411 protein-coding genes, 4 tRNA genes, 2 pseudogenes and 1 riboswitch (2 of these 418 running past the window's edge) are annotated in these 452,833 nt (G+C 64.6%); of the genes and pseudogenes, 218 read left to right on the forward strand and 199 right to left on the reverse strand.

Going from position 1 to position 452,833, the window contains the following annotated elements; translation table 11 throughout:
* Nucleotides 1-251 carry the final stretch of a translation initiation factor IF-3 gene (infC, locus tag GA0061099_RS06090; RefSeq protein ID WP_074447655.1) on the forward strand. Its footprint begins 289 nt before the window's first position, so only the last 251 of its 540 coding nucleotides appear in the window; its start codon lies off the left edge, out of view; its stop codon occupies nt 249-251.
* Nucleotides 252-319: 68 nt separating this feature from the next.
* On the opposite strand, the gene GA0061099_RS06095 is transcribed toward infC, so the two are convergent.
* Complete coding sequence (locus GA0061099_RS06095; RefSeq protein ID WP_036024380.1) at nt 320-715, reverse strand: hypothetical protein; 396 nt, start codon at nt 713-715, stop codon at nt 320-322.
* Nucleotides 716-990: 275 nt separating this feature from the next.
* Between GA0061099_RS06095 and rpmI the strand changes: the two genes are divergently transcribed.
* The 5 genes from rpmI (at nt 991) to GA0061099_RS06120 (ending at nt 6,099) form a co-directional block, all read left to right on the forward strand.
* Nucleotides 991-1,191 carry a 50S ribosomal protein L35 gene (gene rpmI / locus GA0061099_RS06100; RefSeq protein ID WP_008539890.1) on the forward strand — a complete coding sequence of 67 codons (201 nt, stop codon included), beginning with the start codon at nt 991-993 and terminating at the stop codon, nt 1,189-1,191.
* A gap of 79 nt (nt 1,192-1,270) precedes the next feature.
* A complete protein-coding gene (gene rplT, locus GA0061099_RS06105; protein WP_027550107.1) occupies nt 1,271-1,630 on the forward strand; it encodes a 50S ribosomal protein L20 in 360 nt (119 codons plus the stop codon).
* Nucleotides 1,631-1,844: 214 nt separating this feature from the next.
* On the forward strand, nt 1,845-2,927 hold the full coding sequence (gene pheS, locus GA0061099_RS06110; RefSeq protein ID WP_036024378.1) for a phenylalanine--tRNA ligase subunit alpha: 1,083 nt from the start codon (nt 1,845-1,847) through the stop codon (nt 2,925-2,927).
* On the forward strand, nt 2,924-5,332 hold the full coding sequence (gene pheT / locus GA0061099_RS06115) for a phenylalanine--tRNA ligase subunit beta (protein WP_036024377.1): 2,409 nt from the start codon (nt 2,924-2,926) through the stop codon (nt 5,330-5,332). The genes pheS and pheT overlap by 4 nt, the downstream gene beginning before the upstream one ends.
* A complete protein-coding gene (locus GA0061099_RS06120) occupies nt 5,329-6,099 on the forward strand; it encodes a sulfite exporter TauE/SafE family protein (RefSeq protein WP_074447579.1) in 771 nt (256 codons plus the stop codon). The genes pheT and GA0061099_RS06120 overlap by 4 nt, the downstream gene beginning before the upstream one ends.
* Before the next feature lie 190 nt (nt 6,100-6,289).
* Here GA0061099_RS06120 and GA0061099_RS06125 read toward each other — a convergent pair whose 3' ends face one another.
* Complete coding sequence (locus GA0061099_RS06125) at nt 6,290-7,678, reverse strand: flavin monoamine oxidase family protein (RefSeq protein WP_036024359.1); 1,389 nt, start codon at nt 7,676-7,678, stop codon at nt 6,290-6,292.
* Nucleotides 7,679-7,867: 189 nt separating this feature from the next.
* Here GA0061099_RS06125 and GA0061099_RS06130 point away from each other — a divergent pair, with 189 nt between their 5' ends.
* Nucleotides 7,868-8,833 carry a YiiX/YebB-like N1pC/P60 family cysteine hydrolase gene (locus GA0061099_RS06130; RefSeq protein ID WP_074447580.1) on the forward strand — a complete coding sequence of 322 codons (966 nt, stop codon included), beginning with the start codon at nt 7,868-7,870 and terminating at the stop codon, nt 8,831-8,833.
* 153 nt (nt 8,834-8,986) lie between these two features.
* Here the strand turns inward: GA0061099_RS06130 and GA0061099_RS06135 are convergent, their stop codons facing one another.
* On the reverse strand, nt 8,987-9,262 hold the full coding sequence (locus tag GA0061099_RS06135; protein ID WP_036003300.1) for a metal-sensitive transcriptional regulator: 276 nt from the start codon (nt 9,260-9,262) through the stop codon (nt 8,987-8,989).
* A 63-nt stretch (nt 9,263-9,325) separates the two neighbouring features.
* Here GA0061099_RS06135 and GA0061099_RS06140 point away from each other — a divergent pair, with 63 nt between their 5' ends.
* The 3 genes from GA0061099_RS06140 (at nt 9,326) to GA0061099_RS06150 (ending at nt 13,225) form a co-directional block, all read left to right on the forward strand.
* Entirely contained in the window at nt 9,326-11,776 is a 2,451-nt protein-coding gene (locus GA0061099_RS06140) for a heavy metal translocating P-type ATPase (protein WP_036024355.1), read from the forward strand.
* A 124-nt stretch (nt 11,777-11,900) separates the two neighbouring features.
* Complete coding sequence (gene nikR, locus GA0061099_RS06145) at nt 11,901-12,347, forward strand: nickel-responsive transcriptional regulator NikR (RefSeq protein ID WP_036003294.1); 447 nt, start codon at nt 11,901-11,903, stop codon at nt 12,345-12,347.
* A 137-nt stretch (nt 12,348-12,484) separates the two neighbouring features.
* Nucleotides 12,485-13,225, forward strand: a complete 741-nt coding sequence (locus tag GA0061099_RS06150; RefSeq protein WP_036024354.1) for a sulfate transporter family protein — start codon at nt 12,485-12,487, stop codon at nt 13,223-13,225.
* Nucleotides 13,226-13,247: 22 nt separating this feature from the next.
* On the opposite strand, the gene nth is transcribed toward GA0061099_RS06150, so the two are convergent.
* Nucleotides 13,248-14,000 carry an endonuclease III gene (gene nth / locus GA0061099_RS06155; RefSeq protein ID WP_036024369.1) on the reverse strand — a complete coding sequence of 251 codons (753 nt, stop codon included), beginning with the start codon at nt 13,998-14,000 and terminating at the stop codon, nt 13,248-13,250.
* Nucleotides 14,001-14,022: 22 nt separating this feature from the next.
* Here nth and GA0061099_RS06160 point away from each other — a divergent pair, with 22 nt between their 5' ends.
* The gene (locus GA0061099_RS06160; protein ID WP_036024353.1) at nt 14,023-14,556 is read left to right on the forward strand and encodes a DUF2244 domain-containing protein; all 534 of its coding nucleotides are present in this window, start codon (nt 14,023-14,025) and stop codon (nt 14,554-14,556) included.
* Nucleotides 14,557-14,610: 54 nt separating this feature from the next.
* Complete coding sequence (locus GA0061099_RS06165) at nt 14,611-15,507, forward strand: methylated-DNA--[protein]-cysteine S-methyltransferase (protein WP_036024351.1); 897 nt, start codon at nt 14,611-14,613, stop codon at nt 15,505-15,507.
* Nucleotides 15,508-15,658: 151 nt separating this feature from the next.
* Here the strand turns inward: GA0061099_RS06165 and GA0061099_RS06170 are convergent, their stop codons facing one another.
* From GA0061099_RS06170 to dnaK, 8 genes are all read right to left on the reverse strand, one after another.
* Nucleotides 15,659-16,282, reverse strand: coding sequence for a 2,3-bisphosphoglycerate-dependent phosphoglycerate mutase (locus tag GA0061099_RS06170; RefSeq protein ID WP_036003261.1), 624 nt, complete (start codon nt 16,280-16,282; stop codon nt 15,659-15,661).
* A gap of 26 nt (nt 16,283-16,308) precedes the next feature.
* A complete protein-coding gene (gene dapB / locus GA0061099_RS06175) occupies nt 16,309-17,124 on the reverse strand; it encodes a 4-hydroxy-tetrahydrodipicolinate reductase (protein ID WP_036024349.1) in 816 nt (271 codons plus the stop codon).
* Nucleotides 17,125-17,415: 291 nt separating this feature from the next.
* Nucleotides 17,416-17,727 carry a DUF1330 domain-containing protein gene (locus GA0061099_RS06180; RefSeq protein WP_036003256.1) on the reverse strand — a complete coding sequence of 104 codons (312 nt, stop codon included), beginning with the start codon at nt 17,725-17,727 and terminating at the stop codon, nt 17,416-17,418.
* A 26-nt stretch (nt 17,728-17,753) separates the two neighbouring features.
* Nucleotides 17,754-18,464, reverse strand: a complete 711-nt coding sequence (pyrF, locus tag GA0061099_RS06185; RefSeq protein WP_036024347.1) for an orotidine-5'-phosphate decarboxylase — start codon at nt 18,462-18,464, stop codon at nt 17,754-17,756.
* Between the two features lie 6 nt (nt 18,465-18,470).
* The gene (locus tag GA0061099_RS06190; RefSeq protein WP_036024345.1) at nt 18,471-19,049 is read right to left on the reverse strand and encodes an NADPH-dependent FMN reductase; all 579 of its coding nucleotides are present in this window, start codon (nt 19,047-19,049) and stop codon (nt 18,471-18,473) included.
* A 55-nt stretch (nt 19,050-19,104) separates the two neighbouring features.
* The gene (locus GA0061099_RS06195; protein ID WP_036003251.1) at nt 19,105-19,704 is read right to left on the reverse strand and encodes a class I SAM-dependent methyltransferase; all 600 of its coding nucleotides are present in this window, start codon (nt 19,702-19,704) and stop codon (nt 19,105-19,107) included.
* A gap of 88 nt (nt 19,705-19,792) precedes the next feature.
* Nucleotides 19,793-20,929 (reverse strand): molecular chaperone DnaJ, encoded by a 1,137-nt coding sequence (dnaJ, locus tag GA0061099_RS06200; protein ID WP_036024343.1) that lies wholly within the window; start codon nt 20,927-20,929, stop codon nt 19,793-19,795.
* A 272-nt stretch (nt 20,930-21,201) separates the two neighbouring features.
* Nucleotides 21,202-23,103: a molecular chaperone DnaK gene (gene dnaK / locus GA0061099_RS06210; RefSeq protein WP_036003245.1), complete on the reverse strand. Its 1,902-nt coding sequence runs from the start codon at nt 23,101-23,103 to the stop codon at nt 21,202-21,204.
* 394 nt (nt 23,104-23,497) lie between these two features.
* Between dnaK and GA0061099_RS06215 the strand changes: the two genes are divergently transcribed.
* Together GA0061099_RS06215 and pncA are read left to right on the forward strand one after the other, a co-directional pair.
* Complete coding sequence (locus GA0061099_RS06215; protein ID WP_036003242.1) at nt 23,498-24,439, forward strand: hypothetical protein; 942 nt, start codon at nt 23,498-23,500, stop codon at nt 24,437-24,439.
* A gap of 228 nt (nt 24,440-24,667) precedes the next feature.
* On the forward strand, nt 24,668-25,390 hold the full coding sequence (pncA, locus tag GA0061099_RS06220) for a bifunctional nicotinamidase/pyrazinamidase (protein WP_036003240.1): 723 nt from the start codon (nt 24,668-24,670) through the stop codon (nt 25,388-25,390).
* A 152-nt stretch (nt 25,391-25,542) separates the two neighbouring features.
* On the opposite strand, the gene grpE is transcribed toward pncA, so the two are convergent.
* A complete protein-coding gene (gene grpE, locus GA0061099_RS06225) occupies nt 25,543-26,160 on the reverse strand; it encodes a nucleotide exchange factor GrpE (RefSeq protein WP_036003237.1) in 618 nt (205 codons plus the stop codon).
* A gap of 94 nt (nt 26,161-26,254) precedes the next feature.
* Complete coding sequence (gene hrcA, locus GA0061099_RS06230) at nt 26,255-27,343, reverse strand: heat-inducible transcriptional repressor HrcA (RefSeq protein ID WP_036003234.1); 1,089 nt, start codon at nt 27,341-27,343, stop codon at nt 26,255-26,257.
* 168 nt (nt 27,344-27,511) lie between these two features.
* Here hrcA and rph point away from each other — a divergent pair, with 168 nt between their 5' ends.
* From rph to hemW, 3 genes are read left to right on the forward strand one after another with little or no spacing between them, the layout of a single operon-like run.
* Nucleotides 27,512-28,225 (forward strand): ribonuclease PH, encoded by a 714-nt coding sequence (gene rph, locus GA0061099_RS06235; protein ID WP_036024340.1) that lies wholly within the window; start codon nt 27,512-27,514, stop codon nt 28,223-28,225.
* An 11-nt stretch (nt 28,226-28,236) separates the two neighbouring features.
* Nucleotides 28,237-28,872 (forward strand): RdgB/HAM1 family non-canonical purine NTP pyrophosphatase, encoded by a 636-nt coding sequence (gene rdgB, locus GA0061099_RS06240; protein ID WP_036024337.1) that lies wholly within the window; start codon nt 28,237-28,239, stop codon nt 28,870-28,872.
* Nucleotides 28,859-30,016 (forward strand): radical SAM family heme chaperone HemW, encoded by a 1,158-nt coding sequence (gene hemW, locus GA0061099_RS06245; protein ID WP_036024335.1) that lies wholly within the window; start codon nt 28,859-28,861, stop codon nt 30,014-30,016. Before rdgB ends, hemW begins: the two co-directional genes overlap by 14 nt.
* A gap of 100 nt (nt 30,017-30,116) precedes the next feature.
* On the opposite strand, the gene GA0061099_RS06250 is transcribed toward hemW, so the two are convergent.
* On the reverse strand, nt 30,117-31,349 hold the full coding sequence (locus tag GA0061099_RS06250) for a penicillin-binding protein activator (RefSeq protein ID WP_050995913.1): 1,233 nt from the start codon (nt 31,347-31,349) through the stop codon (nt 30,117-30,119).
* Nucleotides 31,350-31,703: 354 nt separating this feature from the next.
* Between GA0061099_RS06250 and rsmI the strand changes: the two genes are divergently transcribed.
* The 7 genes from rsmI (at nt 31,704) to GA0061099_RS06285 (ending at nt 38,858) form a co-directional block, all read left to right on the forward strand.
* On the forward strand, nt 31,704-32,654 hold the full coding sequence (gene rsmI, locus GA0061099_RS06255; protein ID WP_036024332.1) for a 16S rRNA (cytidine(1402)-2'-O)-methyltransferase: 951 nt from the start codon (nt 31,704-31,706) through the stop codon (nt 32,652-32,654).
* Nucleotides 32,641-33,042, forward strand: coding sequence for a YraN family protein (locus tag GA0061099_RS06260; protein WP_036024329.1), 402 nt, complete (start codon nt 32,641-32,643; stop codon nt 33,040-33,042). Before rsmI ends, GA0061099_RS06260 begins: the two co-directional genes overlap by 14 nt.
* A 10-nt stretch (nt 33,043-33,052) precedes the next feature.
* Nucleotides 33,053-33,997, forward strand: a complete 945-nt coding sequence (gene gshB / locus GA0061099_RS06265; RefSeq protein WP_036024326.1) for a glutathione synthase — start codon at nt 33,053-33,055, stop codon at nt 33,995-33,997.
* Nucleotides 33,998-34,442: 445 nt separating this feature from the next.
* The gene (gene cpaB / locus GA0061099_RS06270; protein WP_036024324.1) at nt 34,443-35,264 is read left to right on the forward strand and encodes a Flp pilus assembly protein CpaB; all 822 of its coding nucleotides are present in this window, start codon (nt 34,443-34,445) and stop codon (nt 35,262-35,264) included.
* Between the two features lie 10 nt (nt 35,265-35,274).
* Nucleotides 35,275-36,792, forward strand: a complete 1,518-nt coding sequence (locus GA0061099_RS06275) for a type II and III secretion system protein family protein (protein ID WP_036024321.1) — start codon at nt 35,275-35,277, stop codon at nt 36,790-36,792.
* Between the two features lie 48 nt (nt 36,793-36,840).
* The gene (locus GA0061099_RS06280; protein WP_036024318.1) at nt 36,841-37,572 is read left to right on the forward strand and encodes a CpaD family pilus assembly protein; all 732 of its coding nucleotides are present in this window, start codon (nt 36,841-36,843) and stop codon (nt 37,570-37,572) included.
* The gene (locus tag GA0061099_RS06285) at nt 37,569-38,858 is read left to right on the forward strand and encodes a CpaE/TadZ family protein (RefSeq protein WP_036024316.1); all 1,290 of its coding nucleotides are present in this window, start codon (nt 37,569-37,571) and stop codon (nt 38,856-38,858) included. The genes GA0061099_RS06280 and GA0061099_RS06285 overlap by 4 nt, the downstream gene beginning before the upstream one ends.
* 119 nt (nt 38,859-38,977) lie before the next feature.
* Here the strand turns inward: GA0061099_RS06285 and GA0061099_RS06290 are convergent, their stop codons facing one another.
* Both GA0061099_RS06290 and GA0061099_RS06295 read right to left on the reverse strand, forming a co-directional pair.
* Nucleotides 38,978-39,775 carry a tetratricopeptide repeat protein gene (locus tag GA0061099_RS06290; protein ID WP_036024314.1) on the reverse strand — a complete coding sequence of 266 codons (798 nt, stop codon included), beginning with the start codon at nt 39,773-39,775 and terminating at the stop codon, nt 38,978-38,980.
* 80 nt (nt 39,776-39,855) lie between these two features.
* Nucleotides 39,856-40,101, reverse strand: coding sequence for a PilZ domain-containing protein (locus GA0061099_RS06295; protein ID WP_018644993.1), 246 nt, complete (start codon nt 40,099-40,101; stop codon nt 39,856-39,858).
* A 228-nt stretch (nt 40,102-40,329) separates the two neighbouring features.
* On the opposite strand from GA0061099_RS06295, the gene GA0061099_RS06300 reads away from it, so the two are divergent.
* The 5 genes from GA0061099_RS06300 (at nt 40,330) to GA0061099_RS06320 (ending at nt 46,761) form a co-directional block, all read left to right on the forward strand.
* On the forward strand, nt 40,330-41,868 hold the full coding sequence (locus GA0061099_RS06300; protein ID WP_036024313.1) for a YifB family Mg chelatase-like AAA ATPase: 1,539 nt from the start codon (nt 40,330-40,332) through the stop codon (nt 41,866-41,868).
* A gap of 108 nt (nt 41,869-41,976) precedes the next feature.
* Nucleotides 41,977-42,444, forward strand: coding sequence for a hypothetical protein (locus tag GA0061099_RS06305; protein WP_036024312.1), 468 nt, complete (start codon nt 41,977-41,979; stop codon nt 42,442-42,444).
* 228 nt (nt 42,445-42,672) lie between these two features.
* Nucleotides 42,673-44,916, forward strand: coding sequence for a PAS domain-containing hybrid sensor histidine kinase/response regulator (locus GA0061099_RS06310; RefSeq protein ID WP_036024310.1), 2,244 nt, complete (start codon nt 42,673-42,675; stop codon nt 44,914-44,916).
* An 85-nt stretch (nt 44,917-45,001) separates the two neighbouring features.
* A complete protein-coding gene (locus GA0061099_RS06315) occupies nt 45,002-45,631 on the forward strand; it encodes a histidine phosphatase family protein (RefSeq protein WP_036024309.1) in 630 nt (209 codons plus the stop codon).
* A gap of 71 nt (nt 45,632-45,702) precedes the next feature.
* Complete coding sequence (locus tag GA0061099_RS06320) at nt 45,703-46,761, forward strand: AI-2E family transporter (RefSeq protein WP_036003187.1); 1,059 nt, start codon at nt 45,703-45,705, stop codon at nt 46,759-46,761.
* A 45-nt stretch (nt 46,762-46,806) separates the two neighbouring features.
* Here GA0061099_RS06320 and GA0061099_RS06325 read toward each other — a convergent pair whose 3' ends face one another.
* The 8 genes from GA0061099_RS06325 to hisB all read right to left on the reverse strand — a co-directional run bounded on the left by GA0061099_RS06325 (nt 46,807) and on the right by hisB (nt 51,909).
* Nucleotides 46,807-47,046 (reverse strand): hypothetical protein, encoded by a 240-nt coding sequence (locus GA0061099_RS06325; RefSeq protein ID WP_036003274.1) that lies wholly within the window; start codon nt 47,044-47,046, stop codon nt 46,807-46,809.
* Between the two features lie 101 nt (nt 47,047-47,147).
* Nucleotides 47,148-48,104, reverse strand: a complete 957-nt coding sequence (gene coaA / locus GA0061099_RS06330; protein WP_036003185.1) for a type I pantothenate kinase — start codon at nt 48,102-48,104, stop codon at nt 47,148-47,150.
* Nucleotides 48,105-48,140: 36 nt separating this feature from the next.
* On the reverse strand, nt 48,141-48,464 hold the full coding sequence (locus GA0061099_RS06335; RefSeq protein ID WP_036003183.1) for a phosphoribosyl-ATP diphosphatase: 324 nt from the start codon (nt 48,462-48,464) through the stop codon (nt 48,141-48,143).
* Between the two features lie 102 nt (nt 48,465-48,566).
* Nucleotides 48,567-49,340, reverse strand: a complete 774-nt coding sequence (gene hisF / locus GA0061099_RS06340) for an imidazole glycerol phosphate synthase subunit HisF (protein WP_018646048.1) — start codon at nt 49,338-49,340, stop codon at nt 48,567-48,569.
* Nucleotides 49,341-49,344: 4 nt separating this feature from the next.
* Nucleotides 49,345-50,085, reverse strand: a complete 741-nt coding sequence (hisA, locus tag GA0061099_RS06345; protein ID WP_193375184.1) for a 1-(5-phosphoribosyl)-5-[(5-phosphoribosylamino)methylideneamino]imidazole-4-carboxamide isomerase — start codon at nt 50,083-50,085, stop codon at nt 49,345-49,347.
* Entirely contained in the window at nt 50,073-50,723 is a 651-nt protein-coding gene (gene hisH / locus GA0061099_RS06350; protein WP_036003163.1) for an imidazole glycerol phosphate synthase subunit HisH, read from the reverse strand. The genes hisA and hisH overlap by 13 nt, the downstream gene beginning before the upstream one ends.
* Nucleotides 50,720-51,250, reverse strand: coding sequence for a DUF2628 domain-containing protein (locus GA0061099_RS06355; RefSeq protein ID WP_036024306.1), 531 nt, complete (start codon nt 51,248-51,250; stop codon nt 50,720-50,722). Before GA0061099_RS06355 ends, hisH begins: the two co-directional genes overlap by 4 nt.
* Nucleotides 51,251-51,315: 65 nt before the next feature.
* Nucleotides 51,316-51,909: an imidazoleglycerol-phosphate dehydratase HisB gene (hisB, locus tag GA0061099_RS06360; protein WP_036003156.1), complete on the reverse strand. Its 594-nt coding sequence runs from the start codon at nt 51,907-51,909 to the stop codon at nt 51,316-51,318.
* A 191-nt stretch (nt 51,910-52,100) separates the two neighbouring features.
* Here hisB and hslV point away from each other — a divergent pair, with 191 nt between their 5' ends.
* From hslV to GA0061099_RS06385, 5 genes are all read left to right on the forward strand, one after another.
* Nucleotides 52,101-52,661 carry an ATP-dependent protease subunit HslV gene (hslV, locus tag GA0061099_RS06365; RefSeq protein ID WP_036003154.1) on the forward strand — a complete coding sequence of 187 codons (561 nt, stop codon included), beginning with the start codon at nt 52,101-52,103 and terminating at the stop codon, nt 52,659-52,661.
* 190 nt (nt 52,662-52,851) lie between these two features.
* A complete protein-coding gene (locus GA0061099_RS06370; RefSeq protein WP_036024303.1) occupies nt 52,852-53,334 on the forward strand; it encodes a GNAT family N-acetyltransferase in 483 nt (160 codons plus the stop codon).
* A complete protein-coding gene (locus GA0061099_RS06375) occupies nt 53,331-53,948 on the forward strand; it encodes a DUF2585 domain-containing protein (protein WP_036024301.1) in 618 nt (205 codons plus the stop codon). The genes GA0061099_RS06370 and GA0061099_RS06375 overlap by 4 nt, the downstream gene beginning before the upstream one ends.
* Nucleotides 53,949-53,997: 49 nt before the next feature.
* On the forward strand, nt 53,998-55,302 hold the full coding sequence (gene hslU / locus GA0061099_RS06380; RefSeq protein WP_036003145.1) for an ATP-dependent protease ATPase subunit HslU: 1,305 nt from the start codon (nt 53,998-54,000) through the stop codon (nt 55,300-55,302).
* Nucleotides 55,303-55,330: 28 nt separating this feature from the next.
* The gene (locus tag GA0061099_RS06385; RefSeq protein WP_036024299.1) at nt 55,331-56,455 is read left to right on the forward strand and encodes a hypothetical protein; all 1,125 of its coding nucleotides are present in this window, start codon (nt 55,331-55,333) and stop codon (nt 56,453-56,455) included.
* A 69-nt stretch (nt 56,456-56,524) separates the two neighbouring features.
* Here GA0061099_RS06385 and GA0061099_RS06390 read toward each other — a convergent pair whose 3' ends face one another.
* Genes GA0061099_RS06390 through GA0061099_RS06400 form a run of 3 tightly spaced genes read right to left on the reverse strand, consistent with a single transcriptional unit; the run spans nt 56,525 to nt 59,332 of the window.
* Nucleotides 56,525-57,115, reverse strand: coding sequence for a Smr/MutS family protein (locus tag GA0061099_RS06390; protein ID WP_036003140.1), 591 nt, complete (start codon nt 57,113-57,115; stop codon nt 56,525-56,527).
* Nucleotides 57,112-58,647 carry a murein transglycosylase A gene (gene mltA, locus GA0061099_RS06395; protein WP_036024296.1) on the reverse strand — a complete coding sequence of 512 codons (1,536 nt, stop codon included), beginning with the start codon at nt 58,645-58,647 and terminating at the stop codon, nt 57,112-57,114. Before mltA ends, GA0061099_RS06390 begins: the two co-directional genes overlap by 4 nt.
* A complete protein-coding gene (locus GA0061099_RS06400) occupies nt 58,625-59,332 on the reverse strand; it encodes a Tim44/TimA family putative adaptor protein (protein ID WP_036003134.1) in 708 nt (235 codons plus the stop codon). The genes mltA and GA0061099_RS06400 overlap by 23 nt, the downstream gene beginning before the upstream one ends.
* 397 nt (nt 59,333-59,729) lie before the next feature.
* On the opposite strand from GA0061099_RS06400, the gene secB reads away from it, so the two are divergent.
* Nucleotides 59,730-60,218: a protein-export chaperone SecB gene (secB, locus tag GA0061099_RS06405; protein WP_036003132.1), complete on the forward strand. Its 489-nt coding sequence runs from the start codon at nt 59,730-59,732 to the stop codon at nt 60,216-60,218.
* On the opposite strand, the gene dnaQ is transcribed toward secB, so the two are convergent.
* The 4 genes from dnaQ to GA0061099_RS06425 are packed head-to-tail and all read right to left on the reverse strand — an operon-like array spanning nt 60,209 to nt 63,047.
* Nucleotides 60,209-60,931 (reverse strand): DNA polymerase III subunit epsilon, encoded by a 723-nt coding sequence (gene dnaQ, locus GA0061099_RS06410; protein WP_036024295.1) that lies wholly within the window; start codon nt 60,929-60,931, stop codon nt 60,209-60,211. The two genes, secB and dnaQ, sit on opposite strands and share 10 nt — an antisense overlap.
* A gap of 29 nt (nt 60,932-60,960) precedes the next feature.
* The gene (gene coaE, locus GA0061099_RS06415; protein ID WP_036024292.1) at nt 60,961-61,560 is read right to left on the reverse strand and encodes a dephospho-CoA kinase; all 600 of its coding nucleotides are present in this window, start codon (nt 61,558-61,560) and stop codon (nt 60,961-60,963) included.
* Between the two features lie 23 nt (nt 61,561-61,583).
* Nucleotides 61,584-62,192, reverse strand: a complete 609-nt coding sequence (locus GA0061099_RS06420; RefSeq protein ID WP_036024366.1) for a Maf family nucleotide pyrophosphatase — start codon at nt 62,190-62,192, stop codon at nt 61,584-61,586.
* 9 nt (nt 62,193-62,201) lie between these two features.
* The gene (locus GA0061099_RS06425; RefSeq protein ID WP_036003121.1) at nt 62,202-63,047 is read right to left on the reverse strand and encodes a pyruvate, water dikinase regulatory protein; all 846 of its coding nucleotides are present in this window, start codon (nt 63,045-63,047) and stop codon (nt 62,202-62,204) included.
* A gap of 461 nt (nt 63,048-63,508) precedes the next feature.
* Between GA0061099_RS06425 and hemJ the strand changes: the two genes are divergently transcribed.
* The 7 genes from hemJ (at nt 63,509) to GA0061099_RS06460 (ending at nt 72,253) form a co-directional block, all read left to right on the forward strand.
* Nucleotides 63,509-63,943: a protoporphyrinogen oxidase HemJ gene (gene hemJ / locus GA0061099_RS06430; protein ID WP_036003118.1), complete on the forward strand. Its 435-nt coding sequence runs from the start codon at nt 63,509-63,511 to the stop codon at nt 63,941-63,943.
* Between the two features lie 255 nt (nt 63,944-64,198).
* Complete coding sequence (rho, locus tag GA0061099_RS06435) at nt 64,199-65,464, forward strand: transcription termination factor Rho (RefSeq protein WP_008133567.1); 1,266 nt, start codon at nt 64,199-64,201, stop codon at nt 65,462-65,464.
* Nucleotides 65,465-65,774: 310 nt separating this feature from the next.
* Nucleotides 65,775-67,130, forward strand: coding sequence for a tRNA uridine-5-carboxymethylaminomethyl(34) synthesis GTPase MnmE (mnmE, locus tag GA0061099_RS06440; protein ID WP_036024290.1), 1,356 nt, complete (start codon nt 65,775-65,777; stop codon nt 67,128-67,130).
* A gap of 525 nt (nt 67,131-67,655) precedes the next feature.
* A complete protein-coding gene (gene mnmG, locus GA0061099_RS06445) occupies nt 67,656-69,536 on the forward strand; it encodes a tRNA uridine-5-carboxymethylaminomethyl(34) synthesis enzyme MnmG (RefSeq protein ID WP_036024289.1) in 1,881 nt (626 codons plus the stop codon).
* A 23-nt stretch (nt 69,537-69,559) separates the two neighbouring features.
* The gene (gene rsmG / locus GA0061099_RS06450) at nt 69,560-70,333 is read left to right on the forward strand and encodes a 16S rRNA (guanine(527)-N(7))-methyltransferase RsmG (protein ID WP_074447582.1); all 774 of its coding nucleotides are present in this window, start codon (nt 69,560-69,562) and stop codon (nt 70,331-70,333) included.
* A 28-nt stretch (nt 70,334-70,361) separates the two neighbouring features.
* Nucleotides 70,362-71,228, forward strand: coding sequence for a ParA family protein (locus GA0061099_RS06455; protein WP_025033064.1), 867 nt, complete (start codon nt 70,362-70,364; stop codon nt 71,226-71,228).
* A gap of 137 nt (nt 71,229-71,365) precedes the next feature.
* The gene (locus tag GA0061099_RS06460; protein ID WP_036024286.1) at nt 71,366-72,253 is read left to right on the forward strand and encodes a ParB/RepB/Spo0J family partition protein; all 888 of its coding nucleotides are present in this window, start codon (nt 71,366-71,368) and stop codon (nt 72,251-72,253) included.
* Between the two features lie 152 nt (nt 72,254-72,405).
* Here the strand turns inward: GA0061099_RS06460 and holA are convergent, their stop codons facing one another.
* The 3 genes from holA to leuS all read right to left on the reverse strand — a co-directional run bounded on the left by holA (nt 72,406) and on the right by leuS (nt 76,662).
* Nucleotides 72,406-73,434 (reverse strand): DNA polymerase III subunit delta, encoded by a 1,029-nt coding sequence (holA, locus tag GA0061099_RS06465; protein WP_036024285.1) that lies wholly within the window; start codon nt 73,432-73,434, stop codon nt 72,406-72,408.
* A gap of 65 nt (nt 73,435-73,499) precedes the next feature.
* Nucleotides 73,500-74,051 carry an LPS assembly lipoprotein LptE gene (gene lptE, locus GA0061099_RS06470; protein WP_036024284.1) on the reverse strand — a complete coding sequence of 184 codons (552 nt, stop codon included), beginning with the start codon at nt 74,049-74,051 and terminating at the stop codon, nt 73,500-73,502.
* The gene (gene leuS, locus GA0061099_RS06475) at nt 74,038-76,662 is read right to left on the reverse strand and encodes a leucine--tRNA ligase (protein WP_036024282.1); all 2,625 of its coding nucleotides are present in this window, start codon (nt 76,660-76,662) and stop codon (nt 74,038-74,040) included. Before leuS ends, lptE begins: the two co-directional genes overlap by 14 nt.
* 187 nt (nt 76,663-76,849) lie before the next feature.
* On the opposite strand from leuS, the gene GA0061099_RS06480 reads away from it, so the two are divergent.
* Complete coding sequence (locus GA0061099_RS06480; protein WP_193375185.1) at nt 76,850-77,896, forward strand: GGDEF domain-containing protein; 1,047 nt, start codon at nt 76,850-76,852, stop codon at nt 77,894-77,896.
* 58 nt (nt 77,897-77,954) lie between these two features.
* Here GA0061099_RS06480 and GA0061099_RS06485 read toward each other — a convergent pair whose 3' ends face one another.
* Nucleotides 77,955-79,658: a sensor domain-containing diguanylate cyclase gene (locus GA0061099_RS06485; RefSeq protein WP_036024280.1), complete on the reverse strand. Its 1,704-nt coding sequence runs from the start codon at nt 79,656-79,658 to the stop codon at nt 77,955-77,957.
* Nucleotides 79,659-79,767: 109 nt separating this feature from the next.
* Here GA0061099_RS06485 and GA0061099_RS06490 point away from each other — a divergent pair, with 109 nt between their 5' ends.
* A complete protein-coding gene (locus GA0061099_RS06490) occupies nt 79,768-80,457 on the forward strand; it encodes a YggS family pyridoxal phosphate-dependent enzyme (RefSeq protein WP_036003069.1) in 690 nt (229 codons plus the stop codon).
* Between the two features lie 79 nt (nt 80,458-80,536).
* Here GA0061099_RS06490 and GA0061099_RS06495 read toward each other — a convergent pair whose 3' ends face one another.
* Nucleotides 80,537-81,106, reverse strand: a complete 570-nt coding sequence (locus GA0061099_RS06495; RefSeq protein ID WP_036024277.1) for a L,D-transpeptidase family protein — start codon at nt 81,104-81,106, stop codon at nt 80,537-80,539.
* A gap of 203 nt (nt 81,107-81,309) precedes the next feature.
* Between GA0061099_RS06495 and GA0061099_RS06500 the strand changes: the two genes are divergently transcribed.
* Together GA0061099_RS06500 and GA0061099_RS06505 are read left to right on the forward strand one after the other, a co-directional pair.
* Complete coding sequence (locus GA0061099_RS06500; RefSeq protein ID WP_008142830.1) at nt 81,310-81,996, forward strand: response regulator transcription factor; 687 nt, start codon at nt 81,310-81,312, stop codon at nt 81,994-81,996.
* Nucleotides 81,997-82,054: 58 nt separating this feature from the next.
* On the forward strand, nt 82,055-82,498 hold the full coding sequence (locus GA0061099_RS06505; protein WP_025033074.1) for a Crp/Fnr family transcriptional regulator: 444 nt from the start codon (nt 82,055-82,057) through the stop codon (nt 82,496-82,498).
* 148 nt (nt 82,499-82,646) lie between these two features.
* On the opposite strand, the gene GA0061099_RS06510 is transcribed toward GA0061099_RS06505, so the two are convergent.
* The 8 genes from GA0061099_RS06510 to GA0061099_RS06550 form a co-directional block, all read right to left on the reverse strand.
* Nucleotides 82,647-83,462 (reverse strand): exodeoxyribonuclease III, encoded by an 816-nt coding sequence (locus GA0061099_RS06510; RefSeq protein WP_036003067.1) that lies wholly within the window; start codon nt 83,460-83,462, stop codon nt 82,647-82,649.
* Nucleotides 83,463-83,622: 160 nt separating this feature from the next.
* Nucleotides 83,623-84,381 carry an outer membrane lipoprotein carrier protein LolA gene (locus tag GA0061099_RS06520; RefSeq protein WP_036024276.1) on the reverse strand — a complete coding sequence of 253 codons (759 nt, stop codon included), beginning with the start codon at nt 84,379-84,381 and terminating at the stop codon, nt 83,623-83,625.
* A 152-nt stretch (nt 84,382-84,533) separates the two neighbouring features.
* Nucleotides 84,534-87,014 carry a DNA translocase FtsK gene (locus tag GA0061099_RS06525; RefSeq protein ID WP_036024275.1) on the reverse strand — a complete coding sequence of 827 codons (2,481 nt, stop codon included), beginning with the start codon at nt 87,012-87,014 and terminating at the stop codon, nt 84,534-84,536.
* A gap of 9 nt (nt 87,015-87,023) precedes the next feature.
* A complete protein-coding gene (locus GA0061099_RS06530) occupies nt 87,024-88,238 on the reverse strand; it encodes an aminotransferase class I/II-fold pyridoxal phosphate-dependent enzyme (RefSeq protein ID WP_036024273.1) in 1,215 nt (404 codons plus the stop codon).
* A gap of 325 nt (nt 88,239-88,563) precedes the next feature.
* Nucleotides 88,564-90,012: an ammonium transporter gene (locus tag GA0061099_RS06535; protein WP_036003055.1), complete on the reverse strand. Its 1,449-nt coding sequence runs from the start codon at nt 90,010-90,012 to the stop codon at nt 88,564-88,566.
* A 37-nt stretch (nt 90,013-90,049) separates the two neighbouring features.
* A complete protein-coding gene (locus GA0061099_RS06540; protein WP_008142813.1) occupies nt 90,050-90,388 on the reverse strand; it encodes a P-II family nitrogen regulator in 339 nt (112 codons plus the stop codon).
* Between the two features lie 309 nt (nt 90,389-90,697).
* Nucleotides 90,698-91,999: an ammonium transporter gene (locus GA0061099_RS06545; RefSeq protein WP_036024271.1), complete on the reverse strand. Its 1,302-nt coding sequence runs from the start codon at nt 91,997-91,999 to the stop codon at nt 90,698-90,700.
* A gap of 74 nt (nt 92,000-92,073) precedes the next feature.
* Nucleotides 92,074-92,412, reverse strand: coding sequence for a P-II family nitrogen regulator (locus GA0061099_RS06550; protein ID WP_008142802.1), 339 nt, complete (start codon nt 92,410-92,412; stop codon nt 92,074-92,076).
* A gap of 260 nt (nt 92,413-92,672) precedes the next feature.
* Here GA0061099_RS06550 and GA0061099_RS06555 point away from each other — a divergent pair, with 260 nt between their 5' ends.
* Nucleotides 92,673-93,551, forward strand: a complete 879-nt coding sequence (locus tag GA0061099_RS06555; RefSeq protein ID WP_036024270.1) for a DUF4339 domain-containing protein — start codon at nt 92,673-92,675, stop codon at nt 93,549-93,551.
* Between the two features lie 30 nt (nt 93,552-93,581).
* On the opposite strand, the gene tesB is transcribed toward GA0061099_RS06555, so the two are convergent.
* Nucleotides 93,582-94,445, reverse strand: coding sequence for an acyl-CoA thioesterase II (tesB, locus tag GA0061099_RS06560; protein WP_036003028.1), 864 nt, complete (start codon nt 94,443-94,445; stop codon nt 93,582-93,584).
* 205 nt (nt 94,446-94,650) lie between these two features.
* On the opposite strand from tesB, the gene GA0061099_RS06565 reads away from it, so the two are divergent.
* Nucleotides 94,651-95,871: a ubiquinone biosynthesis hydroxylase gene (locus tag GA0061099_RS06565; protein ID WP_036024268.1), complete on the forward strand. Its 1,221-nt coding sequence runs from the start codon at nt 94,651-94,653 to the stop codon at nt 95,869-95,871.
* Between the two features lie 67 nt (nt 95,872-95,938).
* On the opposite strand, the gene GA0061099_RS06570 is transcribed toward GA0061099_RS06565, so the two are convergent.
* Together GA0061099_RS06570 and GA0061099_RS06575 are read right to left on the reverse strand one after the other, a co-directional pair.
* The gene (locus GA0061099_RS06570; protein ID WP_036003042.1) at nt 95,939-96,136 is read right to left on the reverse strand and encodes a Trm112 family protein; all 198 of its coding nucleotides are present in this window, start codon (nt 96,134-96,136) and stop codon (nt 95,939-95,941) included.
* 57 nt (nt 96,137-96,193) lie between these two features.
* Nucleotides 96,194-96,724 (reverse strand): TetR/AcrR family transcriptional regulator, encoded by a 531-nt coding sequence (locus GA0061099_RS06575; protein ID WP_036024363.1) that lies wholly within the window; start codon nt 96,722-96,724, stop codon nt 96,194-96,196.
* 91 nt (nt 96,725-96,815) lie between these two features.
* Here GA0061099_RS06575 and GA0061099_RS06580 point away from each other — a divergent pair, with 91 nt between their 5' ends.
* Together GA0061099_RS06580 and GA0061099_RS06585 are read left to right on the forward strand one after the other, a co-directional pair.
* Complete coding sequence (locus tag GA0061099_RS06580) at nt 96,816-97,166, forward strand: hypothetical protein (RefSeq protein ID WP_036003036.1); 351 nt, start codon at nt 96,816-96,818, stop codon at nt 97,164-97,166.
* 353 nt (nt 97,167-97,519) lie between these two features.
* The gene (locus tag GA0061099_RS06585) at nt 97,520-100,021 is read left to right on the forward strand and encodes an EAL domain-containing protein (protein WP_074447583.1); all 2,502 of its coding nucleotides are present in this window, start codon (nt 97,520-97,522) and stop codon (nt 100,019-100,021) included.
* Between the two features lie 135 nt (nt 100,022-100,156).
* On the opposite strand, the gene GA0061099_RS06590 is transcribed toward GA0061099_RS06585, so the two are convergent.
* On the reverse strand, nt 100,157-100,834 hold the full coding sequence (locus tag GA0061099_RS06590; protein WP_036003016.1) for an LON peptidase substrate-binding domain-containing protein: 678 nt from the start codon (nt 100,832-100,834) through the stop codon (nt 100,157-100,159).
* A gap of 105 nt (nt 100,835-100,939) precedes the next feature.
* Nucleotides 100,940-101,863, reverse strand: a complete 924-nt coding sequence (gene trxA / locus GA0061099_RS06595) for a thioredoxin (protein ID WP_025033093.1) — start codon at nt 101,861-101,863, stop codon at nt 100,940-100,942.
* 271 nt (nt 101,864-102,134) lie between these two features.
* Here trxA and GA0061099_RS06600 point away from each other — a divergent pair.
* The 6 genes from GA0061099_RS06600 (at nt 102,135) to GA0061099_RS06625 (ending at nt 106,799) form a co-directional block, all read left to right on the forward strand.
* A tRNA-Gly gene (locus tag GA0061099_RS06600) sits at nt 102,135-102,209 on the forward strand.
* A gap of 272 nt (nt 102,210-102,481) precedes the next feature.
* The gene (locus GA0061099_RS06605; protein WP_036003012.1) at nt 102,482-102,736 is read left to right on the forward strand and encodes a hypothetical protein; all 255 of its coding nucleotides are present in this window, start codon (nt 102,482-102,484) and stop codon (nt 102,734-102,736) included.
* On the forward strand, nt 102,733-103,461 hold the full coding sequence (locus GA0061099_RS06610) for a Fic/DOC family protein (protein WP_036024255.1): 729 nt from the start codon (nt 102,733-102,735) through the stop codon (nt 103,459-103,461). The genes GA0061099_RS06605 and GA0061099_RS06610 overlap by 4 nt, the downstream gene beginning before the upstream one ends.
* Nucleotides 103,458-104,357 carry an NAD-dependent epimerase/dehydratase family protein gene (locus GA0061099_RS06615; RefSeq protein WP_074447584.1) on the forward strand — a complete coding sequence of 300 codons (900 nt, stop codon included), beginning with the start codon at nt 103,458-103,460 and terminating at the stop codon, nt 104,355-104,357. The genes GA0061099_RS06610 and GA0061099_RS06615 overlap by 4 nt, the downstream gene beginning before the upstream one ends.
* Before the next feature lie 381 nt (nt 104,358-104,738).
* Nucleotides 104,739-106,013, forward strand: coding sequence for a PQQ-dependent sugar dehydrogenase (locus GA0061099_RS06620; protein ID WP_036024254.1), 1,275 nt, complete (start codon nt 104,739-104,741; stop codon nt 106,011-106,013).
* Between the two features lie 192 nt (nt 106,014-106,205).
* Nucleotides 106,206-106,799, forward strand: coding sequence for a c-type cytochrome (locus GA0061099_RS06625; RefSeq protein ID WP_036024264.1), 594 nt, complete (start codon nt 106,206-106,208; stop codon nt 106,797-106,799).
* A gap of 86 nt (nt 106,800-106,885) precedes the next feature.
* Here the strand turns inward: GA0061099_RS06625 and panE are convergent, their stop codons facing one another.
* The 4 genes from panE to GA0061099_RS06645 form a co-directional block, all read right to left on the reverse strand.
* Nucleotides 106,886-107,809: a 2-dehydropantoate 2-reductase gene (panE, locus tag GA0061099_RS06630; protein WP_036024252.1), complete on the reverse strand. Its 924-nt coding sequence runs from the start codon at nt 107,807-107,809 to the stop codon at nt 106,886-106,888.
* Between the two features lie 99 nt (nt 107,810-107,908).
* Entirely contained in the window at nt 107,909-108,517 is a 609-nt protein-coding gene (locus tag GA0061099_RS06635; RefSeq protein ID WP_193374950.1) for a 2-hydroxychromene-2-carboxylate isomerase, read from the reverse strand.
* A gap of 101 nt (nt 108,518-108,618) precedes the next feature.
* Nucleotides 108,619-109,968: an MATE family efflux transporter gene (locus tag GA0061099_RS06640; RefSeq protein WP_074447585.1), complete on the reverse strand. Its 1,350-nt coding sequence runs from the start codon at nt 109,966-109,968 to the stop codon at nt 108,619-108,621.
* An 88-nt stretch (nt 109,969-110,056) separates the two neighbouring features.
* Nucleotides 110,057-110,653 carry a DUF2239 family protein gene (locus GA0061099_RS06645; protein WP_109141984.1) on the reverse strand — a complete coding sequence of 199 codons (597 nt, stop codon included), beginning with the start codon at nt 110,651-110,653 and terminating at the stop codon, nt 110,057-110,059.
* Between the two features lie 151 nt (nt 110,654-110,804).
* Between GA0061099_RS06645 and GA0061099_RS06650 the strand changes: the two genes are divergently transcribed.
* A complete protein-coding gene (locus tag GA0061099_RS06650; protein WP_036002974.1) occupies nt 110,805-111,470 on the forward strand; it encodes a glutathione S-transferase family protein in 666 nt (221 codons plus the stop codon).
* A 30-nt stretch (nt 111,471-111,500) separates the two neighbouring features.
* On the opposite strand, the gene ggt is transcribed toward GA0061099_RS06650, so the two are convergent.
* Nucleotides 111,501-113,252 carry a gamma-glutamyltransferase gene (gene ggt, locus GA0061099_RS06655; RefSeq protein ID WP_081492922.1) on the reverse strand — a complete coding sequence of 584 codons (1,752 nt, stop codon included), beginning with the start codon at nt 113,250-113,252 and terminating at the stop codon, nt 111,501-111,503.
* Between the two features lie 100 nt (nt 113,253-113,352).
* Here ggt and GA0061099_RS06660 point away from each other — a divergent pair, with 100 nt between their 5' ends.
* Nucleotides 113,353-114,738, forward strand: a complete 1,386-nt coding sequence (locus GA0061099_RS06660) for an MFS transporter (protein ID WP_036024247.1) — start codon at nt 113,353-113,355, stop codon at nt 114,736-114,738.
* 121 nt (nt 114,739-114,859) lie between these two features.
* Here the strand turns inward: GA0061099_RS06660 and purH are convergent, their stop codons facing one another.
* The 3 genes from purH to GA0061099_RS06675 form a co-directional block, all read right to left on the reverse strand.
* The gene (gene purH / locus GA0061099_RS06665) at nt 114,860-116,452 is read right to left on the reverse strand and encodes a bifunctional phosphoribosylaminoimidazolecarboxamide formyltransferase/IMP cyclohydrolase (protein WP_036024244.1); all 1,593 of its coding nucleotides are present in this window, start codon (nt 116,450-116,452) and stop codon (nt 114,860-114,862) included.
* Nucleotides 116,453-116,476: 24 nt separating this feature from the next.
* Nucleotides 116,477-116,558, reverse strand: a riboswitch (ZMP/ZTP riboswitch).
* Nucleotides 116,559-116,617: 59 nt separating this feature from the next.
* Nucleotides 116,618-118,336 (reverse strand): heparinase II/III family protein, encoded by a 1,719-nt coding sequence (locus GA0061099_RS06670; protein WP_036002964.1) that lies wholly within the window; start codon nt 118,334-118,336, stop codon nt 116,618-116,620.
* Between the two features lie 157 nt (nt 118,337-118,493).
* Nucleotides 118,494-119,840: an RsmB/NOP family class I SAM-dependent RNA methyltransferase gene (locus GA0061099_RS06675; protein ID WP_036024242.1), complete on the reverse strand. Its 1,347-nt coding sequence runs from the start codon at nt 119,838-119,840 to the stop codon at nt 118,494-118,496.
* Between the two features lie 189 nt (nt 119,841-120,029).
* Between GA0061099_RS06675 and GA0061099_RS06680 the strand changes: the two genes are divergently transcribed.
* Nucleotides 120,030-120,239 (forward strand): DUF1674 domain-containing protein, encoded by a 210-nt coding sequence (locus GA0061099_RS06680; RefSeq protein ID WP_036024240.1) that lies wholly within the window; start codon nt 120,030-120,032, stop codon nt 120,237-120,239.
* Between the two features lie 49 nt (nt 120,240-120,288).
* On the opposite strand, the gene cysN is transcribed toward GA0061099_RS06680, so the two are convergent.
* The 4 genes from cysN to GA0061099_RS06700 form a co-directional block, all read right to left on the reverse strand.
* A complete protein-coding gene (gene cysN / locus GA0061099_RS06685) occupies nt 120,289-122,184 on the reverse strand; it encodes a sulfate adenylyltransferase subunit CysN (RefSeq protein ID WP_074447587.1) in 1,896 nt (631 codons plus the stop codon).
* The gene (gene cysD / locus GA0061099_RS06690; protein ID WP_036024260.1) at nt 122,184-123,146 is read right to left on the reverse strand and encodes a sulfate adenylyltransferase subunit CysD; all 963 of its coding nucleotides are present in this window, start codon (nt 123,144-123,146) and stop codon (nt 122,184-122,186) included. The genes cysN and cysD overlap by 1 nt, the downstream gene beginning before the upstream one ends.
* 5 nt (nt 123,147-123,151) lie before the next feature.
* Nucleotides 123,152-124,171, reverse strand: a complete 1,020-nt coding sequence (locus tag GA0061099_RS06695; RefSeq protein WP_036024237.1) for a sulfotransferase family protein — start codon at nt 124,169-124,171, stop codon at nt 123,152-123,154.
* A gap of 154 nt (nt 124,172-124,325) precedes the next feature.
* Nucleotides 124,326-126,044 (reverse strand): methyl-accepting chemotaxis protein, encoded by a 1,719-nt coding sequence (locus tag GA0061099_RS06700; RefSeq protein ID WP_074447588.1) that lies wholly within the window; start codon nt 126,042-126,044, stop codon nt 124,326-124,328.
* 202 nt (nt 126,045-126,246) lie between these two features.
* Here GA0061099_RS06700 and GA0061099_RS06705 point away from each other — a divergent pair, with 202 nt between their 5' ends.
* Nucleotides 126,247-126,831 (forward strand): thermonuclease family protein, encoded by a 585-nt coding sequence (locus GA0061099_RS06705; RefSeq protein ID WP_036024234.1) that lies wholly within the window; start codon nt 126,247-126,249, stop codon nt 126,829-126,831.
* Nucleotides 126,832-126,884: 53 nt separating this feature from the next.
* Here GA0061099_RS06705 and GA0061099_RS06710 read toward each other — a convergent pair whose 3' ends face one another.
* Both GA0061099_RS06710 and acs read right to left on the reverse strand, forming a co-directional pair.
* Nucleotides 126,885-127,400: a L,D-transpeptidase gene (locus GA0061099_RS06710; protein ID WP_036024233.1), complete on the reverse strand. Its 516-nt coding sequence runs from the start codon at nt 127,398-127,400 to the stop codon at nt 126,885-126,887.
* A 442-nt stretch (nt 127,401-127,842) separates the two neighbouring features.
* Entirely contained in the window at nt 127,843-129,789 is a 1,947-nt protein-coding gene (gene acs, locus GA0061099_RS06715) for an acetate--CoA ligase (protein WP_036024231.1), read from the reverse strand.
* A 392-nt stretch (nt 129,790-130,181) separates the two neighbouring features.
* On the opposite strand from acs, the gene GA0061099_RS06720 reads away from it, so the two are divergent.
* Complete coding sequence (locus GA0061099_RS06720) at nt 130,182-131,351, forward strand: DNA topoisomerase IB (RefSeq protein ID WP_036024230.1); 1,170 nt, start codon at nt 130,182-130,184, stop codon at nt 131,349-131,351.
* Nucleotides 131,352-131,459: 108 nt separating this feature from the next.
* On the opposite strand, the gene GA0061099_RS06725 is transcribed toward GA0061099_RS06720, so the two are convergent.
* The gene (locus GA0061099_RS06725) at nt 131,460-131,915 is read right to left on the reverse strand and encodes an SRPBCC family protein (RefSeq protein WP_036024228.1); all 456 of its coding nucleotides are present in this window, start codon (nt 131,913-131,915) and stop codon (nt 131,460-131,462) included.
* A gap of 101 nt (nt 131,916-132,016) precedes the next feature.
* Here GA0061099_RS06725 and GA0061099_RS06730 point away from each other — a divergent pair, with 101 nt between their 5' ends.
* Complete coding sequence (locus GA0061099_RS06730) at nt 132,017-133,111, forward strand: adenylate/guanylate cyclase domain-containing protein (RefSeq protein ID WP_036002982.1); 1,095 nt, start codon at nt 132,017-132,019, stop codon at nt 133,109-133,111.
* Nucleotides 133,112-133,203: 92 nt separating this feature from the next.
* Here GA0061099_RS06730 and GA0061099_RS06735 read toward each other — a convergent pair whose 3' ends face one another.
* Genes GA0061099_RS06735 through tsaD form a run of 3 tightly spaced genes read right to left on the reverse strand, consistent with a single transcriptional unit; the run spans nt 133,204 to nt 135,670 of the window.
* Nucleotides 133,204-133,617, reverse strand: coding sequence for an EVE domain-containing protein (locus GA0061099_RS06735; RefSeq protein WP_036002930.1), 414 nt, complete (start codon nt 133,615-133,617; stop codon nt 133,204-133,206).
* Nucleotides 133,618-133,619: 2 nt separating this feature from the next.
* Nucleotides 133,620-134,600 carry an NAD(P)H-dependent glycerol-3-phosphate dehydrogenase gene (locus GA0061099_RS06740; protein WP_036024227.1) on the reverse strand — a complete coding sequence of 327 codons (981 nt, stop codon included), beginning with the start codon at nt 134,598-134,600 and terminating at the stop codon, nt 133,620-133,622.
* Nucleotides 134,601-134,602: 2 nt separating this feature from the next.
* Nucleotides 134,603-135,670, reverse strand: coding sequence for a tRNA (adenosine(37)-N6)-threonylcarbamoyltransferase complex transferase subunit TsaD (gene tsaD / locus GA0061099_RS06745; protein ID WP_193375182.1), 1,068 nt, complete (start codon nt 135,668-135,670; stop codon nt 134,603-134,605).
* 157 nt (nt 135,671-135,827) lie between these two features.
* Here tsaD and GA0061099_RS06750 point away from each other — a divergent pair, with 157 nt between their 5' ends.
* The 5 genes from GA0061099_RS06750 to GA0061099_RS06770 all read left to right on the forward strand — a co-directional run bounded on the left by GA0061099_RS06750 (nt 135,828) and on the right by GA0061099_RS06770 (nt 140,405).
* On the forward strand, nt 135,828-136,574 hold the full coding sequence (locus tag GA0061099_RS06750) for a uroporphyrinogen-III synthase (protein ID WP_036024223.1): 747 nt from the start codon (nt 135,828-135,830) through the stop codon (nt 136,572-136,574).
* 64 nt (nt 136,575-136,638) lie between these two features.
* Nucleotides 136,639-137,859, forward strand: coding sequence for a COG4223 family protein (locus tag GA0061099_RS06755; RefSeq protein WP_036024221.1), 1,221 nt, complete (start codon nt 136,639-136,641; stop codon nt 137,857-137,859).
* 35 nt (nt 137,860-137,894) lie between these two features.
* On the forward strand, nt 137,895-139,694 hold the full coding sequence (locus GA0061099_RS06760) for a heme biosynthesis protein HemY (RefSeq protein WP_036024218.1): 1,800 nt from the start codon (nt 137,895-137,897) through the stop codon (nt 139,692-139,694).
* A gap of 99 nt (nt 139,695-139,793) precedes the next feature.
* A tRNA-Thr gene (locus tag GA0061099_RS06765) sits at nt 139,794-139,869 on the forward strand.
* Between the two features lie 143 nt (nt 139,870-140,012).
* Nucleotides 140,013-140,405, forward strand: coding sequence for a hypothetical protein (locus GA0061099_RS06770; protein ID WP_036024216.1), 393 nt, complete (start codon nt 140,013-140,015; stop codon nt 140,403-140,405).
* 132 nt (nt 140,406-140,537) lie between these two features.
* Here the strand turns inward: GA0061099_RS06770 and GA0061099_RS06775 are convergent, their stop codons facing one another.
* The gene (locus tag GA0061099_RS06775; protein ID WP_036024214.1) at nt 140,538-141,593 is read right to left on the reverse strand and encodes a polysaccharide deacetylase family protein; all 1,056 of its coding nucleotides are present in this window, start codon (nt 141,591-141,593) and stop codon (nt 140,538-140,540) included.
* 252 nt (nt 141,594-141,845) lie between these two features.
* Between GA0061099_RS06775 and GA0061099_RS06780 the strand changes: the two genes are divergently transcribed.
* Together GA0061099_RS06780 and GA0061099_RS06785 are read left to right on the forward strand one after the other, a co-directional pair.
* Complete coding sequence (locus tag GA0061099_RS06780; protein WP_036002906.1) at nt 141,846-142,139, forward strand: hypothetical protein; 294 nt, start codon at nt 141,846-141,848, stop codon at nt 142,137-142,139.
* Between the two features lie 153 nt (nt 142,140-142,292).
* Entirely contained in the window at nt 142,293-142,508 is a 216-nt protein-coding gene (locus GA0061099_RS06785; protein WP_036002903.1) for a hypothetical protein, read from the forward strand.
* Between the two features lie 134 nt (nt 142,509-142,642).
* Here the strand turns inward: GA0061099_RS06785 and GA0061099_RS06790 are convergent, their stop codons facing one another.
* Nucleotides 142,643-144,331 carry an MFS transporter gene (locus tag GA0061099_RS06790; protein ID WP_036024258.1) on the reverse strand — a complete coding sequence of 563 codons (1,689 nt, stop codon included), beginning with the start codon at nt 144,329-144,331 and terminating at the stop codon, nt 142,643-142,645.
* 137 nt (nt 144,332-144,468) lie between these two features.
* Between GA0061099_RS06790 and GA0061099_RS06795 the strand changes: the two genes are divergently transcribed.
* The 7 genes from GA0061099_RS06795 to GA0061099_RS06825 all read left to right on the forward strand — a co-directional run bounded on the left by GA0061099_RS06795 (nt 144,469) and on the right by GA0061099_RS06825 (nt 152,402).
* Entirely contained in the window at nt 144,469-145,830 is a 1,362-nt protein-coding gene (locus GA0061099_RS06795) for a hydrolase (protein ID WP_036024212.1), read from the forward strand.
* A 35-nt stretch (nt 145,831-145,865) separates the two neighbouring features.
* Nucleotides 145,866-147,236 carry a cytochrome P450 gene (locus GA0061099_RS06800; RefSeq protein WP_036002897.1) on the forward strand — a complete coding sequence of 457 codons (1,371 nt, stop codon included), beginning with the start codon at nt 145,866-145,868 and terminating at the stop codon, nt 147,234-147,236.
* A 50-nt stretch (nt 147,237-147,286) separates the two neighbouring features.
* Nucleotides 147,287-148,696, forward strand: coding sequence for an adenylate/guanylate cyclase domain-containing protein (locus tag GA0061099_RS06805; protein ID WP_036024210.1), 1,410 nt, complete (start codon nt 147,287-147,289; stop codon nt 148,694-148,696).
* 268 nt (nt 148,697-148,964) lie between these two features.
* A complete protein-coding gene (locus GA0061099_RS06810; protein ID WP_036002890.1) occupies nt 148,965-149,486 on the forward strand; it encodes a tellurite resistance TerB family protein in 522 nt (173 codons plus the stop codon).
* 188 nt (nt 149,487-149,674) lie between these two features.
* A complete protein-coding gene (locus tag GA0061099_RS06815; RefSeq protein WP_036024209.1) occupies nt 149,675-150,454 on the forward strand; it encodes an SDR family NAD(P)-dependent oxidoreductase in 780 nt (259 codons plus the stop codon).
* 216 nt (nt 150,455-150,670) lie between these two features.
* Entirely contained in the window at nt 150,671-151,465 is a 795-nt protein-coding gene (locus tag GA0061099_RS06820; RefSeq protein WP_036024207.1) for a glutamine amidotransferase, read from the forward strand.
* Between the two features lie 124 nt (nt 151,466-151,589).
* A complete protein-coding gene (locus tag GA0061099_RS06825; RefSeq protein WP_036024205.1) occupies nt 151,590-152,402 on the forward strand; it encodes an enoyl-CoA hydratase in 813 nt (270 codons plus the stop codon).
* 107 nt (nt 152,403-152,509) lie between these two features.
* On the opposite strand, the gene GA0061099_RS06830 is transcribed toward GA0061099_RS06825, so the two are convergent.
* A tRNA-Ala gene (locus GA0061099_RS06830) sits at nt 152,510-152,585 on the reverse strand.
* A gap of 204 nt (nt 152,586-152,789) precedes the next feature.
* Here GA0061099_RS06830 and GA0061099_RS06835 point away from each other — a divergent pair.
* Genes GA0061099_RS06835 through folD form a run of 3 tightly spaced genes read left to right on the forward strand, consistent with a single transcriptional unit; the run spans nt 152,790 to nt 154,356 of the window.
* Nucleotides 152,790-153,080 (forward strand): YggT family protein, encoded by a 291-nt coding sequence (locus GA0061099_RS06835; RefSeq protein ID WP_036002872.1) that lies wholly within the window; start codon nt 152,790-152,792, stop codon nt 153,078-153,080.
* A gap of 15 nt (nt 153,081-153,095) precedes the next feature.
* The gene (locus GA0061099_RS06840) at nt 153,096-153,461 is read left to right on the forward strand and encodes a DUF167 domain-containing protein (RefSeq protein ID WP_050995912.1); all 366 of its coding nucleotides are present in this window, start codon (nt 153,096-153,098) and stop codon (nt 153,459-153,461) included.
* 10 nt (nt 153,462-153,471) lie between these two features.
* Nucleotides 153,472-154,356: a bifunctional methylenetetrahydrofolate dehydrogenase/methenyltetrahydrofolate cyclohydrolase FolD gene (gene folD, locus GA0061099_RS06845; protein WP_036024203.1), complete on the forward strand. Its 885-nt coding sequence runs from the start codon at nt 153,472-153,474 to the stop codon at nt 154,354-154,356.
* A 104-nt stretch (nt 154,357-154,460) separates the two neighbouring features.
* Here folD and ppa read toward each other — a convergent pair whose 3' ends face one another.
* Together ppa and GA0061099_RS06855 are read right to left on the reverse strand one after the other, a co-directional pair.
* Nucleotides 154,461-154,997 (reverse strand): inorganic diphosphatase, encoded by a 537-nt coding sequence (gene ppa / locus GA0061099_RS06850; protein ID WP_036002867.1) that lies wholly within the window; start codon nt 154,995-154,997, stop codon nt 154,461-154,463.
* 179 nt (nt 154,998-155,176) lie between these two features.
* A complete protein-coding gene (locus GA0061099_RS06855) occupies nt 155,177-155,686 on the reverse strand; it encodes a GNAT family N-acetyltransferase (RefSeq protein ID WP_024338772.1) in 510 nt (169 codons plus the stop codon).
* 272 nt (nt 155,687-155,958) lie between these two features.
* On the opposite strand from GA0061099_RS06855, the gene GA0061099_RS06860 reads away from it, so the two are divergent.
* Genes GA0061099_RS06860 through GA0061099_RS06875 form a run of 4 tightly spaced genes read left to right on the forward strand, consistent with a single transcriptional unit; the run spans nt 155,959 to nt 159,118 of the window.
* The gene (locus GA0061099_RS06860) at nt 155,959-156,858 is read left to right on the forward strand and encodes an alpha/beta hydrolase family protein (RefSeq protein WP_036002862.1); all 900 of its coding nucleotides are present in this window, start codon (nt 155,959-155,961) and stop codon (nt 156,856-156,858) included.
* Nucleotides 156,855-157,322, forward strand: a complete 468-nt coding sequence (locus tag GA0061099_RS06865) for a DUF2269 family protein (RefSeq protein WP_036002858.1) — start codon at nt 156,855-156,857, stop codon at nt 157,320-157,322. Before GA0061099_RS06860 ends, GA0061099_RS06865 begins: the two co-directional genes overlap by 4 nt.
* Before the next feature lie 8 nt (nt 157,323-157,330).
* Entirely contained in the window at nt 157,331-158,650 is a 1,320-nt protein-coding gene (locus tag GA0061099_RS06870) for an SDR family oxidoreductase (RefSeq protein WP_036024201.1), read from the forward strand.
* A gap of 60 nt (nt 158,651-158,710) precedes the next feature.
* The gene (locus tag GA0061099_RS06875) at nt 158,711-159,118 is read left to right on the forward strand and encodes a thiol-disulfide oxidoreductase DCC family protein (protein ID WP_036024199.1); all 408 of its coding nucleotides are present in this window, start codon (nt 158,711-158,713) and stop codon (nt 159,116-159,118) included.
* 22 nt (nt 159,119-159,140) lie between these two features.
* Here the strand turns inward: GA0061099_RS06875 and GA0061099_RS06880 are convergent, their stop codons facing one another.
* The 6 genes from GA0061099_RS06880 to GA0061099_RS06905 form a co-directional block, all read right to left on the reverse strand.
* Nucleotides 159,141-160,385 carry a flavin monoamine oxidase family protein gene (locus GA0061099_RS06880; protein WP_036024197.1) on the reverse strand — a complete coding sequence of 415 codons (1,245 nt, stop codon included), beginning with the start codon at nt 160,383-160,385 and terminating at the stop codon, nt 159,141-159,143.
* A gap of 101 nt (nt 160,386-160,486) precedes the next feature.
* Entirely contained in the window at nt 160,487-162,313 is a 1,827-nt protein-coding gene (gene typA / locus GA0061099_RS06885) for a translational GTPase TypA (RefSeq protein WP_036002847.1), read from the reverse strand.
* Between the two features lie 239 nt (nt 162,314-162,552).
* A complete protein-coding gene (locus GA0061099_RS06890) occupies nt 162,553-162,840 on the reverse strand; it encodes a hypothetical protein (RefSeq protein WP_074447589.1) in 288 nt (95 codons plus the stop codon).
* Nucleotides 162,837-164,282, reverse strand: coding sequence for a radical SAM protein (locus GA0061099_RS06895; RefSeq protein WP_036024195.1), 1,446 nt, complete (start codon nt 164,280-164,282; stop codon nt 162,837-162,839). Before GA0061099_RS06895 ends, GA0061099_RS06890 begins: the two co-directional genes overlap by 4 nt.
* Nucleotides 164,279-164,995, reverse strand: coding sequence for a prolipoprotein diacylglyceryl transferase family protein (locus GA0061099_RS06900; RefSeq protein WP_036024193.1), 717 nt, complete (start codon nt 164,993-164,995; stop codon nt 164,279-164,281). The genes GA0061099_RS06895 and GA0061099_RS06900 overlap by 4 nt, the downstream gene beginning before the upstream one ends.
* A 75-nt stretch (nt 164,996-165,070) precedes the next feature.
* A complete protein-coding gene (locus GA0061099_RS06905; protein WP_036002835.1) occupies nt 165,071-165,835 on the reverse strand; it encodes a Crp/Fnr family transcriptional regulator in 765 nt (254 codons plus the stop codon).
* Nucleotides 165,836-166,014: 179 nt separating this feature from the next.
* On the opposite strand from GA0061099_RS06905, the gene GA0061099_RS06910 reads away from it, so the two are divergent.
* Nucleotides 166,015-166,395 (forward strand): response regulator, encoded by a 381-nt coding sequence (locus GA0061099_RS06910; RefSeq protein ID WP_036024192.1) that lies wholly within the window; start codon nt 166,015-166,017, stop codon nt 166,393-166,395.
* 3 nt (nt 166,396-166,398) lie between these two features.
* Here GA0061099_RS06910 and GA0061099_RS06915 read toward each other — a convergent pair whose 3' ends face one another.
* The 3 genes from GA0061099_RS06915 to GA0061099_RS06925 form a co-directional block, all read right to left on the reverse strand.
* Nucleotides 166,399-167,124 carry a hypothetical protein gene (locus tag GA0061099_RS06915; RefSeq protein WP_036024191.1) on the reverse strand — a complete coding sequence of 242 codons (726 nt, stop codon included), beginning with the start codon at nt 167,122-167,124 and terminating at the stop codon, nt 166,399-166,401.
* 109 nt (nt 167,125-167,233) lie between these two features.
* On the reverse strand, nt 167,234-168,775 hold the full coding sequence (locus tag GA0061099_RS06920) for an alkaline phosphatase D family protein (RefSeq protein ID WP_074447590.1): 1,542 nt from the start codon (nt 168,773-168,775) through the stop codon (nt 167,234-167,236).
* Between the two features lie 184 nt (nt 168,776-168,959).
* Nucleotides 168,960-170,405 (reverse strand): TAXI family TRAP transporter solute-binding subunit, encoded by a 1,446-nt coding sequence (locus GA0061099_RS06925; protein WP_050995911.1) that lies wholly within the window; start codon nt 170,403-170,405, stop codon nt 168,960-168,962.
* Between the two features lie 152 nt (nt 170,406-170,557).
* On the opposite strand from GA0061099_RS06925, the gene GA0061099_RS06930 reads away from it, so the two are divergent.
* Complete coding sequence (locus tag GA0061099_RS06930) at nt 170,558-170,848, forward strand: 4a-hydroxytetrahydrobiopterin dehydratase (RefSeq protein WP_036002826.1); 291 nt, start codon at nt 170,558-170,560, stop codon at nt 170,846-170,848.
* 114 nt (nt 170,849-170,962) lie between these two features.
* Complete coding sequence (locus GA0061099_RS06935; RefSeq protein ID WP_036024189.1) at nt 170,963-171,349, forward strand: YkvA family protein; 387 nt, start codon at nt 170,963-170,965, stop codon at nt 171,347-171,349.
* 173 nt (nt 171,350-171,522) lie between these two features.
* Here the strand turns inward: GA0061099_RS06935 and GA0061099_RS06940 are convergent, their stop codons facing one another.
* Entirely contained in the window at nt 171,523-172,497 is a 975-nt protein-coding gene (locus GA0061099_RS06940; protein WP_036002812.1) for an NADPH:quinone oxidoreductase family protein, read from the reverse strand.
* A gap of 254 nt (nt 172,498-172,751) precedes the next feature.
* Here GA0061099_RS06940 and GA0061099_RS06945 point away from each other — a divergent pair, with 254 nt between their 5' ends.
* From GA0061099_RS06945 to GA0061099_RS06975, 7 genes are all read left to right on the forward strand, one after another.
* Nucleotides 172,752-173,591 carry an SDR family oxidoreductase gene (locus GA0061099_RS06945; protein ID WP_036024188.1) on the forward strand — a complete coding sequence of 280 codons (840 nt, stop codon included), beginning with the start codon at nt 172,752-172,754 and terminating at the stop codon, nt 173,589-173,591.
* A 116-nt stretch (nt 173,592-173,707) separates the two neighbouring features.
* Complete coding sequence (locus GA0061099_RS06950) at nt 173,708-174,376, forward strand: invasion associated locus B family protein (protein ID WP_036002810.1); 669 nt, start codon at nt 173,708-173,710, stop codon at nt 174,374-174,376.
* Between the two features lie 187 nt (nt 174,377-174,563).
* Nucleotides 174,564-175,766 (forward strand): dual-specificity RNA methyltransferase RlmN, encoded by a 1,203-nt coding sequence (rlmN, locus tag GA0061099_RS06955; protein ID WP_036024187.1) that lies wholly within the window; start codon nt 174,564-174,566, stop codon nt 175,764-175,766.
* 163 nt (nt 175,767-175,929) lie between these two features.
* Complete coding sequence (locus GA0061099_RS06960) at nt 175,930-176,424, forward strand: hypothetical protein (RefSeq protein WP_036024186.1); 495 nt, start codon at nt 175,930-175,932, stop codon at nt 176,422-176,424.
* A gap of 57 nt (nt 176,425-176,481) precedes the next feature.
* Complete coding sequence (locus tag GA0061099_RS06965) at nt 176,482-177,258, forward strand: phosphatase PAP2 family protein (RefSeq protein ID WP_036002803.1); 777 nt, start codon at nt 176,482-176,484, stop codon at nt 177,256-177,258.
* Nucleotides 177,259-177,349: 91 nt separating this feature from the next.
* A complete protein-coding gene (gene argG, locus GA0061099_RS06970) occupies nt 177,350-178,687 on the forward strand; it encodes an argininosuccinate synthase (RefSeq protein WP_036024185.1) in 1,338 nt (445 codons plus the stop codon).
* 114 nt (nt 178,688-178,801) lie between these two features.
* The gene (locus GA0061099_RS06975) at nt 178,802-180,559 is read left to right on the forward strand and encodes an alkaline phosphatase (protein ID WP_036024183.1); all 1,758 of its coding nucleotides are present in this window, start codon (nt 178,802-178,804) and stop codon (nt 180,557-180,559) included.
* A 93-nt stretch (nt 180,560-180,652) separates the two neighbouring features.
* Here the strand turns inward: GA0061099_RS06975 and GA0061099_RS06980 are convergent, their stop codons facing one another.
* Nucleotides 180,653-181,273 carry a TetR/AcrR family transcriptional regulator gene (locus GA0061099_RS06980; protein ID WP_074447591.1) on the reverse strand — a complete coding sequence of 207 codons (621 nt, stop codon included), beginning with the start codon at nt 181,271-181,273 and terminating at the stop codon, nt 180,653-180,655.
* A gap of 231 nt (nt 181,274-181,504) precedes the next feature.
* On the opposite strand from GA0061099_RS06980, the gene GA0061099_RS06985 reads away from it, so the two are divergent.
* Nucleotides 181,505-182,461, forward strand: a complete 957-nt coding sequence (locus tag GA0061099_RS06985) for a homocysteine S-methyltransferase family protein (RefSeq protein ID WP_036024178.1) — start codon at nt 181,505-181,507, stop codon at nt 182,459-182,461.
* A 49-nt stretch (nt 182,462-182,510) separates the two neighbouring features.
* Here GA0061099_RS06985 and GA0061099_RS06990 read toward each other — a convergent pair whose 3' ends face one another.
* The 11 genes from GA0061099_RS06990 to GA0061099_RS07040 all read right to left on the reverse strand — a co-directional run bounded on the left by GA0061099_RS06990 (nt 182,511) and on the right by GA0061099_RS07040 (nt 196,497).
* Nucleotides 182,511-184,736 carry an OmpA family protein gene (locus tag GA0061099_RS06990; RefSeq protein ID WP_074447592.1) on the reverse strand — a complete coding sequence of 742 codons (2,226 nt, stop codon included), beginning with the start codon at nt 184,734-184,736 and terminating at the stop codon, nt 182,511-182,513.
* A gap of 184 nt (nt 184,737-184,920) precedes the next feature.
* Complete coding sequence (locus GA0061099_RS06995; RefSeq protein WP_036024169.1) at nt 184,921-185,163, reverse strand: hypothetical protein; 243 nt, start codon at nt 185,161-185,163, stop codon at nt 184,921-184,923.
* 81 nt (nt 185,164-185,244) lie between these two features.
* On the reverse strand, nt 185,245-185,631 hold the full coding sequence (locus GA0061099_RS07000; protein WP_036024166.1) for a VOC family protein: 387 nt from the start codon (nt 185,629-185,631) through the stop codon (nt 185,245-185,247).
* Between the two features lie 24 nt (nt 185,632-185,655).
* Nucleotides 185,656-186,480, reverse strand: coding sequence for an FkbM family methyltransferase (locus tag GA0061099_RS07005; RefSeq protein ID WP_036024168.1), 825 nt, complete (start codon nt 186,478-186,480; stop codon nt 185,656-185,658).
* A 163-nt stretch (nt 186,481-186,643) separates the two neighbouring features.
* Complete coding sequence (locus GA0061099_RS07010; RefSeq protein ID WP_036024165.1) at nt 186,644-188,599, reverse strand: ABC transporter ATP-binding protein/permease; 1,956 nt, start codon at nt 188,597-188,599, stop codon at nt 186,644-186,646.
* Between the two features lie 52 nt (nt 188,600-188,651).
* Nucleotides 188,652-190,796 (reverse strand): hybrid sensor histidine kinase/response regulator, encoded by a 2,145-nt coding sequence (locus GA0061099_RS07015; protein WP_074447593.1) that lies wholly within the window; start codon nt 190,794-190,796, stop codon nt 188,652-188,654.
* Nucleotides 190,797-190,982: 186 nt separating this feature from the next.
* Complete coding sequence (locus tag GA0061099_RS07020) at nt 190,983-191,765, reverse strand: succinate dehydrogenase iron-sulfur subunit (protein ID WP_036002750.1); 783 nt, start codon at nt 191,763-191,765, stop codon at nt 190,983-190,985.
* A gap of 42 nt (nt 191,766-191,807) precedes the next feature.
* Nucleotides 191,808-193,643, reverse strand: coding sequence for a succinate dehydrogenase flavoprotein subunit (gene sdhA / locus GA0061099_RS07025; RefSeq protein ID WP_036002747.1), 1,836 nt, complete (start codon nt 193,641-193,643; stop codon nt 191,808-191,810).
* A 3-nt stretch (nt 193,644-193,646) separates the two neighbouring features.
* On the reverse strand, nt 193,647-194,063 hold the full coding sequence (gene sdhD / locus GA0061099_RS07030; RefSeq protein ID WP_036002745.1) for a succinate dehydrogenase, hydrophobic membrane anchor protein: 417 nt from the start codon (nt 194,061-194,063) through the stop codon (nt 193,647-193,649).
* A complete protein-coding gene (sdhC, locus tag GA0061099_RS07035) occupies nt 194,060-194,458 on the reverse strand; it encodes a succinate dehydrogenase, cytochrome b556 subunit (protein ID WP_036024159.1) in 399 nt (132 codons plus the stop codon). Before sdhC ends, sdhD begins: the two co-directional genes overlap by 4 nt.
* 509 nt (nt 194,459-194,967) lie before the next feature.
* The gene (locus tag GA0061099_RS07040; protein WP_036024156.1) at nt 194,968-196,497 is read right to left on the reverse strand and encodes a malonate--CoA ligase; all 1,530 of its coding nucleotides are present in this window, start codon (nt 196,495-196,497) and stop codon (nt 194,968-194,970) included.
* A gap of 86 nt (nt 196,498-196,583) precedes the next feature.
* Here GA0061099_RS07040 and GA0061099_RS07045 point away from each other — a divergent pair, with 86 nt between their 5' ends.
* The 4 genes from GA0061099_RS07045 to GA0061099_RS07060 all read left to right on the forward strand — a co-directional run bounded on the left by GA0061099_RS07045 (nt 196,584) and on the right by GA0061099_RS07060 (nt 199,810).
* The gene (locus tag GA0061099_RS07045; protein ID WP_036024155.1) at nt 196,584-197,345 is read left to right on the forward strand and encodes an SDR family oxidoreductase; all 762 of its coding nucleotides are present in this window, start codon (nt 196,584-196,586) and stop codon (nt 197,343-197,345) included.
* A gap of 305 nt (nt 197,346-197,650) precedes the next feature.
* On the forward strand, nt 197,651-198,205 hold the full coding sequence (locus tag GA0061099_RS07050; RefSeq protein WP_036024154.1) for a fasciclin domain-containing protein: 555 nt from the start codon (nt 197,651-197,653) through the stop codon (nt 198,203-198,205).
* A 182-nt stretch (nt 198,206-198,387) separates the two neighbouring features.
* Nucleotides 198,388-199,017, forward strand: a complete 630-nt coding sequence (locus tag GA0061099_RS07055; protein WP_036002769.1) for a cytochrome b/b6 domain-containing protein — start codon at nt 198,388-198,390, stop codon at nt 199,015-199,017.
* Nucleotides 199,018-199,027: 10 nt separating this feature from the next.
* Nucleotides 199,028-199,810 (forward strand): molybdopterin-binding protein, encoded by a 783-nt coding sequence (locus tag GA0061099_RS07060; protein WP_036024153.1) that lies wholly within the window; start codon nt 199,028-199,030, stop codon nt 199,808-199,810.
* A 117-nt stretch (nt 199,811-199,927) separates the two neighbouring features.
* Here GA0061099_RS07060 and GA0061099_RS07065 read toward each other — a convergent pair whose 3' ends face one another.
* Nucleotides 199,928-201,130, reverse strand: coding sequence for a YbfB/YjiJ family MFS transporter (locus GA0061099_RS07065; protein WP_036024151.1), 1,203 nt, complete (start codon nt 201,128-201,130; stop codon nt 199,928-199,930).
* A gap of 232 nt (nt 201,131-201,362) precedes the next feature.
* Between GA0061099_RS07065 and leuB the strand changes: the two genes are divergently transcribed.
* Nucleotides 201,363-202,475 (forward strand): 3-isopropylmalate dehydrogenase, encoded by a 1,113-nt coding sequence (leuB, locus tag GA0061099_RS07070; RefSeq protein WP_036002726.1) that lies wholly within the window; start codon nt 201,363-201,365, stop codon nt 202,473-202,475.
* Between the two features lie 119 nt (nt 202,476-202,594).
* Nucleotides 202,595-203,230, forward strand: a complete 636-nt coding sequence (locus GA0061099_RS07075; protein ID WP_036002723.1) for a DapH/DapD/GlmU-related protein — start codon at nt 202,595-202,597, stop codon at nt 203,228-203,230.
* A gap of 76 nt (nt 203,231-203,306) precedes the next feature.
* Here GA0061099_RS07075 and GA0061099_RS07080 read toward each other — a convergent pair whose 3' ends face one another.
* Together GA0061099_RS07080 and GA0061099_RS07085 are read right to left on the reverse strand one after the other, a co-directional pair.
* Nucleotides 203,307-203,693 carry a hypothetical protein gene (locus GA0061099_RS07080; RefSeq protein ID WP_036024148.1) on the reverse strand — a complete coding sequence of 129 codons (387 nt, stop codon included), beginning with the start codon at nt 203,691-203,693 and terminating at the stop codon, nt 203,307-203,309.
* 170 nt (nt 203,694-203,863) lie between these two features.
* Nucleotides 203,864-204,652: a hypothetical protein gene (locus GA0061099_RS07085; RefSeq protein WP_036024145.1), complete on the reverse strand. Its 789-nt coding sequence runs from the start codon at nt 204,650-204,652 to the stop codon at nt 203,864-203,866.
* Between the two features lie 117 nt (nt 204,653-204,769).
* Between GA0061099_RS07085 and GA0061099_RS07090 the strand changes: the two genes are divergently transcribed.
* Nucleotides 204,770-205,804: an aspartate-semialdehyde dehydrogenase gene (locus GA0061099_RS07090; RefSeq protein WP_036024142.1), complete on the forward strand. Its 1,035-nt coding sequence runs from the start codon at nt 204,770-204,772 to the stop codon at nt 205,802-205,804.
* Between the two features lie 5 nt (nt 205,805-205,809).
* Here the strand turns inward: GA0061099_RS07090 and GA0061099_RS07095 are convergent, their stop codons facing one another.
* The 4 genes from GA0061099_RS07095 to murJ form a co-directional block, all read right to left on the reverse strand.
* The gene (locus tag GA0061099_RS07095; RefSeq protein ID WP_036024158.1) at nt 205,810-206,379 is read right to left on the reverse strand and encodes a NifU family protein; all 570 of its coding nucleotides are present in this window, start codon (nt 206,377-206,379) and stop codon (nt 205,810-205,812) included.
* Between the two features lie 251 nt (nt 206,380-206,630).
* Nucleotides 206,631-207,125: a universal stress protein gene (locus GA0061099_RS07100; RefSeq protein WP_036024132.1), complete on the reverse strand. Its 495-nt coding sequence runs from the start codon at nt 207,123-207,125 to the stop codon at nt 206,631-206,633.
* 97 nt (nt 207,126-207,222) lie between these two features.
* A complete protein-coding gene (trpS, locus tag GA0061099_RS07105) occupies nt 207,223-208,275 on the reverse strand; it encodes a tryptophan--tRNA ligase (protein WP_036024135.1) in 1,053 nt (350 codons plus the stop codon).
* An 81-nt stretch (nt 208,276-208,356) separates the two neighbouring features.
* The gene (murJ, locus tag GA0061099_RS07110) at nt 208,357-209,889 is read right to left on the reverse strand and encodes a murein biosynthesis integral membrane protein MurJ (protein ID WP_036024129.1); all 1,533 of its coding nucleotides are present in this window, start codon (nt 209,887-209,889) and stop codon (nt 208,357-208,359) included.
* Nucleotides 209,890-210,013: 124 nt separating this feature from the next.
* On the opposite strand from murJ, the gene GA0061099_RS07115 reads away from it, so the two are divergent.
* The gene (locus GA0061099_RS07115; RefSeq protein ID WP_036024127.1) at nt 210,014-211,015 is read left to right on the forward strand and encodes an adenosine kinase; all 1,002 of its coding nucleotides are present in this window, start codon (nt 210,014-210,016) and stop codon (nt 211,013-211,015) included.
* 150 nt (nt 211,016-211,165) lie between these two features.
* Here the strand turns inward: GA0061099_RS07115 and GA0061099_RS07120 are convergent, their stop codons facing one another.
* From GA0061099_RS07120 to GA0061099_RS07130, 3 genes are all read right to left on the reverse strand, one after another.
* Nucleotides 211,166-211,999 (reverse strand): outer membrane protein, encoded by an 834-nt coding sequence (locus tag GA0061099_RS07120; protein ID WP_036024125.1) that lies wholly within the window; start codon nt 211,997-211,999, stop codon nt 211,166-211,168.
* Nucleotides 212,000-212,442: 443 nt separating this feature from the next.
* Nucleotides 212,443-214,137: an AMP-binding protein gene (locus tag GA0061099_RS07125; protein ID WP_036024123.1), complete on the reverse strand. Its 1,695-nt coding sequence runs from the start codon at nt 214,135-214,137 to the stop codon at nt 212,443-212,445.
* A gap of 148 nt (nt 214,138-214,285) precedes the next feature.
* Nucleotides 214,286-215,482, reverse strand: a complete 1,197-nt coding sequence (locus GA0061099_RS07130; protein ID WP_036024120.1) for a serine hydrolase domain-containing protein — start codon at nt 215,480-215,482, stop codon at nt 214,286-214,288.
* A 346-nt stretch (nt 215,483-215,828) separates the two neighbouring features.
* Between GA0061099_RS07130 and GA0061099_RS07135 the strand changes: the two genes are divergently transcribed.
* Together GA0061099_RS07135 and GA0061099_RS07140 are read left to right on the forward strand one after the other, a co-directional pair.
* On the forward strand, nt 215,829-216,149 hold the full coding sequence (locus tag GA0061099_RS07135) for a hypothetical protein (protein ID WP_027572396.1): 321 nt from the start codon (nt 215,829-215,831) through the stop codon (nt 216,147-216,149).
* Between the two features lie 108 nt (nt 216,150-216,257).
* Nucleotides 216,258-217,751, forward strand: a complete 1,494-nt coding sequence (locus tag GA0061099_RS07140) for an NAD-dependent succinate-semialdehyde dehydrogenase (RefSeq protein ID WP_036024118.1) — start codon at nt 216,258-216,260, stop codon at nt 217,749-217,751.
* A 169-nt stretch (nt 217,752-217,920) separates the two neighbouring features.
* Here GA0061099_RS07140 and GA0061099_RS07145 read toward each other — a convergent pair whose 3' ends face one another.
* Nucleotides 217,921-218,835, reverse strand: a complete 915-nt coding sequence (locus GA0061099_RS07145) for a phosphoribosylaminoimidazolesuccinocarboxamide synthase (protein ID WP_036024113.1) — start codon at nt 218,833-218,835, stop codon at nt 217,921-217,923.
* Nucleotides 218,836-218,898: 63 nt separating this feature from the next.
* Nucleotides 218,899-219,816 carry a pirin family protein gene (locus tag GA0061099_RS07150; RefSeq protein WP_036024106.1) on the reverse strand — a complete coding sequence of 306 codons (918 nt, stop codon included), beginning with the start codon at nt 219,814-219,816 and terminating at the stop codon, nt 218,899-218,901.
* Between the two features lie 294 nt (nt 219,817-220,110).
* Between GA0061099_RS07150 and GA0061099_RS07155 the strand changes: the two genes are divergently transcribed.
* The gene (locus tag GA0061099_RS07155; protein WP_036024104.1) at nt 220,111-221,166 is read left to right on the forward strand and encodes a helix-turn-helix domain-containing protein; all 1,056 of its coding nucleotides are present in this window, start codon (nt 220,111-220,113) and stop codon (nt 221,164-221,166) included.
* 335 nt (nt 221,167-221,501) lie between these two features.
* Entirely contained in the window at nt 221,502-222,929 is a 1,428-nt protein-coding gene (locus GA0061099_RS07160; RefSeq protein WP_036024102.1) for a serine hydrolase domain-containing protein, read from the forward strand.
* Between the two features lie 44 nt (nt 222,930-222,973).
* On the opposite strand, the gene GA0061099_RS07165 is transcribed toward GA0061099_RS07160, so the two are convergent.
* Entirely contained in the window at nt 222,974-224,341 is a 1,368-nt protein-coding gene (locus GA0061099_RS07165) for an MmgE/PrpD family protein (RefSeq protein ID WP_036024100.1), read from the reverse strand.
* A gap of 117 nt (nt 224,342-224,458) precedes the next feature.
* On the opposite strand from GA0061099_RS07165, the gene GA0061099_RS07170 reads away from it, so the two are divergent.
* Both GA0061099_RS07170 and GA0061099_RS07175 read left to right on the forward strand, forming a co-directional pair.
* Nucleotides 224,459-225,574, forward strand: coding sequence for an FUSC family protein (locus GA0061099_RS07170; RefSeq protein WP_036024099.1), 1,116 nt, complete (start codon nt 224,459-224,461; stop codon nt 225,572-225,574).
* Nucleotides 225,575-225,886: 312 nt separating this feature from the next.
* Nucleotides 225,887-226,381 carry a septal ring lytic transglycosylase RlpA family protein gene (locus tag GA0061099_RS07175; protein WP_193375181.1) on the forward strand — a complete coding sequence of 165 codons (495 nt, stop codon included), beginning with the start codon at nt 225,887-225,889 and terminating at the stop codon, nt 226,379-226,381.
* 38 nt (nt 226,382-226,419) lie between these two features.
* Here GA0061099_RS07175 and GA0061099_RS07180 read toward each other — a convergent pair whose 3' ends face one another.
* Nucleotides 226,420-226,905: a DUF2867 domain-containing protein gene (locus GA0061099_RS07180; protein WP_036024098.1), complete on the reverse strand. Its 486-nt coding sequence runs from the start codon at nt 226,903-226,905 to the stop codon at nt 226,420-226,422.
* On the reverse strand, nt 226,902-228,302 hold the full coding sequence (locus GA0061099_RS07185) for an MATE family efflux transporter (protein ID WP_036024097.1): 1,401 nt from the start codon (nt 228,300-228,302) through the stop codon (nt 226,902-226,904). The genes GA0061099_RS07180 and GA0061099_RS07185 overlap by 4 nt, the downstream gene beginning before the upstream one ends.
* Before the next feature lie 159 nt (nt 228,303-228,461).
* Here GA0061099_RS07185 and GA0061099_RS07190 point away from each other — a divergent pair, with 159 nt between their 5' ends.
* The 5 genes from GA0061099_RS07190 to GA0061099_RS07210 all read left to right on the forward strand — a co-directional run bounded on the left by GA0061099_RS07190 (nt 228,462) and on the right by GA0061099_RS07210 (nt 231,082).
* Nucleotides 228,462-229,190, forward strand: coding sequence for an outer membrane protein (locus GA0061099_RS07190; protein ID WP_036024096.1), 729 nt, complete (start codon nt 228,462-228,464; stop codon nt 229,188-229,190).
* Between the two features lie 79 nt (nt 229,191-229,269).
* Nucleotides 229,270-229,836 (forward strand): RNA polymerase sigma factor, encoded by a 567-nt coding sequence (locus tag GA0061099_RS07195; RefSeq protein ID WP_074447594.1) that lies wholly within the window; start codon nt 229,270-229,272, stop codon nt 229,834-229,836.
* Nucleotides 229,833-230,261, forward strand: coding sequence for a hypothetical protein (locus GA0061099_RS07200; RefSeq protein WP_036024094.1), 429 nt, complete (start codon nt 229,833-229,835; stop codon nt 230,259-230,261). Before GA0061099_RS07195 ends, GA0061099_RS07200 begins: the two co-directional genes overlap by 4 nt.
* Nucleotides 230,258-230,701, forward strand: coding sequence for a periplasmic heavy metal sensor (locus tag GA0061099_RS07205; RefSeq protein ID WP_036024092.1), 444 nt, complete (start codon nt 230,258-230,260; stop codon nt 230,699-230,701). Before GA0061099_RS07200 ends, GA0061099_RS07205 begins: the two co-directional genes overlap by 4 nt.
* Nucleotides 230,702-230,779: 78 nt before the next feature.
* A complete protein-coding gene (locus GA0061099_RS07210) occupies nt 230,780-231,082 on the forward strand; it encodes a hypothetical protein (protein ID WP_036024090.1) in 303 nt (100 codons plus the stop codon).
* Nucleotides 231,083-231,088: 6 nt separating this feature from the next.
* On the opposite strand, the gene murA is transcribed toward GA0061099_RS07210, so the two are convergent.
* The 10 genes from murA to rpsT all read right to left on the reverse strand — a co-directional run bounded on the left by murA (nt 231,089) and on the right by rpsT (nt 245,299).
* On the reverse strand, nt 231,089-232,381 hold the full coding sequence (murA, locus tag GA0061099_RS07215) for a UDP-N-acetylglucosamine 1-carboxyvinyltransferase (RefSeq protein ID WP_036024088.1): 1,293 nt from the start codon (nt 232,379-232,381) through the stop codon (nt 231,089-231,091).
* Between the two features lie 128 nt (nt 232,382-232,509).
* Nucleotides 232,510-232,977, reverse strand: coding sequence for a hypothetical protein (locus GA0061099_RS07220; protein ID WP_036024085.1), 468 nt, complete (start codon nt 232,975-232,977; stop codon nt 232,510-232,512).
* A gap of 195 nt (nt 232,978-233,172) precedes the next feature.
* A complete protein-coding gene (gene gyrB / locus GA0061099_RS07225) occupies nt 233,173-235,608 on the reverse strand; it encodes a DNA topoisomerase (ATP-hydrolyzing) subunit B (protein ID WP_036024084.1) in 2,436 nt (811 codons plus the stop codon).
* 387 nt (nt 235,609-235,995) lie between these two features.
* Nucleotides 235,996-238,158, reverse strand: coding sequence for a hypothetical protein (locus GA0061099_RS07230; RefSeq protein WP_036024109.1), 2,163 nt, complete (start codon nt 238,156-238,158; stop codon nt 235,996-235,998).
* Nucleotides 238,159-238,278: 120 nt separating this feature from the next.
* The gene (locus GA0061099_RS07235; protein ID WP_036024107.1) at nt 238,279-239,013 is read right to left on the reverse strand and encodes a hypothetical protein; all 735 of its coding nucleotides are present in this window, start codon (nt 239,011-239,013) and stop codon (nt 238,279-238,281) included.
* 120 nt (nt 239,014-239,133) lie between these two features.
* Nucleotides 239,134-240,270 carry a DNA replication/repair protein RecF gene (gene recF / locus GA0061099_RS07240; RefSeq protein WP_036024082.1) on the reverse strand — a complete coding sequence of 379 codons (1,137 nt, stop codon included), beginning with the start codon at nt 240,268-240,270 and terminating at the stop codon, nt 239,134-239,136.
* An 88-nt stretch (nt 240,271-240,358) separates the two neighbouring features.
* Entirely contained in the window at nt 240,359-240,724 is a 366-nt protein-coding gene (locus GA0061099_RS07245; RefSeq protein ID WP_036024080.1) for an endonuclease domain-containing protein, read from the reverse strand.
* A 248-nt stretch (nt 240,725-240,972) separates the two neighbouring features.
* Complete coding sequence (gene dnaN / locus GA0061099_RS07250; RefSeq protein WP_036002613.1) at nt 240,973-242,091, reverse strand: DNA polymerase III subunit beta; 1,119 nt, start codon at nt 242,089-242,091, stop codon at nt 240,973-240,975.
* A 258-nt stretch (nt 242,092-242,349) separates the two neighbouring features.
* Nucleotides 242,350-243,759, reverse strand: coding sequence for a chromosomal replication initiator protein DnaA (gene dnaA / locus GA0061099_RS07255; RefSeq protein ID WP_036024069.1), 1,410 nt, complete (start codon nt 243,757-243,759; stop codon nt 242,350-242,352).
* 1,273 nt (nt 243,760-245,032) lie between these two features.
* The gene (rpsT, locus tag GA0061099_RS07260; RefSeq protein WP_036002606.1) at nt 245,033-245,299 is read right to left on the reverse strand and encodes a 30S ribosomal protein S20; all 267 of its coding nucleotides are present in this window, start codon (nt 245,297-245,299) and stop codon (nt 245,033-245,035) included.
* Between the two features lie 423 nt (nt 245,300-245,722).
* Here rpsT and GA0061099_RS07265 point away from each other — a divergent pair, with 423 nt between their 5' ends.
* Complete coding sequence (locus tag GA0061099_RS07265; RefSeq protein ID WP_025033220.1) at nt 245,723-246,040, forward strand: hypothetical protein; 318 nt, start codon at nt 245,723-245,725, stop codon at nt 246,038-246,040.
* Nucleotides 246,041-246,173: 133 nt separating this feature from the next.
* Nucleotides 246,174-246,914 (forward strand): polysaccharide biosynthesis/export family protein, encoded by a 741-nt coding sequence (locus tag GA0061099_RS07270; RefSeq protein ID WP_036024073.1) that lies wholly within the window; start codon nt 246,174-246,176, stop codon nt 246,912-246,914.
* Between the two features lie 145 nt (nt 246,915-247,059).
* Here the strand turns inward: GA0061099_RS07270 and GA0061099_RS07275 are convergent, their stop codons facing one another.
* The 3 genes from GA0061099_RS07275 to GA0061099_RS07285 all read right to left on the reverse strand — a co-directional run bounded on the left by GA0061099_RS07275 (nt 247,060) and on the right by GA0061099_RS07285 (nt 248,977).
* Nucleotides 247,060-247,734, reverse strand: a complete 675-nt coding sequence (locus GA0061099_RS07275) for a dienelactone hydrolase family protein (protein WP_036024067.1) — start codon at nt 247,732-247,734, stop codon at nt 247,060-247,062.
* 118 nt (nt 247,735-247,852) lie between these two features.
* Nucleotides 247,853-248,188: a hypothetical protein gene (locus GA0061099_RS07280; RefSeq protein ID WP_036024065.1), complete on the reverse strand. Its 336-nt coding sequence runs from the start codon at nt 248,186-248,188 to the stop codon at nt 247,853-247,855.
* 24 nt (nt 248,189-248,212) lie between these two features.
* Nucleotides 248,213-248,977 carry an alpha/beta fold hydrolase gene (locus GA0061099_RS07285; RefSeq protein WP_036024063.1) on the reverse strand — a complete coding sequence of 255 codons (765 nt, stop codon included), beginning with the start codon at nt 248,975-248,977 and terminating at the stop codon, nt 248,213-248,215.
* Between the two features lie 486 nt (nt 248,978-249,463).
* Between GA0061099_RS07285 and GA0061099_RS07290 the strand changes: the two genes are divergently transcribed.
* The 3 genes from GA0061099_RS07290 (at nt 249,464) to GA0061099_RS07305 (ending at nt 253,748) form a co-directional block, all read left to right on the forward strand.
* On the forward strand, nt 249,464-249,955 hold the full coding sequence (locus GA0061099_RS07290; protein WP_025033225.1) for a (2Fe-2S)-binding protein: 492 nt from the start codon (nt 249,464-249,466) through the stop codon (nt 249,953-249,955).
* The gene (locus tag GA0061099_RS07295; RefSeq protein WP_074447595.1) at nt 249,952-252,234 is read left to right on the forward strand and encodes a xanthine dehydrogenase family protein molybdopterin-binding subunit; all 2,283 of its coding nucleotides are present in this window, start codon (nt 249,952-249,954) and stop codon (nt 252,232-252,234) included. The genes GA0061099_RS07290 and GA0061099_RS07295 overlap by 4 nt, the downstream gene beginning before the upstream one ends.
* A gap of 419 nt (nt 252,235-252,653) precedes the next feature.
* A complete protein-coding gene (locus GA0061099_RS07305) occupies nt 252,654-253,748 on the forward strand; it encodes an HD-GYP domain-containing protein (RefSeq protein WP_036024045.1) in 1,095 nt (364 codons plus the stop codon).
* A 134-nt stretch (nt 253,749-253,882) separates the two neighbouring features.
* Here GA0061099_RS07305 and GA0061099_RS07310 read toward each other — a convergent pair whose 3' ends face one another.
* Both GA0061099_RS07310 and GA0061099_RS07315 read right to left on the reverse strand, forming a co-directional pair.
* Complete coding sequence (locus tag GA0061099_RS07310; RefSeq protein WP_074447656.1) at nt 253,883-255,463, reverse strand: AMP-binding protein; 1,581 nt, start codon at nt 255,461-255,463, stop codon at nt 253,883-253,885.
* Nucleotides 255,464-255,690: 227 nt separating this feature from the next.
* Nucleotides 255,691-256,107: a VOC family protein gene (locus GA0061099_RS07315; protein WP_036024044.1), complete on the reverse strand. Its 417-nt coding sequence runs from the start codon at nt 256,105-256,107 to the stop codon at nt 255,691-255,693.
* A 123-nt stretch (nt 256,108-256,230) separates the two neighbouring features.
* On the opposite strand from GA0061099_RS07315, the gene GA0061099_RS07320 reads away from it, so the two are divergent.
* From GA0061099_RS07320 to GA0061099_RS07335, 4 genes and pseudogenes are all read left to right on the forward strand, one after another.
* Nucleotides 256,231-257,205: a Bug family tripartite tricarboxylate transporter substrate binding protein gene (locus GA0061099_RS07320; protein WP_036024043.1), complete on the forward strand. Its 975-nt coding sequence runs from the start codon at nt 256,231-256,233 to the stop codon at nt 257,203-257,205.
* 150 nt (nt 257,206-257,355) lie between these two features.
* Nucleotides 257,356-257,808, forward strand: a complete 453-nt coding sequence (locus GA0061099_RS07325) for an ArsR/SmtB family transcription factor (protein WP_036002521.1) — start codon at nt 257,356-257,358, stop codon at nt 257,806-257,808.
* Between the two features lie 8 nt (nt 257,809-257,816).
* A pseudogene (locus GA0061099_RS07330) lies at nt 257,817-258,152 on the forward strand (SRPBCC family protein); the annotation flags it as partial.
* A 17-nt stretch (nt 258,153-258,169) separates the two neighbouring features.
* Nucleotides 258,170-258,907: a DUF899 domain-containing protein gene (locus tag GA0061099_RS07335; protein WP_036024041.1), complete on the forward strand. Its 738-nt coding sequence runs from the start codon at nt 258,170-258,172 to the stop codon at nt 258,905-258,907.
* A 166-nt stretch (nt 258,908-259,073) separates the two neighbouring features.
* Here GA0061099_RS07335 and GA0061099_RS07340 read toward each other — a convergent pair whose 3' ends face one another.
* Complete coding sequence (locus GA0061099_RS07340; protein ID WP_036024040.1) at nt 259,074-260,321, reverse strand: S1C family serine protease; 1,248 nt, start codon at nt 260,319-260,321, stop codon at nt 259,074-259,076.
* A gap of 201 nt (nt 260,322-260,522) precedes the next feature.
* Between GA0061099_RS07340 and GA0061099_RS07345 the strand changes: the two genes are divergently transcribed.
* The 4 genes from GA0061099_RS07345 to GA0061099_RS07360 all read left to right on the forward strand — a co-directional run bounded on the left by GA0061099_RS07345 (nt 260,523) and on the right by GA0061099_RS07360 (nt 262,858).
* A complete protein-coding gene (locus GA0061099_RS07345) occupies nt 260,523-261,140 on the forward strand; it encodes a hypothetical protein (RefSeq protein ID WP_036002509.1) in 618 nt (205 codons plus the stop codon).
* On the forward strand, nt 261,127-261,501 hold the full coding sequence (locus GA0061099_RS07350; protein ID WP_036024038.1) for a transcriptional regulator: 375 nt from the start codon (nt 261,127-261,129) through the stop codon (nt 261,499-261,501). The genes GA0061099_RS07345 and GA0061099_RS07350 overlap by 14 nt, the downstream gene beginning before the upstream one ends.
* 29 nt (nt 261,502-261,530) lie before the next feature.
* A complete protein-coding gene (locus GA0061099_RS07355) occupies nt 261,531-262,271 on the forward strand; it encodes a di-trans,poly-cis-decaprenylcistransferase (protein ID WP_036024036.1) in 741 nt (246 codons plus the stop codon).
* 101 nt (nt 262,272-262,372) lie between these two features.
* Nucleotides 262,373-262,858 (forward strand): Crp/Fnr family transcriptional regulator, encoded by a 486-nt coding sequence (locus GA0061099_RS07360; RefSeq protein ID WP_036002505.1) that lies wholly within the window; start codon nt 262,373-262,375, stop codon nt 262,856-262,858.
* Here GA0061099_RS07360 and GA0061099_RS07365 read toward each other — a convergent pair.
* The gene (locus tag GA0061099_RS07365) at nt 262,797-263,624 is read right to left on the reverse strand and encodes a metallophosphoesterase family protein (RefSeq protein ID WP_036024035.1); all 828 of its coding nucleotides are present in this window, start codon (nt 263,622-263,624) and stop codon (nt 262,797-262,799) included. The two genes, GA0061099_RS07360 and GA0061099_RS07365, sit on opposite strands and share 62 nt — an antisense overlap.
* Before the next feature lie 209 nt (nt 263,625-263,833).
* Between GA0061099_RS07365 and GA0061099_RS07370 the strand changes: the two genes are divergently transcribed.
* On the forward strand, nt 263,834-264,520 hold the full coding sequence (locus tag GA0061099_RS07370) for a DNA-3-methyladenine glycosylase I (protein ID WP_036024034.1): 687 nt from the start codon (nt 263,834-263,836) through the stop codon (nt 264,518-264,520).
* Between the two features lie 203 nt (nt 264,521-264,723).
* Nucleotides 264,724-265,017, forward strand: a complete 294-nt coding sequence (locus GA0061099_RS07375) for a hypothetical protein (RefSeq protein ID WP_036024052.1) — start codon at nt 264,724-264,726, stop codon at nt 265,015-265,017.
* Nucleotides 265,018-265,140: 123 nt separating this feature from the next.
* Here GA0061099_RS07375 and GA0061099_RS07380 read toward each other — a convergent pair whose 3' ends face one another.
* The 4 genes from GA0061099_RS07380 to GA0061099_RS07395 form a co-directional block, all read right to left on the reverse strand.
* On the reverse strand, nt 265,141-266,595 hold the full coding sequence (locus tag GA0061099_RS07380) for a lipopolysaccharide biosynthesis protein (protein ID WP_157785991.1): 1,455 nt from the start codon (nt 266,593-266,595) through the stop codon (nt 265,141-265,143).
* Between the two features lie 424 nt (nt 266,596-267,019).
* Entirely contained in the window at nt 267,020-268,465 is a 1,446-nt protein-coding gene (locus tag GA0061099_RS07385; RefSeq protein ID WP_050995909.1) for a sensor histidine kinase, read from the reverse strand.
* 103 nt (nt 268,466-268,568) lie between these two features.
* Nucleotides 268,569-269,669: a DNA polymerase IV gene (gene dinB, locus GA0061099_RS07390; RefSeq protein WP_074447598.1), complete on the reverse strand. Its 1,101-nt coding sequence runs from the start codon at nt 269,667-269,669 to the stop codon at nt 268,569-268,571.
* Nucleotides 269,670-269,861: 192 nt separating this feature from the next.
* Complete coding sequence (locus GA0061099_RS07395) at nt 269,862-271,796, reverse strand: acyltransferase family protein (protein ID WP_074447599.1); 1,935 nt, start codon at nt 271,794-271,796, stop codon at nt 269,862-269,864.
* A 299-nt stretch (nt 271,797-272,095) separates the two neighbouring features.
* Here GA0061099_RS07395 and GA0061099_RS07400 point away from each other — a divergent pair, with 299 nt between their 5' ends.
* The 12 genes and pseudogenes from GA0061099_RS07400 (at nt 272,096) to GA0061099_RS07465 (ending at nt 283,414) form a co-directional block, all read left to right on the forward strand.
* A complete protein-coding gene (locus GA0061099_RS07400) occupies nt 272,096-272,539 on the forward strand; it encodes a TspO/MBR family protein (protein ID WP_036024016.1) in 444 nt (147 codons plus the stop codon).
* Nucleotides 272,540-272,633: 94 nt separating this feature from the next.
* Complete coding sequence (locus GA0061099_RS07405; RefSeq protein WP_036024015.1) at nt 272,634-272,843, forward strand: hypothetical protein; 210 nt, start codon at nt 272,634-272,636, stop codon at nt 272,841-272,843.
* Between the two features lie 239 nt (nt 272,844-273,082).
* On the forward strand, nt 273,083-274,354 hold the full coding sequence (locus GA0061099_RS07410; protein WP_074447657.1) for a tyrosine-type recombinase/integrase: 1,272 nt from the start codon (nt 273,083-273,085) through the stop codon (nt 274,352-274,354).
* A 92-nt stretch (nt 274,355-274,446) separates the two neighbouring features.
* Nucleotides 274,447-275,721, forward strand: a complete 1,275-nt coding sequence (locus GA0061099_RS07415) for a hypothetical protein (RefSeq protein ID WP_141697566.1) — start codon at nt 274,447-274,449, stop codon at nt 275,719-275,721.
* Between the two features lie 453 nt (nt 275,722-276,174).
* Nucleotides 276,175-276,366 carry a hypothetical protein gene (locus tag GA0061099_RS07425; RefSeq protein WP_074447602.1) on the forward strand — a complete coding sequence of 64 codons (192 nt, stop codon included), beginning with the start codon at nt 276,175-276,177 and terminating at the stop codon, nt 276,364-276,366.
* A complete protein-coding gene (locus GA0061099_RS07430) occupies nt 276,363-276,674 on the forward strand; it encodes a hypothetical protein (protein WP_074447603.1) in 312 nt (103 codons plus the stop codon). Before GA0061099_RS07425 ends, GA0061099_RS07430 begins: the two co-directional genes overlap by 4 nt.
* Entirely contained in the window at nt 276,674-279,469 is a 2,796-nt protein-coding gene (locus GA0061099_RS07435; RefSeq protein ID WP_074447604.1) for a DUF927 domain-containing protein, read from the forward strand. The genes GA0061099_RS07430 and GA0061099_RS07435 overlap by 1 nt, the downstream gene beginning before the upstream one ends.
* Nucleotides 279,459-280,109, forward strand: a complete 651-nt coding sequence (locus GA0061099_RS07440; protein WP_074447605.1) for a hypothetical protein — start codon at nt 279,459-279,461, stop codon at nt 280,107-280,109. Before GA0061099_RS07435 ends, GA0061099_RS07440 begins: the two co-directional genes overlap by 11 nt.
* A gap of 457 nt (nt 280,110-280,566) precedes the next feature.
* Complete coding sequence (locus GA0061099_RS07450; protein WP_050996022.1) at nt 280,567-280,791, forward strand: hypothetical protein; 225 nt, start codon at nt 280,567-280,569, stop codon at nt 280,789-280,791.
* Between the two features lie 324 nt (nt 280,792-281,115).
* Nucleotides 281,116-281,517: a response regulator gene (locus GA0061099_RS07455; protein WP_225148449.1), complete on the forward strand. Its 402-nt coding sequence runs from the start codon at nt 281,116-281,118 to the stop codon at nt 281,515-281,517.
* Between the two features lie 321 nt (nt 281,518-281,838).
* Nucleotides 281,839-282,055: pseudogene (locus GA0061099_RS42040) on the forward strand (hypothetical protein).
* Between the two features lie 1,119 nt (nt 282,056-283,174).
* The gene (locus tag GA0061099_RS07465) at nt 283,175-283,414 is read left to right on the forward strand and encodes a hypothetical protein (protein ID WP_036027512.1); all 240 of its coding nucleotides are present in this window, start codon (nt 283,175-283,177) and stop codon (nt 283,412-283,414) included.
* Between the two features lie 330 nt (nt 283,415-283,744).
* On the opposite strand, the gene GA0061099_RS07470 is transcribed toward GA0061099_RS07465, so the two are convergent.
* The 3 genes from GA0061099_RS07470 to GA0061099_RS07480 all read right to left on the reverse strand — a co-directional run bounded on the left by GA0061099_RS07470 (nt 283,745) and on the right by GA0061099_RS07480 (nt 284,728).
* Nucleotides 283,745-284,023 carry a DUF1488 family protein gene (locus tag GA0061099_RS07470; RefSeq protein ID WP_036027511.1) on the reverse strand — a complete coding sequence of 93 codons (279 nt, stop codon included), beginning with the start codon at nt 284,021-284,023 and terminating at the stop codon, nt 283,745-283,747.
* 149 nt (nt 284,024-284,172) lie between these two features.
* Nucleotides 284,173-284,469, reverse strand: a complete 297-nt coding sequence (locus tag GA0061099_RS07475) for a hypothetical protein (RefSeq protein ID WP_036027509.1) — start codon at nt 284,467-284,469, stop codon at nt 284,173-284,175.
* Nucleotides 284,462-284,728, reverse strand: coding sequence for a hypothetical protein (locus GA0061099_RS07480; RefSeq protein ID WP_036027549.1), 267 nt, complete (start codon nt 284,726-284,728; stop codon nt 284,462-284,464). Before GA0061099_RS07480 ends, GA0061099_RS07475 begins: the two co-directional genes overlap by 8 nt.
* Nucleotides 284,729-285,080: 352 nt before the next feature.
* On the opposite strand from GA0061099_RS07480, the gene GA0061099_RS07485 reads away from it, so the two are divergent.
* The 10 genes from GA0061099_RS07485 to GA0061099_RS07545 all read left to right on the forward strand — a co-directional run bounded on the left by GA0061099_RS07485 (nt 285,081) and on the right by GA0061099_RS07545 (nt 294,547).
* Nucleotides 285,081-285,284 (forward strand): hypothetical protein, encoded by a 204-nt coding sequence (locus GA0061099_RS07485; protein WP_225148448.1) that lies wholly within the window; start codon nt 285,081-285,083, stop codon nt 285,282-285,284.
* Between the two features lie 6 nt (nt 285,285-285,290).
* The gene (locus GA0061099_RS42720) at nt 285,291-285,425 is read left to right on the forward strand and encodes a hypothetical protein (RefSeq protein WP_275945346.1); all 135 of its coding nucleotides are present in this window, start codon (nt 285,291-285,293) and stop codon (nt 285,423-285,425) included.
* A gap of 2,406 nt (nt 285,426-287,831) precedes the next feature.
* Nucleotides 287,832-288,239, forward strand: coding sequence for a hypothetical protein (locus GA0061099_RS07510; protein ID WP_036027504.1), 408 nt, complete (start codon nt 287,832-287,834; stop codon nt 288,237-288,239).
* Nucleotides 288,236-289,237 (forward strand): phage tail protein, encoded by a 1,002-nt coding sequence (locus GA0061099_RS07515; protein ID WP_074447609.1) that lies wholly within the window; start codon nt 288,236-288,238, stop codon nt 289,235-289,237. Before GA0061099_RS07510 ends, GA0061099_RS07515 begins: the two co-directional genes overlap by 4 nt.
* A 2-nt stretch (nt 289,238-289,239) precedes the next feature.
* Complete coding sequence (locus GA0061099_RS07520) at nt 289,240-289,908, forward strand: hypothetical protein (protein ID WP_225148446.1); 669 nt, start codon at nt 289,240-289,242, stop codon at nt 289,906-289,908.
* On the forward strand, nt 289,832-290,074 hold the full coding sequence (locus GA0061099_RS42725) for an HGGxSTG domain-containing protein (protein WP_083235089.1): 243 nt from the start codon (nt 289,832-289,834) through the stop codon (nt 290,072-290,074). Before GA0061099_RS07520 ends, GA0061099_RS42725 begins: the two co-directional genes overlap by 77 nt.
* Nucleotides 290,075-290,152: 78 nt before the next feature.
* Nucleotides 290,153-290,626, forward strand: a complete 474-nt coding sequence (locus GA0061099_RS07530) for a CC0125/CC1285 family lipoprotein (RefSeq protein WP_074447611.1) — start codon at nt 290,153-290,155, stop codon at nt 290,624-290,626.
* Between the two features lie 39 nt (nt 290,627-290,665).
* Nucleotides 290,666-291,055, forward strand: coding sequence for a hypothetical protein (locus GA0061099_RS07535; protein WP_074447612.1), 390 nt, complete (start codon nt 290,666-290,668; stop codon nt 291,053-291,055).
* Nucleotides 291,056-291,287: 232 nt separating this feature from the next.
* On the forward strand, nt 291,288-292,796 hold the full coding sequence (locus tag GA0061099_RS07540; RefSeq protein WP_083235090.1) for a glycosyltransferase: 1,509 nt from the start codon (nt 291,288-291,290) through the stop codon (nt 292,794-292,796).
* Between the two features lie 104 nt (nt 292,797-292,900).
* Nucleotides 292,901-294,547, forward strand: coding sequence for a hypothetical protein (locus GA0061099_RS07545; protein WP_074447661.1), 1,647 nt, complete (start codon nt 292,901-292,903; stop codon nt 294,545-294,547).
* Nucleotides 294,548-294,819: 272 nt separating this feature from the next.
* Here the strand turns inward: GA0061099_RS07545 and GA0061099_RS07555 are convergent, their stop codons facing one another.
* The gene (locus tag GA0061099_RS07555; RefSeq protein ID WP_083235091.1) at nt 294,820-296,532 is read right to left on the reverse strand and encodes a recombinase family protein; all 1,713 of its coding nucleotides are present in this window, start codon (nt 296,530-296,532) and stop codon (nt 294,820-294,822) included.
* A gap of 241 nt (nt 296,533-296,773) precedes the next feature.
* On the opposite strand from GA0061099_RS07555, the gene GA0061099_RS07560 reads away from it, so the two are divergent.
* Nucleotides 296,774-297,544, forward strand: coding sequence for a hypothetical protein (locus tag GA0061099_RS07560; protein ID WP_074447615.1), 771 nt, complete (start codon nt 296,774-296,776; stop codon nt 297,542-297,544).
* Between the two features lie 11 nt (nt 297,545-297,555).
* Here the strand turns inward: GA0061099_RS07560 and GA0061099_RS07565 are convergent, their stop codons facing one another.
* Nucleotides 297,556-298,128, reverse strand: a complete 573-nt coding sequence (locus tag GA0061099_RS07565; RefSeq protein ID WP_083235092.1) for a thermonuclease family protein — start codon at nt 298,126-298,128, stop codon at nt 297,556-297,558.
* Nucleotides 298,129-298,284: 156 nt separating this feature from the next.
* Nucleotides 298,285-298,524 carry a helix-turn-helix domain-containing protein gene (locus GA0061099_RS07570; RefSeq protein ID WP_074447616.1) on the reverse strand — a complete coding sequence of 80 codons (240 nt, stop codon included), beginning with the start codon at nt 298,522-298,524 and terminating at the stop codon, nt 298,285-298,287.
* A gap of 71 nt (nt 298,525-298,595) precedes the next feature.
* Here GA0061099_RS07570 and GA0061099_RS07575 point away from each other — a divergent pair, with 71 nt between their 5' ends.
* The 3 genes from GA0061099_RS07575 to GA0061099_RS07585 all read left to right on the forward strand — a co-directional run bounded on the left by GA0061099_RS07575 (nt 298,596) and on the right by GA0061099_RS07585 (nt 300,545).
* Nucleotides 298,596-298,904, forward strand: coding sequence for a hypothetical protein (locus GA0061099_RS07575; protein ID WP_074447617.1), 309 nt, complete (start codon nt 298,596-298,598; stop codon nt 298,902-298,904).
* Between the two features lie 451 nt (nt 298,905-299,355).
* Nucleotides 299,356-299,853 (forward strand): hypothetical protein, encoded by a 498-nt coding sequence (locus GA0061099_RS07580; protein ID WP_074447618.1) that lies wholly within the window; start codon nt 299,356-299,358, stop codon nt 299,851-299,853.
* Nucleotides 299,854-300,269: 416 nt separating this feature from the next.
* The gene (locus tag GA0061099_RS07585; protein WP_225148443.1) at nt 300,270-300,545 is read left to right on the forward strand and encodes a hypothetical protein; all 276 of its coding nucleotides are present in this window, start codon (nt 300,270-300,272) and stop codon (nt 300,543-300,545) included.
* An 835-nt stretch (nt 300,546-301,380) separates the two neighbouring features.
* On the opposite strand, the gene GA0061099_RS07595 is transcribed toward GA0061099_RS07585, so the two are convergent.
* On the reverse strand, nt 301,381-301,965 hold the full coding sequence (locus tag GA0061099_RS07595; RefSeq protein WP_083235094.1) for an ATP-dependent DNA ligase: 585 nt from the start codon (nt 301,963-301,965) through the stop codon (nt 301,381-301,383).
* Between the two features lie 768 nt (nt 301,966-302,733).
* Between GA0061099_RS07595 and GA0061099_RS42730 the strand changes: the two genes are divergently transcribed.
* Nucleotides 302,734-302,868 carry a hypothetical protein gene (locus tag GA0061099_RS42730; protein ID WP_275945345.1) on the forward strand — a complete coding sequence of 45 codons (135 nt, stop codon included), beginning with the start codon at nt 302,734-302,736 and terminating at the stop codon, nt 302,866-302,868.
* 7 nt (nt 302,869-302,875) lie between these two features.
* Here GA0061099_RS42730 and GA0061099_RS07600 read toward each other — a convergent pair whose 3' ends face one another.
* Nucleotides 302,876-303,160 carry a hypothetical protein gene (locus tag GA0061099_RS07600; protein ID WP_074447622.1) on the reverse strand — a complete coding sequence of 95 codons (285 nt, stop codon included), beginning with the start codon at nt 303,158-303,160 and terminating at the stop codon, nt 302,876-302,878.
* A gap of 265 nt (nt 303,161-303,425) precedes the next feature.
* On the opposite strand from GA0061099_RS07600, the gene GA0061099_RS07605 reads away from it, so the two are divergent.
* From GA0061099_RS07605 to dcd, 5 genes are all read left to right on the forward strand, one after another.
* On the forward strand, nt 303,426-303,650 hold the full coding sequence (locus GA0061099_RS07605; RefSeq protein WP_074447623.1) for a hypothetical protein: 225 nt from the start codon (nt 303,426-303,428) through the stop codon (nt 303,648-303,650).
* Between the two features lie 743 nt (nt 303,651-304,393).
* The gene (locus GA0061099_RS07615; RefSeq protein WP_074447625.1) at nt 304,394-304,828 is read left to right on the forward strand and encodes a hypothetical protein; all 435 of its coding nucleotides are present in this window, start codon (nt 304,394-304,396) and stop codon (nt 304,826-304,828) included.
* Nucleotides 304,829-304,834: 6 nt separating this feature from the next.
* Nucleotides 304,835-305,488, forward strand: coding sequence for a hypothetical protein (locus GA0061099_RS07620; protein WP_141697569.1), 654 nt, complete (start codon nt 304,835-304,837; stop codon nt 305,486-305,488).
* Nucleotides 305,470-306,204 (forward strand): hypothetical protein, encoded by a 735-nt coding sequence (locus GA0061099_RS07625; RefSeq protein WP_074447627.1) that lies wholly within the window; start codon nt 305,470-305,472, stop codon nt 306,202-306,204. Before GA0061099_RS07620 ends, GA0061099_RS07625 begins: the two co-directional genes overlap by 19 nt.
* Nucleotides 306,201-306,842, forward strand: a complete 642-nt coding sequence (gene dcd / locus GA0061099_RS07630) for a dCTP deaminase (protein ID WP_083235093.1) — start codon at nt 306,201-306,203, stop codon at nt 306,840-306,842. Before GA0061099_RS07625 ends, dcd begins: the two co-directional genes overlap by 4 nt.
* 79 nt (nt 306,843-306,921) lie before the next feature.
* Here the strand turns inward: dcd and GA0061099_RS07635 are convergent.
* The 12 genes from GA0061099_RS07635 to GA0061099_RS07690 all read right to left on the reverse strand — a co-directional run bounded on the left by GA0061099_RS07635 (nt 306,922) and on the right by GA0061099_RS07690 (nt 323,588).
* Nucleotides 306,922-306,998: transfer RNA gene (locus tag GA0061099_RS07635), tRNA-Arg, on the reverse strand.
* A gap of 63 nt (nt 306,999-307,061) precedes the next feature.
* Nucleotides 307,062-308,099 (reverse strand): sensor domain-containing diguanylate cyclase, encoded by a 1,038-nt coding sequence (locus tag GA0061099_RS07640; RefSeq protein ID WP_074447628.1) that lies wholly within the window; start codon nt 308,097-308,099, stop codon nt 307,062-307,064.
* Nucleotides 308,099-311,209: a bifunctional diguanylate cyclase/phosphodiesterase gene (locus GA0061099_RS07645; RefSeq protein WP_036002400.1), complete on the reverse strand. Its 3,111-nt coding sequence runs from the start codon at nt 311,207-311,209 to the stop codon at nt 308,099-308,101. Before GA0061099_RS07645 ends, GA0061099_RS07640 begins: the two co-directional genes overlap by 1 nt.
* Before the next feature lie 176 nt (nt 311,210-311,385).
* Nucleotides 311,386-312,471 carry a branched-chain amino acid ABC transporter permease gene (locus GA0061099_RS07650; RefSeq protein ID WP_193374947.1) on the reverse strand — a complete coding sequence of 362 codons (1,086 nt, stop codon included), beginning with the start codon at nt 312,469-312,471 and terminating at the stop codon, nt 311,386-311,388.
* The gene (locus tag GA0061099_RS07655; RefSeq protein WP_036002397.1) at nt 312,468-313,478 is read right to left on the reverse strand and encodes a branched-chain amino acid ABC transporter permease; all 1,011 of its coding nucleotides are present in this window, start codon (nt 313,476-313,478) and stop codon (nt 312,468-312,470) included. Before GA0061099_RS07655 ends, GA0061099_RS07650 begins: the two co-directional genes overlap by 4 nt.
* Nucleotides 313,475-314,197 (reverse strand): ABC transporter ATP-binding protein, encoded by a 723-nt coding sequence (locus tag GA0061099_RS07660; protein ID WP_036024011.1) that lies wholly within the window; start codon nt 314,195-314,197, stop codon nt 313,475-313,477. The genes GA0061099_RS07655 and GA0061099_RS07660 overlap by 4 nt, the downstream gene beginning before the upstream one ends.
* Entirely contained in the window at nt 314,194-314,970 is a 777-nt protein-coding gene (locus GA0061099_RS07665; RefSeq protein ID WP_036024009.1) for an ABC transporter ATP-binding protein, read from the reverse strand. Before GA0061099_RS07665 ends, GA0061099_RS07660 begins: the two co-directional genes overlap by 4 nt.
* Before the next feature lie 200 nt (nt 314,971-315,170).
* Nucleotides 315,171-316,355, reverse strand: a complete 1,185-nt coding sequence (locus tag GA0061099_RS07670; RefSeq protein ID WP_036002387.1) for a substrate-binding domain-containing protein — start codon at nt 316,353-316,355, stop codon at nt 315,171-315,173.
* A 104-nt stretch (nt 316,356-316,459) separates the two neighbouring features.
* Nucleotides 316,460-318,493: an acyl CoA:acetate/3-ketoacid CoA transferase gene (locus tag GA0061099_RS07675; RefSeq protein WP_036024007.1), complete on the reverse strand. Its 2,034-nt coding sequence runs from the start codon at nt 318,491-318,493 to the stop codon at nt 316,460-316,462.
* Nucleotides 318,494-318,738: 245 nt separating this feature from the next.
* Nucleotides 318,739-320,181, reverse strand: coding sequence for a sigma-54 interaction domain-containing protein (locus GA0061099_RS07680; protein ID WP_036002382.1), 1,443 nt, complete (start codon nt 320,179-320,181; stop codon nt 318,739-318,741).
* Nucleotides 320,182-320,453: 272 nt separating this feature from the next.
* Nucleotides 320,454-322,190: a putative bifunctional diguanylate cyclase/phosphodiesterase gene (locus tag GA0061099_RS07685; protein WP_036024005.1), complete on the reverse strand. Its 1,737-nt coding sequence runs from the start codon at nt 322,188-322,190 to the stop codon at nt 320,454-320,456.
* Nucleotides 322,191-322,622: 432 nt separating this feature from the next.
* Complete coding sequence (locus GA0061099_RS07690) at nt 322,623-323,588, reverse strand: sensor histidine kinase (protein WP_036024003.1); 966 nt, start codon at nt 323,586-323,588, stop codon at nt 322,623-322,625.
* A 179-nt stretch (nt 323,589-323,767) separates the two neighbouring features.
* On the opposite strand from GA0061099_RS07690, the gene GA0061099_RS07695 reads away from it, so the two are divergent.
* Nucleotides 323,768-324,607, forward strand: coding sequence for an SDR family NAD(P)-dependent oxidoreductase (locus tag GA0061099_RS07695; protein ID WP_036024001.1), 840 nt, complete (start codon nt 323,768-323,770; stop codon nt 324,605-324,607).
* 128 nt (nt 324,608-324,735) lie between these two features.
* Here the strand turns inward: GA0061099_RS07695 and GA0061099_RS07700 are convergent, their stop codons facing one another.
* Nucleotides 324,736-326,112, reverse strand: coding sequence for a cytochrome P450 (locus tag GA0061099_RS07700; protein ID WP_036024000.1), 1,377 nt, complete (start codon nt 326,110-326,112; stop codon nt 324,736-324,738).
* Between the two features lie 262 nt (nt 326,113-326,374).
* Entirely contained in the window at nt 326,375-327,610 is a 1,236-nt protein-coding gene (locus GA0061099_RS07705; protein ID WP_036023998.1) for an LLM class flavin-dependent oxidoreductase, read from the reverse strand.
* Between the two features lie 474 nt (nt 327,611-328,084).
* Here GA0061099_RS07705 and GA0061099_RS07710 point away from each other — a divergent pair, with 474 nt between their 5' ends.
* Entirely contained in the window at nt 328,085-329,284 is a 1,200-nt protein-coding gene (locus GA0061099_RS07710) for an extracellular catalytic domain type 1 short-chain-length polyhydroxyalkanoate depolymerase (RefSeq protein ID WP_036024024.1), read from the forward strand.
* Between the two features lie 204 nt (nt 329,285-329,488).
* Here the strand turns inward: GA0061099_RS07710 and GA0061099_RS07715 are convergent, their stop codons facing one another.
* On the reverse strand, nt 329,489-329,791 hold the full coding sequence (locus GA0061099_RS07715; protein WP_225144836.1) for a hypothetical protein: 303 nt from the start codon (nt 329,789-329,791) through the stop codon (nt 329,489-329,491).
* A 195-nt stretch (nt 329,792-329,986) separates the two neighbouring features.
* Between GA0061099_RS07715 and GA0061099_RS07720 the strand changes: the two genes are divergently transcribed.
* Entirely contained in the window at nt 329,987-330,355 is a 369-nt protein-coding gene (locus GA0061099_RS07720; protein ID WP_036023994.1) for a winged helix-turn-helix transcriptional regulator, read from the forward strand.
* Between the two features lie 2 nt (nt 330,356-330,357).
* Here GA0061099_RS07720 and GA0061099_RS07725 read toward each other — a convergent pair whose 3' ends face one another.
* Nucleotides 330,358-331,050 (reverse strand): MBL fold metallo-hydrolase, encoded by a 693-nt coding sequence (locus tag GA0061099_RS07725; protein WP_036023992.1) that lies wholly within the window; start codon nt 331,048-331,050, stop codon nt 330,358-330,360.
* Nucleotides 331,051-331,211: 161 nt separating this feature from the next.
* On the opposite strand from GA0061099_RS07725, the gene GA0061099_RS07730 reads away from it, so the two are divergent.
* Both GA0061099_RS07730 and GA0061099_RS07735 read left to right on the forward strand, forming a co-directional pair.
* Nucleotides 331,212-332,813: an alpha-amylase family glycosyl hydrolase gene (locus GA0061099_RS07730; protein ID WP_074447664.1), complete on the forward strand. Its 1,602-nt coding sequence runs from the start codon at nt 331,212-331,214 to the stop codon at nt 332,811-332,813.
* 200 nt (nt 332,814-333,013) lie between these two features.
* Nucleotides 333,014-333,502, forward strand: a complete 489-nt coding sequence (locus GA0061099_RS07735) for an MmcB family DNA repair protein (protein WP_036024021.1) — start codon at nt 333,014-333,016, stop codon at nt 333,500-333,502.
* A gap of 207 nt (nt 333,503-333,709) precedes the next feature.
* On the opposite strand, the gene GA0061099_RS07740 is transcribed toward GA0061099_RS07735, so the two are convergent.
* Both GA0061099_RS07740 and GA0061099_RS07745 read right to left on the reverse strand, forming a co-directional pair.
* Nucleotides 333,710-334,264, reverse strand: a complete 555-nt coding sequence (locus tag GA0061099_RS07740; protein ID WP_036002403.1) for an ActR/PrrA/RegA family redox response regulator transcription factor — start codon at nt 334,262-334,264, stop codon at nt 333,710-333,712.
* A gap of 102 nt (nt 334,265-334,366) precedes the next feature.
* On the reverse strand, nt 334,367-335,689 hold the full coding sequence (locus tag GA0061099_RS07745) for an ActS/PrrB/RegB family redox-sensitive histidine kinase (protein ID WP_074447629.1): 1,323 nt from the start codon (nt 335,687-335,689) through the stop codon (nt 334,367-334,369).
* Between the two features lie 119 nt (nt 335,690-335,808).
* Between GA0061099_RS07745 and GA0061099_RS07750 the strand changes: the two genes are divergently transcribed.
* The 4 genes from GA0061099_RS07750 to GA0061099_RS07765 all read left to right on the forward strand — a co-directional run bounded on the left by GA0061099_RS07750 (nt 335,809) and on the right by GA0061099_RS07765 (nt 340,138).
* Nucleotides 335,809-336,612 (forward strand): ABC transporter ATP-binding protein, encoded by an 804-nt coding sequence (locus tag GA0061099_RS07750; RefSeq protein WP_036023980.1) that lies wholly within the window; start codon nt 335,809-335,811, stop codon nt 336,610-336,612.
* A 200-nt stretch (nt 336,613-336,812) separates the two neighbouring features.
* Nucleotides 336,813-337,631, forward strand: a complete 819-nt coding sequence (locus GA0061099_RS07755; protein ID WP_036023979.1) for an ABC transporter permease — start codon at nt 336,813-336,815, stop codon at nt 337,629-337,631.
* A 121-nt stretch (nt 337,632-337,752) separates the two neighbouring features.
* Entirely contained in the window at nt 337,753-339,081 is a 1,329-nt protein-coding gene (locus GA0061099_RS07760; RefSeq protein ID WP_036023987.1) for a polyhydroxyalkanoate depolymerase, read from the forward strand.
* Between the two features lie 217 nt (nt 339,082-339,298).
* Entirely contained in the window at nt 339,299-340,138 is an 840-nt protein-coding gene (locus tag GA0061099_RS07765) for a M48 family metallopeptidase (RefSeq protein WP_036023974.1), read from the forward strand.
* A gap of 324 nt (nt 340,139-340,462) precedes the next feature.
* On the opposite strand, the gene GA0061099_RS07770 is transcribed toward GA0061099_RS07765, so the two are convergent.
* Nucleotides 340,463-342,673 (reverse strand): transglycosylase domain-containing protein, encoded by a 2,211-nt coding sequence (locus GA0061099_RS07770; RefSeq protein ID WP_036023971.1) that lies wholly within the window; start codon nt 342,671-342,673, stop codon nt 340,463-340,465.
* A 170-nt stretch (nt 342,674-342,843) separates the two neighbouring features.
* Between GA0061099_RS07770 and GA0061099_RS07775 the strand changes: the two genes are divergently transcribed.
* Entirely contained in the window at nt 342,844-343,269 is a 426-nt protein-coding gene (locus GA0061099_RS07775) for a DUF1330 domain-containing protein (RefSeq protein ID WP_036002330.1), read from the forward strand.
* Nucleotides 343,270-343,398: 129 nt separating this feature from the next.
* Here the strand turns inward: GA0061099_RS07775 and GA0061099_RS07780 are convergent, their stop codons facing one another.
* On the reverse strand, nt 343,399-344,622 hold the full coding sequence (locus tag GA0061099_RS07780; protein ID WP_036002328.1) for an ABC transporter substrate-binding protein: 1,224 nt from the start codon (nt 344,620-344,622) through the stop codon (nt 343,399-343,401).
* A gap of 134 nt (nt 344,623-344,756) precedes the next feature.
* Nucleotides 344,757-345,140: a DUF1304 domain-containing protein gene (locus GA0061099_RS07785; protein WP_081492917.1), complete on the reverse strand. Its 384-nt coding sequence runs from the start codon at nt 345,138-345,140 to the stop codon at nt 344,757-344,759.
* Between the two features lie 72 nt (nt 345,141-345,212).
* Between GA0061099_RS07785 and GA0061099_RS07790 the strand changes: the two genes are divergently transcribed.
* Entirely contained in the window at nt 345,213-345,743 is a 531-nt protein-coding gene (locus tag GA0061099_RS07790) for a methylated-DNA--[protein]-cysteine S-methyltransferase (protein ID WP_036023966.1), read from the forward strand.
* A gap of 227 nt (nt 345,744-345,970) precedes the next feature.
* Here GA0061099_RS07790 and GA0061099_RS07800 read toward each other — a convergent pair whose 3' ends face one another.
* Nucleotides 345,971-348,760 (reverse strand): [protein-PII] uridylyltransferase, encoded by a 2,790-nt coding sequence (locus GA0061099_RS07800; protein ID WP_036023961.1) that lies wholly within the window; start codon nt 348,758-348,760, stop codon nt 345,971-345,973.
* Between the two features lie 242 nt (nt 348,761-349,002).
* On the opposite strand from GA0061099_RS07800, the gene GA0061099_RS07805 reads away from it, so the two are divergent.
* The 3 genes from GA0061099_RS07805 to GA0061099_RS07815 all read left to right on the forward strand — a co-directional run bounded on the left by GA0061099_RS07805 (nt 349,003) and on the right by GA0061099_RS07815 (nt 352,548).
* On the forward strand, nt 349,003-349,512 hold the full coding sequence (locus GA0061099_RS07805) for an OsmC family protein (protein WP_036002314.1): 510 nt from the start codon (nt 349,003-349,005) through the stop codon (nt 349,510-349,512).
* 184 nt (nt 349,513-349,696) lie between these two features.
* Complete coding sequence (locus tag GA0061099_RS07810; RefSeq protein WP_036002311.1) at nt 349,697-350,506, forward strand: hypothetical protein; 810 nt, start codon at nt 349,697-349,699, stop codon at nt 350,504-350,506.
* Between the two features lie 365 nt (nt 350,507-350,871).
* Nucleotides 350,872-352,548 carry a methyl-accepting chemotaxis protein gene (locus GA0061099_RS07815; RefSeq protein ID WP_141697570.1) on the forward strand — a complete coding sequence of 559 codons (1,677 nt, stop codon included), beginning with the start codon at nt 350,872-350,874 and terminating at the stop codon, nt 352,546-352,548.
* Between the two features lie 120 nt (nt 352,549-352,668).
* Here GA0061099_RS07815 and mutS read toward each other — a convergent pair whose 3' ends face one another.
* Nucleotides 352,669-355,407, reverse strand: coding sequence for a DNA mismatch repair protein MutS (gene mutS / locus GA0061099_RS07820; RefSeq protein WP_074447631.1), 2,739 nt, complete (start codon nt 355,405-355,407; stop codon nt 352,669-352,671).
* A gap of 320 nt (nt 355,408-355,727) precedes the next feature.
* On the opposite strand from mutS, the gene pcaF reads away from it, so the two are divergent.
* The 6 genes from pcaF (at nt 355,728) to GA0061099_RS07850 (ending at nt 362,442) form a co-directional block, all read left to right on the forward strand.
* Entirely contained in the window at nt 355,728-356,936 is a 1,209-nt protein-coding gene (gene pcaF, locus GA0061099_RS07825) for a 3-oxoadipyl-CoA thiolase (protein WP_036002283.1), read from the forward strand.
* Nucleotides 356,937-357,036: 100 nt separating this feature from the next.
* Nucleotides 357,037-357,930 (forward strand): dioxygenase family protein, encoded by an 894-nt coding sequence (locus GA0061099_RS07830; protein WP_036023957.1) that lies wholly within the window; start codon nt 357,037-357,039, stop codon nt 357,928-357,930.
* 122 nt (nt 357,931-358,052) lie between these two features.
* On the forward strand, nt 358,053-358,754 hold the full coding sequence (pcaH, locus tag GA0061099_RS07835) for a protocatechuate 3,4-dioxygenase subunit beta (RefSeq protein WP_036023956.1): 702 nt from the start codon (nt 358,053-358,055) through the stop codon (nt 358,752-358,754).
* The gene (gene pcaG, locus GA0061099_RS07840) at nt 358,755-359,357 is read left to right on the forward strand and encodes a protocatechuate 3,4-dioxygenase subunit alpha (RefSeq protein WP_085972103.1); all 603 of its coding nucleotides are present in this window, start codon (nt 358,755-358,757) and stop codon (nt 359,355-359,357) included.
* A gap of 264 nt (nt 359,358-359,621) precedes the next feature.
* Complete coding sequence (locus GA0061099_RS07845) at nt 359,622-361,310, forward strand: methyl-accepting chemotaxis protein (RefSeq protein WP_036023954.1); 1,689 nt, start codon at nt 359,622-359,624, stop codon at nt 361,308-361,310.
* A 70-nt stretch (nt 361,311-361,380) separates the two neighbouring features.
* Complete coding sequence (locus GA0061099_RS07850) at nt 361,381-362,442, forward strand: phosphotransferase (protein ID WP_036023951.1); 1,062 nt, start codon at nt 361,381-361,383, stop codon at nt 362,440-362,442.
* Nucleotides 362,443-362,506: 64 nt separating this feature from the next.
* Here the strand turns inward: GA0061099_RS07850 and GA0061099_RS07855 are convergent, their stop codons facing one another.
* From GA0061099_RS07855 to GA0061099_RS07865, 3 genes are read right to left on the reverse strand one after another with little or no spacing between them, the layout of a single operon-like run.
* Nucleotides 362,507-364,063: an MDR family MFS transporter gene (locus GA0061099_RS07855; RefSeq protein WP_036023949.1), complete on the reverse strand. Its 1,557-nt coding sequence runs from the start codon at nt 364,061-364,063 to the stop codon at nt 362,507-362,509.
* 16 nt (nt 364,064-364,079) lie between these two features.
* Nucleotides 364,080-365,243 (reverse strand): HlyD family secretion protein, encoded by a 1,164-nt coding sequence (locus GA0061099_RS07860; protein ID WP_036023947.1) that lies wholly within the window; start codon nt 365,241-365,243, stop codon nt 364,080-364,082.
* Nucleotides 365,236-365,718 carry a MarR family winged helix-turn-helix transcriptional regulator gene (locus GA0061099_RS07865; protein WP_036002289.1) on the reverse strand — a complete coding sequence of 161 codons (483 nt, stop codon included), beginning with the start codon at nt 365,716-365,718 and terminating at the stop codon, nt 365,236-365,238. Before GA0061099_RS07865 ends, GA0061099_RS07860 begins: the two co-directional genes overlap by 8 nt.
* 155 nt (nt 365,719-365,873) lie before the next feature.
* Between GA0061099_RS07865 and GA0061099_RS07870 the strand changes: the two genes are divergently transcribed.
* The 4 genes from GA0061099_RS07870 to GA0061099_RS07885 all read left to right on the forward strand — a co-directional run bounded on the left by GA0061099_RS07870 (nt 365,874) and on the right by GA0061099_RS07885 (nt 369,700).
* A complete protein-coding gene (locus GA0061099_RS07870) occupies nt 365,874-366,368 on the forward strand; it encodes a Fur family transcriptional regulator (RefSeq protein WP_036002259.1) in 495 nt (164 codons plus the stop codon).
* 36 nt (nt 366,369-366,404) lie between these two features.
* Nucleotides 366,405-367,358, forward strand: coding sequence for a DMT family transporter (locus GA0061099_RS07875; protein WP_036002256.1), 954 nt, complete (start codon nt 366,405-366,407; stop codon nt 367,356-367,358).
* Between the two features lie 13 nt (nt 367,359-367,371).
* A complete protein-coding gene (ispG, locus tag GA0061099_RS07880) occupies nt 367,372-368,655 on the forward strand; it encodes a flavodoxin-dependent (E)-4-hydroxy-3-methylbut-2-enyl-diphosphate synthase (RefSeq protein ID WP_036023944.1) in 1,284 nt (427 codons plus the stop codon).
* A 148-nt stretch (nt 368,656-368,803) separates the two neighbouring features.
* The gene (locus GA0061099_RS07885) at nt 368,804-369,700 is read left to right on the forward strand and encodes a TauD/TfdA dioxygenase family protein (protein WP_036023943.1); all 897 of its coding nucleotides are present in this window, start codon (nt 368,804-368,806) and stop codon (nt 369,698-369,700) included.
* A 99-nt stretch (nt 369,701-369,799) separates the two neighbouring features.
* Here the strand turns inward: GA0061099_RS07885 and GA0061099_RS07890 are convergent, their stop codons facing one another.
* Nucleotides 369,800-370,555, reverse strand: coding sequence for an outer membrane protein (locus GA0061099_RS07890; RefSeq protein WP_036023942.1), 756 nt, complete (start codon nt 370,553-370,555; stop codon nt 369,800-369,802).
* A 396-nt stretch (nt 370,556-370,951) separates the two neighbouring features.
* Here GA0061099_RS07890 and GA0061099_RS07895 point away from each other — a divergent pair, with 396 nt between their 5' ends.
* Complete coding sequence (locus GA0061099_RS07895; protein ID WP_036023940.1) at nt 370,952-371,764, forward strand: N-acetylmuramoyl-L-alanine amidase; 813 nt, start codon at nt 370,952-370,954, stop codon at nt 371,762-371,764.
* A gap of 107 nt (nt 371,765-371,871) precedes the next feature.
* Here the strand turns inward: GA0061099_RS07895 and GA0061099_RS07900 are convergent, their stop codons facing one another.
* From GA0061099_RS07900 to GA0061099_RS07910, 3 genes are all read right to left on the reverse strand, one after another.
* Nucleotides 371,872-373,479, reverse strand: coding sequence for a Na+/H+ antiporter (locus GA0061099_RS07900; protein WP_036023937.1), 1,608 nt, complete (start codon nt 373,477-373,479; stop codon nt 371,872-371,874).
* A gap of 46 nt (nt 373,480-373,525) precedes the next feature.
* Nucleotides 373,526-374,383 (reverse strand): class A beta-lactamase, encoded by an 858-nt coding sequence (bla, locus tag GA0061099_RS07905; RefSeq protein WP_036023936.1) that lies wholly within the window; start codon nt 374,381-374,383, stop codon nt 373,526-373,528.
* A 183-nt stretch (nt 374,384-374,566) separates the two neighbouring features.
* Nucleotides 374,567-374,941, reverse strand: a complete 375-nt coding sequence (locus GA0061099_RS07910; RefSeq protein ID WP_025033299.1) for a nuclear transport factor 2 family protein — start codon at nt 374,939-374,941, stop codon at nt 374,567-374,569.
* A 94-nt stretch (nt 374,942-375,035) separates the two neighbouring features.
* On the opposite strand from GA0061099_RS07910, the gene GA0061099_RS07915 reads away from it, so the two are divergent.
* Nucleotides 375,036-375,464: a GFA family protein gene (locus GA0061099_RS07915; RefSeq protein ID WP_036023934.1), complete on the forward strand. Its 429-nt coding sequence runs from the start codon at nt 375,036-375,038 to the stop codon at nt 375,462-375,464.
* Between the two features lie 182 nt (nt 375,465-375,646).
* Nucleotides 375,647-377,440: a caspase family protein gene (locus tag GA0061099_RS07920; RefSeq protein ID WP_036023933.1), complete on the forward strand. Its 1,794-nt coding sequence runs from the start codon at nt 375,647-375,649 to the stop codon at nt 377,438-377,440.
* 79 nt (nt 377,441-377,519) lie between these two features.
* Here the strand turns inward: GA0061099_RS07920 and GA0061099_RS07925 are convergent, their stop codons facing one another.
* On the reverse strand, nt 377,520-378,443 hold the full coding sequence (locus tag GA0061099_RS07925) for a polyprenyl synthetase family protein (protein ID WP_036023932.1): 924 nt from the start codon (nt 378,441-378,443) through the stop codon (nt 377,520-377,522).
* A gap of 161 nt (nt 378,444-378,604) precedes the next feature.
* Between GA0061099_RS07925 and mtgA the strand changes: the two genes are divergently transcribed.
* From mtgA to GA0061099_RS07940, 3 genes are all read left to right on the forward strand, one after another.
* Nucleotides 378,605-379,279 (forward strand): monofunctional biosynthetic peptidoglycan transglycosylase, encoded by a 675-nt coding sequence (gene mtgA / locus GA0061099_RS07930; RefSeq protein WP_036002223.1) that lies wholly within the window; start codon nt 378,605-378,607, stop codon nt 379,277-379,279.
* Between the two features lie 171 nt (nt 379,280-379,450).
* Nucleotides 379,451-379,633 (forward strand): 50S ribosomal protein L32, encoded by a 183-nt coding sequence (gene rpmF, locus GA0061099_RS07935; protein WP_007598106.1) that lies wholly within the window; start codon nt 379,451-379,453, stop codon nt 379,631-379,633.
* Nucleotides 379,634-379,772: 139 nt separating this feature from the next.
* Nucleotides 379,773-380,414 (forward strand): hypothetical protein, encoded by a 642-nt coding sequence (locus tag GA0061099_RS07940; protein WP_036002287.1) that lies wholly within the window; start codon nt 379,773-379,775, stop codon nt 380,412-380,414.
* Nucleotides 380,415-380,640: 226 nt separating this feature from the next.
* Here GA0061099_RS07940 and GA0061099_RS07950 read toward each other — a convergent pair whose 3' ends face one another.
* Nucleotides 380,641-380,901 carry a hypothetical protein gene (locus tag GA0061099_RS07950; protein WP_036002219.1) on the reverse strand — a complete coding sequence of 87 codons (261 nt, stop codon included), beginning with the start codon at nt 380,899-380,901 and terminating at the stop codon, nt 380,641-380,643.
* Between the two features lie 221 nt (nt 380,902-381,122).
* On the opposite strand from GA0061099_RS07950, the gene GA0061099_RS07955 reads away from it, so the two are divergent.
* Nucleotides 381,123-382,814: a bifunctional diguanylate cyclase/phosphodiesterase gene (locus GA0061099_RS07955; protein ID WP_036023930.1), complete on the forward strand. Its 1,692-nt coding sequence runs from the start codon at nt 381,123-381,125 to the stop codon at nt 382,812-382,814.
* 113 nt (nt 382,815-382,927) lie between these two features.
* Here GA0061099_RS07955 and GA0061099_RS07960 read toward each other — a convergent pair whose 3' ends face one another.
* The 7 genes from GA0061099_RS07960 to GA0061099_RS07990 all read right to left on the reverse strand — a co-directional run bounded on the left by GA0061099_RS07960 (nt 382,928) and on the right by GA0061099_RS07990 (nt 392,612).
* The gene (locus tag GA0061099_RS07960) at nt 382,928-384,436 is read right to left on the reverse strand and encodes a tripartite tricarboxylate transporter permease (protein WP_036002213.1); all 1,509 of its coding nucleotides are present in this window, start codon (nt 384,434-384,436) and stop codon (nt 382,928-382,930) included.
* A 5-nt stretch (nt 384,437-384,441) separates the two neighbouring features.
* Nucleotides 384,442-384,927, reverse strand: a complete 486-nt coding sequence (locus GA0061099_RS07965; protein ID WP_074447634.1) for a tripartite tricarboxylate transporter TctB family protein — start codon at nt 384,925-384,927, stop codon at nt 384,442-384,444.
* A gap of 183 nt (nt 384,928-385,110) precedes the next feature.
* Nucleotides 385,111-386,088, reverse strand: coding sequence for a tripartite tricarboxylate transporter substrate binding protein (locus GA0061099_RS07970; protein WP_036023927.1), 978 nt, complete (start codon nt 386,086-386,088; stop codon nt 385,111-385,113).
* A 201-nt stretch (nt 386,089-386,289) separates the two neighbouring features.
* The gene (locus GA0061099_RS07975) at nt 386,290-389,157 is read right to left on the reverse strand and encodes a PAS-domain containing protein (protein ID WP_036023926.1); all 2,868 of its coding nucleotides are present in this window, start codon (nt 389,155-389,157) and stop codon (nt 386,290-386,292) included.
* 229 nt (nt 389,158-389,386) lie between these two features.
* Nucleotides 389,387-390,262 (reverse strand): GNAT family N-acetyltransferase, encoded by an 876-nt coding sequence (locus tag GA0061099_RS07980; RefSeq protein WP_036023925.1) that lies wholly within the window; start codon nt 390,260-390,262, stop codon nt 389,387-389,389.
* A 95-nt stretch (nt 390,263-390,357) separates the two neighbouring features.
* Nucleotides 390,358-391,338, reverse strand: coding sequence for an amino acid--[acyl-carrier-protein] ligase (locus tag GA0061099_RS07985; RefSeq protein WP_036023924.1), 981 nt, complete (start codon nt 391,336-391,338; stop codon nt 390,358-390,360).
* 56 nt (nt 391,339-391,394) lie between these two features.
* Entirely contained in the window at nt 391,395-392,612 is a 1,218-nt protein-coding gene (locus GA0061099_RS07990; protein WP_036023923.1) for an acyl-CoA dehydrogenase family protein, read from the reverse strand.
* A gap of 359 nt (nt 392,613-392,971) precedes the next feature.
* On the opposite strand from GA0061099_RS07990, the gene GA0061099_RS07995 reads away from it, so the two are divergent.
* The 3 genes from GA0061099_RS07995 (at nt 392,972) to mtnA (ending at nt 395,446) form a co-directional block, all read left to right on the forward strand.
* On the forward strand, nt 392,972-393,244 hold the full coding sequence (locus GA0061099_RS07995; RefSeq protein ID WP_036023922.1) for a phosphopantetheine-binding protein: 273 nt from the start codon (nt 392,972-392,974) through the stop codon (nt 393,242-393,244).
* Nucleotides 393,245-393,433: 189 nt separating this feature from the next.
* Nucleotides 393,434-394,309 (forward strand): S-methyl-5'-thioadenosine phosphorylase, encoded by an 876-nt coding sequence (locus GA0061099_RS08000; protein WP_036023920.1) that lies wholly within the window; start codon nt 393,434-393,436, stop codon nt 394,307-394,309.
* 30 nt (nt 394,310-394,339) lie between these two features.
* The gene (gene mtnA, locus GA0061099_RS08005; RefSeq protein WP_036023918.1) at nt 394,340-395,446 is read left to right on the forward strand and encodes an S-methyl-5-thioribose-1-phosphate isomerase; all 1,107 of its coding nucleotides are present in this window, start codon (nt 394,340-394,342) and stop codon (nt 395,444-395,446) included.
* Nucleotides 395,447-395,566: 120 nt separating this feature from the next.
* Here the strand turns inward: mtnA and GA0061099_RS08010 are convergent, their stop codons facing one another.
* The gene (locus tag GA0061099_RS08010) at nt 395,567-396,202 is read right to left on the reverse strand and encodes an HAD-IA family hydrolase (RefSeq protein WP_036002146.1); all 636 of its coding nucleotides are present in this window, start codon (nt 396,200-396,202) and stop codon (nt 395,567-395,569) included.
* Nucleotides 396,203-396,306: 104 nt separating this feature from the next.
* Here GA0061099_RS08010 and GA0061099_RS08015 point away from each other — a divergent pair, with 104 nt between their 5' ends.
* Entirely contained in the window at nt 396,307-397,065 is a 759-nt protein-coding gene (locus tag GA0061099_RS08015) for a S1 family peptidase (RefSeq protein ID WP_036023917.1), read from the forward strand.
* A 125-nt stretch (nt 397,066-397,190) separates the two neighbouring features.
* A complete protein-coding gene (locus GA0061099_RS08020) occupies nt 397,191-398,693 on the forward strand; it encodes a flavin-containing monooxygenase (protein WP_036002183.1) in 1,503 nt (500 codons plus the stop codon).
* A 230-nt stretch (nt 398,694-398,923) separates the two neighbouring features.
* On the opposite strand, the gene GA0061099_RS08025 is transcribed toward GA0061099_RS08020, so the two are convergent.
* Together GA0061099_RS08025 and GA0061099_RS08030 are read right to left on the reverse strand one after the other, a co-directional pair.
* Complete coding sequence (locus GA0061099_RS08025) at nt 398,924-399,850, reverse strand: response regulator (RefSeq protein ID WP_081492916.1); 927 nt, start codon at nt 399,848-399,850, stop codon at nt 398,924-398,926.
* Nucleotides 399,834-403,205, reverse strand: a complete 3,372-nt coding sequence (locus GA0061099_RS08030; protein WP_036023913.1) for a hybrid sensor histidine kinase/response regulator — start codon at nt 403,203-403,205, stop codon at nt 399,834-399,836. Before GA0061099_RS08030 ends, GA0061099_RS08025 begins: the two co-directional genes overlap by 17 nt.
* Nucleotides 403,206-403,374: 169 nt before the next feature.
* On the opposite strand from GA0061099_RS08030, the gene urtA reads away from it, so the two are divergent.
* The 9 genes from urtA (at nt 403,375) to GA0061099_RS08075 (ending at nt 414,633) form a co-directional block, all read left to right on the forward strand.
* Nucleotides 403,375-404,634 (forward strand): urea ABC transporter substrate-binding protein, encoded by a 1,260-nt coding sequence (urtA, locus tag GA0061099_RS08035; protein ID WP_036002134.1) that lies wholly within the window; start codon nt 403,375-403,377, stop codon nt 404,632-404,634.
* A 146-nt stretch (nt 404,635-404,780) separates the two neighbouring features.
* Nucleotides 404,781-405,707 carry an urea ABC transporter permease subunit UrtB gene (gene urtB, locus GA0061099_RS08040; protein ID WP_057025951.1) on the forward strand — a complete coding sequence of 309 codons (927 nt, stop codon included), beginning with the start codon at nt 404,781-404,783 and terminating at the stop codon, nt 405,705-405,707.
* 17 nt (nt 405,708-405,724) lie between these two features.
* Complete coding sequence (gene urtC / locus GA0061099_RS08045; RefSeq protein ID WP_036023911.1) at nt 405,725-406,867, forward strand: urea ABC transporter permease subunit UrtC; 1,143 nt, start codon at nt 405,725-405,727, stop codon at nt 406,865-406,867.
* A 10-nt stretch (nt 406,868-406,877) separates the two neighbouring features.
* The gene (gene urtD, locus GA0061099_RS08050) at nt 406,878-407,633 is read left to right on the forward strand and encodes an urea ABC transporter ATP-binding protein UrtD (protein WP_036023985.1); all 756 of its coding nucleotides are present in this window, start codon (nt 406,878-406,880) and stop codon (nt 407,631-407,633) included.
* 68 nt (nt 407,634-407,701) lie between these two features.
* Entirely contained in the window at nt 407,702-408,391 is a 690-nt protein-coding gene (gene urtE / locus GA0061099_RS08055) for an urea ABC transporter ATP-binding subunit UrtE (protein ID WP_036002119.1), read from the forward strand.
* Nucleotides 408,392-408,418: 27 nt separating this feature from the next.
* A complete protein-coding gene (fmdA, locus tag GA0061099_RS08060; RefSeq protein WP_036023909.1) occupies nt 408,419-409,648 on the forward strand; it encodes a formamidase in 1,230 nt (409 codons plus the stop codon).
* A 108-nt stretch (nt 409,649-409,756) separates the two neighbouring features.
* Nucleotides 409,757-410,134, forward strand: coding sequence for an FmdB family zinc ribbon protein (locus GA0061099_RS08065; RefSeq protein ID WP_036023907.1), 378 nt, complete (start codon nt 409,757-409,759; stop codon nt 410,132-410,134).
* A 34-nt stretch (nt 410,135-410,168) separates the two neighbouring features.
* Entirely contained in the window at nt 410,169-411,209 is a 1,041-nt protein-coding gene (locus tag GA0061099_RS08070; RefSeq protein ID WP_036023905.1) for an aliphatic amidase, read from the forward strand.
* Between the two features lie 382 nt (nt 411,210-411,591).
* Nucleotides 411,592-414,633 (forward strand): autotransporter outer membrane beta-barrel domain-containing protein, encoded by a 3,042-nt coding sequence (locus GA0061099_RS08075; RefSeq protein ID WP_244429323.1) that lies wholly within the window; start codon nt 411,592-411,594, stop codon nt 414,631-414,633.
* Between the two features lie 194 nt (nt 414,634-414,827).
* On the opposite strand, the gene GA0061099_RS08080 is transcribed toward GA0061099_RS08075, so the two are convergent.
* The 4 genes from GA0061099_RS08080 to GA0061099_RS08095 form a co-directional block, all read right to left on the reverse strand.
* Nucleotides 414,828-415,658: an MlaD family protein gene (locus GA0061099_RS08080; protein ID WP_036023901.1), complete on the reverse strand. Its 831-nt coding sequence runs from the start codon at nt 415,656-415,658 to the stop codon at nt 414,828-414,830.
* A 158-nt stretch (nt 415,659-415,816) separates the two neighbouring features.
* A complete protein-coding gene (locus GA0061099_RS08085) occupies nt 415,817-418,033 on the reverse strand; it encodes an acetate--CoA ligase family protein (RefSeq protein WP_036023899.1) in 2,217 nt (738 codons plus the stop codon).
* A 134-nt stretch (nt 418,034-418,167) separates the two neighbouring features.
* Nucleotides 418,168-418,737, reverse strand: a complete 570-nt coding sequence (locus tag GA0061099_RS08090; RefSeq protein ID WP_036023897.1) for a class GN sortase — start codon at nt 418,735-418,737, stop codon at nt 418,168-418,170.
* Nucleotides 418,738-418,951: 214 nt separating this feature from the next.
* Nucleotides 418,952-421,216 (reverse strand): marine proteobacterial sortase target protein, encoded by a 2,265-nt coding sequence (locus GA0061099_RS08095; protein WP_036023896.1) that lies wholly within the window; start codon nt 421,214-421,216, stop codon nt 418,952-418,954.
* Nucleotides 421,217-421,401: 185 nt separating this feature from the next.
* Here GA0061099_RS08095 and GA0061099_RS08100 point away from each other — a divergent pair, with 185 nt between their 5' ends.
* The 9 genes from GA0061099_RS08100 (at nt 421,402) to GA0061099_RS08140 (ending at nt 432,198) form a co-directional block, all read left to right on the forward strand.
* Nucleotides 421,402-422,172 (forward strand): helix-turn-helix domain-containing protein, encoded by a 771-nt coding sequence (locus tag GA0061099_RS08100; protein WP_036023893.1) that lies wholly within the window; start codon nt 421,402-421,404, stop codon nt 422,170-422,172.
* Nucleotides 422,173-422,299: 127 nt separating this feature from the next.
* A complete protein-coding gene (locus GA0061099_RS08105; protein ID WP_036023983.1) occupies nt 422,300-423,436 on the forward strand; it encodes an acyl-CoA dehydrogenase family protein in 1,137 nt (378 codons plus the stop codon).
* Nucleotides 423,437-423,568: 132 nt separating this feature from the next.
* A complete protein-coding gene (locus GA0061099_RS08110; RefSeq protein ID WP_036023891.1) occupies nt 423,569-424,732 on the forward strand; it encodes an acyl-CoA dehydrogenase family protein in 1,164 nt (387 codons plus the stop codon).
* A complete protein-coding gene (locus GA0061099_RS08115) occupies nt 424,732-425,388 on the forward strand; it encodes a glutathione S-transferase family protein (protein WP_036023890.1) in 657 nt (218 codons plus the stop codon). Before GA0061099_RS08110 ends, GA0061099_RS08115 begins: the two co-directional genes overlap by 1 nt.
* 184 nt (nt 425,389-425,572) lie before the next feature.
* Nucleotides 425,573-426,373, forward strand: a complete 801-nt coding sequence (locus tag GA0061099_RS08120; protein WP_036023887.1) for a helix-turn-helix transcriptional regulator — start codon at nt 425,573-425,575, stop codon at nt 426,371-426,373.
* A gap of 218 nt (nt 426,374-426,591) precedes the next feature.
* The gene (locus tag GA0061099_RS08125) at nt 426,592-427,458 is read left to right on the forward strand and encodes a beta-keto acid cleavage family enzyme (RefSeq protein ID WP_036023883.1); all 867 of its coding nucleotides are present in this window, start codon (nt 426,592-426,594) and stop codon (nt 427,456-427,458) included.
* 114 nt (nt 427,459-427,572) lie between these two features.
* On the forward strand, nt 427,573-429,189 hold the full coding sequence (locus tag GA0061099_RS08130) for an acyl-CoA carboxylase subunit beta (RefSeq protein ID WP_036023880.1): 1,617 nt from the start codon (nt 427,573-427,575) through the stop codon (nt 429,187-429,189).
* On the forward strand, nt 429,186-431,183 hold the full coding sequence (locus GA0061099_RS08135; protein ID WP_036023879.1) for an acetyl/propionyl/methylcrotonyl-CoA carboxylase subunit alpha: 1,998 nt from the start codon (nt 429,186-429,188) through the stop codon (nt 431,181-431,183). The genes GA0061099_RS08130 and GA0061099_RS08135 overlap by 4 nt, the downstream gene beginning before the upstream one ends.
* Before the next feature lie 211 nt (nt 431,184-431,394).
* The gene (locus tag GA0061099_RS08140; RefSeq protein ID WP_036002177.1) at nt 431,395-432,198 is read left to right on the forward strand and encodes a hypothetical protein; all 804 of its coding nucleotides are present in this window, start codon (nt 431,395-431,397) and stop codon (nt 432,196-432,198) included.
* A 105-nt stretch (nt 432,199-432,303) separates the two neighbouring features.
* On the opposite strand, the gene GA0061099_RS08145 is transcribed toward GA0061099_RS08140, so the two are convergent.
* Together GA0061099_RS08145 and GA0061099_RS08150 are read right to left on the reverse strand one after the other, a co-directional pair.
* Nucleotides 432,304-433,278: an ABC transporter substrate-binding protein gene (locus tag GA0061099_RS08145; RefSeq protein WP_036002174.1), complete on the reverse strand. Its 975-nt coding sequence runs from the start codon at nt 433,276-433,278 to the stop codon at nt 432,304-432,306.
* A 492-nt stretch (nt 433,279-433,770) separates the two neighbouring features.
* Nucleotides 433,771-434,772, reverse strand: a complete 1,002-nt coding sequence (locus GA0061099_RS08150) for an ABC transporter substrate binding protein (protein ID WP_081492914.1) — start codon at nt 434,770-434,772, stop codon at nt 433,771-433,773.
* A gap of 598 nt (nt 434,773-435,370) precedes the next feature.
* Between GA0061099_RS08150 and GA0061099_RS08155 the strand changes: the two genes are divergently transcribed.
* Nucleotides 435,371-435,604, forward strand: coding sequence for a hypothetical protein (locus GA0061099_RS08155; protein ID WP_306469161.1), 234 nt, complete (start codon nt 435,371-435,373; stop codon nt 435,602-435,604).
* 814 nt (nt 435,605-436,418) lie between these two features.
* On the opposite strand, the gene GA0061099_RS08160 is transcribed toward GA0061099_RS08155, so the two are convergent.
* Nucleotides 436,419-436,790, reverse strand: coding sequence for an SPW repeat protein (locus GA0061099_RS08160; protein WP_036002168.1), 372 nt, complete (start codon nt 436,788-436,790; stop codon nt 436,419-436,421).
* Between the two features lie 537 nt (nt 436,791-437,327).
* Here GA0061099_RS08160 and GA0061099_RS08165 point away from each other — a divergent pair.
* Together GA0061099_RS08165 and ftsH are read left to right on the forward strand one after the other, a co-directional pair.
* The gene (locus tag GA0061099_RS08165; protein ID WP_036002069.1) at nt 437,328-437,609 is read left to right on the forward strand and encodes a hypothetical protein; all 282 of its coding nucleotides are present in this window, start codon (nt 437,328-437,330) and stop codon (nt 437,607-437,609) included.
* A 227-nt stretch (nt 437,610-437,836) separates the two neighbouring features.
* The gene (ftsH, locus tag GA0061099_RS08170; protein ID WP_036020152.1) at nt 437,837-439,678 is read left to right on the forward strand and encodes an ATP-dependent zinc metalloprotease FtsH; all 1,842 of its coding nucleotides are present in this window, start codon (nt 437,837-437,839) and stop codon (nt 439,676-439,678) included.
* Between the two features lie 6 nt (nt 439,679-439,684).
* On the opposite strand, the gene GA0061099_RS08175 is transcribed toward ftsH, so the two are convergent.
* Complete coding sequence (locus tag GA0061099_RS08175; protein WP_109142125.1) at nt 439,685-439,918, reverse strand: hypothetical protein; 234 nt, start codon at nt 439,916-439,918, stop codon at nt 439,685-439,687.
* 377 nt (nt 439,919-440,295) lie between these two features.
* On the opposite strand from GA0061099_RS08175, the gene rpoH reads away from it, so the two are divergent.
* Nucleotides 440,296-441,183, forward strand: coding sequence for an RNA polymerase sigma factor RpoH (gene rpoH / locus GA0061099_RS08180; protein WP_036020158.1), 888 nt, complete (start codon nt 440,296-440,298; stop codon nt 441,181-441,183).
* Nucleotides 441,184-441,526: 343 nt separating this feature from the next.
* Here the strand turns inward: rpoH and GA0061099_RS08190 are convergent, their stop codons facing one another.
* From GA0061099_RS08190 to GA0061099_RS08235, 10 genes are all read right to left on the reverse strand, one after another.
* Nucleotides 441,527-441,859: a hypothetical protein gene (locus GA0061099_RS08190; RefSeq protein WP_036002054.1), complete on the reverse strand. Its 333-nt coding sequence runs from the start codon at nt 441,857-441,859 to the stop codon at nt 441,527-441,529.
* A 79-nt stretch (nt 441,860-441,938) separates the two neighbouring features.
* Nucleotides 441,939-443,558, reverse strand: a complete 1,620-nt coding sequence (gene groL / locus GA0061099_RS08195) for a chaperonin GroEL (RefSeq protein WP_074447635.1) — start codon at nt 443,556-443,558, stop codon at nt 441,939-441,941.
* Nucleotides 443,559-443,594: 36 nt separating this feature from the next.
* Nucleotides 443,595-443,909, reverse strand: a complete 315-nt coding sequence (gene groES, locus GA0061099_RS08200) for a co-chaperone GroES (RefSeq protein ID WP_036020204.1) — start codon at nt 443,907-443,909, stop codon at nt 443,595-443,597.
* Between the two features lie 366 nt (nt 443,910-444,275).
* A complete protein-coding gene (locus GA0061099_RS08205; RefSeq protein ID WP_036020167.1) occupies nt 444,276-445,262 on the reverse strand; it encodes an ABC transporter ATP-binding protein in 987 nt (328 codons plus the stop codon).
* Nucleotides 445,259-446,266: an ABC transporter ATP-binding protein gene (locus GA0061099_RS08210; RefSeq protein ID WP_036020169.1), complete on the reverse strand. Its 1,008-nt coding sequence runs from the start codon at nt 446,264-446,266 to the stop codon at nt 445,259-445,261. Before GA0061099_RS08210 ends, GA0061099_RS08205 begins: the two co-directional genes overlap by 4 nt.
* Nucleotides 446,266-447,159, reverse strand: coding sequence for an ABC transporter permease (locus GA0061099_RS08215; protein ID WP_036020171.1), 894 nt, complete (start codon nt 447,157-447,159; stop codon nt 446,266-446,268). The genes GA0061099_RS08210 and GA0061099_RS08215 overlap by 1 nt, the downstream gene beginning before the upstream one ends.
* A 9-nt stretch (nt 447,160-447,168) precedes the next feature.
* The gene (locus GA0061099_RS08220; RefSeq protein ID WP_036002026.1) at nt 447,169-448,116 is read right to left on the reverse strand and encodes an ABC transporter permease; all 948 of its coding nucleotides are present in this window, start codon (nt 448,114-448,116) and stop codon (nt 447,169-447,171) included.
* Nucleotides 448,117-448,149: 33 nt separating this feature from the next.
* Nucleotides 448,150-449,748: an ABC transporter substrate-binding protein gene (locus tag GA0061099_RS08225; protein WP_036020207.1), complete on the reverse strand. Its 1,599-nt coding sequence runs from the start codon at nt 449,746-449,748 to the stop codon at nt 448,150-448,152.
* Between the two features lie 412 nt (nt 449,749-450,160).
* Nucleotides 450,161-451,711 (reverse strand): AMP-binding protein, encoded by a 1,551-nt coding sequence (locus GA0061099_RS08230; protein WP_036020173.1) that lies wholly within the window; start codon nt 451,709-451,711, stop codon nt 450,161-450,163.
* A gap of 18 nt (nt 451,712-451,729) precedes the next feature.
* Nucleotides 451,730-452,833, reverse strand: partial view of an iron-containing alcohol dehydrogenase gene (locus tag GA0061099_RS08235; RefSeq protein ID WP_036020175.1) — the 3' portion only. It continues 51 nt past the right edge of the window; 1,104 of the gene's 1,155 nt are visible here — the last part of the coding sequence; the start codon falls outside the window, past its right edge; its stop codon occupies nt 451,730-451,732.

The following is a 452,833-nucleotide window of genomic DNA, read 5'->3' on the forward strand; positions in this document are numbered from 1 at the left end:
AGGAGATCAAGCTCCGTCCGATGATCGACGACCACGATTACGACGTGAAGATGCGCGCGATGCAGCGCTTCTTCGAAGAGGGTGACAAGGTCAAGATCACGCTGCGCTATCGCGGCCGCGAAATGGCGCACCAGGAGATCGGCACCAAGTTGCTCGACAAGATCAAGACCGACGTCGCCGAGCTCGCCAAGGTCGAGCAGGACGCGCGGTTCGAAGGTCGCCAGGTCGTAATGGTGCTGGCGCCGCGCTGACGCGCAACGCTTTAGGACCTCGAGAATTTCAACGGCCCGTCCGGATCCCCGGCGGGCCGTTTTGTGTGTCAGGTCCTCGTCGCCTGCCAGGTTCCGCTGCACTGGTCGCCGGAGATAATTCCCTTCCACGACCCGGCGCCGTTCACGCCGGCGAGCCGGCCGCCGCCACTGGCGTGGGAGGCGCCGACCGAGACCTGCACGGCGACAGCGCCGGAACGGTTGACCCGGCCCGAGACCCGGCCGCCGCCGGCGGAGGAGACGCGGGTGCCGGTCACGGTGAAGGGAACGCTGTAGCCCGAGCTGCAATTGCCGCGGGTGGTGGCGAAGGTGACGTTCCAGATGCCGTCATAGCCGCCGGCGCGGGCGTCAGCCGCCTGTGGCAGCGCAGCCGCGGCGAGCACGGCGAACAGCGCCAGAGGGCGCGGGCGGGCGAATGAAATCAGAAGTTGCGGGAAATGAGCCATTTTGGACCTGCTTCAGGCGAGAAGGCTTGGACATGAGGGGTGGCAGCGTTCAATAGTCGGCGGGCAGGTTGCGGCGGTTCATCGTTGCCAATTGGCCTGTCCTCTGTCATAAGCCCAGCCTTCACCGCCCGGCTGATTTACGGGCTGCCGTGGCGGTGTCTCGTGCGGGTTTCGCGCCTGTTCGCAAAACTTGAGCACAATCAACGCTCTAACGAGCATTTTTGACGGTCCAGCCGCCTTCGCGGGCGGATCTCTGTGGCCATTAGGAGAGCCAAATGCCCAAGCTGAAGACCAAATCGGGCGCTAAAAAGCGCTTCAAGGTGACTGCCACCGGCAAAGTGATGCACGCCCAGCGCGGCAAGCGTCACGGCATGATCAAGCGGACGAAGAAGCAGATCCGTCAGCTCCGCGGCACCCGCGTGCTGTTCAAGACCGACGGCGACAACGTCAAGAAGTACTTCTTGCCGAACGCCTGATCGGGTCCACGATCATTGCCACCTCTGCCGCGCATCCCGCGGCGATCCGATAACCAAGTCATCTCTGAAGGATCTCGTCATGTCTCGCGTCAAACGCGGTGTGACCGCCCACGCCAAGCACAAGAAAGTCTACAAGGCCGCCAAGGGCTTCTATGGCCGCCGCAAGAACACCATCCGCGCCGCCAAGCCGGCCGTGGAGAAGGCCCAGCAATACGCCTTCCGCGACCGCAAGCGTCGCAAGCGCACCTTCCGCGCGCTCTGGATCCAGCGCCTCAACGCCGCGGTCCGTCCGTTCGGCCTGACCTACAGCCGATTTATCGACGGCCTTGCCAAGTCGGGCATCACCGTGGACCGCAAGGTGCTGTCGGATCTCGCGATCCGCGAGCCCGCCGCGTTCCAAGCGATCGCCGAGAAGGCCAAAGCCGCGCTGGCGGCGTAAGCCGCCCCACTGCGCGACTTGCGCAGCGTTCAGCTTGTGATGGCCCGGGCAGAGGCGCGTGTCGCGCGTTCATCGCCCCGGCCGTCATCTCTCGCGCATACACTTCTCCGACGTGGATGCCCGGCGAATCTAACGCGAAGATGCGCTTCGCGCTTTTGGCCGGGCGTGACGGGCTAGGATCATCGGCTCAGCATCCTGGCCAAAAGGGATTGCCATGACCGATCTTGCCCAGCTCCAAGCCCAGATCATCGCCGACATCGCCGCCGCTGCCGACGAGGCCGCGCTCGAGGCCGTGCGTGTTGCAGCCCTCGGCAAGAAGGGCTCGATCTCGGCGCTGCTCGCCACGCTCGGCAAGATGTCGCCGGACGAGCGCAAGACGCAAGGCGCGGCGATCAACCAGGCCAAGGACGAAGTCAGCCAGGCGCTTGCTGCGCGGCGCGACGTGCTGAAGTCGGCGGCGCTCGATGCGCGGCTGGCGTCCGAGACCGTCGACGTGACCCTGCCGCTGCGCGATGCGCCGGCTGAGGCCGGCCGCATCCATCCGCTGAGCCAGGTCTGGGACGAGCTCACCACCATCTTCGCCGACATGGGATTCTCGGTGGCCGAAGGCCCCGACATCGAGACCGACGATTACAACTTCACCAAGCTGAATTTCCCGGAAGGCCATCCGGCGCGCGAGATGCACGACACGTTCTTCTTCCATCCGAAGCAGGACGGCTCGCGCATGCTGCTGCGGACCCACACCTCGCCGGTGCAGGTGCGCACCATGCTGAGCCAGAAGCCGCCGATCCGCGTGATCTGCCCGGGCCGCACCTATCGCATCGATTCGGACGCGACCCACACGCCGCAATTCCACCAGGTCGAGGGCCTCGTCATCGACAAGAGCTCGCATCTCGGCCATCTCAAATGGATCCTGCACGAGTTCTGCAAGGCGTTCTTCGAGGTCGACCACATCAACATGCGCTTCCGGCCCTCGTTCTTCCCGTTCACCGAGCCTTCGCTCGAAGTCGACATCCAGTGCCGCCGCGACAAGGGCGAGATCCGCTTCGGCGAGGGCGAGGATTGGCTCGAGATTCTCGGCTGCGGCATGGTGCATCCCAACGTGCTGCGCGCCTGCGGCATCGATCCCGACGAGCACCAGGGCTTCGCCTGGGGCATGGGCATCGACCGCATCGCCATGCTGAAATACGGCATCGCCGATTTGCGCCAGCTGTTCGACAGCGACGTCCGCTGGCTGAGCCACTATGGCTTCAAGCCGCTCGAAGTGCCAACGCTTGCCGGAGGGCTCAGCACGTGAAATTCACCCTCTCCTGGCTGAAGGATCATCTCGAGACCGACGAGCCGCTCGAAAAACTCGCCGACAAGCTCACCATGATCGGGCTCGAGGTCGAGAACATCGAGGACAAGGCGAAGGCGCTGAAGCCGTTCACCATTGCGAAGGTGATCTCGGCCGAGCAGCATCCGAATGCGGATCGCCTGCGCGTCTGCATGGTCGACACCGGCGACGGTGGTGCGCCGGTGCAGGTGGTGTGCGGCGCGCCGAATGCGCGCGCCGGGCTCGTCAGCGTGTTCTCGCCGCCCGGCACCTACATTCCCGGCAAGGATATCACGCTCGGTGTCGGCACCATCCGCGGCGTCGAGAGCCGCGGCATGCTGTGCTCGGCGGCCGAGCTGCAGATCTCCAACGATCATGACGGCATCATGGAATTGCCGGCGGACGCGCCAATCGGTGCTGCCTATGCCGAATGGGCCGGCCTCGGAGATCCCGTCATCGAGATCAATCTGACGCCGAACCGGCAGGACTGCACCGGCGTGCACGGCATCGCGCGCGATCTCGCCGCCGCCGACATGGGCAAGTTCAAGGATCCCACCATCAAGCCGGTCAAGGGCGAATTCCCCTGTCCCGTGAAGGTGACGGTCGAGGATGCCACGCTGTGCCCGGGCTTTGCGCTCCGTCTCGTGCGCGGGGTCAAGAACGGGCCGTCACCGGAATGGCTGCAGAAGCGGCTGACCGCGATCGGCCTGCGTCCGATCAACGCGCTGGTCGACATCACCAATTTTGTGACCTACGACCGCGCACGCCCGCTGCACGTGTTCGACGCCAAGAAGGTGAAGGGCAATCTCGTCGTGCGCCGCGCGCGCGAGGGCGAGAGCCTGCTGGCGCTCGACGGCCGCACCTACAATCTCGATCCCGCCATTTGCGTGATCGCGGACGAGCACGGCGTCGAATCGCTCGCCGGCATCATGGGCGGCGAAGCATCGGGCTGCGACGAGAACACCACAGACGTGCTGATCGAATCGGCGCTGTGGAACGAGATCAACATCGCCCAGACCGGCCGCAAGCTCGGCATCAATTCGGACGCGCGCTACCGCTTCGAACGCGGCGTCGATCCAGCCTTCATGGTGCCCGGCATCGAGCTCGCGACCAAGCTGGTGATGGAGATGTGCGGCGGCGCGCCCTCTGAAACCGTCCTGGTCGGCAAGACCTTTGGCGACGACCGCCTGATCGAATTCCCGATCACCGAAGTCAAGCGCCTGTCTGGCATTGAGGTGCCGCAGGTTGAGATGAAGCGCATCCTGACCCATCTCGGCTTCATGATGGCGGGTCCCGGCCCGGTGGTGAAGGTCGCGGTGCCGTCCTGGCGCTCCGACGTGCACGGCAAGGCCGACATCGTCGAGGAGATCGTCCGCATCTTCGGCGTCGACAAGGTGCCGATGACGCCGTTCGAGCGCGGCGACGAGCCGCGCAAGCCGGTGCTGACGCCGCTGCAGCTGCGCAACCGCCGCGCGCGGCGCGCGCTCGCGAGCCGCGGCATGGTCGAAGCCGTGACCTGGTCGTTCATCGCAAAATCTGCGGCCGAATTGTTCGGCGGCGGACAGCGCGAGCTCGAGGTTGCCAACCCGATCGCCTCGGATCTCTCCGACATGCGCCCGACCCTGCTGGCCGGCCTGATCGCGGCGGCGCAGGCCAATGCCGATCGCGGCTTCGGCGATGTCGCGCTGTTCGAGGTCGGCCAGGTGTTCAAGGGCGATCTCCCGCAGGACCAGTTCATGGCGGCGAGTGGCGTGCGCCGCGGCCTTGCTTCGTCCGAAGGGCTCGGCCGGCACTGGACCGGCTCGGCGCAGGCCGACGTGTTCGACGCCAAGGCCGATGCGCTGGCGGTGCTGGCGGTGGCCGGCGCGCCGATGCAGGCGCTGCAGATCGTGGCGGGTGGTCCCGGCTGGCTGCATCCGGGTCGCTCCGGCACGATCCAGATCGGGCCGCAGAACGTGCTCGGATATTTCGGCGAAGTGCACCCGAGAGCCCTCGAGGCGCTCGGCGCCGACGGGCCGCTTGTCGTCTTTGAGGTGATCCTCGACCGCATCCCCGAGGCGAAGAAGAAGCCGACGCGCGCCAAGCCCTTGATCGAGCTCTCGGCGTTCCAGCCGGTGTCGCGTGACTTCGCTTTCATTGTCGACCGCGCCGTCAAGGCCGGCGACATCGTTCGCGCGGCGCAAGGCGTCGACAAGAAGCTGATCACCGGCGTCAATGTCTTCGATATCTACGAAGGCAAGGGCATCGATGACGGCAAGAAGTCGATCGCGATCGCGATCACGCTGCAGCCGCGCGAGAAAACCCTGACCGATCAGGAGATCGAGGCCGTCGCCACGAAGATCGTGGCCGAGGTCACCAAGAAGACCGGCGGCACGTTGCGCGGATGAGTCCTGCTGACTTCCTTCCGAAGGACGTCAGCCTCACGATCGCGGCGGCGCTCTGCGCCGTCGCTTTCGTTTCGGGCACAGCGCGCGGCTTCTCCGGCTTCGGTTCGGCGCTGATCTTCATGCCGCTGGCGAGCAGCATCGCGGCACCGCGGCTCGTTGCTGCCCTGCTTCTCGTCATCGATTTCGTCGCAGCCGCGCCGCTGCTGCCGGATGCATGGCGGAAGGCCGATCGCAAGGCCACGGCCGTGATAGTGCTGGGCGCGCTGATCGGCGTACCCATCGGCACCTATTTCCTCAGCGTGCTCGAACCCGTTACCACGCGCTGGATCATCTCCTGCTTCGTAGCGGCGCTGCTCCTTCTGCTGCTGTCGGGCTGGCGCTATCGCGGCAAGGACCATGCCTGGCTGTCGGTGGGCATCGGCGGCCTCTCCGGCTTCTGCAGCGGGCTCGCGCAAACCGGCGGCCCGCCGATCGTCGGCTACTGGCTCGGCCGCCCGATCGCGCCGATGGTCGCGCGCGCCAACATCGTGCTGTTCTTCGGCGCCTCGGATTTCTTCTCGATGATCAGCTACGCGGCGACCGGCCTGATCAGCCGCGAATCGCTGGTGCTGTCGCTGATCGTCGGCCCGGTCTATGCGGTTGGCGTTGCGTTCGGCAGCTCATTGTTCGGCCGCGCCAGCGAGAAGGTGTTTCGCGGCATCTGCTACGCGCTGATTGCGATGGCGGTGATCTTTGGATTGCCGGTGCTGGATGGCGTGCTGCGATAACATCTCCGCTGTCGTCCCGGGGCGCGCGTAGCGCGAGCCCGGGACCCATAACCCCGGGGAGTGGTTATGGGGCAAGGTGGCAACTCCGAGTCTTCGCCAAACCACTCCCTGTGAGTATGGGTCCCGAATCTGCGCTCCGCTTCGCTGCGCCTGTCCGGACGACAGTGGAATTTATCGCGGCTTGATCGTCTTACTGCTTCGGCACGCGCCGCTTCTTCGTCGACTGCGTCGGCACGTCGGCCGGCTCGTCCTTCAGCGCGCCGATCTTGCGCAAGGCGGCGTCCGCGGCGCGTTCGCCGCTTTCCCAGGCGCCGTCGACGGTGCCCCAGAGCGTCTCGTGCGTGGCTTCGCCGGCGAGGAACACATTGCCGATCGGCTCGGCCAGGGTCCTTCGCGACAGCTGGCCGCCCGGCGAGGCTGCCGACATCGCGCCCATGACGTAGGGCGAGGCGTTCCAGCGCGTGGCGCTGGTCTTCTGCACCACGGAAGCGGCCTCGCTGCCGAACAGCTTCGTGATCCATTCCCTGGCGAAAGCCACCATCGCCTTCTCGCCCTGCTCGGCGAGATCGCGGCCGAACGAGCCGCCGACATCGATCGAGCACAGCGAGGAGCCGCCGATATTGGCTAACATCAGCGCCGTGCGGGTCGAGTTGCTCTGCTCGATGAGGATGTCGTCGCGCGACAGGCCGAGGGGATTGCCCGGCAGCTGCAGCACGATACGATCGTAGCTGCCGAGGCTAAGCTTCGATGCCGCATCCAGCGTCCGCTTGGGAATGTCGGGCGCGAATTTGATCGCGCCCGATGTCAGCACATTGGTCGAGACCGTGACGATGGCGGCGCGCGCGGCGATCTTGCCGGCTTGCGTCTCGACGCTGACGTCGCGGTTGCTCCAGGCGATGCGGCTCGCTGGTGTGGACAGCGCCACCGGCGCCTGCTCGCCGAGCTTGGCGATTAGCGTGCCCAGGCCCTGGCGGCAGGCGATCGCCGCGTTGCGGTCCTGCGCGCGTCCCTTGTCGATGGCAGACAGCTCCTTCAGGTCCTTGCCGGCAAAGCTCGCGCCCAGCATGAACTCGGCCGCGCCGGCCCAGTCGCCGAGATCCTTCGGCAGCACCGATGCGCAGGAGGTGTCGAGCTTGCCCCGTCCGGCCTCGTCGATGGCGCGGTTGACGCGCACCAGGGCGGCCAGGAATTGCTCGGTCTCGCCCGCGCGCGCGTTGCGGCGGCCAATGCGCATCTTCTGGCCCGAGGGCGCCGGCAGCACGTCCAGCCCGGCACTGCGCGCCAGCCGGATCATCGGGTTGGTGTCGGGATTGTACATCCAGCGCGCGCCCCGGTCGAACGGCGTGTCGAAGGTGGTGCTGTCGGTGATGCAGCGGCCGCCGACCTGCGCGGCCGCTTCCACCACGATGACCTTGCGGCCCGTTGCCAAGATACGCCGCGCCGCGGCAATTCCCGCCGCCCCCGCACCGATCACGACGATATCAGCCTCGCGCGGCAGGGGCGCGGCCGATGCGCGCAGCACCGGCATCGCCGCAAGGGCCGCCGACGCCGAAAGAAAGCCGCGGCGCGTGATTGTCATGTCATGGTTTCCGGGGACTTGCGGCGAACGTGAACAGCCCGCGAACCTTGCCGTATCCGATGTTGCGCAGCAACCAGGATGGTGAATCAACCATGCTTGATCTCACAGAGTGATGAACCGAATTGCAACACGTTTCGACCATGATAGAGAAGGGAAAAAGACGGCCGGAAAAGGCCGTGGGGGGTTGAGATGGGGACGGTCCTGGATTCTGTCGGCAAGGTGATTGCCGCGTACCTCTCAAAGGAGGTGCCGGGCTATGAGCCGTTCACGCCGAGCGACCCCGAGCATCTGCGCGGCATCATCGAGCCCGGCGACGTGCTGCTGGTCGAGGGCAACAACCGCATCTCCGGCATCATCAAATACTTGACGCAGTCGACCTGGTCGCACGCCGCGCTCTATGTCGGTCCGATCGATGGGGCAGAGGAGTCCAATGGCGAGCCGCATGTTCTGATCGAGGCCAATATCGGCGAGGGCGTCACCTCGGCGCCGCTGTCGAAATATTTCCCCTATCACACCCGCGTCTGCCGCCCGGTCGGGCTGTCCTATGAGGATCGCACCACGGTGTGCCGCTATGCGATCAACCGCATCGGCTTCGGCTACGACACCAAGAACATCGTCGACCTCATGCGCTATCTGTTCCCGCTGCCGATACCGCAGCGCTGGCGCCGACGCATGATCGCGATCGGCTCGGGCGACCCGACCAAGATCATCTGCTCGGCGCTGATCGCGCAGGCCTTCGACGCCGTGCGCTACCCGATCCTGCCGAAGATCACCAAGGCCGGCAGCCGCGCCGCACGGCGCGAGATACTGCACATCCGCGATTCCTCGCTCTACATGCCCCGCGACTTCGACATCTCGCCCTATTTCGAAGTCGTCAAACCCACCATCGTGCACGGGTTCGACTACACCGCCTTGCACTGGGCCGACAAGCAGAAGCCGCTCGAGGAGGTGGCGGGCTCATTCAGTGTGTTTCCAGAAGCGCTCGTGGCGCCGCCGCTCGCTCCTGAAGCGGCTGACGAAGCGACGTCGGGTGAAATTCCGGCTCAAGAAGTGAGCGCGCCGCCTGCGCGAGCCAGTGTGGCTTTCTCCGAGCATTTCGTGCAGCTGAGCGAGCTCGCGATGTATCGCGCGCGGGCGCGGGAGAAGACGGCTTAGGTTCGCACGGTCTCGTAGGGTGGGCAAAGGCGCGAAGCGCCGTGCCCACGTTCGGGCGCGATCACTGACCGACGGTGGGCACGCTCCGCTTTGCCCACCCTACGAGACTTCGCCACGAGCGCAGCGAAGCAACGGCGGTGGAGAGAGCGCGCGCTACCGATCCGCCCGTCCGATCACCGCCATCAGCTCCGCGATCTTGGCGCGCTGGTCGGCCTTGTCGCCGCTCGCGATGGCGTGCTCGACGCAATGGGCGACGTGATCCTTCAAAACCTCTTCCTCGACCCGGCGCAGCGCGGCGCGCACCGCCGCGATTTGCGTCACGATGTCGATGCAGTAGCGGTCTTCCTCTACCATTCTCGAGAGGCCACGAACCTGGCCCTCGATTCGGCCGAGACGTTTTCCGACGGATGCCTTGATGTCCTTGCGCATGGGGTCTATATACCCCTACCGGGTATAGGTTTCAAGACCAAGCGCAAAGGCCGGAACATGGCAATGAACAACAACGAGCACGAGCATCGTCACAGCGCGGGAACGCATTCCGGATGCGGCTGTTCCACGAAAGCTGCAGCGCCGGCGGCGAAGCCCGAGGCTACCTCGTGCTGCGGCGGCCACGGCGATCATGCCGGCCACGACCATCATCACGGCGACGCCGCAACCAAGGTCAAAGATCCCGTCTGCGGCATGATGGTCGATCCCGCGACCTCGAAGCATCGCATCACACATCACGGCGAGACCTTCCATTTCTGCTCGTCCGGCTGCCGCACCAAGTTCGCCGCCGATCCCGCCAAGTATCTTGCCAAGGACAAGGCGCCCGAACCGGAGATGCCCGCGGGCACGATCTACACCTGTCCGATGCACCCGCAGATCCGCCAAGTCGGTCCGGGCACGTGCCCGATCTGCGGCATGGCGCTGGAGCCTGAGGTCGCAAGCCTTGAGACCGGCCCAAATCCCGAGCTCGCCGACATGACGCGACGGTTCTGGATCGGCGGCGTGCTGTCGCTGCCGCCGATCGCGCTGGAGATGGGCGGCCACCTCGCGGGCCCCCACAGCTGGATCGATCCGACCGTGTCGAATTGGATCCAGCTCGTCTTTGCAACGCCCGTGGTGCTGTGGGCCGGCTGGCCGTTCTTCGTTCGCGGCTGGCAATCGCTGCTGACGCGCAATCTCAACATGTTCACGCTGATCGCGATGGGTACGGGCGTTGCCTATGTCTACAGCGTGCTCGGCACGGTCACGCCGCAGATCTTCCCCGCCACCTTCCGCGGCCATGAGGGCGCGGTCGCAGTCTATTTCGAGGCGGCCGCCGTCATCACCGTCCTGGTGCTGCTCGGCCAGGTGCTGGAGCTGCGCGCCCGCGATGCGACCTCGGGCGCGATCAAGGCGCTGCTGCAGCTCGCGCCGAAGACCGCGCGCCGCGTCGACGCCGACGGCAGCGAGCACGAGGTCGAGATCGACACGCTGCACGCCGGCGATCGCCTGCGCGTCCGTCCCGGCGAGAAGGTGCCGGTCGACGGCGTCATCCTCGAAGGCCGCTCGTCGCTAGATGAATCACTCGTGACAGGCGAATCCATGCCGGTCACCAAGGAGACTGGCGCCAAGGTCATTGCCGGCACGCTGAACCAGTCCGGCAGCTTCATCATGCGTGCCGACAAGGTCGGGCGCGAGACGATGCTGTCGCAGATCGTGCAAATGGTCGCGGATGCGCAGCGCTCGCGCGCGCCGATCCAGCGCCTGGCCGACCAAGTCTCCGGCTGGTTCGTGCCGGCCGTGATCGTCGTTGCCCTCGCCGCCTTCGGTGCCTGGGCCTGGTTCGGACCGGAGCCGCGGCTGGCCTTCGGCCTGGTCGCGGCTGTCAGCGTGCTGATCATCGCATGTCCCTGCGCGCTCGGCCTCGCGACGCCGATGTCGATCATGGTCGGCGTCGGCCGCGGCGCGCAAGGCGGTGTGCTCATCAAGAACGCCGAGGCGCTGGAGCGTATGGAGAAGATCGACACGCTCGTGGTCGACAAAACAGGCACGCTGACCGAAGGCAAGCCCAAGGTGGTGACGATCGCGCCGGCGTCCGGCTTCGCGGAAGAAGACATCCTCCGGCTGGCGGCCACCGTCGAGCGCGCCAGCGAGCATCCGCTGGCCGACGCCATCGTGCGCGCGGCCAAGGAAAAGCAGCTCACCCTCGGCCAGGTCGAGCAGTTCGACTCGCCGACGGGCAAGGGCGCGACGGGCAAGGTCGACGGCAAGACCATCGTGCTCGGCAATGCCAGATATCTGTCGTCGCTCGGCGTCGACACCCATTCGCTCGCCGCCGAAGCCGAGCGGCTGCGCGGTGACGGCGCCACCGTGATCAACATGGCCGTCGACGGCCGGCTTGCCGGCCTGTTTGCGATCGCAGATCCGGTCAAGGCCTCGACGCCGGAGGCGCTGAAGGCGCTCGCGGCGGAAGGCATCAAGGTGATCATGCTGACCGGAGACAACCGCACCACGGCCGAGGCCGTGGCGCGCCGGCTCGGCATCGCCGAGGTCGAGGCCGAAGTGCTGCCGGACCAGAAGAGCGCGGTAGTGACCAAGCTGCAGAAGGCCGGCCGCAGCGTCGCCATGGCCGGCGACGGCGTCAACGACGCGCCGGCGCTGGCGGCGGCCGAGGTCGGCATCGCCATGGGCACCGGCACCGACGTTGCGATGGAGAGCGCCGGCGTGACGCTGCTCAAGGGCGACCTCGTCGGCATCGTCCGCGCGCGAAAACTGTCGCAGGCGACGATGAGCAACATCCGGCAGAACCTGTTCTTCGCCTTCATCTACAACGCCGCCGGGATTCCGATCGCCGCCGGCGTTCTCTATCCGGCGTTCGGTCTGCTGCTCTCCCCGATCATCGCCGCGGCGGCGATGGCGCTGTCCTCGGTCAGCGTCGTCGGCAACGCGCTGCGGCTGCGTGCGACGCGGCTGTAAGGACGCTGTGTAGCCCGGATGGAGCGTAAGCGAAATCCGGGGGTCCTGCCTCATATTGCACCGTCCCGGATTGCGCTTCGCTCCATCCGGGCTACGGTTCAGAGGACATAAGCGGGAGCATCTGATGCAGCGGATTACCATCACGATCGAGGACGATCTCCTGGCGGAGATCGACGCCGCGGCCGAAGCGCGCGGTTACCAGAACCGCTCCGAGATCATCCGCGACCTCGCGCGCGCCGGCCTGCAGCAGAGCGCCGAGGACACCGCGCAAACTGGCCAATGCGTCGCCGGCCTCGTCTACGTCTATGACCACGCGGCGCGCGATCTGTCGAAACGGCTGGTGCAGGAATTCCACGGCCACCACGACCTCGCGCTGGCGACGCTGCATGTTCACCTCGACGACAACAATTGCATGGAGATGACGGCGTTGCGCGGCGCTGCCTCCGAAGTCAGACATTTCGCCGACCACATCATCGCCGAACGCGGCGTGCGCTACGGCCGCGTGGTGATGATCCCGACCGGGGATGGCAAGCCGGCGAAGGCGCGCAAGCACGGGCATAGACACGACTAGGCTGAATCTTACCCTCCAGGGGAGGGTAAAGAAGAAATCGCGCCACCTTCACCGACAAGGGGAGACGGCCCACCGCCCTTGCCGAAGCCGCATTGGGTGTCTACCTCTCGCGCAGTGTTTACCTCAGAGGGTCCCCCATGCTGGATGCCGCCATTAAGGCGCTGTCGCAATTGATCTCGCCGCCGATGCGCTCGATCCTGTGGCGGTCGATCGGGCTTGCGCTGGTGCTGATCACCGTGCTGGCGATCGGCTTGCAGCGGCTGCTCAGCTGGTTTGCGACCTCCGGCGAGGTGTGGCTGGAAGGCCTGCTCGGGCCGGGCTGGCATTCATCGATCGAGGTTCTGTCCTGGATCGTCTCGATCGCGACGGGTCTCGGCGTCGTGTTCGGCGGCATCTTCCTGATGCCGGCGATCACCTCGCTGGTGGCGAGCCTGTTCGTCGACGACGTCGCCGACATCGTCGAGCGCGAGCATTATCCGGCCGAGCGGCCGGGCGCGGCACTGCCGTTCAGCCGGGCGATGCTCGAGGGCATCAAGACCGCGCTCGTGGCCATCCTGGTCTATCTCGCCGCTCTGCCGCTGGTGCTGTTCGCCGGCGCCGGTTTCCTGATCTTCTTCCTCGCCGCCGCCTGGCTGCTGGGCCGCGAATATTTCGAGCTCGCCGCGATGCGCTTCCGCCCGCCGGAGGAAGCCAAGGCGATGCGGCGCGACAATGCCGCGACCATCTTCACCGCCGGCCTGTTCATCGCCGCCTTCGTCTCGATCCCGATCGTCAATCTGGCGACGCCGATCTTCGGCATGGCCTTCATGGTCCACATGCACAAGCGCCTGTCGGGCCCGCGGCCCGAGCTGATCGAACCGGCGCGGCAGGTGCGATAGGGGCGCCCGGGGCGGCGCTGCCTCACACCGTCTTCTCCGGCCAGCGACAGAGATCGTTGACCAGGCAGACCTCGCAGCGCGGCTTGCGCGCGAGGCACGTATAGCGGCCGTGCAGGATCAGCCAATGATGCGCGTGCAGCATGAACTCGGCCGGGATCACCTTTTCCAGGCCAAGCTCGACCTCGAGCGGCGTCTTGCCGGGCGCTAGGCCCGTGCGATTGCCGACGCGGAAGACGTGGGTGTCGACTGCCATCGTGTGCTCGCCGAAGGCCATGTTGAGCACGACGTTGGCGGTCTTGCGGCCTGCGCCGGGCAACGACTCGATCTCGGCCCGCGTGCGCGGCACCTCGCCGCCGAATTCACTGAGCAGCTTGGCCGACAGCGCGATCACGTTCCTGGCCTTGGTGCGGTAGAGGCCGATCGTCTTGATGTAGTCGCGCAAGCGCTCCTCGCCGAGATCGAGCATCTTCTGCGGGGTGTCGGCAACCTCGAACAGCGCACGCGTCGCCTTGTTGACGCCGGCGTCGGTCGCCTGTGCCGACAGCACCACCGCGACCAGCAGCGTGAACGGGTTGACGTGCTCGAGCTCGCCCTTGGGCTCCGGATTGGCCTTGCGGAAGCGGCTGAAGACCTCGTGGACCTCGGCCGGCGTCCACGGCTTTGTGGTTTTGAGTGATTTCTTCGCGGGTGCTCTCGGCTTGGTCGCGACCGGTCTTGCCGTTTTCTTCGGCACCGCCGCTTTGCGCGGGACCGGCTTGCGGGTGATTTTCGCCATGATCGGGATATACTGATGGACGATGAGCACTGGCAACGAAATTGCGCGGACGCGATCCGAGAGCGAGGACGAGCCTCAGATCTTCTCCGCGCTGCTGACGCCGCACCGCTCGCTGAACCGCACCGGCTTTCTCGCCGTGATGCTGTTCCTGAGCGCCGTCGGCTTCGTCACGGGCCTTGCTTTCCTGATGATGGGCGCCTGGCCGGTGCTCGGCTTCTTCGGTCTCGACGTGCTCGTGATCTGGTGGGCCTTCAAGGTCAATTTTCGCGCCGCACGGGCCAGCGAGGAAATCGTGGTGACGCCGTCGGAATTGCGGGTGCGACGCGTCAGCCATCGTGGCCAGGTTGCCGAATGGACCTTCAATCCGCTCTGGGTCCGGCTCGACCAGGAGGTCGATGAGGAATACGGCATCGAGCACCTTTATCTGATCTCCCGCGGCCGCCGCCTGCTTATCGCGGGCTTTCTCGGGCCGGCAGAAAAGGCCAGCTTTTACAATGCCTTGGTGGGGGCTCTCAACGCCGCGCGGCGCGGCCCGACCTATCATCCGGCGACCTGAGCACAGTCGGAAATCGGGTGGTTTCGCGCCAGCGCCTCCCCTACATTTCCGGTCATGATGACCCTTGCGATACATGACCAGCGCCTGGCCAGGCCGGGCACCCAGAACGCCGCGTTGCGCGACTATGATTCGGTGCGGCGGGCGATCGCCTTCATCTCGGCGAACTGGCGCGCGCAACCGACCATCGAGGCGATGGCGGATGCCGCTGGCGTCACGCCGGATGAGCTGCACCATCTGTTCCGCCGCTGGGCTTCGATCACGCCGAAGGCTTTCATGCAGGCGCTCACCCTCGACCACGCCAAGAACCTGCTCAGGGATTCCGCCAGCATCCTTGACGCGGCGCTCGACTCCGGCCTGTCCGGGCCGGGCCGGCTGCACGACCTCTTCGTCACCCATGAAGCGATGTCGCCGGGCGAATGGAAGAACGGCGGTGCCGGCCTCACCCTGCGCTACGGCTTCCATTCCTCGCCGTTCGGCACCGCGATCGTGATCGCCACCGATCGCGGCCTGTCGGGCCTCGCCTTCGCCGATCACGGCGAGGAGAAGATCGCGCTCGCCGACATGACGCGGCGCTGGCCGAACGCCACCTATGTGGAAGATCACGAAGGCACCGCGCCGCTCGCCGCGCGCATCTTCGATCCAAAATTGTGGCGGCCGGATCAGCCGCTGCGCGTGGTGCTGATCGGCACCGATTTCGAAGTGCGGGTGTGGGAGACGCTCTTGAAGATTCCGATGGGCCGCGCAGTGTCCTATTCCGACATCGCCTGCAACATCAGGAATCCCAAGGCTTCACGCGCCGTCGGTGCCGCCGTCGGCAAGAACCCGGTCTCCTTCGTCGTGCCCTGCCACCGCGCACTCGGCAAGAGCGGCACGCTCACCGGCTATCATTGGGGCATCACCCGCAAGCAGGCGATGCTGGGCTGGGAGGCCGGGCAGCTTGGGCTGCAGTAGGCAAGATGCAGTAGGATTTCGTAGGGTGGGTTAGCGCAGCGTAACCCACCTCTCTGGTTTCCGCAGAACAGAAGTGGTGGGTTACGCCAGCGACTGCGCTTTGCGCAGTCGCCGTCTAACCCACCCTACGGCACCGCGCTTGCGGCAAAGTCTACCCCGCCAGATCCAGCTTCGAGGCCACGGTCGAATCCGCGTTGAGGCGGTAGATGATCGGCACGCCGGTGGCGAGCTCGCGCTTCAAAATGCCTTCGGGCGAGAGCTTCTCCAGCACCATGATCAGCGCGCGCAGCGAGTTGCCGTGGGCGGCAACCAGCGTGCGCTTGCCGTTGAGCACACCGGGCAGGATCTCCTGCACGTAGTACGGCAACGCGCGCGCGAGCGTGTCCTTCAGGCTTTCGCCGCCGGGCGGCGGCACGTCGTAGGAGCGGCGCCAGATCAGCACCTGCTCCTCGCCCCATTTCTTGCGGGCGTCGTCCTTGTTGAGACCGGAGAGATCGCCGTAGTCGCGCTCGTTGAGCGCGAGGTCCTTCGAAGTCGGCAGACCCTCCTGGCCGAGCTCAGCGAGGATGAGATCGAGCGTGTGCTGCGCGCGCGTCAGCACCGAGGTGTAGGCGACGTCGAACACCAGGCCCTGTGCCTTCAGCTTGCGGCCGGCTTCTTTGGCTTCCTTCACGCCGAGCTCGGTGAGGTCAGGGTCCTTCCAGCCCGTGAACAGGTTCTTCAGATTCCATTCGCTCTGGCCGTGGCGCACGAGCACGAGAAGGCGTTCGCTCATTGACTGCTTTCCGTTGCTTGATTGGATCAGATATCGTCGAGGCCGAGCACGTCGGCCATGGTGTAGTGCCCCGGCTTCTTGCCGTGCGCCCACAGCGCCGCCTTGAGCGCACCATGGGCGAACAGCATGCGGTCCTCGGCCTGATGCGACAGCGTCAGGCGCTCGAACGGGCCAAGGAAGGTGACGCTATGGTCGCCGGCCACGGTGCCGCCGCGCAAGGAGGCGAAGCCGATATTGCCCGGCCGGCGCGCGCCGGTGATGCCGTCCCGGCCACGCTCGGAATGGTCATCGAGGGTGACGCCGCGGCCGCTCGCTGCGGCCTGCCCCAGCATCAGCGCGGTGCCCGAGGGTGCATCGACCTTCATGCGGTGATGGGTCTCGACGATCTCGATATCAAAACTCTGGTCGAGCGCTTTCGCAACGCGCTTGACCACGGCGGCGAGCAGATTGACGCCGAGACTCATATTGCCCGACTGCACCACCACGGCGCGATTGGTGACGCTCTTGATCACGGCATTGTCCGAGCCGGACAGGCCGGTCGTGCCGATGACGTGCACGAGGCCGCGTTCGGCGCCGATCGCGACATTGGCGATGGTCGCCGCAGGCACTGTGAAATCGAGGATGCCGTCGGCCTCCTTGCACATCGCCCAGAGATCGGCGGAGAGCTTGATGCCGTTGGCGGGCAGGCCGGCGAGCACGCCGGCATCCTTGCCGAGCAGCTGGGAGCCCGGCGCCTCCAGCGCGCCGGCCAGCACGGCGCCCTCGCTTTCAGCAATCGCCCGCACCAGCGCCCGGCCCATCCGGCCGCCGGCTCCCGCAACAATCAAGCGCATGTCGGACATGGTGTGATCCTCTTCGAGGCCGTTGTAGCGGGGGGAGGCAGTTCCGGCAACCGAGGGGCGATCGGGGGGCGCAGGCGCTCTTACTTTTTCCCTGGAGGGGCCCGGGACGAGCGTAGCTCGCCCGTGGGTCGGCACGCGATCGAGCAAAGCGAAATTGCGTGACGGGGTGGGGTGACGGTCTCTCCGCGACGAACAGTGCCCGGTGGAGAGATCACCCCGCCCCGCTCGCGCTGCGCGCGATCGACCCTTCCCCTCCAGGCCCCTCCAGGGAGGGTAAGACGGGATCGAGCCTCAGCCGTCCTGCGGCTGCGGGCCGTCGTAGCCTTCGATGACGATGAGGTCGGCGATCGAGTGCGGCTGGCGCACCTTGATGTTGGCCTGGTATTCCGGCGAGTTGTAGCAGGCGAGCGCGGTCTCGTAGTCAGGGAATTCGATCACGACGTTGCGGTTGCGGCTGGCGCCTTCGACGGCGGTGAACTTGCCGGCGCGGACGACGAAGCGGCCGCCCCATTTCTTGAAGATCGGGCCGTTGGCGATGGCGTAGGGCTTATAGCCCTCGTCATTGCTGACGTCGACACGCCCGATCCAGTAGCCTTTTGCCATTGTTCTTCTCCCTGTTGTTTAGTGGGTTAGCCGAGCGCTTGCGCGATCTCGGCGTGGATGGTGTCCGCGACCGCCTTGGGATCGGCGGCTTCCACAACCGGGCGCCCGACGACCAGATAATCCGCGCCGGCGGCGATCGCACGGCTAGGCGTCATGATGCGCTTCTGGTCGCCGCTGGCGGCGCCCGCCGGACGAATGCCGGGGGTGACGAGGCTCATCTGGTGGCCGACGATCTTGCGCAGGCTACCCACCTCCTCCGGCGAGGACACGAGGCCATCGACACCGAGCACCTGCGCCTGCTGCGCACGCGCCTCGACCAGCTCCGACACGCTGAGCCGATAACCGGCCGCATGCAAATCGTCGTCGTCGTAGGACGTCAGCACCGTCACGGCGAGGATCTTCAGGCTGGCGCTGCCGCGGCCTTCGACGGCGCCTTTCATGGTCTGCGGATAGGCGTGCACGGTGACGAAGGTCGCGCCCAGCTTGGCGACGCTCTCCACGCCGCGCGTCACGGTGTTGCCGATGTCGTGCATCTTGAGATCGGCGAACACCTTCTTGCCCGCATCAGCGAGCTTGCCGATCAGCGGCAGGCCGCCGGCATAAGCGAGTTGATAGCCGATCTTGTAGAACGTGACGCTGTCGCCGAGCTTCGCGATCATCGCCTCCGCGGCATCAACGCTCGGCAGATCGAGCGCAACGATCAGGCGGTCCTTCGGGGCGATCTCGGCTGGCGTCATGTCACCTCACATCATGCGTTGGGAAACGTCGATCAACTGCGTCACCAGCTCCTTCAGCGCGGCGATATCGCCCTCGTTCTTCAGCCTGTCCCTATCGTCATAGGCCTGGTCGGCAAAGGCGAGCGTGAGCTGGCTGGCAATCACGTTGGCGTGGCAGGCGGAGAGGATCAGCCGCAGGGCCTGCAGCGCGCGAGCAGCACCTAACCGGCTCTGCGACGCGCCGGCAAGCGCGAAGACCCGGTTGCGGAACACCTCTCCGCGCGCCTCGTGCAGCTCGTGCACGCGGCTGACCCAGTCGATCGCGTTCTTCAGCAGCGGCGGCACCGAGGCGTTGTATTCGGGCGAGACGATGAGGACGCCGTGATGCGCGCCGATCATGCGCTTCAGATTGATCGCGTGCTTGGGCACGCCGGATTTGGCCTGGAGATCGCCGTCATAGATCGGCAGCGGAAAATCGGCGAGCGAGATGCGGGTGACGTCGACGCCGGCCTGGACGAATTCGTAAGCAGCCACCGCCGCCAGCTTCGCATTGTGCGAGCCGGTGCGCAGCGAGCCGGGAATGATCAGGATCTTGGGGGCTGGCATCCAATCTCATGCATTCGGCGAAACGAGCCCGCCGCGCAAAGAGGAGCCGGCGGATTTAATGCTTGCGATACACCCAGACGCGGGCCGGCGGAAGGTTCATCCAGATCCGTTCCGAGGCCTCTGTGGACACGCCGGATAGCGATTTCGGGATCGGCGGCACCACCGCATAGGTGAACTGGATGAAGGGCGCACCGGGCGCGAGCGCGGTGAAGGCATCGCGGATGAGCCGCAGCCGCGTCAGCATCGGTTTGGTGACGAGCGGCAGGCCGGACACGACCGCGCTGGCCGGCGCGCTCAAGACATTCCAGAGCGTGTCGCGCAGGCGGTAGGCATCGCCCTGCACCACCTTGGCTTGCGGGTAGCGGTCGCGCAGCAGCGCGCAGAAGCCGGGATTGTATTCGACGAGAACGAGACGTTTCTGGTCGACCCCGCGCTCGATCAGCGCGGACGTGATGGCGCCGGTGCCGGGTCCGAGCTCGACCACCGGTGCGTCGGAATCGGGATCGACATAATGAGCCATGGTCCGCGCCAGCAGCTTGCCGGACGGCATCACCGCGCCCATGTGCAAGGGCTTTTCGATCCACGACCTGAGAAAGCGCACCTCGTCATCGAGACGAGGCTTCTTCAACGCACGCGCGGACGATGGCAATGGCATGTCGGGACCGGACGGAACCGCAGGACCGCGGCGTGTCAGAAAATGGTCATAAAGACGTATAGGCCGGAGGCGATACGGTCAAGACGCGTCAGTTCGCCCGATTGCCGAAGAAATCCTTGACCTTGGCGAAGAAACCCTCGGCTTCCGGCTGGGTGTTGCCGGAGGAGAGCTTCTCGAACTCGGCCAGCAATTCCTGCTGCTTTTTGGTCAGGTTCTGCGGGGTCTCGACCATGACCTGAACGTACATGTCGCCCATCTGGCGCGACCGCAGCACCGGCATACCCTTTGATGCAATGCGGAATCGGCGGCCCGACTGGGTCCCGGCGGGCACCTTCACCTTGGTCTTGCCTTTGTCGATGGTCGGCACCTCGAATTCGCCGCCGAGCGCGGCGGTCACCATCGAGATCGGCACGCGGCAATGCAGGTCCGCGCCGTCGCGCTGGAAGAACTGGTGCTGGGCCAGCGAGAGGAAGATGTAGAGGTCGCCGGGCGGCCCGCCGCGGACGCCAGCCTCGCCCTCGCCGGCGAGCCTGATCCGTGTGCCGTCCTCGACACCTTGGGGAATGTTGACCGAGAGCGTCCGCTCCCGGGTGACCCGCCCTTGTCCCGCGCAGGACGGGCAGGCGTCCTCGATCATCTGGCCGCGGCCCTGACAGCCCGGGCAGGTCCGCTCCAGCGTGAAGAAGCCCTGCGACTGCCGCACGCGGCCGGCGCCGCCGCAGGTCGAGCAGGTCTTCGGCTTGGTGCCGGCCTTGGCACCGATGCCCGAGCAGGCCTCGCAGGTGACCGAGACCGGAATCTCGATCTGCGCGGTCTTGCCGCCAAAGGCTTCCTCGAGGGTGATTTCCATATTGTAGCGCAGATCGGCGCCGCGCTCGCGGCCGCCGCGGCCGCGCTGTCCGGCCATGCCGAACAGATCCTCGAAGATGTCGGAGAAAGAAGAGGCGAAGCCCGCGCCGAAGCCGGCGCCACCGCCGAAGCCACCGCCCTGCTCGAACGCGGCGTGACCGTAACGATCATAGGCGGCGCGCTTGTCCTTGTCCTTCAGGACCTCGTAAGCCTCGTTGATTTCCTTGAACTTGACTTCGCTGGTCTCATCCCCGGGATTGCGATCGGGATGGAATTTCATCGCCAGCTTGCGGAACGACGATTTCAGCTTGCCTTCGTCGGCGTCGCGTTCGACTTCGAGGGTCTCGTAATAGCAGCGCTTGGTGGACGTGGACATGATGAGCTCGGTCTATCCAATCGCGATTCAAGTTGGCGCGGAACAACGCTGACATGCGGCGGAATGAGCGCCCTTCGACCTTGCGGCAGAGGGCAGCCTGGCAGCGCTGAGAATAACGGCTGGGAATTGATCGATCGTAACGGGGCCGACTTTGAAGGAGTCTTGAAAGGAGTCCTGGCCCGTCCGTCCCGACACGACGGCCTCCCCCACGAGGGAGGAGGCCGGTAGCGTGTGTGGGGTCCAAGCCGTCCGCATCGTCACCCTCTCGGGGCTTAAGCGGACTTCTTGTTGTTCTTGTCGTCGTCGACCTCGGTGAATTCCGCGTCGACGACGTCGTCCTTGGCCGCATCCTTCTTGGCGTCGGCCTCGGCCTGCTGCTTGTACATGGCCTCGCCGAGCTTCATCGAAGCCTGCGCCAGCGTCTGGGTCTTGGCCTTGATCGCCTCGGCATCGTCGCCCTTCAACGCTTCCTTGAGGTCGCTGACGGCATCCTCGATGGCGCGGCGCTCGCTCTCGGCAACCTTCGAGCCGTGCTCGGCCAAAGCCTTCTCGGTCGAATGCACCAGGCCATCCGCCTCGTTCTTGGCGGTGACGGCCTCGCGGCGCTTCTTGTCCGCCTCGGCATTGGCCTCGGCGTCCTTGACCATCTTCTCGATGTCGGCTTCCGACAGACCGCCGGAGGCCTGGATGCGGATCTGCTGCTCCTTGCCCGTGGCCTTGTCCTTGGCCGAGACGTTGACGATGCCGTTGGCGTCGATGTCGAAGGTCACCTCGATCTGCGGCATGCCGCGCGGCGCCGGCGGAATGCCCATCAGGTCGAACTGGCCAAGCATCTTGTTGTCGGCCGCCATTTCACGCTCGCCCTGGAAGACGCGGATGGTGACGGCATTCTGGTTGTCTTCAGCCGTCGAGAACACCTGGCTCTTCTTGGTCGGGATCGTGGTGTTGCGGTCGATGATGCGGGTGAACACGCCGCCCAGCGTCTCGATACCCAGCGACAGCGGGGTGACGTCGAGCAGCAGCACGTCCTTGACGTCGCCCTGGAGCACGCCGGCCTGGATCGCAGCGCCGATCGCCACGACTTCGTCCGGGTTGACACCCTTGTGCGGCTCCTTGCCGAACAGCTGCTTCACGACTTCCTGGACCTTCGGCATGCGCGACATGCCGCCGACCAGCACGACCTCGCCGATCTCACCGGCGGTGACGCCGGCGTCCTTCAGCGCCTTGCGGCAGGGCTCGACGGTCTTCTGGATGAGGTCGTCGACCAGCGCCTCGAACTTGGCGCGGGTAAGCTTCATCGTCAGATGCTTCGGGCCGGTCTGGTCCGCGGTGATGAAGGGCAGGTTGATCTCGGTCTGCGTCGTCGAGGACAGCTCGATCTTGGCCTTTTCAGCGGCTTCCTTCAGGCGCTGCAGCGCGAGCTTGTCGTTGCGCAGGTTGATGCCCTGCTCCTTCTGGAACTCGTCTGCGAGATAACCGACGAGGCGCATGTCGAAGTCTTCGCCGCCGAGGAAGGTATCGCCGTTGGTCGACTTCACCTCGAACACGCCGTCGCCGATTTCGAGAATGGAGATATCGAACGTACCGCCGCCGAGGTCATATACCGCGATGGTGCCGGCCTTGGTCTTGTCGAGGCCATAGGCGAGCGCGGCCGCGGTCGGCTCGTTGATGATGCGCAGCACTTCGAGGCCCGCGATCTTGCCGGCGTCCTTGGTCGCCTGGCGCTGGGCGTCGTTGAAGTAGGCGGGAACGGTGATGACGGCCTGCTCGACCTTCTGGCCGAGATGGGCTTCCGCGGTCTCCTTCATCTTCTGCAGGATGAAAGCCGAGACCTGCGAGGGCGAGTAGGTCTGGCCGTCGGCCTCGACCCAGGCGTCGCCGTTGGAAGCCTTCACGATCTTGTAGGGAACGAGCTTCTTGTCCTTCTCGACCATCGGGTCGTCGTAGCGGCGGCCGATGAGGCGCTTCACTGCGAAGAAGGTGCGCTCGGGATTGGTGACGGCCTGGCGCTTGGCGGGCTGGCCGACGAGGCGCTCACCGTCATCCGTGACGGCGACGATCGAAGGCGTCGTGCGCATGCCTTCGGAATTCTCGATGACTTTGGCGTTCTTGCCATCCATCACGGCGACGCACGAATTCGTGGTGCCGAGGTCGATCCCAATGACCTTTCCCATGGTCCTGATATCCTTCTTTTTGCGGCAGGTTGGCTGGGCCCAAGAGGCACCCGAACCGAAACCCCCTAAGATCAAACATCCGCGATATTGCGATGATTGAGGCTCATATAGGAGGGGGGGAGGGGCCCGCAAGGACCGAAGCTAGGTTTCTGCCGCTAAAACATCGGGTTTTGGAAGGTGATATCCGGGCTCAACCGCCCTTGCGGGTGAGGAATTATTAACAGGTCCGGGCGTCGGCAAGCCCCCGCACCCGCAAGCCCGCCCGCCCTGTTGCGGCGAGGCCAAACCGGCTAAAAGGCGGACCGACCGCACAGCCGGCGCAGCTGCTTCGCGCGACAAAGCGGCCCCGTGGCCGACCATCGAACGGCCTCAATGTGAACCAATCAGAGTGGCCATGAAGCTGATCCGCCCCCTCGCCGCGCTCGCCCTCCTCGCCGTAACAGCGCTTCCGGCCTTCGCCGCCGACGTCGTTTTCCCACCCGGCTTGCGTCTCGGCATGGTGCCGCTGATCGGCCTCAGCACGGCCAAGACCTTTCCGGGCTTCGAGAGCGAGGACGGCAACGTCAAGGTGCTGGTCACCGAGCTGCCGCCGGCCGCCTATGGCGAGGTCGTGAGCGCCTTCAATTCCAATCCCGGCGGGACCGGCGGCGTCAAGCAGGACAAGGTCGAGACCCCCGCTGGCCTTGCCTATTTCACCACCGAAAGCGGCAAGGCCGGCGATACCCCGGTGAAGCGGTATTCGATGATCGTGCCCGGCGCCGGCTTCTCCGGCTATGTCGCGGTACAGATCCCGGAGAATGCGACCAAGATCTACACGGACGAGGCGGTGCGACAGATGTTCGCGAGCGCCACCACCCGCAGGCAGGTCTCGGCCGAGGAGCAGATCGCGCTGCTGCCGTTCAAGATCACCGATCTCGCCGACTTCAAGGACATCAAGACCCTGGCACCGGGCTCGAGCATCATCCTGGCCGACGGCGATGAGAGCGTGGGCTACGAGGCGAGGCCGTTCATGATCCTCGGCCTGATCGGCGCCACCCCGCAAGCCGCCGACGACCGCGCCCGCTTCGCCCGGGAGGCGGCGCTCCAGATTCCCGGCGTGCGCGAGTCGCGCATCACCATGTCCGAGCCGATCCGCATCAACGGCCAGCAAGGCTTCGAGACCCGGATCGACGGCGTCAGCGGCAAGGACAAGGTCCCGGTGACGGTGGTGCAGTGGATCCGCTTCTCGAGCGGCGGCGCATCATTGCGCATCATCGCCAGCGCCCCGCGCGACCAATGGCAAGCCGCCTTCACCCGCTTCCGCACCGTACGCGACGGGATTCAGCCGAAGGGGTAGGGCGAAGCCGGCGCTAATCGTGGTTGGTCGCAGTTTCACGAAGAACCTTCGCCCAACTTCTCCCTGTGGTTATGGATCCCGGGTTCGCGCTTTGCGCGCCCCGGGATGACGGCGCTATGGGCTTGTCAGCCCACGCGCTGGACAGAACCCGCTGCATTTTCAGGCTTCTGTTCGTATACGAACGGACTAGGCTTCCTCCCGTTGGATCATCCTGGAGGGGAGGTAGACATGCTGGTTCGGCGACAGGTCTTGGCAATGCTTGGAACGACGGCGCTGGCGACGCTCGCGCCAAGCGCGCTGTTCGCGGCCGCACCGATCAAGCCGGACGAAGCGTCCGCGCTGCTCGTGATCGACGTGCAGAACTGCTTCCTGCCGGGCGGGAGCCTCGCGGTGAAGGAAGGCGAGCAGGTGGTGCCGGTCATCAACAAGATCTCGAAGGCATTTGCGAATGTGGTGCTGACGCAGGACTGGCACACGCCGGGCCACGTTTCGTTTGCGTCGGTTCATTCCGGCAAGAAGCCGTTCGAAACGGTCGACCTGCCCTACGGCAAGCAGGTGCTGTGGCCGGACCATTGCGTGCAGGGCACCGAGGGCGCGGCGCTGTCGAAGGACCTGTCGATCCCGCACGCCGAGCTCATCATCCGCAAGGGATTTCACAAGAACGTCGACAGCTATTCGGCCTTCCTCGAGGCCGACGGCAAGACCTCGACCGGGCTCGCCGGCTACCTGAGGGGCCGCAAGATCAAGCGCGTCTTCGTCGCTGGTCTTGCGACAGACTTCTGCGTCGCCTGGACCGCGCTCGACGGGCGCAAGGCGGGCTTCGAGGTCTATGTGGTGGAAGACGCCTGCCGCGGCATCGACACGCAGGGCTCGCTCGCCAAGGCCTGGGCCGACATGGCCAAGGCGGGCGTGAAGCGGATTCAGTCTGCGGATATCGCGGTGAGCGCGTAGGCGGCGCGCTATCCTTCCGTCATTCCGGGGCGCGCTTCAGCGCGAGCTATGGTGCGCAATTTGCGCACCTGAGAATCCATTGTGCGGTTGTCTCTGCTGTTCGATGGATTCCGGGTTCTCGACTTCGTCGAGCCCCGGAATGACGCCAACACTCAGTTCGCCGCGCTGCTCGATTCGTTGTTGTTCGCCGCGGGCGCAGTCTTCGCGCCGCCCTTGGCGACGCCGACCAGCGCCGGGCGCAGCACGCGGTCACCGATGGTGTAGCCGGCCTGCATGATCTGCACCACGGTGCCCGACGGCACCGACGCGTCAGGCACTTCGTACATTGCCTGGTGGAAGTTCGGGTCGAACTTCTGGCCCTGAGGATCGAGCTTCTTCACGCCGTGTTTTTCCAGCGCGTTGAGCAGCGCGCGCTCCGTGAGCTCGACGCCCTCGATCAACGAGACCAGGCCGGGATCGGCCGCAGCACGCGCCTCCGCCGGAACGGCATCGAGTGCGCGCTGGAGATTGTCGGCGATGTCGAGCACGTCGCGCGCGAAGCCGGTGATGCCGTAGAGGCGGGCGTCGGCGACTTCCTTTGCGGTGCGCTTGCGCAAATTCTCCATCTCGGCCAGCGTCCGCAGCATGCGGTCGCGCGCTTCAGCCGCTTCCTTTTGCAGGGTTTCGACCGAACCCGGCTCGGGATCGTCGGGCATGATGTAGGGTTTCGACACCACGGGCTCGCCGGTCGCTGCAGTCGTGTCTTGGGGTTGCCGGTCTTGCTCGGTCATCGGCTCTGATCTCGAACTCGTTTCAGGGATGTTGGCCCGGATATCGTGCTTAAGCCCGCGAAAATCAAGCGCCCGTGATCGGCAGAAAGGCCGGTCAGCCCCCCAACAGGCGGCTGACGATGCGGGCGGCGTAGTCCACGGTCGGGATCACGCGGGCATAATTCAGCCGCGTCGGGCCGATCACGCCGAGAACGCCGACGATGTGGCCGGCGGCATCCCGATAGGGCGAGATGATGGTGGAGGACCCCGACAGCGAGAACAGCTTGTTCTCACTGCCGATGAAGATGCGCACGCCTTCGGCGGTCTCGGCCCGGCCGAGCAGATCGATCACGCCGCGCTTGGTCTCGAGGTCGTCGAACAACAGGCGAACCCGCTCCAGATCCTCCAGCGCGTGCAGATCTTCGAGCAGATTGGCGTGACCGCGGACGATGAGCTGACGGTCCTCGCTCTCGCCGCCGGACCAGCTGGCGATGCCGGCCGAGATCACTTTCTGTGTCAGCTGATCGAGCTCGGCACGGGCCTCGCCGAGTGCGGTCTCGAGCTCGAGCCGCGCCTCGGCCAAGGTGCGGCCGCGGATCCGCGCATTGAGGAAATTGCCGGCCTCTGTCAGAGCCGAAGAGGGAACTCCGGGCGGCAGCGTCAACACGCGGTTTTCAACCTGGCCGTCTTCGCCGACCAGGATCACCAGCGCTTTTTCCGGTTCCAGGCGGACGAATTCGATGTGCTTCAGCCGCGCATTGGATTTCGGCGTCAGCACGACGGCGGCGGCCCGGGTCAGGCCGGAGAGCCGCATCAAGGCCTGGTCCAGCGCCGCCTCGACCGATTGCGCCTCGCCGACGGACGAGAGCTGGCTCTGGATCGCCTGCCGCTCGGCCTCGTTGAGGTCGCCGACCTGCATCAGGGCATCGACGAAGAAGCGCAGGCCCAGTTCCGTCGGCAGCCGGCCGGCGGAGGTGTGCGGGGCATAGATCAGGCCGAGCTGTTCCAGATCGGCCATGACGTTGCGCACAGATGCCGGCGACAGCGGCATCGCAATCAGGCGGGAAATGTTGCGCGAGCCGACCGGCTCACCGGTCGCGAGATAGCTTTCGACAATTTGACGAAAGATGTCGCGGGAACGCTCGTTGAGCTGGGCAAGGCCTGCGCGCGGCGCGATCAGATGGATCGGATCGTGATGGGCCACAGACGGTAACTCCTCTCGGATCCTTATAATTTGTCCATCCGGGCCGCGTCTGACAAGCGTGGCGTTTGCGGGCCGACGGTCAGGGGGTGAATAAGCCCTTGCCGCCCACCCCCGCCCCACCTACAAGCACCGCGAACAGCCTATTCCCGTGAGTTTTGGAGATTTCCCATGCGGCCAAGCCGCCGTGCGCCCGACGAATTGCGCCCCGTGACGCTGGAGCGCGGCGTGGTCAAATATGCGGAAGGCTCGTGCCTCGTTAAATTCGGCGACACCCATGTGCTGGTCACCGCCACACTGGAGGATCGCCTGCCGCCGTGGCTGAAGGGGCAGGGCCGCGGCTGGGTCACCGCCGAATACGGCATGCTGCCGCGCGCGACCTCCGAACGCACCCGCCGCGAGGCCTCCGCCGGCAAGCAGAGCGGCCGCACCGTCGAGATCCAGCGCCTGATCGGCCGCTCGCTTCGCACCATCGTCGATCTCGAAGCTCTTGGCGAGCGCCAGATCACGGTCGATTGCGACGTGCTCCAGGCCGACGGCGGCACGCGCACGGCCTCGATCACCGGCGCCTGGGTCGCGCTTGCCGATTGCCTCAACTGGATGAAGGCGCGCAACATGGTGAAGGCCAACGTGATGCGCGACAACGTCGCCGCGATCTCCTGCGGCATCTACAACGGCACGCCGGTGCTCGATCTCGACTATGCCGAGGATTCGGAAGCCGAGACCGACGCCAATTTCGTCATGACCGGCGATGGCCGCATCATCGAGGTGCAGGGCACCGCGGAACGCGAGCCGTTCACGCAGGACGAGTTCCTGAAGCTGATCGCCCTGGCGCAGAAGGGCATTGCGCGTCTGGTGGACTTGCAGAAACTGGCCGTGGCGTAGTCAATAGGCCCATGCACCGCCGAATCACCGACAAGCTCGTCATCGCCACCCACAATCCCGGCAAGCTCGCCGAGATGAGGGAGCTGCTCGCGCCGTACGGGATCGAGGCGGTGTCGGCCGGCGAGCTCGGCCTAGACGAGCCCGAGGAAACCGGCAACGATTTCCGCAGCAACGCCGCGATCAAGGCGGTCGCCGCAGCGCAGGCGACCAAGCTGCCCTCCTTCGCCGACGATTCCGGCATCGTGGTCGATGCGCTCGATGGCGCGCCGGGAATCTACAGCGCGCGCTGGGCCGGCCCGACCAAGGATTTCAAGGCGGCGATGGCGCAGATCGAGCGCCTGCTGCAGGAGCGCGGCGCCACCACGCCGGACAAGCGCAAGGCCCACTTCGTCTCCGCGCTTTGCGTGGCCTGGCCCGACGATCATCGCGAGGAGGTCGAGGCGCGCGTCGACGGCACGCTGATCTGGCCACCGCGCGGCACGGCCGGCTTCGGCTACGACCCGATGTTCCTGCCGGACGGGCACAGCCGCACCTTCGGCGAGATGACCAGCATCGAGAAGCACGGCCTGCCGCCACTTGGCCTCGGCCTGTCGCACCGCGCCCGCGCTTTTCGGAAACTGGCGGAGATCTGCCTTGAGCCGCGCTAACAAGGATGCGTTTGGCGTCTATGTGCACTGGCCGTTCTGCCTGTCGAAGTGCCCCTATTGCGACTTCAACAGCCATGTCCGCCATGCCGCGATCGACGAGACGCGCTTCGCCGCCGCCTTCGCGCGTGAGATCGCAACGACCGCCGAGCGCGCGCCCGGCCGCGAGGTCACCTCGATCTTCCTCGGCGGCGGCACGCCGTCACTGATGCAGCCCGCCACCGTCGGCGCGGTGTTAGACGCGATCGGCAAGCACTGGACCGTCGCAGGCGACGTCGAGGTAACGCTGGAAGCGAACCCGACCAGCGTCGAAGCCACGCGCTTTGCCGGTTATCGCATCGCCGGCGTCAACCGCGTCTCGCTGGGCGTGCAGGCGCTCGACGACGCCTCGCTCAAAGCGCTCGGCCGCATGCACAGCGCGCGCGAAGCGCTCGATGCCGTCGCCATCGCGCGCCGCGCGTTCGACCGCTATTCGTTCGACCTGATCTACGCCCGCCCCGACCAGACGCCGGCGATGTGGGCGGGCGAGCTGCGGCACGCCATCGATGAAGCGGCCGAGCATCTGTCGCTCTATCAATTGACGATCGAGGAAGGCACGCCCTTCTTCGGCCTGCACCAGGCCGGCAAGCTGAAGACGCCGGACGAAGCGGTCGCCCGCGCGCTCTACGACGTCACGCAGGAGACCTGCGACAAGCTCGGGCTGCCCGCCTACGAGATCTCCAATCACGCGCGGCGCGGCGCCGAATGCCGGCACAATCTGGTGTACTGGCGCGGCGAGGAATATGCCGGCATCGGCCCGGGCGCACATGGCCGTCTCGACATCGACGGCGTGCGCCACGCCACCGCCACCGAGAAGCGTCCCGAGGCCTGGCTGATGCGGGTCGAGACCAACGGCGACGGTGTCGTCAGCGACGAGCTCCTCAACAGCGAGGAGCGCGCCGACGAATTCCTGCTGATGGGTTTGCGTCTCGCCGAAGGCATCGATCCCGAGCGCTACAAGGCCCTCGCCGGCCGCCCGCTCGACCCCCGCCGCATCGCGCTCTTGCGCGAGGAAGGCGCGATCACCGTGGATGCGACGGGACGGCTGCGCGTGACCAGCAGCGGTTTTCCGGTGCTGGATGCCGTGGTCGCGGATTTGGCGGCTTAGCGGATCTCGTAGCCCGGATGGAGCGTAGCGCAATCCGGGACGGTCTCACCGCGTGGACAGAACCCGGATTACGCTGCGCTCCATCCGGGCTACGAAACCATTACGCCCCAAAGCTCTTCGGCGAGCCCGCCACCGCAACGCCGCCGCCTTGCGTCACCTTCATCACGGCAAGTCCGCGTTCATTCGTGCCATCAGCACGGAAGCGGAACAGGCCGTCGATGCCGGCGAAGCCTGAGGGGTTGGTGAGCACGTCGGAGGAGAAGCGCTGGCCGCCTTGCGTGCGCGCCAGCGCGGCAACGAGCGCGACCGCGTCATAGGAAAGGGTCGCGGTGCGGATCGGCTCGGCGCCGTATTTCGTGCGGTAGCGGCCGGAGAAGGCGCGGAAGCCGGCCGGATCGGGCGCGGCGTAAAGGCCGCCCTGCAGCGCGGCGCTGGCATAGACGCGCGGATTGTCCCACAGGCCGGTGCCGAGCAGCTGGATGTTGCGCAGGTTCGCGCCCGCGGCCGTCATCGCATCCGCCACTGACACGACGGCATCGCCGTCATCGGCAATGAATAGCGCGTCCGCACTGCCGAGCTGCTGCGCCACGGTGCGCGCGGGCGTGGCGCGATCGGCACCGTATTTCTCGAACGCAACGATGCGCCCGCCGCGCCGCGGCACCGCCGCCTTCACCGCGGCCTCGACGACATTGCCATAGGCGTTGTCGGGCACCAGCACCGCGACGGAGCGCTTTCCGATGCCGGCGGAATATTCGACGATGCGGTTGACGTCGGACTCCGGCAGGAACGAGAGCAGATAGACGCCGCGTCCGGCGATGCTGGAATCGGTCGAGAAGGCGATGACGGAAATGCCGCGCGTGCGCGCGACCTGCGCCACCGCCGGCACCGATTGCGCGAACAGCGGCCCGAGGATGATCTCGGCACCCTCGTCGACCGCCTGCTGCGCGCCGGCCTGCGCGCCTTGCGGGCTGCCATTGTCGTCCTTGATCAGGAGCTGGATGTTCGGGTTCTGGAACTCGGCCAGCGCCATCTCGGCGGCGTTGCGCATCGATTGCGCGGCGAGCCCGGCATTGCCGGCCCCGGAGAGCGGCAGGATCAGGCCGACCTTCACGCCGCCGGTGCCGGCGGTCGTCGCCTGCTGCTGCGGGCCTGCCGGCTGAGCCGGCGGCGCGGAGCTCGAGAACGGGTTGGAGAACTGGCTGAGGCTTTGCTGCACGCCGGCGCAGGCCGACAGCACGGGCGCGCCGAGCAACAGGCCGAGCGCAGTCCGCCGGGTCGCCCCTGGCGATCGGGATCCCGGAAGGTGAGACTTTGGATGACGCGGGCCGACCATGGCAGCTTCTCTTCCGACCCGCCGTCGCCGGCTGATCACGACATTGCTTTCCGCGACGGGGGGCCGCGGATTCAGGCAGTGTGTCGGCAAATAGTTAACCAAAACAAAAGGATAACAACCGCTTAACGCGGCCGCAATCCCGTCCCGGCAGCTCTTCGCCGTCACTCATTCACCCATCAAGGCGGCGTTTCCGTCGCGAATATGGCGCGAGGGCCCCTACTGCCTCCCGGCGCGATCTCGACCGATCACATTCCCGTCCGTTCCTCGCCCCTCACCTGGATACGATCTTTGGGCACGATCTTTTTCGGCGAGCCGGTTCCCAGCCTTAGCGATCGTGCCTAAGTTGGCTCCATTATGCGCGCAAAGCCGGCCCCGATAAATACGCCTGAAGCTCAAGACGCCGCCTCGCGCGGTTTCTCCATCGATGCCCATCGGCTCGCGGCGCCGAAGGCCGCGCCGGGCCTCCATCTGGTCGCGACCCCGATCGGCAATCTCGGCGACATCACCCTGCGGGCGCTGCAGACGCTCGCCGGCGTCGACGTCATCGCCTGTGAGGACACCCGCATCACGCGCCGCCTGACCGAGCGCTATGCGATCACGGCCCAGCTCAAGCCATATCACGAGCACAATGCGGAGGCCGCGCGTCCAAAAATCCTCGAGGCCCTCGGACAGGGTGGCTCGGTCGCGCTGGTGTCGGACGCCGGCACGCCGCTGATCTCCGATCCCGGCTTCAAGCTGGTGCGCGAGGTCTGCGCCGCCGGCCATGCGGTGTATGCGCTGCCCGGCCCGTCCTCGGTGCTGACCGCGCTGTCGGTCGCCGCGCTGCCGACCGACCGCTTTTTCTTCGAAGGCTTCTTGCCGGCGAAATCAGCCGCGCGGCGCAGACGTCTTACCGAGCTCGCCCGCATCGACGCGACGCTGGTGATGTTCGAGTCAGGCAACCGCGTGCAGGATACGCTGGCCGATCTCGCCGAGATCATGGGACCACGCGAGGCCGCGATCTGCCGCGAGCTGACCAAGCTGCATGAGGAGATTTCGCGCGCAACGCTGAGCGAGCTGGCGCGCGAGGCTGCAACGCTGGAGACACGCGGCGAATTCGTGCTGGTGATCGCTCCGCCCGCGGCCGACGCCGAGGTTCTGACATCGGACGCGCTCGATAGTCTGTTGCGCGAGCAGCTTGCCGCGCACAGCGTCAAGGATGCCGTGGCGCACGCGGTCGCGTTGTCGGGCCGTCCGCGCCGCGAGGTCTATGCCCGCGCGCTCGAGCTCGCAAAGGACTCGCGGGACAGCGATGGCGAAGACTGAGATTCCTGCGGAACCGAAGGTCGCGTCGCCCGAGCGCGTCGCAGCGTTCCAGACCGGTCTTTCCGCGGAGAGCCGTGCCGCCGCCTACCTCATGGCCAAGGGCTACCGCATTCTCGCCAAACGTTACCGCACCCCGCATGGCGAGATCGACATCGTGGCGCGGCGCCGCAACCTGATCGCCTTCGTCGAGGTCAAGGCCCGCGCCACGCTGGACGAGGCCGCATTCGCCGTGACGCCGCGCCAGCAGCAGCGCATCATCGACGCCGCCCAAGGCTGGCTCGCAGCGCATCCCGAGCATGCCGAATTCGAATTGCGATTCGACGCCATGCTGATTGCGCCGCGCTCGCTTCCGCGCCATGTGTTGGCGGCATTCGACGCCTCGACCTGAAAGGCAGCCCATGAAACTGAACGTCGCCGTCCAGATGGACCCCATCGCCCGCATCAACATCAAGGGCGATTCCACCTTCGCGCTGCTCTTGGAGGCGCAGAAGCGCGGCCATGGCCTGTCCTATTACACGCCCGACAAGCTCTCGATGGTCGGCGAGGAGCTGGTCGCGCCGGTTCAGCTCCTGACCGTGCGCGACGAGCCAGGCGACCATTTCACCCTCGGCGAGCCCAGGCGCGAGGCGCTGAACGGGTTCGACGTGGTGCTGCTGCGCCAGGATCCGCCGTTCGACCTCGCCTACATCACCTCGACGCATTTCCTGGAGCGCATCCATCCGAAGACGCTGGTCGTCAACGATCCCGCCTCGGTGCGCAACGCGCCGGAAAAGCTGTTCGTGATGAATTTTCCGCAGCTGATGCCGCCGACGCTGATCTCGCGCGACCTGGATGAGATCAACGCGTTCCGCGACAAGTACGGCGCGGTGGTCATGAAGCCGCTGCACGGCCATGGCGGCGCGGCGGTGTTCCGCGTGATGCCGCAGGACATGAATTTCGGCTCGCTGTTCGACATGTTCTCGGTGACGTTCAGGGAGCCCTGGGTGATCCAGCAATTCATCCCCGAGGTGAAGCACGGCGACAAGCGCATCATCTTGGTCGACGGCGAGTTCGCCGGCGCGGTGAACCGCGTGCCGGCCGCCGACGACCTCCGCTCCAACATGGTGCGCGGCGGCGCGGCGCAGGAGACGGAGCTCACCCCGCGCGAGCGCGAGATCTGCGCCACGGTCGGCCCGGCGCTGCGCGAGCGCGGCCTGCTGTTCGTCGGCATCGACGTCATCAACGGCAATCTCACCGAGATCAACGTGACCTCACCCACCGGCATCCGCGCCATCGCACGGCTCGGCGGTCCTGACGTCGCCGCGAAGATCTGGGACGTGATCGAAGCGAAGCGGAAGAAGTAGCGCCCGCCGTTTTCGGAGTCGGGATACTTAATCCATCACCGTCACCCTGAGGTGGCCGCTTCTTCAGCGGCCCTCGAAGGGCGACGGCCCGGCTGCATCGCGGCCGTACATCCTTCGAGGCTCACCTTGCGATGCGTTGCATCGCAAGCCTCGCACCTCAGGATGACGGGTCACCGGTACCGACGCCGGGGCAAACGTTCCCATCACTAACCACCCGTTCACCATGACGCCCCGCGCGTCATGCGAACACGCCCGCCCGCGTACGTGAAACTACGGGGCCGTTGGCTGACCCAATAACGCCGCGTTCACCATCTGCCGAAAACCAGCATCGCGGTCGGCCATCGCGTTCGGCCTCGCAACACCCCTTATACTTTTGCTCCCTACTCATCGATGCGGGGGAACACGCCAGGTGCGGTTCGAGTGCCCCGCGTAAGAGTAGAAGCGTATGAATACCGCACGCATTGTCGTTCTCGTCATCGCTCTCGGCGCCGGCGGCGTCGCTGCATATCTGGCGAGCGGCTATCAGAATCCGCCCGCGGCCGTCCTGCCCGTCGCCGAGAAGCTGCCGACGGTCGAGGTCCTCATCGCCAAGAACGACATCCAGCTCGGCCAGGCCGTCAAGCCCGAGGACCTGCAATGGCAGGCCTGGCCCGCGGCAACCGCCAGCAGCGCCTTCATCCGCCGCGACAGCAGGCCCGAGGCACCGACCCAGATCGCGGGCTCGATCGCGCGCGTGCCGTTGATGCAGGGCGAGCCGATCCGCGAGCAGAAGCTGGTCAAGGCCGAAGGCTCCGGCTTCATGGCCGCGATCCTGCCGTCCGGGATGCGTGCCGTCTCCACCGAGATTTCAGCCGAAACCGGCGCCGGCGGCTTCATCCTGCCGAATGACCGCGTCGACATCGTCCTGACCCGCCGGCTGAAGAATCCGGACGGCGGCAACACCAACGGCCCGACCGGCGGCAACGACCTCATCCTGTCCGAGGTCATTCTCACCAACATTCGTGTGCTCGCGATCGACCAGGCCCCGAAGGAAAAGGAGGGCCAGAACGCGGTGGTCGGCAAGACCGTCACGCTCGAGCTGCGGCCCGACCAGATCGCTACGCTTTCGGCCGCACGCCAGGGCGGCACTCTGACACTCGCGCTGCGCAGCATCGTCGATGCCAACGCAGTCGACGGCACGCCCGAGGACCAGGCGATCAAGCGCCCGGGCGGCGTGAACGTAATCCGTTACGGCGTCCAGGCACGGCAACTGACGTCACAGAAGTGATGGGGACAGCATGAACTACGGGGGTGATCGGACGGGCCTGCGCATTCGGGGGAAGCGCGCGCGCTCGGTCCTGGCGGGGACGATGTTGGTGCTGGGGCTACTCACGGCTTCCGGCGTCCTCAGTGCTGCGGAGGCGCCGGTCGGCGACCAGGCGCCGATGCAGGCGTCGGATCTCGGCTTGTCGTCGGTTGGGACGATCGCACCGGCGCGGTCGCGCTTTCTGTCGCTCGGCATCGGCAAGTCCGTCGTCATCGACCTGCCGCGCGAGGTCAAGGACGTGCTGGTGGCCGATCCCAAGATCGCCAATGCGGTGATCCGCTCGGCCCAGCGCGCCTATATCATCGGCGGCCAGGTCGGCCAGACCAACGTCGTGTTCTTCGCGGCCGATGGCCAGCAGGTCGCCTCCTATGACATCGCGGTGAAGCGCGACCTCAACGGCATGCGTTCGGCATTGCGCCAGTCGCTGCCGGGCGTCCAGATCGAGGGCGTCGGCGACAGCGTGATGCTGACCGGCTCGGTGTCGAGCCCGGTCGAGGCCCAGCAGGCCGGCGACGTTGCCGCAAAGCTGGTCGGCGGCGCGGACAAGGTCGTCAACAACATCGTCGTGCGCGGCCGCGACCAGGTCATGCTCAAGGTCGTGGTCGGCGAAGTCCGCCGCGACATCGTCAAGCAGCTCGGCGTCGATCTCAGCGCCAGCCTGAATGCCGGCACGGCGGTGGTGAATTTCAACAATTCCAACCCATTCTCGGTCTCTGGCGGACCGATCGTCAGCAGTAATGGGCTCGGCGTCACCGGCCTCGCCAAGGGCGTCGCCACCGTCAACGCCACGATGCGGGCAATGGAAAGCGCCGGCGTCATGCGGACCCTGGCCGAACCGAGTCTGACCGCGATCTCGGGCGAATCCGCCACTTTCATCGCCGGCGGCGAATTCCCGATTCCCGGGGGCTACGCCTGCGATCCGGTCACTCACGTCTGTACCACCCAGGTCACCTACAAGAAGTTCGGCATCTCGCTGAACTTCACCCCGGTCGTGCTCAGCGAAGGCCGCATCAGCCTGCGCGTGATGACCGAGGTCTCGGAGCTGTCGAACACCAACTCGATCACGTTAACGCAGGCCGTGACCGGGTCCTCGACCAACTCGATCACCATTCCATCGATCCAGACCCGCCGCGCCGAAACGACGCTGGAAATTCCCTCGGGCGGCTCGATGGCGATGGCCGGCCTGATCCAGCAGCAGACCAAGCAGGCGATCAACGGACTGCCTGGTGTCGACCAAGTGCCGATCATCGGCGCGCTGTTCCGCAGCCAGGACTTCGTCAACAACGAGACCGAGCTGATGGTGATCGTGACGCCTTACGTGGTGCGCGCGGTTGCCCAGAAGGAATTGTCGCGGCCCGACGACGGCTTCGCGCCGGCCTCGGACGCACAGAGGGCGCTGCTCGGCAGGGTCAACCGCCTCTATGGCATCGCGAGCCGTGTCGATCCGGTGGCCGGCACGCCGGGCGATTTCGGCTTCATCATCGACTGAGACGAACGGTTTGGGGACCGGGCAAGGCAGGGGCAGGGGGATCAGGGGATGAGGACAACATCAGCCGATCGACGGCGCAATTTGCGGCTCGCGCTGGCACTGACGGGCCTCTCCGTCATGCTCGGCGCCTGCAACACCACCGAGATCGTCACCCAGACGGTGCCGACCGATTATCGCCAGCGCCATCCGATTGCGGTGCAGGAAGGCAAGAAGTCGATCGTGATCTTCGTCGGCAAGAGCAGAGGCGGCCTCTCGGCTGCGCAGCATTCGGACGTCGCGGGCATCGCGCGGGACTGGATGCGCGAAGGCACCGGCTCGGTCGTCGTCGATGTGCCGGTCGACACCGCCAATTCGCGCGCGGCCGCCGCAACCTATCAGGAGATCCGCTCGGTGCTCACGTCCGGCGGCGTGCCGTCGCGCGCCATCGTCCAGCGGCCCTATCGCCCTCATGATCCCGGGCTGCTGCCCATCATCCGCCTGAGCTATTCCAAGATCACCGCGGTCGCCGGCCCCTGCGGGCTTTGGCCCGAAGACGTCGGCCCCAATATCCTCAACCCCGGCTACACCGAGAACCGCCCCTATTTCAATCTGGGCTGCGCCAGCCAGCGCAATCTCGCCGCGATGATCGACAACCCGGCTGACCTCGAGCAACCGCGCGCCGAGACGCCCGCCTATACCGCACGGCGCGACATCGCGTTCGATCGCTATCGCAAGGGCACGACGACGACGACCACCTATCCCGAATCCGACAAGGCCAAACTCAGCGATACCGCCAAATGACAGGCATCCACGACGAACACGCGGACGATCCGCAGCATCCCGAGGAACACATCGCCCCGGTTCCTCGCATTTCGGTGCAAGCCTTCTGCGAGACCGAGCAGACGCTCAAGGCGGTGACCGCGGCTGGCCAGGACCGCCGGCTCGCCAAGGCCCATCTCAGCGCCAAGGATGGCGGCCTCGCCGCGGCGATCGAAGCCTATGAATCGATGCCGACGCCGAACGTGATCGTCATCGAGTCCGACGGCACGCGCGACATCCTCGAAGGACTGGACGACCTCGCCGGCGTCTGCGATCCCGGCACACGCGTGGTCGTGATCGGCAGCCCCAGCGACACCGCGCCCTATCGCGAGCTGGTGCGCCGCGGCGTCAACGACTACGTGGTCGGCCCGGTCGAAACCATCGACGTGGTCCGCTCGATCTGCAGCCTGTTCTCGGCCTCGGAAGCCATCATCACCGGCCGCGTCATCGCCGTGGTCGGCGCCAAGGGCGGCGTCGGCGCGTCCACCGTCGCGCATAATTTGGCCTGGACCATCGCCCGCGATCTCTCGCTCGATTCCGTCGTGATCGATCTCGACCTCGCCTTCGGCACCGCGGGCCTCGACTACAACCAGGATCCGGTGCAGGGCATCGCCAACGCGGTGCTGTCGCAGGACCGGCCGGACACGGCGCTGATGGAGCGCCTGCTCGCCAAATGCACCGATCGCCTCAGCCTCCTGGCAGCGCCCGCCACGCTCGACCGCGTCTACGATTTCGGTGCTGAAGCCTTCGATGCCGTGTTCGACACGCTGCGCATGACGACGCCCTGCATCGTGCTCGACGTGCCCCATCAATGGTCCGGCTGGACCCGGCGCGCGCTGGTGAACGCCGACGACATCGTGATCGTGGCCGAGCCCGATCTCGCTAACTTGCGCAACACCAAGAACATGCTGAGCGTGCTGAAGGCGGCGCGACCGAACGACCGGCCGTCGCTGTACTGCCTCAACCAGGTCGGCATGCACAAGCGTGCGGAGATCGAGGTCAAGGCCTTCGCCAAGACCATGGAGAGCCAGCCGATCGCGGTGATCCCGTTCGATTCGAAACTGTTCTCGACCGCGGCCAATAACGGCCAGATGATCGCGGAGGTCTCCAGGACCCACCGCACCACCGTTCTGTTCCAGAATATGGCGAACCGCCTCGCCGGCCGCGGCGAGGTGAAGAAGCCGAAGCGCTCGCTGCTCGAGCCGCTTTTGAAGAAGCTGAAGGGCAAGTCAGGACGCAGCTCGGCCCCGCATCGCAAGGCGTCGTAGGCGCGGCTTATTTGAGCATGATCTCCGCGCAAACGCCTTCCGCGTTTGTCGCGAGGGAAAACCGCTTCACACTTTGCGCTGACGCGGCCCTTCGGGTCCGGATCATGCTCTAGGGCGGACTACCTGTCCGCCCGCTGCTGCTTTTTCGCCAGCAGCTGCTTCAGCGCCGCGACCTTGGCCGCGGCCTGGTCCGGCGGCAGATCTGCCTTGACGAGGATTTCGGCCTCGGCCTCGCGACCCTGCAATCCCAGCACGAGCGCCAGATTGGCGCGGACCCGCGCATCGTTCTGATTGCGCTGATGGGCGCGGCCGAGCACCTGTTCCGCCTTCGATAGATTATTCTGCAGCATGTAGGACAGGCCGAGATTGGACAGCACGGTCGGCTCGTTCGGCACGATCTTCAACGCCGCGGCGTAATATTGCTGGGCTTCCTCGTTGCGGCCGAGCTGGTCGAGCACAGCGCCCTGCGCCGACAGGATGCGCCAATCGGGATCCTCGGGCGAATGCGCCCGGCCGAGGACGTCGAAGGCCTGCTGGAAATTGCCGTTGTCGGCGAGCGCGCGGCCGTAGCCGGCGAGCAGCGCCTTGTTGCCGGGACGGGCGAGCACGGCCTGCTCCAGCACTGCGACCGCCTGCGCGCGCTGGCCGCTGCCACGCAGCGCCTTGCCGTATTCGAGAGCAATGGCGGGATCGCTCGGCTTGGCGCGATAACGCTCGCGAAGTGCGTCCATCTCCGGCGTGGGGTCGGCCTTGCTGTCGGACTTGCCTTCAAACTTGGCGGCGGACTCCCGCTTGCCGCCGAGCGCACCGGTGACGTCGTCGATGCCGGCCGTCTGACAGCCGCCGAGCGCGAGGATCAGGACGGCGGAACACAGATATCCCGCCGGGGGAAAGGCGAGGAACGAACGCTTGGGCATACTCTGATCACTCGGCAACTGATCAGAGATGCTTACCCATTAACGCTAAAGTCCCGTTAAGGAGGCGCGCCTGTTGAGGTTCAGTCGACGAACTCGGCGCCGAATTCGCAGCCGATGCGCCAGCGCAGGCGGCATTGGCGGGAATAATCAGGCGCGAAGATGATGGTGAATTGCGGCGGCACTTCCAGAAATTCCGCCACCACTTTCACGCCGCCATCCGAAATGTCCGTGATCGTGCAATCCCGCGGCAGCGAGCCCGCGCCAAAATGAATCTTGGCGAGACGGCTGCACACCCGACGTTCGCTTCTCCGGCGATTTGCAAGCATTTGAACTGTTCACCCGTTAGACCACGGCCCATCCCGCAGCCCTAGGAGTAGCGGACATTCGTTGGAATGTGCTGAGGAGAGAAGGTGGCATTCGAGACGTAGTGTCTGGGCTGCGTTTACGATTGGTTAGGATTTGACCGGCCGCCAAGCGATTGTTCCCGTATTGTTCTTGCGGAAACGGCCGCGCTCTGCTACCCCTAATTGCAGCAATGGGCAGGCTGGTTCGGCATGGTTCAGCGGGTTTCTACCGTCGCCTTTGAGGGGATCGAGGCCCGCGCGGTCGACGTGCAGGTGCAGGTCGCGCCCGGCCTGCCGGCCTTTGCCATCGTCGGCCTGCCGGACAAGGCGGTGTCGGAGGCGCGCGAGAGGGTGCGCTCGGCGCTGATCGCCTCGGGGCTGGCGCTGCCGGCGCGACGGATCATCGTCAATCTGGCCCCGGCCGACCTCCCGAAGGAGGGCAGCCATTACGACCTGCCGATCGCGCTCGGGCTGATGGCCGCGATCGGCGCCATCCCGCCCGATGCGCTGACCGGCTTCACCGTGCTCGGCGAGCTCGGCCTCGACGGCTCGATCGCGCCGGTGGCCGGCGTCCTTCCCGCCGCGATCGGCGCCAATATGCGCGAGGAAGGTCTGATCTGCCCGGCGTCCTGCGGCTCCGAAGCGGCATGGGCGAGCCCGGACATCCAGATCATTGCCGCACACTCGCTGATCCAGATCGCCAACCATTTCAAGGGCACCCAGGTGCTGTCGCGGCCGACGCCGAAGGTGCACGAGGCCGCCGCCTCGCCGCTCGACCTGCGCGACATCAAGGGCCAGGAAAGCGCCAAGCGCGCGCTGGAGATCGCGGCCGCCGGCGGGCACCACCTGCTCATGATCGGCGCGCCGGGCGCCGGCAAATCGATGCTGGCCGCGCGCCTGCCCTCGATCCTGCCGCCGCTGTCGCCGAGCGAGCTGCTCGAGGTCTCGATGATCGCCTCGGTCGCCGGCGAGATCGAAGGCGGCGCGCTGACGGCGCGGCGCCCGTTCCGCTCGCCGCACCATTCCGCCAGCATGGCCGCGCTCACCGGCGGCGGCGCGCGCGCCAAGCCCGGCGAGATCTCGCTGGCACATCAGGGCGTGCTGTTCCTCGACGAATTGCCGGAGTTCGATCCGCGCGTGCTGGATTCGCTGCGCCAGCCGCTGGAGAACGGCGAGGTCGCGGTGTCGCGCGCCAATCATCGCGTCACCTACCCTGCCCGCTTCATGCTGGTCGCGGCGATGAATCCCTGCCGCTGCGGCAATGCGTTCGAGCCCGGCTATGCCTGCAAGCGCGGCCGCATCGACCGCTGCACCGGCGATTACCAGGCGCGCATCTCCGGTCCGCTGATGGACCGCATCGATCTGCGCATCGAGGTGCCGGCGGTGACGGCCGCCGACCTGATCCTGCCGCCGCCGTCGGAAGGATCGGCCGAGGTCGCTGCCCGCGTGGCGGCGGCGCGCGACATCCAGCTGGCGCGCTATGCGGATGCAGGCCTGCCCCATGTCCGCACCAATGCTGAAGCCCCCGCCTCCGTGCTGGAGGAGATCGCAAAGCCGGACGCGCAGGGCCAAAAACTGCTGCGCGACGCCGCGGAGACCATGCGCCTGTCGGCGCGCGGCTATCACCGCGTGCTGCGGGTGGCGCGCACGCTGGCCGACCTCGACCATGCCGACAAGATCGGCCGGCTGCACCTCGCCGAAGCGCTGTCGTACCGCGCACTCGCGGAGGATGTGCGCCAGCTGGCTTGATCATTCCGCGCATCAACCCGGCGGTAACGACTTTCCTTTACGCTCTGCAAACCATAAGGCCCGACGCGTTTCGGTTGTGAGTTCCCGGGGCCTAGCGAGTAGAGCGTCATGTTGCGTTTCAAGTTCCTGGCCTCGGCTGTTCCCCTGCTGGCGGCTGCGGTGTTCGCCCGCGCCGAGATCGGATCGGTATCGCATCCCTGCATCGCGCTGGGCGACACATCGGTCGAGCTCACCTCGCTGTTCTGGACCGCCGGCGTGCATGTCGCCTTCACCGACGATCCCGCGCAGGCGACGGTGCGGGTCCAGATCACCGAGGATGCCGACGCCGCGGATTTTGCCGTGGTCGACGACGGCCTCGGCTCCGAGCCTGACACCTGCCAGGCCAGCCCTTCGACGCGTCTCGTCTCGATCGCCGCGCAGCCGGTCGACGGCGGCCAGGTGGTCTATCTCTCCAGCGAAGGACCGGCGGATTACCGCATCTATGTGCGCTCAAAGACGTTCTCGCCGCGCGAGGCGGCGGCGCTGATCGTCGGCGCCCGCGGCGGCCATGGCCGCTTCCAGGCGGCATCGCTTTAGAGCTTTGTGTTTGAGCATGATCTCCGCGCAAACGCGTTCCGCGTTTGTCGCGAAGGAAAACCGCTGCACACTTTTCGCTAACGCGGCCCTTCGGGTCCGGATCATGCTCTGACCCGTTAACGTCTCGTCAACCCTGTTCGGAGGCGGCGCCACCGCCGCAATTTGTTCGCAAGGTCGGCGGGCCATCGTCGCACGCGGCGGCGGGGTTTCAGGCAAGGGTCGGTTGCGATGGGTCGGACGTTCCGGATCAAGGTGCGCATGCGTCGTTTCAGGCGACGGCATCCGAGGCTCGCTTTCGCGATCCGCTCCTTCATGATCTTCTCGGCGACGTTTTGCGGCGCCTATGGTTTCGTCTCCGGCAGCCGGTCGGACAATTCCGGCTACGATCCCCATACCTTTGCGATCGGTGCCAGCTTCCTGTTCGCGCTCGCCTGCCTCGGCCTTGCGACGCTGAGCATGCGTCTGCGCTTCGTCAATAAGCGGCTGCGGACGCTCGCCGCCCACAACGAAGCCTTGATCGACCGCAATTGGGAGCTGAAGGAAGCGGAAGAGCGCGCCCGCAGCCTGTTCGAGCAGCAGGGCGACCTCATCGTGCTGCGCGCTACCGACGGCCGCGTCACCTTTGCCAACGAGGCCTATTGCGCGCTCGCGGGACAGGCGCGCAGCGCGCTGGTCGGCACGCGATTCGATTTCGACGTGCTGGAGCAGGGCGACAGTGCCCGCGAGAGCAGCGGCACGCGCATCCACGACCAGAAGATCGCAACCCCGCTCGGCGCGCGCTGGATCGCCTGGCGCGAGGGCTATGTCCGCCTCGATGCCGGCCAGCCCGCCGAGTTGCAGAGCGTCGGACGCGACGTCACCGACCGCACCGAGACCGAGCGCGCATTGTCCGACGCGCGCGACCAGGCCGACGCCGCCAACCGCGCCAAGTCGCGCTTCCTGGCGATGGCCTCGCACGAGATCCGCACCCCCCTGAACGGCATCATCGGTATGGGCGGCCTGTTGCTCGACACCGATCTGACGCCGGAGCAGGCGACCTATGCCAAGGCGGTGAAGACCTCGGGCGAAGCCTTGATGGCGCTAATCGAGGAGCTGCTCGACTATTCCAAGATCGAGGCCGGCAAGCTCGACCTCGATCAACGTCCCTTCGCGCTCTCGACCCTGGTCGAAGAGATCACCGAGCTGCTCGCGCCGCGCGCGCAGGCGAAGTCGCTCGAGATCGCCGCCTATGTCGACGAGCGCCTGCCGCTCGAAGTGGTCGGCGACGCCGCGCGGTTGCGCCAGGTGCTGCTCAACCTCGCCGGCAACGCCATCAAGTTCACGAGCAGCGGCGGCGTGGCACTGATCGTCGAGCCCGGCATCTGGCCGACCGAAATCAGCTTCCTGGTTCGCGACACCGGCATCGGCATCGCAGCCGAAGCCCAGCAGCGCATCTTCCGCGAATTCGAGCAGGCCGACGAGCGCGTCGCCCGCACCTATGGCGGCACCGGACTTGGCCTCGCCATCAGCGAGCGCATCGTCAAGCGCATGGGCGGCCGGATCACGCTCACGAGCGAGCCGGGCAAGGGCTCGACCTTCGAGGTCGCGGTGCCGCTTCCGCCGTCGCAAGGCGGCGCTGGGCAGACCGCATTTCCGAGTCCCGACCTCACCGGCAAGTCGATGCTCCTCGTCGCCGACGGCATCGAAGCCTCGCTCATCGCGCGGCGCCTCGAACGCTGGGGCGGCCAGACCTGCCTGGTTGCAGATGCGGCGGTCGCCGAAGCATTGCTGCCGGAACGCTCCTGGCACACGGTGCTGATCGATCGGGCGATCGGCCCAGCCGCGGCCGATCAGCTCGGTGAGGCCGCCCGCGCGCATGCCTTGCAGCGCCTCGTTCTGCTGACGTCGAGCTCGCGCCACGAGAAGCTGTCGCCGGCTTTCACCGGCTTTCTGGTGAAGCCGCTGCGCGCGGCCTCGCTCGCCGCACGCCTTGCTTTGACGCCGGAGGTCGCCTCGCCCGATCTCGCGCCGGAGCCGCCGCCGGTCTCCGCCGGCCCCGCACCGGCGAAAGGCCTGTCGATCCTCGTCGCCGAGGACAACGAAATCAACGCCTTGCTGATGCGCTCGCTGCTGACCAAGCTCGGCCATCGCGTCGTCATTGCCGTCCATGGCGAGGCCGCGCTGGAATCCTGGCTCGCCGCCTCATCGGCCGGCACGCCCTACGATCTCGTGCTGATGGACATCCAGATGCCGCAGCTCGACGGCATCGAGGCGACAAAGCGCATCCGCGCGCACGAGGCCGCGCTGGGCGATTCCCGGACGCCGATCCTGGCGCTCACCGCCAACACCCTGGTGGAGGATCGTTATGCCTGTTTCGAGGCGGGCATGAACGGATTTCTGATCAAGCCGGTCGACCGTGAGAAGCTCGAGGAGGCGCTGGCGGGCCTTGCCGCGTCCCGGCACCAGACGGTTCCGGATCTCACGGGAACCTGAGCTCGTCTGACGATCGCAATTGAAATCGAGCGCGTTGCGCGTCACGATCCCACCGGGGGCATTTTGCAACCAAAGGATTTTGCGCATGAACGTGCTTTGCCGCCTCGCCCTGATTGTTCTCCTGGCTGGAATCTCCCGCCACGCAGCCGCCGACACACCGGACCTCATCTCGTCGCTCAAGCAGGGCGGCTACGTCCTGATCTTCCGACACACCGCGACTGACGACAGCCAGAAGGATGTCTATCCCTTCAAGTTCGACGACATGAGTGCCCAGCGTCAGCTCAGCGAGAAGGGCAGGGACGCGGCGCGCCAGATCGGGACGGCGATCAAGGACCTCGCGATCCCCATCGGCGACGTCTACACCAGCCGGCTGAACCGCGCGGTCGAGGCCGGCAAGCTGATCTCCGGCCGTGAGGTCAAGCCGGTCGATGCCCTGACCGACAGCAGCAACGCCAGCGCATCGGGAATGGCAAACCCGACCGGCGCCAATGCCAAGGCCGGGCAGGCCGTGCGTCAGCTCGTCGATGCGCCGCCGCAGTCCGGCACCAACACCGTCCTGGTCACCCACAAGACCAACATCGCCGATGCCTTCGGCAAGGACGCCGGCAACGTCGGGGAAGGCGAGGCCTTCGTCTACAAGGCCGGCAGCTCGGGTCCCGCCACCTTCGCAGGGCGCATCACGCTTGCGGATTGGATCGCAAAAGCGGGCAGGTGAGGACCTGCCGCTCCGCCACGATGTTGTGCTACGGACATCCTCTGGCGAACGAGCGAAGAGCTGGCGAACACGTGAGAACATCGGAGAATCGTTCATTCCTCATCCTGCTCGGCGCGATCTCCGTCGCGTTCGTCTGGGTGCTTTGGCCGTTCTCCGGTGCCGTGTTGTGGGCCACGCTGCTGGCCATCATCTTCGCCCCGTTCTATCGGCGGGTGCTGAGATCCGTGCCCGAAAAGCACAACCTTGCCGCCCTCGTCACCGTCATCGTGGTGGTCGTCATGGTCCTGATCCCCGTGGCGGTCATCATCGCGTCGCTGATCGACCAGGGCGGGGAGCTGTATCAGCGCGTTCAGAGCGGGGAGATCAGCCTCTCTCATCCCCTGCAGCAGCTGAAATCCGCGCTGCCCGCCTGGGCTGTGTCGCTCGGAGACCGCCTGGCCGGCATCGATTTTTCGGCCCTGAGGGAACGCCTGTCGGGTCTGGTCGTCCCTGCCGGACAACAGCTGGCCGGGCACGCGATCAACATCGGTCAGGTGACGCTGGAGTTCGTCGCAAGCCTGCTCGTGATGCTGTACCTGCTGTTCTTCCTGCTGCGCGACGGTGACGAGCTCAATGCCCGCATTCGCGAGGCGCTCCCGCTGAGCCCGAACCATACCGCGGAAATTCTCGATGTCTTCACCCTGGCGGTTCGTGGAACGATCAAGGGGATCGTTCTCGTCGCGTTGATACAGGGAGCACTCGGCGGGCTCATCTTCTGGCTGCTCGGCCTCACCGCGCCGCTGCTGGCGGGCGCGCTGATGGCGCTGCTCTCGCTGCTGCCGGTGCTCGGCTCCGCGCTGGTCTGGGTTCCGGTTGCGCTTTACCTGCTTGTGGCAGGTTCGGTCACGAAGGGACTCATCCTGCTCGCTTTCGGCACCTTCGTGATCGGCCTTGCGGACAATTTTCTCCGCCCGATCCTGGTCGGCCAGTCGATTCAGATGCCGAGCTATATCGTGCTGCTCGCCACGCTGGGCGGCCTTGCGACGTTCGGAGCGAACGGGTTCGTGATCGGCCCGCTCGTCGCTGCAATGTTTCTGACGACGTGGCACATCTTCGTCGTCTCGAAGTCGAAACAGGGGGCCCCGAAATGATCGTCATGCCGGGCCTGGAGCGGGCGATCCGGCCGATGCGCAATCTCATGCAGCAGAGACAATAAAGCGCGGTGCAGACAGCTTGTCCGGCGTCGTCTGGCCTCCCCGGAAGACGGTATTTGCCTGCGCGGCGCGCTTGCAATGGGGGCACACGAAGAGATGCGCGATGACCGGGGTCGGCTCGTCCGTGAGCAATTCCGAGCGGAACCACTTCATCTCGACATGGCAGTCCGGGCAGACCGGAGCTTCCAGCTGCTCCGCAGCGCTCCTGAGACGATCAACCATGGTATGCCCCCGCCGTTTTCCAAGGAATAGCGGAATACCCATCGTTGGTCTGCATCAAAAGATACTCTGCGCGAATGGGCAGGGCCCGGGCACCAAGGCGATTACAGCCGCCTGAGCGCCACGCTCTCCACCGTGTGGTCGGCGCCCTTCTTGAGGATCAGCGTCGCACGGGGCCGAGTCGGCAGGATGTTGTCCTCGAGATTGGCGAGGTTGGTACGCTCCCAGATCGCGATCGCGGTCGCGGTGGCTTCCTCGTCCGACAACAGAGCATAGCGGTTGAAGTAGGATTTTGGATTGGTGAATGCGGTGTCGCGCAGCGCCAGGAAGCGCTTGATGTACCATTGCCGCAGCGCCGCCTCGTCGGCGTCGATATAGACCGAGAAATCGAAGAAGTCGGAAACCACCGGCACCGCCTTGCCGTCGCGCGGCAGCTTGCCGGTCTGCAGCACGTTGACGCCTTCGACGATCAGGATGTCGGGCTGGTCGATCTCGGCCCATTGGTTCGGCACGATGTCGTAGGTCAGATGCGAATAGACCGGCGCACGGACGTGGCGGCGGCCGGCCTTGATGTCGGAGAGGAAGTTGAGCAGCATCGGCAGATCGTAGCTCTCCGGAAAACCCTTCTTCTGCATGATGCCGTGCCGCTCGAGCACCGCATTGGGATAGAGAAATCCGTCCGTGGTGATCAGTTCGACTTTCGGCCGCGGCGACCAGCGCGCCAAGAGGGCCTGGAGCACGCGTGCCGTGGTGGATTTCCCGACCGCCACCGAGCCGGCGACGCCGATGATGTAGGGCACCTTGCGGTCCCTGATGTTGAGGAACTGGCGCTCGGCGTAATACAGCCGCTGCATGGCATCGACGTAGATCGACAACAGGCGCGATAGCGGCAGATAGATGTCTTCGACCTCCTGCAGGTCGAGGCGATCGTGCAGCGAACGCAGCCGGTCGAACTCGCCCGGCTCGAGCGTCATCGGCGTATCGTCGCGCAGTCGCGCCCATTCCTCACGCGTATAAACGCGGTAGGGATTGTACTGCTGCTCGGGTGCGCGGATATCCATGACGCCGCCTTTCCGTTGCGATCTATTCGCCCTTGCCTAGCCGCCCTTGCGCGACGCCTTCTCTTCCAGCCCCGACATCGAGGTCCGCTTGTCCAGCGCGGCCTCGACCTCTTCCAGCTTTATGCCGCGCGCCTTCAGCAGCACAAGGAAATGATAGAGTAGGTCGGCACTTTCAGCGATCAGATGCGCGCGATCGTTTTCGACTGCAGCGATTACGGTTTCGACTGCTTCCTCGCCGAACTTCTTGGCGCAATGCTCGGGGCCTTTGTCGAGCAGCTTGCGGGTATAGGATGCTTCGCCGCCGGACGCTGCGCGGACGTCGATGGTTTCGGCCAGATCATGGATCGTGAAACGCGGCATCGGACTCACTCGGAAACACGCTTGAAAGCAAGCTTGGCAACAGATTTGGCCACGGCGGCCATCCCCGTCCGCCAATGTTAGCATCGTTACGAACCGGAGTCGTCAGGCATCCAGGCGCATCGGCAGCCCACGCCGCGCCATGTGCTCCTTGGCCTCACGAATGGTGAATTCCCCGAAATGGAAGATCGAAGCCGCGAGCACCGCGGTGGCGTGCCCGTCGCGGATACCGTCGACGAGATGGTCGAGATTGCCGACGCCGCCCGAGGCGATCACGGGGACGGGAACGCTGTCGGCGATCGCGCGGGTCAGCGGAATATCGAATCCCTGCCTTGTGCCGTCGCGGTCCATCGAGGTGAGCAGGATTTCACCGGCGCCGAGCGAAACCACCTCCTGCGCGTATTCGATCGCGTCGATGCCGGTCGAGTTGCGCCCGCCATGGGTAAAGATCTCCCAGCGGTCGCCGCCCGGACGCTTGACGCGCTTGGCATCGATCGCGACCACCACGCACTGCTCGCCGAATTTTTCAGCGGCTTCCTTGACGAATTCGCGCCGCGACACCGCGGCGCTGTTGATCGAGACCTTGTCGGCGCCGGCGCGCAGCAGCGTCTTGATGTCGTTGACCTCGCGCACGCCGCCGCCGACGGTCACAGGCATGAAGCAGGCTTCCGCCGTGCGCCGGACCACGTCCAGCATGATGCCGCGGTTCTCGTGGGTCGCGGTGATGTCGAGGAAGGTGAGCTCGTCGGCGCCGGCGGCGTCATAGGCGATGGCGGCTTCGACGGGATCGCCGGCATCCCTGAGATCGACGAAGTTGACGCCCTTGACGACGCGGCCGTCCTTGACGTCGAGGCAGGGGATCACGCGCACCTTGAACATGGGGTCAGCTCCTGCGCGCGTCGCGGATCAAGGTGAGGGCGGCGGCGGGATCGAGCCGGCCGTCATAGAGCGCGCGGCCGGCAATCGCGCCGGCGAGCTTCTTCGCGCGCAGCATGGCTTTCACGTCCTCGATCGAGGCGAGGCCGCCGGAGGCGATCACGGGAATCGAAATGGCATCGGCCAGCGCGATGGTCGCCTCTAAGTTCAAGCCCTTGAGCAAGCCGTCTCGCGCGATGTCGGTGAAGATGATGGCGGCAACGCCGGCATCCTCGAAGCGCTTGGCGATCTCGAGCACCGTGACCTGCGACGTCTCGGCCCAGCCCTCGACCGCGACCTTGCCGTCGCGCGCGTCGAGCCCGACCGCGACGCGGCCGGGGAATGTCTTCGCGGCGGACTTCACCAGCTCGGGATCGCGCACCGCGGCGGTGCCGATGATGACGCGGGTGATGCCCTTGTCGAGCCAGGCTTCGACGGTCGCGAGATCGCGAATGCCGCCGCCGAGCTGCACCGGAATCTTGATCGTCTTCAGCATCGCCTCGACGGCGTCAGCATTCACAGGCTTGCCGGCGAAGGCGCCGTCGAGGTCGACGACGTGGAGATATTCAAAGCCCTGCGCGGCAAAGCTCTGCGCCTGTGCGGCCGGATTGAGATTGAACACGGTCGCGCGCGCCATGTCGCCTTGCTCGAGGCGCACGCACTGGCCGTTCTTGAGGTCGATCGCGGGAAAGAGAATCACGGTTTCCATCGCAAGAAATTCGAGATCAGGGCCAGCCCGAAGCGCTGGCTCTTCTCGGGGTGGAATTGCGTGCCGATGGCGGTGTCCTTGCCGACGATCGCGGTGACGGGCCCCCCGTAATCGGCGCGCGCAAGCACGTCCGCCTCGCTGGCGGCGTTGAGATGGTAGGAGTGCACGAAATAAGCGTGCTGGCCCTTGGGACCGAGCGGCAGCTTGTTCAGCACCGGATGCTCCTGCAGCAGGTCCAGCGTATTCCAGCCCATGTGCGGGATCTTCAGGCTTTCATCGCGCGGCGTGATCTTCTCGACGTCGCCGCCGATCCAGTTCAAGCCCTCGGTGACGACGTGTTCCTTGCCGCGGCTCGCCATCAGCTGCATGCCGACGCAGATGCCGAAGAACGGCCGCGCCTTGACGCGCACCGCTTCGGTGATGGCCTCGACCATGCCGTTGACGGCGTCCAGCCCGCGCCGGCAATCGGCGAAGGCACCGACACCCGGCAGCACCAGGCGATCGGCCTCGTAAGCCTGGTCCGGATCGCTGGTAACAAAGACCTTTTGCGGGCTCTCCAGGCTGCGCGCGGCGCGCTCGAAGGCTTTCGCGGCGGAATGCAGGTTGCCGGAACCGTAATCGATGATGGCGACGCTCATCTTGACCCTCCCGGTTCTGGAAACAACCCAATGATGCCGCCGGCCGGAATCGGCGGCGGGTTCGAGAATGGCTGACCCGGCACATTGCGGGTCGGCGGCGGGCCGCCGCGGTCGACGGCCCATTGATCGCCAGCGCTACCGTTCTGCTTCTGGCTCCAGCGCTCGAAGAAGCGGCGCTCCGCAGTATCGCTGTCGTCGGCGACGACGATGTCGAGCTGCCGCCACTTGCCGCGCGACAAGGTCCAGCGGCGCAGGCTCGAGGCTTCGAGGCCCATCAGCAGCGCGACGATGCAATCGGCGAAAAAGATAGAGGAGCGCCCGACGCCGAGACTCGACAGCCCCGCGTTGAACGCAACCAGGAAGATCAGATAGCCGATCAGCGCCAGCCACAGCCGATTCCACAGCAGCCAGAACGGACCGAAGATCATCGCCCAGAAATGGAAGCCGTCGCGCACGAACACGAACTTGTCGGACGCGCGCGGATCGGCTCCTGCGGGTGAGGGAGCGTGAACTGTGTAGACAGGCATGGGTGATGCCCCGTTCTCGAAAATCAGTGATGCCGCCAGCAGCCTTCGCCGCAAGACGGAAGATGTCAGCCGCCGAGCGAGCCCTTGGTGGAGGGGATCTCGCCCGCCGCCTTCGGATCGATCGCCACGGCCGCGCGGAGCGCCCGCGCCAGACCCTTGAAGCAGGACTCGGCGATATGATGGCTGTTATCGCCATATAGGGTCTCGACGTGGAGAGTCACGCCGGCGTTGATGGCAAAAGCCTGGAACCACTCGCGCACCAGCTCGGTGTCGAACTCGCCGATCTTGTGCCGGGGGAAGTCGGCCTTGAACACCAGGAACGGGCGGCCCGAGATGTCGATCACCACGCGCGTCAGCGTCTCGTCCATGGGCATGTGCACGCCGGCATAGCGGGTGATACCCGCCATGTTGCCGAGTGCCTGCTTGACCGCCTGGCCAAGCGCAATGCCGGTGTCTTCGGTGGTATGGTGATAATCAATGTGCAGGTCGCCCACCGCCTTGACCGTGAGGTCGATGCGGGAATGGCGGGCGAGAAGATCGAGCATATGGTCGAAAAAGCCGATGCCGGTCGCGATATTGGCCACGCCGGTGCCATCGAGGTTCACGGAGACCTCGATGTCGGTTTCCTTGGTCTTGCGCTTGATCGTCGCGGTGCGCATTGAAAGCTGGCTTTCATCCTAGCTAGGGAGCCGAAAACGCCAGTCTCTTAACAGCCAAATGACACCTTCGCTACTGCGGGAACGGCCGGCCGGACCTCTACTTCTGCCTATGGTGAGCGAAATTCGGCCCGGAACGGCCCGTTGTGCCCTTGGTCTCGACCGCCTAAATCAGGCCGGACAGTGAGGTATTCATGCAGGACTCCCAGAACAGCTCGCCGGGCTGGCACGGCACCACGATTCTAACGGTCCGCAAGGGCGGCAAGGTGGTGGTCGGCGGCGACGGCCAGGTCTCGATCGGCCAGACCGTGATCAAGTCCAATGCCAAGAAGGTCCGCAAGCTCGGCAAGGGCGACGTCATCGGCGGCTTTGCCGGCGCCACGGCTGACGCCTTCACGCTGTTCGAGCGGCTCGAATCCAAGCTCGAGCAATATCCGGGGCAGCTGACCCGGGCGGCGGTGGAGCTCGCCAAGGACTGGCGCACCGACCGCTATCTTCGGCGGCTGGAGGCCATGATGATCGTGGCTGACAGGGACGTCTCCCTCGTGCTGACAGGCACCGGCGACGTGCTCGAACCCGAGGCCGGCGTGATGGCGATCGGCTCCGGCGGCAATTACGCGCTGGCGGCGGCCCGGGCCCTGCTCGACACCGACAAGGACGCCGAGACCATCGTCCGCCGCTCCCTGGACATCGCCGCGGACATCTGCGTCTACACCAACCGGAATCTGACGATCGAGAGCCTGGCTACGGGGTAGGGCGGAGGGGTCATTTGTCCGAGTGCCTCTCCGCACGGTCGGTGCAACCTCTCCCGCTTGCGGGGGAGGTCGGCGCGAAGCGCCGGGTGGGGGCTCTTCCCTCTGGGGGATTGTCCCATTGCGGAAACACCCTCTCCCCAACCCTCTCCCGCAAGCGGGAGAGGGAGAGCAGCACCGCTGTGGACGCTAGATGACGCAAAGCTACGCCTTCCGTCCCATGACCGCGGCCGACATGCCGCTGATCCGGCGCTGGCTCGCCGCACCGCATGTTGCCGAATGGTGGCATGATCCGGAGACGCTTGAATTCGTCGGCGGCGACCTCGATCATCCTGACCTGGCGCAGTTCATCGTCAGCCTTGACGGCCGGCCTTCCGCCTACCTGCAGTGCTACCGGCTCGGCGATTGGCATATCAGCTTCGGCCCGCAGCCCGTGGGCACTCGCGGCCTCGATCAGTTCATCGGCGAGGCCGACATGCTCGGATGCGGCCACGGCTCCGCTTTCATCCGCGCCTTCATCGACCAGCTCTTCGCGCGCGGTGTGCCGCGCATCGTGATAGACCCGAGTCCTTCCAATGCGCGCGCGATTCGTGCCTATGAGAAAGCTGGCTTCGTGCCGCAGCACGAGATCGTCACGCCCGATGGTCCCGCACTCCTGATGATCCGAGACCCATGACGCTCGCCGCAAGCCCCGCCGCCAAGACCACATTCCCGCCGCTCGCCTGGGCCGGCATCGCGCTGTTGCTGCTGGCGCTGCAGGCCGCGATCCTGCTGGCGATGGGGCGGGTGCCGATCTGCGCCTGCGGCACCATCAAGCTGTGGCACGGCGTGGTGAACAGCTCGGAGAATTCTCAGCAGATTGCAGACTGGTACACGTTCTCACACGTCCTGCACGGCTTCCTGTTCTACGGCCTGACCTGGCTGCTGTTCGCGCGGTTTCCCTTGCTGTCTCTCTCCTGGCCCGCACGGCTGATCATCGCCATCCTGATCGAAGGCGCCTGGGAGATCGTCGAGAACTCGCCCTTCATCATCGAGCGCTACCGCGCCGGCACGATCTCGCTGGATTATTACGGCGACAGCATCCTCAATTCGGTCTCGGACAATCTGGCCATGATCTTGGGGTTCCTGGCCGCACGCGCGCTGCCTGTCACCACGACCGTGCTGCTGGGCATCGCCTTCGAGATCGTGCTGGCGCTCCACATTCGCGACAATCTGACGCTCAATATCCTGATGCTGATCCATCCGATCGAGGCCGTGAAGCAATGGCAATCCGGCCCGCCGATCATCTGAGCCAAAATGCGGCTTGTCCTTGGCCGTCTCCCGCCCTAGCTAATCAGACATGACAGACTTCTCCCCCCGCGAAATCGTTTCCGAACTCGACCGTTTCATCGTCGGCCAGGGCGACGCCAAGCGCGCCGTATCGATCGCGCTGCGCAACCGCTGGCGCCGGCAGCAGCTCACCGGCTCCTTGCGCGAGGAGGTGCTGCCGAAGAACATCCTGATGATCGGCCCCACCGGCGTCGGCAAGACGGAAATCGCGCGGCGGCTCGCCAAGCTCGCGAATGCGCCGTTCCTGAAGGTCGAAGCGACCAAGTTCACCGAGGTCGGCTATGTCGGCCGCGACGTCGAGCAGATCATCCGCGATCTCGTCGAGGTCGCAATCGCGCAGGTGCGCGAGCGAAAGCGCAAGGACGTGCAGGCGCGCGCCCAGCTTGCCGCCGAGGAGCGCGTGCTGGATGCGCTGGTCGGCGCCAATGCGAGCTCGGCGACACGGGAATCCTTCCGCAAGAAACTGCGCGCCGGCGAACTGAACGACAAGGAAATCGAGATCGAGACGCAGTCGTCGGGCGGCGGCATGCCGATGTTCGAGATCCCGGGCATGCCGGGCGCTCAGATGGGCGCGATCTCGCTCGGCGACATCTTCGGCAAGCTCGGCGGCCGCAGCAAGACGCGCCGGCTGACGGTAGAGAGCTCGCACGAGATCCTCGTCAACGAGGAATCCGACAAGCTCTTGGACACCGAGCAGCTGACGCTGGAGGCGATCAGCGCGGTCGAGAACAACGGCATCGTGTTCCTCGACGAGATCGACAAGATCTGCGCCCGCGACGGCCGCGTCGGCGGCGACGTCTCGCGCGAGGGCGTCCAGCGCGATCTCCTGCCGCTGATCGAGGGCACCACGGTCTCGACCAAGCACGGCGCGGTCAAGACCGATCACATCCTCTTCATCGCCTCCGGCGCCTTCCATGTCGCCAAGCCGTCGGACCTCTTGCCGGAATTGCAGGGCCGCCTGCCGATCCGGGTCGAATTGCAGGCGCTGACCCGCGACGACATGCGCCGCATCCTGACCGAGCCCGAGGCCTCGCTGATCAAGCAATATGTGGCCCTGATGCAGACCGAAGGCGTGACACTCGACATCACCGACAGCGCCATCGATGCGCTGGCCGACATTGCGGTTGCCGTCAACTCAACGGTCGAGAACATCGGCGCCCGGCGGCTGCAGACGGTGATGGAGCGGGTGCTGGACGAGATCTCCTTCACCGCCCCCGACCGCAACGGCGAGACCGTCCGGCTCGATGCGGATTACGTGCAAAAGCACATCGGCGACCTCGCCAAGAATGCGGATCTGAGCCGCTTCATTTTGTGATTCGGAGCGGTCACGCTATTGATGCGGCGTGACCGTACGCATCCTGCAAAATCCCTGGCGGCTCCTGCTCGCGATCAACGCGGCGGTCATCGTCGGCGTGCTCATTCACAAGATCCAGCTGCCGCCTTACGTCCCCTACATCCATCTCCTGGTCGACTATCATTTCGGCTTCATCAAGCGCGCGCTGATCGGGGCAATCGTCGCGCTGTTCACCGACAAGGTGCCGGTATGGCCAGTGTTCGCGCTCGGCGGGGCGACGTGGCTGGCAACGCTGGGCCTCTATGCCAGGCTGTTCCAGAAGACGTTCGGTTTTTCCGCGAGAACGCTGCCGCTGTTCGTCTTCACCGCGGGCTCGCCGTTCTTCCTCAAGAACTTCATGCACACGCTCGGCCATTTCGACATCTATGGCTGCGCGCTGGCGATCATCCTGCTGCTGATGCCGGCGGGCTCGCTGGTCTTCGTGGCGACGGCTGCGCTGTTCTCGATCGTTCTCGTGCTGATCCATCACATTCATCTCTTGATGTACGTGCCGACGATCATCACCATCGTCGTGATCCGGCATTACCTTGCTTACGGTTGTGACCGCAGCAATGTTGTCTTCGGCGGGGTCGCTCTCGCCATTGTCTCCGCGCTGTTCTTCGCCGCGCAGTTTCTGGGAACGATGCCGGTCCCCGAAGCGGACTTCGTCGCCTATCTCAAAAGCCGGATGGCCGATCCTGCGCGCATCGACCTCTTGCAATTCGCCTACATCTGGTACCAGCCGCTGGCGAAGGAGGTTGCCGACACCTGGGGCCGCCTGCCGCACAACATCCTCGGCGTGCCCGTGTTCGCAGCTCTGATCTGGCTGCACGCGCCGCTGTGGCGCTTCTTTGCCAGCCTGATCGGCGCGCTCGCCAGCGATCTGCACAAGCGGCTCGTCATCGCAGCACTGGTCGGCATCAGTGTCGCCTATCTCGTGATGTTCGCGATGGTGTTCGACTATTCACGCTGGATCTCGAACTGGGCGGTCTGCATGTTCCTGATCCTTCACGCGGTGAAGATGCTTCCGGCCGCACGGGAGACAGCGCTGATCCCGGCGGAGGATCGGAAGACAAATATCTTCGGTTTGATCCTCACGCTGATCCCGCGCGTCGGAATCATCCGGCCGTTTTAGCGCTCTGCTTAGGCGGCATCGGAGGTGCGCTCCCTCTCCCGCAAGCTTTGTGGGAGAGATGTAGTGCCATTACCCTCTCGCCCGCCTGATCCGCACATACAGCGCCCCCTCGCCGCCGTGGCCGATCGCGGCTTCCTCGAAGCCGACCACGAAGGCGCGGAATTCCGGCAGGCTGAGCCATTCCGGCACTTGGCGGCGGAGCACGCCGCTTTCGCCGCCACTGCGTCCCTTGCCGGTGATGACGAGCACGAAGGTGAGGCCGTCCTGATGGGCGCGGTGCAGGAAGCCGGCCAGCGCGCGATGGGCGCGCATCTGGGTCATGCCGTGCAGATCGAGCCGTGCCTCGATCTCGCTGCGGCCGCGCGACAGCTTGGTTCGCTCGCGCTTGCCGAGCGGCGCTAGCGGCGGAATCGACGGCTTTGCAGCGCGCGGCGCCGGTGCAGCGGCAACCGGCCTTGACGGTGGCGAAGTCCTCGTCACCTGGGACCCGGGCGAAGATTCGGCGCGCGGGGTAGCATGCGCCTTGGCCGCGCGATGCTTCCGCAGCGGCTTGACATGCTTTGCGACGAGATCCCACAGCTCGCGCTCCTCCTCGCTCAGCGCGCGACGGCGCGGCGAGGGGCGAGGCTCCAGCACGGGCGGACGGGACGGCCGTTTCATTGCGGGCGATGAGGACGATTCTTTGCCGGACGGCGCGGCTCAGGGGCAGGCTCGATCGCGGGACGCGGCACCGGCAGCGGAACCGGGCCGGCGACGGCGACTGTTTCGGTCTTGCCTTGCGCCGCCGCGGCGACGGGCGTGCCGGTCTTTGCCGGATCGGTCTGCGGAAACAGCTTTGCGATCTTCTCGGCGGGCCTTGGGTCCGGGATCGGCAGCTTCGCGGCGCGCGGGGCCGGATCGAGGCTCTTCGGCACCAGCATCACGAATTGCATGGGGTGGCGCAGCCGGCCGGAGACACGGCCGGCATCCGCGCCGGCGCCGAAAAACAGATCAGCCCGTGCGGGCCCGATGATGGCAGAGCCGGTGTCCTGCGCGATCATCAGCCGGCGGAACGGCGTCTTGGCGCGTTCTGACTCGATCGGAAGCTCGCCCTCGATGAAGAACGGCGTGCCGTAGACATGCAGCGATTTGTCGACGGCGATGGAGCGCCCCGCGGTCAAGGGAATGCCTTGCGCGCCGACTGCCTCCTCCTTGTCGGAGAGGTTGACCTCGCGGAAGAAGATGTAGGCGCGGTTCGCGCGGCGCAGCTCCTTGGCGCCGTCGGGGTTCTGCGCCATCCACTCCCTGATCTTCTGCATCGACATCTCCTCTCTCGGGATGATGCCGCGCTCGATCAGGATGCGACCGACCGCCGTGTAGGGATAGCCGTTATAGGCGTCGTAATTGAGTCGAACCGAGCTGCCGTCGTCGAACTTGATGCGGGCCGAGCCCTGGATCTGCGCGAACAACAGATCGGTCGGATCCTTCAGCCAGGCGATCTCGAGCCCCCGGCCGGCGATCTTGCCGTCCTCGATCTCGCCGCGGTCGTAATAGGGCACCAGCTTGCGGCGGCCGATCTTGCGATAGACCGGGCCCTTGTTGGGCAGGCTGAGCGCATCCTGCTTGTAGCCGCGCACGAATAGATTCGAGGGACGGCGATAGACCGGCACGTTGTAGACGTCGGTCTGCGTTCGCGATCCCTCCAGCACCGGCTCGTAATAGCCGGTGACGAAGCCTTCGGGCTCGCCGAGCCGCGAGATCCGCAGCGGCGTGAAATTCTCCTCGAAGAAGGTCTTCGCTTTGCCGTCGTCGGCGAGATCCAGCGTCTTGGCGACACGGCAGGGCTCACCCAGCGATGTGCCCAAAGCTTTGGGCTCGGCCTTGGCTTCGCCGTTCTGCGCATTGATCGGCTTGCAGCTGGCGCGAAAGGTCTTGTACGCGGCGAGATGATTGTCGTCGCCCCACCCCTTCACGTCCGCCCAGGCCAGCGGCAGATATTGCGCGCCGGGAATTTCGAAGGGCAGGGTGAGCTGCGGATAGGGCAAGGCTCGTGGCGGAGCGGCAGGCGTTCGCGGCAGATGGTGGTGGTGGCTGCGATGGTGACGCCGCGCCGCCTCGGCGCCGAGCGAAAACGACGACAGCGCGACGGCAGCTGCGCAAAGCGCCGTCGCGCCGTTCTTCAGGAAGATATTAATTCGCGCTTCCGGTGCCAACCAGCTTCCAGTTCGGATCGCGAGAGGAGGTGTCGCGGGCGAAAGTCCAGATATCGGTGATATCGGCGACGGTGTCGGCGCTGCCGTCGACGATGTTGCCGGCCTTGTCGCGGGTGGCCGAGATCATCTGCGAGACGAAGCGCACGGTGAGCTGCGCACTGCGATCGCGCAACTCGGCGCCGACGAGCTCGGCCTTGTCGATCGACACGAAGCGCGTCTCGGTCTTCTGCTCGTTCTTCTCGCGTTCCTTGATTGCAGCGTCGAAGCTTTCATAGACGTCCGACGACAACAGATCGCGCAGCGCGCGGCGGTCGCCATTGGCAAAAGCCAGCACGATCATCTCGTAGGCGCCGCGCGCGCCCGAGAGGAAATGGCGCGGGTCGAAGCTGGAATCCTTCTCGACGATGGCATCGAGACCCTGCGCCAGCGGCGTGCCCGGCTCGGTCAGCCCCTTCCAGCGATCGGACGGCGCGGTCGGCTCGGCCGTCGGCGCCAGCGGGGCCTGGTCGATCACCTTCCCCGGCATGGTCACGACGTTGTTGTCCTGGGCGCCTCCGAGCGCGTTGCGGGCGGCGGTGCGATCGAACGGCGGCCGCTCGTTGCCGGTGCGCTGCCCCAGCACGCTACGCAGCCGCAAGAAGATGAAGACGGCCAGCGCCAGGAATATGATGGTGTAGATGTCCACGTCGTATTCGCTTTCTGGTCTTTGCAGGGCTCGTTGCCGGGAAAATCAATCCGGCCAGTAGACCGTTCCTTACGGAAACGGCAAGTCTACATCACCATTTTGGGTCCACGTCAGGTCCGTGGGATGTAGGCACGAAATCTGGCCCGGCCAATGGCGCCTTTTGGCACAGCGCCAAGTGTAGCGCGTTTTATGCTTAAGGGGAAACCCGATCCTGCCTGGAAATGGCGCATCTTCAATCGTTTAAGGCGAAATTTCGCGGAAAAGGCAGGAGGAACGTCAAAGCCGCGATTGCGGCCCGAATTCCCGGTCCGGGACCGTTCGTCCTTGTGGAACGAGCCGGCCCTATGTTAGCCAACCGCCGCGAAATTCAGCCCCAATCGGGTAAGGAGACACTTTCATGACCAACGGTAACGGTACCCCTCCCGAGGCGGCCCAGGCTCCCCAGCTCAACGTGCTGGCGCAATACACCAAGGACCTCTCGTTCGAAAATCCCAACGCGCCGAGCTCGCTGCAGCCACAGAGCCAGCCGCCGCAGATCAACATCCAGATCAACGTCAACGCCAACAATCTCAGTGAACAGGAATTCGAGGTGACGTTGTCGGTCGAGGGCAAGGCCGAGACCGCCGGTAAAGTGATGTTCTCGTTCGAGCTCGCCTATGCCGGCGTGTTCCGGATCGTCAACGTGCCCAAGGAGAACCTGCACCCGCTGGTCATGATCGAGTGCCCGCGCCTGCTGTTCCCGTTCGCACGCGAGATTATTGCGACGGCGGTGCGCGATGGCGGGTTCCCGCCGCTGATGCTGGATCCGGTCGACTTCGTCGGTCTCTACCGCCAGAACATGGAGCGGCAAATGGCCGCTCAGGGCGGACAGGCCGGTCAGGCCTGAGCCGCCGCCAGCGCGACTGGAGCGGGCAGGTACTCGTTCCAGATCGCCTTGTCGCCGAGCGTTGCGATGAAGGCCCGATGAGCCTCGCGCTCGGCTTCGGAAATCCGCGGCGCGAGCGGCACCGGGCGTTGCCGCCGCGGCGCGTCGCCGGCGCTATTGACCCTGATCTCCTCGGCGTCCGAGGCCAGCAGCAGCTGCGACTGCCGCGCTCCGACCAGATCGACATAGACCTCGGCGAGCAGCTCGGCGTCCAGCAGCGCGCCGTGCTTGGTACGGTGTGAATTGTCGATCGAATAGCGCGAGCAGAGATCGTCGAGCCGGTTGGACACGCCGGGATGCTTGCGACGCGCCAGCAGCAGCGTATCGACCAGGCGCTCGCGCGGGATCGCGGCGCGCTTGATGCGGTCGAGCTCGGCGTTGATGAAGCCGATGTCGAACGAGGCGTTGTGGATCACCAGCGGGGCGTCGCCGATGAACGCCAGAAAGTCGTCGGCGACCTCGTGAAACAACGGCTTGGTCGCCAGGAATTCGGACGACAATCCGTGTACCGCGAACGCTTCCGCCGGCATGTCCCGCTCGGGGTTGATGTAGACGTGATACGTCTGTCCGGTCGGCATGCGGTTGAAGATCTCGACGCAGCCGATCTCGACCAACCGATCGCCGCGCAGCGGATCGAGGCCGGTGGTTTCGGTGTCGAGGACGATTTCGCGCATGTCTCTTGGAAGCCGTGTGAGGCGGCGAATCAGGTCCGCCGCTGCGGCATCTTAACGACCTCGGCCAGGATGTGCGCGATTTGGGCCCGCACGGGGTCAAGTCCGTGTGAGGTATCCACCACGAAATCGGCCCGCTTGCGCTTCTCGGCATCCGGCATCTGCTTGGCGATGATGGCATCGAGCTTGGCCTCGTCCATCGTGCCGCGCGCCAGCACCCGCTGGCGCTGCAGCTCGGGCGAGGTCGAGACCACGACCACGGCATCGACCCGCTTCTCGCCGCCGGTCTCGAACAGCAGCGGGATGTCCAGCACCACGACCGGCGCCTTGGCGGCCTCGGCGTCGGCAAAGAATTTCTGCCGGGACGCGCCGAGCATGGGATGAACGATCTGCTCGAGCTGCTTGATCGCGGCGGGATCGTGCACGACACGCGCCGACAGCTTTTGCCGGTCGACCTTGCCATTCGCGGTGGTGCCGGGGAAGGCGGCCTCGATCGCGGGAGCGGCCTCGCCCTCATAGAGCTGATGCACGGCGGCATCGGCGTCGTAGACGGGGACGCCGGCCTCCGCGAACAATGTCGCGGTGGTGGATTTGCCCATCCCGATCGAGCCGGTCAGTCCGAGAATTCGCATCAGCACCCAGCCTTCTCTCGCATCTACACCGCAATTAGCTGCTCGCTGCGCAGATACGCAAGCAGCGGCAGCAGCGGCAGGCCGAGAATGGTGAAATGGTCGCCCTCGATGCGCTCGAACAGATGGATGCCGAGGCCCTCGAGCTGATAGGCGCCGACGCTTCTGGTCACAGCGTCGCCCGCGGCGTCGAGATAGGCCGAAAGATCGGCTTCGCTCATTCCCCGCATGGTCATGCGCGCCACGGAAACGTCCTCGAAGAGAATCCTGCCATCCTGCGCCACGGCGACGGCGGAATTCAGCTCGTGCGTCTGACCGGCGAGATCGCGCAATTGCGCCAGCGCCTGGGTGCGGCCTGCCGGCTTATTGAAGAGACGGCTCCCGAGCGCCAGCGTCTGGTCGGCGCCGATCACATAATGTCCGGGATAGCAGGCAGAAACAGCCTTGGCCTTTTCGCGGGCCAACAGCAGGGCGATCTCGCGCGGGTTGGAGAGCTTTGACGCGGCCTGGATGCCACGCTCGTCGATATCAGCGGTGACGGCTTCGAATTCGAGCCCGGCATTGGCCAGCAGCATTTTGCGCGCGCTGCTTTGCGAGGCCAGGATCAACGGACTTTTGCCGCGCCACAGACTCATCGGCGACACTTACTCGGACGGCCGGTTGCGCTGACGATCGCTATACAGCTTCATGATCGCCGCCGCGGTTTCCTCGATGGAGCGGCGCGTGACGTCCAGCAGCGGCCAGTCATGCTTGGCGCTCAGCTTGCGCGCGAACGCGACCTCCTCCGTGACCGACTGCTTGTCGGTGTAGGTATCGCTACCGCTGCTGGACTCGGCGCCCATGGACAGCAGGCGGTTCTGCCGGATCTGAATCAGGCGTTCCGGCGTCGCGTGCAGGCTGACCACCAGCGGCCGCGTCAGCGTCTCCAACTGCGGGGGCACCGGAATGCCCGGCACCAGCGGCACGTTGGCGGTGCGAATGCCGCGATTGGCGAGATAGATCGATGTCGGCGTCTTCGATGTCCGGGACACCCCGACCAGTACCACGTCGGCCTCGTCGAGACCTTCGACATGCTGACCGTCGTCATGGATCATCGTGTAGTTCAAGGCATCGATGCGCTTGAAATATTCCGCGTTGAGCACGTGCTGGGCGCCGACACGGCCGGTGGTCGCTGCTCCCAGATAGGCCTCGAACAGCTGCATCACCGGTCCGATGATCGACAGGCTCGGAACATTGATCTGCTTGCACTTATCCTCGAGTCTGGCGACCAGATCCTTCTCGAGCAGCGTGAACAGCACGATCCCTGGCGCTTCCTCGATCTCATCAAGCACGCGGTCGAGCTGCTTCTGGCTGCGCACCAGCGGATAGACGTGCTCGACCGGCGTCACGTTTGCGTATTGGGCCGCGACTGCGCGCGCCACGGTGATGAGCGTCTCACCCGTGGAGTCCGAGACCAGGTGGAGATGGAAATAATTGTTCGAGGTCGGCACAAAAACCCTTTGAATTTCGTTGGGGTGGTTTGTGGATTTCTGTGGAGCTTAACCTCTCGGAAAGGGATGTGCGACACCAGGGGCGGGACAAGGCGTGATTTTCTTCACACCGCTGCCGGTCAGGACAAATCCGACGCTCCGCCGAGAGGGAAGCGGGATTGCGCGGACAAGTCCCTTGATAAGCTGCCGATACAATCGCGCAAGCCTTTGAAGCCGGCTGACTTATCGGAAGTCGACAAAGGCTGTCCGGAATATGTGGATGGATGTGAACAAGCGCGCGTGAACGCGCGGACGGAATTGCGTGAGTCCAATCCACGGTCACATAGACTCAAACCTTAAGAATCTAAGATTCTAGATTTGAGGAAGGCGCTACAGAGGGATATGTGTGCGGGGTAAGACCTTAACGGGTTCTTACTATCCCCAGCGTTCCCCGCGCTGGGCAGCAAGCCGGACCCCCGAAAATGTTCGAAGACGTCTATCTCTGGATCAAGGCGCTGCACGTGATCGCCGTCATCTCCTGGATGGCCGGCATGCTCTACCTGCCGCGGCTGTTCGTCTATCACTGCGAGGCCGAAATCGGCTCGAAGCAGTCGGAGACGTTCAAGGTGATGGAACGCCGGCTGCTCAAGGCGATCATCAACCCCGCGATGATGGTCACCTGGCTCGCCGGGCTCTATCTCGCCTGGTCCGGCCATTGGTTCTCGTTCGGCTGGCTGCACGTCAAACTGGCACTGGTCCTCGTGCTCTCGGCGGTCCACGGCTATTTTTCACGCTGGGTCAAGGATTTCGCCGCCGATCGTCGCCCGCGAAGCCAGAAATTCTATCGGATTATCAACGAGGTGCCGACCGTCCTGATGATTTTCATCGTTATCATGGTGATCGTGAAGCCGTTCTAGGCAAACTGCGCGACGATTCGCTCAGCGCTTCGGCTTGCGGAGCGCTAGGCGATTTTCTATATTATCGATATCCCACCCAACGCAGGCGGATGTGGTTGTGTCCGAGCCTTCCAGAGGCCGGACCCCGCATCAGGATTGAAGCCTCACCGGCGTTCACCTTGCCAGACCTGCGGACCTTACCTGCACCTGCTCGCGTCCGCATTTCAGAGCCTCCTCGCACCCCCTCTTTTCAGGTTACCCCACAGGACCACCCCAATGCGGGAAATCAAACTCGAAGACCTCAAGTCCAAAACGCCGGCCGAGCTCGTCTCGTTCGCGGAGGAGAATGGGGTCGAGAATGCCAGCACCATGCGCAAGCAGGAGCTGCTGTTCGCCATCCTCAAGCAGCTGGCGCTCGCCGAGACCGATATTGTCGGCCAGGGCGTCGTCGAAGTTCTCTCCGACGGCTTCGGCTTTCTCCGCTCGCCCGACGCGAATTATCTGCCGGGTCCTGACGACATCTACGTCTCGCCCTCGCAGATCCGCCGTTTCGGCCTGCGCACCGGCGACACCATCGAAGGTCACATCCGCAGCCCGAAAGAGGGCGAGCGCTACTTCGCGCTGCTGAAGGTCAACACGCTCAATTTCGAGGATCCGGAAAAGGCCAAGCACAAGGTCAATTTCGACAACCTCACGCCGCTGTTTCCGAATCAGCGTTTCCGCATGGAGATCGACGATCCCACGCGGAAAGACCTGTCTGCACGCGTGATCGACATCGTCGCGCCCATCGGCAAGGGCCAGCGCGCCTTGATCGTGGCACCGCCGCGTACCGGTAAAACCGTGCTGATGCAGAACATCGCGCATTCGATCACGCACAATCACCCCGAATGCTATCTGATCGTGCTCTTGATCGACGAACGTCCGGAAGAAGTCACGGACATGCAGCGCTCGGTGAAGGGCGAGGTGGTGTCTTCGACCTTCGACGAGCCGGCGGTGCGCCACGTCCAGGTCGCCGAGATGGTGATCGAGAAGGCAAAACGCCTGGTCGAGCATGGCCGCGACGTCGTGATCCTGCTCGATTCGATCACGCGCTTGGGGCGCGCCTACAACACCGTGGTGCCGTCATCCGGCAAGGTGCTGACCGGCGGTGTCGACGCCAACGCGCTGCAGCGCCCGAAGCGCTTCTTCGGCGCGGCCCGCAACATCGAGGAGGGCGGCTCGCTGACCATCATCGCGACCGCGCTGGTCGATACCGGCAGCCGCATGGACGAAGTCATCTTCGAAGAGTTCAAGGGCACCGGTAACTCGGAGCTGATCCTGGACCGCAAGGTCTCGGACAAGCGCACCTTCCCGGCGATCGATATCTCGCGCTCCGGCACCCGCAAGGAGGAGCTCATCACCGATCCGCAGGTGCTCAAGAAGATGTACGTGCTCCGCCGCATCCTCAATCCGATGGGGACGATGGACGCGATCGACTTCCTGCTCGACAAGCTGCGCTCGACCAAGAGCAATTCGGAGTTCTTCGACTCCATGAATACCTGAGTGCACTGCAATAAAGACTTCCGGGCGCCTTCGGGCGCCCTTTTTGTTGCGGTTTTGCTGCAGCGAAGGTGCAGCATGAGCGGCGGCGGGTACCCCGATTTCCGTTTCTTCTTAAGCTGTTGATATCAACAGGTAATCCTTGAAATTCTGGTGGGCCTCTCCTCCTGCGATCAGGCAAACTGCAGCAGAATGCTGCGGTTATGTTGCAGTGCAAAATCGATTTACTGGAGAATCTGGTGCGGCAAATCCGGTTGGCTCGACCGCAAAAAACGGACGTTTGCGTTTTTGGCCACAGCCGGACAAATAGGTCATGCATCCGCGAGACCAGACCATCTTTGCGCTGTCATCGGGGCGGGCGCCCAGCGCGATCGCCGTGGTCCGCGTCTCCGGCGCGCAAGCCGGCGCGGCGCTAATGACGCTTGCGGGCCGGCTGCCGGCACCGCGACAGGCGAGCCGCCGGCTGCTCCGGGACGGCGCGGGCCAGCCGATCGACGATGCGGTCGTGCTCTGGTTTCCAGGACCGGCCAGCGCGACCGGCGAGGATGTTGCCGAGTTTCACGTTCATGGCGGCCGGGCGGTGCTGGCGGCGCTTTTCGCTGCAATTTCCGATATCCCGAATACGCGTGCGGCCGACCCCGGCGAGTTCACGCGCCGCGCCTTCGAGAATGGCAAGCTCGACCTGACCGAGGCCGAGGGGCTCGACGACCTCATTCACGCCGACACCGATCGCCAGCGCCGCCAAGCGCTGCGCCAATTGCAGGGCCTGCTTGGCGACCGCGCGCGCGACTGGCGCGAGCGCATCATCGAGGCCTCCGCGCTGATCGAGGCCGGCATCGATTTTTCCGATGAAGGCGACGTGCCGGCGGAGCTGCGGGCGCCGGCGGTGAAAGCGATCAGAGCGCTTCACGACGAAATCACGAAAGTGCTTGCGGCACAGGGGCATTCTGAACGGCTGCGCGAGGGCCTTGTCGTTGCCATCGCCGGCGAGCCGAATGTCGGCAAGTCGACGCTGATCAACCAGCTCGCGCGCCGCGAGGTCGCGATCGTCTCGCCGCATGCCGGCACGACGCGCGACGTCATCGAGGTGCAGCTCGACCTCGACGGCTATCCCGTCACGGTCATCGACACCGCTGGCATCCGCGAGACCGACGATCCGGTCGAGCAGGAAGGCGTGCGCCGCGCCCGCGCGCGCGCCGAGGACGCCGACCTGGTGCTGTGGCTGGTGGAGGGCGGACAAGCCGTCGATCCGGATACAATGCGCTCGCGCTGGACATTGGCGGACGGTGCTGTTCCGTCCGGCGGCTCGGTCTGGATCGTGCGCAACAAGATTGATCTCGGCAGGGTCGGAGCAGCCAGGCCGAGCGAGTTCGGGATCTCGGCAAGCCGGGGCGACGGCATGCCTGAGCTGGTCGAGGCGCTGGTGAAATTCGCTTCGGAGTTCTTCGGAACCACCGAGGGCGCCATGGTGACCCGGGCGCGCCAGCGCGAATTGTTGAGCCGGGCCTCAGCCAGCTTGCGCCGGAGTCTGGACCTTGTAGAACACGGCGAGGAGCTCGCGGCCGAAGAGCTGCGGGCGGCCGCCTATGCCCTAGGCCGGCTCTTGGGCCGGGTAGACGTCGAGGACGTCCTTGGGGCCATCTTCCAGAAGTTCTGCATTGGAAAGTAGGGCTAGTCCTTCATTATAGACTAGCCCTTGTTCCATTTCTTCTGTTTCACGTGAAACAGGGGGCCAGTTCGGCGCAGTGGTTTCGAGTTGTTTCACGTGAAACAGCACGAGCACCAGCGGACCAATGCCGTCCCGTTGCGATCTGACATACTTCAGTGTGGTGAAAGTCGAGGTGATAGCCGGGGCCAACCTCGTCATTGCGAGCGCAGCGAAGCAATCCAGACTGTCTCCGCGGAGGGATTTCCGGATTGCTTCGCTGCGCTCGCAATGACGGGGTATGTGGCGATTGCCTTGCGTCCGACTGATGGCTCCCATGGCGGGACAACAGGACGACGACATCACGGGCCGTAAAGCCCCCGATCTTGTTTCACGTGAAACACCATAAACGGATCAATGCAGCTCCTACTGTGCATGGGGTTGTTTTCGCTAAAGTGCTTCCGACTTGGGCCGCGCCTGTTTCACGTGGAACATGTGACCCCGAGTTTCCACTTCCGGCTTTCTCGCCTCTAAGCTAGAAGTCCGTCCATGCGAACAGAGCGAGAGAGCTTCGACGTCATCGTCATCGGCGGCGGTCACGCCGGCTGTGAGGCCGCGGCTGCGTCTGCCCGGATGGGTGCGACGACCGCTCTGGTAACGCACCGTTTCTCGACCGTTGGCGCGATGTCCTGCAATCCCGCCATCGGCGGGCTCGGCAAAGGGCATCTGGTCCGCGAGGTCGATGCGCTCGACGGCCTGATGGGCCGTGTGGGCGATGCCGGCGGCATTCAGTTTCGCGTTCTCAATCGTCGGAAAGGTCCGGCCGTCCGCGGTCCGCGGGCCCAGGCCGACCGCAAGCTCTACGCGGCGGCGATGCAGGCCGCGATCCGCCAGACCGAAGGTCTTTCCGTCATCGAGGGCGAAGCCGACGAGCTGGTTGTAGTCGATGGCCGGGTGTCCGGGCTTCGCCTGGCCGACGGCCGGGAGCTCCGGGCAGGGGCCGTTGTCGTGACCACCGGCACCTTCCTCCGCGGTCTCATCCATCTCGGCGAGAAGAACTGGCCCGCCGGACGCGTCGGCGAGGCGCCTGCGATGGGCCTTTCCAGCTCCTTCGAGCGCGCCGGCTTCACTCTTGGACGTCTCAAGACCGGGACGCCGCCGCGTCTCGACGGCACCACCATCGACTGGTCCGCAGTCGAGATGCAGCCCGGCGACGAGCCGCCGGAGCCGTTCTCGGTGATGACCGAGCGGATCACGACGCCGCAGATCCAGTGCGGGATCACCCGGACCACGTCCGCGACCCATGAGGTGATCCGGGCCAATGTCCATCGCTCCCCGATGTACTCCGGCCAGATCAAGAGCTCCGGTCCACGCTATTGCCCCTCGATCGAGGACAAGATCGTCCGCTTCGGCGACCGCGACGGTCACCAGATCTTTCTGGAGCCGGAAGGGCTCGACGACACGACCGTCTATCCCAACGGCATCTCGACCTCGCTCCCCGAAGAGGTCCAGCTCGCGATCCTTGCCAGCATCCCCGGCCTGGAGCGGGTGAGGATGGTCCGTCCCGGCTACGCCATCGAATACGACCACATCGATCCCCGCGAGCTCGATCCGACCCTCCAGACCAAGCGTCTGCGCGGTCTCTTCCTGGCCGGGCAGATCAATGGCACCACCGGATATGAGGAAGCCGCCGGGCAGGGCATTGTCGCCGGCCTGAATGCCGCGCTCTCCGCCAGCGGTGCCGCGCTCACCGTGTTCGACCGTGCCGACGGCTATCTCGGTGTGATGATCGACGACCTCGTCACCCGCGGGATCAGCGAGCCCTATCGCATGTTCACCTCCAGGGCCGAGTACCGGCTGACCCTGCGAGCCGACAATGCCGACCAGCGTCTGACCGAGAAAGGGATCGCTCTGGGATGTGTCGGCAGCGCCCGGATCAGGCATCATCGCGCCAAGATGGACGCCCTGAACGCTGCCCGGACGTTGTCGAAGTCCCTGACCATCACCCCGAACGAAGCCATCAAGCACGGGCTGTCGCTGAACCGGGACGGCCAACGCCGCTCGGCGTTCGAGCTGATGGCCTATCCGGAGATCGGCTGGAGCCAGGTCCGCGCGATCTGGCCTGAGCTGTCGGCCATCGATCCCGTCATCGCGACCCATCTTGAGATCGACGCCAAGTACGACGTCTACCTGGAGCGCCAGAGCGCCGACGTCGAAGCCTTCCGGCGCGACGAGGGTATGGTGCTGGCGGATGTCGATTACCAGCTCGTGCCCGGTCTCTCCAATGAAGTGCGCGCCAAGCTGGAGAAGGCACGACCGTTCACCGTCGGCCAGGCCGGCCGGATCGACGGGATGACGCCGGCGGCGCTCGGCATTCTCGCGGCCTATCTCCGCCGCGAGGCACGGAAGACTTCCAAAGCAATCGCATAAAGCCAATCGCATAGGCGTTTCACGTGAAACAGCGCGGATCGGGCGGAGATCGACCGCCATCGCGAAGACCCGGAGCGGGTGAGGGCGCCGGGCAGCGAAGTGAACCTGGAGTGGCCAGCCCGAAGATCAGCAAGGCCGCGGCCAACGACAAGGTGCTCGATTCGATCATCGCCGCTGACAAGACCGCCGCTATGAAGCTCGCTCCCGTTTCACGTAAAACCGAGGAGCGGCTTGATCGCTACATCGCGCTACTCCGGGAGTGGCAGGCCAAGACCAATCTCGTCGCGCCATCGACTTTGCCAAACCTCTGGACCCGGCACATCGCTGACTCGCTCCAGCTCGTCGATCTCGCACCGGCTGCAAAACGGTGGGCTGATCTCGGGAGCGGCGGCGGATTTCCCGGCGTCGTGCTCGCCTGCGCCCTGGCCGGCACGCCTGGCGCGAGCGTCCATCTGGTCGAGCGAATCGCCAAGAAGGCCGCTTTTTTGCGCGAAGCGATCCGCGTCACCACATCTCCGGGAGTCGTACATCTCGCTGAGATCGGGGATAATGTGGATAGAATCACCGGCCCCGTCGATTGCGTCACCGCGCGTGCGCTGGCTCCGCTACATCAACTCATCGGCTTTGCGGAGCCGCTGATGCGCCAGGGTGCAAGAGCGTTGTTTCTCAAGGGTCAAGATGTAGAGGCTGAATTGACCGAAGCCGCTAAATATTGGAATATTCGGCCGCAGCTCCACCAAAGCCGCACGGGCGACGGCTGGATCGTGGAGCTCAATGCCGCCGAACGGCGCAGCTGAGGCGTTGAGGGGTGAGTGGGGAATTGCGATGAGCGTGATTGACGAACCGCAGCAAGAACAGACGGCCCAAAAGACCGACGAGGTCCCCCACGGCCATCCGCGCATCCTCGCGCTGGCGAATCAAAAGGGCGGGGTGGGGAAAACAACCACAGCGATCAATCTGGGCACGGCGCTCGCGGCGATCGGCGAACGCGTCCTGATCGTCGATCTCGATCCTCAGGGCAACGCCTCGACCGGCCTCGGCATCGATCGCCGCAACCGCTCCTGCTCGACATACGACGTGCTGATCGGCGAAGCCGCCTTGCGCGAGGCGGTGGTCTCGACCGCGGTGCCGCGGCTGCACATCGCACCATCGACCATGGATCTCTCCGGCCTCGAGCTCGAGCTCGGCACCACGCCCGGCCGCGCCTTCAAGTTGCGCGACGCGATCGGCGCACTCAACAACAACGTCTCGCCGGACGCCGACTACACCTACGTGCTGATCGACTGCCCGCCCTCGCTCAACCTGCTCACGGTCAACGCGATGGCGGCCTCGGATGCGATCCTGGTGCCGCTGCAATGCGAGTTCTTCGCGCTCGAAGGTCTGTCGCAATTGTTGCAGACCGTGGAGCAGGTGCGCTCGACACTCAATCCGAACCTGTCGATCCACGGCATCGTGCTGACCATGTTCGACTCGCGCAACAACCTGTCGAACCAGGTCGTCGCCGACGTCCGCCAGTTCATGGGCGAGAAGGTCTACAAGACCATGATCCCGCGCAACGTGCGCATCTCGGAAGCGCCGTCCTACGGCAAGCCGGTGCTGGTCTACGACCTCAAATGCGTCGGCAGCGAAGCTTACTTGCGCCTCGCCACCGAAGTGATCCAGCGCGAGCGCGAGTTGCGCACCACGCATTGACAATGCCGTAGGGTGGGCAAAGGCGTCTTCGCCGTGCCCACCGTCTTCCGCACACAATCGGTGGGCACGCTTCGCTTTACCCACCCTACGATAATTCAGTTCTGGAGTGCTGCACCGTGAATCCAAGGGAGCTGGCGATGGCCGACGAAGCGCGTTCGCGACTGGGCCGGGGTCTTGCAAGTCTGATCGGTGACGTCGGCGGCGAGGCTCAGCATGTCGATCGTCCGCGCGCGCAGCGCAAGGTGCCGATCGAATTCATCAAGGCCAATCCGCGCAACCCGCGCCGCACCTTTTCGGACACCGAGCTGAAGGAGCTCTCGGAGTCCATCAAGCAGCATGGCGTGATCCAGCCGATCGTGGTGCGTCCGGTGAAAGGCGCGCAGGACCGCTTCGAGATCATTGCCGGCGAACGACGCTGGCGCGCCTCGCAGATGGCCGGGCTGCACGAGGTGCCGATCGTCCCGGTCGACATCAGCGACAGCGATGCGCTGGAATTCGCGATCGTCGAGAACGTGCAGCGCGAGGACCTCAACCCGATGGAAGAGGCGCAGGGCTATCATGCGCTCGCCAACGAGTTCAAACGCAGCCAGGAGGACATCGCCAAGGTCGTCGGCAAGAGCCGCAGCCACGTCGCCAACATGATGCGGCTGACCAAGCTGCCGGCGGAAGTGCAGGCCTTCATCGCGACCGGCGAGCTGACGGCCGGCCACGCCCGCGCGCTGATCGGCGTGCCCGATCCACTCGCCGCCGCCAAGCGCATCGTCGAGGAAGGTCTCAACGTCCGCCAGGCCGAGGCGCTTGCGCATGAAGAGGGCGTGCCGGAGCGCAAGCCGCAGAAGGCGCGCGCCAGCGGAGGCAAGGAGAAGGACCCCGACACGATCGATCTGGAGAAGCGCGTCAGCGACGCGCTCGGCCTCAAGGTCACCGTCAATCACCGCGATCCCGGCGGCTCCGTGCAGATCAACTACCGCAACCTCGATCAGCTCGACGAGGTGATGAAGCGGCTGGCCAAGGGCGCGCTGTAGAGCCATTTTCACGCCACTACTCTTTCCGCGTCATTGCGAGCGGAGCGAAGCAATCCAGAATCGTTCCGCGGAGGGACTCTGGATTGCTTCGCTGCGCTCGCAATGACGGGTGGAGGGAGTTGCGCTCGCAATGACGGGGAGAGAGCGGAGGTCTAGCCCCGCCGTTTCGCATTCGCGGCGATCGCCATCAGCGCGCGTTGGGCGATGGCGGCGGCGAGGGTGGACTGCTTGCGCGTGTCGAGGGCGGCGGTCGCCAGCTGCTCGATCACAGCGGCGAGCCGCGCCGGGCTGAAATTGCGCAGCGCGGTTTCGACCGCGGGCTTTCGTGAAAAATGCAGGCGCGGAAAGCCGCCGTCGAGCACGGCGGAGGCAGGCGTGCCGTCGGCAATCGCCAGCGCGGATTTGTGCAGCCACGCGGCCTGGCGCTGCGCGGCCGAGATGATCACGCCGGGATAGGTCCCGGCGATCATCGCTTTCGCAAACTCGGTCTCGACGATGTCGGGCCGCCCGGCGAAGGCACCGTCGACGATCGGATCGAGCTTCAGTTCCGAGGCATCGGCGACCACGGCCATGACGTCATCCAGCGTGACCTCGCCCTTGCCGTGGGCGTAGAGCGTCAGCTTGCGCAGCTCGTTACGCGAGGCCTGACGGTCGCCGCCGAGGAACGACATCAGCGCCGCGCGGGCGTCCGGCGCGATGCGCAAATTCGCGATCCGCAGCTCGTCGTCCATCAGCTTGGCAAGATCGCGCTCGGTGTCGGGATAACAGCCGATCGCCACGGCGGTCTTGGCTTTCTCGCAGGTCTTGCGCAGCGGCGATTCCGGGCGGAGCTCGCCGGCCTCGATCACGATGCGGCAATCCTTCACGTTCATCTCGGCCAGAGTCTCGATGCCGGAGGCAAAGCTGCGCGAGCCGGCGCGAACGCGGATGGCGCGTCGGCCGCCGAACAGCGGCACCGTCATGGCCTCGTCGACCAGGCGCGACGGCTCGGCGGAGAGCTCGTCACCGTCGAGCTTGACCAGCGAGAACGGATCGTTGGGATCGTCGACGCCGGACGCGATCAACGCGTCGGCGCGCTCGCGCACGAGGCCGGCATCGGGACCGTAGAGCAGGATGATCGGACGGCCCGCATCGGGGCGGGCGAGGAAGGCGTCGATCTCTTTTCCGCGCAGTGCGACCATATCGTTCGATACTCGTCATTCCGGAATGCCTCGTCAGAAGGCGAACCCGGAATGACGGAAGCGTATTACGTTCCCGCGGTGAAGAACGAGGCGAGCCGGGTGGTGATGTTCTCGGCGATCTCGTTGGCGGCCCGGTCTTCGGCATCGCGCACGGCGCGGGTGCGCGAGAAGCGCTGATAGGACCCCGGCATGTCATAGGACACGCGCGAGAAGGTCGAGCCGGTCATCACAGACTTGCCGGTTACGACTTCGACCAGATTGTACTGGGCGTCGATGCCGAGATTTTCGCTGGTCGGCAATCCCGTTGCGGAGCTGACGATCAGGGAGGAGCGGCTGGTGGTGAAGCGGATGTCGAGCCGGTGGGTCGGCGGCATGCCCGTCGCCGTGCCGTAAAGCTTCAAGGCCAGCGCGTTGCGGATTTCGACGCCGACGCGGGCCTCGCGGGAAGCATTGGGCTTGTTGATCGGGGGCAGCTCGACCCCCATCAGCTTCTCGCGCAGGCCCGGGGTGCCGTCGCTGCGCTCGGCATACATCGGCTGGAAGCAGCCGGCCGTCAGCGCCGCCAGCGCGGCAACTGCCAGCAAGCGGGCTGCGATACGGGTCCTAGCCGACAACATTCACGATCCTCTTGGGAACGATGATCACCTTGCGGACGGGCTTGCCGTCCAGGGCCAGCTTTACCGCATCGAGGGCCAAAACGGCAGCCTCGATTTCCGGATTTTGGGCCGCTGTTGCAACTGTGACCTCACCCCGCTTCTTGCCGTTGACCTGCACCACCAGGGTCACGCTGTCTTCAACCAGCAAATCGCGTTCGATTTGCGGCCAATCGGCCTCCGAAACCAGCCCCTTTTGGTCCAGAACCTGCCAGCACTCCTCGGCCAGATGCGGCATCATCGGCGAGAACAGCTGGACCAGGATCTGGCTGGCCTCCTGGATCGCCCAGGCGAGGTCCGGGGCGGGCTGGCCGGGGCGCTGGAGCACCTCCGAGAAGGCATTGGTGAATTCGCGGATATGGGCGAGGCAAACGTTGAAGTGCAGCCGCTCGATGCCGGCGGTGACCTTGTCCAGCGCGCCGTGGGCGGCCTTGCGCAAGGCGGTGGCGTCCGGGCCGAAGCTGGCCGGCCGGGCTGCCGGCGCAGCCTTGCCGAGGGTGGCGGCATCGTTCACCAGCCGCCACAGCCGCTGCACGAAGCGCGAGGCACCCTGGACGCGCTCGTCGCTCCAGATCACGTCGCGGTCGGGCGGAGAGTCCGACAGCATGAACCAGCGGGCGACATCGGCGCCATAGGTCTCGATGATGTCGTCGGGGTCGACCGTGTTCTTCTTCGACTTTGACATCTTCTCGATCGGGCCGATCGCGATGTCTTCGCCCGTCGTCAGCAGCGTGGCGCGGCGTCCGTTGCCGCCGACCTCGACCTTCACCTCGGCCGGCTGCACATAGCTGCCGTCGGCCTTCTGGTAGGTCTCGTGCACCACCATGCCTTGCGTGAACATGCCGGCGAACGGCTCGTCCAGCGCGATATGCCCGGTCGCTTTCATCGCGCGGGTGAAGAAGCGGCTGTAGAGCAGATGCAGGATCGCGTGCTCGACGCCGCCGATATACTGGTCGACCGGCAGCATCCGGTTGGCGACCGCAGGCGTGGTTGGCGAAGCCTCGTTCCAGGGATCGGTGAAGCGCGCAAAGTACCAGGACGAATCCACGAACGTGTCCATGGTGTCGGTTTCGCGCTGCGCCTTGCCGCCGCATTGCGGGCAGGTGACGTGCTTCCAGCTCGGATGATGATCGAGCGCGTTGCCCGGCTTGTCGAAGGTCGCATCGTCAGGCAGCTTCACGGGCAGGTCGGCATCCGGCACCGGCACCACGTCGCATTTCGGACAGTGAATGACGGGAATCGGGCAGCCCCAATAGCGCTGGCGCGAAATGCCCCAGTCGCGCAGACGGAAATTCACCTGGCGCTCGCCGACCGGCGCGTTGCCGCGCAGCTCCGTCTCGAGCCGCTTCGCCACCTCTTCCTTCGCCTGCTCGATGGTCATGCCGTCGAGGAAGCGCGAATTGATCATGCGGCCGTCGCCGTCATAAGCGGTGTCGGTGATGACGAAGGACTTGGGATCCTGGCCTTCCGGGCACACGACGGGCGTGTTGCCGAGAGCGTATTTGTTGACGAAGTCGAGGTCGCGCTGATCGTGCGCCGGGCAGCCGAAGATGGCGCCGGTGCCGTATTCCATCAGCACGAAATTGGCGACATAGACCGGCAGCTTCCAGGACGGATCGAACGGGTGCACCGCGCGGATGCCGGTGTCGAAACCCTGCTTCTCAGCGGTGTCGATGATCTCCTGCGCGGTGCCGATCTTCTTGATCTCTGCGATGAACTCCGCAAGCTCGGGGTTCTTTGCGGCGGCGGCCTGCGCCAGCGGATGATCCGCCGAGATCGCCATGAACTTGGCGCCGAACAGCGTATCCGGCCGCGTCGTGAAGATCTTCAGCTCGCTCTCGCCGGCCGGCGTCGTCGCCGCATCCAGCGCGAAGCGGATCAACAAGCCCTCGGAGCGGCCGATCCAGTTGCGCTGCATCAGCCGCACCTTGTCGGGCCAGCGGTCCAGCCCGTCGAGCGCCGACAGCAGCTCCTGCGAGTACTTCGTGATCTTGAAGACCCACTGGTTCATCTCGCGCTGCTCGACAACGGCGCCCGAGCGCCAGCCGCGGCCGTCGATCACCTGCTCGTTGGCGAGCACGGTCATGTCGACGGGGTCCCAGTTCACCTTGCGCTTCTCGCGCTCGGCAAGCCCTGCGCGCAGGAAATCCAGGAACATCTTCTGCTGGTGCTTGTAGTAGGAGGGGTCGCAGGTCGCGATCTCCCTGGACCAGTCCAGCGACAGCCCGATCGAGCGGAGCTGCTTCTTCATCGCGGCGATGTTGTCGTAGGTCCAGGCCTTCGGCGCCACCTTGCGCTCGATCGCGGCGTTCTCGGCCGGCAGGCCGAAGGCGTCCCAGCCCATCGGATGCAGCACGTTGAACCCCTTGGCGCGCATGAAGCGGGCCAGCACGTCGCCGAGCGTGTAATTCCGGACATGGCCGATATGGATGCGCCCGGACGGGTAGGGGAACATCTCGAGCACGTAATATTTCGGCCGCGGATCGTCGTTCTTGGAGACGAAGATCGCCTGCTCGTCCCAGAGGCGTTGCCAGCGCGGTTCGGCGTCGCGGGCGTTATAGCGTTCGGAGGTCATGGAATCGTTGGGTTTTCGTGGTTCGGCCGTCTCAAGACGGCGGACTAGGCCATAGAAGCCCTTAAGGGGTCAATGGGTTGCCGCGTTTTGGAACTTTGACCCCTCCGCATAACTACGAGGGTCCGCGTTGGGGTGTGATTAAGGCGTCGATGCCAAGTTGCAGCCCGACAAGGCCGCGTTACCGCACATGGATTCCAGCTTCGACGATCCCGATTACGACTATGCCGCGTCCGTCGCCGGGCGGGCGATGCGGAGCATGGCCGAACAGCGGATTGCACCGACCCCGGCCAACTTTGCCGTCTGGTTCCAGTATTTCGCGGGCAGCCATGACGATCTGCGCAACGCGATCGATCTCCTGATCGACCACAATCGTCCCTTCGACGCCCAAACCAATCAGGATCTGTTCGAGACCTACGTCGCGCCCCAGGTGAGTGCCGTCGTGGTCGACACCTCCGAGCGGCTGCAGGCGCTGATGGGGACGGCGAAGGAGTTTCTGGCGACGGCGATCGCCGACAATCATTCGCAGATGCAGGTCATCAGCCAGGTGGCCGACCAGGGCAAGGCCGGCGTCGATCCAAAGCTGCTGGTTGCCCAGCTCATGAACGAACTGGCGCGGGCGGCCACGCGGGCGACGCAGCTGGAGGCGGGCTTTGCCGAAAAGACCCGCGAGCTCGACGTGATCCGCGATTCGCTGTCGCGGTCCGAGCAGCGCGCCCGGACCGACACGCTGACCGGGCTGGCGAATCGGCGGGCCCTCGACGAATTCCTGCGCAAGGCGCAGACGACCGCGGAATGGGGCGAGCCGCTCAGCGTGCTGATGCTCGACATCGACCACTTCAAGTCGTTCAACGACAATTTCGGCCACGGTGTCGGCGACCAGGTGCTGCGCCTGATGGCCAAGGTCCTGCGCGAGAAGGTTCGCGCGCAAGATCTGCCGGCCCGCTATGGCGGCGAGGAGCTGATCGCGGTGCTCCCGGACGCCGATCTCGCCACTTGCGCCGAGATCGCCGAACGCATCAGGCGCGCGATCGCAGATTGCACGATCACGCGTCGCTCGACCGGCGAGACCCTGCCCGGCATCAGCGTGTCGATCGGCGTTGCGCAATACCGGGTCGGCGAGGCGATCACGGATCTGATCGAACGCTGCGACCGCGCGCTCTATCTCGCCAAGGGCGGCGGCCGCAATCGCGTGGTGACGGAGATCGAGCTCGATCGCGCCGGGGCTGCGGGCTAGCGGTCAGCGACGGTATGCTCACTCTCCCCGCAAGCAGGGAGAGGTGATGACCAGCGCTTTAGGCGCTCGCCACCATCATCATCTCGGCCGTGCTGGTCGCGATCGCCTGCACTCCGTGCTCGACGACATTGTTGCGGCCACGATGCTTGGCGGCGTAGAGCGCGGCGTCGGCGGCTTCGATCAGGTCGCCGGGACGCAAGGATTCGCTCGGCTTGGTCGCGGCGACGCCGATCGAGACCGTGACGATCATGTGGTTCGAGGTGATGTGAGGCAGGCAGAGCCTCAGCACGGCCGAACGCACCTGCTCGCCGATCGCGACGGCGCGCGTCACGTCGGTGTTCGGCAGCAGCAGGCAGAACTCCTCGCCGCCGTAGCGGGCCGCGAAGCCCATCGTGTCGGCGGCGATGCCGGACAGTGATTCGCCGAGCCGCGTCAGGCAGGAATCGCCTTCGAGATGGCCGTAGGTGTCGTTGAACAGCTTGAAATGGTCGACGTCGATCATCAGAAGCGCCAGCTCGCTGCCATATTGCTGCGCGCGCATCCATTCGAAATCCAGCCGGCTCTGGAAGCCGCGGCGGTTGGCAAGACCGGACAGCATGTCGATCGACGCCATCACCGTCAGGCGGTCGTTGCTTGCGATCAGCTCGCGCTCGCGCTGGCTCAGCTGTGCGGCCATCGCGTTGAACGCGCGGGCCAGCGGCACGAACTCGGCGGGCAGGCGATTGCGCGCGGCGCGCGCCGACAGGTCTCCCTCGCCGAGCCGCTTGGCCATGTCGGCGAGCATCTCGATCGGCTTGATCACGAGCTTTTCGGCGGCGATCAGCGCGCCGAGCAGGACGAACATGAGCACGAAGGCGAGCTGCAGATAGGCGGTGCGGATGTCGCGGCTGACCGCTGCGGACACCTTGTCTTCGTCGATGCTGGCGATCAGGCGGGCATTGGTGCCGGCGATGCGGATATAGCTGACCGCGCGGCGGGAGCCGTCGGCGGCGAGGAAGGACAGCGAACCCTCATCCTGATCGGAGCGCAGCGCCTTGTCGGCGATCGCGGACATCAGCGGCATGTTGTCGAGCGGACGGCCGACCGCGCTGTGCTGATCGGCCGGGGCCGCCAGCACGGTGCCCGCGCTGTCGACCAGCACCGCAGTGATGCCGGCGCGACCGCCCAGATTGTTCATGACCTTCGACATCCAGTCGAGATTGACGGTGGCGAGCACGACGGCATCGGCCACGCCGCTGAAGGCGGAGACCGGATAGACCGCCATCACCGTTGGCGACGGTACCGGTCGCGACATGATGAAGTCGCTCAGCACGAAGCGGCCGGTTTCCTGGGCCTGCTGGAAGTACGGTCGGTCGCTGAGATCGAGGCCGACATACATGTTGTTGGTGGCGCATTGGATGCGGCCGTCCTGGCCGGCGATCAGAAGCGTGCGGATCCAGGGCAGGCTCGACGGCAGGCTCGCGCGCAGCACGTCGCAGCTCTTGCTGATGCCGCCGGCTGAGGCGCGGATGAAGGCCTCCGATTTCAGAATGGTCTCGACCGACGAGATTACCTGGCGCTGCGCATCGGCGCTGTGCCTCGCCACCGTGGTGAATTCAGCCGCGGCCTGCGCAACTTGCCGCGCGCGCGTGTCTTCGAGGGAACGGATGCGCTCGATCATCAAGGGCGTCACGAGAATCACCGCGAGCAACGCAAGCCGCGCCCGGATACCGAGAACCTGCTTGAGTTTCGCGCGCTTGCGGTTGAGACTGACGCTTGCCATTTTCGCTACCCACCCCGCGGGCTAAGGTAAAGCGAAGGGTTCAAAAACTGTTTCTTGAACTCGGTAAAATTGGACCTAACTCGGGCTAAGGTCACAACCAAGAGACGTCATGACGGAAGCCAACGTCGCGCCGGTCACCGGCCATTCACCAAACGCGCTCGCCGCGGTCGAAGCCGAAATTGCACGCGCCTGCAGGGACGCGCAGCGTGACCGCGCCTCGGTCACGCTGATCGCCGTGTCCAAGACGTTCGCGGCGGATGCAATTATCCCGGTTATCGCCGCAGGACAGCGCGTATTTGGCGAGAATCGGGTGCAGGAGGCCAAAGCCAAGTGGCCGGCGTTAACGTCTGCTTACCCCGATATCGCGCTGCATCTGATCGGGCCGCTGCAATCCAACAAGGCGAAAGAGGCGGTTGCGCTGTTCGACGCCATCCATTCGGTCGACCGTCCGAGCATTTGCCAAGCGTTAGCCAAGGAAATCGAATCCCAGAACAGGCACCCGCAGCTGTTCGTCCAGATCAACACCGGCGAGGAGCCGCAGAAGGCCGGGATTGCCCCGGGCGAGGCCGATGCCTTCATTGCAAGCTGCCGCGACACCTACGGGCTGACGATCTCCGGATTGATGTGCATCCCGCCGGTCGACGAGCCGCCCGCCGCCCACTTTGCGCTCACGGCCAAGATCGCCGCGCGCAATGGCTTGACGAATCTCTCGATGGGCATGAGCGCCGATTTCGCGACCGCCATCATGCTGGGTGCCACCCATGTGCGCGTCGGCAGCGCGATCTTCGGGCATCGGTAATTGCCGTTGGCGAGGGCCGATGCCGCCCGAACGCTGTCAATATTGTCGCAAGGGCTCCTCGCAATGACGGCGGTGTGCCTCACCCGATGATGATCTTTGTGCGCGGGCCCAGGCGCCGCAGCAATTGCAGCATGGCGGATTTCGTCATGGAGACGCAGCCGGCGGTCGGGCCGAAATTGTCGCGGGCAAGGTGCAGGAACACCGCGCTGCCGCGGCCGGCGATGCGGGGTCGGGTGTTGTGGTCGATCTCGATGATGAAGTCGTAGAGATGGTCGGCGCGCTGGAGCCGGTCGCCGCCCTGCCCCTCGCCGAGCCGGATGCTCTGGTTGTAGCGGCGGTCCCGCGGATCCTCGCACCAGGCGTCCACGCCGGTGATCATCCGGGCCGGCAGGAACGTCCGGGGACGGCTGTGCCGGTCGCCCCGCCACCACAATTGCCTGGGCCGGAAGCTGCCTCTGGGGGTGCCGCCATCGCCCTCGCGCTTGTTGGCGAGAATGCCGCCTCGCCCCAGCGCAACCGGAATGGTCAGCGCTCCCGCCGTCAGCCAGCCCCGGCGCGGATTGCCGGCAGCAGGCTTAACGCGGATCGCCGAGAGCGGCCCGGGGCCTCGATTCCTGATGTAACCGACTGAAGCTGCTTTGTTTTTCATGTGAACGTGCAATGTCGAATTCATTACAGGACATTCATCAAAACGTCCTGCTATTCTGAGTTAGAGTGCTTCTGGCTTGTGAATCGGTAACAGCCCACTACTTCAACACGAACAACAATAATCACGGCGACCTTAAACTTCCCCTCGCGGCTGGGTGCGGCATGGATGTGCCGCCGAGCCGGACCCCAAAAGGATGACCCCCCATGGCCAATGCCCGCAAGATCCTGATCGTGGATGACGATACCGATCTGCGCGACACGTTGGTGGAGCAATTATCGCTACACGAAGAATTCGAAGCCTCTGCGGTCGATACCGGCGCCAAGGGCGCCAGCGCCGCGAAGGCCAATTCCCCCGATCTGGTTCTGATGGATGTCGGCCTGCCCGACACCGACGGCCGCGAGGTTGTCCGCTCGCTGCGGAAGGGCGGCTTCAAGGCCCCGATCATCATGCTGACCGGGCACGACACCGATTCCGACACGATCCTGGGCCTGGAATCCGGCGCCAACGACTATGTGGCAAAGCCCTTCCGTTTCGCGGTGCTGCTGGCGCGCATCCGCGCCCAGCTCCGTCAGCATGAAGCCAGCGAGGACGCGGTGTTCTCGGTCGGACCCTACTCCTTCCGTCCCGGCTCGAAGATGCTCACCGCGGCCAATGCCCGCAAGGTCCGCCTCACCGAGAAGGAAACCGCAATTCTCCGCTTCCTCTACCGGGCCGGCCAGATGCCGGTGTCGCGCGAGACCCTGCTCCAGGAGGTTTGGGGCTATAATTCCGGCGTCACCACGCACACGCTGGAAACCCACATCTACCGCCTCCGCCAGAAGATCGAGAAGGACGCCGCCAACCCGGAGATCCTGGTGACGGAAGCCGGTGGCTACAAGCTGGTGCCGTGATACGCTTCGATGGCGTGCGAATCGTTTTAGATCGCACGCCTTCGAGCCTCGGACCTGAATGTCAATCGACGATGATGTAGCGCTTCTCGAGCGTGTCCCGACACTGCGCCTGTTGGGAGACGCCTCGTTGCGCATGCTGGCGATCGGCTCGGAGCAGCGTGATTTCGTCCGCGGCGACGTGCTGTTCAATCTCGGCGACGACGCCGACGCCGGCTTCGTGGTCCAGCGCGGCGCCTTCCGGGTTGAAGACGGCGCCGGCGCCGAAATGATCGCCGGCCCTGGCGCGTTGATCGGCGAGCTCGCGCTGGTGGTGCCGATGAAGCGGCCGTCGAGCGCGGTCGCGCTGGAGCATTCCTCCGTCATCCGCGTCGCCCGCAGCCTGTTCCAGCGCGTGCTCGAAAGCGATCCCGCTGCGGCGGTGCGCCTGCGCGACGAGTTCGCGGTGCGCTCCAGCCAGATCGCCAGCGATATTTTGATGGCGGGTGCGAAGCTGACGTCGTAGCTCTCTCCACTCGTCATTCCGGGGCGCGACGAAGTCGCGAACTATGGTGCGCAATTGCGCACCTGAGAATCCATTGAGCGGCAGAGTCAGTTGATGAATGGATTCCGGGCTCGCGCCAAGTGGCGCGCCCCGGAATGACGAGGGCGGCTCACACCTCCAGCGTCACCGTCACAGGCACGTGGTCCGATGGCCGCTCCCAGCTGCGCGCATCGCGCAGAATCCTGAAATCGCTGACTGCATCCTTCAGCGCGCGCGAGACCCAGATGTGGTCGAGCCTGCGGCCGCGATCGCCGATGGTCCAGTCGGCGGAGCGGTAGCTCCACCACGTATAGACCTTCTCCGACATCGGGATGCGCTCGCGCGCGACGTCGACCCATTCGCCGGCCGCGAGCGCCGCCTTCAGCTTCTCCGTTTCGACAGGCGTGTGCGAGACCACTTTCAGCAGCTGCTTGTGCGACCACACGTCGTTCTCGTGCGGGGCGACGTTGAGATCGCCGACCAGAATGTGGCGGTCCTCACCGCGCGGATGCAGCGGCTCGCACGCTTTCATCTCGTCGAGGAAGCGGAGCTTGTGGTCGAATTTCTCGTTCAGCGCGGGATCGGGAATGTCGCCGCCCGCGGGCACGTAGAAATTATGCAGCACCAGTGGTTTTGCGATGCCCGCCTTTTCACCGAACGACACCGAGATGTGGCGCGAATCCACCTTGTCGCAGAAGGTGCGGATGTCCTTCGATTCGAACGGGATCTTCGAGATGATGGCGACGCCGTGATAGCCCTTCTGACCGTTCAGCGCGACGTGCTCGTAGCCGAGCCGCTTGAAGCGCTTCAGCGGAAAAGCATCGTCGATGCACTTGGTCTCCTGCAGGCACAGCACTTCTGGCCGCGCGCTCTTGAGAAATTTCGCGACCAGGTCGATGCGTAGCCGCACCGAATTGATGTTCCAGGTTGTCAGGGAAAGACGCATAGGAAATGCGTCTTAGCATGGATTGGCGTGGGGAAAATGCTTGTCCACAGCGAGCTCTCGTAGGGTGGGCAAAGCGAAGCGTGCCCACCGTGATGGCCGTGAGGAGAGGTGGTGGGCACGGCGCAAGAGCGCCTTTGCCCACCCTACGGCAGCGGAGCGCTCAACCCCGCGACGGCGTGTTGTAATTGGTGAAATCGATCTTGAACATGTTGGGGTCGAGCTTCTTGCTCGAGTCCAGATTGTACACCGCAATCGTCGTGTCGTAGCCCTGCGGATCGGTGACGGTCCACTGCTTGAGCTGGCCGTCCTTGGCGCCGAACATCAGCAGCAAGCGGCTGGTGCCGACCAGGGCCTGCTTCTCCTCGATGGTGACGCTGACGAAGACGTCGTCGGCCGAGACGCCAACGACATTGGTGTCCCTCATCAGGTCGATGCGGTCGGACAATAGAAAGCGCAGCGGCGTCTGCGACAGCGGGTAGACGTCCTGGGTCGCGAGCTTGCGGTCGCGCACCACGAGCGAGGATCCGTCGGCGACGATGTCGATCGGGCTCGGCGCATCATATTCGAAGCGTACCTTGCCGGGTTTCTGGATGTAGAAGTCGCCCTGCGTCTTGCTGCCGTCGGGACCGACCTGGACGAAATTCCCGACCAACGTCTGCAGCGACGACAGATAGGCGCTGACCTTGGCCGCCTGCGCTTTCTGGTTGGCGTCGAAGGTCTGGAAGATGCTGCTCGGAACGTTGCGCCGCGGATCCGGGATCACCGGATTGGGCGGCGCCTGCGTCGCGCCGGTGACGGCCGGCCCACCGGCGGTCGCGCCGCTGTCACGCCCCTTCGGCGCGGGCTTCGGCACCGGCACGGTCTGCGCGAAAGACGCAGCGGTCACCATCGCGGCGGTGACGAGAAGCACGCCGGCCATGCGCGCGCTTCGCGCGGCGATCGTGGCAGCGAATCGAATGTCCGGATGTCTAATCAACGCGTCGTCCTGTGTGGCTGGGCGCCCTTTTACCGTGATTTCGGGCAAAAGCAGATATCGAATTTGCGTGAAATGTTGCTCAGAGGCTCCTCGCCTCACATATGGCTGTCTTCTTCCTCGACCAGAATCTCGCGCTTGCCGGCATGGTTGGCGGGACCGACGATGCCCTCCAGTTCCATGCGCTCCATCAGCGATGCGGCGCGGTTGTAGCCGATTTGCAGGCGGCGCTGGATGTAGCTGGTCGAGGCCTTGCGATCGCGTTTGACGATCGCGACCGCCTGCTGGAAGAGATCGCCGCCGCCATCGCCGCCCATGCCGGTGGCGTCGAACACGGCACCGTCCTCGTCCTCGGTCGGCTCTTCGGCGGTGACGGCTTCGAGATATTCCGGCTGTCCCTGGGTCTTGAGGTGACGCACCACCTTCTCGACTTCCTCGTCGGAGGCGAACGGTCCGTGCACGCGGCTGATGCGGCCGCCGCCCGCCATGTAGAGCATGTCGCCCTGGCCGAGCAGCTGCTCGGCGCCCATCTCGCCGAGAATGGTGCGGCTGTCGATCTTGGACGTGACCTGGAAGGCGATACGGGTCGGGAAGTTCGCCTTGATGGTGCCGGTGATGACGTCGACCGACGGACGCTGCGTCGCCAGGATCACGTGCAGGCCGGCGGCGCGCGCCATCTGCGCCAGACGCTGCACCGCGCCTTCGATGTCCTTGCCGGCGACCATCATCAGGTCGGCCATTTCGTCGACGATGATGACGATGTAGGGCAGCGGATCGAGCGAGAGCTTCTCTTCCTCGTAGATCGCCTTGCCGGTCTCCTTGTCGAAGCCGGTATGCACCGTGCGCGTCGGCTCCTCGCCCTTGGCCTTCAATTCGAGCAGGCGCGTGTTGTAACCGTCGATGTTGCGCACACCGAGCTTGGCCATGTTCTTGTAGCGCTCTTCCATCTCGCGCACGGCCCATTTCAGCGCGACCACCGCCTTTTTCGGGTCGGTCACAACAGGCGTGAGCAGATGGGGAATGCCGTCATAGACGGAGAGCTCGAGCATCTTCGGATCGACCATGATCAGGCGGCATTGGTCCGGCCGCAGCCGGTAGACCAGGCTGAGGATCATGGTGTTGATCGCGACCGACTTGCCCGAGCCGGTGGTGCCGGCGATCAGCATGTGCGGGGTGCGCGCGAGATCGATGATGACGGGGTCGCCGCCGATGGTCTTGCCGAGACAGAGCGGCAGCTTCGCCACCGTGTCGGTCGCCTCCTTCGCCACCAGCAATTCGCGCAAATAGACTTTCTCGCGATGCGCGTTCGGCAGCTCGATGCCGATCGCGTTGCGGCCGGGCACGACGGCGACGCGTGCCGACAGCGCGCTCATCGAGCGGGCGATGTCGTCGGCAAGGCCGATCACGCGCGATGACTTGATGCCGGGCGCCGGCTCCAGCTCGTACAGCGTGACCACCGGACCCGGATTGGCCTTCACGATCTCGCCGCGCACGCCGAAATCCTGCAGCACGCCTTCGAGCGAACGGGAATTGTTCTCCAGCTCGGCCTTGCTGAGCGGCTGGCGATCGCCGGCCTTCGGTGCGGCCAGCATGGAGACGGACGGGAGGTCGAACTTGTCGGAGGATTTCTTGGAAGCGGGCTTCGGCGCGGCTTTCTTCTTCGGGGCGCGCGCGGCGGGCTCCTCCTCTTCCTCCTCCTCGTCCTCCAATTCGTCTTCGTGCTCGTCCTCGTAGTCCTCGTCTTGAGACTGCGGCGAGATCGACGGCGCCGAGCGGCCGCCGCCGAGATTCGGCTCCTGCCGGCTGAACTGGGCGGCCTTGGTCTTCGGTCCGCTCGAGACCAGCGAGCGGTAGGCGGCACCACACAGCCAGATCAGCCGCGCCTTGGTGCTCATCAATGCATGGAACAGCCAGCCCAGCGAGACCGAACCCCGATCGCTCTCCTCGTCTTCGTCGAGCGGCTTGTCGTCATCGGCGACCTCAGCGATCTCGTCGTCTTGCTCGCGCGCGCCGAGGCCGCAGGCGATCAGGAAGGTCGCTGTCATCGCGGCGAACAGGATCGTGCCCAGCACGATGCGATAGATCGTACCGGCCGGCCCGAAGATCACCGCGGGCGCGCGCACCAGCGCATCGCCGACCACGCCGCCGAGGCCGGTCGGCAGCGGCCAGGCCCCGCCATGCTGAAAGCAACTGACGAAGCCTGCCGCGATCACCGTGCAGAGAATCCAGGAGCCGAGCCGCAGCGCCTCGCGGTCGAACGGCCGATGCGTCATCATACGCCAGCCCCAGACCGCAACGGTCAGGACCAGCATGATCGCGCCGAGCCCCAGGATCTGCATGGCGAGATCGGCGCCGATCGCGCCGGCATAGCCGAGGATGTTGCGGATCGGCCGCGAGGTCGCGTGGCTGAGACTGGGATCCTGCACCGACCACGTCATCAGCGCCGCCGCGGCGATGCCCGCCAGCGCGATCAGGCCGAGGCCGGCGAGCTCGCGCATGCGCCGCGCCAGCCCCTCGCGGATCGAGGGCGGCAGATGGCCGACCAGAGGAATGACGCGTTCGATTGCCGACATGCTCACGGGCCCCGCCTAACCCAGAGTCTCGACCAGCCGGTGCAGCGCCTGCGCCGTGGTCTCGCCGTCCTGCACCAGTGCGAGGCGGATATAGCCTGCGCCGGGATTGAATCCGTCAGGCTGCTGTCGCGCCAGGAAGCTGCCGGGCACCACGCGCACGCCGGCTTCCTTGAACAGCTTGAGCGTCACCGACACGTCGTCGCCGATCTCGGAGGTGTTGAGCCAGACGCAGAAGCCGGCATCGGGGCGGCGATAGCCGTAACGATTGCCGATGATCTGGTCGGCGAGGTCGAACTTGATCCGGTACAGCCGCCGATTCTCCTCGACATGCGCCTCGTCGCCATAGGCGACCGTCGCGACATGCTGCAGCGGCACCGGCACCTGGGGCGCGGCGATGTAGCGCAGCTCGAGGAACATGCCGATGAACCTCTTGTCGCCGGCGGCAAAGCCGACGCGCAGGCCCGGCAGGTTGGAGCGCTTCGACAGTGACTGGAACGCGACCACGCGCGTGAAGTCGGGGCCGGCGCATTCCAGCGCGCTGCCGGGTGCCTCGCGGGTGTAGATCTCGGAATAGCACTCGTCGCTGAGGATCACGAAGCCATAGCGATCGGCGAGCTGCTTCAATCGCTTGAAATAGCCGGGCCTCGCGACCGAGCCCTGCGGATTGGCGGGCGAAGCCAGGTAGAACGCCACCGTGCGCGCCAGCGTCGCCTCATTGATGGCGTCGAGATCGGGCAGGAAGCCGTTCTCGACCGTGGTCGGCAGATGGACCGGCTCGCAAGCGGCCGCAAGCGCGCCCGCGCCGTAGACCGGATAGAACGGGTTCGGCATCAGGATCGCGGGCTTGCCCGGACGCGGGCCGACATAGCGCGCGGCCGCGATCGCGGCGAGGAACAGCCCCTCGCGGCTGCCATTGAGGACGAGAATCTCGCTCTCGGGATCGAGCGGCCGCGGCAGCTTGAACCGCGTCGACAGCCAGGCCCCGGCGGCGTTGCGGAACGGGTCGGTGCCCTTGTTGGCGGGGTAACGGCCGAAATCGGCGATGTGCTTGGCCAGCACCGGGCCGACAAAGTCGGGTACGGGATGCTGGGGCTCGCCGACCGCAAGCGAAATCAAGGGCTTGCCCGGCTGATGCGGGGCCAGCAGCTCGTTCAGCCGGACGAAGGGCGAGCGTTCGGAATCGGAGCCATTACCGCCCTGCGGCGCACGGGATGAAGCGGTCAGAGCCATTCGTTGGGCGCCAGTACTCTTGGAACGGCCGGTCGCTACCAAAGGCGCCGGCGGGAAGCGGTTCAGTTCACCATAGATAGGGCGAGGTTAAGACGCGATTAACCATCGGCCGCCGCCCGCGTCCAGAGCGGGAATAATGGGGCCGGAGACAGCGGCGTGCATGGACGGTCCCCCCTCCCCCGGAGGCGCCTGCAGGCGGAGCGATCAAAAGAAAGGGGCTCCAGCTTGCGCTGGAGCCCCTCAACGGTCAGGGCATTGCCGGGTATGTGCCCGAACCGTAGTTGTGGACGCGGTCCCCGAAGAGACCGCGCCCGGGAGGAGAGGGTCACATGTTGTAGGCGCGCTCGGTGTGCTCGGTGATGTCGAGGCCTTCACGCTCGCTCTCGACATTGGCGCGGAGGCCGACGATCACATCGACAACCTTGAAGAGGATCGCCGAGCCGACGCCCGACCACACCAGCGTGGTGCAGACGGCCTTGATCTGGGCGAGCATCTGCGTGGCGAAGTCGTAATCGGCGACCTTCGGCGGGATCGCCGAATAGTCGATGATGCCGGCGCCGCCGAGCGCGGGGTTGACCAGAATGCCGGTGCCGATGGCGCCGACGATGCCGCCGATGCAGTGCACGCCGAACACGTCGAGGGAGTCATCGTAGCCGAGCGCGTTCTTCACCACGGTGCAGAAGAACAGGCAGACCACGCCGACGACGAGGCCGAGGACGATCGCTCCCATGACGCCGGAGAAGCCGGCGGCGGGCGTGACGGCCACGAGGCCCGCGACGGCGCCTGAGATCACGCCGAGCACGGAGGGATGACCCTTGATGATCCACTCCGCGAACATCCACGACAGCGCGGCGGCTGCGGTGGCGACGAAGGAGTTGGTCATGGCGAGCGCAGCGCCGCCGCTGGCCTCGAGATTGGAGCCGGCATTGAAGCCGAACCAGCCGACCCAGAGCAGCGAGGCGCCGATCATCGACATGGTCAGCGAGTGCGGGGCCATCAGCTCCTTGCCGTAGCCGACGCGCTTGCCGATCAGGAGAGCGCCGACGAGGCCCGCGATACCGGCGTTGATGTGCACCACGGTGCCGCCCGCGAAGTCGATCGCGCCCATCTTGAAGATCCAGCCGGCATCGGCGTTGAGCTCGTCGAGCTTGGCCTGGGCCGCGGTCTTCGCCGCCGCGTCAGTAGCGGCAGCCAACGCTTTGGCCGCATCCTGGATCAGGTCCGGACCCTGCCAGTACCAGACCATGTGCGCGATCGGGAAATAGACCAGCGTCACCCAGAGCGGAACGAACAGCGCGATCGCCGCGAACTTCATGCGCTCGGCGAAGGCGCCGACGATGAGAGCGGGCGTGATCGCCGCGAAGGTCATCTGGAAGCAGACGTAAATCAGCTCCGAGATGTTGGCGTCGACCGAGAAGGTCGCGGCCTTCGTGTCGGTGGTGACGCCCATCATGAAGGCCTTGGAGAAGCCGCCGATGAAGTCGGAGCCGCCGGTGAAGGTGAGGCTGTAGCCGTATACGGCCCAGATCACGCAGACGACGCAGACGGTGTAGAACACCTGCATCAGGACCGAGAGCATGTTCTTGGAACGAACCAGACCGCCGTAGAACAGCGCGAGGCCGGGGATCGTCATCAACAGCACCAGCACTGTCGATGTCAGCATCCAGGCGTTGTCTCCCTTGTTGACCGTTGGCTCGGCGTAGGCTGCGGTCGCAGCGAACAGGCCGACTGCGAGAGCCGCCAGTCCCGCGCCATAGGGACGCTTGAACGTCATATTGTTTACTCCTGCTTGGATAAGGTTGAGCGCGAAATCAGAGGGCCGCGGCATCGGCCTCGCCGGTGCGGATACGCACCGCGTGGTCGAGGTTGATGACGAAGATCTTGCCGTCGCCGATCTGTCCGGTTTTCGCCGCGGACGTGATGGCATCGATGGTCTTGTCGACCTGGTCGGAGGCGACAGCGACCTCGATCTTGATCTTGGGCAGGAAGCTCACGGCATATTCGGCGCCGCGATAGATTTCCGTATGGCCCTTCTGGCGGCCATACCCCTTGACTTCCGTCACCGTGAGACCGTGAACGCCGATGGCGGTCAGGGCGTCACGGACTTCTTCAAGCTTGAATGGCTTGATGATCGCCATAACAATTTTCATGGGTCCTATCCCCGCTTGGGCCCGGTCCGGACGTGGCCGGGCGTTCTCGACTGGTTCGCCACGAGGGAGAAGTTTCACTACGCGGGCACAGCCGGACCCCTAGAATCAAATGCCGTGCCAGATCAGGCGGATTGCCTAACGGACTATGAAGACGGGGGTTTTCGCCTTTGGCGGGTGTTGCGATGCAGTGCGCTATTACGTCGCGCTCAAAACGTGGTCACACCTGCTGAAAATAAGGGCAAGACAGGCTCCCGACACAATGTTGCTCACGTGTCGGGCAACGAGGCGGTATTTACGTAGCGTCGGCGCCTATTGCAGGGCTTCACCGTGCTGCGAAATATCCAGACCCTCCAGCTCGTGCTCACGGGATACGCGCAAGGGCACGAACAGGCCGACCAGCTTGAGCAGGATGAAGCTGACGCCCGCCGACCAGACGAAGGTCACGGCGACCCCATAGAACTGGATCAGGAGCTGCTGCGGATTGCCCTCCAGCAGGCCGGCGGTGCCGCCGATGGCGCTGGTGGCGAACACGCCGCCGAGCAGGGTGCCGGTCAGGCCGCCGATGCCGTGGACGCCGAAGACGTCGAGCGAATCGTCGTAGTCGAAGCGGTGCTTCAGCCAGGTACAGGCCCAGTAGCAGAGTGCACCGGCAATGATGCCGATGACGATGCCGTGCCATGGCGCGACGAAGCCCGAGGCCGGCGTGATGGTGCCGAGACCTGCGACCGCGCCGGAGATCATGCCGAGCACCGAGGGCTTGCGCCGCGTCGCCCATTCGATCGCGCCCCAGGTCAGCGCGCCCGCGCAGGCGGCCAGATGGGTCGCGATGATCGCCATCACCGCGCGTGAGTTCGCTCCGAGTGCCGAGCCGCCGTTGAAGCCGAACCAGCCGACCCACAACAGGCCGGTGCCCATCACTGCGAGCGACAGATCGAACGGCGAGAGATTCTCGGTGCCGTAGCCGTGACGGCGTCCCATCACCTTGGCTGCAACGAGGCCGCCGGTGCCGGCCGACAGATGCACGACGAGACCGCCGGCGAAATCGAGCACGCCCATGCTGGCGAGGAAGCCGCCGCCCCACACCCAATGCGCCAGCGGAATGTAGACGAAGATGAACCAGGCGACCGAGAACAGGAGATAGGCGGAGAACCGCATGCGGTCGGCGACCGAGCCGGCGACCAGCGCCACCGTGATGATGGCAAACGTCATCTGGTACAGCATGAACAGCGATTCCGGGATCGTCTTCGCCGCCGGGTTGACGCTGTCCATGGTCATGCCGGCGAGAAACCAGCGATCGAGCGTGCCGATCCAGGGGCCGTCGCCGACGAAGCACAGCGAGTAGCCGAACGCCACCCAGAGAATGGAGATCAGCGTTACCGCGGCCAGGCTCTGCGCCATGGTGGCGAGCACGTTCTTCTTGCGCACCATGCCGGAGTAGAACAGCGCAAGCCCCGGGATCGTCATCATCAGCACCAGCGCTGTCGCGACGATCATCCAGGCGGTGTCGGCGGTGCTGATCTCGTTGGCCGCCGCGTGCGCCGGCGAAGCCATGGCGGACACAAATCCGATTGGCGCAGCCATTGCAGCTGCGCGGCGCGACAATCCCGCCATATCGTTCCCCCCGGCATCAATTGGCGTCGCACGCTGTGGCGTCGTTGCCCGGTGCGATCGAAGAATAATTTGTGTTAAAGCGCGTCGCTGTCGGTCTCGCCGGTGCGGATGCGCAGCGCGTGGTCGATCGGCGTGACGAAGATCTTGCCGTCGCCGATCTGGCCGGTGCGCGCCGTCGCGGTGATCACGGCGACCGCCTTGTCGGCGACGTCGGAAGCGACCGCGATCTCGATGCGCAGCTTCGGCAGGAAGTTCACGACATATTCGGCGCCGCGATAGATCTCGGTGTGGCCCTTCTGCCGGCCATAGCCTTTCACCTCGGTCACGGTCATGCCGTGCACGCCGATCGCCGTTAGGGCCTGGCGGACCTCATCGAGCTTGAAGGGTTTGATGATCGCGACGACGAGTTTCATGGTCAGGCCTATTCCCCGGGATGCGCCGCGCCGTATGTCCCCGGCGCTGCGTCAATCTGGCATCTTTCCGGGCAAATGGCACAAAAAAGTTGCAGATTGAAGCGGAAAAACGTTTGGCCAAGGGCGGTCATGTGAACGGCCGCCTCTGTACAGGGCAGCTGTTCATCATTCACAATGCATTTTTGGCATGGATGCGGTGAACCCAGGCGTGAACCGAAGCGTCCCGGCCGGTACATACGTAAGTTCGAGGGGGACGTTCCATGGCGAGTTGGTTCTACGCATCCGAGGGTAAGCAGCAGGGGCCCTTTCCGGAAGGGCAATTCCGCGACCTCGTTGCCCAGGGCGTCGTGCGTCCGGACACCTTGGTCTGGACCGAGGGCATGGCCGGCTGGCAGAAGGCCGCCGAAATTTCCGGCCTGATCGGCGGCGGTGCGCCGCCGATGGTCCCGACGGGCGGAAGTGGCTATGGCGGCGCTGCCGGCCATGCAAGCGGTGGATCGCTCTCGGTCGATTTCAGCATCCTTGAATTCACCTGGCGCAGCATCGTCCTGCTGATCGGAATGATCTTCGTCATCCCGGCGCCCTGGGCCTTCGTCTGGTACACCAGATGGATCGTCTCCTGCGTGAACGTCCCCGGGCGGCCGAACCTCAGCTTCACCGGCAATGCGATGACGTTGGTGCCGTGGTATTTCGGCTTCATCGTTCTCGCCATCGCGCTTGGCTTCGTCGGCAGCGAGATATTGAGCAACCTGCTGTTCATCGTGCAGATCGTGCTCTACTGGCTGCTGATCAAATGGATGGTCGCGAACCTCGCCTCCAACGGGCAGCCGCTGGGCCTCAGCTTCACCGGTTCGGTCTGGGCCTATATCGGCTGGAATCTGCTGTTCGCGATTTCCATCATCACCATCATCGGCTGGGCCTGGGTGGCCGCGGCTCAGATGCGCTGGTTCTGCCGCAACGTCGAGGGCACCCGGCGCGAGATCGTCTTCAAGGGCAGCGGCCTCGATATCCTCTGGCGCGGCATCGTGGCCGCCATCCTGATGTGCTTCATCATCCCGATCCCGTGGGTGTACCGCTGGATCATGAACTGGTTCGCCTCGCAGACCGAGCTCGCGCCGCGCGGCTCGCTCGGGGCATGATCTGAACGCTTCAGGCGCTGCTTGAAGCGATCAGGCCTTCCGTTCGCGCACCGAGCCTTCCTGCGCGACGGAGGCGACCAGCGTGCCGTCCGGCTTGAAGATCGAGCCGCGGGTCAGCCCCCGGCCCGATTGCGCGCTCGGCGAATCCTGCGCGTAGAGCAGCCATTCGTCGGCGCGGAACGGGCGATGGAACCACATCGCGTGGTCGAGACTCGCCGGCATCATGCGCTTGTCGAACAGCGTGCGGCCATAGCGCGCCATGATCGCATCGAGCAGCGAGAAGTCCGAGGCGTAAGCGAGCGCGCACATGTGCAGCGCCGGATCGTCGGGCAGCTTGGCGGCGGTCTTGATCCAGACGTGGATGCGGCCGTCGTCGATCTTCTGGCCGAAATAACGGCCGAGCTCGACCGGGCGCAGCTCGATCGGCCGATCGGATTCGTAGTAGCGGCGGATGAAGTCCGGCATCTCCTTGAACATCGGCTGCTTCGCCACCTCCTCCGCCGTGAGCTTTTCCGGCGGCGGCACGTCCGGCATCTTGTCCTGGTGGTCGAACGCAGTCTCCTCCTCGGCGTGGAACGACACCATGATCGAGAAGATCGCGTTGCCGTGCTGGATCGCGGTGACGCGGCGGGTCGAGTAGCTTTTGCCGTCGCGCAGGCGCTCGACCTGATAGATGATCGGGATCTGCGGATCGCCCGGCAGGATGAAATAGCAATGCAGCGAATGCGGCAGCCGGCCCTCCACGGTGCGGCAGGCCGCGACCATCGCCTGCCCGATCACCTGGCCGCCGAACACCCGCTGCCAGCTCGTCTTCGGGCTGTTGCCGCGGAACAGGTTCACCTCGAGCTGCTCGAGGTCGAGGATCCCGATGAGGTCGATCAGTCCTTTGGACATGATGGTGCTTTCCAGTGATGCCTCATTCCGGGGCGCACGCGGTGCGAACCCGAAAATCTCGAGCTGATAAACCTCCGGATTCCGGGTACGCGCGTTGCGCGCCCCGGAATGACGGAACGAAGGGCTAGCGGTCCTCGTTTCACCGCACTGTTTCGCCCAGCTCAAGTCTGCTAGCAAGACCGAGAATTGTCCGGGAAGCTTTGGTATGTCGGTACAGGGTAGCATTGTCATCGGTGGCGGCGCGTTTGCCGGCCTTGCGCTGGCCTTGGCGCTGCGCCAGGGGCTCGGGCCCGAGATCCCAATCATCGTCGCCGATCCCGCGCTCGGCACGCGGCCGAGCCGCGACCCCCGCGCCACCGCGATCGTCGCCGCCTGCCGCCGCCTGTTCGAGACGATCGGCGCCTGGGACGACGTCCGGGGCGAGGCCCAGCCGATCCTCGACATGGTCGTCACCGATTCCAAGCTCGAGGACGCCACCCGCCCGGTATTCCTGAACTTCGCCGGCGACGTCGCGCCGGGCGAGCCCTTCGCGCATATGATCGAGAACCGCCGCCTGATCGACGCGCTGGTGGTGCGCGCCGAGGCCGACGGCATCGATCTTCGCGCCACCCCGGTCGCCTCCTACGATGCGCGCACCGACGGCATCGAGGTGACGCTCGGCGACGGCAGCGTGATCGCGGCGGGCCTCTTGGTCGCCGCCGATGGCGCGCGGTCGAAGCTGCGCGAGCGCGCCGGCATCGTCACTCATGGCTGGGAGTACGATCAGTCCGGCATCGTCGTCACCGTCGGCCACGAGCGCGATCACGAGGGCCGCGCCGAGGAACACTTCCTGCCGGCCGGCCCGTTCGCGATCCTGCCGCTCACCGGCAAACGCTCCTCGCTGGTGTGGACCGAGCGCCGCACTGAGGCCGCGCGCATCATCGCCCTCAGCGACGAGGAATTCCACGCCGAGCTCGAGCAGCGCTTCGGCCTGCATCTCGGCGAGGTCAAGGTGCTCGACAAGCCGCGGGCGTTTCCGCTGTCTTATTTCGTCGCGCGGTCCTTCATCGCCGAGCGCCTCGCGCTGGTCGGCGACGCTGCCCATGTCATCCACCCCATCGCGGGCCAAGGCCTCAACATGGGCCTGAAGGACGTCGCTGCGCTGGCGGAAGTGGTGGTCGATGCCGCGCGGCTCGGCCTGGATATCGGCGGGGCGGACGTGCTCGAACGCTACCAGCGCTGGCGCCGGTTCGACACCATGGCGATGGGCGTCGCCACCAACTCGCTGAACTTCCTGTTCTCCAACCAGTCGACGCTGTTGCGCACGGTGCGCGACATCGGCCTCGGCCTCGTCGACCGCGCCCCGCCGCTGAAGAACCTCTTCATCCGCCAGGCCGCAGGCCTCACCGGCGAGGTGCCGCGGCTGTTGAAGGGCGAGGCGTTGTAAGGGCGAATGGTGAGTATCGAGTGGCGAGTGGACCCATTCGCCATTCGCCACTCCCCACTCGCTGTTATCAATCGATCTTGCGCGCCTCTTCCGGCAGCATGATCGGGATGCCGTCGCGAATGGGATAAGCGAGCTTGGCGCTGCGCGAGATCAGCTCCTGCCGCTCAGCATCGAATTCCAGCGGGCCCTTTGTCAGCGGGCAGACCAGGATCTCCAGCAATTTTGGATCGACGCTGGCTTCGGGACGTTCGGTGGGCGCGTTCATGGAAGTCTCCGGCACTTGCTTGCCTTTAGCATAGAAATTCGCGCCCGCCATCGCGCTTTAGGCGGAGACCATCGCCAGGAGCTCGTCGAGCATGGTCCGCAGCCGCGCGGCCGGGATTGACGGGCCTGACAGGGCGAAACCGAGAAATGTCCAGTACAGGATCTGCGCGCGGGCCTGCGCCGTTGCCGGGGCGAGTCCCCGCTTCTGCAGCAGCTCCTCGATATAATCGAGCCTGCGGCGATCGATGGCACGCACCGCCCCTTGCGCGCTCGCATCGAACGCCGCCCAATTGCGCACCGCGCGTTCGAGGTCGAGCCGCGCGCCGAAGGATCTCCGCAGCAGCATCTTGACCGGCTCGTCGCCGGCGGCTTCGACGTCGGCGATGATCCGCTCGGCCGCGATCTCGCGCCAGCGCTTCAGCACCGCGGCGTGAAACGCGGCGAGATCGGCGAAATGCCAATAGAAGCTGCCGCGCGATACGCCCATGGCCTTGGCGAGCGGCTCGGCCTTCAAGGCCGTGAAGCCGCTCTTGGCCAGGGCCTTGAGGCCCTGGCCAGTCCAATCGTCAGCGGAGAGCTGTTGGTTCATGTCGTTTCCCGAAAAGCGCACCATACACTAGTGTATTGACAAGCGCTTGGCCAGACGCTATCGAAACATACATGAGTGTATGGAGGCGTCGATGCGGGATCTGCTGCTCCAGTGTGCGGGCGTCGTGACCATCGCCGTTGCGCTCGTTCACGGCTACCTCGGCGAAGCCAAGGTCTTCGCCCGCGCTCGCATCGAGCCGGAGCGCCTCCGCACCTTGATCCGGCTGGTGTGGCAGGCCTCGACCGTGGCCTGGATCGGCGGTGGCGTGCTGCTGATCGCGGCGCCGTGGATGCAATCGGAGCCGGCTCGTCACTGGATCGTCGCGACCATGGCCTGCGTGTTCGGCTGCTCCGCCCTCGCCAACGCATGGGCGACGCGGGGCCGGCATTTCGGCTGGATGGCGCTCAGTGCGGTCGTCGTGATGTCGGTTGCCGGGTACTAGAACTCATCTAAAGCGGACCAGATCCGTTACCGATCGACCAGGCATTCTTCGGATGCCGTCATCGTCCTGGTCGTGCTCCACGTTGCTGGTGTGGCGCTGATAGGACTCCTGCAGCGCGATGATCACCGGACGCAAGCGCATCCGCGTCCATCTCCAGTCATCTGCAAACGCGCGCAGCGGGCTTCCGGCGCGACCGGCGCGCGGAACGTGTTAGCCCCACAGATCAAATTTTACGGACGGTGTTGGCAAGCCGCTAAGCATGCGATCAGGCGCGGCACAAAATTAACGCGAAGGGCGATTAGCCGGTCCAGCATCGACAAACATCAACAATATCGACGATGGGGCGAAACTGAATGTTCCGCGTTTTCTCCTGCCTTACGGCCGAACACGATTGGCGGCTCGTCGTGCTCGCTGCTCTGGTCTGCTTCGTTGCCAGCATCGTCGCGGTCAGCATCTTCCACCGCGCGATCGCAACGCGCGGGAGAACCCGGTGGATCTGGATCGCCATTGCCGGTGCGGCCATCGGATACGGCATTTGGGCTACGCATTTCGTCGCGATGCTCGCCTACGAGCCCGGGGTCACGACGGGCTACGGCATCGTGTTGACGGCGTCCTCTCTCGCGGCGGCAATGCTGCTGACCTCGGTCGGCTTCGGCGTCGCGGTCGTCACGTCCGGCCGCTGGCGCGCGGCGGCTGGCGGCGTCATCATCGGTGGCGGCATTGCCAGCATGCACTATCTCGGAATGTGGGCGCTCGAAGTGCCGGGCCGAGTCTCCTGGTCCGTGGACCTCGTGCTCCTCTCCATCGTTCTGGGCATGTGTTTTGGCTACGCTGCGCTGGCGGCAGCGCTCACCCGTCAGGGTTATAGCGGCACGCTGGCAGCCGCCACCCTGCTGACGCTCGCCATCGTGTCGCATCACTTCACGGCCATGGGCGCCGTGCAGATCACACCGGATCCGGCGCTCGCGACCGATACGCTTTCGCTGTCTCCGGCCTTCCTCGCGCTCGCCATCGCCGGCGTCGCATTGTCCGTGCTGGGCATGAGCCTGATCGGAGTGCTGGCCGATCGTCGTCTGGCGACCAGAACCGCCAGGTTCGAGGAGATCATCAGCCAGCTCTCCATCGCCCGGCAGCAGCTCGAAGGGTCGCAGAACGAGCTCAAGGAACAGAAGCTGAGGCTGGACACGGCCATCAACCATATGGTCGAGGGCCTTTGCATGTTCGACGCCGGGAAGCGGCTCGTCATCTGCAACGAGCGTTACGCCCGTTTGTACCGGCTGCCGCCGGAATTGCTGCGTGCGGGAACTCCGCACCGCGACATCATCCGTCATCGCGTTACCAGCGGCATACTCGAAGGCGAGGCCAGCGATTTCGCCGCCGAACGGCAGATCGCCAGGCTCGAAGCACTGCCGATCCATGCCGTCTCGAGCCGCATCGATGCGTTCGCCGATGGGCGGCTGATCTGCGTGACGCGGCAGCCGATGGCCGGCGGCGGCTGGGTGGCTACGCATCTGGATGTCACCGAGCAACGCCGGTCCGAAGCGAAGATCACCTACATGGCGGAACACGATGCGCTCACCGAGTTGCCGAACCGCGTGCTGCTCAAGGCGCGTCTGGAGCCTGCACTCGCCGATACGCGTGGCGGAAATCTCCATCTGGCGGTTCTCCTGCTCGACCTCGACCGCTTCAAGGAGGTCAACGACACGCTCGGACATCCGGCGGGCGACCTGCTGCTGCGCTCAGTCGCGGCGCGCTTGCTGGATTGCATCAGGGAGACGACGTTCGTCGCCCGACTGGGCGGCGACGAATTCGCAATCGTCGACTACGTGACCAATCCGGCTGCGGACGCGGCCTCTCTCGCCGAGGCGATCCATGGCGCGCTCAGCGAGCCGTTCGATCTCGGCGATCATCAGGTCATTGTCGGCACCAGCATCGGGATCGCCCTTGCGCCCCGAGACGGCGCCGATTCCGACACGATCCTCAGGAGCGCAGATCTTGCCCTCTACTCGGCCAAGAGCGGCGGACGTGGTGCATTCCGCTTCTTCGAGCCGGAGCTGGACCGGCTCCTGCATGCGCGCCGCAACCTGGAGCGGGATCTGCGGAAGGCGCTTGCGAGGAGCGAATTCGAGCTCCACTACCAGCCGTTCGTCAATTTGAAGAGCGGCGAGACCTGTGGCTTCGAGGCGTTGCTGCGTTGGCATCACCCCGAGCGGGGTCTGGTCTCGCCCGGCGAATTCATTCCCGTCGCGGAGGAAACTGGCTTGATCCTGCCGCTGGGGGAGTGGGTGTTGAGAACCGCCTGTGCCGAAGCGGCAAAATGGCGTTCCGACCTGAAGATCGCGATCAACCTGTCTCCAGCGCAATTCAGGAGCAAGGAGCTCGTGTCGACGATCGTGAGCGCACTGGCGGCGTCGGGGATTGCTTCAGACCGGCTCGAGCTCGAGGTCACCGAAACCGTCATCATGCATGACAGCGGGACCGTATTCGCAGCACTCAGCCAGCTGCGCGAGCTCGGGGTGCGGATTGCCCTCGACGATTTCGGCACCGGCTATTCGTCGCTCAGCTTTCTGCAGAAGTTTCCCTTCGACAAGATCAAGATCGATCGCAGCTTCGTCAGCGAGCTGTCCAGTCCGATGGAGGAGCCCCATCGGATCGCGCGGGCCGTGGTCCAGTTCGCCACGAGTCTCGGTAAGACGTCCACCGCCGAAGGCGTCGAAACCGCCGAGCAGCTGGACATCCTGCGCCAGGAGGGCTGCGTCGAGGCCCAGGGCTTCCACCTCAGCCCGCCGATACGGGCCTCGACGGTCGCACGGCTTGCGGATCGAAAGGCCGAGGCCGGCGAGTTTGCCGCATAGAGCATGATCCGGACCCGAAGGGCCGCGTCAGCGCAAAGTGTGTAGCGGTTTCCGAAAAGATCATGCTCAAACCAAAAAACCCAAAGCGCGATGAGGATTTATCCTAATCGCATCGCGCTTTGGGTCGCTTGACGATCACTGCAGCGGCGGGTCGCCGCTAGTGCGCTTCTTGGCGAGGTCCATCTCGGTGACGGCGATCAGGATCTCGGCGCGGGTCTTCAGGTCGGGCGCCTCCAGCATGGCCTGCTTTTCCGCGGGGCCGTAGGGCGACATCATCGCGAGCGCATTGACGAGGGCTTCATTGGGCGCGCTCTCGACGCCCTCCCAGTCGACCTTGAGGTTGTTGGCCTTCAGGAAGTCCGCCAGCACCGCCAGCAGCGCCTCGCGGTCGACCTCCTCCTCGCCGCGGCGCGCGGTGAAATCGTCGACGTAGGCGAAGAAGTCCACCTTGCACTGCCGATAGGGGGTGAGCACCTCGAGCTCCTCGACCACCTTGAAGCGCGAAACGCCGGTGAGCTCGAGGATGTAGCGGCCGTCGCCGGACTCGGCGAGCTGGGTGATGCGGCCGACGCAGCCGACGCGGAACAGCGCCGGCTTGTCGGAATCCTTCCGCGAATGCGCGATGTCGGGCTGGATCATGCCGATCAGGCGATGGCCGTCGCGGAAGGAATCGTCGACCATCGAAAGGTAGCGCGGCTCGAAGATGTTGAGCGGCATCTGGCCGCGCGGCAGCAGCAGCGCGCCCGGCAGCGGGAAGACCGGAATGATCTCCGGGAGGTCGGCGGGCCCGCGATATTCGATGTTGATCGGCATCTGCCCGGTCCCCTGGCGTTGCTAGCGCATGATCCGGATCCGAAGGACCGCGTTAGCGCAAAGTGTGGAGCGGTTTTCCGAACAGATCATGCTCAAAAAAGGCCGTTACGAAAACAGGATCGTCGACAAACGTTTGCGGCCTTCGACGGTTGCATCATCCGTGCCGCCCCAGGCCTCGAAGAACTGCACCAGCTGCTTGCGGGCGCCGTCGTCGTTCCATTTGCGGTCGCGCTTGATGATCTCGAGCAGCTGCTCGGTCGCCGCCGCGCGGTTGCCTTGGGCGTTGAGCGCGGTGGCGAGGTCGAACCGGGCCTGATGATCGAGCGGATTTGCGGCGACTTTCTGTTCCAGCTCGGCGACCGGTCCAAGCGATTTCGCCTGCTCGGCGAGATCGATTGCGGTCTGCACGGCCTTCACGGCCGGGTCGTTGCGCTTGGATTCCGGCACCATGGCCAACGTCTGCTTGGCCTGCTCCATCGCGCCGGAAACGGCGTAGCACTTCGCAAGGCCCGCAAGCGCCGCGATGTTGGTGGAATCATGCTGCAGCGCCTCGGCATAGATCTGCGCCGCCGCCGCCGCGTCGCCCTCGGCGAGCACCGCGTCGGCCTCCTGCACGATCTCGGCGACGTTGACCTCGCCCGGCGCGGTGACGCCCTTGGTCAGCCGCTCGATGAAGGCGTTGACCTGGCTCTCCGGCACCGCGCCCATGAAGCCGTCGGCCGGCTGGCCGTTGACAAAGGCGATCACGGCCGGGATCGACTGGATGCCCATCTGGCCCGGGATCGCCGGATGATGGTCGATATTCATCTTGACCAGCTTGACCTTGCCCTTGGCCGCCTTCACCGCCTTCTCCAGGACGGGGGTGAGCTGCTTGCAGGGGCCGCACCATTCCGCCCAGAAATCGATCAGCACGGGCTGGCGCTTCGATTCCTCGATCACGTCCTTCACGAAGGTCTGGGTGGTGGTGTCCTTGATCAGGTCGGCCGCAGCCGGGCCCGCCGCTCCGTTACCCTGGTCGATGATCGTCACGGGATTCCCTCGTCATGTCTGGAATGGCGGCTCTTTAGCACGCCGCCGCGTCATATGCTTGTGGTCGGCTCCTAAATTGGGCCGAATGGGCCGAATTTCAATCCAGGCACCCCGATTCGCCGGTTCCGAGACGTTTCCGGTCGATTTGGCCGGCTTCGGGCTCCATACGGGGTCCGAATTGCGAATTGAGGCCGCCTGTAGCTGTTGCATTCCCCTCCCGCTTTTGGCATACGACAGCCGTTGTCGGCGCGTCACGCGACCGACACAGGATGCGGGTGTAGCTCAGTGGTAGAGCACGACCTTGCCAAGGTCGGGGTCGAGGGTTCGAGCCCCTTCGCCCGCTCCAGTTTTTCCTAGGCTGGCCTAGGAAGCGCTCTCCAACCACGGAGAGCATTGTATGAGCCTCAAAGACTCCAAAGGGCAAGCGCGAGCTGTTGTTGGGCATGAGCCGCCTCGTACGGCGATTTGCTGTCCGCGCTTGCGAGAGCGGCCTCAAACCGAGGCCGGAGCAATTTTGAAGGTCTTTCGGTAGTTTACGGGCAAGTGAAGACGCCGGGAAGGCAGCAACTCAATGGATTCTCAGGCCTTGGTTCACTATATTTGGGGAGAGGAGTTTCCATGTCTGCTCAGCGCTCCGCCACCAAGGCCCAGTATACCGCTGGTGTAATCCAGCGGTTGGCGGCCGCTAACAACGTGGCAGTGATCGCGACATCGAACGATGTCTTTGCCCATCACGTGACGCGGCTCTCCGGCGATGACGTGAATTTCGATCCTATCGAGAATACCATCGTCGCACTCCAGCGCGCCGGGATTTTGGATCGTGTCCAAGCGGTGCGTCTTCAAGCGCGCTATCTTCGCGAAAGCCGTCTGTGACGTTTGATCCGTTTGGAGATTTTGCGACGCGCGGTTATTTGCGCAACGTCGCGAAGGCCAAAGATCCCGGAATCGTTCAGCGCCTCCTGCACAATTCCTTTCTGACCGGCATCGATGCAGCCTTGGATCATCTCAAGGCGCAGCCTTCCCTAAGCTACGCCGATGTCCTCCAAACACACAAAACGCTCTTTGAAGGAGTGTTCCCCTGGGCTGGAGAGGACCGTCATACGAACGCGTCCCACATCTTCGTAAAGAAGGGCTCAGTGATCTTCGCCCATCCCAATGACATCCGCAAAGCTATCGACTACGCGTTGGAGAAGGGACAAGACGAGGCGTTCATGGCGGAAAAGCCCGGCGAAGTGATGGGCTATCTCGCCTATGGCCATCCATTCCTGGACGGCAATGGCCGCACTATCATGCTGATCCATGCGGAACTTGCGCGGCGTGCAGGCATCAGCATCGATTGGGCCGCCACGGACAAAGTTCAGTATCTCGCAGCCCTGACGCCGAAGCTCGAAGAGCCGGGCAAGGGCAAACTTGATGCTTACCTTAAGCCATTCATCCGCAAGGGCTTGGAGAGCAGCATCGCCGACGGGATCAAGGCCGCGCCGGGCCTGGACGGCGGCAACGCAGACACAGTCGCAGGCGAGACGAGCAATCCAATGCTCCAGGCGCAATACGAAGAGCAAAAAGCCAAGCGCAACGGCGGGCGAGACTTGCAATGACAATCCTGGTCACCGGTAGCGCTGGCCATCTCGGGGAGGCGGTCCTGCGGACGCTCCGTGGGCGCGGGTCGCCCGCCCGCGGCGTCGATCTCAAGCCCTCCCCCTTCACCGATGCCGTCGGCTCCATCGTCGATCCCGCCTTCGTGCGGCGCCAGATGGACGGCGTCACTGCCGTGATCCACACCGCGACGCTGCACAAGCCGCATGTGGCGACCCATTCCAAGCAGGATTTTGTCGACACCAACGTGTCAGGAACGCTGAACCTGCTCGAGGCGGCGGTGTGGGTCACCGAGGAGCTGCCATCGGTGCCGAAGAACATCTACGGCACGACCAAGCTGATGGCCGAGAACCTCTGCGAGCTGTTCTTTCGCGAGCGCGCGCTACCGATCGTGGTTCTGCGGACCTCGCGCTTCTTTCCGGAGGACGACGACGATCCGGCGATGCGATCGGCCTACACGCTGGACAACGCGCAGGCCAACGAGCTGCTCTACCGCCGGCTGGATATCGCGGACGCAGTGAGCGCGCATCTGCTCGCCGTCGAGCGTGCGCCCGGCATCGGCTTCGCCCGCTACATCGTCTCGGCGACGAGCCCGTTCGAGCAACGTCATCTCGGAGCGCTGGCGCGCGATGCCGCCGGCGTCGTGCGCGAGCTCTATCCGGAGTGCGCGCAGCTCTATGCGGCGCGCGGCTGGCGGCTCTTCCCCGCGATTGACCGGGTCTATGTCAACGAGCGCGCGCGGCGGGAGCTCGGCTGGCGACCCGAATTCGACTTCGCGCATGTGCTGCGCAGCCTGCGCGATGGCCGCGACGTCCGCAGCACGCTGGCGCGTGAGGTCGGATCGAAAGGCTACCACGACACGCTGTTCGACGACGGACCCTACCCCGTCGCCCCGTGAGCGCCGCGATTATTTTACTCGACGCTTCAAATGATTGTCCGGCGTCACCGCGCGCGGATCAACTTGCGCAGTTCTACTGTGCATGGGGTTGTTTTCGCACTTTTGTATGCCCACCCCGGCGGACCGCCTGACGACGTTGCGCGCGCGCTGTTGATTCCGCGTTGCAGCGCGAGGCGCGGTCGTCGCAGCGTTCATCCGTTCATTGACATTCCGTCTCAATTTTTGCTGCGCGCAGCCGCGCTGCATCCGGCGCGCTTCTCACGATGGGCAGATGTGCTACCCTTTTTGCGTCTGTCGTCCCGACGGGCTCAAGACTTCGCCTCTCGACTAGCAAAACAAAATAACGCGCAGCCCTGATGGCTGCCTTAGGGGAGTGATGCGATGACATCGATGTTCCATCGATCCGTGTTGGCGCTTGCAGCCGTGGCCCTTCTCGCGGGGACCGGCGCCGGCAACGCGCAGCAGCAGGACAAGAACAAGCCGCTGAAGAAATACGATTCCAGCACCAAGGAGTTCTGGACCCATCCGCCGGATGACTGGTTCCTCGGTGACGAGACCGAGGCGCAGAAGGGCCTCGCGCCGCCGTCGGGCCCGCCGACCGGCGCCTCCGACGCCGAGCTCGCCAACATCGTCAAGAAGATCAAGCTGCCGCCGGGCTTCAAGATCGAGGTCTACGCCTCCGGCGTGCTGGCCGCGCGGCAGATGGCCTGGGGTGACAAGGGCACGTTGTTCGTCGGCTCGTTCGGTCTCGGCAACGTCTATGCCATCAAGGACAACAACGGAAAGAAAGAGGTCAAGACCGTCCTCAAGGGCCTCAACATGCCCACCGGTCTCGCCTTCAAGGACGGCGCGCTCTATGTCATCGCCGTCGACAAGCTGATCCGCTACGACAACGCCGAAGCCAATCTCGACAATCTCGGCCAGGGCAAGGTCGTTTATGACGACATGCCGTCCTATGCCGCGCATGGCTGGAAGTACATCGCGGTCGACAAGGAAGGCTGGTTCTTCCTGCCGTTCGGCCCGCCCTTCAACATCGGCATTCCGCCGACCAGCGTGTCGCAGATCCGGCGCGTCGATCCCAAGACCGGCAACGCCGAAATCTGGGCGCTCGGCGTCCGCAACTCGGTCGGCGGCGACGTCGATCCGCGCACCGGCAAGCTCTGGTTCACGGAGAATGCCCGCGACTGGGTCAGCGATGATCTGCCCTCGGACAAGCTGAACATGATCAACCGGATCGGCGAGCATTTCGGCTATCCCTATTGCCATCAGGGCAATCTGCCTGACGACAAGTTCGCGATGGGCCACAAATGCTCCGAGTTCACGCCGCCCGTACTGAACCTCGGTGCCCATGTCGCACCGCTCGGCATGAAGTTCTACACCGGCGACCAGTTCCCCGCCGACTACAAGAACAACATCCTGATCGCGGAGCACGGCTCCTGGAATCGCCACAAGTACCAGGGCGCGCGCATCGTGCGGGTGATCGTCGGGCCTGACGGCAAGAACCCGAAGCGGGAGGTCTTCGCCTCCGGCTGGCTCGAGGGTGACCAGGGCTATCTCGGCCGTCCCAACGACATCATCATCGCCAAGGACGGATCAATCCTTGTGGCCGACGATTGGGCCGGCGCGATCTATCGCATCAGCTACAGCAAGAAGTAGCGCGATCGGACGCAGAGGCTGCGGCGGCCGGGAGGTGCCGCAGCCTCCTTAATTCTAAAATCTCATGCTGTCGTTCCGGATTGCGCGGTAGCGCAAGTCCGGAACCCATAACCCCGGCTCGTGGTTATGGATTCCGGGCTCGTGCTCCGCACGCCCCGGAATGACGAGCTCGATAGATCGGAATCCTTCCCCATGCGCCGGCAGTTCATTTCGCACGCAATCAGCGTGTTTGCGCTCCTGACGCTCGGCGCCTTCCCAGCCGAAGCCGCCGACAATGCCGCGATCAAGGAGAAGGCCGCCGCCTGCTCCGGCTGCCACGGCGAGAACGGCATTTCGCAGACCGAGAACATCCCCTCGCTCGCCGGCCAGCCCGATCAATTCCTGCAATGGCAGCTCGTGTTCTTCCGCGCCGGCGCGCGCAAGAACGATCAGATGCAGCCGATCGTGGAAGGGATCACCAACGAGGACATCCGCAATTTTGGCGCTTACTTCGCCTCGCTGGCGCCGCCGAAGGGACCCGAAGACGGGGATCCCGACCTGTCGAAGAAGGGGGCGCAGGTGGCCGCCGGCCGCCGCTGCGCCTCATGCCATACCGACAGCTATGCCGGCACCAAGGCGGTGGCGCGGCTCGCGGGGCAACGTGAGGAATATCTCGTCAAGGCGCTGCACGATTACAAGGCCGGCCAGCGTGTCGGCGGCGGCGTCGCCGCGATGGCCGACGTCGCCTATCACATGAGCGATGAGGAAATTACCGCCGTGTCGCACTATCTCGCGCATTTGAAATAGCGCTGAGCTGTTTCGGCAATCGCAGCTCGTCATCCGGGGCTCGCGCGGCGCGCGCCCCGGGACGACACCGAATGTGTGGTTACGCCCTACCCCGCCCGCTGCCTCTCATATGCCTTCAGATGCGTATACGCGATGCGCAGCTTCGGCACCGGCACCTTGGCCGCGTCGGCGCGCGCGATGAGATCGCCGATGACGTGGTCGGCCTCGACAGGCAGGCCCGCCTTGATGTCGCGGAACATCGATGCCGTCAGCGGCGAGCCCTCGGTGGTGAGATTGCCTTTGACGCGATCGAAGAACGGGCCGCCCGGCGGATAGCCGGACGCCGTGGCAACCGCGCTGGTCTCATCCAGCATGCCGAGCAGGAACTCCCGGCCGCCGGGCGCGGCGAGGATATTGCCGACGGAAGTCCGCATCAGGCTGGTGCTTGCAGCGAGCGAGGACAGGAACACCCACTTCTCCCACATGTCCTGCATGATGTTCTGGCTGGCGCTGGCGCCATGGATGCCGCTCTTGAAGGCCTCGTCGATCGCCTTCACCCGGTCCGACATCCCGCCGTCGCGCTCGCCGTAGCTGAGCGACTGCATCGGCTGGAGCTGCACCACCTCGCGCTTCTCGTTCAGCGTGGCCGCAATGGCGCAGAGGCCGCCGAGTACGCGCTCCTTGCCGAACTTCGTGTCCAGCGTGTCGAGATGCTTCATGCCGTTGAGCATCGGGATGATTGCGGTGTTCGGCCCCACCGCGGGGGCGAACGACTTGATGGCATCGTCGAGGTCGAATGCCTTGCAGCTGAGCAGCACGACGTCGAACGTGTCCTTGATTGCGTCGGCCTGAACCGTCGGCGGGTTCTTCAAGGTCACATCGCCGTTCGGGCTCTTGATAACGAGGCCGGCGCTCGCGAGCTCGTCGGCGCGGCGAGGCCTAACCAGGAAGGTCACGTCGCGGCCGGCCTGCAACAGCCTGCCACCGAAATAGCCGCCGATGGCGCCGGCGCCGACCACGAGGATGCGCATGGGAGAACTCCGCTTTTACTATTGGCGAATGGCGAATAGGGAGTAGCGAATAGTGGGCGCGATTTCCACTCGCTATTCGCTACTCGCCATTCGCGCGCTTCACTTTCCCGACACCATCTCCTCGACCTCGCGCAACTGCTCCTTGCCGAAGAACATTTCATTGCCGACGAAGAAGGTCGGCGAGCCGAAGGCGCCGCGGGCGACCGCCTCCTCGGTGTTCTTGATCAGCTTGGCCTTCACCTCGGGTTCCCCGGCGCGGGCGAACAGCTTTTGCGCATCGAGACCAGACGACGCCAGCGCCTTCGCCGCGATCTCGGGATCGTCCATCTTCTTCGGCTCGCGCCACATGTGGTGGAAGGTGGCCTCGACATATGTCTCGAACACGCCCTCGAGCTGCGCTGCGATCGCTGCGCGCATCAGGTTCAGCGTGTTGACGGGAAAGTGCGGATTCCAGACATAGGGCTGGACATGGAAGCGTTTGATGAAGCGCTCGGTCTCGACCTGCTGGAACTCCCGCTTGTTCTTGATGCCGGCGAGCGTCTCGGCCGGCGACTTGTTGTTGGTCGACTTGAAGATGCCGCCGAGCAGGATCGGCACATATTCGAACTTGACGCCGATCCGCTGTTCGATGGCTGGAATCGCCAGATGGCTGAGATAGGCGTTGGGGCTACCGAAATCGAACAGGAATTGCGGGGCGGTGCGGGTCAAAATCATTCTCCCTGGCCTGGCTTTCTGAGCGGCTTTTTCTCATTGTGGCGCAGGCCGCGCCACAGGTCCATCGTTTAATGACGGTCATAATACTTTGACCGTCAGATCAGGCGCTGCATCGCCCGCTTGCGCCACACCAGATGGTAATAGTCCATCTGCAGAATCAACATGGCGCAGAACACGATGGGATAGGCGGCCCACACGCCGGTCAGGCCGACCGTGTGGCTGAGGATGATTGCAGCCGGCAGCTCGATTGCGGCGATCGCGAAGATCGACAGCAGCATCGGCGTCAACGCGACGCCGGCGCCGCGCATTGCGCCCGAGAACACCGTGGCGAGCCCGAACGGCACCGAGCTCCACAAGGCGATGTTGAGCAATCCCTTCGCCAGATCCAGCACGGCGCCGTCGGTGATGAGGATACCGAGCACCGCGCGTGGCGCGAGGTAGATCAGCGCCACCAACCCGCCGGTCAGGACGATATTGAACGCAAGGCCCATCCGCACGATGCCGTCAAGCTGGGCCCGGTCGCCGCCGCCGACGGCCTGGGCGCCGAGGATCGAGACCGCGATCGAAATCGACATCGCCGTGAACTGGGTGTAGCCCATCACCTGGTTGACGGCGCCATAGGCCGCGGTGGCATTCGAGCCGAAGCCGTTGACGAGGCCGAGCAGCACAAGCTCGGCGATCGCCATCACCACCATGCCGATCGCGCTCGGCAGGCCGATCCCGAGGACTTTGCCGAGCACGGCGCCGTTTAGTCGGAGGTGACGCAGCAGCGTCGCATCCGGCGCGAGCGCGTGCTTTCTCCGCAGCAGATAGGCAGCCAGCACGATCAGCGTCAGCGTGTTCGAGATCGCAGCCGCCCAGGCAGCACTGGTGATGCCGACGGCCGGCAATCCGAACGTGCCGCGGATCAGCATCGGCGTCAGGATCAGGCCGATCGCCGTCGACAAGGCCAGCGCCAGCAGCGGCGTCAGTCCATCGCCGACGCCGCGGATCATCGCCGTCATCAGCAGGAAGATGAAGCCGAGCGGCATCGTCAACAGCATGATGCGCGCATAGGCGCTGGCTTCATCGAGAATGTCCGCGGGCGTGGCGAGCATCACCATCAGCGGCCGGCTGAAGATCCCGCCAACGAGTGCAATCGCTATCGAGAGCAGCAGGCCGACGGCGAGTGTCGTGCCGACGATGATCTTGATCCGGCCATGCTCGCCGGCGCCGAAGGCCTGGCCGATCAGCACGGTGGCGCCGGTGCTGAGGCCCATGACGAAGGCGAACAGGAAGAACATCACCGGGAAGAACGCCGAGACCGCGGCGAGCGCGCCGACGCCGACCATCTGGCCGAGATAGACGTTGCTGACGGTGCCGAACAGCGATTGCAGCGCGTTGCTCAGCATCAGGGGTGCGAGAAAGCGGAGGAATGTGGTCCAGAGCGGCTTTGCGGCAGACATGGCATTGGCCTTTCATCAGGGCGTGCGAAGCCGTTGCCGCGCAATGCGCGGCTCGGCCGTCGATGGGGCGTGAGAAGCGGCGCGCGGCTTAAGCGCGGTCGCTGTAGGCGAGCTTGACGATGTGGTCGCGGATGTCGGTCGGCCAGTCGGCGATCAGGCCGGTGAAGCGTCGCCGGTCATCCGCGAACAGGGCGCGCGAGGCTTCCTCGAACTGCGGCAGATCGCCGGCCATGGTCGACATAAAGTGGTAGGCCGCATCGCGCGCCTGCCGCTCGCGGTCCTTGTCGCCGCTGGCGCGCCTGGCTTCGTCGACGAGCTTGCGCAGCGCGACCGAAGCGCCGCCGGCCTGTGCGTTGAGCCACTCCCAGTGCCGCGGCAGCAAGGTCACCTCGCGCGCGACCACGCCGAGCTTCGGCCGGCCGCGACCGCGCGGCTCTGCGGGTGCTTCGGTCGCCTCAGCCGACGGCGGGACAAGCTTCGCCAAGCGCGCCAACACCTCGCGATCTCCACCACGCAGATCGAAGTCGATCGATCGGCCCGTGGCGTCCTCGAAGATGATGATTGGCTCGTCCGGCTGTGACGCCACCCGCTTGACGACCAGCGCGACCTCTCCAGCCGGCCCGGACACCAGGCGACGTTGTCCCTGGAAAGCGGTGAAAAATTTCTGCATTGGAATCATTGCCATTTTGACGATGCTGGGTTTCTTAATACCCGGGTAAATTACTCGCGTCAATATACCCGGATAAAAATATCCGCAGCGACGGCTCGACAATGTGTTCCCGGGCTGGCACCAACGGCGCGGCCGATGACCACGACCAAGCCTTGAGGACCCCGCGATGCTGACCGTTCACCACCTCAACAATTCCCGCTCGCAGCGCGTGCTGTGGCTGCTCGAGGAGCTGGGCGTTCCCTACGAGATCGTGCGCTATCAGCGTCAGCCGGACATGCGCGCGCCGAAGGAGCTGCGCGCCATCCATCCGCTCGGCAAATCGCCCGTCATCACCGACAACGGCAACACCATCGCCGAGTCAGGCGCGATCATCGAATATCTCATCGCCACCTATGGCAACGGGCGGCTGATCCCGCCGCCGAACACGCCGGAGCGGCTGCGCTACACCTATTGGCTGCACTATGCGGAAGGATCCGCGATGCAGCCGCTGCTGCTCAAGCTGCTGTTCACGCTGATGCCGAAGCGTGCGCCGGCCCTGCTGCGCCCGCTGGTGCGCAAAGTCTCCAACCAGGCGCTGACCGCGCTGGTCAATCCGCAGCTGAAGCAGCACATGGACTATTGGGAAGGCGAGCTCGGCAAGAGCGAATGGTTCGCCGGCAGCGAGTTCACCGCGGCTGACATCCAGATGAGCTTTCCGCTCGAAGCCGCCCAAGCTCGCGGCGGCCTCGAGCAGGGCCATCCCAAGGCGATGGCGTTCCTGGAGCGCATCCACGCCCGGCCTGCATATGCGCGCGCGCTGGAGAAGGGCGGGCCGTATCAGGTCGGGCGGTAAGCTCCCTTACCCCGTCATTCCGGGAGCAGGTTACTGCCCCGCCGCCTCCGCGCCGCGCGTGCGCGGATCGGCTGCGCCCAGCGTTCCGTTCGGCGTCACCAGAATCGAGTTGGCAGATGTCTGGCCCATCGGCTCGACGACGAGGTGCCCCATCGCCTTCAGCTCGAGCAGCACGCCCTCGGGAAAGCCGCGCTCGACGCGCACTTCATCCGGCAGCCATTGGTGGTGCAGCCGCGGCGCTGCGACCGCGGCCGCAACATCCATCTCGTAGTCGAGCACGTTCACGATCACCTGCAGCACGGTCGAGATGATGCGGCTGCCGCCGGGCGAGCCCGTCACCAGCACCGGCTTGCCGTCCCTCAGCACGATGGTCGGTGACATCGACGACAGCGGCCGCTTACCGGGACCGGGAAGATTCGCTTCGAAGCCGACCAGGCCATAGGCGTTGGAGGCGCCGATTGCCGCGGTGAAATCGTCGAGTTCGTTGTTGAGCAGCACGCCGGTGCCGTCGGCGACGAGGCCGACGCCGTAGCTGAAGTTCAGCGTGTAGGTGTTGCTGACGGCATTGCCGCGGGTGTCGACGACGGAAAAATGCGTGGTGTTGCTGCCCTCACGTGGCGCGGCAGGAGAGGTCACGAGCTCTTTTGACGGCGTGGCGCGTTCGAGGGAAATGTTTGCGCGCAGCTTCGCGGCATAGTCCTTCGCAATGAGGGTCTCGATCGGCGCGTTGACGAAGGCAGGATCACCGAGATAGCGGGCGCGATCGGCATAAGCGCGCTTCATGGCTTCGATCAAGAGATGCAGCGACGCCGCCGATCCCTGCTTCAGATCGGCCAGAGGGAAGCCCTCGAGGATGTTGAGCGTCTCCATCAGCACGACGCCGCCGGATGAGGGTAGCGGCATCGACACGATGTCATAGCCGCGGTAGCTGCCACGCACCGGCGTGCGGATGACCGGCTGATAGGCCTTGAGGTCGGCCGGCGTCATGATGCCGCCGGCATCGGTCACGGCCTTGGCGAGCTTCTCGGCGACCGGCCCCTCGTAGAATCCCCGCGGCCCCTGTGCAGCGACGGCCGCCAGCGTTTCGGCGAGATCGCCCTGCACCAGCCGATCGCCTTCGCCCAGCGGCGTGCCATCCGGACGCGAGAATATCCTGGCCGAAGAAGGCCAGCGTGCCAGCCGCCGGTGCCAGCCCGGCAACGTATCGGCCATGTCGTCGCTGACCATGAAGCCATCGCGTGCGAGCGCGATCGCAGGCGCCAGCAGTTGCGCCAGCGTGAACTGACCCGAGCCGTATTTCTCGAGCGCGAGCGCAAGGCCGGCGACGGTGCCGGGCACGCCGATGCCGAGCGCGGAATCCCGTGACTTCGTCGCGTCGGGCTTGCCGTCGGCGCCGAGGAAGATCTGCGGCGTGGTCGCGGCCGGCGCGGTTTCGCGATAGTCGATCGTGATGTCTTCATTGCGATCGGCGGAATGGATCACCATGAAGCCGCCGCCGCCGATATTGCCGGCACGCGGATAGGTCACGGCCATCGCGAAGCCGGTCGCGACCGCAGCGTCGATGGCATTGCCGCCGCGCCGCAGGATGTCGGCGCCGATCTGCGCGGAGATCTTCTCCTGCGCCACCACCATGCCGTGCTCGGCGGCGACGGCGCGCACTGCCTCGCGTGCGGGCGGAACATAGCCCTGCCGTGCATCCTGAGCGGTCGCTGGGGCGAGACCGAGCACCAGGACGGCAATGGCGGCTAAAAATCTCCGCCGTGTCGAATATGACGACATCATCGAATTCCCGCCGTGGCGTTGCACCGGTTCACACCCGTCACTGTAATGCTATACCGTTTGCTCTAAGAGAGGCAAAACTGTTCGTGATGGGTGCTGCGTGATGACGACAATCGCTCCGGATGCGCGCATGGCCGGCGTGGCGCGGACCTATCCGCCGCGCGCCGCCGTCGTGAGTTGGATCTTCTTCGATTGGGCCGCGCAGCCATATTTCACGCTGATCACGACCTTCGTGTTCGCGCCCTATTTCGCGACGGCCATTGCGCCAAATCCCGCCGCCGGTCAATCCTTGTGGGGCTTTGCGATGGCGGCCGCGGGCCTTGCGATCGCGCTGTTGTCGCCGGTGCTCGGCGCCATCGCCGACGCTTCGGGCCGCAGGAAACCGTGGATCGCAGGTTTCGGTACGGTGCTGGTGCTGGCGTCCTGCACGCTCTGGATCGGCAAGCCCGGCGATCATGCGGTCATTCCGCTTGTGCTCACCGCAGTTGCGCTCGCCAGCGTTGGTGCGGAATTTGCCACGCTCTTCAACAACGCGATGATGCCGACGCTGGTGCCGCCGGAGCGAATCGGTCGTCTCTCCGGCACCGGCTGGGCCACGGGCTACATTGGCGGCATCGTCAGCCTGATCATCGTGCTCGGCCTGCTCGCCGCCAATCCCGAGACCGGCCGCACGCTGCTCGGCGTCACGCCGCTCTTCGGCCTCGATCCCCTCACACGTCAGGGCGATCGTGCCGCGGGGCCGCTGACCGCGCTGTGGTTCATCATCTTCGTGACGCCGATGTTCCTGTTCACGCCGGATTATCCGGCGAAGCGCCCGCTGGGCGAGGCGTTGCGCGAGGGCCTGTCGGAGCTGAAGCAGTCGATCAAGAGTCTGCCGAGGCAGAAATCGCTCGCGGCATTCCTGCTCGCCAACATGATCTACACCGATGGTCTGGTGTCGCTGTTCGCCTTCGGCGGCATCTATGCCGCGGGCACCTTCGGCTGGCACACCATCCAGATCGGGACGTTCGGCATCATGCTCGCGATCGCCGGCGCGCTCGGCGCCTGGTTCGGCGGCAAGCTGGATGATCGTCTCGGGCCGAAGCGCGTCATCGCCGGCAGCCTGCTGGTCCTGCTGCTGTCGGTGGCCGCGATTCTCCTCGTCGACAAGGACAGCGTCCTGTTCGTCAAGACCGCGCCGCCGCAAGCGGGCGCTGCCCTGTTCTCGAGTACGGCCGAGCGCGCCTATCTCGTGCTGGGCTGCCTGATCGGTGCAGCCGGCGGCCCGCTCCAGGCCGCTTCCCGCACGCTGCTGATCCATCTCGCGCCGAAGGATCGCATCGCGCAATATTTCGGCCTGTTTGCGCTGACGGGAAAGGTGACGTCCTTCATCGGCCCGCTCCTGATCGGCCTGGTCACCGCGCTGACCGCCAGCCAGAAGGCCGGCATGGCCGTGCTGGTGGTGTTCTTCGTCGCGGGACTGGGGCTGTTGATGCGGGTGCGGGATTAGCCCGCATCATGCAACTCTATCCTCGTCATTGCGAGGAGCACTTGCGACGAAGCAATCTAGACCTTCCTTGCGGAGACAGACTGGATTGCTTCGCTTCGCTCGCAATGACGAGTCAATGGACTCAATGCCTGAAGTGCCGCGTTCCCGTGAACACCATGGCGATACCGTGCTCGTCGGCGGCCTTGATCACCTCGTCGTCGCGCATGGAGCCGCCGGGCTGCACCACGGCGGTGGCGCCGGCTTCGATGCAGGCAAGCATGCCGTCGGCGAACGGGAAGAACGCATCCGAGGCCACCACCGAACCCTTGGTGAGCGGTTCGGCGAGCTTCAGCTCGGCCGCCGCATCCTGCGCCTTGCGTGCGGCGATCCGCGCTGAATCCACCCGGCTCATCTGACCCGCGCCGATACCGACGGTGGCGAGATCCTTGGCGTAGATGATGGTGTTGGACTTGACGTGTTTTGCCACCCGGAACGCAAACTTCAGATCACGCATCTCCGCATCCGTCGGCGCGCGCTTGGTGACGACCTTGAACGTCATGTCGTCGACAACGGCGTTGTCGCGGCTTTGCACCAGCAGGCCCCCGGCCACCGTCTTGGCGGTCAGGCCCGGCGCACGCGGATCCGGCAGGCTGCCGGCGAGCAGCAGGCGCAGGTTCTTCTTGCCGCCGATGATGGCGATCGCCTCTTCGCTGGCGTCGGGCGCGATGATGACCTCAGTGAAGATCTTGGTAATCTCGCGCGCGGTATCGGCATCGAGGGCGCGGTTCATCGCGATGATGCCGCCGAAGGCCGAGGTGGAATCGCAGGCCAGCGCCCTGCGATAGGCCTCGACGAGGTTCGGACCTTCGGCGACGCCACAGGGATTGGCATGCTTGACGATGACGCAGGCCGCGGTGCGCTTGGCGTCGAACTCGCCGATGCATTCATAGGCGGCATCGGTGTCGTTGATGTTGTTGTAGGAGAGCTCCTTGCCCTGGAGCTGCCGCGCGGTGGAGACGCCGGGGCGCTTGTCCGGCGTCGCGTAGAAGGCGGCGGTCTGGTGCGGGTTCTCGCCATAGCGCAGCGACTGGATCAGCCTGCCGCCGAAAGCGCGGAAGTCGGGCGCGTCGATCTCGAGCTGACGGTTGAACCAGTTCGAGATCGCGGCGTCATACGCCGCAGTGCGGGCATAGGCCTTCGCGGCGAGCCGCCGGCGCAGCTTTAGCGTGGTCGCGCCCTTGTTGGCGGCGAGCTCGTCGAGCACGGCCTGATAGTCCTGCGCCTCGACCACGACGGCAACATCGTCGTGATTCTTGGCGGCGGCGCGGATCATCGCGGGGCCGCCGATGTCGATGTTCTCGATGCAATCCTCGAAGCCCGCGCCTTTGTCGACGGTGGCCTCGAACGGATAGAGATTGACGACGAGCAGGTCGATCGGCGCGATGCCGTGCGCCTGCATCGCCTCCGCATGGTCCTTGTTGTCGCGGATCGCGAGCAAGCCGCCATGCACCTTCGGATGCAGCGTCTTGACGCGGCCGTCCATCATCTCGGGGAAGCCGGTGAGCTCCGAGACGTCCTTCACCTTAAGGCCGGCCGCGGCGATTGCTTTCGCGGTGCCGCCGGTCGAGACCAGCTCGACATCGTGCGCGGCGAGCGCCTTGGCGAACTCGATCAGGCCGGTCTTGTCGGAGACGGAGAGAAGGGCGCGGGTGACGCGGCGGGGACGGTCAGTCATGAGCAAGATCCTCTGTTCAGGGAGTGTCTATGCCCAGGCGCGCGGCTTATATGTCCCGCGCTTCCCGATGGTGCTCCATCCAAGGTCGCCAGTCGCGCGAGCGAGCGCTCGATAGCAGCTTTTGGCGTCGCTCTCAACGGGTAGATAGGGCCGGATCGCGCCTGTTTACAACGGAAGTTCCGGCTCGCGCCGGGCGTTGCGGCGGGCATTGGTCACTGCGGGCGAGGCGGTGGAGCGGACAAAGCTCCAGCGGATCGACGGCGCCTGGCGGGCGTTCTGACGGATCACGATCTGGGCGGTGCGGCGCGGGCCGTCATTGCCGGCCAGGAACACGCTGTCCTCGAGATCGACCTTGTCGTCCAATGCCTCGAAGGTCCAGACGTCGCGGTTCGGCAGCACCAGCATGACGCCGCGCGCATCCGACAGCCGGCTTGCCTTCACTGCGGGATGCAGATGGAAGCGCAGCGCGAAATCGGCATCGGCGCCCTTGAAGCGTCCGCCCTGCGGCGGCGACAGCGCGTCCTCGCCGTCGATGCGCGCGCCGTCATTGGCGATCATCAGCACGCGGCGGTGGATCGCGCCGAACTTGGCGAGATAGCCGTCATGTGAGGTCGTGAGCAGCGTGCCGTTCTGCACGACCTCGCGATAGCTCTCGACCTCGACCGGGCCGCTGGTGACGGGCGCGCCGTGCAGGAGCCGCTTCATCGCCGACATCTCGACGAACTGGCATGACGACGACTCATGATAGGTCAGCGTCGAATGCGCCGCCGTGCTGCGCGCGAACGGCCGCCAATTGTCGCGGCCGGTGGTCGGCATGCCGCAATTGGTGACGATGCGGCTGATGCCGGACGACAATTCGAACGAGAGGCAGCCGGCATGGGCGTCGTGACTGACGCCGGCCGGCGGCGGCGGGCCGGTGTCGATGATCACAGTGGTCTGGCCGGCATCAAGGCGCTGAAAGCCGGTATGCGGCATGTTCGCCATCGGTGCGCCGTGGGTGTCGTCATAGGCAAGCAGCGTGGCGAGCAGGTCGGACGAGGTCGCGCTCATGCCGTTGAACAGGGCGAAATTGCCGTCGCCGTGCCGGAAGAAGCGCAGCATCGGCATCATGCGGTCGATCGCATTGAGCAGGGCCGGCGGCGGCGCGATATTGCGCGCGGCAAAAGTCTGCCGCAGCGGCAAGAGGTCGATCAGGAGCTCGATCAGCGCGCCCGGATTGCGCGAGATGTGGCCGCCATCGGGCAGGATCTGCCGCTGCAATTCGTCGGACAGCTTCTTGGAGGCGCTGCGGATGTGACGCGTCTGGTTGGCGAGGCACAGGGACGCATAGCACAGCGCGATCAGCACCTGCAGCTTCGGCACCCCGTCCGGAATGTCGACCATGGTGTAGCGCAGGAAGCGGATCTCGCGCGCCAGCGCCCGCAAGTAACGGCGGTAGAACTTGTTGTCGGTCTCGCTCAGCACCAGCGGCGCCTGCGAGAGCAGCGAAATCACGCGCCTCGCCAGTACGTCGGCGCGGCGCGCGACGGGGCGGCGCTTGTTGGCGGGATTCGAGATCCAGTCCTCGATCAGCGCGCGCGCATTCGCCCGCGTCAGCGCCGTATCGGCGGCGCGCAAGTGCCGCAGCCAGCCGAAGCCGAGCAGCGCAACCTCCCAATCCTCCGACGGCGGCTCGAGGTCGAAGATCGAGCGGCCATGGCAATTGACGATCTTGCCGGCGAAGACGAAGCGACCGGCATAGATCTCGGCAGCGCGAGTCGCATCCGCGGTCCGCAGGTCATGCGGCGCGATGATCAGCCGGTCGGTGCGGCCGGGCCAGACCCGCGACAGCACAACGGAACCGCCGCTCGCGCGCGCGAGCATGTTCCGCGCGAAGCGGTTCATGACCAGCGTCGAGATACGTCTGCGTTGAGCGACCGACACGCCTTGCCTTGATGGGGGAGAGGATCAGTGACGAATCCTTATTAATCCCAAAATCGGACGCCTGACACCACCTTGAACGGCGCGAATCAGGCTCGTGGTCGCAAAATCCAGTGCAAAATCAGGATTTAACGAGCCGGGCCGCGAAAAATCCGTCGAGCCCGCCGAGCCTGGGATCGGCGTTCGGCAGATGGCACGGCAGGGTGCGCAGGTCGCCGTCCCGGTTGAGGATTTCGTCGAGGCCCGCAACCTCCGATGCCATGATCGGAGCGCGGCGAAGCGCGGGCTCGGCGGCGAGCAGTGCCGCCACCGCCTGCTCGCCCTCCTCGGGTTCCAGCGAACAGGTGCAATAGACCAGCGTCCCGCCCGGCTTGAGCAGCGACACCGATTTGCGCAGCAGCCGCTGCTGGAGCGCGGCCAAGGTAGCGATGTCGGAGTCCTGCCGCAGCCATGCGACGTCGGGATGCCGGCGAATCGTGCCGGTGGAGGTGCAGGGAGCATCAATCAGAATACCGTCGAACGCCTCCGCCGGGCCGGCCCATTCCACGGCGTCAGCGACGACGGTCTCGGCTTGCAGCGACAGCCGCGCCAGGTTTTCGCGCAAACGCGCCACCCGCGCCGGCGAGCGGTCGATCGCCGTGACCTGCGCGCCCGAGAGCACCAGCTGCGCGGTCTTGCCGCCAGGGGCGGCGCAGAGATCGGCAATGGACTTGCCTTTGACATCGCCGAACAGCCGGGCGGGCAACGCGGCGGCGGCGTCCTGTACCCACCATTGTCCTTCGGCGAAGCCGGGCAGCATGGTTACCGCACCATGCAGCAGCATCCGCACCGTTCCCGTCGGCAGCATCTCACCATGCAGGCGGCTTGCCCATTGGGCGGGATCCGATTTCACCGTGAGATCGAGCGAGGGCTCGTGGCCGAGCGCCGATGCCATGTCTCGTGCGGTCGCCTCGCCATAATGAGCGCTCCAGCGCGCGAGCAGCCATGGCGGCAGATCCAGCGATTGCGTCGCGACCTCCTCGACCAGCGCCTTGCCCTCGCGCGCACAGCGGCGCAGCACGGCGTTGACGAGCCCGGCATAGCGCGCGGCGCGGCGGTCGGATTGCACGAGGCGGACGGAGAGATCGACCGCGGCGTGATCCGGCACGTCCATCCAAAGGATCTGCGCGGCGCCGATCAAAAGTGCGCTCTGCGCGCGTGGCGCGTCGGAGGGAACGCCCTTGTCGAGCAGGCGGGACAGCACATGGCCGAGCGTGCCGAGCCGGCGCAGCACCGTGGCGACCAGGCGCCGCATCAGCGCGCGGTCGCGGTCGGCCAGCGTCTTCAGTCCGGGATGGGCACCGCCGCCGTCGAGCTGGTCGTCGAGCGTGCGGTGCTTGTGCAGCACGCCGTCGACGATGTCGGCGGCAATCCGTCGCGCCGCAAGGCCGGGCACTTCGGACGGAGGGACGAAACGTTGAGATGGCATGCGGAAGCAAGGTTCTGAACGAGCGGCAGTTCCGCCGCGATGGGCGCATGCCTTGAGAAGGCGATCTCTGACACGCGAATATGCCAAATGTAAGAATCGCTTGCGGGTTTTTTCAGCGCTCCGAGCCGATTTCAGGAATGCGTTATTGGGCATCGCGTTGTGCCCGGTCCTGCGCTAGAAAGCGCAGCGATGAGTGACCCCGTTCCCGATCGCAAGCCGCTGTCGCCGGCCGCCCAGCGCGCGCTGGCCGAGGCCGAGGCGCGCCGGCAGGCTGCGGCCGCCAAGGCCAAGGATGAGGCCAAGAACAAGACCAAGGCGAAGGAGCTGCAGGGGCCGAAGGGGCCCGAGCCCACCCGCTACGGCGATTGGGAGCGCAAGGGCATCGCTTCCGACTTCTGAGCTTGCAGTCGGAGCGGCTGGATAACGCCGGCAGATCTCGTCCCGGTCGTCACAGGTAGTTGTGCGCTCGCAAGTAGCGGATGATGCGTTCGCAGGCCGCCTCGCTCGACAGCTCCGAGGTGTCGATGGTGATGTCGGGCGCCAGCGGCGCTTCATAGGGGGCATCGATGCCGGTGAATGCCGGTAGCTGACCCGACCTAGCCTTGCGATAGAGCCCCTTGGGATCGCGGCGCTCGCATTCGGCAAGCGGCGTCGCGACATGGACCTCGATGAACTCGCCCGCTTCGAGCCGCTGGCGCGCCAGCTGGCGCTCGCTGCGGAACGGCGAGATCAGCGCCACCAGCGCGATCAAGCCGGCCTCGACGAACAGCCCCGCGATCTCCGCGACGCGCCGGACGTTCTCCGTTCTCTCCGCGTTGGAAAAGCCGAGGTCGCGGTTGATGCCGTGACGAAGATTGTCGCCGTCGAGCAACGCGGCATGGCGCCCGAGCTCGGCGAGCCGGCTGTCGACGAGATTGGCGATGGTCGATTTGCCGGCGCCGCTCAGCCCCGTGAACCAGAGCACGCAGGGCCGTTGCTGCTTCAGCCGGGCTCGCACGGATTTGTCGACCGCAAGCCGCTGCCAATGAACGTTGGTGGCGCGGCGGAGCGACATGTCGATCATTCCCGCCGCGGCAGTGCGATGGCTGATCGGGTCGATCAAGATGAAACTGCCCATCTCGCGGTTGTCGCGATAGGCCTCGAACACCAGCGGGCGGTCGAGATCGAGATGGACATAGCCGATCTCATTGACGTCGAGCGTGGCGGCGCTTTCCCGCGCCATGGTGTCGATGGCGATCCGGTGCTTGAGTTCCGTGATCACCGCGCCGGTCGAGGCGGTACCGCACCGGAGCAAATAGCGCCGGCCGGCGACCATGGCCTCGCCATCGAACCAGACGAGATGGGCCGCGAGCTGATCCGCCACCGGCGCTGCAGATCCGGCGGTCAGCACGTCGCCGCGGCTGACGTCGATCTCGTCGGCGAGCGTGAGGGTGATGGACTCGCCCGACCTTGCGTGATTGCGCTCGCCGGCGGGCGTGAGAATGCGCGCGATGCGGGTCTGGTGTCCCGACGGCTGCGCGCGAACGGCATCGCCCACCGAGATCGTTCCGCTCGTGATCCGTCCGCAGAAGCCGCGAAAATCCGCATGCGGCCGGCTCACCCATTGCACCGGCAGCCGGAACGGCTGCTGCGAGGTGTCCCCGGCCACGTCCACGGATTCCAGATAGGCCGTAACGGTCGGTCCCTCGTACCAGGGCATGCGCGTGCTCGCGGCGACGATATTGTCGCCGTCGGGCGCCACGACCGGGATGCACTGGACCTGGGAGATCCCGAGCTGACCGGCCAGAGTCAGGTATTCGGCGGTGATGGAAGCGAAGCGATCGCCGTCAAATCCGATCAGGTCCATCTTGTTCACGGCGAGCACGACGTGGCGGACGCCGAGCAGCGACAGGATGTGGCTGTGACGCCGCGTCTGCGTGATAACGCCCTTGCGCGCGTCGACCAGCACCACGGCGAGATCAGCATTGGAGGCACCGGTCGCCATGTTGCGCGTATATTGCGCATGTCCCGGCGTGTCGGCGACGATGAAGCGGCGCAGCTTCGTGGCGAAGAAGCGGTAGGCCACGTCGATGGTGATGCCCTGCTCGCGCTCGGCCTGCAACCCGTCGACCAGCAGCGCGAAGTCGAGGTCGCCGCCGGTGGTGCCGGCGGTCCTGCTCTCCGAGGCGAGCGCGTCGAGCTGGTCGTCGAGCAGCGTCTTCGAATCGTAGAGCAGCCGACCGACCAGCGTGCTCTTGCCGTCGTCGACGCTGCCGCAGGTGACGAAACGCAACGTCGGGCGATCGTCTTGCTCGAGCTGCGGCGCATCGGCGGCGGCGATCGCCGGTGCCTCGTGATAGGACATCAGAAATAACCTTCCGCCTTCTTGCGCTCCATCGATGCGGGACTGTCCCGGTCGATCATGCGTCCCTGTCGTTCGGAGGTGCGCGACGCCATCATCTCCTGCACGATCTCGGGCAGGGTTGCCGCCGTCGAGCTCGTTGCACCGGTGAGGGGATAGCAGCCGAGGGTGCGAAACCTGACGGAGCGCGATTGCGGCTCCTCGCCGGGCTGCAGCGGCATCCGGTCGTCGTCCACCATGATCAATGCTCCGTCGCGCTCGACCACGGGGCGCGACGCTGCGAGATAGAGCGGAACGATCGGGATGTCCTCGAGCAGGATGTAGTCCCACACGTCGATCTCGGTCCAGTTCGACAGCGGAAACACCCGCATGCTCTCGCCGGGCGCGAGCCTCGTGTTGTACAAGCCCCACAGCTCCGGCCGCTGGTTCTTCGGATCCCAGCGATGCGCAGCGCTGCGGTGTGAGAACACGCGCTCCTTGGCGCGCGACTTCTCCTCGTCGCGCCGCGCGCCTCCGATCGCGGCGTCGAAGCCGTGGAAGTCCAGCGCCTGTCGCAGCGCTTGCGTCTTCATGACGTCGGTGTAGCGGGCCGAGCCGTGGGTGAAAGGGTCGATGCCCTGGCTCAATCCGTCATTATTAGTATGGACGATCAGGTCGAGGCCGAGCTCGCGCGCGCGTCGGTCCCGAAACGCGATCATCTCGCGAAACTTCCAGGTCGTATCGACATGCAGCAGCGGAAACGGCGGCTTGCCGGGATCGAAGGCCTTCATCGCCAGATGCAGCAGCACCGAGGAATCCTTCCCGATGGAATACAGCATGACCGGCTTGCGGAACTCGGCCGCCGTCTCTCGCAGGATGTGGATGCTTTCCGCCTCCAGACGGCGGAGGTGGCTGGCGACGTGACGCTGCTTGCCGCCAGCACCTTCACGGAGTGCGGAATCGGCTCCGGTGGGAACGTCCAGCATGACCATCACGCAGCCGCAGCAAACCAGTCGCCGAACAGACGTTGCGACAGTGCCGCATTCAGGCCGAGATCGCGAACACAGGCGGCGACCGCGACGCGATAGGCATCATTGACCCCGCAGCGCTCCAGAGCTTCGCGTTGCGCTTCGCTCAGAGAGGCCGTCGCACGGCGCTGGTAGCGATAGGCACTGTCGGAGGTGTGCAAATTGGGCACCTTGTAGATCGTCGCTTCGCTCGGGAAGATGACGCGCGCATTGTTCGCGTGCGAGTCTCCCGGCTCACGCCAGGACGTCACGGCATTCTCGTTGAAGCTGCCCGAAAGGCCGATCCGTTCGAACAGGACACGAACCGAGGACACGGCCTCCTTGCTCACCTCGTAGACGTAGTGAGTGACGGCAACGCCCTGTCGCTGGGCGTAGCTTGCGACTTGAGCCGCGCTGAGCGCGGCGACGACATAGTGCCGCAGCAATACATCTTCAGGCGCGCGCGAGATCAGCTTGTCGAGCCACGATGCCAGTGAACTCGCCGGCTCACGGTCGAGCATGATGAGATGCAGCCGGTGCCGCGGATAGCCCGCCTCGATCAGCAGCTTGAGCGGATTGAACAGGCTCTCGGCGAGCACGTAGGGCCCGATCGTTTCCTTGCTGAAGATGTGCGGCTCGTCGTCTGCCGACGGCACGGCCCACGGCGCCGGCCTCTTGCCGACGAGCGCATCGCGCAGCATGGCCTTCAAAGGCTGATAGTAGGAAGGCATCCCGGTCATGCCGAACAGATTGCTCAGGGCCGTCGATCCGACGCGCGCCTTGCCGCATGCAAAATAGAGCATGGGAAAGTCTTGCGGCGAGCGATGCCGGAAGCCGTCCGCCAGGCACTCCGTCACCTCGCGCATCAGTGTTTCGAGCGCGACGGTCCTGGTTTGGAACCCCTCCACCGGCGGAAGCAGCGTGGTGTCGAGAGAACTATCTTGCCGACGAACGAGTTCGGCGATTCGCTTGAGCGAATCGGGGGACGACGCATCGATATTCATGGCGGGGGACTCGCTGAACAGGTTCCGCAAGCGAGTTGCTTACGGCTCAATGTTCAACCTAGTGTTGATTACGACCCCGGTCAAACCCGGGAAATCCCGGGGCCTCATGAATGTCCGGCGAGCACGGCAATCGTGCTCGCGGCTTCGTTGTGCATTACGCAGCGCGCACGGTGCTGAGGAACTTCTCGACCTCCGTCTTCAGGAGGCTGCTTTCGCTCGACAGTGAACGCGCCGACGCCAACACCTGTCCCGACGCCGCGCCGGTCGCGCTCGCGCCATGGCTGACCTGGGCGATCTTGTCCGCGACTTCGACCGTTCCCTTGGCGGCTTCGCTGACGTTTCGCGCAATCTCGGCCGTCGCTGCGCCCTGCTGTTCGATCGTCGCGGCAATGGTCGTGGAAATATCGGAGATGCGGCCGATGGTCGTTCCGATTTCCTTGATCGCTCCGACGGAGTCCTGCGTTGCCGATTGCATGCCGGCGATCTGCGCGCTGATTTCCTCGGTCGCTCGCGCGGTTTGCGCCGCGAGCGCCTTGACCTCGCTCGCCACGACCGCAAAGCCGCGGCCGGACTCGCCGGCGCGCGCCGCCTCGATCGTTGCGTTTAGCGCCAGGAGGTTGGTCTGTTCGGCGATCGCCGTGATCAATTTGACGACGTCGCCGATGCGGCCCGCCGCCTTGAGCAGCTCGTTGATCCGGGCATCGGTGCGCTCGGCCTGCTTGACCGCATCGCCGGCGATACGGCTGGAATCGTGCACCTGACGGCCGATCTCGACGACCGACGTGCTCATTTCCTCGGCCGCGGACGCCACGGCCCCGACATTGGTCGAGGCTTCCTCCGAGGCGGCGGCGACCATTCCGGAGAGCTGCTGGGTTTGTTCGGCCGTACCCGACAACGTGCCGGCCGCGGATTCGAGCTCCTGAGATGCAGCCGACACCGAGTTGATGATGCCGCCGACCGCAGTTTCGAACGCGTTGGCAAGCCGCGTCATCTCCTGCTTGCGCTGAGCGGCCGCAGCGGCTTGATGGTTCTTCTGCTCGGCTTCCATCTGCTCGATGCGGATCAGATTGTCCTTGAAGGTCTGTGCCGCGCGGGCGTTGTCGCCGACCTCGTCGCCACGGCGGGTGTAGGGAATTTCGATCGCCTTGTTGCCTCCGGCGAGCTGCAGGAGCACATCGCCGATGCGACGGATCGGACGGGCGACGTTCAAGACGGAAAAGACTGCGGAGCCGACCAACGTCAGGACGACGAATAGGCCGACGATCAAAGCGAAATTGGCGACGCGGTCCAACTCGGCCAGCATCTCGCCCTTGCGGCGCGCGGCGAATTCGTTGGCGACGCCGACGAGATCGTCGATGCGCTTGCTGACTTCCTGCGCTGCCGGACGCATATTCTCTGCGAGAATACTTGCCTTGGCCGACTCTGCTGCAAGCTTGGCGCCACCCGCGGGGGCGGCGATGACCGCCTTTTGCGCCGCGGCGAGCTCGACGCCGCTGGCCAGATACGCATCGACGAACTTCTTGGCCTCGCGGTAAGCGTCCTGTGTGACCTTGCGGGTCGCCCGCTCTCTCGCGGCATCGATTTCAGTGCCGGCTTCGCCGGCCCGGGTACGGAGAAGCTCAAGGAGCCTGTCCACCTCTCCGGCTGACGGTGCCGAGCCGAGTTCGAGAGCGGCGAGCTGCGCGCGTGCCATCGCCGTCTGAGCCGCCTGCGCATTGCCCTTGTTGAGATAGTTGATCGTGACGAGGCGATTGGATTCGGCAATGGAGCGGTTGCCGAGCATCTGATTGGTCAGCATGCCGCCGACCAGCACGACGCTCACGCCGGTCACGATGCCGAGCTTCGTTCCAATGCGAAACCTGAATGACCTCACGGCAATCTCCCCTCGGTTTGTCGTATAACAGCTATTCGCAACCAATGATTGAGATTTGGAAAATATTCGCGGATCCCCAGTAGAACTACGGCTGACCTCTTTGACAGACGGAACTTTCGTGCATGGCCTCCGGCGCATTCGGCGTCGTTTATGGACACGCTCGTGCTTGTGAGTTCCCCCGACTCAGACATAGCGTGAGTTGATGCGTTTCCAGGATCGCCCCAATTCCTACCGGCCGCAGTTCAGCGGCTCGCCGTTCGGCCGCCGCCTCTCCGGCCTATTGCCCTGGATGTTCGTGGTGGGCATCGCGCTGGCCGTCGTGCTCACATTCCGTCATGGAACGCACTGGCTTGTTCGCGATACCGATCGCAATGGAGATGCCGAGATCGTTCTTCAGCAGACCGGCCACGCGGATGTGCGTCCGGTCGAATTCATCCGCGCCATCGATGGCGACACTTTTCTCGCCCGTGTTCGTCTGCACGAGGGACGCGATCCCGTGGTCCGCATTCGGCTGCGCGGCATCGATGCGCCCGAACTGAAAGCGTCCTGCCAGGAGGAGCTGGACAAGGCCGAAGCTGCGGCCCGTGCCTTGCGCGATCTGCTCGGCCAGGGCGGCGTGACCATCACCAATCTCGCTCCCGACAAATACGGCCGAGTCCTCGCCGACGTCGCGACCCGGCGGACTGCGAACGTCTCGGCGGCACTGCTCGCCGGCGGCTTCGTGCGCAGCTACAATGGCGGCCATCGCGACGGCTGGTGCGCGCGCGGCTGGCGGTTCTGGCAATAAAAAGGCCGCGTCGAAGACGCGGCCTTTCATTTCATCTCGGCTGATTCAGGCGATCAGCGCGTCACGACCACCGTCGTGCCGACGGAGACGCGGCCGTAGAGATCGGTGATGTCGTCGTTGAGCATGCGGATGCAGCCATAGGAGACGAAGCCGCCGATCGAGCCCGGCACGTTGGTGCCGTGGATCGCATATTCGCCGCCGGCGAGCGTCATCGCCGCAACGCCCATCGGGTTGCGCGGCGAGCCGCCCGGAATGACGTCGGGGATACCAGGCTTGTCGCGCTTCACCTCGGCGGGCGGCGCCCAGGCCGGATTGAGATATTTGCCGTCGATCTTCGTGGTGCCGGCCCACTGCTTGCCGGCTTTGCCGACGCCGACCGGATAGCGCACGGCCTGGCCGTTCCCGAGGATGAGATAAAGCCGCCGCTCGCTGGTTTTGACCACGATGGTGCCCGGCGAATAGTCGGCCAGGTGCGCCCCCACCATTTCCGGCCGCGCCTGCGCCGCCGTCGACGTCAAGGCCCCAGCCGCGATGGTGGCGGCCAGCGCCACCGCAATCCTCATCGACATCGATGCTTCCCCTTGCCCAAAACGGATCGTCCAAAATGACGCAGAACCGGCAATCGTCGCCGCACCAAGCCCTCGTCGATGCTCATTCTTAACCGCGCCCGTTAACCCAATGGTTTCCAGCCGCGGCTGCCGAGGGCCGGCCAGCAGGGGGAACAAAGAAAATGTTCGAAATAAAGTAAATGACCTGAAAACAACACTCGGCGGGAAAGATGCAGGCGCGCTGCCGCGCCCGCTGACAACAGCGTGAGGGTGTGAATGGCCGTTGGTTGAGAGGGCGCGCTGACGCGAAAACTAATCGCGTGTCCCGGATGCGCTGCAGCGTGAAACGCTGCTGCGCAGAGCCGGGATCCAGGAAGCTACACGTTCTGACGTTTAGATGGGCCCCGGCTCAGCAGCGCACCGCTGAAGGAGCGCTGCGCCGCGTCCGGGGCACGAACTCGCCTTACGCCGACTTCTTGTTCTGCCGGTTCTTGACGAGATCATCGACAACGGCGGGATCGGCGAGCGTCGAGGTGTCGCCGAGGCTGCCCGGCTCGTCCTCGGCGATCTTGCGCAGGATGCGGCGCATGATCTTGCCGGAGCGGGTCTTGGGCAGGCCCGGGGCGAACTGGATCTGGTCGGGCGAGGCGATCGGGCCGATCTCCTTGCGCACCCAGGTGACGAGCTCCTTGCGCAGCTCGTCGCTCGGCTGCACGCCGGCCATCAGGGTGACATAGGCGTAGATGCCCTGACCCTTGATGTCGTGCGGGAAGCCGACGACGGCGGCTTCCGACACCTTCTCATGCGCGACCAGCGCGCTCTCGACTTCGGCGGTGCCCATGCGGTGGCCGGAGACGTTGATGACGTCGTCGACGCGGCCGGTGATCCAGTAATAGCCGTCGGCGTCGCGGCGGCAGCCGTCGCCGGTGAAGTATTTGCCCTTGTAGGTCGAGAAGTAAGTTTGTTCGAAGCGGGCGTGGTCGCCGTAGACCGTGCGCATCTGGCCGGGCCAGGACCGCGTCAGGCAGAGATTGCCTGATGTCTCCCCTTCCAGCACCTTGCCGTCGGCATCGACGATTTCAGGCACCACGCCGAAGAACGGTTGCGTCGCCGAGCCGGGCTTCAGCTTGGTCGCGCCCGGCAGCGGCGTGATCAGAATGCCGCCGGTCTCGGTCTGCCACCACGTGTCGACGATCGGGCAGCGGTCGTCGCCGACGACGCGGTGATACCACTCCCAGGCTTCGGGATTGATGGGCTCGCCGACCGAGCCGAGCAGGCGGAGCGAGGCGCGCGAGGTCTTCTTCACCGGTTCGTCGCCGGACTGCATCAGCGCGCGGATTGCGGTCGGCGCGGTGTAGAAGATGTTGACTTTGTGCTTGTCGATGACGTTCCAGAACCGCGAATTATCCGGATAATTGGGCACGCCCTCGAACATCAGCGTGGTCGCGCCGTTGGCGAGCGGCCCATAGAGAATGTAGCTGTGGCCGGTGACCCAGCCGACGTCGGCGGTGCACCAGTAGATGTCGCCGTCGTGATAGTCGAAGACGTATTGATGCGTCATCGAGGCGAACACGAGATAGCCGCCGGAGGTGTGCAGCACGCCCTTGGGTTGGCCGGTCGAGCCCGACGTGTAGAGGATGAACAGCGGATCCTCGGCGTGCATGTGCTCGACCGGGCATTCCGTGGTCACCATCGCCGCGGCCTCGTGGTACCAGAGGTCGCGCGTGGGGTTCATGTCGACCTTGGCGCCGGTGCGCTTGACCACGACGACCCAGTCGACGCCGTCGGCCTTGCTGAGCGCCGCATCGACATTGGCCTTCAGCGGCACCTTCTTGCCGCCGCGTAGGCCTTCGTCCGCGGTGATGATCACCTTGGATTGGCAGTCGTTGATGCGTTGGGCGAGGCTGTCAGGTGAGAAGCCCGCGAACACCACGGAGTGGATCGCGCCGATCCGCGCGCAGGCCAGCATTGCATAGGCGGCCTCGGGAATCATCGGCAGGTAGATGGTGACGCGGTCGCCCTTCCCGACGTTGCGGGTGCGCAGGATGTTGGCCATCCGGCAGACCTCGTCATGCAGCTCCTTGTAGGTGATGTGCTTGGACTGCGAGGGATCGTCGCCCTCCCAGATGATCGCGGTCTGGTTGGCGCGTTTGGCGAGATGCCGGTCGATGCAATTGTAGGCGACGTTCAGGATGCCGTCCTCGAACCATTTGATCGAGATGTTGCCCGGCGCGAACGAGACGTTCTCGATTTTCGTCGGCGCCTTCATCCAGTCGATGCGCTTGGCCTGCTCCGCCCAGAAACCGTTCGGGTCCGAGATCGAACGGGCGTACATCTCCTTGTACTTGGCCTGGTCGACCCAGGCGCGCTTCGCCCACTCCGCGGGGATATCGTAGATCTTCTCGGACATGCTTCCCTCCACATGCGGCAAGCTCAGGCAATGCCGACATCATCATTTGATGGATTATGCGTCGGGCTAACCGGACCCGACAAGGAGCACAAGCTGGACCTTCGACGGGCAGCCGGCCATGCGGAGAATCAAGCTCCGGAAGGCCCGCTGTCGCAAATCTGAAACAGGGCCGACGAGCACTTTCCGGCTCTTCACCCAAACCGCCAGAACAGAGACCGCAGAGCCCCCATGCGGCGAGGAGAGGTATTTAGTAACCTCTTCTCACTGATTCGGGACTCGCAATCGTGTTCGGAACACCCTAAATGGCCAACCCGGGTCCAAAGAGACCCCTCGGAACAAAAATCACAACAGCGGCATTGATCGACAACAGGACAGGGCTAAGGCGTAAGACCATGATGGATCAGCAGAATCTCGGGACGATACGGCCCGCTTCAGCCGATCCTGCAGCCATTGCCCTAGCCAAGGCCCTCGGACAATGGCCGAAACCGACCGGTTTCAGGCGCCCGAGCCCCAAGAAGACCTACGACGCGGCGCCTGCGGCGACGGTCGAGGCCCTCGCCAAGGAGCTCGGCTTGCGGCTCGGCGACCAGAACGAGCTGACCATCCGTCGTATCAGGCGCGGCAAGGGCTATTCCTTCGTCCGCCCCAACGGTGCGCATATCCGCGACGCCCGCACCATCCGGCGGCTGCATTCCATGGCGGTGCCGCCGGCCTATCGCGAGGTGCGCTACTCCGCCGACCCGAACTCGCATCTGCAGGCCGTCGGCCGCGATGCCGCGGGCCGGCTGCAATACCGCTATCACGCCGACTGGGAGAAGGTCCGCGAGCAGCGCAAGGCGCATCGCCTGGCAAAGCTCGTCGGCGCGCTGCCGAAAATCCGGCGCAAGGTCTCGGCGTTCCTGTCAGGGGACGAGCCGACGCGCGAGTTCGCGCTCTCGGCCGTGATCGAGCTGATCGCGCGCACCGCGATCCGCCCCGGCAATGAATCCTACGCCCGCCTCAACGGCACCCGCGGCGCGACCACGCTGCTGAAGTCCAACGTCACGCTGGAAGACGATTGTTTCGTGCTGACCTTCAAGGCCAAGGGCGGTAAGGCGGTGCGCAAGGAGTGCGACGCCGCCAAGCTGGTGCGCGCCATCGGCATTTTGCAGAGCGTTCCCGGCAAGCGCATGTTCCAGTATCGCGATGCCTCCGGCATCGTGCGCGCGGTCAGCACCACCCAGGTGAACGCGTTTCTGCGCGAGATCGCCGGCATCAAGATTTCCCTGAAGGATTTCCGCACGCTGATGGCGTCCGCCGTCGTGGTGGAATCGCTGTCGCGGATCACGCCGGCGAGCAGCCAGCGCGGCCGCAAGAAGCAGGTGCTGGATGCGATCCGCGCCGCCGCCGACCAGCTCTCCAACACGCCGGCGATCTGCCGCAAGAGCTACGTCCACGACACCATCGTCACCGCCTTCGAGGAGGGCATCCTCGAGCGCTTCGCCGCGACCATGACGGGTCAGCGCTCGCAGGCCAGGCGCGAGCAGTTGCTGGCGCAGGTGGTGGCGACGGCAGCAGTGTAATGAAGCGCCGCTCTCGTAAGGTGGGCAAAGCGAAGCGTGCCCACCATTTGCCCATGGTGACGGGTGGTGGGCACGGCGCGAAGAGCGCCTTTGCCCAACCTACGAGAGCTACTTATTATCTGACACACCTATGTCAGGACCGGGATCGCCGCCTGCGGCTGCGATCGTGAGCCGCTTAAGGTAGTGCGCCCAACCCGTTGCATGAGCGGCCGCCTGCGCTTCGTTCGGCAGGCCGCTATGGGTCATGCGCAGCAGCGTGCCGCCGTCCTGCTCGATCAGGTCGATCTCGATCAGGCTCGAGCCGGGCGGCACTTCCTGACCGCCCTCCCACCCGAACGTATAGGCCAGACGATGCACCGGCACGACCTCGCGGAACGCGCCGCGGGCGGCGGCGCCGTCCGGGCTGACGCCCTTGAGCAGGTAGAGCCCGCCGGGATAAGGCTCCGTGGTTGCGTCGGAGCCCATCCAGCTCAGGATCTTTTCGGGGTCGGTGAGGTAGGCGAAGACAGTGGCGCGCGGGGCCGCGATCTGGGTCTCGCGTCGCACTATGAAGGGTTCGGGCATCGGCAATCATCCCTGGTCTGACGATGGGACATGGCGGCGGCCCTGCGCTCGGTCAAGGATTGCCCGTGGCAAAGACGGCCCTGTTTCGCCATGATCGCCTCATGCAGCTCTCCCCGACCCTAGCCTGGCTCCTCGACGCGGCCTCGGATTGTCGCGGGGCCGACCACCTGCTCGCGGAGCTCGGCGCGCATCTGGCCGCCGATGGCGTGCCGCTCGCGGCAGGCGCCCTGACGCTGGAGGTGCCGCATCCGCTGATCGCGAAGCGGACCTGGCTGTGGCGTGCCGACAGCGGCCAGGTGATCGAAGCGCTCGGCTTCGCGCCGGGCGGCCTCGCGCCCGATCCACCCGACGACGCCGGCCGCCGTTGGCTGCGCGATATCGCCGGCGGCGATGTGCATGAAGATGTCGCCGGACGGCCCGATGGCCCGCTGCTCGGCTGGATCGGGCCGCGTCCGTTCACGGCGGATGAGATCGAGCAATTGCGTCAGGCCGCGCGTTTCGCCGCAACGCCGCTGGCCGTGCTCGCCGCGCGCGCCACCTTGCGGGCAACGCTCGATGCATACCTTGGCACGCGCAGCGCGGAGCGGGTACTGGCGGCGCCTCTGCGCCGCGATCTCGGCGAGACCATCCAGGCCGCACTGCTCTATGCGGATTTGCGCAATTTCACGACCCTGTCGGAGACGACACCGCCGGCCGATGTCATTGCGGCGCTCGATGCCTGGTTCGATCGCATCGCCGGCGCGGTTCACGCCTTCGGCGGCGAGGTGCTGAAATTCATCGGCGACGGCGTGCTCGCGATCTTTCCGGTGCTCGAGGCGTCCCCGCGCCGCGCCTGTGACGCTGCTTTGCGCGCGGCAAGCGCAGCCGAAGCCGGGATGGCGTACCTCAACAAGGAGCGCCGCGCGCAAGGGCTGCCGCCTTTGTCGTTTGGCGCCGCGCTCCATCTCGGCGAGATGCTCTGGGGCAATATCGGCGCCGCGAACCGGCTCGACTTCACCGCGATCGGCCCCGCCGTCAACCTCGCCAGCCGTCTGGAGGGATTGTGCAAGCCGCTGGGCCGGACGGTGCTGGTGTCGGGCGCGCTCGCCGCCGAGACAGAGATGCCGCTGGTTGCGCTTGGGACGCATGAGCTGCGCGGCATTGCCGCGCCGTGCGAGGTGTTTGCGCTGGAGGAGTCGCAAGCCCGGATATCGTAGCCCGGATGGAGCGAACCGTAATCCGGGATCGGGCTTCAATCGAGACTTTCCCGGATTGCGCTGCGCTCCATCCGGGCTACGAAACGACGTAACTACATCCCGCCCATCTTGCAGACGAGCTTCCACTCCTCTGCCGTCACCGGCTGCACGGAGAGGCGCGAATATTTCACCAGCGCCATATCCGCGAGCTTCTTCTCCGCCTTGATCGCGGCCATCGTCACCGGCGTCTTCAGGGGCTTGTCGGCCTTGATGTCGACGCAGACGAATTTGCCGGTCTTGTCGGTTGGATCGGGATAGGCCTCCTTGATGATCTCGGCGATGCCGACGATCTCCTTGCCCTCGTTGGAATGATAGAAGAACGCCTTGTCGCCCTTCTTCATGCTCACGAGATTCTGACGGGCGGTGAAATTGCGCACGCCGGTCCAGGCCTCGCCCTTGGCGCCCTTCGCAACCTGCTGGTCCCAGGACCACACCGACGGTTCGGATTTCACGAGCCAGTACGCCATGCTTATTCCTCTGCCTTGAAGGGGCGCGTCATCAGCGCCGAGATCGCGGCATCGATCGTGCTTTTGCCGCTCAGGATCGATGCGACCGCCTCAGATACCGGCAACTCGATGTTTTGCGAAGCGGCGAGCTCGATCAGCACGGGGGCGGTGAACTCGCCCTCGGCGAGCTTGCCGGCGGGAGGCTGCTCGCCGCGGCCGAGCGCGAGGCCGAGCGCGAAGTTGCGCGATTGCGGGCTCGAGCAGGTCAGAATGAGATCACCGAGGCCCGACAGGCCGGTGAGCGTCTCGCTGCGTGCGCCGAGCGCACGGCCGAGGCGCGTCAGCTCGGCAAAGCCGCGGGTCGTGAGCGCCGCCTGCGCGGAGGCGCCAAGCTCGCGCCCGACCGCAATGCCGACCGCGATCGCCAGCACATTCTTGGCGGCGCCACCGATCTCGACGCCGCGAATGTCGGTGGAGTGATAGGGGCGGAATGTCCGCGAGCCCAGCGCCTGCACCAGGCTGCTGGCGAGCGCCTCATCGCTTGCCGCCAGGGTCACTGCCGTCGGCAGGCCGCGTGCGACGTCGTTGGCAAAGCTCGGCCCCGACAGGATCGCCGGCTGCGCGTGCGGCGCGGCCTCGGCGATCACGTCGGTCATGAACTTATGGGTGCCGTGCTCGATACCCTTGGCGCAGGCGACGATCGGCACCGCCTTCGTGATGTGCGAGGCCAGCATGTTGACCGCACCGCGCAAATGTTGCGCCGGCGTCGCAATCAGCAGCATGTCGGCACGCGCGGCGAGCGCCAGATCGCTCGTCACGACGAGCTCAGGCACGATCCGAATCCCGGGCAGCCGCGGATTGTCGCGCGTCGATGCGATCCGCGCGGCGTGCTCGGCATTGCGTGCCCACAGCGTCACGTTTCGCCCTGCTCGCGCCGCCACCGTCGCCAGCGCCGTACCCCAGGCGCCCGCGCCGATCACTGCGACGGATTGGAACGCGGTCATCCCTAGAATCCCGCCCGAGTCTTGCCGTAGCCCGCGGGCGCCGTCGCGTTGGCATCGAGCAGCCAGCGTGCGCGCGGCTGCGCGTCCATCGTGTCGGTCAGGCCAAGCGCCAGGCGCTCGGCGCCGGCCCAGGCGATCATGGCGCCGTTGTCGGTGCACAGCGCGGGCGGTGGCATGATCAGCTGCGTCCCGGCCTGCTTCGCGACATCGTCAAGCGCGCCGCGGATCGCCTGATTGGCGGCAACGCCGCCGGCGGCGACCAGCGCGCGCGGTGCGCCGAACTGCTCGCGGAAAAGCTTCAGGCCGACGCTCAGCCGGTCGGCCGTTGAATCGAGCACGGCGGCCTGGAAGCTCGCGCAGAGATCGCTGATGTCCTGCGGCATGAGCTCGGCCAGCCGGCTCGCTTCGGTGCGCACCGCCGTCTTCAGTCCCGACAGCGAGAAATTGGCATCGGGGCGCCCCTGCATCGGCCGGGGAAACGCAAAGCGCGTGGCATCGCCACCTGCCGCCGCGCGCTCGACCTGCGGGCCGCCGGGATAGGGCAGGCCCAGCATCTTCGCGACCTTGTCGAAGGCCTCGCCGATGGCGTCGTCAACCGTGGTGCCGAGCCGCACATACTGGCCGACACCGGTGACTGCGACGATCTGGGTATGGCCGCCGGAGGCGAGGAACAGGCAATAGGGAAATTCGATGCCGTCGGTGAGACGCGGCGTCAGCGCATGCGCTTCGAGATGATTCACCGCGACCAGCGGCGTGTCGTGCACCATCGCGATCGCCTTCGCGGTGGTGAGTCCGACGATGACGCCGCCGATCAGCCCGGGCCCCGCGGCCGCCGCGACGCCGTCGAGCTGAGCATAATCGATGCCGGCCTCGTTCATGGCGCGGTCGATGATCCCATCGAGCACGTCGACATGCGCGCGCGCGGCGATCTCCGGCACCACGCCGCCGAAGCGGGCATGCTCCTCGATCTGCGACCGCACGATGTTGGACAGGATCTTGCCCTTGCCGTCGGCCGCGCGTTCGATCACGGCCGCGGCGGTCTCGTCGCAGGTGGTTTCGATGCCCAGCACCAGCATTGGCGAATTGTTATCCAATTTGCGCCCTTGCGCTCATCCATAAAGCAGAGTTCTGGTACGTCCGGTAGCATCCCGGGGTCGGCTTGCGCAATCGTCACGCGCAGCCGTTCTGGTCAATGCGTCACCGCCAAATGGTCCGGGAACAGCAGCGATGTCCATTCTTGTCACACGGCCGCATCCCGACAATGCGGCGACGGCGGACAATCTGCGCACGCGCGGGCATGCGGTACTGCTTGCGCCGGCGCTCAAGCTCGAGCCGGTCGCCTTCCAAGGCGAGAGCGAAGTTTCTTATGATGCCGTTCTCGTCACCTCGGCCAACGCGATTCGCGCCATAGCGCCGCAATTGCCGGATCTCGGTCTGCTGGAGCTGCCATTGTTCGCGGTCGGCGAACATACGGCTGCAGCGGCGCGAGAGGCTGGTTTTGCCGAGGTGATCGTCGCCGGGGGCGACGCCGCGTCCTTGCGCGACAAGGTGATGCAGAGCGCGTGCGACAAGGTGTTGAAGAAAAACAGCACGCTGCTGTATCTCGCCGGCGCGGATCTGTCGCGCGACCTCGGCGGCGAACTCGGGGCGGAAGGTTTCCGCGTGGTGACGCAGACGACCTACCGCATGGCGCCGGTGAAGCATCTGCCGCGCGAGGTGTGCGAGGGCTTTGCCGCCCACGGGATCGAGGCGGTGCTGCACTACTCCCGGCGCAGCGCACGTGCGTTCCTCGATGCGGCGCGGGACGAAGGTGTCGAAATTTCGGCGCTGGCGATCCCGCATTGCTGCCTGTCCGAGACCGTTGCGGGCGTGCTGCGCGATGCCGGCGCGTCACAGGTTCTGGTGGCCGCAACGCCGGACGAAACTGCCTTATTCGACACCTTGGAGCGTGCGTTGCGGACCCGTTTGGCGTAAAGGTCGGGCCGAATCCGACGCAATCTAATCCATCCCTGGTATGGAAGTGTGAGGAACCGTCACGATGGCCGACGACAAGCCTGAAGACGCTGGATTGGCGCCCGATCCGGGTCGTGCCAAGCGCACCCCGCCCACCATCGACCTCGAGGCGACGGAAGTCTCGACCCAGCCGCAGCAGGTCGCGGGCGAGTCCGAGGCATCCGAGCATGTCGCGCAGGAGCAGGCCAGGGTGGAAGAGCCCGGCTCGGAACAGGTCAAGGCCGAGCCTCAGTCCGAATCTGCAGAGCAGCAGGCCTCCGCGGCGGTGCCTGTATCGGCGCCGATTTCGCCCTGGGTCATCGCGCCGTTCTCCGGCGTTGCCGCGGCTGCGGTCGTGATCGCAGTCGGCTGGATGCTGGGCTGGCCCGCGGTGCAGGCCCCGCCGGCCGCGCCGCAGGTCACCAGTGCGACCGTCGATGCGCTGAGCGGACGCGTTGCCGCGGTCGAAGCCAGGGCCGCGAGGCCGGCGGCCGATCCGGCCCAAGTCGCGCGGATCGACGCGTTGGAGAAAGCGGCGAGCGCACTGCGCGGCGACATCGCCAATTTGCGCGCACAGTTCGATAAGACGGCGAGCGCACTGAACGACGCGAAATCCGCGTCGCCGAGTGCCGCGCCCGATCTTGCCGCGCTCATCGACCGCATCGCTCAGCTCGAGCGCGCCAGCAAGACCGAGCGGGCCGAGCTTGCGCAGCAGGGCGAGAAGATCGCCGAGGCCAAGACGATGGACGACAAGCCGCTCCGCTATGTGGTGGCGGCGTCCCTGCTCGACGTTGCCGTTCGCCACGGCGATCCCTATCAATCGCAATTGGCCGCGGCGCGGTCGCTGGCGACCAAGCCCGACATGCTCAAACCGCTCGAGGCGTTTGCATCGTCCGGTATCCCGACATCGGCGGCGCTGAGCCGCGAGCTCCTCAATATCGTGCCGAAGCTGTCGCCGCCGGCTGAAGCTCCGTCGAGCGAAGCCGGCATTGTCGAGCGGCTCCAGGCGGGTGCGTCAAAGCTCGTGCGGATCGAGCGCACCGATGGCGTCGGCAACGATCGCGGCGCCATCGTGACGCGCGTCACGGCGGCGGCGCTCCGCAGCGATTTCGCCGAAGCGCGGCGCGAGCTGAAGACGCTGCCCGAGGCTGATCGTGCTCCGGCGCAGGCCTGGCTCGACAAAGCCGACGCCCGCGACGCCGCGCTCGCCGCGTCCCGCAAATTCGCCGACGATGCCATGGCGGATCTCGCCAAATCTACTCAATAAGATTCGCGCAACAATCGGCGCGTATAGGGATCGCCATGCTTCGCATCGTCCTCTTTCTCGTCTTGATCGCACTGGCGGCGGCCGGCGCGGCCTGGGTCGCCGACCAGTCCGGCGACCTCGTCCTGACCGCGGGCACCTTCCGCATCTCGACGACGCTGCCGAGGTTCGTGTTCTTGCTCGGCCTTTTCGCCGCTTCCGTCGTGCTGGTCTGGAGCATCCTGACGACGATCTGGCGCATGCCAGGGCGCTTGCGCCGCCGCCGTCATGACAAGCGTCATGCCCGCGGCCGTCATGCCATCACCCATGGTCTGCTCGCGATCGGCCACGGCGATTCCGCGCTCGCGCGCCGGCACGCCGAGGCGGCGCGGCGGCATGCACCGAACGATCCGCTCGCACTGCTTTTGCACGCGCAGTCGGCGCAGCTCGAAGGCAATCGCGACGAGGCGCAACGCGTCTTCCGCGCCATGGCCGAACGCGAGGACACGCGGCTGCTCGGCCTGCGCGGTCTCTTCATCGAGGCGCAGCGCGCCGATGATGCGGTCGGCGCCGTGATGATCGCGGAGGAAGCGATCAAGCTGTCGCCGTCCGCGACCTGGGCCTCGCACGCGGTGCTCGGCTTCCGCTGCGCGCGCGGCGACTGGAGCGGCGCGCTCGCGATCCTCGATTCGAATCTGTCCGCGGGCCTGATCGACAAGCAGACCTATCGCCGGCAGCGCGGTGTGCTGCTCGCCGCGCGTGCGCTGGAGCTGGAAACGATGGACCGCGACGTCGCGCGCGAGAGCGTGCTGGAGGCGGTCAAGCTCGCGCCGACCCTGGTGCCGGCGGCCGTGCTCGCGGCAAAATTCGAGAGCGAGGCGCATCAGGTGCGCCGCGCCATGAAGCTGGTGGAAGCCGCCTGGCTCTCCAATCCGCATCCCGATCTCGCGGACGCATATGCGCATGTGAAGCTCGGCGATTCCGCATGGCACCGCTTGCAGCGGGTAGAAACTCTCGCCGCGAAGACCCCCGCCGACAAGCCCGGTTATGTCGAAGGGCAGCTCGCGATCGCGCGTGCTGCGATCGAGGCCTCCGAGTTCGCCCGCGCGCGCGAGGTGCTCGCGCCTTATCTCAAGGATCCGACCCAGCGCGTCGCGCTGCTGATGGCCGAGATCGAGCGCACAGAGCATGGTGACGGCGGCCGCGCCCGCGCCTGGACCTTGCGCGCGGTGCGCGCCCGGCTCGATCCCGCCTGGACCGCGGACGGCTATGTCAGCGACCGCTGGCGTCCGGTCTCCCCGGTCACCGGCCGCCTCGATGCGTTCCAGTGGCAGGCGCCGGTCGCGAGCCTGCCCTCGGACAAGGGCCCCACGCTCGAATCCTCGGCCTTCGAGGAAGCCATGCTGGCCGCTCCGCCGCCGAAGCGGGTGACCGCCGCTCCCAGCGAAGCCGCGGTGGAACCGCCGGAGGTGGCCCCGCTGCCGGCACCGGCCGCGCAGGACAATTCACCCCCTCAGCCCAAGGACGCCGCGAAGGAGGCTACCAAGGAAGTGGCCAAGGAGACTGGGGAGCAAACTGCGAAGGTCGACGAGCCGGTCGTCACGCCCGCCGAGCCGGCGAATCCGGCTCCGGCGCCCGCCGAATCATCGCCGCCGGCGCCGACGCCGGTCTTCCGGACCCGGGCCGACCTCAGCAAGCCCGCATCGGCGCCGACCCAGACCGTCATCCCGATCGTCCGCGCACCGGACGATCCCGGGATCGACGACGACGGCCCAAGCGACGAATTTACGGAACAAATCGGCACGCCCAAAGCCCAGGCGGGCGGCTGGCGCGGATTCTGGTCCCGCTGGGGCGCGTGAGCGGTATTTCGCCTCCCGCTTGTCCTTGCCAATTCGGGCCATGCCCGATATCAGGGGCGCGCGTATCGGGGCCGGCATTGCTTTGGTCCCGGCAGGTTCGCCGCAATAGCTCAGTCGGTAGAGCACGTCATTCGTAATGACGGGGTCGGGGGTTCGAATCCCTCTTGCGGCACCAGCGCCCCGGTTCATCCGACCCCAAGCGCTCCGATGACCAGGCATCAGCCTGCATCAGGGCTCGCTCGGCTGCGTGATCGCGATCACATAATCGCAGACATGGCTCCCCTAACGTCCTGTCACGCCAACACGGGGAGACTTCACATGCGCAAGATCATTCTGATTGCCGCCATGCTGCTGGCTTCGGCCTCCGCCCAGGCAGGCGGCTCCCGCGGTCTGTCGCTGGCGGCGGCAGGCGAACAGACCTCCACTCCGCAAACCACGACATCGGCGAGCACCGTGACGGCGCAGGTGAGCGAAGCCGCGCCGGCCACCGAGGTTCAGAAATATCATGATCGTCCGCCGGCGGTGTCGCTCTCCGCGCCGACAGTGGCGACCACTCCGACCGTCACCACACCGGCGACGGCCTCCGCGCCGGTCACGACGCCCAAGCCCGCCGCCAAGACCACGGCAAAGGCGGACAAGCCGAAGCCCAAGCGCAGCTGGACCGAGCGCCGCATCATCAGCGAGCTGCATCGCCACGGCATCTATTGGTGAGGCGCCGACCTGTACCCTGATCTCGCCGTCATGCCCGGGCTTGACCCGGGCATCCACGTCGTCGCGCCTGATCCTAAAACGTGGATGGCCGGGACAAGCCCGGCCATGACGCAAGAGTTTTGGATTTGGCGCTTATTGCGAGATCGTTTGCACGACGCTCGCGATCGGACGGGAGTTCGTGCCTGCGGTCGGCACCTTCATGTCCTTCATCAGCGCCTCGTCATATTCCGGCAGCGTCTGGAGGCTCGTCTTGGCCTTCATCTGCACGACCCTGTAACCGCCGGCCTTCAGCCGCGCGAGCAGCGTCGGCAGGGCGAGGCCCGTGTTCTTCTGGAAGTCGTGCATCAGGATGATGCCCTTGCCGAGCTTGTCCAGCCTCGTCATCACGGTCTCGACGATCTTCTCCGGCGTCGCGCCCTTCCTGAAGTCGAAGGAGTCGATTTCGGTCGAGAACATCGCGACGTTGCGGGTGCCGAAATAGCTCACCATCGCGGGATTGTGCTGAAGCTGCGGAAAGCGGAAGAACGGCGCCGGGTTGGTGCCGAGCGCGAATTTCACTGCGCTGAAGCCCTTCTCAACCTCGTCCTTGACCTGCTGCTCGGTCAACTTCTTGCTGTTCAGATTGACATGCGACCAGGTGTGCGTGCCCACCGTGTGGCCCTGGGCCAGCACCTGCTTCAGGATCTCCGGATGGTAGGTCGCGTGCTTGCCGACCGAGAAGAACAGGCCCTTGGTGCATTCGTCCGCGAGCGCCTTCAGCACCGTGGGCGTGTTGACCGGCCACGGACCGTCGTCGAAGGTCAGCACGACCTCCTTCTCGGTCAGGAAGTCGAACTGCTTGAAATGCTCGAAGCCGAAGCCGGGGCCGCCCGTCGTGTCGATCTCGACGACGCGGGACACACCCAGCGCGTTCGGATTGGCGCAGGCCTGCTTCGGCTGCATCGGCATGAGCGGCGCTGGCGCAGGTGCCGGCGCGGCTGCGGCCGGCTTGGCCGCGACGGCCGCGGTGGTCTCGACGTCGTCCTTGGCGGCGAGCTTCGCCTGTGCCGGCAATGGGTCGGCGGCACGGGCGGCAACTGTCTTGGGAGCGCCCTGGTCGGCGCGCGCGGAATAATAAAACCAACCGCCGGCGGCGATCACGACCGCCGCAACTACACTGGCCAGCATCAGGCCCAACGCATTACGCATCGTTACTCTTTCCAATTACGCAACCAAACCGGCGGAATTTCCCGCGCGACGAGCCATTAATGCGAAGTAAGAGTTAACGTGACACCAACACGACAGCGGTTGCGAAGGAATTTCAGTGGGCTGCGTCTGAGTGACTGAGATCACAGAGGACGGGTCTCCCGTGAGCGTCATCACAGTGGAAACGGTTTTGCCGGAGCATCGTAGCTCCCATCGACAACGGGCCCGCTGTGGCGGCGCCAACGGGAGCTTCAAATGACCAAGTCGTTTACCGGCAAGATCCGCGACGCCAGCCTGGCCCTGGGCTTTGCCGCGATCGTCTCCATCGCTTCGACGGGCGCGAGCTTCGCCTTCTCGGCCGAGGCGCAGCAGATGTGCACGGGCGATGCCTTCCGTCTTTGCTCGGCGGAGATCCCCAATATCCCGAAGATCACCGCGTGCATGATCAAGCATCGCTCGGACCTCAGCGCCGGATGCCGCGCGGTGATGGACAAGACCCTCGCCAAGGGCGCCTCGCGCAAGGTCGCTGACGCTCAGGACACACAGTAACCAAGACGCTGCAGCTCCCCTCGTCATGTCCCCTGGCATGAAGCCGGGGTGATGGCGGCGGCGCGCTGCAGCTAGTCAACAAAGCCGTTGCAGGTGCGGGATCGTCGCACTAGCTTCGCCCGCACGTCTTTCCGGGTAAGAGGCAATTGCGCGATGACCAGACTGCTTTTCGTTATTTCCTTGCTCCTGTGCGCATCGAGCGCCTCCGCGCAACAGCAGCCCGGCCATGATGCCTGCGCGCGCGACGTCACGCGCTTCTGCCGTCCCGTAATGGACAATGGCGACGGTGCCGTGCTGGCCTGCCTGAAGCAGAACCGCACCAAGCTGAGCAAGGCCTGCGACAAGGTGCTGACCCAGCACGGGCAGTGATCGTCATTCCGGGGCGCGCGAAGCGCGAACTATGGTGCGCAACTGCGCACCTGAGAATCCATCGCGCGACCAACTCCTGCGATAAATGGATTCCGGGTTCGCACCTTACGGCGCGCCCCGGAATGACGAGAGGCCTACGTACTGCTTCCCGCCGCGGTCGCGACCACCGGCAGCACCTCGCTGTTGGCGCGGTCCGGCGTGTCGTCCTTCCAGCGCACCGAACCGAAGGGGCGCTCCAGCATGCGGCGGATTCGCACCGGCTCGGGACCGATGTGGAAATCGATCGCCTGCTGATGCAGCGCGCGTTCGGACTGGGTCGCACGGTTGCGCTGACGCAAATAGTCGAGCCAGGTCGGGCAGTGATAGCGCTCGGTCCACAGCTCGGGGTCGGCGATGTCGCGCGCGATCGACCAGCCATAGGCGCCGTTGCGCTGGCGGGAGAGCTGCACGTCCTGCATCACATTGTGGAACGCGCGCGCATTCTCTTGCGCAACCCGATATTCGATCTCGACCACGAGGGGCCCGCTGCGCCCTGTCAGCGACAGCCTCACCTCGGGATCGGCCAGCATGTCCGCATCCTCGTTGCGGGCGCCGACACGCGGCATCGTGAGCCAGATGCCGAGCAGCGGCGAGATCAGCATCAGGCCGGCCGAGGTCAGCAATGCGATCTCGACGCCGGCATAGTCGGTGAGATGGCCCCAGCCCCAGGCGCCGATCGCGATGCCCCCGGCGATCGCGGCCTGGAAGGCTGCGAGCGAGCGACCGGCGACCCAGCGCGGGGCCGAGAGCTGCACGCCGATATTGAACAGCGCGATCGCCGCCATCCAGACTGCGCCGCCTAGCACCAGCGCGGCCGCCGTCAGCACCGGCTCCGTGCTCAAAGCGAGGGCGGCCATGGTGAAGGCCATCGTGATGGTGCAGGCGCGGATCGCGGCCTCGCCGCTCATGCGCTTGCGCAATTCGTGGATGTTGAGCGCGCCGATCACCGCGCCCATGCCGAAGGCGCCGAGCATGATGCCATACATCTGCGCGCCGCCATGCAGGAGGTCGCGCGCGACCAGCGGCATCAGCGCCATCACCGCGCCGCCGATCAGGCCCATCACCAGCGTGCGCAACAGCACGATCTTGATCGGCGGCGAATTGGTGATGTAGCGCACGCCCGAGACCATGGCGCGGTTGAGCTTTTCCCGCGGCAGGCGCGACGGCTCGGTGCTGCGGCGCCAGAGCAGCAGCACCACCAGCAGCGGCAGATAGAGGATCGCGTTGCAGGCAAACGCGGCCACCGCCCCAAGCGCAGCGACGATGACGCCGCCGACCGCGGGGCCGAAGCTGCGTGCGATGTTGTAGCTGATGCCGTTCAGCGCCACCGCGGACGCCAATGCCTCGGGCGGCACTTGTTCGCTGACCGAGGACTGCCAGGCCGGACCGAACAGCGCATTGCCGCTGCCGACGATGAAGCAGAAGGCGAGCAGCAATTCCGGAGTGATCAGGTTGAAGCCGGCCAGCACGGTGAGCACGCTCGCGCCGATCAGCGCGATCGACAGCGAAATCACACTGACGATGCGGCGGTCATACATGTCGGCGATGGCGCCGGCCGGCATCGAGATCAGCATGATCGGCAGCATGAGCGCGGTCTGCACCAGGGCCACCTTGTCTGCCGAGGCCGCCATCTGCGTCATCGCCCAGGCCGCACCCACGCCCTGGATTAGGAGGCCGAGATTGGAGAGCAGGCTGGCGAGCCAGATCCGCCGGAACACGGTGTACCGCAGGGGCGCAGTGATGCCGTCGGCGGCCAATTTCGGGCGGTTCGGCTGCTCGGTCATATCCCCTTCCATGTCGGATGGCAGAAGTGGTCGTGGTGATTCCGGCCAATTCAGTGATGCCCGCGAAAGTCCTTCGCTGTCCAGTGCTTAGGCCGGTATAAGCAGTGCAAAGAGCTAGGTTTGCCGGGGAGGAACAGATGAAGCTGTCGCGACGGACGATCTTGCAAGGGGCTGCGAGCGTGCCTTTCGCACTTGCGAGCTTGCGGACGGGCGCGCTGGCGCAGACCGCGCCCGCCACGGAGCTGCCGCCGATTCTGTTCGTCCACGGCAATGGCGATTACGGCGCGCTCTGGATGACGACGCTTTGGCGGATGGAGTCCAACGGTATCGCGCGCGATCGCATGATGGCGATCAATTTCACCGACCCGCTGGCGCGCAACGACGACAAGGTCGAGCAGGCGGGTCGCTCCTCGACCGAGGATCAGCGCCTCGAGCTCGCTGCCGCCATCACCGAGCTGAAGCGCCGCACCGGCGCAGCCCGCGTGGCGCTGGTCGGCAGCTCGCGCGGCGGCTACGCGATCCGTAACGTCATCAAGAACGGCGGCGCCGGTGATGTCAGCCATGCGGTGCTGTGCGGTACGCCCAATCACGGTGTGTTCGCGACCGACGACCAGCCCAACAACGAATTCAACGGCCGCGGCACGTTCCTGCGCAGCTTGAACGAAGGCGAGAGCGAGGTGACGCCGGGCGTTGCCTTCCTCACGCTGCGCAGCGATGGCATGGACAAATTTGCGCAGAGCGACGGCCGATTCATCGGCAAGCCCGGCACGCCGACCAATGTCACCGCCCAAGGGCCGGAGCTGAAGGGCGCCACCAATATGGTGCTTGGCGCGCTCGACCATCGCGAGGTGGCGTTTCACCCGCGCGCGTTCCGCGAGATTTACAAGTTCATCGCGGGGCGCGAACCTGCGCGCATCGCGATCGTGCCGGAGACCAGCGTGAGATTGAGCGGCCTCGTCACGGGTACGCCCGGCGGCGTGCCGACCAATCGTCCGGTCGCGGGTGCAATCGTCGATGTCTTCCGTGTCGATCCTGATACCGGGGAGCGCAAAGACGGTGCGCTGTACAGCTCGACAACAGGCTCAGATGGCCGTTGGGGGCCGGCGCAGGTCGATCCCGCCTGGTCGCTCGAATTCGTGCTGACCTCGCCGGATGCGCCGACGACGCACATCTACCGCTCGCCCTTCCCGCGCTCGTCCGAGGTTGTGCATCTGCGGCCCGCGCGGCCGCTCGGGCCGGCCGACAAGGCCGCCGGCGCCGTCGTGATCATGTCGCGCCCGCGCGGCTATTTCGGCCTGCCGCGCGACGTGGTGCTGCTCGACGGCAAGGAGCCGGCCGACGTCAAGCCGGGCGTGCCCACGGATGCGGCAGCCACCCTGCGGCTTCCCGCCACCGAGGTTGGCCGTAACATCGTGGCCCAATTCGGCGAAGAACGGATTGTGGCACGCGCCTGGGCTGCGTCCGAGAACCGGATTGCCATCGCCGAGCTGACTTACTAGCTATTTACCTGCGTCCCACCTTGCGGGAGAGAGCCATGAATATCGCCAGCGTGCGTCGGCCCATCACCCCTCCGGCTCCTCCGCGAGCGCCCGACGATATGTCGTTCTTCGGCCGGCTCGCGGTCATCAGGCAGAATATGATCGCGACCTGGGGTCAACGCGCCTACGAGGAAGAGGTCATTTCTGGCCGCTTCTTCTTCCGCAATAGCTTCATCCTGAACCAGCCGGACGCGATCCGGCACGTGCTGCTCAGCAATTACGAGAACTACACGCGCACGCCGGCCGGCATCCGCATGCTGCGCCCCGTTCTCGGCGACGGCCTTCTGATTGCGGAAGGTCATTCCTGGACGTTTCAGCGCCGCACGCTCGCCCCGGCCTTCACGCCGCGCGCGACCGCAAACCTCGTTCCGCACATGACGGCCGTGCTCGACGAAACCATCGCCAAGCTGGACGCGCAAACCGGTGAGCCGGTCGACCTGCGCGCGATCATGCAGCGCATGACGCTTGAGATCGCCGGTCGCACGATGTTCTCGTTCGGCATGGACCAGCACGGCGCAACCCTGCGCAACTTCATCATGGAATATGCCGCGCGGTTGGGGCGTCCGTACTTCCTCGACATGGTGCTGCCGGTGTCCTGGCCGAGCCCGATGGATTTTGCCCGCGCCCGTTTCCGCAAGCGCTGGACCGAGTTCGTGGCCATGCTGATCGCCGAGCGGCGTAAGGCGGGCAAGAAGGACGGTGCGCCGCCGCGCGATTTGTTCGATCTCATGGACGAGGCACGCGATCCCGAGACGGGCCAGGGCTTCTCCGACGAGCAGCTGGTCGACGAGGTCGCGACCATGATCCTCGCCGGTCATGAGACCACGGCGACGGCGCTGTTCTGGGCGCTCTACCTGCTCGCGCTCGATCCCGATACGCAGGAGGAGGTGGCGTCCGAGACCCGCGGCGAGCATCTCGACAGCATGGCCGACATCGATCGCCAGAAATTCACCCGCGCGGTGATCGACGAAACCATGCGGCTCTATCCGCCGGCCTTCCTGGTCGCGCGTGCCGCGCGCGATAGGGACAATGCGGCGGGCGTCGAGATCGGCAAGGGCGACATCATCATGATCGCGCCCTGGCTCTTGCACCGGCACGAGAAGCTGTGGGATCAGCCGAACGCATTCATTCCAAAGCGCTTCATGTCGCAGGAGGCGCCGGACCGTTTTGCTTACCTGCCATTCGGTGCAGGTCCGCGCGTCTGCATCGGCGCACCGTTTGCCCAAGCCGAATCCGTGCTGGCGCTGGCGCGGCTGATCGGAGCGTACCGAATCGAGCTTGCCGACCCCGCGACCCCCGTAATTCCGCTCGGCGTCGTCACCACCCAGCCGGACCATTCACCCCTGTTCCGCATCACGCGTCGGTGACAGGCTCGCGTCTGGCCGCTGGCGTGATCCAGCCTACATAGAGTTTCGCCATGAGCGACATCCAGGCCCAGTTCTCCGTTCTGAAGCAGACCGCCGATTCCGTTGTGGTGGAGGCCATCGCGCAGCTGATCGCCAACGGTCATGATCGCGATCTCAACCGGATCAATGCGCTGGATTTTGCCGACCGGACCGGGCTCGACCAGGAGAAGGTCATTTCCGGCTTCCTGCACGCCTCGCGGCTCGGCCTGTTCGACATGAGCTGGAACGTGCTGTGTCCCGGCTGCGGAGGCGTGCTGGGCGCGCACGCCACACTGAAGTCGTTGAAGCACGACGACTACAATTGCGCGCTTTGCGCCGCCGGATACGAGGCCTCCGTCGACGAGATGGTCGAAGTGGCCTTCACCGTCAGCCCGCGGGTCCGCCGCATCGGTGCTCATGATCCCGACACGTTGCCGATCTGGGAGTATGTGCGGCAGATGTTCTGGAGCTCAGGCGTCGACATCAACGACGAATCCTTTTCCCGCCTGATCAACCAGGTAACGCTCGAAGCCCTCGAATTGCCCGCCGGCGAGAAGGCGATCCTCTCACTCAATCTGCCGAGCCAGTTCATCATCGTGTTCGAGCCGGTCACCCATTCCGCCCATTTCCTGGACGTTCAGGGTGAGCCGACCAGCGAGCGTCAGCAGCTGTCGATCATGTTCAACAAGCTGGAGGCGCCGACGGGGACCACCGTGATGCGCCCCGGACCGTTGCGTCTCATGCTCGAGAACCAATCGGACAGTCGCGTATTGCCCTCGGTCTGGATTGCCGACCACGCGTTGCACGAGATGATCGGCAAGCGCAAGCCGATCCTGACCGCCAAGCGCATGCTGTCCAACCAGACGTTCCGCGACGTCTTCAAGGCCGACAACCTCAATGTCGACCAGCGACTGAAGATCACGTCCCTGACGTTCCTGTTCACCGACCTGAAGGGTTCGACGGCGCTGTATGAGCGGGTCGGCGACCTCAATGCTTTCGATCTCGTGCGAGCGCATTTTCGCGCGCTGCTGGAGATCATCGCCGCCGAGAAGGGTGCGGTCGTGAAGACGATCGGCGATGCCGTGATGGCGACCTTCGTCAGGCCCGAGCACGCGATCACCGCGGGACTGCGCATGCGCGCCGCGATGGACGAATTGAACAAGCAGCGCGGCGCCAACGACCTCATTCTCAAGATCGGGATCCACGAAGGCCCCTGCCTCGCAGTCATGCTCAACGAGCGGCAGGATTATTTCGGCCAGACCGTCAACATCGCCGCCCGCGTGCAGAGCCTGTCGACCGCGCAGGAGATCCACATCACCGGCCCGGTGCTGGACGCTCCCGCAGTCGCCGAGGTGCTCAAGCAGCGCGCCATCAAGCCGATCCAGAAGCAGGCCGCGCTCCGTGGCATCGCCGACAAGATGGTGGTGTACGAGATACCGTGAGCTTGTGGGCTGCGCCGCAGTCTCTAGCTCCGTGGGAAACAAAAGCGCTTTACATCCTTCACCGTCATGCCCGGGCATGAATGTCCTTCCTCGCGGTGACGCTTTGATGGCCGGGTCAAGCCCGGCCATCACGGCAGAAAGCGCGCCCAGATTGCCGAAACGTAATACGCGCGCGGAACTGACGCACGTTGCGCCGGTTGAGTTTCCTGCTCATATAATGCTGGTAACGGCCGCGCTCCTTGCGGCGTCATCAATCTCGGTAGGACCTATGCTCGACGGCTTGCGCCAATTCATCGCCGACATTGTCGGTCCCCAGGCCCAGGACCGCGCATTTGGCGACAGCGATTACCGGCTGGCCGCGACCGCGCTGCTGGTCCATGTGGTCTCGCTGGACGGCCAGCCGAGCGCGGCCGAGCAGCGCAAGCTGCACAGCCTGATCGAAAGCCATTTCGGGCTCGACCGCGGCACCGCTGACCGTCTCATCGCCGACGCCACCCAGGTCGAAGGCGAGGCCGTCGACCTCTATCACTTCACCAGCGTCATCATGCGCTCGCTCGACGAAGCGGGTCGCAAGCGGATCGTGCAGATGATGTGGGAGCTGGTCTATGCCGACGGAGAGGTCAGCGAGTTCGAGGACAATGTGGTCTGGCGCGCGTCCGACCTGCTCGGCATCTCCCAGCGTGACCGGATCGAGCTGAAGCACGCCATTGCGGAGCGTGCCGGTGGCCAGGTCAAGGATCGCGCCGTCGGACCGGTCCCTGGCGGATTGCCTGGCCTGCGAGCCACATGACGAAACTTTAATATAAGCCCGGCGGTCCCCCGCTTCTGCTGATTCGACTGCAAATACCGGTCTTTCCTGCTTCCACTGTCGCTCTCACAAGCAGCCATGCTGCCAGTGCCGCTTGCCTGGCGCGCACGGCTTATGCTCTCGTTCTGGTATTGCCGGGACCACAGACTTCAATTCAAGAGACTTCGATCGTGACTGAGCGGGTAACGTTGATCACCGGTGCCTCGGCGGGCATCGGGATGGAGCTGGCGCGTGTGTTTGCCGCCAATGGACATCGCCTCGCATTGACGGCGAGACGGGTGGATCGGCTCGAAGCGCTCGCGAACGAGATCGCCGCCAAGGGTGGCAAGAAGCCGATCGTGATCGCCTGCAACCTCGAGGATCCGCATGCCGGCGAGAGGATCGCCGCGGCACTTGCCGCCGAATGTGTCGAGCTCGATCATCTCGTCAACAACGCCGGCTTCGGCGTATTCGGCGATGCCATCGAGCGCGATCGCGTCGCGCAGCTCGGCATCGTCGATGTCAACGTCCGGGCCCTGACGGATCTGTCGCTGCGCTTCGCCGATCAGCTCATCCGGAACAAGGGCGGTCTTCTCAATGTCGGCTCGGTTGCAGGCTTCCTGCCCGGCCCCGGCATGGCCGTGTACTACGCATCCAAGGCCTATGTGATTTCCTTCACCGAAGCATTGCGGGCGGAGCTCGCTCCCCGCGGCGTCCGTGTCACCGTGCTTTGCCCGGGCCCGGTCCCCACGGAATTCCAGGCCCGCGCCGGCGTCGGCTCGCAACATGATACGGCCTTTCTCAACGTCTCAGCTGCCGAGGTTGCGCGGGAGGCGTATCGCGCTCTGATGGCCAACAAACGGGCAGTGCTGCCCGGCCTCGGCAACAAGATTGTGCCGTTCGCGCTGCGCTTCTTCCCACGCGGCTTCATCCTGGCGGCCACTAGCCGGTTCCAGCGGCAGAGGCACTAAAACGCGATGAATCGTCATCGCGCTTTAGCTCTTTGTTTGAGCATGATCTTTTCGGAAAACCGCTTCACACTTTTCCGGATCATGCTGACAACGCCGCCCGCGTCCGTAGTGGCCCGGAGCTTGCTTCCAGACGTGCGCGTGTGTGCGCAAACTCACACGATGTTAACCATCGCTTAGCTATGCTGGCGGTCTGAACCGATAGCACTCGCAGAGGCCATGTCGTTCCGGACGGACAGGTTTGGTGGCGCAGAGGTGGTCGCCTTCCCACAGAGGGCGGCGAGCGTCGCCGCCGCTGAAACCCGGCTGCCGGTTCTGATCGTCCTGCATCAGGAATGCTCGACACCTGGCCGCGTCGGCAATGCGTTGCGCGCGCTCGGCCACCGCCTCGACATCCGCCGTCCTCGCTTCGGCGATCCCCTGCCCGAGACGCTCGATCAGCATGCCGGGGCCGTGATCTTCGGCGGGCCGATGAGCGCCAATGATTCCGACGACTACATTCGCCGCGAGATCGACTGGATCGAAATTCCGCTCCGCGAGCAGCGCCCATTGCTCGGCATCTGCCTGGGGGCGCAGATGCTGGCGATGCAGCTCGGGGCCCGTGTCGCGCCGCATGCGCAGGCGCTGACGCAGATCGGGTACTACCCGATCAGGCCGACCGCCGCCGGCCGCGCGCTCTGCCCGCACTGGCCGGCGCAGGTCTATCACTGGCATCGCGAGGGCTTTGAGCTGCCTGAAGGCGCCGACTTGCTCGCCGAAGGCGATGATTTCCCGGTGCAGGCGTTCCGCACGGGCAATGCTTTCGGCGTGCAGTTCCACCCCGATGTGACCTATGCGATGATGTGCCGCTGGACCACGCGCGGTTACGACGGCTTCAGCGCGCCCGGTGCACGGCAGCGGCATCATCATTTCGCGGATCGCGCCGTCTACGATGTCGCCGAACGCGCCTGGCTCGATCATTTCCTCGACGGCTGGCTGGAGCGCCGGCCGATGCTGGCGCAAGCCGCCGAGTGATCGCGGCTTCGCGCAAGTCCTTGGCGCAGGTCCTTGGCGCAAGTCCTTCTCCCGTCCCTGGATATGCTAGGCTCGCTTCTAACGAGCGCTTGCGAACGCGTGCCGGCAAACAAGGGAGAGCGTCATGGCCTACGAACACATTCTCTATGAGGTGAGCGACAAGATCGCGACCATCACGCTCAACCGCCCCGATCGCATGAATGCATGGACGCCGATCATGGAGCGCGACGTGCGCCACGCCATGGAGGCATCAAGCGCCGACGACAATGTCCGCGTCATCGTCCTCACCGGCGCGGGCCGCGCCTTCTGCGCCGGCGCCGACATGGATGCGCTGAAGGGCCTCGATCCCAACGACGTCAGGCGCGCCTCGAACCTGCCGCCGTTCGACATGAATCGCCGGCCAGACTGGCAGACGCGGTACGGCTATTATCCTTCGATCAAGAAGCCTGTGATCGCCATGCTGAACGGCGCGACGGCAGGCATTGGACTGGTGCATGCACTCTATTGCGACCTTCGCTTTGCCGCCGACAACACCGTGTTCACCACCGCATTCGCGCGGCGCGGCCTGATCGCCGAGCACGGCATCAGCTGGATGCTGCCGCGCATCGTCGGCCACGCCAATGCGCTGGATCTGCTGCTCTCGGCGCGGCGCGTGTCGAGCGAGGAGGCACTGCGGATCGGGCTGGTCAACCGGCTCTGTCCGCCGGAGAAGCTGCGTGAAGAGACGTATACTTACGCGCGCGATCTCGCCGATTTCGTCTCGCCGAGCGCGATGGCCGTGATCAAGCGCCAGCTCTACGAGGTGCCGTTCCAGACGCTGGCCGAGGCGACGATCGAGGCCAACAGGGAGATGATGGTGGCGCTGAACGGGAGTGATTTCAGGGAGGGCGTGGCGAGCTTCATGGAGAAGCGGCCGCCAAGGTTTACGGGGAGGTAGGGGGAGAGAGATTCCGAGAGAGCCCGGCTTCGCCCGTCGGGCTACGCCGCGGCAGCCTTCGCTACGAAAAGGCTTGCCGAGCCGAAGCTGGCGAAGCCAGCGAAGGCTGGTGGAGCCAGGCGGGATCGAACCGCCGACCTCGTCATTGCGAACGACGCGCTCTCCCAGCTGAGCTATGGCCCCTTTGCTGGCCGCTCTGGTGAACGCGGCCGACAACCGGGCGCCATTTAAGTCCCCGCCAAGGTCAAGTCAAGGACGGGCGTAACCCGGTTTTAGCTCTCCGGGTGCCGACTTCCCTTGTTTGGGCCTGACGGAACCGATATCTAGCAAACGGGGCGTCAATCCCGACCGAGCCAGAGTTTTCAAAAGCCAGAGGCCTCATAAGCCATGCGTGCCGTTCTCGACATCGTCATCATCGTGCTCGACCTCTACGTCTGGCTGCTGATCGCCTCCGCGATCCTGTCCTGGCTGATCGCCTTCAACGTGGTGAACACCCGTAACCAGTTCGTGTCGGCGGTGGCGGAGTTCCTCTACCGGATCACCGAGCCTCTGCTGGCGCCGATTCGCAATTTCCTGCCCAGCCTCGGCGGTCTCGACATCTCGCCGATCATCCTGATCCTGATCATCATGTTCATCGAGCGGGTGATCCTGTACTACATCTACCCGAACGTGGTCTAAGCGGGCGGGAGCGCCTTGGTTGCCAACAAGGAGCCTTGTTGTCAGGAGCCTTGCCCTAAGGACCCTTGGCGCTACTCGGCCGGAGGAATCAGCATCGCGCTGCGGGTGACGCCGCGCGGCGGCCGCGACGACATCGACGGGATCGAGCAGCTTTCGGATGGCCGCAGCGTGCTCAAGGTGCGGGTGCGCGCCATTGCCGATGGCGGCGAGGCCAACAAGGCCGTGCTGGCGCTGCTGGCGAAATCGCTCGGCGTGCCCAAGAGCAATGTAAAGCTGCTATCCGGAGCCACGTCGCGGCTGAAGCAGATCGCGGTCGACGGCGATCCGGCGCGTCTCGGCGAAACCCTGCGCCAGCTCACATCGGCCAAACCGACAGATTGAGAGAACGGACATGACCGCTGATATCATCGATGGAAAAGTCATTGCGGCGGAACTCCGTGGCCGCGTCGCCGAGGAGGTCGCCCGCGTAAAGCGCGAGCACAATCTGGTGCCGGGCCTTGCAGTGGTCCTGGTCGGCAACGACCCCGCCAGCGAAGTCTATGTCCGTTCAAAACACACCCAGACCCAGGCCGCGGGCATGGCCTCGTTCGAGCACAAGCTGCCGGCCGACGTCTCCCAGGCAGATCTGCTGGCGCTGGTCGCAAAGCTCAACCGGGATCCCGCCGTGCACGGCATTCTCGTGCAATTACCGTTGCCGAAGGGGCTAAACACCGAAGCGGTCATCAACGCCATGGACCCCGCCAAGGATGTCGACGGGCTGCATCCGAACAATGCCGGCCGGCTCGCCGGCGGCTTCGAGGCGCTGTCGCCCTGCACGCCGCTCGGCTGCATCATCCTGACCAAAAGCGTGCACGCCTCGCTCGAAGGCATGAACGCCATCGTCATCGGCCGCTCCAACCTGGTCGGCCGCCCGCTCGTGCAATTGCTGCTGAACGAGAACGCCACGGTGACGATCGCGCATTCGCGCTCGCGCGACCTGCCTGGCCTCGTGAAGAAAGCGGACCTCGTCTATGCAGCAGTGGGCAAACCAGAAATGGTGCGCGGCGACTGGCTGAAGCCGGGTGCGACCGTGATCGATGTGGGCATCAATCGCATCCCGAAGGAGGACGGCAAGACGCGCCTCGTCGGCGATGTCGCCTATCAGGAAGCGCTTGCCGTTGCCGGCGCGATCACGCCGGTGCCGGGCGGTGTCGGCCAGATGACGGTGGCGTGCCTGTTGGTGAACACGCTCCGCGCGGCCTGCGCGATCGCCGGCCTGCCGAAGCCGGCGGTGTAGTTGAGCGTCATTCCGAGGCGGCTCGCAGAGCCAAACCCGGAATCTCGCGCCCCGACCTCTGGATTCCGGGTTCGCTCTGACGCGCCCCGGAATGACCGTGCGGATCAGCCCTTCTTCTTCTTCTCGCGCTCGATGCCTTCTTGGATCAGCTGGTGCGCTTCCTCCGGGCCGCCCCAGCGCAGGATCTTCACCCACTTGCCCTTTTCGAGATCCTTGTAGTGCTCGAAGAAGTGCTGGATCTGCTGCAGCGTGATGTCGGGCAAATCGGAATACGACTTCACCTTGTCGTAGCGCTGCGTCAGCTTGGACGACGGCACCGCCAGGATCTTCTCGTCGCCGCCGGCTTCGTCCTCCATGAACAGCACCCCAACCGGACGCACGCTCATGACGGCGCCGGGGATGATGGCGCGGGTGTTGATGATCAGCACGTCGCAGGGGTCACCGTCATCCGACAGCGTATGCGGGATGAAGCCGTAATTGCCGGGGTAACGCATCGGCGTGTAGAGGAAGCGGTCGACCACCAGCGTGCCGGCCTCCTTGTCCATCTCGTACTTGATCGGTTCGCCGCCCACGGGGACCTCGATGATGACATTGACGTCGTGGGGGACGTTCTTTCCGATCGAGACCGCATCGATACGCATTCAAGGCTCCGTTGTTGCCGAGGATAAATCGCGCCCGGCAGCGATTTTGGCGCTGTCATACGCGGGCTTGGCCCGCTGATCCATCGCGTTTTTGTGAAATAATGAATCCGGCGATCACCGGCGCAAGCGGCCTGCGGTATCGACGGATGGGAACGCTGCCCGGCTAGGGTTTCAGCAGCTCAATTGGTCCAAGCGAAGGCAACCTTGTCGAGCGCCTTCGGTCCGAAACGCTCCGACGAGCGCGCCACCATGCGACCACCCAGGGCGCGGTAGAACTCGGTAGCGGGATCGTTGTCCGAGAGCGCCCACACCACCATGCTCTTCAGCCCGCTCTGCATCAGGTCGCGGCGGGCGGCGGCAAACAGGCGGCGGCCGAAGCCGAGGCCCTGAAACTCGGGCCGCAGATAAAGCTCGTAGATCTCGCCGTCGAAATGCAGGCTGCGGGCCCGGTTGCGGCCGTAATTGGCATAGCCGGCGATCTTGTCACCGAACACCAGCACGCTGACACGGCTGCCCTTGCGGATCGCGCTGTCCCACCACTGCGGACCGCGGCGGTTGATCAGCTTCTCCAGCTCGGCGCCGGGAATGATGCCCTGATAGGCCGAACGCCAGGCTTCGTCATGGGTCGACGCCACCGCAGTTGCATCTGCGGCTTTGGCCGGCCGGACCTCGATCAGGGTTGTGCTCATGGACGCGATCAAACCAAGTCGCCGCGCCGGCGGCAAGACCTATCGTTAATTATCGGTTAACCTGTGGACTTTCTGCATCAGTATTTCAACCGAGTTGTGCCGAAAAAAGACAGGACGGCAACTCCGAGGGCACCTGCGTGCGTGCCGTCGGTGCAAAACTCCTGTTGCTTGCGGCAACGAAAGAACGGCAATGGGCACCGCAGAAAGTCCGCTCATTGTGATTCGTTCCTACTAGTGTGCCTGTCGCTGTTCTTGTTCGCCCTCGGCAATTCATGCGGCTCCTCAATACCATCGCGCTCCTGCCTCTGCTGGCCTTGCTGACCGCGCCGCCTCTGTGCGCAGAGGTCAGGTTCGGTCCATCGGGAGAGGAGGGCGAACCGTTTCGTCGGCAGGAATGGCGCGTGCCAACGCCGGATACCGATCTTGCTGCGCATGCCCTGCTGTTTCGCCCCTCGGGCCCAGGTCCGTTCCGGCTCGCGGTGATCGCACACGCCTCGACGCAGAACACGCTACGTCGGGTGCAAATGCCGCAGCCGGAATACCGCCCGCTCGCCGGCTATCTCGTCGCGCGCGGCTTTGCCGTGCTGGTGCCGGAGCGGCCAGGCCATGGTGCCACCGGCGGCCGCTACCTCGAGGATCAGGGCGGCTGCGGCGAGCCCGACTACACGCGCTCGGGCCGCGCAACGGCCGACGCAATCAAACTGGCGCTGGTCCAGCTGCAACAGCAGGATTTCATCCGCAAGGATGGCGCGATCGTGATCGGCCATTCCGCCGGCGGATGGGGTGCGCTGGCGCTCGCCGGTGCCGATCCGAAGGTGATCTCCGCCATCACCGTGTTTGCACCGGGACGCGGCGGCCATGCCAATGATGAACCGAACCGAATCTGCGCGCCGCACACCCTGCTCGCCGCCGCAGCGGAATTCGGCAAGACCGCGCGCATTCCCGTCACCTGGCTCGTTGCGCCCAATGACAGCTATTTCGCGCCGGCATTCTCGCAGAAACTCGTCGATGCGTTTCGCGGCACGGGCGGCAAGGCTGAGTTTCGCCCGCTGGCGGCCGTCGGCAGCGAAGGCCATTGGATGATCGAAACCGAAGCCGGCGTCAAAGCCGCCAGCGGCGAGCTCGCGCGGGCGCTGAACCCGCCCAAGCCTGTGGCGACCAAGAAGCCATGACGCTGTATTTCCTGGTCAAATTTGTACACGTCCTCGGAGCCATCGTCATTCTCGGCACCGGGACCGGCATCGCCTTCTTCATGCTGATGGCGCATCGCACGCAGGACCCGGAGTTCATCGCCCGCACCGCTTCGGTCGTGGTCATCGCGGATGCGATCTTCACGCTGTCGGCCGTGATCCTCCAGCCGGTCAGCGGCGGCGTGCTGATGATGCTGTCGGCGACCTCGATCACGGAGCGCTGGCTGCTGGCCTCACTCGCGCTCTACGCGATTGCCGGCTTGTTCTGGGTGCCGGTCGTGTTCATGCAGATCGAGATGCGCGACCTCGCGCGCAAGGCTGCTGCGCAGCGCAGTGCGCTCCCACAGCGCTATTTCGTGCTATTCCGCCGCTGGTTCGCGTTCGGCTTCCCCGGCTTCGGCGCGACGATGGCCATCCTGTGGCTGATGATCGCGAAACCGTTTTGAGAGAAGCGATGAGTGAGCGAACCGTTTTGGTGCTCGGCGCCTCCGGCCTGATCGGCCGCTTCGTCACCGACGATCTGCGCACGCGGGGCTTTCGCGTCGTCGGCGTGGCGCGGAGCCTGTCGCCGGCGCAGAGGATGAGCGCGCTGGACATCGAGCTGCCGATCCTCATCCTCGACACGGCCGCGCTGACGCGTCTCCTCAGCGAGCACGCGGTAGACGTCGTCGTGAACTGTCTCGGCGTGCTCCAGGATGGCCCCGGCAGCAACACGAGCGCGGTGCATCGCGATTTCGTCGCGCGACTGCTTCGGGCGATCGGCGGCAGCGGCCGCGCAATCCGGCTGGTGCACATCTCGATCCCCGGCTCCGCGGAGGCGGACCGCACCGCCTTCGCTACGACCAAACGCGAGGCCGAGCGCCTGATCGGGGCTAGCGGCATTCCTCATGCCATCCTGCGGCCCGGCTTCGTGGTCGCACCGTCAGCCTATGGCGGTAGCGCCATGCTCCGCGCGCTTGCAGCCTTTCCGATCGATTTGCCGGCCAAGGACATGGCAACGCCATTTCAGCCCGTGGCGATCGAGGATATTACGGCGACCATCGCCTGGCTCGCCGCGCGCGACATCGACGATGCCTCGTTGAGGGCGGTGAGCTGGGACCTGATGCAGGCCGAACCGATCACCATGGCCGGCGTCATCAAGCCGTTTCGCCATGCGTTCGGCACGGACGGCTGGCCGCGCATCGCGATGCCCCGCTTCCTGCTCGATCTCGGCGTGAAACTCGGCGATGTCGCCTGCTATCTCGGCTGGACGCCGCCGATGCGCTCGACCGCCATTGCCGAGCTGCGTCGCGGCGTGACTGGCGATCCGTCAGCGTGGAGCGCCGCGACGGGTATCGCGCCGAAGCATCTGGCTGAGGCGATCGGACGCCATCCTGCCAGCATCCAGGACAAATGGTTCGCGCGCCTGTTCCTGGTCAAGGCGCTGATTTTCGCAAGCCTGGTCGCGTTCTGGGTCGTCTCCGGTTTCATCGCCTTGTTCGTGTCCTACGGTGCCGCCGCCGGCATTTTGACCGCGCACAACTTTCCGCCCGCGCTGGTTGATCCCATCACCATCGGCACCAGCCTGATGGACATGAGCATCGGTGTCTTGATCGACTTCCGCCGAACGGCTGCGATCGGCTTGGTCGCGGGTATTTTCGCTTCGCTCGGCTATATGCTGGGCGCGGCGATCCTGACGCCCGACCTCTGGATCGAGCCGCTTGGCGCGCTGGTGAAGACCGGGCCTGCGATCGTCTTGATGGTCGTCGCGCTCCTGATGCTGGATAACCGATAGCGTTTTCGAGCGAAGTGGATTCCGGTTCGCGTGAAGAAAACGCGTCAAAAAGAGAGTCTGATGCCCAAATGGCCTGAGGACGACGTCATTCTGTTCGACGGCGTCTGCATCTTCTGCTCACGCTGGGTCCGCTTCGTCGCCAAGCGCGACACGGCGAGGCAGTTTCGGTTCACGCCGATCCAGTCGGATTATGGCGCCCGGCTCGCGCGCACGTTCGGCATCGACCCCGATGATCCCGACACCAACGCGGTTGTCCACGGCGGCGAGGTGTTCATGAAGTCGGATGCTGTGCTGACGGTGCTGTCGCAACTCCCAGGCTGGCGCTGGGTGCGCGCATTATTCGTGTTGCCGAAGCCGCTGCGGGATGCGGTCTACAGCCTCGTCGCGCGCAACCGCTATCGCATCTTCGGAAAGTATGACGCCTGCTTCGTGCCAGATGCGGATTTGCGAGCGCGAGTGATCGAGTAGCCCGCAATGACGGAGCTTGCAGCTAAGGCTTGCCCAGAGCCGCCAGCACTTCCTTCGCCGCCCGCTCGCCGCTGTCCCGTGCACCATGCGCGGTCGTGAAGAAGGTCGGCGACGTCGCCTCGCCCGCGAAGAACAGACGTGCATCCACCGGCGCAGCCAGCACGGCACGGTCGCCGGCATGGCCGGGCAGCGCATGCGAATACGACCCCCGCGCAAAGGGATCGCGGGCCCAACGCGATTCATACAGCGGCTTCAGCTTGCGGCGGATATCGTTGCCGAGAAAACCCGCGATCTCGCTGATGGCTTGGGCGGCGATGGCACCGTCGCCGGCATCTTCCAGCGCGCGGGCAAAGCTGCCGCCGAAAAAGCCCTCGATGCAGGGCTGGCCGAACGGGCGGATGTGATAGGTGCCCATCTCCGTGCGCATGGTGGCGCCGCGTAGATTGCCTTCTGTCGGAAAGGTCTCGGCGTCATCGAGGGCCAGCGTCACCTTATCGTCGACGCCGAGCGGCAGGCCCGCCGCTGCGTTCACCTTTGCGGGGAGCGGCGGCGAGAAGCGGATGGCTTCTTCCGCGATGAGATTGGTCGGCACGGTGACGATCGCCTTGTCCGCGGTCAGCGCGCCCCGCGACGTCTCGATGTGGACGCGTTTGTCCGAATGATCGATCAGCGCGACATTGCAATTCAGCGCCACCGGGCAGGGCGCACCATAGGCCGCAATCAGCGCGCCATAGCCGCGGCGGACGCGCCAATTGAAGTTGGTGTCCTCATAGGCGTCCCAGTCCAGCGTCGACATATCCTTCAGCTCGCACCCGTTGATATAGGTCGAGATCGCGTCGATCATCGGATTCCAGCGATTACCGGGCTCCAAATGCGAGCTCGCGGCCTCGTCCTTACCTGTTTGCGCCGCTTCCCACAGACGCTCATAGAACGCGTCCATTGCGCGCATGAAATCGTCGCGCTCGCTTTCCGGAAAGGCATTGCCGTAGGCCCGCTCGCGCCAGGGCGGCAGGTCCTTGTTGAGCTCGAAACCGAGCTGTCGCGCGATCGGCACGAAAGAGTTCTTGTCGGCCGAATGCAGCCAGCCGCAGCCGACGTCGAACGTCACCTCGGGTGAGGCCTGCACGGTCCAAGCCCGGCCGCCGAGCCGGTCACGCGCCTCCAGCACGATGACGGAAAGGCCGGAGCCTCGCAGCGCATGGGCTGCGCCGAGGCCGGCGGCACCGGCGCCGATGATCGCGACGTCGACGGAGGAAGGGAGGGACATGAAAAAGCGAATAGTGAGTGGCGAATGGCGAATAGAGTATCGGAACTAGGGCCTGTGGCCAAACGGCCCTATTCGCCACTCGCCAATCCCCATTCGCCCGCTTACGCCACCGCTTCCTTGGCCTTTTCCGCGCGCTTGCGCTCGTTCGGGTCGAGGTGCTTCTTGCGCAGGCGGATCGACTTCGGGGTGACCTCGACCAGCTCGTCGTCCTCGATATAGGCGAGCGCCTTTTCCAGCGTCATGCGGATCGGCGGGGTCAGGCGCACCGCTTCGTCCTTCGAGGTCGTGCGGATGTTGGTGAGCTGCTTGCCCTTGAGCACGTTGATCTCGAGATCGTTGTCGCGGGTGTGCTCGCCGACGATCATGCCGCGATAGACCTTCCAGCCCGGCTCGATCATCATCGGGCCGCGGTCTTCCAGCTTGAACATGGCGTAAGCCACCGCTTCGCCCTGGTCGTTGGAGATCAAGACGCCGTTGCGGCGGCCCTGGATCTCGCCCTTATAAGGGGCATAGCCGTGGAACAGGCGGTTCATGATCGCGGTGCCGCGGGTGTCGGTGAGCAATTCGCCCTGGTAGCCGATCAGGCCGCGGGTGGGCGCGTAGAACACCAGGCGCTGACGGTTGCCGCCCGAGGGCTTCATCTCGATCAGCTCGGATTTGCGCTCGCTCATCTTCTGCACGACGACGCCGGAATGCTCCTCGTCGACGTCGATCACGACCTCCTCGATCGGCTCCATGGTGGCGCCGGTCGCTTCGTCCTTCTGGTAGACGACGCGCGGACGCGACACCGAGAGCTCGAAGCCCTCGCGGCGCATGGTCTCGATCAGGATCGCGAGCTGGAGTTCGCCGCGGCCCGACACTTCCATCGCGTCCTTGTCGGCGGATTCGACGACGCGCAGCGCGACGTTGCCCTCGGCTTCGCGCAGGAGACGGTCGCGGATCATGCGGCTCGTCACCTTGTCGCCTTCGGTGCCGGCGAGCGGGGAGTTGTTGACGATGAACGACATCGACACGGTCGGCGGATCGATCGGCTGCGCCGGCAGCGGCACCTCGACGGTCGGGTCGCAGAAGGTGTCGGCGACGGTGCCCTTGGTGAGGCCCGCGATCGCGACGATGTCGCCGGCTTCGGCTTCATCGAGCGGGGTGCGCTCGAGGCCGCGGAACGCCAGGATCTTGGTGATGCGGCCGGACTCGACCAGCTTGCCGTCGGCGTTCAGCACCTTGACCTGCTGGTTCGGCTTCAGCGTGCCGGAAGAGATGCGGCCGGTGATGATGCGGCCGAGATAGGGGTTGGCTTCGAGGATGGTACCGATCATGCGGAACGGACCTTCCTCGACCTTCGGCGGGGCGACGTGGCGCAGGATCAGGTCGAACAGCGGCTCCATGCCCTTGTCCTGCGGACCTTCGGGGCTATCCGCCATCCAGCCCTGCTTGGCCGACCCGTAGAGGATCGGGAAATCGAGCTGCTCCTCGCTGGCATCGAGCGCCGCGAACAGGTCGAACACCTCGTTGATGACTTCGGTCGGGCGCGCGTCGGGGCGGTCGACCTTGTTGATGACGACGATCGGCTTGAGGCCGACCTTGAGCGCCTTGGAGACCACGAATTTGGTCTGCGGCAGCGGGCCTTCGGCGGCGTCGACCAGCACCAGGGCGCCGTCCACCATGTTCAGGATGCGCTCGACCTCGCCGCCGAAATCGGCGTGGCCGGGGGTGTCGACAATGTTGACGCGGGTGTCCTTCCACTGCACCGAGGCCGCCTTGGCCAGGATGGTGATGCCGCGCTCGCGCTCCAGATCGTTGGAGTCCATGGCGCGATCGGTCACCTTCTGGTTCTCGCGGAACGTGCCGGACTGCTGCAGGAGTTTGTCGACCAGGGTCGTCTTGCCGTGGTCGACGTGGGCGATGATGGCGACGTTACGAAGATTCATGAGTGAGCTTCTTTGCGGTCGAACAATGGGTTAAGCGCGATCTCGCCGGTCGGACCGGGACCTCTTCTCGAAACAACGCTGGAAGACTGGAAACGGGGCGCTTTCCGCCCAAAAAGGAAGCCCGGCCATATCAGACCGGGCGCCCTGCGCGTTGCGGCGCAATATATGCAAAAACGGCCAAAAAACAATGTGTTCTTTGACCGTTGGTTGACTGAATTTTGTCCGGGAATCCCCGGGGCTTAGGGCTGGGTCGGGGGGTGAGCGGGGACCCTGCGCCCCTTGATGGCCGCCCAGATCATGGCGACCCCGCCGATGCCCACGACCAGTCCCAGAAGGACGAACGGCGCGATGTCGCCAGTGATCTTGCCGTCCTCGAACATCGACACTCCGCCGAACAGGAGTGCGCAGAGACCTGGCAGCAGCATGAAGATCCCGGCGATCGCCATCAGCGCGGTGAGGCAACCGCTGCGAGCTGGGCCGGGCGTTGGTGCGGGTGGCGGTAGAACCGGCGGTGGCGTGTCGCTCATCGTGGTGCCTCCTCGGTTTGCCTCGCCTCGTGATAGGTTTGCCCCTCGAGCCCGGCGCGAATCCGGGAGATGGCGCCATTCCGATAGAACAGATTGTAGGTGTCGAACGGGATGATCGCCCCCTGCTCGGTCACGAAATGGATGCAGCTGCGCTTGACGTTGCCGACGCAGAAATTGAAGCGGTCGAGAAACTGCACGATGGTGACGCGGAAGACGTTTTCGTAGGTGAGCCCGTCCGGCACCTGAAAGCTCGGCAGGCAGCACAACAATTCGCAGACGCGCTCGGACGTGTTGAGGGGCCCTGAGGAGAGCGAGAACAGGTCGATGAACTTTTCCCGCAGCATCGGATACTTTTCCGGGCTGATCGTGTTTGGCATCACCGCAACCAGCTGCTCTTGCGGAATCAACGAGGTCAGCGGCAGCACCTTCTCGCCGTTGCGCAGGCCATAGCCGATCGAGATGCTCTCGGGGTTGCAGGGCAGCGGGATCATGTCCTTGTCGCCGAACACGCCGGTTTCGATCACGCGCTTGCGGATCTCCGACAGCATGATGCGGTCGGTATTCTTGTCGAAGCTCTCGTTGCGGCCGGCATCCTGGACCGGCTGCAATGTCACCCCGCGCACGCACGTCCAGGTCAGCGCGTGGCGCACGATGTCGCCGATCTCGGAATCGTTGACGCCGCGCTTGATGGTCGCGACCAGCGTGGTCGAGATGCCGTAATGCTCGAGATTTTCCAGCGCCTGCTGGCGGATTTTCCGTAAGTCCGCGCCGCGCAGGTTGATCAGCGCATCGCGATGCAGCGAATCGAACTGGAGATAGATCTCCAGCCCGCGCCTGTTTTTGGCGAGCCGCGCCACGAAATCCTTTTCGCGGGCGATGCGCAGGCCGTTGGTGTTGATCATGACGTGGCGGATCGGCCGGGCGCGCACCGCGTCCAGGATCGCGAAGAAGTCGGGATGCAGCGTTGGCTCGCCACCGGAAATCTGCACGAGATCGGGCTCGCCCTCGCTCGCGACCAGCGCGTCGAGCATCTTCTCCACCGTCGCGAGCGGCGTGAATTTGGTTCGTGCCGGCGAGGACTCCGCAAAGCAGACCGGGCAGGTGAGGTTGCAATGCTCGGTGATCTCGATCAGCGCCAGGCAGGAATGCTGCTCGTGGTCGGGACAGAGACCGCAATCATAGGGGCAGCCGAATTGGGTTCGTTCCTGGAATTGCAGCGGCCGGTCGCCCGGCTTGATGAAATCCTTGCACAGCCGCCAATAGGCGGCATCGGTCGACACCAACGTCGATTGCACGCCGTGCTCCCTGCAACGCTTTTCGTACCAGACCTCGTTGCCGAGAATCTGGATCTTGGTCGGAACCAGCTTCAGGCAGATCTCGCAAAGAGATTGGGTCTGGCCCCAGAAGATGTAGGGGCGCGACTTACGCAACGGCGCGTTCATGCAAGTGACTCGTTTTGTAAGCGTCTCGCTTGGGGTGCCGTCGCGAGCATGAATGCGGCGTAGAGCAGGACGGACAGCGACAGTAGGTGAAACAGGGTCAGGGGCCCGACCAGCGTGCCATAAGGCTTGAGGAATTCCCATAGGAAGCGCTGCATTCCGTAATAGGCGAGCACCAGGTAGAAACCATTGGTGATCGTGAACGCGTTCCGGTTCAAGACCGCCAGCACATAGGCGAGCGCGAACAGGGCCATGGCCGCGCTCTCGTAGAGCTGCACGGGATGGCGGCGAACGCCGTCGCCGAAATCATGGCCGAAGGGCAGCGTCGTCGACGTGCCATAGGTGAAATCGTCGAGCCCTGCGAAGTAGCAGCCGATCCGGCCGATCGCGATGCCGAGCGCCAGCGGCAGCGCGAACCGCGCGCCGGTTCGTACCGTGACGCCTGCGGACCATTTGTAGAGCTCGATCGCCACGATGCCGCCCGCCAGCCCGCCCTCGACCGAGCGCGCAATGCCGCTTTGCCCGGACAGCCACAGATTGGCGGAGCCGAACAGATAGGCGCCAAGGCCTGCGCCAAACACCAGCGTGGCGATATAGGGCAGCGCGAAGGATTGCGAGGGAAACTGCAAGCCCCGTCGCGACAGCCAAAAGACGGCGGTAGCCGCCGCCAGCCAGGCCAGGATGTCGAAGAGAGTGTGAAGGAAAGCCCCGCTCATGCGGGGCCAGTATAGCACGACCGCGGTTAGAACGGCGCGCCGCGCATTATAGCGCCACAAGAGAGAAGGAAGAAGCTACCCGGCCTCCCGCTCCTCGGTCGGATAGACCCCGCGCAGCACCTCCTCGAAATGCATCTTCACCGCATCGTTGCACAGGCAGGCGCGCAGCCTCAGGCCGTCGCGGTTGCGGACGAGGATCGAGCCGCGCCGCGTGTCGAGCACGCCTTCGGCCTTGAACGACTGAAGCACGCGGCTGGCATAGGAGCGGCCAACGCCGAGCAAAGTCGCGAGCTGTTCGTGAGTCAGCGGCACACTGGTCTCGTCGCCGGTCCGCTCCATCGCCGCCAGGATCCATTTGGCGGTGCGCTGCTCGATCGAATGGATCGCGTTGCAGGCGGTCGACTGGAAGATCTGGGCCAGCATGCAATCGGCATAGCGGGCAAAGACGTTGCGCAGCGACGCCGAGCGCAGCTTGGCTGCTTCCAGCTTGGCAACGTGAATGCGCGCAAACGGTCCACCGAATTTGACGCAGATCCGGGTATAGGCCGGCAGAAATCCCTCGCTGACGATGCCGCCCACGGCGCCTTCGCGGCCGACCAGAATGGTCTCGACGTCGCGGCCATCCTCGTTGGGGACGAGGAAAGTCGCGAGCGACGGGCCGCAGGGGAAGTGGACGACCTGCACGTCATCGCCGGGATTGTAGAGCAAGTGCCCGGCTGCAGAGTCCTCGACGGTCACGTGCGGCGCCACGAGGCCGTAGTCGACCTGACTCAAACGCCGCAGCAGATTGTTGGCCGGCCGGCTCTCGACCTCGGTGATCTTGCCGATACGCGCATCCATTCTGAACTCCCACCCTTCCTTTCACCTTAGCGAGTTCCATCCGTTTCCTGTGTGCACAAGTGGACAGACCAGAGAACGATGATGTGGTGAGTTTCGTTCCGGGAACCCTCCGATGCGCTGCGCGCAGGCATCGTGTCGCGGCAGTCCTGATCCAAAAACCCCCAAACCAAGATGCGATCATGGTACCTGCACACTCCAATGGCACAGGCTGGCCGGCCGATGTTCTGATCGTCGAGGACGATCCGATCATCGCGATCGATTTCGAGGATCGCCTGCTCGGATTTGGTGTGGCCGCCGTGCGGACCGCGGGTTCGGTGACGCAGGCGTTGAACGCCATCGCCAAACGGACACCCGATTTCGCGCTGCTCGATGTCGAGCTGATCCGCGAGACGAGCTTTGCGATCGCCGAGCGGCTGATCGCGCTAAAGGTTCCGTTCGTGTTCGTCACCGGCTACGGCGCCGAGGTGCGCATCCCGCCCGGATTGGCGGGCCGGCCCCGGCTGCAGAAGCCGTGCTCGAGCGAGGCGCTGGAGGCGGCGCTGCAGGCACGGGACACCTGATCGCTACTTGCCGGAGCGAATGCAGAGCTCGGCGAGGTCGGTCTCGACGCCCTTGAAGAAGGTGTGCGGAAGCGGCGGCGGCGATGAGGCTTTCTTGATCGCCGCACTCTGCGCAATCGCCTCTTGATCGGACAATTGCAGGAAACGTTTCAGCGCCTTCGAGCGACTCTTCCTGGCGAATGTCTCCAACCGCTCTTCCGTTGCATCGGTCGGATTGAGACGGAGCAGAGCTTCGTTGCCTGTCTGCAATGGATAGACCCCTCCAAGTTTCACGCGGGCGATCACGTTATAGCGGTCGAAATGCTCGAAGATCAAATCCAGGATCTTCGCCTGACGTATCGGCTCTTCCATCGCGAGATAGCGCTTCACATCCGGATTGCTCTTCAGGCTTTCCAATTCGGCTGCGCCGGCAAATGGATTGTCGGAGGTCTGCCGGTCGATGAACGCCGATGCGCCATCCAGCATATGCGTGCCCCATCTGATGACGATATCGCGGCCGCGCGGTTCGAGCTGGTCGGCAGCCAACCCCTTGTCCGTCAGACATGCCGGGTCGGCGCTTGCGCGCAGCGACTTGCCGAGCTCGGCGGTCAGCGCCTTACCGTAAGGCGAAGCGAGGGCCTCGCGCACCAGCGTCGCTTTGTCCTGAGCCTTCTCTTGGGTCTGCGCGCATGTGGGGGATGCTGCGCTCAGCAGCAGCGCAATAACGATCGTTCGGCGGCTGAACGGCACGGCATCAACTCGAAAACGGCTCGGATGGCATCACGCCCTCGAAAATGCGCGGGCGCTCGCAATTGTCGTCCGGGCCGGCCGGAGGGTTCATCCGGCTTCGAATTGGCCGTCACGCAAGCTTCGGATCGAGCGTGGTCGACCACAGCGCGACGTCGGCGCGATCGCGCAGGGTCACCGTCATCCGGCCGGACGCGCCGTCGATCTTGACGTGACCAAAGAACTGCATGCCGGCGGACGGCGGCAGGTTCTTGCTATCCTTGCCCGGCGCCTTGACGAAGCGCACCTGGGGGCCAAAGGTATTGTCGAGCGCGTTCGGGCCGAACGTGCCCGCGTGCAGCGGGCCCGAGACGAACTCCCAGAACGGCTCGAACTCCTGGAATTGCGCCTTGTTCGGATCGTAATAATGCGCGGCGGCGTAGTGCACGTCCGCGGTCAGCCACACCGTGTTGCTAATCGGCGCCACCTTGATGAAGCGCAGGATGTCGGCGATCTCGAACTCACGGCCACGCACCGGGCCGTCGCCCTGTGCAACGGCTTCCGAGCCGCCCTTCGGCGTGTCGGAGACGATCAGGCCGATCGGCATGTCCGATGCGATCACCTTCCATGTCGCGCGTGAATTCAGCAGGCCGCGCTTGAGCCAGGTGATCTGGTCCGGGCCGAGGAAATAGCTGGCGGGGCCATAGGCGGTTTCGAGATTGGCACCGTTCGGTGCGCGATAGCTGCGCTCGTCGAGCACGAATACGTCGAGATGCGGGCCGTAGGAGATCTGGCGATAGACGCGGCCGGGTTCAGTGATGCTCTCCCGCATCGGGTACATCTCGTGGAAGGCCCGGCCCGCGCGGGCTGCGAGCAGTGAGATGTCGCGCACCTTGTAGGCGGCCGGCAAGTCTTTCGACAGCGACCAGTTGTTGGTGACCTCGTGGTCGTCCCACTGCACGAAGACCGGCACCTCGGCATTGAAGGCGCGGAGATTGTCGTCGGTGAGATTGTATTTGTACGCGGCGCGAAACTCGTCCAGCGTCTCGGCGACCTTGGCCTTCTCCGGGATGGTCAGATTCTTCCAGATCTTGCCGTCGGCGAGCTTCACCTCGGGTTGGATCGGACCGTCGGCATAGATCGTGTCGCCCGAGTGCAGGAAGAAATCCGGCCGGTGCTTGCGCATGGTCGAGAAGGTGACCATGCCGCCGTCGTCGGAATTGATGCCCCAGCCCTGCCCTGCGACGTCGCCGCCCCAGACGAAGCTGACGTCGCGGCGGTCGGCCGGCGCGGTGCGGAAGCGGCCGGTCACCGCCTCGCCCTCGATCGCGCTGTGGGAGAGATCGCGGAAGCGGACGCGGTAGAAGATGTCCTGGCCGGCGGGTAGATTTTCGACCAGCATCTTGGCGGTGAAGTCGCTCTCGGGCAGCGCCGCAATCGGCGGCAATGCCCGGGCGTCCCTAAAGGACTCGCTCGTGGCGACCTCGACCAGCATCTGCGATGGACGGTCGGCGCGCGCCCACACCACGCCGCCATCGACGGTGATGTCGCCCGCTTGCACGCCGTGGGTGACCGCCGGCCGATCAGCCGCGCGCGAAAGATACGGCATCGCCATTGTGCCGAGCGCACCGGCGCTGCTGGCGAGGAAGCGGCGGCGGGAGAATTTGACGTTCATGATTGCTCCGAACCCGAGCTTGCGGGGGAGTCCGTCATTCCGGGGCGCGGAGCGCGAACCCGGAATCCATGTCTCCCCGCGAATGCTGCGCAACGGATTCCGGGTTCGATGCTTCGCATCGCCCCGGAATGACGTTGGGAGCTATATTGAGACAATGTGACGCAGCAATAACGCGCGCGGGCGCTCACGCGTTGCCGGCGGCCCGGAACTGCGCGCTGGCACGTTGCAGGTTCGGCGGCAGGCTGAACAGCACAGCCTTGCGGTCGGCGACGGCGGCGTGGAACTGGTCGAGTGCGATGTTGAAGGCGGTGAGCGCGGCTTCCTCGATCGCGCCGTGATCGAAGCAGCGCAGCGTGTCGCGCAGGATCTCGTCGGCCTCGGTCTGCATCTGGTCCAGCTCTTCGGTCGTCTCGCACTTGCGTGCCGCGGCGATCATGTCGAGCAGGCGTTCGCGCTGGTGATTGTTGTTGTCGCGCTCGTCCTTCTTCAGATAACCGGCGAACCAGGCGCCGACCGAGCCCATGGCCGAGAGCGCCATCAGGCTCCACCAGATATAGTCACTGTATTTGTCGAGAAAGGTCTTCTCCTCGCCGTCGACAAAAGCGGCTGCACCCGGATGCACCGGGATCACCGCGTCCTTGTCTGTGTCGGGCGTTTCGATCTTCGCCGCCAGCGGGAATTCCGTCACCAATTGCTGGCGCACGGCGAAGAGCTGGCGTGTGAACGCGGCGATGTCGGCCTCTGATACGCCCTTGCGCGCCACGATGTGGTGCGCGAAGCTGATGGTCTTGACCTCGTCCTCGGGACGGTCGGGCGAGCCGCCGTAGGCGCCCGCGGGAATCTCGGACGCTTCATAGACCGGATGATTCTGCGCGATCGCGTCCGCCGAATCGATGGCGAGGAAGGTTGGCGAGCCGCCCTCCCTGACCGATGCCGCGATCGCGTCCGCGGTGATCTTGCTGTTGACCGGGCCGGCCGCGAGGTAGACGTCGGCCTTCTGCGCCTTGATCGCCTCGGCAACTTCATTGACGGGAAATTGCACGATCTCGACCTTGGCCGGGTCGACGCCGTATTGGTGCAGGATCACCTTGAGCAGATTGACGTTGGCCTGGGTGCGGCCGACGACCCCGACGCGATGGCCGGCGAGCTGCGCGATCTTGGTGATCTTCGCGCCCTTCTTCTTTCCTTTGGCGGGCACGGACCACAGCACCACGACGTTCTTGCGCAGGGTCGCGACAGCCTGCGCGTTCTTCGGCACGTCGAGATCGCCGCGCACGATGGCGAGATCGACCTTGCCCTCGGCGAGCGCATGGGCACTGGCGGTCGCGCCGTCGGTCTGGATCGGGCGCAGCCGTACGTAGCTCTTGTGCTGCGCAAAGCCTTGCGTCAGCGCCTGCACGACCTTGACGTCGTCGCTGTTGGCGGGGCCGACCGCGATTCTGAGCGTCACGGGACGCATCGCGAAGTAATAGCCGCCTGCGACCACGCCAACGATCGCAAGCAGGAACGCCAGAGACACGAGCGCCGTCTTCCGCGCCGCGGATCGCGGCGAAGGCGGAGGGGGCGTTTCGGCCAGGTCCAATCCCCCGGTCATCGGTCTCCCAAACAGGCGCTTCAGGCTCGGTTTCATCTTGGCCGGCGATTTACGCCCGCAATTGTAGCAAATTTCTTGTCCGGCGGGGTTACATCTCCGTCATGGTTAGCGGATGCAGGAAATCCCGTATGAACCGGGGCGCCGGGGCGGTGTTAGAGTAAAGTTCCCCCTAGAGGACGGAGACGACCATGGCAGAACGGCTCTCGGCGGAGGCGCGCAGGCAGGCGCTGGGCGGACTATCCGGCTGGACTGACGTCCAAGGCCGCGACGCCATCGGGAAAACCTTTGTCTTCAAGGATTTCAACGAGGCGTTCGGCTTCATGACCCGCGCCGCGCTGGTCGCCGAGAAGATGGATCACCACCCCGAATGGCGCAACGTCTACAAGACGGTGGAGGTGGTGCTGTCGACCCACGACGCCGGCGGCGTCACCGCGCGCGACATGGCGCTCGCCAAGGCGATGAACGCAATCGCAGGCTGACACCAAGCAGACGTCTTGAAGCAGACGTCTTGCAGGGACCGGCTGCATCCCCATCTTGTGATCAGCCGGGATCGGGCGGTCCTCCGCCTCCCGCAGAACGGGGAGCATTTGAGCATGGCTGCCGAGCACAGCGTTGGCTTCGAGCCGGCCGATCGGCTCGCGGAAGATCGCGAGAGCGTGCGCCGCCGCTTCTGGCGCAAGCTGAAGCGGGTCGCTGCGCATCTGCCGTTCGCGGAGGATCTACTTGCCGCCTATTACTGCGCGTTCGACCGGCAGACGCCGCGTCACGTCCAGGCTTCGCTGCTCGGTGCAATCGCCTATTTCGTCCTGCCGTTCGATTTCGTCGCGGACGTGATGCCCATGCTCGGCTTCGCCGATGACGCCGCCGTGCTCGCCACTGCCATCCGCATGGTTGCCGGTCACATCACGAACGAGCATCGCGAGGCCGCCCGCGCCGTGCTGAGGCGCGGCGTAGATGAGGCGGACGTCGAGGCAGCGTAACAGTTTCGCCACGCCTTCCGCTGTCATTCCCCGCGAAGGCGGGGAATCCAGTACGCCGCGGCCTCCCGGTTCAATCGCTGACGTCACGGAGTACTGGATCGCCCGCCTTCGCGGGCGATGACAGTGAGTGTGTGGTGTGCAGGTCGCGACAAACGCGTTTCCGTCTCGCATCCTCACGGATGCAAGATCACCTTGCCCATGGCCTGACGTCCCGCCAACACCTTCAACGCATCGGCCGTCTGCGCCAGCGGGAAGGTGCGGTCGACATGCGATGAGATCTTGCCTTCCGCGGTCCACTTCACCAGCTTCTCCAGATTGGCGCGGTTCTTGGCCGGGTTGAGCCGGGTCCAGGCGCCCCAGAACACGCCGCGGATGTCGCAGCCCTTCAGGAGCGCGAGGTTCAGCGGCATCTTGGGAATGTCGCCGGCGGCAAAGCCGATGACGAGGAAGCGGCCTTCCCATGCGATCGAGCGCAGCGCCTGTTCGGCGTAAGCACCACCAACGGGATCGAAGATGATGTCGACGCCCTTGCCGCCGGTGAGCTTGCGCAGGCCTTCCTTCAGATCTTCCTTGGCGTAGTTCAGCGTCAGCTCGGCGCCGTGCGCCTTGGCGAATTCGAGCTTCTCGTCCGACGAGGCGCAGGCGATCACCTTCAAGCCCATCAGCTTGCCGAGCTCGCAGGCCGCAAGGCCGGTGCCGCCGGCCGCGCCCAGCACAGCGAGCGTCTCGCCCGGCTTGGGGCTGGCGCGATCTTCCAGCGCATGCAGCGCGGTGCCGTAGATGATGATGATGCCGGCCGCGCGGTCGTAGTCGAGATTGTCGGGGATCTTCACGATCGATGCCGCCGGCAGCGCGATCTTCTCGCGTGCGCCGTTGTGGCCGCAGGAGGCGACCACGCGATCGCCGACCTTGAGATCAGTGACACCAGCGCCGATGCTCTCGATCACGCCCGCAACTTCCGCGGCCGGCGAGAACGGGAACGGCGGCTTGATCTGGTACTTGCCCTGGATCATCAGGATGTCGAAGAAATTCAGCGCCGCCGCCTTGATCGCGATCACGGCTTCGCCGGGCCCCGCCACCGGATCGGGCACCTCAGTCAGGACGAGGTCGTCGGGCTGGCAATATTGCGAGCAGAGGATGGCTTTCATGGCGGCACCTTGAGGGCGTTTCGGGTGGAATTATAGTTTGGCCGTTTCTGCCGGATTTAGGCAGTGGCGACAATCCGGATTCTTTGTCTGGGGTCAGCGACGGCCTATCCTCCGTCGTTGCGAGCGCAGCGAAGCAATCCAGAGTCCGTCCTGCGGAATAGTCTGAATTGCTTCGCGAAGCCCGTCATCGGGCCGCGCTTCGCGCGGACCCGGTGGCTCGCAATGACGAAATCCGCGGAGAAAGGATTCAAACGATGTTTGAAACAAGCCTGCTGAAGAACAAGCGCATCCTCATTACCGGGGGTGGTTCGGGTCTGGGCGCTGCGATGGGGCGTCGCTTCCTCGCGCTCGGCGCTGAGCTCGTGATCTGCGGCCGCAAGCTCGAGCGGCTCGAGGCGACGGCGCGCGAGATGCGCGACGAGACCGGCAGCACGGTCATCACCATCGCCTGCGATATCCGCGACGGTGCGGCGGTCGACGGCATGATGGATGCGATCTGGCGCGAGGCGCCGCTCGACATCCTCGTCAACAATGCCGCTGCCACCTTCATCGCACAGAGCGAGCATCTCTCCTTCCGCGCCGCGGACGCGATCCTGGCGCCGACACTGCATGGCGCGATGTATTGCACGCTCGCCGCCGGCAGGCGCTGGATCGAGGCTAACCATCGCGGCGTCGTGCTGTCGATCCTCTCGACCTCCACCATTACCGGCCGCGCCTTCACCGTTCCCTCGGCGATGGCGAAATCCGCACTGCTGGCGATGACCAGGAGTCTTGCGGTGGAATGGGGCCCGAAGGGCATCCGGACCGTGGCGATCGCGCCGGGCCCGTTTCCGACCGCAGGGGCCACCGGGCAGCTCCGTCCCGAAGGCCGCGACGAAGGCTGGACCTCGCGCAATCCGCTCGGCCGCACCGGCGAGCACGGCGAGCTCGCCGATCTCGCCAGCTTCCTGGTCTCGGATCACGCCGCCTACATCAATGGCGAGATGGTGGTGATCGACGGTGGCGCGCATCTGCGCAGTTCCGGCGCCGAGGATTTGCTCGGCTGGACCGAGGCGCAATGGGCCGCGCAACGCGCCGCCCGATCCAGGGCCTAGCCGCCGAAGATACCGCTAACTGCCTTCCCAAATTGAACTTTCCCGGCTATCCCTGCCCGGGGACAAAGCGCGCTCGGGCCATCTTCCAGTCACAATATTGAGGGAACCACTGCGGCATGTGGCGGGTGCTGATTTTAGCTTTGATGACTGGCGTGGCGGCCGGGGGAATCGCCGTGTCTGCGCGGGCGCAGACGGCGCAACCGACGCCCAAGTCCAGTCCAGCTCCAAAAGAGGCGGCACCGAAGCCGGCGGCGCCGCCGGCCAACACCAACGCAAAGGCGGCCCCGAAGCCCGAGAGCAAGCCGGCGGCCCCGGCTGCGGCCGTTGCGGGGGGCGCGGAGCCGACCCTGATCGGGCAGTTCGGCACCTGGGGTGCCTATTCGGCGACGCCGAACGGCAAGAAGGTCTGTTTCGCGCTGGCCAAGCCGTCATCGTCGAAAACCAACCCGCCGAACCGGCCGCGCGACCCCGCCTATGCCTTCGTCTCGACCCGGCCGGCCGAGAAGGTCAACAACGAAGTCTCGGTCATGATCGGCTATGCGCTGAAGCCGGGCTCGGAATCGACCGCCGAGGTCGGCGGCGCCTCCTTCGCCATGTACACGCAGGGGGACGGGCTCTGGATCAAGAACGCGGCCGAGGAGGAGCGGATGGTCGAAGCCATGCGCAAATCCGCCGATCTCGTCGTCAAAGGCGTCTCGGCCAAGGGGACCGAGACGACCGACACCTTCTCGCTGAAGGGCCTCGCCCAGGCGCTCGACAAGATCGCGCAGGATTGCCGGCGTTAAGACTGCGGGCGATAAGGTCGCAATCGGCGGTTCCGGTTGTTATATAGGGGCCGTTCCAGATTTCTTCGTCATTCCGGGGCGCGCACAGCACGAACCCGGAATCTCCGAGGTTCCGGGTCTGGTCCTCAGGGTCGCTTCGCGATCTCTTCGGACCATCCCGGAACGACCAAGCCATTAGGTCCATTCAATGCAACCGACGACCGAGCCGCACAACGGCCTCCTGGTGGAGAAGACCCCGCTCGAAACCTATGTGCCGCCGGCCAAGCCGTCGCTGATCGGCCTGTCGCGCACCGAGCTTGCCGATCGGCTCGGCGAGATCGGTGTCGCGCCGGCCCAGCGCAAGATGCGGGTGCAGCAGCTGTGGCACTGGATCTATTTCCGCGGCGCCCAGAGCTTCGACGAGATGAGCTCGATCTCCAAGGGCATCCGCGCCGAGCTCGCCCAGCATTTCACCGTCGACCGGCCGGAAGTCGTGGCCGAGCAGATCTCCAACGACGGCACCCGCAAATGGCTGTTGCGCCTGCCGAGCGGCGACAATGTTCAGAAGGCGCATGAAGTCGAATGCGTCTACATCCCCGAGACCGACCGCGGCACGCTCTGCGTCTCCTCGCAGGTCGGCTGCACGCTCAATTGCGCCTTCTGCCACACCGGCACCCAGCGCCTGGTGCGCAACCTCACCGCCGGCGAGATCGTCGGACAGGTGATGGTCGCGCGCGACCGATTGAATGACTGGGCCGATCGCGAGGACGGCACGCGCCGCGTCACCAACATCGTGATGATGGGCATGGGCGAGCCGCTCTACAATTTCGACGCCGTGCGCGATGCGCTTCTGATCGTCGGCGACAACGAAGGCATCGGCATCTCCCGCCGCCGCATCACGTTGTCGACCTCGGGCGTGGTGCCGAACATCGTGCGCGCCGGCGAGGAGATCGGCGTCATGCTCGCGATTTCGCTGCACGCGGTGCGCGACGAGCTGCGCAACGAGCTGGTGCCGCTCAACCGCAAATATCCGATCAAGGAGCTGCTGCAGGCCTGCCGCGACTATCCCGGTGCCTCCAACGCGCGCCGCATCACCTTCGAATATGTGATGCTCAAGGGCGTCAACGATTCGCTCGACGACGCCAAGCTGCTGGTAAAGATGCTCAAGGGCATTCCGGCCAAGATCAACCTGATCCCGTTCAATCCCTGGCCCGGCACCGCTTATGAATGCTCGGACTGGGACCAGATCGAAAAGTTCTCCGAATACATCTTCAACGCCGGCTATTCCTCGCCGGTGCGCACCCCGCGCGGCCGCGACATCCTCGCCGCCTGCGGCCAGCTCAAGTCGGAGACGGAAAAGCTCTCAGCGCGCGAGCGCCAGGCGCTGCGCGCCATGGCGATGACGGATTAGTGTGTCATGCCCGTGCTCTCGCCTCCTCGTCATTGCGAGCGCAGCGAAGCAATCCAGAATATCTCCGCGGCCTCAGTCTGGATTGCTTCGTCGCATCAGCGCAAAATTGCTGCGCAATTTTGTCGCGAGCTCCTCGCAATGACGGCGAGGTGATTTTGACGTCATGTCCCTGATCGGCCGCCTCGTCGTCATCTTCATCGGCTTCCTCGCCGCCTGCTTTGTCGGCGGCATGATCGTCGTCGTCGCGCTGCTGTTTCCGGAATTCGCCGATCTCGGCGCCGGTCCGGTCGACCAGGGCACGATCGACATCCTGCTCGGCTTCGGCTTCATCTTCGTGTCGGGCTTTGCGCTGGTGCCGGCGGCGGTGATCGTCGCGATCACCGAAGCGCTCTATATCCGCAGTGCGATCGCCTATGCGGTCGGCGGCGGCCTTGTCGGGCTCGCCTGCTATCTCGGCCTCGTTCCGTTCCATTCCGACACGCTGCAGTTCGAGGGCATCGTCCGGCGTCACCTGGAGATCATGACCGGCGCGGGCATCGTTGCCGGCTTCGTCTACTGGCTGATCGCCGGCCGCAACGCCGGCGTCTGGCGCGAACCGCCGTCCCCGCGGAAACCACCGCCGCCATTGCCGGCGAATTCAAGGCCGGGCCCGCGGTGAGTTTCCTACCCTCCCCTGGGGTTTCCATCTCCATCCCACTCCGCTAAACCGCGCGCCATGAACCGTACCGGACTCTTCATTGCCCTGGCGCTGTGGCTCGTGATCGGCGTCGTCTTCGGCCTCTATCCCGAGCTCGACCTCAAGCTCGCATCGCTGTTCTTCGACGCGGAGACCAAGACGTTTCCGCTCAAGCTGAACGGGTGGGCCGGCTTTGCGCGCGATGCGGCGATGTGGATCGCCTGGGCCTTCGCCCTTCCCTCGATCGTCGCGCTCGTGGTCAAGATGATCCGGCCCGACCGGCCGCTGATGGTGCCGGGGCGTACGGTCATCTTCCTGCTGGTGACGATGACCATGTCGGCCGGTATTTTGACCAACCTGACGTTCAAGAATTATTGGGGCCGTCCGCGTCCGGTGGTGGTGACCGAGTTTGCCGGCGATCAGCAATTCGTGCCGTGGTGGGATCCGCGCGGCACTTGCGGGCGCAATTGCTCGTTCTTCTCCGGCGAAGGCGCGACGGCGTTCTGGACGCTGGCGCCGGCCGCGCTGGCGCCGCCGGCGTGGCGGCCGCTCGCCTATGCCGCCGCCGTGGTGTTCGGCGCCTTGACCAGCGCCCTGCGCATGGCCTTCGGCGGGCACTTTTTCACGGACGTGTCGATCGCCGGCCTCGTCACCTTCGTCGTGATCTGGTTCGCCTACGCGCTGATTTACCGCTGGCCGCGGACGCGGTTCTCGGACGAAGCGGTGGATGCCGCCCTGACCCGGCTGAACATGCCCGCTTACCGGCTTCGCCAGCGCCTGTTCGGCCGCAAGACCGGCCCCGAGCCCTCGGTTTGAGCCATTAAAGGGGTGCCGAGCCCCGCGAAATTTGATATTCGCGCGGTCGAACGCACCCATCACATCAGCTTGAGACCCGATTGGAAGCCCCATGACCACGATCCTGAAAAGCCTGCCCAAGGGTGAGAAAGTCGGCATCGCTTTTTCGGGCGGCCTCGACACCTCTGCGGCGCTGCTCTGGATGAAGCAGAAGGGGGCGCGCTGCTACGCCTACACCGCCAATCTCGGCCAGCCGGATGAAGCCGACTACAACGAGATCCCGCGCAAGGCGATGGAGTTCGGCGCCGAGAACGCGCGCCTCGTCGATTGCCGCACGCAGCTGGTCCACGAGGGCATCGCCGCGATCCAGTCCGGCGCCTTCCACATCTCGACCGGCGGCATCACCTATTTCAACACCACGCCGCTCGGCCGCGCCGTCACCGGCACGATGCTGGTCGCAGCGATGAAGGAAGACGGTGTCAACATCTGGGGCGACGGCTCGACCTTCAAGGGCAACGACATCGAGCGCTTCTACCGCTACGGCCTGCTCACCAATCCCGGCCTGAAGATCTACAAGCCCTGGCTCGACCAGCAGTTCATCGACGAGCTCGGCGGCCGCGCCGAGATGTCGGCATTCATGACCGCGCAAGGCTTCGCCTACAAGATGAGCGCGGAGAAGGCGTATTCGACCGACAGCAATCTGCTCGGCGCCACCCATGAGGCAAAGGATCTCGAGAGCCTCGACAGCGGCATCAAGATCGTCACCCCGATCATGGGCGTGCCGTTCTGGCGCGACGACTGCGCCGTCAAGGCCGAGAAGGTCGTGGTGCGTTTCGAGGAAGGGCAGCCGACCGCGCTGAACGGCCAGACCTTCTCCGATCCGGTCTCGCTGTTCCTCGAGGCCAACGCGATCGGCGGTCGTCACGGCCTCGGCATGAGCGACCAGATCGAGAACCGCATCATCGAGGCCAAGAGCCGGGGCATCTATGAGGCGCCCGGCATGGCGCTGCTGCACATCGCCTATGAGCGCCTCGTCACCGGCATCCACAACGAGGACACGATCGAACAGTACCGGATCAGCGGCATGCGCCTGGGGCGCCTGCTCTATCAGGGCCGCTGGTTCGATTCGCAGGCGTTGATGCTGCGCGAGACCGCACAGCGCTGGGTCGCGCGCGCCGTCACCGGCCAAGTCACGCTCGAGCTGCGCCGGGGCAACGATTATTCGATCCTCAACACCGAGAGCCCCAACCTTACCTATGCGCCGGAGCGGCTGAGCATGGAGAAGGTGGAGGACGCCGCCTTCACGCCGGCCGACCGCATCGGCCAGCTCACCATGCGCAACCTCGACATCGCCGACACCCGCACCAAGCTCGGTCTCTATTCGAAGACCGGCCTGTTGTCGGGCAGCGAAGGCTCGCAGATCTTCCGGCTCGAGAGCGACAAGGGCTGAGGCTTTCCGGAGCCCGGATTGCGCTTCGCTCCATCCGGGCACCGAGCTTAATGACGCTGTCATTCTCGGCCGCTACGCTTTCACTGTTGGAAACGGGATTGCGGAGCATCGCACATGGTCAGGGGATCGGCACTCGCCTCTCTCATTGTTCTCTGTTGGGCATCATCATCGTCGGCGCAGACGATCTATCCGATCGATCGCGCCGAGATCCTGGCCGGAGCCAAGTTCGACTTCAAGGTCGAGCTCCCGGGGCTGATCGATCCCGCCAAGTTGAAGGTGACGGTGAACGGCGCGGATTACGCGGCCGCGTTCGGCCGCTCCGGAACCTTCGTCGAGCGCGAGGACGGCAAGGAGCAGTCGGCCCTGGTCCTGCGCGACGTCACGCTGACCAAGCCGGGCAGCGTAAACGTGGATGTGAGCGACGGCACGCGCCAGCGCAGCGTCACATGGACGGTTTACGACACCGGCCCGCGCAAGGCGAAGAACGTCATCCTGTTCATCGGCGACGGCATGTCGCCGGCGCATCGGGTCGCCGCGCGAATCCTGTCCAAGGGCATTTCGGAAGGCAAGAGCCGCGGCAAGCTCGCCATCGACGACATGCCCCATATGGCGCTGGTGGCAACCGCCGGCTCGGACTCGATCATCACGGACTCCGCGAACTCGGCGAGCGCCTATGCGACCGGGCACAAGAGCGCCGTCAATGCCCTCGGCGTCTATGCCGACCGCAGCGCGAGCCCGCTCGACGATCCCAAGGTCGAAACCATCACCAGCCTCGCCAAAAGGCGGCTCGGCATGGCGATCGGTGTCGTCACCAATACCGAGATCGAAGACGCGACGCCGGCGGCGATGGTCGCGCACACCCGCCGGCGTGCCGCCTATGACGACATCGTCGAGCAGTTCTTCGCGGCAAAGCCGGATGTGATGATGGGCGGCGGCAGCGCGAATTTTCTGCCGAAGTCGGCTGCCGGCTCCAAGCGCAAGGACGAGACCGACTACATCGCGAAGTTTCGCGATGCCGGCTATCAGGTGGCGACCACCGCGGGCGAGCTCAGCGCCTCCGCCGCCAAGCAGGAGACGAGCAAGCTGCTCGGCCTGTTCGCCACCGGCAACATGGACGGCGCGCTCGACCGCAAATTCCTCAAGGGCGGCGGCGTCAAGAAATTCCCCGAGCAGCCTGATCTGACCGAGCAGGTGCAGGCGGCGTTGAAAATCCTCTCGAAGAACGAAGCCGGCTTCTTCCTGATGGTCGAATCCGGAATGATCGACAAATACGCGCATTTGCTCGACATGGAGCGCGCGGTCTACGACACGATCATGCTCGACAACGCGGTGCGTCAGACGCGCGAATGGGCGCGCGCACGCGGCGACGACACCCTCATCCTGGTGCTGGCCGATCACAATCACCCCAACAGCCTGGTCGGCACGGTGAACGACGACATGGGCACGACGCCCAACGTGCCCTTGCGCGAGCGCGTCGGGGTCTACGATCAGGCCGGATTCCCCAACTATCCCGCGCCGGATGCGGAAGGTTATCCGTCACGCATCGACGTGAGCCGCCGGCTTGCCATCTTCTCGGCGAGCCTGCCCGATCATTACGAGACGTTCCGTCCGAAGCTCGACAATCCCAACGAGCCGACCGTCAAGGCCGGCGACGACGGCACCTTCAAGGCCAACGACAAATACAAGGAGGTCCCGGGCGCGGTGCTGCGCCCCGGCAATCTGTCGTCGCTGGTCGGCGCCAGCGTGCATTCGGGCGAGGACGTCATTGTCACGGCGGCGGGCCCGGGGAGCGAGCGCGTGCACGGCTCGATGGACAATACCGAAGTGTTCCGCGTCATGGCCGAGGCGCTGGGATTGGCTGCGCGAGAATGATGGGGGCGACTGGCCAACCTGGGCCCAATCACATTCCTGCCGCTGGCGAGCGCGGCAGGACGGGCCGCCCTGGTCCGCTCACGTTCCATCAATTCACGACGAGTGAGGCGGCGTGAAGACCAGCTTCACGCAGCTGCGGAAGAGCAGGATCTGTCGCTCCAGCCGCTTCGGGTCGTTGAGCGTCTTCGACATGATGATTGCGCCGTCGACCACGCACGAGATCATCTCCGCGAGATCGTCGAGGTCGATCGGCTCGCGGGGCGGATAGACCGCGGCGATGCCGTCGAGAATCTCGCGGAAGTGCGCATTCCAGCTCCGGACCGATTGTGCAGTCAGATCGCGAACATCGCGGTCGAACAAGCGCTCCTGGTAGCAGATGCTGGCGATCAGACAGCCGGGATGGCCGTTCGGCAGATCGGCCATGACTTCAGCGAGTAGTTTCAGCGAGATCAGGAACGACTGCAGCGGGTCGTCGGAGAGCTCACGTCCGCGCCTGAAGATCTCATCGAACAGGCGGTCATTCGTATCCACGTACCGGCGCAGCATCTCCCGTGCGAGCGCGTTCTTGTCCCTGAAGTGATAGAAGAAGCCGCTCTTGGTCAGTCCGGCCTCGGCAATGACCTCCTCGATCGAGGTGGCGCCGAAGCCCTTTGCAAGCACCGCCGCTTCCGCGATCTCGAGAATGCGCTCGCGCGTCGCTTCGCCCTTTCCCATCGATGTCTCCAGAACTGTACCGACGGTGCGGAAATTGGCCCTTGGGGGCCAAGGCCCACTCCGCGTGACTCCTGCAAATCATTGATTTGTCTCCGCTTGCGGGTGGAAGTTCAGCCGCACCACGGGGCTTCTAGAGCGACGCGACATTATGCGGCACCAAATGCCGCGACCGAACACGGGCCTAGCGCGACCGAGTGAAGAGAGCGGCCCGTCCAAATGATGGAGCGATCAATGGCCAGATACAGACATGGTCTGCCGCAGCGCGGCGGCGGCATTTTCCTGACCGATGGCGGCATGGAAACAACCCTCATCTTTCAGCACGGGCTGGAGCTGCCCCACTTTGCGGCATTCGTGCTGCTCGACAGCGCGGATGGCCGCGCGCATTTGAGGCAGTACTACGAAGCCTACCTGCGTATCGCGCGGCAGCATGGGCTCGGCTTTGTCCTCGACAGTCCGACCTGGCGCGCCAACCCCAATTGGGGCGCCAAGCTCGGCTATGATGCGGCCAGGCTTAAGGCCATCAACATGCGCGCCATCCGCTTCCTCGACGAGTTGCGCGGCGTCTGGGAGTTGCCCGGCACGCCTTGCGTCATCAATGGCGCGATCGGTCCGCGAGGCGACGGCTACAAGGCCGGCAACATGGACGCGGCGGAGGCGGAAGCCTACCACTCAGGCCAGATCGCGGCCTTCGCCGAGGCGGGCGCCGACATGGTGACTGCATTCACGCTGAACAGCATCAACGAAGCGGTGGGCGTGGTCCGTGCAGCCAAGAGGCAGGACATTCCGGTCGCCATCTCTTTCACGGTCGAAACCGATGGCCGCCTCGTCCGGGGAGAGTCGCTGCGCGAGGCGATCGAGGCGGTCGACGACGCAACTGAACGTGCCTGCGAATACTTCCTGATCAATTGCGCGCACCCAACTCACTTCGAGAGTGCACTCGCCGCAGGCGAGGCGTGGGTTCAGCGCATCCACGGCATCAGAGCCAATGCATCGGTCAAGAGCCACGCCGAGCTCGACGAATCGGAGGCGCTTGACAGTGGTGATCCCCAAGATCTCGGCCGCCGCTACCATTTGCTCAGGCGCGCATTCCCCGGCATGCGCATTCTCGGCGGCTGTTGCGGCACCGATCACCGGCATGTTGCCGCCGTTTGCGAGGCATGCCTGCCGTCGGAAGCAATGACGGCGTGACAAGAAAAATGGCCGGGATCGCTCCCGGCCATTGTCTTCTGCGAAGGTCTTACTGGCGCGGCGGAGGCGCCGCGTTGGCCTGGTCGCCGTTGAGCAACGGCGTGATGCGACGGACGGTGACGCGCCGGTTGATCAGGCTCGCGCCTTGCGTCTGCTCCTTCAGATACTGCTCGCCATAGCCCTGCGACGTCAGGTTCTCCGCGGGCACACTGAATTGCTGCGTCAGCAATTCAGCTGCGGCCTGCGCGCGGCGATCCGACAGCGACAGATTGTCGACCTCGTTGCCGACCGCATCGGTGTGGCCCTCGATCAGGAACACCTCCTGCGGGTTGGCCTGGAGCGCCTGGTTGATGCCGTCGGCGATCACTTGCAGCCGCGCCGCCTGATCCGGCGGAATGGTCCACGATCCGGTCTCGAAGTTGATCGTGTTGACGTCGATGCTCGGCATCTGCATGCGAACATTCGGGCTGTAGCGGATCTCGTCGAGCGAGTAGCGCCGGTCGATCCGCTGCACCGGCGGAGCCCGCATCGTTTCGTAGATCACCTGCGGCGGCGCCTCCTGGGCGTCGACGATGTAGCGATCGTAGGGAATGTTGACCACCGGCGGCGGCACGTCGACGTAGAAGCCGCCGACCGCCCGCGGATCGCGGTAGGTGTTGTCGATGATCACGATCTCGCGTCCGCGCGGGTCCCGGCGGATACGACGCAGCAGCGAGCCGTCCGGCCCGACCACGGTGATCACCTCGCTGCCGTCGGGACGGATCACGACGGTGCGGGTTTCGCCGCCGACGGTGTCGGTGCGGATGTCGCGGGCGCCATAGCGGAAGCGATAGAGATCGTTGCCGCGGACGTAAGCCTGCCCGCCCGGATCGCGGATGATGATGCGGTCCGGCTCGGTGTAGACGGTGCGGCCGCCTTCGACGACCTCGCGCCGCTGGTTATGGATATCGGCGATGGTGGCGCCGATCACGGCGCCGGCCACCACGCCCGCGCCGATCGCGAGCGGCGTCAGGTCACGCTGCTGCGGACGCGGCGGCGGCGGCAGGGGCGCGGCGACTGTCGGCGCGGCGCGGAAAGCCGGCGCGACCGTCGGCGGTCTGTATTGTGCCCGGTCGGGCGGCGGCGCTGCGGCCGGCGTGCCGGGCACCACGGTCGGAGCCGCGGCGCCGGCCGGAGGTGCCGGCGGCCGGGCGGGCGCACCAGCCTGCGGCGGCGCAGCCGGAGTCCCGGCGGCGGGCGCGCCGGCAGGAGGCGTTCCACCCTGTTGTCCCGGGGCTGGCGTCGCTGTCGGGGCCGGGGTTGCGCCGGGCGCGGGCGTTGCCGACCCCGGACGTCCGGGCGGCGGGGGTGGCGGCGTGCTGCCGGGCGCGGGCGTTGCCGTTGGAGCGGGCGTGGCGCCGGGTGCGGGTGATCCCGCCGGGGGCGGCGGCGCGCCAGGACGTACGCCGGGCGGAGGTGCGCCGGGGCGACCAGCCGGCGCTGCGCCGGGCGTGCTGCCGGGAGCCGGCGTTGCGGTTGGCGCAGGTGGCGTCGTCGGTGCCGGGGTCGCCGTTGGAGCCGGCGTGACTGCCGGCGCAGGCGCGCCGGGGCGGGCCGGGGGCGCGGCTGTCGGAGCAGGCGGTGTTGCCGTAGGCGCAGGCGCGGGAGTCGGCCGAGCCGGCGGAGCCGCTGCGGGAGGGGGCGGCGGCGGGGGCGGGGTCGGACGAGCGGCAGGCGGTGGTGTAGTCGGGGCCTGCTGCTGCGGCGCCGCCGCAGGGGGCGGTGCGGGCGGCGTGGGAGCCGGGCGTGCGGCAGGCGGCGGCGGGGCAGCGGGACGCGCGGCCGGAGGCGGCGGTGTCGGGGCTTGCTGCTGCGGGGCCGCGGCCGGAGGCGGCGAAGGCTGCTTCGGAGCAGCAGGCGGCGGCGGGGGCGGCGGAGGCGCCGGACGGGCTGCAGGGGGAGGCGGCGGCGGAGGTGCCGGGCGGGCCGCAGGGGGAGGCGGAGGCGGTGGCGGCGCTGCCGGGCGCGGCGGTGCTGCGGCCGGCGGAGGAGCTGCAGGCGGCTGGGGCGGTGCAGCCGCCGGCGGCGCAGCCGCGGGGCGTGCGGGTGCTGCAGGCGGCGCCGCGCCTGGCGGTCCCTTCGGCGGCTGCTTCGGTCTTCCGTCAGGGCCCGCGTCCTGCGGCTGGGCCTGAGCGACGACGAACGGCGCAGCGTCTTGCGCATGCGATGCGGTGTTGGCCAATTGCATCGCGGTCAGAGCCGTCGTCGCAAGCAGCACGAAACGAAGGTTGGTCATGTGGTGAATTTCCCCGGAAGGTTCTTTGTCGAAGTGTCGGGATGAACGGCCAAGCGTTAGGCCGCATTGTGGCGGGCGATGCAACTGCGACCCGATTTATTTCTGCACGCAAATCATCTCACTATGGCAACGTTCATTGCGCATTCAGACGCTGGTGGCAATCGCCTGACATTGCTTCGCTGCTTCACGCGTGATCGCGCAGCGGAATCGCATCCGTCGCAGGATTGGGCGTGAGCGGCCCGTTCGGTCCGCGCGATGGGATCTCCTCAGGCATGCGGCCCGGCAATTCGTCGGGCCGCGGCGGCGAGCCGGGCTCGCGCACCGGCGGCGTGATTTCGGGCTGCGGATTGCCGGGCGGGATTCCGGGCGGCGGCTCAGTCGGCGTACCGGGCGTCGACGGCGGAATCTCGGGCGGTTCAATCGGCATCGGCATCATCGGGATCGTTGTCAGAGAACAACAACGAAGGTGCAGCACCGATGTTCCGCGTCACATCGCTTCGAGACCGGATTATTCCGGCGTGTGGCAGACCGCTTCGATGTTGTGGCCGTCGGGGTCGAGCACGAAGGCGCCGTAATAGTTCGCGTGATAATGCGGGCGGATGCCGGGCGGGCCGTTGTCGCGGCCGCCGGCCGCCATCGCCGTCTTGTAGAACGCATCGACGGTGGCGCGGTCATTGGCGCGGATGGCGACATGCACCGGCTTGTTCATCGCGCCTTCGTCCCCGATCCAGAAATCGGGCTTGCCGTCGGCACCGAAGCCTGCAGCCGCAGCGTGTCCGGTCTGCTCGGCAGTGACCTCCATGATCAGGCTGTAGCCGAGCGGCGCCAGTGCCTTCGCATAGAACGCCTTGGCGCGCTCATAGTCGGAGACGGAGAATCCCAGATGATCGATCATCGCAACCTCCCTTGTTCGTACCCGTCAGCGGGACAAAAACGTATTGCTTCGTGTCTTGCGTGCGATCGTAAAGCCGCGCCCGACCATGTCGGCAATACAATCCTGCTGCCATTCGTTTTGTGACAGATGCTCGATCACCACCGCACGTGGCCAGAGCGATTGCGGCGCGTCGCGGAAGAAGCCGATCAGCACGCGGTCCTCAAAGCCCTCGACGTCGATCTTGAGCGAATCGACTTGGCCGACGCCGGCCTCCTCCAGAATGCGCACCAGGCGCAGCGACGGCACCTTGATGGCCTCGGCACTGGCCGTGCCGGTGACGACGTGGGTGGCGCCGAGGTTGCCGCCGCCGCTCTCGATCATCAGCTCGCCGTCGCTGTCGCCCGCGGCGGCCTGCACCAGGCGCACCTGCGGCGTCTTCGATGCGGCGTGGTTGAACGAGAGCCGTCCGAAGGTCAGCGGATGCGGCTCGATCGCGACCACTTGTCCGGATGGCCCGACCTGCCGCGCCATCACCAGCGCAAAGGTGCCGACATTGGCGCCGACATCGACGAACACGCCACCCACGGGGGTGTGCTGGCGCAGGAAGTCGAGCTCGTCCAGATTGTAGTCGGGATTGAACAGCGCGCCGCGCTCGGTCGCGCTGCCCTGGTGATGGAAGCGGAACGAGGCGCCCTGATATTGCACGTCGACCGGGCCGCTGCGCAGCAGGTTGACCAGCCGCGACATCCACGGCCGGAACGCGCCGCGCTTCAGTCCCGACCGTTGAGCGAGGCGGATGATCGCAGCCTGCGCCGCATTGGGCGCAAACGCACCGAACGGCGCGGGCGAAGGGGCATTGTCGGACGTCAAGCAGCAGATCCTCGTTGCAGGCGGCGCATGCATAACCGGTTTTGACGAGGACTCCAACGCTCGATCACAGTCCGGTAGCCCGGATGGAGCGCAGCGTAATCCGGGATTCTTGCCGCGCGGATGGACCTTCCCGGATTGCGCTACGCTCCATCCGGGCTACGGATCACGCCGCCTTCTTTGGCGCCTTGCGCTGCCGCAAGAACCGTCCGAGCAGCCGGCGCCGGCCCTTGCGCGGAATCAGGTCGATATCGCTGACGAGCTTGGCGCCGCCCTTGCGTCGCTCCAGCACGATCTTGCGGCTGTGGAAAGCCTCCAGCTCGGCGCGATGCGCGACGCTGACGATGGTCGCCTTCGGCAGCGCCTCGGTGATCATCTGCATCATCTTGTCCTGGCTCTTCTCGTCGAGCGCCGAGGTCGCCTCATCGAGCACGACGATGTCGGGGTTGTGCAGGAGCAGCCGCGCAAAGGCGAGGCGCTGCTTCTCGCCGCCCGACAAGGTCTGGTCCCACGGTGCCTCCTCCTCGATCTTCTCCTTGAGATGATCGAGGCCGACCTTGTGCAGGGCTGCGCCGATCTCGTCCAAAGTCCAGTGGTCGGCCGCGCCGGGATAGGCGACCGCCCGCCGCAAGGAGCCGGAGGGCACATAGGGCCGCTGCGGCAGCATGAACAGCCGGCGATCGGCATGGAAATTCACGCTGCCGCCGCCCCACGGCCACAGCCCGGCGATGGCGCGCACCAGCGTGCTCTTGCCGGTGCCGGATTCGCCGGCGACCAGCAGCCGCTCGCCGGGCTCGATCACCACCTCGGTCTCGCCGACCACGGCGGTGCCGTCGTCGAGCGTGACCGAGAGATCCTTCAGCTCCAGCATGGCCTCGTTGCTGGTCTCGCCGCGCTTGATGCGGCCGAGGCCGTCGCCCTGCTCGGCGCGCTCGAGGCCGTCGAGCGACATCATCAGCGAGGCGATGCGCCGCGCACAGGCATTCCAGTCGGCGAGCCGCGGATAATTGTCGACCAGCCAGCCGAACGCGCTCTGCACGATCGTGAAGGCGGACGCGGCCTGCATCACCTGGCCCAGCGTCATGCTGCCGTCGAGGAACTTTGGCGCGCAGAGCAGAAGCGGCACGACCGGCGCAACGAGGCTCGATCCTTGCGACACCAGCGTGGTGCGCATGTGCTGGCCGGCAAGGCGCGCCCATTGCCGCAGCACGCTCGTGAAGTTGCGATCGATGCCGTCGCGCTCCTCCTCCTCGCCGCCGAGCAGGGCGATGCTCTCGCCGTTCTCGCGCACGCGCGTCAGGGTGTAGCGGAACTCGGCTTCGGCCTGGTTCTTGCCCTCGGAGACCTGCACGAAGCGCCGGCCGATCACCACGATCGATCCGGATGCGATCGCGGCGTACAGCATCGCGGCGATCACGAGGAAGCCGGGAATGGTCACCGACGAACCGCCGAGCGTGACGGTAAGTGCCCCGCCGATGGTCCAGAGCACGACGATGAAGGTCGCGGCCGACAGCAGCGCCGAAGTCACGCCGGCGAGGAAGTCGACGGGGGAGTCGGTCGCAATCCGCAAATCCTCCGCGATCCGGTATTCGGGATTCTTGTGGTCGCCGCCGACAAGGTTGAGCTGATAGTAGCGCCCGTTCTTGAGCCACCGTGTCAGCACGCTCGCCGTCAGCCAGGCGCGCCAGCGTCGCTGGATGCCCATGCGCGCGAACACCTGCACGACTGCGAGCACGATGCTGCCGATCGCGAGCGGGAAGAACATTGCGGTGAGATGGAAGACGCTCGCCGCATCGCGCTTCTCGATGGCGTCGAAGATCGCGCGATTCCAGACATTGATGCCGTATTGGAAGCCGACGGTCAGCACGATCAGCAGGCCGAGACCAACCGAGAACGGCCAGGCGAGGCGGTCGCCGTTGCGGCCCCAGAAGCCGCGGGCGCTGATCCAGAACCGTGTCAGCAGATAATCCTTGCGGACCTGCTCGGCTGCCTCGGGTGACAGTTCGGGGTCGGGTTCGACCAGTTCGGGCGGCGGCGGTGTCACTTCGTCGCCGTTCTCGCCCTCGATATTGACGATGGGCGGCTTCTTGCCCTGTTCACGCGTCGCGGCCGGCTTGTACATGAACGGACAACGCCAAGGGAACTCGGCCGGTTCCCGCGAGGTTCCGGAGCCCCTATTCGGCGGCGCCGTCCCTGACGTGCCTGATCCGCGCCGCCCGATGCAGAACGCGCGACAATTCCTCGATCGAATAAGGCTTTTGCACGAGGTCGCAGCCGCCGGTACCCTCCTGCGACAGGGCCTGGCTGTAGCCGGTGGTCAGAACGACCGGCACGCCGAGTCCGCGCTCGCGGATCGCCTGCGCCAGATCGAGCCCGGTCATCCCGGGCATCACCACGTCCGAGAACACGACATCGAAGCGATCGGCGTCCACGACGAGCTCGGCGAGCGCGTCGGCCGCGTTGTCGACCAGCGTGATGCTGTAGCCGAGCTCGGTGAGCCCGTCGGCGGCGAAATTGGCCAGCTCGATATTGTCCTCGACCACCAGCACCGACATGCCGCTGCCGGCCACCGCCGGCGCCGTGTTGGGCGCTTGGCGTTGCGGCAGCAGGCCCGGCGGCACGCGCGGCAGATAGAGCGAGAAGGTGCTGCCGTGCCCCACCTCGCTCGCCACGGTCACCTCGCCGCCGGACTGCCGGGCGAATCCGAACACCTGGGACAGGCCGAGGCCGGTGCCGCGGCCGACCTGCTTGGTGGTGAAGAACGGCTCGAAGATGCGCCCGAGCCGCGCGGCGGGAATGCCGACGCCGGTATCGCTGACGGTGACGCGGACGAAGCCGTGGTCCGGGCTGGCCGAAAGCTGCACCAGCGCGTCCGGAACGGTCGTCGTGGCCTCGACCTTGAAAACGATTCGCCCCTGGCCTTGCATGGCATCGCGCGCATTGGTCGCCATGTTGATCAGCGCCGTCTCGAACTGACTGGCATCGGCATTGACGAGGCACGGCTCCGCCGGCAGCTGCATGACGATCTCGATCGCGGGGCCGAGCAGCGTGGCGAGCATGTCGTGCAGCGACTGCACCCGTGCGCCGACGTCGAACACCTCCGGCTTGAGGGTCTGGCGCCGCGCAAAGGCGAGCAATTGCGAAGTCAGCTTGGCCGCGCGCGCCACCGAATCGGCAATGGCCGTGATGTAGCGTTGTCGCCGCTCCTCCGTCAGCTGCGGACGGTTCAAGAGATCGACCGAAGCACGGATCACCGTCAGGAGGTTGTTGAAGTCGTGCGCGACGCCGCCGGTGAGCTGGCCGAGCGCTTCCAGCCGCTGGCTGTGCTTGAGCGCCTCCTCGGCCTCGCGCCGCTTTGCAGCTTCGGCCTGAAGGTGCTGGGTACGCCGCAGAGCGAGCACCAGCAGCAGGAACAGCAGCGCGGTGGCGGGAATGCCGAACACCAGATGCTGGCCGATGGTGGCGAGCCAGCGTGCGCGGATCGCAGAGGTCTCCAATCCGGCGCTGACATAGATCGGATATTCGGCGACGCGCCGGTAGGCGATGCGCCGCTCGATACCGTCCGAGGGCCAGGCGACCGTGATGAGGCCGTGCACGGGCTGGGTCGCGATCTTCTGGCCCACCGGTCCGGTCGGATCGAGCCGAAGCTCGTGGTCGAGCCGGGGAAAATGCGCGAGCATTGCGCCGTCGGTGCGCCCCATCGCGAAGAAGTTGCCGGGATCGGTGCCGATCCTGGCATAGAAGCTTTCGAAATATTCCGGCAACACGGAGGCCTGGATCACGCCGATGAAGCGACCGTCGTCGGACTCGCGGCGGCGGCTGACGCCGAAGAATCGGGCGCCCTGATAGGGCGGTCGTGGCGTCAGCGCCGTGCCGATGAACGTGCCGATGCTCTGGTCGACATGGGAATAGAAGTAATCGCGGTCGGCAAAGCTCAGGTCCGGCGGCGGCGAGACGAGGCTGTTGACCAGCGCCTTTCCGTTCGCGTCGAAGATCCAGGCCGATTTGAGCTGCGGCAGCGAATCGGTCAGCCGCTTCAGCCGGCGATGCAGCGTCGGCTCGCGCTCGCGGATGATGCCGTCGGGCAGGCCGCGCACGACCTCGTTGAGCTCGGCGAGGCTGCGGTCGATGGTCTCGAAGACCTTGAGCGCGTGCTCATGGGCGACATCGACCGTGCGCTCGATCTCGCGGTCGGCGGTATCGTTGGTCGATGTGTAGGAGATCGCGGCGGCGACGACGAACAGCGCAATCGGCAGCGCCAGGGATGCCGCCATCATCCACTGCAACAGCCTCAGCGAGTTGCGTTGCGCCCTCTGCACAGTCGCTCCGTCCCTGACGGGAGCTTAACTGAATCCCGCGCAAGGAAGGAAGCAGCTTGTGCTGGAACCGTTGGTTGCGAGCCGGAAATTTGCGCGTCGAGCGGGTCAGAGAAAAATTCTGCTCGAATTAACGGCAAATGCAGAACACCCCGGCCGGTTTGGCCGGGGCGGAAGGGGGACTTCGCCTCAGATCTGGCGTTCGACCATCTTGAGCTTGAGCTCGGCGATGGCTTCGGCCGGGTTGAGGCCCTTCGGGCAGGCCTTGGCGCAGTTCATGATGGTGTGGCAGCGATAGAGCCGGAACGGGTCCTCGAGATTGTCGAGCCGCTCGCCGGTGGCCTCGTCGCGCGAATCCGAGACCCAGCGGTTGGCCTGGAGCAGCGCGGCGGGGCCGAGATAGCGCTCGCTGTTCCACCAATAGCTCGGGCAGGAGGTCGAGCAGCAGGCGCAGAGGATGCACTCGTAGAGGCCGTCGAGCTTCTCGCGGTCCTCGTGGCTCTGGCGCCATTCCTTCTGCGGCGTCGGCGAGGTCGTCTTCAGCCAGGGCTCGACCGAGGCGTATTGCGCGTAGAAATTGGTGAGGTCGGGGACGAGGTCCTTGACCACCGGCTGATGCGGCAGCGGGTTGATCTTCACCGCGCCGTCCTTCACGTCGTGCATGGACTTGGTGCAGGCCAGCGTGTTCTGGCCGTCGATGTTCATCGCGCAGGAGCCGCAGACGCCTTCACGGCAGGAGCGGCGGAAGGTCAGCGACGGGTCGATGTGGTTCTTGATCCAGATCAGGCCGTCCAGCACCATCGGGCCGCAATCATTGGTGTCGATGTAATAGGTATCGACGCTTGGATTCTTGCCGTCGTCCGGATTCCAGCGATAGACCTTGAACTCGCGGAGCTCGGTCGCGCCCGGGGGCTTCGGCCAGGTCTTGCCGCCAGTGATCTTGGAGTTCTTCGGAAGTGCGAATTCAACCATTCGATTAAGGCCTTCGCTGTTCGATCAATACACGCGCGACGTTTAGTAAACGCGAGCTTTGGGCGGGATGTACTGCACGTCGTTGGTCATGGTGTAGTTGTGAACCGGGCGATACTCGATCCTGACCTTGCCGGCATCGTCCAGCCAGGCCAGCGTGTGCTTCATCCAGTTCTTGTCGTCGCGCTCGGAGAAGTCCTCGCGGGCATGGGCGCCGCGGCTCTCGGTGCGGTTGGCGGCCGAGTTCATCGTCACCACCGCCTGCGAGATCAGATTGTCGAACTCCAGCGTCTCGACGAGGTCCGAATTCCAGACCAGCGAGCGGTCGGAGACGGCGATGTCGGTGATGCCGCTGTGGACCTTCGCGATCAGGTTCTGGCCTTCGCTCAGCACTTCGCCGGTGCGGAACACGGCGCAATTGTTCTGCATCACGTGCTGCATGCCTTCGCGCAGCTTCGCGGTCGGCGTGCCGCCTGAGGCGTAGCGGTAATGGTCGAGGCGACCGAGCGCCATCTCGGCCGAGTTCGTCGGCAGCTCGGGCTGCTTGGCGTTGGGTGTGAGCTTTTCGGCCAGGCGCAACGCGGCGGCGCGGCCGAACACGACGAGGTCGATCAGCGAGTTGGAGCCGAGGCGGTTGGCGCCGTGCACGGAGACGCAGGCCGCTTCGCCGATCGCCATCAGGCCGGGGATCACCGCGTTGTCGTCGCCGTCCTTCTTGGTCAGCACCTCGCCGTGATAGTTCGTGGGGATGCCGCCCATGTTGTAATGCACGGTCGGCACGATCGGGATCGGCTCGCGCGTCACGTCGACATTGGCGAAGATCTTGGCCGATTCCGAGATGCCCGGCAGGCGTTCGGCGAGCACGGCGGGATCGAGATGGTCGAGATGCAGGAAGATGTGGTCCTTCTTCTTGCCGACGCCGCGTCCCTCGCGGATCTCGATGGTCATCGCGCGCGAGACCACGTCGCGCGAGGCGAGGTCCTTGGCCGACGGCGCATAGCGCTCCATGAACCGCTCGCCTTCGGCGTTGACGAGATAGCCGCCTTCGCCGCGCGCACCCTCGGTGACGAGACAGCCCGAGCCGTAGATGCCGGTCGGATGGAACTGCACGAACTCCATGTCCTGCATCGGCAGGCCGGCGCGCAGCACCATGCCGCCGCCATCGCCGGTGCAGGTGTGCGCCGAGGTGCAGGAGGCATAGGCGCGGCCATAGCCGCCGGTCGCCAGGATCGTGGTCTGGGCGCGGAAACGGTGCAGCGTGCCGTCGTCGAGCTTGAGCGCGATGACGCCGCGGCAGGTGCCCTGGTCGTCCATGATCAGGTCGATGGCGAAGAACTCGATGAAGAACTCGGCCGCGTGGCGCAGCGACTGGCCGTACATCGTGTGCAGCATGGCGTGGCCGGTGCGGTCGGCGGCGGCGCAGGTGCGCTGCGCCTGGGCCTTGCCGAACTCGGTGGTCATGCCGCCGAACGGACGCTGGTAGATCTTGCCGTCCTCGGTGCGCGAGAACGGCACGCCCCAATGCTCGAGCTCGTAGACCGCGTCGGGCGCGTTGCGCACCATGTATTCGATCGCGTCCTGGTCCCCGAGCCAGTCCGACCCCTTCACGGTGTCGTACATGTGCCAGCGCCAGTCGTCCTTGTGCATGTTGCCGAGCGAAGCGGAGATGCCGCCCTGCGCCGCGACCGTGTGCGAACGGGTCGGAAACACCTTGGTGATGCAGGCGGTGCGGAGGCCGGCCTCGCTGCAGCCGACGACGGCGCGCAGGCCGGCACCGCCGGCGCCGACCACGACGACGTCGTAGGTGTGGTCTTCGATCGGATAGGCTTTTCCGTTGGTGGCGGGAGCGCCGTTGCCCTTGCCATTGGTCTCAGCGGCCATGGGTTACACTCCGGAAGAAAGCTTCAGGATCGCGTAGGTCGAGGCGAGCGCCACGGCGACCGAGAAGAAATTGTTGAGCATGATCGCGGTGAGCTTGAGCTTCTCGTTATGGACGTAGTCCTCGATCACCACCTGCATGCCGATCTTCATGTGCCAGGCGCTGGCGAAGATGAAGAGGAGCAGGATCACCGCAACGGGAATGGAGCTCAGGGTCTGCGCCGCGTAGACCTGGTTGCGGCCGAGCAGCATCATGATGATGACCAGCGCCGGGATCATCAGCAGCGTCATGGCGACGCCGGTGATGCGCTGGCGCCAGAAATCGGACGTGCCGGAATGCGCGGCGCCGAGATTGCGGACGCGCCCGAGCGGGGTGCGCATCGAGGGACGCTTCGGAGAGCCGTGGGACTCGTCAAAGCTCATCGGCCGCCTCCGTTCGCATAGGCGATGATCCAGATCAGCACCGTCAGTGCGATGCCGCCGACCAGGGCGCCCCAGGTCAGCGCTTCGCGCTCGTTGGCCTTGAAGCCGTAGCCGAGATCCCAGACGAAATGCCGGATGCCGCTGAGCATGTGGTGCATCAGGGCCCAGGTGTAGCCGAACACAATCAGCCGGCCGATGATGCTGCTGGAGAAAGCCTGAACATGGGCATAGGCGGCCGGGCCGGAGGCCGCCGCAACCAGCCACCAGACCAGCAGCAGGGTTCCGACGTAAAGGGCGATACCGGTGGCGCGGTGCACGATGGATAGAGCCATCGTCAGCGTCCAACGATACGTTTGGATGTGCGGCGAAAGCGGTCGTTCGATCCGTGCGGTCATGGGTGGCTTTTGATGTTTGTTGCGGCCCAGCATGGGGCGCGCGGGGATCGCGAAAGGTGGGCTCTATTTACGGAGTCGATCTGGCCTGCGCAATCACCAAATCGCCATAAACCGAACTGTGGTTCAGCTCTATGGCCTTGATGAACCAAGGCCAATCAGGGTCTTGGTATACCAGCCTATCCATCCGCCAACGAACATAGGAATCTAAATTCATTTCTTTAGCGCGAGCGTGCGGCGCATTGAAATCGCTATTGGAACGCCTCTAAGCCGCCTTGAGCCCGTGCGGCCGCAACGTGCGAGGGGACGATGCCGAGGGTAAACCGTCCCGGCTGCGACCCACCGCGACTCCCGGCACGCGCACCGGTTCCCGCGCTCCGGGCGGATATGCGCACCCTGCATTCCACCCCAGCCCGACCGTGCGACGTGTCAGGTGCTATCTGTTGGTCTCGGCAGCCGGCTTGCTTCGTCGCAAGAGCTCCTCGCAATGACGCCGACAGAGCGGAGCTCTCTCACTTCTTCGCGTAAATATCCTTGTACGTTTCGCGCAGCACGTTCTTCTGCACCTTGCCCATCGTATTGCGCGGTAGCTCGTCGACCACGAAGACCCGCTTCGGCATCTTGAATTTCGCGAGGCGCCCGTCGAGGCCCTTCAGCACGGCCGCTTCATCGATGCTCGCGCCGGGCTGGCGCACCAGCACCGCGGTGACGCCCTCGCCGAAATCGGCGTGCGGCACGCCGATCACGGCCGACTCCACCACGCCAGGCATGGCATCGATCTCGCTCTCGATCTCCTTCGGGTAGACGTTGAAGCCGCCGGAGATCACGAGATCCTTGCCGCGTCCGAGGATGTGCACGTAACCCTTGGCGTCGATCTTGCCGAGATCGCCGGTGATGAAGAAGCCGTCGGGCCGGAATTCGGCCTTGGTCTTCTCCGGCATGCGCCAATAGCCCTTGAAGACGTTCGGCCCCTTCACCTCGATCATGCCGATTTCGTCGCGCGGCAGCTCTTTCGCTGTCTCGGGATCGGTCACGCGCACGGAGACGCCCGGCAGCGGAAAGCCGACTGCGCCGGGCACGCGCTCGCCGTCATACGGGTTCGACGTGTTCATGTTGGTCTCGGTCATGCCGTAGCGCTCGAGCACGGCATGTCCCGTGCGCGCCGACCATTCGCGATGGGTGTCGGCGAGCAGCGGCGCCGAGCCCGAGATGAACAGCCGCATGTGCTTCGTCGTCTCATGCGACAGCGCAGGGTTCTGCAGCAGGCGGGTGTAGAAGGTCGGCACGCCCATCAACACCGTGGCGCGCGCCATCAGCTTGATGATCAGGTCCGGATCGAGCTTCGGCAGGAAGATCATCGAGGCGCGGGCGAACAGCGTCACGTTGGTCGCCACGAACAGGCCGTGGGTGTGGTAGATCGGCAGCGAGTGGATCAGGACGTCCTTGTCGGTGAAGCGCCAGTAGTCGACGAGCGAGAGCGAGTTAGACGCGAGATTGTCATGCGTCAGCATCGCGCCCTTGGAGCGGCCGGTGGTGCCCGAGGTGTAGAGGATCGCGGCAAGATCGTCGCTTTCACGCGGCACCGTCGTGAATTCGCGGCTCGCTTTGTCGGCGGCCTCCGTCAGCGAGCCCTTGCCGTCAGCCCCGAGCGTCTCGACCTTCGCCCTCACCTTGCCTGCGATCGGCGCCAGCCCTTCCGCCTTGGCGGGATCGCAGACCACCAGCGACGGCTCGGCATCGCCGATGAAATAGTCGAGCTCGTTCAGCGTATAGGCCGTGTTCAGCGGCAGATAGACCGCGCCGGCGCGCACCGTGCCGAGATACAGCACGATATTGGCGACCGACTTCTCCACCTGTACCGCGACGCGGTCGCCCGGCTTCACGCCGCGCGCGACCAGCACGTTCGCCATTTGGCCCGCGCGCGCGATCAGATCGCCATAGCTGATATGCGCGCCGTCATGCGTCTCGATCGCGAGCCGCTTCGGATCGGCGAGGCCATCGAACAGGCGGGAAAACAAATTGGCGTTGGCAGCTTGGTTCATGCAACATTCCTCACCGGCATAGGCCGGTCAAAACCGAGGGCTGGATTAGCAAAAACCGCCCCGATCAAGCAACGGAGACAGTTTGCATGTCAAAAAGCGGGAAACGCGTGGCCTGGGTCACGGGCGGTGGCAGCGGGATCGGGGAGGCCGGCGCGGAGGCGTTAGCTGCCGACGGCTGGACGGTGGTGGTCTCGGGCCGGCGGCAGTCAGCCCTCGATGCCGTGGTGGCGAAGATCACGGGGGACGGTGGGGCGGCCGAGGCCATTGCGCTCGACGTCGCCAGCGCGGCCGCAGCCCAGAAGGCAGCCGATCAGATTGTCGCGAAGCACGGCCGCATCGACCTGCTCGTCAACAATGCCGGCATCAATGTCCCCAAGCGCAGCTGGAAGGACATGGAGCTGGAGGGCTGGGACAGACTGGTCCAGGTCAATCTCAACGGCGTGCTTTATTGCATGCGCGCCGTGCTGCCGACGATGCGCCAGCAGCAGGACGGTTCCATCATCAACGTCTCGTCCTGGGCCGGCCGTCACGTCTCGAAGATGCCGGGCCCGGCCTACACCACCACTAAGCACGCGGTGCTGGCGCTGACCCATTCCTTCAACATGGACGAATGCGTCAACGGCCTGCGCGCCTGCTGCCTGATGCCGGGCGAGGTGGCGACGCCGATCCTGAAGCTGCGACCGGTGGTGCCGAGCGAAGCCGAGCAGGCGAAGATGCTGCAGCCCGAAGATCTCGGCCGTACCATCGCCTTCATCGCGAGCATGCCGGCGCGGGTCTGCATCAACGAAGTGCTGATCAGCCCGACGCATAATCGCGGCTTCATTCAGACCCCGAACAACAGGGATTGATTGCCCATAGCAGTAGGCTCGTCATTGCGAGCGAAGCGAAGCAATCCAGGAATGCATCCGCGGAGACAGTCTGGATTGCTTCGTCGCAAGGGCTCCTCGCAATGACAGCGGATGGACCCACACGAACATCCCCGCCGATAGTTTCACCCATCACAAAGAATTTTTCCTCGAAACCGCCCCGCAAACCCTCCCGTAGTTCGGTCCAACGACGGCACTGCTGCATCACCCTTAACTGTCGCAGGCGCCGTTGTTGCCCAACTCAACGCCGGCCAACGCCGGTCTCAATTCAATCGGGAGACTCTCTCATGTCGAAGCGCATTGCCTATCTCGCTGCCGCCGCCTTCAGCGCCCTGGCCCTCACCGCGACCGTCGTCGCGCCCGCCAGTGCCGAGGAAAAGACCGTCATGGTCGGCGGCGCCGCGATGTACCCGTCCAAGAACATCGTCCAGAACGCGGTCAACTCCAAGGATCACACCACGCTGGTGGCGGCGGTGAAGGCGGCCGGCCTGGTGCCGACGCTCGAAGGCAAGGGCCCGTTCACGGTGTTCGCGCCGACCAACGCCGCCTTCGGCAAGCTGCCGGCCGGCACCGTCGACAACCTGGTCAAGCCCGAGAACAAGGCAACGCTGACCAAGATCCTCACCTACCATGTCGTGCCCGGTAAGCTCGCGGCTTCCGACCTCACCGACGGCAAGAAGCTGAAGACCGCCGAAGGCGAGGAGCTGACGGTGAAGAAAATGGACGGCAAGGTCTGGATCGTCGACGCCAAGGGCGGCACCTCGATGGTGACGATCACCAACGTCAACCAGTCGAACGGCGTGATCCATGTGGTCGATACCGTGCTGATGCCGGCGACGTAACACCGCGCGATCCTGTTTCATCCCCGAACAGGACGTCCTCAGACCGCGAGCCGGGGATACCCGGCTCGCTCTTTTGTGACCACAATAGCCTCACGACATCGATTCGATGGCGAACGGGATGTAACGAAAGCCGAAACACCGGCGTATAATCGCTGTCACACGACCTCAGGATGGAACCCGCCATGGCGAGCCTCACAGTCACCGACGAGCAGGTCACGGCCACCAAGTCCAAAGTGATCCAGCCGGCCTGGGTGCGGGTCATGCATTGGATCAACGCGCTCGCCATGATCCTGATGATCCTGTCGGGCTGGCAGATCTACAACGCCTCGCCGCTGTTCGACTTCCGCTTTCCGCGCGAGTACACGCTGGGCGGCTGGCTCGGCGGCGGCCTGCTCTGGCATTTTGCGGCGATGTGGCTGCTGATGATCAACGGCCTCGCCTATCTCGTCACCGGCATCGCTACCGGCCGCTTCCGCAAGAAGCTGCTGCCGATCACGGCATCAGGCGTGCTCCACGACGTCAGGGCGGCGCTGACCTTCAAGCTCGGCCATGACGATCTCACCGTCTACAATTACGTGCAGCGGCTGCTCTATGCCGGCATCATCGTGGTCGGCGTGCTGATCGTGCTGTCGGGCCTTGCGATTTGGAAGCCCGTTCAGCTTTATTATCTCGTGATGCTGTTCGGCGATTATCCGGCCGCGCGCTATGTCCACTTCTTCTGCATGGCCGCGATCTGCGCGTTTCTGGTCGTCCACGTCTTGCTTGCGCTGCTCGTGCCGAAGAGTCTGCGCGCGATGATCATCGGTCGCTGAGGAGGAGAATATGGCGAAGCGCCCGTTCCTGATTCCCGGCGTCGACAAGCGGCTCCTGATCAAGGATTCCCTCAAGACGATGCCAGACGTCACCCGCCGCCGCTTCATTGCGGGCGGCGCCAGCCTGGGCGCACTGACGCTGCTCACCGGCTGCGACGTGATCGACTCGTCCTCGGCCGAGACCATGCTGGCGAAGGTCTCGAAGTTCAACGACGCGGTGCAGGCCTGGATGTTCAATCCCGACGCGCTGGCGCCGACCTTCCCCGAAAGCGCGATCACCAAGCCCTTCCCGTTCAACGCCTATTACGATCTCGACGACGCGCCCGATATCTCGGCCGCGGATTGGAAGCTCGAGGTGCGCGGCCTCGTCGACAACAAAAAGTCCTGGACGCTGGACGAGCTCTACAAGCTGCCCCAGGTCACGCAGATCACGCGCCATATCTGCGTCGAGGGCTGGAGCGCGATCGGCAGCTGGACCGGCACGCCCTTGCGCGATTTCCTCAAGCTGATCGGCGCCGACACGCGCGCGAATTATGTCTGGTTCCAGTGCGCCGACAAGGATGGCTACAACTCGCCGCTTGACATGCGCAGTGCGCTGCATCCGCAGACCCAGATGACGTTCAAATACGCAAACGAGATCCTGCCGCGCGCTTACGGCTTCCCGATGAAGATCCGCGTGCCGACCAAGCTCGGCTTCAAGAACCCGAAATACGTGGTCTCGATGGAAGTCACCAACGATTACAAGGGCGGCTATTGGGAAGACCAGGGGTATAATTCGTTCAGCGGGAGCTGATGGCTTCGTAGGGTGGGTTAGCCTAGCGGCTGCGCGAAGCGCAGTCGCTAGGCGTAACCCACCAACTTCGTCCGGCAAACGCGGAAGCATGGTGGGTTACGCTGACGCTAACCCACCCTACGGCACCGATTGCTTGGCCGGCCCCACCTTCCGCTGGCACAACGCCGCCACCGCGCCCAGCGCCAATAGCGCCGCCGACACATTCAGCGCGTAACTCAGGCTTCCCAGCGCATCGGTGATCGCGCCGACCACGATCGGCCCGAGCGTCTGACCGACGCCGAACGAGATCGTCATCGCCGCGATCGCGGTCGGCCACACCTCTGGCGGATAGTTGAAGCGCACGAAGGCGGTGGTCGAGCCGACCACGGCGAAAAAGGCGACGCCGAACACGATCGCGGAGACTGCGAGCCAGGCCGGCGAATGCCCGAGCATCGGCAGCGCTGCGCCAGCTGCGTTGGTGCCGAGGATGATGGCGGTGGCGAGCCCGCCGCGGTCGAGCGCCAGCACGCCGCGCCAGGCCCAGGGCGTCACGAACGCGCTCAGACCGATCAACCCCCAGAACGCCGCCTGCGCCGCGGCCCCGCCGCCGCCGTCGCGCACATAGGCGATCATGAAGGTCATGTAGGCGATGTAGCCGGCGCCGAACAGGAAATAGCCGGCCAGATAAATCAGCACCGGCAGGATCGCGAACGAGGCATGACCGCCTTCGGAGAAGCGCGCGCCGCTCTCGATGCGGATCAGGAACAGCGGGATCGTCATCGCGACCGACAGCAGCGTCAGCGCCCACCACACGATCCACCACGAGCCCGGCCCGAAATATTGCAGCGTGAACGGGGCGATCAGCCCCGAGGACAGAATGCCGATGCCGGGTCCGGCATAGAACAGGCTGAGCAGAAAGTTGGCCCGTTCGGGCCGCGACTGGGCGATGGTGGCGGCGAGCGCGCCGCCGGCGACGAAGCCGGCCGCCGCGCCCAGGCCCAGCACCAGGCGCGCCAGGCTCAGCGCGACGAAATCCCCCGTCAGAGCGCAGGTGGCGAGCGCTGCGACGCAGGCAATTGTTCCGCCGCGGATCGCGGCGGCCCAGCCGACGCGCCGGATCAGGCGGGACGCCACCAGCGCGCCCACGAGATAGCCGACGGCGTTGATCGTGTTCATGAAACCGGCCGCCGAGTAGGACCAGCCGAGGTCCTCCCGCATGTCCGGCAGCACCAGCGCATAGGCAAAGCGGCCGATGCCGAGCCCCACGGTGGCTGCCAGCGACAGGGTCAGGATCAGCCGCGCGGGGTGTGCGTCGGGCAGGGGGCGATCAGGTGCGTGCAAGGGGTACTCCGGCCTGTCCAGTGTGGCAGGCCCCGCCGGCCTTGCACAGCCGCGGCGCGGCAATGGTGTCTTGCCAAGCGCGCAACGCCGCTCTAGCACTCCGGCGCCGTCATTCCGGGGCGCGCGAAGCGCGAGCCCGGAATCCATAACCCCGGCTGGTGACTATGGGTTCCGGGCCCGCGCTAAGAGGCGCGTCCCGGAATGACGAGAGAGGATCGAAAAGGACACGACCATGGCGACCCACAAACTGCTGCTGCTTCCCGGCGACGGTATCGGCCCCGAGGTGATGGGCGAGGTGAAGCGGCTGATCGACTGGCTCAATTCGGCCGGGATCGCCAAGTTCGAGACCGACACCGGCCTCGTCGGCGGCTCCGCCTATGACGCGCACAAGGTGTCGATCTCCGAAGGCGACATGGCCAAGGCCAAGGACGCCGACGCCGTGATCTTCGGCGCGGTCGGCGGTCCGAAGTGGGATGCCGTGCCTTACGAGGTGCGCCCGGAAGCCGGCCTCTTGCGCCTGCGCAAGGATCTCGCGCTGTTCGCCAACCTCCGTCCCGCCGTGTGCTATCCGGCGCTGGCGGATGCTTCCAGCCTGAAGCGCGAGGCGGTCGAGGGCCTCGACATCGTCATCGTGCGTGAGCTCACCGGCGGCGTCTATTTCGGCGAGCCGAAGACCATCACCGATCTCGGCAACGGCCAGAAGCGCGCCATCGATACCCAGGTCTACGATACCTATGAGATCGAGCGCATCGGCCGCGTCGCCTTCGAGCTTGCCCGGAAGCGCAAGAACAAGGTGACGTCGATGGAGAAGCGCAACGTCATGAAATCGGGCGTGCTCTGGAACGAGGTCATGACTCAGGTCCACAAGCGCGAATACCCCGATGTCACGCTCGAGCATCAGCTCGCCGATTCCGGCGGCATGATGCTGGTGAAATGGCCGAAGCAGTTCGACGTCATCGTCACGGACAACCTGTTCGGCGACATGCTCTCCGACATCGCGGCGATGCTCACCGGCTCGCTCGGCATGCTGCCCTCGGCCTCGCTCGGCGAGGTCGACGTCAAGACCAAGAAGCGCAAGGCGCTGTACGAGCCCGTGCACGGCTCGGCCCCCGATATCGCCGGCAAGGGCCTCGCCAATCCCATCGCGATGATCTCGTCCTTCGGCATGGCGTTGCGCTATTCTTTCGACATGGGCGATCTCGCCGACAAGGTCGACCAGGCCATCGCTGCCGTGCTGGCCAGCGGCCTGCGCACCGCCGACATCAAGTCGGAAGGCACCACGGCCGCTTCCACCACGCAGATGGGCGAAGCCATCCTGAAGGAATTGCAGAAGCTGCACGCGTAAGGCGGGAAGAATCGTAGCCTGGATGGAGCGAAGCGAAATCCGGGTTCTCACCCCGTGGACAGACCTTCCCGGATTGCGCTTCGCTCCATCCGGGCTACGGCCTCATTGGAAACCGCCTCATGGATACACCCCGCCCCAAGATCGCGGAAACCGTCATCCATGAGACGGTGCGCCTGCGCGAGGCGCAGGTCGGGCGGCGTTGCGAGGTGCTTGCGGGCACGCGCATCGAATATGCTTCGCTCGGCGACTACTCCTATCTCGGCGAGAATTGCGACGTCGCCGACGCCGTGATCGGCAAGTTCACGGCGATCGCCAACTCGGTGCGGATCGGTGCGCCAAACCACCCGATGGGCCGTCCCTCGCAGCACCGCTTCACCTACGTCCCCGAATATTACGAGGCGGGCGCGACGCGCGACCGCGACTTCTTCGCAGGTAGGCGCGGCGACCGGGTGATCGTCGGCAACGACGTCTGGATCGGCCATGCCGCCATCCTGCTGCCGGGCGTGAGCGTCGGCGATGGCGCAGTGATCGCCGCAGGCGCCGTCGTTAGCCGCGATGTCGAGCCGTACACCATCGTCGGTGGCGTTCCCGCCCGTCCCATCCGCAAGCGCTTTGACGATACCGTTTCCGCAAGCCTGCGCCGCATCGCCTGGTGGGATTGGCCGGATGCGCTGATCTTCGAACGCCTCAGTGATTTCCGCTCCGAGGCCATCGAAGAATTTTGCCGGCGCTACGATCCGGCAGCCAATGCGTAAGACGGACGCATCTCGCGAAAAACAAAAATGGCCGGGCGTGAGCACCGGCCATTTTGATTCGGTCGTGACGCCCGCCTCAGTACAGCGGGAAGTTCTGCGGATAGCCGCCGACATCCTGCGGCGGGGAGAGCGGCTGGCGGTCGATCGGCCGGTTGAGGTTCTCGCGGGCGAAGGACGGATAGCCCACGGCCGGGGGGAAGGCGTAGTCGGTGAACTTGCGGTCGCCCGGATTGACCTCGGTGCCGCCATCGAGCCAGGAGCGCTTGCTCACATAGAGGCGGGTGCGGCCCTGTTGATAGACCGTGTTGGGGCCGCTCGGGCCGTAATAGGGCCGGCCGCGGTCGTCATAGCGCTGCTTGGTCCTGGTGTCGGCGGAAGCCGGGGTCGCGAACGCAACGGCCATTGCGGCGCCCGCCGCAAGCAATGTCGCCAGTTTGTTCGCGGCAGAAAATTTCAAGCTCATCACGTCCCCTTCAGGCGGCAGGCCGCCAGTCGATTTCACCCCATACTAGCCCGGCCGGGGCGGACGCAACTAGGTCAATTGGGTCACACCAGCTCGGAATAATCGTGCGCGCCGGCAAAAGTTGCATGCAAACCAGCTACTTGAGCTTGATGCAGAATCCTTGATGCAAGTCAAAGCGCTCCGCGCAATTGCGCGTTCGCTGCGCCCAGCAGCCAGTCCGGCGAGCCCTGAGGGTCACAGCCGCGGCGCCTGAGTTCGGCATGGGCGAACAATTCCGCCAGCCTCGGCTCGTTGCCCGAGGCCAGCAGCGTCAGCCGGTTCAGCGTGCAGGCGATCGCCGCGCGGCGGGCGGGCAAGCTGTCGCCCTGGCAGGAGAAGCCGGAGATCTGCAAGGCGGGCTCCTCGTAGCGCTTGAGATAGCCGAGGCAGGCCCGCGTCCCCTCTGTCGCGCCGACCGGCCGGAACAGGGCGACGGGGCCGAATTTGCTGTCAATCAGGCCGGCCTGCTCGAGCGGGGCATCTGCACCCAAACCCATTCGGGCGGCCAAGCCCGCGGCCGCCGGCCGTGTCACGTCGAATTCGGCGCCTTGGCGGTAGATTTCGAGTTCGGCCACCGGCTTCTCCGCCATATCGGTCCAGCGCAGCACGTCCCTGCGGCCGCCCTCGGGATACCTAAAGATGACGTAAGAGGCTGTTTTTTCTGATGAATCGATCCGGCTGACGGCGAAGGCCGGATGCGAGCGGTCGGCGATGCTCCAGCCCGGTCTGTCCGCCGGACCATCGCCACGCAGGTCAGGCAGCTGTCCCAGGCCTGCGAGGGCGAGGATGGCAAACAGGGCGAGCGCCCCCACATAGGCGACCAGATGCGCCAGCGTGCCGACGACCTCGTCGGCCAAGGCCAAGAGCGTCAGCTGGATCTGGGTAGGGCTAACGGCCGTGCTGGCCTCAGGCGACTGCATCCACGTCCCTAAGGCATGGTCTTAACGTTGTCTTGAGTCCGGTTCTCGCATAGAAGCGCTGCTCTTCCTGTTTAAGCGTCAGCTTCGGGAACGGGCTTTTTCATCGGAGAGTGAACGATGGGTTACAAAGTCGCAGTCGTCGGCGCGACCGGCAATGTCGGTCGGGAAATGCTCAACATCCTCGATGAGCGCAAATTCCCCGCGGACGAGGTCGTGGCCCTGGCGTCGCGCCGCAGCGTCGGTGTCGAAGTCTCCTACGGCGACCGTACCCTGAAGGTCAAAGCGCTCGAGCATTACGACTTCTCCGACGTCGACATCTGCCTGATGTCGGCGGGCGGGTCGGTGTCGAAGGAATGGTCGCCGAAGATCGGCGCCGCCGGTGCCGTCGTGATCGACAATTCCTCGGCCTGGCGCATGGATCCGGACGTGCCGTTGATCGTGCCCGAGGTGAATGCAGCCGCGACCGAAGGCTTCAAGAAGAAGAACATCATCGCCAACCCGAACTGCTCGACCGCCCAGCTCGTGGTGGCGCTCAAGCCGCTGCACGAGAAGGCGACGATCAAGCGAGTCGTGGTCTCGACCTATCAGTCGGTGTCGGGCGCCGGCAAGGACGCGATGGACGAATTGTTCTCGCAGACCAAGGCCGTCTACACCAACGACGAGCTGGTCGCGAAGAAATTCCCCAAGCGCATCGCCTTCAACGTCATCCCTCACATCGACGTCTTCATGGAGGACGGCTACACCAAGGAAGAGTGGAAGATGATGGCGGAGACCAAGAAGATCCTGGATCCCAAGATCAAGCTGTCCGCCACCTGCGTGCGCGTGCCTGTGTTCGTCGGCCATTCCGAGGCCATCAACATCGAGTTCGAGAATCCGATCACCGCCGATGAAGCGCGCAACATCCTGCGCGTGGCGCCCGGCTGTCTCGTCATCGACAAGCAGGAGCCCGGCGGCTACGCCACGCCCTATGAAGCGGCCGGCGAGGACGCGACTTACATCAGCCGCATCCGCGAGGACGCGACCGTGGAGAACGGTCTCGCGCTGTGGTGCGTATCCGATAACTTACGCAAGGGCGCGGCCCTCAACGCGATCCAGATCGCGGAAGTGCTGATCAACCGCAAGCTGATCAGCGCGAAGAAGAAGGCGGCGTAAGGGGCTTACATTGGCCGGACTTCAACCACGTCAGGCACGAAGTGCTTGAGCAGGTTCTGGATGCCGTGCTGGAGCGTCGCCGTCGATGACGGGCATCCGGAGCAGGCGCCCTTCATGTTGAGATAGACAATACCGTCCTTGAAGCCGCGGAAGGTGATGTCGCCGCCGTCATTGGCGACGGCCGGCCGCACCCGGGTCTCGATCAGGTCCTTGATCATGTCTACCGTCTCGGCGTCGGACTCGTCGAAGAACTCGTCCTCGTCGTCGAGGTCGGCATCGCCCTGCGCCGTGCCGTCGGCAAGCAGCGGCGCGCCGGACATGTAGTGCTCCATGATCGCGCCGAGGATCGCGGGCTTGAGCTGCTGCCATTCACCGTTCGCCTTGGTCACGGTGATGAAGTCCGATCCGTAAAACACGCCGGTGACGCCGGGCACGTCGAACAGCTTCTCGGCGAGCGGCGAGCGCGCCGCCGATTCGCGGCTGGCAAATTCCATCGGGCTGCCGTCGACCACGACGCGGCCGGGAATGAACTTCAGCGTGGCGGGATTGGGGGTGGCTTCGGTTTGAATGAACATGATTTTCTCCAGACGTCGCCGGTTCAAGGCCGGCGCGTGCTCCATTCCCTAGCAGATGGCGACGGCGAACGCACGGTCAAGGGGAGGGATCGACGTTTGGCTGCAATTTCAGTGGGTTAAGGCGCGTAATCTTCTCTCTCCGTCATGGCCGGGCTTGTCCCGGCCATCCACGCCTTGCTTCGTCGTGCCAAGAACGTGGATGCCCGGGACAAGCCCGGCCATGACGATTAACCCACCGGCATAACAACGGCCTACGACAGCGAATCCACGCTTTCGTCGCTCAGAGCGCCCGAGATGATGGTCACCGGTATCGGAAACGTGCCCAGCTCGTGCGCGAGCATCGCGACCAGCGGTCCCGGCCCCTCCGCGCCGGGATTGGCGGCGAGCACCAGCATGGCGATGTCGCGGTCCTGGTCGATCACGGCGAGAAGCTGTTCCATCGGCGCGCCCTCGCGGATCACCCGCTCCGGCGTGATCGCGGCGATGCCGTTGGCGCGGCCGGCGGCGCGGTCGAGCGCGGCCTCCGCCGCCTCTTGCGCCTCGGCGCGCATGATGTCGGCGACGCCCAGCCATTCCTGGCTCTGCTGCTCCGGCTCGATGATGCGCAGCATCACCACGCCGCCGCCGGCGCGGATCGCCCAGCGGCTGGCGTAGTAGACCGCCCGATCCCATTCGGCGGTGTCGTCGACGATGACGAGGCATTTGGGCTTGTGGCCCGGCTCGTAGCAAAGTCGCTTGCTGGTCATGCATGTCCCGGAATGAGCACGGGGAGCATGCTGCCACACTCGCTCCCGCTTGGGGAGAGCAGACGTGGCCGGCGCCCGGCGCGCCGACCATCTCTAGCTAGCGCCGGCGGATGAAGCCGACGATGTCCTTCGAGAGTTTCATCGTCTCGTCGGCGATGGCGCGCGCCCGGTCCGAGCCGTCGTTGAGGATGGCGTCGATATGGCCGGGATCGGCGACGAGGCGCTTCATCTCGCCGGCGATCGGCGCCAGCTTGGTGACGCACAGCTCCGCCAGCGCGTTCTTGAAGCTGGAGAACTGGCCGCTACCGAACTCGCGCAGCACGTCGGCCTTGGAGCGGCCGGAGAGTGCGGCGAAGATGCCGACCAGATTGTCGGCCTCGGGCCGGGCTTCCAGACCCTTCTCTTCCGTCGGCAGCGGCTCCGGATCGGTCTTCGCCTTGCGGATCTTCTGCGCGATGGTGTCGGCGTCGTCGGTCAGGTTGATGCGCGAATTGTCGGAGGGTTCCGACTTCGACATCTTCTTGGTGCCGTCGCGCAGGCTCATCACGCGCGTCGCCGGACCCGTGATCAGCGGTTCCGGCAGCGGGAAGAACAGGCCGTCATTGTTGCCCTGGGCCCGGATGGAGTCGCCGAAGTCGTTGTTGAACTTCTGCGCGATGTCGCGTGAGAGCTCGAGATGCTGCTTCTGGTCCTCGCCGACAGGCACATGGGTGGCGCGGTAGAGCAGAATGTCGGCCGCCATCAGCACGGGATAGTCGAACAGGCCGACGGAGGCATTCTCGCGGTCCTTGCCGGCCTTCTCCTTGAACTGGGTCATGCGGCCGAGCCAGCCCATGCGGGCGACGCAATTGAAGATCCAGGCGAGCTCGGCATGGCCGGAGACCTGGCTCTGGTTGAACACGATGTGCTTCTTCGGATCGATGCCGGCCGCGATGAACGCCGCGGTCACCTCGCGGGTGTTGCGCGTGAGTTCGGCCGGTCCGCCCCAGACGTCGACGCCTTGCGTGATCGCGTGCATGTCGACGACGCAATAGATGCAGTTGTGGGTTTCCTGCATCTTCACGAAGTTGACGATGGCGCCGAGGTAATTGCCGAGGTGCAGATTGCCCGTCGGCTGGACGCCCGAAAAGACTCGTTCAACGAATGGCATGGTCAGCCTTCCCATAGGTATTGGCGCCGTCGTTTCCAACAGCGGCGCTGCTCCGTCAAGGGTATTTCGCCGGGCTGGCGTTCAGCCGGGCCGTTTCAAGGCATGAACCGCCTCGCGCCAGGAGGCGGCACCGAGGATCTGCAGCAGCAGGCCGTAGACGACGATCCCGGCTGCGATCTGCACACCCAGCGCAATGAAGTGGATGAGCCCATGGGCGCCGGCCGGCACCAGACCTGCGGTCAGCCAGAGCAGGGCGCCCATGGCGATCGCGGCCAGCACGATGCGCGGCAGCCGCGTGCGGGCCGCCGCGTCGATCGAGAAGCCGAACTCGCCCGCGCCCTTGCGGAGCAGCGCGAGCGCGCTGCTCCAGGCGCCAGCCGCGATGCTTGCCGCGATTCCGCTTGCGCCAAAGACATGACCGAGCAGAACCGCGAGCACGACCGTCACCACGAAGCCCTTGGCGGTCGCGAGCAGCGGCGTCATCGTGTCGCTGCGGGCATAGAACGCCGGCGACAGCGCCTTGATCAGCACATGCGCCGGCAGGCCCAGCGCCAGCCACATCAGGGCACGCGCGGTGGCCGCGCTATCCGCCGCACCGAACGCGCCATGCTCGAACAGCAGCCCCACGATCGGCTCGGCGAGCACGATCAGGCCGACCGTGGCCGGCAGCGCCAGCCCGGCGGAAAGCTCCAGCGCGCGGGATTCGGCATGCGCCACCGCGTCGCGATCGGAGCTCGCGACGGCGCGCGTCAGCTCCGGCACCAGCACGGTGCCCATGGCGACGCCGACGATGCCGAGCGGCAGCTCGATCAAGCGGTTGGCGAAATAGAGCCAGGACACCGCGGACGGCGTTGCGGACGCGATGATCGCACCCGCCACCATCAGCCATTGCGGCCCCGAGCTTGCGATCATGCCGGGGATCGCCTTGGCGAAGAAGCCGCGCATCTCCTTGTCGAAACTCGCGCGCAGCGGTGTCGCAAGGCGCGCGCTTCGCTGCGACAGCAGCATCAAGAGTTGCAGCAAGCCGGCGAGGCCGACGGTCGCTGCCAGGATCCAGGCGGCGAAGCCGGCGTCTGCATGCCAGACCAGCAGCATCGCGATCGCGGCGATCAGCGCAATGTTGAACAGCAGTGGCGAGAACGCCGTCAGCGCGAAGCGTCCCTGCGCATTGAGCAGCCCCATCAGCACGGTGACGGGACCGGCGAAGGCGAGGTAAGGCAGCATCAGCCGCGCGTTCTGAACCGCGAGATCGAGCGTGCCACTGCCGAGGAATCCCGGCGCGATCACCGTCATGATCAGCGGCATCAACAATGCGAGCAGGAGTGAGATCCCGATCAGGGCCGTGCTGACCGTGCCGATCACGCGCCCCGCGAACGCCGCGGCTTCCGCCACCCCGTCGCGGTCCCGCACCCGCAGCCAGGCTGGGATCAGCGCCGCGTTCAGCGCGCCCTCGCTGAGCAGCCGCCGCACCACGTTGACGAGCTGGAACGCCGCCAGAAACGCATCCGCCACGGCGCCGGTGCCGAGCAGCGCCGCAATCAGGGAATCGCGGGCGAAACCCAGCAGGCGCGAGGCCAGCGTTCCCGTCGAGACGGTCAGGAAGGAGCGGATCATGCTCTCGAAAATACCGTTGCTTGCCCGCCAAGGCCCGGTCGTGATAGGCCGCGAGCTTGGATTTCAGGCCGACAGGAAGCGGATTTCCGGTTAGATCGCAATCCGGCAAACAGGATCAAGGTGAATGGCTGACGTGAAATATGACGTTCTCGGCATCGGCAACGCGCTGTTCGACGTGCTGGTTCGGACCGACGAGGCCTTTCTGGCCAAGCATGGCATGGCGAAAGGCAGCATGTCGCTGATCGACGAGGCGCGCGCGGCCGCCATCTACAAGGACATGGGTCCGGCGACCGAGGTCTCGGGCGGTTCGGCCGCCAACACCATCGTCGGCATCGGCAGCCTGGGGGCACGCGCCGCCTATGTCGGCAAGGTCAAGGACGACCAGATCGGCAAGCTCTACGTGCACGACATTCGCGCCGCCGGCGTTGCCTTCAACACGCCGGCCGCCAAGGACGGCCCCGCCACCGGCTGCTCCTACATCCTGGTCACCGGCGACGGCGAGCGCACCATGAACACCTATCTCGGCGCGGCGCAGGACCTGTCGCCCGCCGACATCGACCCGGCCGAGATTGCCGGCGCCGGCATCGTCTACCTCGAGGGCTATCTCTGGGACCCCAAGAACGCCAAGGAGGCCTTCGTCAAGGCGGCCAAGATCGCCCATGACGCCAAGCGCAAGGTGGCGCTGACGCTGTCCGATTCCTTCTGCGTTGATCGCTATCGCGACGAGTTTCTCTCGCTGATGCGGGGCGGCACCGTCGACATCGTGTTCGCCAACGAGTCCGAACTCCACTCGCTCTACATGACCTCGGACTTCGACACCGCGCTGAAGCAGCTGCGCAACGACGTCAATCTCGGTGTGGTCACCCGCAGCGAGAAGGGCTGCATGGTGGTCTCGTCCGAGGATGCCGTCGCAGCGCCGGCGTTCCCGGTCGACAAGGTGGTCGACACCACCGGCGCCGGCGACCTCTTCGCCGCCGGCTTCCTCTACGGCCTCGCGCGCAACTTCGGCTACAAGCAGTGCGGCGAGCTCGGCGCGCTCGCCGCCGCCGAAGTCATCCAGCACATCGGCGCGCGGCCTCAGGTATCGTTGAAGGAGCTGGCCGAGCAGCGCGGGCTGACGGCGTAAGAAATTATCTCTGCCTCCACGATGCGGTCGGCATAGCGACCGCACTTTGCCGGCGTGCCGCGTAGAACGAGGCGCTCTCTCTGGCTCCTGATCAAAAAAAACGGCTCCGAGCCGAATGGCCGGAGCCGGGATCTTGGGCTTCTTCGCTTCTCAGTACTTGGCCATCATCGGCCCGCCGAACTTGTAGTTCAGGCCGGCCCGCACGGTATGGAAGGTGAGGTCCTGCGAGATGCGTTCGACGTAGTTGGAGCCGGGCGGAGCAAAAGTGCTGCCGGGCACGTAGGTCGATGTGTAATCCACGCCGCCGAGATCGGTGTAGAGATATTCGAGCTTAACCGTCCAATTCGGCACGAAGGCGTGCTCAACGCCGGCGCCGACCGTCCAGCCGACCTTCGTCTCGGACACCGAACCCGTCTTGGTATAACCATTGGACGAGGTGAGATCCCAGCTTCCCTTGACGCTGCCGACGGCCAGACCGCCGGTGACGTACAGCAGGGTCTTGTCGACCGCATAGCCGGCGCGGCCGCGAACGGTCACGAGCCAATCGTTGCGGATGCTTTCGTCGAATGTGCGGATCACCGGCGGATTCGCTCCGGTGAAAACGGTGCGCGCACCGATATCTGTTGCGTTGGCGTCGGCTTCTACACCCAGAACCCAAGCACCGGTCTGCCAGTTCGCGCCGATCTGAAGACCGCCGATAGCGCCGGCCGGATCGAGGCGGCGATTGCTCAGCGCCACAAACTCGTTCCTGAACGCTACGCCTTCCACGGCCCAGCTGCTGGTGGGATCGAGCACGGTGCCGAGATCCGACTGTCCCCAAGCGTAACCCGCATTCACGCCCACGTAAAAACCGGTCCAGTTATAGACGGCTACGGCGGTCGCTGGTGCCTTGAAGGGCCGGGCCGCGAGATCTGCAGCGCTTGCCGAGCCGACGGTTGCAAATCCAATTCCTGCAACCAGGATGGTCCTCCAAGCCAATTTCATGGCATTCCCCCTAGATCAACAATCGATCAAGTCAGGACACGACCGTAACATTGTACTGCCGCCGATGGCTGTGCCGGGCCTGCCACAGGTGATCGACATTGAACGCGCGTGGGAGACGCCACAAGCAGAATGAATGGCGCACCTGTCCAAATAGCTGGAACTAAGGGTGCCGCGCAGCATCCGGCGGCGTAACGCTCGTCATCCCCGTCATTGCGAGCGCAGCGAAGCAGTCCAGAATCTCTGCGGGGAGACAGCTGGATTGCTTCGCTGCGCTCGCAATGACGATGTAGGCAGGCGCGGGCCTCAATCAAAACTGTCATCGCCCGGCGAAGACCGGGCGATCCAGTACTCCGAGCGGCTGTGATGGATCGAGAAGCCGCGGCGTACGGGATTCGCCTGCGGGGGGAATGACGGTCGTTGTATATGGAGCGCGTTCAACACTTTCACGCCGTCTTCGCCGCCTTCAATCCGAGCCGCTGCTCGACTGCCTCGCGCATCAGGAATTTCTGGATCTTTCCGGTCACGGTCATCGGAAATTCGTCGACGAACTCGACGTAGCGCGGGATCTTGTTGTGGGCGATCTGGCCCTCGCAGAAGGCACGTACTTCCTCAGCCGTCAGTTGCTCGCCCGCTCTGACACGAATCCAGGCGCAGAGCTCCTCGCCGTAGCGGGTGTCTGCGACGCCAAAAATCTGCACGTCCTGGATCTTGGGATGGCGATACAGAAACTCCTCGATCTCGCGCGGATAGAGGTTTTCGCCGCCGCGGATCACCATGTCCTTGATGCGGCCGACGATGTTGCAATAGCCTTCGTCGTCGACGGTGGCGAGATCGCCGGTATGCATCCAGCCGTTGGCGTCGAGCACGTCGGCGGTCTTTTCCTTCTCCTCCCAATAGCCCAGCATGATGCTGTAGCCGCGGGTGCACAGCTCGCCGCGTTCGCCGCGCTTGACGATCCTGCCCTCGAGATCGACGATCTTGACCTCGACATGCGGATGGATACGTCCGACCGTGGAGACACGTCGCTCCAGCGGATCGTCCACCGCGCTCTGGAAGCTGACGGGGCTGGTTTCGGTCATGCCATAGGCGATGGTGACCTCCCGCATGTTCATCTCGGTGTTGACGCGCTTCATCACCTCGATAGGGCAGGGCGCGCCGGCCATGATGCCGGTCCGCAGCGATGTCAGGTCGAAGCCGGCGAATTCGGGGTGATCAAGTTCGGCGATGAACATCGTCGGCACGCCGTAGAGCGCCGTGCATTTCTCCTGCTCGATGGTGCGCAGCGTCGCGAGCGGGTCAAAACCCTCGCCGGGATAGACCATTGCGGCGCCGAGCGTCACGGAGGCAAGGTTGCCCATCACCATGCCGAAGCAATGATAGAGCGGCACCGGAATGCAGATGCGGTCCTGCTCGGTGAGGCGCATCGCGCGGCCGACGAAATAGCCGTTGTTGAGGATGTTGTGGTGGGTCAGTGTCACGCCCTTCGGTGATCCGGTCGTGCCGCTGGTGAACTGGATGTTGACGGGATCGTCGAACTGCAGCTCGGCGCCGAGCGCGGCCAATTGCTGACGGTGCCGGTCGCCACCCATCTGCGCGACCTCGTCGAAGGCAATTGTGCCCGGTGCGGCCGGGCCGCCGATCTGGATGACATTGCGGAGGGCCGGCAGCCGTGCCGCTTGCAGCTGTCCGGGCCTGGCGGATGACAGCTCCGGCAACAGCGTGTTGAGCATCTCCATGTAGTTGCTGGTCTTGAACGCCGTCGCGGTGACGATCGCCGCGCAGCCGACCTTGCGAAGCGCAAATTCCAGCTCGCTGAGGCGGTAGGCGGGGTTGATCGTCACCAGGATCAGGCCGGCCTTGGCGGCGGCGAACTGGGTCAGCGTCCATTCCGGCCGGTTCAGCGACCAGATGCCGATCCGCTCCCCGCGTTCGAGGCCGAGCGCGAGAAAGCCGGCGGCGAGCGCATCGACCCGCTCGGCGAATTCTTTCCAGGTCCATCGGACGCCGTGGCTGGGCGAGACCAGCGCTTCGCGATTGCACCAGCGCTGCGCGGCCTGGTCGGGACTCCGGCCGATCGTGTGGCCGAGCAGCGGCGCGTCCGAGATGCCGCAAACGTAGCTGTCCGCTTTGTCCGCCAAGTCGAAATCCTTTCGTGAGTGATGATCGGCACACTCTACCCGTCGTCATGCCCGGGCTTGTCCCGGGCATCCACGTTCTTTGTGCCGCGTGGCAAGTCGTGGATGGCCGGGACAAGCCCGGCCATGACGTCAGGTGAGAGGTTGCGAGTCACGCCGCCTTCTGCCCGCTTCCGGCAGCATCGAGCCCGGCATAAACGCCGCGCTCAAAGCCCGCGAACGCCTCCAGGCATTTCGCATCCGCGAACGGCAGCAGCTGCATCAGGATGACGCCGGTGACGTCGCGCGCCGGATCGATCCAGTAGTAGGTGTTGGCAAGGCCTGCCCAGGCGAGGCTGCCGGCGCTGCGGCCCTCGGCGGTTTTGGCGGTGTTGATCATGAAGCTGAGGCCCCACTTCTTCACCTGCTCAGGATAGAGATCGACGTCGTTGGTGTACATCGGCGCCGCCGTCGTCATCTTGCCCATAGCGAGGTCGCCAATGTGGTTCTGCCCCATCGTCGCGACCGTCTCGGCTTTCAGCACCTGGTTGCCGTTGCCGCGCCCCTTGTTGAGGATCATCTGGGTGAACTTGATGTAGTCGGCCGCCGTCGAATAGAGACCGCCGCCGCCCATGTGGAATTCCGGCTCCTGCTCGAGCTCGAACGGGATCGCTGCGAGCTGGCCGTCCTCGCCGCGCGCATGCATGCCGACCAGCCGCTTGCGCATGTCGTCGGTGATCTTGAAAGCGGTGTCGCGCATGCCGAGCGGCGCGAACAGATTGTCGCGCAGGTAAGCATCCAGCCGCTTGCCGCTGGCGGCTTCCACCGCCTTGCCGACGAAATCGATGTTGGTGCCGTATTCCCAGCGCGTGCCGGGGTCGGACATGATCGGCGTCTTCAATGCCGCGTTCTGGCAGGTGGTGATGGCGGGAATGCCGTTCTTGTCCAGATAGACCGCGAGATCGCCGTTCCACATGTTGTAGCAGAAGCCGGCGGTGTGGGTCATGAGCTGGCGCAGCGTGATCGGTCCTTTGGCCGGCCGCAGCTTCGCCTCGCCATTGGCGTCAAAACCTTCGAGCACCTGCGGATTGGCGATCTCCGGCAAGACATCGCCGATCGGCGCATCCAGCGACAGCTTGCCCTGCTCGACCAGCTGCATGGCGCCCGCTGTGGTCACCGCCTTCGTCATGGAGGCGATCCAGAACACGCTGTCGACACTCATCGCATCGGGCTTGGACAGATCGCGCTTGCCGAACGCGCCCTGATACAGCACGTCTTGACCGCTGGCCGCGATGGCGACGACGCCCGGAATCTCCTTGGTCTCGCTCTTCTGACGCAGAATCTCATCGATCTGTGCTTGGCTTTGCATGGCGTTTCCTCGGGTTTGATTATTGTTGGAAGTGATCGATTGTCTTCCCGGATCTCCGGCGCGGCAAGCGCCATCTATGTATCTGCACCGGTCGCGATGTCGTGACTTGACGGTCTTGATCCAACGCAGGACGACAACGAGGCTGAGCGCGTACGCTCTTTTACAATCTGCGGTGGATCGACGTGTCTCGCCTCACCTTGGATGGGTTGCTCGCGATATGCTTCGTGGTTCTCGAACCCCTGAAACATTTCGTGAGCTGCCGCGTTCAGCACCCGGCCCGATCGACGAGCCGTTAAGACTTGATGCAAATGTGCCGGCCGTGGATGGGCGGCGAGGGGGACCTCAGATGATTTCGACCTGGAGCGAATGGAAGCGCTATCCCCGTCCGGGACGTGGCGAGAACCTGGAGGCGCCGATTTCGCCGGGGATCTACGAGGTCCGCGTCGCCGGCACCGGCGCCCTCTATTCCTTCGGAGCGGTGGACAATCTGGCGCAGGCGCTGGCGCTGCTGCCGGTCGGTTCGAAGTCATGGTTCGGCCGCCGCGACACGTCTCATGTCCCGGATCTCGAATATCGGACATGCGCGACGTCCACAAAAGCGGATGCCAAGGCCGCCGCCGAGCGCATGATCGGCCGTCGCGAGACCTATATGAGCGGCGCGGCCTAAGGCCGCTGCCAGTTTAGCTGCCATCTGACGTGCGTTTGCAGGGCGGTGCATTGCGCACCGTCTGTCCCTATATTGCGGCCGATCCGATCGCCGCCAGGGAGAAACGCCATGACCCAGACCACCGCCGCACGCGCCCCGCAAGCCACCGCCACCCTGCGCGACCGGTTGAAGGACCCCTCGCTGCTAAAGGAGGCCTGCTACATCGACGGCGCCTGGGTCGGCACGCCGGTCTTCGCCGTCAACAATCCCGCCACCGGCGTCGAGCTCGCAAAGGTGCCGCAGCTTGGTGCTGACGACACCACCCGGGCGGTGGAAGCTGCCGAGCGCGCCTTTCCGGGCTGGGCCAAGCACACTGCAAAACAGCGCTCGAACATTCTGCGCAAATGGTTCGAGCTGATCACGGCCAATCGCGAGGATCTCGCGCTGATCCTCACCTCCGAGCAAGGCAAGCCGCTCACCGAGGCGCTGGGCGAGGTCGATATCGGCGCCGCCTATATCGAGTTCTTCGCCGAAGAAGCGAGGCGCGTCTATGGCGAGACCATCCCGACCCAGCGCGCCGATGCGCGCCTGCTCGCGATCAAGCAGCCGATCGGCGTCTGCGGTGCGATCACGCCGTGGAATTTCCCGAACTCTATGATCACGCGCAAAGTGTCGCCGGCGCTGGCGGCCGGCTGCACCGTGGTGCTCAAGCCCGCCAACGAGACGCCGCTGTCGGCGCTGGCGCTCGCCGTGCTCGCCGAGCGGGCCGGCATCCCCAAGGGCGTGCTCAACATCATCACCGGCGACGCACCGCCCATCGGCAAGGTGCTGTGCGAGCATCCGGCCGTGCGCTTCGTCGGCTTCACCGGGTCCACCGCCGTCGGCAAGATCCTCTATCAACAGGCCTCGGTCGGCGTGAAGCGGCTCGGCCTCGAGCTCGGCGGCAATGCGCCGTTCATCGTGTTCGACGACGCCGACATCGATGCTGCGGTCGAGGGCGCCATCGTCTCGAAATACCGCAACATGGGCCAGACCTGCGTCTGCGCCAACCGCATCTACGCCCAGGACAAGATCTACGACGAGTTCGTGCAGAAGCTCTCCAAGAAGGTCGCGGCAATGAAGATCGGCGACGGCACCGAGAGCGGCGTGACGCAGGGCCCGCTGATCAACATGAAGGCGGTCGACAAGGTCGAGCGCCACATCGCCGATGCCGTCAAGCGCGGCGCCAAGGTCGTCACCGGCGGCAAGCGCAGCGAGCTTGGGCGCTCCTTCTTCGAGCCGACGGTGCTCGCCGACGTCAAGCCGGACTCGCTGGTGTCGCAGGAGGAGACCTTCGGCCCCCTCGCACCCGTGATCCGTTTCAAGGACGAGGCCGACGTCATCGCGATGTGCAACGCCTCGCCGTTCGGCCTCGCGTCGTACTTCTACTCCCGCGATCTCGGCCGCGTCTGGCGCGTCGCCGAAGCGCTGGAGTCGGGCATGGTCGGCGTCAACACCGGCCTCATCACCACCGAGGTCGCGCCCTTCGGCGGCGTCAAGGAAAGCGGCCTGGGCCGCGAAGGCTCCCGTCACGGCATGGAAGAATATGTCGAGATCAAATACGTGATGATGGCGGGGGTGTGAGCGGCTCGCTCGTGTCAGCGCGAATGCGAGCCAGGCGGAGATGTTGGAGAGGCCGACCGGCCTCTCCACGTCATTGCGAGCGCAGCGAAGCAATCCAGAATCCCTCCGCGGAAACACTCTGGATTGCTTCGCTGCGCTCGCAATGACGGAGCTGCGGTAACAGTCGGGCCTAAATCTTCAGCTCTGTCCCCGTCACGCGCCGATACGCTTCCAGGTACCGCTTGCTGGTCGCGTCCACCACGCTGGCCGGCAGCGGCGGCGGCGGGGCGTCGCCGTTCCAGCGGCCGGCGCGGCGCTCGACGTCGAGATAGTCGCGCAGCGGCTGCTTGTCGAAGCTCGCCTGCGGCTGGCCCGGTCTGTAGGCGTCGACCGCCCAGAACCGCGACGAATCCGGCGTCATCACCTCGTCGATCAGGATGATGCGGCCGTCCTTGTCGCGGCCGAACTCGAACTTGGTGTCGGCGATGATGATACCCTGCTCGCGGGCGAGCTCCTCGCCCAGCGTGTAGATCGCCCGCGTCATGCTCTCCAGCGTGTAGGCGACCTCGTCGCCGACCACCGCGCGCATCTTCGCGATGGTGATGTTCTCGTCATGGCCGCTTTCGGCCTTGGTCGCGGGGCTGAAGATCGCCGGCTCCAGCTTCTCGCTCTCGATGAGGCCGGCCTTCAGCTTCTCGCCGGCGAGCGTGCCGCTCGCGGCATATTCCTTCCAGGCGGAGCCTGAGAGATAGCCGCGGATCACGCATTCGATCGGAAACACGGTGGTGCGCTTGCACAGCATGGCGCGGCCAAGGATCTCCGCGCGATGCGGTTTCAACGCCGGCACGGCCGCAATGATCTCGTCGGTATCCGCGCTGATCATGTGATGCGGCACCACGCCTTCGAGCTCATTGAACCACCACGCGCTGATCTGGGTCAGCACCGCGCCCTTCATCGGGATGGTCTCGCCCATCACCACATCGAAGGCGCTGATGCGGTCGGTGGTGACGAGCAGCAGGCGGTCGTCGTCGACGGCGTAGATATCGCGCACCTTGCCGCGTCCGATCTTGGATAGAGGCAGGTCGCTGGAGAGCATGGTGGTCATCGGCAAAGCCTTCGCACAGGACATCCGGCCGCGTCTGATGGCGCGGCCGGACACCGGATTAGCCTATTCCGGCAGCGGAATGAACTCGTGTTCCTGCGGAACTGCGGCGAAGCGCCCGGTTTTCCAGTCCTGCTTGGCCTGCTCGATCCGCTCCTTGCTGGAGGAGACGAAATTCCACCAGATGTGGCGCGGGCCTTCCAGCGCATCGCCGCCGAGAAACATCATTCGCGTCGCCTTCAGCGCCTTCACGGTGATGCGGTCGCCGGGCCGGAAGATCAGCAGGCGCGGCCCCTCGTAGCGCTCGTTGGCGATCTCGACCTCGCCGTCGACGACATAGATCGCACGCTCCTCATGATCGGGGTCGAGCGGCACGCTCGCGCCCGCGAGCGCCGTGACCTCGGTGTAGAACCAGGGCGAGACCATCGACACCGGCGAGGCGATGCCGAAGGCGGAGCCCGCGATCACCCGCGCGGTGAAGTCGCGCTCGGAAATCATCGGCAAATCGCCTGCCGCATAATGCTGGAACGACGGCGCGATCTCTTCGGAGCCCGCCGGCAGCGCGATCCAGCTTTGCAGGCCGAGCATCTTCTGGCCCGAGGCGCGCTGCGCGTCCGGCGTGCGCTCGGAATGCGCAATGCCGCGGCCGGCCGTCATCAGGTTCATTGCGCCGGGAGCGATCTCCTGGACGTTGCCCTCGCTGTCGCGATGCATGATGGCGCCGTCGAACAGATAGGTGACGGTGGCGAGCCCGATATGCGGATGCGGCCGCACGTCCATGCCCTTGCCGGAGACGAACTGCACCGGGCCGAAATGATCGAAGAAGATGAAAGGCCCGACCATCTGCCGCTTGCCATGCGGCAACGCCCGGCGCACCGCGAACCCGTCACCGAGATCGCGCGTGCGCGGCACGATGACGAGATCGAGCGCATCGCAGGACATGGGATCGCCGAGCACGGGATCGTTCGAGGGCTGCCAGCTCATGGGGGAACTCCTTTTGGCTTTGTTGGGCGCGACGCTAGCAGACTTTCACATCAGCGTCGCGACAAAGCCCGCTCATCAAACTCCGCTGTCATGCCCCGGCTTGACCGGAGCATCCAGTACGCCGCAGCCCATCGATTCAACCGCTGCCGTCTCGGAGTACTGGATCGCCCGGTCAAGCCGGGCGATGACAGCTGTGGATGCCGCCCCTAGCCCTTGCATGCGGATGGACCTTGAAAAAGCGAGCCTGACGAACGATGTTCGGCTGCCTTCAACCGCGACCGTTCGCCCCAGCCGATGACCCTTGCCGCAACCGAACTTGCCTTCCGCGCTGCCAGCGTCGCGCTGCTATTGGTGCTGGCGGCGTCATTGCTCTCCGATTTCCGCAATGTGCTCGCGGCCCGCCTCGGCGCGGCCTTCGCGCTAGGCTCGGCGGCGCATGCCGCGAGCTATTCCATCGGCGTGTCGTCGCTCGTTCCAATCTGGCACGCGCCGCTGATTGCACTGTCGACCGGCAACATCGTCGTGTTCTGGCTGTTCACGCGCGCGCTGTTCGACGACGACTTTCGGCTACGCTGGTGGCATGGTTTGATCTGGGCCGCGGTGACCGCCTTCAGCTTCGTCGGATGTCTCTGGATCGCGCCCGGCGGCAACGCGCGGTTCTCCGTGACGGCAGTGAACCTAATCGTGCTCGGCTTCATCGCGCTCGCGGTGGTGCAGACGATCGGATCGTGGTCCGCCGATCTGGTCGAGCGTCGCCGTCGCCTGCGCGTCGTCATCGTCTGCGCCGCCGCACTCTATGGCGGGTTGAATGCGCTGCTCCAGATCCTCGTTGCCTTCAGCGCGAGCGATGTCGCCGATACCATCAATACAGGCGTGCTCGCCTGCATCGTTGCCGCGATCGCCTACGCAATGTTGCGAGTCGATGGCGCCGATCTGTTTCCGATTGCGCCAGAGCCCGCACCCGCGATCGCGCCGATCCAGCCTTTGGCCGAGGACTCCGACCAGAAACTCATCGATGCCCTGATGCGCCTGATGGCGGACGAGCGGATCTATCGCCAGGAGAACATTACCATCGGTGTGCTGGCGGGCCGGCTCAGGATTCCCGAATACAGGCTGCGCCGCCTGATCAACCAGCGGCTCGGCTATCGCAATTTCAATGTGTTCCTGAACAACCACCGCATCGAGGAAGCCAAGGCCGCGCTCGCCGATCCCTCCCAGGCCGAGGTCCCCGTCATCACCATTGCCATGGACGCCGGCTTCCAGTCGCTGGGACCATTCAACCGCGCCTTCAAGGCGGTGACAGGCGTAACGCCGACCGAGTACCGGCGGTTGAAGACGAGTGCGGCTTGATCTTTCTTTACCTCTCCCCGCTTGCGCGGAGAGGTCGGATCGCTCTTGCGATCCGGGTGAGGGGGTACGGGTCCGTCGGCAGTCTCGCGTGCGGAGAGGCCCCTCACCCCAACCCTCTCAGCGCGAGCGAAGCTCGTCGCGGCCCCGTAAGAACGGGGAGAGGGAGCGCACCACCGCTGTGACGGCACGGTACCTCTAAGGATTTGGAATGGCTTCACAATTCCAAAATCGGCCAGCCCGCCCCGATTTCAACCAACCCCTTTTCCAAATCCGGCGAGCATCCCCCGCCCGCATCCCGCTTCCTCCCCAGCATACGCCTCAGCCGGAGAACGCCCGTGACCCGCCGCCGCAAGATCGTCCTTTTCGCCTCCGCCATCGCCGCAGCCGGCCTCGCGCTCGGCGCGGCTCGAGCCCACGACGTGCCGAAGGTCGCGACCGGCTTCGTCGCCGACATCCTGTGCGCCGAGACGTTCGTGTCCGGCCTCGATCCCGGGCGCAACTTCGCCGAGACCACCGACGCCATGCCCGGAGCGGGCCTGATCAGCTGGGCGATGGAGTACAGAATCGACCGCGTCCGCAAGGATGTCACGGTGACGCTGTTCGGCCTCGGCCGCAGCCACGCCATCTATCGCGAGGGCCTCGGCTGCACGCTTGAGCACGGCGCCGGCATTGCCTCCGTCGAGCCGCTGCCTGACGACAAGCGGCCCGCGTTGCTTCCCGCGATCGCCGGCCCCGCGATCGTGCCGCCGCAGAGCCCCGAGCTCGGCGCCGCGCTCGACCGCGCCTTCGCCGAGCCTGCTCAGCCGCCTTACCGCCGCACCCGCGCCATCGTCGTGATGAAGGCCGGCCGCGTCGTCGCCGAACGCTACGCCGACGGCATCGGCCCCGAGACGCCGCTGCTCGGCTTCTCCATGACCAAGTCGGTGGTCTCGGCGCTGATCGGCGTGCTGGTGCGCCAGGGCAAGCTGAAGCTCGACGGCCCCGCGCCGGTCGCGGCCTGGAAGGATCCCGACGATCCGCGCCATGCCATCAATGTCGATCAGCTGCTGCGCCACACCGCGGGCCTTGCGCTTGGCAGCTCGCTGCAGGCCTCGCTCGGCTCCGCCTTCGAGCCGGTCAACCGGATGAAATTCGCCGAGAAGGACATGGCCGCCTATGCCGAGAGCATGCCGCTCGCAACCGCGCCCGGCACCGTGTGGAATTATCACGACGGCAACACGCTCATTCTCTCGCATCTGATCCGCGATGCGGCCGGCGGCAAACCGCAAGACGCGCTGCGCTTTGCGCGCCGCGAATTGTTCGCCCCGCTCGGCATGCGCCATGTCGTGCTCCAGCTCGACGGCGCCGGCACGATCGAGGGGTCGACCGAGATGCTCGCCTCCGCCCGCGACTGGGCGCGCTTCGGCCAGCTCTATCTCAATGACGGCGTCGCCGGTGGCAAACGCATCCTGCCGGAAGGGTGGGTCACCTATTCGGCGACGGCCACGCCGAATGCGTGGGTCGGCATCGGCGCCGGCTTCTGGACCAACCAGGGCGACAGCTTCGGCGCAAATCTTCGCATGGAGCACGGCTGGCCGCGCGATGCCTTCTTCGCCAAGGGCACGATCGGGCAGTACACCATCGTGATCCCGTCGGAGCAGCTGGTGATCGTGCGCATGGGGCGCTCGCCGAACGCGCCGCCGCACGCCGACGGTGTGTTCGACCTCGTGCGCGATGTGGTGGCGGCAACGCGCGAGAAGGGGAGGCTGGCGGGAGGGGATTGAGGTCTTCTTACCCTCCAGGGGGGAAGCGGAGCGCCGCGGTGAACTTACCTCCCCAATTCCGTTGCCTGCGCCACGCGGTCGAACCGCTCCAGCGTCATGATCGCATCCGCGAACTTTTCCGCGCGCGCGTTCAGCACGGGGCGGGCCAATGTCAAAAATTTCTGCTGCATCGCCTGTGTATCCGGGAACGAGGTCGGCTCTCCGGACGGATCGGCGTAGAGCCGCTCGTGCACGCCGTCGTCCGTGGTGATGCTCACGCGCGCGCCGAAGGGATGAGTGCGGCCGATCTCGAGCCGGTCGTCCTGCACCACGTCGAACTTGTCGGCGAGCGCGTCGATGGTGGCGTCGCCGAGCCGGCTGTAATCGTCCCAGCCGAATGAACCCTGGTCGAGTGCGAGCGCGCCGGTGAAGAACATCGAGAACTGGCCGCCGACGATCGAGCGCGGGTGCCGCTTGGTCGCGGCGTCGCCGGTCAGCGTGATGCCGTTGCGGTGCAGACCGATCTCGACGCGCTTGACCTGCTCCGGCGTCAGATTGTGCTCGCGCCGCATCGCGATCAGCGCGTCGATCGCGGCATGGGTGTAGCGGCAGCTCGGATAGGGCTTCACGCCGATCTTCATCGTTTCATAGGTCTTGCCGAGCTCGGCCACCGCCTTGCCCGGATGCGCATCGTCGGTGTAGCCGGCGAGCAGGCCGTGCTTGCCCTCGACCGATTCCGTCGCACCGACGAAATCGTTGCGCGCGAGCGTCGCGGCGATCACCCCGTTCATCGCGGCGGCGCCGACCTGGTAGCGCTTGTTCCAGGCGCCGTTGACCAGAAATTGCAGCGAGCCCGCGGCCTGGCTGCCGGAGACGCCAAACGCGGCAATCAGCTGCTTCTCGCTCAGGCCGAACAGCTTGCCCGCCGCCGCGGCCGCGCCATAGGTGCCGGCCGTCGCCGTCGGGTGGAAGCCGCGCGCGTAATGCGAGGTCGGATCGAGCGCATTGCCGAGGCGGCAGCAGACCTCGTAGCCAGCAACGATCGCCGTGAGCACGTCGCGCCCGGAGGCGCCGACCATCTCGCCGACAGCGAAGGCGGCCGGCACCACCGGTGCGCTCGGATGCAGCGAGGAATCGGCATGGGTGTCGTCGAAATCAAGGGAGTGGCCGAGCGCGCCGTTGAGCAGCGCCGCGACCGCCGGCGTCCAGGTCTTGGCATCACCGAACACGGTGGACTCGCCCTTGGTGTCGAGCGCCAGCGCCTCCAGCATCTTCAGCATCGACGGGGTCGATTCCGCCTCGCGTCGCGCCCTGATGGCGCTGCCGAGGAAGTCCAGCGTCAGGACCTTGGCGCGCTCCAGCACCTCCGCCGGAATATCCTGGTACTTGAGATTGAAGACATAGGCGGCGAGCGTTGCGGTTTCGTGAGCCATCGTGTTTCCTCGATTTGGCGCGCAAGTTAGGCGGGCTGATTTGGCCTTTCAAGCGGCCTTGCGTCGGCGGGGATCAGCCATGCTTTTGCTTAGGCGAAAAGGATCGGGATATTCCGCATGACGCGCGCAAGGCAGCTGTTCGACCGGATTCGAGCGCGGCGGACGCAATTGGGGCTGGCGATCCGGGTCACGGTCGCCGCGACAGCGGCCTATGCGATCGCGACCGCGCTGCATCTGCTGCTGCCGCTCTGGGCGGTGCTGACCTCGCTGATCGTGACCCAGATGAGCGTCGGCCGCTCGCTGAAGGCGACGCGCGACTACATGCTCGGCACCATCGGCGGAGCCCTCTATGGCGGCGCCATCGCCATCCTGATTCCCTATTCCAGCGAGGCGGGCCTGCTCGGCCTGCTGGTCCTCTCCGTCGCTCCGCTCGCCTTCATCGCCGCGATCAATCCGAGCCTCAGCGCCGCCACGGTCACCGCCGTGATCGTGCTCCTGGTTCCGACCCTGCATCATGCCCATCCCCTGACCTCGGCGATCGATCGGGTCAGCGAGGTCGGCGTCGGCGCCGTCACGGGATTGCTGGTCTCCTTCCTGGTGCTGCCCTCGCGCGCGGTGCGGCAGATCCGCGCCAGCGCGGCGGTTCTGCTCGAGCTGATCGCCGATGCCCTCGCCGAGCTGCTGGCAGGCCTCACGCGCGGCCGCGACAACGACGCGCTGCACCGGATCCAGGACGGCATCGGCACCGCGATGGTCAATCTGAATGCGATCGGCTCCGAAGCCGAGCGTGAGCGCGCGGCGCGCTTGTCGAGCGGTCCGGACACCGGCCCATTGCTGCGAACGATCCTGCGGCTGCGCCATGACGTCGTGATGATCGGCCGCGCCACGGTGGTGCCGCTGCCGGTGGAAGTGCAATTGCGGCTGGCAGCGCCCCTGTCGGAAGTGTCGACCGTGATCGCCCGCTTCCTCCGCTCGGCCGCTGGCGCCTTGCGCGAGGGCGTCGGCGCGCCGCCGATCCATCCCGTCCATGTCGCGCTCCAGCACTATGCCGAGGCGGTCGCGTCCGTCCGTCAGGATGGCCTGATCCGCGGCCACGCGAGTGACACAGCCGAGCGCTTCTTCGCGCTCGGCTTCTCCCTGGAGCAGATGCACCAGAATCTCGGCGACCTCGACCGCGTCGTCGGCGAATGGTCGGAGGCCTCGACAGATAAAACCGCACGCGTTGCGGAGTGAGTTCGGGCGCGTCGTCGTCAACGTCGGCTTTCGACAGTAATGCGCGTGTGCGAAGCGCGGCGGTGATCGGCGGTCTGCGGCTCTGAGTCGCTCCACGCACGAGGTTCCATCGGGTCATGTTGCTGACGCATTTTCTGTTTTAATCGGCGAGAAGCTAAACACGACGTGAGACCACTCCGGTTCTCACAACGGTTCCGTAGCCAGGGGTTGGCTCGAATCCGCAAAACGTTCGGCAAGTTCATGAGCGCTGCTGCGTTCGCTTGACCACGTTTGCGGTTCTGGAACCGGACAATCTAAAAAATCACAGGACTCATGATGCTCTTCCGCTCGAGCGCCGCAGTTTGCGGCGCCCTGGTTATGCTTGCCTTCTCTGTTGCCGTTGCTCGAAGTGAAACGCGTGGGGATCACTCAAGTGCCGTCGTCGATGCCGCCTCGGGCGATGCGATTATTGGCGCGGCGTCCACCTATAATCCGTTCAAGCCCGGCAAGGAGGAGGGCGGTCCGCAGACGGCTTCCGGCGAACGTTATGATCCCTCCGCCTGGACGGCTGCCATCAAGACGAGCCTGCGCCGGAAATTCGGTGGGGTCGGATTCGGCGCGAGGCCGAAATATGCTCTCGTCGAGGCCGTGGGCAAGAAGGTCATCGTCAAGATAAACGACGTGGGACCACTAAGACCTGGCCGCATCATCGACCTCAATGAGCGAACGATGCGCCATTTCGATCCGAGCATGGACCTCGGTGTCATTCCTGACGTGAAAGTCAGTCCGCTCGCTGGCGACAATTGGACTGCAGGGCCGGTGGGCTGAACAGGGCGTGTTCGTTCAATGTCGGCCCGCACAGTTCATCAGGCCGTCTCCACGATGCGTCCCATCATGTTGCGGACCACGAGCTTGTGGAAGGGCATGATCAGCGCAAGATAGGTCCGGCCGAGCAGGTTGTGCGTGCGCACCAGCGTGGTCGAGGTCACATGGCGGCGCGCGGCATTGCCTGAAACGTCGACTACGATGCGGAAATCGAGGTGCGAATCATCGAAGCCCGCGACCAGCTGCTCCGGCGTCTCGCTCAGCACCGGAAACAGGCCGATCAGGCCGTACGGCGCCGGCGCGCCTTCGCCCGATGTCTTCAGCCCGAACGGCCTCACCAGAATGTTGCGCAGGCGCAGCAGTGCGTCGATCCAGCGCGGCCCGTGCAGCACCATCCTGGTGCAGGCTTCGCGGGCATTCACCGCCGCGGCGCCGATGTCCACGCAAAACGCGTCGATGAACTGCGCGCCGGCGAGCAGCGCATCGGCATCGACTTCAGGCGCGACTTCGCGGACCGTCCCGATCATCCCGCCATTTTGCGCGTCAGCATCCGGAAGCGCAAGATCAGGAGCCCGGCATAGACGAACGTGCCGATCGAGAATCCGATCCAGACGCCGATCGCGCCCAGCCCTGTGTGGAACGCCAGCAACCAGCCGATGGGAAAAGAGACGCCCCAATAGCCGATCGCGGCGAACAGCAGGGTCATCTTGGTGTCGTTGATGCCGCGCAGCGCGCCGCCCATGATGGTCTGCAGGCCGTCGGCGATGAAGAAGCTGGCCCCGACCAGCAGCAGCGTTGCCGTCAGCTCGACGGTGGCCGCACTTTCGCTGCCGGCGCCGAAGAACAGCCGGCCGAGCTGATAGCGACCGATCACGATGGCGATCGTCAGCGCGGAGACCAGCGCGAGGCCGAGCACGGCTGCGACGAGTCCTGCGCGCTTCACCGCCGCCGGATCCTTGCGGCCGAAGGCATGACCGACCCGCACGGTCGCCGCCATGCCGATGCCGAGCGGCACCATGAACAGCACGGCGGTGACCTGGAGCGCGATCTGGTGCGCGGCAATCGCGGTGGTCGAGATCAGGCCCATCAGCAGCGCGGCCGAGGAGAACAGGCCATATTCCAGCAGCAGCGAAAACGAGATCGGCGCGCCGATCGAGATCAGCTGGCGCATCAAGGGCCAGTCGATCCGCCAGAGGCGGGCGAGCGGATGATAGTCCGCGAACGGCTTGCGTAGCCCGGCGATCGCGAGCGCGGCGAGGAAGGTGCCGAGATTGACCAGCGTGGTCGCAAGCCCCGCGCCGAACAGGCCGAGCTCGGGCAGGCCGAACAGCCCGTGGATCAGGGCATAGACCAGCGCGGCATTGACCGGGATCGCCGCCAGCGTGATCCATAGCGGCGCCTGCGGCCGGTTCACTGCGCTCATCATGCTGCGCAGCGCGATGAATCCGAGCGCCGGTGCGATGCCCCAGGCCAGGCCATTCAGGTAGTGCTGTGCCAGCGCGGCCGAGTGCGGCATTTGACCGAGCGTGAGCAAAATCTGCTCGCCATAGAGCGGCGAGGCCATCATCGGCAGTGAGATCAGCAGCGCGGCCCACAGACCGACGCGCAAGGAGCGCCGAATGCGCCTGACGTCGCCGGCGCCGAACGCCTGCGCCGCCAGCGGCGACACTGCGGACGTCAATCCGAGCCCGAACGTGAAGCTGACGAAATAGACCGTATGGGCCAGCGCCGCCGCGGCCACCGCCTCCTCGCCGAGCCGCCCGATCATCGCAAGATCGGTCGTGATCATTGCGATCTGCCCAAGCTGGGTCAGCATCAGCGGCACGGCGAGGCGCAGCGTCTCGATGAATTCTTCGGCAAGATGGTTCTGCCGTGCGTCCAGGCGTGCCCGGTACCGCCGTTTGGTATCCAAAAGCTCGGTCATGCCGGGGACATAGCAGCCTCGATCGGCGAAGTAACGGCAAAGAAATGTGAGGGCGGGTGCCGCTGAAAAAAGGCGGGGGCTCAGGCGAAGGAAAGGTCGGGTTGCACCGTATTCGTCATGTGCGGCGAATCTGGGCCGGTCTCACATTGGGAATTGAGTATGATAACGAGATTTAGACTGACGTTCGCCGCACTGTTCATCGGTTCTGCCATCCTGGGTGCCGGCGCCGCTGCAGCGGCCGACCTGAGGCTGCCCGCAGCACCGCAGGCGCAGGCGGCGTCGGCAGCCCTGCTGAGCTGGGCGGGGCCCTATTTCGGCGTTCAGGCCGGCTATCTTTCGGGCCGCTCCGAGATCTCGCTGCCCGCGACGGGTGAATTCCACTTTGTCGATCCGAAGGGCGCGATCGTCGGTGCAACGGCGGGCTTCTCGGCGCAATGGGGCCGGATCGTCGCCGGGCTCGAGGGCGACGTGAACTTCGTCGATGCGCGCGCGACGATCGATACCGGCTTTGCGCCTACCCCCGCGGTCACGCAGCTTCAATCCGCGGTCAATTGGAACAGCCATCTCCGTGGACGGATCGGCTATGCTTTCGACCGCACGCTGCTGTTCGCCGCCGGTGGCCTTGCCGTCGCGGGCGTCGAGAGCAAGGCGTTCGACAATGGGATCGGGGCCGTTGCGAGCTGGAGCGATACACGGATCGGCTGGTCGATCGGAGCGGGCGGGGAATTCCGCCTGGCACCGCAGGCCTCGGTCCGGCTCGAATATCTCTATGACAATTACGGCTCGAAGACGCTGGCCGCCCAGACGGTCGGCGCGACGACCTTCGGCGCGCGCGAGTCCCGGCTCGACACGCACACGGTGCGAGCCGGAGTCTATTGGCGCTTCTGATGCTCGGTTGGAGGCGGCTATCGCCTGGTAGGATCGGTTCGCAATTCTCGACTACGATGTCCGCAGGCCAGAGCAACAGATCGATGTGATGGAAGAGCCATCGGACGAGGCCTTGATGGCGGAGGTTTCGGCGCAGCGGCAGCATGCGTTTCGCGTCCTCATGCGGCGCCATATGCCTCGGGCGCTGCGGGTCGCGGAGCGGATCGTGCGCGACCCGGCCGAGGCCGACGATATCGGCCAGGAGGCGTTCATGCGGGTCTGGACGCACGCAGCCTCTTTCGACCCAGAGGTTGCGAAATTCACGACCTGGCTCTACCGCATCGTCCTCAACCTGACGTTCGACCGCACGCGGCGGCGAACGTTCCTGCCGCTCGAAGACGCCGGCGACGTACCCGACATGGGACCGCATGCTGTCGAGCGGCTGATCGCGGATGAGGAGCTCAGTCTTCTCAATCGCGCGATGGCCGGCCTGTCGGACCGGCAGCGCGGCGCGATCGCCCTCTTCCACATGGAGGGATTGAGCGGCGAGGAGGCGGCGAACGCGATGAATCTCAGCGCCAAGGCGTTCGAATCGCTGCTGGGCCGCGCCCGCACGGCGCTGAAGGCAAACGTCCAGAAAATACAGGAGACAGGGAGCTACGCATGACGCCGGATCAGTTCAGACGATTGGCCGAGACATGGGGAGGCGATGTCGAGCGTTGGCCCGCGGCAACGCGCGAGGCCGCGCGGCGATTTGCGGCAAGTGCGGAAGGCGCGGCCGTCCTGGATGAGCAGGGACGGCTCGATCGCCTGCTCGCGGTGGCCCCGGAGATCGACGAGGCGAGGGCGGATCGTTCGAGCCTGCTCGTCCTGCAGCGGCTCGCCGCGGTCCCGCAGCAGCATCGGCCGGCATGGTATCGACGCCTGCTGCGCTGGCCCACGCTCGTTCCCGCCGCAAGTCTCGCCTGCTCCGCGATCGTCGGCGTGTGGCTGGCGGGGGCGATGCCCTATGTCCATTCGGCGTCGGACCCGTTGTCCGTCATGAGCGGCGTCTTCGACGTCTACTCAATCGGTTTGGGATCGGTGCAATGAAGTTCCGGCGAGAATGGTCCATACCCTGGCGGGCGCTCATGCTGCTGTCGCTGTGCGTCAACGTCGTCCTGTTCACCTATGTCTCGGTGCAATGGCTGCGGCCCGGCGGCTTCCGGGCCGGCGCGGGCGTGCCGCTCCGCATGATCGAGCGCGTCGCGGAGCGATTGCCGGCGGAAGACGCGGAGATCCTGTGGAGCATCTATCGCGGCAAGGAGGCGGAGCTGGCCCCGCTCCAGGCCGAGTACCGGCTCGCGTTGATGAAGGCGATGAAAACGGCGGCGCAGACGAATCTCGACAAGGCCGAGCTGGAAGCAGCCGTGAAGGATGCCCGCGACAAGCGCGTGAAGATTGGCGACCTTGTCGTCTCGACCTTCGTCGAGATGCTGGAACGAATTTCAGCGAAAGGACGCCGACAACTCGTCGGCGGCTATTTTCGCTGAGCCGCGCAGAGTGAACGAGGGATTCGGCCCGTCCAGACGTATCACCTACATCGATGTCTGCGAATTGATGGAGGTGACATGGTGCAACGATTTGGCCGGGCGGCAAGCGGACCAGTGGTGAGGTTCTCGCATCGGACGGCCGTCTACGTGCGTGCGGGGCTTGCGGCCGCGAGCCTGATCGCACTTCTCGTGCTGTTTCTTTCGCAAGCCTCCGCAGGTGATGCGCGGAGTGAGGCGAAGCAGGCCTGCAAGGCAGACTATTCACGGTTCTGCGCCGGCACCATGCCCGGGAGCGGCCGCATCCGCAAATGCCTCGGCGACAATTACGCGAGCTTGTCCGCGGGCTGCAAACAGGCCTTCGACGCGAATCCGCCAAAATAGAACAGGTTAGCTCCGCTCCGGCACGCGCTTGATCTTCGCACCAAGCGCGTTCAGCCGCTCCTCGATGCGCTCATAGCCGCGCTCGATCTGGTCGGCGTTGTTGATGGTCGAGGTGCCCTCGGCGCAGACGGCCGCGAGCAGCATCGCCATGCCGGCGCGGATGTCGGGCGAGGTCATTGTGGCGCCGTGCAGGCGGCTGGGGCCGGCGATGATGGCGCGGTGCGGGTCGCACAGCACGATGCGTGCGCCCATCGCGATCAGCTTGTCGACGAAGAACATCCTGGATTCGAACATCTTCTCGAACATCAGGATCACGCCCTCGCATTGCGTGGCGGTGACGATGGCGATCGACATCAGGTCGGCCGGGAAGGCCGGCCAGGGCTGGTCCTCCAGCTTCGGCACATGGCCGCCGAAATCGTCCTGGATCTTCAATGTTTGATTCGAGGGCACGATAAGATCATCGCCCTCGATTCGGCAGACGATGCCGAGCCGCTCGAAGCCCATGCGGATCGAGCGCAGATGCTCGACGCCCGCGCGCGCGATGCGCAAGGGCGAGCGCGTCACGGCGGCAAGCCCGATCAGCGAGCCGACCTCGATGTGGTCGGGCTGGATCCGGTACGTCGTCCCGCCGAGCGTCGCTTGACCATGGATGATCATGGTGTTGGTGCCGATGCCTTCGATCCTGGCGCCGAGCGCGACCAGGAAATTGGCGAGGTCCTGCACATGCGGCTCGGAGGCCGCGTTGCGCAAATAGGTGATGCCGTCGGCGGCGACCGCCGCGACCAGCGCGTTCTCGGTGGCGGTGACGCTCGGCTCGTCCAGGAACACGTCCGCGCCCGCGAGCTTTGGCGCACGGAATTCGAGCCGATCGGTCGCGGTGACCTTGGCGCCGAGCTGCTCCAGCGCGAGCACATGGGTGTCCAGTCGCCGGCGGCCGATGACGTCGCCGCCCGGCGGCGGCAGCATCACCTCGCCGCAGCGGGCGAGCAGGGGCCCGGCGAGCAGGATCGAGGCGCGAATGCGCACGCACAGCTCGGGGTCGAGGTCGGCGGCGCGGATGCTCTTGGCATGGATGTGAAGCGTGTTGCGCGCGGACCATTCGGCCGACGCGCCGACCGAGCGGACCAGCTCGACCAGCGTCTCGGTGTCGCGGATCCGCGGCACGTTCTCCAGCACGACCGGATGCTCGGTCAGCAGCGCGGCGGCGATGATCGGTAGCGCCGAATTCTTGTTGCCGGACGGCTCGATCGAGCCCGAGAGCCGGTGACCGCCCTCGACGATGTATTGGATGGGCGCCACGGGGTTCTCGCTGTCCTGTTGAGTGGGAGGGCCTGTTTCGGGCGGAAACTACAGAGATTTGAGCGCGGGAGCAATTGTGCCGGCTGGGACCCGCACACGTCCGTCCGTCGCTTGTGGCAGGACCCGCCTCAGAACAACCCGATGATACTCCCGACCACATAGAGGAACGCGATCAGGATCAGGACGCCCATCAGGAAGAAGGAGATTTCGATAGCGATGGCGCCGGTGCCGAGTGCGGCGGCGACAGCGGCAAGGAGCCGTTCCTCCCGAAAGATCAGCGAGAGCACCGACAGCAGGATGGCGAGCAGGCCGAGCGAGATCGCCGTGACCGATGCGATATCACTCCAGCTTCGTCCAGCCGATTTCTCGAGGTCCGGAGCCTTGAACTCCACGCCCTTCACCTTCGCGACGATGCGGTCCTTGATGCGATGTCCGGTGTCGACGATCACCTTGTCTGCCGGCGGCGGCGGAAACACGATCGGCACGACCCAATGCGGCAGCACCGCCGCCATCAGCGCCAGCACGCCGGCAATGCTGCCGATGATGCCGAGGCGGCGTGAGGGCACAGCGGAACTGGGCGTTGCAGAGGCGGTCATGGCGCGAGCTTCCCGGCCGGAATCGGCCAACGGGTTCATGCCGTTTCGTCGCGTCGGCGCGTGGTGAGGTTCAGGGCCTGATTGATACTGCCGTTATGCCCGGGCTTGTCCCGGGCATCCACGTTCTTTGTTCCGCGGGGCAACACGTGGATGGCCGGGACGAGCCCGGCCATGACGCCACGGAAGCAGCGTCCCTCAAATATCGATCGTCGCGCTCAGCGAATGTTCCTGAATGAAATCGCGGCGCGGCTCGACGACGTCGCCCATCAGCTTGGTGAAGATGTCGTCGGCCTCGTCGACCTCCTTGACCTTCACCTGGAGCAGCGAGCGTGCCTCGGTGTCGAGCGTCGTTTCCCAGAGCTGCTCCGGGTTCATCTCGCCGAGGCCTTTATAGCGCTGCAGGCTGATGCCCTTGCGACCCGAATCGGTCACGGCCTCGAACAGATCGACCGGGCCGTGGACCACGTGCTCTGAATCCTTGCGCCGTAGCTTGCCGGAGCGGGCGTAAACGTCCTGGAGCTTGGTCGTGTATTCGTCGAGCTTGCGCGCCTCGGCCGAGCCAAGCAGCGCATCGTCGATGACGGCGGCTTCCTTGACGCCGCGCACGGTGCGCTCGAATAGGAAGCCCTGGCCCTCAATGAATTGTCCGACCCAGCCGCGCTCGACCTCCTCGGCCTGGTTGTCCAGCCGGCTCGCGATGTATTGCGCGGCGGCCGCCGCCTTCTCGGGATCGCCGTAGATCTCCTTGTTCAGCACGCCGGTGATGGCGGCCTGCTCGACCACCTTGCGATTATAGCGGCTGTGCAGGTTGCGCAGGACGCTGCGGACTACGCGGGCGTCATCGACCAGCGCGCGCAGATCGCGCCCGGAGCGGTCGCCGCCGGTGCCGGGGATGTACACGCAATCATCGAGGCCGGCGTCGATGAGATAGTCTTCCAGCGCCCGCTCGTCCTTCAGGTACTGCTCGGACTTGCCGCGTGAGACCTTATAGAGCGGCGGCTGGGCGATATAGAGATAGCCGCCATCGATGATGTCGCGCATCTGCCGGTAGAAGAACGTCAGCAGCAGCGTGCGGATGTGGGCGCCGTCGACGTCGGCGTCCGTCATCACGATGATCTTGTGATAGCGCAGCTTCTCGACCGAGAACTCGTCGCTGATGCCGGTGCCGAGCGCGGTGATCAGCGTGCCGATCTGCTCTGACGACAGCATCTTGTCGGGACGCACGCGCTCGACGTTCAGGATCTTGCCGCGGAGCGGCAAGACGGCCTGGAATTCGCGGTTGCGGCCCTGCTTGGCGCTGCCGCCTGCCGAGTCGCCCTCGACGATGAAGAGCTCGGACTTGGCCGGATCCTTTTCCTGGCAGTCGGCGAGCTTGCCCGGCAGCGAGGAGACCGAGAGCGGGCTCTTGCGCGTCAGCTCGCGCGCCTTTCGCGCAGCTTCACGGGCCGCCGCGGCCTGGATCACCTTGCCGACGATCATCTTGGCTTCGCTCGGGTGCTCCTCGAACCAGGCGGCAAGCGCCTCGTTAAGAACGTTCTCGACCACGGGGCGCACTTCCGAGGACACCAGCTTGTCCTTGGTTTGCGACGAAAACTTCGGATCGGGCACCTTCACCGAGAGAACGGCGGTGAGCCCTTCGCGGCAATCGTCGCCGGTCAGCGCGATCTTTTCCTTCTTGGCATTGGCCTCCGCATAGCCGTTGACCTGGCGCGTCAGCGCGCCGCGGAAGCCGGCGAGATGGGTGCCCCCGTCGCGTTGCGGGATGTTGTTGGTGAAGCACAGCACGTTCTCGTGGTAGCTGTCGTTCCACCACAAAGCGGCCTCGACGCCGATGCCGTTGGCTTCCGAGCGCACCATGATCGGCGCCGGCACCAGGGCCTTCTTGTTGCGGTCGAGATATTTGACGAACTCCTCGACGCCGCCGGAATAGAACATCTCCTCGCGCTTCTCGACCGCGTGGCGCATGTCGGAGAGCACGATGTTGACGCCGGAATTGAGGAAGGCGAGCTCGCGTAAGCGATGCTCGAGCGTGGCGAAGTCGTATTCGATGTTCTTGAAGGTCTCGGTCGAGGCCAGGAACGTCACCTCGGTGCCGCGCTTGCCCGGGGCATCGCCGACGACCTTGAGCGGTGCGACGGCATCGCCGTGGGCGAACTCGATATAGTGCTCCTTGTTGTCACGCCAGATGCGCAAGCCGAGCTTGCTCGACAGCGCGTTGACGACGGAGACGCCGACGCCGTGCAGGCCGCCGGAAACCTTGTAGGAGTTCTGGTCGAACTTACCGCCGGCGTGCAGCTGGGTCATGATGACCTCGGCCGCCGAGATGCCTTCGCCCTTGTGGATGTCGACGGGAATTCCGCGGCCGTCGTCGCGCACGGTGACGGAATTATCCGCGTTGAGGATCACCTCGACGCGCGAGGCATGGCCGGCGAGCGCTTCGTCGATGGCGTTATCGACGACTTCGTAGACCATGTGGTGCAGGCCCGAGCCGTCGTCGGTGTCGCCGATATACATGCCCGGGCGCTTGCGGACGGCATCGAGTCCCTTGAGCACGCGGATCGATTCCGCGCCGTAATCGCTCGCGTTGGAGGGCTCGTTTTCGGCAGCGTGCTGCCGAGCAGGTTCTGTCATGAGAGGCCTTCGAGATGTCGCCCGAATCAGCGGCGCAAAAGGCGCTGATTTGCGGGGCTATTTGTGCCATGAAAGACCGCTTGCGCCTAGCGCAAAGTATCCTCCGGCAACCCTTTGAGTAGATAGGGTTTTTCGGCCGGTTTTCAAGGCGCCGGAGGGCCGATTCTGGGCGCCGCAAAAAGCCCGATTCGAGGGCAGTTTTTTGCCTCGAAAAGCCGTGGATTTTGCGGGGCCAGGAAGAGTGGTTTTGGGGCACCTGAAACTGATTCATCGATCGCCGTCATGCCCGGCCTTGTCCTGGCATCCACGTTCTTGGCGTCGCGGAAGACGTGGATGGCCGGGACAAGCCCGGCCATGACGATACCGCGAATCTGAAAGCGTGCAGCCTCAATACATCTGCAGCGGCAGCACGTCGCCGCTCGGGCCCACCAGAAGGCCCCAGGCCTCGCCGGCGGCAACGGTCAGGGACTCGCTACGCGCAGGGCGGCCGGGCAGGCGCAACGCGTACACGTATTTGCCGGGCGGTAGGTCGAGCATCGGGCCTTTCGGTGATTGCGGGCCGCCGGCGCCGGCTGCGATCTTCACCGTCTGCTTGTTGATCGTCAGCGCGACCTCGTTCGCTGCCATGTTTCCGAGCATGAGCCGCGCTTGTCCCGCCTTCGGCATGATCTCGGCCTTGGCCGCGGCATCGGCATTCTTCTGCGCCAGGCTGACCGTGGTCTCGCCCTTGGCGCGGCCGAGCTTGAGCACGGCGGGACCTTGCGGCGAGGTGAAGTCGATCTGCGCGCGTTCTGCGGACGCGGCTGCGCCGTCGGTCTTCTCCTGCCAGCCCAGCTTTGCAAGCTCGGCCCGGTAGAAGGCGAGGACCTCGTCGAGCGAAGCGGGGATGCGGGCCTCGAGCTCGCGGCGGAGCGGCGCTTCGCCTCCGGGTATCTTGGTGGTGGCGAGCGATTTCGACGAACGCTGCGTCGGCACCGGCAGCGGGGACTCAGGATCGGGCTTGAGCGGCTCGGCGGATTTGGCCTGAACCTCCACCTCCGCGCCGGCCGCAGCCTTGGCCGCTTCGGTCACCAGGCCCGATCCGTCGGCGCGGACATTCACCTTCGGGCCCATCTGCATCACCGTCATCGAGATCGACTTGCCGCCCTTCGAGAACGCCATCACCGCCATGTTCGGCTGGTTGATGACGGAGGGCTGCTCCTTCCAGCCCGAGCTCTTCAGCGCGGTCCGATAGAAGCTGCTGAGCGCCTTCACGCTCGACGCCGAGGAGAATTCCAGGTGGCCGTCGCCGCCTTCGAACTTCACGGCTTCGGCGTTTTCGGGCAGCGGCACCGGCGTCTTGCTGTCAGCGAGCGCGGTGAGCGGGGCGTCCGACAGGGAGGCGGCCTGCGTCTTGCGCCTGATATCATCGGCCGCAATGAGCTGCTGAGCCGTACCCAAGGCATCGCTCAGGAACCTCGCGTCGGCCTCCTTCTTCGCCTTGGCGCGAGCGGCGAGCGCGGATTCCTTCACCTGCGCGGTCAGGCTGACCATGGTGAAATCATACTTGCGGCCGAGCCGCAGCACACCGGTTTCATCAGTGTTGGAAATCTTGATCGCCACCTCGTCGCCGGGCGCGAGCGGCGCGCGGCCGTCCTCCTGCCAGCCGCGCGCGGTGAGCTCGCGCTGGTAGAAGGCGAGCACGGCGGGCAGCTCGGCGATCGCGGCGGCCGAGATCTCGCGCTTGTTCGAGCTGGCGCTGCCGAGACCCCGCGCAGATTTGGTTGGCTTCGGCCGCGGCAGGCCGGCCATGTCGTCGTCGGCCTCGAGCACCTCCGGCAGCGCGAACGGCGCCACCCTGATCTCGACATTGGTGCGGCCATCGTCGCGGCGCGTCAGGGTCAGCATCACCGGCTTCTGGTAGACGTGCGTCGCGTCGCGATCGGGGTGGTCGTAGAAGACGCGAACGCCGTTCGGAACGGCTCCGGCAAGATCGGCGTTCGGCCAGCGCGATGCCGTATCGGGGTTAAGCTTGCGCCACCCCATCGCCGCCATGTCCTTGGTAAAGAATGCTGCGGTCGCATCGAGCGCGCCGGGCGCAATGCAGCTGAGATAGGGCCGGGTCTCGTCGAACACGAGATCGATCGCGCCTTCCGGAAAGGGCACGTTCGCATAGATCCGGTTCGGCGTGTAGAACACGGCGGACTGGTCGGGTCGCCCGCGCGCCTGTGTGAAGGAAACGCGCAGCCCCTGCCGTCCCTTCTTGAAGGTCAACGCTGCGCTTCTCTCATCCAGGGGATACACATAGGGCACCCAGCCGTCGGCGCTCAGCAGCTTCCTGGTGGCGTCCGACGTGCCGGCAAGCGGGGTCGGCACGGTGTAGATCACGCGATAGGTGTTGGGACGCGAAGTGTCCTCCACCGCGCCGTCGAGCCGCGGCAGCGTATGGACGTCGACGATGCCGTCGTCTGCCGCGCCGGCGGGACGCGAGGGGATCACTATCGCGAGAATGCCGCAGGCAAGCAGCAGCCATCTTGCCGGGACTTGCGCCCCGCGCCGGATCATCGGCATCGTCAAAAAACTCTTGGATGTCGCGCGGGTCGTCATGCCCTTGCGCATTGGCGGGCTGCGGCGCCGTCGGTGCGGCCTCAGACGAGAAGTCGCGCCGGGAACCGGAGAGGTTCAACAGGCTCAGTACAGCTGCAGCGGCGGCCAGGCGTCACCGTCGCGCCCGACCGTGAGCTCCCAGGTGGCGCCGGCGGCGACGGTGAGGATGTTCGTGGTGGCGGGTTGGCCCGGGACGGCTAGCCTGTACGAATATTCGCCCGGCGCGAGGTCCAGCGCGACAGCGTTCGCGCCGGCCGGGCGCGGGATGGTCCGCTCGTTGATGGTGAGGACCGCTTCCTTGTCGCCGATATTGCTGAACACCAGCTTCGCCTGGCCGGGCTCGGGCAGCACGTTCGCCTTCGTCGCCGTGTCCGCGTTCTTCTGCACCAGATGAACCGCGGTGCCGGAATCCTTGCGATCGAGCATCAGCGCGGCCGGCCCCAGCGGCGAGACGAAGGCGAGCCGGACGTGATCGGCGTTGATCACGGCGCCATCATGCTGCTCTTGCCAGCCGAGCTTGCGAAGCTCGGTCCGGTAGAAGGCGAGCACGTCGCTGAGCCCCGCGGGCACGGTGGCCTCCAGCCTGACGCGGAGCGGCGCGTCGACGCCCTGCATCAGCGTGGTGTGGATCCCCCTGTAAGTATAGCGGGTCGGTGCGGGCAGCTTGGCATCGGAATCCAGCGTGAGCGGCGTCGGAAACAGATGCGGCAGCGAGGCACCGGCGCTGGCCGCGAGCATGCACATCGCAAACAGGGAGAAGCCGCACGCAAACAACTGCCATCGTGCCGGAGCTTGCGCCCCATGCCTCACCGCCGTCATGCTCATGCTCCAAAAATATCGCGAAGGATGTCGCGCATGTCCGAGTGCTGCGCGATGGCCGCTTCTTGCGGCCTCAAGCAGCTAGTCGCGATCTGGAACAGGCGGGTTCAATGCGGCGGCCTAACTGCGGGCCGAGACTCGTCCGCTCTCGACGTCAAACACTTCGCCCCCCGCGCCGATCTCGGCGAAGGCGGCAGGATCCGCACCGGTCAGCCACACCTGCGCGCCGAGCTTCTTCAGCTCATCGAACAGCGCCGCCCGGCGGTTCGGATCGAGATGCGCAACCACCTCGTCGAGCAGCAGCAGCGGCACGATCCCGGTCATCTCGGCGACCAGGCTCGCATGCGCCAGCACGAGGCCGATCAGCAGCGCCTTCTGCTCGCCGGTGGAGGCATCGCGCGCCGGCATGCTCTTGGGCGCGTAGATCACCTGGAGGTCGGTGAGATGCGGGCCGTCGGTGGTGCGGCCGGCGATCGCATCGCGCGGGCGGCTGTCGCGCAGGATCTGCCGGTAGCGGTCTTCGACCGACGTCGCGGTCTCCTCGAGCAGCGCGTTCTCCATCCAGCCGTCGAGCGCGATCTGAGCGGACGGAAATGCGGATGCCTGTGCGCGCGCGTTGAGCATGCCGGTGAGCCTTGCCGCGGTCTGGCCGCGCGTGGCCGCCACCGCGACGGCGAGCTCGGCCGTCTCGCGCTCGATCGCGTCGCACCAATGGTCGTCGTAATTGCGCGTCTCCAGCAGGCGGTTGCGCGAGCGCAACGAGCGCTCGAGCGCGTTGATGCGGCTGGAATGCTCGCTGTCGATGGCGAGCACGAGACGGTCGAAGAAGCGCCGCCGTTCGGACGCTGCGCCCATGAACAGCCCGTCCATCGCCGGCGTCAGCCACACCATGCGGATATGATCGCCGAAGGCGCTGGCCGAGCCCACTGGCTCGCGGTCGATGCGGCAGCGCCGGCTGACCGTGGTATCCGCGCGCGGCGCATCGATGCCGGTGCCGAGCGTCGCCAGCCCCAGCGCGCCCTCGACCTGCGCCGACACCGCCCAGGAGCCGTCGCCCTGGTTGTCGGCGACATCCTCCAGCGTCGCCCGGCGCAGGCCGCGGCCCGGCGACAGGAACGAGATCGCCTCGATGCAATTGGTCTTGCCCGCCCCGTTCGGCCCGACCAGCGCCACCAGATCAGCCGCCGTCTCGAGCCCCGCCGCCCGGTAATTGCGAAAATGCGTCAGCGTCAGGCGATGAATGCGGGAGGGGGTCATGAGATCTTTGTCATGGACGCGATTCTTCCCTCTCCCCCTGTGGGAGAGGGTGGCGCCTCACGAAGTGAGGCGACGGGTGAGGGGTATCTTACCGCCCGGCAAGCTTTGCAAGGATATCCTCCAACACAGAGGTGGGCTGCTGCAGCACGTCATTGTTCCAGTAGCGCGCGATCGAAAATCCTTCTGCAGAAAGTGCAGCATCGCGGGCGGCGTCGCGTGGCGATTCCGCGTGCTGACTGCCGTCGATCTCGATCACAAGGCGTTTTTCGAAACAGGCGAAGTCGAGAATGTAATTCTCGATCGGCACCTGTCGACGGAATTTGTAAGCCGATAGCCGGCGATCCCTCAGCAATCGCCACATAGCCGCTTCCGCATCCGTCGGCTCGTGCCGCATGTTCTTCGCGAACTGGCGAAGATGCTTTGCAGTCGGCCGGTGATGCGGGTCATTCGGCATCGGTGTTCATTCTGAAAGGCGTTGGGGCGCGGTACTTTCACCCTCTCCCCTTGCGGGAGAGGGTGCCGACGCGAAGCGGCGGCGGGTGAGGGGTTGCCTCCACATAGAAGGTGCCGCGAGAGGACCCCTCACCCGAGTGAGGTCTTGGCCGATAGCGGAGATGCCCTCTCCCGCAAGGGGAGAGGGCGCATCAACGAGCATCGCGTTCGGTTCTAAAGGCAGTCTGCGCTGGCGAGCGAACACGCCCCTCACACCCGCATCGGCATCAGCACGTACAGCGCGCTCTTGTCGTCGCGGTCCTGCACCAGGGTCGGCGAGCCGGGATCGGCGAGGCGGAGCGTGGCGACGTCGCCTTCGATCTGGGCGGCGATGTCGAGCAGATAGCGGGAGTTGAAACCGATATCGAGCGCGTCGGAGGCGTATTCGACCTCGAGCTCTTCGGTCGCGCTGCCGGAATCCGGATTGGTCACCGACAGCACCAGCTTGCCCGCCGACAGCGACAATTTGACCGCGCGGCCGCGCTCGCTCGAAATCGTGGAGACGCGGTCGACCGCGTTCTCGAAATCCTTCTTGTCGACGACGAGCTCCTTGTCGTTGTTCTGCGGAATGACGCGGCCGTAATCGGGGAAGGTGCCGTCGATCAGCTTCGAGGTCAGCACGACGTTGCCGATGGTGAACCGGATCTTGGCCTGCGACAGCTCGATCGTCATCTCGGCCTCGGTGTCCTCGATCAGGCGCTGCACCTCGCCGACCGTCTTGCGCGGCACGATCACGCCGGGCATGCCCTCGGCGCCCTTCGGCTGCACCAGGTCGAGCTGGGCGAGGCGGTGACCGTCGGTGGCGACACCGCGCAGGGTGGCGGCCTTTGGCGTGCCGGCGGCATGCAGATAGATGCCGTTGAGGTAATAGCGCGTCTCCTCGGTCGAGATCGCAAACTGGGTGCGGTCGATCAGCCGCTTGACGTCCTTGGCGGCGAGCGAGAACGAATGCGACATGTCGCCGGCGGCCAGATCCGGGAAATCGTTCTCCGGCAGCGTCTGCAGCGTGAAGCGCGAGCGGCCGGCGCGGATCGCGAGCACGGCGCGGTCGCCGTCGGCCTCCAGCACGATCTGCGAGCCGTCCGGCAGCTTACGCACGATGTCGTAGAACATGTGCGCCGGCACGGTGGTGGAGCCCGCGGTCGCGGTTTCCGCCGGCAGCGTCTCGGTCACTTCGAGGTCGAGGTCGGTCGCCTTCAGCGACAATTTCGCGTTCTCGGCGCGCACCAGCACGTTGCCGAGAATCGGGATCGTGTTGCGGCGCTCGACCACGCGGTGGACATGGCCCAGCGACTTCAGCAGTTGTGCGCGTTCGACCGTAACCTTCATTGCACTACTCGCCCGATCCCTTAGGAAAACACAGCGTTGAGAAGGCCGGGCGGCGGGACGCGCGCCACGGCATCGAAGACCCCGACCGGCCGGATCATTCCTGCCGATATGACCAAAGCCGTCTGGGTCGCGCAAGGTGGCGCGGATAGCCCGCAGATTCAAGGCATTGGGGCCAGTTCCCCACCATTTACCGCCTCAAAACGAAGACGCCGCCCAGGCAAGCCGGGGCGGCGGGAGCAGGGCGGGAGCCCTAGGCCTTTATTCCTGAAGCTGGCGCTTCAGCGATTCCACTTCCTCCGACAGCGCGGTGTCCTTGGAGACCAGCGCCTCGATCTTGCGCACCGCGTGCAGCACGGTGGTGTGGTCGCGCCCGCCGAAGCGGCGGCCGATCTCGGGCAGCGAGCGCAGCGTCAGCGTCTTGGCGAGATACATCGCCACCTGGCGCGGGCGCACCACGTTGGCGGTGCGGCGCGAGGACAAGAGGTCGGAGCGGCTGACATTATACTGCCGCGCCACCACGCGCTGGATGTCCTCGATCTTGATCCGCTTCGGCTCCTGCGGCCGCACCAGGTCGCGCACCTCGTGCTCGGCCATCTCCAGCGTCACCGGCCGGTTGTTGAGCTTGGAATGCGCCAGCAGCCGGTTGATAGCGCCTTCGAGGTCGCGGCCGTTATGGGTGATGGTGCGCGCCAGATAATGCAGCACCTCCTCGGGCACCTCGAACGTGGCGTGATGGGCGCGGGCCGCCGCGACGCGCGACTTCAGGATGCCGTGGCGCAGCTCCTCGCCGAGCGATCCCATCTCGACCACGAGCCCGCCGGCGAGCCGCGAGCGGACGCGATCGTCGAGGCTTTCCAGATCCGATGGCGGACGGTCGGCCGCGATCACGACCTGGCGGCCGGCGTCGATCAGCGCGTTCAGCGTGTGGCAGAACTCGGCCTGCGTCGACTTGCCCTGCAGGAACTGGAGGTCGTCGATGACAAGCACGTCGATGCCGCGCAGCGCTTCCTTGAAGGCCAGCGCCGTCTGCGTCTTCAGCGCGGCGACGAAGCCATACATGAATTTTTCGGCCGTGAGATACAGCACCTTGCGCTCGTTGCCGGAATTGCCGGCCCAGGTCACGGCCTGCAAGAGATGCGTCTTGCCGAGGCCGACGCCGGCATGGATGTAGAGCGGGTTGAACATCACGGGGTCGCCACGACGCCCTTCGGCGACCTGGCGCGCGGCCGCATGGGCCAGCGTGTTGGAGCGGCCGACGACGAAGCTCGCGAAGGTCAGGCGCGGATCGAGCGGCGAGCCGCCGAGCGCGTCGTGATTGGCCGAGACCGGCGCGGTCGCGGTCGAGCGCAACTCCGGCATCGGCGCGCGGCGCGCCTCGACCGGCGCGGGCGCTTCCTTCGGCTGCGCCGAGGGGCGCACGGCGGACCGCACCGTGAGGTCGATGCGATGCACTTCCGGCATCTCGGCCTGCCAGCACGACAGCACGCGCTCGGCATAATGGGCCTGGATCCAGCTCTTCAGGAACCGCGTCGGCACCGAGAGCCGCACGCTCTCGTCCTGCACGCCTTCCAGATCCATGCGCGCAAACCAGCTTGTGTAGACGTCCTCGCCAACGCTCGAGCGCAGCCGACCCTTCACGCGTGACCAGCGATCCTGTTCCATTGTCATCGTCAGAAAACTTCTCTTGAGAGATATAGTTGCGTTTGTGAGCGCCATGCAGGGTTCCTGCCACGGTCCCTGAAGTGGCGCGACCTCGAGCGAGTCCATCGTCGGGCATGGCTCGACCGTTCGGCGCGAACGCCGCGGGTCAGATCAGCGATGTCAGAGATGGTGGGGTCGCGAGGTCAGCGCGTACTCGGCGCTCCGTCACGCGCGGGAGGCTGGAAATCCGACGGGGCTGAAACGGCATCGTTGGAAAAGGAAACGTGCTGCAATACCGCGTTGAGTCCGTAAGACATGATACCTCCCCGTCCTGCCGTGATCGCTCACGACAAGGTCCTGCGTGTCCTAAAGACAACCGCGCCGTACTCCTGTCGCGGATGCCTGCCCAAATGTACTAGTCGTCCGCTCGACTTCGCCACCTTGCGTGCCGGGATAGCTTCGCGATGTCTCTCATATGAGCCTGGCGCGAGTAGATGCGCCTGGCGCGAGCGGGAAAGGTCCCGCTTGGAAACATTCAGACAAAGAGCTACCATTCCCACATTGCTGTGGGTTTTGCACCGACATCACTTTTTGAAGCGTCGCCTACGTGCACACCGCCGCCGATTTGCACGCTCGCCCCGTTTCCTAAACCGCGCTGGTCTGAAGATCGTGGGCGCCGCTGACTGGGTTAAGGAATACACTAAGCGGAAAGACTCGCAACGAAATTGATTCACAGTTGAGCCGTCAAAAAACTTGACCTCGGTTAACGTCGCACAGGAGTTGTTCACAGGCTGCGAAGCAAGTTTTTGAATCCGTGCACAGAATCGAGAAGGCCGCGCGTCATGTGACAATTCTCGTTCAGCGCCAAATTATTTTTATAAATTCGTCATGCGCCCGACGTGCGGGCGATTTTTCCAAATGCTTGTCGCTGCTATGTTGATAAGTGATTATCGAGCCATCGCTTTTCGAGACTCGTTTTGCAGGGTAACTCCACCGTGACACACGTTCCGGTGAATCTACGGTGTGCAGAACTCTCATCGGCCATCGATTCAATTCGCGCCCGCCTCACAGGGGTTTTTTGCAACGCAGTGAAGTTTCCTCTGTTGCAGAACATCGGCAGGTAGAATTACGGAATGAAGACTGACGCAGACGATGTAAATCATCCAAGCGAGGCGTGAGCCTCGCGTGACTGCTTGCGTGAATGTGACAGTCAACAAAAAAGCCCGGCGCGAGGCCGGGCTGTTTGACGCGCTGACCGGATCGACCGATCAGACGATGTCGCCAAGATGACTTAGCAGATTTACTTCGCGAGCTTGGCGATCTGCGCGGTGAGGCGCGAGACTTTGCGGCTGGCGTTGTTCTTGTGAATGATGTTGCGCTGGGCGGCGCGCATCAAGGCGGGCTCGGCCGTCGCGAGCGCCTTCACGGCAGCGGCGCGGTCGCCGCTCTCGATGGCTTCCTCGACGTTGCGCACGGCGCCACGCATCTGGGTGCGGCGCGACTTGTTGACGGCAGTGCGGCGGGCGATCTTGCGCGTCGCTTTCTTGGCGGAAGTGGTATTGGCCATGGTCTCAATGTCCTTTGCGGGTACCGGTCGCGTCTTGGTCGGGTAGCGCCGGCTTGCTTGACCGCGGAATCGACGCTCGGATTTAGGGTGTTCGGTTGCTGGGCCGTTCCCGGAACATGAGCGACCGCCTTGCGGCTGTCTCTGAGGCTCCAAGGTGTCTTCAAGCTCGGATGAGTCCTGAAGCCCAGGGTGCCTGCAACTGCTCAAAGAACAGCGGCGGCGGGATTGCGCCCACCGCCAGTTGGCGCCCTTATAGAGAGGGTCTTTCGCACCGTCAACGCTTTCGGGCGCCGGAAACGCGCCTTTGGCGGCCTGGATGAGTGCCGTAAGGCCCTGAAGAGGTTGAATTTCTGCCGCCGCCCGGCTATTGGCTGGCATCGTTCCGAAAAGGTCGTCCGCTTCGACGGCCATCGTAGGTGAGGCATGATCCGCGGCTTTTTCCGACTGATAGGGCTGTTGCTGCTCGCCGGCGGGTTCATCTTCATGGTCTATGACGGCGCCCGCTGGGTGGCCGACCAGACCCTCAAATTCACCCGCTTCGGCCAGTTCTGGAACGATATCAATCAGGCCAGCCAATCGGCCTTCCGCACCTGGGTCGAGGCCAAGGCGCCCTGGCTCTGGACCTCGGTGATCCGCCTGGTGCTGGAGCAGCCGGTCTTCGCCGTCCTCGGCATTCTCGGCATCCTCCTGATGATCTTGTTCCGCCCGCGGAAACCGCTGATCGGCTATTCCCGGGATTGAGCCTGCAGCTGGCGCCGCGTAACAGCGCTGCCTCTTACCCTCCCCCTCCAGGGGAGGGTTGGAGCCCCACTCAACGCTTTATTAACCATAACCGGTGCATCACTGGAGCCGTCTCGTTTCGAGGATGGGTCCGGTGCCGGTTGCACGCGCGTTTCGATGGTCGAACTTGGCGTCCTTGGCAGCGTCCGCCGCGCTCGCTTTGGGCGGCTGCATGCAGACCGCAACTCCCGTCGCGATGGTGCAGCCTCGTCCCGATCTCGATGCCATGGCCTATGGCCAGCCGTACAGGGCGCCGCCGCCGGTCGTCGTCGCCAACAACGGCGGTGGCGCCATCGCGGCGCTCAGCAATTCCTTTGCCGCTTCGCCCGCACCAATGCCGGTCGGCTACGCCGCGCCGATGGCGGTGCGCAATGGCGCCTCCTACCATCTCGACGCCGGTGACAAGCTTCGCGTCGTGGTCTACGGCCAGGAAGGTCTCACCAACAGCTATGCGATCGACGCCGGCGGCTCCATCACCATGCCGCTGATCGGCGCGGTGCCGGCCCGCGGCCGCACCACGGCGGGGCTCGCCGGCGAGATCGCCGCACGCCTGCGCAACGGCTACATCCGCGAACCTTCGGTGGCGGTCGAGATCGAGACCTATCGTCCGTTCTTCATCCTCGGCGAGGTCCTCGCGCCCGGCCAATATCCATACGTGCCGAACATGACGGTTGAGAGCGCGGTCGCCATCGCCGGCGGCTTCTCGCCGCGCGCCAAGCGCGACATGGTCACCGTCACGCACACCGAGAACGGCGGCGCCATGCGCGCCGTGGTGCCGCTCGGCACGCCGCTCGCGCCCGGCGACACCGTGTTCGTCGGCGAGCGCTGGTTCTAGGGTTCAAGCCCGACTCTCTCCTTCGTCATTCCGGGGCGCGACGAAGTCGCGAGCCCGGAATCCATTCATCCACGAACGCTGACGCACGATGGATTCCGGGCTCGCGCTGCGCGCGCCCCGGAATGACAGTGGAAAGAGCCGCGCGCTACTTCGTCAAATGCTTCGCGAAAAAATCCATGCTGCGCGGCCAGGCGATGTCTGCGCTGGCCTTGTCGTAGCTGGCGCGCTCGTCGCAATGGAAACCATGCTGGGCGCCTGGATAGATGAAGACCTCCACATCCGGCCGCTTCGACTTGATGGTCTCGACATCGGCGAGCGGAATGCCGGCATCTTTCTCCCCGAAATGCAGCTGGGTCGGCACCTTCGGCGTCTCGTCGGCGAAGCGCACGACGGCGCCGCCGTAATAGCCGATCGCAGCCTTCAGGCCGGTCAGTCGCGTCGCTGCGACGAAAGCGATGCTGCCGCCCAAGCAAAAGCCGATGATGCCGACGGGCCCGACGCTTCTGACCGCATCGATCGCAGCCTGCGTGTCGCGCAGCATCGCGGCCCAGTCCGGATTGGCCACGAACTTGCGCGCCTCCGCGATCTCGTCGGGCGAATAGCCCGACTGGAAGTTCGGCGCCGTCCGGTCGAAGATCGACGGCGCGATCGCGACATAGCCTTCCCCGGCAAGGCGGTCGCAGACCGAGCGAATGTGGTGATTGACCCCAAAGATCTCCTGGATCACCACCACCGCGCCCTTCGGCGTGCCGGCGGGATCGGCGCGATAGGCGCCGAGCTGGAAATTGTCCGAGGCCGTCAGCTTGATGTCTTGTCCCACGCGGGTTGTCCTTCTTGGTTGTCGATCCGAAATTCAGCTCTCTGCCCTCATCCTTCGGGACGCTTGCTGCGCAAGCTTCTCAGGATGAGGGCATGCACAATTGTCGCGGCCCTCAACACTACTCCCACATCCAGTTCTCGCCGTAATCCTCCTTCCATCCGGCCAGCCGGCCGTGGCGGAATTGCAGGAACAGGCGATGGCGATAGGGGATCAGGCCGCTGCCGCCGATGTTGCGCAAGGCGAGATAGATCTCGTGGCCGGGACGTCCCCGCACATATTGCAGCTTCTGCCCGAGCGCGCGTGCGGTCTGTTCGGCATCCATGCCGAAGGCGAGCGGAATGTTGTTCGACAAGGTCGTGACGAAGGGCTGGCGCGGCGGCACGGCGCCGATCGGCTCGGCCTGCGCAGAGAGCGACAGCAACATCGTGCCCGCAGCCAGCATCATCAGCTTCATCGCCTGTGTCCCTGGTCGATCGGCCTATGCAGGCAAGTTCTTCAGGAAAGGCACGACCGCGTCAACAAAAGCCTCGGGCTGATCGATGTTGACGGCGTGTCCGGCCGCGGGGATCACGACCTTTTGTGCGCCCGGGATTTTTGCGGCCATGTAGTCGGAGGCGGCGAGGAACGGGGTGTCGTCGGCGCCGACCACGATCAGGCTGGGCACCTTAATCTCAGGCAACAGCTCCATCACGCGCGCATCGCGCTGGGTCAGCATGCCGCGCGCGGCGAGCGCAAGGCCCCTGGCGTTGCGATGGTTCGCGGTGGCGCGCTCGCGCGTCGCCGATTTCAGCACATCGAGGCCTTCGCGGTCGAGCCGGTCGGCCGTGGCGAGCGCTCGCGCGTTCCAAGCTTCGCGCGCATCGTCCTTCCTGAAGCCGGGGCCGGTGTCGATGATCAGTAGCGCGCGGGCCCGCTCCGGATGTGCGCGGTAGAACGCCAGCGACATGTAGCCGCCGAGCGAAAGCCCGCCGATGATGGCGCGCTTCGCGCCGACCGCATCGAGGATCGTCGCCATGTCACCGACCGTGAGGTCTTCGCTATAAGCACTCGCATCGTCAGGGTAATCGGACTGGCCGTGGCCGCGCATGTCCCACAGGATCAGCGCGTGGTCCTTCGCCAGCGCGTCGATTTGCCCATGCCACATCGCCGAGGTCGAGGAATAGCCGTGGGTGAGCAGCAGCGGCGGCCCGTTGCCATGAACCTCGTAGTAGATGTTGACGCCGTCGCGATTGATCTCCGGCATTGCTTCCCGCCCTTTCTTTTTCCTCGCCACGACACCGCTGCACCCTCTCCCCTTGCGGGAGAGGGTGACTTCGCTGAAAGCGAAGCCGGGTGAGGGGTCTCTATCCGCGCATGACTCTCTCAATGCGAGTGCGCGGATACGACCCTTCATCCGGCGCTTCACGCCACCGTCTCCCACAAGGGGAGAAGGAAGAAAGCGGCGGCAGCTGCACCTTAGCTCGCCAAGTTACCTCGAAGAAACTGCCTGAATGCGTAGCACGCATGCCGGAGGCATGCGCTGTTGTGTCCAGTGGCTGCGTCGACGCCCTTGGCGCGGCGCACAACGGGCGAGTGTGGCGAGCGCTTTTTCGACTCGTTCCAAATTGCATTTGCCTCCGCGCTGGAACGCGATCATTCTCGCCGGCAAGGCTGACGCCAGCCCGGTGGGCGTCCGCCATTCAAATTGCCGCCGTAAGCGGCTTTCATGCACCGGCAGGGGAAGACGCCTATGCCAACTCTCACCATCAACGGGCGGAGTCTGTCCGTGGATGCGGCGAACGACACGCCGCTCCTCTGGGCGATCCGCGAGCAATTGCAGATGACAGGCACCAAGTTCGGCTGCGGTGCCGGGCTGTGCGGTGCCTGCACCGTGCATGTCAACGGTGAAGCCGTGCGCTCGTGCCAGACCATGCTCAGTGACGTCGCCGGCAAGAAGATCACCACCATCGAAGGTCTCTCCGCCAAGGGCGATCATCCCTTGCAGAAGGCCTGGATCGCCGAGCAGGTGCCGCAATGCGGCTATTGCCAGTCCGGCCAGATCATGCAGGCGGCTTCGCTGCTCGCCAAGAATCCCAATCCGACCAAGGAGGAAGTGGTCGCCCATATGGACGGCAATCTCTGCCGCTGCATGACCTATTCGCGGATCCAGAAGGCGATCATGCGCGCCGCATCCGAGATGCGCACCGCCTCGGCCACCTCGAGCGAGCGGAGGCCCACATGAACGAGCATGTGAAGAAATTGACGCCCGAGACGACGGATCTCAGCCGCCGCTCCTTCCTCGTCGGCACCGCCGCGACCGGCCTCGTGCTCGGCTATGCCGGCGTGCCCGGCATCGAATCGGCAGCCGCCGCGCCCGCCAATTTCGAGCCGAGCGTGTGGTACGCGATCGCGCCGGACGGGCTTGTCACCGTGACCTGCGGCAAGGCCGATATGGGCCAGCACATCGCCTCCACCATGGCGCAGATCGTCTGCGAGGAGCTGGGCGCGAAATGGAGCGACATGCGCGTAGCGCTCGCCTCCAACGATCCCAAGTTCAACGATCCCGTGCTGGGCGCGCAGATCACCGGCGGCAGCTGGTCGACCATGATGAACTTCGAAGCGATGAGCCGGGCCGGCGCCGCCGGTCGCATCGCATTGACCGAAGGTGCCGCCGCCGCCATGGGCGTGCCGGCATCGGAGCTCGTGGTGCGCGATTCCATGATCGTGCATCCGAAATCGAAGAAGCAGATGTCGTTTGCCGATGTCGTGAAAAGCGGCAAGGCGACGAAAACCTTCACGCCCGACGAGCTGAAGGCGATCAAGCTGAAATCGCCGGACCAGTACACCATGATCGGCGTCTCGGTTCCGCAACTCGACATCCCCTCAAAGACCAACGGCACGGCCAAGTACGGTATCGACGTGATGCTGCCGGGCATGGCCTATGGCGCCCTGGTCACGCCGCCGGTGCGCTTCGGCGCCACCGTGAAATCGGTCGACGACAGCGCGGCAAAGAAGGTGTCGGGCTTCATCAAGGCCGTCACGCTCGACGACAAGACCGGGACGACATCGGGCTGGGTCGTCGCCGTCGCCAGCACCTACGCCAACGCCAAGAAAGCGGCGCAGGCGCTGAAGATCGCCTATGACGCGGGACCGAATGCGAAGGTGTCGAGCGAGTCGCTGCTCGACGAGGCCAAGCGGCTCCAGAAGCTGGACGATTCCGGCCAGTTCTTCGTTAAGGACGGCGATCCCAATGCAGCCTTCGGCTCGGCGGCCAAGGTGGTGGAGGCGGAATACACCACCAGCATCAACATCCACGCGCCGCTGGAGCCGATGAACGCCACCGCGGAGTTCAAGGGCGACATCCTGCACATCTATTCCGGCAACCAGTTCGCAACGCGCTCCGGCGCGATCGCGGCGGGAGCTGCCGGGATCGATCCGAAGTTCGTGGTCATGCACCAGATGTGGCTGGGCGGCGGCTTCGGCCGGCGTCTCGATGCCGACATGATGATTCCGGCGGTGCAGGCGGCCAAGGCGGTCGGCAAGCCGGTGAAGGTGATCTACTCGCGCGAGAACGACATGACGATGGATTTCTCGCGTCCCCTCACCTACCAAAAAGTGAAGGCCGGCGTGGATGGCGATGGCAAGCTGATTGCGATCAGCCACGACGTGGTCTCGGCCTGGCCGACCGCGCGCTGGGGAATCCCCGACTTCCTCACGCCCTCGGTCGACAAGAAGGGCCCGCTCGATTCCTTTACTGTGAACGGCGCGGACTTCTTCTACACCGTGCCCAACCATTATGTGCGCGCGATCAAGAACGAGCTCGCGCACAACGCCACGCCCTCCGGCCAGCTTCGCTCGGTGGCGCCGGGCTGGACCTTCTGGGCGGTCGAAAGCATGATCGACGAGATCGCGGCGGCGACGGGCAAGGATCCCGCCCAGTTCCGCATCTCGTTGCTCGACGGCGCCGGCAAGAACGACGGCGGCGCGCAGCGCTTGCGCAACACGCTGCTCGCCGCGATGGGACTGTCCGGCTACGGCACCAAGCAATTGCCGAAAGGCGAGGGCATGGGCGTCGCCTGCGTCTCGTCGCAGGAGCGGGCGACCGCGAGCTGGACGGCGTGCGTGGCTCACGTCGCCGTCGCGCCGTCGGGGGAGGTGACCGTGAAGAAGCTCACGGTCGCAACCGACGTCGGCACGCAGGTGCATCCCGACAATGTCCGCGCCCAGGTCGAGGGTGCGGCGCTGTGGGGCCTGTCGCTGGCGATGTACGAGAAGGCGACGCTGAAGGACGGTGGCATCGAGCAGACCAATTTCGATGGCTACACGCCCTTGCGCATGAGCCAGACGCCCGAGGTCGCGATCGCCGTGATCGCCAATGGCGAGAAGGCCACCGGCGTCGGCGAGCCCGCGGTCACCGTGGTCGCGCCGGCCATCGGCAACGCCATCTTCAATGCCAGCGGCGCCCGCGTCCGCGCCCTGCCGATCACCGCGGAAGCCGTGAAGGCGAGCATGAAGGCGTAAGTCGCGCTGCGATTGCCGAATGAGCTGATCCGCCGGAGGGCAACCTCCGGCGGATTTGTTTTGGAGCCGCCTCCACACCCTCACCGTCATGCCCCGGCTTGACCGGGGCATCCAGTACGCCGCGGCTTCTCGGTTTCAGCCGGACCGTCTCAGCGTACTGGGTCGCCCGGTCAAGCCGGGCGACGACAGCGGAGGGCGGGGCGATAGCGTCCAAAATTCCCCTTATCCATCAATGCCCGTTCTACTGTGCATGGGGTTGTTTTCGCCGGTTGTGAAATTCCCCCCGGAACCCCACTCCGTAAAATTGCGTGCAATTCCCCAAGGTTCCATTGAGCACGCCTCTTAAGGGCCAGAGAACCTGATCCGGCTTAGGCTCATCGGCCAATACGCCCGAGTTTCCGGTCCTTGTGGGGGAAGCCATGAACGCCACAGCCAAATCCGCCGCCAAACGCCGGCTCCTGCTCGCCTCCGATCGGAGCGACGGGAGCAGCGAGCTCGCCAGCATCCTGAAAGCGGTCGGCGACGTCTCCACGGTGAAGACGGACGAAATCCCCGCCCAGCCGTCGCGCGATCTCTCCGGGCTCGTGGTCGACATCAATCTGCGCTCGCCCGACAGCGTGCAGCGGGTCCGCAACAAGCTGCGCGGCGATGCCTATCGTTCGATGCCGCGGCTGTTCGTGCTCGCGGACGCCCTGCATCACGGCACCATGCAGGCCTGGGCGCTCGGGGCCACCGACACCATCTCGCGGCCGCTCCAGGCCGAGGCCATCCTGCAGCGCATCCGCGCCGCCTTCCCGGACACCGCGGCCTATGACGCGACCGATCGCGGCAAGACGCTCAACCGCGGCGTCGAGGCGGCGCATGCGGTGCTGACCAAGATGTTCGAGAAGCTGCCACTCGGCGTGCCCCTGACCTTCGATGACGTCATCGCCGCCGAGAGCAAGATCCTGAAGGCGATCAAGCATTCCTCGCTGCGGGAATGGCTCACCACGGTCGGCTGTCACCATGTCGGCAGCTACCGCCATTGCCTGTTCGTCACCGGCTTCGCCGTCGCCTTCGCCCAGCATCTCGGCATGCGCGAGGACGACCAGCGCCGCCTGACCCGCGCCGCGCTGCTGCACGACGTCGGCAAGGCCTTCGTTCCGGCCTGGCTGCTCGACAAGCCCGGCAAGCTCACCGACGAGGAGATGGCTGAGGTCCGCCAGCATCCGCGCCGCGGCTATGATGCGCTCGCCGCGCAAGGCGGCTTCCCGCCGGAGATGCTGGACGTGGTGCTGCATCACCACGAATTCCTCGACGGCTCCGGCTATCCGAACGGCCTGTCGTCGAACCAGATCAGCGACATCGTGCGCCTGACGACAATCGTCGACATCTACGCCGCGCTCGTCGAGAAGCGCGCCTACCGCATGCCCTTCACCCACTCCCGCGCCTTCACGATGATGGAAGGCATGGGCGGCAAGCTCGACCAGCAGCTGCTGCAGGCGTTCCGCCCGGTCGCGCTGGGGTCGTTCTAGTCGGGATGCCGTAGTCGTAGGGTGGGTTAGCCTCGCGGCTGCGCGAAGCGCAGGCGCCAGGCGTAACCCACCATGCCTCCGCAATTGCCGAACGAAGTAGGTGGGTTACGCCTTCGGCTAACCCACCTACGAGATCACCCCACCAGCTTCCGCAGCTCCGCCTTCGCCACCTTCTCCAGCGTCGAGCGCGGCATGTCGTCGACGAGCCTGATCTCGCGCGGCAGCTTGAAGTCGGCGAGGCCCCTGCGGCAGGCTTCCATCACGCGGTCCTGCAGGTCGGGGGCCGCGCCTGCGACGCCGCCCTGCGGGATGATGAAGACCACCGGCACCTCGTCCAGCATCGGGTGCTTCTTCGCCACCACCGCGGCCTCGCGCACGCCCGGCACGAGCGCGATCACCTGCTCGATCTCGGAAGCCGCAACGTTCTCGCCGCCGACCTTCAGCATGTCCTTGGCGCGGTCGCCGAACTTGATGAAGCCGTTCTCCAATCGCTCGACGCGGTCGCCGGTGAGGAAGAAGCCGTGCTCGTCAAAACTCTCGCGCATCGCCTTCTCGTTGTGCAGGTACTCGGCGAACAGCGACAGGCCGGGGATGCCCCTGATCGCGAGATTGCCGGTGTCGCCGACCTCCGTCGGCCGTCCGTCGTCGTCGGTGATGCGGATCTGATACTCGGGCGCGGCGCGACCGATCGACATCGGGATGTTGGGCTGATCCACCTCGCCGACGATGCCGTGGGTGATGGTCTCGGTCATGCCCCACCAGCCGATCATCTTGACGCCGAAGGCGGCAAAGGCCGGCGGCTCGTTGATGGCGGTGCCCCACAGGCGGAACTTGTGGTCTTGCGGGACCTCCTGCTCGAGCAGCGCTTTCATGCAGAACGGGATGGTCGAGGTCCAGGTCGCGCCGTGCTCGCGCGCGACGCCCCAGAACCGGCTGGCGGAGAAGCGCGGCTGGATCACGCAAGTGGCGCCGACCCACAGCGTCGCCAGCATGGAATAGGCCAGCGCATTGGTGTGGAACAGGGGCAGGTACGCCTGGTGCACGTCGCGGGCATGAAGGTCCTCGTGCGCGGCGTTGATCTTGGCGCCCCACAGTGCGTTGGCGTGGGTCCACAGCACCGCCTTCGGCCGCGACGTCGTGCCCGAGGTGTATTGCACGCTGCATGGCGCGAGCGGATCGGTCGCGCGCCGGGGGCGATCGGCACTGTCGGCGAACAGCGATTCGAAGCTGTCGCCCCGCGAGACGCCCCGCGCGGGCGCCGCCCCCGCATCGTGCGAGGTCACCGCCAGCCAGCGTATGCTGCGGCAGTTCTGCGCGACGGCTTCCGCATAGGCCGGCTGCGTGATCGCGGCGACCGCGCCGCAATGATCGGCGAAATACGCGATCTCGGCCGGCGCCGAGCGCGTATTGGTGGTGACGGCGACGGCCCCGAGCTCGACGCAGGCGAACCAGGCCAGCATCGCCTCGATGCAATTGTCGAGATGAATGAGCACATACTCGCCCGGCTTGACGCCGCGCCTGGCGAGGCCGGCCGCGAGCGCGCCGACGCGCTCGTGAAACTCGCCGTAGCTCCAGCGCCGCGCCGGCGCGTCGAACGGGGCCCAGATCAGGAACGGATGATCACGCCGGACCTCGGCGCGCAGCTTGAGCAGCCAGGGCACGTCGAGCCCGTCGAACGGGCCCACGATTCCAGCTGTGGTCTGTTGAACTGGCATGGCGACCTCCCGTGCAGCCTGCATCTTGCCGGCGGCTGTCTTTTGATGATTGCGTCTTCCTGCCATTGGACGACGCGGGACGCAATCGGGGGTATGCGTGAGCGCGCTCTCTCCACCGTCATTGCGAGCGCAGCGAAGCAATCCAGACTCTCTCCACGGAGGCAGTCTGGATTGCTTCGTCGCAAGCGCTCCTCGCAATGACGGCGTTCGGGGGCGCGGCGGCCCTATCAGCCGGCGTCCCCGTACGACGAGATCTCGATCAAACTGCCATCGGGATCCCGGCAATAGACCGAGCGCAACGTGCCGCGGGCGCCTTGCCTCGGGCCCGGACCTTCCTCGATCGCGACGCCATGTGCCCGCAAATGCGCCACCACCTCGTCCGGCGTGGCCGAGGTGAGAAAGCACAAATCTTCGCTGCCCACCGTGGGATGGTTCGCGGTGAACCACTCCACCTTGTCGGCATCGCGTTGCCGGACGTTGATCCTCTGGTTACCGAATTCAAGGAAAGTCCGCGGCGCTTTGCCGCCGCCGGGATCGAACGCCTTGACTTCCATGCCGAGAATCTTGCCGTACCACGCAGCACTTGCCGCGACGTCGCTGACATTGATCACGAGATGATCCAGGGCATGAACCTTGACCGGCATGTCTCATCCTTTCGTCGTGATGTGCCCCGCGCACTTTCCGCACGCGGCAAGCTTTGTTACAACCGCAGCGACGCGGCTTTCAAGCCATCCGACTTCAAGAACAACACTGGGAGAACCCTTGAGATGATCACTCGCCGTACCGCGCTGGGCCTGCTCGCCGCCAGTCCGCTTGCAGCCACCCCGCTGTCGAAGGCCTTTGCCGCCGATTATCCGGCCCGTCCGGTGAAATGGGTGGTGGGCTATCCGCCGGGCGGCGCCACCGACATCCTGGCACGGCTGATCGGCCAGCGGCTGTCGGAAAAGCTCGGCCAGCAATTCGTGATCGAGAACAAGCCGGGCGCCGGGAACAACATCGCCACCGAATCGGTCATCAATGCCGAGCCCGACGGCTACACGCTGCAGCTGGTCAACCCGGCCAACTACATCAACGCCTCGCTCTACAAGAATCTCAAGTTCAACTTCGTGAACGATGTCGCGCCGGTCGCCTCGTTCCAGCGCGTGCCGAACGTGATGACCGTGAACAAGGATGTGCCGGCCAAGAACGTCGCCGAGTTCATCGAGTATGTGAAGGCCAATCCCGGCAAGGTGAACATGGCCTCATCCGGCAACGGCACCTCGGTGCATCTGTCCGGCGAGATGTTCATGGCCATGACCGGCTGCAAGATGCAGCACGTGCCCTATCGCGGCGCCGCGCCCGCGATCACTGACATGCTCGCCGGCCAGGTGCAGGTGATCTTCGACAACATGCCTTCGATCATTCAGCACATCCGCTCCGGCAGCCTGCGCGCGATCGGTGTCACCACCACGGAACGCTCGCCGCAGCTGCCCGACGTGCAGCCGATCGCCGACACCGTCAAGGGCTATGAGGCGAGCGCGTTGTTCGGCATGGGCGCGCCGAAGAACACGCCGAAGGAAATCATCGCCAAGCTCAACGCCGAGGTCAACGCGGTGCTCAAGGAGCCCGACATGGCCAAGCGCCTGGTCGAGCTCGGCGGCGAGCCGCGGGTGCAGACGCCCGAGGCGTTCGGCGAGGAGATCAAGGCCGAGACCGAGAAGTGGAAGAAGGTCGTCGACTTCGCCGGCCTGAAGGTCGAGTAGAAATCTCGTGATGACGAGGAAGAGAGCCCTGTCGTTCGGCAGGGCTTTTTTCTTGGCTGCATTGCCAGCAACCCGATCACGCTCTCGTGCGGATCCGCGCCCTGCGCCTTCCGGCTTGACGTTGTCGCGCTCGCGTCTATACTAAACCACATGGTTAAGTATCAGGACGAGACGCTGGACCGGACTTTTGCGGCCCTGTCAGACCCGACGCGTCGTGCCTTGCTGGCGCGCCTCGGCGAGCAGGACGGCCTGTCGGTGAGCGAGCTGGCGGCCCCGTTTGCGGTATCGCTGCCGGCGATCATGAAGCATCTCGACGTGCTCACCGATGCCGGGCTGATCGTGCGCGAGAAGACCGGGCGCACGGTCGCCTGCCGGCTGACCGCGCAGCCGATGGAGCAGGCGATGAACTGGCTCAATCGTTATGCGCAGTTCTGGTCCCACAATCTCGATCGCCTTGCCGCCTTCGTGGAGGAAGAGACATGGCCAACGCAACCGCCAACACCGCCGAACGCCCGGCAGAACGACCAAGCCTCACGCTCACGCGCCGGCTCCGCGCGCCGCCGCAAAAGGTCTACGCCGCCTGGACGCAAGCCGCGCAGCTAGCGCAATGGTTCGGGCCGCCGAACATGAAGCCGGCGACGCTTCAAGCCGAGCTCGACGTCCGCGTCGGCGGCCGGTTTCGCATCAGCTTCACCGGCGACGACGGCGAATATTTCGAGGCCGGCGGCCGCTATCGCGAGCTGGTACCGAACGAGCTTCTGGTCTTCACCTGGGCCTGGCACTCGACGCCGGAGCGTGAATCGCTGGTGACGATTTCGCTGAAGCCGGACGCTGCCGGCACCTTGATGATCTTCCATCACGCCCAGTTCTTCGACGAGACCGCGCGCGACAACCACCAGCGCGGCTGGAGCTCGATTTTCGACAAGCTCGATGCTTTCGTCGCCTGATCCCCAAGGAGAACGCCATGCAGCAACATCAGATCGTTTCGCGCGAGCAATGGATCGTCGCGCGCAAGGCCCTTCTGGCCCACGAGAAGGAATTGACCCAGGCCCGCGAACGGCTTGCCGACGAGCGCCGCCGGCTCCCCTGGGTCAAGGTCGACGAGGCGTACGAATTCGAAGGGCCGAACGGCATCGTGTCCTTGGGCGATCTGTTCAAGGGCCGGCCGCAGCTGATCGTGCAGCACGTGATGTTCGCGCCCGATTGGGACGCGGCCTGCAAGAGCTGTTCGTTCTGGGCCGATGGGTTCGAGCGCATGGTGCCGCATTTGGCCGCGCGCGACACCGCGATGGTTGCGGTCTCGCTGGCGCCAAGCGCAAAGCTCGAGGCCTTCAAGAAGCGGATGGGCTGGACCTTCGACTGGGTTTCCTCAGGCCGCAACGACTTCAACCGCGATTACGGCGTGACGTTCTCACAGGAAGAGGTCGCGACCGGCAAGCCGATGTACAATTTCGGGACCACGCCGTTCTACGGCCCCGAACTGCCCGGCATCAGCGTGTTCTTCCGCGACGAGGCCGGCGCGATCTTCCACACTTATTCCTGCTTCGCCCGCGGCCTCGACATGATGAACGCTGCATATCAATATCTCGATCTCACCCCGCTCGGCCGTCACGAGGAAGGCCTGCCTTATCCGATGGACTGGGTGCGCCTGCGCGACCAGTACGAGCCGCAGCCGGCGAAGGCGGCGTGCTGCCACGGGTGAGGGGAGCGCTCGACGCACATCAAAGGTGTCATCGCCCGGCTAGACCGGGCGATCCAGTATTCCGAGACGGCAGTGATCAATCGAAAGGCCGCGGCGTACTGGATTCCCCGCCTTCGCGGGGAATGACAGCTACGGGTGAGGTGCAGGGTGTGCCTTGCCCCGATAGCTACCGCTTCGCCTCCGCCTGCTCCGCCGCGTTGCACGAGATCAGCATCGTGTACGGCCGGGCGTTGGTGGCGATGTCGGTGGTCTTGAGCTCGCTCTTTGGCTCGGCGGTCTGATAGGGCACGATCGAATTGTCGAGGAAATCGCGCAGCACTCCGGTCTTGATGGCGAAATTGATGTTTTCAGGGATGTTGCCGGTCGCCACCGCGATCCGCAAGGCTGGAATCTTGCCCGTGACCACGCCCACGACCTGACCCGTGTTGTCGAACAGCGGCCCGCCGCTGTTGCCAGGCTGCACGGGTGCGCTGATTTGCAGGAAGCGCGAGTCGTTGCGCATGCCGCTGAGCGAGCTCACGATGCCGGTGGTCACGCTGAAGTCCGAGGTCAGGATTCCGTGATAGGGAAAGCCGATCGCGATCACGGAATCGCCGGAGCGGATCGAGCGGTCGCGGATCCGGGCAAAATCCTTGAAGGTCGTCGTCGACGGCGCCTGCAACAGGGCGAGGTCGTTGTTGGCATCGCTCGAGACGACGCGCAGCACCATTGCGGCTTCGCCGGTGAGATTGCCCCTGACGTCGCCGACGCAGCCGTCGATCACATGATGGTTGGTGACGACGTGCCCGCTCGCGCTGACGACGAAGCCGCTGCCGCTCCTGGCTCGGGCAGGTTTGCCGCCGGCCGGCGCTGCCGCCTGCTTCTCCGCCGTCGCCGCCGGCTTGGCCGCACCCTTGGTGAAATCGCCGGCCTTGCTGAGCCCGTCTGCCTTCACCCGCGTGACGCAGTTCGCCAGCGCCGGGATCAGGGGCGCCGTCGACGTCAGCACAAATTGGAGTGGCTTGCTCCCGTTGGTCGTGATCACCATCAGGCTTGCCTTCTGGAAGGTGCGAGCGACGTTGGGGGGCAGCATGGTCGTCACCATATTGGTGGTGCCGGCGGTCGCAAACAACCTCGCCTGCTCCTGGCCGTCGAAGATGAAGTCGATGGGCGCGGTATCGCCCTTGTTGAAGCGAAAGCTGGGGCTGGCAAAGCTCAGCAGCCAGGAGCCGGCCGCATTCTGCGCGACGAAGAGACTCACGCCGTTGGCGTAAGGTGCGGTCGCCGCGCAATGGGAGAACGCGCCCGTCTCGTCATTGCTGAATGCGCCGCCTGCCCAGTTGCCGACCTTGACGGTGCCGAACGGCCCCGCCGCGTTCGCCCCGAACACACTCATCTGCAACACGAACGCAACGACCAACGACCTCAACCACATACCCCAGCCCCCGGCAAACGCACTCGCATCCATCTTATCCGCGAGGGCAGGGGAGGCGCAACCGTCAGTTGTCCGCTCTCGTCCGGCTGGCCGCGACAATTCGGGCTTGCACATACTTTGCAGTGCCGTATACTTTGCGATACAAAGTAACGGGGCCGTTGCCTCGTAATGTCTGGGTGGAACGAGGTTTTGGCGTTGCCCATGCGCGATCTCGACAAGGCGCTGGCCGACATCGTGACGATCCGCAGCCAGATCGCGGCAGGTACCGCCTTCCGCGGTTACGGCCCGGCGACGATGGCGGCGACCGGTGCTGTTGCGCTCATCACCGCCGTCCTGCAATTCTGGCTGTTGGATGATCCCACCGGCGAGCCGCTCGTTTTCTTCATCGGCTGGTTCATCGCCGCCGCGCTGTCTGGACTGATCATCGGCATCGAGATGCGCGCCCGGTCGCGACGCCATCATTCCGGTCTCGCCGACGCGATGATCCACCAGGCGGTCGAGCAGTTCCTGCCGGCGGGCGTTGCCGGCGTTCTGCTCGCGGTGGTGATGTGGAAGTTCGCGAGCGAGACGCTGTGGCTGCTGCCGGGCCTGTGGCAGATCCTGGTGTCGCTCGGCATCTTTGCCTCGGTCCGCTCGCTGCCGCGCACGGTGGCGCTCGCCGGCGCCTGGTATTTCGTGTCCGGCTTCGCGGTCGTGGTGCTCGCGAGCCGAACCCACACGCTGTCGCCATGGACCATGGGCCTACCTTTCCTGATCGGCCAATCGCTGATGGCGGCCATTCTGCATTTCGCGTCCGGAGACAACGATGTCGAAGACTGACAGCGCGCCCTTCTCCTATGAAGGCCTCGACCGCGTGATCCACGAGAAGGCGAGGCTCGGGCTTCTGACCTCGCTGATGGCGCATCCCAAGGGGCTGGCGTTCGGCGATCTCAAGCAGCTCTGCGGCCTCACCGACGGCAATCTCAGCCGGCACCTTGCCGTGCTGCAGGAAGCCGGCCTCGTCGAGGTGACCAAGGGCTACGAAGGGAATCGCCCGCACACCAGCTGCCGCCTCACCAAGGCCGGCCGCCGCCGCTTCCTCGACTATCTCGCCGTGCTCGAGCGGCTGGTGCGCGACGCGGCGAAGGCCGCTGGCCGCGAAGCGCCGCCGCTCGGCCGTCTCGGCATCGCCTCGACCTGATCTCCCCTTTTTTGACCGGAGACTTTGCAATGCAAAGTGACATCACGTCCCGCAACGAGAAGCTTCATGTCGGCATCATCATGGACGGCAACGGCCGATGGGCGACGCGGCGCGGCCTGTCGCGCGTGCGCGGCCACGAGGCCGGCGTCGAGACCATCCGCCGCATCGTCGAGGCCGCGCCCAAGCAGGGCATCGGCACGCTGACGCTTTACGCCTTCTCCACCGACAATTGGCGGCGGCCGAAGGCCGAGGTCGCGGCGCTGATGACCCTGCTGCGCTTCTACCTCGCGAACGAAGTGCAGAGCCTCGTCAAGAACGGCGTGCGCCTCTCCGTCATCGGCCGCCGCGATCGCCTGCCCGACGGCATCGCCGCCGCGATCGCGCGCGCCGAGGCGGCCACCGCCGATGGCCGCGCGCTGCATGTGCGCATCGCCGTCGATTATTCCGCGCGCGACGCCATCCTCAATGCCGCGGCCAAGGCGGCCGCGCTGACCAGCCTGACGCGTGAAGCCTTCTCGCAGCTCGTCACAGGCGAGGCTGGCCTTCGCGACGTCGACCTCATCATCCGCACCTCCGGCGAGAAGCGGCTGTCGGACTTCCTGCTTTGGGAAGGCGCCTATGCCGAGCTGTACTTCACCGAGCGGATGTGGCCCGAATTCGACGCGGGCGATCTTGCCGAGGCGCTCGCCGCCTTCCATGGCCGCGAGCGCCGCTTCGGCGGGCTGCAAGCCATTATGCCCGGAGAGGCGCCCTCGCTCTCGCAGGTGTGAGGCGCTCGGCGCCCGCCGGCTCCCCCACCGATTGCCGCCCGGCACGGATCGTGCTCTAGTCTTCCGGCGTTGTGTACCCCTGCGACGGGAGCGTTCGCACCATGCGCGCAGTCCTCGATTACTGCACCGGCGGAACGGAGCGGCAGCTTGCCGCCGGCACCATCATCGTCGCCGAGGGGGGCACCTCCGGCCATCTCTACGTGCTGATGCAAGGCAGGCTCGAGGTGCTCAAGGGCGAGATGGTGGTCGCCACCGTCACCGAGCCCGGCGCGGTGTTGGGTGAGATGTCCGTGCTGCTGGGCCAGCCGCACACCGCAACGGTACGGGCCTGCTCCGACGCCATCGTCTACGAATTCGAGGATGCCGCCGCGTTCCTCGAGAGGGAGCCGGGCGTGGCGCTGCTGATCGCAAAAATGCTGGCGCAGAGGCTCAACGTCGCCAACACCTACCTCGCCGATCTGAAGCGGCAATATGCCGGCCACGGCACGCATCTGGCCATGGTCGGCGAAGTGCTCCAGAGCATGATCAACCTGCCGCCGGCTGAGGTTTCGCCCGGCTCTGATCGGCAATCCGATCCAAGAATGTGAGCCAGTCGGGCGGCGCCTCGATGGGGGCGGCGGGCCGCCGCAGCGGCGCATTCAGGTCGATCCATTGCGCCGCGCCGGCCGCCAGCCAGAACGCCTTGTCGGCATCGAGATCGAGCACGATGCAGGTTGGGGGACGGCCGGGTTGCAGGCCCGTGTTGAAGACCCAGGTCTGGCCCAGCCGGTCGAACCACGATCCATTGCTGATGAAGGGCGATTGATGCACATGGCCCGAGATCACCATCGACGGCTGGTATTGCATGATCCACTGCACCAGCTCGACGTCGCCGAAGAAGCGCTTGCCGCCCCAGCTCGTCGGTGAATCCGCCGGCGGCGCATGATGCGCCCAGATCCAGCGCTGCGGCCTGACGGCTGCGGCATCGCGCAACTGCTCGATGAGGCGTTGCTTGACCTGGGGTCCGTCCCACCATGGGCACACCGTGAACAGGGTATCGCCGACCGTCAGGCCGTCGCCGTCGCAGGCGATGCCGAGCTCGCGCACCTCCGAGATCCAGCGCGAAATCTTCTCACCTTCGGCGTTGCGCTCGTCGAGATCGTGATTGCCGGAGCAGAGGATCACGCGGGTCGTCGCGGCCAGCAGCGCGAGATACTTCTTCACCACCACGATCTGGGCGCGGAAATCCACTATCGAGCCAATGTCGAGCGCGTCGCCGGCGAAGATCACGAGGTCGAATTGCGGCGCCGCGCTGACCAGCCAGTCGAGCTGCGGCAGCGAATAGTGCAGGTCGGCCACGACCAGGCAGCGCATGGAAAATCCGACGGCCAGAGAGCAAAATGTCAGGGAATTCCAAAAACGGCATAAAGCAAGAAGCAGACCAGCCCGGCCGGCCCCTTTGCATCAATCCAATGAGCGACAGCATGCTGCGTCCCGTCGCAGAGCGCAAGGGGCGGCAATGCGGGGCTGGACCGGATCGCCGAATTCTGGTGTCGTGGCCTGCTCTCAACACCTGTGTTCACATGACCTCCTTCAAGACCATTCGCGCCCGCGCCGAGAAGCGCAAGGGCGGGCCCAAGGCGCTGGACAAGTTGATGCCGGCCAAGCCGGACCTCAAGCAGCTGGCCAAGCTCGGCGACGATCGTATCCTCGCCGAAATGACCAAGCGGGTGTTCTGCGCCGGCTTTGCCTGGAGCGTGATCGATTCCAAATGGGACGGCTTTGAGCAGGCCTTCCTGCATTTCCAGCCCGCCAAGCTCACGTTCCAGCCCGAAGATTATTGGGAGGGCCTGCTGCGCGACGCGCGCATCGTGCGCAACGGTGCCAAGATCATGTCGGTGCGCGACAACGCCGCCTTCGTGCAGGAGATCGCAAAGGAGCACGGCAGCTTCGGCAAGTTCCTGGCGAAATGGCCGTCCTCCGACGAGATCGGCCTGCTCGACCTCCTCAACAAACGCGGCAGCCGGCTGGGCGGAAACACCGGCCAGATGCTGCTCCGCTTCGTCGGCTGGGACGGCTTCGTGACGTCGAAGGACGTCGTGGCCTGCCTGCGCGCTGCCGGTCTCGACATCGCCGAGGAGGTCAAGTCGAAGGGCGATCTCGCCAAGGTGCAGGCGCAGTTCAACGCCTGGGCCGAGGAGTCCGGCCTGCCGTACACATATCTGTCACGCATCTGCGCGCTGTCGGTCGGCGAGAACAGCAGCGAGTAGCGCGTCGATCGATAGATCGTGTGCATCCTGTGGCGATCTTGTGCCGCGAACGCGGCCGATGAAACCCCGCGATCACGAAATACATTTCGCAGGAACATTTGTCCGCAGCACCTGTTCGGGACTCTGAGCCAGGCGCATAAGGGCGCAGGGAATGCTCGCTCCCGCCTGGCTCGATGAAACCGGATACAACAACGGAGCAGCTCATGAAGCTCACATCTGAACAGGTGAAGCAGACCGTCAACCAGCTCGGCGCTCAGGTGCTGCCCGACGAACATCCGGCGATGCCGCAGCTCAACAGCATGTTCGGCGAGCACACCTTCTTCGTCGACGAGATGGGCCTCAAGGTGCTCGAGCCCACGGGATCGCTGGGCAGCGACCGCCAAAGCGGCGAGGTCGTCAGCCTCGCCGATTGGGGCGATTCCGACCTGACGCGCCTGATGGCGCATGAGCCCGAACCAACCGGCGTGATCGTGGTGTTCGAGCATGTGAGGCATTGAGCAGCCCGACGGGACGTTTTGGAGACACGTGCGCCACGGCACTCCCGTGGCGCGCGGCTTTGGCGTGACTGGTGACGTGGTGATCAGCTCCGCCGCCTTGCGAACGGTCTGGTGCCGGTCGCATTATCTGCCGCGAATGCTCTGTGCGTAGCGCCACATTTCTCCGCGACAGGCCGGAAACAGCGCAACGATCGTGAGCGAAACCGCATATGAAAGGCAGAAGCAGGCTGCCAATTCCGGGATCCCTCCGATCGAACGCGCCAGCAGCCAGCGATGCAGCAGAGACACCGTCACCACGGAAGCGAGGGCTCCGGCGAGATGTGGCCCGACCACTTCCATGAGGTCTCGATGACGCACCGGGCCGCGTCGCCCAATCAGCCACCACAGGATGGGCGTGCGCACGCGCTCGCTGATCGAGTATGCGCTGGCGACGCCGACTGGTCCGAACGGCAGCCCGCATATGAAAGCGAGAATCGATGTTGAGACATTGAACAGGCCCCAGCGCATGTATTCCTTGGTGCGGCCCTGGCTGAGGAAAAGCCAGTTGGCGGGGCTGTTGCTGGTCTGCAGCAGACCGGCGATGCTGAGGGCGACGAAGATCGGCGCAGCCTCGCTCCATTGGTCGCCGAGCAGGGTTTCGACCAGCGTATCGGCGGTCGCGATCATGAAGCCGACGCCAGGCAACACGAGCAGGAGCGCCGGCAGCACCGCGCGACGGAACGAATCCCGATAGCGCTCCGGCTCCTTCAGCAGGCCCGACAGCGTCGGCAGCATGATTCGCACCATCGGATTGCTGACTTGCTGAAGCGGAAACAGCAGCAACCGGTAGGCGCGGTTATACGCGCCAAGCGAGGCAGCCCCCCAGACCTTGCCGATCAACACCCCGTCGGTATTGCGGGACAGGAATTCGGCAAGATTGTAGCCGGTCACGCCGAGCCCGAAGTTCAGCATGTCGCGTGCAGCCTTGATCGAGCCGGGCCTCGACGGCAACCATCCCGAACTCAGCCACGCGCCGCTCGCGAGCACCAGACCTGATGTCAGGCTGCCGGCGAGAATGGCCCAATAGCTGTGATAGACGTACGCGACCGCGGCAGAGGTCAGTAATCCAGTCAGTGCGGCCGCGGACTCCAGGCCTGCCAGCGTCCAGAATCTCATCTGTCGCGTCAGCAACGACAAATGCTGGACGTCAGCGCCGCTGAGCAGCAACGTGACGCTCATACCGGATGTCAGTGGGGCGAGATTTGGCGCGCTGTAGAACCTGGCGACGAGCGGCGATAGCGCCACCTGTGTGGCCGCCAGTAGCGCGCCGACCGAGAGGTTCACCCAGAACAGCGCACTCAGCTCGTTGTGCGTCAACTCGTCCTTCTGCACGGTCGCGTGTCCAAGACCGAGATCCTGGAACAGCACCGCGAAGGCGAGCACCGGCGAAGCCATTGCATAAGTACCAAAGTCGACTGGCGTCAGTAGGCGCGAGAGCAGGATCACAGATCCGGTCTGCGTCGCTACACGCACGACCTGAGTGACGATCGCAGCGAGCGCACCTTTCCGTACGTTCCGGGACTGCTCGTCCTCGGACAAGCGCATGTTGAGTTGAGTCACGATCAGCTCCTCGAGCGGCGAACAACGAAAATTTCAAGCGCAGTTCGAAAGCAAGACGGTGAATCAAACGACAGTTTATCTTTTCGATTTCATGCGATTGGCGCTTCATTCATGTGCGATCAACCGGACGCCCTCATGCGCGGACCACCGCACGAGAGAGACATCGAGGCTATCGCGCGTGAGCAGCGTCGCGAAACGCCGACGACTATCCGTCAGTACGTGTCAATTGAATGGCGCGACCAAACTGCGTTCGCAAAAAACTTTACGTCGATCGCGCTCGAACGAACAGCCAATGGAGTGCATCTTGTTCAGAGCAGCGCGTCGAAATCGAAAAAGAGGCTGGTCTGTCAGCTTCACGTCAGGCAGTGCCTCGAAGATCGACACAGAACCGCTCGCAATAGTGTCAAACCTCTAGTCTTCGCGGTTCTCTTGCAACGTGTTCTTCAACGGGAATTTCGATGACGATCTGAGTTCCCGGACTCGCCTTGCTCTCGAGCAGCAAGCGCCCGTTGAGCGATGAGGTGACGAGATTGAACGCGATGTGCAGTCCCAGACCGGCATTGCCTTTCTCGCGACTTGTCGTGACGAATGGATCGAAGATGTGCGCCTGCAGGTGGTCAGGGATTCCGACGCCTTCATCAGCGCAGACAAGGCGGACTGATCTCGGATTCGGTTGGTTTACCGTGATCACGAACCGGCCGCCTCTCTTGTCAGGATACGCATGCGCTGCAGTGTTGAGGGCGAGATTGCTGATCACCTGAGCAAGCGCTCCGGGATAGCTGTTGAGCTTGATTCCCGCCGGGCAGTGTACCTCCACGGTCAGGGCATGATGCGACAGCAATGGCCCGAGCCGGGACATCAACTCCGATAGCCAATCCCTGAGCTCGAAACTGCGCCGGTCCTCATCGGCTTGATGGACCGCGACCTGCCTGAAGCTGTGCACCATTTCGGATGCGCGGTGCAGATTTTCGAAGGTCAGGTTGAGCCCCTGCTTGAGCCGGTCAATGCCCTTGGTTAGATCGGACCGCCGGACCGATGCTCCGCCCAATGCATCACTCATCGTTTGCAGGTCATCCTGCATGGCCGTCGACGTCGTCAAGGCGAGGCCGAGCGGGGTGCTGACCTCGTGAGCGACACCTGCCACCAATTGCCCGAGCGAGGCGAGCTTTTCCGCCTGCACGAGATGCTCCTGGGTCGCGCGCAGATCGCGCAACGATTTCTCGGAGCGTTCCTTTTCCCGTTGCAGCGCCTCGGATGTCCGGAACTGCTTTCGCGCCCGGTACTCGCGCGCAGCCACCGCGTAGAGCGACAATGCGTAGGCGTTGCCGACGAGAGAATGGTTGATGAAGCTCAGGCCGGTCGGCATTGTCGACGCGAATGTCTCGGCGACCAGCAACGCCACCCACGACAGCAGGCAGAAGATCGCCAGCGAGCCGATCCGCAAGGGCAGCATGGTCGAGACGAACAGTATGATCATCATCATGCCGGGCGCGGCAAAGGTGAAGCCCGAGGGAAGCACGAGATAGATGCTCGGCAGAATGCAGCCCGGGATGACGCAATAGATGAGAAAGATCGTCTCCGCCCATGGCTTCATCCGGCGCCGCGACAGCAGCGCCGTCAGCGGGAGCAGGATGACCACGGCGGTTCCACCGCGGATTGCGAGCGTGGTCGGCACGACTTCGGGGTAGAGCACCCAATCCCAGAGCGTGTAGCTGGCATAGGTGGCGGCGCCAAGCAGCATCGCGATCTGCGTCCATCCGAGACTGCCCCGGACATATTGGTCGACAAACCGGCGTTCCTCGATGCGGTCTTCGAAGCGCAGTCCGAGGCGTATCAATAAGGCAAGCATCCAAACTCAATCGCGAAAAGTCATGTCTGGTGTATCTACGACAGGTTTGGCGCCGCGTCGCGGATAAAGATGCCGCGTTCACCGAAGGGGCCTCAAGCCGCGTTCAGATGCCCAGCGTCAGCTGCGGCTCCGACTCGCCGGCGGCGTGGAGCGACGACAGCGAGACCCCAAGCAGCCTGACGCGCTTGGGCAGCGGCATCTCGGCTTCGAGCAGGCCGCAGGCCAGCCGCTCCAGATCGTCGCGTCCGGCAACGGCCGCCGCGACGGATCGGCTGCGCGTGATGATCTCGAAATCGGCGAATTTGATCTTCAGGGTGACGGTGCGGCCGCGATTGCCCGTCGCCTCGCAATGCCGCCAGACCTTGTCGACGAGCGGCCTTAGCTCGGCGGCAAGCGCGTCGAACGCATCGAGGTCGGTCGAGAACGTGTTCTCCGCGCCGACGGATTTGCGGATCCGGTTGGCGCGGACCGGCCGCTCGTCGACGCCGCGCGATATCCAATAATAATACGCGCCTGACTTGCCGAAATTCGCGTTCATGAACTCCAGCGATTGGTTGCGGATGTCCCGGCCGGTGAACAGGCCGAGCGCGTTCATCTTCGCAGCCGTCGCCGGACCGATGCCGTGGAATTTGCCGACCGGCAGCGGCTCGACGAAGGCCGGCCCCATCTCCGGCGAGATCACGAACTGGCCGTTGGGCTTGCGATGATCGGACGCGAGCTTGGCCAGAAACTTGTTGTAGGAGATACCCGCCGACGCGGTGAGGCCGGTCTCCGCCTTGATCTTCGCGCGGATCTCGAGCGCGATGTCCCGCGCCAGCGGGATGCCTTGCAGGTTCTCCGTCACGTCGAGATAGGCTTCATCGAGCGACAGCGGCTCGATGACGGGCGTGTGCTCGGCAAAGATGTCGCGGATTTGTCTGGAGATCGCCTTGTAGACCTCGAAGCGCGGCCTGACGAAGATCAGGTCGGGACATTGCCGCTTCGCCGTCACCGACGGCATGGCCGAGCGAACGCCGAACTTTCGAGCCTCGTAGCTCGCCGCCGCAACGACGCCGCGTTCCGCGGAGCCGCCGACCGCGACCGGCTTGCCGCGCAGCTCCGGATTGTCGCGCTGCTCCACAGAGGCATAGAACGCATCCATGTCGATATGGATGATCTTGCGGACAGGCGAGGGCTCGCCGGTCGTCGGGTCGGATTCGCTCATGGAAAGATGATACAATCGCGTGGGGAGATGCGCGAGCCGAGGGATGCTTCCGTCGATCCGGCGGCTGAATTGAGCTGCACAATCGCGGCAGGGTCAAAAGCATCTCAGGCTCGTGACGAGAGGCGCTCGTCAGTTCCGTTCAGTCGAGATGGCTTCGGCTCGGCCGCGATCGCTTGGGAGAGGCAGAGGCCCCTACTTGCCACGGATGAACTCAAGGAGCTGGCTTGAGGCTCCGTCGCCAACGCGCTGCGCACCTGCGACCGTGAGGTGATTGACGTCCCAATAGAGCCAGAGGCCGTCCATGGCGGTCGGACACTCGGCTTCTCCGCACAAATAGCGTTCTGGATAGAGCAGAAAGACCTGGTTCGGGTAGCGGCTCCGGATCTCCTCGAGCATGGCGTGGAATTCGCGATTGTCGGCCTGCACGCGATCAAGGGGCACAGCAGGACAGGGCTTGCTTGGCGCGTGCCAGAGGGGTCCCGGTGCGAAGCGGGACATCGGACTGCGGCAGCCCGGCTCGACTCCGGGCGCTATGATCAGGATGCGTCGTCCGCTGCCGCCCAGCTCATGGATCGTGTTCTCGATGCCGGCCCGCCAGACCTGCAGGGCCGGTGCATTGACCTCCGGCGCGAGCTCGTTGCGGAGCGCATCGCCGTAGGTCATCCAGGATTGACTGAGCACGATTGGAGCCTGGTTCTGCCTGATCGCGGCGAGGTAGGTATCGCGCTGGCGTTTGCAGTCCTGCGAGCCGTCGAAAGCTGTTCGCACGAGGCCGACGAGCAACGGACAACCTTCGGCCGTATAGGCTTCTCCCCGGACGGCGGCGCGCTTTGCCGCCGGGTCCAGCGCTGCGACATAATGCTCGGCGAAGGAGTCGCCGAGCACTTGCACGCCAACGGGGTCGCTCAATGAACCGAAGGCACATTTCGATTGTGCGCTCTTGGCGCACGGCCAGAAGCCGAATCGCTGCAGATCGGCGACCTCGCGGGCCTGTGCCGGGAGCCGCCATGGCCAGCCATCTTGGCGGTTGGCCACAAATGCAACAATCGCGAGCGCGACGATCGTCGCGGCGGCGGGGCCGGCGACTCGCAGCAGTGACGAGCGACCCGCGCGATAAGGCTGTTCGATCAGCCGATACATCAGCGCAGCCAGCGCCATCGCGAGGGCGACGATCAGCACTTTCACCGCAACCGACTTGGCGTCATCGCCCAGGATGTAGTTTGCGTAGACGATCAGGGGCCAGTGCACGAGGTAGAGCGAGTAGGACACCAGCCCGATCCCCGCACTCAGCGGATTGGTCAGGACAGGCGAAAGGACGTGACGCTCGCCCGCCAAGATCACGCAGGCTGCACCCAGGCATGGGATGAGGGCCGTCGCGCCAGGGAAGGAGGTCGCACTGTCGAAGCTGACGACCGCGTAAGCGATCAAACCGAATCCGGCGGCAGCCAACAGCGAGCGCGCTCCGGCCGGAAAGGTCAGCCTCTGCTCAGCAAAGATGACCAGCGCTCCGATCGCAAATTCGAAGGCGCGACAGGTCGGCAGGTAGAAAGCACCCGAGCTGTCGGTTGCGAGTGTCGCTTGCGCGACGCCGAGCGAAAGAATTGCGATGCCAAGAATGAGCAAAGGCAGTGCGCGACCGAGCAATCGGCGCCCCAGCAGAATGAACACGGGCCAAAACAGATAGAATTGCTCCTCGACGGCCAGCGACCAGAAGTGAAGCACGGGGCTGGGATCGGTCGAGTTGGCGAAATAGGCGTGGCTGCCGCGCCAGAAGTAGAAATTCGAGACCGATACCAGCGTAGCCACGGCGTCTTGAGTCAGGCCCTTGAAAAGCTCCGGAGAGAACCAGAGGCCACCGACGGCCAAGATGCCGATGATGGTGACGATCGCTGCGGGAAAGAGGCGCCGGATGCGGCGCTCGTAAAATCGCTGGAGCGAAAATTCGCCGCGATCAGCCTCGCTGAGAATGATCCGAGAGATCAGATAGCCGGACACGACGAAAAACAGGTCGACGCCAACGAAGCCGCCGCCGAACGGCGGAACGTCCAAATGATAGAGGAATACGCTCAAGACGGCGATCGCCCGGAGCCCGTCAATGTCGCGTCGATGGGATAGCTTTGTAACCAATTGCTGAATCCACTGGCGGCGGTTCGTCCGACTGCGGATCCGCGCGCGCCCGCTTGCCTTTAGCGCGCCCGCATGCGTTCCTCAACCGCAGGACGGGCCGAATTCCCCCCCCAATCGGGCTCGCCCCGGTCAGGCCGTCTCCGTCAACGTCGGCAACCCATCCGACGCTGCTGCGAGAAGACGCAGGACTTTGCCATGGCGCTCAGCGTCGTCGCACGGCCGCGGCTGCGCCAGGCATCGAGTCGGATTGGCTCATGGAAGGATGTTACAATCGGATGATGAGAAGGGCGAGGTGACGGATGCTTCAGTTGTTGGTCTTCGTGGCGGGCGTCGTCGGCACCGGCTGGTTGATCGGAGCGACCAATCCCCCCGGTGAATGGTATGCCGGCCTTGCCAAGCCGAGCTTCGTCCCGCCGAACTGGGCGTTCCCGATCGCCTGGACCATCCTTTACGTTCTGATCGCTGTTGCGGGATGGCGGACCTTTCGCCGTGAGCCCAGGGGCAAGGCGATGCTGGCCTGGGCGGCGCAAATGGCGCTCAACTTCATTTGGTCTCCGGTCATGTTCACGATGCACCAGATCGGCGCCGCGCTCGTCATTCTCGTCGGCCTGTTCATCGCGATCGTGACCTACATCGGTCTCGAGCTGTCACGCGACAGACTCGCCGCCGGATTGTTCGTGCCCTACGCAGCCTGGGTCGCGTTCGCCGGTGTGCTCAATGCGGCGATCTGGCGCTTGAATTGAGGCGCTGGGTCTCGACCGATTCAAAAAACAATCTCAGGCTTGTGAGTGGCAAGCATGGGCACGCGACCCAATATGAGCCCGCGGAGGACAGCCCATGCAATACAGCTCCGAGCTCATTCACACCATGCGTCAAGCGCTGGAGACCGTGATGGCGAGTGTGCCGGCCCATCAATCGGTGTTCGGCCTGAAAGCGGCCGTCGCCGAATGCATCCTGAAGGCCGCCGCACACGGCCACACGTCATACGATGGATTGGAGACGGCAGCGTCCGACCAGCTCCAGGCGATCATCGCGATGCTGACGTGAGGGCCGCTGATTTCCTAGACGGTCAGATGGTTGACTGGCGCACCCGACACGATTCGAACGTGTGACCTTTGCCTTCGGAGGGCAAGGGTGGGGAAATTACCCCTGCTTACCCGAAATCCCTTGGAATTGCTGGCCTTCAGATATAGGCTGAAAACAGCCTGATTTGGGGGCTACGGTCATTGCTCCGAATTTCCCTCGTTTTCCGGCACCTGCTTACCCAGTGCTTACCCGAGGGGAAATTGCCAAAGCTTACGAAACGCGCAGTTGACGCAGCGGAAACGACCGGCAAGGACCTGTTCCTCTGGGAGGAGGAATTGCCGGGGTTCGGCCTGCGGGTCAAGAAGAGCGGCGCGAAATCCTTCGTGGTGCAATATCGGAACGCGAACGGTCGCAGCAGACGGCTTACGCTGGGCCGGTATGGCGTCCTGACCCCTGAAGAAGCTCGCCGGGACGCCAAGCTGGCGCTGGCGGATGCTGTCCGCGGCGCAGATCCCGTAGAGACCAAGAAGCTGGCCCGCGGCGCCATGACCGTCGAGGAGCTGTGCCGCGAGTACCTGGACAAGGCCGAGCGGGGCCTCATCCTCACACGACGAGGCGAGGTCAAAAGCAAGACAACCCTATACAGCGATAAAGGGCGTATCGAACGTCACATCATCAAGCTGGTCGGCAAGAAGACCGTGAAGGGCTTCACCTCCAGCGACGCTAAAGGTCTCCAGCGCGATATCATCGCCGGCAAATCAGCGGCCGACGTGAAGACCAAGACCCGGGGGCGGGCGATAGTGACTGGCGGGAGAGGTACAGCGGCCCGGACGATGGGGCTGCTAGGTGGCATCTTCAGTTACGCCGTCGACGAGGGCTACCGGCAGGACAACCCTGTCAGTGGCATCCGGCGACCTAAAGACCAGACTAGAGAGTGGCGGCTAGATGACGCGGGGTATCGCCGCCTTGGGAAGTGCCTGGCCGTCGCCGAAGCAAACGGCGAGCACTGGCAGCGCGTCCTCGCGAGCCGTACGTCCGCCATGACAGGCTGCCGATTGGACGAGGTGGAAGGCTTGCTGAAGACGGAGGTCGATACTGTCGGGATGGCCCTTCGCCTCGGCGACAGCAAGACGGGCAAGAGCATCCGTCCTGTCGGGCCCGCCGTTATTGCGGTGCTGAAGACCGCAATGGCGAAGTCCAAATCGAAGTACGTATTCCCCGCCATCACGGCCGAGGCGAAGCACCATACGGGTTTGACGCGGTGGCTCCAGAAGGTGTCGGCCAAGGACGTCCCTGGGATCACTAGCCACGGACTGAGGCATTCCTTCAGCTCTACCGCCGAGGATCTCGGGTACACGCTGCCTACCATTAAGGCCCTGATCGGCCATTCCAGAAAGGGTAACGTTACGATGGGCTACATTCACAAGATCGATTCGGCGCTGCTCGCAGCTGCCGACCGGATCGCCAGGCACATCGATGATGCCATGAACGGAAAGAAACAGAGCAAGGTCGTCCAGTTTCGGAAGGCCTAATCGATCGGCGCGGCTAGGGTAGCTCCCGAAAAGCTGGTCCGCACCGGCCTGCCGCGTCGTCCACATTGCGGATGCTCCAAGCGGAGGAGCGCATGGCGGACTATGAATGGTATCTTCGCGAGATCGTGAATGCTCACGATCTTGTCGGCTTTGACGATGTCTTCTGGAATCTTGGCCAGGTTCTGGCGTGGGTGGAAACAAGAAGCCCGTTTGCGGTTGACGCACTTTCTGATTCGTCGCCAGAATTGTCTCGGCGAGAGCACTCGTTCCCTTCAGGGCTTCCGCATTTCGCTTCTGAGATTGCCGCGAGTAATGCCAAGGAGAATGGCCATGCGCCATTACCTTCGCCATTTCGATCGCTCGATGAGGTCCGTAGGATCGTTCTAAGATCCTTGCAATTGGGTACGCTCAAAGCTTCCGGGCAGCGACGCGGCTCCACTGTGCGTGAGCAAATCACGACTCTTGAATGGGCCGATCTCGTCATTTCAGACAATGTGTACGGCGAGATGAGCGTCCATCGCCATCCAGCCTTTCCAGTCGAGTGGCACGACGTCCGTGTTCTGCGAGATGAAGTGCTGAGTGCTTTTCCGCCGCCTCCATCGCGATCGTCTCAGCGTCCGAACGCCAGAGTTACACCAGTTCCGGAAGGATACTACGCCCTAGAGAAGGCTGTGCTCCTGATTGCTAAGGAATTGGACAGCGACATCTGGCGAACCGGAAAGATGACGAGGAACGAGATCGTGGCCTATGAGAACTTGGGCCAAGTGAACCATTACAAGAATCTGGGCCAGATACTTGACGATATCGTCGCCAATCTACGCGACCGAAAGGGCAATCTGCCGGACGATACAATAGCGCAGCGGCTCGCCAGTTACGAAAAGTGCCAGGGCGTGGTCAAAGAGGCGCTGCTGGCGGGTGATCTGAAATCGCTTCTCCAGTTCGAGACCGGCGAACGAGTGGAGTACCCTTCCAAGGCTTGGGACCAGGACGACGCTATCGCGTGGTTTGATGATGGCTTCATTTGGGTTGATGATGCGCCGGCTACCGCGGCTCCTGGTTGGGCATCCATCCTTATCGATAAGGATTCCTTCTCTGATTGGTACTATTCGGGGACGGGGCCTATGGCCGATGTCGAGGCCAAGGAGCCCGACAAGGGTGGGAGGCCGCCCGAGTACGACTGGGACGCGATCAAGTCCTACGCCATGTCCATCATCAAGGAGCGGGGTCTACCGGCCCGCGCCAATAAACGCCTGCCCTCAAAGGAGCAATTGACCGTCGCGATCTTGGACGCCTGGGCCTTTAAGGGGATCGAACTGAAGAAGCCGACCGTTAGTCGTTACGTCAAGAAGTGGTTGGATGAGCTTTGATCATAACCTGGGCTGAGCGGTTATGATGGGTTTTGGCAGGGTTCTGAGCGGACTTTAGCTCGCCTGCCATGCGAGTGGTTTCGCATCGATGACGAGGATTCCCCTCGGTTGATGAGAGGCCCCAATGAGAGAAAACCCTGAACGCCTACTGCGGCGCGCCCAAGCAGCCAAATACATCGTCGAGACGTATAACGTCCCGTGTTCACCCAAGACATTGGCGAAGCTGGCTTGCGTTAGCTCGGAAGGACCGCCCTTTCGGCTCGCCGGGCGCTTCCCGCTTTACCCCGTCTCAGGCCTCGACGCTTGGGCACAGAGGAAGATCGGACCGTTGGTCAGATCGACCTCTGAGGTTCGCCCCGTCGCCTGACACCATCCCTCAAAAGAAAACCCGGCTGCACGATCCGTATCTTGGCGGATTCGATCGTGCGCACCGGGCTTCTAGGAAATCGTAGTATGAAAAGACATAGCAAACGCATCCAGCAATCTCAATCGGTTTCTGACCTGCCGCTCTTCTCATGGCGCGTCACCATCCTGCAGCCGAGCAGCCAAGCCGGCCTGTTCGTAGCCCGTCGCTACCGCGTTCACCCGGCCTTCGCTGATCTGATCGCCAACCTGGCGGGTCTTGGAAGCGAGGTGCGCCAATGAGCTATCCCGACAGCCCCGGCTTTAAAGCCGTCGGTCCGAGCAGCGAGGCGGCGCAGAAGCTGACGCAGCGTGCCGCCACCGTTCGCGAGCGCGTCCTCGAGTTCCTGCGATCGGAGCATCCGGCAAGTTTCACGCCGGACCAAATCGCCGCTCGCCTCGAGATCAGTTTCCTGAGTGTCAGGCCGCGGGTCTCCGAGCTCCACCTGCAAGGTGAGATCGAGCCAGACGGAACGCGATGCAAGAACGTGTCCGGCATGTCGGCCCAGTGCTGGCGCGCCGCAAAGATTTCAGCGGGAGAGACCCGCTAATGGGAACGATCATGAATAGCTTCAACAACGCCCAGCGCGTCGATTTCAAGGCTGTCAGTTCGGCGGCCCTCAGTGCATTGGACTTCGTGATCCCCAAGCTGCTGCCCGGCGGACGGCGCGAGTCCGGCGAGTGGGTTGCGCGAAACCCCACTCGGAACGACGGGAAGCCGGGCAGCTTCAAGGTCAACCTGAAGAGCGGCGTCTGGTGCGACTTCGCCACCGGCGACAAGGGCGGCGACGTCATCGATCTCAAGGCGTACCTCGACGGCAAGTCGAAGCTGGATGCGGCGCGCGACCTCGCGTCGATGTTGAACGTCCAGCCCACGGGTACGGCCAACCTGACCGGGAACATGTGTGATCCCCAGCCCAAGGCGACCGCGAACATCGCGGCGACGCCGGCCGAGGTCAAAGACGCGCCTGTCCTCCCCGCGCGGACGAAGCCGGATGAGGACGGCAAGCCCCGCTTCATGGTGGCGGGTGACGAGGGGCCGCGCCCGCGTGACAGCGAGAAGCGACGCCACATCTACAAGTGCGGCGGCGTGCCTGTTCGCATCAAGATCATGACCAAGGGCGAGCAGAGGGCATTCAACGCCTATCGCGTTGCAGATGTCGACGGCACCACGGGCTGGCAGTATCGCAAGCCCGATGGTTACAAATCCGTCCCCTACGTGACTGGGGATCTCGACATCTCGACCACCGTCTTCTGGCCCGAGGGTGAGAAAGACGTGGACTCTGTCGGCAAGCGCGGCGGCTGCGCCGTCACGTTCGGCGGCGTCGGCGATGGGTTGCCGGCGGGCTGCGAGGAATATGTCGCAGGCAAGCATCTCGTGATCCTGGCCGACAACGATGACGAGGGATCGGATCACGCCGATGCAAAGGCGGCGCTCGCCTTCGGCGTCGCTGAGAGCGTCCGGGTTGTGCGTTTCCCAGAACTGGAGAAAAAGCAGGACGTCTCCGACTGGTTCGAAGCCGGGCATTCATTCCAAGATCTCGAGGAGAGGGCGCGCACGACCGTTGAATGGAAGCCCTCGACGGAAGAGATGAGCCAGGAGGAGGAGCACATCCAGGCCCGGGCCGAGAAGAAGTCGGCCCTGCCGGTCGGCTACAGCTTCTCTGATCGGGGTCTGATGTGGAGCAATCCGGACGATCTGGACAAGCCTGCGATCCTGGTTGCCGGCCACTTCGACGTCGTGGCGGAGACCCGTGACACCGATGGCGCAAGCTGGGGCGTGTTGTTGCGCTGGCGCGATCACGATGGCCGCGAGCACCAGTTCGCGCTGCCCCGGGCGACCTTGGCTGGCGACGGCTCGGAGGCGCGCCGGATCCTGATGGATGGCGGGTTCTTCATCTCGCCCAGCAACACCGCTCGCAACCTGTTCAACTCATTCTTGCTTCAGGTGAGATCGCCGAAGCGGGCCAGGGCTACCCAGCGGGTGGGCTGGCACAGCAACTCATTCGTCATGCCAGACGAGTGCTTCGCCGTTGACGATCGAGACCTTTTGCTGCTGCAGAGCGCGTCTGCCCACGAACACCCGTTCCGGCAGGCAGGTACCTTGGAGAGCTGGCAACAGAACGTAGCTAGGTACGCTGTCGGCAACAGCCGGCTCGTGCTGGCGCTGTCCGCTGCCTTCGCAGGGCCGCTGGTGAGCCCGTGCGCAGCCGAGGGTGGTGGCGTCCACTTCAAGGGCGCCTCATCCACGGGCAAGAGCACGGCCCTGCATGTGGCCGGCAGCGTCTGGGGCGGCGGCGATACCAATGGCTACATCCGCTCGTGGCGATCGACGGCCAACGGTCTGGAGGGCGTCTCACTCGCGCATTGCGATACGTTGCTGTGCTTGGATGAACTGTCCCAGCTGGCGGCGAAGGATGCCGGCGAAGCAGCCTACATGCTCGCGAACGGCTCGGGTAAGTCCCGCAGCACGCGCGACGGCTCGGCCCGTCGGGCGGCGAAGTGGCGCGTCCTCTTCCTGTCGTCGGGTGAAATCGGCCTCTCCGATAAGGTGGCTGAGGACGGCCGCGGCAAGCGGCTGGCAGCCGGTCAGCAGATCAGGATCGTCGACGTGTCGGCAGATGCCGGCGCCGGAATGGGGATGTTTGAACAGCTGCACGGGTTCACCTCGCCGGACGCCCTCGCGGTTCACCTGAAGACCGCGACGCAGCAGCACTACGGCGTCGCCGCGAGGCAGTATCTCGCGGCCATCGTTCCGCACATCGAGGACATCCGGAAGATCGTGAAGGATCTCGTGAAGAACTTCTGCGACACCTATGTGCCGGCAGGAGCGGACGGGCAGGTTAGTCGCGTCGCTCAGCGGTTCGGGCTCATCGCTGCCGGCGGCGAGATCGCGACGCTGTACGAGATCTTGCCCTGGTCGCGGGGAGACGCCGTTAAGGCAGCAGCCCTGTGCTTCGAACAATGGCTCGCAGCGCGTGGCGGGCATGAAGCCGCAGAGACCGCCGCGGGCATGGAGCAGGTAAGAACCTTCCTCTTGAAGGACGGGATGTCGCGCTTCATCCCCGCGTGGGAGGACAACGCGCCCAAGGGGATGCAGGCGCGCGATGTCGCCGGCTTCAGGGAGCAGATGGGCGATGGCTGGGACTTCTACGTCACCACCACGGCCTGGAAGGAAATCTGTGCCGGTCTCGACCCGCGGCGCGTAGCAGCGACGCTGAGGCAGAAGGGCTACATCGAGGGCGAAGGCTCCCACTCGGCGAAGTCAGTTCGCGTCCCCGACCACGGGAAGATGCGCCTCTACCATGTCCGCTCGACCTTCCTGGAGGATGCAAATGAAGCATGACTTGCAAGCCTTCTCCCGGGACATCGTGGCCCTCATGAAAATGAGTGGGGACAGTGGTGGCAGTGGGGACACTTCCGAGAAGTCACTGCGGCACAAGGACTATTTTGTCCCCACTCGCGAAATGATCGTGTCCCCACTCAAAAACGAGTGGGGACAGTCCCCGCCCGTGAGTGGGGACAGAAAAACATCGGAATTTGAATCGGTTACGCCGGGTGTCCCCAGTGTCCCCACTGCCACCACTCATTTCGAAGAGAGGCGAAACGCGCAAGTCTTCGAGGACAACCCAGCCGGGTGGCATGCAATTCTGCAGGAGCTGAAACGAATGCAAGCACCCGAGTGGGCCGGCGCAGATCGCTGGTCCCATGTGGTCGAAGACGCTGATTGCTTCCTATCGAGTTGGGATCGCGCGGCTTGCGATCTCGGCTGGACCGCCTTGGATCTGTTCGGTGTTCACGCCGTCGCGCCCGGGTGCCGATACGACGTCATGGGACTGGTGATGTTGCTTGGAGGCGGGACTGTCTTCGCGTTGACCGAGCGGACGGCGGCTTTACGACGGCTTTCCGGATCTACACTGACGTATCGGCGGAAGCCGATGTCCGGCGCCGTACTTCTGTGCGGAGGTCAGCATGCAATCGGCTGATGAGACCACATGGAGAGTGCTCACACCGTACGATCCTCGGGAGGGTATTAGCCTGGCGACGGCAGCCAAGAGGGCCGGTAAGTCCGATACGACGATCCGGAATTGGTGCCAGCAGCATGGTCTCGGCCGGCGCGTGGGAGGAGGCGTTTGGATTGTGAGCCAGGTCGCTCTCGCGATGTTCTTGGATGGCGATATGGCGGCGCTCGCTGCGTACCATGCGGGCGACCACTCGAGGTCGGAAGTTGCTCGGTACTTCGAGCGCTTCGGCCTGCCTAAACCGAAATCTTCCGCTTTCAGGAGGTGACCGGACGCGCAGACCGTCTGCGAAGGCAGCTTTTGGGCCCTTCGCAGACCTCCCTCCCGGCCATTGCTGGCATCCGATAACCGCCTCGAGGTCTCTGCTGCCCGCGAGGGAGTGGACGGGCGGGCTAGACTCACTCTTTTGAGGCGTTCTAAAATGTTCGCGGGAACGGCGGCGCAGACCGGAGCGCAGGTGCAAGAATACAGAGCCTATATCTTCGATCAGAAGGGCCACATCACCAGCCGGATCGATCTCCTATGCGAGAATGTTGAAGAGGCGCGCCAACGTGTGAAGCAGCTCGTGGATGGCGACGCGATCGAGCTATGGCAGGGCAACCAGAAGATCGAGCGGCTCGAACCGCCGCCACGTGCCCAGCCCTGAAGGGGCGTGAGGATTGCGCTAAATCAAGCCGGGCGGCGCTGACCGCCCTATGTTGAGCAGCATGTCTCAGATCCTGTTCACCTGCCCGGCAACAGCCATGAAGGTCCAGTGCGAGCTGGACTAAAGCAGTGCGACCTCTGAGGTCGAATATACGCAGATTGCCTGCCCGGCCTGCGCCCGCCTGCACCTGGTCAACCGTAAGACGGGAAAGCTGCTAGCTTCGAAGCCTTGACGAATCCCTGGGGGGAGTGGGCGCCGGTTCCGGTTCGGAACTTTTGTTCAATTTTGCACTTATCTGTTCTGCCGCGGTGTCGCGCAATAAGGATGGGGCCGGTGCAAAGCGAAATGCTGTTGGTCCTCATTCTGGAAGACGAGGTTCTTGTCCAGGATATGGTTCGAGATGCCCTGTCCGACGGTGGATTTGCAACGCAGGTTGTCTCGTCAGGAGAGGAAGCGATTCAGCTCCTCGAAGCAGATAGCACCAAACACCGCGCTCTATTGACCGATATCAACGTTCGCGGTTCGCTATCAGGCTGGGACGTTGCCAAACGCGCCAGAGAGCTTAATCCAGACGTACCGGTGATTTACATGACCGGGGCCGCAGCAGACGAGTGGCCTTCTCACGGCGTGCCGAACAGCGTCCTTTTGCACAAGCCATTCGCGCCCGCCCAGGTCGTGACAGCCGTGTCTCAGCTACTCAACCAGACGCCGTGCCCGCACGCGTAACGTTCTTGCAAACCCTCTCGCTCCAGCGAGCGGTTGACAGGGAGCGGACTCGCGGCCCGAGGGGGTGCACTGGCATCGAGCCTACAGTTTAGAGAGTACACGTAGGGTAGACTCAAACTTTGGACCCGCTTGCTAGCGGCCGTCCCCATTGCCCCGGCTGCCGCGAGTGCGGGCCGCCGTCTGGGATTGTCTTGGTTCGAGGCGGCCCGCCTGCCGTTCTCCCGGACAAAAATGAGCGAGCGACACGGAACTTAACAAGTTTTATTTTATTTAATTTATATATAAACTGATTTAATAGATTAATTATAGGAGGTCCACGCCATGCCCGGCCAGGATGACGATCGCCGCGAATTTCTCAAGACGTGCGGCAGGTTTGCCGCTGTGACTCCTCCCGCCATGACGCTCCTGCTCTCGACGTCTCTCACGACGGCCCATTGCAAAATCCGGCGCCGGACCTGCCGGCCCTCGCGGCAACAACGGCAAAGGCAATGGCGGCGGTGACGGCAGCCCCAATGGGAAGCCCGACAAGGACCGCTGAGTCACCGACACTCGCTCCCCGGGGGAGATGCAATGCAAGCCAGACGCCGCGACGTAGATTGGCACTTCGCCTCTTTCGTGGTGATGCTGCTCTGGCTAGCGTTGATTTGCGCCACACTCCTCGCGGTGCTTTTTGGTAGGCACACCTAAGACGAGTGGACGGACCGGGTTTGCCGGGACACATGGACTTTGATCTAAATCAAACAGCCTCCCGACCCACGTAATTGCCTACGTTGAGCTGCACCGGGAGGAGCAGGGAATGTTCAGTAATCGCCCTACGTGGATGATGCATCTATTGGCTTGTGCAATAGCCGCCATCGGTCTCCTCGCGATTCTTTCGATGGCGCTGGGGCCCTCTTGAGGAGAGCGAACCGGCACCCTGAGGGAGAGGACGGTTCCGTTATCCCAGCTAAATGCACCGATCGAGCTTGCTCGTTACATTCGCGAGAATGACCGAGCAATCGCGACGACTCGAGCGACTTGCGCGGACCCAAGCTACTTTAACAGGCGAGCCCCGCGCAAAGCAGGTTCTGCTTGAGATGGCGGACGAGTATCGCCGTCGAGCCGAAAGCCGACAGCACGCGCAAACCGAGCTGGAGCCATTTCCTGAAGAGTGGTGGGCGTCCCCCTGAGAGTGGACTCTGTCTCTGGCGGTGGAACCAAATTGATCTGTGTTAGTTTTCTTGGATCACTGGCTTAGGCTCTGCCCGTAGGCGCCGGTGGCTGAGAGATGTTCGCGCTCCCGCTGCTGCTAAAGGGAGCCGCGCTGTGTTGAGCACGCTCAAGATCATGAGCGACTACGTCGAACGTCGACGGCTTATCGCATCATACGAAGCAGAGATGATCGCACGATCGCGCGAACAGTTGGCCCGCTCAGAGGCGCTGTTGCGCGCGCCCATCCCGTCGTTGTTCTTGGCAATCACACCTTCATCCCCTGTCCGAAATTGCAGGAGCCCACTTCTCCGTCCTGCGGGAGCGAAGGGGACGCAGACCGGGAACCCATAGGTCGGTTGCCACGTTTTCCCGAGCGCGGAAATCACCGCGTTCCAGGCGAGTCACCGGCTCGCATCCCCCATTGCCCGCGACCTGGTGCCTCTCCTACCTCAGGCGGAGCAGCTCGATGAAGTACCTTCTGGTGATCGTCAGCTTTGGACTGCTCACATCGCCCTCTTTTGCCGATCCCTGGAAGGATGAAAGCGGCAAGGGTCGCTGGGGCTACGATCGTGGACCTTACCGGGCCTACAACTACGATCGCGAATACACGCAAGAGTACCGCCGGGGCCCCTGCAAGATCGAGCGCAAATGGGGCAAGCACGGCGAGTACAAGGAAGAGACCAAGTGCAAGGGCTATCGCGACTGACCTGAGAGGAGCGAGCGCGGAACTTGTGATCCGGTTCACACGCCACGTCTCATTGCGAGCTAGTCTCCGCCGATGGTGACGCCTGACCAGACCCTTGTTCGATGCCCGAGGTGCAAGAACTGGCCGATGCCTCTGCACACGATCTCTTAACCGCGACGAGGCAATTGGCCGACCCAATTCGTATGCATTCACTGCGGACATAGAAAGGAGGGCCCTTTGATCCATCCCGGAGAACGGGATCGCGAGCCAATGTTCTGAGAGGAGTGGCCGGGAGCGGCGGCCAGCCCTGAGGGAGTGCATTGTCGGTCCGCTCGGGGTCGCCAATGTCCCTTACCTGCTAAAATCAATGCTCCGCAGCACGATGCCGGGCGGGATGCCTTCGAACTCGCAGGCACGGTATTTGCTCGCGGCGCAGGCTTCGATGCGGTCTCGCAGGCGGGCGAACTGGGCTTCGCGGTGCTCGGGAGCGACCTTCGGACCGCGTTCAAGATCGTCCATTGCGGTCGTCGAGATTGCGCAACCGATCTCACGCGGGCCGTCCTGCATGGAGAACAGCACGATCATCCGGTCATATTCAAGGCCGATATAGCGGCTGCTGGTGAGGGGCATTTACGAACTCCTGTGCGGTCGGTTCGATCCCTTGTCCCACCTTCGCCATGCCTTCGGCGAGGCAGGTCTCAACCGATACAGGCAGTCCGCCCCCGGCATCACTTCCGCATCTTGCGCGCGTAAGGCGCCCCGAGCGGCCGGAAATTGCCTCAGCTCTCCTCAGACAACCGGGCGAAATCATCGAACAGCGCGGAGACCAGCGCGCGGTGGCGCGTGTCCTCCACCGGCAGGCTTGCGACATAGAGGTTCAGCAAATAGCGCGCCTTGACTGCGGCTTCGGACCAGGACGCGGCGGGCACCGTCATCAGGCGGTGTTCGAGATCGGCCTCGCGCTCCCGCAGCTGCCGGACATTGTTCTCGACCTCGGCCAGCGCGCGGCGCAGGTCGGTGACCTTCTGCGCGGCCATGCCGCGATGCTTATCGAGATCGACCGGGTGGTCAGTCATTGGCGGCGCTCGCGTCCGCCGCTTGCGCGTTCGCAAGATCGACCGAGCCGATCGACAACATCTCCGTGACGCCGCACGCACCTTCGGCGGGCAAGGTGATCATCGTGGCAACGCGGCGATATGCCGAGAAGGTTAGGCCCTCGATCGTCTCCTCGTCCGTGACGATCTCGTAGGCGCCGGCCGGCAACAGGCGCTCGATGGCGCGGATACGGAACGGGCGCTTGAAGTGGACGGTTTCTCGCCGCGAGCGGATGGTCATGCACGCCTGCCTTTCGCAAGTGAAGCCCCAACCGATGCTGGCGGTCGCGACCATGCGCCCTTCGCGCCGCAATAGCCAGCACTATCGGGCCCCGCCGGCAAACAAAGATGTCACAGCGGAGCCATCGCCCGCGCGGCATTTAACGCTCGCTATTGACTCGGCACGGGCTTAGGCTCGCTGCCATCACCGCACATCTCAACGGCTTCGACCGGTGACTGAGGGTCACGTGTGCTCCCGCCGAAGGCCCCGCAGGAGCATTTGATGTCGCGTCTTCGTATCTCCGAATGGATCGTGCCGCCGGTGATCGTTCCGTTGTTTCTACTGCTTCTCGTGTGCGGAGCCGCCATCCTCAATGGCTAGGACAACCCGGGTGCCGTATCTGGTCAGTGGGACCAACGAATACGGAAGCTCCAATCTCGGCCGCGGCAGTGCGGCAGTCGCGCTGCGGTTCGCACGGAAGCTGCTGCGCGAAGGCTACATGGACGTCAGGGTCTGCACCCCGCGTGGACGGGTTCTGCAGCCGGACGAACTCGACGAACTCAAACCGGAAAAGTAGAGCGACATGGCGAAGGGCCAGCAACGTGGCAATCGCGAAGCCAAGAAGCCGAAGAGGGAAAAGACCAAGGTGATCGCGGCGGCGCCGAGCCGCAAGGAAGCCGTTTGGCAGCCGGATTTCAGGCCTGCAAAGAAGAAGTAGCAGGGACCTGACACCCGGCAATGGAGTGTAGTGGTCCTAGCCCCCTTTCGGAACATCGCCCGGCAAATCCTCTCGAGGAGGAATCAAATAGGAAGGACGTTCAGCATGACAATGGCTAGAACAGGTACGTGGAAGGCCGCGCTTTTCCTTGCATCAGTGTTCGGTGCAGCAGCGTCGGCTTTCGCGGCGGAGCCGAACTGCCGTTCAATCGAAAGCACCAGCGCGCGCCTCTCCTGTTACGACGCAGCCTTTCCTCCAAAAGCGAGGAAGCCCTCCGGGACCAGTGCCGACTCATCGTCGGTCGAAAAGGACCCTTTCCTTGCGGAAGAAGCTCGCACCTCAGCGAAGTTAAAAAATATTTGCCGTGGTTGCTGAGTTTCATGGTTGCCGGTGCATTCCAAATAGCTCCAACTTCAGAGGGCCAGTAGGATGACGAAAGAGGACGCCAAAGGTCGTCGAGTGGGCCGCCAGCGAAAGCGTGCTCTTCACCTGGCTGGCACGGTGATAGATGAAAGAGCAGACGCCTCCGCGAGCTCCAAGGTTCAATCGACGAGAAAGCAGCGTCTGCTTGAAGGGCCTGCGGAATTTCGAGCGGACCGCGTTGATCGTTCTAGCCAGAGATCGGGGGGCGACGAGTGATCTAGCCAGCTGCGAAACCCCGGGGCCAGTTTGCAACGGGATGCCCCCTGGCATTCACCGCATCGGGAACAGTCATTGCCGAATGGTGGCAAGGCCGCTCGGCGGCGGCGAACTCTCTCGGCTTGCAGCTTGCAGATAGTTCCCGCCAGAATCGAAACAAAGCGCTCGCTATTGGGCAAATAAAGGCGCACTGTCTCACTACCATCGAGCGGCCCTCAGCATCTATCGGTGGCGTGAACGCAAATTGCGCTCCCGCTCAACCCCAAGCGGAGCGTCAAACATGCCGACTCAACGGTCCCCAGGACAATCCTTGACATTCGAATACCGCCTCGCGCAGGAGGCGATCAACCTCCGCTTACAGGCGAAGGGGATGCCCGCTGGCGTCCGCCGCACGGAGCTTCTGCGAAAGGCCAGGCAGATCGATGCTGCCGGAGAGGTCAACAAGTGGCTGACCTCGCCGGGACTACAGCCGCCATCTTGAATTTGGGCCTCGCTTTTGTCCGACCTGATGAACTTCAGCATGCCACGAGAAGACCAACCTTTATCGGGATTTTACTCTCACCCTCCCGAGGCTGTTAATCCGCCGCCTGCGCTTTTATTTAAGCGGGCGGCGTTTTTCTTTGCGCGCACCGTCAAGGGGCTGATCCCGATTCCTTTGGCTTTCTAGGAACGCCGCTGTGAGAATAGCTTTAAGCTTAATCACCTTTTCGGATCCCTAGGCTACGTATCGGCTGAGAGCTGGTTGCTCCCGCCCGCAAGCCGCTGGATGCATATGTGCAAAAAGTGCGACCAGATAAACAACGAGATTGAACAGTTCCGCAGGTTGATAGCACCGGAAATGGACGCGCTTAGCTTGGCGATGATCCGATGCGCAATCGAATTGCTAGAAGATGATAAGGCGGCCTTTAAGTGCCGCGGGAGCGCGCGCAACTAGGTGCGCCCTCCGTTCGCAATCTTAGTCGATGTCGCCTCTTGGCCCGTGGCGGCCAAGGCCGCCCGCCGCCTAGACGTCGGCTGTGAGGGGTAGACCGGGACGCAACCGAGATCAGGCCCAAGACTCGTCTCTCGGCCTGTGCTATCGAAGCCAATGAGAGCAATTTCAGTCACATGTTTGGTCCTGATCTGGGCCACCTCGGCAGCGGCCCAAACGGCGGCGCGACAGCAGCCTCAGCACGGCATTGTTTCGCGGCAGGCTATTGCAGGAATGACAATGAGCTTCTCGTTTCTAAGCTCAAGGCCCTGCGTTAGCCTCTTCGATAATCCAGAAATCCGACTTAAGGACGTTCCGCAGGGAGCGGCTTCAATCCTTGTGCAGCTTACCCAAGCTGATCACGAATACGGCGGCCAGGAAGTGCCCCTGCCAAAGAACGGCATCCTTGCGGCTGGCGCTCTTCGGACGTTCGGACCTTGCAACCCCGGTGTCTACCAATATGAGGTGACCGTTAAGTCGGCTGCTGGGGAAGTACTGGGACGGGCGCGGCAATCGCGTTCGTTCCCCGATGATATCGAATCCAAAGCGCCGTCGAACTAGCTACCCTGCAGGGGAGAACGATTGGCCAGCTATCAAGCCATAGCGGACCTCGCGATTCTAAGGGTTCACTGTCGCTTGCACCCCAGGAGCAAACCCTTTGCTTATAGTTTCGCGACCAATACGCGCGCGAGGACGGCACAGAAGCGGCAAAGTCCGCAAGATCAGCAGCATTGACATGGTAGAGATCGGTCAACCCTCGTACTGACAATCTCATGCAATCTGCATGAGGACGATCAATGGACGACCCCGCCACATTCGAGCAACTGATCCAATTTCGTGCCCCTGCGAACCTGTCAAAGGCGATCGACAGGGCCGCGAGCCAGCGTTGCCAATCAAAATCGGACTACATCAGACAAGCGTTGGTCGACCGCCTCCAGGCGGACGGCGGCTCTCCTCTCGGCGAGCAGCAGTATTGCTTGGTCCGGGGCGGCGAGCTGATCACCACCAGCTTTAAGACCTCCAAGGCCGACATTGACCGCGTTGGCGGCGATGCAGCTTGGCTTCCGATCGAGAACGAGGACACCGAGCCCTTCGACCCCGCCAAGCACTGGCGGTTGAAGCCGCTGCCCCTTCGCCTGGATTCCACGCGCGGCATCGTGGTGCGGACCTATCCCGTCATTGCCAAGTGTCAGGAGCACGCATGACCGGCGTTGCATGGTGGTCCCAGACGGCGGCGAACAACGCGACCTATGACCCCAGTCTGTCGTGGGCTGAGGGCATGGCGCCCAGCAGCGTGAACGACAGCGCACGGGCCATGATGGCCTCCACGAAGAAGTGGGCCGATGACATCGCAGGCGCGACCGTCACGGGGGGCAGTAGCACGGCCTACACGTTATCGACCTTCCAGAGCTTCGACACGTTGGCCCGCCTCAACGGGCAGGTGGTTGGCTTCACGCCGCATGCCACAAATGGCGCGACCGTGACACTCAACGTTGACGGTCTCGGAGCGAAGCCGCTTCGCTCGGCTCCATCCGTCGAACTCCCGGCTGGTGTTATTGTGCAGGGCACTCCCTACGTTGCGGTCTACAACAGCAGCGATGCGGCTTTCTACCTGCAAAACTTCTACGGCAATCCGTACAATGTGCCCATTGGCGGCATCATGCCCTATGCGGGAGCGACCGCGCCCAATTCGAATTTCGTGTTGCCCCATGGGCAGGCGATCAGCCGCTCGACCTATCCCGCTGCCTTCTCGCTGATGGGCACGACCTATGGGAGCGGGGATGGCTCGACCACGTTTAACGTGCCCGATCTTCGCGGGCGCGTCGTGGCGGGTGTCGATACGATGGGCGGCTCGGCTGCCGGTCGGCTGACCGATATAACATCTGGATTTGGCGATGTCCTTGGAGAGACCGGAGGCGCTCAAAGCGTTACACTGACCGCGTCACAAATTCCCTCTATTACATCGACCGTTTCGACCAGCGGCACGCTGACCGGCCAGACCAACAGCTTTCTAGTTGTGCAAAATACCAGCACCACTGGCGGCGGCGGGTTCACCCTAGCAGGCAGCGTCGCGAACCAGAACATTGGTGTCTCTGTCAGCGGCTCGATGAGCGGTTCTGCGACCTCCAACAACACCAGCGGAGGAGCGCACAGCAACGTGCAGCCCACGATCGTCCTGAACTATCTTCTGAGGATCATCTGATCGTGGCACGTAAGGTCAAGAAAATCGCTGCCCCTGCTAAGCAGGTATCAGCGACATCGGCACCAGAGACCAAGGCAAACGTTGCCTATTGCCCTCCTCCGGATGAGTTCGACACCAGCGTACCTGAACTGAAGCATCTGGGTGGGTCCAAGTCAGACCAGTGGAATCTGATGCTCTGCAATCAGGTCATCAGTACCGCCTGGTACGGACGCAATCCGCAGCCCGGCAAGGATCTGGACGACAAGAGGACGGCCATTCTCGCCTTCATGGCGGGAGTGAACCCGAAGGATACGATCGAGGGCATGATGGCAGCCCAGCTCTTCGCGTCTCACGCAGCTGCCATGGAGTGCTATCGGCGAGCGATGCTCCCTGACCAGAGTGTCGAGGGCAAGCAGATGAACCTCACTCTGGCAGCCAAGCTGACGAAGGCCAATGCCGAGCAGGCCGCAGCGCTGTCGAAATACCGCGGCAAGGGTCAGCAAAAGGTCGTCGTCGAGCATGTGCACGTCTACCAGGGCGGCCAAGCGATCGTCGGACAGGTCACCCCAGGGGGGTCTATGAAGAATTTGGAGGCTCAACCCCATGCTATTGGATATGCAGAACGCTCCCCGGTGCGGTGCGAGAACGAGGCGCAGGAACGGGAAGCCCTGCCAGTCGCCGGCAATGCCTAACGGCCGCTGCCGGATGCATGGAGGTCTTTCGCCGGGTGCTCCGAAGGGCAACCAGAATGCGTTCAAGCACGGCCGATATTCCGCGAGTTACATTGCGGAGCGGAGGCGGCTCACGGCATTGGTCCGGCAGATGAAGGACCTTTCCATCGCGCAGGGCGAAGCGTGACCCCTTCCAAATACTAAGCCCTCCCTCTTGATCTCGCCTGCTGGTTGCGGTTGGATACTCGTTGGGGAGGGCTGGGTGATGCGCGTGTTGCGATGTTTGGTGCTGTTCGCCGTCTTGAGCGGGTGCGCTACCAAGTACCAGGAGATGGGATTTACCGGCGGCGTCGCTGCTCAGCAGATCACTGCGGACACATGGCGCATTCAGTCCCGAGGTAATGCGTATACGGGCGCCGCAACCGTTCAGGATTACGTTTTGTTGAAGGCGGCCGAAACGACTCAGTCCGCCGGCGGAACGCATTTTCAGATCGTGAGCGCCGCGGACGCCAGCCGAGCCTCGACCATTGTCACACCTGGCTCCAGCACAACTACGCTCGTCGGAAATCAGGCCTTCACCACGACTTCTCCGGGGAGCGTGGACACCGTCATCAAGCCGGGCCAGGACGTATTTGTTCGAGTGCTGAAGCTGCCGCTTACGACGCCTCCTACGGCGGGTCTCTACTCAGCCGCTGAGATTATCCAATTCGTGGGATCGCGAGTTCAGCGACCGAGCTGACATCGCACGTCCGCACATGTCGCGCTTAATGGTAGTCAAATGATAACGTTGGAATCAGAAGCTCTCTCAAGGGAAGCTTGGCAGTGGTTCGGAATGGGCTTAGGCGGAGCGTTTGTCATTACTATTGCCGTGATCGTCTTGTTTTTCTGGTACAGCGCATATCACGCTGAAACAGAGCAGGATGCGCTCGATCTCGGCTTTCTTGGATTGATTCTTTTACTTGTGACGATCTTTTATTTGGTGGCGTTTTCATTTCTTGTCGCCGCTTCTGCGAAGGGTCTAGACGTCAAGCTGCTTGTTGCTGCGGTCGACGCTTTCGTCCTGATTGGGAGTAAGCTCCTTGCTCCAGAGTTTCTCAGATACCTAAATGAGGAAAAAATCGGAGGGACGACGCAAAGCATCCGAAAGCAGGCTAGGAAGCGCCCGTAATTCCAGCGGCCCTACTCCCGCCTAAAGTCGGACTGGGTCTTGCTCTCCGCTCCCCTGACGAGGACTGTAGCACATGACCTTTAGTAGGAGACGGCGAACGCAATCATTGCTTGCGGTAACGCTCCGGGGTTGTAGACTACCCTCGGGCAGGAGATATGGCGGACAGCCTTGTAGGACTTCGTCGAAATCGAGTGCCCGAAAACGCTAGGGGGCTAGCGAAAAGAGGGTCTAGATGGGGCTGGAAGGACAGGGGCGCGCTGCGCAACTTGAACGGTTCCCCGTGCCGTGCGCGGGCTATTCTGGGACAGAGATCAACCGCTCGCCGCGAAGAGCTGCGATCCTCGAACATGCCGACAGGTTCGCCAGCGAGCGTGCCGATTGGCGCGAGAAGGCAGCCTTCTTCCATCGCGAAGATGAACGCTATCTGCGCTTCCTCATTCCGCCTGGAAGCCGCGTTCTTGAGATCGGGTGCGGTATTGGAGATACATTAGGCTCGCTGAGACCATCTTACGGCATCGGCATTGACTTCAGTGCGGCTCAGCTTTGCATTGCTCGGCAACGGCATCCCGACCTTATTTTCATTGAGGCCGACGTAGAGGACCCCTCCAGTTTGGCCAAGGTGGAGGGGCCTTTCGATTTCATCCTCGTGTTGGATACGATCGGCTCTCTGGACGATTGCCAAGGGTTTCTCGATCGTTTGCATGCCATTTGTAGCCGAGAGACGCGGTTGGTGATCGGCTACTTCTCGCACCTTTGGTATCCGGCATTAAGAGCGGCTGAGGCTATTGGCCTGCGGATGCCGCAGCCTGAGCAAAATGTGCTTTCGCCAGCGGATCTACGCCATCTCTCCTGGCTGGCAGATTTTGATCCCGTCAAATCCGAGCAACGGCTCCTCTCGCCCGTTTCTGTGTTCGGACTCGGTCGATTTGTGAATAGATTCCTGAGCGTACTGCCTGGCGTTCGAGCTCTGTCGCTAAGACACTACCTCGTTGCACGTTCGTTGCGTTGTAAGGGAGAAGGCGTTACGTCCGTCACGATCGTAATCCCCGCGCGCAACGAAAGAGGCAACATAGAACCCGCGGTGCAGAGGATCTCGCAGTTTTGCGAGGATATCGAGATCATCTTCATTGAAGGTCATAGTAAAGATGGCACGTTCGAAGAGATGGAGCGGGTCAAGCAGGCCTTTCCAAGAAAGGACATCAAGGCAGTCCGGCAACCGGGCAAGGGAAAAGCCGATGCTGTCTTCTCTGCCTTCGAGATTGCGCGCGGCGACGTCCTCATGATTCTGGATGCCGATCTGACAATGCCACCGGAGCAGCTTGGTAAGTTCTATGAGACGATCCGGTCGGGTAAGGCCGAGTTCGTCAATGGTTCACGCCTGGTCTATCCGATGGACGAGGGCGCAATGCGCTTCCTTAATCTAATCGCGAACAAGGTGTTCTCTTATTTGTTCTCCTGGCTGCTTAACCAACGCTACACAGACACATTGTGCGGCACCAAAGTTTTGCGCCGCAGCGATTTTCGCCGGCTGAAGGCGGGCCGGACCTACTTCGGCGACTTCGACCCATTTGGCGATTTTGATCTGATTTTTGGAGCATCGAAACTCAACCTAAAATCTGCGGATCTTCCCATTCGTTATGTGGCAAGAAGCTATGGAGAAACTCAGATCTCGCGTTTCCGTCACGGGTGGATGTTACTCCAGATGGTTGCCTTTGCGTTTTTTAAGATCAAAGCAATTTGAGACGGAATCTTGAGGCTCTTTTGAAGTCTGAACAGTTGCCGCCCGACTCGCTTGCGAGGGCCTGGCCTGCTTACAAAGCGCTCGCCTCTATCGGCAGGAGGTGGATGACCAAAGATGCCCTCGACCGCCTGACGCCGTTCGGTTGGCGCGGCGGGCTGGCGTTCATCTTGGCGTTTTCCTTTCTCTCCTTCCTTCTCTGCGGGTACTACGTGGTCTATTGGCGTAATGCCGACATGGACTTCATGGTGATCTACAGCGCGCTTGCCCTCAACGATGGTGCTAGCCGGTCATTTTTCGACCATCCCGCCTACTTGAGTATCCTCTCGGTCCAGACTTGGTTTCGCTTGCTCCATGAGCTTCATCTACTCGATGCCTGGACGCTCTCGGCTATTCCGTCGCCATCTGATCGCAGTGCGTTTGATGCTGCAATGACCAGTGCGGTTCGCGCGGGGCGAATACTTGCAGTGCTTACAGCCAGCGCACTAGTGCTTTGCTTCGCAACACTAGCCCGCCGGATAGTATCGGATAACCGAATTGCCACTTGCGCGGCATTTGCGTTCGCCATCTCAGGTGGCGTTCAAATGCATATGCGCACGCTGCGCAGCGAGATGATCGCGGGTTGCTTTTGTATCCTGGCGTTAATGATCCTGATAATCGTCGCACGCCGTGGCATGGTCTGGCGACCACTCGGGCTTGCGGCTGCGGCATCACTTTGCGTTCTAGGACTCGAGAACAAGGTTCATGCAATCTTGCTCGTGGGAGCCCTACCGGCTCTGGCCCTGCCGTTCGGAACGACCTCGAGCGCGAGCGCCCCATTCTGGCGATCTGGATCAACAGCGTGGCCAGCCGCAGCTATAGCGGCGCTGGCCGCGGCTGGCGGCCTAGCTCTAGCATGGCCGTTGATCTCCAAGGGCTTCGACCCTGCAGTAGCATCTGCTGCCGGCCTTAAACCGTTACTTTTAGGCACGTTCGGCGTTTATCAGATCATCCTACTTGGCTGGATTTACGGCTGTATGATCAGCTTCGCCAAGCTCTGGCAGGTTAGTATCCCGGAAACCGTAGCGTCGATGTGCGCCGTCGCTGCCGGAGCTTCACTCTCCCTGCTGGCGCTCAACATCCAGTACGCCCCCGAGGACCCGGTCATAGTCCTCAATCCACTCGAGAAGATGATGGTCTATGTGGATCTACCGGATGCCGCCGGAAGTCCTCTCGGCGCATTCGGACTGCTCCTATCTGGACTCATCGGGGTCCTACGACGCTACACGTTTATCCTCCATTCCTCGCCTCGTCCTGCCGTATTCCTAACGTGGCTTGTGATCCCTGGGATCGTTTACGCCTGGAGGCATGGAGAGAAGCAAGTAACGTATCAGGCGGGCCTCCTAATGCTTGCGGCCATCGCCATCGACTCGCTGGGTGTGCGCCGAGGGTTAAAGGTAGAGTATGTCGTTTTCACCGATCCTCTCATCATACTTGCGGGTATGTTGCTTCTCGATCGAATGAGGCACCTCCGCTTCCAGCGGTTGGCGTTTCCAATCGGCGCGGCGTTGATCGTCGCGCATATACTGATTAGCCAGGCAGAACCCGTGAAAATCGCTTTGAAGCGGAGTGGACCCGAGAACATATGTGATTGGCGGCATACCTATATGCCCCGGCTTCAGCTGCCCTTTTGCAGTAATACTTCGGAGAGGACTGGCTCTAATTTTGGCTTTGCTGCCATCCAAGTCTCAGGTCCTGCGGTCACAGCTCGGTAGCTTGATCTGACGTGCATCGGAAGGATTGGCCTTCTGAGACACAAGCGAACAGGCAGCTCTGTCAAAGATACAAACATCGAAAAACCGAAGTTTCGCTTGCTCCGTCGGGCAAAACAGGAGTTTATAGGACGCTGGCTTCAATCAAGAGAGGACCAGTGCAATGGCCGGCGGAGTCGAGGCATCTTCCGAACTGTCGAAGATTGCAAAGCTCAATGGCGACTTCAGGAAGAACTACGGCATCCTTCTGGGCGCATTCCTTTACCTGAGGTCGGTCAGCGCCGCGCGCGGGCGGTCTGTTTTTTGGGTCGCCCTGGCGTCCGTGGCGTCGTCGGCCGGCCTGGCGTGGTTGTGGAAGCATGGTTTCGAATGGCTGAGGGGCGGCTCAATTTTCTAGCGGGCCCCTCAAGACTGAACTGCGGCCCGTCCAACCGCTGATGGAGGGCGCTGATCACTGCCGGAAAGGTGGGGCACCTAAATTCACCGAATACCCGCGCCGAGATCCGTACCCGACCGTCTCTCGTCTTGGGCAGATTGGCCGTTGGGAGCAGAAAAAAGTCTTGGATCTGTCCATTTGTGGCTGCCAGCCTGACGACCAGAACAAGATCGGACTTCTTGTACTCGAGCCGCTGCAATTCCCACCGGGGGGCCGGCCCCGGATAGCGCTCGCCGTCGGATACGACCCGCGCCAGGGTGACCGAGATCGTTACGCTGCTGCTTACGGTCAGCAGACGGAGTTCCTGCAGAAACGTGATGCTGCGCCTGCGCTTTTCCACCTCGGTGATGATGTCTCGGGCAACCGATGCGATCAGGCGGTCGGTCCTGGCCGCGGTCTCCCGGAAGCAGTAGCGCGGCTTGGGTTCGAAGCCTACCCGCCTGAACGCCTCCGCCAGCGACCCAAACCGTTGGGCGTAGGTCTTGCTGTGGGGTATGCCCTTCGTCGTCATCATCAGTTTCAGCGACAGGCGCCCCTTCTGGCGGAGCAGGGTACGAAGCCGGTCAAGCATCTGGGCGTCGGTCAGGACACGACCAAACTCGACCTCATTGAGCCGACGCTGCGCTTGGGCGAAGAGTTGTGGGGATATGAGGTGCTTGAAGGCGTTATTGCGGCGAACCCACATTTCCGGCGGGTTGGCTACCTGCTTTTCACCAAGCTTCTGGGAGCGGCGGTTATAAACCAGGTGCCCGGCATAGGCCTCGTTCTTGAGTGTGTTGCTGATGGTCAGCGAGGTCCACGGCTTGCCGCGCGCATTGTGGATGCCGTCCGCGTTCAACTCGACCGCAATCTGGGTTCTGGTCTTCTTCTCGTCGACAAACGCGCTGAAGATGCGGCGGACAACCCTCTGCTCTGTCGCGGGGCCCGGCACGAGCACGGTACGCTGACTTTTCAGGCTCTTGTGTTCTCCGTACTCAAGGACGCCTTTGGGCTTCCCATGCTCGTCGAGCAGCATGCGCCGCAAGCCGTAACCCGCCGGGCCGCCTCGCCAGTAGCCGAGGCTCACGACGTGGCACTGGCCGAGGAAGACTTTCTTTGACAGTTGCTTGCTGAAGTCGGCCGCGGCGACGCGCTTGATATTCTTGAGGACAATGGAAGCGAGGCTGCCGTCATTCTCGAACTCGTCGGCGCAGTAGTGGACGCGGACGCCGGCGCGTTTGCAGATAAACTCGTAGTAGGCGCTTTCATCGACATCTTGAAAGCGTCCCCATCGGGTAATGTCGTACACCAACACACAGTCGAAGTCGGCGCGGCCAAGCTGAACGTCTCGGATGAGATCCTGTAGCCCAGCTCGACCCTGGATGCGAAGGCCGCTGCGGCCAGCGTCGGCGTAAGTCCGGACGATTGTGAGATGTCGCCGCGCAGCGTGTGCAGCGATCGCCGCCATTTGATTTTCAATGGAGTATTTCTGAGCGTCCGTGGACATGCGGACGTATTGCGCGGCTTTCAATCCACGCAACGAGACGTCGGGAGGAAGTACGTTCTTTTGCATGAACCGGGCCCTACGTGTCTGTAGAAGGCAACACTGCCCCGGAGAGGTACAAGATCGGTTTCCGGCAGCGGACCGAGTTGAAACGAATGCGAGATAGACTTTGGCCAGGGCCGAAGAGATTGGAGGGTTAAAATCGCTTTGGCAAGGAAGTTCAATGGCTTGGCGTTTGGTCCGCTGCGGGGGGGAATAGTAACTCGCGGGCCTAGGCTATAAGCTGGCCCGGCAGAAGGGGAGAAGGTTCGTGGCAGGCGGCGAGGATGACAACGAGGAGGATAGGTCTCCTAAGTTGAGGCTCGTCAGCGGCAACCCGAATGCTCGCGCCGATCGACAGATTGAACTGGCCAAAAGCGAAGTCCAGAACGCACTGTCTCAGTTCGCCGCCGCGTTGCTTCGTACGATGGCGGGCAACGACACGGAAGCGGCCTATCTCATCCGTCGTCTGGCTCTCGTCGTGGAGGCGATCAACAAATTCGAGAAACAGGCGGATCGGGGGATGTCCGCCGCGGAGTTGCAGGAGGCACTGTGCTTGCCGCAAGCCGAGATGGATTATGCGGCTGACGATGATTGGCGCTATCGTCGCTGGCGCCGCGAGGACGGCTTCGACGATATCGTGAAGGGCGCGCTCCGCCTGGCGGCACATAAGCTCCTTGGCGAGGATCCGGCCTTCGGCGGGATGCATTCCGAGAGAGTAATCGAGCGGGGCATAAAGACGCTCGAGGAGCTAAGGCGCCCTCCGCCCCCAGCCCGACCACGATCGAGGCAGACAAAGGACTTGGCCGGCAGTTGGGAAGATCTTGTCCTCACTCGAACTGCAGAGAAACCCAAGCGCAGGTTTGGGGAGCGACTGGCGTCAGCGCCCAAGGCCTCTGCCCAAAGGCCGACGCGCCGACGCGCTGGGTTCGATGAAGACGATCTGAAGGAACTTCGAAAGGCGATCAAGGCGAAGGACAACAAGCGCATAGCTGAGCTGACGGCGAAGATTAACCGTCCATCGTTCGAGGATCCAAAATAGCCGGTGCCAGATCAGCGGCGATCGTTGGCCTCGTCAGAGCACGCAGCCGGTCTGCCGCCGGCCTTCATGCAAGTGCGGTATTGCCACGGCTCGGCGAAGCTTCCAACCCAGATCCCGAGGTTGGTCTTCTCTGCACTGCGCTGCGCGTCCTCATACTTGCCCTTGGAGTACTTCGGCCAATCGAGCGCGTGACCGTTGGCGACAAGCCAGTGCCCGATGTCGGGACCCGGCGTTCTGAGCGAGCACGTCGCGACCGTGCGCCCGTACCGGTCTCGATCAACCGCAGAACAGGTCACTGGCCGCTTGATAGTCCAGAACAGTCTTGCGAGCGCCGTCGCGGCAGCGCGTCCGCACTGGTACAGCTTGCTGTCATCGTTCCGACAGAGCTGATCACTCTCCGGGGCGTCGATGCCCCAGAGCCTGATGCGCTGGCCATGGATCTCGATCGTGTCGCCGTCGATCACGCTGGCCTGCCCGGTTATGTCGTCGGCACGGGCTGAGAGAACGGGCAGAACGGAAATTGCCAGCGCGAGCCCGAAAATTCGATTTATTTCGATTTTCAAGATGATTTTTCCACCCTTCAAAAATAGGGGAATCGTGATTTTTCGGGCGAAACAATTCCCTCTTTTATGGAGTGGGTAAGTTCGGCCGATTTATCCAGCCCCAGGAAATGCCCTTTTGTTGCTCGCAAGTCGGAGGGCTGGGGCCCCAAATGGGGTGGGGTACTTCCGAATAAAAAATCAGCGCTTCCGCTTCTTCATCCTCACACCGGCGCCGCCTCCGTTCTCCGGGATGAACTCGACGCCGGCTTTCTCGAGAGCGGCTGCAATTGCAGCAATTGTTTCCTCGGCGACCTTGATTGGTCCACCAGCCTCAGCCCGCTTCAGCGTCGGAATTGAAATGCCAGCAGCCTCGGCCACCTCAGCCTGCGAGAGGCCGGTAAGAGCACGCGCTGCTCTAAGCTGAAAATAATCTGCCAAAGCCTCTTGATCCTTTTAGATCATTGTGTATGATCCTTTTGTATCAAGGCTGATTTCTGAAAGCAACCCAGATGAGCAAGAACACCCTCGCGGTGAGCGGCGGAGCTATGCCTTCGACCTCCCTCACCATCCGCAATCTGATCAACGAAGAAACCGGCGAAGTGAAGGTGTGGGTACTGAAGGGGCTCGCTCGCCGGGAAGCCATGCGGACTTGGGGCGAGATCACCCCGCGGTCCCTGCGAGCCGCGGTCCGCACGGTGGCCGACATGATCCCTGAGATGCTGTGCGCTTGGCGCCAGCGTCACGGCCTGCCCGTCGCAACCACTCTCGTCACCCCCTTCGGCATCGCGCGCGATGGTGTGCGCCGCTCCGCATTCTGACCATGGCACCAACGCTCACCCAATTGCTGGCGGTCTCGAACTTGCTGACGACGGCCGAAAGCGCCGCGCAGTCGGGAGGGCTGCACGCGCGGGAGCATGCGGCCCTGACGGAGGCAATCAGCTTCGTAACACACGTCTTCAGTTCAGCGAGCCGTCGCGTTGACGTGACGTCGCGCTCAGCAAGCCGGAGAGGAGGTGAAGCACTTTAAGGCTTACCTGCACAACCACCCGAGCAAGGGCGGACCACGCTCGGTCAATCACCAGATCCCAAGATTGAGAGAACGACATGAGCAACGCGGTAGCTAATGGCGCCACGGGCGCCGGACTATTTTCATCATCTTGCCCCACGCAGGAAAGCGGGCCCGACGCATGTCAGCCCGGATCAGCGCGGTCAGAACCATCCGCTTGCTCAAGCATTCCTGTGCCCGGGGCAATCAACAGGAGGTCAGTTATGAATATGCTGGTTGGCGCCGCGCTCGCCGGAGAAGCTATCCCACAGGTTAGCTTCTCAAAAGAAGCGCCTGAGGTTGATCCGATCTTCGCAGTGATCGAAGCACACAAGGCAGCTCGCGCCACTTGGATTGGCTGGGTGGACAGGCATTGCGCCCTTGAGCTGGAGTTACCCCAGGACAAGCGACAGTCGCGTGTTAACGTGTGGGACGATGAGATCATTCAAACGGATGATCCGCGATGGATCGAGGCCGAGCGCGAAGTGCACCGGACTTCGGATGCTGAGATGGATGCGGCCTGCGAGCTCGTGAACGTAAGGCCAACAACCAGGGCCGGCCTACTTGCCCTGCTCAATCACGCGATGCTCTACGACACCGATGGCGAGGGCTGGCCCCGTGACCTGATCAGCGACGACGGCAAGCGTACGCGCTCTTGGCAGACCTTTCTGATCGAGAACGTCACGGTAGCCCTGACCATGGGCCTGGGCGAGAGTACCTAACGCAGATGCTTGTCGACCGCCTTTGAACATAGCTGGCTGGGCGAAAAGAACGACCCCAGGCCTGGATCAATGACCCAGGGCTGGGGCCGCTCGGGCTACGGAGATAGCCTGGCGCGCCTAAGCGCACATAGATCCAATTCGGAACTCAGAGGGGCGTTCCTATCTCGCTGCTGTGCTAAATCTTGCCGCAGGGGGTGATAACCCAGTGGCGGCGGACGACGAGCAGCGACCTCGCGAGGCCCAGGACCTAGGGCCGGAAAAAGCCCCAGCCGCTGTCTGGACGGCCGGGGCGTCAGCAGGAGGTATCACCTGTTCTTCGGCAGATGTGCCGGATTCAATCGTCGCGAGAGATTCACGTTCCTAGGTGTGGCGGGTATCGGTATTAAGACGGCGAGCGCTGCGGCGCGAGTAAGCGCGTGGATAGCAACCAAGCACGCCTCAGGCTGTTCACATGCATGGAAGCGCATCTTCTGCAGGTCACCACTGACGATGGCGAGTGCCAATTCTGGTTAGCGGCCGGTACGGAAGAACAGGCCGTTCAGCTGGTCTTGGATGCCATCCCAGAGCGATGGGCCGCTAAGCTGATGCATGGTGGGCTCACCGCCCGCGAGGAAGCCGCAGCACTCGGCCTGATTGTTGGGCTCGTGCCAGGAGAAGCCCGCGAGGTAAGCAGAGGAATTGGGCTTAGCTGATATGTGGCCGCCCGCCGCGATCTCCGAGCCGGAAAACGCAAGCACGGTTCGGGACGAGCAGCTTCCCCCGACAAGGAGCGTCAAATGAGCGAACGACGTGAGCTATATCGTAGTACCAACGGCGACGCTTGGTTTCTGGGACGCGAGCCGGGCAATGGCCATGCTTTCGTCATTCATCAGCCAAACGCACCTTCTGGCGGCCGACTAACACATATTGAACTCGGCGATTTCTTGCGAAGTGAGCCGAAAGGACCCGAGCACCAGGCCCTTCTGCGCCTGATAGGTACGCTAGTGAACGTGCCACCGTACGCTTAAGGCGCACCACACCAGCAAGGTGTAGAGCCGCCTAGCGCTCGTTTCGCATATACGGGCTGTTCTCTGAGACAAGAAGAAGAGAGGGGTCGGACTTCAACACGGTTCCAGTGTCAACGGCGAACTTCGGCAGGACCGTCGTACAGACACTCGCGATCAGAGCGATTGAAGACAAAGCGCCGATTACAATCCAACGCTCCCTCTGCATGTTAGCCTTCCTGGCAGAGTACGGACGGCAAAGCGAACGCGGGTCCTCAACGAACCGTTCCTATTCTAAGGTGCGGGCGATCGTCGGCCGGCAGGCTCGCGGTCTTGCAGCGGGCGCACTCGACCTCGAGCCAACCAACGCCGCCATCGGGGCACTGGCCGCGATCGTTGGGGAGGGTTGAGCAGGGCCGCCGTAGCTTTCTATGCGGACTGACGAGGCTTCAGCGGTTCACGCTGGCGGGCCCATCACTTCACGCAGCCCATGTCACCTCCAGCCGCTTGGCCATCTCCTCTTTTGCGTCTTGCTTGTAAGCCATCACAGCTCCCGCTCCATCGCGGGATGGCTCCGGTTCTTTACCTTGATCCAATGCTTTTGCCTGCCGCCGCCGTACGGCCGATCACGATGTTTGGAGACCAAGCCCTCCAGGCCCATCCGGCAGGCTGCCCGGAAAAGGTCGGGACCGATCTCGCCCCGCTCGAAGGGCGCCACAGCGATCCCGTCGGGCCGGCGGGCCAATAGCTGCTCCAGATTGGTCTTACGGATGTGAAGGGGCAAAGACCGCAGGTCGTCGCCACCCATCACGAGCACATCGAAGGCATATAGCTGCACCTCGTGGTCGTATTGCCGGCTGTGCAGCGCGTTGAAGTCGCTGATGCCGTCCACCCCAAGGATCACGGCCTCGCCATCGATCACAAAGCGCTCTTGCCGATTCTTCAGCGCCGCCTCGGCAACCCAGGGATAGCGCTTGGTCCAGTCGGTACCGTTCCGCGAGAGGAGGCGCACGCGCTCGTTCTCCCGGATGACTAGCATTCGGTAGCCGTCGTGCTTCACCTCATGAATCCAGTCCGGTCCTGACGGGACCTGCTTACTGGCGGTAGCCAGACAAAGCTCGTAGGCCATACGCATGGGCCGAACATAAGATTTGCCGCTTACTTTACGAGTCGGGAACAAGTGGCAACTTGGACTATTTTGAGTGTCGGAGTTGGGGGAAGCCAAACTCCCCCATTAAGGCCCGCCGGGGCGGCCTCGCCTCTTCTAACTTGAGTTAGCGATCGTCCGATTCCCGTGAGGGAACTGTTCACTTTGTAACACAAGTGATGGTCCCGGGCGGCATTTGAACAGATGCTTGAGCGATGCATCCTCGGTCCGAATCATACCGCTCGCTTGAAGCACTGTGTCGCCACCAGGCGGCCATTACTGCGACGCCAGCCACCAAGCTTGAACTGCTGCAAATGGCTCGCGAATACAAGGCTTTGGCGGAAGGACTGGATCAGCAATCTCCTGCACCTACCAACTTCAGTTTGGAACCAAAGTAGCTTGTGGTAGTTATGACGGCATCACCGGCCGAGGCTCTGCCCGTAGGCGTCGGTGGCTGAGAGACCGATAGCGCTCCCGCCTGCACAGCCAAGGGGAGCGGCCTATGTCGGGCTTGTTCAAGTCGTTGGAATTGCTCAATCGCCATTCGCGCCTCGCCGCGCACGAAGCCGAGATGATCGCGCGAGCGAGAGATGCGCTTGCGCGATCCGAAGCCTTGCTCCAGGAGAGCCCGCCCTCGACGTTCCTCGGGAGGCCGCAGAACCCGCCGCCGAAAGAGTGAGGCCGCTTCAGTTGCCGCTCCCCTTTGATGTAGCTCAAAAAGTACCAGCGTTTGACGGGTGCCATCAGGCCATGCCCGACCCCGACAAACAGACTGAGGGTAAGGAAGCCAAGCCGTCGCGGCTGGAGGAGGCGCGGCGGATCATAGAGGAGTACGCCGCCGACCTACGGGAGATCATCCAGAAGCTACGGCGCAAGATGAACTAAGCCCGCGTCAGTTCGCAACCCGGCCCCCTACGATGGCAAGCCGGGGATTGCCTCGCTCGAAGTCGGGCCTGACATCGGCGCCGCGGGCGCCGCAGCCCTGACACACGAAGCGGGGCTCAATATCAGAAAGCCGCACCTCGTCCGGCCACCGATCCGCGTCCAAGGCAATGTGGTGGCCGCAATGGCAGTAGACGAGGATGCCGCGCAAGCCCATCTGGCGCATCTGGCCGAAAGTGATCTTCATCGGCCGGCCGTCGGGGTGCGTGGGCGTATGGCGTACATTGCGTGGCATCGCGCCATCGAAGCGCGACGCCCGCGAGAGTCAAATTATCAATCCCTGGGCATCGGAACGCGCGAGAACTACTGCGCCTCGTGGGTGTGGAAAGCTAATCGCAAGGCGCGACCGCTAGAGCCTGATGACGCATCGCCGAAGGCTTAGCGGTAAAGACGAGGCTGGCGAATCGGAAGTAATTTTTTGAAATCCCGAAATTTTGGTTGCTCCGTCGGGCAAAACAGGAGTTTATAGGGCGCTGGCTCCAATTGGCAGGACCAGCTCAATGACCGACGAACACAAGCCTACCTCCGAACTGTCGAAGATTGCAAAGCTCAATGGAGACTTCCGAAGGAACTACGGAACGATACTAGGTGCATTCCTATACTTGCGATCTATCAACGCCGCGAGTGGCCGTTCTTGGTTTTGGGGCGGTTTACTAGCAGTTGCCCTCACCGCAGGCGTGACCTGGCTGCAAAAACAGGTGCTGTTCTGGCTCTTCTCAACGTGAGGACTGAGCCTCGCGGCTTTGCCGGAGCTTATCGTAAATGGCGCGCAATACAGAACTTAGTCCATCGTGCCGGTAGTCAGCAAATTTGAGCTCAGACACTCGGAGTTTTCGGTCTTTCGTGAAGGGCAAATTCTTAGTGCCCAACATGAAGTAGTCCATGATGCTTGCGTTAGCCTCCTGCATTCGGATGATGAGAACTTGATCCGCCCTGGGAAACTTTAGCTTTCGAACATGCCATCTTCGGTGACGCCGGCCGTTAAGCGTACCATCTGCTACCGACCACGCGGTTGCGATGCGGACAGCCCGGACCTCGGCCTCCGGCTGGGTCGGCTTCCCAAACGGCCCCTTGCGGGCTCACTGGCTCCCTGTGCCTTGATGTTCGCGCCCATGATCCCGCCCCCCTAGATGACCTCTGGGGTGGAGCGGTCGGGTCGTCGACCCAAGATCTTCGGAAGGTGTACAACTCCGCGAAAATATTTTTTTGCCTCTGTATGGCGTCCCGGTGACTCCTGATGCGTGTTCCTGATGGGGTGGTCCGAGGAATCCGTGATTGCGCAATCGAATCCAGCGGGGCTGGCAAGGGCGTCCAACGGCCATTTGGTGGTCACCATCAAGTGGGTGTCGTAGTCCCGAGTCTTAATGAGCCGTAAATTTGACAACGACCTCTGCAGCGCGCATTTTTGCGGGAATCACGCATTAGTCGATCGTTGCGTCGCTCGGCACCTAACAAATGGAGCGATCCCATGATTTCAGAATTGCCGCCAGCCGCTGACCTCAGTTTGCAGCACGTCATCGAAAATAGTCTCGCGATTATCGAGCGCGAGCCGTTCGCAGAGGAGCGTCGGCGTCAGGTCCTGACGAGCCTGACGGAAATCTTGGATCAGGCCAGCAAGGGTTCTCAGGTCGTCCAATCCAACATGCTCGCTTTCGGAGCGGAGGAGCAGCCGGCTTTCGAGCGCTTCGCGATGCTCTTCCATTACTTGCAACCTGTCGCCGCAGACGTTCCTGCTCTGCTTGAGCGGGCAAAGGCTAACTTGGAAGAGCTGCGGGACCATCACGGCCAGAGCGACCAAGAGAGGGCCGAAACGCTCCATGTTTTGCGGCTGCTTCTTCAGGCCGTTCTCACGGATCGCTGCCTCAAGCCGTTGGTTTCCCCGCGAGAGTATGTTTTTAGTTAGTCCAGCATGAGCATTGCGAGAAATGCTTGCTCTTTCTTTCTGTCGCGATTGAGGGGCGAGCTATCTCGGCTCATTGAATCAACCTATCCGGGATATCACCCGGGCCCAAAGATCTGGCTCGATGTGATTGTTGGTCTTGTCGAGACCGCTCAGGGTTACTTACAAGCCATCGAGACCAATCCGGCCGACGAGAAGAAGCTCTTATTGGACGCGGAAGTACTGGGCGACCAAGCTTACAGCTTGCTCTCCTTGATCTCCGGAGCAGATGCAAGCCAGATCCCGCATCAGATAGTAGATCCCTTCCAGCGCTGGGTGGCTGCGCTTAAGATCAACAACACGATATTCTTTCGCGCAGAACACGCTTCCAACTATGAGTTGGCGACAATTGATTGTCGCGCTATGGCACAAAATCTTAATTCGCCAAGTGCGGGTCTGCTCAAGGCGATCGGCGCAGCAAATTGGCCGATGTTGCGAGTCACAGTGCCCAGTCAGGCGATGGGGATGTTGCCTCACTTTGCCGTCGTTGCGCACGAGCTTGGCCACGCCATTCAAGATCACATCACCCCGGATCTCAGCTCGTTCCAGCCGCAATTTCTCGATTGCATCAAGCGAGTTACAAGCCGCTTGGCCATAAGTATGGATTGCAAGAAAACATTCTAATTCGGGAAACGCTTCAAAACTGGCTCAATGAGTTCAAGGCCGATGCCGTGGGGCATGTGTTGGTAGGGCCGGCTTTCTTCTTTGCCCTTTTTGGCTTTCTCGAACTCGCCGGTCGCAGCTACGGTCTTGGAAAGACGCATCCGCCTTCTGACCTGCGGAGGAAGCAACTTGTCAGAGAGCTAAATTCTGGCACGCAGTCCTTCCAATCCGTAATGCAGGGCTGTGCTTTGACACCGCTAGTGACTGACTACGCACCGAACGTTCCGAATTGCCCCGCCAAAGACACGCTCTTCAGTGAGATTAGAAAAAGCCATGGTGAGATACAGGCCGCCATATGCGTAGAGCTAATCGAGCTGTTTGACGCGATGGCCCCCACGGTATTTTCGGCCGCGCGGGATTATCTGAAGGGCCTATCTCCCGACCTCGTCTATACTCCGGCTCAGCTCTCAACTGATGTGCAGTTGCACTTGAAGCCCTTGCGGAAATTGATTCCTCCGATTGAATTTCAACACACCGGCAATTGGAAACCCACGTCACTAGCCACGATCCTAAACGTCGGTTGGATTGCCTTGCTCGACTTGCGCGACGAAGACCCTGGGGCAACAGCCGTAGTGCCTGCATCTGAGACGGCTGCGAAGATGGAGCAACTCCATGAGTTGCTGCTGAAGGCGGTCGAGCTTTCTGAGGCTAGGAGGCTGTGGGAGGAACATAAGTGAGTGCACTCTCCACCGAAGCAATAGTTAACCGGCTGAACTCCCCCGATTTGGAAACAAGGCTTGTAGTGAGTCCGCTGCTGGACGTCGCTGGCCAAGCCAAGCCAGGACAATCATCAATTGATGTCCGGCTCGGGTTCGATTTCTGTCTTGTGACAGCATCATCTATCGGAGCCATCAGCGAGTTCGATGGTTTGACGCAACCTCGCCTATTGAAGGAGCTCTATCGAAGGCATTACGTGCCCTTTGGCCGAAGCCTTGTTATTCATCCCCATCAGTTCATGTTGGCCCAAACACTTGAATACCTGCGTTTGCCGGCAGACCTTATGGCCTACGTTGTAGGGCGCTCAACTTGGGGCCGTCTGGGACTAATCGTCGCGACAGCTGTAGGTATACATCCCGGATTCGCCGGCAGCCTGACGCTTGAGCTTAGGAATCTGGGAGAGGCGCCGATTACGCTCTATCCTGGTCAAACCATCGCTCAGCTATTCTTCCATCAGGTGATCGATCAGAACGGCAATCCATCCAAGACCGCCGCCAAAAATACACAGTACGTCGGCACAGTGGATATGGTACCTCAGCGCCTCTCGTCCGAGTTGACCCACAATGTTCTGGAAAAGCTTGTGAGAAAACACAGGTGACTTGACGTCGGCTGCTTACCCAGTGCTTACCCGCCTGGACGCCAGGAACCGCGAATGTCGCGTATCTTCCTGATTTTACTGGCGCACCCGACACGATTCGAACGTGTGACCTTTGCCTTCGGAGGGCAACGCTCTATCCAGCTGAGCTACGGGTGCTAGTCGAGGTTCATTTAGCCGATTGGCGCGGGGCGGGCAACCGCTTCTCGATGGAAGCGCGCTTCAGGCCGATTTGCGCTTGACCGGGTCCGGAACCGACTTGCCGCCGAGGGCGGCGAATTCGGCCAAAACCCGTTCGGCGCAGATGACGCGGTTGCGGCCGAGGCGTTTGGCGACATAGAGCGCCTCGTCGGCCGCGCCGAGCAGCCGGTCGGGGCCGCCGTCGGCACCGCCGGGAATATGGCTTGCGACGCCGACGCTGAGGGTAACGTGGTCGCCGGCGCCGATCGCGCCATGGGCGATCGCCAAGGCCATCACGGCGCAGCGGATCGCCTCGGCCACCATGCAGGCGCTGTCGCAATCCATGTCGGGGAGGATCAGCGCAAACTCCTCGCCGCCATAGCGGCTGGCGAGGTCGAGCGGGCGCACCGCATGCCGGCTGACGACGTCAGCCACCGCGCGCAGGCACTCGTCGCCGCTCTGGTGGCCGTGCTGGTCGTTGAACAGCTTGAAATGGTCGACGTCGACGAACAGCAGGGCCAGCGGCTTCTGCGTGCGTTGGGCGCGGGCCCATTCGCCGAGCAGCATCTGGTCGAAGGCGCGGCGGTTCGCGAGGCCAGTGAGCCCGTCCTTGGTCGCGAGCTCCTTCAGCGCCATCTCGGCGCGCTTCTGGTCGGTGAGGTCGCGCAGAGTCTCCACCACCGCGATCAGGTTGCCGGCCTCGTCGTGGATCGGGCCGGCGTCGATGGCGAGATAGAGCTGGCTGCCGAGTTTGGGCATCACGCACCAGTTCTCCGCTGAGAAGCCGAGCCCGTTGTGGCCGCGCGCGGCATATTCCGAATAATACTCCGGCAACTGCTCGGGCCGGTCGAGCGCGACGAGGTCGGCAAGGCAGGGGCGCTTCGTCTCGTAGAATGCCTGCCAGTGCTTGCTGGTGCCGATCACTTCGGCGGCCCCGACGCCGGTCAGCCGCTCGCAGGCTCTGTTCCAGATCACGACGCGGCGCTTCGGGTCAATCACGAAGGTCGGCACCACGAGGTGCTGCATCAGCCGGACGGCGTAGGAATCGGCGACATCGAGCGCCTTGCGCGACTTCGGCATCAGGCCACCGCAGCCACGGGCAAGCCATCGGAGGGACCGAACAGCTTGCGTACCTCGCTGGCCGGCTTCGGTGCACTGAACAGATAGCCCTGCATCTGCGTGCAGCCGAGCGCGCGCAGCATGTCGCGCTGCGCTTCGGTCTCGACGCCCTCGGCGACCGTGGTCATGCTGCTGGCGGCCGCGATGTTCACCACCGCCTGCACGATGATGGGCGAGCCGCTCGCCTCGGCGATGTCGACGACGAAGCAGCGGTCGATCTTGATCTTGTCGAACGGGAAGCGCTTCAGATAGCTCAGCGAGGAATAGCCGGTGCCGAAATCGTCGAGCGCGATGCGCACGCCGATCGACCGCAACTGGTGCAGGATCGAGAGCGCCGCCTCGTCGTCGCGGATCAGCACGGCCTCGGTGATCTCGAGCTCGAGCCGGCGCGGGTCGAGGCCGGAGGCGGCGAGCGCGCCCGCGATTCGCAGCGCCAGCGTGTCGCATTTGAGCTGCACGGGCGAGACGTTGACCGCGAGGCGCACATGCGCCGGCCAGGTCGCGGCCTCACTGCAGGCGGTGCGCAGCACCCAGTCGCCGAGCTCGGTGATGAGGCCGGTGTCCTCGGCGACCGGAATGAACTCCGCCGGCGACACCATGCCGCGCTGGGGATGGCGCCAGCGCAGCAGCGCCTCGCAGCCGGAGACTTCACCCGAGCGCAGGTCGACCAGCGGCTGATAGTGAATCTCGAAGCCGCCGTTGACGAGGGCCTGGCGTAAATCCTGCTCCATGCTGAGGCGTGCCTTGGCGCAGGCATCCATTGCGGGCTCGAAGAAGCGGTGGGTGCGCCGCCCCTCGGCCTTGGCCCCGTACATCGCGAGGTCGGCGTTCTTGACCAGCTGATCGAGATCGGCGCCGTCCTGGGGCGCCAGCGCGATGCCGATGCTGGCATCGGTGGAGAGCTGATGGCCGAGGCAATGATAGGGCTGCCGGATCGCCTGGTAGATCCGCTTCACGAAGGACAGCACGTCGGCGGAAGACCCGATGTCGGTCTGGATCACGGCGAATTCGTCGCCCCCGAGCCGCGCGATCAAATCGCCCTGCTTGAGACAGCCGCGCAGACGGCCGCCTATCGCCTTCAACAGCTCGTCGCCGACGTGATGACCGAGCGAATCGTTGATGCCCTTGAACTCGTCGACGTCGATGTAGAGCAGCGCAAACTGGCCGCCTTCGGCGACCTTCTCCAGCTCGCATTCGATCTGCTCGCGGAACAGGGCCCGGTTCGGCAGGTCGGTCAGAGCGTCGTAATGCGCCATATGCGCGATCTTCTCGTGATCGCGCCGCCGCTCGGTGACGTCCTCGACGACATTGATGATGTAGCGCGGCTCGCCCGACCTGTCGCGGATTCCGATCCGGGTGGACGTGATGTAGCGCCGTCCGATGCTTGGCGTGGTCCACACGTGCTCGTCCAGGAACAGCCCGTCCGGCGATTGCAGCAGCTTGTCGTCGTCCCGGGTGATGATCCCGGCGGTTTCTGCCGGATAGAGATCGAACGCGGTCTTGCCGACGATCGTCTTGCTGGTTTCGCCGAGTTGTTGCTCGGCCACCTGGTTGGCCAGCAGGTAGCGCCGCGTGCGGGCATCCTTCACGGTGATCCGTGACGGGATATGGTCGATGATCTCGCGCAGGAAGGTGTAGTTGCGGTCGCGCTCCTGCTCCAGATTGCGCTGCTCGGTGATGTCCTCGATCGTGGCGACCCAGCCGCCCTGCGCGAGCGGCGTGTTGATGACCTGGAAGGCGCGGCCGTTGGCCAGCTGATGCGTTCTCGTCGAGACCGTGCCTTCGGCGACGACCCTCATGACGTCGGCGCAAAACGCTTCGACATCGCCATCGAATGCGCCGCGCTCCTTGCGATGATACATCGCCTCGCGGATGTGGCAGCCGGGCTTGATGACGTCGTGGGACAGGCCGAACATGTCGGCGTAGCGGCGGTTGCAGGTGACGATGGTGCCGCCCGCGTCGTACAGGATCAGCCCTTGCGACATGTTGTTGAGGGCGGTGTCGAGCCGCAGCCGCTCCGCTTCGATCCGCTGCTGGGCCTCGCGGTTCTGCCGGTTGATCTGGCGAATGATCAGATAGAGGATCAGCGCGATCACGCTGGCCGCGACGCCTGCCGTGGCCACCATGAAGCCGGTTTGCTGCCGCCAGTCCGCAAGTGCCGCTGCCGTGGTGTTGGTGGCGATGATGACCAGCGGGAAATGCGTCAGCGACGCAGCCGAGCCGAGCCGCTCCTCACCGGTGACGGGGCTCCTGCCGCGGAGCGTCTGCTGACCGCCTTCGGCCAGCACTTTCTGCATCAGCGGCCCGTCCTTGAAGTTCCGCCCGATCAGCTCCTCGGCGTGCGGATAGCGCGCCAGCATCTTGCCCTCGCGATCGAACAGCGAGATGGCCGTGCCGTCGGCGAGCGCGACCGAAGCGAAATATTGCTGATAGCTGCTCGGGTCGATCCGCCGCACCATGGCGCCGAGGAATGTGCCGTCCGCGCCGCGCAGCCGGCGTGCGACGACCGTGGTCCATTTGCCGATGATGAGGCTGCGGACCGATTCCAGGATGACCGGCTCGGCCGCCGGGTTGAACTTGAACGACTGGAAATAGCCGCGCGAGGAGATGTTGATCTTGGGCAGCGGCTGGGCCCGCGACCAGTTGATCAGATCGCCCTCGGCATCGTAGATCGCGATGTCGCCGAGATACGACACGGAGCTGATCTTGCTGCGCAGCATCTGGTTTGGCGCAGGCCCGGACATGCGCTCGCGGAACATCGCAGGCGAGGTGATCTCCGCCAGGTTCATCTGTCCGATCAGGTCGGCGGCGACGACGTCGGAATCCTCGAATTGCTGATCGAAATGCCGCGCGATCAGCTTCACCGTGTTCTCGAGCTCGCGTTCGCGGTTGGCGAGGGTCCGCTCGCGAAACTCGCCGACGGCGATGGCCGTGGCGATGAAGATTCCCGCGACCAGAAGCACGCCGCACAGGGTCAGCCACAGGACGGGACCACGCCGCGCCAAGGCCTCCCAGCCGTTCCTCGCGGCTCGAGACATTCCGGCTGCTACGCTGGCAAAGACCTGGCGCATTCCCCCTCGCTGGAGGACCACGAATACACCGCACAAATGGCGCAAACCTTAGGAAAGCCAGTTACCTAAGCATTAATCCGGCTCGTGTGATCGCATCCATCCTAGCGCTGCGCCCATCGCACGCGGCGCTTCTGTCGCGCGCGCTGCAATCGCGGCGCCGCATCGTGAATCATCGGTTAATGCCCGGGTCCGGCGGTCTTCTTGCCGCCGCCATGGCGCAGCCGTCCGACCACGCCGGTCGGGAAGAAATAGACGCTGGCGATGAACAGCAGCCCGAGCCACAGCAGCCAGCGGTCGGGATGCAACAGCCCCGGCAGCAGCGGCAGCCCGGCTTCGTCCGCCGCCTTGGAGGCGACGCCCATCAGCGACTGCAGATAGTTCTGGGCGAGGATGAAGATGGTGGCGCCGATGATCGCGCCGTAGATCGTGCCCATGCCGCCGATCACCACCATCAGCAGGATGTCGAGCATGATGGAGAAGCTCAGCGAGGTGTCGGGACCTGCATAGCGCAGCCACAGCGCATTCAGGATGCCGGCGCTGGCTGCGACGAGAGCGGCGAGGCAGTTGGCGTAGGTGAGGTGGAACACGGTGCGGAAGCCGAGCGCCTCGGCCCGGAAACGATTTTCGCGGATCGCCTGGAGCACGCGCCCGAACGGCGAGTTCACGACGCGCAGCAGCGCGAGGATCATCAGGGCCGAGATCGCGAACACCAGGTAGAAGGTCAGGATGCGGCCGTTGATCTCGAAGCCGAACAGGTTCTTGGAGATCAGCACCGTGCCGGGGCGCAGCAGCTCCGGCAGCTGGAAGCTGCGCCCGTCCTCACCACCGGTCAGCCAGGACAGCTGCGAGGCCAGCACCTGGAAGGCCGAGGCGACCGCAAGCGTGATCATGGCGAAGAAGATCGCAGCGACCCGCAGCGAGAACAGCCCGATCGCGAGCGCAAGCAAGGCTGCGAGCGGCAGGCCGGCGACGATGCCGGTGGCGACCGCGGCCCAGTTCGGACCCATGCCGTACAGCGCGATCGCGATCGCGTAGCTGCCGATGCCGTAGAACATGGTGTGGGCGAACGACACCGACCCGGTATAGCCGAGCAGGAGATCGTAGGAGGCGACGAGGGCTGCGAAGATGCAGATCTTGGCCGCGACGTTCAGTGCCTTGGCGCCCGGGAACAGGAATGGCGTTGCCGCCAGCGCCAGGATGATGACGACGAGAACGAGCGTCAGGACGCGGCTGCGCGGCGGATCGCCTGAGAGGATCATCATCGGCTGGTCACCGCATAGAGGCCGCGCGGCCGCCACATCAGAATGGCGACCATCAGCAGGATGTTGGAGACGAGGGCGAGCTTCGGCACCAGGAAGCCGCCGTAATTGGCGACCATGGCGACGAGGATGGCGCCGATGAAGCAGCCGCCGATCGATCCCAACCCGCCGATGATGACGACGATGAAGATCAGGACGGTGAGGTCGTCACTCATGGAGGCGTGCACCTGCTCGCGGTAAAGCGCCCACATCACGCCGCCGAGGCCGGCCAGCGCCGATCCGGTCATGAACACGCCGAGGAACAGGCGGCGGATGCGGTAGCCGAGCGCCTCCACCATCTCGCGGTTCTCGACGCCGGCGCGGATCAGGAGGCCGAGCTTGGTGCGGTTGAGCACGAGCTGGATCGCGATGAAGACGGAAAGCCCGATCAGCATCGCCAGCACGCGGTACTTGGCGATCGCGACGTCGCCGATGATGAAGGAGCCGCGGAGCGAGGCCGGCAGAGGCATCGGGATGATCTGCGGCCCCCACAGCGCATAGAGCGTCTGCTCGGCGACGATCAGGCCGCCGGTGGTCATCAGGATCTGCTTCAGGTGCTGGCCGTAGACGGGGAGGATCAGCACGCGCTCGACGACGAGGCCGAGCGCACCCGACACCGCCATTGAGAGCAGCGCGGCTGGCCCCAGCACCGCGAGGTTCATCCAGAGCGAATCGGCCTGGATGGACGCCGCGAACGGCGCCAGCACCAGGGTCGCGACATAGGCGCCGACGGCGATGAAGGCGCCGTGGCCGAAATTGAGCACGTCCATCAGGCCGAACACCAGCGTTAGCCCTGAGGCCATGATGAAGATCATCATGCCCATGGCGAGGCTCGCGACGGTCAGCGTCAGCCAGGACGAGGTCGATCCGATCAGCGGGATCATCAGCAGCGCGAGCGCGAGCGGCAGCAGGATCGGCGCGAGATCGCGTTTCGGCTTCGGCAGCGGATCGGTTGCGGCAAGGTCTGTCACTGATGCGCCTCCAGGCTCAGGCCGAGCAGCCGCTCCTGCAGCGGCACGTCGGCGGCGAGTGCCGCCATCTCGCCGCGATGAACGATGGTGCCGTTGTCCATCACCAGCACGTTGTCGCCGAGCTCGCGGGCGGCAAAGAAATTCTGCTCGACCATCAGGATCGTGGCGCCCTTGCGCTTGATCTCCTTCAGGCACTCGATCAGCGCCATCACGATGGCGGGCGCGAGGCCCTTGGTCGGCTCGTCGATCAGGAGCAGCTTGCGCGGCTCGACGATCGCGCGCGCAATCGACAGCATCTGCTTCTGCCCGCCCGACAGGCTTCCCGCGCGCGACAGCCAGAAGCGGCGCAGCGCCGGGAAGAAGCCGAAGATCCAATCCAGCTGCTTGTCGTCGAGCGGCGCGTCGCGCGCCGCCAGCACCAGGTTCTCCTTCACCGTGAGATCGGAGAACACGGCCATGCTCTCCGGCACGTAGCCGACGCCGAGCCGCGCGATGTCGGGCGTCGCAAGGCTCTCGATGCGCTGGCCTGCCAGGGTGATCTCGCCTTTCGAGGCCTGCCACAGGCCTATGATGGTCCGCAGCGTCGTGGTCTTGCCGGCGCCGTTGCGGCCGAGCAGCATCGTGACCTGTCCTTCCGGCACCGTGAGATCGATGCCCTGCAGGATGTGATAGCGCCCGATATGGGTGTGCACGCCGGAAAGCTTGAGGAGATCGCTCATGCTGCGCTCCCTGCAGCGCTTTTGGGCGCGACGCCGAGATAGGCTTCCTGCACGATCGGCGAGGCGATCACCTCCGCAGGTACGCCGTCCGCCACCAGCTGCCCGTTATGCAGCACGATGATGCGGTCGGCGAGCGAGCGCACCACGTCCATCTTGTGCTCGACCAAGAGGATGATCTTGCTCCTGTCCTGCTTGAGCTGCGCGATCAGGTTCAGGACGATCGGCACCTCGTCGATGCTCATGCCGGCGGTCGGCTCGTCGAACATGAAGACTTTTGGCTCGAGCGCGATCATCAGCGCCACCTCGAGCTTGCGCTGGTCGCCATGCGACAACGCGGTCGCAGTGACGCCGCGGCGATTGCCGAGCGCGACCTGGTCGAGAATGGCGTCGGCGCGCGCGATCAGGTCGCGGCGCACCATCCAGGGCCGCAGCATGTCGTAATGCGTGCCCGCTGCCGCCTGCACTGCGAGGCGGACATTCTCTTCCACTGAGAGGTTCGGGAAGAGATTGGTGAGCTGGAAAGCACGTCCGAGACCCGCACGGGTGCGCATTGGTGCGGAATGCTCGGTGATGTCGGCGCCGTCGAACAGGATGCTGCCGCCGGATGCCCGCAGCTGGCCCGAGATCAGATTGAAATAGGTGGTCTTGCCGGCGCCGTTCGGCCCGACGATGGCGGTCAGCTCGCCCGGGCGAAACGTGCAGGAGACATTGTTGACCGCGACATGGCCGCCGAAGCGGATGGTGAGGTCGCGGGTTTCGAGGGTGAGCGGCATGGAGAGTCTGGCAAATGATGAAACGAGATAGATCCGCAGGTCACGCTGCGCTCCCTCCCCCGCTTGCGGGGGAGGGTCGGGGAGAGGGCTGTCTCCGCAGGCGAGAACCCCCAAGAGGAAGGAGTCCTCTCCCGGCCTCTCCGCATCCGCCTTCGCCAAGGCTTCGGCGGACAAGAGCGGGAGAGGTGAAGCAAGAAAGCTTACCGCTTGTTCTTGATCGGAACGTTCATGTCCTCGATCTTCAGCTCGCGCACCGGCTCGAGCACGGCCCAGGCGACGTTCGGATCGACCTTGACCTTGAAGTGATACATGCTCTGCAGCGCCTGATGGTCCTCTTTCCGGAACACCATCTTGCCCTTGGGCGTGTCGAACTCCAGGCCCTCCATCGCGCTGATCAGCTTCTCGGTGTCGGTCGACTTCGCCTTGGTGACGGCAGCGACGACGGACATCGCAGCCGCAAAGCCGCCCGCGGTGAAGAAGTCCGGCGGCGCGTTGAAGCGCTTCTGATGCTCGGCGACGAGCCAGTCGTTCACCGGGTTCTTCGGGATCTCATAGAAGTAGTAGGTCGCGCCTTCCATGCCGGGCAGACCCTTATAGGCGGCGAGCGCCGGCAGGATATTGCCGCCGGTGGAGAGCTCGATGCCGTAGCGCTTCGGGTCCATGTCCTGGAGCTTGGCCAGCGGATTGCCGGCGCCGGCCCAAATCACCCAGATCACCTTGCGGCCCGGCTTGTCCTTCAGCGCGTCGAACAGGCGCTGGCCGACCGCGGTGAAGTCGGTGGTCGAGGTCGGGGCATATTCTTCCGCCGCGAGCGTCGCGCCGGTCTTGGCGAGCGCTTCCTTGAACGCGGCGACCCCGTCGCGGCCGAAGGCGTAGTCCTGCGCCAGCGTCGCAACGGTAACGCCCTGCTTGCCGATCGCGACCGCGTTGGAGATCGCGTCCTGCGAGGAGTTGCGCGCCGTGCGGAAGATGTAGCGATTCCATTTCTCGCCGGTAATCTGGTCCGCGACCGCGGGCTCGACGATCAGGATCTTCTTGTTCTCCTCGGCGACGGGAAGAATGGCGAGCGCCGCGGCCGACGAGGTCGTGCCGATCGCGATATCGACCTTGTCATCCTGATAGGCCTCCGAGAGCGCGGCCTTGGCGAGGTCCGGCTTGCCCTGGTCGTCCTTGGTGATGATGACGATCTTGCGGCCGTCGAGCGTCATGCTGCCCTTGGTGGCGTATTCGAATCCCATCTTCAGGCCGGTCTCCGTCTGCTTGGCGTAGGCCTCGAGCGGACCGGTCTTGCCGTAGATCAGCGCGATCTTGAGATCGTCGGCGAGCGCGGAGGTGCCCGCGCCGAGCGCGAGGATGGTTGTTGTTATGATGAGTGATCGACGCACGATGGTCCCTCCTGATGTAAAGTTTCTGCCAACAGCGATTTGCACAACGTCACGAACATTGCAATTGATCCTTCCGGCGGCGTGCGCCGGCGCGAGAGCATGCATCATTTTTGAGCCTGGCTCGCATTGCGCGCCGCGCCGGCCTCGACCTGGCGCCAGTCCGACTGCGCTTCCTCCGCGCTCTCGAAGATGTGCGGCGCGACGCCGCGCTTCTCCAGGGCTTCGCCGAGCTTGATGCGCAGGAAACCCGACGTGGTGTAGCGCGACACGCCGGAATAGAAGCGGTCGACGAGGCTGCGCACCATGGCCGAATAATCGTCCATCAGTTCCGGCAGGATAGAAAAATTGTCATAATTGACGATGGCGTAGACGCGGCGTCCGAGCGGCGCCAGGCGGGCCTCGACGATGGCGGCGATGGTGTCGATCTCCGCCTTGCTGCGCAGCGGATAGCGCTCGAGATTGACGAAGAACAGGTTCTGCTGCTCGTCCAGCGTGAAGCGCTGGTCGAGCGGGATGGTGAGCAGGCGCTCGCGCAAATCCATCAGGCCGTCGCCGAAGATGCGCGCGTCCATCAGCGCGGGGTCGCGCGGGATCAGCGGCTTGAAGTCCATCAGGCGCAGGATGTCGCGCTCGACGTCGATGCCGGGCGCGACCTCGACGAGCTCGAGCCCGCCCTCCCGGAGCTCGAACACGCAGCGCTCGGTGACGTAAAGGGTGCGTTGCTTGCGCGCGGCGGCAAACGGGCCGCTGAAGGTGACGTGCTCGACATTCTCGACGAATTTGCGCGACGTGGCCTCGTCCAGGATGACGAGCTTGCCGTCCTTCACCGCGATGCGTTGCTTGCCCGCACCGAACGTGCCGACGAAGATCACTTCCTTGGCGTTCTGGCTGATGTTGATGAAGCCGCCAGCGCCTGCGAGCTTCGGCCCGAACTTGCTGACGTTGAGGTTGCCGGCGCGATCGACCTGGGCAAGCCCAAGGAAGGCGGCGTCCAAACCGCCGCCGTCGTAGAAGTCGAACTGGTAGGGCTGGTCGATCACCGCCTGCGTGTTGATCGCCGCGCCGAAATCGATGCCGCTCGCCGGGATGCCGCCGATCACGCCCGGCTCCGCCGTCAGCGTGATGAGGTCGATGATCCGCTCTTCATTGGCGACCGAGGCGATCCCCTCGGGCATGCCGATGCCGAGATTGACGACGCTGTTGGCCTTCAGCTCCAGCGCCGCGCGCCGGGCGATGATCTTGCGCTCGCTGATCGGCATCACCGGCAGCGAGGCGGCGCGGACCCGGATCTCGCTCGAGAAGGCCGGATTGTATTGCGTGCCGAAAGTCTGCCAGTGGTTCTCGGGCCTTGACACCACGACACAGTCGACGAGGATGCCGGGAATCCTCACTTGACGCGGATTGAGGCTGCCGGCCTCGGCGACGCGCTCGACCTGGGCGATGACGATGCCGCCGGAATTATGCGCCGCCATGGCGATGGCAAGCGCCTCCAGCGTCAGGGCCTCCTTCTCCATGGTGAGATTGCCGTCGGGATCGCCGGTGGTGGCGCGGATGATCCCGACATCGATCGGGAAGGTCTTGTAGAGCAGGCACTCCTCGCCGCGCAGCGTGATCAGCTCCACCAGGTCCTCGGTGGTGCGTGCGTTCAGCTTGCCGCCGCCGTGCCGGGGGTCGACGAAGGTGCCCATGCCGACACGGGTGATGTGGCCGGGCCGGTGCGCGGCGATGTCGCGGAACAGGTGGGTGATGACGCCCTGCGGCAGGTTATAGGCCTCGATCTGGTTCGCGATCGCGAGCTGCTGCAGTTTCGGCACAAGGCCCCAATGCCCGCCGATCACGCGCCGCACCAGGCCTTCATGTCCGAAATGATTGAGGCCGCGCTGCTTGCCGTCGCCCTGACCGGCCGCGTAGACCAGCGTCAGATTGCGCGGCTTGCCTTGCGTATAGGGCGCATCGCCCTCGTGGGACAGATAGAGCTCCTCCAGTGCGACGGCGATCTCCTCGGCAAAGCCGATGCCGACGAAGCCGCCGGTCGCCACCGTGTCGCCGTCGCGGATCAGCATGACGGCTTCATTCGCCGAGACGACCTTGCCCTTCTCGGAATTGCGCAAGTAAGGCAGAGCTGGATGATGGCTCACGGCGTTCCTCCCGCTCCCTGGACCGTAGGCCTTGTTGTGCTTGATCTTATCGCGAAGCGCTGCCCCGGAACAGGTTGCTCCTCGCGAAGGAAAGACGGCAAAGCGGAGAGCAAGGTCCGCGCCAGATCCCGCAACGTCGCGCAAAACCGCTGAAATCTGCGGCAATTGCCTGCAATCTGTCCCGGAAGAGCAGCCGGGTGCGGTGTCCGGAATCCGAGACTCCGGACAGTCCGGTGTCTCGAAACTCAGACGGGCGCCGATCCCGAGGCGAGGCCGAACTTGGCGAGCTTCTTGTAGAAGGTCGCGCGCGAGATCCGCAGCATCCTGGCGGCCTCGGTGATCTGGCCGTTGCTGGCGGCGAGCGCCTGCTCGAGCGTGTGCTTCTCGAACTCGGCCTCGGCCTCGGCATAGGGCACCACCAATCCGGCCGGGCGCTCGGCCGGTGCGAGCCTGACCTCGGTGCCGATGGGGAGGATGCGGGCGACATCCTCGCCGGTCAGCCGCCCGGAATCGCTGAGGATCAGCGCGCGCTCGAGGATGTTGCGGAGCTCGCGGACATTGCCCGGCCAATCGTAACGGGCGAGCGCAGCGAGCGCGCTCGGCGTGATCTTCGCCTTGACGTAGTCGCCCGACGCGCTGATGTCGTCGAGCAGCCGGGCGCAAATGTCGGGGAGATCGTCGAGGCAGTGGCGCAGCGGCGGCAGGTCGACCGAAAGCACGTTGAGGCGGTAGTAGAGATCGGCGCGAAATGCGCCGTCGCTGACACGCTTGCGCAGGTCCACATTGGTCGCGGCGATGACGCGGACGTCGACCCTGGTGATCTTGTCCGAGCCGAGCGGCTCGATCTCGCGCTCCTGCAGCACCCGCAGCAGCTTGGCCTGCAATTGCAGCGGCATCTCGCCGATCTCGTCGAGGAACAGCGTGCCGCCGTCAGCGATGCGGAACTTGCCCTCGCGTCCCCGTCGGTCGGCGCCGGTATAGGCGCCCGGCGCAGTGCCGAAGAACTCCGACTCGATCAGCGTCTCGGGGATCGCGGCGACGTTGACGCTGACGAACGGCTTGTCGGCGCGCGAGGAGGCGTTGTGAATCGCCTGTGCCAGCATCTCCTTGCCCGTCCCGGTTTCGCCGGTGAGCAGGACGGTGACGCTCTGCCGCGCGGCGCGGCTGGCGATCTCCTTGGCGCGCGCGATCGCCGGCGTCGTGCCGACGAAATCGGCAAAGGTGAAGCGCGCCGCGCGGGCGTTGGACAATTGCCGCCGCGCCAGCCGCAGATCGCTCTCGAGCTGGGCGACGCGGGCGAGCAGGGGCTTCAGGCTTTCGAGATGATCATAGAGCACGAAGCCGATCGCGCCGATCACCGTCCCGTTCTCGTCCTCGATCGGCATGCGGGTGACGACGAGTTGCTCGCCGCCGAGCTCCATGATGTCGAGCAGGATCGGCTCGCCGGTCTCGGCCACCTTCCGCATCAGGCTGTTCGGGATGACCTCCTCGATCGACCGGCCGATCGCCTCGCTGGCATGGTCGAGACCGAGCGCGGCAAGATATTTCTCGTTGACGTAGACGACGCGCCCGCCGCGATCGATCGCAATCGCGCCCTCGCAGAGCTTCTCCAGCCGCTCGAACAGCGTTTCCATCGCGCGCGCACGGAGATAGGCGGGATCGCTGATCGAGGAGGCGGCGGCAGGCATGAGATACCTCGGGGAGGTCCGCCCCGTGTATTAGCAAAAGTGCAGCGATTTCAAAGGGGGAAATGGCGCCAAAGGAGGAATGGGCGCTGAACCCAGCTCAGCAATCGCTGTCGTCCCGGGGCGCGCAAAGCGCGAGCCCGGGACCCATAACCACAGGGCGCAGTTGCTGCGCGACGCTCCCACTCCGAGTCTTCGCTAAATTGCTCCCTTTGGGTATGGGTCCCGGGCTCGCTTCGCGCCCCGGGACGACAGCGGTATGTGTCGCGCCGCCCCTACCGCCGGTACCCGCTCGCCCGCGAATAGCCCTGGCGGTGCTGTTGCGCCGGGCGGCTTGCCACGCTGACCCGCGCCTCGCTCGAGGAGGGCGTTGCGAGCTTCAGCTCCTCCAGGAAGATCGGCCGGGAGAAATAATAGCCCTGCGCGTAGCGGATCTTGGTCGCCGCCTGCAGATAGGCCAGCTCCTCGTAGGTTTCGAGGCCTTCGGCGATCACCGTCATGCCGAGCGCCTCGCTCAAGGATTCGATCGCGCGCAGGATACCCTGGCTGCGCGGACGATTATGAATGTCGGTGATGAAGGAGCGGTCGATCTTGATCTCGTCGGCGGTGATGTCGGCCAGCGCCGAGAGCGAGGAATAGCCGGTGCCGAAATCGTCGATGGAGACGCCGACGCCGAGCTTGCGGAACATCGGCAGGATCTCGTCCTGAAAATGATTCTTGGCGACGAAAGCATCTTCCGTCACCTCGATCATGAACCGCTGCGGAAAGCCGGTCTCCTCCAGCGCCTGCGCAAAGCTGCGCATGAATTCGGGATTGCCGGCCTGCTTGGCGGCAACGTTGATGCTGATGGTCGCTTCCGGGCCGAACGTGTCGTTGATCAGGTCGATCGACTTGACGATCTCGGCGAGCACGAGATGGGTCAGCTCGTCGATCAGGCCGAGCTCGCCGGCAAGATTGATGAACGAGCCGGGCGCCTGGATCACGCCTTCGTCGTCGCGCAGGCGCACCAAGGCCTCGATGCCCTTCACGGCCTGCGTGCGGATGTCGACCTTGGACTGGAAGGCGCAGCAGAAGCGCTTTTCCAGGATGGCGAGCCGCAGCGACTGCTCGACCTTCATCCGCGCCTGCGCCTCGCGCTCCATGCTGGCATCGAAGAAGGCGGCCAGTCCCTTGCCATTGTTCTTGATGCGGTACATCGCGATGTCCGCGTTCTGCCGCAGCGTTTCGAAGCTGCGTCCATGGTCGGGATAGAGGCTGATGCCGACTGAGGTCGAGGCGAACACTTCCGAATGGTCGATGAAGAACGGCGCGGTCAGCCGCTCCAGCGTCGATTGCATGAATTCGGCGACTTCCTCCTGGCTCTGGACCGGTGACAGCAGCAGCAGGAATTCGTCGCCCGAGATGCGCGAGAGTATGTCGGAATCGCGCAAGTCCCGTCCGAGCCGCTTCGCCAGCTCGACCAGCAGCGCGTCGCCCACGGCGTGGCCGTAATAGTCGTTGATGTGCTTGAAATTGTCGACGTCGAGAAAGGCCAGCGCAAAACGTTCGCCGCTGCGGTCGTGCGCGAGCAGGGCATTGGCGCGGTGCTCGATCACGCGGCGCGAGGGCAGCCCGGTCAGCTCGTCGAAATAGGCCGAGCGGAACAGCTGGTCCTCGAAATTCTTCTGCTCGGTGATGTCGGAGGATGCCGAGATCAGCAGCTCGCGTCCGTCGAGACGAACGGGGCGATGGGTCGTGAGCAGCACCTTTCGCGCGGCGCCGACGTGAAGCGCTTCCTCGGTCACGACCGGCTGCCCGTCGCTCAGGGCCTGGCGGCAGGCCTCGCGCCGCGGCGTCAGATCGGGTGAAGGACGGCTGCCGTCCAGGCCGAGCTGCGCGGCGGCGGCATCGTTGACCAGCAGCAACTCGCCATGCGCGTCCTGCACGGTGAGGCCGGCCGGCAGCATTCTAACGATTTCCTTGAGAAAACCGAGCTCGGCTTCAGTCGCGCCGGAATATTGATTGTCGTTCATAGAAGTCATGAATCTTGTTGTTTCAGCGCGCCTTTGCAATGGGCGCGATCTTCCGCGGTTCCCTCTTAAGTTTGGTTAAGGGGTCAGGAGAAATACGGGGGTGTTTTGGAGAAAACTTGCGACGATCCGACGCGCGCTGGCGATCGTCATTAACGGAGCGTCAACGCGCTCGGCGAAACAGCGAAGTATCCGCGTGGGAGCGATTTCGCCTGCGGCCATCCTTCGAGACGCCCGCCGTGGGCGGGCCCTCAGGATGAGGGCCGGAGTGCGCTGCGCGATATCACCCGAGCACCGATGCCGCTTAGCCTCATCCTGAGGAGACCGCGAAGCGGTCGTCTCGAAGGACGAGGCGCTTGCTCAGGTCGCGCAAGTGCCACACGCGATTGCGCCACCGCGCGGGCAGCAAGAAGCACACCTTACATGTTGCGACGTCTACTCGCTTCGTGGAATTCGGCACTGCATGATGCAATGCAGCCCGGTTTTCAGATACGAGATCTCGGTTTTGCCGTCGAAAGCCGACAGCGCCGACTTCAAGAGCTTGGTGCCGAAGCCGGGCTCCGACACCTTGTCCACGCTCGGTCCTTCGGTTTCGTCCCAGGTGATCGTCAGGCGGTCGTCGGTGATGGTCCATGACACCTGCAACAGACCGCGCGGTGAGGAGAATGCGCCGTACTTGCCTGCATTGGTGGCGAGCTCGTGAAACATCAATGACAGCGTGACCGCGAGCTTGGGCGGCAGGAACAGCCGCTCGCCGTTGAGCGTGAAGCGGACATGGCCGTAAGGCCCGAGCTCGGAGATCAGGAGGTCGCGGATGTCGCAGCCGGCCTTGTCGATCCGCGAAATCAAATCATCGGTTGCGGCCAGCGAGCGCAGCCGCGGATCGACCCGGGCCCAGACCTGTGGCTGGTCGTGCAACACCTGGTGCACCACGGCATGCACCGTCGACAGCTTGTTCTTCAGCCGATGCTGGAGCTCCTCCACCAGCAGCTTGCGATAATCCTCTTCCTCGATCAGGCGTTTGGAAATTCGGCGCTGCTCGGCCAGCATGGTGCGATAGTGCTCGACACCCCAGATGGTGATCGCGCACACGGTCCAGTAAAGCGCCAACAGGACAAACCGCGCGCGATCCGCAAACGCATCGCCGAAATTCAGGGTGACGCCGAGCACGCCGCCGACGAGCGCCGTCACGATGCCGATCCGGAATCCGCCCAGGGCCGCAGCAAAGAAGACGGCCGGGAAGTACGGCGTGAAATAGATGTCGGGACGAACCTGAGCGAGGCCCCAGCGAACCAAGGTTGCAGCCAACAGGCAGACCACCGCAAAGCCGATGCTCAGGGCGAGCGAGGGCGGCGCCGCACCCTGCCAGCCCTTGCGGAACTCCTCGATCAGCTTCCTCATGCCCTGCCTGGTTGCGATAGGCGTTCGACGATCGAGCGGCCCGTGAGGATGTTACGCATGCCGCCCGTTGAAGCATAGCTTGCCTTGTCGGAAGCGGGCAGGAATAGTGACCGCTGCCGCGACGGCCGCGGCCGGCATACGCCATTTGGCATCAAATCACTCGAAAACAGGAACATTCCATGGGCAGGCTGGACGGCAAGGTTGCGGTGATCACGGGAGCGACGAGCGGCATCGGATTGCGCACTGCGGAAGTCTTCGTTGCCGAAGGTGCCAAAATTGTGATCGCAGGCCGGCGCGTACCGGAAGGCGAGGCGTTGGCGAAGCAGCTCGGGGCAAGCTGCGTCTTCCGTCAGACCGACGTCACCGTCGAAGCGCAGATGCAGGCGCTGATCGCGCTCGCGGTCGACAAGTTCGGCAGGATCGATTGCCTGTTCAACAATGCCGGCGGGCCGGCACAGACCGGCGGCATCGAAGGTCTCGAGGTCGAGCGGTTCGATGCGGCCATGGCGACGCTGGTGCGCAGCGTCATGCTCGGCATGAAGCACGCCGCGCCCTACATGAAGAAGCAGGGCGGGGGCAGCATCATCAACAATGGCAGCATTGCCGGCCGCCTCGCCGGCTTTTCGTCGTCAATGGTCTATGGCGCGGCCAAGGCGGCGGTGATCCATCTCACCAAATGCGTGGCGATGGAGCTCGGCGAATCCAACGTTCGCGTCAACTCGATCTCGCCCGGTGCGATCGCGACCGGCATCTTCGGCAAGGCGCTGGGGCTCTCGACCGATGCCGCCGAGAAGACGCCGGCGGTGATGCGCGAAGTCTACAAGACCGCGCAGCCGATCCCCCGCGCGGGTCTTCCTGAAGATATCGCCCAGGCCGCAGTGTTCCTGGCCAGCGACGTATCCAGCTTCATCAACGGCCACGACCTCGTCGTCGACGGCGCCATGACCGGCGGCCGCAACTGGAGCCAGCAGCAGCAGGGCTATGTGGCCTTGCGCAAGGCGTTCGACCAGGAGGCGTAGCAGCTCCGGCGATGGTGCCGTAGGGTGGGCAAAGGCGCGCCCTTCGCGCGCCGTGCCCACCATCGATGTTTGCACCCGGAGAAACGTGGTGGGCACGCTTCGCTTTGCCCACCCTACGAGATCGGCGCCTAAACCGCCTTCACCGTCACCCGCAGCCCGTCCCGCGGCTTCGGGATCGGCCACATCTGCCAGTCGGGCTTGTAGCCTGGCGCGAGCGACACCTCGATATTCTCCAGGAAATGCCGCGCGAAACATTTCGCCTGCATGTAGGCGAAGTGCAGGCCGAGGCACATATGCGCGCCGCCGCCGAACGGCACGAAGGCGAAACGGTGACGGCCACGCTGTGCGTCCTCGGTGAAGCGCAGGGGATCGAAACGGTCCGGCTCCGGCCAGATCTCCTTCATGTGGTGGGTATAGAGCGGGTTGATGCCGATCGCCGTGCCGGCGGGAATCGCAAAACCCTTGAAGCTGAAATCGCGCATCGCGCGGCGCGGCATCGACGGCACCGGCGGCTTGAGCCGCAGCGCTTCCTTGAACGCCATCTCGGTCAGCGGCATCTTCTCGAGATCGTCGAAGCTGGTCGACGCGCCGGAGGCGAGGCCGAGCGCGAGCACCTCCGCGCGCAGCCGGTCCTGCCAGTCCGGATTGGCGGCGAGCTCGCCGATGAAGGAGGTCAGTGACGAGGTCAGCGTGTCGTGCGCGGCCATCATCAGGAAGCTCATATGGTCGATGATGTCCTGGTCCGACAGCAGCGCGCCGTTCTCATGGGTGGCGCGGCAGAGCTGCGAGAACAGATCGTCGCCACCGTGATTGCCGCGCCGCAGCGGAATCTGCTCGCGGAAATAGGCGATGATGCGCTTGCGTCCCTTCACCCCTCGCGCCATCTGGGTGCCGGGCAGGGGGCGGCGGATCGGGGTGACGGCGGCGGCCACCATGTCGATGAAGGCGCGGTTGATCTCGTCGACCTCGGGCCCGATATCGGCGCCGAGGAACGAGGCCGCGGCGAGATCGAGCGTGAGCTGTTTCATCGCCGGATAAAGCTGCATCTCGCCCGGCTTCGCCTTCCACTGCGCGACGCGCGCGGAAATGCCCCGGTCGAGATCGCCGAGATAGGACTTCATCGGCCCGGACTTGAACGCGACCGAGAGCGCCTTGCGATGCAGGCGATGCTCCTCGAAATCGAGCAGCATCAATCCGCGCGGAAACAACAGCCCCAGCACCTTGTCCCAGCCATGGGTCGAGGAGAACAGCTTCTGCTGGTCGAACAGCACGAGCTCGTTGGCCTCGGGCCCGAGCAGCACGACGTTGGTCTCGCCGAAAAAGTGCGTGCGGTAGACCAGTCCGTACTTGGCGCCGTTCGCCTCGATATGGCCCTTGGGATCGGCGAGCACCTGAAAGGTCTTGCCGATGATCGGCCAGCCTTCGTCGCCGGGAATGTGGGTCAGCTCGTTGCGCTTGGGCGGAGTGAACGGAAGCGCAGGGGCGGCCACATTCTGCATCGACATGACGATTGCTCCGGTTGGCTGGCCCCGCAAACATAGCACGATCCGGCCGCGATGAGCTGCGGTCGTCTTGCGCACAAAATCGTCACTCCCACCGCCGTCGTCCCCGCGGAGGCGGAGACCCATAACCACAGGGAGGAGTTTTGGTGCGAGGCTGGTAGCTCCGAGTCTTCGTAAATCCGCATCCTGTGGTTATGGGTCCTCAGATGCGCAATTGCGCATCATAGCTCGCGCTGCGCGCGCCCCGGGGCGACGAGTGGAGTGCCTACCGCTTCGCCGCTTCCTTCTGCAGATCCGGCGCGTTGACGGCGGGAATGGCGACGCGGCCGGGGCCTGTCACCTTCAGCGCCTCGGCGGCCTTCTCATTCTCCATGATCTTGGCCATCACCGCCTGGCCCGCGCGCTCGAAGATCGCCCGGTTCTCGATCACGAATTTCTGCGACCTGCGCAGCCCTTCGATATAGCCGTTGATCTCCGGCACGACGTAGCGCGCCACCATGTCCCAGCTGCGCCGGGTGGCTTCCGGATTGGCCCAGTCGTGAACGAAGCCGATGACGGCGCCGACGCCGCCGGAGACCTGCATCACGTTCTTGATGGTTTTGACGAGATCGTCGGGCGTGCCGATGGTGGACGCCGCCCCCTCGACGAAGGCGGTCTTGTCGACGGCCTCGTCGGGCGAGGAGAACGCGGTGAGGCCCGGCCGCTGCAGCGTGCCGACATTATATTCGTTGTGCCAGCGCATCAGCCCGGCGCCGGCCTCGCGGCGGGCTTGTTCACGCGTTTCGGCGATGTGCCAGGTCAAGAGCACGCGCCAGTCGGCGCGACGCACCGTGGTGCCGTGCTTCTTGGCGGCATCCTCGGCGAACTGCCATTGCTGCTGCAGCGACATCAGGCCCTGCGTCGTCATCGAGCCCAGCGAGATGATGCCGATGCCGTATTTGCCGGCGAGCGTCATGCCGGATGGCGAGATCTGCGAAGCCACCACGAACGGCATCTCCTCCTGCAGGGGCAGGATCTGCAGCGCGGCGTCGTTCATCGTGAACCAGTCGCTTTTGGCGGTGACGCGCTCGCCGTTGAAGAGGCGGCGGATGATGCCGATCGCCTCGTCCTGGCGGTCGCGCTGCGTCATCGGATCGATGCCGAGCGTGTGCGCGTCGGAGGCGAGCGCGCCCGGTCCGGAGCCGAAAATGGCGCGGCCGCCGGTCATATGGTCGAGCTGCACCATGCGCTGGGCGACGTTGAAGGGATGGTGATAGGGCAGCGACACAACGCCGGTGCCGAGCTTGATCCGCTTGGTGCGCTCGCCGGCGGCGGCCAGGAACATCTCGGGCGAGGCGATCATCTCCCAGCCCGAGGAATGATGCTCCCCGCACCAGAACTCGTCATAGCCGAGCGCATCCAGCTGCTCGACCAAGTCGAGATCGCGCCGGAACTGCAGCATCGGATGCTCCCCGATCGGGTGATGCGGGGCAAGAAAGGCTCCGAACTTCAGGCGCGCCATGGCGGTCTCTCCGGCTGAATTTTCTGTTTGTTGGCCATGTCAGGCTACGTGCCTGTCGGCACGAACGCAATCACGCGATGTCCCGCGCGGTGGAATGCAGGCATGCGCGGCGGCAAGCGAGACGTTGCGTAGTCCTCGCCCGCTTCGCGCTTCATCACGATAACGACGCGCAGCGCGATTGGGCCGGTCCGTTCATTCGCGTTCGACACCTCCGCGTCGAAGCCTCACAATCAGCACGCGCAGAATTCCTCGCCTCGCTCGTGTCATTTGTGACATTCGTCATGATCGGCGCCGCATTTCCGGCGCGGATGCGCCGCGCATCGGCACGAGATTGCGACGTTGCGGTTAATACGTGCGGATTCTTGCGGATTTTCAGCCAATTTCCCGAATTGACAGCCCACGGTCTTTTTATTTTGCGCCGCAGCAACTATCTGGTTGGGCTGGACGTTGAGCGTCGCCCACCAGGAACTTGCCGTGTCGTTAGCCAGAAACATCGATCTGTTGAGACGTCTGCCCCGGCTGGACGGACTGCGCTTCGCCGAGCCCGGCCGCGGTGCAGATGGATCGAGCCCGCTGCAGGAGGTCACTGGCTTCGGCGACAATCCCGGCGCCTTGCGCATGTTCGCGTTCGTGCCGGCGCAATTGCAGCGGCCGCGCGCGCTCGTCGTCGTGCTGCATGGCTGCGGGCAAACGGCGGCCGCTTACGATCTCGGCGCGGGTTGGTCGACGCTCGCGCAACATTACGGCTTTGCGCTGTTGATGCCCGAGCAGCAGCGCATCAACAATGCCAACACCTGCTTCAACTGGTTCAATCCGGAGGACACCGCGCGGGACAGCGGCGAGCCGGGTTCGATCCGCGCGATGATCGCGCACATGGTGAAGACCCATCGAATCGATCCCAGGCGCGTCTTCATCACCGGCCTGTCGGCCGGCGGCGGCATGACCTCGGTGATGCTCGCGACCTATCCGGAAGTCTTCGCGGCCGGCGCGATCATTGCCGGGCTGCCTTACGGCATCGCCTCGAACTTGCGCGAGGCGCTCGACGGCATGTTTCATTCCCCGGCGCGCCCTTCGCGCGAGCTCGGCGATCTCGTGCGCAGCGCCTCCGATCATCGCGGCCCCTGGCCGAGGGTCTCGGTGTGGCACGGCAGCGCCGACCGCACCGTCAATCCCGGCAATGCCAACGAGATCGTCAAGCAGTGGCTCGACCTGCATGGCCTGCCCGAACTGCCGATGGCCGAGACCAATGTCGACGGCTATCCGCGCCAGGCCTGGTGGGACAAGGACGGCGAGACGCTGGTCGAGTCCTATGCCATCACCGACATGGCGCACGGCACGCCGCTGGGGCTCGCCGACAACGATCAGCGCTACGGCATCGAAGGCGCCTTCCTGATCGAGGCCGGCATCTCCTCGTCCTACCACATCGCAAAGTTCTTCGGCCTCACCGGCTGGATTGCGGACGCCGCGACGACGAAGGCGGAAGCCAAATCCGCCACGAAGCCCGCGACGAAGCCTGCCGCGAAGCCGGCGCTCTCGCCCGCACCGCATCTCGCCCGCTCGATCCGCACCGCGGTCGCCGCGGAGCCGGCCGAGCCGCAGGGCGAGAAGGTGCGCGGCTTCGACCTCGGCCAGATCATCACGCGCGCGCTCACGGCCGCGGGATTGATGAAGTAGCCTCGCTGTCGTCCCGGACAAGCGCGCCTGAAGCGCGTGCCGATCCGGGACCCATAGCCACAGGACAAAGTTGGGCACGAAGAGGTGACTCCGAGTCCCCGTAACCACATCTCCCTGTGGTTATGGATCCCAGATCTGCGCTTGCGCTTGTCCGGGATGACAGCGGAGTTTGTAGCGGCGGCTTCAATTCAGCTCCGCGAAAAGCTACCCCGTCTGATCGATCACCTCGACCGGCGTCACGCTGATCTCGCCGCCCGCGACCTTCCGCGTCACCTCCTGGTAGTGCTTGAAGAAGTCGCGCGATTGCAGCGTTTTCTGCGCAGCATCGTCGGCGACGCTGGCGAAGTGGAGATAGCTGCCGTCGTCGCGATGCTTCAGGCAACGATAACCGATCCTCCCCTTCAGCTCCGCATCGGCGTCGATCGCCGCGATGAAGCGGCCGATCTCGCGGTGCCACTCCTCCGTCGTGCCGTTCTTGAACGCGTATCTGATCATGAAGTGCTTCATGTGACGCTCCCTGTTCGTCTTGTGCGTCATCATCTGCGCGCTTGATACGATCCCGCAAGTATGGACAAAATTGATAGTATGGACTTTTTCGCCGTTGCTCCTATCCTCATCGCATAGCGTTTTCGAGCGAAGTGGATACCGGTTCGCGTAAAGAAAACGCGTCAAAACAAGAATCTTCCACGTGGAGGAAACGACATGGCGAAGATGTCTCCCGCGCGCACCTGTCCGGTCGCGGCGTTTCAGAAGATGATCAGCGGCAAATACAAGCTGCGCATCGTCTGGGACCTCAAGGACGGCCCGCGCCGCTACGGCGAGATCAGAAGCGGCTTGCTGCGCGGCGCGTCAGGCAGCGCCGAGATCACCCCGCGCGTGCTCAGCCGCGAATTGAAGGCGTTGACGATGAGCGGCCTGATCGACCGCAAGGATTTCGGCGAGGTGCCGCCGAAGGTCGAGTACCGCCTGACGCGCAAGGGCAAGAGCTTCGTCCCCGTCGTTGCCGCAATCCGCGAGTGGGGCGAGCGCAATCTCGGTGAGGCGACGGCACTCGCGGACGCCGCTGAATAAGCCTACATCTCGCCGGTGATGAACGGATTGGTCATCCGTTCCTGGCCGATGCTCGAGCCGGCGCCGTGGCCGCAGATGAAGCCGACATCGTCGCCGAGCGGCAGCAATTTCGTCTTGATCGAACTGATCAGCGTGGCGTGACTGCCGCCGGGCAGGTCGGTGCGTCCGACCGAGCCGGCGAACAGGACGTCGCCGACATGGGCAAACCGCAGATCCTTGTTGAAGAACACCACGCTGCCGGGCGAATGACCCGGACAATGCAGGATGTCGAACTGCAAGCCGCCGATCGACACGCTGTCGCCCTCGTCGAGCCAGCGGTCGGGCGTGAAATCGCGTCCTCCCGTCATGCCGAAGCGCGCGCCGCTCGCCACGACGTTGTCGAGCAGGAACTTGTCCGCGACATGCGGTCCCTCGATCGGCACCGTCAGCGCATCGCGCAGCTCGGCCGCGCCGCCGACATGGTCGATATGGCCGTGGGTCAGCCAGATCTTCTCCACCGTGACGCCGGTCTGCTTGATCGCATCCAGGATCTTCGGCACGTCGCCGCCGGGATCGATCACCACGGCCTTCTTGGAAGGCTCGTCCCAGATGATGGTGCAGTTCTGCTCGAACAGCGTCACGGGAACGATGATCGCGCCCGCCTTGGCTTGCCGGGATTCTTGCCGGGATTCTTGGCTGTCGTTTTGCTCGGTCATGGCCTCACAATGCCGATTTTTGCCGGGCCGCCAAGCAAAAGATTCGGGCCCGTGCCAGGGAACAACCGTCACACGGCCGTCCCAATTGGCCTGCCAATTTGAACCGGGGCGTTGCTGTCGCGTTCTCCCGCGCAAGGCGTCAGATTTGGGTGGTCTTCGGCATGGCTCACGACAACGAGAATTGGTGGCGCGATGGCATCTTCTATCAGATCTATCCGCGCTCGTTTCAGGACTCGGACGGTGACGGCGTCGGCGATCTCGCCGGCATCCTCAAGAGGCTGCCTTACGTCAAGTCGCTCGGCGTCGATGCGATCTGGCTGTCGCCGATCTTTCCCTCGCCGATGGCCGATTTCGGCTACGACATCTCGGACTATGTCGGCATCGAGCCGCTGTTCGGCACGATGGCCGATTTCGACGCGTTGCTCGCGGCCGCCCACGACAACGGCCTGAAGCTGATCCTCGACCTCGTGCCGAACCACACCTCCGACCAGCATCCCTGGTTCGCCCTGAGCCGGTCCTCGCGCGACAATCCCAAGCGCGACTGGTACATCTGGCGCGATCCTGCGCCAGGCGGCGGCGTTCCGAACAATTGGTTGTCCGAGTTCGGCGGCAGTGCGTGGGCTTTCGACGAGACCACGGGACAATATTACTACCACGCCTTCCTCGCCCAGCAGCCGGATCTCAACTGGCGCAATCCGGACGTCCGCAAAGCGATCTACGACGTGATGCGGTTCTGGCTCGACAAGGGCGTCGACGGCTTTCGCGTCGACGTGATCTGGCACCTGATCAAGGACGCCGAATTCCGCGACAATCCGGCCAACCCGCACTACGTCGAGGGCCGTCCGCCGAACGAAAAAATCCTCACGCAATATTCTACCGACCAGCCGGAGGTGCATGACGTTATCGCCGAGATGCGGCGCGTCACCGATTCCTATGGCGCGCGCGTCTTGATCGGCGAAATCTATCTGCCGCTGCACCGGCTCGTGGCCTATTACGGCAACGATCTCACCGGCGCGCAGATGCCGTTCAACTTCGCGCTGCTCTCGACGTTCTGGAGCGCCCGCTCGATCGAAAAGATCATCGAGGATTACGAAAAGGCATTGCCGCGCGGCGCCTGGCCGAACTGGGTGCTCGGCAATCACGATCGTCCGCGCGTCGCGAGCCGCGTCGGGCCCGAGCAGGCCGGCGTCGCGGCCATGCTGCTGCTGACGCTGCGCGGCACGCCGACGCTTTACTACGGTGACGAGATCGGCATGCACCAGCTCGCGATCGCGCCGGAGGACGTGCGCGATCCCTTCGAGAAGAACGTCCCCGGCATCGGTGTCGGCCGCGACGGCTGCCGCACGCCGATGCAATGGGATTCCTCGAACTTCGCAGGTTTTTCGCAAGCAAGGCCGTGGCTGCCGCTGCCGGAGGATCACATCCGCGAGAATGTCGCCAATCTCGAAGCCGATCCGCGTTCGATCCTCAATCTCTACAAGCGCCTGATCGGCTTGCGGAAGAGCTGCCCCCCGCTGGTCACGGGCGATTATCATCCGATCGCCGCGCAAGGCGATCTGCTGATCTATCGCCGCGCGGCCGGCGGCAAGGCCGTGATCGTCGCGCTCAATCTCGGCCCCGATCCGGTCGCGGTGACCAGCAGCGCGATCCGTTTCGGCAGCAGCATCTTGCTGTCGACGTTCCTGGATCGCGAAGGTGAGGAGATCGAAGGCGTGCTGGACCTGCGCGGCAACGAGGGCGTGGTGGTGGCGTCACCCACCTAACTGTCGTCCCGGGACGGGACGAAGTCGCGAGCTATGATGCGCAATTGCGCATCTGAGGACCCATAACCACAGGAAGAAGTTTTGCGACGACTCGGAGTTGCCCGCTTTGCCCCACACGTCTCCCTGTGGTTATGGATTCCGGGCTCGCGCTGCGCGCGCCCCGGAATGACGGGCGGGATGGAATCGGCTATTCTCCCGCCATGGACAACACCGCCCGCATCACACTCGTGCCGCCGCCGGATCGTCGCCAGTCGGAGACGGCGCTGGCGATCGCGCGCGGCACCGCGCGTCTGTTGCGCTCGCTCGGCTTCTCCTGCATCAGCGAATTGCCGCTGCCGTCGGGCCGGCGCGCCGATCTCGTCGCGCTGAACGAGCGCGGCGAGATCTGGATCGTCGAGATCAAGTCGTCGGTCGAGGATTTGCGCGCCGATCAGAAATGGCACGAATACCGCGCCCATTGCGACCGGCTGTTCTTCGCCTTCACGCAGGATCTGCCGTGCGAGATCTTCCCCGATGACACCGGCCTGATCGTCGCCGACGCCTACGGCGCGCACCTGCATTGCGAGGCACCCGAGCACAAGCTCGCCGCCGCCACCCGCAAGCAGATGACGGTGCGGTTCGCGATGGCGGCGGCCTTGCGGATCAATCGCCTGGTCGATCCGCAGGGCCATGCGGATTTCTGGGAGTAGGCTGACTTCGTAGCCCGGATGGAGCGCAGCGCAATCCGGGACAATTGCAGCCCGTCGCGCCAATCCCGGATTACGCTGCGCTCCATCCGGGCTACGCAGTGTCGTACGGTGGGCAAAGCGAAGCGTGCCCACCAATTAAAATTAATCAGGATCGAAATAGAGAACGTGGGCACGGCGCTTCGCGCCTTTGCCCACCCTACGAGACCTTTACCTCGGCGCGCGCTTCGCCAGGATCCGCTGCAAGGTACGCCGATGCATGTTGAGCCGGCGCGCCGTTTCCGAGACGTTGCGGTTGCACATCTCGTAGATGCGTTGGATGTGCTCCCAGCGGACGCGGTCGGCCGACATCGGGTTGGCCGGCAGCTCGGATTTGTCCGTGTTGGTCGACAGCAGTGCGGCGACGACGTCGTCGGCATCCGCGGGCTTGGAGAGATAATCGATCGCGCCCATCTTCACCGCGGTCACCGCAGTGGCGATGTTGCCGTAGCCGGTCAGCACGATCGCGCGCGCATCCGGCCGCTTCTTCTTGAGCGCCGAGACCACGTCGAGGCCGTTGCCGTCGCCGAGCCGCAGATCCACCACCGCGAACGCCGGCGCCGATTTGCCGATCTGCGCAAGCCCGTCCGAGACCGTGTCGCATGATGTCACCGAAAAGCCGCGGCTCTCCATGGCCCGTGACAAACGCTCCAGAAACGGCTTGTCGTCTTCAACGATGAGCAGCGAGCGGTCGGTCTGTTCGTTCAGGTCGGCAATGGCGTTCAAGGTTGTTTCCTCTCTCCAGCGCATCGACATATGGCGTCGCAATCGCGCGGTGCCAAGGCGGCAAATGGTCGACCCGCCCCGTTGTGCGACGCAAGGTCGCGGCTATCCTATTGTTTCTTCGAGCGTCTCGATAGCCTCAAAACGCTGTCTCGGCCATGTGATCTGAACCACCGCACCATGGTCCGGAAAGATGCGGTTGGTAAACGAGACCTTCGCGCCGGTGCGCTCCAGCAAGGTGCGCGCGATGAAGACGCCGAGGCCGAGGCCGCGCCGTTCGCCGCCACCATCATCCTGGGGGCGTCGCCGCGACAGATAGGGCTCGCCGATCCGGTTGAGGATATCGGGTGGAATGCCCGGTCCGTCGTCGGAGATCACGAGCTCGATATGGTCCTGGTTCCACCAGGCGTTCACCTCGACGCTGGTGCGGGCGAAATCGACCGCGTTCTCGACGATGTTGCCGATGCCGTAGAGGATCGCGGGATTGCGCGAGCCGACCGGCTCCGCCGCCGCGGCCACCGCGATCCGCACCTTGATCTCGACGCCGAAATCGCGATGCGGCGCCACCACCTCCTCGATCAGCTCCGACAGCTTCATGTGATCGAACGGCGCGCCGGTGGGGGAAAGCTGGGTGATCTTGCTGAGGATGTCGCGGCAGCGCTGGGTCTGCTCGCGCAAGGTCTTCAGGTCGGCGGCGATGCTTGGCTCCTTTACCGTCTTTTCCAGCTCGCGCGAGATCAGGAAGATCGTCGCGAGCGGCGTGCCGAGCTCGTGTGCGGCCGCGGCGGCAAGACCGTCGAGCTGGGTCAGGTGCTGCTCGCGCGTCAGCACCAGTTCGGTTGCGGCCAGCGCGTCCGCAAGCTTGCGCGCCTCCTCGGTCACCTGGAACGAGTAGAGGCTGGTGACGCCGATCGCGAGCGCAATCGAAAGCCAGACCCCGACGAGATAGACCGGCGGCAGCACCAGGGGATCCTCGGAATCCCACGGCAGCGGAAAATGGAAGAAGAACAGGATCGACGCGCAGGCCACCGCGAGCAGGCCGAGGCCGAAGGTGAAACGGGCCGGCAGCGCCGTGGCCGAGATCAGCACGGGCGCGAGGAACAGGAACGAGAACGGGTTCTGCAGTCCGCCGGTGAAGAACAACAGGCCGGCCAGCTCGACGATGTTCAGCGCGAGCAGGCCGGCCGCCTGCATCGGCTCCAGCCGCTGCATCGGATTGGCTGCGGTCTGGAGTGCGAGGTTGAGCGCCGCCGAGAGCGCAATGATGCTGACGCAGGGAATGATCTCGACGTTGAACTCCAGCCCCTGGGCCACGATGAAGATCGCGGCGAGTTGCCCCAGCACCGCCAGCCAGCGCAGCCGCAGGATCGTGTCCAGCCGGATATGCCGCTGCGCGTTATGGAAGTCGGAATCGGCAATTTTGGTCATATCGGCCAATGTGGCGGCGCCTTCCAAGGTCACGGACGCCGGGCTGACGGAACCGCCCGGTGAGGAGCCCTTACATCGAGCCTTGCGCTCGCCGATGCAATAGCAGAAGAACGGCCAGCATGACCGAGAATGGCAAGGCTTCAAGTCGGCCGACTGTCGCGGATCGAGATTCGTCCGCGGCAATTGCCGTCGATCACCTCGTCAAGGTCTACAAGCAGACCCGCGCCGTCGACGACATCTCCTTCTCGCTGCCGCGCGGCAGCATCACCGGGCTGCTCGGCGGCAACGGCGCCGGCAAGACCACAACCATCGCGATGATCATGGGCTTGGTGCTGCCGACCTCCGGCCGCGTGCAGGTGCTCGGTCACGAGATGCCGGACGAGAGTGCGTCCGTGCTGGGGCGGATGAATTTCGAAAGCCCCTATGTCGACATGCCGATGCGGCTCACGGTGCGGCAGAACCTCACCGTGTTCGGCAAGCTCTATGCGGTGAAGAACCTCACTGAGCGCATTGCCAGGCTCGCCGCCGATCTCGACCTCGGCGATTTCATCGACCGCGCCAACGGCAAGCTCTCCGCCGGGCAGAAGACCCGCGTTGCGCTGGCAAAGGCGCTGATCAACCAGCCGGAGCTGCTCTTGCTGGACGAGCCGACCGCCTCGCTCGACCCCGATACCGCCGATTGGGTGCGGGCGCATCTGGAGCGGTATCGCCGGGACAACAACGCCACCATTCTCCTCGCCTCGCACAACATGCTCGAGGTCGAGCGGCTCTGCGACCGCGTCATCATCATGAAGCGCGGCCGCATCGAGGACGACGACACGCCCGAGGCGATCATGGCCCGCTACAACCGCACCACGCTGGAGGAGGTGTTTCTCGACGTCGCCCGCGGCCGGGCAAACGGGGCGAAGGAGGCGGTGAGGTGAGGGAGAGCTGTAATCGTAACTTCAATGGAGCGACGTCATTCCGGGGCGCGCGGAGCGCGAGCCCGGAATCCATAACCACAGGCGGCAGCTGTGAGGCGAGACTGGTAAATCCGAGTCTTCGCCAAATTCAATGGATCCCGGGTTCGCGACTACGTCGCGCCCCGGGATGACACTTTCCATCCCGGCCACGGGGTACGGCCATGACCGAGCTCTCCCTCCACCGCGGCATCTCGCTCCACCGCATCGGCGCGATGATCCTGCGCTATTGGTATCTGCTGCTGTCGTCCTGGCCGCGGCTGCTCGAGCTGCTCTATTGGCCGGCGCTGCAGGTCATCACCTGGGGCTTTCTCCAGTATTACATCGCCGAGAACGCCAATTTCTTCGCGCGCGCCGGCGGCACGCTGATCGGCGCCGTCATCCTCTGGGACATCCTGTTCCGCGGCCAGCTCGGCTTCTCCATCTCGTTCTTGGAGGAGATGTGGGCGCGCAACCTCGGCAATCTCATGATGAGCCCCTTGAGGCCGATCGAGTTTCTGTTGGCGCTCATGGTCATGAGCCTGATCCGGCTTGCGATCGGCATCATTCCGATGACCCTGCTCGCGCTGTTCCTGTTTCACTTCAACATCTATGCCCTCGGCCTGCCCCTGATCGCGTTCTTCTGCAATCTGATCTTCACGAGCTGGTCGGTCGGCATCTTCGTCTCGGGCCTCGTGGTGCGTAACGGCCTCGGCGCCGAGAGCATCGTCTGGACCTTGATGTTCGCAATCCTGCCGCTTGCCTGCGTCTACTACCCCGTCAGCGTGTTGCCGGTGTGGCTGCAATACGTCGCCTGGGCGTTGCCGCCGACCTATGCCTTCGAGGGCATGCGCGCGCTGCTGATCGAGCAGACCTTTAGGAGCGATCTGATGATGGAGGCGTTGCTCATCAACGCCGTCCTTTTGGTTGCATCTTTAGGGGCATTCCTTGCCCTTTTGCGCAGCGCAAAGCGGCACGGCTCGCTGCTGTCGGGCGGTGAATAAAGTCACTTTCCCGTGGATTCAGGCTGATTTGGCGGTTTTCGGCACGTAGATGTACGGAACCATGCATTGACGCAATATTACGCATTCGGCAGTATGCTGCGATGCGAAGAGGAATATGACGATGCCTATTGGTGAGTTCGGCGGCGCACCGCCCCTGGCGGCAGAAGGCAGTCCGGCCCTGACGACGCCGATGTACTGGATGTACGAGATGGCGCACGCCTCTCTCAATCCGGCGCGTGCGGTCACCGACGCGACCAAGCTGCTGTTTCAGAACCCCCTCAATCCCTGGTCGCGCACCGAGGTCGGCAAGTCGGTCGCCGCGGCCTGCGAATTGTTCGAGCGCACCACGCGCCGCTACGGCAAGCCGGAATGGGGTCTCAACGACACCGAGGTCAACGGCATCCGGGTCCCCGTCGAGATCCGCTCGGTCTGGGAAAAGCCGTTCTGCAAGCTGCTCTACTTCGACCGCAAGTTCGCCCGTCCGCTGCGCAGTCCGCAACCGCGTGTGCTGATCGTGGCGCCGATGTCCGGCCATTATGCGACGCTGCTGCGCGGCACGGTCGAAGCCTTCCTGCCGGCGCATGAGGTCTACATCACCGACTGGGCCGATGCCCGCATGGTGCCCTTGAGCGAAGGCCGCTTCGATCTCGACGATTACATCGACTATGTCATCGAGATGCTGCATGTGCTTGGCGGCAACACCCACGTGATGGCGGTGTGCCAGCCCTCCGTGCCCGTCGTCGCGGCGGTCTCGATCATGGAAGCGCGGCGCGATCCGTTCGTGCCGACCTCAATGACGCTGATGGGCGGCCCGATCGACACCCGCCGCAATCCGACAGCGGTGAACAATCTCGCCCAGGAGCGCGGCATCGACTGGTTCCGCAACCACGTCATCACCAAAGTGCCGTTCCCGCATCCGGGCATGATGCGCGACGTCTATCCAGGATTCTTGCAGCTCAACGGCTTCATCAGCATGAATCTCGACCGGCACATGGATGCCCACAAGCAGCTGTTTGCCCATCTGGTGAAGGGCGACGGCGATCTCGCCGACAAGCATCGCGACTTCTACGACGAATATCTCGCGGTGATGGATCTGTCGGCCGAGTATTACCTGCAGACCGTCGACACCGTGTTCGTGAAGCACTCGTTGCCGAAGGGCGAGATGACCCATCGCGGAACCCGCGTCGATCCTTCCAAGGTCAAGCGCGTCGCGTTGATGACGGTCGAAGGCGAGAACGACGACATCTCCGGTCTCGGTCAGACCGAGGCGACGCACACATTGTGCAGCGCGATTCCCGATCATCGCCGCGTTCATTACGTCCAGAAGGGCGTCGGACATTACGGCGTGTTCAATGGATCGCGTTTCAAATCGGAGATCGTGCCACGGATTCACGACTTCATGGTTTCGGCTGCGAATCCTGCTTCGTTGCAGGCGCTTGCGGCTGAATAACCTCGAATTTCGGCTTTCCCGTCGAAATTTAGGCCCCTGTCGCGGCCTCCGGCGGGCGCAACTCCACGCCAGATTCGCGGTATTTAGGTAGCTTTATAGGAGTGAGTCAGCCCTCACCCCTTGGGGGTGTTGCATGCGTCCAGCGGGGGCGAAAAAAGCCGGTTCCAACCCCAGTCTGTAGGGTCTCCCGGACGCCTGACCGCTGTATATTGGGCAAATGATTTGTTTTTGCGCCGAGCGCTTCCCATGGCGGCGGTTATGGCAGAATCCGGGCGCCCTCCTGCCCCCCGGACTGACAGACATGGCCACCCGCGCACTCCTTTATCGTAGGCCCCACGAACCGAAGACCCTCGTCATCACCCACGGATCGCAATTTTTTGCGATTCGGCTGCGCCGGCACCGCCGCGCGCGCCGTTACACGCTCCGAATCCATCCGAGCGACCGCGAAGCCATCCTCACCATGCCGCCGCGCGGCACGCTTGCGGAGGCCAAGGACTTCGCACAGCGTCACGGTGCGTGGATCGCAGCGCGCCTCGGCCGCTTGCCGAAGGCCGCACCGTTCCAGCCGGGCACGGTGATACCGCTGCGCGGGACGCCGCATCGCATCGTTCATCGCGCCGGCACCCGCGGCACGGTGTGGACCGAGGTGCGTGACAGCGGTGAGCGCATTCTCTGCGTCGCCGGCGGCCTCGAGCATGTCGATCGGCGCGTCAGCGATTTCCTCAAGCGCGAGGCGCGCCGCGACCTGCAGCGCTCGGCGGAGGTCTACGCGGCCGAGCTCGGGGTCAGGGTCAAGCGCCTCTCGATCCGCGATCAGTCCAGCCGCTGGGGCTCCTGCACCTCGGCCGGCTCGCTGTCGTTCTCCTGGCGGCTGATCCTCGCCCCGCCCTTCGTGCTCGACTACCTCGCCGCGCACGAAGTCGCCCATCTCGTCGAGATGAACCACTCGCCGCGCTTCTGGCGCGTCTGCGGCAAGGTCTGCCCGTCGATGGAGCGCGCCAAGAAGTGGCTCGACACGTACGGGAATGATCTGCACCGGTATGGCGTCGAGGATTAGTTCCTCGCAGATCAGGCCGCGCTCCCAGCGCTGTCATCGCCCGCGAAGGCGGGCGATCCAGTACGCCGCAGCAGCCGTTATGAATCTCGATGCCTCGGAGTACTGGATTCCCCGCCTTCGCGGGGAATGACAGGAGAGAGTGGGCAGGCATCACCGCTCCATTATCGCCACACTTCGCGACGATTGCGCCGCTTGCCTGATTAATCCCGGCGCATCAACCGCTTCGCAGCATCCAGCGCGCATCGCGCCGGACCTCGTCTTCTACTGTGCATGGGGTTGTTTTCGCAGTTTGTGCTTTGAGGCCCGAAGGGTCCCAACCCACAACTACCGATTCCCGCCGAACAGCCGGTCCATCAGCCAGCCATCGAGCCCGGCTGCCGCCTCGGGGCGCACATTGGCGCGCGTCGGAGGCGGCGGGCGATAGCCGCCGGCGTTCGGTTGTGGCGGTGCCGCGGGCGTCGGCGGCGACACCTGCGAGGCCGCCTGCGCGAGGTTCGACAGGCCCCAGCCGCCGGGTGAGCTCGGCAACGCCGCCACCGGCACGCCCTCGTGCGCGGCCTTCATGAAGCGCGACCAGACTTCGACCGGCAGGCCGCCGCCGGTCGCCTTCTTGGTCGGCGAGTTGTCGTCGTTGCCGAGCCAGACGCCGGTGACGAGACTCGCGGTGTAGCCGATGAACCAGGCGTCGCGATAATCCTGGCTGGTGCCGGTTTTGCCCGCCGCCGGCCAGCCCGGGATCTCCGCCTTCTTGGCAGTGCCCGAAACAAGCGTCTCCCGCATCATCGCGTTCATCATGCCGACATGGCGGGGGTCGATGACCTGGTTGCGCTCCTCCGCCTGGCGCATGTAGAGCAGCTTGCCGCTGACTGTCCTGATCCTTGTGACGACATGCGGCGCCACGGCGAGGCCGCCATTGGCGAACGGCGCATAGGCGCCGACCAGCTCGACCATGGAGACTTCGGAGGTGCCGAGCGCGATCGAGGCGTTGGGCTCGAGCTTGGAGGAGATGCCGAGGCGGTGTGCGGTGCGCACCACGTTCTTCGGCCCGACCTCGAGGCCAAGACGGATCGCGACGGTGTTGAGCGACATCGCCAGCGCCTGGGTCAGCGTCACCGCGCCGAAATATTCATGGGTGTAGTTCTCAGGACGCCAGCCCTTGACCTCGATCGGCGCGTCCTGGCGCATGGTGTCGGGCGTCAGCCCCTGCTCGAGCGCGGTCAGGTACACGAACGGCTTGAACGAGGAGCCCGGCTGACGTTTTGCGGTGACCGCGCGGTTGTACTGGCTGTCGGAATAGTTCCGCCCGCCCACCATGGCGCGCACTGCGCCGTCGGGCGTCATGGCCACCAGCGCGCCCTGGCTGACGTTGAACTTCACGCTCTTGGCCGCGAGCTCGTCGATGATGGCGGCTTCCGCCACGCTCTGCAGTTTCGGATCGATCGTGGTCTCGACTTTGATGCTCTCGTCGATCTGCCCGACCAGATCGTCCAGCACCTCGCCGATCCAGTCGGCGACATAGTTCACCGTGCCGGCGCCGGCCGGCTTCACGTTGTAGGAGGGATGGCCGATCGAGGCCTTCGCCTGCGCGTCGGTGATGAACTTCGCATCCGCCATCGCCGCGAGCACGATCTGGGCCCGCGCTTCGGCACCTTCCGGATTGCGGTTCGGGGCAAGGCGGGACGGCGACTTGACGAGGCCGGCCAGCATCGCGGCTTCCGCGACCGTCACGGCCTTCGCCGACTTGCCGAAATATTTCTGCGCTGCCGCCTCGACGCCGTAGGCGCCCGAGCCGAAATAGACCCGGTTGAGGTAAAGCTCCAGGATCTCGTCCTTGGAATGCTTGCGCTCCAGCCAGATCGCGAGCTCCACCTCCTGCAGCTTGCGCCGGATAGTGCGCTCCTGGGTCAGGAACAGGTTTTTCGCGAGCTGCTGCGTCAAGGTCGAGCCGCCCTGCGAGACGCCGCGATGAAGCAAATTGGTGACGAGCGCGCGCAGGATGCCGACCGGGTCGATGCCGAAATGCGAATAGAAGCGGCGATCCTCGATCGCGATGAACGCCTTGGGCAAATACGGCGGCAGATCCTTCAGCGCGACATTGGCGCCGGCCATCTCGCCGCGCTGGGCCAGAATGCTGCCGTCGATGCCGACGATCTGGATCGTTGGCGGGCGCTTCGGGATCTCCAGCGACTGGATCGGCGGCAGATGCGCGCCGACATAGATCACGACGCCGATCACCGCGATGACGCCCCACAGGCTCAGCACCGCGCCCCAATAGACAAGGCGGCCGAGACCGAACCCGCCACGCGACTTCGCTCGACGCTTGGCGCCGCTGCGGCCGGCTGGCGCCTTGCGCTCGCGCGGCGGCTCGGTGCCGGCATCCTCGCTCTTGCGCTTGGCGGATGGTTTCGCGGATTTCTTCGGCTTGTCGTCGCCGCCGGGAACGCGGTCTGCCGGGGTGAGCCGCAGATCGGCGAGCGCCGCGGGCAAGCCGAACAGCGGCTCCTTCCGCGCACCCTTTTTCTTTCCCCACGCCATACGCAAAACGCCCGGTCAGCCCGCCCCGCCGAGACGCTAGCGGTCGCTGTTTAAGGCCGGGTTACCCCGGCGTTAACGCACGATTAGGAGATGCGGCATTCGCCGGCCGCAGTTCCGCTTCGGGGGCCGCAAGGCTAGGATCGCTCGTATCAATAAGATGAGGGAGCGCCATGGGCCATATCGATCCGACCAAGGAGATCTTCGCGCAATTCCGGGAGAACGATCGGCCGGGCCCGATCCACATGCTCAACCTGGTGCGCCTGCGCAAAGAGGCGGCCTATCCCGACGGCCGCAAGGCCAGCGGCGCGGAAGCCTATGCGGCCTATGGCCGCGAAAGCGGCCCGGTGTTCGAACGGCTCGGCGGGCGCATCGTCTGGCAGGGCAAATTCGAGCTGATGCTGATCGGCCCGCAGGAGGAACGCTGGGACCATTGCTTCATCGCCGAATATCCAACCGTCGCCGCCTTCGTCGAGATGATCCGCGACCCCGTCTATCGTGAGGCGGTGAAGCACCGCCAGGCCGCGGTGGAGGATTCGCGGCTGATCCGGCACGCCGTGCTGCCGGTCGGGAAGAACTTTGGAGAGATACCGACCTGAACGCCAAGTAGGAGGCTCTCTCGATCGTCATGGCCGGGCTTGACCCGGCCATCCACGGCTTCCTTGACGCCCCAAGAACGTGGATGCCCGGGACAAGCCCGGGCATGACGTCGCAGAGGCAGATGCGTTCTAGCCCGACGGGCCGGTGTCCTCGATGATCGGTCCGAACAGCTCCCAGCGCTCGCCGTTGAACTTCATCATCTGCATCTGCTTGTTGACGCGGTAGTCGTTCGGCCCGGTGTTGATCTTGATGCCGGGCAGCGCCAGGCTCGGCGTGTAGCCCTTGATATTGGCGGCCTGCTTCATGATGTTCGCACGCGTCAGATCGTCGCCGCATTGCTTCAAGACCTGCACCAAGAGCTCGGCGACCGAATAGGCGTAGGTGTTGATGGTGTTGAGCTTGTCACCTTCCGGGAAATACTTGTCCATGAAAGCGAAGAAAGCCTTCACGCCGGGATCGTCCTTCCACTGCGGGTCGCTCGGCTCCTTGCCGTAATTGGTCGAGATGATGCCCTTGGAGATGTCGAGGCCTGCCGGCTTCAGCGTCGCCGAAATCGGGCTCGCATTGATGTCGAGGATGTGCACTGGCGTCCAGCCGAGATCGGCAAGCTTCTTGATCGCCTGCGCCGCGAATTTCGGCGTCGAGGCGTTATAGAACAGGTCGACGCCCATCGACTTCAGCTTCACCACCTGCGAGTCGACGGTGGGGTCGGTCACCTCATACGACACCTCGCCGACGATCATGTTGGCCTTGTCGCCGAGGCCGCTCTTGAGGCCGGCAAGATAGTCGCGGCCCATGTCGTCGTTCTGGTAGAGCACGCCGATCTTGGCGTTGGGGTGATTGGCGAGAATGTATTTTGCGTAGATCCGCCCCTCGGACACATAGTTGGGATTGTAAGCGATGGTCCAAGGATAGTTCTGCGGATCGTTGAAGCGCGCGGCGCCGGTCGAGGCCAGCAGCTGAGGTACCTTCTTGCCGTTGAGGTACTTCTGCACGGCGGCGTTCGCGGCTGTGCCGATCAGCTGAAAGGTGAACAGGACCTCGTCGCCCTCGACCAGCTTGCGCACCTGCTCGACGGTCTTCGGCGGCGAATAGGCGTCGTCATACTGGATCAGGTTGATCTTGCGGCCGTTGATGCCGCCCTGATCGTTGATCATCCTGAAATATGCGGCCTGGGTCTTGCCGATATTGGCGTAGACCGAATAGGCGCCGGAGAACGGCACGGTCTGGCCAATCTTGATCTCGGTGTCGCTTGCGCCGGTGTCGTATTTCTTCTGGGCGAGGGCCTGGCTGGTCGAGACTGCGACGGCGAACGCCGCCGTGGCAGCTAAGAAGGCTCTGCGATTGTTCATATTGGAACGTTCCTCCTGACGGAATTATCGGCCGATGGTCTTTCTCCGTTGATTGCAACGGTCGCCATCGCTGCCGAAGATTGTGGAGGAAGCTTCGCCGCAGCGCAAGGATCGCGGCGCTGTGCCGTAGCGTCTCAGGCGAGAAACATCGCAATCAGCGCGATTGCCGCCGGCAGCGCCTGCACGATCAGGATCCGCGTGCTGACGGTCGCCGCGCCATAGGCGCCGGCCACGATCACGCAGAGCAGGAAGAACACCTTGATCTGGAATGCGAAGGCCGGGTTGCCGTGGAACAGGCCCCAGACCAGGCCGGCCGCGAGGAAGCCGTTATAGAGACCCTGATTGGCGGCCAGCACCCTGGTGATCTCGGCCTTCTCGGGCGAATTCCGAAACACCTTCAGGCCCAGCGGCTTGTCCCAGAGAAACATCTCCAGGACGAGGAAGAAGACGTGCAGCGCCGCGACCAGCGCCACCAGGATATTGGCGATCAGGATCAAGGCGAGCTCCCCCAAAAGCATCAGCTTTCGGGTGGACGTTAGCACGGCCGCCGTGGCAAGTGCGATCGATGTGTTTCGATTGCTGGTGCCGCAATGTCCGCTCGATCAACCAAGGTGCCTGAACGCTTCGGTCTCGACCACCTGGCGACGCCGATCGGGATTGCGCTGCTCGTCACCGATGCCGAGGGCAAGCTGCGCGCGCTCGACTGGGAAGACTATGAGCACCGCATGCGCGATCTGCTGCGCCTGCACTATGGCACAGTGGATCTGCGTGATCAGCCTGCGCCGTCGGACATGCGGACCGCACTCTCGCGCTATTTCGACGGTGATCTCGGTCAGCTCCAGAGCATCGCATGGCGTATCGCCGGCACGCCGTTCCAGCAAAAAGTCTGGACCGCGCTCGCGCAGATCCCCGCCGGCACCACGATGAGTTACGGCGCGCTCGCCGCGAAGATCGACATGCCCAGGGCGATACGAGCCGTCGGCCACGCCAACGGCTCAAATCCGATCAGTGTGGTGCTCCCGTGCCATCGCCTGATCGGAGCGGACGGTTCGCTGGTGAAGTATGGTGGTGGCCTCGAGCGGAAGAGATGGCTGCTGCGGCACGAGGGGGTGGAGATTTGACGCGCAGCTCAGATGCTGTTCGGGTTAATGCGCGGATCCCCCTGTTTCCAGTCAACCCATTCCTCTGCGTCTCGAAGCGAAACAAAGTCGGCGATCGGAATGTCTGTTAGGTCAGCGCGCCGTTCGATCACACGCCATCCGCCCTGTTCGAGGCGCTGGATTATATAAGATTCGACCGGAAGGTAATCAGTCATTGCGGCTGAGCCTTTTGGGATTGCGAGGCTGGTTCAAGCCGCCGGCTGCACCGCCTTGTCGCCGGCCATCACATGGGTCAGCGCGCTCTTGATCGCGGCCTGGCGCGTCGGCGCGTTGATCTGGGCGCCCAGGAGGTCGGTGACGTAGAACACGTCGCGCGCGCGCTCGCCGAAGGTCGCGACATGGGCCGAGGCGATGTTGAGATTGAGCTTGGAGATCGCGGTGGTCAGCTCGTAGAGCAGGCCGGGCCGGTCGAGCCCGGAGACCTCGATCACGGTGTAGCGATCGGACCATTGGTTGTTGATCGTCACCTCTGGTTCGATCACGAAAGGCTTCGCCTTGCTGCGCACGGTGCGCCGCGCCACCACTTCGGGCAGGCGCAGCTTGCCCTCCAGCACGTCCTCGATCATCTCACCGATGCGCGTGGCGCGCCGTCCCTCGTCCTCGTCGCGGTCGTATTCGCGCGAGATCGAGATGGTGTCGAGCGCGCGGCCGTCGGTCGTGGTGTAGATCTGGGCGTCGACGATGTTGGCGCCGGCCGAGGCGCAGGCGCCCGCGATGATCGACAGCAGCCAGGGATGGTCGGCGGCGAAGATCGTCAGCTCGGTGACGCCGCGCACCTCGTCGAAACCGACATTGATCGCGAGCTTGTGGCCGGCCTGCTCGCTGGAGCGGACGAAGCGGGCGTGCCGGATCTTGCGCGGCAGCTCGACCTTGAGCCAGTAGGCCGGATAGTGCCGGCCGATATAGGCGTCGAGCTCGTCGTTCGGCCATTCGGCGAAGGCCATGCGGAATTCGGCGTGCGCAGCGGCGAGGCGCTTGCCGCGGTCGACCTCTGAGAAGCCGCCGGTCAGCACCGGCTCGGTCTCGTAGTATAGCGAGCGCAAGAGCTGCGCCTTCCAGCCGTTCCACACGCCAGGGCCGACCCCGCGGATGTCGGCGGTGGTCAGGATGGTCAAGAGCTTCATCTGCTCCACAGACTGCACCACGGCAGCGAAATTCTCGATGGTCTTGCGATCGGAGAGGTCGCGCGACTGCGCGACCGTGGACATCGTCAGGTGCTCCTCGATCAGCCAGGCCACGAGCTCGGTATCGGCCGGGCTGAAGCCGAGCCGCGGGCAGAGCCGCCGCGCCACCTTGGCGCCGGCGATGGAGTGGTCCTCGGGACGGCCCTTGGCGACGTCGTGCAGCAGCGTTGCGATGTAGATCACCGCGCGGTGCTCGGGCCGGATCTTGCGGAACAGGTCGCTCGCCAGCGCGAACTCCTCGATGCCGCCGCGCTCGATGTCCTGGAGGAAGCCGATGCAGCGGATCAGGTGCTCGTCGACGGTGTAGTGATGATACATGTTGAACTGCATCATCGAGACGATCTTGCCGAAGGCGCGGATGAAGTGACCGAGCACGCCGGTCTCGTTCATCCGCCGCAGCACGATCTCGGCATTGTCCGAGGTCAGGATCTCCATGAACAGCCGGTTGGCCTCGGGATTTTCGCGCAAGCCCGCATTGATCAGGCCGAGCGAGCGCGTCACGTCGCGCATCGCATCCGGATGGAAGGCAAGGTTGTTCTTCTGCGCGAGGCGGAAGATGCGGATCAGATTGACCGGGTCGTGCTTGAACACGTCGGGCGCGGCAACATTGATGCGGTTGTTGTCGACGATGAAGTCGTCGCTGTCGGGGACGCGCCGCTTCACTGCGCTCGGTCGCAGCCGCGCCATCACCCGGCTCAGCACCGGCGCGGGCTTGGCCTGCTGGTCCTCGAGCTTGGCGCAGAGGATGGCGGTGAGGTTGCCGACTTCCTTGGCGACCAGGAAGTAGTGCTTCATGAAGCGCTCGACGTCCTGCATGCCCGGATGCGAGGTGTAGCCGAGACGTATCGCGATCTCGCGCTGGAGATCGAAGGAGAGGCGCTCCTCGGCGCGGCCACAGTAGAAATGCAGGTTGCAGCGCACCGACCAGAGGAAGTCGGCGCAGCGGCGGAAGCTGCGATATTCCTGCGCGTCGAACACGCCGCGCCCGACCAGCTCGTGGGTGTCGCGGACGCGGTAGACGTATTTGGCGATCCAGAACAGTGTGTGCAGGTCGCGCAAGGCCCCCTTGCCGTCCTTGACGTTGGGCTCGACCAGATAACGCGACTGGCCGCCGCGGCGGTGTCGCTCCTCGCGCTCGGCGAGCTTTGCGGTGACGAATTCGGACGCGGTGCCCTGCACCACTTCCTTGTCGAAGCGCTCGACCAGGTCGTCGTAGAGCGGCTTGTCGCCGGTCAGGAAGCGCGTCTCCAGGATCGCGGTCCGGATGGTCATGTCGCCGCGCGCCTGCCGGATCGATTCATCGACCGATCGCGTGGCGTGGCCGACCTTCAACCCCATGTCCCAGAGGCAATAGAGGATCGCTTCGGCGACCTGCTCGCCCCAGGCGGTCTGCTTGTAGGGCAGGATGAAGAGCAGATCGATGTCCGATTCCGGCGCCATCAGCCCGCGGCCGTAGCCGCCGGTCGCCACCACCGCCATGCGCTCGGCGCCGCTCGGGATCGGCGAGCGGTAGAGATGGCGCGTCGCGGCCGAATACAGGATGCGGATGATCTCGTCCTGCACGTGGCACAGCCGCTCGGCGCAGCGGCGGCCGTGGCGGTCCTTCAGAAGGATCGCCTGGGCGGCGGCGCGCGCCGCGATCAGCTCCGCCTTGAGCAATAGCGCCATCGCCGTGCGGAACGCGTCCTCGCGCCCCTCGTGCTTCTCGGCAAGCGCATCGACCGCGGCGGTGATCCGCGCGGTATCGAAGCGCTCGTCCACCTGTGGCTTCTGCTCAGTCGCGACGCTGTCCATGTCTTACCGGATATAAGAGGTGACAGGCGCTGTCACGAGACATTCGCAAGGGACGACCGGCGAGTTTCGCCATGCAGATGAATCGGCTTCGATACCGATATCGGCGCCTGGGGTAACGTCATGAATGTGCTCAGATTTTTGTCCTGGATCCCGGCTGGTCATGACTGCCTCCACCAATCATGGGCTGACACAAAACCAATCGCGCTCTATACCGATCGTCGATATCCCCGGGAGAGAACAAGATGGACGCTGCAGAGCTGCGCCAGATGCAGGCCCCGATCAAGGAGCGCTACAAGACCGATCCCAAGGCTGCGCTGATCACGCTGAAGGCCAAGGGCTCCACCGATAGCGAAGGCATTGCGTGCAAGGTCGAGACCGGCCGCGCTATCGCGATGGCCGGCCTGCATCCGGGCACAGGCGGTTCCGGCCTCGAGCTTTGCTCCGGCGACATGCTGCTCGAAGCCCTGGTCGCCTGTGCCGGCGTCACGCTGAAATCGGTCGCGACCGCGATCGAGGTGCCCTTGAAGACCGGCAACGTCTACGCCGAGGGCGATCTCGATTTCCGCGGCACGCTCGGCATCGACAAGGAGACCCCGGTCGGCTTCGCCGAGATCCGCCTGCGCTTCGAGGTCGACACGTCAGCGCCGCAGGACAAGCTCGATCTGCTGCTCAAACTCACCGAGCGGTATTGCGTGGTCTATCAGACCATCAAGAACGGCCCGAAGGTTTCGGTGTCGATGCAAAGGATGTAAGACGCAGGTCGTCATTCCACCGATTGGTGTCGTCCCGGGGCGCGCCGCTTGGCGCGAGCCCGGGACCCATAATCCCCGGCCGTCGGGATTTTCGGACGGTCGTTGCTCCTAGCTCTTAAGCCACCATGGCCTGTGGTTATGGATTCCGGGCTCGCGCTTCGCGCGCCCCGGAATGACAGATAAAATGTCCCTCGACCTCCACTTCCTCCTCTTCCTGCTCCTGCGCATGGCGATCGCGGCGGCGTTCGTGGTGACGGCATCGATCATCACCGAACGCTCGGGACCCGTGATCGGCGCGCTGATCGCGACCCTGCCGGTCTCGGCCGGGCCGTCCTACGTCTTCCTTGCGATCGATCATGACGCCGCGTTCGTCGCCCAGGGCGCGCTGGCGAGTCTGCCGGTCAATGCGGCAACGATCTTGATGTGCCTCACTTACGTTGTGCTGTCGCAGCGGCACACTCTCGTGGTGAGCTGCGGAAGCGCTTTCGCGGTATGGATCGGGATGGCCTCGATCATCCGCCAGTTCGACTGGTCGCTCGCCGCGGGGCTCGCCGCCAATCTGATCGCGTTCGGCATCTGCATTCCACTGCTCGCGCGCTATCGCCATGCGAAGATGCCGCTGGTGACGCGCCGCTGGTACGATGTGCCGATGCGCGCTGCGCTGGTTGCGACCCTTGTCGCCATCGTGGTTTCGACATCGAGTTGGGTCGGCCCGCGCATCAGCGGCATCATTGCACTCTTTCCCGTGGTGTTCTCCAGCATCATGGTCATCCTGCATCCGCGCATCGGTGGACCGCCGACCGCTGCCGTGCTCGCCAACTCCGCCTGGGGCCTGCTCGGATTTGGCATGGCGATTGCGGTCCTGCACGTTGCAGTCGTGTGGTTCGGCTCCGCCGCCGGCTTGTGCCTCGCGCTCGCAACCTGCGTGGCATGGAATCTGACGCTGTGGAGAATAGGACGGCGCGCCTTGCGCCGCACGCGGCCGATGCCGTGAGACTACGGATATGCGCGACGCGACGTCGCGAGAAGCCGATGTGGCCCGCTCGGATCAACCGTTGAATGAGCGCCATCATTTCAAGTCCTGCCGTACTGTTCCGGTGTGAGCTCCAGCGGCTCCTCGCGCTGACATGCTGATAACCCCCGTCGAATTCCCGACAGTAAAATTAGAACTTTGTTCGAGCTTTTGCCGTAAGAATCAGGCTGCTCGCCCGCTTCGTTGCTGTCCGACCATCGCGACGGACCTTCCAATCGGATCTGGGGGAGACGCAGATTGGAATATGTCAGCACTGCTGCGCGATCAGTTCCTCGATACTGACGAGCATATCCCCCTTCGGCTCAATTCGAGATGGAGATTTCCTGATGTTCGGCCGTAAATTCCACACTGATGCACAATCGCGGCTCGATGCCATCGGCCGTTCGCAGGCGATGATCGAGTTCAATCTTGATGGGACGATCATCACGGCCAACAAGAATTTTCTCGACGCACTCGGCTACCGTCTCGAGGAGATCCAGGGCAAGCATCACTCGATGTTTGTGCCGGCCGACCAGCGCGACAGCGCCGAGTACAAGGCGTTTTGGGCCGCATTGAACCGTGGCGAGTATCAGGCGCGCGAGTTCAAGCGGATCGCGAAAGACGGCCACGAGGTCTGGATCGAGGCATCCTACAATCCGGTGCTCGACGGCAACGGCAAGACGGTGATGGTCGCCAAGATTGCGACCGACATCACCGCGAAGAAGATCCGCAGCATGACGGACGCCTCCAAGATCGCTGCCATCAGCCGCGCCCAGGCCGTCATCGAGTTCAAGCTCGACGGCACCATCCTCTCGGCCAACGAGAATTTCTGCAAGGCGCTCGGCTATTCGCTCGACGAGATCAAGGGCAAGCATCACAGCCTGTTCGTGGCCGAGGCCGACCGAAACAGCCCGGCCTATCGCGAATTCTGGGCCGCGCTCAACCGCGGCGAATACCAGGCCGGCGAGTTCAAGCGGATCGGCAAGGGCGGCCGCGAGGTCTGGATCCTTGCCTCCTACAATCCGTTGCTCGACGAAAACGGCAAGCCGTACGGCGTGGTCAAGTTCGCGACCGACGTCACCGCGGAGAAGCTGAAGAATGCCGATCTCGCCGGCCAGATCGCGGCGATCGACAAGGCCCAGGCCGTGATCGAGTTCAACATGGACGGCACGATCATCACCGCCAACGCCAACTTCCTCGGCGCGCTCGGCTATTCGCTGGCCGAGATCAAGGGCCGCCACCACAGCATGTTCGTCGAGCCCTCCGAGCGCGACGGTGCCGGCTATCGCGAGTTCTGGGCCGCGCTCAATCGTGGCGAGTACCAGGCGGCGGAGTACAAGCGCATCGGCAAGGGCGGCAAGGAGGTCTACATCCAGGCCTCCTACAATCCGATCCTCGACCTCAACGGCAAGCCGTTCAAGGTCGTGAAATACGCCACCGACGTCACCAAGCAGGTCCTGGTCCGCATGGGCAACGAGCGCGTGCGGGGCATGATGGAATCGGTCGCCGCCGGCTCGGAGGAGCTCAACGCCTCGGTGCGGGAGATCTCCGAGGCCATGACCAAGTCGCGCGAGACCGCGATGGGCGCGGTCGAGCAGGTCGGCGCCGCCGACGCGCAGGCCCAGCGCCTCACCGAGGCCGCGCAGGCGATGAGCGGCATCGTCGAGATGATCAACAACATCACTGGGCAGATCAACCTGCTCGCGCTCAACGCCACGATCGAATCGGCGCGCGCGGGCGAGGCCGGCCGCGGCTTCGCGGTGGTCGCTTCCGAGGTCAAGAGCCTCGCCAACCAGGCCAAGCAGGCGACCGACAAGATCGGCCAGGAGATCGGCAGCCTCAACAGCATCTCCGGCGACGTCGTCAGCGCGCTCGGCTCGATCAAGCAGGCGATCAACAATGTCAGCGAGTACGTGACCTCGACCGCCGCCGCGATCGAGGAGCAGAGCACGGTGACCAACGAGATGTCGACCAGCATGCAGCGCGCCGCCGCGGAAGCCGCGGCGATCGCGGCGCGGGGCTAGGCCGGGCTCGGAATTGCAGGGTGGGCAAAGGTGCGCTCTTTGCGCGCCGTGCCCACCATCTCTCCCCGATCGCTTCATGGAGCGGTGGGCACGCTCCGCTTCGCCTACCCTACGGCACCGTCACTGCTTCGGCAGTTTCGCCTTCAGCGCATACAGAGCATCGAGCGCCTCGCGCGGCGACATCTCGTCGGGGTGCAGCGCCTTCACCGCCTCCATCAGCAGCTCCGCTTCGCTCGGCGGCGCGGCTTCAGTGGCGGCGCGCGAAGGGACAGCGAACAGCGGCAGATCGTCCACCAGGGCTCGCGCGGTCTGGCCGCGGTCCTGCGCCTCCAGCTTGGACAGCACCGATTTGGCGCGCGTGATCACCGCCGGCGGCAGGCCGGCGAGTTTCGCCACCTGGATGCCGTAGGAGCGGTCGGCCGAGCCCGGCAGCACCTCGTGCAGGAACACGACGTTGCCCTGCCATTCCTTCACCCGCACCGTGGCGTTGAACATCCGCGGCAGTTTCGCCGCGAGCGCGGTCAGCTCGTGATAATGCGTCGCGAACAAGGTTCGGCAGCGGTTGCTCTCGTGCAGATGCTCGATCGCGGCCCAGGCGATCGAGAGGCCGTCGAAGGTCGCGGTGCCGCGGCCGATCTCATCCAGGATGACGAGCGAGCGCTCGCCGGCCTGGTTCAGGATCGCCGCGGTCTCGACCATCTCCACCATGAAGGTGGAGCGGCCGCGGGCGAGATCATCGGCGGCGCCGACGCGCGAGAACAGGCGGTCGACGATGCCGATCCGCGCGCGCGTCGCCGGCACGAAGCTGCCGATCTGGGCCATCAAGGCGATCAGCGCGTTCTGGCGCAGGAAGGTCGATTTACCGGCCATGTTGGGACCGGTGAGCAGCCAGAGCTGGCCTGACTTCTGCGCCGGCGCCGGCGACAGGTCGCAGGCATTGGCGATGAACGGCTCGCCGTTGCGCTTGAGCGCCTGCTCGACCACGGGGTGGCGGCCGGCCTCGATCGCAAAGCTGAGCGAACCGTCGACCTCGGGCCGCACATAGTTCTCGTCCACGGCGAGCTTGGCCAGTGACGTCGCGACGTCGAGCAGCGCAAAGCCTTGCGCCGCGGCGCGCAGATCGTCGCTGATCGCGAGCGCCTTGCCGCAGAGCCGCTCGAAGATCTCGAGCTCGAGGCCGAGCGCGCGGTCGCCGGCATTGGCGATCTTGGCCTCGATCTCCCCGAGCTCGGACGTGGTGAAGCGCACCTGTCCCGCCAGCGTCTGGCGATGGATGAAGGTCGCGTTCAGCGGCGGCGACATCAGCTTGTCGCCGTGCTGGGCGGTGACCTCGACGAAATAGCCGAGCACGTTGTTGTGCCGGATCTTGAGACCCTTGACGGAGGTCGCATCGGCGTAGCGCGCCTGCATCGAGGCGACCACGAGGCGCGAGGCATCGCGCAGGTTGCGCGCTTCGTCGAGCGCCGGCTCGTAGCCCTGGCGCACGAAGCCGCCGTCGCGCTTGATCAGCGGCAGCTGCTCGTCGAGCGCGCTGGCGAACTCGGCTGCGAGGGCGCGCGACGGCCGCTGCAGCGCCGCCATCACCGCCGCGATTTCCTGCGGCGGCTGATCCATTTCGGCGAGCCGCGTCAGCACCTGGTCGGCGGCGATGATGCCGTCGCGGATGCCGGCGAGGTCGCGCGGCCCGCCGCGGCCGACCGAGAGTCTGGCCAGAGCGCGCGACATGTCGGGCGCGCCGCGCAGGATGCTGCGGATGTCCTCGCGCGCGGCGGAATCGGCCACGAAGGTGCTGACTGCGTCTAGCCGCCGCGCGATCGCCGGCGCATCGGTCAGCGGCGCCGCCAGACGCTGCGCCAGCAGGCGGGAGCCTGCCGAGGTCACGGTGCAGTCGATCGCGTCGAGCAGCGAGCCGCGGCGTTCGCCGGCGAGCGTCCGCGTCAGCTCGAGATTGGCGCGCGTCGCCGGATCGATCGCCATGGTCGCACCCGAGGCTTCGCGCGCGGGCGGCGAGAGCGGCGGATGCTTGCCGACCTGGGTGCGGTCGACATAGGTGACGGCGGCGGCCGCCGCGGTGGCCTCCAGTCGCGTCAGCTGCGCGAGCCCGTCCATGGTCGCGACGGCAAAGTAGTCGCAGAGCCGCTTCTCGGCGGTGGCGCCGTCGAAGACGTCGCGGGTCAGCGGCGTCACGGCCGGCAGCTCGCGCAAGGTCTGGCCGAGCTCGTTGTCGCCAAAGAGCGCGTCGGTGACGATCGCCTCGTTCGGGTTGATGCGCGCCAGCGTCGCGGCGAGCTCGCCGCCCGAGACCTCGGTGACCATGAATTCGGCCGTCGAGATGTCGATCCAGGCAAGGCCGAAGCGGTCGCCGCCGGCGGAGGAGCGGGCGCGCGCGATCGCCAGCAGGTAATTATTGGCGCGCGCATCCAGCAGCGTGTCCTCGGTCAGCGTGCCCGGCGTCACCAGCCGCACCACGCCGCGGCGTACCACGCTCTTGTTGCCGCGCGCTTTCGCCGCCGCGGGATCCTCGGTCTGCTCGCAGACCGCGACCCGATGCCCGGCGCTGATGAGACGATGCAGATAATCCTCTGAGCGCTCGACCGGCACGCCGCACATCGGGATATCCGCGCCCTGGTGCTTGCCGCGCTTGGTCAGGACGATGCCGAGCGTCCTCGAGGCGATCTCGGCATCCTCGAAGAACAGCTCGTAGAAGTCGCCCATCCGGTAGAACAGCAGCAAGCCCTGATGCGCCGCCTTGATCTCCAGATACTGCTCCATCATCGGCGTGACGCGCGCGGCAGCCTCGGCCTGCGGCGCGGGCGTGTCATCGGCGGGCGGAACTTGTATCGGCTGTTGCATCGTCATGGGCGGCGCAACCTACAAAATTTCGGCACCTGCTCCTATTTGCTTTGCCGGGGAAGCGAAGGTTTTCCACGTTGTCCGTGTAGCGCATGCGGCTGCCACATTTTCCGCCGTCATTCCGGGATGCGCCGGAACGGCGCAGGCCCCGAATCCATCGGGCCGCACGTCACGCCGACAAATGGATTCCGGGTTTGCGCCAAATGGCGCGCCCCGGAATGACGTCTGCTCCGCGAAACCGTCAATTGACCTGCCGCGGGCGCCCTCCTAAAACTCCGCCGACATTGAAGAATTTGGCCGGATCGCGGCATTCAGGGAGAACAACGATGCGTGACGTCTTTATCTGCGATGCCGTGCGGACCCCGATCGGCCGTTTCGGCGGCTCGCTCGCCAAGGTGCGCGCCGACGATCTCGCCGCCGCCCCGATCAAGGCGCTGATGGCCAAGCACCCCAATCTCGATTGGGCACAGGTGGACGAGGTGTTCTTCGGCTGCGCCAACCAGGCCGGCGAGGACAATCGCAACGTCGCGCGCATGGCGCTGCTGCTGGCGGGCCTGCCGGATTCGGTTCCCGGCCAGACTCTGAACCGGCTCTGCGCCTCGGGCCTCGATGCGGTCGGCGCCGCGGGCCGCGCCATTCGTTCCGGCGAGATCGATCTCGCGATTGCCGGCGGCGTCGAATCGATGACCCGCGCGCCCTTCGTGATGGGCAAGGCGCAGGAAGCCTTCTCGCGCTCGGCCGAAATCTTCGACACCACGATCGGCTGGCGCTTCATCAATCCGCTGCTGAAGGCGCAGTATGGCGTCGATGCGATGCCGGAGACCGGCGAGAACGTCGCCGAGGAGTTCCAGGTCTCGCGCGCGGACCAGGACGCCTTCGCCATCCGCTCGCAGCAGCGCGCAGGCGCAGCGATCGCCGCCGGCTATTTCGCGGAAGAAATCACGCCCATCACCATTCCCGGCGGCAAGGCCGGCCCGATCACCATCGACAAGGACGAGCATCCGCGTCCTGAGACCACGCTGGAAGGTTTGGCAAAACTGAAGCCGATCGTGCGCAATCCCGGCACCGTCACGGCCGGCAACGCCTCCGGCGTCAATGACGGCGCCGCCGCCATGATCCTGGCCTCGGAAGCCGCGGTCAGGAAGCACGGCCTGACGCCCCGCGCCCGCATCCTCGGGCTCGCCTCGGCCGGCGTGCCGCCGCGGATCATGGGCATCGGCCCGGTGCCGGCGACCCGCAAGCTGATGGAACGGCTGGCTAAGAAGATCAGCGATTTCGACCTGATCGAGCTGAACGAAGCTTTCGCTTCGCAGGGCATCGCCTGCATGCGCCAGCTCGGCGTCGCCGATGACGCCGATTTCGTCAATCCGCATGGCGGCGCCATCGCGCTCGGCCATCCGCTCGGCATGAGCGGCGCTCGCCTCGCGCTCACTGCCGTGCACGGCATGGAGAAGCGCGGCGGCAAGCTCGCACTCGCCACCATGTGCGTCGGCGTCGGCCAGGGCGTCGCGGTTGCGATCGAGAAGCTGAATTGAACTCTCTCCTTCGCCTCTCCCCGCTCTTTGCGGGGATAGGCGAAGAGCCCGGGCTCGCGCATTTCTCTCGCGTTCCGGAAAGACAGGGAGAAAATAGCCTGTGATCATCGAGCGGGAGAAGGACGTCACGGCCGCGGCCCTGGCGGTAATGGAGCGGACATCCGATCCGCGGCTGCGCGAGATCATGCTCTCCCTGGTCAAGCATTTGCATGCCTTCGTCCGCGATGTCAGGCTGACCGAGAAGGAGTTCCGCGACGCCGCGGCGATCGTGGCCGAGCTCGGCAAGCTGACCACCGACACGCATAACGAAGTCGTGCTGATGGCGGGGTCGCTCGGCGTCTCCTCGCTGGTGTGCCTGCTCAACAACGGCGATCAGGGCAATACGGAGACCGATCAATCATTGCTCGGCCCGTTCTGGCGGTTGAATTCGCCCCGGGTCGAGAATGGCGGATCGATCGTGCGCTCGCAGACACCGGGAGCCACGCTGTTCGTCAGCGGCCGCGTCGTCGATAAGGACGGCCGGCCGGTCGCCGGTGCCGAGGTCGATGTCTGGCACGCCTCGCCGGTCGGCCTTTACGAGAACCAGGACCCCGAGCAGGCCGACATGAACCTGCGCGGCAAGTTCACGACCGATTCCGACGGGCGCTTTTCCTTCCGCTCGGTGATGATGGTCGGCTATCCCATTCCGACCGACGGTGTCGTCGGCCGCCTGCTCGCGGCGCAGGCCCGCCACCCCTATCGTCCCGCGCATCTGCATGCCCTGATCTTCAAGCCGGGATTCAAGGTGCTGATCTCGCAGGTCTATGATCCCAGCGACCCCCATATCGACAGCGACGTGCAGTTCGGTGTGACACAGGCGCTGATCGGCAAGTTCGTGCGCCACGATACGCCGCATCCGACGGCGAAGGACGCCTCATTGCCTTGGTATTCGCTCGACCATACCTACCGGCTCGAGGCCGGAGAGGCCGTGCTTCCGCGTGCGCCGATCAGGTAGCAGCGGCCGGCTGCCATGCGCGGGAACGCCGCCAAACCGGCTTTCCCAAATTAGTTATATCCTATAATGATTGGCGGAAGAGTTGACTGGCCGGACCGAAAACGGCCGGGAGGAGTTCGCCAATGACATTCATCTATCCCACCGGCAGCAACGCGGCGCATCCGCTGCCGCTGTCGCCCGACTACAAGAGCTCGATCAAGCGCGCGCCGAACAAGCCCTTGATTCCGATGCCCCATACGCTGTCGGAGCTGACCGGGCCGGTCTACGGCCACGAGACCGTGCGCGAGGGCGACAACGACCTCACCCGCCAGCACGCGGGCGAGCCGCTCGGCGAGCGCATCATCGTGCACGGCCATGTGCGCGACGAGGACGGCCGCGGCGTGCCGAACTCGCTCGTCGAGATCTGGCAGGCCAATTCCTGCGGCCGTTACGTTCACGTCCGCGATCAGCATCCGGCGCCGCTCGATCCGAATTTCACCGGCGCGGGCCGCACCGTGAGCGATGCGTCCGGCTATTATCGCTTCGTCACCATCAAGCCCGGCGCCTATCCCTGGGGCAATCACCACAATGCCTGGCGTCCAGCGCACATCCATCTGTCGGTGTTCGGCCATTCCTTCGTCACGCGCCTGGTGACGCAGATGTATTTCCCGAACGACCCCTTGTTCCCGTTCGACCCGATCTTCAACTCGGTGCCGGACGAGAAGGCGCGAGCGCGGATGGTCTCGTCGTTCGACTTGGAGAATACCCAGCCCGAATGGGCGCTGTGCTACCGCTTCGACATCGTGCTGCGCGGCAAGGACGCCACCCCCATGGAGAGCCATTAAGTGCAAGAGTCCGTGAAGCCCGACGGGATCACCCCATCGCAGACGGTCGGTCCGTTCTTCAAATACGGCCTGACGCCGACCGGCGAGTACGCCTGGAACGACGCGTTCACCAATTCGACGCTGACGCCCAATGTCACCGGCGATCGCATCCGCATCGAGGGCCGGGTGTTCGACGGCGACGGCGTTGCCGTCCCCGATTGCATGCTGGAGATCTGGCAGGCGGATGCGCAGGGCCGCTTTGCCGATCCACAGGACAAGCGCGCGCTGCCGAATGCGAGCTTCCGCGGCTTTGCCCGCTGCGGCACCGACAAGGACGGCAACTATTCCTTCGAGACCATCAGGCCGGGTGTCGTGCCCGATCCTGCTGGCAAGCCGCAGGCGCCGCACATCCTGGTTGCGGTGTTTGGCCGCGGCATGCTCAGGCATCTCTACACCCGCATCTATTTCAGCGACGAGGCCGGCAACGCCGCCGATCCCGTGCTGGCGCTGGTGCCGGCTGACCGCCGCGCCACGCTCACTGCGGTCCGCGAGGCCGGCAAGCCGGTCTACCGGCTCGACCTGCACCTGCAGGGCGACAACGAGACGGTGTTCTTCGACGTATGAGGGCAGGGCGTGCCGGGGAGGCCTGCTCCTCGGCACACATATCTCATTCGGCGCATCGGAGCCGGTGCTGCGTTGCCGCATCAGACTCGAACGTTGATTTTTGCGCGGTTGTGCGTCAGCCTCGCTGACTCAATACCGATGACTTGACGCCTAATCTCCGTATTCATGCGGGGTTCGTGAAATACAATTCCGGCGCGAATCAATCCCGTATTTACCGTAGTCGTCTAGGGTGGCCGCAGTTTCGACGCCGACCTGGATTGTTTCATGAAATTTCGTCTGTCCTTGTCCTCTGCGATCGTCGCGTTTGGCATCGTTCTCGCCATTGGTTTCGCCGCCGTTGTTTCGACCAGCCTGTACGCCCTAAAAGAGCTCAAGGTCGGCGGTCCGCTCTATTCCGACATCAAGCTCGGCAATGACCTCATCGCCGACATCCTGCCGCCGCCCGAATACATCATCGAAGCCTATCTCGAGGCGACGCTGGCCATGCGCGAGCCGGATCAGCTGGCGGCCCACGGCGAGCGTCTGGTCCAGCTCCGCAAGGACTACGACGAGCGCAAGGCGTTCTGGGTCTCCTCCAGCCTCTCGGCCGACCTCAAGACCGCGCTGGTGTCGAAATCCGATGCGGAGGTGCAGAAATTCTGGAAGGCATCGGATCAGCTTCTGCCCGCCCTCAAGGCCAAGGACGCGGCGGCTTCCGAGCGCGTCTATGCGCAGCTCAAGGAGGCCTATACCGCGCATCGCGCCGTCATCGACAGCATCGTCGAGAGTGCTAACAAGCGGAATGCCGCCATGGAGAAGCTGGCCGCGGACCGCGACAGCGCGATGCTCTATATCCTCCTCGGCGTCTCCATCGCCGTCCTCGCCTTCGTTACCGCCGGCCTGCTGGGTGTTGCCCTCGGCGTGGTGCGCCCGATCGTGCGCATGACGGACACGATGCAGAAGCTCGCGACCGGCGATCTCGCCGCCGAGATTCCGTTCGCGCAGCGCCAGGACGAGGTCGGCTCGATGGCGGGCGCGCTTGTGGTGTTCAAGCAGGCGGCGGTCGAGAACTCCCGTCTGCGCGAGGAGCAGTTGCGGCAGGAACGGGCGGCGGCGCTCGCCAAGCGCTCCGCCCTGCACCAGATGGCCGAAACGGTCGAGCGCGAGACCGGCCGCTCGGTCGATACCGCGACCGCGGCGACGCAGGGCGTGGAGCAAGCCGCCTCCGGCCTCTCTGAGATCGCAAAGTCGCTCTCTGCGCAGTCGCAGGCGGTGGCGGCGGCCTCGACCCAGGCGCTCGGCAGCTCGCAGGCCGTCTCCGCTGCGGCCGAAGAGTTGAGCGCCTCGATCCGCGAGATCACGAGCCAGGTCGCGCGGACCAGCACCGTCACCAAATCGGCCGTCGCCGGCCGCGAGCAGGCGCGTTCGACCATTCAGGCGCTGGCCGGATCGGTGAAGAAGATCGCGGAGGTCTCCGACCTCATCGGCGGCATCGCAGGCCAGACCAACCTCCTCGCGCTCAACGCGACGATCGAGGCGGCGCGCGCCGGCGAGGCCGGCCGCGGCTTCGCGGTGGTTGCCGCCGAAGTGAAATCGCTGTCCGACCAGACCGCCAAATCCACCGAGGAGATCGGGCGGCTGATTGCCGAGATCCAGGCCTCGACGCAGGCCGCGGTGGACGCCGTCGAGGCTATGGGAGGCCACATCATCGAGATCGACGGCGTGGCGACATCGGTCGCTGCCGCGATGGAACAGCAGGATGCCGCGACCCGGGAGATCACGCGTTCGATTTCCGAATCGGCCTCCGCCGCACAGGAGGTCTCGGCCAAGATCGGCGACGTCAGCCGCGATGCCGCCTCCGTCAACCAGCGCGCCGCGGATGTGAGGCAGGCGATCGCCGGGATGACGGCCAATCTCGATCAACTGCGCGCGATCGTCGTGCGGACGGTGCGCGACTCGACCGCCGCAGCCTGAGCCGGCGGCAGCCGCTGGTGCCCGGGCATGTGATCGTGCAGTATGACGCGGGACAGGGGCATCGTGGTTCATGACATCTCCACAATTGCCGGCGGTCGTTGAGCCCGCCCGACTGACGGCCGCGCTGCGCCGGGGCGGCGCGCTGGATGCAGGCGCCGTCCGCGAGGTGAAGGTGCTGCATCAGCGCGACACAGTGGTGTCGCATATCGTCAGGCTCGGGCTGCGCTATGTCGGCGAGTCCGCCGGTGCTCCGCAGTCGCTGATCCTCAAGACGCCCAATGCCGCTTTCGCCAAGCGCCTCGCCAATGGCGGCCGGCGCGAGGTGGGCTATTACACGCAGCTGGTGCCGCAGATGCCGCCGGGACTCGTGCCGCGCTGCTTTGATGGGCATTTCGACGAGGACAGCTTCGCCTGGCATCTGCTCCTGGAAGATCTCACCGACAGCCACGAGATCGCGACGGCCTGGCCGGTGCCGCCGTCGCGTGAGCAGACGTTCGCCATCGTCACGACGCTGGCGCGCTGGCATGCAGCCTGGTGGGACCATCCGAGCCTCGGCGAGACCCTCGGCACCTGGGCCAGCGTGGAGGACAGCGCGCAACGCATGGAGACGTTCGCGGGGCATTACGACCGCTTTGCCGATCTTCTCGGCGATCGCCTCAGCGAGGAACGGCGGATCCTCTATCGTCGGCTCATCGATCAGTCGGAGCGGCTGTCCCAGCGTTACCATTCACGCCGCCACCTCAGTATCACGCATGGCGATGCCCATGTCTGGAATTTCCTGCTGCCGCGCACGGGAATCGATGACACCGTGCGCATCTTCGATTTCGATCTTTGGAGCATCGACGTTCCGACCCACGATCTCGCCTACATGATGGCGATGCATTGGTATCCGGAACGCCGGCAGGCGCTCGAACGGCTGCTGCTCAATCTCTACCACGACACGCTGATCGAGAGCGGCATCACCGGCTATTCGCGCGGAGCGCTCGACCGCGACTATCGCTGGGCGGTGCTCTGGCAGATCACGCGGCCGGTCTGGCAGTGGAGCATCAACATCCCGCCGCTGATCTGGTGGAACAATCTGGAGCGGGCGTTTGCGGCCGTGGATGATTTGGGCTGCGAGGAGCTGTTGTAGCGCTGTTGTGTTCCGGACGCGGTGCAACGTGTAGCGCTGCGCTGCGTCCGGGGCCCGAGATCCGCTACTCCATCACCGCATGCTCCGGCCCCGCCGCCTGCTTGCGCAGCGTCGCCTTGGTCGAGCCGATCAGCAAAGCGAGCGGGATGGTGCAGAGGATGAAGAGCATCACCAGCTGGTAGTCGTGCGCGAAGGCGATGATCTGCGCCTGCACGTTGACCATTCTGTCGGCCATGGCGCGGCCGGTGTCGGTCGACAGATTGATGATGCCGCTGACGCCGGGCATCTGCAGCGCGTGGTTGAACGGGTTGATGTGCTCGGACAGGATCGCGTAGGTCCATCGCGTGCCTTGCGTCAATTGCGCGATGACGACGGAAATGCCGACCGAGCTCGCGACGTTGCGCATCAGGGTCAGCATCGCGGTGCCGTCGGTGCGCAGCTCGTTCGACAGTGTCAGGAACGCCACGGTCGAGAGCGGCACGAAGACGAGGCCGAAGCCAAAACCCTGGATGACGCTGACCGTGACGATCTCCGGCACCTGGGTCAGATCGGTCCAGCCCGTCATCTGGAACAGCGAGCCCGCCGTCAGCGTCAGGCCGCAGATGATCAGCGTGCGCGCCTCGATATAACGCATCATGCGGCCGACCAGCATCATGGCGAAGAAGGTGCCGATGCCGCGGGTCGCCAGCAGCAGGCCGGCGGTGATGATGGGATAGCCGATCACGTTCTGCATGTAGGGCGAGGCGAGTGCCATGGTCGAGAACAGGACGAGCCCCATCACGATCATGAACAGGCAGCCGGTGACGAAGTTGCGGTCCCGGAACAGGGCGAAGCGGATGAACGGGGTCGAGGTCGTGAAGGAATGCGCGAGGAAGAAGTAGAACGCGACGGCCGAGACGATGAACTCGGCGAGGATCTCGTTCGATTCCAGCCAGCCCAATTGCTCACCGCGGTCGAGCGCGAGCTGGAGCGCGCCGATCGCGACCGCCAGCGCGGCGAAGCCGAACCAGTCGAATTTGAGGCTGAAATCCTTCCTGGTCTCGTCCATGAAGACGACCAGCCCGAGCACGGTGATGATGCCGAACGGCAGGTTGACGAAGAACACCCAGTGCCAGGAATAGGTCTCGGTGAGCCAGGCTCCCAGCGACGGTCCCATGATCGGACCCATCATCACGCCCATGCCCCAGATCGCCATCGCCTTGGCGCGTTCCTGAAGCGTGTAATAGTCGAGCATGACCGATTGCGACAGCGGTACCAGCGCTGCGCCGAACACGCCCTGCAGCAGGCGGAACAGCACCATCTGGTTGATGTCCTGCGCGAGGCCGCACAGCACCGACGCCATGGTGAAGCCGGCCGAGCAGATGATGAAGATGCGCTTGCGGCCGAAGCGGTTGGCGATCCAGCCCACCGGCGCCGTCATGATCGCGGCGGCGACGATGTAGGAGGTCAGCACCCAGTTGATCTGGTCCTGCGAGGCCGACAGCGTGCCCTGCATGTAGGGCAGCGCGACGTTGGCGATGGTGGTGTCCAGCGCCTGCATGATGGTCGCGGTCATGGCGCAGATCGTCACCATGTTCCGGCGCAGGCCGGGGACCATCGGGCTGGCATGGGGGCCGGACATCGCGCCAGTCCTTGTCTTATTCTTTATCCTGGCCCGCGGTCGCGGACAGGCCGAGCAGGCCGGCAAGCGACCGCCGATGACCGGTGTCGATGGTGGCGTAGACGCTCATGCCGGCTTTCAGCTTCCGCACATATTTGTCGGTCTCGTCGAAATAGATGCGGATCGGCACGCGCTGCACCACCTTGACGAAATTGCCCATGGCGTTCTGCGGCGGCAGGATCGCGAATTGCGCGCCGGTGCCGGGCGAGAGCGAGCCGATCTTGCCCTTGAACACATGGTTCGGGAATGCGTCGACCTCGAGCGTGACGGACTGGCCTTCGGTGACATAGGTGAGGTCGCTCTCCTTCGGATTGGCGTCGACCCAGGGATGGGCGACGTCGATGATGGAGAACACCGGCGTGCCGGCGGGCACATAGCGGCCGAGCTGAATCTGCTCGACCTGCGTCGCCACTCCATCCATCGGCGCGCGCAGCACGGTGTGGTCGAGGTTGCGCTGCGCGTCATCCAGCTTGGCTTTTGCCTGAGCGTAGGGCGGGAATTGCTCGAGCGGCAGATCAGGGTTGCCGAGCAGCTGGGTCTTTGCGTTGGAGAGCTGCTGCTTGATGTACTGCGCCTGCGCCCCGGCGGTGACCAGTGCGTTGGAGGCGTTGTCGAGATCGAGCTGGGAGCCGAAATTGTTCTTCACCAGCGCCTGCTTGCGCTCGACGTCGCGCTGCTTCAGATCGATGCCCTGCTGGGCGAGGCCCAACATGTCGCCGTAGATCTTGATGTTGGCGACGAGGTTGTCATAGGTCGTGCGCGCCTGCGCGAGCTGCGCCTTGGTCTCCTCGACCGCGAGGCGGAAAGGAACCGGGTCGATCTCGAACAGTTCGTCGCCGCGCTTGACCGACTGGCCTTCCTTGACGATGACTTTCAGGATCTTGCCGGAGATGTCGGGTGTCACCAGCACCTTCTGTGCGCCGACATAGGCATCGTCGGTGCCGACATAGCGGCCCCCATGCAGATAGAAGGTGATGCCGCCGATGGCGACGATGACAGGCAGCACGACCAGGAGCAGGAAACGGCGATAGCGGCGCAGGCCCGCCAGCAGGCGGCGGCGCGGATCGGTGCCGGCCTTCTTGGTCGGCTTGCCGCTGTCGCTCTTCTGCTCGGGCTGCAACTTGACGACCTGATCAGCCATGGCGCTGCTCCTTGCGTGCTTGCTCCGCGCCGGATGCCTGGATCGCGGTTCGCACGTTTTCCTTGATGGTTTCGAGCTGGGTGAGGAGGCGGTGCGCGTCCGCCGGATTGATGCCGTCGAGCGCGTTCGCCGTCAGCTCCGACTTCAGGCCGCTCATGCGGCCGAGCAATTGCCGCCCGGCCTTCTTGAGGTACAGGCGCTTGACCCGGCGATCCGAAGCGTCGCTGCGGCGCTCGATCCAGTCGTTGTCGCAGAGCTTGTCGATCAGCCGTGTCAGCGTGATCGGCTGCATCTCCAGGAGCTCGGCGAGCTCGGACTGCTTCATGCCCTCGCTGCGCTCCACCTTGGCCAGCACCGCCCATTGCGCCCGGGTGATGCCGAAGCGCGAGGCCTCCTTGTCGGCATAGACGCGCAAGAGGCGATAGAGCTCACCGAGCGTGAACAGGAAATTCTGGTCGACCGACCCGCGGCTCATGAGCGTCGTCTCCAATAAGCTTGAATATTATAAGCAAGCTTATGATTAATTCACGGACCGGGGGCGCGGTGCTGTCCCGCGGGAGGAGCATGGCTGGCAGCCGGACGGCTCGTCGTGCTTTGGGTTCCCCCGCCGAAATGCTAGAAGACGGCGACATGAGCCTCGCAAAGCCGGCATTCCCCGCGCCCGACCATGATCACGGCCGCTGCACCGCGGACGCGCTTGCGCATGCCGAGGTGGTCTGCCAGCAGCGCGCGCAGAAATTCACGCCGATCCGCCGCCAGGTGCTGGGTGCCTTGCTCTCTAGCCACCGCCCGCTCGGCGCCTACGAAATCATCGACGAGCTTGCCAAGTCGATGGCGCGGCCGGCACCGATCACGATCTATCGTGCGCTCGACTTCCTGATGGCCAACGGCCTCGTGCATCGCATCGAAAGCCGCAACGCCTATCTCGCTTGCGCAGCCCACGACCACGATTCGACCTCCGCGGTGGCGTTCCTGATCTGCGAGCGCTGCGGCCTGGTCGGCGAGATCTCCTCGGCGTCCTTCGCCAAGGACCTCAACGCCGCCGCGCGCAGCTCAGGCTTCGCGCCAAAGCTGTCTGTGGTGGAGATCACGGGCGTCTGCACGCATTGTCAGAAAATGTCTTGAAGCAACAACGGCGCAAAGCCGGATTTTTGGGAAGAAATGTCCGCACCTCAAGCCATACCGTCCGCCGGCCGTCCCCTCAGTGCCGGCGCCATCGCCCTGATGCTCATGCTATGCCTGACCTGGGGATTCAACCAGATCGCGGTGAAGCTGGTGCTGCCGGACATTCCGCCGATGCTCCAGGCCACCATCCGCTCGATGGGCGCGCTGCCGGTGCTGTTCCTCATCGGCACCTTTCGAGGCGTCAAATTCTTCGAACGTGACGGCACCTGGAAGCCCGGCCTGATCGCCGGGCTGATGTTCGGCATCGAGTTCGTGTTGATCTTCCAGGGGCTGCACTTCACGTCTGCTTCTCGTGCGGTGGTGTTCCTCTACACCGCGCCGTTCTTCGTGGCGCTCGGCTCCTACCAGGTGCTCGGCGAGCGTCTCGGTGGCGCGCAATGGCTCGGCCTTGCCATCAGCTTTGCCGGCGTGGCGCTTGCGATCGGCGTGCCCCAGCCCAATGTCGATTCGCAGGTTCTGCTCGGCGATCTCATGATCGTCGGAGGCGCCGCGCTGTGGGCCGCGACGACGCTGGTTGCCAAGGGCACGCGGCTGCGCTTCGCCGCGCCCGAGAAGGCCCTGGGTTATCAGGTCGCGACCTCGATCCCGATCCTGGGGCTGGCGGCCTGGCTGTTCGGCGAATCCATCACCCACACTCCGTCGCCGCTGTCGCTCGGCCTGATGGCCTTCCAGGCGATCTGGGTGGTCGGAACCACGTTCACGCTTTGGTTCGCGCTGGTGAAGGCCTATTCGGCCAGCAAATTGTCCGCTTTTACCTTCATCACCCCTTTGTTTGGCGTGGTGGGTAGCTATTTCATCATGCACGACACCCTCAGCCTGACATTCGGGGCCGCAGCGGTCCTTGTAATTGCTGGGCTTTTTCTGGTTAACCGTCCCAGCCCATCAGCTGCGGCGCCGCGTGATGCATTGCTGAACGTCACCAAAACCTGATATTTGGACCGCCATGAACAAGCTCGAAAACCCTCTCGATTCAGACATTGCGGGCCCGGCGCCCCGGCATCGGACCACCCAGGTCAAGGTCGGCAACGTCACTGTGGGCGGCGGTGCGCCGATCGTCGTGCAGTCGATGACCAACACCGATACCGCCGATGTCGAAGGCACCATCGCCCAGGTCGCAGCGCTCGCGCTCGCCGGCTCCGAAATGGTCCGCATCACCGTGGACCGCGAGGAGGCCGCAGCCGCCGTTCCGTACATCCGCGACGGCCTCGCCAAGCGCGGCATCACCACGCCGCTGATCGGCGACTTCCACTATATCGGCCACAAGCTGCTCGCGGCCTATCCGGCCTGCGCCGAGGCCCTGGCCAAATACCGCATCAATCCCGGCAATGTCGGCTTCAAGGACAAGCGCGACACCCAGTTCGCCGACATCATCGAGATCGCGAACAAGAACAACAAGCCGGTGCGCATCGGCGCCAATTGGGGCTCGCTCGACCAGGAGCTTTTGACCAAGCTGATGGACGAGAACGCGGCCTCGCCCAATCCGCGCGACGTGCGCGCGGTGACGCGCGAGGCCATGGTGCAGTCGGCGCTGCTCTCGGCGGCGCGCGCCGAAGAGCTCGGCATGCCCAAGGACCGCATCATCCTCTCGGCAAAAGTCTCGGCGGTGCAGGACCTCATCGCGGTCTATCAGGATCTCGCGTCCCGTTCGGACTACGCCATCCATCTCGGTCTCACCGAGGCCGGCATGGGCTCCAAGGGCATCGTTGCGTCCTCGGCCGCGCTCGGCATCCTCTTGCAGCAGGGCATCGGCGACACCATCCGCATCTCGCTGACGCCCGAGCCCGGCGGCGACCGCACCCGCGAGGTGCAGGTCGGCCAGGAGCTCTTGCAGACCATGGGCTTCCGCACTTTCGTGCCGCTGGTTGCCGCCTGCCCAGGCTGCGGCCGCACCACCTCGACCACGTTCCAGGAGCTGGCCCGCTCGATCCAGGATTTCATCCGCGACGAGATGCCGACCTGGAAGACCAAATATCCCGGCGTGGAAGAGCTCAACGTCGCGGTGATGGGCTGCATCGTCAACGGCCCCGGCGAGTCCAAGCACGCCAATATCGGTATCTCGCTGCCCGGCACGGGCGAAGCGCCGGCCGCGCCCGTCTTCGTCGACGGCAAGAAGTTCCGCACGCTGCGCGGCCCGACCATCTCCGCCGACTTCAAGGCGCTGGTGATCGACTACATCGACCAGCGCTACGGCCAAGGCGCCAAGGTGCCGGCTCCTGCGGCAGAGTAGGCGCTCCTCAACATCGGAATCGTAGGGCGGGTTAGCACAGCCTAACCCGCTCTATTTTTTTGCGGGCGCGAGGTGGCGGGTTACGCTTCGCTAACCCGCCCTACGTTGCTACGATGGCTCCCAATCAAGAACGATCGGGAGACACGCCATGAGCTCACTCGCCGGCAAGCAGGGTCCGCGCTATCGCCACACCGCGGACGAAGGCGCGCCTTATGAGACCATCGCCGTCGAAAAGCTCACACCCATCATCGGCGCGGAAATCAGTGGCGTCGATATCGGCAAGCTTGTCGATGGCGATGCCCGCTCCAACCGGCAGATGGACGAGATCCATCGCGCGCTCGCCGAAAACCTCGTTATCTTCTTCCGCGACCAGCACATCACGCCGCAGCAGCATCTCGCCTTCGGCCGCAAGTTCGGCGAGCTGCATTTTCATCCCGCCGCCCCGCATGAGGACGAAGACCCCGCCTTGATGAAGATCTATGCGGACAAGAACTCGCCGCGCGCCAATGGCGAGGGCTGGCACTCCGACGTGTCCTGCGATCTCGAGCCGCCGATGGGCTCGATCCTCTACATCAAGCAATGCCCGCCCCGCGGCGGCGACACGCTGTTTGCCAACATGTACGCGGCCTATGAGGCGCTGTCGGAGCGCATGAAAGCCTATCTCGATGGCCTGACGGCGCTGCACGATGGCGAGCCGATCTATCGCGGCCTTTACGCCAACTATGGCGTCGCCGATCGTCCCTCCTATCCCCATGCCGAGCATCCCGTGGTGCGCACCCATCCGGTCACGGCTAGGAAAGCGCTCTACGTCAACCGCGGCTTCACCCGCCACATCAACGGCATCCCGCGTGACGAGAGCGATGCGATGCTCGCCTATCTCTACCAGCACGCCGAGAACCCGCTGTTCCAGTGCCGCTTCCGCTGGACCGAGAACGCCATCGCCTTCTGGGACAACCGCTGCACCCAGCACCGCGCGATGTGGGACTACTGGCCGCACACACGCTCGGGCACGCGCGTGACGGTGAAGGGAGAGAGGCCGGTCTAATGGGCCGGGCTCGGGAGACCAACATCAATCAGTCAGCTTCGCGCAAAGGAAAGCCCCGGACGCGAGACCGGGGCTTCGTTTGTCGAAGAAGTGCCAAAGTCAGTATTTGGCGACGATCGGGCCACCGAAGCGGTAATTGATGCGGGCGGTGACAATGTCGACATCCTGGCGGATCGTATCACCGCGCGTGACCCCCGGAACGATCGACGAGCTAAAGGTGATGTCGCGATGGCCCATGAACAGGTGATCGTACTCGAGCGCCAGCGACCAGTTCGGCGCAAAACCGAATTCGAAGCCGGTGCCTACGACGCCGCCCCAGCGGGTCTCGTTGGCGCGATCAAACACCAAGTCGATGCTGGTGATCACGCCCTCGTACTTGTCGCGGGTGACCGCGGCGCCGCCCTTCACGTACCAGAGAACGTTGTTCCAGCTGTAGCCGACCTGGCCGGTGAATAGGCCGAACGCATCAACCTTGGAGCGGTTGGTGAAATTGCCGTAGAACAAGCTGGAATTGGAGCCGGTGAAGTCGGCCCAGTTGCCCTGCGCCTCAACACCGAACACCCAATTGGTGGCCTGCCAGCGATAGCCGATCTGACCACCGACGGTGGCGCCGCTCGCATTGTGGCAGCCTTCCCGGAAGGGCGGCGCAACGGTGAAGCCGGCATCGTTGTAGATATCCCAGCACTTGTCGGCCCAGCCACCACCGCCGTTGATGCCGACGTAGAAGCCGCTCCAGTCGTAGATGGGGGCGATTGCGGGTGCCTTGGTGTAGGGTCGGGCTGCAAGGTCAGCGGCCGACGCCGCGCCTGTGAACAGCGCCATCAGAGCGGCGGTTGCGAATGCGAGTTTCTTCATTTGACCCCGTAGACATTCAATGGACGATTCGAATTCAAACCCGCCCTAAATACCGGCTAGTTGCGCGTTCGTCCGTCGCTCCGCCGCAACAGTCGCCGACAATCTCCGCGAGCGCGGGAATCGCGCGATTGCCAGTGCCGCATCGCGCAACGACACAATCGGCATTTTCATTTCGTCTCAAATACTTAGCTGCCGACGCGATGGTCGGCCTGATCGCCCAAGACAGGGGGCGCCCTGGGTCAGACCGCGCGTTGACGCTCGGACCTCCCTGCGTCAAGGTGACCAAAAGCAAAAAGCACCGCCGAAGGTCGCGTCATCTTTCGTCTCGAAAGACTACAACTTCCTCACCGAAAGCGGTGCCGGCACCGGCATGCGTGAGCAGCAGCGGAGTAGCGCTTGAGGCACCTGCGGAGCGTCATCGTCGGGCTGGTCGCCTCGATCGTTCTGTCATCGCTTGCATTCGTCACGGCCGGCGAGGCTGCTATCGCGCGCAAGAGTGCGAGACATGAGCCGAAACCCTCACCTTCATTCAAGTGCGAGACGCCCAAATTCCGGATCGTCGTGGATGTCGGCCACACGCCGGACTCCTACGGTGCATTGAGCGCACGCAACGATCCGGAGTTCGGCTTCAACTTCCGCCTCGCACGGCTCATCACGGCCAAGCTCAAGGCCGAGGGCTTTGCCGCAACCCGCCTGCTCGTCACCGACGGCAAGGCACGGCCGAGCCTGTTCAAGCGCGTCGGCGCTGCAAACGAAGGCCGCGCCGATCTGTTCCTGTCGGTCCATCATGATTCGGTGCCGGACAAGCTGCTCGAGACCTGGGAATTCGACGGCGCAAAGAGCTATTTCAGCGATCGCTTTTCGGGCCACTCGCTGTTCGTGTCGCGGCAGAATCCGCACTTTGCCGCCAGCCTGATGCTGGCCAGGATGATCGGCCGGCAATTGAAGCAGCAGGGCCTGCACTATGCCAGCCAGTACACGCTGCCGGTGATGGGCCGCTACCGGCGCCAGCTGCTCGACAAGGATGTCGGCGTCTACCGCTATGACGGGCTGGTCGTGCTGTCGCGCACGCGAAGCGCCGCCGTGCTGCTCGAGGCGGGCTCGATCATCAATCGCGACGAGGAAATGGAGATGAACTCGCCGGAGCGACACGAGGCGGTCGCACAAGCCGTCGCGGCCGCGATGAGGGAGTTTTGCGAGAGACGGTAGTTGGCCCTGCTGGTTCAGCAGCAGTCATGCGAGCGCAGCGAAGCAATCCAGAGTCCTTCCGCAGAGGCAGTCTGGATTGCTTCGCTACGCTCGCAATGACGAGGAAGCTACAGCGGCCCGGCTCGATATTCCCTATTCGCCAGGCTCGCCTCCTCCAGATCCAGATCGCGCTCGATCCGCCGCCGCGTCTCGTCGGTGATCTGGCCGTCGCGCAGCAGCTTGTGGATGAATTTGCGCTCGGCGGCGATCAGGTCGCGGGTCAGAGCGATGCCGGCGGCAGAGATGTCGTGACGGTTGGGATCGAGCGAGTCCGGGAGCTGGTTGAAGCGGATCTCGTGGCGGGCGCGCAGCAGCCGCATCACCTCGTCGGAAACCTCTTTTTCCGCCGTGAGCGCGTCGAGCGATTTCAGCGCGGCCTCCAGCGCCTGACGGCGCGCGGCGATCTCCGCTTCGTGCTCGGCGGCATGCTCGTGACGACCGGCTTCGGCAACGCCGAGCCACCGCACGATCGGCGGCAGCGTCAGGCCGACGCCGATCAGCGTCACGAAGATGACACCGAAGGCGACGAACAGGATCAGGTCGCGATACGGAAACGCCTCGCCATTCGGCAGCGTGAACGGCAGCGCCAGCGCGGCGGCCAGCGACACCGCGCCGCGCACGCCGGTGAAGGCGAGCACGAATGGCCATTGCCATGGCGGCGAAGGATCGCGCTCGCGCAGCGACCTGGAGAGCATTCGCGGCAGATAAGTTGCGGGATAGAGCCAGGCAAAACGCGCGATCACGACGATCACCAGGACCAATGCGGTTGCGATGAGAATGTCGTCGAGCGGAAAAGTCTTTGATTTCTCGTAGAGCGCGCGCATCTGGAAACCGGTGAGCAAGAACAGCATGCCCTCGATCAGGTAGATCACGAGATCCCAGAAGAAGATGCCTTGCAGGCGCGTCGCCGAGGAGATCAGCAATGGGCCGTTCCAGCTGACATAGAGCCCGCAGGCCACCGTTGCGATCACGCCGGAGCCGCCGATATGCTCGGGCAGCCAGTACGAGACATAGGGCGTGATCAGCGACAGCGTCAGCTCGACCTGCGGATCTCCAGACCATTTGCGAAGGCGCAAGGAGAGCCAGCCGACGCCGATGCCGAAGGCGATCTCGCCGGCGACGATGAGGAGGAATTCACCGGCCGCGAGCGGCAGTGAGAAATGGCCGACGAGGATCGCGGCGAGCGCGAAGCGGTAGAGGATCAGCGCGGTGGCGTCGTTGGCGAGACCTTCGCCTTCGAGCACGACCAGGATGCGGCGCGGCATGTTCAGCCGGCGCGCGATCGCGAGCGGCGCCACCACATCGGGCGGCGCGACGATGGCCCCGAGCAGGAAGCCGACGGTCCAGGGCAGGCCGATCATGTAGTGTGTGGCGGCCGCCACCATCGCCGTGGTGAAGATCACGGCGCCGACCGCGAGCAGCACGATCGGACGCAGGTTCTTCTTGAATTCGCGCCAGCTCATCGCGACGCTGGCCGAGTAGATCAGTGGTGGCAGCACCACCAGCAGCACCAGCTCCGGCGGCAGCTCCACAGTCGGCATGCCCGGCACGAAAGCGAGGCCGACGCCCGCCAGCATCAGCAGGATGGCAGGGGCGACGTTGAAGCGTCGCGCGGCCAGTGCCACGCCTGCCAGCACGGCCAGCAGGATGAGAAAGGTCTGAAACTTCGCTTCCATGATGGTCTGTCTTGACCCGGAAGCGACGGCTAGGTCAATGCGCGGCTCACGCCAGCCGTTCGGCCACCATCCGCCCAATCCGCGCGAACGCGGATGTGATCTGCGCCGCGCTCGGCGTGCCGCCTTGGGTATAGGCCGCGATCAGGATCGGCGTATCCGGCTTCGGCCAGGCGACCGCGATGTCGCCCGAGGCGTCCTTGCCGTTGTTGCCGGTCTTGTCGCCGATCTTCCAGCCTGCCGGGAGTCCGCCACGCAGGCGATTTGCGCCGGTCTTGCAGTTCACCATCCAGTCGGTGAGCAGGGCCCGCGAAGCAGGCGACAGCGCCTCGCCCGCGACCAGCCGGCGCAAATTTCCCGCCATCGCTGCCGGCGTCGTGGTGTCCCGGGGGTCGCCGGGTTGCGAGCGGTTGAGCTCGGGCTCGTTGTGGTCGAGCCGCGAGGTGGTATCTCCGAGCGACCGCCAGAATGCGGTCAGCGCGGCGGGGCCGCCGATCCGCGCCAGCAGCAGATTGGCGCAGGTGTTGTCGCTGAGCTCGACGATGGCCTTGCACATCTCGCCGACCGACATCTTGCCGGCCGCGAGATGTTCCCTCGCCACCGGGGCGTATTCCAGCAGATCCGCCTGGCCATAGCGGATCATGGCCGCGAGTTGCTCCTCGCCGCGATCGACCCGCGCCAGCACGCTGGCTGCGAGCGAAGCCTTGAACGTCGAGCACATCACGAACCGTTCGTCGGCGCGCCAGGCAAGCTTCTTGCCGGTTGCGAGATTCTCCGCATAGAGCCCGATCCGCCCGCCGCTCTCGCGCTCGTAGGATTCGAATTCTGATGGGGCATCCCCGGCGAGCGCAGGGGAGGCGGCCAACCAGGCGAATGAGGCGAGCAGGGAGCGGCGGTCGACAAGCATGGTGATTTCCAGGCGCGCAGGGGTGGGAGATGGAGCGGACGCTGCATCCGCGTCGTCATTGCGAGCGCAGCGAAGCAATCCAGACTGTCTCCGCGGTGAGATTCTGGATTGCTTCGCTGCGTTCGCAACGACGGAGAATTGGATAGCGAGTGCGTCCGAATTCGGGCAGCAGGACGGCGCCCGTCACTCCCTCAAATCATATCGGTACGACTTCGACACGATCTGCCAGCCGTCGGCGAGCTTCATCGCCACGAGATAGTCGGTGAAATAGCGCGGCGGCAGCTGGCAGCGCACCTTGATGAAAGCGGTCTTATCGTCCGAGCGGTCGATGGTGACGATGAAGTCCTCGCGCGGCTTGCCTTCGGCCTTGGCCGAGGCGCGCTTGCGCACGCGGTCGAGCCAGTCCGGCACGGTCAGAACCTGGAGCTCGCCCTTTTCGACCCAGCGCAGATCGGCGGAGGGATGGAAGATGGCGCCGAGCTTGTCGGCGTCGCCCTCGTAAAGTCCGTCAAAATAGGATTGCACGACGGCTTCGACGCTCGACCGGTCCTGGCTCATGGATCGTTCCTTTGCATGATGGCTTCGGGCCAACTTAGTCGTACACGTTGAGATGCGCTATGGGTGTGTCAGCGATTTGCGTGAAGGCGTCACGATGACAGAATCAGAAAATTCGAACGCTCGCATTCTTGTCGGCGAATGCTTTTGCCGCGCCGTGCGCTTCGAGGTGGCCGATGCGTTCGCCTATGCGATGAACTGCCACTGCTCGAACTGCCGGCGCACCACCGGTGCCGCCTTCAAGCCCTTCGCCGGCATCCGGCAAGACAGGCTTCGTATTGTCAGGGGTGGCGACCTCCGGATGATTTTCGGCGACGACACCACCCATGACGCGCATTGTGGCCGCTGCGGCTCGCTGCTCTATTCCCGGGTCCGAGAAGGAGAGTGGGTCCACGTCGCCATGGGAACCCTGGTCGATGCCCCCTCCATCCGGCCGAGCGCCCATATTTTCGTCGGCTCGAAGGCGCCCTGGCATGAAATTACGGACGACCTGCCGCAATATCGGGAGCACATCGGGGTTGTCTGACGGAACCCGGTCCGCACCGCCGTCCGTTGGCGAACCGCGACAGCGCTGGCGCGACAAACAAGAGAGGTCGTACGGCCTGCCGTCGGGGTCCGCTTCGTGACCTCCATCACAAGCGCCGGCGGAGGATGTTGCTAAAGCGGTCCCAAAGGGCCGGACGGCCCGGAACCATCGGAAGTCGTGTCATGCGCAGCTTGCTCAGACTTTGTCCGCTTTTCGTCGCCCTCGGCCTGATGTTCGGCGCCGGGCCGGCTGTTGCCGGAAAGCGCGTGGCGCTGGTGCTGGCCAATTCGGCCTATCAGCACGCGCCCTCGCTCGCCAATCCCGTCAATGACGGGTCGGTGATGGCCAAGACCCTGAAGGAGGCCGGCTTCGACGTCGTCGACTCCCGGCACGATCTGTCGGCGCTGGAGACACGGCGCGTGCTGCGCGACTTCGCCGACGCGACCCGCGACGCCGAAATCGCCGTGGTCTACTACGCCGGCCACGGCATCGAGGTGGAGGGCTCGAACTATCTGATCCCGGTGGATGCCAAGCTCGAGCGGGACACTGACGTCTTTGACGAGGCGCTCTCCCTCGACCGTGTCCTGGTCGCGGTCGAGCCCGCCAAGCAATTGCGTCTGGTGATCCTCGATGCCTGCCGCGACAATCCGTTCAGCAAGCGGATGAAGCGCACGGTCGCTTCGCGCGGCATCGGCCGCGGCCTCGCCCAGGTCGAGCCGTCCAGCCCAAACACGCTGATCGCCTATTCGGCCAAGGCCGGCTTCACCGCGCAGGACGGCGACGGTGCCAACAGCCCGTTCACCATCGCGCTGTCGAAGCATCTGACGACGCCGGGCCTCGACGTCCGCCGCGCCTTCGGCTTCGTGCGCGACGATGTGCTGAAGTCCACCGGCAACAAGCAAGAGCCGTTCGTCTACGGCTCGCTGGGTGGCGAGGACGTGCCGCTGGTGCCGGTCAAGCTGGCGCCGGCGGCGCCCGTAGCCAATCCCCAGGCCGATATCCGCCGCGACTACGAGCTCGCGCTCCAGGTCGGCAACCGGCCGGCGTGGGAAGCCTTCCTCGCCCAGCATCCCGACGGGTTCTATGCCAGCCTCGCCAAGCTCCAGCTCGAGAAGATCGGCGCGGAGCAGGCGCATGCGGCGGCGATCGCGAAAGCGAAGCAGGCCGAGGCCGAGCGCGACCGCCTCGCTGCGCTCGGCGCGCAGAAGGATGCGCAAGCCAGGGCCGCGGCCGATGCGAAGGCCGCCGAGCAGGCGCAGCTTGCTGCGCAGAAGGCCAAGGAGCAGGCCCAGCAGCAGGCGGCCGCCGCCGAGCAGCAGCGCGTCAACCTCGCCGCCACGGCGCCGGGCGTTGCGCCGGGCAACACCACGAGCGCCTCCGGCACCAACGTCGCCGCGCTCACCCCGGCGACCGCGCCGGCTGACCTCAACCGCTCGGTGCAGAGCGAGCTCGGCCGCGTCGGCTGCTTCTCCGGGCAGGCCGACGGCAATTGGAATACGTCCTCGCAGCGGTCGCTGTCGCAGTTCAACCGCTATGCCGGCACCAAGCTCGACGTGAAGGTGGCGAGCACCGACGCGCTCGATGCGGTCAAGGCCAAGCCGTCGCGGGTCTGCCCGCTGGTCTGCGAGCACGGTTTCAAGGCCGAGGGCGACAAGTGCACCAGGATCGTTTGCGGCAACGGCTATGTCCTGAACGACGACAATGAATGCGAGAAGAAGCGCGCGGCCAAGCCCGCGTCAAAGCCCGCGACCTCGCGGCGCGACGACGGCGAGGACCGCCCCGCACGGCAGCGGGCCGGTGCTGCAGCGGGCGGCTACGGTGCAGCCGCGGCGGCTGGCGCGGGCCGTGCCTCGAGCGGCAGTGGTCAGATCTTTTGCAACGCTCTGCTCTGCCGGCCGGTCAGGCCCGGTTGCCGCCTCGTTTATCGCGGCGGCGGCGGCCCCCACGTCGACGCCAATGTCGAGGTCTGCAACTGAAATGGCACGGCTTTCCTGACCACTCGAACAATAACCTAAAGCGCGATGACGATTCATCCTAATCGCATCGCGCTTTAGCTCAGTTCTTCCGCTCGGCCACGAAACGCGCGGCGGACTGCAAAATTGCGGCGCGGTCGCCGAAGATCGAGACGGCGCTGTCGGCGCGCGCGAGCAGGTCGCGCACGCGCTGCTTGGCGCCTTCGATCCCGAGCTGGGTCACGAAGGTGGTCTTGCCGAGCGCGGCATCGGCGCCGGCCGGCTTGCCGAGCGCGGCCGCATCGCCCTCGACGTCGAGCAGATCGTCGGCGATCTGGAAGGCTTCGCCGAGCGCGCGGCCGTAATCGTCGAGCGCCTGATATTCCGCCTTCGAGGCCTGGCCGAGGATCGCGCCGGCAATGCAGCCGTAGCGCAAGAGCGCGCCGGTCTTCATCTGCTGGATACGGGCGACGTCGATCGGCTCGTTGCCGCCAAAGCGGCCTTCGCCGGCGAGATCGAGGATCTGGCCACCGACCATGCCGCCGATGCCGGCGCAGCGCGCCAGTGCACGCGTCAAGAGCAGCCGCACATTGGCGTCGCGATGGACCTCGTCGCGGGTGATGATGTCGAAGGCGAGCGTCAGGAGGCCGTCGCCGGCGAGGATCGCGGTGGCGTCATCGGTCTGCTTGTGCAGCGTGGGGCGGCCGCGGCGCAGGTCCGAATTGTCCATGGCCGGCAGGTCGTCATGGATCAGCGAATAGCAATGGATGCATTCGAGCGCGGCGCCCACGAGCAGGGCCGCCTCGCGCGGCACGCCGAACACGGCGGCGCTCTCGACCACCAGGAACGGCCGCAGGCGCTTGCCGCCGTTCAGGCTCGAATAGCGCATTGCGTCCATCAGTCGCTTGGGCCGGGCGATTTCGTCATGCAGGATGTCGTCCGACAGCAGGCGCCCGAGCAGGGCTTCGGTGTCATCAGCGGTCTTGTCCAGACGTTTGGCGAAATCGGACGGGGACGTGCCGGTCATCAAGAAGGGCTCCAGAACTAAAATTCGGCGGGACAATCCTTTATGCGCCCGCGCCAGTCAATCGTTTGGAAGGCCTAAAAAGTGCTGGAAAAGGCCCGAATTATCACAGACTTAATGCTCCAGCCCGTGGCCGCTCGTCAGTTCGTGCCGGAAAGGTCGATTTGCGCATCGTCAAAATCCTGCTGGTGGTGCTCGCGCTCGTGGTCCTCGCGCCCTATGTGATCGCGCCGTTCTACCGCACCGGCCACCCAGTTTCGACGCTGATGGCCTGGCGCAGCCTGCGGGGCGCGCCGATGCAGCGGGAGTGGATCGATCTCGCTGATATGTCGCCCTCTCTGCCGCGCGCGGTGGTGGCGGCCGAGGATGCCCATTTCTGCAAGCATCACGGCATCGATTGGGGGGCGCTGCGCGAGGCGATCGACGACGCCAGGGAGGACGGCACCGCCTTCCGGGGCGCCTCCACCATCACCCAGCAGGTCGCGAAGAACCTGTTCCTGTGGCAGGGGCGCGACTTCGTTCGCAAGGCGCTCGAATTCCCGCTGGCGCTTTGGATCGACCTCGTCTTGCCCAAGCAGCGGATTCTCGAAATCTACCTCAACATCGCCGAGCTCGGCCCGCAGGGGCAGTTCGGGGTCGAGGCGGCCAGCGCCTATGCCTTCGGCAAATCGGCCGAAAGCCTCTCGCCCCGCGAGGCGGCGCTTCTGGCCTCGATCCTGCCGAATCCGGTCAAGCGCAGCGCCCGGACCCCGGGACCGGGCGTCCGGCGGCTGGCAGCCACCTATATGGCGCGGGGGCAGGCGAGCTCGCTTGCGACCTGTTGGCGGGAAAATCGCTGATTTTTGGCCCGTTCCGGGCGCATTTTCCGGCCCAAGAGCCTAGCTTTACGGCCAGCCTTCCTCTATAAGCGCGGCCTTGATCGGCATTCAGCTCGCCTCGTTATTTGCGGGTGCTGAGCCGTCCCTTCGCGGACGATGCCCTGATGACACCAATCCCTAGAGGATACTGAAATGGCCGTTCCGAGAAGAAAAACCTCGCCGTCGCGCCGTGGCATGCGCCGCTCGGCGGACGCCATCAAGAAGCCGACCTATGTGGAAGACAAGGACTCCGGCGAGCTCCGTCGTCCGCACCATCTCGACCTCAAGACCGGCATGTACAAGGGCCGCCAGGTCCTGAAGAAGAAAGAGTCCTGAAGCCAGGATCTTTCTCGGGCGGGAGATCGGACCCGCCCGATTCGGCCAACCCATGAGATAGACGGTGATGGCGGCGGAGCGGATGCTTCGCCGCTGCATTGTTCTGTCCGGATATCTTGATCGAGAAGGCATCAAGCCGATGGTCGGTTTCCCGCTGCTCCTGATTCCGCTCGCGGTCTACAACATCATCGCCTTCCTGATGCCGACCGTGTCCTTCACGGACGTGCTGTTCAAGGTGCCTATGGTGTCCGGAGAGGTCTGGCCGGTCACGCTCGCCGATCTCCTGCTCGCGCTCGGCATCGTTCTGCTGCTGCTCGAGGTGGTCAAGGGTGCGCGGCCGGGCTCGAAATTCCTGATGGATCATTTGCTGTCGCTGATCATCTTCGGCGCGGCCGCTGCCGAATTCGTGATGTGGCCCAAATTCGGCAACTCCACCTTCTTTCTGCTGGTGCTGCTGGCGATGGCGGACTTCTTCGCTGGCATCGCCCAGCGCACGCGCCGCCGCGTCACCTATGTCGCCGAGACCACGGTGCCGGCCCCTCGTAAGGCCAAGCGCAGGGCCGAAGCGCCGGCGGAAGACGTGGAGTCCGAGCGCAAGTTCGAGCCGGTGATCGCGCCGCAGCCGGCGCCGGCCGCACCTACCGCGCAATCCGTCGCCGAATCCGTGCTGATGGATCACCCGGCGCCCAAGCCCGTGCAGGGCGCCCCCTCGCCGGAAATTCCCTCGCCGCAGCTGCAGCCGGGGAACGGCACGCCGTCTTCCGACACGCCGCCGCGCTGATTTCTCTGAATTGGCTCGCATCTCACCGCCGCGGCAGTGTGCTCCCTTGCCCCGTTCTTACGGGGAGTGGGTTGGGGTGAGGGGCCTCTCTCCGCGGATGCGATAGCCGCGGGACCTGTACCCCCTCACCCGGATCGCACCGGACGATGCTTCGCATCGCCGAGGCGATCCGACCTCTCCCCGCAAGCGGCGAGAGGTAAGAAGCGCGCTCTCACTTCAATCAATCTTAAGCTACCTGACGCGTGCGCGCGCTGACGGTTCCGAGCGGGCGCTTGCTGCCATAGGCCATCAGCGCATCCTCGGAGGAGGCGCGGCGGAGCCGGCTCGTTTGCGGCAGCTGCTCGGCATTGGCGATCAATTGTGTGACGAAGCTCGGATCGGGGCGGGGCAGGGGCACCTTATGGACCCACCGCAACGTCGGCATCAGCGGCACCAAGGCCGTGCCTGTGCCGTTGTCCGCCGCGTCCGATCGATCAGTACTCAACATCGCAATCACCGTTGATCCGGCGAGACTGTCGCGTTTCGAGACGCGGGGGCCGGCGCGAGTCCTGTACTCGCAAGGCCTATGCCGGCCGGGCCGGTTTGGTTCCGACGCCTTCGGAAACGTGGTTTCCAAATTGTTTATCAACTTTGCCTAGGTTCGGCAGCGAATCTGGCTCTATCCTGTGCCGGCTCAGGACTTCTCCACTGTCCCGAAACGAGGCGACTTTGACCCCTGGATTGCCGCAAGCCTCCGACATCCTGGCCGCGCTCGGTCAGGCCGTGTTCGCCTGGGACATCGCCAGCGATGCCATCGTCTGGGGTGAGCAGGTCAGCGCCGTTTTCCCCGGCATTCCCGCCGAGCGGCTTTCGACCGGCGCCGAATTCGCCAAGCTGATCGAGCCCGCGCAAACGCTGCGGACGGCGGCGCTGGCACTGACGTCCCCGGTGCACGGCGCCGACGGCACCCCTTACCGAATCGAGTACGGCGTGCGCATGAGCGCCTCCGATCCCGTGATCTGGATCGAGGAGACCGGCCGCTGGTTCGCAGGTCCCGACGGCCGTCCCACGCGAGCGATCGGCTCCGTCCGCATCAACAATGAGCGCCACGCCCGGGACGAGGAATTGAGCAGGCTGGCCCGGCTCGATCCGCTGACCGGCGAGCTCAACCGCTCGCATCTGATCGCGGCGCTGGCCGAGGCGATCGAGGAGACCACGCGCTTCCGCTCGACAGCGGCCTTCATGCTGGTCGGCATCGATCATCTCGCCCGCGTCAACGATGCTTTCGGCTTCGACGTCGCAGACGCCGTGATCCTCGACGTCGCCAAGCGCATTCGCGCGCGCCTGCGCGGCGGCGACGTGCTGGGGCGCTTCTCCGGCAACAAGTTCGGCCTGATCCTGAAGAACTGCACCGTCGACGACATGAACGTGGCCGCCGAGCGCTTCCTCGCCGGCATCCGCGACGAGGTGGTGCCGACCAAATCCGGTCCGGTCTCGGTCACCGCCTCGATCGGCGCGGTCAGCCTGCCGCGTTATGCCCGCAACACCGACGAGGCCGTCAACCGCGCCCATGAGACGCTGGACGCCGCCAAGCGCCGCCGCTCCGGCTCGTTCGCGGCCTGGCGTCCGGATGCCGCGCGCGACGCACAGCGCCGCGTCAACATCCGCGTCACCGACGAGATCGTCACCGCGCTCAACGAGCGCCGCATCAGGCTCGCCTATGAGCCCGTCGTCTCGGCTGTCTCGCGCGAGCGCGCATTCCATGAATGCCTGGTGCGGATGGACCAGGGCGACGGCCAGGTGCTGCTCGCGCCCGACATCGTGCCGGTCGCCGAACGGCTCGGCCTGATCCGCCTGGTCGATCACCGCGTGCTCGAGCTCGTGGTCGCCGAGCTCGCGGCGGCGCCCGACGTCTGCCTCAGCCTCAACATCTCGCCGGATACGACCATGGATCCGGACTGGTGGGCGGGGATCGAATCGCTGATGCTGGCCCATCCCGGCGTCGCCGAGCGGCTGATCGTCGAGATCACCGAGACGGTCGCGATCCAGGACATCGACGACGTCCGCGCCTTCGTCAGCCGCCTCAAGCATTTCGGCAGCCGCATCGCCATCGACGATTTCGGCGCCGGCTACACCTCGTTCCGCAATTTGCGCAATCTCGGCGTGGACATCGTCAAGATCGACGGCGCCTTCGTGCAGAACATCACCCATTCCGCCGACGACCGCGCCTTCGTGCAGACCCTGATCGACCTCGCCCGCCGCCTCGACATCAAGACCGTCGCCGAATGGGTGCAGGACGACGAAGCCGCAAACATGTTGCGCGACTGGGGCTGCGACTACATCCAGGGCCGCCTGATCGGGCTGGCTTCGGCGGAACGCCCGTGGGGCGTGCCGCCGGATGCGCTGCCTGCGGCGAGCTGAGATGGCGTAGGGTGGGTTAGCCGAAGGCGTAACCCACCACTTTCTCTCCGCGTCGAGAGAGAAGCGGTGGATTACGCCTTCGGCTAATCCACCCTACCGACTACGAGATCTTCTCACGCCCCCTCGTCCAGCGCCACCAGCTCGCGCTTCTTGCGCAGCGACGGCAGCAGCGGCGCGATCAGCAGCACCAGGGCAAACACAAGACACACTGCCGAGATCGGCCGCTGCACGAAGGTCCAGAGATCGCCCTGCGACAGGATCAGCGACTTGCGCAAATTGTTCTCCATCATCGGACCCAGCACGAAGGCCAGCACCAGTGGCGCCGGCTCGTAGCCGAGCTTGCGCATGAAATAGCCGATGATCCCGAACGCGATCATCACATAGACGTCGAACACGTTGTTGCTCGAGCAGTAGACGCCGAGGATCGTGAACAGGATGATCAGGGGGAACAGGATGTTGTAGGGCAGCTTGAGCAGCTGCACCCACATGCCGATCATCGGCAGGTTCAGGATCAGCAGCATGACGTTGCCGATATACATGCTGGCGACGATGCCCCAGAACAGGCCGGGGTTCTGCGTGATCATCAGCGGGCCCGGCTGCAGGCCGTGAATGACGAAGGCTCCGAGCAGCAGCGCCATCACCACGTTCGGCGGGATGCCGAGCGTCATCAGCGGAATGAAGGCGCCGCCGGCTGCGGCGTTGTTCGCCGATTCCGGGCCGGCGACGCCCTCGATCGCGCCGTGGCCGAACCTTTCAGGGGTCTTCGACAGCCGCTTCTCCAGCGCGTAGGACGCGAATGACGAGACCACGGCGCCGCCGCCCGGCAGGATGCCGAGGAAAAAGCCGAGGATGGTGCCGCGGCCGACCGGACCGGCGCTCGCCTTCCAGTCCTCCTTGCTCGGCAGGAGATGGGTGATCCTGGTGTTGATGACGTCGCGCTTGATCGCCTGCTCGGTGTTGAGCAGCACCTCGGCGACGCCGAACAGGCCCATCACCACGGGCACGAGGCCGATGCCGTCGATCAGCTCCATGCGGCCGAAGGTCAGTCGCGGCTGCGCGGTGATGCTGTCGAGCCCGATCAGCCCGAGCACGACACCGATGCACGCCATCAGCAATGCCTTCGGCATCGATCCCTGGGTGAGGAAGGTGAGCACGACGAGGCCGAGCACCATCAGGCTGAAATACTCGGCCGGGCCGAAAGCAATGGCGAGACTGGCGAGCTTCGGCGCCACCAACATCAAGGCGACCAGCGCAAAGGTGCCGGCAGCGAAGGAGCCGAACGCGGCGATGCCGAGCGCGGGGCCCGCACGGCCCTGCTTCGCCATTTGGTGGCCGTCGATGCAGGTGACGACGGAGGCCGCCTCGCCGGGGATGTTGACCAGGATCGAGGTGGTCGAGCCGCCATACATCGAGCCGTAATAAATGCCGGCCATCATGATGATGCCGGATTCCGGCGTTCCCGACAGCGTCACCGGTAGCAGTAGCGACATCGCCGAGATCGGGCCGATGCCGGGCAGCACGCCGACCAGCGTGCCGATGAAGACGCCGATGAAGCAATAGAGCAGGTTGACCGGCAGCAGCGCGACGCCGAATCCATGTGCCACGTTGACAAGCGTATCCATGGGGGTCAGCCGATCCCGAACAGGCCTGACGGCAACTGGATCAACAGCAGCCGCTTGAGCACCCACCACATGCCCGAGGGCACCAGCACCGCGATCGGAATCGCCAGCGTCCAGCGCACCGGATCGATCAGCCGCAACAGCAGCAGCATCAGCGGGATCGATGACAGCAGGAATCCCAGCGGCTCCAGCGCGAACGCGAATGCAGTGAGGCAGGCGATGAGGACAAGCGGCTTGCTCCAGCGCACGTTCTCCCAGCGCGAGGCCAGCGTCGGCCCGCCCTCGGTGATCGCCGAGACGATGATCGCGCTCGCGAACACGCACATCAGGATGCCCGTGTAGAACAGCACATAGCCGGAGCCGGGATCGTTGATGGTGCCGAGCCTGAGCTTCAAGCCCGACCAGATCACGAAGCCGCCGAGTGCGAGCCCGATCAGCCCGCCCCAGAGTTCGGAGTTGCTGAGGCGGAGCTTGACGTTGGTTGGATCGTTCATCGATTCTCTCTCGTGCCCCGGACGCAGCGCAGCACCGCAAGTTGCGTTCACGCACGTCTTCGACGTGCTATGGTAGGTGCGCTGCAAAGCCGGGGCCCATGCGTGTGGGCGAAGAAGATGGGTCCCGGCACTGCGCAGCAGCGTTGCACGCTGCAGCGCGTCCGGGACACAAGCAGCGCGGTCTTACTTCTTCGCGAGCCCGAGCGTCTCGATCACCTTGCGCTCGGACTCCGTGACCTCGACGATGAATTTCTTGTAATCCTCCGTGTTCTTGTAGTTCGGCACCATGTCGTATTTGGCCAGCGTGGCGACCACCGCAGGATCCTCGACCGCCTTCTTGAATGCGTCGTGCAGCTTGGCGACGATCTTGGGATCCATCCCTTTCGGTCCTGCAATGCCGAACGGGGAATCATAGACCATGGGATAGCCGAGCTCCTTCAGCGTCGGCACGTCGGGATAGTTCGGCGAGCGTGCGCCGGTCCACACCATCAGGAGCCGCAGCTTGCCGGCGTCGACCAGCGGCCGCCATCCCGTGGAATCAGCCTGCAGCATAGTGTGCTGTCCCAGCACGGCGGCGTTAGTCTCCGCGCCGCCCTTGAAAGGGACCTGCGTCAACTTGATGCCGGACATCGCGGCGATCTGCTCCATGCCGATATGCAGCGAGGTGCCGGCGCCGGGCGTGGCGTAGGTTACCTTGCCCGGATTCGCCTTTGCGAACTCCACCACGTCCTTCCAGCTCTTGAACTGCGATTCCGCGCTCGTGGTCACGCCGAAAGTGTAGCCGGTGAGATGGACGATATAGGTGAAATCCTTTGCCGGATCCCACGACACCTCCTGCATCAAGGGCAGGCGAAACACGGTGATCGGGATCTGTGAGATGGTATAGCCGTCCGGCTTCGCCGCCGCGGCCATCGTCGCCGGCCCGACCGTGCCGCTGCCGCCGGCCTTGTTGTCGATCACGATCGGCTGGCCCAGTACCTTCGAGGCGCTGTCGGCGATCGCGCGCATCGAGAGATCAGTCGATCCGCCGGCCGGCCAAGGCACGATCAACGTGATCGGCTTCGTTGGATAGTCCTGCGCATTGACCGCCGTGGAGAGCAATAAGCCCATGACGGCGTGCACCGCGGCAAATGCAATCGTCTTCAGCCCGTATCCCGACATCGAAAGCCTCCCTCGCGGCGGCCTCTCTGGGGGCGCCGTCTCTCGTTGCGAGGCGATTGTTCCTGAATTTGACGGAGAAGAAAAGCGTGTTGCGCGCATCGCTGTGCGGCCGTCGGTCAGCTAACGCCGACAGAGCCGACCTCTGCGACAATTCGTCGTTTGGCCGCGTGCCGAGAGGCGGAATTTGAGCGGCCGAAGCGGTCAGGCCACCCGCCGGACCGTGTTCAGCTTCTCGATGGTGCGACCGACTTCTGAGGCGAGACACGGCTTGCCGAAATAATAGCCTTGGACCGCGGTGCAGCCGCATTCGCGGACGAAGTCGAGCTGTTCCTCGGTTTCCACGCCCTCCGCCGTGGTCTCGACGCCGAGCACGGAGCCGAGGCTCGCGATCGTTCTGACGATGGCAACGCTCTCCGGGCTTTCGCCGAGCGTTCCGACGAAGGAGCGATCGATCTTGATGCGGTCGAACGGAAACTTGCGCAGATAGCTCAGGGAGGAATAGCCGACCCCGAAATCGTCGAGGCTGACGCGCACCCCGAGTGCGCGGAGCTGGTGCAGGATGTCGATGGTCGCCTTGCTGTCGTCGAGCAGCGCCGTCTCGGTGACCTCGAGCTCGAGCCGCTGCGGCGGCAGGCCGGCTTCCGCGAGCGCGCTCGTGACCATCGCCACCAGGCCGCGGGAGCGGAATTGCACCGGAGACAGGTTCACCGCGACGGTGACGCCGGGCCAGGACGCGGCGGTGGCGCAGGCCGTGCGCAGCACCCATTCGCCGATCGGAACGATCAGCCCGTTCTCCTCCGCAATTGGGATGAACTCGGCCGGAGAGACGAAGCCGCGCGAGGGATGCTTCCAGCGCAGCAATGCCTCGAAGCCGGTGAGCTCGGAGGAATCGAGCCGCATCTGCGGTTGAAACACCAGGTGGAATTCACGCCCTTCCAGCGCGCCGACCAGGTCCTGCTCCAGCGCGTGCCGGCTGCGCGCCTGTTCCTCCATCTCGGGCTCGAACAACTGATAGGCTCCGCGCCCCTTGGCCTTGGCCTGGTAGAGCGCGAGGTCGGCGCATTTCATCAGCTCATCGGCATCGAGTCCGTGGTCGGGCGCGATCGCGATGCCGACGGAGACGCCGACATGGATCGACTGGCTTTCCAGCGGCGGCGGATGACCGATGATCTCGACCAGGCGGCGGGCGAGCGCCTCGGCCGATTGCGGCTGCGGCCCGCGCTGGAGCACGGCGAACTCGTCGCCGCCAAGCCGCGCGACGGTGTCGTGCTCGCCGACATTCTCCTTGAGGCGCGCCGCGACCCAGCGCAGCAGGCGGTCGCCGGCGGCGTGGCCGAGGCGGTCGTTGACGGTCTTGAAATTGTCGAGGTCGAAGCACAGCACGGCCATGGCGCCGCCGGCGATCGCGACCTGGTTCAGCCCCTCGCCCATCTTCTCGCGGAACAGCGTGCGGTTGGGCAGGTCGGTGAGCGAATCGTGCCGCGCCATGTGCGCCACCCGGGCCTGGGCCTTGTGGCGCTCGGTGACGTCCTCATAGGTCACGACCCAGCCACCATGCTCCATCCGCTTGTGGTTGAGCTTGATGATGCGGCCGTCGTTCAAATGGCGGTGCAGCGTGTGCTCGCCCTCGCGCAGCCTCTCGACGTAGTCGGCATAGAGCTTGGCGCCGGTCATGTTCGGATGGATGCCGAGCTCGCAGGCGTGCTCCATGATGTCGCGCATCGAGACGCCTGGCTTCACGGTCTCCGGCGACAATCCATACATCTCGATATAGCGGCGGTTGCAGACGATCACGCGCAGGCTGGCGTCGAGCATGCACAGGCCCTGGCTCATGTTGTTCAGGGCAGCGTCGAACCGGCGGTACTGCTCGCTCAGCTCCTCGATCGCACGCTCGCGCTCGGTAATGTCCTCATAGGTGGCGACGAAGCCGCCTTCGGCCAGCGCGCAATAGCGCACCGAGATCACCGTGTCGTTCGACATGCGCCGGCGCATCGGCGAGGAATCACGGCTTGCGATCCGCGCGCGGGCGGCTTTGAGGATCTGCTGCGGGCTGTATTCCGGGGAGAACGCGCCGTTCGCCATGGATCGCTCGATCAGCTCGGCGAGGTGTGTGCCGGGGCGGGTCTCCTCCGGCGACAACAGGTAGATCTTGAGGTAGGTGGAGTTGCAGACCCGAAGCCGCATGTCGCTGTCGAAGAAGGCGAGCCCGTGGGCCATGTTCTCCAGCGCCGCATCGAGGATGAAATTCTGCTGCCGCAGCGTTTCCTCGTATTGCAGCCGCTCCGTGACGTCCTCGTGCACCGTCACCCAGCCGCCGTCGGGCAGGAAGCGGGAGACCGCCTGCACCATCCGTCCGTCGTAGCGCATCACCAGCAGCGTCTTCGGCTTCCTAGTGCGCACGTCCTCCAGCCGGTTCTGGTAGAATTCGTCGCTCGACATGCCCGGCAGGTTGCCGCGCGACATCCAGTGCTCGATCACCGTGGAATGCGCGACGCCCGGCTTCACGATCTCGGGGTCGAGGTTGTAGAGCTTCAGGAACCGTTCGTTGCAGACGACGACACGGCTGTCGACGTCGTACATGATCAGTCCGTGCGACATGTTGGCGAGCGCGTGCTGGCTGCGCTCGGTCTGCACGCGCAGTTCCGCTTCGAGCCGGGCGAGGCGGGTGACGTCGTCGCAGATCGTCATCCAGCCGCCGCCGGGGAGCGGCTTCAGCTCGAGCGACATGACGAGGCCGCTCGCCAGCATTTGCTCGGTGCGGAACGGCTTGCCCGCGGCGATCTGCGCCATCCGCCTCGAATACAACGCGTCGAGCTGGTCTTGCGGAAAGTTGCCGCGGCTTGCGCTGTGCGCGAGCACCTCGCGATAGCTGGTGCCGATCCGCACGATTTCGGCCGACATGTCGAACAGTCTGAGATAGCGCTGGTTCGTCAGCACGATCCGGTTGTCGGCATCGTAGACGCAGACGCCCTGTTCCATGTGGTCGAGCGCAAGCTGGCTCAGCGCGACGAGGGCGCCTGGGCCCTGCTCACGGCCTGTACCAAGCTCGCTCTCGCGGGTCGACATCATGGGGTCGGCGGGGCCTCGGCCAGCAATAGACTGAATGCAGCCTAATTCAGCCGCCGAGGCTAGCGAACAGGCCGGAAAATTCCCTTAAGCGCTGTAGTTTACGGAGGATGACCGGCGATGGTGAGCGCACGCGTAAACGGCCCGCTGCCAAGGCAATAGGCCGTAGCTCCGGACGAGCGCGGCGATATTCCCGCTCCGCTCGTACAGATTTACAGCGCCGGGCGTTGCTCTACGGCCCGTACAGCACGAGCTCCGTGTCGGTGAGGTCGCCGAGCTGTGGCTGGTGCGGGCCCCTGAAGTATTTCCGGCCGCGCCGCTCGGTGTAAATGCCGACGAGGCCGGGAACCGGACCGTTGGCATCGACGGCCACCGCGATCTTGCCGAGCCGCAGCAGCAGCCGTCCGATGCGGCCGGCGCATTCGGCAAATTCTGCGGTGCTCCGGCAATAGATCAGCTTCATGGCGGGCGGTGCGATGAAACCGCGGCGGATGCGCACCGGTTGCAGGATGAAAGGGAAGGTTCCCTTCGGCGTGCGGCAGACGAGGCTAAGGCAATTGTAACGCGCATGTCGCGTCAAAAGCTCGGTCTCCGCCTCGGAAAGCCCCTTGATCTCCTTGGCGTGCGGCGGAATGACCTCGATCTCGTTCCAGCGCGGGACGCGCGCTAGCGCAGGGACCGAGAAGAATATGCCGCGGCAATAGGCGCGAAAGCCCTGCGTCTCGATGATTGGCCAGGTCCACTGCGCCGGGCTGATGTTGAAATAAGTGACGTGCTTGTGCCGCTGGGCGATCTTGGTCAGCAGCGGCGCGTAGTTGCGGTAGGCCGGGTCGACATACCAGCTCGACAAATTGCACCGGATGGCGGTCTCTTCGCCCTCCTTGCGTGAGGTGTAGATCAAGAGCAGCACGCCGACCGGCCTGCCGTCGTCGTCGAGCATGTAGCCGAAGCGCGGATAGCCCTCCGGCACGGCCCGGAAGGCCTGCCGGCGCAGACCCTGGATCCAGTAGTCGCGTGAACGGCCGACGAAGCCGCGCGTCAGCAAGTCCGCGATCTTATCGACGTCGGACTCGGTGATCTCGCGGCATCGGACCTTGGTATGGATCACGCTCGTCTTGCCCGTGGAAATGGTCGGCCTCGTGAGGTCTATCGTTTCAGCATGATCTTCTCGGAAAACCGCTCCGCACTTTTCCGGATCATGCTCTAGCGCCAGCCTTCGCCATGGGCCTCGGCCGCGACAGGCGGCTGCAGGCTCAGGACGTCCCGCACCTTGGCGGGCCAGGCGGAAAGATCGGTACCGTGAGTGTGGAACATGGCGACGGCCAGACGGTCCATGCCGAAGGCAACGCAGCCGGTGTGGGCCGGCTCGGCGTTGGCGTCCTGGATTCCCCAGGTCGTGCCGAAATGCTCGCGGTGATAGTTGAAGCTCATGCACGCCGTCGGCTGCTCTTCGGAGCGCAGCGGGATGAGCAGCTCGAACTTGAGCTGCTGCTGCTTCTGGCTCACCGCCTTCATTTGGCCGACCCGGCCGAAGAACGGATCGCTGGCATAGTCGACGCGGAAGCTGAGGCCGAGGTCGGTCGCGATCTTCTGCGCGCGCACCATCCAGCGCTCGCGGAAATCGGCGACATCGTCGGGGCTGCCGATGCAGACATATTCGCGCATGCGGAACGATTGCAGCCGGTCGAGATGCTTCGACGGCTCGCGGCGGAAGCAATCCGCGGCAACGTCGAAGCGCAGCCCGCCCTTCGGCAAAGGTCCGCGGCTCGCCGCGATCGGATAGACCGGATAGCAGGCCGCCGGCGACAGCACGAGATCGGCCGGCGACAGCGAAGAGGTCCAGTCGCCGCCGGCATCGAAGCGGCTCACTGCGGCGTTGATCTCGCGTTCGGTGCCGTGCAGGCCGCAGACGCAGCCGAGCAGGTTCGGAAAGCTCTTGAGATAGCCGGACTTCTCCAGCTGGGAGCGGCTCATCACCGGCGGGAAGCGCATCACCTCGGTGCCGGCCTCGCGATAACCGGTGATCAGCGCGGCGAGCTTCTCGACGATGCCCTCGTAGAGCGCGGTGCGGGCATAGACGCCATCGGCGCCCATGCGGTGGAACAGCTTGTCGGCGAGATGATCGAGCGGATCGATCATTTGCGGGGCGGTGGTGGGCGAGTCGGGGAGGACGGCAATATTCATGGTTCGATGTCCTGCTATCTCAAAATTGTTCTTGTTGAATCGGCCGCGGAGGTACGTCAGTCGCGAAGGCTCGCCGGCACCCCGCTCATCAATGTCGATGTCGCGGCATTGGCCAGGATCCGGTCGTTGTTGATCATGATCGGCGACGACAGCACGTCGCGGAGGTGACGGCCCATGGTGAACTCGCCGTCGTTGCGATAGCCGGCAAGTCCCGCGGTGCGCATCGCGTGCATCACGGTCTCGACCGCGAGCTCGGAGGCCTGCACCTTCAAGAGCGTGATCGAGGACTGGAAGTAGAGCGAGCTCAGAGCACGCTCGTCATGCTCGACGCGGGCGAAAGCGTCGATATTGGCTGATATCAGCGCGCGCAGCTTGGCCAGCGACATCTTGGCGGCGGTGAAGTGCGCCGCGGCCGGGGGCATCTGTCCGCCGGACGAGCGGGCCGCCTTGCGGATGAAGGCCTGCGCGCGCGTCACCGCCGCAGCGGCGATGCCGGCCCAGGCCGACGACCAGCACAGATGCGCGAACGGCGTCATGGTCTGGGCGTGGATCTTGTCATAGGATTCCGGGAAGATGCGGTCGGCGGGGCAGTCGACCTTCAGCTCGAACCCGGTCGAGCAGGTGCCGCGCATGCCGAGCGTTTCCCAGCCCAGCGTCCGCTTCAGCGAATAATCGTCCTTGGCGAGCGCCAGCAGCACCTGGTCGGAGGCGGCGGCTTCGGTGGCGCGGCGGGCGATGGTGACGAGGCCATCGGCTTCGGCGCCGTAGGAGATCACGGTGGCGTCGCGCACCAGCGAGACGGTATCGCCGGCATGGTCGACCGCAGCCGCGCTGGCGCGGATGTTGCCGCCGTTCTGGCCTTCGGTGGTGGAGGAGGCGAGCAGCCACTGGTCGCGGGCGACCCGGCGCATCATGGTCTCCATCCAGGGGATTCCATGGCCGTGCCTGATGACGCAGGCGACCTTGGTCTGGTGCATCGCGTAGATCATCGCCGTGGACGCGCAGGCGCGTCCGAGCGTGTAGCAGATGTCGGTGACGTCATGGATCGAGGCGCCGAAGCCGCCGAACTCGACCGGAATCATCACGCCGAGCAGCTTCTGCTCGCGTGCGACGTCGAAAGCCCGGTGCGGGAAGCGGGCGTCGCGATCGACCTCGTCGGCGTCGGCCGCGGCCGCTGCGGCGGTCCGGGCGGCGCGCTCGATCAGGGAGGGACCCTGCTCGAGAAAGCTCGTCTGCATTTCGTCGACAGTGAGGACTGCTTCACGCACGTTCATGCTCGTCCGCCTCCGGTTTGCCGTTCGAGATCGCCGGCATCATTCGCGATGCCGCTTGAGGCGATCCTCCAGCCATCTTTGCTTGTGAGACGAGGCTACGGATTTAATTCAAATTCGTCGATGAAATAGAGGGTAAACAAAACCCAATTCCGAACGAACAGTTAAGGTCCGGTTGTTCGCATCGCCGGATTTTCCGGTATCGCGTTAGGACTCTGGAAGAAGGTTGGATTTCCGACAATCTGAGTCATCGTTTACTAAGAAACGCGAAGTATTGGTGCCGCCCATTGCAGGACCGGCAGCCCGCACCCATCGTAGCCGGCAGTCCGGTCCGACCCCGATAGACAAATGGAAATTTGCCGATGCAGGCCTTCGATACCGTTTTGCGCAACCGCATCACCAAGCTGGTGAAGGGCATTCTCGAACAGAATTCGCTCACCGCAGAGGTTACACCTTCGGCCAAGCTCGTCGATATCGGCCTGACCTCGATGGACATGGTCAATCTCATGCTCGGCGTCGAGGCCGAATTCGACTTCACCATTCCGCAGTCCGAGATCACGCCGGAGAATTTCCAGTCCGTCGAGACGCTGGAGCGGATGGTCGCGATGCAGCTCCAGCCGGCGACCGCGGCCTAATCCGACTCTCTCCTCCGTCATTGCGAGCGAAGCGAAGCAATCCAGACTGCCTCCGAGGTGGCGGTCTGGATTGCTTCGTCGCTGCGCTCCTCGCAATGACGCTCAACGAGACGATCCCCCGTTCCAAATCCGCCGCAAAACTGGCATAGCTTAACCATGTCACCATGAGGCGGACAGGGTGGAGCAGGCATGACGCAGGCGGTATTGGGCATCATCGGCGGCTCGGGCATATATGACCTGCCCGGCTTAGAGGGTGCGCGCGAAGAGGTGATCGAGAGCCCCTGGGGCGAGCCGTCGGCTCCTTTAAGGCGTGGCTCCATCGCCGGCCTGCCGATCGTGTTCCTGCCCCGGCATGACAAGGGGCACCGGCTGTCCCCCTCCGACATCAATTATCGCGCCAACATCGACGTGCTGAAGCGCGCCGGCGTCACCGATTTGATCTCGCTCTCGGCCTGCGGTTCCTTCAGGGAGGAACTGCCCCCTGGGACCTTCGTTCTCGTCGATCAATTCGTCGATCGCACCCATAAGCGCGAGAGCTCGTTCTTCGGCCGCGGCTGCGTCGCGCATGTGTCGATGGCGCACCCGGTCTCGCCGCGGCTGCGCATCCATCTGGCGGCCGCCGCGGAAGCGGAAGGCATCTCGATCGCGCGCGGCGGCACTTATGTCTGCATGGAAGGGCCGCAATTCTCCACTTACGCGGAAAGCATGACCTACAAGACGCTGGGCTACTCGGTGATCGGCATGACCAATATGCCCGAAGCCAAGCTCGCCCGTGAGGCGGAGATCTGTTACGCCACTGTCGCCATGGTGACGGATTTCGACTGCTGGCATCCCGACCACGATGCGGTCACCGTGCAGGACATCATCCGCGTGCTGAATTCGAACGCCGACAAGGCGAAGGCGCTGGTGGCGCGGTTGGCCAAGGATTTTCCGCGTGAGCACGAGCCGTGCCCGATCGGTTCGGACCGTGCGCTCGACACCGCGCTGATCACGGCGCCCGAGGCGCGCGATCCCGAGCTCCTGAAGAAGCTCGATGCGGTGGCCGGGCGCATCCTGCGAGCGTGAGACGCAAGACAAACGAAAAGGCAGAATGCCATGAAGGTCGACGGCAAGCATTTCCGCAGCATCTGGCGCGAGCGCGACGGCTGGTCGGTCGGCGCGATCGATCAGCGCCGGCTGCCGCATGAATTCGTCGTTGCGCGGCTGACCTCGTGTGAAGATGCGGCCGTTGCTATCAGGGACATGCTGGTGCGCGGCGCGCCGCTGATCGGTGCCACCGCCGCCTACGGCATGGCGCTCGCGATGCGCGAGGACGCTTCCGACGCCGGGCTGCAACGCGCCTATGACACGCTGGTCGTGGCGCGGCCGACCGCGATCAACCTGAAGTGGGCGCTGGACGAGATGCGCGCGGCGCTCGCGCCGATCGATCCGGTGGAACGGGCGGAAGCTGCCTATGCGCGCGCCGACGAGATCGCCGAGCAGGACGTTGAGATCAACCGCGGCATTGCCGACAACGGCCTGAAGCTGATCGAGGCGACCGCGGCGAAGAAGCCGGGCGAAGTCGTCAACGTGCTGACCCATTGCAACGCCGGCTGGCTCGCCACCGTCGACTGGGGCACGGCGACGGCGCCGATCTATCTCGCGCATGAGCGCGGCATCAAGATCCATGTCTGGGTCGACGAGACCCGTCCGCGCAACCAGGGCGCCTCGCTCACGGCCTGGGAGCTTGGCCATCACGGCGTGCCGCACACGGTGATCCCGGACAATACCGGCGGGCACCTGATGCAGCACGGCATGGTCGATCTCGCCATCGTCGGCACCGACCGCGTCGCCGCCAATGGCGACGTCTGCAACAAGATCGGCACTTACCTGAAGGCGCTTGCCGCGCATGACAACGGTGTGCCGTTCTACGTCGCGCTGCCGTCGCCGACGATCGATTTCGCCGTCCATGACGGTATCCGCGACATCCCGATCGAACAGCGCAGCGGCGTGGAGGTCACCGACATGACCGGCCGCACCGCGGACGGCCGGCTGGAGACGGTACGCATCGTGCCCGAAAACTCGCCGGTCGCGAATTACGCCTTCGACGTGACGCCGGCGCGGCTCGTCACCGGTCTCATCACCGAGCGCGGCGTGCTGAAGCCGGATCGCGCCGCGCTGGCGTCGGCATTTCCGGAGCGGATCTCTACGGCGGCGAAGTAGATTTGGTCGGGCGATATCTCGCCACAACCGTCATTGCGAGCGCAGCGAAGCAATCCAGACTCCCTCCGCGGAAAGACTCTGGATTGCTTCGCTGCGCTCGCAATGACGGCGTATGTCGAACTACCCCAGCTTCAGCCCCGTCGCCGTCTCCAGCTCCGCGATCGCCTGCGCCCCGCTCGTCACCTTGATCGTGGTCATGCCCATCTGACGCGCCGGCTTCAGGTTGACGCCGAGATCGTCGAGATAGACGCAATTGTTCGGATCGACCTTCAGCGTCTCGACCATCATCTGGTAGATGCGTGGATCGGGTTTGCGCAGACCGATCTTGGCGGATTCGATGACGTGATCGAACAGCACCATGACTTCGGCGATGTAGAGAGAACGTCCCGTCATGCTGCCGATCGCGTTGGCCGGCAGATTGTTGGTGATGCAGCCGGTCTTGAATTGCGCCTTGATGCGCTTCAGGGCCTCGACCATCTCCGGGCGCAGATCGCCCTGCAGCAGCGGCAGCACGTCTCGGCCGCGCACCTCCGCACCGAGCGCGAGCGATTCGGCGGCGAACAATGCGTCGAACGTCTCGATGTCGACCTCGGCCCGCTCGAATTTGGCCCAGGCGTTTTCCAGATGATTGGCGGCGTTGGTGCGCCGGATGATATCGGCGGGCAGGCCGCGCTCGGTCTCGAACCGCGTGAACGCCTCGAAGGGCGAGCTCGTCAGCACGCCGCCGAAATCAAAGATCACCGCCTCGATCGCCAATGTCCTGCCCTCGTCAATTGCTTTCCAAGAGGGCTAGCATGCGCTATCGGCAAGAGCCAGTCCGAAGCAATCGCCCGCCTTCATCGATGCCGATGCGTGTTCCCATGAAGAAGCTCGCCACCCTCATCGCAGCTACGCTGCTGCTCGCTGCGCCCGCTCACGCCATCGTCGGCGGCGGCACGCCGCAGGCAGATGGCGTCGCCCGCGCCGTCGTCACCATCGTCGGCTCGCGCGGCAATTTCTGCACCGGCAGCCTGATCGCCCCGAGGCTGGTGTTGACGGTCGCCCATTGCGTGCAGCCGGGCGCGGATTACAAGGTGGTCGATCGCGGCGGCGACGGCCAGCCGCAATTGCTGAACGTGCGCACCGTCGCGATCCATCCGAACTTCAACATGCAGGCGATGCAGGCGCATCGCGCCACCGCCGACGTGGCGCTGCTGCAGTTGGAAATTCCACTGAAGGGAAAATCCACGGTGACGGTCGGCATGCCCACGATTCCAATTCAGGTCGGCAGTCGCTTCGTCGTCGCCGGCATCGGCGTCACGGTTCTCGGTGATGGCAAGAGCGGCGGCACCACGCGCGTGGCCGGCCTCGTTGCAACCGGGCAGCCCGGCACGCTGCAGATTCGTCTGGTCGATCCCGTAACCAACGGTGTTCGCGGCGGAATTGGCGCCTGCACCGGCGATTCCGGCGGCCCCGTGTTCGAGGACAGGTCGAACGGTCCCGTGCTCGTCGGCCTCATCAGCTGGTCGACAGGACCGAACGGCGCCGCCGGTTGCGGCGGCTTGACCGGCGTGACGCCGCTGACGCTCTATCGCGACTGGATCTTGCAGACCGCGCGGAGCTGGGGTGCGGCACTGTGATTTGACCGCGACTTGATCTATGTCATTTTGAAGCGGAGGCGCGGCGGGTGATCATGCCCGTCGCGGAGGAAACGCGCCGTCCAATCAAGGACGGCCACAAAGACAAGCAAGGCATAGAAGCAACAATGAATGTCGCTGTTCGCAGTCACGCCACGGCCAAACAGGCTTCTGAACATTTCGACGTGCTGATCGTCGGCGCCGGCATATCCGGCATCGGTAGCGCCTATCACATCCAGAAGCAGCTGCCGGGCACGAGCTACGTCATCCTGGAGACGCAGGAAACATTCGGCGGCACCTGGAGCACACATCGCTATCCCGGTATTCGCTCCGACAGCGATCTCCACACTTTCGGCTACAGCTTCAAGCCTTGGGTCGGCCCGCCGATTGCGACCGCCGAAGAGATCCTCTCCTATATGAAGGAGGTGATCGACGACAACGATATCGCGCGGCACATTCGCTACAAGCACAAGATCAATTCCGCGAGCTGGTCGAGCGAGCAGAATCTCTGGACCATCGACGCCGTGACGACCGACACCGGCGAGCCCAGGACCTTCACGGCGAACTTCCTCTGGATGTGCCAGGGCTATTATCGGCATTCCGAAGGCTACACGCCGGAATGGAAGGGCATGGACCGTTTCAAGGGCCGCATCGTCCATCCCCAGACCTGGCCCGACGATATCGACCTCACGAACAAGAAGGTCGTCGTGATCGGCTCGGGCGCAACCGCGGCAACACTGGTGCCGAACATCACCGACAAGTGCGCCCATGTCACCATGCTGCAGCGCTCGCCGACCTATTTCCGCCTCGGCCGCAACGCCATCGAGATCGCGGAAGAGCTGCGCCGGTTGCAGGTCGATGAAGCCTGGATCCACGAGATCGTGCGGCGCAAGATCCTGTTCGAGCAGGATGCGTTCACCAAGCTCTGCGTGTCCAAGCCCGAGCAGGTGAAGAAGGAGCTGATCGGCCAGATCAGCGCCGTGCTCGGTCCCGACTACGACGTCGAGACCCATTTCACGCCAAAATACCGGCCGTGGCGGCAGCGCATCGCCTTCGTGCCGGATGCCGATTTGTTCAAGGGCATCGCCAGCGGCAAGGCCTCCGTCGTCACCGACGAGATCGAATGCTTCGTCGAGAATGGCATCCAGCTCAAGTCCGGCAAGCTGCTTGAGGCCGATGTCGTCGTCACAGCGACCGGCTTCAATCTTGCCGCGCTCGGCGATATCGCCTTCGAGATCGACGGCAAGCCGCTGGCCTTCGGCGACACCGTCACCTATCGCGGCATGATGTTCACGGGCGTGCCGAACATGGTCTGGGTGTTCGGCTATTTCCGCGCCAGCTGGACGCTGCGCGTCGATCTCGTCGCCGATTTCGTTTGCCGGCTGCTCGGGCACATGAAGGCGAAGGGTGCAAAGAAGGTCGAGGTCAAGCTGCGACCTGAAGACCACAATATGCCGATCCTGCCCTGGATCGATCCGGAAAACTTCAACCCCGGCTACATGATGCGCAACATGAACCTGCTGCCCAAGCGCGGCGACAAGCCGGAATGGCAGCACAGCCAGGATTACTGGACCGAGAAGGACGAGATTCCGAAGACGGACCTGGACGACAAGGCTTTCGTCTACAGTTGACGATGCCGATGTAAGGCGAGGTTAGCGATCGCCACTGTCGTCCCGGGGCGCGAAGCGAGCCCGGGACCCATACTCCCAGGCGGTGGTTATAGAGCGAGCTGGTCACTCCGAGCCTTCGCCAAACTACTCCCTGGGGTTATGGGTCCCGGATCGGCGCTCCGCTTCGCTGCGCTTGTCCGGGACGACACCATTTGCTCGGTTGGCAGCGCCTCAACTCATCTACACCACGCTCAAGAATTCCGCCGCGTCGCATTCGCGGCGATCGCGGCCGCGGCGGTCCGGTTCTCGACGCCGAGCTTGGCGTAGATCTGCTCCAGGTGCTTGTCGACGGTGCGCGGGCTGAGGCCCAGAATTTGCGCGATGTCGCGGTTGGTCTTGCCCTTGCTGAGCCAGGCCAGCACCTCGCCTTCGCGCGTGGTGAGGCCGAGCTCGCTGGTGAATTCGGGCGGCAGCGCGGTGCCGGCTTCCTTGGACAGCCGCAGCAGGAATTCGTTCGGCGCGGTCTCGCCCATGTAATAGAAGCGGAGCTGCGGACTATCGGGCAGCGACGCGGCCTGGGATTTCGAGCCGCTCTTGGCCTTCGCCTGCTCGAGCCATTGCAGCAGCGTCGGCGGCAGCACGAAGTCGTCGGTCTGCGCGCCGTGATGATCGGATAGCAGCTTCTGCGCCTGCGGCGTCGCCCACAGCACGTTGCCCTGGCGATTGACCGCGAGCAGAAAACGGCCGGAGACGTCGAGCGCGGCGCGCGCGCTCTGGGTCAGCCGGGCATTGCCGAGATGGACCCGGATGCGCGCCAGCATCTCCTCGATCACGATCGGCTTGGTCACGTAGTCGACGCCGCCGGCTTCCAATCCACGCACGATGTGCTCGGTTTCGGCCAGACCCGTCATGAAGATGACTGGGACATTGGCGAGACCCGCATCGCGCTTGAGCCGGCGGCAGGTCTCGAAGCCGTCGATGCCGGGCATCACGGCATCGAGCAGGATGATGTCGGGCGTGATCTGGTCGATGATGCGCATCGCCGCGGCGCCGTCGAGCGCCACCATCACCGTCATGCCGGCGCTGTCGAGCGCGTCGGTGAGCAGCCGGAGCGTCTCCGGGGAATCGTCGACGACGAGCGCGACGTCGCGCTTCTTCGATTCAATGCTCATAAGCATGCAACGTCTTCAATGTGTCCATGTACTGGTCGAGATCGAAGCGATCGACCAGCGACCGCATCTGCGCGACGAAGTCGGCATGCTCGGGGTGCTCGCTGCCGATCTCGTCCAGCTTCAGCTGGATGCCCTTGACGTAGCCGATCTGGCCGAGCCCGATCAGCGCCTCGACGTGCCGCAGCGGCGGCTTCGATCCGGTCTCCGGATGCCAGAACGGCACCGCGACCTCATGCGAGCCGTATTGCCATTCGATCTTGAGAAGCTGGCGAATCGTCGCCAGCAGCCGCGGGATGTCGATCGGCTTCATCAGGTAGCCGTCGTGGAAGGGCTGCGCCAGCGGCGTGCCATGAGCCTCGAGCGCGCTTGCCGACACCATCAGGATGCGGGCCTGATGATGGCCGCTGGCGCGCAAGGCCTCGGCGACCGCCCAGCCGTCCATGGCAGGCATCGAGATGTCGAGCAGGAACAGATCGGGCCGGCAATGCTGCGCCAATGCGAGGCAGCCGGCGCCGTCGGGTGCGCTGAGCAGGATGAAGCCGAGCGGCGTCAGCACCTCGCGCAGGAGGTCGCGATGCACGGGATCGTCGTCGGTGACGAGGATGGTCTTGCGCGGGCCGTGATAGCCTGAGACCGGCGCCTCCACCGGCGCGATCCGCTGGGGATTGGCGACCTCCGAGAGCAGGATCTTGACCCTGAAGGTCGAGCCGGTGCCGACCGTGCTCGTGACCTTGATGTCCCCGCCCATCACGCCGGCGAGCAGGCGGCTGATGGTGAGCCCGAGGCCGGTGCCGGTCTGCGGCTGCGACGCGCCGAGCGCACCCCGCTCGAATGGTGCGAAGATGCGTTCGAGGTCGTCGCCCTGGATGCCCGGGCCGGTGTCGATCACCTCGAACTCGGCGACCGGGCTGCGGTAGTGCACCACGAACTGCACGCTGCCGGACTGGGTGAACTTGATGGCGTTCGAGAGCAGGTTGATCAGCACCTGACGCAGCCGCTTCTCGTCGGCATAGACCACCCGCGGCAGCGTCGGCGGCCGCCTGAACACGAAGTCGATGCCCTTGGCGGCGGCCTGGAGGCGGAACATGCCGACGAGCTGGTCGAGGAACTCGCTCAAGCGCACCTCGTCGCGCGACAGATACAGCCGCCCCGCCTCGATCTTGGAGATGTCCAGGATGCCGTCGATCAGGCCGGAGAGATGGTCGGCGCTGCGGCGGACGACGCGGACCTGGTCGCGGGGCTTGGCGCCGAGCGTCGTATCCTGCTCGAGCAGTTGCGCATAGCCGCTGATCGCATTGAGCGGCGAGCGCAGCTCGTGGCTCAGCCCGACCACATAGCGGCTCTTGGCGAGGTTGGCGGATTCGGCGACCTCCTTGGCACGCTGGAGCTCGGCATCTGTGCGCTTGTGCGCGTCGATCTCCTGGATCAGCAGCGCGGTCTGCCGCCGCGTCTCGGCCTCGGCGGCGCGGCGGCTCTGCTGCGCCAGCACGAACAGCCACGCCACCACGCCGATGATGATGCTGAGCGAGAAGAACACCTTCCAGAGCACGTCGGACACGAGCTCGTTGTCGCCGTGCACGTTCGCCGACGTCTGTAGGTAGATGAGTCCCAGCACCAGGGCGATCAGGCCGGCGGAGACCACGAACACGCCTATATAGTGGCCCACTTGCGAGTTGATCCGGGCGTAGATCGGCTGCGGCATCAGCCGGCCCAGCGTTTCCGACACCTGCGCCTGGAATCTCGCATGCGGCTTGCAGAGATCGTGGCAGCGCGCGTCCAGCGAACAGCACAGCGAGCAGATCGGGCCGGCGTAAGCGGGGCAGGAGGCCATGTCCTCCGGCTCGAACGAGTGCTCGCAGATGCAGCACTGGATCGCCTCGATGTTCTGCCAGCTCCGCTTCGGCTTGCGCGCGATGTAGTATTTGCCGCCCGTGGCCCAGGCGATCAACGGCGCCGTGAGGAAGGCCGCGGCGAGCGCGATGAAGGCCGACAGCGCCTTCGCGGTCGGCCCGAACAGGCCGTAGAAGGCGCTGATCGAGACGATGGTCGCGATCGTCATCGCTCCCACGCCGACTGGATTGACGTCGTAGAGATGCGCGCGCTTGAACTCGATCTGCTGCGGCCGCAGTCCGAGCGGCTTGTTGATGACGAGGTCGGCGACCAGCGCGCCGACCCAGGCGATCGCGACGTTGGAATAGAGCGCCAGCGTCTGCTCCAGGGCCTTGTAGACGCCGATCTCCATCAGCAGCAGGGCCACGACGACGTTGAAGACCAGCCACACCACGCGCCCGGGATGGCTGTGGGTCAGGCGCGAGAAGAAGTTCGACCAGGCGATCGAGCCGGCATAGGCGTTGGTGACGTTGATCTTGACCTGCGACAGGATCACGAAAGTGCCGGTCAAGGCCAAAGCGAGGTCGGGCTGCGACAGCACATAGCGGAATGCTTCGAGATACATGTGCGCCGGCTCGGCGGCTTCTTCGGGCGGCACGCCGTGGCTGAGTGCGAAGAAGGCGAGGAACGAGCCCGCCAGCAGCTTCAGCGCGCCCAGCACGATCCAGCCCGGCCCCGCGCTCATCAGCGCCATCCACCAGGAGGCCCTGGAGGCGCGGCGGTCGCGCGGCAGGAACCGCAGGAAGTCGACCTGCTCGCCGATCTGCGCCACCAGCGAGAACACGACCGAGGCCGCAACGCCGAACAGCAGGAGATCGAAATGCCCGTTGAGGTCGCCGTGCTCGCCGGAGAACTTGTGCCACTCCGCAAAGGAGCGCGGGTTGTGCCAGGCGATCGCGGCAAACGGAATGATGTGAAGGATCACCCACAGCGGCTGCGTCCACAATTGGAAGCGGCTGATCAGCGTGATGCCGTAGGCCACCAGCGGGATGATGACGACGGCGCTGATGAGATAGCCCACCGGCCGCGGAATCCCGAAGCACATCTCGAGTGCCGACGCCAGGATCACGGCCTCGATCGCGAAGAAGATGAAGGTGAAGGAGGCGTAGATCAGCGAGGTGACGGTCGAGCCGATGTAACCGAAGCCGGCCCCCCGCGTCAGCAGGTCGATGTCGATGCCGCATTTGGCGGCATAATACGCAATAGGCACCCCGCAGCCGAAGATGATGATGGAAACCACGACGATGGCGGCAGTCGCGTTGGTGACGCCATAGTTCAGCGTGATGGTCCCGCCGATCGCCTCCATCGCCAGGAACGAGATCGCGCCCAGTGCCGTGTTGGCGACGCGGGCGGCGGACCAGCGCCGCGCGCTCTTGGCGGTGAAGCGCAGGGCGTAATCTTCCAGCGTCTGGTTGGCGACCCATTGATTGTACTGGCGCCTGACGCGGTCTATTCGCTGCCGCCCTGCCACTTAACCCCACTCCCGATACGGACCCGGACCCCTCGCAAATTCCGTACCAGAAGCCTACGTCGGCATTTTGCGGTGCAGTATACGCGATCTTGCGTATGCGTGGGCTGCATAAATTCGAGCCATCCTCACGGGCACCAATCGCGTGTTCTCGAACAAAAGTGGGGTGCTCATGTCAGACGAAGCAAACAAGGGCCTGTTGTCGCCGCTGCGGCGCAAATTATTGATGGGAATGGCCGCGGTCCCGGCCATCACCATGCTGCCGCGCGGGTCATTTGCGCAGGCGCCGGCGACCTCGGCGGTCAACACCACGGGTCTGGCCGTCACCGACACCGAGGTCACGGTCGGCATCCTGCATTCGGCGACCGGCACCATGGCGATCTCCGAGACCGGCTCGATCCAGGCCGAAAAGCTTGCGATCGAGCAGATCAACGCGGCCGGCGGCGTGCTCGGCCGCAAGATCAAATTCATCCAGGAGGACGGCGCATCGGACTGGCCGACCTTCGCCGAGAAGGCGAAGAAGCTCCTCGTCAACGACAAGGTCGCGGCGATCATGGGCTGCTGGACCTCGGCCTCGCGCAAGGCGGTGCTGCCGGTCGTCGAGCAATATAACGGCATGCTCTACTACCCGACCTTCTACGAAGGCCTCGAGCAGTCCAAGAACGTCATCTATACCGGCCAGGAAGCGACCCAGCAGATTCTCGCCGGCCTGAACTGGATCGCCAAGGAGAAGGGCGCCAAGTCCTTCTTCTTCATCGGTTCGGATTACATCTGGCCGCGCACTTCCAACAAGATCGCGCGCAAGCACGTCGAAAACGTGCTCAAGGGCAAGGTCGTCGGCGAGGAATATTATGCGCTCGGCTCGACGCAGTTCAACTCTGTCATCAACAAGATCAAGCTGACCAAGCCGGACGTGATCTTCACCGACGTCGTCGGCGGCTCCAACGTCGCCTTCTACAAGCAGCTCAAGGCGGCCGGCATCGATCTCTCCAAGCAGGCACTGCTGACGATCTCGGTGACCGAGGACGAGATCGACGGTATCGGCGGCGAGAACATCGCGGGCGCCTATGCCTGCATGAAGTACTTCCAGTCGCTCGACAATGCGAACAACAAGGCTTTCGTCTCGGCGTTCAAGAAGATGTGGGGCGAGAAGACCGTGATCGGAGACGTCACCCAGGCTGCCTATCTCGGCCCGTGGCTGTGGAAGCTGACGGTCGAAAAGGCCGGCTCTTTCGACGTCGACAAGATCGCCACGGCTTCGACCGGCGTCGAGTTCAAGGGCGCGCCGGAGGGCTATGTGCGCATCCACGAGAACCATCACCTCTGGTCGAAGACCCGGGTGGGGCGCGCCAAGCTCGATGGCCAGTTCGAGCTGATCTACGAGACCGCCGATCTCGTCGAGCCGGATCCGTTCCCGAAGGGTTACCAGTAAGAAGCGTTACCGTTAAGACGCGGCGTCCGCCGCACTTTCTCCTCAACGCAAAACCGCTCCCTGGCGTGGATCGCAAGTCCATGCCTCAAGCCCCCGCGTCGCGAACCTGCTCGCGACGCGGGACCCTTTCCCGACGGAGGACATGGATGTTCGGCGACTATTCGATTGGCGACCTCGGCTCGATCTTCGTCATGCAGGGGTTTGCCGGACTGATCCTGTTCTCCGTCTATGTCCTGATGGCGCTCGGCCTTGCGATCATCTTCGGCCAGATGGGCGTCATCAACATGGCCCATGGCGAGTTCATGATCCTCGGGGCCTACGTCACCTGGATGACCTCCAATCTCTTCCAGGCCTATTTGCCGAGCCTGTTCAGCGGCTACTTCTTCCTCGCGATGATCCTGGCCTTCTTCGCCTCCGGCGCCTTGGGGATGTTGGTGGAGTGGGTGTTGATACGGCACCTCTACAAGCGCCCGCTCGATACGCTGCTCGCCACCTGGGGCCTCAGCCTGATGCTGCAGCAGGCCTATCGCTCGGTGTTCGGCGCGCGCGAGGTCGGAGTCGAGCTGCCGCAATGGATGCTGGGCTCGCTCCGCGTCACCGACAGCATCGAGGTGCCGATCAACGGCGTCTTCGTGATGTGCCTCACCGTGCTGATCACCATCGCCGTCGCCTACGTCCTCTACATGTCGCGCTGGGGCCGCCAGGTCCGCGCGGTCGTGCAGAACCGCATCATGGCCGGCGCGGTTGGCATCAACACCGAGAAGGTCGACCGCTACACCTTCGGCCTTGGCTGCGGCATCGCCGGTGTCGCCGGCAGCGCCTTCACCATGATCGGCTCGACCGGGCCGACGTCGGGCCAGCTCTACATCGTCGACACTTTCCTCGTCGTCGTGTTCGGCGGCGCCGCCAGCCTGCTCGGCACCATCGCCTCGGCCTTCTCGATCTCGCAGACGCAATCGACGCTCGAGTTCTTCATGTCGGGCTCGATGGCCAAGGTGCTCACGCTGCTCGCCGTCGTCGGCATCCTGATGCTGCGGCCGCAGGGTCTGTTCGCCCTCAAGGTCCGCAAATAACGAGAAGCAGGCAAGTCATGATCATCAATTCACGCTTCTTCAACCGATCCGAACTGATGGGCTTCATTGCGCTCGCCGCCGTGCTGTTCGTGATCCTGCCGCTGACGCTGGACGTGTTCCGCCTCAACCTGGTCGCGAAATATCTGACCTACGCCTTCGTCGCGATCGGCCTCGTGCTGTGCTGGGGCTACGGCGGCATCTTGAGCCTGGGGCAGGGCGTGTTCTTCGGCCTCGGCGGCTATTGCATGGCGATGTTCCTCAAGCTCGAGGCCTCAAGCGTCGAGAACACCAAGATCCAGTCGACGCCCGGCATCCCCGATTTCATGGACTGGAATCAGATCACGGCGCTGCCGTTCTTCTGGCAGCCGTTTCACAGCCTCACCTTCACCATCCTCGCCATCATCATGGTGCCCGGCCTTTTCGCTCTGATCATCGGCACCGCGATGTTCAAGCGCCGCGTCGGCGGCACCTATTTCGCGATCATCACCCAGGCCGTCGCCGCCATCCTGACCATCCTCATCGTCGGCCAGCAGGGCTATACCGGCGGCATCAACGGCATGACCGATCTGCGCACGCTGAAGGGTTGGGACATCCGGCCCGATCACGCCAAGATCATCCTGTACTTCGTCGAGGTGGTGCTGCTGTTCGCCTGCATCGGCATCGCGCAGTTCATCCGCCTGACCAAGCTCGGCCGTATCCTGGTGGCGATGCGCGAGCAGGAGGATCGCGTCCGCTTCTCCGGCTACAGCGTCGCCAATTTCAAGATCTTCGCCTTCTGCATGGCTGCGGTCTTCGCCGCGATCGGTGGGGCCATGTTCGCGCTCAACGTCGGCTTCATGTCGCCGTCCTTCGTCGGCATCGTGCCGTCGATCGAGATGGTGATCTACACCGCGGTCGGCGGGCGGATGTCGATCTTCGGCGCGGTCTGGGGCGCCATCCTGGTGAACTTCGCCAAGACCAGCCTGTCGGAATCCTTCCCGCAACTCTGGCTGTTCGGCCTCGGCGCGCTGTTCATCGCGGTCGTGCTTGCTTTCCCGAACGGCTTGTCCGGGCTCTGGGCCGATTACGTGCAGCCGCGCATCGACCGGCTGTTCGCCTCGCACAAGCCGAAGGCCGGCTGGACCGACAATTCAGTTGCCGACGGCGCGCCGGCAGAGTGAGGAGGCGATCATGCTTATTGGACACCAGCCCAAGGACTTCCTGCTCGCGGTCTCCGGCCTCACCGTCTCGTTCGACGGGTTCAAGGCGGTCAACGACCTCTCCTTCTATGTCGAGGAGAACGAGATCCGCGTCATCATCGGCCCAAACGGCGCCGGCAAGACCACGGTGCTCGATTTGATCTGCGGCAAGACCAGGGCGACCTCGGGCTCGATCCAGTTTCGTGGCAAGGAGCTCACGAAGATGAGGGAGAACGAGATCGTGCAGACCGGCGTCGGGCGCAAGTTCCAGACGCCGTCGGTGTTCGAGGATCTGACCGTGTTCGAGAACCTCGAGATCTCGTTTCCGCGCGGCCGCACCGTGTTCGGCTCGCTGACCTTTCAGCGCGATCAGCTGGTGAAGGACCGGGTCGAGGAGGTCGCCGAGATGATCTTCCTCAAGGACAAGCTCAACACCTATGCCGACGAGCTCAGCCACGGCCAGAAGCAGTGGCTCGAGATCGGCATGCTGCTGATCCAGGATCCCGACCTCTTGATGCTCGACGAGCCCGTCGCCGGCATGAGCGTGTCCGAGCGCGCCAAGACCGCCGAGCTGCTCAACCGCATCATCAAGAACCGTTCGGTGCTGGTGATCGAGCACGACATGAAGTTCGTCGAGGACATCGCGCACAAGGTCACCGTGCTGCACCAGGGCCAGATCCTCTCGGAGGGGACGATGGAGAAGGTGAAGAACGATCCCAAGGTCATCGAAGTGTACCTCGGTCACTAGCGCATGATCCCGGAAAGTGGCGTCCGGTTTCCGGACAAGATCATGCGCAAGAAGCAAGGAGCAGGCTGATGCTGGCTATTTCCGATCTCCACGTCGCCTACGGCCAGAGCGAGGTGCTGCACGGGCTCAACGTCAAGGTCGCGGCGAACGAGATCGTTGCGATCATGGGCCGCAACGGCATGGGCAAGACCACGCTGATGAAGTCGCTGATGGGCATCCTGCCGGCCAAAAGCGGCTCGGTGAACATGGATGGCGCCGAGCTCGGCAACCTCAAGAGCTTTGAGCGCGTCGCCAAGGGTCTCGCCTATGTGCCGCAGGGCCGCATGATCTTCTCCACCATGACGGTGAAGGAGAACATCGAGACCGGGCTCGTCGTCTCCGGCGGCTCCGAGGTGCCTGACGACATCTACGAACTGTTCCCGGTGCTGCTGGAGATGAAGGGCCGCCGTGGCGGCAATCTCTCCGGCGGACAACAGCAACAATTGGCGATCGCGCGCGCGCTCGCCACCAAGCCGAAGGTGCTGCTGCTGGACGAGCCGACCGAAGGCATCCAGCCCTCGATCATCAAGGAGATGGCGCGCACGTTGAAGCGCATCCGCGACGAGAAGGGGCTGTCGATCGTCGTGTCCGAGCAGGTCCTCAGTTTCGCGCTCGACATCGCCGATCGCGTGCTGGTGATCGAGAACGGCGAGATCGTGCGCGATGATCCGCGCGATGCCGTCGATGCCGCGCAGGTCTCGAAATATCTGTCCGTCTAACCAACCGTGTAAAAGGGGAGCATCTCGATGCCAGAGACACTGATCAAGGTCGATCTCACCAAGTCGGCCTATGAAAACGACATGGTGCACAACCGCTGGCACCCCGACATCCCGATCGTGGCCTGGGTCAATCCCGGCGACGATTTCATCATCGAGACCTATGACTGGACCGGCGGCTTCATCAAGAACAACGATTCCGCCGACGACGTGCGCGACATCGACCTGTCGATCGTGCACTTCCTCTCCGGCCCGATCGGCGTCAAGGGCGCCGAGCCCGGCGACCTTCTCGTCGTCGACCTGCTCGACGTCGGTCCGCTCAAGGAGAGCCTGTGGGGCTTCAACGGCTTCTTCTCCAAGCAGAACGGCGGCGGCTTCCTCACCGACCATTTCCCGCTGGCGCAGAAGTCGATCTGGGACATCAAAGGTCTCTACACCTCGTCGCGTCACGTGCCCGGCGTCAACTTTGCCGGTCTGATCCATCCCGGCCTGATCGGCTGTCTGCCCGATCCGAAGATGCTGGACACCTGGAATAAGCGCGAGGCCGAGCTGATCTCGACCAACCCGACCCGCGTGCCCGGCCTTGCCAATCCGCCGTTCGCGCCGACCGCCCATGGCGGCCGCGCCAAGGGCGATGTGAAAGCCAAGATCGGCGCCGAGGGTGCGCGCACCGTGCCGCCGCGCGAGCATGGCGGCAATTGCGACATCAAGGATCTCTCGCGCGGCTCGAAGATCTACTTCCCGGTCTACGTCCCCGGCGCGGGCCTTTCGATGGGCGACCTGCACTTCAGCCAGGGCGACGGCGAGATCACCTTCTGCGGTGCGATCGAGATGGCCGGCTGGCTCCACCTGAAGGTGGAAGTGATCAAAGACGGCATGTCGAAATACGGCATCAAGAATCCGATCTTCAAGCCGTCGCCGATCACGCCGAACTACAAGGACTATCTGATCTTCGAGGGCATCTCGGTGGACGAGGCCGGCAAGCAGCATTATCTCGACGTCCACGTCGCCTATCGCCAGGCCTGCTTGAATGCGATCGAGTATCTCAAGAAGTTCGGCTATTCCGGCGCCCAGGCCTATTCGATCCTCGGCACCGCGCCGTGCCAGGGCCACATCTCCGGCGTGGTCGACGTGCCCAACGCCTGCGCCACGCTATGGCTGCCGACCGAGATATTCGACTTCGACGTGATGCCGTCGGCGGCCGGACCCATCAAGCACATCACCGGCGACATTCAGATGCCGATCTCGCCGGACAAGTGACGCCGCGCTCCCTCTCCCCGTTCTCACGGGGAGAGGGCGGGGTGAGGGGCTGTCCCCGACGCGCGGTGGCAGCGAGTTGTGTGAACAGGCAAGAGCGTAGGTGATGCGATGCCGGTCTACGAATATCTCTGTGACGATTGCGGTCCCTTCAAGGACCTGCGCCCGATGGCGGAATGCGACGATCCGCAGAGCTGCCCACACTGCGAGACGATGGCGCCCCGCGTCATCCTGACGGCGCCGAACTTCTTCTGCATGCCGGCGGAGAAGCGCAAGGCGCACGCCGTCAACGAACGCAGCACGCACACGCCGCAGACGCTGGCGCAATATAAGGCCTCGCACGGCCCGGGCTGCGGCTGCTGCTCCTCGGGCAAGACCGTGAAGGACAAGAGCGCGGCGGACAGGACAAAGCCGGCGCGGCTGATGACCAAGACCAGGAGCGGCGCCAAGGGCTTTCCAACCGCGCGCCCTTGGATGATCAGCCACTAACCCACGCCAGCATCAGACAACAGGAGCGCTCTACATGCTTCACGGTGACATCTCCAGCAGCAACGACACGGTCGGCGTTGCGGTGGTGAACTACAAGATGCCCCGCCTGCACACCAAGGCCGAGGTGCTCGACAACGCCCGTAAGATCGCCGACATGATCGTCGGCATGAAGGTCGGGCTGCCCGGCATGGATCTCGTGATCTTCCCGGAATATTCCACGCAAGGCATCATGTACGATGCCAAGGAGATGTACGAGACGGCCTCGATGGTGCCGGGTGAGGAGACCGCGATCTTCGCGGAAGCCTGCCGCAAGGCCAAAGTGTGGGGCGTGTTCTCGCTCACCGGCGAACGCCACGAGGAGCATCCGCACAAGGCGCCCTACAACACCCTGATCCTCATGAACGACAAGGGCGAGATCGTGCAGAAGTATCGCAAGATCATGCCCTGGGTGCCGATCGAAGGCTGGTACCCCGGCAATTGCACCTATGTCTCCGAGGGGCCCAAGGGTCTGAAGGTCAGCCTGATCATCTGCGATGACGGCAATTATCCGGAGATCTGGCGCGACTGCGCCATGAAGGGCGCGGAGCTGATCGTGCGCTGCCAGGGCTACATGTATCCGGCCAAGGAGCAGCAGGTCATGATCTCCAAGGCCATGGCCTGGGCCAACAACGTCTATGTCGCGGTCGCCAATGCCGCCGGCTTCGACGGCGTCTATTCTTATTTCGGCCACTCCGCGATCATCGGCTTCGACGGCCGCACGCTCGGCGAATGCGGCGAGGAGGATTACGGCATCCAGTACGCCCAGCTGTCGAAGCATCTGATCCGCGACGCGCGCCGCAACGGCCAGTCGCAGAACCATCTCTACAAGCTCGTTCACCGCGGCTACACCGGCATGATCAATTCCGGCGACAGCCCGCGCGGCGTCGCCGCGTGCCCGTATGATTTCTACAAGAACTGGATCAGGGATCCCGAAGGCACGCGCGACATGGTCGAGGCAATGACCCGCTCGACGCCCGGCACCGAGGAATGCCCGATCGACGGCATTCCGAACGGCGCGGCGGCGTCCAACTATTAAGCCATTATCGGCCACGCCACGTTGAGCGGCTCGAGGCGCGTCCGCCTGTCGCGGTAGCTCGGAGCCAACGGCATGTCTCGCGTGCTGCGCCGTCGATGTGAACGGTCGTCCATATGGCATTGGGGTCGCACACGACGCCCGTGCGCGAATTGATCATTCTGCGCGGTAAAAGCGTGGCGCAGTTGCAACATGATCTTTTGAATCAACCCAGGTTGCGCCTTCGTACGGTGATTCCGTCGATTCCGTAGTTCCACGGGTGGACCCGGTCGCCTAGTTTACCGGCGGCGCCGCTGGGAGCGCCATTGAGGGCCTTGGGGTGGGCGTTCGATTGCCATCGAGCGGGCGAGGTGGGTTGCGTCTTGGCGTGGTCGCATCGTCTGTCGTGACGGTCATTTTCAGCCTTGGCCTGTCCGCGACATCGGCGCGGGCGGACTGCGCACCCGACCCGGCGACGAGCGGGCAGACGGTGACGTGCAGCGGCAGCGATGCTGATGGTTTTGCGGCCGGCGGCGGCGTCACCAACCTGACCGTGAATGTGCTGACGGGTGCGACCGTCAACGACAACGGTACTGCGTCGATCAACGTCAACGACACCAATTTCGTTACCAACAACGGAACGGTGTCGGCCGGCTCGGGCCTCACCGGCATCAATGGCGCCAATTCCAACACCGTGACCAACAACGGCAACGTCACGGTAATCGGCAACGGTCTCGGAATTTCGTTGCTGAGCAACAACACCATCGCCAACAATGGTACGATCAACACGGGTGATGGTGGCGCAGCGATCTCGGTCCAGGACAACAACGTCATCGGCAATAGCGGCGCGCTGTCCGTGGGCGCCGGAAGCTCCGGTATCTTCGCCGGCGTGAACAACACGATCACCAATTCCGCCAGCGGCACGATCACGGGCCTGGACAACACGATCGGCATCTACGTTTTCGGCAATGCGAGCGTCACCAATGCGGGCGCAGTCTCGGTCGGCGCCTCGATCGGAAGTTCCGGCGGAATTTTCGCGATCAATGATGGCAATACCGTCACGAACGCAGCGACCGGCAGCATCTCCGTCGGTCAGAGCGCCACCGGCATCTTTGCGCAGGGCAACACCGAGACAGTCAGCAACGCTGGCAGCATCAGCGTCGCGCAGTTCGGCATGGGCATCGCCGTGATCGGCCATAATGCGAAGGTGACCAATACCGGAACGGTCACTGGGGTCGATTCCACGGCCGGCATGCAAGTGCAGGGCAATTTCGCCGTCGTTACCCAGAATGGAACGGTCAATGTGGGTGTAGGAGGCATGGGCGTTGGTCTGACCGGCGTGTCGGGCACGCTCACCAACAACGGCACCATTGTCGGAGGCGATGGCGCATACGGCATGACGCTGCTTGGTGACGACAACGTCGTAACCAATCGCGGCACGATCACAGTCGGCGACATCGGCACCGGCATTTATGCGACCACGATCTCGACGACCAACCAGATCGTCAATACCGGTACCATCAACGTCGGTGTTAATGGCGTCGGAATCAGTCTGAGCAATGGCGGCAGCGTCTTCAACTCCGGCACGATCAATGCGGCAACCGGCTTCGCCGCGATCGATCTTTGCGGTTGTAGCAACAGCATACTCACGCTCGGCCCGGGCAGCATCATCAACGGGCAGGTTCTTGCATCCGGCACCGACACATTCCAGCTCGGTGGCAGCGGCAAGGACACGTTCAATCTCGGCCTGATCGGAACCGGCCTCCAGTACGACGGCTTCTCGACCTTCAACAAGATCGACAGCTCGGCCTGGACTGTGACCGGCATAGGCAATCAGGACTGGAACGTTCTCGGTGGAACGCTCGTCCTCGCAGGCACGATCAACGGCAACGTGACCGTCGCCGCCGGCACGTTCGGCGGCATCGGCACGGTCAACAACATCGTCGTTAATGGCGGCGCGCTGGCACCGGGCAGTCCCACGGGAACGCTCAACGTGACCGGCGATCTCACCTTCGCTACCGCGTCGAGCTACATGGTGCAGGTCTCGGGAGCGAGCAACGGCGTCGCAGTCGTGACCGGAACGGCGACGCTCAACAGCGCCACCGTCGTCGTGGTGCCGACCGGCTCGATCGCAAAGCACTATACGATCCTGACGGCGGGAACGCTGCCGGATACTTTCAATCCGGTCGTGACGGGCCTGTCGCCAAACCTGCATGCGACGCTGAGCTACGACCCCAACAACGTCTTCCTCGACCTTGCGCTGGGTTATGGCAGCGGCCTCAACATCAACCAGCAGAATGTCGCTAACGCCCTGACGCGTGTCTTCAACACCACCGGCAGCCTGCCTGTTGCCCTCGCGAACCTCACCCCGGAGGGCTTGACGCAGGCCTCCGGCGAGTCCGCGACAGGCTCGCAGCAGACGACGTTCAACGCGATGAACCTGTTCCTCGGCCTGCTCACCGAGGTCTACAATTCGGGACGGGGCGGCATGTCAGGTGCGACGCCATATGCCAGCGATGTGACCGCAAATGCCTACGCCGCACGTCGCCAGGACGCGCGCGACGCCTTTGCCTCGATCTACCGCAAGGCGCCGGCCGCGACTTTCGAGCAGCGTTGGGACGTGTGGGCGGCCGGCTATGGCGGCTCGCAGGCTACCGACGGCCATGTTGCTCTCGGCTCGAACGACACCACCAGCAGCGTCTACGGCACGGCCGTCGGCCTCGACTACCGCTTCTCGCCGTCGACGCTCGCCGGCTTCGCGCTTGCCGGCGGCGGCACCAGCTTCGGGGTCAACGGCCTTGGCTGGGGCCGTTCCGATCTGTTCCAGGCCGGCGCGTTCGTGCGCCACACCACTGGGCCCGCCTATGTCACGGCTGCGCTGGCCTATGGTTGGCAGGACGTCACCACCAATCGCGTCGTCACCGCGGCCGGGTTCGACCAGCTGCGCGCCCAGTTCAATACCAACGCGTTCTCGGGCCGCGTCGAGGGCGGTTATCGCTATGCCATGCAATGGGCCGGCGTTACGCCCTACGCCGCGCTCCAGGCCACCTTGTTCAGCCTTCCTTCCTATGCAGAGGCGGCCGTGGTCGGCAGCAACGTCTTCGCGCTCAACTATGCCGCCAAGGATGTAACCAGCACGCGCTCCGAGCTCGGCCTGCGCGCGGACCGGTCCTTTGCCGCGGCCGGCGGCCTGATGACCCTGCGCGGCCGCCTCGCCTGGGCGCATGATTACAATCCAGATCGTACGCTCAGTGCGGTGTTTCAGACGCTGCCTGGATCGGCCCTTGTCGTGAACGGCGCCGCGCAGGCGCGCGACTCGGCGCTGACCACGGCATCGGTGCTGATGAACTGGATGAACGGCTGGTCCGCGTCGGCGACCTTCGAGGGCGAGTTCTCGAATGTCACCCGCTCCTATGCCGGCAAGGGACGCGTGCGCTACGCCTGGTAGGCGCGATTGATAGGCCACGGCGGGATTGCCATCCTCCCCTGGAGGGGGAGGATCGGTTCGCATGCAGCGAAGCGCAATGCGAACCGTGGTGGGGTGACAGTCGGTCCGCAGTTCACACTGCCCGCGTTGAGAGATCACCCCACCCCGCTCGCGCTTCGCGCGATCGACCCTCCCCCTCCAGGGGAGGGTAAGCACTACCGCTTCTGCTCCGTGGGCCTGCGCGGCGGGCGCGGGGGCCGCGGCGGCGCCGGCGTGCCGCTCATCTTGTTGGCGGCCTCGCTGACGTCGAGCAGCGAGCGGCGAATGTCGTCGAGGTAGGCCGCCGATTTCTTCTTCATGGTGCCGGCAAGCTCGTGCAGTCCCTGGATCTTCTCGAACAGCTCGTCGGCCTTGCCGTCGACGAAGCCCGGCACCGCGCCCTCGATCTTGGCGACCGCCTTGTCGAAGCCCGCAAAGGCGCTGTCGACCTTGGCCATGACCGAATCGATCTCGGCGCCCTTGCTCCTGAGGTCGGCGGTATAGGTCTCGAACGTGTGCAGGCCCTCCTTGATTGCGGGGGCGTTGTTCACGATGGTGCGGTCGACGCTGTGCAGGGTTTCGACGATGGTTTCGGCGTCGCTGAGATCGGCCGTCAGCACCGGGATGCCGTCCGCGTCCAGCGGCACCGGCGGTGCAGAGGGGGCGCCGCCGATGAGTGAGATCGCGGCAATGCCGGTGAGGCCCTGGAACTCGATTCCGGCCACGGTGTCCTTGCGAATCGGCGCGGTGTTGTCGAGCATGACGAGTGCCACGATCCTGCGCGGACTATCCAGCTTGATCGACAGGATCTGGCCGGCGGGCACGCCGTCGAAATTGACCGGCCCGCCGCGGCGCAGCCCGCTGGCGGAGCCGCCCTCGAACACCACGCGCAACTGGCTGCGGCTCTGGATGGTGCGCCATTTCTGCGCGCCGAGCAGGCCGCCGAACGCCACGGCGATCGCCGCCAGCGTTGCCGTTCCGATCACAAGATTGCTCGCGCGTGCCATGCAGGGGCGATTTTACGGCCAAAGCGGGGAAGTTGGAAGGAGCCCGCGATGTTACGTAGGACGGGTTAGCGAAGCGTAACCCGCCACCATCTCTCGTACGCCTGGGGATGAATTGGTGGATTACGCTGCGCTAATCCACCCTACGGCACGGCGCGACGTCAATGCCCGGCCGCCCGCTTTGCCGCAGCATTGTTCAGCACGATCAGGGCATCGACGGCCACGCCCGTCCTGGTGTTGATCAGGAACGGGTTGATGTCGATCGAGGCGATGCGATCGCCCGCATCCGCGATCAGGTTGGACAGCCCGACCAGCGCCTTCACCGCCGAGGCCTCGTGCAAGACCGGCCTGCCGCGATAGCCGCGCATCTTGACGCCGCCCTTGGTGCGGCCGATCAGGAGCCGTGCCTCGCTCTCATCCAGCGGCGCGCCGGCGAGCGCGACGTCCTTCATCAGCTCGATATCGATGCCGCCGGTGCCGAACAGCACGACCGGGCCCATCTCTGCATCGAGCGAGGCGCCGACGACGAGCTCGAGCTCGGCCTTGACTTGCTGTGCGATCAGGATGCCGTCGAGCTTCGGCTTGCCCTTGAGCTTCGCCACGCGCGCGGTGATGTCGGCGAACGCCTTCTTCACCTCGGCTGCGCTGTTGAGGTTCAGCACCACGCCGCCGATGTCGGACTTGTGCAGGATCTCCGCACTGACGAGTTTTGCCACGACCGGAAAACCGATCTGCTTGGCAATCTTGATGGCGTCCGCCGCGGTCTGTGCGATCGCCTCCTTCGAGATCGGGATGCCGTAGGCCTTGAGCAGCTTCTTCGAGGCGACCTCGTCGAGCGCAGCACCGGTCGCCGATTTCAACGTCCTCTCCAGCACGGCGCGGGCGGCGGGTTTCGAGCTCGAGACGATATCGGGCACCTCCTTGCGCAGCTTCGCATAGGCGAGCAGCGACTTGATCGCGGTCACCGCGCGGTCCATGCCCTGCATCACCGCGAGATGCGGCAGCGACTTCCGCAAGTCCTTGGTGTATTCGGTGAAGCCGATCGACATCGCGCTGATGTAGATCACCGGCTTGCCCGCCTGGCTCGCCATCTCGTTGACGATGCGCAAATTGCGCTCGCGCAGCTCATGCGGCGCCTTCGGCAGCTCGGCATCGACGATGACGATGTCGATATCGGGGTCGTCGATCATCAGCTTGATCGATTTCATGTAGACGGAGGGATCGACCACTGCGGCAAAGCCAGCATCGAGCGGATTGCCGACGATCGAGCCGGGGCCGAGCATCTTCGCCAGCTCCGCGCTGACATGCGGGCTCAGCGGCGCGAAGTTCAGGCCTGCGGCATAGAAGGCGTCGATCAGCATGCCGCGCTTGCCGCCGGACAGCGTCACAGCGGCGAGCCGGTAGCCTTTCGGAACGGCCGCGTGCACGAAGCACTCGGTGGTCTCGATCAGCTCGTCGAGGCCGCCGACCCGGATCACCCCTTCGCGCGTCGCGATCGCGTCGAACGTCTCGATCGAGCCGGCGAGTGCGCCGGTATGGGCCATCGCCGCGGCGCGGCCGCCTTCGGAGGCGCCGAGCTTGAGCGCGATCACGGGCTTGCTCGCCGCGCGTGCCGCCTTGCAGGCATCGCGGAACGCCTTGGTGTTGCGCACGCCTTCGAGGTAGACGACGATCACCTTGATGCTCGGATCCTCGGCGAAGTAGCGCATCAGATCCGGCGTCTCGAGCCCGGCCTCGTTGCCCGTGGTCACCATGTAGCCGACGCCGACACCCCGGTCTTCCAGCGTCTGGCGGATCGCCATGACGATCGCGCCGGATTGGCCGGCGATCGCCACCGCGCCCTGCTCCATGGTGACGATGCGATCGTCGATATTGGTGAAGAGCTTTTCGCCGGCGCTCAAATTGCCGAGGCAGTTCGGGCCCGTGACCGCGAGCCCCGTCTCGCGCACCGCAGCCTGCAATTCGGCAGCGAGCTTCTGGCTTTCGTCATCCTGCAGCTCGCTGAAGCCGGAGGTGACGATGGTGGCCGACCGCGCGCCGGCTGCGGCGGCGTCGCGGATCACCTGCACGGCAAAGCGCGCAGGCACCAGCACCAGGACGTGATCGGGCTTCTCCGGAAGACTCGCAAAATCCTTGTAGCAGGGAACGCCCCAGACGGTATCGCGCTTGGCGTTGACCGGATAGAGCCCGCCTTCGAAACCATATTTGATCAGATTGTTCCAGATGCGCTCGGCATAATTGCCGGGCTTGTCGGTCGCGCCCACCAGCACGATGTTGTGCGGGTGCAGCATTGCGTGGATGCCCTTGACGATGTCGCTGGCATCGGGCGGCGGAGACCATGGACGTGATGCGGGCGCAGCAGACACACGGGCTTCCATGGCGTGACCTCACCTGTTGTTCTTATTGGTGTCGCGTCACTCTGTTCTATGGCGAGTCCTTTGGCAACTGTGTGGCTGGTATGCCGTGTGGTGGAATGAAGCGCGCACCGGTGCGTGTCAGTCCGATCGGCGCTCTATCCGTCGGCGCCAATCAATGTCGCATGCACGATGTAGCGCTCGGGGCCGGATGTGACGGCATCGAATGGCCAGCAGGTCGCGAGAACAAGCTCGAAACCCTGTGCCATGGGATCGATGCCGGATGCATCGAAGCGAACCACGGCCGAGGAATCCGCGCGATAGCGAAAGTGTCGACCGTCACTGCGCGTGACATCGATGACGTCGCCAATGGCAACATCCTTCAGGAAGCGGAAATGAGTGTCGCGATGGGCGGCATAGACGGCGATCCCGCGTTCGCCCGCATCAGCCGTGTGCTGGATATGACCGGGCCCGAAAGCGAGCGCTTGTCCGCTCGTGCCTTCCAGCACGATGGCGCTGGCACCGATCCGCTTGACCTCGATCCGCGCGACCGGCCAGGTGTCGGCCCAGGACCAGGGCTTTACCGCCTGTCCCGTGGCAATGCTCCTGTCGAAGGCGCGCTCCAGCAGCACCTGCGCCAGCCACGCCTTGGCGTAAATATAGGCGCCGTCGCCGAACAGGATGAGGCCGACAAGCGCGAGGACCAGCGGAGAGATGAAGCGGGACATTGTGTTTCGTCTCCCCGTCATTGCGAGCCACCGGGTCCGCGCGAAGCGCGGCCCGATGACAGGCTCCGCGAAGCAATCCAGACTGTCTCCGCGGCGGCAGTCTGGATTGCTTCGTCGCTTCGCTCCTCGCAATGACAGTGAAAAGGCGCGCGCGGCCGTTTGGAGGGGACGGGCAGCCGCGCGCGCTAACAGAGGAGTTCGGGGAGCTCCTCTCTCAAGCGGCGTCGGTGAGCAAGGTCCGACGCCGCTTGAACACGAACACGATCAGGGCGAGCACGATCAGGATGAAGCCTGCGATCATCTTCAGCTCCGCCGAGGTCGCGGTTTTGGGCAGGCGGATCGCATCGGGCGCGGCAGGCATGGGCCGTCGCGTCGCCGGCTGATTGCGCGCATCGGCATGGCGCTCGTGCAGCTGCGTCGGCGTCAGATGCGGCCGCTCGCCAAACACCTTCTCGAAGTCCCAGCCCGCGGGCAGGTTGATCGGCAGTTCGCTGAGCTTGAGCGGTTCGCCTTCGGGACGGCTTGGCGTCTTGTCGACCGCGACGAGGCTGGTCAGCCGCGTGACGATCTGATGGTCGAGTGCCAGCGCCAGGATAGCCTTGTCAGCTTCCTCCGGCGTCATCTCGCGCAGGGTGCGCGCCACCTCCGCATCGGCGATCTTCCGCCTGGCCCAGAGCTTTGACAGGCCCTTGCCTTCGGCTGCGTTTTGCAGCGGCAGCGTCACCGACCACGGACGGCCGCCGACGCGGCCCTTGATCTCGAGCGAGCCTGCGAGCTTGTCGAGCCTCGCCGCCAGCACCAGGGGCTCGTCGCGATAGACGTCGGGAATGATCGCCGGGGTGACGTCGGCCTTGGCCTCGGAAAACCTTGCGGTGAGGCCGGTCACGGCCGGATTCTCCAGCTTGGCGAACAGGCCGCGCATGCGCTCCTCCACTTGCTCGGTGGAGCCGATATGGGTGAAGGCGCCGCGGCCGAGCTCGGCGGCGCGGGTCATCAGATAGGTGTTGGGCGCGGACCCGATGCCGACCATGAAGATGCGCGAGCGGCCGCGCATCGTCGTGATCGCATCGAACAATTGCTGCTCGTTGCCGATCGCGCCGTCGGTCAGGAACACGACCTGGCGGACTATGCCGGTGTCGCCGAGCCTGTCGGCCAGTGCCGCGCGCATCGCCGGCACCATCTCGGTGCCGCCGCGCGCCTGCAAGGCGCCGACGAAGGAGGTCGCCTCGCCGACATGCGCAGCATCGGCCGGCACGGAGGCCGGAAACAGCATGTCCATGGTGTCATCGAAGCGGATCACGTTGAAGCGGTCATTCGGCTGCAGGCGGCCGAGAGCGTAGAGCAGGCTTGCCTTGGCCTGCACGATGGACGTGCCGCCCATCGAGCCGGAATTGTCGATCACGAACACGACCTCGCGCGGCAGCGGCTTCTGCGCCGCCTGCTCGGCGCTCGGCGGGGTGACGAAGGCGAGCAGGTAATCGGCATCGCCGATGTGCTCGCGGAACAGTCCGACCGACGGCGCTGTCTCGGCAGCCGGCTTCCAGGTCAGCTCGAAATCACGGTCGGCGGGCACGGCACCGTCGGCGAGCGTCACCACGCGCGTCATGTTATCCGGGCTTTCCGTCTTGACGTTGTGATGGTGGCTCTTGACCTCGCCGAGCGCAAAGCCGGCCTGCAGGCGCACAATGATGCTGGTCGGATTGAGCGGCGCATGTTTGGCGGGATCCAGCACAGGGGGCGAGATGCGCTCGCGATCCGGCACCGGGTCCGACGTCGCCGCGCCCCAGCCCGAGCCGTCCTTGCGGAAATCGACGCTCTGGATGATCGGTGCGGGATTGTAGCGCGGCCCGACCACGAGCGGCAGGCGCAACGAATATTCGTTGCCGACTTGATGCACCGGCTCCTGGTACTCGATCTGCACCAGCACGGTTTCGCCGGGACCGATATTGGCGACCGAGTTGGTGAAGATGTTCGGCCGCTCCTGCTCGGTGAGCGCGGCCTTCTGGCCGGCGCGGCGCGCCTCCTCGTAGATCACGCGCGCTTGCTGCCGTTCCTTGATGTCGCCGATGATGACGCGGTCGCCGACCACCATCTTCAGTGTGTCGACGGCGCCGCCGGCCGCGAGCGGATAGACGTAGGTGGCCTCGACCCAATCCTTGGTCGGGTTGCGGAATGCTTGCGTGACGCGGGCGCGCAAGGTCGGGCCCGACACGGTGATTTCGATATCGGTCCCGAGGCGAATCGCCTCCGTGGTAGTGCCGTCCTCTTTCAGTAGCAGGCTGCCCGACCGTGCTTCGCCGGGCTGGAGCAGGCTGGCCTGTTCGGTCGTCGCCGACCAGCTCGCCCCGAAACTCACCAGCAGGGCCAGGAAGGCGACCAGCATCACGGCGATGCCCTGCGCCAGAAGGAACAGTCCGACCTTGATGAGGCGGCTCAACAGCGGGTGGTCGTCGCTATCGGCCGTGTCGTAGGCGTTCATTTGGCTTGCTCCGAAGCATGTTTGTGGTCCTCAGCATCCGCCGGCGGGGCAGGATTTCGCGAGCAGAATGATCGGCAATGTTCCGCCGCGGCCGGCCCAGGCTCGCTTGAGCCGGGGCGGTCATGTGCGGTTTTGTGCTGGTTTGTCCGCCCTGCTAGAGTGACCGGCCTGGAGCGGGGCTGACGATGCAGATGCAGGACAAACTCACGGACAAGCAGCTTTCGGACGAGCAGAGCCGCGAGATCGCCGAGACCATTCGCGAGGAGCTCGCCCGGCGCCGGATGTCCCGGCAGGCGCTGGCCGAGCAAGCCAAGCTCAGCCTGTCGACGCTGGAGAAGGTGCTCGGCGGCCGGCGGCCGTTCACGCTGGCGACGACCGTCCGGCTGGAGCAGGCGCTCGGCGTCTCCTTGCGCAAGAGCGTCATCGTGGCGACGCCGCCGGCCGCAAACGACGTCGCGCCCGACAGCCTCGGCTCTTATGCCCACCGCGCAGTGACCTGGCTCGAGGACGTCTACATCACCCTGCGGCCGTCGTTCGGCGACAAGGACGCGATCTTCGCCTATCGCACCGAGATCGCCTGGGAGCCGAAGCTCTCGTCGCTGGTCTTTCGCGAGGGTGAGCGGACCGATGCCGCCTACGAGCATACCGGCGAGGTCGCCGTCCCACATCAGTCCGGCTTCATCTACCTCGTCATCATCAAGCACGGCCAGCACCGCGTGATCACGGTGTCGCGGCCGACGGTATCAGGCGAGATGTACGGCATCATCTCGACGCTGCGCGCCGGGCCCGGCTCGCAGCTCACGCCGATCGCCGCGCCGATCGCCTATGTGCCGCTCAGGAATATCCCAAAACCTTCCTTGGGCCGGGTTGCGCCCGAGGATCCCAACCACGCCTTGTATCGAAAGCACTTGCGCCGCACGGTGGAAGAGCCGTTTGCGCTGTTCTTGACGTTGTGACAGCAATCCGCTGGGGGTGCGTTGCTGGCTTGTTCGAAGCGTCCGCCGATCAGCCACTCCGCGCAAGTGAACGGCCCAGGTTAAAGCCATGGTGGCCGGGACGAATCCGGTCGAGGCAAGTCTCGCGATGAAGAGCCCGTTCTATACCGCCGAGCACGACGCGTTCCGCGACGTGATGCGGCGCTTCGTCGAGAAGGAGATCGCGCCCTTTGCCCATGAATGGGACGAAGCGGGCGAATTCCCGCGCACGCTCTATCGCAAGGCGGCCGAAATTGGCCTCTTGGGACTTGGATTCCCGGAAGAATATGGCGGCATCGCCGCCGACCAATTCATGAAGATCGTGGCGAGCCAGGAGCTTGCGCGCGCCGGCGCAGGCGGCGTCAGCGCCAGCCTGATGAGCCATACGATCGGCTCGCCGCCGATCGCGCGGGCCGCACGCGCCGAGGTGAAGGCGCGCGTGCTGCCGCAGGTGCTGGCAGGCGAGAAGATCTCCGCACTGGCGATCACCGAGCCGGGCGGCGGCTCGGATGTCGCGAACCTGCGCACCCGGGCGCGTCGCGACGGCGATGACTACGTCGTGAGCGGGGAGAAGACCTTCATCACCTCAGGGATGCGTGCCGATTACCTGACGGTTGCGGTGCGGACCGGCGGCGAGGGCGCCGGCGGCGTCAGCCTGCTCCTGATCGACGGCGATACGCCCGGACTGTCGCGCACCAAGCTGAAGAAGATGGGCTGGTGGGCCTCCGATACCGCGACGCTGCATTTCGACGCATGCCGCGTGCCCGCCGAGAACCTGATCGGCGAGGAGGGCCAAGGCTTCAGGATCATCATGCAGAACTTCAACAGCGAGCGCATGGGCATGGCCGCGAGCTGCACCGCCTTTGCCCGCGTCTGCCTCGACGAGGCGATCGCCTACGCCAAAGAGCGCACGACCTTCGGCAAGCCGCTCGCGCAGCACCAGGTCATCCGCCACAAGATCGTCGACATGGCGCAGAAGGTGGCGGCATCGCAAGCGATGCTGGAGATGCTGGCCTGGCGGCTGGAGCAGGGCGAGAGCCCGGTCGCCGAAATCTGCATGATGAAGAACCAGGCGACGCAGACCATGGCGTTCTGCGCCTCGGAGGCCGTGCAGATCTTCGGCGGCGCCGGCTTCATGCGCGGCATCAAGGCCGAGCGCATCTACCGCGAGGTCAAGGTCAACGCCATCGGCGGCGGCACCGAGGAGATCATGAAGGATCTGGCGTCGCGGCAAATGGGGCTTTGAACGCTCTCTCCTCGCGTCATTCCGGGGCGCGAGCGAAGCGGAGCGAGCCCGGAATCCATAACCACAAGCGGAGGTTATGGATTCCGGGCCCGCGCCAAGGGGCGCGTCCCGGAATGACGAGGCTGAGAGAGAATGTTATTCACCGCCGACCACGACGACATCCGCCGCTCGCTACAAAGATTCATCGCCAACGAGATCAATCCGCACGTCGACGCGTGGGAGAAGGCCGACATCTTCCCCGCGCACGAGCTGTTCAAGAAAATGGGCAGCCTCGGCTTCCTCGGCCTGAACAAGCCGGTCGAATTCGGCGGCTCGGGCCTCGACTATTCCTACGCGCTGATGATGGCGGAGGAGCTGGGCGCCATCACCTGCGGCGGCGTGCCGATGGCGATCGGAGTGCAGACCGATATGGCAACGCCCGCACTGGCGCGGTTCGGCTCGGATGAGGTGCGGCGCGAATTCCTGGCGCCGTCGATCTCGGGCGATTACGTCGCCTGCATCGGCGTCTCCGAGCCCGGTGCGGGGTCGGACGTCGCCTCGATCAAGACCCAGGCGCGCTCTGACGGCGACGATTACGTCATCCATGGCGGCAAGATGTGGATCACCAACGGCACCCAGGCCGACTGGATCTGCCTGCTCGCCAACACCGGCGACGGCCCCGTTCACCGCAACAAGTCGCTGATCTGCGTGCCCATGAAGGCCAAGGGCGTCACAGTCGCGCGAAAACTCGACAAGATGGGGATGCGCTCCTCCGACACGGCGCAGATCTTCTTCGACAATGTCCGCGTGCCCAAGCGCAACCGGATCGGCGAGGAGGGCCAGGGTTTTACCTACCAGATGATCCAGTTCCAGGAGGAGCGCTTGTGGGGCGCGGCCGCCTGCCTCAAGGCGCACGAATACATCATCGACCAGACCATCGAATACACCCGCAACCGCAAAGCCTTCGGGAAGTCGATCCTCGACAACCAGGTCGTGCACTTCAAGCTCGCGGAGATGCAGACCGAGGTCGAGCTCCTGCGCGCGCTGATCTATCGCGCCGGCGAGCAGCTGGTCGCCGGCGAGGATGTGACGCGGCTCGCGACCATGGCCAAGCTGAAGGCCGGGCGGCTCGGCCGCGAGCTCACCGACGCTTGCTTGCAATATTGGGGCGGAATGGGCTTTACCAACGAGACGCCGGTCAGCCGCGCCTATCGCGACAGCCGCCTGACCTCGATCGGCGGCGGCGCCGACGAGGTCATGCTGATGGTCCTGTGCAAGATGATGGGCACGCTGCCCGGCAGCAAAGGAAACGCCTGATGATCACGCTCTATCATTGCGACGCTGCGCGCTCGTTCCGTCCGCTCTGGATGCTGGAGGAGATGGGTCTGCCCTATGAATTGAAGATGCTGCCGTTCCCGCCGCGCGTCTTCGCCAAGGACTATCTCGCGCTCAATCCGCTCGGCACCATCCCCTTCATGATCGACGGCGAGACCAGGATGACGGAATCCTCCGGCATCTGCCATTACCTCGGCATCACATACGGCCCGACGCCGTTGATGGTCGGCCCTGAAGATCCCGCCTACGGCACGTTCCTGAACTGGATGTATTTCAGCGACGCCACGTTAACCTTCCCGCAAACGCTGGTGCTGAGATACACCCAGCTCGAGCCGGAGGAGCGCCGCAACCCGCAGGTCGCCACCGATTACGCGAAATGGTTTCTGGGAAGACTGCGCGCCGTTGAGGCAGCGACGGCGAATGCCGAAACATTGTGCGCGGGCCGCTTCACCGCTGCCGACATCGTCATCGGTTACGCGCTTCGGCTCGCGAGCAATATCGGGCTTGCCAAGGATTTCGGGCCAAACGTCGCAGCCTATTGGTCGCGTCTGCAGCAGCGCGAGGGTTTCAAGCGCGCGGTTGCTGCGGAGCAAAAGGCCGGGCAAGAGCAGAATGTCGCGCCGAGGGTGAGGGCGTAAGGGAGGCTGTCATTCCGGGGCGCGGAAGCGCGATCCCGGAACCTCGAGATTCCCGGTTCGCGTTATTGCGCGTCCACGACGCGCCATGTCTTTTGACAGCGCTACCCTACCGTGACAGCGCCCAAATTTCCGCTAAGGTGACCTCCGTCCGCAGCGGCCAGAGAGCCGCGCGAGGAGGAACCCAATGGAATATAACGGTCGCGAATCCGACCACCTGATGCTGATCACGCCGGAGCGGGTGTTTTATGCGGGCCTGCTCGGCCGTCCGCGCAAACGGACACCCGGCTGCTGCCATGTCTATGTCGCGGTGAAGGGCAATCTGCACCTGACCATCGACGACGTTCTCGCCACCGGCGAGCTGTTCGTCACCCTGCCGAACCAGCGGCACTCCATCGCCAGCGACTATCGCACCGTCATCAGCGTGACGCTGGAGCCGGAAAGCATGGCGGATGGCGTGATCGAAGCCTTGGCCGCGCGCCTGACCGGACCCGATCAGGCCGCCTATGCCCGCAAGATCCTCGCCGCCTACGCCTTGCTGCGTCAGCGCCGCTATGGCGACATCACCACGGCCGAGTTCGACGAGATGTGCTTTGGCGAGGCGCTGCCGCGCCGCGTGCTGGATCCGCGCGTGATGCGTGCGGTGGCCCGCATCGAGCGCTTCTCCGGCGAGCCGGTGACCGCGGATACCTGCGCCGCTGAAGCCGGCCTCTCGGCCTCGCGCTTCCTGCACCTGTTCAAGGAGGAGACCGGCATCTCGTTCCGCTCCTTCCGCGCCTGGAAGCGCGCGCGGTATCTGCTGCACTTCGCCAACCAGGACCTCAACCTCGCCCATCTGGCGCAGGACATCGGCTATCCCGATTCCACGCATTTCAGCCACTCGATCCGCCGCTTCTACGGATTGAAGCCACGGGCGATCTTCGTCGGCTCGCGCGATCTTGCGATCTATCGCAGCACCGAGACGGTGCGTATGGCGGAGGCTTCGTAGCTTCGTAGGGTGGGTTAGCCGATCAGATGCGCGAAGCGCAGCTGCTCGGCGTAACCCACCTCTTCAATTTCCACGGAGGCAGACAGTGGTGGGTTACGCCTTCGGCTAACCCACCCTACGAAAGCTCGTCTTTTCCCAGCTTCTCCGCGCAAGAAGCCGCATGTTGCGCGTCACATGATCGCAAGCGTTGAATTCTTAACGTGCGAGACATTGAACGCATGAGCGACAAGGCCGTCATCACCTGCGCGCTGAACGGCGTGCTCACCGACCCCAAGCAGCACAACGTGCCCGTGACGCCCGAGCAGATGGCGCGCGAGGCCAGGGCTGCGTTCGAGGCCGGCGCGTCCATCATGCACATCCATCTGCGCCAGCAGGCGCCGGGCAAGGGACATCTGCCGTCCTGGGAGGTCGCGGTCAGCAAGGAGATCCAGCAGGCGATCCGCGAAGCCTGCCCGGGCGTGATCATCAACCACACCTCGGGCGTGTCCGGGCCGAACTATTCAGGCGCGCTCGACTGCATCCGCGAGACGAAGCCCGAGATTGCCGCCTGCAATGCCGGCTCGCTGAATTATCTGAAGGTGAAGGCCGACAACAGCTGGGCCTGGCCGCCGATGATGTTCGACAATGCGGTCGAGAAGGTGAAGGACTATCTCGACGTCATGAACGCGGTCGGCACCATTCCCGAGTTCGAATGCTTTGACGTCGGTATCGTCCGCTGCGTCGGCATGTACCACCAGGTCGGCATGTACAAGGGCCCGCTCGAGTACAATTTCGTCATGGGCGTCGCCTCCGGCATGCCTGCTGATCCCGAACTGCTGCCGATCCTGATCAAGCTGAAGCGCCCCGAGGCGCATTGGCAGGTCACCGCCATCGGCCGCGAGGAGATCTGGCCGCTGCACCAGCGCTGTGCCGAGCTCGGCGGTCATCTGCGCACCGGCCTCGAGGACACCTTCTATCTCGCCGACGGCAACAAGGTGACGTCGAACGGTCAGCTGATCGAGGCCGTCGCCGCCTGCGCAAAGCGCGCCGGCCGCGAGATCGCGTCACCGGCCGAGGCGCGGAAGATCTTTGGGACGAACAGGTAAGGTATCGCCTCACCCGTCATTGCGAGCGAAGCGAAGCAATCCAGAATCTCTCCGCGGATGCAGTCTGGATTGCTTCGTCGCTTCGCTCCTCGCAATGACGAGCAGGATCAAGTCATGTCCATTCTCGAAAACACCATCTTCCCCGGCAGCGCCGCCTACCAAGCCAACCGCGACGGCATGCTCGGCCTGATCGACCGCATGCGCGCGCTCGAGGAGCGCACGCGCGCCGCGTCCGCTGCGGCCAAGGACCGCTTCCACAAGCGCGGCCAGTTGCTGCCGCGCGAGCGCGTCGCGCTGGTGCTCGATCCCGGGGCGCCCTTCATCGAGCTGTCGACGCTCGCCGGCTACATGTTCGACGTGCCGGATGCGAACAAGAGCGTGCCGGGCGGCGGCGTCATCGCCGGCATCGGCTTCGTCTCGGGCATCCGCTGCATGGTCAGCGCCAGTGATTCCGGCATCGACGCCGGCGCGCTGCAGCCTTACGGCCTCGACAAGACGCTGCGCGTGCAGGAGCTCGCGCTGGAGAACAAGCTGCCTTACGTGCAGCTGGTCGAAAGCGCCGGCGCCAATCTGCTGCGCTACCGCGTCGAGGATTTCGTTCGCGGCGGCAACATCTTTCGCAACCTGGCGCGGCTCTCCGCTGCCGGTCTGCCGGTCGTCACCGTCACGCACGGCTCCTCCACCGCGGGCGGCGCCTATCAGACCGGCCTCTCCGACTACATCGTCATGGTCCGCGGCCGCACCCGCGCCTTCCTCGCCGGGCCCCCGCTGCTGAAAGCTGCGACCGGCGAGATCGCGACCGAGGAGGAGCTCGGCGGCGCCGAGATGCATACGCAGATCTCCGGCCTCGGCGATTACCTCGCCGAGGACGATCGTGACGCATTGCGCATCGCGCGCGAGATCATGGCCGCGCTGCAATGGGAGCGGCCGGGCAAAGCGGCGGCGCAGTTCAAGCCGCCGCGCTATGACCAGGACGAGCTGCTCGGCATCATGCCGATGGACCACAAGCGCCCGGTCGACATGAAACAGGTGATCGCGCGCATCGTCGACGATTCCGATTTCACCGAGATGGCGCCGAATTACGGCCCGGCCACCGTCTGCGGCCATGCCCGCATCGAGGGCCAGGCCATCGGCATCATCACCAACAATGGCCCGCTCGATCCCGCCGGCGCCAACAAGGCGACGCATTTCATCCAGGCCTGTTGCCAGACCCGCACGCCGATCCTCTATCTCAACAACACCACCGGCTACATGGTAGGCAAGGCCTATGAGGAGGCCGGCATGATCAAGCACGGCTCCAAGATGATCCAGGCGGTGACGTCGGCGACGGTGCCGCAGATCACCATCTATTGCGGCGCCTCGTTCGGTGCCGGCAATTACGGCATGTGCGGTCGCGGCTTCCATCCGCGCTTCTGCTTCTCCTGGCCCAACGCCAAGACCGCGGTGATGGGCGGCGAGCAGGCCGCCGAGACCATGGCGATCGTAACCGAGGCCGCAGCGGTGCGCCGCGGCAAGCCGATCGAGAAGGACAGGCTGGACGCCATGAAGGCTGAGATCATCGGCGTGTTCGACGGCCAGATGGACGTGTTCTCGACCAGCGCCCGCGTGCTCGACGATGGCGTGATCGACCCGCGCGACACCCGCGCCGTGCTATCGGAGGTGCTCGCGATCTGCCGCGAGGGCGATGCGCGCACGCCCCAGCGCATGCAGTTTTCGGTGGCCCGCCCATGAGGAACGGATCAGTGCAGCACCGGCCGTTCTTCAAGGTCCTGGTGGCAAACCGCGGCGAGATCGCACTGCGCGTGATGCGCAGCGCGCGAAAACTCGGCCTCGGTGTCATCGCGGTCTATTCCGATGCGGATCGCGATGCGCTCCATGTGCGCGAGGCCGACCAGGCCGTGCGCATCGGCGAAGCCTTGCCGGCGCAATCCTATCTCAACGTCCCCGCGATCATCGAAGCGGCCAAGGCCAGCGGCGCGGATGCCGTTCATCCCGGCTATGGCTTTCTTGCCGAGAACGAGGCGTTTGCGCGCGCCTGCAAGGATGCCGGCCTCGTCTTCATCGGCCCGTCGCCGCAGGCGATCGAGGCGATGGGCAACAAGGCCGGCGCCAAGGAGATCATGAAGAAAGCCGGCGTGCCCATCGTGCCCGGCTACCAGGGTGCTGAGCAAGGCGACGAGGTCATGTTCGCCGAAGCCGGGAAGATCGGCTTTCCCGTGATGATCAAGGCGGTCGCCGGCGGCGGCGGCCGCGGCATGCGGCTCGTCACTGACGCGGCATCCTTCCCCGAAGCCCTGCGCAGCGCGCGGTCGGAAGCGAAAGCCGCGTTCGGCGATGCGGCCGTCATCCTCGAGCGGGCGATCCAGAACCCGCGCCACATCGAGATCCAGGTGTTCGGCGACAGGCACGGCAATGCCATCCATCTCGGCGAGCGCGATTGCTCGGTGCAGCGGCGGCACCAGAAGCTGATCGAGGAGGCGCCGTCGCCGGCGGTCACGCCGGAGCTGCGCGCGAAAATGGGCGAGGTCGCGGTGTCAGCGGTCAAGGCGCTGCGCTATGAGGGCGCCGGCACGCTGGAATTCCTGCTCGATCAGAGCGGCGCGTTCTACTTCATGGAGATGAACACGCGGCTGCAGGTCGAGCATCCCGTCACCGAGGCGATCACCGGGCTCGATCTCGTCGAGCTGCAGCTGCGCGTCGCGCGCGGCGATCCCTTGCCGGTGAAGCAGCAGGACATCAGGTTCTCCGGCCACGCCATCGAGGTGCGGCTCTGCTCGGAAGATGCCGCGCAGGATTTCATGCCGCAGTCCGGCCGCATGGCGCGCTGGCAGGTGCCTGAGGGCATCCGCGTCGAGCACGCGTTGCAACCGGGCTCGGAGATTCCGCCGTTCTACGATTCCATGATCGCCAAGGTGATCAGCCACGGCGCCAATCGCGAGGAGGCGAGGGGACGGCTGATCGTCGGCCTCGAGCAGCTTACGGCTTTCGGCGTGACGACGAACCAGGCGTTCCTATTGTCGTGCCTGCGTCATCCCGGCTTTGCCAAGGGGGAAGCGACGACGGCGTTCATCGGCACCCATCGCGACGAGCTGCTTGCCCCGCGTGCGGGCGCGGCATTCGAGAGAGCGCTGGCGGGGCTGCTGCTCTACGTCACCAGCCCACGCGCGCCGTGGTGGCAGGGCGGGCGAAGCCTCGCTGCCACCTTTCCGCTCCCGGCGAGAATCGAGATCGCCGGCCACGCGCACGCGCTCGACATCATGCGCGAGCGCGACGGCAGCTACACGGTCATTGCTGACGGTTGCCAGGAGAAGTTCGAGATCGACCAGCTCGATCCCGACGCCGTCCGCTTCCGCCACGCCGGCGTGATGGACAGCGCAAAATTCCTGCGGGATGGCGAACGGCTGTACGTCCAGCACCGCGGCATCCCGCTCGGCCTCACCGATCTCACCCTCGCGGCACCAAAAGCGGCCGCAAGCAATGGCGGTGACGGCAAGGTCCGCGCCGCCATGAACGGCCGCGTCGTCGCCGTCCTCGTCAAGCCCGGCGACCGCGTCACCGCCGGCCAGCCGGTGCTGACGCTGGAAGCGATGAAGATGGAGCACGTCCACAAAGCCGCCATCGACGGCGTGGTCAGCGCGATCCACGTCTCCGAGGGCGAGCAGGTCACGACGGGCAGGATCGTCGCGGAGATCGGGGCGGGTAGCGCCACAAACGCGGTCTCGTAGGTGGGCAAAGGCGCGCAGCGCCGTGCCCACGAATGTCGATTGCAAAAGGGGGTCGTGGGCACGCTTCGCTTTGACCACCCTACGGCACCCTCCTGAAACGTAACGATTTCAACGAGGTATGCACTCGCAAGGTTTTGTGCGCAATCTCTATTGAACAAAGTTCATTTTCAGGCGACAAATATTGAACGATGTTCAATGCCTGGAGATCCGCATGCTGCGCGCGCGTGACCAAGCTCAACCGGCCAATGCACTGGTCCCGCCAGTCGTTCGCCGACTCTCGTACGCCCCCCTTCAAACCGGCGAGAAATATCTTATCGGTGCGCTCCTCGTCCTGACGCTCACCGCGCTTCTGGCGCCCACGATGCCCGCCGCCGCCTGGCACATCCCGCATTTCGTCGATAGCCGCACCTTCCTCGGCGTGCCCAATGCCGGGGACGTGCTGAGCAATCTCGCCTTCCTCGCGATGGGCGTCTGGGGCTCGGAGCGGCTGCGTGCCCGCCACGATGCGCCGGTGGGTGCGAACTGGTTCTTCGTCGGCCTGATCCTCACGTGCCTCGGCTCGGGCTTCTATCATCTCGACCCCGACGTGCCGCAACGGCTCATCGCCGATCGTCTCGGCATGGCGGTCGCGTTTGCGGGCTTTCTGGGCATCGCGGCCAGCGAGCGCATCAGCACGCGCGCAGGCGAAGCGGTGCTGGTGCTGACGATGATCGCGGGCCTGTTGGCGGCCTGGGTGGCACGCGAGAATCTCACGCCCTGGGTGGTCGTGCAGTTCGGCGGCATGGCGCTGGCCGTGGGCCTCGCGTTCACACGCCCGCGACCCGGCGCGCTTGGCGTGCCGCTCGGCGGCGTGATGGTCTTCTATGTGCTGGCCAAGCTGTTCGAACTCGGCGACGTGACCGTGTTCGAAGCGACCGGCCACATGGTCTCGGGCCATACGCTCAAACATCTCGCCGCCGCGCTCGCGGCCTGGCCGGTGATCCGGGCACTGGGATCTAGGCCGTGTACGCATTAAGCGGCTGGCCGTCGACTGATGTCCGCTTAAGCCCCAACACCAGCGGAGAAGCAGCAATCTTCCAATGTAGCTGAAGGGCCACATGCGGACTCATGCAGCGCAGCATCATTCAATCACCTCGTCAGCCGTCGCGAGTAGCGCGGTTGGAATATTCAGACCGAGAGCGCGAGCAGTCTTAAGATTGATCACCAATCGGAAGCGTTCCGGCTGCTGGATCGGGAGTTCGGCCGCTTTCGCGCCCCGCAGCAGTTTTGCAACATAACCGGCGGAGCGGCGATTGAGGTCAATGATGTCAGGGCCATACGCGAGAAGGCCACCTTCGACCGCTTCTTCACGCCAGTGATACACCGCCGGAATGCGGTTTTGCGCGGCGAGCTCGATGATCTTGCGCCGGTTGGCGAACCCGATGGGGTCCACAAGCACGAGCAGGCCCTGAATATCCTTCGAAGCTATGGTCTGGAAAGCAGGGCCTATGTCCTCCACCGAGCGTTTGATCACCGGAAGTATCTCGACCTGCCGGTCCGCGGCGGTTTTCTGGAAGTCGGCCATCAGCCGTGCATGATATTGGTTGTCGGGGTCGAGGAGCACCGCGAACCGCGACGCCCGTGGCAGTAACTCCAACAGAAGCCCGAAATTCTTGCCGCTGCTTGCGACCCCGGTCAGTCCCGTCACGTTTCCACCCGGCCGCGCAAGACTTGCGGCAAGGCCGACACCGACCGCGTCTGCGGTGGCAGTCACGATGGGGATCGTGCCGGTGACTGCCCTGGCGGCAATTGCCTCGGGCGTGCTGGACGCCACAATCACCTCGACTTCGAGAGCCACCAGCTCGGCGGCAAATCTCGCCAGTTGTTCCCGGTCATTCTTCCAGAACCGGCGCTCAATGATGATGTTCGCGCCCTCCACATATCCCATCTCGCGGAGTCCGCGATCGAAGGCTTCGATTCGTTGGTGCGGAACTGACGCCAGGAAACCGATGCGAGGCATCTTCTTCATGAGCTGATGGGCGGGCTGCGCGATCAAGCTGCGCGGCCAAACGGCACCGATGGCCCCGATCAGTGCAATGAACTCCCGCCGCTGCATGTACCCTCCAAGGACCACGCCTGGGGATGACTACATTAGCATTTTGCCGTGGGACCGTGTGATCGACGGAGGTATGCGGGATTGAGATGGGCCGTTTGGGTTGAATAAGTCGAAAATAACGTCACAGCAAGAACCTCGCTGAATTAGGTCAGAGCGAGTGATGAAGTTCTCGCCTTCAACCCAACTATGCTCTCGGAGCTTTCGCAGAAAAGCATCGAGCTGCGTTGTACCAACTCCCGGCTCGGAGCACTTAGATAAACAATTCGATGGACACGTTCCTTTTGCCGGGCGCGCGCGGCAACTGGCCAAATTGCGGCCAGTCCGCCGAGGGTCGACATGAAATCGCGTCGCCTCATGACTAGCCTCCAAACAGCGGAGGATTATGGGGCGCAATCAGGACCGAGGATAGGGAAATGAGTCCGCAATGGGTCGAATGCAGACGGTCGCGGTCGCGCGGCAAGGTCGCTACGGGCCGACATCGGGCGTAGAGCCTTATTCGATCACCTCGTCCGCACGGGCGAGCAGTGATGGCGGGATTTCGATGCCTAAGGAGCGCGCGGTTGCTGAGTTGAGAACCAAACTGAACTCCGTGGGCTGCTGAATGGGCAAATCCTCCGGCCGAGCACCTCCCAAGATTCGTGCGGCGTAGATGCCGGCTTTTTCAAAGTTTGCGACAAGGCTCGGCCCGTAGCTCATCAGGCCACCGGCCGCCGGAAATTCGCGGAATTCATAGGACGCCGGAAGCGAATGACGATCGGCCAATGCGACAAGTTGCGCACGCAGGTTGAAAAATATCGCATCGTTGCTGACGAGGACCGCACCGACTTGGGCGCTAACAAGCTGCCTGAAAGCTGGCTCTAATTCATCCTGGTTGCGCGCCTTGGCTACTTTCAAGGTCCGCCCGGTCGAACGGGCAACTTCGTCAATTTCCTGAAGCAAGTCTTGATTGTCAGGGTTCACCAAAAATCCGACGGTAGCCTTTTGCTGGAGCAGCTCCTGGATCAGTTCGAGGCGCTTTAGGACAAGCCTCGCTGTCATCATAGATATGCCCGTGGCGTTGCCCCCGGGGTGAGCGAAGCTCTTTGCCAGTCCGAGCTTCACGGGGTCTGACGCGATTACGAATACGATCGGAATGGTTGAAGTTACTTTCCTTGCGGCGAGCGCAACCACATTGCCCCCTCCGATGATCAGCGCTGGATTGAAATGCAAGAGCTCCTGAGCGAGCTCCGGAAGCCTACTGTGGTTTCCTCGTGCCCACCTACGTTCTATCGTAACGTTTTTGCCAACTACGAAACCCCTCTCCGCGAGACCTCTTTCGAATGCTGCGTCATAGGGACTCGCAATGTCAGGGGAACCCACGGACAACACACCGATAACAGCTACCGCTGAACGTTGCGCGCTCGCCGTCAGCGGCCACAGAGGTGCCGCGCCGACAAGAAGCGTGATGAACTCCCGCCGTCTCATGTGCGCTCCTAAGCTCTCTGGTGACGGCATCGTAGCCGTTCAGGCGAGCTCATTGAAAGTGGCCAAGGTCAAAAGTGTTGCATCCGCGAACCGCCGCAGACTTCTGTCTCCCCCAGCTCCACGAAGCGAGAAACATTTGTTCCCGCTCCTAGAATTGCAATATGGCAAGCCAATTTGCGACAGCATTACTGCTACACATCTCGCTGGGATTGCTGACCATGCCATTGTTTAAGGAGATCAGGGACCCTGACGATGCTCACGTTCCGGCGTCAGGCACGTGCAACCGCAAGAATGAGTTTCGACCCGGGCGGTTGAGGGGTTGGAGTGCAGGCTCAGACTTCTGCTATGGGTCAAAAGCGGTGCTCGGAGGGCGAGGTCCCAATGGTCGGCTGAGGGCCACAAGCGGACATCAACGGGACGATGCAAGAGCACATGGCGGATTTTCGGTTGCCATGATCCGGCCCCGCGCTGGGGAGCACGGAGCGTACAGAACGCTGGCTTGAGGTTGAGGCAATTGGTCCAATCTTCTGATCCATCTTGAAACAAGATCAAGCCTCTCTAAGTCTCACGCCGGAGGGCTCCTCCGACCTCTTTTGGAAAGGATTGCTTGTAACCGTCGAGGACGACGATGATGACACTGGAAGAAAAGCTCGCCCGCTTGCGCACCCACCGCAATAGCATTCACCGCTACCACCGGCTGCTCAAGACCCGCCTTTCCGATCTGGAGCGCGAGTACATCGAAAGCCGTCTCTCCGAGGAACGGGCGGCGCTGGTAAGCCTCGCGCGCACGCCGTTCCCCATTCCTTTTAAAATGCCGCCGCCAGAGCAGCAGCCGCAGACCTTCAAGCCTGAGGTGACCTGAGCTTGCCGTGGGCATCAGGAGGTCGCTCCCGTGCGACAGCGGCCCATCAACGGCGTCGAGCCGGATAGAACCGAGGATGACATTACGCGTGAGCTGCTCGGCCCCAGGGGCGTTCCGGGCGGTCCCGATCCCGCCCGCATGGTCCCGCAGGTCGAGAAGAACACGCCAAAGCACATAAGGTGGAGAAACCCCGAGCTCCCGCGATGAACCGAGCGCCAGAAACCGGAACCTTGTTGATCTGGTCAAGGGCAGAGAGGCGGAACGGGTAGTGGCAAATCACCGTTGCTCCGAATTGCGGGGCGCCTTTGATTGCGGTGCAATGATGCAAGACGCTCAGAAGTACATCAACATTGCCGCTCTAGTCGCGCTCGCTGGTTGGCTTGGTCTCTGTTTCAAGATGGGCTGGTACTGATGGGGCGGCTTACGCCCGGAGTAGACCACATCGGCCCCCAGCCTGGAGGTTTTTCCGGATCGAAAAACGAGCTGGGACCGAGAGGTCTGCCGTTGGATGGCAAACGCAGCTTGGTCCCAAAAATCATGCCCCGTGGCATTCAAATTTGGGAATCCGACGCAAACGGAATGCCCGATGAACCTAGCCCCGGAGCAAGGCCTTTCCATCGGCACTTTCGGAATTTGGCGCCGGGAGTAAGCCGTCCAGCAAGGCTAGCTCGAGCTGCGGCACTTACGGCTGACCCAAGGCCGACTGCGCTGAGTAGCTGCCGGCCCCAGGTCCGCACCGAATTTCGTCCGCGTCGGCTGGACAGGTTTTTCCGATAACGGCGAAGCTATGCCACGAGCCAAACGATCCAGCTTCTCAGCTACCGGTGGTCAGCCGCGGCGGGTTGCGGGACATAATCCAGAGCTCGATCGCTGCCAAGATTGCGACCGCCGCGCCGATGATCACATGCACGGTCATCGCGGTGGTTCCCTGGAAGCCCAATACCCAGGGCGATACCAGTGCCCACAAGCCGACGACGAGGTTCAGCCACTCCTCCCACACCGCGAACGCCGCCAGCGCCGCGACCGCAAGGATCGCGATGGCGATACCGGTGATAACGGCGTTCTGAGAGACCGTCCCCGCATCGAAACCGAATATCCAGGGCGAAACGAACAGTATCGCGCCGAGGATCAGGTTCGCAACGTCACAAAACTTTGCGTTCGTCCAATTCCCTTCCCAATTCTGCATGGCACCCTCCATTGGAGGTTTCGATGCCAAATCAACCGCGTAATCGCCGAGCCGGTTTCCATCGCGGCCCGCGGCATAATGGCAACGGAGAGGCGGACCCGCCGCGCCGGTGCTGTCCTAGGCTGTGTGCTCATTAAGCAGCTGACCGCCTGCGGTCCCAACCTTAACAGCGGCGGGAAAGCGGACGGCTCCGGAGGTCGCTGAAGGGTCAAAATGCGAAGAACTCAGGTTGAGCAAATCTGGACCGCTCTGCCGCGATAAGCAGACCTCTGTGAGACGCAGCGCAACGTCGCAGATGGACCAAAGGCTGAATTTACGGACTTAGTCACTATTGGCACGCGCCAGCAGGGACGTTCGAAGCCCTTCTTCGATTGACACGATCTGACTGTTCTCTCCACTTGGCCAATTGTCGGTTAGAGGCTTGAAGTCGTCGCCGCCCATCCTAAGTTCAGACGCTGCCGGCTGTGTCCGGCAAAACGAAACTCATGCGAAGGATTGAGAAGCCCGCTTGCGCGGGCATAAGTCGAGGGAAGTCACATGAGAAAGCTTGCTCTTGCAATCGCCGCGGCAGCAACGCTCCTCATCGGAACCGTTGCGCCGGCCTCGGCCCATTGGCGGGGCCATCATCATCATTGGGGCGGTCCAGGCATCGGTCCGGCCATCGCGCTCGGCCTGTTCACCGGAGCGCTGGCCGCCGCGGCCGCACCTCCGGTCTATTATGCGCCGGTCTATGGTCCGCCGCGATACTATTATGGCCCCCGCTATTATCGGACCGTCCGGTATTATCCGGCGGCATATCCTTACTGGTATCCCTGGTGAACTGATGCAAAGGCCCGGCCTGCAACCGGGCCTTATCGCTGCCCGGCATCTCGATCGCCTGCGTCCGGCGCTGCCGAGCCCGCGTTTGGGACGACTGGAACCGATGGCAGCAGGAGAAGTTCTGTCGTGAACATGCAGGTCCGGAGGCGCACCGGGCCCGAGCGAGCGCGCCAAATGCGCCTCGACGTTAGCCCGGCCCGCGTAACACGATCGGATCTGGCCTCCCCATGAACAAGAATGCCCGTTTCAATATCGGATACGCCATCGCCGCAATTTTCGCGGTCTTCCTGATTCAGTATCTGATCTCGGCGGCGAACCAGATCGCGGTGATCCCCTACAGCGAATATCAGCAATTGCTGCGCCAGGGGAAAGTCGAGACGGTCGGCATCTCCGACCGCACCTTGCAGGGCACGCTGAAGGAGCCGCTGTCCGGCGGCCAGAAGCAATTCGTCACCACGCGCGTCGACCAGGACGTCGCCCAGGAGCTCGAGAAGCACAACGTCCGTTTCACCGGGCAGATCGAGAGCACGTTTCTGCGCGACCTGTTGTCGTGGGTGATGCCGGTTCTGCTGTTCTTCGGCGTCTGGTGGTACATCGGCCGCCGCATGGCCGAGGGCGGCGGGATCGGCGGCGGGCTGATGGCGATCGGCAAGAGCAAGGCCAAGGTCTACGTCGAATCCAACACCGGCGTCACGTTTGCCGACGTCGCCGGCGTGGACGAGGCCAAGGACGAGCTGCGCGAGGTTGTTGATTTCCTGAAGAACCCGACCGACTATGGCCGGCTTGGCGGCCGTATGCCGAAAGGCGTGCTGCTGGTGGGGCCGCCGGGCACAGGCAAGACCTTGCTGGCCAAGGCGGTGGCCGGCGAGGCCAGGGTGCCGTTCTTCTCGATCTCCGGCTCGGAGTTCGTCGAGATGTTCGTCGGCGTCGGTGCGGCGCGGGTGCGGGACCTGTTCCAGCAGGCGCACGAAAAGGCGCCGGCCATCATCTTCATCGACGAGCTCGATGCGCTGGGCCGCGCCCGCGGCATCGGCCCGTTCGCCGGCGGCCATGATGAAAAGGAGCAGACACTCAACCAGCTGCTGGTCGAGCTCGACGGCTTCGATTCGCGCTCCGGGCTCGTCATCCTCGCCGCCACCAACCGGCCCGAAATCCTCGATCCCGCCCTGCTCCGCGCCGGCCGCTTCGACCGGCAGGTGCTGGTCGACCGCCCCGACAAGAGGGGCCGCATCGAGATCCTCAATGTGCACATGAAGAAGGTGCGCCTCGCCGACAATGTCGATGCAGACGCCGTTGCCGCGCTCACCCCTGGTTTCACGGGAGCGGACCTCGCCAATCTCGTCAACGAGGCCGCGCTGCTGGCGACGCGCCGCGCCGCCGAGGCGGTGACCATGAGCGATTTCAACAATGCGGTCGAGCGCATGATCGCAGGCCTGGAAAAGCGCAACCGCCTGCTCAACCCCAGGGAACGCGAGATCGTCGCCTATCACGAGATGGGGCACGCCCTCGTCGCGCTCTCACTGCCGGGGACCGATCCCGTGCACAAGGTCTCGATCATCCCGCGCGGCGTCGGCGCGCTCGGCTACACCATCCAGCGGCCGATCGAGGACCGTTTCCTGATGACCAAGGAGGAGCTGGAGAACAAGATGGCGGTGCTGCTCGGCGGCCGCGCCGCGGAGCTTATCGTGTTCGGGCACTTGTCGACCGGTGCGGCGGACGACCTGCGCCGCGTCACCGATATCGCCCGCAGCATGGTGACGCGCTACGGCATGTCGGAGCGTCTCGGCAGCGTCGCCTATGAGCGCGATCCCGGCAACTTCCTGGCCGGCCCTGACCGCCCCTATCCGACGCGCGAGCGCGACTATGCCGAGGAGACCGCCGCCGCGGTCGACCACGAGGTGAAAACCATCGTCGACCAGGTGTTCCAGCGCACCCAGGGCATCCTGACCACGCGGCGGCCGATCCTGGACCGCGCCGCAAGGAAGCTGCTCGAGAAGGAGACGCTGGAGCAGAGCGACATCGATGCGCTGATCCGGGAAATGCCCAAGGAAGGGCTGCGGGCGATCTAGGGCCACTCACGCGGCGCGCTTGCGCCTGATCTCGGCGGGAAGCTCGATCATCCGCCTGTCCGGCGGCGAACCGTTCGAGATGAGCGGCGCGGGCGCGCCGTCGCGCTTCGGCGCCTCGATCCCGATGCCGGGATCGGTGCTTCTGGCGTGCCATTCGATCAGGAGATGGCCGGCCACCAACATCAAGCCGGCGCAGAACAGCGCAAGAGCCGCGCTCACGAGATCACGATAGTCATCCATCCCACGAACCAAACATGCGTGCAGCCTCATCGGCGCCTGCGTGGACCAGATTGGAATGAAGGCTTCGCGTTTCAAGAGCCCGGCGAGCGCGGAGAAGGAGACGGCAATCGCCATCGCCGATTTCATTCACGTCACGCTGGAACATTCCGGCCATTTCCAAATTCTAGTGGCGCCCACCGGCCTGAGGCGTCTGGGTGCCATGATCGGGCTCAGCGGATCAGGTTCGCGGTGGTCCAACCATCTTGCTCTAACGAGGATTTGGCCATGAAACCTGACTGCGCTCGGACCGCGCCGCTCTCGGCGCTTCACTCAGATTATCGCTTGGATCGGCAACGCGCCCTGGATCGGGGCGAACGGTGCTCGTGAGGGAGGGCGCGATGTTGGTTACCTCACTTCCTGCCCTTCACGGGGAAAGCGGGCTATCCCGCTATCTCAAGGAGATCCATCGTTTTCCGCTGCTCGAGGCGACGGAGGAAGCCGACTATGCGAGGCGATTGCGCGATTGCGGCGATCGTGACGCCGCCTATCGGCTGGTGACGAGCCATTTGCGGCTCGCGGCGAAGATCGCGCTGCAATATCGCCGCTATGGCCTCGCCATCGCCGACCTCATCTCGGAGGCCAATGTCGGGCTGATGCTGGCCGTCAAGCGGTTCGACCCCGAGAAAGGCTTCCGGCTCGCGACCTATGCCTCCTGGTGGATCAAGGCCTCGGTTCAGGAATACATCCTGCGATCATGGTCGCTCGTCAAGCTGGGCACCACTGCTGCGCAGAAGAAGCTGTTCTTCAACCTGCGCAAGCTGAAGAACAAGCTTGGCGTTGCGGAGGATGGCGAGCTCCGGACGGATCAGCTGACATCTATCGCGAGGCATCTCGACGTCAGGGAAGCCGACGTCGCCGAGATGAACGGCCGGCTGCGCGGCGACATCTCACTCAACGCGCCGATCAGCGTCGAGACGGAAGGCGACCAATGGCAGGACCGGCTGGTGGATCCCTCTCCCGATCCGGAGAGTCTGCTGCTGGACGCGGCCGACCGTGAACGCACCAAGGCTGCCCTCGCCGATGCACTCGCTGCGCTGACACCGCGGGAGCGCAGCATCGTCGAGGCGCGATATCTCGGCGAGCCGCAGCAGACGCTGGATGCGCTCGCCGGCAAGTTCGGCATCTCGCGCGAGCGCGTCCGGCAGATCGAGCAGCGCGCGTTGCAGCGGATCAAGGCGAAGATGTTCGCGCGCCTCGATGAGGCGCGCCTTGCGACGTCGCGTTAGGCGAGCGAAGAAGAATGCTGATCGGCCAAGGCCGATCAGCATCCTCTGCAGATATCGGGGACAAGACGTTCGGGCGAAAACTCCCGGCTCCTGCGCTCGGTCTGGCCGGACTTCTCAGGATTGCTCCGAGACGCTCCGACGGAACTGGTCGCAAGCTGCCGGGCGGGCTCGGCCGAGCTCCGCATCTCGGCGCGAGGCGTGTCGGCCTCCTTGGCCTGAAGCCCATTGGCCATGCCCAACACAGCGACGGCGAGGACAATGCCTCTCATCTGATGATCCTCCTTTCGCCTGAGCGATGAGTGGCTGAACGATGAGGAGCGGCCTCGCCGGCCGCTCCCCCATTTCAGCTCGTGGCGGGCTCCGGCTTGTCTCGATCAGGCGGCGTGAGGTCGAGCCGGATCCCGGATGGCCCGAGGACCGGCAGCAATGTGTCCACCTTCATGGTCGGGCTGCCCCGATCCCAGCTCGACCACGGCATCGTGTCCAGGTACGGGATCGGCGGCAAGGCGAGCCGCTCGAAACTGTCCGCAGTCTTGGCGGCAGGGCCGGGGCTTTCGGCGCCAAAGGCCGCAAAGGGCACCAGCGAGAGGCCAGCCCCAACGGCCAAGGCGGCGAGCCGCCGCAACGTTTTCCGAGTGGTTTCCCCGCGAGCGGAGAAAGCACGATCCTTGATCATTTCATCCTCCTTTCGTTCGAGAACACAGTCACAGATCCATGGCAAACGAGCCCGGCCGTTCGGCCAGGCTCGCCCGTCCTTAGAAGTCCATCGCGGGAGCGCTCGGCGCTTCCGTCTTCTTCGGCTTCTCGGCCACCAGCGCTTCGGTCGTGATGAGCAGCGAGGCCACCGAGGCCGCATCCTGCAAGGCGGTGCGGACGACCTTGGCAGGATCGATCACGCCCGCCTGCACCAGATCCTGGTACTCGCCAGTCGCGGCATTGAAGCCCCAGGTGTAGGTCTGGTTCTCGAGCAGCTTGCCGACGACGACGGAGCCGTCCTCACCCGCATTCTGCACGATCTGCCGCGCCGGGACCTGGATGGCGCGGCGCACGATGTCCACGCCCGCCTTCTGGTCGGCATTGGCGGTCTTGACCCCGTCGAGCGCCTTGAGCGCGCGCAGCAGTGCCACGCCGCCGCCCGGCAGGATGCCTTCCTCGACCGCGGCCCGGGTCGCATGCAGAGCGTCGTCGACGCGATCCTTGCGCTCCTTGACCTCGACCTCGGTCGCGCCGCCGACCCGGATCACCGCGACGCCGCCGGCGAGCTTGGCGAGGCGCTCCTGCAGCTTCTCGCGGTCGTAGTCCGAGGTGGTTTCCTCGATCTGCGCCCTGATCTGCTGGCTGCGCGCCTCGATGTCCTTCTTGGCGCCGGCGCCGTCGACGATCGTCGTGTTCTCCTTCTCGATCACCACTTTCTTGGCACGGCCCAGCATCTTCACGGTGACGTTCTCGAGCTTGATGCCGAGATCTTCGGAGATCACGGTGCCGCCGGTGAGGATCGCGATATCCTCCAGCATCGCCTTGCGGCGGTCGCCGAAGCCCGGCGCCTTGACGGCGGCAACCTTCAGGCCGCCGCGCAGGCGGTTGACGACCAGCGTCGCCAGCGCCTCACCCTCGACCTCCTCCGCGATGATCAGGAGCGGCTTGCCGGATTGCACGACCTGCTCCAGCAGCGGCAACACGGCCTGCAGGCCCGACAGCTTCTTCTCGTGGATCAGCACATAGGGATCTTCGAGCTCGGCCTTCATCTTCTCGGCGTTGGTGACGAAATAGGGCGAGATGTAGCCGCGGTCGAACTGCATGCCCTCGACCACCTCGAGCTCGGTGTGCAGGCTCTTGGCCTCCTCGACCGTGATCACGCCCTCATTGCCGACCTTCTGCATCGCATCCGCCAGGAAGCGGCCGATCTCGGTGTCGCCGTTGGCGGAGATGGTGCCGACCTGGACGATCTCGTCGTTGGAGGTGATCTTCTTGGCGTGCGACTTGAGGTCGGCGACGATCGCGTCCACGGCAAGGTCGACGCCGCGCTTCAGGTCCATCGGATTCATGCCGGCCGCGACGGCCTTGGCGCCCTCCTTGACGATGGCCTGCGCCAGCACGGTCGCCGTGGTGGTGCCGTCTCCGGCGAGATCACTGGTCTTGGAGGCGACCTCGCGCACCATCTGGGCGCCCATGTTCTCGAACTTGTCCTCCAGCTCGATCTCCTTGGCGACGGTGACGCCGTCCTTGGTGATGCGGGGAGCGCCGAACGATTTCTCGATAACCACGTTGCGTCCCTTTGGACCGAGCGTGACCTTCACCGCATTCGCCAGTGTGTCGACGCCCCGCAGCATGCGCTCGCGGGCCTCGGTCGCGAACTTCACGTCCTTGGCAGCCATGTTGTTAAACTCCTTTCCGTTCGATGACTGTCAGCGTTACGCCGCCTTCTTCAGCGTGCCGGCCTGCTCGGCCACGCCGAGAAGATCGCTTTCCTTCATGATCAACAGCTCCTCGCCGTCGATCTTGACCTCGGTGCCCGACCACTTGCCGAACAGCACCCGGTCGCCGACCTTGACGTCGAGCGGCACGAGCTGGCCCTGCTCGTTTCGCCCGCCCGGCCCCACGGCGATGACCTCGCCCTGCTGCGGCTTCTCCTTGGCGGTGTCGGGAATGATGATGCCGCCGGCGGTCTTCTCCTCGGCATCGATGCGGCGCACGAGCACACGGTCGTGCAACGGGCGGAAATGCATGCACATCCTCCTTGGGTAGGTTCAGCGATGTCCAAAATCCGGGTCCGGAACCGGCCCCCGGGCGGCAAACGACCTAGGAATACGCGGATTTCTAGTCAAGAGGACCTGCAAAAATTTTTGCGCTACTTCAAGGTTCTTGTCCGGATCCTTTGGATGTGCCGCCGTCCCTGTCACGCCTGCTTGGCGGGCGAGGTGCATCGGCTTGGGCCCGCAAATCTCGAGAGCCGCCCTTACTGGTCATTTCCATGTGAGGATGATCCCATATAGCCCCTTGAGGTCCGCTTTGGGTCAAAAGCGGTAACGCTCTGCCGAGCAGAAGATTTCCGCTTCTCCCTCAGGAGCTGACCTTTCTTCTATGAGCCCGCCTTAGCGGCCTCGCCCCGTCCCGTCATTGAGCAGGCACGCCACCTGATGCCCATCACCGGCATCCACCAGCGCCGGCCGTTCCGTCTTGCACCGCTCCATTGCAAACCGGCAGCGGGTGTGAAATGCGCAGCCGGAGGGCGGGTTGACCGGGCTCGGCACGTCGCCATCCACCAAGGGCGCGAGCTTCTTCGCCAGCGGATTGGCGACCGGCACCGAGGCGAGCAGGGCCTGGGTGTAGGGATGCCGGGGATTGCGGAACAGCTCGTCCTTGTCGGCGATCTCGACGATGCGGCCGAGATACATCACGGCGACGCGGTGGCTGATATGGGCGACCACGGCAAGGTCGTGCGCGATGAAGAGATAGGAGAAGCCGTGCTGCCGCTGCAGGTCGATCAGAAGGTTGATCACCTGCGCCTGGATCGAGACGTCGAGCGCGGAGACCGGCTCGTCGCAGACGATCAGGCGTGGCCCCAGCGCCAGCGCGCGGGCAATGCAGATGCGCTGGCGCTGACCGCCGGAGAATTGATGCGGGAAATTGCGCATCTGGTCAGGCCGCAATCCCACCTGCTCGAACAGCCTTGCGACCCGCGCGTCCAGCTCCTTGCCGGTGGCGAGCCCGTGCACGGCGATCGGCTCGCCGACGATGTCGCCGGCGGTCATGCGCGGATTGAGCGAGGCGAACGGATCCTGGAACACGATCTGCATCGAGCGGCGGTGCGGCCGCATCGCCGTTTTCGACAGATGCGTGATGTCCTCGCCGTCGAGGCGGATCTGGCCCGAGGTCGGCTCGACCAGCCGCAGCACGCTGCGCGCCACCGTGGACTTGCCGCAGCCGGATTCGCCGACGAGGCCGAGCGTCTCGCCGGTGCCGAGCGCGAAGGAGACGCCATCGACCGCGTGCACGGTGCCGACCTGCCGGCGCAACACGCCGGCGCGCACGGGATAGTGCTTCTTGAGGTCGGTGACTTCGAGCAGCGCCTCGGTCATGCCACCTCCGCGACTTCTTCCGCGCGCCAGCAGGCGGCCAGATGCCCGCCGCCCCAATCTGCCAGCGGCGGATATTCGGCCTCGCAACGCTTGATGGCGAGCTTGCAGCGCGGCGCGAAGGCGCAGCCTTGCGGCAGCCGCACCAGCGATGGCACCGTGCCGGGGATTTCGTTGAGCCGCGCCTGCGCGGCGGCGCCGGAGGCCGGCACGGCCGGGATCGAGGCCATCAGCCCGCGCGTATAGGGATGCTTCGGCGCGGCGAACAGCGCCTCGACGCTGGCCTCCTCGACCTTTCGCCCCGCATACATCACGATCACGCGTTGCGCGGTCTGCGCGACCACGCCGAGATCGTGCGTGATCAGCACGAGCCCGGTGCCGAGCTCCTTCTGCAGGTCGAGGATCAGCGCCAGGATCTGCGCCTGGATGGTGACGTCGAGCGCGGTGGTCGGCTCATCCGCGATCAGGAGCGCCGGCCGGCAGGCCAGCGCCATCGCGATCATCGCGCGCTGGCGCATGCCGCCGGAGAGCTGGTGCGGATATTCGCGCGCCCGCCGCGCCGGCTCGGGGATGCGCACCAGCCGCAGCATCTCGACGGCGATGCCTTGCGCCTCTTTCGCCGAGATATGCCGATGCAGCCGCACCGCCTCGACGATCTGGTCGCCGATCCGCATCACCGGATTGAGCGAGGTCATCGGCTCCTGGAAGATCATGGAGATGCGATTGCCCCTGACCGCGCGCATCTGCGCCTCATCCAGCGCCAGCAGGTCGGTGCCTTCCAGCGCGACGGAGCCGCCGACGATGCGCCCGGGCGGATCGGGCACGAGACGCATCAGCGACAGCGCGGTGACGCTCTTGCCGCAGCCGGATTCACCGACGATCGCCAGCGTCTCGCCGCGCCTCACGCTGAAGGAGAGGTCGTCGACAGCCCTGAACAGGCCGGAATTGGTGAAGAACACCGTCTTCAGGTTTTTCACGTCGAGCACGAGATCGGTCTTGTCCGCCATCAGCCGCGCTGCCTCGGATCCAGGATGTCACGCAGGGCGTCGCCGAACAGGTTGGCGCCGAACACGGCGAGGCTGATCGCGACGCCCGGGAAGATCACCAGCCACGGCGCGGTGCGGACATATTCGGCGGCGGATTCGGACAACATGCGTCCCCACGACGGATAGGGTTCGGGAATGCCGAGGCCGAGGAAGGACAGCGAGGCTTCGGTCAGGATGGTCGAGCCGAGCTGCGCCGTCGCCAGCACGATCAGCGGCGCCAGCGTGTTCGGCAGCACATGGCGCAGCGCGATCCGCATCTCGCTCATGCCGATCGACTTGGCGGCCTCCACGAACGGCTGCTCGCGCAGCGCCAGCGTGTTGGCGCGGATGACGCGCGCCACCGTCGGGATCAGCGGAATGGCGATGGCGATGATCACGTTCGGCAGCGAGGGCCCGAGCGCGGCCGTCATCACCAGCGCGAGCACCAGCAGCGGCAGCGCCTGCAGCACGTCGGAGACGCGCTGGAACACCAGATCAAACCAGCCGGAGAGATAGCCGGAGGTGAGGCCGACGATCACGCCGATGGTGCCGCCGAGCACGGTCGAGCCGATGCCGACCGCGAGCGAGATCCGTGCGCCGTGGATGATGCGGCTGAACACGTCGCGGCCGAAGGAATCGGTGCCCATCCAGTGCGCCCAGCTCGGCCGCGCCAGCGCGCGGGCGGAATCGACGGTCAGCGGATCATAGCGCGCGATGACATCGGCGAAGATCGCCGTCAGCACGAACAATGTCATGATGACGAGCCCGGCCGCGCCCAGCACGTGCCGCTGCGCCATGAACAGCACGCGCCGCCAGCCCCCGGTCGCATGCGCCCCGGCCCGCCTCAGCTCAACGTCGAAATCGATCGCGGCCAAGCTGATCTCCTAATCCGTGTACCTGATCCGCGGGTCGAACACCGCGTAGAGCATGTCGACGGTGAAATTGGCGAACACCACCACGACCGCGATGAACATCACGAGGTTCTGCACGATCGGATAGTCGCGCCAGCGGATCGCCTCCACCAGGAAGCGCGCGACGCCGGGGATGTTGAACACGGTCTCAGTGACGATCAGGCCGCCGATCAGGAACGCCGCCTCGATGCCGATCACGGTTATCACGGGCAGGATCGCGTTCTTCAGCGCGTGGTGATAGTTCACCGCCGCTTCGGATGCCCCCTTGGCGCGGGCGGTGCGGATGTAGTCCTGCCGCAGCACCTCCAGCATCGAGGAGCGCGTGATGCGCATGGTCAGCGCCGCGCTGCGGAAGCCGACGGCGGCGGCCGGCACGGCGTAGGTCGCGAACGCCTCGAGCCAGGTCTTCGGATTGGGATTGAAGATCGGCATCTGCCCGAACATCGCCACCGACGCTGTAAGGATCAGAAGGCCGAGCCAGAACGAGGGCAGCGACAGGCCGCTGAGGCTGACGACGCGAAGCGCGTAGTCGAGCTTCGTGCCCTGCTTCACCGCGCTGATGACGCCGAGCGGAATGCCGATCGATGCCGAGAACAGCAGCGCGAGGCCGGCGAGCTTTGCCGTGATCGGAATTCGCGGCAGGATCTCCTGCAGCGCCGGCTTCTCCGAGACATAGGAGAAGCCGAAATCGCCGCGCATGAAACCGCTGATCCAGTGCCAATATTGCACGATCAGGGGACGGTCGATGCCGAGCTCCTTCTCCAGATTGGCCTTGTCGGCGGGATCGACATAGCCGGCGGCGGCGAACAGGATGTCGACGATGTTGCCCGGTACGATGCGCAGCAGGAAGAAGATGACGATCGAGATCCCGAACAGGGTCACGAACATCAGGAACAGGCGCCGCACCAGATAGGCAAACATGCACCGCCCTCCGCGCCAGCCGTTAGCGTCGCGTCACTTGTCGAGCCACACGTCCTCGTAGCGGAAGCCGTTGTAGGAGCTGTTCGACATGATCGTGACGCCCTTGACGTGGGGGTGCCAGCAGGTGCCGGCGCGGGCATGGAAGATGATCGGGCGGGCGACGTCCTCCTGCAGCTTCTTGTCGATGTCCCACACCAGCGGCCTGCGCTTTCCGATGTCGGTCTCCTGCGACTGCACGTCGAACAGCTTCTCGATCTCCTTGTTGCAATAATTGGTGTAGTTCCGCTCCGAGCCGCAGGCATAGTTCTCGTAGAACGACTGGTCGGGATCGTCGACGGCATTGCCGGTCAGGTTGAGGCCGAGCATGTAATCCTTGCGCGCGACCTTCGGGAACCAGTTCGCGGTTTCGACGACGTCGAGCTCGCCGTCGATATAGATGGTCTTGAGCTGGTCGATCAGGATCACGGCGGGGTCGCGATATTCCGCGATGTTGCGCGTCGAGACTTTCACGGCGAGGCGCTTGTCCGGACCGTAGCCCGCCTTCTGCATCAGCTTCCTGGCTTCCTCGCGGTTGGCGTTGATGTCGCGGCCATAGCCCGGAATGGTCTCCAGCCGGTCCTTCGGCATGCCCCAGAGGCCCTGCGGCGGCGGCAGCATGGTGCCGCCGATGTCGCCCTGGCCTTCGAACAGGATGTCGACGAACGCCTTGCGGTCGAGCGCGAGCGCCATCGCGCGGCGGATGTCGATGTTGTCGAACGGCGCGGAGGTCGAATTGACGATGATGTTGGTCGAGACGTTGGTCGGCTCGACGACGCAGGTCGCGTTCGGCGCCTGCGACTTGATGTCCTTCAGCAGCGGGATCGTGATGTGCGTCGGAAAGGTCATGTCGAACTTGCCGGCGACGAAGGCCAGGATCGCGGTCGAGCGGTTGGTGATGATGGTGTATTCGATGCCGTCGAGATGGGGCAGGCCCTTCTTCCAATAATTGGGATTGCGCGTCAGCTTAATCGATTCATTGGCCTTGAACTCGACGAACTTGAACGGTCCGGTCCCGATCGGATTTGTGCGCATGTCCGCCGGCGAGACATGGCAGGGATAGACCGGTGTGTAGCCGGAGGCGAGCATCGCCAGCAGCGAGGGCTGCGGCCGCTTCAGGTCGAAGGTGACCTCGAATTCGCCGTTGGTCGTGACCTCGTTGACCTCGCTGTACCAGGCCTTGCGCGGATTCTGCCGCAGCTTCTGCTGCGACTTGCCCATCAACAGATCGAAGCTGCATTTGACGTCGGCCGAGGTGAACGGCTTGCCGTCGTGCCATTTCACGCCCTGGCGCAGCTTGAACGTCAGCTTCTTGTTGTCGCTGCTCCAGGACCAGCTTTCGGCGAGGTCCGGCCGCAGCGTATCGGGGCTGTTCTGCGCGATGTGCTGATCGTAGATGAGGAGATTGTTGAACACCCCCATGAAGGGGATGTTGATCGAATAGGTCGCGCCTTCGAGGATCGAGGCGTTGGCCGGACTGTCGCGGTGATACATCCGCAAAATGCCGCCCTGCTTGGGCTCGCCGGCGAGCGTGGCAGTTGAGGCCGTCAGCACAGATAACGCCGCCATTGCGGCGAGCGCCCACACGCTCCGCATGCTCATCCTCCCTGGACCTCGGCCTTTTGCGGCCTGTTTATCCAGACGATAGCGAGGCGCGTGCAGCGAGGCAACCCGCAAGGCCAGCTGCGCTCTCGACAATTCGGATGACGGAATATCTCGGGCGCTTGTCTCGCGATGTGAGAGTGCAGGTGCGAAGACGCGATTCCTGTGAGAGTTTGCGCGAGGTCGCCTCAACAACCTCCGCTGTCATCCCGGACAAGCGCGCCCTCAGCGCGCGCCGATCCGGGATCCATAGCCACAGGGAGGAGCTTGGCGAAGACTCGGAGTTGCCAGCCCATGCCGCAACTCCTTCCTGGGGTTATGGGTCCCGGGCTCGCGACTTCGTCGCGCCCCGGGAAGACAGTTGCGTGTATGGCGCTTGCTTGCGCACCTTACGTAGCGGAAACCCTCACACGATCCGCGAGACCTTGTTCCCCCAGTACCGGTCCCGCAGCAGCCGCTTGTACAGCTTGCCGGTCGGCAGCCGCGGCAATTCCTTTTCGAAATCGACCGAGCGCGGCACCTTCTGCCGCGACAGCGACTTTGCGCAGAACGCGATCAGCTCCTCGGCGAGCGCCGGCCCCGGCTCCACGCCGGGCATCGGCTGCACCACCGCCTTCACCTCCTCGCCGAGATCGGCATTGGGTACGCCGAACACCGCGGCGTCCGCCACCTTGGGGTGGGTGATCAGGAGGTTCTCGCATTCCTGCGGATAGATGTTCACCCCGCCGGAGATGATCATGAAGGTGGCGCGGTCGGTCAGGTATAGGAAGCGGTCGGCATCGACATAGCCGACGTCGCCGACCGTGCTCATGCTCCCATCGGCAGAGCGCGCCTCCTTGGTTTTCTCGGGATCGTTGAAATATTCGAACGGCGTTGCCGTCTTGAACCAGACCTGGCCGGGCGTGCCGGTCGGGCATTCCCGCATGTTCTCGTCGAGAATGTGCAGGTCCCCGAGCAGCACCTTGCCGACGGTGCCGCGATGCGCCAGCCATTCCTCGCTGTTGCAGGCGGTGAAGCCGAGGCCTTCGGTGGCGCCGTAATATTCGTGGATGATCGGTCCCCACCATTTGATCATCTCGTCCTTGACCTGCGGCGGACAGGGCGCGGCGGCGTGGATGGCGATCTCCAGCGAGGACAGATCGTAGCGGGCGCGCACCTCCTCCGGCAACTTCAGCATGCGCGAGAACATCGTCGGCACCAATTGCGTGTGGGTGATGCCCCATTGCTCGACCAGCTGCAGGTAACGCTCGGGATCGAAGCTTTCCATGATGATCACGGTGCCGCCCATGCGGATCGTGAGGTTCACGGCCGCCTGCGGCGCCGAATGATAGAGCGGCGCCGGCGACAGGTAGACCATGCCCTCGCGGTAGTGCCAGAGCCTCAACAGGAAATCGAACAGCGGCAGATTGTGCTTCGGCTTCTCCTCCGGCAGCGGGCGCAGGATGCCCTTAGGTCGTCCCGTCGTGCCGGAGGAATAGAGCATGGCGGTGCCGAGCCACTCGTCGGGAATCGGCGTTGCCGGCAGGCCGGCGGTCACCTCCGATAGGCCAACGATGCGCTCGCTCTCGCCCGGGCCGTCGGCGACGATGCAGAGCTTGATGTCGGGACAAGCCTCGATCGCCTCGCGCGCGATGGCGAGCTTGGCCATCGACGTGATCAAAATCTTCGACTGGCTGTTGACGAGCAGATAGGCGAGCTCGCCCGGCGTCAGGAACGAGTTGATGCAGGTGTAGTAGAGCCCGGAGCGCTCGCCCGCGCCGCAGGCTTCGAGATAACGCGCATTGTTCTCCATGAAGATCGAATAATGGTCGAGCCGCCTCAAGCCGTGCTGGCGGAACAAGTGCGCCAGCCGGTTGCTGCGCGCCTCCAAGTCGCGATAGGTGACGGCCTCGCCGGTCGCCGCCATGATGAAGGCGGGCTGCAGCGGACGCAGGCGGGCGTGGTGACCTGTGTACATCGATCCTCCGGATGTCGATCAGGCGGCAAGCAGCAGGATCTCGCGCACATCGGCGGGGCCCTCGATCTTGCGCGGGTTGCGCGGAATCCAGTTCGTGCGCATCGCGGCTTCCGCAATCGCATCGAAATGATCCGGCGCGATGCGCACGTCGGCGAGGCTGCGCGGCATGCCGAGGGAGCGGATGAAGGCATCGAGCACGTCGGCCGCGTCTCGGCCGGGATAGCCCATGGCGGCCGCGACGATCATCTGCCGCTCGGCATTGTCGCGCGCGTTCCAGCGCATCACCGCCGGCAGCATGACGCAGGAGGTGTAGCCGTGCGGCACGTCGAAGGCCCCGCCCAGCACGTAGCCGATGCCGTGGCTCGCGCCCATCGGCACGCCGGCGGCAAGCGCGCCCATCGACAGCCAAGTGCCGATCTGCGCATCCATCCGCGCATCGAGATCCCCAGGGTCGGACTTCACCCGCGGCAGCGCGTCGGCGAGCATGGCGAGGCCCTTGACCGCTTGCGCATCGGCATAAGGATGCGTCTCGCGCGAGCAGATCGCCTCGACGCAATGGTCGACGGCGCGGATGCCGGTCGACAGGAACAGCCATTCCGGCGTGTGCACGGTGATGGCAGGATCGAGGATGGTCGCGCGCGGGACAGTGAGCGGATGCCGCAGCATCTGCTTCACGTGGCTCGCGCGGTCGGTGACGCCGGCGATCGATGAGAACTCGCCGCCGGCGATCGTGGTCGGCACGCTGACCTGCCGCACGATTGGGGCCTTCATCTCGGGCGCGGCGCCCTTGTGCACGCGGATGCGGTCGATGCCGGCGATATCGTCGATGTCGTTGGCGAGGCAGAGCTGCACCGCCTTGGCGCCGTCGGTGATGGAACCGCCGCCGATTGTGACGATCAGATCCGCCTCCGCCGCGCGCGCCGCTTGTGTCGCCGCGATCACCGCCTCGCGCGGCGTATGGGCCGGCATCGCATCGAACAGGCCGGCGCAGCGGGCGCCGAGCGCCTCTCTGATTTTCGTGATTTCGTCGGTTTGCCGGTTCAGCGTCCCCGACACCATCAGGAAGGCGCGGCTTGTTCCGAGCCGGTCCATCTGCGCGACGATGGCTTCGGCCGCAGGATG

The organism is Bradyrhizobium yuanmingense (assembly GCF_900094575.1).
GTDB lineage: Bacteria > Pseudomonadota > Alphaproteobacteria > Rhizobiales > Xanthobacteraceae > Bradyrhizobium > Bradyrhizobium yuanmingense.

Excerpts from the sequence above, each read along its gene's own strand:
- GA0061099_RS07965 (WP_074447634.1), bottom strand. The coding sequence starts at position 384,927 with ATGAACGATCCAACCAACGTCAAGCTCCGCCTCAGCAACTCCGAACTC.
- GA0061099_RS07510 (WP_036027504.1), top strand. The coding sequence starts at position 287,832 with ATGGACGACCCCGCCACATTCGAGCAACTGATCCAATTTCGTGCCCCT.
- holA (WP_036024285.1), bottom strand. The coding sequence starts at position 73,434 with ATGGTCGCACTGCGCGGAAAAGAGATCGACGCCTTCCTCGCCCGCCCC.
- GA0061099_RS06940 (WP_036002812.1), bottom strand. The coding sequence starts at position 172,497 with ATGAAAGCCATCCTCTGCTCGCAATATTGCCAGCCCGACGACCTCGTC.
- GA0061099_RS07780 (WP_036002328.1), bottom strand. The coding sequence starts at position 344,622 with ATGAACAATCGCAGAGCCTTCTTAGCTGCCACGGCGGCGTTCGCCGTC.
- GA0061099_RS07205 (WP_036024092.1), top strand. The coding sequence starts at position 230,258 with ATGAAGTTCCGGCGAGAATGGTCCATACCCTGGCGGGCGCTCATGCTG.
- GA0061099_RS06895 (WP_036024195.1), bottom strand. The coding sequence starts at position 164,282 with ATGAACGCGCCGTTGCGTAAGTCGCGCCCCTACATCTTCTGGGGCCAG.
- GA0061099_RS07845 (WP_036023954.1), top strand. The coding sequence starts at position 359,622 with ATGAAATTTCGTCTGTCCTTGTCCTCTGCGATCGTCGCGTTTGGCATC.
- pncA (WP_036003240.1), top strand. The coding sequence starts at position 24,668 with ATGCTGGTTCGGCGACAGGTCTTGGCAATGCTTGGAACGACGGCGCTG.
- GA0061099_RS07135 (WP_027572396.1), top strand. The coding sequence starts at position 215,829 with ATGATTTCGACCTGGAGCGAATGGAAGCGCTATCCCCGTCCGGGACGT.
- GA0061099_RS07575 (WP_074447617.1), top strand. The coding sequence starts at position 298,596 with ATGAGCAAGAACACCCTCGCGGTGAGCGGCGGAGCTATGCCTTCGACC.
- GA0061099_RS06510 (WP_036003067.1), bottom strand. The coding sequence starts at position 83,462 with ATGCGTCTTTCCCTGACAACCTGGAACATCAATTCGGTGCGGCTACGC.
- GA0061099_RS06675 (WP_036024242.1), bottom strand. The coding sequence starts at position 119,840 with ATGCCATCTCAACGTTTCGTCCCTCCGTCCGAAGTGCCCGGCCTTGCG.
- GA0061099_RS07605 (WP_074447623.1), top strand. The coding sequence starts at position 303,426 with ATGACCGACGAACACAAGCCTACCTCCGAACTGTCGAAGATTGCAAAG.
- GA0061099_RS06750 (WP_036024223.1), top strand. The coding sequence starts at position 135,828 with ATGTCCATTCTTGTCACACGGCCGCATCCCGACAATGCGGCGACGGCG.
- nikR (WP_036003294.1), top strand. The coding sequence starts at position 11,901 with ATGCAGCGGATTACCATCACGATCGAGGACGATCTCCTGGCGGAGATC.
- cysD (WP_036024260.1), bottom strand. The coding sequence starts at position 123,146 with ATGCTGGACGTTCCCACCGGAGCCGATTCCGCACTCCGTGAAGGTGCT.
- GA0061099_RS06965 (WP_036002803.1), top strand. The coding sequence starts at position 176,482 with ATGAACCGTACCGGACTCTTCATTGCCCTGGCGCTGTGGCTCGTGATC.
- GA0061099_RS06755 (WP_036024221.1), top strand. The coding sequence starts at position 136,639 with ATGGCCGACGACAAGCCTGAAGACGCTGGATTGGCGCCCGATCCGGGT.
- coaA (WP_036003185.1), bottom strand. The coding sequence starts at position 48,104 with ATGGATATCCGCGCACCCGAGCAGCAGTACAATCCCTACCGCGTTTAT.
- dnaA (WP_036024069.1), bottom strand. The coding sequence starts at position 243,759 with ATGACAATGGAACAGGATCGCTGGTCACGCGTGAAGGGTCGGCTGCGC.
- GA0061099_RS06725 (WP_036024228.1), bottom strand. The coding sequence starts at position 131,915 with ATGCCCGAACCCTTCATAGTGCGACGCGAGACCCAGATCGCGGCCCCG.
- GA0061099_RS08220 (WP_036002026.1), bottom strand. The coding sequence starts at position 448,116 with ATGTTTGCCTATCTGGTGCGGCGCCTGTTCCTGATGTTCGTGACCCTG.
- GA0061099_RS07775 (WP_036002330.1), top strand. The coding sequence starts at position 342,844 with ATGGGCCATATCGATCCGACCAAGGAGATCTTCGCGCAATTCCGGGAG.
- GA0061099_RS07165 (WP_036024100.1), bottom strand. The coding sequence starts at position 224,341 with ATGGCTCACGAAACCGCAACGCTCGCCGCCTATGTCTTCAATCTCAAG.
- panE (WP_036024252.1), bottom strand. The coding sequence starts at position 107,809 with ATGCGCATCCTCGTGGTCGGCGCCGGCGCCATCGGCGGCTATTTCGGT.
- GA0061099_RS07890 (WP_036023942.1), bottom strand. The coding sequence starts at position 370,555 with ATGAAGAAACTCGCATTCGCAACCGCCGCTCTGATGGCGCTGTTCACA.
- tesB (WP_036003028.1), bottom strand. The coding sequence starts at position 94,445 with ATGTCCAAAGGACTGATCGACCTCATCGGGATCCTCGACCTCGAGCAG.
- rplT (WP_027550107.1), top strand. The coding sequence starts at position 1,271 with ATGTCTCGCGTCAAACGCGGTGTGACCGCCCACGCCAAGCACAAGAAA.
- GA0061099_RS42725 (WP_083235089.1), top strand. The coding sequence starts at position 289,832 with ATGCAGAACGCTCCCCGGTGCGGTGCGAGAACGAGGCGCAGGAACGGG.
- GA0061099_RS07860 (WP_036023947.1), bottom strand. The coding sequence starts at position 365,243 with ATGGCTGATCAGGTCGTCAAGTTGCAGCCCGAGCAGAAGAGCGACAGC.
- GA0061099_RS07685 (WP_036024005.1), bottom strand. The coding sequence starts at position 322,190 with ATGAACGACAATCAATATTCCGGCGCGACTGAAGCCGAGCTCGGTTTT.
- GA0061099_RS07320 (WP_036024043.1), top strand. The coding sequence starts at position 256,231 with ATGATCACTCGCCGTACCGCGCTGGGCCTGCTCGCCGCCAGTCCGCTT.
- rpoH (WP_036020158.1), top strand. The coding sequence starts at position 440,296 with ATGTTGGTTACCTCACTTCCTGCCCTTCACGGGGAAAGCGGGCTATCC.
- GA0061099_RS07970 (WP_036023927.1), bottom strand. The coding sequence starts at position 386,088 with ATGTCGGGATACGGGCTGAAGACGATTGCATTTGCCGCGGTGCACGCC.
- GA0061099_RS07290 (WP_025033225.1), top strand. The coding sequence starts at position 249,464 with ATGCCAACTCTCACCATCAACGGGCGGAGTCTGTCCGTGGATGCGGCG.
- rlmN (WP_036024187.1), top strand. The coding sequence starts at position 174,564 with ATGCAACCGACGACCGAGCCGCACAACGGCCTCCTGGTGGAGAAGACC.
- GA0061099_RS07645 (WP_036002400.1), bottom strand. The coding sequence starts at position 311,209 with ATGCGCCAGGTCTTTGCCAGCGTAGCAGCCGGAATGTCTCGAGCCGCG.
- GA0061099_RS07280 (WP_036024065.1), bottom strand. The coding sequence starts at position 248,188 with ATGAAGCTGATGATGCTGGCTGCGGGCACGATGTTGCTGTCGCTCTCT.
- GA0061099_RS06280 (WP_036024318.1), top strand. The coding sequence starts at position 36,841 with ATGAGGACAACATCAGCCGATCGACGGCGCAATTTGCGGCTCGCGCTG.
- GA0061099_RS06875 (WP_036024199.1), top strand. The coding sequence starts at position 158,711 with ATGCCCAAATGGCCTGAGGACGACGTCATTCTGTTCGACGGCGTCTGC.
- GA0061099_RS08110 (WP_036023891.1), top strand. The coding sequence starts at position 423,569 with ATGTTATTCACCGCCGACCACGACGACATCCGCCGCTCGCTACAAAGA.
- GA0061099_RS06805 (WP_036024210.1), top strand. The coding sequence starts at position 147,287 with ATGAGCGACATCCAGGCCCAGTTCTCCGTTCTGAAGCAGACCGCCGAT.
- GA0061099_RS08145 (WP_036002174.1), bottom strand. The coding sequence starts at position 433,278 with ATGCAGCGGCGGGAGTTCATTGCACTGATCGGGGCCATCGGTGCCGTT.
- GA0061099_RS07745 (WP_074447629.1), bottom strand. The coding sequence starts at position 335,689 with ATGACCAAAATTGCCGATTCCGACTTCCATAACGCGCAGCGGCATATC.
- GA0061099_RS06355 (WP_036024306.1), bottom strand. The coding sequence starts at position 51,250 with ATGCCTGTCTACACAGTTCACGCTCCCTCACCCGCAGGAGCCGATCCG.
- GA0061099_RS07515 (WP_074447609.1), top strand. The coding sequence starts at position 288,236 with ATGACCGGCGTTGCATGGTGGTCCCAGACGGCGGCGAACAACGCGACC.
- GA0061099_RS42730 (WP_275945345.1), top strand. The coding sequence starts at position 302,734 with ATGCCCGACCCCGACAAACAGACTGAGGGTAAGGAAGCCAAGCCGTCG.
- GA0061099_RS07470 (WP_036027511.1), bottom strand. The coding sequence starts at position 284,023 with ATGCCCCTCACCAGCAGCCGCTATATCGGCCTTGAATATGACCGGATG.
- GA0061099_RS07595 (WP_083235094.1), bottom strand. The coding sequence starts at position 301,965 with ATGGCCTACGAGCTTTGTCTGGCTACCGCCAGTAAGCAGGTCCCGTCA.
- GA0061099_RS06640 (WP_074447585.1), bottom strand. The coding sequence starts at position 109,968 with ATGTCTGCCGCAAAGCCGCTCTGGACCACATTCCTCCGCTTTCTCGCA.
- GA0061099_RS06150 (WP_036024354.1), top strand. The coding sequence starts at position 12,485 with ATGCTGGATGCCGCCATTAAGGCGCTGTCGCAATTGATCTCGCCGCCG.
- GA0061099_RS08000 (WP_036023920.1), top strand. The coding sequence starts at position 393,434 with ATGACGCAGGCGGTATTGGGCATCATCGGCGGCTCGGGCATATATGAC.
- GA0061099_RS07145 (WP_036024113.1), bottom strand. The coding sequence starts at position 218,835 with ATGACCACCATGCTCTCCAGCGACCTGCCTCTATCCAAGATCGGACGC.
- GA0061099_RS06795 (WP_036024212.1), top strand. The coding sequence starts at position 144,469 with ATGAAGCTGTCGCGACGGACGATCTTGCAAGGGGCTGCGAGCGTGCCT.
- GA0061099_RS07875 (WP_036002256.1), top strand. The coding sequence starts at position 366,405 with ATGTCCGCACCTCAAGCCATACCGTCCGCCGGCCGTCCCCTCAGTGCC.
- GA0061099_RS07095 (WP_036024158.1), bottom strand. The coding sequence starts at position 206,379 with ATGTTCATTCAAACCGAAGCCACCCCCAATCCCGCCACGCTGAAGTTC.
- GA0061099_RS07545 (WP_074447661.1), top strand. The coding sequence starts at position 292,901 with ATGACCAAAGATGCCCTCGACCGCCTGACGCCGTTCGGTTGGCGCGGC.
- GA0061099_RS07400 (WP_036024016.1), top strand. The coding sequence starts at position 272,096 with ATGCTTCAGTTGTTGGTCTTCGTGGCGGGCGTCGTCGGCACCGGCTGG.
- GA0061099_RS06650 (WP_036002974.1), top strand. The coding sequence starts at position 110,805 with ATGCTGACCGTTCACCACCTCAACAATTCCCGCTCGCAGCGCGTGCTG.
- GA0061099_RS07760 (WP_036023987.1), top strand. The coding sequence starts at position 337,753 with ATGCCTATTGGTGAGTTCGGCGGCGCACCGCCCCTGGCGGCAGAAGGC.
- GA0061099_RS06215 (WP_036003242.1), top strand. The coding sequence starts at position 23,498 with ATGAAGCTGATCCGCCCCCTCGCCGCGCTCGCCCTCCTCGCCGTAACA.
- GA0061099_RS07450 (WP_050996022.1), top strand. The coding sequence starts at position 280,567 with ATGTTCGCGGGAACGGCGGCGCAGACCGGAGCGCAGGTGCAAGAATAC.
- GA0061099_RS07810 (WP_036002311.1), top strand. The coding sequence starts at position 349,697 with ATGTCCCTCGACCTCCACTTCCTCCTCTTCCTGCTCCTGCGCATGGCG.
- GA0061099_RS07900 (WP_036023937.1), bottom strand. The coding sequence starts at position 373,479 with ATGGAAGCGAAGTTTCAGACCTTTCTCATCCTGCTGGCCGTGCTGGCA.
- GA0061099_RS06520 (WP_036024276.1), bottom strand. The coding sequence starts at position 84,381 with ATGGCCGGCGTGCTTCTCGTCACCGCCGCGATGGTGACCGCTGCGTCT.
- sdhC (WP_036024159.1), bottom strand. The coding sequence starts at position 194,458 with ATGACCGCACGGATCGAACGACCGCTTTCGCCGCACATCCAAACGTAT.
- GA0061099_RS07355 (WP_036024036.1), top strand. The coding sequence starts at position 261,531 with ATGCAAAGTGACATCACGTCCCGCAACGAGAAGCTTCATGTCGGCATC.
- GA0061099_RS07235 (WP_036024107.1), bottom strand. The coding sequence starts at position 239,013 with ATGACGGCGGTGAGGCATGGGGCGCAAGCTCCGGCACGATGGCAGTTG.
- GA0061099_RS06135 (WP_036003300.1), bottom strand. The coding sequence starts at position 9,262 with ATGCGCAAGGACATCAAGGCATCCGTCGGAAAACGTCTCGGCCGAATC.
- GA0061099_RS06620 (WP_036024254.1), top strand. The coding sequence starts at position 104,739 with ATGACATCGATGTTCCATCGATCCGTGTTGGCGCTTGCAGCCGTGGCC.
- GA0061099_RS06290 (WP_036024314.1), bottom strand. The coding sequence starts at position 39,775 with ATGCCCAAGCGTTCGTTCCTCGCCTTTCCCCCGGCGGGATATCTGTGT.
- GA0061099_RS07975 (WP_036023926.1), bottom strand. The coding sequence starts at position 389,157 with ATGATGTCGACCCGCGAGAGCGAGCTTGGTACAGGCCGTGAGCAGGGC.
- GA0061099_RS06565 (WP_036024268.1), top strand. The coding sequence starts at position 94,651 with ATGTCGGTACAGGGTAGCATTGTCATCGGTGGCGGCGCGTTTGCCGGC.
- GA0061099_RS07910 (WP_025033299.1), bottom strand. The coding sequence starts at position 374,941 with ATGAGCCAGGACCGGTCGAGCGTCGAAGCCGTCGTGCAATCCTATTTT.
- GA0061099_RS06420 (WP_036024366.1), bottom strand. The coding sequence starts at position 62,192 with ATGAGTCTGTGGCGCGGCAAAAGTCCGTTGATCCTGGCCTCGCAAAGC.
- groL (WP_074447635.1), bottom strand. The coding sequence starts at position 443,558 with ATGGCTGCCAAGGACGTGAAGTTCGCGACCGAGGCCCGCGAGCGCATG.
- GA0061099_RS07855 (WP_036023949.1), bottom strand. The coding sequence starts at position 364,063 with ATGTCCGGCCCCCATGCCAGCCCGATGGTCCCCGGCCTGCGCCGGAAC.
- GA0061099_RS07170 (WP_036024099.1), top strand. The coding sequence starts at position 224,459 with ATGACGCGCGCAAGGCAGCTGTTCGACCGGATTCGAGCGCGGCGGACG.
- GA0061099_RS07335 (WP_036024041.1), top strand. The coding sequence starts at position 258,170 with ATGCAGCAACATCAGATCGTTTCGCGCGAGCAATGGATCGTCGCGCGC.
- hisH (WP_036003163.1), bottom strand. The coding sequence starts at position 50,723 with ATGAGCGTCGCCATCATCGATTACGGTTCCGGCAACCTGCATTCCGCC.
- GA0061099_RS06275 (WP_036024321.1), top strand. The coding sequence starts at position 35,275 with ATGAACTACGGGGGTGATCGGACGGGCCTGCGCATTCGGGGGAAGCGC.
- GA0061099_RS06930 (WP_036002826.1), top strand. The coding sequence starts at position 170,558 with ATGGCAGAACGGCTCTCGGCGGAGGCGCGCAGGCAGGCGCTGGGCGGA.
- GA0061099_RS06095 (WP_036024380.1), bottom strand. The coding sequence starts at position 715 with ATGGCTCATTTCCCGCAACTTCTGATTTCATTCGCCCGCCCGCGCCCT.
- rpsT (WP_036002606.1), bottom strand. The coding sequence starts at position 245,299 with ATGGCCAATACCACTTCCGCCAAGAAAGCGACGCGCAAGATCGCCCGC.
- GA0061099_RS07700 (WP_036024000.1), bottom strand. The coding sequence starts at position 326,112 with ATGTCGATGCAGAATGTGGCCGCCCCTGCGCTTCCGTTCACTCCGCCC.
- GA0061099_RS07075 (WP_036002723.1), top strand. The coding sequence starts at position 202,595 with ATGGATACACCCCGCCCCAAGATCGCGGAAACCGTCATCCATGAGACG.
- GA0061099_RS07085 (WP_036024145.1), bottom strand. The coding sequence starts at position 204,652 with ATGCAGTCGCCTGAGGCCAGCACGGCCGTTAGCCCTACCCAGATCCAG.
- GA0061099_RS07725 (WP_036023992.1), bottom strand. The coding sequence starts at position 331,050 with ATGACCGAGCAAAACGACAGCCAAGAATCCCGGCAAGAATCCCGGCAA.
- GA0061099_RS06980 (WP_074447591.1), bottom strand. The coding sequence starts at position 181,273 with ATGGGAAAGGGCGAAGCGACGCGCGAGCGCATTCTCGAGATCGCGGAA.
- GA0061099_RS06950 (WP_036002810.1), top strand. The coding sequence starts at position 173,708 with ATGTGGCGGGTGCTGATTTTAGCTTTGATGACTGGCGTGGCGGCCGGG.
- GA0061099_RS07050 (WP_036024154.1), top strand. The coding sequence starts at position 197,651 with ATGTCGAAGCGCATTGCCTATCTCGCTGCCGCCGCCTTCAGCGCCCTG.
- dapB (WP_036024349.1), bottom strand. The coding sequence starts at position 17,124 with ATGTCCGACATGCGCTTGATTGTTGCGGGAGCCGGCGGCCGGATGGGC.
- ggt (WP_081492922.1), bottom strand. The coding sequence starts at position 113,252 with ATGATGTCGTCATATTCGACACGGCGGAGATTTTTAGCCGCCATTGCC.
- GA0061099_RS07140 (WP_036024118.1), top strand. The coding sequence starts at position 216,258 with ATGACCCAGACCACCGCCGCACGCGCCCCGCAAGCCACCGCCACCCTG.
- GA0061099_RS06300 (WP_036024313.1), top strand. The coding sequence starts at position 40,330 with ATGGTTCAGCGGGTTTCTACCGTCGCCTTTGAGGGGATCGAGGCCCGC.
- GA0061099_RS06810 (WP_036002890.1), top strand. The coding sequence starts at position 148,965 with ATGCTCGACGGCTTGCGCCAATTCATCGCCGACATTGTCGGTCCCCAG.
- GA0061099_RS06780 (WP_036002906.1), top strand. The coding sequence starts at position 141,846 with ATGACCAAGTCGTTTACCGGCAAGATCCGCGACGCCAGCCTGGCCCTG.
- GA0061099_RS06730 (WP_036002982.1), top strand. The coding sequence starts at position 132,017 with ATGCAGCTCTCCCCGACCCTAGCCTGGCTCCTCGACGCGGCCTCGGAT.
- GA0061099_RS06580 (WP_036003036.1), top strand. The coding sequence starts at position 96,816 with ATGCGGGATCTGCTGCTCCAGTGTGCGGGCGTCGTGACCATCGCCGTT.
- GA0061099_RS06260 (WP_036024329.1), top strand. The coding sequence starts at position 32,641 with ATGGCGAAGACTGAGATTCCTGCGGAACCGAAGGTCGCGTCGCCCGAG.
- GA0061099_RS06250 (WP_050995913.1), bottom strand. The coding sequence starts at position 31,349 with ATGGTCGGCCCGCGTCATCCAAAGTCTCACCTTCCGGGATCCCGATCG.
- GA0061099_RS07850 (WP_036023951.1), top strand. The coding sequence starts at position 361,381 with ATGACATCTCCACAATTGCCGGCGGTCGTTGAGCCCGCCCGACTGACG.
- GA0061099_RS06305 (WP_036024312.1), top strand. The coding sequence starts at position 41,977 with ATGTTGCGTTTCAAGTTCCTGGCCTCGGCTGTTCCCCTGCTGGCGGCT.
- GA0061099_RS42720 (WP_275945346.1), top strand. The coding sequence starts at position 285,291 with ATGGCGAAGGGCCAGCAACGTGGCAATCGCGAAGCCAAGAAGCCGAAG.
- GA0061099_RS07885 (WP_036023943.1), top strand. The coding sequence starts at position 368,804 with ATGAGCTCACTCGCCGGCAAGCAGGGTCCGCGCTATCGCCACACCGCG.
- GA0061099_RS08095 (WP_036023896.1), bottom strand. The coding sequence starts at position 421,216 with ATGAACGCCTACGACACGGCCGATAGCGACGACCACCCGCTGTTGAGC.
- GA0061099_RS07180 (WP_036024098.1), bottom strand. The coding sequence starts at position 226,905 with ATGATCGGGACGGTCCGCGAAGTCGCGCCTGAAGTCGATGCCGATGCG.
- GA0061099_RS06570 (WP_036003042.1), bottom strand. The coding sequence starts at position 96,136 with ATGAACGCGCCCACCGAACGTCCCGAAGCCAGCGTCGATCCAAAATTG.
- GA0061099_RS08175 (WP_109142125.1), bottom strand. The coding sequence starts at position 439,918 with ATGGATGACTATCGTGATCTCGTGAGCGCGGCTCTTGCGCTGTTCTGC.
- GA0061099_RS06315 (WP_036024309.1), top strand. The coding sequence starts at position 45,002 with ATGAACGTGCTTTGCCGCCTCGCCCTGATTGTTCTCCTGGCTGGAATC.
- acs (WP_036024231.1), bottom strand. The coding sequence starts at position 129,789 with ATGTCCGAGAAGATCTACGATATCCCCGCGGAGTGGGCGAAGCGCGCC.
- GA0061099_RS08150 (WP_081492914.1), bottom strand. The coding sequence starts at position 434,772 with ATGCCGTCACCAGAGAGCTTAGGAGCGCACATGAGACGGCGGGAGTTC.
- pheS (WP_036024378.1), top strand. The coding sequence starts at position 1,845 with ATGACCGATCTTGCCCAGCTCCAAGCCCAGATCATCGCCGACATCGCC.
- hslU (WP_036003145.1), top strand. The coding sequence starts at position 53,998 with ATGACAGACTTCTCCCCCCGCGAAATCGTTTCCGAACTCGACCGTTTC.
- GA0061099_RS07210 (WP_036024090.1), top strand. The coding sequence starts at position 230,780 with ATGGTGCAACGATTTGGCCGGGCGGCAAGCGGACCAGTGGTGAGGTTC.
- GA0061099_RS07680 (WP_036002382.1), bottom strand. The coding sequence starts at position 320,181 with ATGCCTGCCGCCGCCTCCTCGATCAGCGATCCCGCCTATCTCCGTGCG.
- pyrF (WP_036024347.1), bottom strand. The coding sequence starts at position 18,464 with ATGACGCCAGCCGAGATCGCCCCGAAGGACCGCCTGATCGTTGCGCTC.
- GA0061099_RS06545 (WP_036024271.1), bottom strand. The coding sequence starts at position 91,999 with ATGGCGGGATTGTCGCGCCGCGCAGCTGCAATGGCTGCGCCAATCGGA.
- GA0061099_RS06455 (WP_025033064.1), top strand. The coding sequence starts at position 70,362 with ATGAGCGTGATTGACGAACCGCAGCAAGAACAGACGGCCCAAAAGACC.
- GA0061099_RS06860 (WP_036002862.1), top strand. The coding sequence starts at position 155,959 with ATGCGGCTCCTCAATACCATCGCGCTCCTGCCTCTGCTGGCCTTGCTG.
- GA0061099_RS06490 (WP_036003069.1), top strand. The coding sequence starts at position 79,768 with ATGACGGAAGCCAACGTCGCGCCGGTCACCGGCCATTCACCAAACGCG.
- GA0061099_RS07405 (WP_036024015.1), top strand. The coding sequence starts at position 272,634 with ATGCAATACAGCTCCGAGCTCATTCACACCATGCGTCAAGCGCTGGAG.
- ftsH (WP_036020152.1), top strand. The coding sequence starts at position 437,837 with ATGAACAAGAATGCCCGTTTCAATATCGGATACGCCATCGCCGCAATT.
- gshB (WP_036024326.1), top strand. The coding sequence starts at position 33,053 with ATGAAACTGAACGTCGCCGTCCAGATGGACCCCATCGCCCGCATCAAC.
- ispG (WP_036023944.1), top strand. The coding sequence starts at position 367,372 with ATGAACAAGCTCGAAAACCCTCTCGATTCAGACATTGCGGGCCCGGCG.
- GA0061099_RS06505 (WP_025033074.1), top strand. The coding sequence starts at position 82,055 with ATGTCAATCGACGATGATGTAGCGCTTCTCGAGCGTGTCCCGACACTG.
- mnmE (WP_036024290.1), top strand. The coding sequence starts at position 65,775 with ATGCATCCGCGAGACCAGACCATCTTTGCGCTGTCATCGGGGCGGGCG.
- GA0061099_RS06680 (WP_036024240.1), top strand. The coding sequence starts at position 120,030 with ATGAGTGACCCCGTTCCCGATCGCAAGCCGCTGTCGCCGGCCGCCCAG.
- GA0061099_RS06495 (WP_036024277.1), bottom strand. The coding sequence starts at position 81,106 with ATGAAAAACAAAGCAGCTTCAGTCGGTTACATCAGGAATCGAGGCCCC.
- GA0061099_RS07660 (WP_036024011.1), bottom strand. The coding sequence starts at position 314,197 with ATGAGCGATCTCCTCAAGCTTTCCGGCGTGCACACCCATATCGGGCGC.
- GA0061099_RS06180 (WP_036003256.1), bottom strand. The coding sequence starts at position 17,727 with ATGGCAAAAGGCTACTGGATCGGGCGTGTCGACGTCAGCAATGACGAG.
- GA0061099_RS06120 (WP_074447579.1), top strand. The coding sequence starts at position 5,329 with ATGAGTCCTGCTGACTTCCTTCCGAAGGACGTCAGCCTCACGATCGCG.
- GA0061099_RS06770 (WP_036024216.1), top strand. The coding sequence starts at position 140,013 with ATGCGCAAGATCATTCTGATTGCCGCCATGCTGCTGGCTTCGGCCTCC.
- folD (WP_036024203.1), top strand. The coding sequence starts at position 153,472 with ATGACCGCTGATATCATCGATGGAAAAGTCATTGCGGCGGAACTCCGT.
- hemJ (WP_036003118.1), top strand. The coding sequence starts at position 63,509 with ATGTTCGAAGACGTCTATCTCTGGATCAAGGCGCTGCACGTGATCGCC.
- sdhA (WP_036002747.1), bottom strand. The coding sequence starts at position 193,643 with ATGGCCGCTGAGACCAATGGCAAGGGCAACGGCGCTCCCGCCACCAAC.
- GA0061099_RS07665 (WP_036024009.1), bottom strand. The coding sequence starts at position 314,970 with ATGCCGCTCACCCTCGAAACCCGCGACCTCACCATCCGCTTCGGCGGC.
- GA0061099_RS07800 (WP_036023961.1), bottom strand. The coding sequence starts at position 348,760 with ATGGACAGCGTCGCGACTGAGCAGAAGCCACAGGTGGACGAGCGCTTC.
- GA0061099_RS08230 (WP_036020173.1), bottom strand. The coding sequence starts at position 451,711 with ATGTACACAGGTCACCACGCCCGCCTGCGTCCGCTGCAGCCCGCCTTC.
- GA0061099_RS07925 (WP_036023932.1), bottom strand. The coding sequence starts at position 378,443 with ATGACCGGCACGTCCCCGTCCGATTTCGCCAAACGTCTGGACAAGACC.
- GA0061099_RS07465 (WP_036027512.1), top strand. The coding sequence starts at position 283,175 with ATGAAGTACCTTCTGGTGATCGTCAGCTTTGGACTGCTCACATCGCCC.
- GA0061099_RS07220 (WP_036024085.1), bottom strand. The coding sequence starts at position 232,977 with ATGACCGCCTCTGCAACGCCCAGTTCCGCTGTGCCCTCACGCCGCCTC.
- GA0061099_RS07480 (WP_036027549.1), bottom strand. The coding sequence starts at position 284,728 with ATGACCATCCGCTCGCGGCGAGAAACCGTCCACTTCAAGCGCCCGTTC.
- GA0061099_RS06540 (WP_008142813.1), bottom strand. The coding sequence starts at position 90,388 with ATGAAAATTGTTATGGCGATCATCAAGCCATTCAAGCTTGAAGAAGTC.
- GA0061099_RS07455 (WP_225148449.1), top strand. The coding sequence starts at position 281,116 with ATGGGGCCGGTGCAAAGCGAAATGCTGTTGGTCCTCATTCTGGAAGAC.
- GA0061099_RS06285 (WP_036024316.1), top strand. The coding sequence starts at position 37,569 with ATGACAGGCATCCACGACGAACACGCGGACGATCCGCAGCATCCCGAG.
- dnaJ (WP_036024343.1), bottom strand. The coding sequence starts at position 20,929 with ATGTCCACGTCCACCAAGCGCTGCTATTACGAGACCCTCGAAGTCGAA.
- GA0061099_RS06480 (WP_193375185.1), top strand. The coding sequence starts at position 76,850 with ATGGATTCCAGCTTCGACGATCCCGATTACGACTATGCCGCGTCCGTC.
- GA0061099_RS08130 (WP_036023880.1), top strand. The coding sequence starts at position 427,573 with ATGTCCATTCTCGAAAACACCATCTTCCCCGGCAGCGCCGCCTACCAA.
- rho (WP_008133567.1), top strand. The coding sequence starts at position 64,199 with ATGCGGGAAATCAAACTCGAAGACCTCAAGTCCAAAACGCCGGCCGAG.
- GA0061099_RS07295 (WP_074447595.1), top strand. The coding sequence starts at position 249,952 with ATGAACGAGCATGTGAAGAAATTGACGCCCGAGACGACGGATCTCAGC.
- GA0061099_RS07750 (WP_036023980.1), top strand. The coding sequence starts at position 335,809 with ATGACCGAGAATGGCAAGGCTTCAAGTCGGCCGACTGTCGCGGATCGA.
- GA0061099_RS06585 (WP_074447583.1), top strand. The coding sequence starts at position 97,520 with ATGTTCCGCGTTTTCTCCTGCCTTACGGCCGAACACGATTGGCGGCTC.
- GA0061099_RS07475 (WP_036027509.1), bottom strand. The coding sequence starts at position 284,469 with ATGACTGACCACCCGGTCGATCTCGATAAGCATCGCGGCATGGCCGCG.
- GA0061099_RS06695 (WP_036024237.1), bottom strand. The coding sequence starts at position 124,171 with ATGAATATCGATGCGTCGTCCCCCGATTCGCTCAAGCGAATCGCCGAA.
- GA0061099_RS06995 (WP_036024169.1), bottom strand. The coding sequence starts at position 185,163 with ATGCCGATTGAACCGCCCGAGATTCCGCCGTCGACGCCCGGTACGCCG.
- GA0061099_RS06825 (WP_036024205.1), top strand. The coding sequence starts at position 151,590 with ATGGCCTACGAACACATTCTCTATGAGGTGAGCGACAAGATCGCGACC.
- GA0061099_RS06905 (WP_036002835.1), bottom strand. The coding sequence starts at position 165,835 with ATGGATGCGCGTATCGGCAAGATCACCGAGGTCGAGAGCCGGCCGGCC.
- GA0061099_RS07695 (WP_036024001.1), top strand. The coding sequence starts at position 323,768 with ATGGGCAGGCTGGACGGCAAGGTTGCGGTGATCACGGGAGCGACGAGC.
- GA0061099_RS07535 (WP_074447612.1), top strand. The coding sequence starts at position 290,666 with ATGATAACGTTGGAATCAGAAGCTCTCTCAAGGGAAGCTTGGCAGTGG.
- GA0061099_RS06920 (WP_074447590.1), bottom strand. The coding sequence starts at position 168,775 with ATGAACGTCAAATTCTCCCGCCGCCGCTTCCTCGCCAGCAGCGCCGGT.
- mtnA (WP_036023918.1), top strand. The coding sequence starts at position 394,340 with ATGAAGGTCGACGGCAAGCATTTCCGCAGCATCTGGCGCGAGCGCGAC.
- GA0061099_RS07440 (WP_074447605.1), top strand. The coding sequence starts at position 279,459 with ATGAAGCATGACTTGCAAGCCTTCTCCCGGGACATCGTGGCCCTCATG.
- GA0061099_RS07765 (WP_036023974.1), top strand. The coding sequence starts at position 339,299 with ATGATTTGTTTTTGCGCCGAGCGCTTCCCATGGCGGCGGTTATGGCAG.
- GA0061099_RS06575 (WP_036024363.1), bottom strand. The coding sequence starts at position 96,724 with ATGAACCAACAGCTCTCCGCTGACGATTGGACTGGCCAGGGCCTCAAG.
- urtA (WP_036002134.1), top strand. The coding sequence starts at position 403,375 with ATGTCAGACGAAGCAAACAAGGGCCTGTTGTCGCCGCTGCGGCGCAAA.
- GA0061099_RS06820 (WP_036024207.1), top strand. The coding sequence starts at position 150,671 with ATGTCGTTCCGGACGGACAGGTTTGGTGGCGCAGAGGTGGTCGCCTTC.
- GA0061099_RS07995 (WP_036023922.1), top strand. The coding sequence starts at position 392,972 with ATGCAGGCCTTCGATACCGTTTTGCGCAACCGCATCACCAAGCTGGTG.
- secB (WP_036003132.1), top strand. The coding sequence starts at position 59,730 with ATGACCAACGGTAACGGTACCCCTCCCGAGGCGGCCCAGGCTCCCCAG.
- GA0061099_RS06880 (WP_036024197.1), bottom strand. The coding sequence starts at position 160,385 with ATGTCCCTCCCTTCCTCCGTCGACGTCGCGATCATCGGCGCCGGTGCC.
- GA0061099_RS07185 (WP_036024097.1), bottom strand. The coding sequence starts at position 228,302 with ATGACCGAGCTTTTGGATACCAAACGGCGGTACCGGGCACGCCTGGAC.
- GA0061099_RS06705 (WP_036024234.1), top strand. The coding sequence starts at position 126,247 with ATGCGTTTCCAGGATCGCCCCAATTCCTACCGGCCGCAGTTCAGCGGC.
- GA0061099_RS06900 (WP_036024193.1), bottom strand. The coding sequence starts at position 164,995 with ATGAGCGGGGCTTTCCTTCACACTCTCTTCGACATCCTGGCCTGGCTG.
- GA0061099_RS08160 (WP_036002168.1), bottom strand. The coding sequence starts at position 436,790 with ATGCAGAATTGGGAAGGGAATTGGACGAACGCAAAGTTTTGTGACGTT.
- GA0061099_RS06985 (WP_036024178.1), top strand. The coding sequence starts at position 181,505 with ATGGCCAGATACAGACATGGTCTGCCGCAGCGCGGCGGCGGCATTTTC.
- GA0061099_RS06720 (WP_036024230.1), top strand. The coding sequence starts at position 130,182 with ATGATGGATCAGCAGAATCTCGGGACGATACGGCCCGCTTCAGCCGAT.
- GA0061099_RS07150 (WP_036024106.1), bottom strand. The coding sequence starts at position 219,816 with ATGAGCTGGCAGCCCTCGAACGATCCCGTGCTCGGCGATCCCATGTCC.
- GA0061099_RS07735 (WP_036024021.1), top strand. The coding sequence starts at position 333,014 with ATGGACAACACCGCCCGCATCACACTCGTGCCGCCGCCGGATCGTCGC.
- groES (WP_036020204.1), bottom strand. The coding sequence starts at position 443,909 with ATGCATTTCCGCCCGTTGCACGACCGTGTGCTCGTGCGCCGCATCGAT.
- GA0061099_RS06785 (WP_036002903.1), top strand. The coding sequence starts at position 142,293 with ATGACCAGACTGCTTTTCGTTATTTCCTTGCTCCTGTGCGCATCGAGC.
- pcaF (WP_036002283.1), top strand. The coding sequence starts at position 355,728 with ATGCGTGACGTCTTTATCTGCGATGCCGTGCGGACCCCGATCGGCCGT.
- GA0061099_RS08135 (WP_036023879.1), top strand. The coding sequence starts at position 429,186 with ATGAGGAACGGATCAGTGCAGCACCGGCCGTTCTTCAAGGTCCTGGTG.
- GA0061099_RS06615 (WP_074447584.1), top strand. The coding sequence starts at position 103,458 with ATGACAATCCTGGTCACCGGTAGCGCTGGCCATCTCGGGGAGGCGGTC.
- rpmI (WP_008539890.1), top strand. The coding sequence starts at position 991 with ATGCCCAAGCTGAAGACCAAATCGGGCGCTAAAAAGCGCTTCAAGGTG.
- GA0061099_RS06990 (WP_074447592.1), bottom strand. The coding sequence starts at position 184,736 with ATGACCAACCTTCGTTTCGTGCTGCTTGCGACGACGGCTCTGACCGCG.
- trpS (WP_036024135.1), bottom strand. The coding sequence starts at position 208,275 with ATGCCATTCGTTGAACGAGTCTTTTCGGGCGTCCAGCCGACGGGCAAT.
- GA0061099_RS06975 (WP_036024183.1), top strand. The coding sequence starts at position 178,802 with ATGGTCAGGGGATCGGCACTCGCCTCTCTCATTGTTCTCTGTTGGGCA.
- GA0061099_RS08155 (WP_306469161.1), top strand. The coding sequence starts at position 435,371 with ATGATGACACTGGAAGAAAAGCTCGCCCGCTTGCGCACCCACCGCAAT.
- gyrB (WP_036024084.1), bottom strand. The coding sequence starts at position 235,608 with ATGACAGAACCTGCTCGGCAGCACGCTGCCGAAAACGAGCCCTCCAAC.
- GA0061099_RS07425 (WP_074447602.1), top strand. The coding sequence starts at position 276,175 with ATGAAAAGACATAGCAAACGCATCCAGCAATCTCAATCGGTTTCTGAC.
- GA0061099_RS06125 (WP_036024359.1), bottom strand. The coding sequence starts at position 7,678 with ATGACAATCACGCGCCGCGGCTTTCTTTCGGCGTCGGCGGCCCTTGCG.
- rsmI (WP_036024332.1), top strand. The coding sequence starts at position 31,704 with ATGCGCGCAAAGCCGGCCCCGATAAATACGCCTGAAGCTCAAGACGCC.
- dinB (WP_074447598.1), bottom strand. The coding sequence starts at position 269,669 with ATGAGCGAATCCGACCCGACGACCGGCGAGCCCTCGCCTGTCCGCAAG.
- GA0061099_RS06760 (WP_036024218.1), top strand. The coding sequence starts at position 137,895 with ATGCTTCGCATCGTCCTCTTTCTCGTCTTGATCGCACTGGCGGCGGCC.
- GA0061099_RS06800 (WP_036002897.1), top strand. The coding sequence starts at position 145,866 with ATGAATATCGCCAGCGTGCGTCGGCCCATCACCCCTCCGGCTCCTCCG.
- GA0061099_RS07415 (WP_141697566.1), top strand. The coding sequence starts at position 274,447 with ATGGCGGACTATGAATGGTATCTTCGCGAGATCGTGAATGCTCACGAT.
- GA0061099_RS06710 (WP_036024233.1), bottom strand. The coding sequence starts at position 127,400 with ATGTCGATGAGGATTGCGGTGGCGCTGGCCGCCACCATCGCGGCTGGG.
- GA0061099_RS06140 (WP_036024355.1), top strand. The coding sequence starts at position 9,326 with ATGAACAACAACGAGCACGAGCATCGTCACAGCGCGGGAACGCATTCC.
- GA0061099_RS06775 (WP_036024214.1), bottom strand. The coding sequence starts at position 141,593 with ATGCGTAATGCGTTGGGCCTGATGCTGGCCAGTGTAGTTGCGGCGGTC.
- rdgB (WP_036024337.1), top strand. The coding sequence starts at position 28,237 with ATGCACCGCCGAATCACCGACAAGCTCGTCATCGCCACCCACAATCCC.
- GA0061099_RS07120 (WP_036024125.1), bottom strand. The coding sequence starts at position 211,999 with ATGAAATTGGCTTGGAGGACCATCCTGGTTGCAGGAATTGGATTTGCA.
- GA0061099_RS07340 (WP_036024040.1), bottom strand. The coding sequence starts at position 260,321 with ATGTGGTTGAGGTCGTTGGTCGTTGCGTTCGTGTTGCAGATGAGTGTG.
- GA0061099_RS06670 (WP_036002964.1), bottom strand. The coding sequence starts at position 118,336 with ATGAACCGCTTCGCGCGGAACATGCTCGCGCGCGCGAGCGGCGGTTCC.
- GA0061099_RS07315 (WP_036024044.1), bottom strand. The coding sequence starts at position 256,107 with ATGCCGGTCAAGGTTCATGCCCTGGATCATCTCGTGATCAATGTCAGC.
- GA0061099_RS08065 (WP_036023907.1), top strand. The coding sequence starts at position 409,757 with ATGCCGGTCTACGAATATCTCTGTGACGATTGCGGTCCCTTCAAGGAC.
- GA0061099_RS07040 (WP_036024156.1), bottom strand. The coding sequence starts at position 196,497 with ATGAACCAAGCTGCCAACGCCAATTTGTTTTCCCGCCTGTTCGATGGC.
- GA0061099_RS07990 (WP_036023923.1), bottom strand. The coding sequence starts at position 392,612 with ATGAACGTGCGTGAAGCAGTCCTCACTGTCGACGAAATGCAGACGAGC.
- ppa (WP_036002867.1), bottom strand. The coding sequence starts at position 154,997 with ATGCGTATCGATGCGGTCTCGATCGGAAAGAACGTCCCCCACGACGTC.
- GA0061099_RS07950 (WP_036002219.1), bottom strand. The coding sequence starts at position 380,901 with ATGTTGAGTACTGATCGATCGGACGCGGCGGACAACGGCACAGGCACG.
- dnaK (WP_036003245.1), bottom strand. The coding sequence starts at position 23,103 with ATGGGAAAGGTCATTGGGATCGACCTCGGCACCACGAATTCGTGCGTC.
- GA0061099_RS07600 (WP_074447622.1), bottom strand. The coding sequence starts at position 303,160 with ATGCCACGCAATGTACGCCATACGCCCACGCACCCCGACGGCCGGCCG.
- GA0061099_RS06835 (WP_036002872.1), top strand. The coding sequence starts at position 152,790 with ATGCGTGCCGTTCTCGACATCGTCATCATCGTGCTCGACCTCTACGTC.
- GA0061099_RS07790 (WP_036023966.1), top strand. The coding sequence starts at position 345,213 with ATGTCCGCTCGATCAACCAAGGTGCCTGAACGCTTCGGTCTCGACCAC.
- argG (WP_036024185.1), top strand. The coding sequence starts at position 177,350 with ATGACCACGATCCTGAAAAGCCTGCCCAAGGGTGAGAAAGTCGGCATC.
- urtC (WP_036023911.1), top strand. The coding sequence starts at position 405,725 with ATGATCATCAATTCACGCTTCTTCAACCGATCCGAACTGATGGGCTTC.
- GA0061099_RS06535 (WP_036003055.1), bottom strand. The coding sequence starts at position 90,012 with ATGACGTTCAAGCGTCCCTATGGCGCGGGACTGGCGGCTCTCGCAGTC.
- GA0061099_RS06295 (WP_018644993.1), bottom strand. The coding sequence starts at position 40,101 with ATGCTTGCAAATCGCCGGAGAAGCGAACGTCGGGTGTGCAGCCGTCTC.
- GA0061099_RS07690 (WP_036024003.1), bottom strand. The coding sequence starts at position 323,588 with ATGAGGAAGCTGATCGAGGAGTTCCGCAAGGGCTGGCAGGGTGCGGCG.
- GA0061099_RS07555 (WP_083235091.1), bottom strand. The coding sequence starts at position 296,532 with ATGCAAAAGAACGTACTTCCTCCCGACGTCTCGTTGCGTGGATTGAAA.
- GA0061099_RS06605 (WP_036003012.1), top strand. The coding sequence starts at position 102,482 with ATGTCTGCTCAGCGCTCCGCCACCAAGGCCCAGTATACCGCTGGTGTA.
- GA0061099_RS06550 (WP_008142802.1), bottom strand. The coding sequence starts at position 92,412 with ATGAAACTCGTCGTCGCGATCATCAAACCCTTCAAGCTCGATGAGGTC.
- GA0061099_RS07580 (WP_074447618.1), top strand. The coding sequence starts at position 299,356 with ATGAATATGCTGGTTGGCGCCGCGCTCGCCGGAGAAGCTATCCCACAG.
- GA0061099_RS07060 (WP_036024153.1), top strand. The coding sequence starts at position 199,028 with ATGGCGAAGCGCCCGTTCCTGATTCCCGGCGTCGACAAGCGGCTCCTG.
- GA0061099_RS06555 (WP_036024270.1), top strand. The coding sequence starts at position 92,673 with ATGGCGAGTTGGTTCTACGCATCCGAGGGTAAGCAGCAGGGGCCCTTT.
- GA0061099_RS07115 (WP_036024127.1), top strand. The coding sequence starts at position 210,014 with ATGGCTGACGTGAAATATGACGTTCTCGGCATCGGCAACGCGCTGTTC.
- typA (WP_036002847.1), bottom strand. The coding sequence starts at position 162,313 with ATGAATCTTCGTAACGTCGCCATCATCGCCCACGTCGACCACGGCAAG.
- GA0061099_RS08210 (WP_036020169.1), bottom strand. The coding sequence starts at position 446,266 with ATGGCGGACAAGACCGATCTCGTGCTCGACGTGAAAAACCTGAAGACG.
- GA0061099_RS07940 (WP_036002287.1), top strand. The coding sequence starts at position 379,773 with ATGGTCGGTTTCCCGCTGCTCCTGATTCCGCTCGCGGTCTACAACATC.
- GA0061099_RS08225 (WP_036020207.1), bottom strand. The coding sequence starts at position 449,748 with ATGCGGAGCGTGTGGGCGCTCGCCGCAATGGCGGCGTTATCTGTGCTG.
- mutS (WP_074447631.1), bottom strand. The coding sequence starts at position 355,407 with ATGACGATGCAACAGCCGATACAAGTTCCGCCCGCCGATGACACGCCC.
- GA0061099_RS07435 (WP_074447604.1), top strand. The coding sequence starts at position 276,674 with ATGGGAACGATCATGAATAGCTTCAACAACGCCCAGCGCGTCGATTTC.
- GA0061099_RS07915 (WP_036023934.1), top strand. The coding sequence starts at position 375,036 with ATGACAGAATCAGAAAATTCGAACGCTCGCATTCTTGTCGGCGAATGC.
- GA0061099_RS06945 (WP_036024188.1), top strand. The coding sequence starts at position 172,752 with ATGTTTGAAACAAGCCTGCTGAAGAACAAGCGCATCCTCATTACCGGG.
- GA0061099_RS06735 (WP_036002930.1), bottom strand. The coding sequence starts at position 133,617 with ATGGCGTACTGGCTCGTGAAATCCGAACCGTCGGTGTGGTCCTGGGAC.
- GA0061099_RS06910 (WP_036024192.1), top strand. The coding sequence starts at position 166,015 with ATGGTACCTGCACACTCCAATGGCACAGGCTGGCCGGCCGATGTTCTG.
- GA0061099_RS06660 (WP_036024247.1), top strand. The coding sequence starts at position 113,353 with ATGACGACAATCGCTCCGGATGCGCGCATGGCCGGCGTGGCGCGGACC.
- GA0061099_RS08140 (WP_036002177.1), top strand. The coding sequence starts at position 431,395 with ATGCTGCGCGCGCGTGACCAAGCTCAACCGGCCAATGCACTGGTCCCG.
- GA0061099_RS08120 (WP_036023887.1), top strand. The coding sequence starts at position 425,573 with ATGGAATATAACGGTCGCGAATCCGACCACCTGATGCTGATCACGCCG.
- hslV (WP_036003154.1), top strand. The coding sequence starts at position 52,101 with ATGCAGGACTCCCAGAACAGCTCGCCGGGCTGGCACGGCACCACGATT.
- GA0061099_RS06870 (WP_036024201.1), top strand. The coding sequence starts at position 157,331 with ATGAGTGAGCGAACCGTTTTGGTGCTCGGCGCCTCCGGCCTGATCGGC.
- GA0061099_RS06130 (WP_074447580.1), top strand. The coding sequence starts at position 7,868 with ATGGGGACGGTCCTGGATTCTGTCGGCAAGGTGATTGCCGCGTACCTC.
- GA0061099_RS06310 (WP_036024310.1), top strand. The coding sequence starts at position 42,673 with ATGGGTCGGACGTTCCGGATCAAGGTGCGCATGCGTCGTTTCAGGCGA.
- GA0061099_RS06645 (WP_109141984.1), bottom strand. The coding sequence starts at position 110,653 with ATGGCAATGATTCCAATGCAGAAATTTTTCACCGCTTTCCAGGGACAA.
- GA0061099_RS07870 (WP_036002259.1), top strand. The coding sequence starts at position 365,874 with ATGAGCCTCGCAAAGCCGGCATTCCCCGCGCCCGACCATGATCACGGC.
- GA0061099_RS07805 (WP_036002314.1), top strand. The coding sequence starts at position 349,003 with ATGGACGCTGCAGAGCTGCGCCAGATGCAGGCCCCGATCAAGGAGCGC.
- GA0061099_RS06485 (WP_036024280.1), bottom strand. The coding sequence starts at position 79,658 with ATGGCAAGCGTCAGTCTCAACCGCAAGCGCGCGAAACTCAAGCAGGTT.
- GA0061099_RS08070 (WP_036023905.1), top strand. The coding sequence starts at position 410,169 with ATGCTTCACGGTGACATCTCCAGCAGCAACGACACGGTCGGCGTTGCG.
- GA0061099_RS06500 (WP_008142830.1), top strand. The coding sequence starts at position 81,310 with ATGGCCAATGCCCGCAAGATCCTGATCGTGGATGACGATACCGATCTG.
- leuB (WP_036002726.1), top strand. The coding sequence starts at position 201,363 with ATGGCGACCCACAAACTGCTGCTGCTTCCCGGCGACGGTATCGGCCCC.
- GA0061099_RS06195 (WP_036003251.1), bottom strand. The coding sequence starts at position 19,704 with ATGCCATTGCCATCGTCCGCGCGTGCGTTGAAGAAGCCTCGTCTCGAT.
- urtE (WP_036002119.1), top strand. The coding sequence starts at position 407,702 with ATGCTGGCTATTTCCGATCTCCACGTCGCCTACGGCCAGAGCGAGGTG.
- lptE (WP_036024284.1), bottom strand. The coding sequence starts at position 74,051 with ATGTTGTCGGCTAGGACCCGTATCGCAGCCCGCTTGCTGGCAGTTGCC.
- GA0061099_RS07485 (WP_225148448.1), top strand. The coding sequence starts at position 285,081 with ATGGCTAGGACAACCCGGGTGCCGTATCTGGTCAGTGGGACCAACGAA.
- GA0061099_RS07385 (WP_050995909.1), bottom strand. The coding sequence starts at position 268,465 with ATGCTTGCCTTATTGATACGCCTCGGACTGCGCTTCGAAGACCGCATC.
- GA0061099_RS07020 (WP_036002750.1), bottom strand. The coding sequence starts at position 191,765 with ATGGTTGAATTCGCACTTCCGAAGAACTCCAAGATCACTGGCGGCAAG.
- GA0061099_RS07960 (WP_036002213.1), bottom strand. The coding sequence starts at position 384,436 with ATGGATACGCTTGTCAACGTGGCACATGGATTCGGCGTCGCGCTGCTG.
- GA0061099_RS07325 (WP_036002521.1), top strand. The coding sequence starts at position 257,356 with ATGGTTAAGTATCAGGACGAGACGCTGGACCGGACTTTTGCGGCCCTG.
- GA0061099_RS08205 (WP_036020167.1), bottom strand. The coding sequence starts at position 445,262 with ATGACCGAGGCGCTGCTCGAAGTCACCGACCTCAAGAAGCACTATCCC.
- GA0061099_RS08080 (WP_036023901.1), bottom strand. The coding sequence starts at position 415,658 with ATGGCACGCGCGAGCAATCTTGTGATCGGAACGGCAACGCTGGCGGCG.
- hisF (WP_018646048.1), bottom strand. The coding sequence starts at position 49,340 with ATGTTCAAGGTGCGCGTGATCCCCTGCCTCGACGTCAAGGACGGCCGC.
- GA0061099_RS08025 (WP_081492916.1), bottom strand. The coding sequence starts at position 399,850 with ATGCTTATGAGCATTGAATCGAAGAAGCGCGACGTCGCGCTCGTCGTC.
- GA0061099_RS07375 (WP_036024052.1), top strand. The coding sequence starts at position 264,724 with ATGAAGCTCACATCTGAACAGGTGAAGCAGACCGTCAACCAGCTCGGC.
- GA0061099_RS06925 (WP_050995911.1), bottom strand. The coding sequence starts at position 170,405 with ATGAAACCGAGCCTGAAGCGCCTGTTTGGGAGACCGATGACCGGGGGA.
- urtD (WP_036023985.1), top strand. The coding sequence starts at position 406,878 with ATGCTTATTGGACACCAGCCCAAGGACTTCCTGCTCGCGGTCTCCGGC.
- GA0061099_RS08015 (WP_036023917.1), top strand. The coding sequence starts at position 396,307 with ATGAAGAAGCTCGCCACCCTCATCGCAGCTACGCTGCTGCTCGCTGCG.
- GA0061099_RS06160 (WP_036024353.1), top strand. The coding sequence starts at position 14,023 with ATGAGCACTGGCAACGAAATTGCGCGGACGCGATCCGAGAGCGAGGAC.
- GA0061099_RS07770 (WP_036023971.1), bottom strand. The coding sequence starts at position 342,673 with ATGGCGTGGGGAAAGAAAAAGGGTGCGCGGAAGGAGCCGCTGTTCGGC.
- cysN (WP_074447587.1), bottom strand. The coding sequence starts at position 122,184 with ATGTCCTATCACGAGGCACCGGCGATCGCCGCCGCCGATGCGCCGCAG.
- GA0061099_RS06855 (WP_024338772.1), bottom strand. The coding sequence starts at position 155,686 with ATGAGCACAACCCTGATCGAGGTCCGGCCGGCCAAAGCCGCAGATGCA.
- GA0061099_RS07045 (WP_036024155.1), top strand. The coding sequence starts at position 196,584 with ATGTCAAAAAGCGGGAAACGCGTGGCCTGGGTCACGGGCGGTGGCAGC.
- GA0061099_RS07080 (WP_036024148.1), bottom strand. The coding sequence starts at position 203,693 with ATGAGCTTGAAATTTTCTGCCGCGAACAAACTGGCGACATTGCTTGCG.
- bla (WP_036023936.1), bottom strand. The coding sequence starts at position 374,383 with ATGCTTGTCGACCGCCGCTCCCTGCTCGCCTCATTCGCCTGGTTGGCC.
- GA0061099_RS07730 (WP_074447664.1), top strand. The coding sequence starts at position 331,212 with ATGGCTCACGACAACGAGAATTGGTGGCGCGATGGCATCTTCTATCAG.
- GA0061099_RS07230 (WP_036024109.1), bottom strand. The coding sequence starts at position 238,158 with ATGCCGATGATCCGGCGCGGGGCGCAAGTCCCGGCAAGATGGCTGCTG.
- GA0061099_RS08105 (WP_036023983.1), top strand. The coding sequence starts at position 422,300 with ATGAAGAGCCCGTTCTATACCGCCGAGCACGACGCGTTCCGCGACGTG.
- GA0061099_RS07055 (WP_036002769.1), top strand. The coding sequence starts at position 198,388 with ATGGCGAGCCTCACAGTCACCGACGAGCAGGTCACGGCCACCAAGTCC.
- GA0061099_RS07305 (WP_036024045.1), top strand. The coding sequence starts at position 252,654 with ATGAACGCCACAGCCAAATCCGCCGCCAAACGCCGGCTCCTGCTCGCC.
- GA0061099_RS06370 (WP_036024303.1), top strand. The coding sequence starts at position 52,852 with ATGACGCAAAGCTACGCCTTCCGTCCCATGACCGCGGCCGACATGCCG.
- GA0061099_RS08090 (WP_036023897.1), bottom strand. The coding sequence starts at position 418,737 with ATGTCCCGCTTCATCTCTCCGCTGGTCCTCGCGCTTGTCGGCCTCATC.
- GA0061099_RS08020 (WP_036002183.1), top strand. The coding sequence starts at position 397,191 with ATGAATGTCGCTGTTCGCAGTCACGCCACGGCCAAACAGGCTTCTGAA.
- GA0061099_RS07100 (WP_036024132.1), bottom strand. The coding sequence starts at position 207,125 with ATGACCAGCAAGCGACTTTGCTACGAGCCGGGCCACAAGCCCAAATGC.
- GA0061099_RS07430 (WP_074447603.1), top strand. The coding sequence starts at position 276,363 with ATGAGCTATCCCGACAGCCCCGGCTTTAAAGCCGTCGGTCCGAGCAGC.
- GA0061099_RS06590 (WP_036003016.1), bottom strand. The coding sequence starts at position 100,834 with ATGCCGATCAACATCGAATATCGCGGGCCCGCCGACCTCCCGGAGATC.
- dnaQ (WP_036024295.1), bottom strand. The coding sequence starts at position 60,931 with ATGCGCGAAATCGTCCTCGACACCGAAACCACCGGCCTCGATCCGCTG.
- GA0061099_RS07245 (WP_036024080.1), bottom strand. The coding sequence starts at position 240,724 with ATGCCGAATGACCCGCATCACCGGCCGACTGCAAAGCATCTTCGCCAG.
- rpmF (WP_007598106.1), top strand. The coding sequence starts at position 379,451 with ATGGCCGTTCCGAGAAGAAAAACCTCGCCGTCGCGCCGTGGCATGCGC.
- GA0061099_RS07620 (WP_141697569.1), top strand. The coding sequence starts at position 304,835 with ATGAGCATTGCGAGAAATGCTTGCTCTTTCTTTCTGTCGCGATTGAGG.
- GA0061099_RS06530 (WP_036024273.1), bottom strand. The coding sequence starts at position 88,238 with ATGGCTCTGACCGCTTCATCCCGTGCGCCGCAGGGCGGTAATGGCTCC.
- GA0061099_RS06740 (WP_036024227.1), bottom strand. The coding sequence starts at position 134,600 with ATGACCGCGTTCCAATCCGTCGCAGTGATCGGCGCGGGCGCCTGGGGT.
- GA0061099_RS06190 (WP_036024345.1), bottom strand. The coding sequence starts at position 19,049 with ATGCCAGCCCCCAAGATCCTGATCATTCCCGGCTCGCTGCGCACCGGC.
- GA0061099_RS06790 (WP_036024258.1), bottom strand. The coding sequence starts at position 144,331 with ATGACCGAGCAGCCGAACCGCCCGAAATTGGCCGCCGACGGCATCACT.
- GA0061099_RS08125 (WP_036023883.1), top strand. The coding sequence starts at position 426,592 with ATGAGCGACAAGGCCGTCATCACCTGCGCGCTGAACGGCGTGCTCACC.
- GA0061099_RS06865 (WP_036002858.1), top strand. The coding sequence starts at position 156,855 with ATGACGCTGTATTTCCTGGTCAAATTTGTACACGTCCTCGGAGCCATC.
- leuS (WP_036024282.1), bottom strand. The coding sequence starts at position 76,662 with ATGACCTCCGAACGCTATAACGCCCGCGACGCCGAACCGCGCTGGCAA.
- GA0061099_RS07285 (WP_036024063.1), bottom strand. The coding sequence starts at position 248,977 with ATGCCGGAGATCAATCGCGACGGCGTCAACATCTACTACGAGGTTCAT.
- GA0061099_RS07615 (WP_074447625.1), top strand. The coding sequence starts at position 304,394 with ATGATTTCAGAATTGCCGCCAGCCGCTGACCTCAGTTTGCAGCACGTC.
- coaE (WP_036024292.1), bottom strand. The coding sequence starts at position 61,560 with ATGCGAATTCTCGGACTGACCGGCTCGATCGGGATGGGCAAATCCACC.
- GA0061099_RS07865 (WP_036002289.1), bottom strand. The coding sequence starts at position 365,718 with ATGAGCCGCGGGTCGGTCGACCAGAATTTCCTGTTCACGCTCGGTGAG.
- GA0061099_RS08100 (WP_036023893.1), top strand. The coding sequence starts at position 421,402 with ATGCAGATGCAGGACAAACTCACGGACAAGCAGCTTTCGGACGAGCAG.
- GA0061099_RS06165 (WP_036024351.1), top strand. The coding sequence starts at position 14,611 with ATGATGACCCTTGCGATACATGACCAGCGCCTGGCCAGGCCGGGCACC.
- hisB (WP_036003156.1), bottom strand. The coding sequence starts at position 51,909 with ATGCGCACCGCGACGATCAAGCGCAAGACCAAGGAAACCGACATCGAG.
- GA0061099_RS07755 (WP_036023979.1), top strand. The coding sequence starts at position 336,813 with ATGACCGAGCTCTCCCTCCACCGCGGCATCTCGCTCCACCGCATCGGC.
- nth (WP_036024369.1), bottom strand. The coding sequence starts at position 14,000 with ATGGCGAAAATCACCCGCAAGCCGGTCCCGCGCAAAGCGGCGGTGCCG.
- cpaB (WP_036024324.1), top strand. The coding sequence starts at position 34,443 with ATGAATACCGCACGCATTGTCGTTCTCGTCATCGCTCTCGGCGCCGGC.
- GA0061099_RS07785 (WP_081492917.1), bottom strand. The coding sequence starts at position 345,140 with ATGCTTTTGGGGGAGCTCGCCTTGATCCTGATCGCCAATATCCTGGTG.
- GA0061099_RS06890 (WP_074447589.1), bottom strand. The coding sequence starts at position 162,840 with ATGAGCGACACGCCACCGCCGGTTCTACCGCCACCCGCACCAACGCCC.
- GA0061099_RS08085 (WP_036023899.1), bottom strand. The coding sequence starts at position 418,033 with ATGGAAGCCCGTGTGTCTGCTGCGCCCGCATCACGTCCATGGTCTCCG.
- GA0061099_RS07540 (WP_083235090.1), top strand. The coding sequence starts at position 291,288 with ATGGGGCTGGAAGGACAGGGGCGCGCTGCGCAACTTGAACGGTTCCCC.
- GA0061099_RS07815 (WP_141697570.1), top strand. The coding sequence starts at position 350,872 with ATGTTCGGCCGTAAATTCCACACTGATGCACAATCGCGGCTCGATGCC.
- GA0061099_RS07705 (WP_036023998.1), bottom strand. The coding sequence starts at position 327,610 with ATGGCGCGCCTGAAGTTCGGAGCCTTTCTTGCCCCGCATCACCCGATC.
- rph (WP_036024340.1), top strand. The coding sequence starts at position 27,512 with ATGCGGCCAAGCCGCCGTGCGCCCGACGAATTGCGCCCCGTGACGCTG.
- GA0061099_RS07365 (WP_036024035.1), bottom strand. The coding sequence starts at position 263,624 with ATGCGCTGCCTGGTCGTGGCCGACCTGCACTATTCGCTGCCGCAGCTC.
- GA0061099_RS07000 (WP_036024166.1), bottom strand. The coding sequence starts at position 185,631 with ATGATCGATCATCTGGGATTCTCCGTCTCCGACTATGAGCGCGCCAAG.
- fmdA (WP_036023909.1), top strand. The coding sequence starts at position 408,419 with ATGCCAGAGACACTGATCAAGGTCGATCTCACCAAGTCGGCCTATGAA.
- GA0061099_RS07130 (WP_036024120.1), bottom strand. The coding sequence starts at position 215,482 with ATGCAAAGCCAAGCACAGATCGATGAGATTCTGCGTCAGAAGAGCGAG.
- GA0061099_RS07175 (WP_193375181.1), top strand. The coding sequence starts at position 225,887 with ATGATGCTCTTCCGCTCGAGCGCCGCAGTTTGCGGCGCCCTGGTTATG.
- GA0061099_RS07010 (WP_036024165.1), bottom strand. The coding sequence starts at position 188,599 with ATGTACAAGCCGGCCGCGACGCGTGAACAGGGCAAGAAGCCGCCCATC.
- GA0061099_RS08115 (WP_036023890.1), top strand. The coding sequence starts at position 424,732 with ATGATCACGCTCTATCATTGCGACGCTGCGCGCTCGTTCCGTCCGCTC.
- GA0061099_RS06625 (WP_036024264.1), top strand. The coding sequence starts at position 106,206 with ATGCGCCGGCAGTTCATTTCGCACGCAATCAGCGTGTTTGCGCTCCTG.
- GA0061099_RS06960 (WP_036024186.1), top strand. The coding sequence starts at position 175,930 with ATGTCCCTGATCGGCCGCCTCGTCGTCATCTTCATCGGCTTCCTCGCC.
- mnmG (WP_036024289.1), top strand. The coding sequence starts at position 67,656 with ATGCGAACAGAGCGAGAGAGCTTCGACGTCATCGTCATCGGCGGCGGT.
- GA0061099_RS07265 (WP_025033220.1), top strand. The coding sequence starts at position 245,723 with ATGATCCGCGGCTTTTTCCGACTGATAGGGCTGTTGCTGCTCGCCGGC.
- GA0061099_RS07360 (WP_036002505.1), top strand. The coding sequence starts at position 262,373 with ATGCGCGCAGTCCTCGATTACTGCACCGGCGGAACGGAGCGGCAGCTT.
- GA0061099_RS07530 (WP_074447611.1), top strand. The coding sequence starts at position 290,153 with ATGCGCGTGTTGCGATGTTTGGTGCTGTTCGCCGTCTTGAGCGGGTGC.
- GA0061099_RS06325 (WP_036003274.1), bottom strand. The coding sequence starts at position 47,046 with ATGGTTGATCGTCTCAGGAGCGCTGCGGAGCAGCTGGAAGCTCCGGTC.
- dnaN (WP_036002613.1), bottom strand. The coding sequence starts at position 242,091 with ATGAAGGTTACGGTCGAACGCGCACAACTGCTGAAGTCGCTGGGCCAT.
- GA0061099_RS07640 (WP_074447628.1), bottom strand. The coding sequence starts at position 308,099 with ATGCCGAAGTCGCGCAAGGCGCTCGATGTCGCCGATTCCTACGCCGTC.
- purH (WP_036024244.1), bottom strand. The coding sequence starts at position 116,452 with ATGACTGACCGTCCCCGCCGCGTCACCCGCGCCCTTCTCTCCGTCTCC.
- GA0061099_RS08190 (WP_036002054.1), bottom strand. The coding sequence starts at position 441,859 with ATGATCAAGGATCGTGCTTTCTCCGCTCGCGGGGAAACCACTCGGAAA.
- GA0061099_RS07155 (WP_036024104.1), top strand. The coding sequence starts at position 220,111 with ATGACCCTTGCCGCAACCGAACTTGCCTTCCGCGCTGCCAGCGTCGCG.
- GA0061099_RS06170 (WP_036003261.1), bottom strand. The coding sequence starts at position 16,282 with ATGAGCGAACGCCTTCTCGTGCTCGTGCGCCACGGCCAGAGCGAATGG.
- GA0061099_RS07370 (WP_036024034.1), top strand. The coding sequence starts at position 263,834 with ATGACCTCCTTCAAGACCATTCGCGCCCGCGCCGAGAAGCGCAAGGGC.
- pcaH (WP_036023956.1), top strand. The coding sequence starts at position 358,053 with ATGACATTCATCTATCCCACCGGCAGCAACGCGGCGCATCCGCTGCCG.
- GA0061099_RS07720 (WP_036023994.1), top strand. The coding sequence starts at position 329,987 with ATGGCGAAGATGTCTCCCGCGCGCACCTGTCCGGTCGCGGCGTTTCAG.
- GA0061099_RS06335 (WP_036003183.1), bottom strand. The coding sequence starts at position 48,464 with ATGCCGCGTTTCACGATCCATGATCTGGCCGAAACCATCGACGTCCGC.
- grpE (WP_036003237.1), bottom strand. The coding sequence starts at position 26,160 with ATGACCGAGCAAGACCGGCAACCCCAAGACACGACTGCAGCGACCGGC.
- murJ (WP_036024129.1), bottom strand. The coding sequence starts at position 209,889 with ATGATCCGCTCCTTCCTGACCGTCTCGACGGGAACGCTGGCCTCGCGC.
- GA0061099_RS07350 (WP_036024038.1), top strand. The coding sequence starts at position 261,127 with ATGTCGAAGACTGACAGCGCGCCCTTCTCCTATGAAGGCCTCGACCGC.
- GA0061099_RS06460 (WP_036024286.1), top strand. The coding sequence starts at position 71,366 with ATGGCCGACGAAGCGCGTTCGCGACTGGGCCGGGGTCTTGCAAGTCTG.
- GA0061099_RS07345 (WP_036002509.1), top strand. The coding sequence starts at position 260,523 with ATGCGCGATCTCGACAAGGCGCTGGCCGACATCGTGACGATCCGCAGC.
- GA0061099_RS06935 (WP_036024189.1), top strand. The coding sequence starts at position 170,963 with ATGGCTGCCGAGCACAGCGTTGGCTTCGAGCCGGCCGATCGGCTCGCG.
- recF (WP_036024082.1), bottom strand. The coding sequence starts at position 240,270 with ATGACCCCCTCCCGCATTCATCGCCTGACGCTGACGCATTTTCGCAAT.
- GA0061099_RS06375 (WP_036024301.1), top strand. The coding sequence starts at position 53,331 with ATGACGCTCGCCGCAAGCCCCGCCGCCAAGACCACATTCCCGCCGCTC.
- GA0061099_RS07310 (WP_074447656.1), bottom strand. The coding sequence starts at position 255,463 with ATGCCAGTTCAACAGACCACAGCTGGAATCGTGGGCCCGTTCGACGGG.
- GA0061099_RS07985 (WP_036023924.1), bottom strand. The coding sequence starts at position 391,338 with ATGAATATTGCCGTCCTCCCCGACTCGCCCACCACCGCCCCGCAAATG.
- GA0061099_RS06390 (WP_036003140.1), bottom strand. The coding sequence starts at position 57,115 with ATGAAACGGCCGTCCCGTCCGCCCGTGCTGGAGCCTCGCCCCTCGCCG.
- GA0061099_RS07715 (WP_225144836.1), bottom strand. The coding sequence starts at position 329,791 with ATGAAGCACTTCATGATCAGATACGCGTTCAAGAACGGCACGACGGAG.
- hisA (WP_193375184.1), bottom strand. The coding sequence starts at position 50,085 with ATGGAAACCGTGATTCTCTTTCCCGCGATCGACCTCAAGAACGGCCAG.
- GA0061099_RS07920 (WP_036023933.1), top strand. The coding sequence starts at position 375,647 with ATGCGCAGCTTGCTCAGACTTTGTCCGCTTTTCGTCGCCCTCGGCCTG.
- GA0061099_RS07650 (WP_193374947.1), bottom strand. The coding sequence starts at position 312,471 with ATGATGATCCTCTCAGGCGATCCGCCGCGCAGCCGCGTCCTGACGCTC.
- urtB (WP_057025951.1), top strand. The coding sequence starts at position 404,781 with ATGTTCGGCGACTATTCGATTGGCGACCTCGGCTCGATCTTCGTCATG.
- GA0061099_RS07090 (WP_036024142.1), top strand. The coding sequence starts at position 204,770 with ATGGGTTACAAAGTCGCAGTCGTCGGCGCGACCGGCAATGTCGGTCGG.
- GA0061099_RS08165 (WP_036002069.1), top strand. The coding sequence starts at position 437,328 with ATGAGAAAGCTTGCTCTTGCAATCGCCGCGGCAGCAACGCTCCTCATC.
- GA0061099_RS07190 (WP_036024096.1), top strand. The coding sequence starts at position 228,462 with ATGATAACGAGATTTAGACTGACGTTCGCCGCACTGTTCATCGGTTCT.
- GA0061099_RS07200 (WP_036024094.1), top strand. The coding sequence starts at position 229,833 with ATGACGCCGGATCAGTTCAGACGATTGGCCGAGACATGGGGAGGCGAT.
- sdhD (WP_036002745.1), bottom strand. The coding sequence starts at position 194,063 with ATGAGCTTTGACGAGTCCCACGGCTCTCCGAAGCGTCCCTCGATGCGC.